At 59.2% G+C, this 454,723-nt stretch carries 421 protein-coding genes, 1 other RNA gene, 6 pseudogenes and 1 riboswitch (2 of these 429 only partly in view); of the genes and pseudogenes, 199 read left to right on the top strand and 229 right to left on the bottom strand.

Translation table 11 applies throughout. The annotated features are described in order from the left end of the window. Window positions 1–198 carry the 5' portion of a BCCT family transporter gene (locus tag ASD60_RS10345; protein WP_177435023.1) on the bottom strand. Its footprint begins 1,743 nt before the window's first position, so only the first 198 of its 1,941 coding nucleotides appear in the window; its start codon is at window positions 196–198; its stop codon lies off the left edge, out of view. A gap of 379 nt (window positions 199–577) precedes the next feature. On the opposite strand from ASD60_RS10345, the gene betI reads away from it, so the two are divergent. From betI to yccS, 9 genes are all read left to right on the top strand, one after another. Next, window positions 578–1,171, top strand: a complete 594-nt coding sequence (gene betI, locus ASD60_RS10350) for a transcriptional regulator BetI (protein WP_056853907.1) — start codon at window positions 578–580, stop codon at window positions 1,169–1,171. Between the two features lie 62 nt (window positions 1,172–1,233). Further along, on the top strand, window positions 1,234–2,706 hold the full coding sequence (betB, locus tag ASD60_RS10355; protein WP_056853908.1) for a betaine-aldehyde dehydrogenase: 1,473 nt from the start codon (window positions 1,234–1,236) through the stop codon (window positions 2,704–2,706). A 214-nt stretch (window positions 2,707–2,920) separates the two neighbouring features. Continuing rightward, window positions 2,921–4,621: a choline dehydrogenase gene (betA, locus tag ASD60_RS10360; RefSeq protein WP_056853909.1), complete on the top strand. Its 1,701-nt coding sequence runs from the start codon at window positions 2,921–2,923 to the stop codon at window positions 4,619–4,621. Between the two features lie 247 nt (window positions 4,622–4,868). Further along, window positions 4,869–6,311 carry a TldD/PmbA family protein gene (locus tag ASD60_RS10365; RefSeq protein ID WP_056853910.1) on the top strand — a complete coding sequence of 481 codons (1,443 nt, stop codon included), beginning with the start codon at window positions 4,869–4,871 and terminating at the stop codon, window positions 6,309–6,311. Continuing rightward, window positions 6,311–7,648, top strand: a complete 1,338-nt coding sequence (locus ASD60_RS10370) for a TldD/PmbA family protein (RefSeq protein ID WP_056853911.1) — start codon at window positions 6,311–6,313, stop codon at window positions 7,646–7,648. The genes ASD60_RS10365 and ASD60_RS10370 overlap by 1 nt, the downstream gene beginning before the upstream one ends. A gap of 133 nt (window positions 7,649–7,781) precedes the next feature. Beyond that, window positions 7,782–9,209: a multidrug transporter subunit MdtD gene (gene mdtD, locus ASD60_RS10375; protein WP_056853912.1), complete on the top strand. Its 1,428-nt coding sequence runs from the start codon at window positions 7,782–7,784 to the stop codon at window positions 9,207–9,209. Window positions 9,210–9,314: 105 nt separating this feature from the next. After that, window positions 9,315–10,652: an ATP-dependent RNA helicase DbpA gene (dbpA, locus tag ASD60_RS10380; protein WP_236708449.1), complete on the top strand. Its 1,338-nt coding sequence runs from the start codon at window positions 9,315–9,317 to the stop codon at window positions 10,650–10,652. A gap of 135 nt (window positions 10,653–10,787) precedes the next feature. After that, window positions 10,788–11,966, top strand: coding sequence for an NAD(P)/FAD-dependent oxidoreductase (locus ASD60_RS10385; RefSeq protein WP_056853914.1), 1,179 nt, complete (start codon window positions 10,788–10,790; stop codon window positions 11,964–11,966). A 264-nt stretch (window positions 11,967–12,230) separates the two neighbouring features. Beyond that, complete coding sequence (gene yccS, locus ASD60_RS10390; protein WP_056853915.1) at window positions 12,231–14,414, top strand: YccS family putative transporter; 2,184 nt, start codon at window positions 12,231–12,233, stop codon at window positions 14,412–14,414. Between the two features lie 132 nt (window positions 14,415–14,546). On the opposite strand, the gene ASD60_RS10395 is transcribed toward yccS, so the two are convergent. Beyond that, the gene (locus ASD60_RS10395; protein WP_056853916.1) at window positions 14,547–15,284 is read right to left on the bottom strand and encodes a substrate-binding periplasmic protein; all 738 of its coding nucleotides are present in this window, start codon (window positions 15,282–15,284) and stop codon (window positions 14,547–14,549) included. A 256-nt stretch (window positions 15,285–15,540) separates the two neighbouring features. On the opposite strand from ASD60_RS10395, the gene ASD60_RS10400 reads away from it, so the two are divergent. Next, a complete protein-coding gene (locus tag ASD60_RS10400; protein WP_056853917.1) occupies window positions 15,541–15,993 on the top strand; it encodes a GNAT family N-acetyltransferase in 453 nt (150 codons plus the stop codon). Window positions 15,994–16,115: 122 nt separating this feature from the next. On the opposite strand, the gene ASD60_RS10405 is transcribed toward ASD60_RS10400, so the two are convergent. From ASD60_RS10405 to ASD60_RS10415, 3 genes are read right to left on the bottom strand one after another with little or no spacing between them, the layout of a single operon-like run. After that, entirely contained in the window at window positions 16,116–16,415 is a 300-nt protein-coding gene (locus ASD60_RS10405; RefSeq protein WP_442965993.1) for a winged helix-turn-helix domain-containing protein, read from the bottom strand. A gap of 23 nt (window positions 16,416–16,438) precedes the next feature. Then, complete coding sequence (locus tag ASD60_RS10410) at window positions 16,439–16,930, bottom strand: M48 metallopeptidase family protein (RefSeq protein ID WP_056853919.1); 492 nt, start codon at window positions 16,928–16,930, stop codon at window positions 16,439–16,441. Between the two features lie 45 nt (window positions 16,931–16,975). Further along, complete coding sequence (locus tag ASD60_RS10415) at window positions 16,976–19,099, bottom strand: putative bifunctional diguanylate cyclase/phosphodiesterase (protein ID WP_056853920.1); 2,124 nt, start codon at window positions 19,097–19,099, stop codon at window positions 16,976–16,978. Window positions 19,100–19,420: 321 nt separating this feature from the next. On the opposite strand from ASD60_RS10415, the gene ASD60_RS10420 reads away from it, so the two are divergent. Continuing rightward, complete coding sequence (locus ASD60_RS10420; RefSeq protein ID WP_056853921.1) at window positions 19,421–20,089, top strand: polysaccharide lyase family 7 protein; 669 nt, start codon at window positions 19,421–19,423, stop codon at window positions 20,087–20,089. A 74-nt stretch (window positions 20,090–20,163) separates the two neighbouring features. Here the strand turns inward: ASD60_RS10420 and fba are convergent, their stop codons facing one another. From fba to tkt, 6 genes are all read right to left on the bottom strand, one after another. Beyond that, the gene (gene fba, locus ASD60_RS10425; protein ID WP_008081027.1) at window positions 20,164–21,228 is read right to left on the bottom strand and encodes a class II fructose-bisphosphate aldolase; all 1,065 of its coding nucleotides are present in this window, start codon (window positions 21,226–21,228) and stop codon (window positions 20,164–20,166) included. A 263-nt stretch (window positions 21,229–21,491) separates the two neighbouring features. After that, window positions 21,492–21,824, bottom strand: coding sequence for an MliC family protein (locus tag ASD60_RS10430; RefSeq protein ID WP_056853922.1), 333 nt, complete (start codon window positions 21,822–21,824; stop codon window positions 21,492–21,494). Between the two features lie 56 nt (window positions 21,825–21,880). Beyond that, window positions 21,881–22,102: a hypothetical protein gene (locus ASD60_RS10435; protein WP_056853923.1), complete on the bottom strand. Its 222-nt coding sequence runs from the start codon at window positions 22,100–22,102 to the stop codon at window positions 21,881–21,883. Between the two features lie 35 nt (window positions 22,103–22,137). Continuing rightward, the gene (locus ASD60_RS10440) at window positions 22,138–23,301 is read right to left on the bottom strand and encodes a phosphoglycerate kinase (RefSeq protein WP_056853924.1); all 1,164 of its coding nucleotides are present in this window, start codon (window positions 23,299–23,301) and stop codon (window positions 22,138–22,140) included. A 25-nt stretch (window positions 23,302–23,326) separates the two neighbouring features. Next, the gene (gene epd, locus ASD60_RS10445) at window positions 23,327–24,385 is read right to left on the bottom strand and encodes an erythrose-4-phosphate dehydrogenase (protein ID WP_056853925.1); all 1,059 of its coding nucleotides are present in this window, start codon (window positions 24,383–24,385) and stop codon (window positions 23,327–23,329) included. A 176-nt stretch (window positions 24,386–24,561) separates the two neighbouring features. Next, window positions 24,562–26,559 carry a transketolase gene (tkt, locus tag ASD60_RS10450; RefSeq protein WP_056853926.1) on the bottom strand — a complete coding sequence of 666 codons (1,998 nt, stop codon included), beginning with the start codon at window positions 26,557–26,559 and terminating at the stop codon, window positions 24,562–24,564. Window positions 26,560–26,832: 273 nt separating this feature from the next. Between tkt and ASD60_RS10455 the strand changes: the two genes are divergently transcribed. The 4 genes from ASD60_RS10455 to ASD60_RS10470 all read left to right on the top strand — a co-directional run bounded on the left by ASD60_RS10455 (window position 26,833) and on the right by ASD60_RS10470 (window position 31,386). Further along, window positions 26,833–27,828 carry an ArsR/SmtB family transcription factor gene (locus ASD60_RS10455; RefSeq protein WP_056853927.1) on the top strand — a complete coding sequence of 332 codons (996 nt, stop codon included), beginning with the start codon at window positions 26,833–26,835 and terminating at the stop codon, window positions 27,826–27,828. An 18-nt stretch (window positions 27,829–27,846) separates the two neighbouring features. Continuing rightward, window positions 27,847–29,037 (top strand): methionine adenosyltransferase, encoded by a 1,191-nt coding sequence (metK, locus tag ASD60_RS10460; RefSeq protein ID WP_056853928.1) that lies wholly within the window; start codon window positions 27,847–27,849, stop codon window positions 29,035–29,037. 177 nt (window positions 29,038–29,214) lie between these two features. Then, a complete protein-coding gene (gene ligB / locus ASD60_RS10465) occupies window positions 29,215–30,927 on the top strand; it encodes an NAD-dependent DNA ligase LigB (RefSeq protein ID WP_056853929.1) in 1,713 nt (570 codons plus the stop codon). A gap of 63 nt (window positions 30,928–30,990) precedes the next feature. After that, window positions 30,991–31,386: a DUF1090 domain-containing protein gene (locus ASD60_RS10470; RefSeq protein WP_056853930.1), complete on the top strand. Its 396-nt coding sequence runs from the start codon at window positions 30,991–30,993 to the stop codon at window positions 31,384–31,386. Window positions 31,387–31,448: 62 nt separating this feature from the next. Here the strand turns inward: ASD60_RS10470 and ASD60_RS10475 are convergent, their stop codons facing one another. Continuing rightward, window positions 31,449–31,898, bottom strand: a complete 450-nt coding sequence (locus ASD60_RS10475) for a c-type cytochrome (protein ID WP_056853931.1) — start codon at window positions 31,896–31,898, stop codon at window positions 31,449–31,451. Between the two features lie 128 nt (window positions 31,899–32,026). Between ASD60_RS10475 and mltA the strand changes: the two genes are divergently transcribed. Beyond that, window positions 32,027–33,199: a murein transglycosylase A gene (gene mltA, locus ASD60_RS10480; protein WP_056853932.1), complete on the top strand. Its 1,173-nt coding sequence runs from the start codon at window positions 32,027–32,029 to the stop codon at window positions 33,197–33,199. A gap of 72 nt (window positions 33,200–33,271) precedes the next feature. Here the strand turns inward: mltA and ASD60_RS10485 are convergent, their stop codons facing one another. Beyond that, complete coding sequence (locus ASD60_RS10485; protein ID WP_056853933.1) at window positions 33,272–33,655, bottom strand: MAPEG family protein; 384 nt, start codon at window positions 33,653–33,655, stop codon at window positions 33,272–33,274. Between the two features lie 32 nt (window positions 33,656–33,687). Next, window positions 33,688–34,521 carry an EamA family transporter gene (locus ASD60_RS10490; protein WP_056853934.1) on the bottom strand — a complete coding sequence of 278 codons (834 nt, stop codon included), beginning with the start codon at window positions 34,519–34,521 and terminating at the stop codon, window positions 33,688–33,690. A gap of 307 nt (window positions 34,522–34,828) precedes the next feature. On the opposite strand from ASD60_RS10490, the gene ASD60_RS10495 reads away from it, so the two are divergent. After that, on the top strand, window positions 34,829–35,998 hold the full coding sequence (locus tag ASD60_RS10495) for an MFS transporter (RefSeq protein WP_056853935.1): 1,170 nt from the start codon (window positions 34,829–34,831) through the stop codon (window positions 35,996–35,998). Here the strand turns inward: ASD60_RS10495 and ASD60_RS10500 are convergent, their stop codons facing one another. Both ASD60_RS10500 and ASD60_RS10505 read right to left on the bottom strand, forming a co-directional pair. After that, window positions 35,999–36,886 (bottom strand): formate/nitrite transporter family protein, encoded by an 888-nt coding sequence (locus ASD60_RS10500; protein WP_056853936.1) that lies wholly within the window; start codon window positions 36,884–36,886, stop codon window positions 35,999–36,001. It lies immediately after the preceding gene. Window positions 36,887–36,959: 73 nt separating this feature from the next. Beyond that, window positions 36,960–37,364, bottom strand: coding sequence for an acyl-CoA thioesterase (locus tag ASD60_RS10505; RefSeq protein WP_056853937.1), 405 nt, complete (start codon window positions 37,362–37,364; stop codon window positions 36,960–36,962). A gap of 198 nt (window positions 37,365–37,562) precedes the next feature. Further along, window positions 37,563–37,665: riboswitch (S-adenosyl-L-homocysteine riboswitch) on the top strand. 23 nt (window positions 37,666–37,688) lie between these two features. Between ASD60_RS10505 and ahcY the strand changes: the two genes are divergently transcribed. The 5 genes from ahcY to ASD60_RS10530 all read left to right on the top strand — a co-directional run bounded on the left by ahcY (window position 37,689) and on the right by ASD60_RS10530 (window position 44,293). Then, on the top strand, window positions 37,689–39,098 hold the full coding sequence (ahcY, locus tag ASD60_RS10510; protein WP_056853938.1) for an adenosylhomocysteinase: 1,410 nt from the start codon (window positions 37,689–37,691) through the stop codon (window positions 39,096–39,098). Window positions 39,099–39,294: 196 nt separating this feature from the next. Beyond that, the gene (gene metF, locus ASD60_RS10515; RefSeq protein WP_056853939.1) at window positions 39,295–40,140 is read left to right on the top strand and encodes a methylenetetrahydrofolate reductase [NAD(P)H]; all 846 of its coding nucleotides are present in this window, start codon (window positions 39,295–39,297) and stop codon (window positions 40,138–40,140) included. Window positions 40,141–40,216: 76 nt separating this feature from the next. After that, a complete protein-coding gene (locus tag ASD60_RS10520; protein WP_056853940.1) occupies window positions 40,217–41,299 on the top strand; it encodes a hypothetical protein in 1,083 nt (360 codons plus the stop codon). Window positions 41,300–41,385: 86 nt separating this feature from the next. Next, window positions 41,386–42,201: a substrate-binding periplasmic protein gene (locus ASD60_RS10525; RefSeq protein ID WP_056853941.1), complete on the top strand. Its 816-nt coding sequence runs from the start codon at window positions 41,386–41,388 to the stop codon at window positions 42,199–42,201. Window positions 42,202–42,424: 223 nt separating this feature from the next. Further along, window positions 42,425–44,293: a DEAD/DEAH box helicase gene (locus ASD60_RS10530; RefSeq protein WP_056853942.1), complete on the top strand. Its 1,869-nt coding sequence runs from the start codon at window positions 42,425–42,427 to the stop codon at window positions 44,291–44,293. Between the two features lie 121 nt (window positions 44,294–44,414). Here the strand turns inward: ASD60_RS10530 and ASD60_RS10535 are convergent, their stop codons facing one another. The 4 genes from ASD60_RS10535 to ASD60_RS10550 all read right to left on the bottom strand — a co-directional run bounded on the left by ASD60_RS10535 (window position 44,415) and on the right by ASD60_RS10550 (window position 48,455). Beyond that, window positions 44,415–45,014 (bottom strand): YceI family protein, encoded by a 600-nt coding sequence (locus ASD60_RS10535; protein WP_056853943.1) that lies wholly within the window; start codon window positions 45,012–45,014, stop codon window positions 44,415–44,417. Window positions 45,015–45,256: 242 nt separating this feature from the next. After that, window positions 45,257–45,844, bottom strand: a complete 588-nt coding sequence (locus ASD60_RS10540) for a YceI family protein (RefSeq protein WP_056853944.1) — start codon at window positions 45,842–45,844, stop codon at window positions 45,257–45,259. Between the two features lie 32 nt (window positions 45,845–45,876). Then, window positions 45,877–46,428, bottom strand: coding sequence for a cytochrome b (locus ASD60_RS10545; protein ID WP_056853945.1), 552 nt, complete (start codon window positions 46,426–46,428; stop codon window positions 45,877–45,879). A gap of 263 nt (window positions 46,429–46,691) precedes the next feature. Beyond that, window positions 46,692–48,455, bottom strand: coding sequence for an FAD-dependent oxidoreductase (locus tag ASD60_RS10550; RefSeq protein WP_056853946.1), 1,764 nt, complete (start codon window positions 48,453–48,455; stop codon window positions 46,692–46,694). 220 nt (window positions 48,456–48,675) lie between these two features. Between ASD60_RS10550 and ASD60_RS10555 the strand changes: the two genes are divergently transcribed. Both ASD60_RS10555 and ASD60_RS10560 read left to right on the top strand, forming a co-directional pair. Further along, window positions 48,676–50,082 (top strand): adenosylmethionine--8-amino-7-oxononanoate transaminase, encoded by a 1,407-nt coding sequence (locus ASD60_RS10555; RefSeq protein WP_056853947.1) that lies wholly within the window; start codon window positions 48,676–48,678, stop codon window positions 50,080–50,082. 133 nt (window positions 50,083–50,215) lie between these two features. Beyond that, window positions 50,216–50,935: a 16S rRNA (uracil(1498)-N(3))-methyltransferase gene (locus ASD60_RS10560; RefSeq protein ID WP_056853948.1), complete on the top strand. Its 720-nt coding sequence runs from the start codon at window positions 50,216–50,218 to the stop codon at window positions 50,933–50,935. 1 nt (window position 50,936) lies between these two features. On the opposite strand, the gene ASD60_RS10565 is transcribed toward ASD60_RS10560, so the two are convergent. From ASD60_RS10565 to ASD60_RS10575, 3 genes are read right to left on the bottom strand one after another with little or no spacing between them, the layout of a single operon-like run. Next, the gene (locus ASD60_RS10565) at window positions 50,937–51,839 is read right to left on the bottom strand and encodes a transporter substrate-binding domain-containing protein (protein ID WP_056853949.1); all 903 of its coding nucleotides are present in this window, start codon (window positions 51,837–51,839) and stop codon (window positions 50,937–50,939) included. 26 nt (window positions 51,840–51,865) lie between these two features. Further along, window positions 51,866–52,219: a RidA family protein gene (locus ASD60_RS10570; RefSeq protein WP_056853950.1), complete on the bottom strand. Its 354-nt coding sequence runs from the start codon at window positions 52,217–52,219 to the stop codon at window positions 51,866–51,868. A gap of 27 nt (window positions 52,220–52,246) precedes the next feature. Then, the gene (locus ASD60_RS10575) at window positions 52,247–53,488 is read right to left on the bottom strand and encodes a D-amino acid dehydrogenase (protein ID WP_056853951.1); all 1,242 of its coding nucleotides are present in this window, start codon (window positions 53,486–53,488) and stop codon (window positions 52,247–52,249) included. A 109-nt stretch (window positions 53,489–53,597) separates the two neighbouring features. Here ASD60_RS10575 and ASD60_RS10580 point away from each other — a divergent pair, with 109 nt between their 5' ends. Beyond that, a complete protein-coding gene (locus ASD60_RS10580) occupies window positions 53,598–54,515 on the top strand; it encodes a LysR family transcriptional regulator (protein WP_056853952.1) in 918 nt (305 codons plus the stop codon). A gap of 25 nt (window positions 54,516–54,540) precedes the next feature. On the opposite strand, the gene trhA is transcribed toward ASD60_RS10580, so the two are convergent. Beyond that, window positions 54,541–55,158, bottom strand: coding sequence for a PAQR family membrane homeostasis protein TrhA (gene trhA / locus ASD60_RS10585; protein ID WP_056853953.1), 618 nt, complete (start codon window positions 55,156–55,158; stop codon window positions 54,541–54,543). A gap of 233 nt (window positions 55,159–55,391) precedes the next feature. Between trhA and ASD60_RS10590 the strand changes: the two genes are divergently transcribed. Continuing rightward, window positions 55,392–56,306 carry a LysR family transcriptional regulator gene (locus tag ASD60_RS10590; protein ID WP_056853954.1) on the top strand — a complete coding sequence of 305 codons (915 nt, stop codon included), beginning with the start codon at window positions 55,392–55,394 and terminating at the stop codon, window positions 56,304–56,306. Window positions 56,307–56,441: 135 nt separating this feature from the next. Here ASD60_RS10590 and madM read toward each other — a convergent pair whose 3' ends face one another. From madM to pilG, 15 genes are all read right to left on the bottom strand, one after another. Further along, window positions 56,442–57,206 carry a malonate transporter subunit MadM gene (madM, locus tag ASD60_RS10595; protein ID WP_056853955.1) on the bottom strand — a complete coding sequence of 255 codons (765 nt, stop codon included), beginning with the start codon at window positions 57,204–57,206 and terminating at the stop codon, window positions 56,442–56,444. Between the two features lies 1 nt (window position 57,207). After that, window positions 57,208–57,624 carry a malonate transporter subunit MadL gene (gene madL, locus ASD60_RS10600; protein ID WP_056853956.1) on the bottom strand — a complete coding sequence of 139 codons (417 nt, stop codon included), beginning with the start codon at window positions 57,622–57,624 and terminating at the stop codon, window positions 57,208–57,210. A 64-nt stretch (window positions 57,625–57,688) separates the two neighbouring features. Beyond that, a complete protein-coding gene (gene mdcH / locus ASD60_RS10605) occupies window positions 57,689–58,600 on the bottom strand; it encodes a malonate decarboxylase subunit epsilon (RefSeq protein ID WP_056853957.1) in 912 nt (303 codons plus the stop codon). Beyond that, window positions 58,597–59,217 (bottom strand): malonate decarboxylase holo-ACP synthase, encoded by a 621-nt coding sequence (locus ASD60_RS10610; protein WP_056853958.1) that lies wholly within the window; start codon window positions 59,215–59,217, stop codon window positions 58,597–58,599. The genes mdcH and ASD60_RS10610 overlap by 4 nt, the downstream gene beginning before the upstream one ends. Then, on the bottom strand, window positions 59,211–60,014 hold the full coding sequence (mdcE, locus tag ASD60_RS10615) for a biotin-independent malonate decarboxylase subunit gamma (RefSeq protein ID WP_056853959.1): 804 nt from the start codon (window positions 60,012–60,014) through the stop codon (window positions 59,211–59,213). Before mdcE ends, ASD60_RS10610 begins: the two co-directional genes overlap by 7 nt. Then, window positions 60,011–60,862 carry a biotin-independent malonate decarboxylase subunit beta gene (locus ASD60_RS10620; protein WP_056853960.1) on the bottom strand — a complete coding sequence of 284 codons (852 nt, stop codon included), beginning with the start codon at window positions 60,860–60,862 and terminating at the stop codon, window positions 60,011–60,013. Before ASD60_RS10620 ends, mdcE begins: the two co-directional genes overlap by 4 nt. Then, entirely contained in the window at window positions 60,855–61,154 is a 300-nt protein-coding gene (locus ASD60_RS10625; protein WP_056853961.1) for a malonate decarboxylase subunit delta, read from the bottom strand. The genes ASD60_RS10620 and ASD60_RS10625 overlap by 8 nt, the downstream gene beginning before the upstream one ends. Then, entirely contained in the window at window positions 61,154–62,029 is an 876-nt protein-coding gene (locus ASD60_RS10630; protein ID WP_056853962.1) for a triphosphoribosyl-dephospho-CoA synthase, read from the bottom strand. The genes ASD60_RS10625 and ASD60_RS10630 overlap by 1 nt, the downstream gene beginning before the upstream one ends. Further along, the gene (gene mdcA, locus ASD60_RS10635) at window positions 62,029–63,699 is read right to left on the bottom strand and encodes a malonate decarboxylase subunit alpha (RefSeq protein ID WP_056853963.1); all 1,671 of its coding nucleotides are present in this window, start codon (window positions 63,697–63,699) and stop codon (window positions 62,029–62,031) included. The genes ASD60_RS10630 and mdcA overlap by 1 nt, the downstream gene beginning before the upstream one ends. Before the next feature lie 218 nt (window positions 63,700–63,917). After that, on the bottom strand, window positions 63,918–64,385 hold the full coding sequence (locus tag ASD60_RS10640; RefSeq protein ID WP_056853964.1) for a chemotaxis protein CheW: 468 nt from the start codon (window positions 64,383–64,385) through the stop codon (window positions 63,918–63,920). Then, complete coding sequence (locus ASD60_RS10645) at window positions 64,378–70,407, bottom strand: Hpt domain-containing protein (protein WP_056853965.1); 6,030 nt, start codon at window positions 70,405–70,407, stop codon at window positions 64,378–64,380. The genes ASD60_RS10640 and ASD60_RS10645 overlap by 8 nt, the downstream gene beginning before the upstream one ends. 50 nt (window positions 70,408–70,457) lie before the next feature. Next, a complete protein-coding gene (locus ASD60_RS10650; RefSeq protein ID WP_056853966.1) occupies window positions 70,458–72,518 on the bottom strand; it encodes a methyl-accepting chemotaxis protein in 2,061 nt (686 codons plus the stop codon). 145 nt (window positions 72,519–72,663) lie between these two features. Further along, window positions 72,664–73,203 (bottom strand): chemotaxis protein CheW, encoded by a 540-nt coding sequence (locus tag ASD60_RS10655; protein WP_056853967.1) that lies wholly within the window; start codon window positions 73,201–73,203, stop codon window positions 72,664–72,666. A 10-nt stretch (window positions 73,204–73,213) separates the two neighbouring features. Next, window positions 73,214–73,579 (bottom strand): twitching motility response regulator PilH, encoded by a 366-nt coding sequence (gene pilH, locus ASD60_RS10660; RefSeq protein WP_056853968.1) that lies wholly within the window; start codon window positions 73,577–73,579, stop codon window positions 73,214–73,216. 57 nt (window positions 73,580–73,636) lie between these two features. Next, the gene (pilG, locus tag ASD60_RS10665) at window positions 73,637–74,041 is read right to left on the bottom strand and encodes a twitching motility response regulator PilG (RefSeq protein WP_056854372.1); all 405 of its coding nucleotides are present in this window, start codon (window positions 74,039–74,041) and stop codon (window positions 73,637–73,639) included. A 346-nt stretch (window positions 74,042–74,387) separates the two neighbouring features. Here pilG and gshB point away from each other — a divergent pair, with 346 nt between their 5' ends. From gshB to ASD60_RS10700, 7 genes are all read left to right on the top strand, one after another. After that, window positions 74,388–75,341 carry a glutathione synthase gene (gene gshB, locus ASD60_RS10670; protein WP_056853969.1) on the top strand — a complete coding sequence of 318 codons (954 nt, stop codon included), beginning with the start codon at window positions 74,388–74,390 and terminating at the stop codon, window positions 75,339–75,341. Between the two features lie 64 nt (window positions 75,342–75,405). After that, entirely contained in the window at window positions 75,406–76,305 is a 900-nt protein-coding gene (locus tag ASD60_RS10675; RefSeq protein ID WP_056853970.1) for an energy transducer TonB, read from the top strand. Between the two features lie 201 nt (window positions 76,306–76,506). Beyond that, complete coding sequence (locus ASD60_RS10680) at window positions 76,507–77,079, top strand: YqgE/AlgH family protein (RefSeq protein WP_056853971.1); 573 nt, start codon at window positions 76,507–76,509, stop codon at window positions 77,077–77,079. Then, window positions 77,079–77,516 carry a Holliday junction resolvase RuvX gene (gene ruvX, locus ASD60_RS10685; protein WP_056853972.1) on the top strand — a complete coding sequence of 146 codons (438 nt, stop codon included), beginning with the start codon at window positions 77,079–77,081 and terminating at the stop codon, window positions 77,514–77,516. Before ASD60_RS10680 ends, ruvX begins: the two co-directional genes overlap by 1 nt. An 82-nt stretch (window positions 77,517–77,598) precedes the next feature. Next, a complete protein-coding gene (pyrR, locus tag ASD60_RS10690; RefSeq protein WP_056853973.1) occupies window positions 77,599–78,102 on the top strand; it encodes a bifunctional pyr operon transcriptional regulator/uracil phosphoribosyltransferase PyrR in 504 nt (167 codons plus the stop codon). Between the two features lie 27 nt (window positions 78,103–78,129). Beyond that, window positions 78,130–79,134 carry an aspartate carbamoyltransferase catalytic subunit gene (locus ASD60_RS10695; protein ID WP_020797380.1) on the top strand — a complete coding sequence of 335 codons (1,005 nt, stop codon included), beginning with the start codon at window positions 78,130–78,132 and terminating at the stop codon, window positions 79,132–79,134. Further along, on the top strand, window positions 79,131–80,402 hold the full coding sequence (locus ASD60_RS10700; protein WP_056853974.1) for a dihydroorotase: 1,272 nt from the start codon (window positions 79,131–79,133) through the stop codon (window positions 80,400–80,402). Before ASD60_RS10695 ends, ASD60_RS10700 begins: the two co-directional genes overlap by 4 nt. Before the next feature lie 108 nt (window positions 80,403–80,510). Here the strand turns inward: ASD60_RS10700 and ASD60_RS10705 are convergent, their stop codons facing one another. After that, complete coding sequence (locus ASD60_RS10705; RefSeq protein ID WP_056853975.1) at window positions 80,511–80,942, bottom strand: NINE protein; 432 nt, start codon at window positions 80,940–80,942, stop codon at window positions 80,511–80,513. Window positions 80,943–81,191: 249 nt separating this feature from the next. Here ASD60_RS10705 and ASD60_RS10710 point away from each other — a divergent pair, with 249 nt between their 5' ends. Then, window positions 81,192–81,809, top strand: a complete 618-nt coding sequence (locus ASD60_RS10710) for a C40 family peptidase (RefSeq protein WP_056853976.1) — start codon at window positions 81,192–81,194, stop codon at window positions 81,807–81,809. 262 nt (window positions 81,810–82,071) lie between these two features. Here the strand turns inward: ASD60_RS10710 and ASD60_RS10715 are convergent, their stop codons facing one another. After that, window positions 82,072–83,106 (bottom strand): type IV pilus twitching motility protein PilT, encoded by a 1,035-nt coding sequence (locus ASD60_RS10715; RefSeq protein WP_056853977.1) that lies wholly within the window; start codon window positions 83,104–83,106, stop codon window positions 82,072–82,074. Between the two features lie 56 nt (window positions 83,107–83,162). Between ASD60_RS10715 and ASD60_RS10720 the strand changes: the two genes are divergently transcribed. The 9 genes from ASD60_RS10720 to ASD60_RS10760 all read left to right on the top strand — a co-directional run bounded on the left by ASD60_RS10720 (window position 83,163) and on the right by ASD60_RS10760 (window position 89,990). Then, a complete protein-coding gene (locus tag ASD60_RS10720; RefSeq protein WP_056853978.1) occupies window positions 83,163–83,849 on the top strand; it encodes a YggS family pyridoxal phosphate-dependent enzyme in 687 nt (228 codons plus the stop codon). Window positions 83,850–83,882: 33 nt separating this feature from the next. Beyond that, window positions 83,883–84,701: a pyrroline-5-carboxylate reductase gene (proC, locus tag ASD60_RS10725; RefSeq protein WP_056853979.1), complete on the top strand. Its 819-nt coding sequence runs from the start codon at window positions 83,883–83,885 to the stop codon at window positions 84,699–84,701. A gap of 24 nt (window positions 84,702–84,725) precedes the next feature. Further along, complete coding sequence (locus ASD60_RS10730; RefSeq protein WP_056853980.1) at window positions 84,726–85,313, top strand: YggT family protein; 588 nt, start codon at window positions 84,726–84,728, stop codon at window positions 85,311–85,313. Window positions 85,314–85,634: 321 nt separating this feature from the next. Continuing rightward, window positions 85,635–86,774 (top strand): homoserine O-succinyltransferase MetX, encoded by a 1,140-nt coding sequence (gene metX / locus ASD60_RS10735; protein ID WP_056853981.1) that lies wholly within the window; start codon window positions 85,635–85,637, stop codon window positions 86,772–86,774. Between the two features lie 7 nt (window positions 86,775–86,781). After that, window positions 86,782–87,402 carry a methionine biosynthesis protein MetW gene (gene metW, locus ASD60_RS10740; protein ID WP_056853982.1) on the top strand — a complete coding sequence of 207 codons (621 nt, stop codon included), beginning with the start codon at window positions 86,782–86,784 and terminating at the stop codon, window positions 87,400–87,402. A 25-nt stretch (window positions 87,403–87,427) separates the two neighbouring features. Next, on the top strand, window positions 87,428–87,862 hold the full coding sequence (locus tag ASD60_RS10745; protein WP_056853983.1) for a DUF4426 domain-containing protein: 435 nt from the start codon (window positions 87,428–87,430) through the stop codon (window positions 87,860–87,862). Continuing rightward, window positions 87,859–88,455 (top strand): RdgB/HAM1 family non-canonical purine NTP pyrophosphatase, encoded by a 597-nt coding sequence (gene rdgB, locus ASD60_RS10750; protein ID WP_056853984.1) that lies wholly within the window; start codon window positions 87,859–87,861, stop codon window positions 88,453–88,455. The genes ASD60_RS10745 and rdgB overlap by 4 nt, the downstream gene beginning before the upstream one ends. Further along, window positions 88,452–89,657, top strand: a complete 1,206-nt coding sequence (gene hemW / locus ASD60_RS10755) for a radical SAM family heme chaperone HemW (protein WP_056853985.1) — start codon at window positions 88,452–88,454, stop codon at window positions 89,655–89,657. Before rdgB ends, hemW begins: the two co-directional genes overlap by 4 nt. A 9-nt stretch (window positions 89,658–89,666) precedes the next feature. Next, complete coding sequence (locus ASD60_RS10760) at window positions 89,667–89,990, top strand: DUF3392 domain-containing protein (protein ID WP_056853986.1); 324 nt, start codon at window positions 89,667–89,669, stop codon at window positions 89,988–89,990. A 138-nt stretch (window positions 89,991–90,128) separates the two neighbouring features. Here ASD60_RS10760 and trmB read toward each other — a convergent pair whose 3' ends face one another. The 4 genes from trmB to ASD60_RS10780 all read right to left on the bottom strand — a co-directional run bounded on the left by trmB (window position 90,129) and on the right by ASD60_RS10780 (window position 92,480). Further along, a complete protein-coding gene (gene trmB / locus ASD60_RS10765; RefSeq protein WP_056853987.1) occupies window positions 90,129–90,854 on the bottom strand; it encodes a tRNA (guanosine(46)-N7)-methyltransferase TrmB in 726 nt (241 codons plus the stop codon). 9 nt (window positions 90,855–90,863) lie between these two features. Next, the gene (locus ASD60_RS10770; RefSeq protein ID WP_056853988.1) at window positions 90,864–91,658 is read right to left on the bottom strand and encodes a thiazole synthase; all 795 of its coding nucleotides are present in this window, start codon (window positions 91,656–91,658) and stop codon (window positions 90,864–90,866) included. 60 nt (window positions 91,659–91,718) lie between these two features. Then, window positions 91,719–91,919 (bottom strand): sulfur carrier protein ThiS, encoded by a 201-nt coding sequence (thiS, locus tag ASD60_RS10775; protein WP_007953386.1) that lies wholly within the window; start codon window positions 91,917–91,919, stop codon window positions 91,719–91,721. Between the two features lie 189 nt (window positions 91,920–92,108). After that, window positions 92,109–92,480, bottom strand: coding sequence for a DUF423 domain-containing protein (locus tag ASD60_RS10780; RefSeq protein WP_056853989.1), 372 nt, complete (start codon window positions 92,478–92,480; stop codon window positions 92,109–92,111). Between the two features lie 74 nt (window positions 92,481–92,554). Between ASD60_RS10780 and mtgA the strand changes: the two genes are divergently transcribed. Further along, window positions 92,555–93,277 carry a monofunctional biosynthetic peptidoglycan transglycosylase gene (mtgA, locus tag ASD60_RS10785; protein ID WP_056853990.1) on the top strand — a complete coding sequence of 241 codons (723 nt, stop codon included), beginning with the start codon at window positions 92,555–92,557 and terminating at the stop codon, window positions 93,275–93,277. A gap of 68 nt (window positions 93,278–93,345) precedes the next feature. On the opposite strand, the gene rpoH is transcribed toward mtgA, so the two are convergent. The 4 genes from rpoH to ftsY all read right to left on the bottom strand — a co-directional run bounded on the left by rpoH (window position 93,346) and on the right by ftsY (window position 97,455). Continuing rightward, window positions 93,346–94,200 (bottom strand): RNA polymerase sigma factor RpoH, encoded by an 855-nt coding sequence (gene rpoH, locus ASD60_RS10790; protein WP_056853991.1) that lies wholly within the window; start codon window positions 94,198–94,200, stop codon window positions 93,346–93,348. Window positions 94,201–94,313: 113 nt separating this feature from the next. After that, a complete protein-coding gene (gene ftsX, locus ASD60_RS10795; RefSeq protein ID WP_056853992.1) occupies window positions 94,314–95,336 on the bottom strand; it encodes a permease-like cell division protein FtsX in 1,023 nt (340 codons plus the stop codon). Continuing rightward, a complete protein-coding gene (gene ftsE / locus ASD60_RS10800; RefSeq protein ID WP_038575060.1) occupies window positions 95,333–96,004 on the bottom strand; it encodes a cell division ATP-binding protein FtsE in 672 nt (223 codons plus the stop codon). Before ftsE ends, ftsX begins: the two co-directional genes overlap by 4 nt. Continuing rightward, entirely contained in the window at window positions 96,001–97,455 is a 1,455-nt protein-coding gene (gene ftsY, locus ASD60_RS10805) for a signal recognition particle-docking protein FtsY (RefSeq protein ID WP_056853993.1), read from the bottom strand. The genes ftsE and ftsY overlap by 4 nt, the downstream gene beginning before the upstream one ends. A 345-nt stretch (window positions 97,456–97,800) precedes the next feature. Between ftsY and ASD60_RS10810 the strand changes: the two genes are divergently transcribed. The 6 genes from ASD60_RS10810 to ASD60_RS10835 all read left to right on the top strand — a co-directional run bounded on the left by ASD60_RS10810 (window position 97,801) and on the right by ASD60_RS10835 (window position 105,222). Then, a complete protein-coding gene (locus tag ASD60_RS10810) occupies window positions 97,801–99,156 on the top strand; it encodes a M16 family metallopeptidase (protein ID WP_056853994.1) in 1,356 nt (451 codons plus the stop codon). Continuing rightward, entirely contained in the window at window positions 99,149–100,639 is a 1,491-nt protein-coding gene (locus ASD60_RS10815; RefSeq protein ID WP_056853995.1) for a M16 family metallopeptidase, read from the top strand. The genes ASD60_RS10810 and ASD60_RS10815 overlap by 8 nt, the downstream gene beginning before the upstream one ends. Then, complete coding sequence (gene rsmD, locus ASD60_RS10820; protein WP_056853996.1) at window positions 100,639–101,241, top strand: 16S rRNA (guanine(966)-N(2))-methyltransferase RsmD; 603 nt, start codon at window positions 100,639–100,641, stop codon at window positions 101,239–101,241. The genes ASD60_RS10815 and rsmD overlap by 1 nt, the downstream gene beginning before the upstream one ends. Window positions 101,242–101,344: 103 nt before the next feature. Continuing rightward, on the top strand, window positions 101,345–102,691 hold the full coding sequence (locus ASD60_RS10825) for a M16 family metallopeptidase (protein WP_056853997.1): 1,347 nt from the start codon (window positions 101,345–101,347) through the stop codon (window positions 102,689–102,691). Continuing rightward, window positions 102,684–104,129: a M16 family metallopeptidase gene (locus ASD60_RS10830; RefSeq protein ID WP_056853998.1), complete on the top strand. Its 1,446-nt coding sequence runs from the start codon at window positions 102,684–102,686 to the stop codon at window positions 104,127–104,129. The genes ASD60_RS10825 and ASD60_RS10830 overlap by 8 nt, the downstream gene beginning before the upstream one ends. 73 nt (window positions 104,130–104,202) lie before the next feature. Continuing rightward, window positions 104,203–105,222: a hydrolase gene (locus ASD60_RS10835; RefSeq protein ID WP_056853999.1), complete on the top strand. Its 1,020-nt coding sequence runs from the start codon at window positions 104,203–104,205 to the stop codon at window positions 105,220–105,222. 40 nt (window positions 105,223–105,262) lie between these two features. On the opposite strand, the gene ASD60_RS10840 is transcribed toward ASD60_RS10835, so the two are convergent. Then, window positions 105,263–106,117: a sulfurtransferase gene (locus tag ASD60_RS10840; RefSeq protein ID WP_056854000.1), complete on the bottom strand. Its 855-nt coding sequence runs from the start codon at window positions 106,115–106,117 to the stop codon at window positions 105,263–105,265. A gap of 49 nt (window positions 106,118–106,166) precedes the next feature. Further along, complete coding sequence (locus ASD60_RS10845) at window positions 106,167–106,835, bottom strand: TetR/AcrR family transcriptional regulator (RefSeq protein WP_056854001.1); 669 nt, start codon at window positions 106,833–106,835, stop codon at window positions 106,167–106,169. 146 nt (window positions 106,836–106,981) lie between these two features. Here ASD60_RS10845 and ASD60_RS10850 point away from each other — a divergent pair, with 146 nt between their 5' ends. From ASD60_RS10850 to ASD60_RS10870, 5 genes are all read left to right on the top strand, one after another. Then, a complete protein-coding gene (locus ASD60_RS10850; protein WP_056854002.1) occupies window positions 106,982–108,412 on the top strand; it encodes a coniferyl aldehyde dehydrogenase in 1,431 nt (476 codons plus the stop codon). Between the two features lie 28 nt (window positions 108,413–108,440). Then, window positions 108,441–108,986 carry a hypothetical protein gene (locus tag ASD60_RS10855; protein ID WP_056854003.1) on the top strand — a complete coding sequence of 182 codons (546 nt, stop codon included), beginning with the start codon at window positions 108,441–108,443 and terminating at the stop codon, window positions 108,984–108,986. Window positions 108,987–109,084: 98 nt separating this feature from the next. Next, window positions 109,085–110,680: a GMC family oxidoreductase gene (locus ASD60_RS10860; RefSeq protein WP_056854004.1), complete on the top strand. Its 1,596-nt coding sequence runs from the start codon at window positions 109,085–109,087 to the stop codon at window positions 110,678–110,680. Window positions 110,681–110,795: 115 nt separating this feature from the next. Continuing rightward, window positions 110,796–111,275 carry a pantetheine-phosphate adenylyltransferase gene (gene coaD / locus ASD60_RS10865; RefSeq protein WP_007975368.1) on the top strand — a complete coding sequence of 160 codons (480 nt, stop codon included), beginning with the start codon at window positions 110,796–110,798 and terminating at the stop codon, window positions 111,273–111,275. 123 nt (window positions 111,276–111,398) lie between these two features. Next, window positions 111,399–111,650, top strand: a complete 252-nt coding sequence (locus ASD60_RS10870; RefSeq protein WP_003195146.1) for a YfhL family 4Fe-4S dicluster ferredoxin — start codon at window positions 111,399–111,401, stop codon at window positions 111,648–111,650. Between the two features lie 101 nt (window positions 111,651–111,751). Here the strand turns inward: ASD60_RS10870 and ASD60_RS10875 are convergent, their stop codons facing one another. From ASD60_RS10875 to ASD60_RS10885, 3 genes are read right to left on the bottom strand one after another with little or no spacing between them, the layout of a single operon-like run. Next, window positions 111,752–112,072, bottom strand: a complete 321-nt coding sequence (locus ASD60_RS10875; RefSeq protein WP_056854005.1) for a hypothetical protein — start codon at window positions 112,070–112,072, stop codon at window positions 111,752–111,754. Window positions 112,073–112,125: 53 nt separating this feature from the next. Next, window positions 112,126–112,938, bottom strand: coding sequence for a bifunctional DNA-formamidopyrimidine glycosylase/DNA-(apurinic or apyrimidinic site) lyase (gene mutM / locus ASD60_RS10880; protein ID WP_056854006.1), 813 nt, complete (start codon window positions 112,936–112,938; stop codon window positions 112,126–112,128). A 31-nt stretch (window positions 112,939–112,969) separates the two neighbouring features. Next, window positions 112,970–113,785 (bottom strand): HDOD domain-containing protein, encoded by an 816-nt coding sequence (locus ASD60_RS10885; RefSeq protein ID WP_162250575.1) that lies wholly within the window; start codon window positions 113,783–113,785, stop codon window positions 112,970–112,972. A gap of 230 nt (window positions 113,786–114,015) precedes the next feature. On the opposite strand from ASD60_RS10885, the gene ASD60_RS10890 reads away from it, so the two are divergent. The 3 genes from ASD60_RS10890 (at window position 114,016) to ilvD (ending at window position 118,717) form a co-directional block, all read left to right on the top strand. Beyond that, on the top strand, window positions 114,016–115,212 hold the full coding sequence (locus tag ASD60_RS10890; protein ID WP_017341306.1) for a class I SAM-dependent rRNA methyltransferase: 1,197 nt from the start codon (window positions 114,016–114,018) through the stop codon (window positions 115,210–115,212). 203 nt (window positions 115,213–115,415) lie between these two features. Further along, complete coding sequence (locus tag ASD60_RS10895; RefSeq protein ID WP_056854008.1) at window positions 115,416–116,618, top strand: MFS transporter; 1,203 nt, start codon at window positions 115,416–115,418, stop codon at window positions 116,616–116,618. Between the two features lie 257 nt (window positions 116,619–116,875). After that, window positions 116,876–118,717 (top strand): dihydroxy-acid dehydratase, encoded by a 1,842-nt coding sequence (gene ilvD, locus ASD60_RS10900; RefSeq protein ID WP_056854009.1) that lies wholly within the window; start codon window positions 116,876–116,878, stop codon window positions 118,715–118,717. Between the two features lie 319 nt (window positions 118,718–119,036). Here ilvD and ASD60_RS10905 read toward each other — a convergent pair whose 3' ends face one another. Next, a complete protein-coding gene (locus ASD60_RS10905) occupies window positions 119,037–120,092 on the bottom strand; it encodes a phosphorylcholine phosphatase (protein ID WP_056854010.1) in 1,056 nt (351 codons plus the stop codon). A gap of 240 nt (window positions 120,093–120,332) precedes the next feature. On the opposite strand from ASD60_RS10905, the gene ASD60_RS10910 reads away from it, so the two are divergent. Continuing rightward, entirely contained in the window at window positions 120,333–121,724 is a 1,392-nt protein-coding gene (locus ASD60_RS10910) for an L-cystine transporter (RefSeq protein WP_056854011.1), read from the top strand. A gap of 120 nt (window positions 121,725–121,844) precedes the next feature. On the opposite strand, the gene ASD60_RS10915 is transcribed toward ASD60_RS10910, so the two are convergent. Continuing rightward, a complete protein-coding gene (locus tag ASD60_RS10915) occupies window positions 121,845–122,357 on the bottom strand; it encodes a dihydrofolate reductase (protein ID WP_056854012.1) in 513 nt (170 codons plus the stop codon). An 85-nt stretch (window positions 122,358–122,442) separates the two neighbouring features. Between ASD60_RS10915 and ASD60_RS10920 the strand changes: the two genes are divergently transcribed. Beyond that, window positions 122,443–123,813: a DUF2868 domain-containing protein gene (locus tag ASD60_RS10920; RefSeq protein ID WP_056854013.1), complete on the top strand. Its 1,371-nt coding sequence runs from the start codon at window positions 122,443–122,445 to the stop codon at window positions 123,811–123,813. Further along, window positions 123,806–125,182: a GTPase/DUF3482 domain-containing protein gene (locus ASD60_RS10925; protein ID WP_056854014.1), complete on the top strand. Its 1,377-nt coding sequence runs from the start codon at window positions 123,806–123,808 to the stop codon at window positions 125,180–125,182. Before ASD60_RS10920 ends, ASD60_RS10925 begins: the two co-directional genes overlap by 8 nt. Window positions 125,183–125,229: 47 nt before the next feature. Here the strand turns inward: ASD60_RS10925 and ASD60_RS10930 are convergent, their stop codons facing one another. The 7 genes from ASD60_RS10930 to ASD60_RS10960 all read right to left on the bottom strand — a co-directional run bounded on the left by ASD60_RS10930 (window position 125,230) and on the right by ASD60_RS10960 (window position 133,910). Next, window positions 125,230–125,697 carry a hypothetical protein gene (locus tag ASD60_RS10930; RefSeq protein WP_236708443.1) on the bottom strand — a complete coding sequence of 156 codons (468 nt, stop codon included), beginning with the start codon at window positions 125,695–125,697 and terminating at the stop codon, window positions 125,230–125,232. A 44-nt stretch (window positions 125,698–125,741) separates the two neighbouring features. After that, the gene (locus ASD60_RS10935) at window positions 125,742–126,308 is read right to left on the bottom strand and encodes a phosphonate degradation HD-domain oxygenase (RefSeq protein WP_056854016.1); all 567 of its coding nucleotides are present in this window, start codon (window positions 126,306–126,308) and stop codon (window positions 125,742–125,744) included. Between the two features lie 341 nt (window positions 126,309–126,649). After that, window positions 126,650–127,675: a putative 2-aminoethylphosphonate ABC transporter substrate-binding protein gene (locus ASD60_RS10940; protein WP_056854017.1), complete on the bottom strand. Its 1,026-nt coding sequence runs from the start codon at window positions 127,673–127,675 to the stop codon at window positions 126,650–126,652. A 38-nt stretch (window positions 127,676–127,713) separates the two neighbouring features. Next, window positions 127,714–129,438 (bottom strand): putative 2-aminoethylphosphonate ABC transporter permease subunit, encoded by a 1,725-nt coding sequence (locus tag ASD60_RS10945; RefSeq protein ID WP_056854018.1) that lies wholly within the window; start codon window positions 129,436–129,438, stop codon window positions 127,714–127,716. Further along, the gene (locus ASD60_RS10950) at window positions 129,438–130,514 is read right to left on the bottom strand and encodes a putative 2-aminoethylphosphonate ABC transporter ATP-binding protein (RefSeq protein WP_056854019.1); all 1,077 of its coding nucleotides are present in this window, start codon (window positions 130,512–130,514) and stop codon (window positions 129,438–129,440) included. The genes ASD60_RS10945 and ASD60_RS10950 overlap by 1 nt, the downstream gene beginning before the upstream one ends. 257 nt (window positions 130,515–130,771) lie before the next feature. Further along, window positions 130,772–131,635: a LysR family transcriptional regulator gene (locus ASD60_RS10955; protein ID WP_056854020.1), complete on the bottom strand. Its 864-nt coding sequence runs from the start codon at window positions 131,633–131,635 to the stop codon at window positions 130,772–130,774. Window positions 131,636–131,651: 16 nt separating this feature from the next. Continuing rightward, window positions 131,652–133,910, bottom strand: coding sequence for a heavy metal translocating P-type ATPase (locus ASD60_RS10960; protein ID WP_056854021.1), 2,259 nt, complete (start codon window positions 133,908–133,910; stop codon window positions 131,652–131,654). 85 nt (window positions 133,911–133,995) lie between these two features. Here ASD60_RS10960 and cadR point away from each other — a divergent pair, with 85 nt between their 5' ends. After that, the gene (gene cadR / locus ASD60_RS10965) at window positions 133,996–134,445 is read left to right on the top strand and encodes a Cd(II)/Pb(II)-responsive transcriptional regulator (protein ID WP_056854022.1); all 450 of its coding nucleotides are present in this window, start codon (window positions 133,996–133,998) and stop codon (window positions 134,443–134,445) included. Window positions 134,446–134,515: 70 nt separating this feature from the next. On the opposite strand, the gene ASD60_RS10970 is transcribed toward cadR, so the two are convergent. From ASD60_RS10970 to ASD60_RS10980, 3 genes are all read right to left on the bottom strand, one after another. Beyond that, window positions 134,516–135,487, bottom strand: coding sequence for a thymidylate synthase (locus tag ASD60_RS10970; protein WP_056854023.1), 972 nt, complete (start codon window positions 135,485–135,487; stop codon window positions 134,516–134,518). A gap of 48 nt (window positions 135,488–135,535) precedes the next feature. Beyond that, a complete protein-coding gene (gene lgt, locus ASD60_RS10975; RefSeq protein WP_056854024.1) occupies window positions 135,536–136,342 on the bottom strand; it encodes a prolipoprotein diacylglyceryl transferase in 807 nt (268 codons plus the stop codon). A 76-nt stretch (window positions 136,343–136,418) separates the two neighbouring features. Continuing rightward, the gene (locus tag ASD60_RS10980; protein ID WP_056854025.1) at window positions 136,419–137,201 is read right to left on the bottom strand and encodes a sulfite exporter TauE/SafE family protein; all 783 of its coding nucleotides are present in this window, start codon (window positions 137,199–137,201) and stop codon (window positions 136,419–136,421) included. 132 nt (window positions 137,202–137,333) lie between these two features. On the opposite strand from ASD60_RS10980, the gene ASD60_RS10985 reads away from it, so the two are divergent. Beyond that, a complete protein-coding gene (locus ASD60_RS10985) occupies window positions 137,334–138,080 on the top strand; it encodes an NRDE family protein (protein WP_056854026.1) in 747 nt (248 codons plus the stop codon). A gap of 160 nt (window positions 138,081–138,240) precedes the next feature. Here the strand turns inward: ASD60_RS10985 and ptsP are convergent, their stop codons facing one another. Both ptsP and ASD60_RS10995 read right to left on the bottom strand, forming a co-directional pair. Next, window positions 138,241–140,520 carry a phosphoenolpyruvate--protein phosphotransferase gene (gene ptsP / locus ASD60_RS10990; RefSeq protein WP_056854027.1) on the bottom strand — a complete coding sequence of 760 codons (2,280 nt, stop codon included), beginning with the start codon at window positions 140,518–140,520 and terminating at the stop codon, window positions 138,241–138,243. Window positions 140,521–140,542: 22 nt separating this feature from the next. Further along, the gene (locus ASD60_RS10995; protein ID WP_028623697.1) at window positions 140,543–141,022 is read right to left on the bottom strand and encodes an RNA pyrophosphohydrolase; all 480 of its coding nucleotides are present in this window, start codon (window positions 141,020–141,022) and stop codon (window positions 140,543–140,545) included. A gap of 143 nt (window positions 141,023–141,165) precedes the next feature. Between ASD60_RS10995 and ASD60_RS11000 the strand changes: the two genes are divergently transcribed. After that, window positions 141,166–141,822, top strand: coding sequence for an HAD family hydrolase (locus ASD60_RS11000; RefSeq protein ID WP_056854028.1), 657 nt, complete (start codon window positions 141,166–141,168; stop codon window positions 141,820–141,822). Window positions 141,823–141,942: 120 nt separating this feature from the next. On the opposite strand, the gene ASD60_RS11005 is transcribed toward ASD60_RS11000, so the two are convergent. Then, window positions 141,943–142,368: a DUF2269 family protein gene (locus ASD60_RS11005; protein WP_056854029.1), complete on the bottom strand. Its 426-nt coding sequence runs from the start codon at window positions 142,366–142,368 to the stop codon at window positions 141,943–141,945. Window positions 142,369–142,407: 39 nt separating this feature from the next. Next, window positions 142,408–143,922 (bottom strand): threonine ammonia-lyase, biosynthetic, encoded by a 1,515-nt coding sequence (gene ilvA, locus ASD60_RS11010; RefSeq protein ID WP_056854030.1) that lies wholly within the window; start codon window positions 143,920–143,922, stop codon window positions 142,408–142,410. Between the two features lie 335 nt (window positions 143,923–144,257). Between ilvA and rpiA the strand changes: the two genes are divergently transcribed. Next, complete coding sequence (gene rpiA / locus ASD60_RS11015; protein WP_056854031.1) at window positions 144,258–144,932, top strand: ribose-5-phosphate isomerase RpiA; 675 nt, start codon at window positions 144,258–144,260, stop codon at window positions 144,930–144,932. A gap of 124 nt (window positions 144,933–145,056) precedes the next feature. On the opposite strand, the gene ASD60_RS11020 is transcribed toward rpiA, so the two are convergent. The 4 genes from ASD60_RS11020 to ASD60_RS11035 all read right to left on the bottom strand — a co-directional run bounded on the left by ASD60_RS11020 (window position 145,057) and on the right by ASD60_RS11035 (window position 149,343). Beyond that, complete coding sequence (locus tag ASD60_RS11020) at window positions 145,057–145,974, bottom strand: SdiA-regulated domain-containing protein (protein WP_056854032.1); 918 nt, start codon at window positions 145,972–145,974, stop codon at window positions 145,057–145,059. 116 nt (window positions 145,975–146,090) lie between these two features. Further along, the gene (locus ASD60_RS11025) at window positions 146,091–147,017 is read right to left on the bottom strand and encodes an SdiA-regulated domain-containing protein (protein WP_056854033.1); all 927 of its coding nucleotides are present in this window, start codon (window positions 147,015–147,017) and stop codon (window positions 146,091–146,093) included. 226 nt (window positions 147,018–147,243) lie between these two features. Next, on the bottom strand, window positions 147,244–147,909 hold the full coding sequence (locus ASD60_RS11030; RefSeq protein ID WP_020797317.1) for a fumarylacetoacetate hydrolase family protein: 666 nt from the start codon (window positions 147,907–147,909) through the stop codon (window positions 147,244–147,246). Between the two features lie 39 nt (window positions 147,910–147,948). Further along, on the bottom strand, window positions 147,949–149,343 hold the full coding sequence (locus ASD60_RS11035; protein ID WP_056854034.1) for an FAD-binding oxidoreductase: 1,395 nt from the start codon (window positions 149,341–149,343) through the stop codon (window positions 147,949–147,951). Window positions 149,344–149,547: 204 nt separating this feature from the next. On the opposite strand from ASD60_RS11035, the gene serA reads away from it, so the two are divergent. Beyond that, window positions 149,548–150,777, top strand: coding sequence for a phosphoglycerate dehydrogenase (gene serA, locus ASD60_RS11040; protein WP_056854035.1), 1,230 nt, complete (start codon window positions 149,548–149,550; stop codon window positions 150,775–150,777). Between the two features lie 45 nt (window positions 150,778–150,822). Here serA and ASD60_RS11045 read toward each other — a convergent pair whose 3' ends face one another. Beyond that, on the bottom strand, window positions 150,823–151,248 hold the full coding sequence (locus ASD60_RS11045) for a DUF4399 domain-containing protein (protein WP_056854036.1): 426 nt from the start codon (window positions 151,246–151,248) through the stop codon (window positions 150,823–150,825). A gap of 135 nt (window positions 151,249–151,383) precedes the next feature. Between ASD60_RS11045 and ASD60_RS11050 the strand changes: the two genes are divergently transcribed. Then, entirely contained in the window at window positions 151,384–151,968 is a 585-nt protein-coding gene (locus ASD60_RS11050; protein ID WP_056854037.1) for a transporter substrate-binding domain-containing protein, read from the top strand. 58 nt (window positions 151,969–152,026) lie between these two features. Here the strand turns inward: ASD60_RS11050 and ASD60_RS11055 are convergent, their stop codons facing one another. Then, window positions 152,027–152,515, bottom strand: a complete 489-nt coding sequence (locus tag ASD60_RS11055) for a DUF523 domain-containing protein (protein ID WP_056854038.1) — start codon at window positions 152,513–152,515, stop codon at window positions 152,027–152,029. 2 nt (window positions 152,516–152,517) lie between these two features. Continuing rightward, the gene (locus ASD60_RS11060) at window positions 152,518–153,150 is read right to left on the bottom strand and encodes a 2OG-Fe(II) oxygenase (protein WP_056854039.1); all 633 of its coding nucleotides are present in this window, start codon (window positions 153,148–153,150) and stop codon (window positions 152,518–152,520) included. A gap of 108 nt (window positions 153,151–153,258) precedes the next feature. Here ASD60_RS11060 and ASD60_RS11065 point away from each other — a divergent pair, with 108 nt between their 5' ends. Continuing rightward, complete coding sequence (locus ASD60_RS11065) at window positions 153,259–154,011, top strand: DUF2059 domain-containing protein (protein ID WP_056854040.1); 753 nt, start codon at window positions 153,259–153,261, stop codon at window positions 154,009–154,011. Window positions 154,012–154,122: 111 nt separating this feature from the next. On the opposite strand, the gene ASD60_RS11070 is transcribed toward ASD60_RS11065, so the two are convergent. Next, window positions 154,123–155,070, bottom strand: coding sequence for an alpha/beta hydrolase (locus ASD60_RS11070; RefSeq protein ID WP_056854041.1), 948 nt, complete (start codon window positions 155,068–155,070; stop codon window positions 154,123–154,125). 96 nt (window positions 155,071–155,166) lie between these two features. Here ASD60_RS11070 and ASD60_RS11075 point away from each other — a divergent pair, with 96 nt between their 5' ends. Together ASD60_RS11075 and ASD60_RS11080 are read left to right on the top strand one after the other, a co-directional pair. Beyond that, on the top strand, window positions 155,167–155,748 hold the full coding sequence (locus ASD60_RS11075) for a DUF6436 domain-containing protein (protein ID WP_056854042.1): 582 nt from the start codon (window positions 155,167–155,169) through the stop codon (window positions 155,746–155,748). Between the two features lie 110 nt (window positions 155,749–155,858). Continuing rightward, window positions 155,859–158,270 carry a penicillin acylase family protein gene (locus tag ASD60_RS11080; RefSeq protein ID WP_056854043.1) on the top strand — a complete coding sequence of 804 codons (2,412 nt, stop codon included), beginning with the start codon at window positions 155,859–155,861 and terminating at the stop codon, window positions 158,268–158,270. 107 nt (window positions 158,271–158,377) lie between these two features. Here ASD60_RS11080 and ASD60_RS11085 read toward each other — a convergent pair whose 3' ends face one another. Then, window positions 158,378–159,343, bottom strand: a complete 966-nt coding sequence (locus ASD60_RS11085) for a GlxA family transcriptional regulator (RefSeq protein WP_056854044.1) — start codon at window positions 159,341–159,343, stop codon at window positions 158,378–158,380. Between the two features lie 334 nt (window positions 159,344–159,677). Between ASD60_RS11085 and ASD60_RS11090 the strand changes: the two genes are divergently transcribed. Further along, the gene (locus ASD60_RS11090) at window positions 159,678–160,319 is read left to right on the top strand and encodes an HD domain-containing protein (RefSeq protein ID WP_056854045.1); all 642 of its coding nucleotides are present in this window, start codon (window positions 159,678–159,680) and stop codon (window positions 160,317–160,319) included. A gap of 282 nt (window positions 160,320–160,601) precedes the next feature. On the opposite strand, the gene ASD60_RS11095 is transcribed toward ASD60_RS11090, so the two are convergent. The 8 genes from ASD60_RS11095 to ASD60_RS11130 form a co-directional block, all read right to left on the bottom strand. Continuing rightward, window positions 160,602–161,492: an ABC transporter permease subunit gene (locus ASD60_RS11095; RefSeq protein WP_056854046.1), complete on the bottom strand. Its 891-nt coding sequence runs from the start codon at window positions 161,490–161,492 to the stop codon at window positions 160,602–160,604. Beyond that, a complete protein-coding gene (locus ASD60_RS11100) occupies window positions 161,489–162,370 on the bottom strand; it encodes an ABC transporter permease subunit (RefSeq protein WP_177434609.1) in 882 nt (293 codons plus the stop codon). Before ASD60_RS11100 ends, ASD60_RS11095 begins: the two co-directional genes overlap by 4 nt. A gap of 35 nt (window positions 162,371–162,405) precedes the next feature. Continuing rightward, on the bottom strand, window positions 162,406–163,548 hold the full coding sequence (locus ASD60_RS11105) for an ABC transporter ATP-binding protein (RefSeq protein ID WP_056854048.1): 1,143 nt from the start codon (window positions 163,546–163,548) through the stop codon (window positions 162,406–162,408). Between the two features lie 73 nt (window positions 163,549–163,621). Continuing rightward, window positions 163,622–164,719, bottom strand: coding sequence for a polyamine ABC transporter substrate-binding protein (locus ASD60_RS11110; protein ID WP_056854049.1), 1,098 nt, complete (start codon window positions 164,717–164,719; stop codon window positions 163,622–163,624). 188 nt (window positions 164,720–164,907) lie between these two features. Next, complete coding sequence (locus ASD60_RS11115) at window positions 164,908–166,020, bottom strand: polyamine ABC transporter substrate-binding protein (RefSeq protein WP_056854050.1); 1,113 nt, start codon at window positions 166,018–166,020, stop codon at window positions 164,908–164,910. Window positions 166,021–166,192: 172 nt separating this feature from the next. Beyond that, window positions 166,193–167,557, bottom strand: coding sequence for an aspartate aminotransferase family protein (locus ASD60_RS11120; RefSeq protein WP_056854051.1), 1,365 nt, complete (start codon window positions 167,555–167,557; stop codon window positions 166,193–166,195). A 60-nt stretch (window positions 167,558–167,617) separates the two neighbouring features. After that, a complete protein-coding gene (locus ASD60_RS11125; RefSeq protein ID WP_056854052.1) occupies window positions 167,618–168,976 on the bottom strand; it encodes a glutamine synthetase family protein in 1,359 nt (452 codons plus the stop codon). A 38-nt stretch (window positions 168,977–169,014) separates the two neighbouring features. Continuing rightward, entirely contained in the window at window positions 169,015–169,377 is a 363-nt protein-coding gene (locus tag ASD60_RS11130; protein WP_056854053.1) for a gamma-glutamyl-gamma-aminobutyrate hydrolase family protein, read from the bottom strand. 278 nt (window positions 169,378–169,655) lie between these two features. Here ASD60_RS11130 and ASD60_RS11135 point away from each other — a divergent pair, with 278 nt between their 5' ends. Both ASD60_RS11135 and ASD60_RS11140 read left to right on the top strand, forming a co-directional pair. Continuing rightward, entirely contained in the window at window positions 169,656–171,032 is a 1,377-nt protein-coding gene (locus ASD60_RS11135) for a glutamine synthetase family protein (RefSeq protein ID WP_056854054.1), read from the top strand. 227 nt (window positions 171,033–171,259) lie between these two features. Then, window positions 171,260–171,895, top strand: a complete 636-nt coding sequence (locus tag ASD60_RS11140; RefSeq protein WP_056854055.1) for a TetR/AcrR family transcriptional regulator — start codon at window positions 171,260–171,262, stop codon at window positions 171,893–171,895. A 146-nt stretch (window positions 171,896–172,041) separates the two neighbouring features. On the opposite strand, the gene ASD60_RS11145 is transcribed toward ASD60_RS11140, so the two are convergent. From ASD60_RS11145 to ASD60_RS11185, 9 genes are all read right to left on the bottom strand, one after another. Beyond that, entirely contained in the window at window positions 172,042–172,257 is a 216-nt protein-coding gene (locus ASD60_RS11145) for a TOBE domain-containing protein (RefSeq protein ID WP_007967989.1), read from the bottom strand. A 33-nt stretch (window positions 172,258–172,290) separates the two neighbouring features. Continuing rightward, complete coding sequence (ssuB, locus tag ASD60_RS11150) at window positions 172,291–173,097, bottom strand: aliphatic sulfonates ABC transporter ATP-binding protein (RefSeq protein WP_056854056.1); 807 nt, start codon at window positions 173,095–173,097, stop codon at window positions 172,291–172,293. Continuing rightward, window positions 173,094–173,876 (bottom strand): aliphatic sulfonate ABC transporter permease SsuC, encoded by a 783-nt coding sequence (gene ssuC / locus ASD60_RS11155; RefSeq protein ID WP_056854057.1) that lies wholly within the window; start codon window positions 173,874–173,876, stop codon window positions 173,094–173,096. The genes ssuB and ssuC overlap by 4 nt, the downstream gene beginning before the upstream one ends. A 7-nt stretch (window positions 173,877–173,883) precedes the next feature. Next, window positions 173,884–175,032 carry an FMNH2-dependent alkanesulfonate monooxygenase gene (gene ssuD / locus ASD60_RS11160; protein ID WP_056854058.1) on the bottom strand — a complete coding sequence of 383 codons (1,149 nt, stop codon included), beginning with the start codon at window positions 175,030–175,032 and terminating at the stop codon, window positions 173,884–173,886. 28 nt (window positions 175,033–175,060) lie between these two features. Continuing rightward, the gene (locus tag ASD60_RS11165) at window positions 175,061–176,041 is read right to left on the bottom strand and encodes a sulfonate ABC transporter substrate-binding protein (RefSeq protein ID WP_056854059.1); all 981 of its coding nucleotides are present in this window, start codon (window positions 176,039–176,041) and stop codon (window positions 175,061–175,063) included. An 89-nt stretch (window positions 176,042–176,130) separates the two neighbouring features. Then, window positions 176,131–176,724, bottom strand: a complete 594-nt coding sequence (gene ssuE / locus ASD60_RS11170) for an NADPH-dependent FMN reductase (protein WP_056854060.1) — start codon at window positions 176,722–176,724, stop codon at window positions 176,131–176,133. A gap of 303 nt (window positions 176,725–177,027) precedes the next feature. Continuing rightward, entirely contained in the window at window positions 177,028–177,666 is a 639-nt protein-coding gene (locus tag ASD60_RS11175) for a peroxiredoxin (RefSeq protein WP_056854061.1), read from the bottom strand. Between the two features lie 294 nt (window positions 177,667–177,960). Next, window positions 177,961–179,304, bottom strand: coding sequence for an OprD family porin (locus tag ASD60_RS11180; protein ID WP_056854062.1), 1,344 nt, complete (start codon window positions 179,302–179,304; stop codon window positions 177,961–177,963). Between the two features lie 416 nt (window positions 179,305–179,720). Then, window positions 179,721–181,049 (bottom strand): OprD family porin, encoded by a 1,329-nt coding sequence (locus ASD60_RS11185; protein WP_056854063.1) that lies wholly within the window; start codon window positions 181,047–181,049, stop codon window positions 179,721–179,723. A gap of 362 nt (window positions 181,050–181,411) precedes the next feature. Between ASD60_RS11185 and tauA the strand changes: the two genes are divergently transcribed. Continuing rightward, window positions 181,412–182,401, top strand: a complete 990-nt coding sequence (tauA, locus tag ASD60_RS11190; RefSeq protein WP_056854064.1) for a taurine ABC transporter substrate-binding protein — start codon at window positions 181,412–181,414, stop codon at window positions 182,399–182,401. 537 nt (window positions 182,402–182,938) lie between these two features. Here the strand turns inward: tauA and argA are convergent. Continuing rightward, window positions 182,939–184,237, bottom strand: coding sequence for an amino-acid N-acetyltransferase (gene argA / locus ASD60_RS11195; RefSeq protein WP_056854065.1), 1,299 nt, complete (start codon window positions 184,235–184,237; stop codon window positions 182,939–182,941). A 232-nt stretch (window positions 184,238–184,469) separates the two neighbouring features. Beyond that, window positions 184,470–185,636, bottom strand: coding sequence for an acetylornithine deacetylase (gene argE, locus ASD60_RS11200; protein ID WP_056854066.1), 1,167 nt, complete (start codon window positions 185,634–185,636; stop codon window positions 184,470–184,472). Window positions 185,637–185,865: 229 nt separating this feature from the next. Between argE and ASD60_RS11205 the strand changes: the two genes are divergently transcribed. Continuing rightward, window positions 185,866–187,236 (top strand): CYTH domain-containing protein, encoded by a 1,371-nt coding sequence (locus tag ASD60_RS11205; protein ID WP_056854067.1) that lies wholly within the window; start codon window positions 185,866–185,868, stop codon window positions 187,234–187,236. A 118-nt stretch (window positions 187,237–187,354) separates the two neighbouring features. Here ASD60_RS11205 and ASD60_RS11210 read toward each other — a convergent pair whose 3' ends face one another. Further along, on the bottom strand, window positions 187,355–187,825 hold the full coding sequence (locus tag ASD60_RS11210; RefSeq protein WP_056854068.1) for an Lrp/AsnC family transcriptional regulator: 471 nt from the start codon (window positions 187,823–187,825) through the stop codon (window positions 187,355–187,357). A gap of 126 nt (window positions 187,826–187,951) precedes the next feature. On the opposite strand from ASD60_RS11210, the gene ASD60_RS11215 reads away from it, so the two are divergent. From ASD60_RS11215 to ASD60_RS11225, 3 genes are all read left to right on the top strand, one after another. Next, on the top strand, window positions 187,952–188,290 hold the full coding sequence (locus ASD60_RS11215; protein ID WP_056854069.1) for a hypothetical protein: 339 nt from the start codon (window positions 187,952–187,954) through the stop codon (window positions 188,288–188,290). Window positions 188,291–188,380: 90 nt separating this feature from the next. Then, entirely contained in the window at window positions 188,381–190,165 is a 1,785-nt protein-coding gene (locus tag ASD60_RS11220; RefSeq protein ID WP_056854070.1) for a GspE/PulE family protein, read from the top strand. Window positions 190,166–190,238: 73 nt separating this feature from the next. Next, the gene (locus ASD60_RS11225) at window positions 190,239–190,556 is read left to right on the top strand and encodes a DUF2388 domain-containing protein (protein WP_056854071.1); all 318 of its coding nucleotides are present in this window, start codon (window positions 190,239–190,241) and stop codon (window positions 190,554–190,556) included. Between the two features lie 137 nt (window positions 190,557–190,693). Here the strand turns inward: ASD60_RS11225 and gcvP are convergent, their stop codons facing one another. The 10 genes from gcvP to ASD60_RS11275 all read right to left on the bottom strand — a co-directional run bounded on the left by gcvP (window position 190,694) and on the right by ASD60_RS11275 (window position 203,286). Next, on the bottom strand, window positions 190,694–193,567 hold the full coding sequence (gene gcvP, locus ASD60_RS11230; protein WP_056854072.1) for an aminomethyl-transferring glycine dehydrogenase: 2,874 nt from the start codon (window positions 193,565–193,567) through the stop codon (window positions 190,694–190,696). A 260-nt stretch (window positions 193,568–193,827) separates the two neighbouring features. Continuing rightward, window positions 193,828–194,211: a glycine cleavage system protein GcvH gene (gene gcvH, locus ASD60_RS11235; RefSeq protein ID WP_056854073.1), complete on the bottom strand. Its 384-nt coding sequence runs from the start codon at window positions 194,209–194,211 to the stop codon at window positions 193,828–193,830. 49 nt (window positions 194,212–194,260) lie between these two features. Next, entirely contained in the window at window positions 194,261–195,343 is a 1,083-nt protein-coding gene (gene gcvT / locus ASD60_RS11240; protein WP_056854074.1) for a glycine cleavage system aminomethyltransferase GcvT, read from the bottom strand. A 156-nt stretch (window positions 195,344–195,499) separates the two neighbouring features. Continuing rightward, the gene (locus ASD60_RS11245; RefSeq protein WP_056854075.1) at window positions 195,500–197,116 is read right to left on the bottom strand and encodes an ABC transporter permease; all 1,617 of its coding nucleotides are present in this window, start codon (window positions 197,114–197,116) and stop codon (window positions 195,500–195,502) included. Window positions 197,117–197,268: 152 nt separating this feature from the next. Continuing rightward, window positions 197,269–198,273, bottom strand: coding sequence for an extracellular solute-binding protein (locus tag ASD60_RS11250; RefSeq protein ID WP_056854076.1), 1,005 nt, complete (start codon window positions 198,271–198,273; stop codon window positions 197,269–197,271). A 205-nt stretch (window positions 198,274–198,478) separates the two neighbouring features. Further along, complete coding sequence (locus ASD60_RS11255) at window positions 198,479–199,696, bottom strand: 2-octaprenyl-3-methyl-6-methoxy-1,4-benzoquinol hydroxylase (protein WP_177336573.1); 1,218 nt, start codon at window positions 199,694–199,696, stop codon at window positions 198,479–198,481. Window positions 199,697–199,705: 9 nt separating this feature from the next. Beyond that, a complete protein-coding gene (locus ASD60_RS11260; RefSeq protein WP_056854078.1) occupies window positions 199,706–200,191 on the bottom strand; it encodes a DUF4442 domain-containing protein in 486 nt (161 codons plus the stop codon). Further along, window positions 200,184–201,371, bottom strand: a complete 1,188-nt coding sequence (ubiH, locus tag ASD60_RS11265) for a 2-octaprenyl-6-methoxyphenyl hydroxylase (protein ID WP_056854079.1) — start codon at window positions 201,369–201,371, stop codon at window positions 200,184–200,186. The genes ASD60_RS11260 and ubiH overlap by 8 nt, the downstream gene beginning before the upstream one ends. Continuing rightward, window positions 201,368–202,702 carry a Xaa-Pro aminopeptidase gene (pepP, locus tag ASD60_RS11270; protein WP_056854080.1) on the bottom strand — a complete coding sequence of 445 codons (1,335 nt, stop codon included), beginning with the start codon at window positions 202,700–202,702 and terminating at the stop codon, window positions 201,368–201,370. Before pepP ends, ubiH begins: the two co-directional genes overlap by 4 nt. Window positions 202,703–202,728: 26 nt before the next feature. Then, window positions 202,729–203,286 (bottom strand): YecA/YgfB family protein, encoded by a 558-nt coding sequence (locus ASD60_RS11275; protein ID WP_056854081.1) that lies wholly within the window; start codon window positions 203,284–203,286, stop codon window positions 202,729–202,731. 206 nt (window positions 203,287–203,492) lie between these two features. On the opposite strand from ASD60_RS11275, the gene ASD60_RS11280 reads away from it, so the two are divergent. The 4 genes from ASD60_RS11280 (at window position 203,493) to ASD60_RS11290 (ending at window position 204,916) form a co-directional block, all read left to right on the top strand. Further along, window positions 203,493–203,702 carry a TIGR02449 family protein gene (locus ASD60_RS11280; RefSeq protein ID WP_007982902.1) on the top strand — a complete coding sequence of 70 codons (210 nt, stop codon included), beginning with the start codon at window positions 203,493–203,495 and terminating at the stop codon, window positions 203,700–203,702. After that, the gene (locus ASD60_RS11285; RefSeq protein ID WP_008055229.1) at window positions 203,699–204,016 is read left to right on the top strand and encodes a cell division protein ZapA; all 318 of its coding nucleotides are present in this window, start codon (window positions 203,699–203,701) and stop codon (window positions 204,014–204,016) included. The genes ASD60_RS11280 and ASD60_RS11285 overlap by 4 nt, the downstream gene beginning before the upstream one ends. 30 nt (window positions 204,017–204,046) lie before the next feature. Further along, window positions 204,047–204,225: non-coding RNA, 6S RNA (ssrS, locus tag ASD60_RS28195), on the top strand. Between the two features lie 85 nt (window positions 204,226–204,310). After that, window positions 204,311–204,916 carry a 5-formyltetrahydrofolate cyclo-ligase gene (locus ASD60_RS11290; protein ID WP_056854082.1) on the top strand — a complete coding sequence of 202 codons (606 nt, stop codon included), beginning with the start codon at window positions 204,311–204,313 and terminating at the stop codon, window positions 204,914–204,916. A gap of 35 nt (window positions 204,917–204,951) precedes the next feature. On the opposite strand, the gene ASD60_RS29150 is transcribed toward ASD60_RS11290, so the two are convergent. Next, window positions 204,952–205,107: a hypothetical protein gene (locus ASD60_RS29150; protein ID WP_008048702.1), complete on the bottom strand. Its 156-nt coding sequence runs from the start codon at window positions 205,105–205,107 to the stop codon at window positions 204,952–204,954. Window positions 205,108–205,304: 197 nt separating this feature from the next. On the opposite strand from ASD60_RS29150, the gene ASD60_RS11295 reads away from it, so the two are divergent. Further along, window positions 205,305–205,754 carry an EVE domain-containing protein gene (locus ASD60_RS11295; protein WP_056854083.1) on the top strand — a complete coding sequence of 150 codons (450 nt, stop codon included), beginning with the start codon at window positions 205,305–205,307 and terminating at the stop codon, window positions 205,752–205,754. Window positions 205,755–205,888: 134 nt separating this feature from the next. Here ASD60_RS11295 and ASD60_RS11300 read toward each other — a convergent pair whose 3' ends face one another. Beyond that, window positions 205,889–206,296 (bottom strand): flagellar basal body-associated protein FliL, encoded by a 408-nt coding sequence (locus tag ASD60_RS11300; RefSeq protein ID WP_056854084.1) that lies wholly within the window; start codon window positions 206,294–206,296, stop codon window positions 205,889–205,891. Window positions 206,297–206,446: 150 nt separating this feature from the next. Between ASD60_RS11300 and ASD60_RS11305 the strand changes: the two genes are divergently transcribed. Then, a complete protein-coding gene (locus ASD60_RS11305) occupies window positions 206,447–207,424 on the top strand; it encodes an NADPH:quinone oxidoreductase family protein (RefSeq protein ID WP_056854085.1) in 978 nt (325 codons plus the stop codon). Between the two features lie 51 nt (window positions 207,425–207,475). Here the strand turns inward: ASD60_RS11305 and ASD60_RS11310 are convergent, their stop codons facing one another. Next, a complete protein-coding gene (locus ASD60_RS11310) occupies window positions 207,476–208,090 on the bottom strand; it encodes an energy transducer TonB (RefSeq protein ID WP_056854086.1) in 615 nt (204 codons plus the stop codon). Window positions 208,091–208,425: 335 nt separating this feature from the next. On the opposite strand from ASD60_RS11310, the gene glpT reads away from it, so the two are divergent. Beyond that, window positions 208,426–209,775 carry a glycerol-3-phosphate transporter gene (glpT, locus tag ASD60_RS11315; RefSeq protein ID WP_056854087.1) on the top strand — a complete coding sequence of 450 codons (1,350 nt, stop codon included), beginning with the start codon at window positions 208,426–208,428 and terminating at the stop codon, window positions 209,773–209,775. Here glpT and ASD60_RS11320 read toward each other — a convergent pair. The 6 genes from ASD60_RS11320 to ASD60_RS11345 form a co-directional block, all read right to left on the bottom strand. Beyond that, window positions 209,751–210,419 carry a gamma-glutamylcyclotransferase gene (locus tag ASD60_RS11320; RefSeq protein WP_056854088.1) on the bottom strand — a complete coding sequence of 223 codons (669 nt, stop codon included), beginning with the start codon at window positions 210,417–210,419 and terminating at the stop codon, window positions 209,751–209,753. The two genes, glpT and ASD60_RS11320, sit on opposite strands and share 25 nt — an antisense overlap. A gap of 328 nt (window positions 210,420–210,747) precedes the next feature. Then, window positions 210,748–211,716 (bottom strand): CDP-6-deoxy-delta-3,4-glucoseen reductase, encoded by a 969-nt coding sequence (locus tag ASD60_RS11325; RefSeq protein WP_056854089.1) that lies wholly within the window; start codon window positions 211,714–211,716, stop codon window positions 210,748–210,750. Next, complete coding sequence (gene ubiD, locus ASD60_RS11330; protein WP_056854090.1) at window positions 211,716–213,182, bottom strand: 4-hydroxy-3-polyprenylbenzoate decarboxylase; 1,467 nt, start codon at window positions 213,180–213,182, stop codon at window positions 211,716–211,718. The genes ASD60_RS11325 and ubiD overlap by 1 nt, the downstream gene beginning before the upstream one ends. Before the next feature lie 154 nt (window positions 213,183–213,336). After that, a complete protein-coding gene (gene rho / locus ASD60_RS11335; protein ID WP_003206716.1) occupies window positions 213,337–214,596 on the bottom strand; it encodes a transcription termination factor Rho in 1,260 nt (419 codons plus the stop codon). A 248-nt stretch (window positions 214,597–214,844) separates the two neighbouring features. Continuing rightward, window positions 214,845–215,174: a thioredoxin TrxA gene (trxA, locus tag ASD60_RS11340; RefSeq protein WP_003206727.1), complete on the bottom strand. Its 330-nt coding sequence runs from the start codon at window positions 215,172–215,174 to the stop codon at window positions 214,845–214,847. A 121-nt stretch (window positions 215,175–215,295) separates the two neighbouring features. After that, a complete protein-coding gene (locus ASD60_RS11345; RefSeq protein ID WP_056854091.1) occupies window positions 215,296–216,003 on the bottom strand; it encodes a FadR/GntR family transcriptional regulator in 708 nt (235 codons plus the stop codon). A 256-nt stretch (window positions 216,004–216,259) separates the two neighbouring features. Between ASD60_RS11345 and ASD60_RS11350 the strand changes: the two genes are divergently transcribed. The 5 genes from ASD60_RS11350 to ppx all read left to right on the top strand — a co-directional run bounded on the left by ASD60_RS11350 (window position 216,260) and on the right by ppx (window position 220,855). Next, a complete protein-coding gene (locus ASD60_RS11350; RefSeq protein WP_056854092.1) occupies window positions 216,260–217,045 on the top strand; it encodes a transporter substrate-binding domain-containing protein in 786 nt (261 codons plus the stop codon). Window positions 217,046–217,067: 22 nt separating this feature from the next. Continuing rightward, a complete protein-coding gene (locus ASD60_RS11355; RefSeq protein WP_056854093.1) occupies window positions 217,068–217,736 on the top strand; it encodes an amino acid ABC transporter permease in 669 nt (222 codons plus the stop codon). Then, the gene (locus ASD60_RS11360) at window positions 217,733–218,383 is read left to right on the top strand and encodes an amino acid ABC transporter permease (RefSeq protein WP_056854094.1); all 651 of its coding nucleotides are present in this window, start codon (window positions 217,733–217,735) and stop codon (window positions 218,381–218,383) included. The genes ASD60_RS11355 and ASD60_RS11360 overlap by 4 nt, the downstream gene beginning before the upstream one ends. Further along, a complete protein-coding gene (locus ASD60_RS11365) occupies window positions 218,370–219,107 on the top strand; it encodes an amino acid ABC transporter ATP-binding protein (protein ID WP_056854095.1) in 738 nt (245 codons plus the stop codon). Before ASD60_RS11360 ends, ASD60_RS11365 begins: the two co-directional genes overlap by 14 nt. 245 nt (window positions 219,108–219,352) lie before the next feature. Further along, a complete protein-coding gene (gene ppx, locus ASD60_RS11370; protein ID WP_056854096.1) occupies window positions 219,353–220,855 on the top strand; it encodes an exopolyphosphatase in 1,503 nt (500 codons plus the stop codon). A 120-nt stretch (window positions 220,856–220,975) separates the two neighbouring features. Here ppx and ppk1 read toward each other — a convergent pair whose 3' ends face one another. Further along, complete coding sequence (gene ppk1, locus ASD60_RS11375) at window positions 220,976–223,198, bottom strand: polyphosphate kinase 1 (RefSeq protein ID WP_056854097.1); 2,223 nt, start codon at window positions 223,196–223,198, stop codon at window positions 220,976–220,978. Window positions 223,199–223,216: 18 nt separating this feature from the next. Beyond that, window positions 223,217–224,230 carry a porphobilinogen synthase gene (gene hemB, locus ASD60_RS11380; protein ID WP_056854098.1) on the bottom strand — a complete coding sequence of 338 codons (1,014 nt, stop codon included), beginning with the start codon at window positions 224,228–224,230 and terminating at the stop codon, window positions 223,217–223,219. A gap of 205 nt (window positions 224,231–224,435) precedes the next feature. Between hemB and ASD60_RS11385 the strand changes: the two genes are divergently transcribed. After that, window positions 224,436–225,065, top strand: a complete 630-nt coding sequence (locus tag ASD60_RS11385) for a DedA family protein (protein ID WP_056854099.1) — start codon at window positions 224,436–224,438, stop codon at window positions 225,063–225,065. Here the strand turns inward: ASD60_RS11385 and ASD60_RS11390 are convergent. Continuing rightward, window positions 225,049–226,281, bottom strand: a complete 1,233-nt coding sequence (locus ASD60_RS11390; RefSeq protein ID WP_056854100.1) for a sterol desaturase family protein — start codon at window positions 226,279–226,281, stop codon at window positions 225,049–225,051. The two genes, ASD60_RS11385 and ASD60_RS11390, sit on opposite strands and share 17 nt — an antisense overlap. A 116-nt stretch (window positions 226,282–226,397) precedes the next feature. Between ASD60_RS11390 and elbB the strand changes: the two genes are divergently transcribed. Next, a complete protein-coding gene (gene elbB / locus ASD60_RS11395; RefSeq protein ID WP_056854101.1) occupies window positions 226,398–227,066 on the top strand; it encodes an isoprenoid biosynthesis glyoxalase ElbB in 669 nt (222 codons plus the stop codon). Between the two features lie 167 nt (window positions 227,067–227,233). Here elbB and ASD60_RS11400 read toward each other — a convergent pair whose 3' ends face one another. The 5 genes from ASD60_RS11400 to ASD60_RS11420 form a co-directional block, all read right to left on the bottom strand. Next, on the bottom strand, window positions 227,234–227,689 hold the full coding sequence (locus tag ASD60_RS11400) for a YaiI/YqxD family protein (protein WP_056854102.1): 456 nt from the start codon (window positions 227,687–227,689) through the stop codon (window positions 227,234–227,236). A 104-nt stretch (window positions 227,690–227,793) separates the two neighbouring features. Then, window positions 227,794–229,692, bottom strand: coding sequence for a cytochrome c/FTR1 family iron permease (locus tag ASD60_RS11405; RefSeq protein ID WP_056854103.1), 1,899 nt, complete (start codon window positions 229,690–229,692; stop codon window positions 227,794–227,796). 188 nt (window positions 229,693–229,880) lie between these two features. Beyond that, the gene (rhtB, locus tag ASD60_RS11410) at window positions 229,881–230,513 is read right to left on the bottom strand and encodes a homoserine/homoserine lactone efflux protein (RefSeq protein ID WP_056854104.1); all 633 of its coding nucleotides are present in this window, start codon (window positions 230,511–230,513) and stop codon (window positions 229,881–229,883) included. Between the two features lie 104 nt (window positions 230,514–230,617). After that, window positions 230,618–231,199 (bottom strand): mechanosensitive ion channel family protein, encoded by a 582-nt coding sequence (locus ASD60_RS11415; protein ID WP_056854105.1) that lies wholly within the window; start codon window positions 231,197–231,199, stop codon window positions 230,618–230,620. Further along, window positions 231,199–233,109 (bottom strand): ATP-binding cassette domain-containing protein, encoded by a 1,911-nt coding sequence (locus ASD60_RS11420; protein WP_056854106.1) that lies wholly within the window; start codon window positions 233,107–233,109, stop codon window positions 231,199–231,201. Before ASD60_RS11420 ends, ASD60_RS11415 begins: the two co-directional genes overlap by 1 nt. A gap of 50 nt (window positions 233,110–233,159) precedes the next feature. Between ASD60_RS11420 and ASD60_RS11425 the strand changes: the two genes are divergently transcribed. After that, window positions 233,160–233,624 carry a TIGR02444 family protein gene (locus tag ASD60_RS11425; protein ID WP_056854107.1) on the top strand — a complete coding sequence of 155 codons (465 nt, stop codon included), beginning with the start codon at window positions 233,160–233,162 and terminating at the stop codon, window positions 233,622–233,624. Here ASD60_RS11425 and ASD60_RS29235 read toward each other — a convergent pair. Further along, window positions 233,621–234,790, bottom strand: coding sequence for an AlgP family protein (locus tag ASD60_RS29235; protein ID WP_056854108.1), 1,170 nt, complete (start codon window positions 234,788–234,790; stop codon window positions 233,621–233,623). The two genes, ASD60_RS11425 and ASD60_RS29235, sit on opposite strands and share 4 nt — an antisense overlap. A gap of 194 nt (window positions 234,791–234,984) precedes the next feature. Between ASD60_RS29235 and ASD60_RS11435 the strand changes: the two genes are divergently transcribed. Then, the gene (locus ASD60_RS11435; protein ID WP_056854109.1) at window positions 234,985–235,650 is read left to right on the top strand and encodes an FKBP-type peptidyl-prolyl cis-trans isomerase; all 666 of its coding nucleotides are present in this window, start codon (window positions 234,985–234,987) and stop codon (window positions 235,648–235,650) included. A gap of 58 nt (window positions 235,651–235,708) precedes the next feature. Here ASD60_RS11435 and ASD60_RS11440 read toward each other — a convergent pair whose 3' ends face one another. From ASD60_RS11440 to ASD60_RS29850, 8 genes and pseudogenes are all read right to left on the bottom strand, one after another. Beyond that, the gene (locus ASD60_RS11440) at window positions 235,709–236,167 is read right to left on the bottom strand and encodes an Rsd/AlgQ family anti-sigma factor (RefSeq protein WP_056854110.1); all 459 of its coding nucleotides are present in this window, start codon (window positions 236,165–236,167) and stop codon (window positions 235,709–235,711) included. A 171-nt stretch (window positions 236,168–236,338) separates the two neighbouring features. Further along, on the bottom strand, window positions 236,339–236,890 hold the full coding sequence (locus tag ASD60_RS11445) for a disulfide bond formation protein B (RefSeq protein ID WP_056854111.1): 552 nt from the start codon (window positions 236,888–236,890) through the stop codon (window positions 236,339–236,341). Between the two features lie 250 nt (window positions 236,891–237,140). Next, window positions 237,141–238,379: a heme biosynthesis protein HemY gene (locus tag ASD60_RS11450; RefSeq protein WP_056854112.1), complete on the bottom strand. Its 1,239-nt coding sequence runs from the start codon at window positions 238,377–238,379 to the stop codon at window positions 237,141–237,143. Beyond that, window positions 238,376–239,533, bottom strand: a complete 1,158-nt coding sequence (locus ASD60_RS11455; protein WP_056854113.1) for a uroporphyrinogen-III C-methyltransferase — start codon at window positions 239,531–239,533, stop codon at window positions 238,376–238,378. The genes ASD60_RS11450 and ASD60_RS11455 overlap by 4 nt, the downstream gene beginning before the upstream one ends. A gap of 16 nt (window positions 239,534–239,549) precedes the next feature. Continuing rightward, on the bottom strand, window positions 239,550–240,317 hold the full coding sequence (locus ASD60_RS11460) for a uroporphyrinogen-III synthase (protein WP_056854114.1): 768 nt from the start codon (window positions 240,315–240,317) through the stop codon (window positions 239,550–239,552). Further along, entirely contained in the window at window positions 240,314–241,255 is a 942-nt protein-coding gene (gene hemC, locus ASD60_RS11465) for a hydroxymethylbilane synthase (RefSeq protein ID WP_056854115.1), read from the bottom strand. Before hemC ends, ASD60_RS11460 begins: the two co-directional genes overlap by 4 nt. 138 nt (window positions 241,256–241,393) lie before the next feature. Next, window positions 241,394–242,140: a LytR/AlgR family response regulator transcription factor gene (locus ASD60_RS11470; RefSeq protein WP_056854116.1), complete on the bottom strand. Its 747-nt coding sequence runs from the start codon at window positions 242,138–242,140 to the stop codon at window positions 241,394–241,396. Then, window positions 242,137–242,268, bottom strand: a pseudogene (locus ASD60_RS29850) (sensor histidine kinase); the annotation flags it as partial. The pseudogene ASD60_RS29850 and the gene ASD60_RS11470, both read right to left, overlap by 4 nt. A gap of 324 nt (window positions 242,269–242,592) precedes the next feature. On the opposite strand from ASD60_RS29850, the gene argH reads away from it, so the two are divergent. Beyond that, window positions 242,593–243,987: an argininosuccinate lyase gene (gene argH / locus ASD60_RS11475; RefSeq protein WP_056854117.1), complete on the top strand. Its 1,395-nt coding sequence runs from the start codon at window positions 242,593–242,595 to the stop codon at window positions 243,985–243,987. A gap of 118 nt (window positions 243,988–244,105) precedes the next feature. Here argH and ASD60_RS11480 read toward each other — a convergent pair whose 3' ends face one another. Beyond that, window positions 244,106–244,765 (bottom strand): glutathione S-transferase family protein, encoded by a 660-nt coding sequence (locus ASD60_RS11480; RefSeq protein WP_056854118.1) that lies wholly within the window; start codon window positions 244,763–244,765, stop codon window positions 244,106–244,108. A gap of 124 nt (window positions 244,766–244,889) precedes the next feature. On the opposite strand from ASD60_RS11480, the gene ASD60_RS11485 reads away from it, so the two are divergent. The 3 genes from ASD60_RS11485 (at window position 244,890) to ASD60_RS11495 (ending at window position 248,679) form a co-directional block, all read left to right on the top strand. After that, window positions 244,890–245,174 (top strand): hypothetical protein, encoded by a 285-nt coding sequence (locus tag ASD60_RS11485; RefSeq protein WP_056854119.1) that lies wholly within the window; start codon window positions 244,890–244,892, stop codon window positions 245,172–245,174. Window positions 245,175–245,383: 209 nt separating this feature from the next. Next, a complete protein-coding gene (locus ASD60_RS11490) occupies window positions 245,384–245,629 on the top strand; it encodes a TIGR02647 family protein (RefSeq protein WP_056854120.1) in 246 nt (81 codons plus the stop codon). Window positions 245,630–245,832: 203 nt separating this feature from the next. Beyond that, the gene (locus ASD60_RS11495) at window positions 245,833–248,679 is read left to right on the top strand and encodes a class I adenylate cyclase (protein ID WP_056854121.1); all 2,847 of its coding nucleotides are present in this window, start codon (window positions 245,833–245,835) and stop codon (window positions 248,677–248,679) included. Between the two features lie 7 nt (window positions 248,680–248,686). Here the strand turns inward: ASD60_RS11495 and rnk are convergent, their stop codons facing one another. The 3 genes from rnk to cyaY all read right to left on the bottom strand — a co-directional run bounded on the left by rnk (window position 248,687) and on the right by cyaY (window position 249,908). Further along, entirely contained in the window at window positions 248,687–249,097 is a 411-nt protein-coding gene (rnk, locus tag ASD60_RS11500) for a nucleoside diphosphate kinase regulator (protein ID WP_056854122.1), read from the bottom strand. 255 nt (window positions 249,098–249,352) lie between these two features. Next, a complete protein-coding gene (locus ASD60_RS28215) occupies window positions 249,353–249,571 on the bottom strand; it encodes a DUF1289 domain-containing protein (protein WP_082557569.1) in 219 nt (72 codons plus the stop codon). A 4-nt stretch (window positions 249,572–249,575) separates the two neighbouring features. Beyond that, window positions 249,576–249,908: an iron donor protein CyaY gene (gene cyaY, locus ASD60_RS11505; protein ID WP_056854123.1), complete on the bottom strand. Its 333-nt coding sequence runs from the start codon at window positions 249,906–249,908 to the stop codon at window positions 249,576–249,578. Between the two features lie 280 nt (window positions 249,909–250,188). Here cyaY and lptM point away from each other — a divergent pair, with 280 nt between their 5' ends. The 6 genes from lptM to ASD60_RS11530 are packed head-to-tail and all read left to right on the top strand — an operon-like array spanning window position 250,189 to window position 254,798. Continuing rightward, a complete protein-coding gene (lptM, locus tag ASD60_RS28220) occupies window positions 250,189–250,362 on the top strand; it encodes an LPS translocon maturation chaperone LptM (RefSeq protein ID WP_082557570.1) in 174 nt (57 codons plus the stop codon). A gap of 9 nt (window positions 250,363–250,371) precedes the next feature. After that, window positions 250,372–251,619 carry a diaminopimelate decarboxylase gene (gene lysA / locus ASD60_RS11510; protein WP_056854124.1) on the top strand — a complete coding sequence of 416 codons (1,248 nt, stop codon included), beginning with the start codon at window positions 250,372–250,374 and terminating at the stop codon, window positions 251,617–251,619. 3 nt (window positions 251,620–251,622) lie between these two features. Continuing rightward, window positions 251,623–252,453 (top strand): diaminopimelate epimerase, encoded by an 831-nt coding sequence (gene dapF, locus ASD60_RS11515; protein ID WP_056854125.1) that lies wholly within the window; start codon window positions 251,623–251,625, stop codon window positions 252,451–252,453. A 13-nt stretch (window positions 252,454–252,466) separates the two neighbouring features. Further along, window positions 252,467–253,192 carry a DUF484 family protein gene (locus ASD60_RS11520; protein WP_056854126.1) on the top strand — a complete coding sequence of 242 codons (726 nt, stop codon included), beginning with the start codon at window positions 252,467–252,469 and terminating at the stop codon, window positions 253,190–253,192. A gap of 2 nt (window positions 253,193–253,194) precedes the next feature. Further along, window positions 253,195–254,094 carry a tyrosine recombinase XerC gene (xerC, locus tag ASD60_RS11525; protein ID WP_056854127.1) on the top strand — a complete coding sequence of 300 codons (900 nt, stop codon included), beginning with the start codon at window positions 253,195–253,197 and terminating at the stop codon, window positions 254,092–254,094. Beyond that, window positions 254,091–254,798, top strand: a complete 708-nt coding sequence (locus ASD60_RS11530) for an HAD family hydrolase (RefSeq protein ID WP_056854128.1) — start codon at window positions 254,091–254,093, stop codon at window positions 254,796–254,798. The genes xerC and ASD60_RS11530 overlap by 4 nt, the downstream gene beginning before the upstream one ends. Before the next feature lie 199 nt (window positions 254,799–254,997). Here ASD60_RS11530 and sutA read toward each other — a convergent pair whose 3' ends face one another. From sutA to glnK, 4 genes are all read right to left on the bottom strand, one after another. Next, entirely contained in the window at window positions 254,998–255,321 is a 324-nt protein-coding gene (sutA, locus tag ASD60_RS11535) for a transcriptional regulator SutA (protein ID WP_034147693.1), read from the bottom strand. 101 nt (window positions 255,322–255,422) lie between these two features. Continuing rightward, on the bottom strand, window positions 255,423–255,848 hold the full coding sequence (locus ASD60_RS11540; RefSeq protein WP_056854129.1) for a secondary thiamine-phosphate synthase enzyme YjbQ: 426 nt from the start codon (window positions 255,846–255,848) through the stop codon (window positions 255,423–255,425). 215 nt (window positions 255,849–256,063) lie between these two features. Next, the gene (locus ASD60_RS11545) at window positions 256,064–257,401 is read right to left on the bottom strand and encodes an ammonium transporter (RefSeq protein WP_056854130.1); all 1,338 of its coding nucleotides are present in this window, start codon (window positions 257,399–257,401) and stop codon (window positions 256,064–256,066) included. A gap of 35 nt (window positions 257,402–257,436) precedes the next feature. Continuing rightward, on the bottom strand, window positions 257,437–257,775 hold the full coding sequence (glnK, locus tag ASD60_RS11550; protein WP_002555808.1) for a P-II family nitrogen regulator: 339 nt from the start codon (window positions 257,773–257,775) through the stop codon (window positions 257,437–257,439). A gap of 421 nt (window positions 257,776–258,196) precedes the next feature. On the opposite strand from glnK, the gene ASD60_RS11555 reads away from it, so the two are divergent. Next, on the top strand, window positions 258,197–258,457 hold the full coding sequence (locus ASD60_RS11555) for an accessory factor UbiK family protein (RefSeq protein WP_056854131.1): 261 nt from the start codon (window positions 258,197–258,199) through the stop codon (window positions 258,455–258,457). 55 nt (window positions 258,458–258,512) lie between these two features. Here ASD60_RS11555 and ASD60_RS11560 read toward each other — a convergent pair whose 3' ends face one another. The 8 genes from ASD60_RS11560 to ASD60_RS11595 all read right to left on the bottom strand — a co-directional run bounded on the left by ASD60_RS11560 (window position 258,513) and on the right by ASD60_RS11595 (window position 265,777). Further along, window positions 258,513–259,421 carry a LysR family transcriptional regulator gene (locus ASD60_RS11560; protein WP_082557571.1) on the bottom strand — a complete coding sequence of 303 codons (909 nt, stop codon included), beginning with the start codon at window positions 259,419–259,421 and terminating at the stop codon, window positions 258,513–258,515. 285 nt (window positions 259,422–259,706) lie between these two features. After that, window positions 259,707–260,561 carry a DMT family transporter gene (locus ASD60_RS11565; RefSeq protein ID WP_177336574.1) on the bottom strand — a complete coding sequence of 285 codons (855 nt, stop codon included), beginning with the start codon at window positions 260,559–260,561 and terminating at the stop codon, window positions 259,707–259,709. Window positions 260,562–260,634: 73 nt separating this feature from the next. Then, window positions 260,635–261,897 (bottom strand): cation:proton antiporter, encoded by a 1,263-nt coding sequence (locus ASD60_RS11570; protein WP_056854133.1) that lies wholly within the window; start codon window positions 261,895–261,897, stop codon window positions 260,635–260,637. Window positions 261,898–261,982: 85 nt separating this feature from the next. After that, window positions 261,983–263,215: an ATP-grasp domain-containing protein gene (locus tag ASD60_RS11575; protein WP_056854134.1), complete on the bottom strand. Its 1,233-nt coding sequence runs from the start codon at window positions 263,213–263,215 to the stop codon at window positions 261,983–261,985. Between the two features lie 2 nt (window positions 263,216–263,217). Next, window positions 263,218–264,090, bottom strand: a complete 873-nt coding sequence (locus ASD60_RS11580; RefSeq protein ID WP_056854135.1) for an iron-containing redox enzyme family protein — start codon at window positions 264,088–264,090, stop codon at window positions 263,218–263,220. A gap of 14 nt (window positions 264,091–264,104) precedes the next feature. Further along, the gene (locus ASD60_RS11585; RefSeq protein WP_056854136.1) at window positions 264,105–264,548 is read right to left on the bottom strand and encodes a DUF3291 domain-containing protein; all 444 of its coding nucleotides are present in this window, start codon (window positions 264,546–264,548) and stop codon (window positions 264,105–264,107) included. Beyond that, window positions 264,548–265,006, bottom strand: coding sequence for a VOC family protein (locus ASD60_RS11590; protein ID WP_056854137.1), 459 nt, complete (start codon window positions 265,004–265,006; stop codon window positions 264,548–264,550). Before ASD60_RS11590 ends, ASD60_RS11585 begins: the two co-directional genes overlap by 1 nt. 21 nt (window positions 265,007–265,027) lie before the next feature. Continuing rightward, window positions 265,028–265,777, bottom strand: coding sequence for a HalD/BesD family halogenase (locus ASD60_RS11595; protein WP_156386260.1), 750 nt, complete (start codon window positions 265,775–265,777; stop codon window positions 265,028–265,030). Window positions 265,778–266,070: 293 nt separating this feature from the next. On the opposite strand from ASD60_RS11595, the gene ASD60_RS11600 reads away from it, so the two are divergent. Continuing rightward, the gene (locus tag ASD60_RS11600) at window positions 266,071–267,564 is read left to right on the top strand and encodes a YifB family Mg chelatase-like AAA ATPase (protein WP_056854139.1); all 1,494 of its coding nucleotides are present in this window, start codon (window positions 266,071–266,073) and stop codon (window positions 267,562–267,564) included. Here ASD60_RS11600 and ASD60_RS11605 read toward each other — a convergent pair. The 4 genes and pseudogenes from ASD60_RS11605 to ASD60_RS11615 all read right to left on the bottom strand — a co-directional run bounded on the left by ASD60_RS11605 (window position 267,561) and on the right by ASD60_RS11615 (window position 272,050). After that, window positions 267,561–268,775 carry an aldose 1-epimerase family protein gene (locus tag ASD60_RS11605; RefSeq protein ID WP_056854140.1) on the bottom strand — a complete coding sequence of 405 codons (1,215 nt, stop codon included), beginning with the start codon at window positions 268,773–268,775 and terminating at the stop codon, window positions 267,561–267,563. The genes ASD60_RS11600 and ASD60_RS11605 overlap by 4 nt on opposite strands. A 195-nt stretch (window positions 268,776–268,970) precedes the next feature. Further along, on the bottom strand, window positions 268,971–269,831 hold the full coding sequence (locus ASD60_RS29855) for a methyl-accepting chemotaxis protein (RefSeq protein ID WP_442965996.1): 861 nt from the start codon (window positions 269,829–269,831) through the stop codon (window positions 268,971–268,973). A gap of 42 nt (window positions 269,832–269,873) precedes the next feature. After that, window positions 269,874–271,046, bottom strand: a pseudogene (locus ASD60_RS29860) (Cache 3/Cache 2 fusion domain-containing protein); the annotation flags it as partial. Between the two features lie 83 nt (window positions 271,047–271,129). Continuing rightward, on the bottom strand, window positions 271,130–272,050 hold the full coding sequence (locus tag ASD60_RS11615; RefSeq protein WP_056854142.1) for a LysR substrate-binding domain-containing protein: 921 nt from the start codon (window positions 272,048–272,050) through the stop codon (window positions 271,130–271,132). Window positions 272,051–272,208: 158 nt separating this feature from the next. Here ASD60_RS11615 and ASD60_RS11620 point away from each other — a divergent pair, with 158 nt between their 5' ends. Next, window positions 272,209–273,606 carry a NorM family multidrug efflux MATE transporter gene (locus ASD60_RS11620; RefSeq protein ID WP_056854373.1) on the top strand — a complete coding sequence of 466 codons (1,398 nt, stop codon included), beginning with the start codon at window positions 272,209–272,211 and terminating at the stop codon, window positions 273,604–273,606. A gap of 137 nt (window positions 273,607–273,743) precedes the next feature. Here the strand turns inward: ASD60_RS11620 and ASD60_RS11625 are convergent, their stop codons facing one another. After that, window positions 273,744–275,417 (bottom strand): putative bifunctional diguanylate cyclase/phosphodiesterase, encoded by a 1,674-nt coding sequence (locus ASD60_RS11625; protein ID WP_056854143.1) that lies wholly within the window; start codon window positions 275,415–275,417, stop codon window positions 273,744–273,746. A gap of 263 nt (window positions 275,418–275,680) precedes the next feature. Here ASD60_RS11625 and rep point away from each other — a divergent pair, with 263 nt between their 5' ends. After that, entirely contained in the window at window positions 275,681–277,690 is a 2,010-nt protein-coding gene (rep, locus tag ASD60_RS11630) for a DNA helicase Rep (RefSeq protein ID WP_007975144.1), read from the top strand. Window positions 277,691–277,746: 56 nt separating this feature from the next. After that, window positions 277,747–278,319: a xanthine phosphoribosyltransferase gene (locus ASD60_RS11635; RefSeq protein WP_056854144.1), complete on the top strand. Its 573-nt coding sequence runs from the start codon at window positions 277,747–277,749 to the stop codon at window positions 278,317–278,319. Between the two features lie 123 nt (window positions 278,320–278,442). Here ASD60_RS11635 and ASD60_RS11640 read toward each other — a convergent pair whose 3' ends face one another. The 5 genes from ASD60_RS11640 to dadA form a co-directional block, all read right to left on the bottom strand. Next, entirely contained in the window at window positions 278,443–280,365 is a 1,923-nt protein-coding gene (locus ASD60_RS11640) for an acetyl-CoA hydrolase/transferase C-terminal domain-containing protein (RefSeq protein ID WP_056854145.1), read from the bottom strand. A 375-nt stretch (window positions 280,366–280,740) separates the two neighbouring features. Continuing rightward, complete coding sequence (locus ASD60_RS11645) at window positions 280,741–281,154, bottom strand: c-type cytochrome (protein ID WP_056854146.1); 414 nt, start codon at window positions 281,152–281,154, stop codon at window positions 280,741–280,743. Window positions 281,155–281,336: 182 nt separating this feature from the next. After that, on the bottom strand, window positions 281,337–281,885 hold the full coding sequence (locus ASD60_RS11650) for a cupin domain-containing protein (protein ID WP_056854147.1): 549 nt from the start codon (window positions 281,883–281,885) through the stop codon (window positions 281,337–281,339). A 116-nt stretch (window positions 281,886–282,001) separates the two neighbouring features. Then, a complete protein-coding gene (gene alr / locus ASD60_RS11655) occupies window positions 282,002–283,075 on the bottom strand; it encodes an alanine racemase (protein ID WP_056854148.1) in 1,074 nt (357 codons plus the stop codon). Window positions 283,076–283,199: 124 nt separating this feature from the next. Then, window positions 283,200–284,504 (bottom strand): D-amino acid dehydrogenase, encoded by a 1,305-nt coding sequence (dadA, locus tag ASD60_RS11660; RefSeq protein ID WP_056854149.1) that lies wholly within the window; start codon window positions 284,502–284,504, stop codon window positions 283,200–283,202. A 157-nt stretch (window positions 284,505–284,661) separates the two neighbouring features. Here dadA and ASD60_RS11665 point away from each other — a divergent pair, with 157 nt between their 5' ends. Further along, window positions 284,662–285,150 carry an Lrp/AsnC ligand binding domain-containing protein gene (locus ASD60_RS11665; RefSeq protein WP_007975155.1) on the top strand — a complete coding sequence of 163 codons (489 nt, stop codon included), beginning with the start codon at window positions 284,662–284,664 and terminating at the stop codon, window positions 285,148–285,150. A 14-nt stretch (window positions 285,151–285,164) separates the two neighbouring features. On the opposite strand, the gene ASD60_RS11670 is transcribed toward ASD60_RS11665, so the two are convergent. Continuing rightward, window positions 285,165–285,518, bottom strand: coding sequence for a YkgJ family cysteine cluster protein (locus ASD60_RS11670; protein WP_056854150.1), 354 nt, complete (start codon window positions 285,516–285,518; stop codon window positions 285,165–285,167). A gap of 146 nt (window positions 285,519–285,664) precedes the next feature. On the opposite strand from ASD60_RS11670, the gene ASD60_RS11675 reads away from it, so the two are divergent. After that, window positions 285,665–286,957, top strand: coding sequence for an NAD(P)/FAD-dependent oxidoreductase (locus ASD60_RS11675; protein ID WP_056854151.1), 1,293 nt, complete (start codon window positions 285,665–285,667; stop codon window positions 286,955–286,957). A gap of 135 nt (window positions 286,958–287,092) precedes the next feature. On the opposite strand, the gene ASD60_RS11680 is transcribed toward ASD60_RS11675, so the two are convergent. Then, on the bottom strand, window positions 287,093–287,338 hold the full coding sequence (locus ASD60_RS11680) for a DUF1127 domain-containing protein (protein ID WP_056854152.1): 246 nt from the start codon (window positions 287,336–287,338) through the stop codon (window positions 287,093–287,095). Window positions 287,339–287,517: 179 nt separating this feature from the next. Between ASD60_RS11680 and ASD60_RS11685 the strand changes: the two genes are divergently transcribed. After that, on the top strand, window positions 287,518–288,948 hold the full coding sequence (locus ASD60_RS11685) for an aminotransferase-like domain-containing protein (RefSeq protein WP_056854153.1): 1,431 nt from the start codon (window positions 287,518–287,520) through the stop codon (window positions 288,946–288,948). 60 nt (window positions 288,949–289,008) lie between these two features. Next, window positions 289,009–290,577: a phospholipase D family protein gene (locus ASD60_RS11690; protein WP_056854154.1), complete on the top strand. Its 1,569-nt coding sequence runs from the start codon at window positions 289,009–289,011 to the stop codon at window positions 290,575–290,577. Here ASD60_RS11690 and ASD60_RS11695 read toward each other — a convergent pair. Beyond that, a complete protein-coding gene (locus tag ASD60_RS11695; RefSeq protein ID WP_056854155.1) occupies window positions 290,574–291,719 on the bottom strand; it encodes an MFS transporter in 1,146 nt (381 codons plus the stop codon). The genes ASD60_RS11690 and ASD60_RS11695 overlap by 4 nt on opposite strands. Window positions 291,720–291,906: 187 nt before the next feature. Next, a complete protein-coding gene (locus ASD60_RS11700; RefSeq protein ID WP_056854156.1) occupies window positions 291,907–293,400 on the bottom strand; it encodes an aldehyde dehydrogenase in 1,494 nt (497 codons plus the stop codon). 234 nt (window positions 293,401–293,634) lie between these two features. On the opposite strand from ASD60_RS11700, the gene ASD60_RS11705 reads away from it, so the two are divergent. After that, on the top strand, window positions 293,635–293,997 hold the full coding sequence (locus tag ASD60_RS11705) for a cupin domain-containing protein (protein WP_056854157.1): 363 nt from the start codon (window positions 293,635–293,637) through the stop codon (window positions 293,995–293,997). 182 nt (window positions 293,998–294,179) lie between these two features. Next, on the top strand, window positions 294,180–294,458 hold the full coding sequence (locus ASD60_RS11710) for a hypothetical protein (protein ID WP_056854158.1): 279 nt from the start codon (window positions 294,180–294,182) through the stop codon (window positions 294,456–294,458). A 91-nt stretch (window positions 294,459–294,549) separates the two neighbouring features. Here ASD60_RS11710 and rpmG read toward each other — a convergent pair whose 3' ends face one another. Together rpmG and rpmB are read right to left on the bottom strand one after the other, a co-directional pair. Further along, window positions 294,550–294,705 carry a 50S ribosomal protein L33 gene (gene rpmG, locus ASD60_RS11715; RefSeq protein ID WP_007894709.1) on the bottom strand — a complete coding sequence of 52 codons (156 nt, stop codon included), beginning with the start codon at window positions 294,703–294,705 and terminating at the stop codon, window positions 294,550–294,552. Window positions 294,706–294,716: 11 nt separating this feature from the next. Further along, complete coding sequence (gene rpmB / locus ASD60_RS11720; RefSeq protein WP_003176907.1) at window positions 294,717–294,950, bottom strand: 50S ribosomal protein L28; 234 nt, start codon at window positions 294,948–294,950, stop codon at window positions 294,717–294,719. A 446-nt stretch (window positions 294,951–295,396) separates the two neighbouring features. On the opposite strand from rpmB, the gene ASD60_RS11725 reads away from it, so the two are divergent. After that, the gene (locus tag ASD60_RS11725) at window positions 295,397–296,983 is read left to right on the top strand and encodes an ABC transporter substrate-binding protein (protein WP_056854159.1); all 1,587 of its coding nucleotides are present in this window, start codon (window positions 295,397–295,399) and stop codon (window positions 296,981–296,983) included. Window positions 296,984–297,120: 137 nt separating this feature from the next. On the opposite strand, the gene radC is transcribed toward ASD60_RS11725, so the two are convergent. Then, a complete protein-coding gene (gene radC, locus ASD60_RS11730) occupies window positions 297,121–297,795 on the bottom strand; it encodes a RadC family protein (protein WP_056854160.1) in 675 nt (224 codons plus the stop codon). A gap of 135 nt (window positions 297,796–297,930) precedes the next feature. Here radC and coaBC point away from each other — a divergent pair, with 135 nt between their 5' ends. The 7 genes and pseudogenes from coaBC to ASD60_RS11765 all read left to right on the top strand — a co-directional run bounded on the left by coaBC (window position 297,931) and on the right by ASD60_RS11765 (window position 303,603). Beyond that, window positions 297,931–299,139 (top strand): bifunctional phosphopantothenoylcysteine decarboxylase/phosphopantothenate--cysteine ligase CoaBC, encoded by a 1,209-nt coding sequence (gene coaBC, locus ASD60_RS11735; protein ID WP_056854161.1) that lies wholly within the window; start codon window positions 297,931–297,933, stop codon window positions 299,137–299,139. Between the two features lie 5 nt (window positions 299,140–299,144). Beyond that, window positions 299,145–299,600 (top strand): dUTP diphosphatase, encoded by a 456-nt coding sequence (dut, locus tag ASD60_RS11740; protein WP_056854162.1) that lies wholly within the window; start codon window positions 299,145–299,147, stop codon window positions 299,598–299,600. Window positions 299,601–299,928: 328 nt separating this feature from the next. After that, a pseudogene (locus tag ASD60_RS11745) lies at window positions 299,929–301,305 on the top strand (phosphomannomutase/phosphoglucomutase); the annotation flags it as partial. A 17-nt stretch (window positions 301,306–301,322) separates the two neighbouring features. Further along, window positions 301,323–302,228 carry an acetylglutamate kinase gene (gene argB / locus ASD60_RS11750; RefSeq protein WP_008047078.1) on the top strand — a complete coding sequence of 302 codons (906 nt, stop codon included), beginning with the start codon at window positions 301,323–301,325 and terminating at the stop codon, window positions 302,226–302,228. Window positions 302,229–302,430: 202 nt separating this feature from the next. Continuing rightward, window positions 302,431–302,643 (top strand): hypothetical protein, encoded by a 213-nt coding sequence (locus ASD60_RS11755; protein ID WP_056854164.1) that lies wholly within the window; start codon window positions 302,431–302,433, stop codon window positions 302,641–302,643. A gap of 17 nt (window positions 302,644–302,660) precedes the next feature. Further along, window positions 302,661–303,233, top strand: coding sequence for a hypothetical protein (locus ASD60_RS11760; RefSeq protein ID WP_056854165.1), 573 nt, complete (start codon window positions 302,661–302,663; stop codon window positions 303,231–303,233). Further along, window positions 303,220–303,603: a hypothetical protein gene (locus ASD60_RS11765; RefSeq protein ID WP_056854166.1), complete on the top strand. Its 384-nt coding sequence runs from the start codon at window positions 303,220–303,222 to the stop codon at window positions 303,601–303,603. Before ASD60_RS11760 ends, ASD60_RS11765 begins: the two co-directional genes overlap by 14 nt. Window positions 303,604–303,806: 203 nt before the next feature. On the opposite strand, the gene pyrE is transcribed toward ASD60_RS11765, so the two are convergent. After that, entirely contained in the window at window positions 303,807–304,451 is a 645-nt protein-coding gene (gene pyrE / locus ASD60_RS11770; RefSeq protein WP_008047079.1) for an orotate phosphoribosyltransferase, read from the bottom strand. Between the two features lie 82 nt (window positions 304,452–304,533). On the opposite strand from pyrE, the gene ASD60_RS11775 reads away from it, so the two are divergent. Beyond that, window positions 304,534–305,313 carry an exodeoxyribonuclease III gene (locus tag ASD60_RS11775; protein WP_053163881.1) on the top strand — a complete coding sequence of 260 codons (780 nt, stop codon included), beginning with the start codon at window positions 304,534–304,536 and terminating at the stop codon, window positions 305,311–305,313. A gap of 103 nt (window positions 305,314–305,416) precedes the next feature. On the opposite strand, the gene gltS is transcribed toward ASD60_RS11775, so the two are convergent. From gltS to rph, 3 genes are all read right to left on the bottom strand, one after another. Further along, on the bottom strand, window positions 305,417–306,625 hold the full coding sequence (gltS, locus tag ASD60_RS11780; RefSeq protein WP_056854167.1) for a sodium/glutamate symporter: 1,209 nt from the start codon (window positions 306,623–306,625) through the stop codon (window positions 305,417–305,419). 325 nt (window positions 306,626–306,950) lie between these two features. After that, window positions 306,951–307,319 (bottom strand): DUF4870 domain-containing protein, encoded by a 369-nt coding sequence (locus ASD60_RS11785; RefSeq protein ID WP_056854168.1) that lies wholly within the window; start codon window positions 307,317–307,319, stop codon window positions 306,951–306,953. Window positions 307,320–307,347: 28 nt separating this feature from the next. Further along, window positions 307,348–308,070 carry a ribonuclease PH gene (rph, locus tag ASD60_RS11790; protein WP_047535109.1) on the bottom strand — a complete coding sequence of 241 codons (723 nt, stop codon included), beginning with the start codon at window positions 308,068–308,070 and terminating at the stop codon, window positions 307,348–307,350. A 267-nt stretch (window positions 308,071–308,337) separates the two neighbouring features. On the opposite strand from rph, the gene ASD60_RS11795 reads away from it, so the two are divergent. From ASD60_RS11795 to ASD60_RS11820, 6 genes are all read left to right on the top strand, one after another. Beyond that, window positions 308,338–309,201, top strand: coding sequence for a YicC/YloC family endoribonuclease (locus tag ASD60_RS11795; protein WP_056854169.1), 864 nt, complete (start codon window positions 308,338–308,340; stop codon window positions 309,199–309,201). Between the two features lie 12 nt (window positions 309,202–309,213). Next, window positions 309,214–309,834 carry a guanylate kinase gene (gene gmk, locus ASD60_RS11800; RefSeq protein ID WP_056854170.1) on the top strand — a complete coding sequence of 207 codons (621 nt, stop codon included), beginning with the start codon at window positions 309,214–309,216 and terminating at the stop codon, window positions 309,832–309,834. A gap of 167 nt (window positions 309,835–310,001) precedes the next feature. After that, a complete protein-coding gene (rpoZ, locus tag ASD60_RS11805) occupies window positions 310,002–310,265 on the top strand; it encodes a DNA-directed RNA polymerase subunit omega (protein ID WP_007921129.1) in 264 nt (87 codons plus the stop codon). Window positions 310,266–310,322: 57 nt separating this feature from the next. Beyond that, complete coding sequence (gene spoT, locus ASD60_RS11810) at window positions 310,323–312,428, top strand: bifunctional GTP diphosphokinase/guanosine-3',5'-bis pyrophosphate 3'-pyrophosphohydrolase (protein ID WP_056854171.1); 2,106 nt, start codon at window positions 310,323–310,325, stop codon at window positions 312,426–312,428. Window positions 312,429–312,464: 36 nt separating this feature from the next. Beyond that, window positions 312,465–312,845 carry a RidA family protein gene (locus ASD60_RS11815; protein ID WP_003229509.1) on the top strand — a complete coding sequence of 127 codons (381 nt, stop codon included), beginning with the start codon at window positions 312,465–312,467 and terminating at the stop codon, window positions 312,843–312,845. A gap of 67 nt (window positions 312,846–312,912) precedes the next feature. Further along, complete coding sequence (locus tag ASD60_RS11820; protein ID WP_056854172.1) at window positions 312,913–313,653, top strand: hypothetical protein; 741 nt, start codon at window positions 312,913–312,915, stop codon at window positions 313,651–313,653. 134 nt (window positions 313,654–313,787) lie between these two features. Here the strand turns inward: ASD60_RS11820 and ASD60_RS11825 are convergent, their stop codons facing one another. Then, window positions 313,788–314,645 carry an SDR family oxidoreductase gene (locus tag ASD60_RS11825; protein ID WP_056854173.1) on the bottom strand — a complete coding sequence of 286 codons (858 nt, stop codon included), beginning with the start codon at window positions 314,643–314,645 and terminating at the stop codon, window positions 313,788–313,790. Window positions 314,646–314,835: 190 nt separating this feature from the next. Between ASD60_RS11825 and exbB the strand changes: the two genes are divergently transcribed. The 6 genes from exbB (at window position 314,836) to ASD60_RS11855 (ending at window position 321,649) form a co-directional block, all read left to right on the top strand. Continuing rightward, complete coding sequence (gene exbB / locus ASD60_RS11830; protein WP_056854174.1) at window positions 314,836–315,798, top strand: tonB-system energizer ExbB; 963 nt, start codon at window positions 314,836–314,838, stop codon at window positions 315,796–315,798. A gap of 6 nt (window positions 315,799–315,804) precedes the next feature. Then, window positions 315,805–316,233 (top strand): TonB system transport protein ExbD, encoded by a 429-nt coding sequence (exbD, locus tag ASD60_RS11835; protein ID WP_056854175.1) that lies wholly within the window; start codon window positions 315,805–315,807, stop codon window positions 316,231–316,233. Then, window positions 316,230–316,979, top strand: a complete 750-nt coding sequence (locus tag ASD60_RS11840; RefSeq protein WP_056854176.1) for an energy transducer TonB family protein — start codon at window positions 316,230–316,232, stop codon at window positions 316,977–316,979. Before exbD ends, ASD60_RS11840 begins: the two co-directional genes overlap by 4 nt. A 176-nt stretch (window positions 316,980–317,155) precedes the next feature. Then, the gene (locus ASD60_RS11845; RefSeq protein WP_056854177.1) at window positions 317,156–318,085 is read left to right on the top strand and encodes a hydrogen peroxide-inducible genes activator; all 930 of its coding nucleotides are present in this window, start codon (window positions 317,156–317,158) and stop codon (window positions 318,083–318,085) included. 9 nt (window positions 318,086–318,094) lie between these two features. Then, a complete protein-coding gene (gene recG, locus ASD60_RS11850; RefSeq protein ID WP_056854178.1) occupies window positions 318,095–320,170 on the top strand; it encodes an ATP-dependent DNA helicase RecG in 2,076 nt (691 codons plus the stop codon). Window positions 320,171–320,248: 78 nt separating this feature from the next. Next, window positions 320,249–321,649 (top strand): aminoacyl-tRNA deacylase and HDOD domain-containing protein, encoded by a 1,401-nt coding sequence (locus tag ASD60_RS11855; RefSeq protein WP_056854179.1) that lies wholly within the window; start codon window positions 320,249–320,251, stop codon window positions 321,647–321,649. A 119-nt stretch (window positions 321,650–321,768) separates the two neighbouring features. On the opposite strand, the gene ASD60_RS11860 is transcribed toward ASD60_RS11855, so the two are convergent. Continuing rightward, window positions 321,769–322,353 (bottom strand): CGNR zinc finger domain-containing protein, encoded by a 585-nt coding sequence (locus ASD60_RS11860; RefSeq protein WP_056854180.1) that lies wholly within the window; start codon window positions 322,351–322,353, stop codon window positions 321,769–321,771. A 130-nt stretch (window positions 322,354–322,483) separates the two neighbouring features. Between ASD60_RS11860 and ASD60_RS11865 the strand changes: the two genes are divergently transcribed. Next, window positions 322,484–323,365: an alpha/beta fold hydrolase gene (locus ASD60_RS11865; RefSeq protein ID WP_056854181.1), complete on the top strand. Its 882-nt coding sequence runs from the start codon at window positions 322,484–322,486 to the stop codon at window positions 323,363–323,365. Window positions 323,366–323,689: 324 nt separating this feature from the next. Here the strand turns inward: ASD60_RS11865 and ASD60_RS11870 are convergent, their stop codons facing one another. The 17 genes and pseudogenes from ASD60_RS11870 to tssA all read right to left on the bottom strand — a co-directional run bounded on the left by ASD60_RS11870 (window position 323,690) and on the right by tssA (window position 344,407). Further along, window positions 323,690–324,067 carry a hypothetical protein gene (locus ASD60_RS11870; RefSeq protein WP_056854182.1) on the bottom strand — a complete coding sequence of 126 codons (378 nt, stop codon included), beginning with the start codon at window positions 324,065–324,067 and terminating at the stop codon, window positions 323,690–323,692. Window positions 324,068–324,187: 120 nt separating this feature from the next. After that, window positions 324,188–325,066, bottom strand: a pseudogene (locus tag ASD60_RS11875) (serine/threonine-protein kinase); the annotation flags it as partial. Window positions 325,067–325,086: 20 nt separating this feature from the next. After that, entirely contained in the window at window positions 325,087–325,815 is a 729-nt protein-coding gene (locus ASD60_RS11880) for a PP2C family protein-serine/threonine phosphatase (RefSeq protein ID WP_056854183.1), read from the bottom strand. Continuing rightward, complete coding sequence (gene tssM / locus ASD60_RS11885; RefSeq protein WP_056854184.1) at window positions 325,815–329,297, bottom strand: type VI secretion system membrane subunit TssM; 3,483 nt, start codon at window positions 329,295–329,297, stop codon at window positions 325,815–325,817. The genes ASD60_RS11880 and tssM overlap by 1 nt, the downstream gene beginning before the upstream one ends. Next, window positions 329,297–330,190, bottom strand: a complete 894-nt coding sequence (gene icmH, locus ASD60_RS11890) for a type IVB secretion system protein IcmH/DotU (protein WP_056854185.1) — start codon at window positions 330,188–330,190, stop codon at window positions 329,297–329,299. Before icmH ends, tssM begins: the two co-directional genes overlap by 1 nt. A 5-nt stretch (window positions 330,191–330,195) precedes the next feature. Further along, complete coding sequence (gene tssK / locus ASD60_RS11895) at window positions 330,196–331,527, bottom strand: type VI secretion system baseplate subunit TssK (RefSeq protein WP_056854186.1); 1,332 nt, start codon at window positions 331,525–331,527, stop codon at window positions 330,196–330,198. Window positions 331,528–331,529: 2 nt separating this feature from the next. Next, entirely contained in the window at window positions 331,530–332,030 is a 501-nt protein-coding gene (gene tssJ, locus ASD60_RS11900; RefSeq protein ID WP_056854187.1) for a type VI secretion system lipoprotein TssJ, read from the bottom strand. Between the two features lie 5 nt (window positions 332,031–332,035). Then, window positions 332,036–333,229, bottom strand: coding sequence for a type VI secretion system-associated FHA domain protein TagH (tagH, locus tag ASD60_RS11905; RefSeq protein WP_056854188.1), 1,194 nt, complete (start codon window positions 333,227–333,229; stop codon window positions 332,036–332,038). 20 nt (window positions 333,230–333,249) lie between these two features. Then, window positions 333,250–333,390 (bottom strand): hypothetical protein, encoded by a 141-nt coding sequence (locus ASD60_RS11910; protein WP_056854189.1) that lies wholly within the window; start codon window positions 333,388–333,390, stop codon window positions 333,250–333,252. Between the two features lie 68 nt (window positions 333,391–333,458). Continuing rightward, on the bottom strand, window positions 333,459–334,976 hold the full coding sequence (locus ASD60_RS11915) for a sigma 54-interacting transcriptional regulator (RefSeq protein WP_056854374.1): 1,518 nt from the start codon (window positions 334,974–334,976) through the stop codon (window positions 333,459–333,461). Between the two features lie 10 nt (window positions 334,977–334,986). Beyond that, on the bottom strand, window positions 334,987–337,608 hold the full coding sequence (gene tssH, locus ASD60_RS11920; RefSeq protein ID WP_056854190.1) for a type VI secretion system ATPase TssH: 2,622 nt from the start codon (window positions 337,606–337,608) through the stop codon (window positions 334,987–334,989). An 11-nt stretch (window positions 337,609–337,619) separates the two neighbouring features. Further along, window positions 337,620–338,627, bottom strand: coding sequence for a type VI secretion system baseplate subunit TssG (gene tssG, locus ASD60_RS11925; RefSeq protein ID WP_056854191.1), 1,008 nt, complete (start codon window positions 338,625–338,627; stop codon window positions 337,620–337,622). Continuing rightward, the gene (gene tssF / locus ASD60_RS11930; RefSeq protein WP_056854192.1) at window positions 338,591–340,378 is read right to left on the bottom strand and encodes a type VI secretion system baseplate subunit TssF; all 1,788 of its coding nucleotides are present in this window, start codon (window positions 340,376–340,378) and stop codon (window positions 338,591–338,593) included. The genes tssG and tssF overlap by 37 nt, the downstream gene beginning before the upstream one ends. A 15-nt stretch (window positions 340,379–340,393) precedes the next feature. After that, a complete protein-coding gene (tssE, locus tag ASD60_RS11935; RefSeq protein ID WP_056854193.1) occupies window positions 340,394–340,804 on the bottom strand; it encodes a type VI secretion system baseplate subunit TssE in 411 nt (136 codons plus the stop codon). A 13-nt stretch (window positions 340,805–340,817) separates the two neighbouring features. Continuing rightward, window positions 340,818–342,293 carry a type VI secretion system contractile sheath large subunit gene (gene tssC / locus ASD60_RS11940; protein ID WP_056854194.1) on the bottom strand — a complete coding sequence of 492 codons (1,476 nt, stop codon included), beginning with the start codon at window positions 342,291–342,293 and terminating at the stop codon, window positions 340,818–340,820. A gap of 24 nt (window positions 342,294–342,317) precedes the next feature. Then, the gene (tssB, locus tag ASD60_RS11945; protein WP_056854195.1) at window positions 342,318–342,818 is read right to left on the bottom strand and encodes a type VI secretion system contractile sheath small subunit; all 501 of its coding nucleotides are present in this window, start codon (window positions 342,816–342,818) and stop codon (window positions 342,318–342,320) included. A gap of 32 nt (window positions 342,819–342,850) precedes the next feature. Beyond that, a complete protein-coding gene (gene tssA / locus ASD60_RS11950) occupies window positions 342,851–344,407 on the bottom strand; it encodes a type VI secretion system protein TssA (protein ID WP_056854196.1) in 1,557 nt (518 codons plus the stop codon). Between the two features lie 523 nt (window positions 344,408–344,930). On the opposite strand from tssA, the gene ASD60_RS11955 reads away from it, so the two are divergent. The 3 genes from ASD60_RS11955 to ASD60_RS11965 are packed head-to-tail and all read left to right on the top strand — an operon-like array spanning window position 344,931 to window position 347,587. Further along, on the top strand, window positions 344,931–346,280 hold the full coding sequence (locus ASD60_RS11955) for a DUF6861 domain-containing protein (protein ID WP_056854197.1): 1,350 nt from the start codon (window positions 344,931–344,933) through the stop codon (window positions 346,278–346,280). Between the two features lie 17 nt (window positions 346,281–346,297). Next, window positions 346,298–346,915 (top strand): GAD-like domain-containing protein, encoded by a 618-nt coding sequence (locus ASD60_RS11960; RefSeq protein WP_056854198.1) that lies wholly within the window; start codon window positions 346,298–346,300, stop codon window positions 346,913–346,915. Window positions 346,916–346,969: 54 nt separating this feature from the next. After that, window positions 346,970–347,587, top strand: a complete 618-nt coding sequence (locus ASD60_RS11965; RefSeq protein ID WP_056854199.1) for a GAD-like domain-containing protein — start codon at window positions 346,970–346,972, stop codon at window positions 347,585–347,587. Between the two features lie 171 nt (window positions 347,588–347,758). On the opposite strand, the pseudogene ASD60_RS29385 reads toward ASD60_RS11965, so the two are convergent. The 5 genes and pseudogenes from ASD60_RS29385 to ASD60_RS11980 all read right to left on the bottom strand — a co-directional run. Next, a pseudogene (locus ASD60_RS29385) lies at window positions 347,759–347,857 on the bottom strand (MetQ/NlpA family ABC transporter substrate-binding protein); the annotation flags it as partial. Window positions 347,858–347,991: 134 nt separating this feature from the next. Beyond that, a pseudogene (locus ASD60_RS28835) lies at window positions 347,992–348,090 on the bottom strand (MetQ/NlpA family ABC transporter substrate-binding protein); the annotation flags it as partial. Window positions 348,091–348,263: 173 nt separating this feature from the next. Further along, window positions 348,264–349,037: a MetQ/NlpA family ABC transporter substrate-binding protein gene (locus ASD60_RS11970; RefSeq protein WP_056854200.1), complete on the bottom strand. Its 774-nt coding sequence runs from the start codon at window positions 349,035–349,037 to the stop codon at window positions 348,264–348,266. Between the two features lie 60 nt (window positions 349,038–349,097). Next, window positions 349,098–349,772, bottom strand: coding sequence for a methionine ABC transporter permease (locus ASD60_RS11975; protein ID WP_056854201.1), 675 nt, complete (start codon window positions 349,770–349,772; stop codon window positions 349,098–349,100). Next, window positions 349,772–350,779 (bottom strand): methionine ABC transporter ATP-binding protein, encoded by a 1,008-nt coding sequence (locus ASD60_RS11980; RefSeq protein ID WP_056854202.1) that lies wholly within the window; start codon window positions 350,777–350,779, stop codon window positions 349,772–349,774. The genes ASD60_RS11975 and ASD60_RS11980 overlap by 1 nt, the downstream gene beginning before the upstream one ends. Before the next feature lie 209 nt (window positions 350,780–350,988). Here ASD60_RS11980 and katE point away from each other — a divergent pair, with 209 nt between their 5' ends. Next, a complete protein-coding gene (gene katE / locus ASD60_RS11985) occupies window positions 350,989–353,127 on the top strand; it encodes a catalase HPII (RefSeq protein WP_056854203.1) in 2,139 nt (712 codons plus the stop codon). 282 nt (window positions 353,128–353,409) lie between these two features. Here the strand turns inward: katE and ASD60_RS11990 are convergent, their stop codons facing one another. Genes ASD60_RS11990 through zur form a run of 4 tightly spaced genes read right to left on the bottom strand, consistent with a single transcriptional unit; the run spans window position 353,410 to window position 356,212 of the window. After that, entirely contained in the window at window positions 353,410–354,126 is a 717-nt protein-coding gene (locus ASD60_RS11990; RefSeq protein ID WP_056854204.1) for a PA5502 family lipoprotein, read from the bottom strand. Between the two features lie 37 nt (window positions 354,127–354,163). Beyond that, window positions 354,164–354,952: a zinc ABC transporter permease subunit ZnuB gene (znuB, locus tag ASD60_RS11995; protein ID WP_056854205.1), complete on the bottom strand. Its 789-nt coding sequence runs from the start codon at window positions 354,950–354,952 to the stop codon at window positions 354,164–354,166. After that, window positions 354,945–355,730 (bottom strand): zinc ABC transporter ATP-binding protein ZnuC, encoded by a 786-nt coding sequence (znuC, locus tag ASD60_RS12000; RefSeq protein ID WP_056854206.1) that lies wholly within the window; start codon window positions 355,728–355,730, stop codon window positions 354,945–354,947. Before znuC ends, znuB begins: the two co-directional genes overlap by 8 nt. Continuing rightward, window positions 355,730–356,212 carry a zinc uptake transcriptional repressor Zur gene (gene zur, locus ASD60_RS12005; RefSeq protein WP_056854207.1) on the bottom strand — a complete coding sequence of 161 codons (483 nt, stop codon included), beginning with the start codon at window positions 356,210–356,212 and terminating at the stop codon, window positions 355,730–355,732. The genes znuC and zur overlap by 1 nt, the downstream gene beginning before the upstream one ends. Before the next feature lie 66 nt (window positions 356,213–356,278). On the opposite strand from zur, the gene ASD60_RS12010 reads away from it, so the two are divergent. Next, the gene (locus ASD60_RS12010) at window positions 356,279–357,199 is read left to right on the top strand and encodes a zinc ABC transporter substrate-binding protein ZnuA (protein ID WP_056854208.1); all 921 of its coding nucleotides are present in this window, start codon (window positions 356,279–356,281) and stop codon (window positions 357,197–357,199) included. A gap of 113 nt (window positions 357,200–357,312) precedes the next feature. Here ASD60_RS12010 and ASD60_RS12015 read toward each other — a convergent pair whose 3' ends face one another. Both ASD60_RS12015 and ASD60_RS12020 read right to left on the bottom strand, forming a co-directional pair. Continuing rightward, window positions 357,313–358,266, bottom strand: a complete 954-nt coding sequence (locus ASD60_RS12015) for a homoserine kinase (RefSeq protein WP_056854209.1) — start codon at window positions 358,264–358,266, stop codon at window positions 357,313–357,315. A gap of 50 nt (window positions 358,267–358,316) precedes the next feature. Next, window positions 358,317–358,607, bottom strand: a complete 291-nt coding sequence (locus ASD60_RS12020) for a DUF2782 domain-containing protein (RefSeq protein WP_015092908.1) — start codon at window positions 358,605–358,607, stop codon at window positions 358,317–358,319. A 74-nt stretch (window positions 358,608–358,681) separates the two neighbouring features. Here ASD60_RS12020 and polA point away from each other — a divergent pair, with 74 nt between their 5' ends. Next, window positions 358,682–361,489: a DNA polymerase I gene (polA, locus tag ASD60_RS12025; protein WP_056854210.1), complete on the top strand. Its 2,808-nt coding sequence runs from the start codon at window positions 358,682–358,684 to the stop codon at window positions 361,487–361,489. Window positions 361,490–361,811: 322 nt separating this feature from the next. Here polA and yihA read toward each other — a convergent pair whose 3' ends face one another. Beyond that, window positions 361,812–362,456 carry a ribosome biogenesis GTP-binding protein YihA/YsxC gene (gene yihA, locus ASD60_RS12030; protein WP_056854211.1) on the bottom strand — a complete coding sequence of 215 codons (645 nt, stop codon included), beginning with the start codon at window positions 362,454–362,456 and terminating at the stop codon, window positions 361,812–361,814. Between the two features lie 191 nt (window positions 362,457–362,647). Here yihA and ASD60_RS12035 point away from each other — a divergent pair, with 191 nt between their 5' ends. The 7 genes from ASD60_RS12035 to ASD60_RS12065 all read left to right on the top strand — a co-directional run bounded on the left by ASD60_RS12035 (window position 362,648) and on the right by ASD60_RS12065 (window position 369,949). Further along, complete coding sequence (locus ASD60_RS12035) at window positions 362,648–362,938, top strand: c-type cytochrome (protein ID WP_046818664.1); 291 nt, start codon at window positions 362,648–362,650, stop codon at window positions 362,936–362,938. 45 nt (window positions 362,939–362,983) lie between these two features. After that, entirely contained in the window at window positions 362,984–363,613 is a 630-nt protein-coding gene (locus ASD60_RS12040; protein WP_056854212.1) for a c-type cytochrome, read from the top strand. Between the two features lie 201 nt (window positions 363,614–363,814). Next, window positions 363,815–364,456 carry a thiol:disulfide interchange protein DsbA gene (gene dsbA, locus ASD60_RS12045; protein WP_056854213.1) on the top strand — a complete coding sequence of 214 codons (642 nt, stop codon included), beginning with the start codon at window positions 363,815–363,817 and terminating at the stop codon, window positions 364,454–364,456. A 14-nt stretch (window positions 364,457–364,470) separates the two neighbouring features. After that, window positions 364,471–365,349, top strand: coding sequence for an endonuclease/exonuclease/phosphatase family protein (locus tag ASD60_RS12050; RefSeq protein ID WP_056854214.1), 879 nt, complete (start codon window positions 364,471–364,473; stop codon window positions 365,347–365,349). Further along, complete coding sequence (locus tag ASD60_RS12055; protein ID WP_056854215.1) at window positions 365,346–367,382, top strand: GGDEF domain-containing protein; 2,037 nt, start codon at window positions 365,346–365,348, stop codon at window positions 367,380–367,382. Before ASD60_RS12050 ends, ASD60_RS12055 begins: the two co-directional genes overlap by 4 nt. 97 nt (window positions 367,383–367,479) lie before the next feature. Beyond that, window positions 367,480–368,259, top strand: coding sequence for an N-acetylmuramoyl-L-alanine amidase (locus ASD60_RS12060; RefSeq protein WP_056854375.1), 780 nt, complete (start codon window positions 367,480–367,482; stop codon window positions 368,257–368,259). A gap of 76 nt (window positions 368,260–368,335) precedes the next feature. Next, window positions 368,336–369,949 (top strand): EAL domain-containing protein, encoded by a 1,614-nt coding sequence (locus tag ASD60_RS12065; protein WP_056854216.1) that lies wholly within the window; start codon window positions 368,336–368,338, stop codon window positions 369,947–369,949. Window positions 369,950–369,952: 3 nt separating this feature from the next. Here the strand turns inward: ASD60_RS12065 and ASD60_RS12070 are convergent, their stop codons facing one another. Together ASD60_RS12070 and algB are read right to left on the bottom strand one after the other, a co-directional pair. Continuing rightward, entirely contained in the window at window positions 369,953–371,743 is a 1,791-nt protein-coding gene (locus ASD60_RS12070) for a KinB sensor domain-containing domain (protein ID WP_056854217.1), read from the bottom strand. 10 nt (window positions 371,744–371,753) lie between these two features. Beyond that, window positions 371,754–373,100, bottom strand: a complete 1,347-nt coding sequence (gene algB, locus ASD60_RS12075) for a sigma-54-dependent response regulator transcription factor AlgB (protein WP_056854218.1) — start codon at window positions 373,098–373,100, stop codon at window positions 371,754–371,756. Between the two features lie 381 nt (window positions 373,101–373,481). On the opposite strand from algB, the gene ASD60_RS12080 reads away from it, so the two are divergent. The 5 genes from ASD60_RS12080 to ASD60_RS12095 all read left to right on the top strand — a co-directional run bounded on the left by ASD60_RS12080 (window position 373,482) and on the right by ASD60_RS12095 (window position 377,938). Beyond that, on the top strand, window positions 373,482–373,769 hold the full coding sequence (locus ASD60_RS12080; RefSeq protein ID WP_056854219.1) for a hypothetical protein: 288 nt from the start codon (window positions 373,482–373,484) through the stop codon (window positions 373,767–373,769). Between the two features lie 70 nt (window positions 373,770–373,839). After that, window positions 373,840–374,004: a DUF1328 domain-containing protein gene (locus ASD60_RS28240; RefSeq protein WP_003170804.1), complete on the top strand. Its 165-nt coding sequence runs from the start codon at window positions 373,840–373,842 to the stop codon at window positions 374,002–374,004. Between the two features lie 2 nt (window positions 374,005–374,006). Then, window positions 374,007–374,471 carry an inhibitor of vertebrate lysozyme family protein gene (locus tag ASD60_RS12085; protein ID WP_056854220.1) on the top strand — a complete coding sequence of 155 codons (465 nt, stop codon included), beginning with the start codon at window positions 374,007–374,009 and terminating at the stop codon, window positions 374,469–374,471. A 707-nt stretch (window positions 374,472–375,178) separates the two neighbouring features. Continuing rightward, complete coding sequence (gltP, locus tag ASD60_RS12090) at window positions 375,179–376,510, top strand: glutamate/aspartate:proton symporter GltP (RefSeq protein WP_056854221.1); 1,332 nt, start codon at window positions 375,179–375,181, stop codon at window positions 376,508–376,510. Between the two features lie 198 nt (window positions 376,511–376,708). Then, complete coding sequence (locus ASD60_RS12095) at window positions 376,709–377,938, top strand: nucleoside recognition domain-containing protein (RefSeq protein WP_056854222.1); 1,230 nt, start codon at window positions 376,709–376,711, stop codon at window positions 377,936–377,938. Window positions 377,939–378,029: 91 nt separating this feature from the next. Here ASD60_RS12095 and ASD60_RS12100 read toward each other — a convergent pair whose 3' ends face one another. From ASD60_RS12100 to ASD60_RS12145, 10 genes are all read right to left on the bottom strand, one after another. Next, complete coding sequence (locus tag ASD60_RS12100; protein ID WP_056854223.1) at window positions 378,030–378,656, bottom strand: ABC-type transport auxiliary lipoprotein family protein; 627 nt, start codon at window positions 378,654–378,656, stop codon at window positions 378,030–378,032. Then, the gene (locus tag ASD60_RS12105; protein ID WP_056854224.1) at window positions 378,653–379,591 is read right to left on the bottom strand and encodes an MlaD family protein; all 939 of its coding nucleotides are present in this window, start codon (window positions 379,589–379,591) and stop codon (window positions 378,653–378,655) included. The genes ASD60_RS12100 and ASD60_RS12105 overlap by 4 nt, the downstream gene beginning before the upstream one ends. A 1-nt stretch (window position 379,592) precedes the next feature. Then, the gene (locus ASD60_RS12110; RefSeq protein WP_056854225.1) at window positions 379,593–380,396 is read right to left on the bottom strand and encodes an ABC transporter ATP-binding protein; all 804 of its coding nucleotides are present in this window, start codon (window positions 380,394–380,396) and stop codon (window positions 379,593–379,595) included. Continuing rightward, window positions 380,393–381,541 carry an ABC transporter permease gene (locus ASD60_RS12115; protein WP_056854226.1) on the bottom strand — a complete coding sequence of 383 codons (1,149 nt, stop codon included), beginning with the start codon at window positions 381,539–381,541 and terminating at the stop codon, window positions 380,393–380,395. Before ASD60_RS12115 ends, ASD60_RS12110 begins: the two co-directional genes overlap by 4 nt. Before the next feature lie 55 nt (window positions 381,542–381,596). Next, window positions 381,597–382,625 (bottom strand): DUF5924 family protein, encoded by a 1,029-nt coding sequence (locus ASD60_RS12120; RefSeq protein WP_056854227.1) that lies wholly within the window; start codon window positions 382,623–382,625, stop codon window positions 381,597–381,599. A gap of 75 nt (window positions 382,626–382,700) precedes the next feature. Next, on the bottom strand, window positions 382,701–384,077 hold the full coding sequence (locus ASD60_RS12125; RefSeq protein WP_056854228.1) for a M16 family metallopeptidase: 1,377 nt from the start codon (window positions 384,075–384,077) through the stop codon (window positions 382,701–382,703). Window positions 384,078–384,133: 56 nt separating this feature from the next. Next, complete coding sequence (locus ASD60_RS12130) at window positions 384,134–385,792, bottom strand: Na/Pi cotransporter family protein (RefSeq protein WP_056854229.1); 1,659 nt, start codon at window positions 385,790–385,792, stop codon at window positions 384,134–384,136. Between the two features lie 352 nt (window positions 385,793–386,144). Next, complete coding sequence (locus ASD60_RS12135) at window positions 386,145–386,912, bottom strand: TerC family protein (RefSeq protein WP_056854230.1); 768 nt, start codon at window positions 386,910–386,912, stop codon at window positions 386,145–386,147. 84 nt (window positions 386,913–386,996) lie between these two features. Then, window positions 386,997–388,304 carry a CitMHS family transporter gene (locus ASD60_RS12140; RefSeq protein ID WP_056854231.1) on the bottom strand — a complete coding sequence of 436 codons (1,308 nt, stop codon included), beginning with the start codon at window positions 388,302–388,304 and terminating at the stop codon, window positions 386,997–386,999. A 377-nt stretch (window positions 388,305–388,681) separates the two neighbouring features. Beyond that, complete coding sequence (locus tag ASD60_RS12145) at window positions 388,682–389,008, bottom strand: DOPA 4,5-dioxygenase family protein (protein WP_056854232.1); 327 nt, start codon at window positions 389,006–389,008, stop codon at window positions 388,682–388,684. A gap of 86 nt (window positions 389,009–389,094) precedes the next feature. Between ASD60_RS12145 and ASD60_RS12150 the strand changes: the two genes are divergently transcribed. Further along, window positions 389,095–389,757: an NAD(P)-dependent oxidoreductase gene (locus ASD60_RS12150; RefSeq protein ID WP_056854233.1), complete on the top strand. Its 663-nt coding sequence runs from the start codon at window positions 389,095–389,097 to the stop codon at window positions 389,755–389,757. Here ASD60_RS12150 and ASD60_RS12155 read toward each other — a convergent pair. After that, window positions 389,754–390,704 carry a choline sulfate utilization transcriptional regulator gene (locus tag ASD60_RS12155; RefSeq protein WP_056854234.1) on the bottom strand — a complete coding sequence of 317 codons (951 nt, stop codon included), beginning with the start codon at window positions 390,702–390,704 and terminating at the stop codon, window positions 389,754–389,756. The genes ASD60_RS12150 and ASD60_RS12155 overlap by 4 nt on opposite strands. Before the next feature lie 114 nt (window positions 390,705–390,818). Between ASD60_RS12155 and betC the strand changes: the two genes are divergently transcribed. The 3 genes from betC to ASD60_RS12170 all read left to right on the top strand — a co-directional run bounded on the left by betC (window position 390,819) and on the right by ASD60_RS12170 (window position 395,113). Next, complete coding sequence (betC, locus tag ASD60_RS12160) at window positions 390,819–392,333, top strand: choline-sulfatase (protein ID WP_056854235.1); 1,515 nt, start codon at window positions 390,819–390,821, stop codon at window positions 392,331–392,333. A gap of 16 nt (window positions 392,334–392,349) precedes the next feature. After that, window positions 392,350–393,267 carry a choline ABC transporter substrate-binding protein gene (choX, locus tag ASD60_RS12165; protein WP_056854236.1) on the top strand — a complete coding sequence of 306 codons (918 nt, stop codon included), beginning with the start codon at window positions 392,350–392,352 and terminating at the stop codon, window positions 393,265–393,267. Window positions 393,268–393,544: 277 nt separating this feature from the next. Beyond that, complete coding sequence (locus ASD60_RS12170) at window positions 393,545–395,113, top strand: SulP family inorganic anion transporter (protein ID WP_056854237.1); 1,569 nt, start codon at window positions 393,545–393,547, stop codon at window positions 395,111–395,113. Between the two features lie 127 nt (window positions 395,114–395,240). Here ASD60_RS12170 and aroE read toward each other — a convergent pair whose 3' ends face one another. Both aroE and hemF read right to left on the bottom strand, forming a co-directional pair. After that, on the bottom strand, window positions 395,241–396,062 hold the full coding sequence (aroE, locus tag ASD60_RS12175) for a shikimate dehydrogenase (RefSeq protein WP_056854238.1): 822 nt from the start codon (window positions 396,060–396,062) through the stop codon (window positions 395,241–395,243). A 13-nt stretch (window positions 396,063–396,075) separates the two neighbouring features. Next, window positions 396,076–396,990, bottom strand: coding sequence for an oxygen-dependent coproporphyrinogen oxidase (gene hemF, locus ASD60_RS12180; protein ID WP_056854239.1), 915 nt, complete (start codon window positions 396,988–396,990; stop codon window positions 396,076–396,078). Between the two features lie 176 nt (window positions 396,991–397,166). On the opposite strand from hemF, the gene ASD60_RS12185 reads away from it, so the two are divergent. Further along, a complete protein-coding gene (locus ASD60_RS12185) occupies window positions 397,167–398,144 on the top strand; it encodes an NADPH:quinone reductase (protein ID WP_056854240.1) in 978 nt (325 codons plus the stop codon). Between the two features lie 129 nt (window positions 398,145–398,273). Here the strand turns inward: ASD60_RS12185 and ASD60_RS12190 are convergent, their stop codons facing one another. The 3 genes from ASD60_RS12190 to ASD60_RS12200 form a co-directional block, all read right to left on the bottom strand. Beyond that, window positions 398,274–398,831 carry an L-threonylcarbamoyladenylate synthase gene (locus ASD60_RS12190; RefSeq protein WP_056854241.1) on the bottom strand — a complete coding sequence of 186 codons (558 nt, stop codon included), beginning with the start codon at window positions 398,829–398,831 and terminating at the stop codon, window positions 398,274–398,276. Between the two features lie 54 nt (window positions 398,832–398,885). Continuing rightward, entirely contained in the window at window positions 398,886–399,992 is a 1,107-nt protein-coding gene (dprA, locus tag ASD60_RS12195; RefSeq protein ID WP_056854242.1) for a DNA-processing protein DprA, read from the bottom strand. Window positions 399,993–400,073: 81 nt separating this feature from the next. Continuing rightward, window positions 400,074–401,099 (bottom strand): LysM peptidoglycan-binding domain-containing protein, encoded by a 1,026-nt coding sequence (locus ASD60_RS12200; RefSeq protein ID WP_056854243.1) that lies wholly within the window; start codon window positions 401,097–401,099, stop codon window positions 400,074–400,076. A gap of 185 nt (window positions 401,100–401,284) precedes the next feature. On the opposite strand from ASD60_RS12200, the gene def reads away from it, so the two are divergent. From def to ASD60_RS12225, 5 genes are all read left to right on the top strand, one after another. Next, complete coding sequence (gene def / locus ASD60_RS12205; protein ID WP_056854244.1) at window positions 401,285–401,791, top strand: peptide deformylase; 507 nt, start codon at window positions 401,285–401,287, stop codon at window positions 401,789–401,791. Window positions 401,792–401,860: 69 nt separating this feature from the next. Next, window positions 401,861–402,820, top strand: coding sequence for a methionyl-tRNA formyltransferase (gene fmt, locus ASD60_RS12210; RefSeq protein WP_056854245.1), 960 nt, complete (start codon window positions 401,861–401,863; stop codon window positions 402,818–402,820). Continuing rightward, on the top strand, window positions 402,817–404,127 hold the full coding sequence (rsmB, locus tag ASD60_RS12215) for a 16S rRNA (cytosine(967)-C(5))-methyltransferase RsmB (protein ID WP_056854246.1): 1,311 nt from the start codon (window positions 402,817–402,819) through the stop codon (window positions 404,125–404,127). Before fmt ends, rsmB begins: the two co-directional genes overlap by 4 nt. A 21-nt stretch (window positions 404,128–404,148) precedes the next feature. Continuing rightward, window positions 404,149–405,525, top strand: coding sequence for a Trk system potassium transporter TrkA (trkA, locus tag ASD60_RS12220; protein WP_056854247.1), 1,377 nt, complete (start codon window positions 404,149–404,151; stop codon window positions 405,523–405,525). 173 nt (window positions 405,526–405,698) lie between these two features. Then, window positions 405,699–406,016, top strand: a complete 318-nt coding sequence (locus tag ASD60_RS12225; RefSeq protein WP_056854248.1) for a tetratricopeptide repeat protein — start codon at window positions 405,699–405,701, stop codon at window positions 406,014–406,016. Here the strand turns inward: ASD60_RS12225 and ASD60_RS12230 are convergent. From ASD60_RS12230 to tag, 3 genes are all read right to left on the bottom strand, one after another. Then, on the bottom strand, window positions 406,007–406,246 hold the full coding sequence (locus tag ASD60_RS12230) for a PilZ domain-containing protein (protein WP_056854249.1): 240 nt from the start codon (window positions 406,244–406,246) through the stop codon (window positions 406,007–406,009). The two genes, ASD60_RS12225 and ASD60_RS12230, sit on opposite strands and share 10 nt — an antisense overlap. Window positions 406,247–406,406: 160 nt before the next feature. Further along, window positions 406,407–407,294, bottom strand: coding sequence for a lysophospholipid acyltransferase (locus ASD60_RS12235; RefSeq protein WP_056854250.1), 888 nt, complete (start codon window positions 407,292–407,294; stop codon window positions 406,407–406,409). Window positions 407,295–407,334: 40 nt separating this feature from the next. After that, a complete protein-coding gene (gene tag, locus ASD60_RS12240) occupies window positions 407,335–407,892 on the bottom strand; it encodes a DNA-3-methyladenine glycosylase I (RefSeq protein WP_056854251.1) in 558 nt (185 codons plus the stop codon). Window positions 407,893–407,973: 81 nt separating this feature from the next. On the opposite strand from tag, the gene glyQ reads away from it, so the two are divergent. From glyQ to ASD60_RS12260, 4 genes are all read left to right on the top strand, one after another. Continuing rightward, window positions 407,974–408,927, top strand: coding sequence for a glycine--tRNA ligase subunit alpha (glyQ, locus tag ASD60_RS12245; RefSeq protein ID WP_003213601.1), 954 nt, complete (start codon window positions 407,974–407,976; stop codon window positions 408,925–408,927). Beyond that, the gene (glyS, locus tag ASD60_RS12250) at window positions 408,924–410,978 is read left to right on the top strand and encodes a glycine--tRNA ligase subunit beta (protein ID WP_056854252.1); all 2,055 of its coding nucleotides are present in this window, start codon (window positions 408,924–408,926) and stop codon (window positions 410,976–410,978) included. Before glyQ ends, glyS begins: the two co-directional genes overlap by 4 nt. A 4-nt stretch (window positions 410,979–410,982) precedes the next feature. After that, the gene (gmhB, locus tag ASD60_RS12255; RefSeq protein WP_177336575.1) at window positions 410,983–411,522 is read left to right on the top strand and encodes a D-glycero-beta-D-manno-heptose 1,7-bisphosphate 7-phosphatase; all 540 of its coding nucleotides are present in this window, start codon (window positions 410,983–410,985) and stop codon (window positions 411,520–411,522) included. Window positions 411,523–411,606: 84 nt separating this feature from the next. Further along, complete coding sequence (locus tag ASD60_RS12260; RefSeq protein WP_056854254.1) at window positions 411,607–412,386, top strand: lysophospholipid acyltransferase family protein; 780 nt, start codon at window positions 411,607–411,609, stop codon at window positions 412,384–412,386. 183 nt (window positions 412,387–412,569) lie between these two features. On the opposite strand, the gene ASD60_RS12265 is transcribed toward ASD60_RS12260, so the two are convergent. Next, window positions 412,570–414,102 carry a sensor histidine kinase gene (locus tag ASD60_RS12265; protein ID WP_056854255.1) on the bottom strand — a complete coding sequence of 511 codons (1,533 nt, stop codon included), beginning with the start codon at window positions 414,100–414,102 and terminating at the stop codon, window positions 412,570–412,572. Between the two features lie 132 nt (window positions 414,103–414,234). On the opposite strand from ASD60_RS12265, the gene ASD60_RS12270 reads away from it, so the two are divergent. After that, window positions 414,235–414,951, top strand: a complete 717-nt coding sequence (locus tag ASD60_RS12270) for a response regulator transcription factor (protein WP_056854256.1) — start codon at window positions 414,235–414,237, stop codon at window positions 414,949–414,951. Window positions 414,952–415,012: 61 nt separating this feature from the next. Here ASD60_RS12270 and gyrB read toward each other — a convergent pair whose 3' ends face one another. The 4 genes from gyrB to dnaA are packed head-to-tail and all read right to left on the bottom strand — an operon-like array spanning window position 415,013 to window position 421,219. Continuing rightward, on the bottom strand, window positions 415,013–417,430 hold the full coding sequence (gyrB, locus tag ASD60_RS12275; protein WP_056854376.1) for a DNA topoisomerase (ATP-hydrolyzing) subunit B: 2,418 nt from the start codon (window positions 417,428–417,430) through the stop codon (window positions 415,013–415,015). Window positions 417,431–417,435: 5 nt separating this feature from the next. Next, window positions 417,436–418,539 carry a DNA replication/repair protein RecF gene (gene recF, locus ASD60_RS12280; RefSeq protein WP_056854257.1) on the bottom strand — a complete coding sequence of 368 codons (1,104 nt, stop codon included), beginning with the start codon at window positions 418,537–418,539 and terminating at the stop codon, window positions 417,436–417,438. Window positions 418,540–418,559: 20 nt separating this feature from the next. Further along, window positions 418,560–419,663 carry a DNA polymerase III subunit beta gene (gene dnaN, locus ASD60_RS12285; protein WP_056854258.1) on the bottom strand — a complete coding sequence of 368 codons (1,104 nt, stop codon included), beginning with the start codon at window positions 419,661–419,663 and terminating at the stop codon, window positions 418,560–418,562. A gap of 38 nt (window positions 419,664–419,701) precedes the next feature. After that, window positions 419,702–421,219 (bottom strand): chromosomal replication initiator protein DnaA, encoded by a 1,518-nt coding sequence (gene dnaA, locus ASD60_RS12290; RefSeq protein WP_056854259.1) that lies wholly within the window; start codon window positions 421,217–421,219, stop codon window positions 419,702–419,704. 567 nt (window positions 421,220–421,786) lie between these two features. Between dnaA and rpmH the strand changes: the two genes are divergently transcribed. The 29 genes from rpmH to ASD60_RS12425 all read left to right on the top strand — a co-directional run. Further along, the gene (gene rpmH, locus ASD60_RS28245) at window positions 421,787–421,921 is read left to right on the top strand and encodes a 50S ribosomal protein L34 (protein WP_003213577.1); all 135 of its coding nucleotides are present in this window, start codon (window positions 421,787–421,789) and stop codon (window positions 421,919–421,921) included. A gap of 16 nt (window positions 421,922–421,937) precedes the next feature. Further along, window positions 421,938–422,339 (top strand): ribonuclease P protein component, encoded by a 402-nt coding sequence (gene rnpA / locus ASD60_RS12295; protein WP_028620331.1) that lies wholly within the window; start codon window positions 421,938–421,940, stop codon window positions 422,337–422,339. Further along, window positions 422,332–422,577 carry a membrane protein insertion efficiency factor YidD gene (gene yidD, locus ASD60_RS28250; RefSeq protein WP_010207715.1) on the top strand — a complete coding sequence of 82 codons (246 nt, stop codon included), beginning with the start codon at window positions 422,332–422,334 and terminating at the stop codon, window positions 422,575–422,577. The genes rnpA and yidD overlap by 8 nt, the downstream gene beginning before the upstream one ends. A 2-nt stretch (window positions 422,578–422,579) precedes the next feature. Next, the gene (gene yidC / locus ASD60_RS12300) at window positions 422,580–424,262 is read left to right on the top strand and encodes a membrane protein insertase YidC (protein ID WP_056854260.1); all 1,683 of its coding nucleotides are present in this window, start codon (window positions 422,580–422,582) and stop codon (window positions 424,260–424,262) included. Between the two features lie 79 nt (window positions 424,263–424,341). Beyond that, window positions 424,342–425,712 carry a tRNA uridine-5-carboxymethylaminomethyl(34) synthesis GTPase MnmE gene (gene mnmE, locus ASD60_RS12305; protein WP_056854261.1) on the top strand — a complete coding sequence of 457 codons (1,371 nt, stop codon included), beginning with the start codon at window positions 424,342–424,344 and terminating at the stop codon, window positions 425,710–425,712. 550 nt (window positions 425,713–426,262) lie between these two features. Then, the gene (gene mnmG, locus ASD60_RS12310; RefSeq protein ID WP_056854262.1) at window positions 426,263–428,161 is read left to right on the top strand and encodes a tRNA uridine-5-carboxymethylaminomethyl(34) synthesis enzyme MnmG; all 1,899 of its coding nucleotides are present in this window, start codon (window positions 426,263–426,265) and stop codon (window positions 428,159–428,161) included. Then, window positions 428,158–428,802, top strand: coding sequence for a 16S rRNA (guanine(527)-N(7))-methyltransferase RsmG (rsmG, locus tag ASD60_RS12315; RefSeq protein WP_056854263.1), 645 nt, complete (start codon window positions 428,158–428,160; stop codon window positions 428,800–428,802). The genes mnmG and rsmG overlap by 4 nt, the downstream gene beginning before the upstream one ends. A gap of 18 nt (window positions 428,803–428,820) precedes the next feature. Further along, window positions 428,821–429,618: a ParA family protein gene (locus tag ASD60_RS12320; RefSeq protein WP_056854264.1), complete on the top strand. Its 798-nt coding sequence runs from the start codon at window positions 428,821–428,823 to the stop codon at window positions 429,616–429,618. A 9-nt stretch (window positions 429,619–429,627) separates the two neighbouring features. Then, complete coding sequence (locus tag ASD60_RS12325) at window positions 429,628–430,500, top strand: ParB/RepB/Spo0J family partition protein (RefSeq protein WP_056854265.1); 873 nt, start codon at window positions 429,628–429,630, stop codon at window positions 430,498–430,500. 148 nt (window positions 430,501–430,648) lie between these two features. After that, window positions 430,649–431,056, top strand: a complete 408-nt coding sequence (locus ASD60_RS12330; RefSeq protein WP_056854266.1) for a F0F1 ATP synthase subunit I — start codon at window positions 430,649–430,651, stop codon at window positions 431,054–431,056. 16 nt (window positions 431,057–431,072) lie between these two features. Next, window positions 431,073–431,942 carry a F0F1 ATP synthase subunit A gene (atpB, locus tag ASD60_RS12335; protein ID WP_015097443.1) on the top strand — a complete coding sequence of 290 codons (870 nt, stop codon included), beginning with the start codon at window positions 431,073–431,075 and terminating at the stop codon, window positions 431,940–431,942. 133 nt (window positions 431,943–432,075) lie between these two features. Beyond that, complete coding sequence (atpE, locus tag ASD60_RS12340; protein ID WP_003097235.1) at window positions 432,076–432,333, top strand: F0F1 ATP synthase subunit C; 258 nt, start codon at window positions 432,076–432,078, stop codon at window positions 432,331–432,333. A 58-nt stretch (window positions 432,334–432,391) separates the two neighbouring features. Further along, complete coding sequence (locus ASD60_RS12345) at window positions 432,392–432,862, top strand: F0F1 ATP synthase subunit B (protein WP_056854267.1); 471 nt, start codon at window positions 432,392–432,394, stop codon at window positions 432,860–432,862. Window positions 432,863–432,874: 12 nt separating this feature from the next. Beyond that, window positions 432,875–433,411, top strand: coding sequence for a F0F1 ATP synthase subunit delta (locus ASD60_RS12350; RefSeq protein WP_056854268.1), 537 nt, complete (start codon window positions 432,875–432,877; stop codon window positions 433,409–433,411). A 21-nt stretch (window positions 433,412–433,432) separates the two neighbouring features. Further along, window positions 433,433–434,977, top strand: a complete 1,545-nt coding sequence (gene atpA, locus ASD60_RS12355) for a F0F1 ATP synthase subunit alpha (protein WP_056854269.1) — start codon at window positions 433,433–433,435, stop codon at window positions 434,975–434,977. Window positions 434,978–435,027: 50 nt separating this feature from the next. After that, window positions 435,028–435,888, top strand: coding sequence for a F0F1 ATP synthase subunit gamma (atpG, locus tag ASD60_RS12360; RefSeq protein ID WP_008045673.1), 861 nt, complete (start codon window positions 435,028–435,030; stop codon window positions 435,886–435,888). Between the two features lie 27 nt (window positions 435,889–435,915). Continuing rightward, entirely contained in the window at window positions 435,916–437,295 is a 1,380-nt protein-coding gene (gene atpD / locus ASD60_RS12365; RefSeq protein ID WP_056854270.1) for a F0F1 ATP synthase subunit beta, read from the top strand. 45 nt (window positions 437,296–437,340) lie between these two features. Beyond that, window positions 437,341–437,766: a F0F1 ATP synthase subunit epsilon gene (locus tag ASD60_RS12370; RefSeq protein WP_007969909.1), complete on the top strand. Its 426-nt coding sequence runs from the start codon at window positions 437,341–437,343 to the stop codon at window positions 437,764–437,766. A gap of 114 nt (window positions 437,767–437,880) precedes the next feature. Continuing rightward, the gene (gene glmU / locus ASD60_RS12375; protein WP_082557575.1) at window positions 437,881–439,248 is read left to right on the top strand and encodes a bifunctional UDP-N-acetylglucosamine diphosphorylase/glucosamine-1-phosphate N-acetyltransferase GlmU; all 1,368 of its coding nucleotides are present in this window, start codon (window positions 437,881–437,883) and stop codon (window positions 439,246–439,248) included. Between the two features lie 191 nt (window positions 439,249–439,439). Next, the gene (locus tag ASD60_RS12380) at window positions 439,440–440,216 is read left to right on the top strand and encodes a DeoR/GlpR family DNA-binding transcription regulator (RefSeq protein WP_056854272.1); all 777 of its coding nucleotides are present in this window, start codon (window positions 439,440–439,442) and stop codon (window positions 440,214–440,216) included. A 1-nt stretch (window position 440,217) separates the two neighbouring features. Continuing rightward, window positions 440,218–442,050: a glutamine--fructose-6-phosphate transaminase (isomerizing) gene (gene glmS / locus ASD60_RS12385; RefSeq protein ID WP_056854273.1), complete on the top strand. Its 1,833-nt coding sequence runs from the start codon at window positions 440,218–440,220 to the stop codon at window positions 442,048–442,050. A gap of 280 nt (window positions 442,051–442,330) precedes the next feature. Then, on the top strand, window positions 442,331–443,185 hold the full coding sequence (locus ASD60_RS12390) for a TnsA endonuclease N-terminal domain-containing protein (RefSeq protein WP_056854274.1): 855 nt from the start codon (window positions 442,331–442,333) through the stop codon (window positions 443,183–443,185). Beyond that, window positions 443,182–445,350 carry a Mu transposase C-terminal domain-containing protein gene (locus ASD60_RS12395; RefSeq protein ID WP_056854275.1) on the top strand — a complete coding sequence of 723 codons (2,169 nt, stop codon included), beginning with the start codon at window positions 443,182–443,184 and terminating at the stop codon, window positions 445,348–445,350. Before ASD60_RS12390 ends, ASD60_RS12395 begins: the two co-directional genes overlap by 4 nt. Continuing rightward, window positions 445,347–446,798 carry an ATP-binding protein gene (locus tag ASD60_RS12400; protein WP_056854276.1) on the top strand — a complete coding sequence of 484 codons (1,452 nt, stop codon included), beginning with the start codon at window positions 445,347–445,349 and terminating at the stop codon, window positions 446,796–446,798. The genes ASD60_RS12395 and ASD60_RS12400 overlap by 4 nt, the downstream gene beginning before the upstream one ends. A gap of 15 nt (window positions 446,799–446,813) precedes the next feature. Further along, window positions 446,814–448,481, top strand: a complete 1,668-nt coding sequence (locus ASD60_RS12405) for a TnsD family Tn7-like transposition protein (RefSeq protein ID WP_056854277.1) — start codon at window positions 446,814–446,816, stop codon at window positions 448,479–448,481. A 396-nt stretch (window positions 448,482–448,877) separates the two neighbouring features. After that, window positions 448,878–450,509, top strand: a complete 1,632-nt coding sequence (locus ASD60_RS28260; protein WP_236248966.1) for a TniQ family protein — start codon at window positions 448,878–448,880, stop codon at window positions 450,507–450,509. Between the two features lie 415 nt (window positions 450,510–450,924). Further along, window positions 450,925–452,091: an SAVED domain-containing protein gene (locus ASD60_RS12415; protein WP_056854278.1), complete on the top strand. Its 1,167-nt coding sequence runs from the start codon at window positions 450,925–450,927 to the stop codon at window positions 452,089–452,091. Then, window positions 452,092–453,342, top strand: coding sequence for a nucleotidyltransferase domain-containing protein (locus ASD60_RS12420; protein WP_056854279.1), 1,251 nt, complete (start codon window positions 452,092–452,094; stop codon window positions 453,340–453,342). Continuing rightward, window positions 453,326–454,723, top strand: the 5' portion of a protein-coding gene (locus ASD60_RS12425; RefSeq protein ID WP_056854280.1) for a ThiF family adenylyltransferase. Its footprint extends 387 nt past the window's final position; only the first 1,398 of its 1,785 coding nucleotides appear in the window; the start codon lies at window positions 453,326–453,328; its stop codon lies beyond the right edge, outside the window. Before ASD60_RS12420 ends, ASD60_RS12425 begins: the two co-directional genes overlap by 17 nt.

Raw genomic sequence — 454,723 nt, forward strand, 5'->3', positions numbered from 1 at the left:
CAGTTTCAGTTTGCCGTAGGACGAAAAAGCCAGGCCCACCACGAAAATCAGATAGGCGGCGATCACCACCATGTAATACCAGCCAAAGCTGCGTGACAGCCAGGCTTGCGCTGTACCGAGCATTCGACCGGCCTCTTGCGGGGCGATGATCAGAATGGCGGTCAACAACAGAATCAACGCGGTGGAGGTGTAGAACACCCAACCGTTGACCGTCACCTTCTCGGGTGGGGTCTTTATTAGTGAGGCAGAACTCATGGCACAGATGCTCCGGGCAGTGCGGGAGAAGATCACAAGGCAGCGCGTGACCCGACCAATCGGTTAGTTGGCAGCCGACCAGCGGGTGTTATAAAGACACCCCGAAAAAGCCCGAAACCCCAAAAGCGCCGTGGCGTATAGGTTTCGAGCCGTTTTAGATGTCGGTTTTTCGTCATTTATGCGTAGGAAAAATCTGTAAGCAGCGACGAATTGTCGCAGATCTTATTCTTTGTTGATTGAACGTTCAATCAAAACAAAATAGACTGGCCCTCAGTCCGACAGACGTTTTGCGTCTGCCGGAAGGCCTAAGGAGATGTGCAAGATGCCCAAGGTCGGTATGCAACCCATCCGCCGCCAGCAATTGATCGAAGCCACTTTGCTGGCCGTCGATCAGGTCGGAATGGGGGACGCCAGCATTGCGCTGATCGCCCGTTTGGCCGGTGTCTCGAATGGCATCATCAGTCACTATTTTCAGGACAAGAATGGCCTGATCGCCGCCACCATGGGGTACCTGATGACGGTCCTGAGCGAGAACGTCACCGCGCGCCGACAGGCGCTGAAAGATGACAGCCCGCGAGCGCATCTGCAGGTGATCATCGAAGGCAACTTCGACGCCAGCCAGGTCAATGGCCCGGCAATGAAAACCTGGTTGGCCTTCTGGGCAACCAGCATGCACCAACCGTCTTTGCACAGGTTGCAGCGGATCAACGATCACCGTCTGTATTCCAACCTGTGCTGCCAGTTCCGCCGCGTGTTGCCGCTCAATGATGCGCGCACCGCCGCCCGCGGCCTGGCAGCGTTGATTGACGGTTTGTGGTTGCGCGGCGCGCTGTCGGGAGACGCTTTCGACACCGAGCAGGCGCAACAGATCGCTTACGAATACATGGATATCCAACTGGCCAAGCGGGTGAGTTAGAGCACACATAGAACGCTCAACCACCGGACCGCGCCAATCACTGATGCACTTGCGAGGACTTTATGGCCCGTTTCGAACTGCAAAAACTCTACATCGATGGTGCGTACAGCGACGCCAGCAGCGACGCCACTTTCGAAGCCATCAACCCGGCTAACGGTGAAGTCCTCGCAAAAGTCCAACGTGCTACCTTCGACGACGTTGAGCGTGCCGTCGTCAGCGCCGAAAAGGGCCAGAAAATCTGGGCTGCCATGACCGCCATGGAGCGTTCGCGCATCCTGCGTCGCGCCGTGGAAATCCTGCGTGAACGCAACGATGAACTGGCTGCCCTGGAAACCCTGGACACCGGCAAGGCCTACTCCGAAACCCGTTACGTCGACATCGTTACCGGTGCCGACGTGCTGGAATACTACGCAGGCCTGGTGCCGGCCATCGAAGGCGAGCAGATTCCGCTGCGCACCACGTCGTTCGTGTACACCCGTCGCGAGCCGCTGGGCGTGGTGGCCGGTATCGGCGCCTGGAACTACCCGATCCAGATCGCCCTGTGGAAATCCGCACCAGCCCTGGCGGCCGGTAACGCGATGATCTTCAAGCCAAGCGAAGTCACTTCGCTGACCACCCTGAAACTGGCCGAGATCTACACCGAGGCCGGCGTGCCGAACGGCGTGTTCAACGTCCTGACCGGCAGCGGCCGTGAAGTCGGCACCTGGCTGACCGAGCACCCGCGCATCGAGAAAGTCTCGTTCACCGGCGGCACCGACACCGGCAAGAAAGTCATGGCCAGCGCTTCGAGCTCTTCGCTCAAGGACGTGACCATGGAGCTGGGCGGCAAGTCGCCGCTGATCATCTGCGACGACGCCGACCTCGATCGCGCCGCCGACACCGCGATGATGGCCAACTTCTACAGCTCCGGCCAGGTCTGCACCAACGGCACTCGCGTGTTCGTACCGGCGCACCTCAAAGCGGCTTTCGAAGCCAAAATCGTTGAACGCGTTGCGCGCATCCGCATCGGTAACCCGCAAGACGAAAACACCAACTTCGGTCCGCTGGTGAGCTTCGCCCACATGGAAAGCGTGCTGGGCTACATCGCCAAGGGCAAGGAAGAGGGTGCCCGTCTGCTGTGCGGCGGCCAGCGTCTGACTGACGGTGAATTCGCCAAAGGTGCGTTCGTCGCGCCGACCGTATTCACCGACTGCACCGACGACATGACCATCGTGCGTGAAGAAATCTTCGGCCCGGTGATGGCGATCCTCTCCTACGAAACCGAAGAAGAAGTGATCCGCCGCGCCAACGACACCGACTTCGGCCTGGCCGCCGGTATCGTCACCAAGGACCTGAACCGTGCGCACCGCGTGATTCATCAACTCGAAGCCGGTATTTGCTGGATCAACGCCTGGGGCGAGTCCGATGCGAAGATGCCGGTCGGTGGCTACAAGCAGTCGGGTGTCGGCCGTGAGAACGGCATCAGCTCACTGAACAACTTCACCCGCATCAAATCGGTACAGGTCGAGCTGGGCGATTACGTCTCGGTGTTCTGATCTGACGCAGTTCTGAAGTTGCGGCCCTTGTGGCGAGGGAGCTTGCTCGCGCTGGGCTGCGAAGCGGCCCCAACTTCAGACACCGCGTTCATGCAGACACAACACAGTCGCTGACTTTGCGACTGCTGCGCAGCCGAGCGGGAGCAAGCTCCCTCGCCACAACGATCGGCAACTCGGCGCGCGACCTGAACCAACATCAAAGAGGGTGCATTCAATGTCCCAAGAATTCGACTACATCATCATCGGTGCCGGCTCGGCCGGTAACACCCTGGCGACCCGTCTGACCGAAGACGCAGGCGTCACCGTCCTGCTGCTCGAAGCCGGCGGCCCGGACTACCGTTTCGACTTCCGCACGCAAATGCCTGCGGCGCTGGCGTTTCCACTGCAAGGCCGTCGTTACAACTGGGCGTACGAAACCGATCCAGAGCCACACATGGACGGGCGTCGCATGGAGTGCGGTCGCGGCAAGGGTCTGGGCGGTTCCTCGCTGATCAACGGCATGTGCTACATCCGCGGCAACGCCATGGACTACGACGGCTGGGCAAAACTGCCAGGCCTGGAAGACTGGTCGTACCTGGACTGCCTGCCCTATTTCCGTAAAGCGGAAACCCGCGACATCGGCCCGAACGACTACCACGGTGGCGACGGCCCGGTCAGCGTGACCACGCCAAAAGCCGGCAACAACCCGCTGTTCCACGCCATGGTCGAAGCCGGCGTGCAGGCCGGTTACCCGCGCACCGAAGACTTGAACGGTTATCAGCAGGAAGGCTTCGGTCCGATGGACCGCACCGTAACGCCGAAAGGCCGTCGTGCCTCCACCGCTCGCGGTTACCTGGACGTGGCCAAAAAGCGTTCGACCCTGACCATCGTTACCCACGCCCTGACCGACAAGATTCTGTTCGAAGGCAAGCGTGCGGTCGGCGTGCGTTACCTGGTCGGCGACGCCGAAGAACGCGTTGAAGTCAAAGCACGCAAGGAAGTGCTGCTGTGCTCCGGCGCCATCGCTTCGCCGCAGATCCTGCAGCGCTCCGGCGTCGGCCCGGCCGAGTTGCTGAACAAGCTCGACATTCCGGTGGTCCACGACCTGCCGGGCGTCGGTGAAAACCTGCAGGACCACCTTGAGCTGTACCTGCAATACGCCTGCACCCAACCGGTCTCGCTGTACCCGTCGTTGCTCTGGTACAACCAGCCGGCGATCGGTGCCGAGTGGTTGTTCAACGGCACCGGAATCGGCGCCAGCAACCAGTTCGAAGCCGGCGGTTTCATCCGTACCCGTCCGGAATTCGAATGGCCGAACATCCAGTACCACTTCCTGCCGGTGGCGATTAACTACAACGGCAGCAACGGTGTGAAAGAGCACGGTTTCCAGGCGCACATGGGCTCCATGCGTTCGCCGAGCCGCGGGCGCATCCAGGCCAAATCCAAGGACCCGCGCCAGCACCCGAGCATCCTGTTCAACTACATGGCCACCGAGCAGGACTGGCAGGAATTCCGCGACGGCATCCGCCTGACCCGTGAAATCATGCAGCAACCTGCACTGGACGCCTTCCGCGGTCGCGAAATCAGCCCGGGCATCGAGGTGCAAACCGACGAGCAACTGGACAAGTTCATCCGCGAACACGCCGAAACCGCGTTCCACCCGTCCTGCTCGTGCAAGATGGGCACCGACGAGATGGCCGTGGTCGATGGCGAAGGTCGTGTACATGGCCTGCAAGGCCTGCGCGTGGTCGATGCCTCGATCATGCCGATCATCACCACCGGCAACCTCAACGCGCCGACGATCATGATGGCCGAGAAAATCGCCGACAAGATCCGTGGCCGCAAGCCGTTGCCACGCAGCACTGCCACTTACTACGTGGCGGGTGGCGCACCGGTGAAGGGCAAGCCGATGCGTGAAGTTACCCAGACCGCTTAAGACGCTCCACCGCACCCTGATCGTTCCCACGCTCTGCGTGGGAACGCAGCCCGGGACGCTCCGCGTCCCAAAGCGTGACGCGGAGCGTCACAAGAGGCGTTTCCACGCAGAGCGTGGGAACGATCATCAATCTGCTCCCTCCTTGATCCCACCCCCCGCACAGGCCTACTCTAGCGCCACGCAATCGTTTCACTCCTCCCCCTCGCAACACCGCTTCGCCGTCACTCCATACCAAGGAGGTTCCCGAATGTTCGATTTCCAACCCCAGCTCATGCAGCGTTTTGCTGCGTTGCGCACGGGCGCTGAATTCTTTTCCCTGCGTTACGTGCGCGAGTCCGGCCAGTACCTGTCGGTACGCAAGAACGTCGCCGAGCCGCCGAGCCTGAGCCGTGACGAAGGGGCGATGCTGACTGCCCGGGTCAATGGCGTCGAAGCCTACGCCGCGACCAATGACCTATCGCAACAAGGCCTGCAAGCCGCGCTCGAACGCGCCGAACAGCAGGCTCGCCGGCTCAAGCCTCATGCCTTGCTGGACCTGCGCGAACAAGGCGTTTCCAGCGACCGAGCCGATTACTTTTCACCGAACCTCGACCAGCCCTTCCCGTCCCTGAGTGACTGCTACGCATTGCTCAGCGCCGAATCCGCTTCCGTGCCCAAGGACGATCGCCTGGTGAACTGGCAGGTGAGCATCGGCATCACCAATGTCGAGCAGATTTACCTCAACAGTGCCGGCGCCGAACTGCGTCAGGCCCAGCGCTTCGTCTACCCCGGTCTTGATGTCACCGCCTACGACGGCAACGACAGCCAGACCCGAACGCTCGGCCGGGAAAACTTCGGCCAACAGGGCGGCTTTGATGTCATCAGCCGCTGCGGACTGATTGGCGCGGGGGTAAAAGTTGCCGATCAAGCCTTGCAGTTGCTGCTGGCGCCGAACACACCGCAAGGTCCGCGCGACCTGCTGCTGATGCCCGACCAGATGATGTTGCAGATCCACGAATCCATCGGCCACCCGCTGGAACTGGACCGTATCCTCGGCGACGAACGCAATTACGCCGGCACCAGTTTCGTCAAGGCTGAAGACTTCGGTCACCTGCAGTACGGCTCGAAGTTACTCAACGTGACCTTCGACCCGGACATCCCCGAGCAGCTCGCCAGCTACGGCCATGACGACGACGGCACGCCGGCCAGCAAACAATTCCTGATCCGCGAAGGCCGGTTGCTGCGCCCATTGGGCGGCGCGCTGTCGCAATTTCGCGCCGGCATGGACGGCGTCGCCAACAGCCGCGCCTGCGGCTGGAACCGTCCGCCGATCGATCGCATGGCCAACCTCAACATCGAACCGGGCGATCAGCCGCTGGAGCAACTGATCGGCGGCATCGAGCACGGCATTCTGATGAGCACCAACCGCTCATGGTCCATCGACGATGCGCGCAACAAATTCCAGTTCGGCTGCGAATGGGGCCAATTGATTGAAAACGGCGAACTCAAAGGCGTGGTGAAGAATCCCAATTACCGGGCGATCTCCGCGCAGTTCTGGAAGAGCCTCAGCGCCGTCGGCGATGCCAACACTGTCAAGGTCCTCGGCACGCCGAATTGCGGCAAGGGTGAACCGAATCAGGTGATCCGCGTCGGCCACGCTTCGCCGGCCTGCGTATTCAGCAACGTTGATGTATTTGGGGGGGACGCCTGATGAGCACTGCGAAATCTCAGGTCGAATCATTCAAGGCCCTGGTCGCCGGATTGCGCGCAGCCCTGCGCGAACCGGAACAGTTCACCCTCAGCTACGCCGCCGAGTCATCGGCCTTTGTGCGTTTCAACCACGCCAAGGTGCGGCAGGCCGGGCAAGTGCAGCAGGCGAGCATCGGTTTGAAGCTGATCAACGATGGCCGTCACGCCGACCTGCAAATCACCCTGGCGGACGATCCGGCAGTCGACCTTCAGCGTCTGACCGAAGGCCTGCAACAGCTGCGTGAAACCTTGCCGCTGCTGCCCAAGGATCCGTACCTGCTGCTCAATTACAACGGCTGGCAAAGCAAGAATGTGCAGGAACATCCGCTGCCGGACACCGAGCAGGTGGTCGCCGAAATCACCCAAGCCGCTGAAGGTCTGGATCTGGTCGGTTTCTATGCCGCCGGGCCGATCAGCCGAGGCTTTGCCAGTTCCGCTGGCGCGTTCGGCTGGCATCAGGCCAACAGCTTCAACTTCGATTTCAGCCTGTTCCATGAAAACGACCAGGCAGTGAAGGCCAGCTATGCCGGGCATCACTGGAGCAGCGAAGGTTTTGCCAAGCGTTTTCAGCTGGCTCGCGAACAACTTGAGTTTCTCGGGCGACCGCTGCGCACATTGGCGCCCGGTCAGTACCGCGCTTATCTCGCCCCCGCCGCGCTGGAAGAAATCATGGGCATGCTGTGCTGGGGCGGTTTTTCCGCGCAGTCGATTGCCAGCAAAAGCAGCCCATTGCAGAAGCTCTATGGCGGCGATCAACACTTCAGCCCGCTGGTCTCGCTGGAGGAAAAGGTCAGCGGTTCGCTGAGCCCGGCGTTCTCGGATGAAGGTTATCCGCGCAGCGATCTCAAATTGATCGTCGAGGGCCAGGCCGGCGCACAACTGGTCGGTTCACGCAGCGCCGCCGAATACGGCTTGACCGCCAACGGCGCCAGCGGCGGCGAATCGCCGAGTGCGTTGGATTTGAAGGCCGGTGATTTACCCGAAGCAGACGTCCTCAGGCAGCTCGGTACCGGTTTGTACATCAGCAACCTGTGGTATCTGAACTTCTCGGATCAACCGGCGGCACGCCTGACCGGCATGACCCGCTTCGCGACCTTCTGGGTGGAGAACGGCGAGATACAGGCGCCGGTCAGCACCATGCGTTTCGATGACAGCGCTTTCAGCCTGCTCGGTTCGCAGCTGGAAGCGCTGACCCGGGAGCGCGAGTTGCTGTTGTCGGCCAGTACCTACAGCCAGCGCGCGACGGCCTCGGCGTTGTTGCCGGGGGCGCTTGTCAGCCGGTTGACCTTGACCCTCTGAACCTGCTCGTTCCCACGCTCTGCGTGGGAATGCAGCCCGGGACGCTCCGCGTCCCAAAGCGTGACGCAGAGCGTCACAAGAGGCATTCCCACGCGGAGCGTGGGAACGATCATTACCGACAACCAGAGGTCCCATGCCCAACCGCCCGCCTCTCGATCCTGTCACCGCCCGCTGGGTGCCGTGGGTCGTCGCCATTGCCTTCTTCATGCAGTCCCTCGACGGGACGATCCTCAACACCGCCCTGCCAGCCATGGCCCGGGACCTGGCGGAAGATCCGCTGCGCATGCAAGGCGTGATCATTGCCTACATGCTGACGGTGGCCTTGCTGATTCCCGCCTCGGGCTGGATTGCCGACCGCTTCGGCACCCGGAAAATCTTCTTCAGCGCGATTCTGCTGTTCAGCCTCGGCTCGCTGCTCTGCGCATTGTCGACCAGCCTGACCCAGTTGATCGGCGCCCGGATCATCCAGGGCCTGGGCGGCGCTCTGATGCTGCCGGTCGGGCGGCTGGTGGTGCTGCGCGCTTACCCGCGTTCGGAACTGGTGCGGATCATGGGCTTCATCACCATTCCCGGCCTGCTCGGCCCGCTGATCGGCCCGACCATGGGCGGCTGGATGGTGCAGTTTTTGACCTGGCACTGGATCTTCCTGATCAACCTGCCGGTGGGCCTGATTGGTTGCTACGCCGTGTGGAAATTCATCCCTGACCTGCGCGGCTCCGAGCGTACGCGCTTCGATAGCCTGGGGTTCTTGCTGTTCGGTGCGGCGATGATCCTGATCACCATCGCCATGGAAGGTCTGGGCGAACTGCACCTGCCGCACCTGCGGGTGATGTTGCTGTTGTTCGCCGGCATGGCGTGCCTGGCGGCGTATTGGCTGCGCGCCGGGCATATCGAGAATCCACTGTTTGCGCCATCGCTGTTCAAGACCCGGACCTTTGCCGTCGGTATCCTCGGCAACCTGTTCGCTCGCCTGGGTAGTGGCGCGCTGCCGTTCCTGGTGCCGTTGCTGCTGCAAGTGGCGTTGGGGTATTCGCCGTCCCAGGCCGGGATGAGCATGCTACCGCTGGCAGCGGCGGCAATGATCGCCAAGTGGGTGGCGCGGCCGCTGATTGAACGTCTGGGCTACCGCATCGTGCTGACCGGCAACACCCTGGCACTGGGCATCATGTTGGCGAGCATGGGCCTGGTCAGCGAACAGACGCCTTATTGGCTGCTGCTGTGCCTGCTGGCGATCCTTGGCGCGATCAACTCTTTGCAGTTCACGGCGATGAACACCGTGACGTTGATCGACCTCGACGACGCCAGCGCCAGCAGCGGCAACAGTCTGCTATCGGTGGTCGCGCAATTGTCCCTGAGCCTGGGCGTGGCCTGTGCCGGTGCGTTGCTCGGCGGGTTCAGCGCGCAAATCGGAAAAGACGGCGTGGACACGGTTCTGGGCGCGTTCCAGCTCACATTCGTGACGGTGGGAATCATGGCCATGCTGGCGGCTACGATCTTCTCCCAACTCTCGAGAGAAGACGGACGGCGAGTCAAACGTCCGGAAGAACACATCGAGCCTTAGGGCTAAAGGCCATCGGACTGGTACACTGCGCGACATTTTGTTTTGCAGGCCAGTCCCGTGACCACCATCGCCACCGAATTTAATACTTTGCCGCTGTCCGCCGCCATGCTGGCTAACCTCGACTCCCTCGGTTATGCCCAGATGACGCCGATCCAGGCGCAAAGCTTGCCGGTGATCCTCAAGGGAATGGACCTGATCGCCCAGGCCAAGACCGGCAGCGGCAAAACCGCAGCCTTTGGTATCGGCCTGCTGAACCCGATCAATCCGCGCTACTTCGGCTGCCAGGCACTGATCCTGTGCCCGACCCGCGAGCTGGCCGACCAGGTCGCCAAGGAAATCCGTCGCCTGGCCCGTGCCGAAGACAACATCAAGGTCCTGACCTTGTGCGGCGGCGTGTCCCTCGGCCCGCAGATCGCTTCGCTGGAACACGGCGCGCACATCATCGTCGGCACGCCGGGGCGCATCCAGCAGCACCTGCGCAAGGGTTCGCTGGTCCTGCACGGCCTGAACACGCTGATTCTCGACGAAGCCGACCGCATGCTCGACATGGGTTTCTACGACTCCATCGAAGAAATCATCATGCAGGCCCCGGAGCGCCGCCAGACCCTGCTGTTCTCCGCCACGTACCCGGTGGGCATCAAGCAGCTGGCCTCGAAGTTCATGCGCAACCCGCAGCAAGTGAAAGCCGAGGCGTTCCACGACGACACGCAGATCGAGCAGCGCTTCTACGAAATCTCTCCGGAAGAGCGCATGAGCGCCGTGACCAAGGTCCTCGGCCACTTCCGCCCGGCGTCCTGCGTCGCGTTCTGCTTCACCAAACAGCAGGTTCAGGAAACCGTCGACCACCTGACTGCCAAAGGCATTTCCGCGGTCGGCCTGCACGGCGACCTGGAACAGCGTGACCGCGATCAGGTGCTGGCCATGTTCGCCAACCGCAGCACCTCGGTACTGGTGGCCACCGATGTCGCGGCCCGCGGCCTTGATATCGATTCCCTGGACATGGTGATCAACGTCGAGCTCGCCCGCGATTCGGAAATCCACATCCACCGCGTCGGCCGTACCGGTCGTGCCGGTGAGAAAGGCATCGCGATCAGCCTGGTCGCGCCGTCCGAAGCCCAGCGTGCGCAGGCGATCGAACAGTTGCAGAAATCGCCGCTGACCTGGGATCAGGTGGACAACCTGACCAATCAGGGCGGCGGCCCACTGCTGCCGCAGATGAGCACCCTGTGCATCGGTGCTGGCCGCAAAGACAAGGTTCGGCCAGGCGACATTCTCGGCGCACTGACCGGTGATGCCGGCATCCCGGGCGCGCAGGTTGGCAAGATCGCGATTTTTGACTTCCAGGCTTACGTGGCCGTGGAACGCGGAATCGCCAAGCAGGCCTTGCAGCGCTTGAACGACGGCAAGATCAAAGGCCGCTCGCTGCGCGTGCGTATCCTGTGACCCTGATCATTCCCACGCTCCGCGTGGGAATGCATCCCGTGACGCTGCGCGTCACATGACGGCGGACGCAGAGCGTCCATGGCGGCATTCCCACGCAGAGCGTGGGAATGCTCGAGAACAGTTGAGGACACCGTTTTGCGCTCTACCGAAGTCGTGATCATTGGCGCTGGCGCCGCAGGGTTGATGTGTGCGCTGACCGCCGCCGGGCGCGGGCGCAAGGTGTTGTTGCTTGACCATGCCAACAAGGCCGGCAAGAAAATCCTGATGTCGGGCGGTGGCCGCTGCAATTTCACCAACATGTACACCGAGCCGAGCAATTTCCTGTCGCAGAACGCGCATTTCTGCAAATCGGCGCTCGCCCGCTATACCCAATGGGATTTCATCGGCATGGTTGCCAAGCACGGCGTGCCATATCACGAAAAAAAACTCGGTCAGTTGTTCTGCGACAACAAGTCCAGCGACATCCTGCAAATGCTGCTCGACGAGTGCGATCAGGTTGGTGTCAGCCTGCACCTGGACACGTCGATCCAGAGCATCGAGAAACTCGAGAAGGGCTATTTGCTCGACACCACCCTCGGTCAGATGACGTGCGAATCGTTGGTGATCGCCACTGGCGGCCTGTCGATCCCAACCCTGGGCGCCACCGGTTTCGGCTACCAGGTGGCCAGGCAATTCGGTCACGAACTGCTGCCCACCCGCGCCGGCCTGGTCCCGTTCACCATCACCGATCAACTAAAGGAACTGTGCAGCGAACTGTCCGGTACCTCGGTGGATTGCCTGGTGAGCTGCAACGACCAAAGCTTTCGCGAGAACATTCTGTTCACTCACCGCGGCCTCAGTGGTCCGGCGATTTTGCAGATTTCTTCGTTCTGGGAATCCGGCGATACGGTCGAGATCAACCTGATGCCCGACCATGACGCAGCGCACTGGTTGCAACAGCAACAGGCCGAACGTCCCAACAGCGAGCTGAAAACCCTGCTCGGGGAAATCTTCACCAAGAAGATGGCCAACCTGTTGGCGGACAACTGGTTCGTCTCCAAACCGATGAAGCAGTACACCCACGCAGAAATCGCCGCCATCGCCGAAAAACTGGCGAGCTGGAAGGTCGTACCTGCCGGCACCGAAGGCTATCGCACCGCCGAAGTGACGCTCGGTGGCGTGAATACCAACGAAGTGTCGTCCAAGACCATGGAATCGCTGAAAAGCCCGGGCCTGTATTTCATTGGCGAAGTGCTGGACGTGACCGGGCATCTGGGCGGCTTCAACTTCCAGTGGGCGTGGGCTTCCGGCTACGCGGCCGCACAGTACGTCTGACGACCGTCTTTCAAATGTGAAGCACCATCCCTGTGGGAGCTGGCTTGCCAGCGATGAGGCCAGTACATCCGACATCTTTATTGACTGTCAGTCCGCTATCGCTGGCAAGCCAGCTCCCACAGGGTTCTTTGTTGACTTTAAAGAATGCGCTCGGCGGAGGATCTCAAAGGAACAAATTTTGCTGCCCAATGTGATCGGCGCCATTGCGTCGGCGTCATTAGTGGCTCAATTTAGCGTCATTGCCTCGGAAGGCCTTCGCACTTCATGTCATCGACTTCATTCCGTCAGTCTCTGCGTCGCCTTTGGGCGCTGGATAAATTCAGTTACAGCGTGCGGGTGTTCATCGCCCTGACCGGTACCATGGCGCTGTGTTGGTATCAGGATGAAATGGGGCTGCTGATCCCGTTGTTCCTCGGGATTATCGCCAGCGCCCTGGCTGAAACCGATGACAGTTGGCAGGGCCGTCTCAACGCCTTGGCGGTGACGCTGGTATGTTTCGCCGTTGCCGCGCTGTCCGTCGAACTGCTCTTCCCCTACCCCTACCTCTTCATCATCGCCTTTGCGCTCGCCGCGTTCTGCCTGACCATGCTCGGCGCGCTGGGCGAACGCTATGGCGCGATTGCCTCGGCGACGCTGATCCTGTCGGTCTACACCATGATCGGCGTGGATCAGCGCGGTGGCGCGGTCACCGATTTCTGGCACGAGCCACTGCTGTTGGTGGCCGGTGCGGCCTGGTACGGCGTGCTGTCGGTGTTGTGGCAGGCGTTGTTTTCCAACCAGCCAGTACAGCAGAGCCTGGCACGGTTGTTCCGCGAACTGGGCTTCTACCTGAAGCTGAAATCCTCGCTGTTCGAGCCGATCCGGCAGATGGACGTGGAAGCCCGTCGCCTGGAACTGGCGCAACAGAACGGTCGCGTGGTCGCCGCACTCAACGCCGCCAAGGAAATCATCCTGCACCGGGTCGGCAACGGTCGGCCGGGCTCGAAAGTCAGCCGTTACCTGAAGCTGTACTTCCTCGCCCAGGACATCCACGAACGCGCCAGTTCTTCGCACTACCCTTACAACGCCCTGGCCGATGCGTTTTTCCACAGTGACGTGCTGTTTCGCTGTCAGCGCCTGCTGCGCCAGCAAGGCAAGGCCTGCCGGGCTTTGGCCGAATCGATCCAGATGCGTCAGCCGTTCACCTATGACGCCAGTTTCGCCGAAGCGCTGAGCGACCTGCACGCCTCTCTCGAACATTTGCGCATCCAGAGCAACCCGGCGTGGCGCGGGTTGCTGCGCTCATTGCGGGCGTTGGCGGCGAACCTTGGCACCCTCGATCGTTTGTTGAGCGACGCCAGTAACCCCGACGCGCTGGCGGACGCCACGGACAGCAGCCTGCTCGACCGCTCGCCGCGCAACTTGAAGGATGTGTGGGTTCGATTGCGCACGCAGCTGACGCCGACTTCGCTGCTGTTCCGCCATGCCCTGCGCTTGCCCCTGGCCTTGAGCATCGGCTACGCGATGGTGCATTTGATCCATCCGTCCCAGGGTTACTGGATCATCCTGACGACCCTGTTTGTTTGCCAGCCTAACTACGGCGCCACCCGCCGCAAGCTCGGCCAACGGATCATTGGTACCGCCATCGGCCTGACCCTGGCCTGGGCGCTGTTCGACCTGTTCCCGAACCCGCTGATCCAGTCCTGCTTCGCCATCGCCGCCGGGATCGTGTTCTTTACCAACCGCACCACCCGCTACACCCTGGCGACAGCGGCGATCACCTTGATGATTCTGTTCTGCTTCAACCAAGTGGGCGACGGCTACGGACTGTTCCTGCCACGACTGTTCGACACCTTGCTGGGCAGTCTGATCGCCGGGCTGGCGGTGTTCCTGTTCCTGCCGGACTGGCAGGGTCGACGCCTGAACAAAGTGCTGGCCAACACCCTGACCTGCAACAGCATTTACCTGCGCCAGATCATGCAGCAATACGCCGCCGGCAAAAGCGACGACCTGGCTTATCGCCTGGCCCGGCGCAACGCGCACAACGCAGACGCAGCGCTGTCGACCACCCTGGCCAACATGCTGATGGAGCCTGGGCATTTTCGTAAGGAAGCGGATGTGGGTTTCCGTTTTCTGGTGTTGTCGCACACTTTGCTCAGTTATCTGTCTGGTCTGGGTGCGCACCGTGAAACCCAGTTACCGGCGGATGTGCGCGAACAACTGATCGAAGGCGCCGGTGTGAAACTGGCTGCCAGCATCGACGAAATCGCCCAGGGCCTGGCGAGCAAATCCGCCATTGCGATTCAGAGCGATGAGGAAGAGGCGCTGGCCAATGAACTCGAACAGATGCCCGATGAAATCGATGAAGGCCAACGGCTGGTGCAGACGCAACTGGCATTGATCTGCCGGCAACTGGGGCCGCTGCGTACGTTGGCGGCGCATTTGATCAAGGATACGAGCGAAGACTGAGATTTGCGGTGGCTAGTCGGGCCTGATCGCTGGCAAGCCAGCTCCCACAGGGAATTGAGTCAGGCACTGATCTGTGTAAACCATCAAACACTGTGGGAGCTGGCTTGCCAGCGATCAGGCCGCCAGCCCCACCTACATCCCGTGCTGCCTGAGCAATCGCTCGTAACTCCCGTCCGCCTTCATCGCCGCAATCGCCCGATCGAAGCCTGCGACGATCTGTTCATTGCGTGGATTCTTCAGGCTGACCAGGATGTGCAGGCCATTCTCGCTCAGTGGCTTGGGCAGAAACTCCACGGCGTTGCGCACTTTGACGGGCTCACGAGCCAAGTAGTACCGCGCGACGTATTCGTCTTCCAGGGTCAGTTTGACCCTGTCGGCGGCAACCATTCGCACGGCCATCGCGAAACTGTGCACCGGGATCTTTTGCAGGGACTGGTCTTCGTCGAACGCTGGTGAATAGGCATAACCTCGCACCACGGCTATCGGATAGCTGTGCAGTTGCTGCAAATTGCTGTATTCGATGGGCGCATCTTTGCGCTTGAGAAAACGGATGCGATTGACCAGATACTCACCGGAAAACTTGCCCAGTTTCGTCCGCTCATCGGTGTACCAGGCATTGACCAGCACATCGTATCGGCCCTCGCTCACGCCCAGCAATGCGCGCGCCCAAGGCACCTGCTCGAATTCACTGGCATAACCAGCCCGCGCCAGTGCGGTGCTGACAATGTCGGTGGCCAACCCGCCGTTGACCAATGTTGCGTCGGTAAACGGCGGCCACGCATCAGCCACCAGCCGCAGCTTCTCTGCTGCCGCACTTTGCGTCAGCAACAGCAATCCGATCAAAGCAAAGGCTCGATGCAATCGCGGCATGCTAGAAAATCCTTAGCGGGCGGCTACCCGACGTGTTTTCAGCCAAAACCCAAGACCCGGTACCCGCACCAACAGGCACTAAAACGGTAGCTCATTCAAGCCACTGCGCATCGCTTGATCCCAGATTACACAAAGAAGACAACGCCGCGAAAAATGAATGATGGCATTTTGGTCTTTGTCACAGATTTCTCTGCCATAAAGACATCCATCGTCTGGACGCTTAGTATCGGGGGAGACGTTTTCAGGGAATCAGAACATGACAATCGATTGGGTCTGCAAACACCATAGCGATCTGGGCAAAGAACAGCTGTACGCCATTTTGCAGTTGCGCAGCGAAGTGTTCGTCGTTGAACAGAAGTGCATTTATCAAGATATCGATGGCCAGGATCTGGAAGGTGATACCTGCCATGTGATGGCGTGGGACGGGGATCGACTGGTGGCGTACCTGCGCTTACTCGATCCTGAACTACAGGGCGGCGACGTGGTGATCGGACGCGTGATCATTGCGCCCCAGGCTCGCGGCACCGGGCTCGGCCATGGGCTGATGGCTCAGGCATTGAAACAGACGCAAAAACGCTGGCCGGATATGCCGGTGTATCTCTCGGCGCAGGCGCATTTGCAGGGGTATTACGGGCGGTACGGATTTGTGGTGGCAGGAGAGGAGTATGTCGAGGATGGCATTCCACATATCGGCATGCGTCGCTCCTGAGAGCCCTATCGCTGGCCAGCCAGCTCCCACAGTGATTGCCGGTGCATCGCAAATTTGCAGTCCGCCTCGGAACCTGTGCGAGCGGGCTTGCCCGCGATAGCGTCAGCACTGCAGCGAAAATCTCAGGGATACTCCAATACGTTTTTTATCTGCCGCAAATTTCGCTCGATCCACCCCCGATCAATCGCGCCCCAATCGCGAATCCGGTAACGGCCGGCATGATTGCGTGCGCCTTCTTCCTGCTCGAATTCGCAAACGATATCCAGGTCCGCCAGCGCTGCGATGGTGTCCTGCGCGGTGCGTCGGGGCATACCGGTGATATCGGTCAGCGCCGGAACACTGCTGGCCAGGCCGCTGTCGATCAGGTACGCCACGTACAAGCGGCGGTAGAAGCTGCTCTTGGTCTTGCTAACGTCCGTCACGCTTGCTCCTTTTTGTAGATCTTTCATTGCATGTCGCGCCACGTCAGGTACACCCGCACATCGAACTCCACCTGGTGATACCCCGGTAGCATGTGTTCGCACAACTTGTAGAACGCCTTGTTGTGATCGGACTCTTTGAAATGCGCCAACTCGTGAACCACGATCATTTTCAGAAACTCCGAAGGCGCTTCCTTGAATAGCGAAGCGATGCGGATTTCCTTTTTCGCCTTGAGCTTGCCGCCTTGCACCCGGGAGATCGTAGTGTGCAGTCCGAGGGCACGATGCGTCAGGTCCAGCCGATTGTCGAACAACACCTTGTCGATGGCTGGAGCGTTGCGCAGGTATTGCTGCTTGAGATCCAGTGCGTAGGTGTAAAGCGCCTTGTCGCTCTGCACACCGTGCGTGTCCGGATAACGTTTGCTCAGGTACTCGCCCAGGCGACCGTCGGCGATCAGTTGGCGCACCTGGTCCTGCAAGGAAGCGGGATACGCCTGGAGGTATTTCAAAGCAGTCATCGCAGCGGCAACACAGATCGTGAACAGGTCGCCAGTGTAGCGAATTCAAATGAGCAACGCGCTCCAGTCGAACGGTTGCGCAAAGTGGCCAGTGTCTTCTGCCATCATCGGACGCGCCACCAGAAAGCCCTGCACATACTCGCAGCCATTGGCTTGCAGCCATTGGAACTGGGCAACGGTTTCAACCCCCTCGGCGATCACCAGCATGCCGTACTGTTTGCACAAGCCGATCACGTTGCGCACCAGCACCGCGTCCCGCGCCGACCCGGGCAGGCGAGCGATCAGATGGCGATCAAGCTTGAGCGTGTCCAGTTCCAGGTCACGTAAGTGGGCCATCGAACAAGGGCCAGAACCGAAATCATCCAGCGCCACCCTGACCCCCAGATTACGCAGCAAGCGTAGCTGTTTGCGGGTTTCCTCCGGGTTGTGCGTCAGGGCTTCCTCCGTCACTTCGACTTCCAGCTGGCGCGGCTGCAAGCCGTGCCGCTCCAACACCTGACGCAACTCAGTCACCAGGTTGGGCATGGCGAACTGCGTTCTGCTCAAACTGATACCCAGTATCAGATTTTCGGCAAACAAGGTTTCCCAGGCTTTGCGCTGTTCGGCGCCGCGTTGGTAAATCCAGCTGCCCAGGCGGCTGATCAACCGCGCCTCTTCCAGCAATGGCAGAAACAGCCCCGGCGGTACGTCCCCGACACTCGGATGCTGCCAGCGCAAGAGTGCTTCAAAGCCGCGAATGCGCCCGTCGCAGATGGCCACCTGCGGTTGATAGACCAGGTTGAAATCACGACTCTCGATAGCGTCACGTACGCTTTCTTCAAGCATCAAGCGCGAACGCGCCCGGCCATTCATCTCATGATCGTAAAAACGATACTGCTGACGACCGGCACGCTTGGCCTCGTACATCGCGATGTCCGAGGCTCGCAGCAAACCGTCCAGGTTGGCACCGCAATCGGGAAACGTGGCAATGCCGATGCTCACGCCCAAAGCGATATCCAGACCGTCGATCTGCTGACAGATCGACACGCGCTCAATCAGCTTTTCGGCGATCTTGGCCGCCTGTTCGGGAAACTCCAGATCGAGCAATGCCGTGAATTCATCGCCGCCCATGCGCGCCAGAATGTCAAAGGAGCGCAAGCAGGCCTTCAACTGCTCGGATACCCAGCGCAACACCCGATCACCGGCATCGTGGCCGAGGGAGTCATTGACGCGTTTGAATCCGTCGAGATCGAGGTACATCAGGACCCAGGCACTGTCGGGTCGCTCGCCACGCAACAGGAGGTTTTCCACGGTCTGGTAAAAACCCCGGCGGTTGAGCAATCCCGTTAGCGGATCGGTCACCGCCTGGTATTCCAGTTGCTGGTGCAGGTGGCGCACCACCGACATGTCCAGCACGGTGACCACCATCGCACGCTGCTCGGCAGGCAAGGGTGCGCAGGACAATGCCACTGGCACCTGCTGCCCCGGCGCAGTCCGCAGCAATGCGTCGTGCAGGCGCAATGTTTCACCGCGTTTGAAGCCGGCCAGCAAGTCCGAGTCGGCCCACACAGGAATGTGTGGCTTTTGCAGGAAATCCAGAAACTCCTTGCCTTGCAACTCTTGCACGGTGGCACTGAGCAGGCGCGACATTGCCGGGTTGGCGAAGCGGATCAGACCGTCCTCGTTCACCACCAGAATGCCTTCGGCAGCGTTGTCCAGCACCGAGGCATTGAAGGCGCGAGCGACCTCCAGATCGTGGCTCAGGCGCTGCAAGGCGCGGCGATTGCGCTGGTGCTCCAGCAACGCCTGGACCTTGGGCTTGAGAATCTGCGGGTCGAACGGTTTGAACAGGTAATCCACGGCGCCACTGGCATAACCCTTGATTACCGCGTCCTGGGACTGTTCGTTGGCGGTCAGGAAAATGATCGGCGTCAGCCGTGTCCGTTGGCTGCCGCGCATCAGGCGCGCGACTTCGAACCCGTCCATGCCCGGCATCTGCACATCGAGCAGCACCAGGTCGACATCATGCTCAAGCAGCAGGCCGAGAGCCTCGAACCCTGAGGCAGCGGTGATGACCTGCCAGTCCTGGCGTTGCAACAACGCGCGCATGCTGATCAGGTTTTCAGGGTAATCGTCGACGATTAAAAGTGTTGAGTTGCCTTCAGCTGGCGGGGGGTGCACGCATTCCATGCTGCTTCTCTATTTTCTGGACGTCAGGCCGGTTTTTTGTGAAAACCGGACAAATACTGTGCCTTCACTCTAGACCGGGATCAACTAAATCAGAAGCTGTCAGTACGCCATCATCTAACTAAAGGGTTAATTCGCCGACTAACGGTCGTGCGTGAAGGCGGCTAAAACCGGGAAAGATGGCGTTTTGACAGGATTTTGACGTCATCCATCTGTCAGTCCACCATTAACAAACATCTCACCTACGATTATAAAGATCGCCCTCCGAGGCGCGTACTAGAGCTTCTGGCACGCCCGTGCAGCTAAATCTGTGGAAGCATTTTTATGATCGACCTCGCAACCTGGAACCTCAGCGTTCCCGTCGGCAGCCCGCCGTACACTGTTGAAACGTCCAAACTGGTAGACGGCTTCAAGGATCAATACTTCCACTCCGACACCGGCACCCTGTTCTTCTGGTCGCCCGTGACCGGCTCCAAAACCGAAAACGCCATCTACCCGCGCACCGAGCTGCGCGAAACCTACAGCAACGGTACGCTGCGCAATTGGTATTACCCGGATGCCGACAACCTGCTGCGTGCCACCCTGACGGTGCACCAGGTGCCGAGCTCCGGCAAAATCGTCATCGGGCAGATTCACGCGTACAAGAGCCAGAGACCAATGGTCAAACTCGAGTACCAGTACAAGACCAGCAGCGAAACGGGCAACCTCGTCATCAAGGTCAGAATGCACCCCGACGACGCCGAGAGTCGCGTCATCACCCTCGCCACCGGCATCAAGCTTGATCGTGAATTCAACTACCTCATCCACCTGAGCCCCGGCGGCGCGCTGGGCGTCAGTGGCGCAGGTTACCAATGGGACACCAATATCAGCGCCAGCTGGCGCGACAAACCGCTGTACTTCAAGGCCGGGGTTTATGTGCAGGACAACACCGGGTACACCACTGAAGGCGGGAAAGTGACTTTCAGCAAGCTGGATATCGATCACGACCAATAAACAGCAAAAGATTGCAGCCATAAAAAAACCCGCAGGTTCATGCGGGTTTTTCTTGCGACTCGAACGCTGAAGGCTTAGTTGACCTTGGCGTTCAACTCACCTTTGAGGTAACGCTGGTACATCGCTTCCAGAGAGATCGGCTTGATCTTCGAAGCGTTGCCCGCGGTGCCGAAGGCCTCGTAGCGAGCGATGCACACGTCGCGCATTGCGGTCACGGTAGCACCGAAGAATTTACGCGGGTCGAACTCGCTCGGGTTGGTGGCCATCAGGCGACGCATGGCGCCGGTGGATGCCAGACGCAGGTCGGTGTCGATATTGACCTTGCGTACGCCGTGCTTGATGCCTTCGACGATCTCTTCAACCGGTACGCCGTAGGTTTCTTTGATGTCGCCGCCGTACTGGTTGATGATCGCCAGCCACTCTTGCGGAACCGAAGACGAGCCGTGCATCACCAGGTGAGTGTTTGGAATGCGCTTGTGGATCTCTTTGATGCGGTCGATCGCCAATACGTCGCCGGTAGGCGGCTTGGTGAACTTGTAGGCGCCGTGGCTGGTGCCGATGGCGATGGCCAGGGCATCGACCTGGGTACGCTTGACGAAATCAGCGGCTTCTTCCGGGTCGGTCAGCATCTGGCTGTGGTCCAGAACGCCTTCGGCACCGATACCGTCTTCTTCACCCGCCATGCCGGTTTCCAGCGAGCCCAGGCAGCCCAGCTCGCCTTCTACCGATACGCCGCAGGCGTGAGCCATGGCTACGGTTTGCTGGGTAACGCGGACGTTGTAGTCGTAGTCGGTCGGGGTCTTGCCGTCTTCGCCCAGGGAACCGTCCATCATGACCGAGCTGAAGCCCAGCTGAATGGAACGCTGGCAGACGTCAGGGCTGGTGCCGTGGTCCTGGTGCATGCACACCGGGATGTGCGGGAATTCTTCGATGGCCGCCAGGATCAGGTGACGCAGGAACGGCGCGCCGGCGTATTTGCGAGCACCGGCCGAGGCCTGGACGATCACCGGGGAGTCAGTCTTGTCAGCGGCTTCCATGATGGCGCGCATCTGCTCAAGGTTGTTGACGTTGAAAGCTGGAACGCCGTAGCCGAACTCGGCTGCGTGGTCCAACATCTGGCGCATGCTGATAAGTGCCATTGTGTGTGTCTCTCCCGGTTTGGGTCGTTAATCGTGCCAGCCTGCCGTAGCGGCGGCGGCTATTCAAGTTATTGCAGATCGGGGGTTGGTCCGGCCTGCCAATTCGGTATTACCAAAATCTCAAAAACTACAAAGACCCTGTGGCGAGTGAGCTTGCTCGCGCTCGGCTGCGAAGCAGTCGTAATCCGGCTATCTGATCGGGAACGCTTCGCGCTCCAGCGGGAGCAAGCTCCCTCGCCACAAAAGCCCAGCGGACGGCATTTTCATTGCGCTTTACAGCCACGCCCAATCAAATCATTGGTGGCGACCCAGTAAACCAGGCCTTCCTCACCTTTTATGTGAAACGCCAGCATGTTGTCGCTGTACAGCGAGCCCGAAGCGCCCGGCTCTTGCTTGAGGCGATAGACCTGATCGGCGCCGCCCAGGCGGACATCGACTTGCGTACGACTGTCGTCGGTATAACGCCAGAGCACTTTGGCCTGGCTGTCGCAGGTCCAGGTGGTCCAGTTATCCGCCGGGGCGGACGACTGGAACGGGTTCATGTTGGCGCACCCGGCCAGCAGTGCCAGCGCCGTAATGGCGATAAAACCTTTCATCCGTGTTCCTCGACCGGCAGCGCACGCCACCGGCCCTGAGTAAGGAGTCAGACCCGTCAAGGGCAACCATGTTCCTTGGCGGGGGTCTGTGACTCGTATTTGTCCAGGCCTTCAGGCCCGGAACGCTTGTTGAGCACCGGATTGGTTTCTGCCTGCCAGTCAGCCTGGTAGCAGCCGCTCCGGGGTGCAGACGGCGCAGGCTCCGGAGTTGCTTTGGGGTTGCTCCCACAAGCCACCAGCGAACCCGCGACGATCAACAGCGCTAACGTCCTGACCATAAAAACACTCCCTTGCCTGGCCAAACGGGGCGGCCTCAGGCCTTGGCCCGGGTTTCCAGGACTTCAACGGCTGGCAACACCTTGCCTTCGACGAATTCGAGGAACGCGCCGCCGCCGGTAGAAATGTAGGAGATTTGCTCGGCAACGCCATATTTGTCGATGGCTGCCAGGGTGTCGCCGCCGCCTGCAATGGAGAATGCGGCGCTGTCGGCGATGGCCTGGGCCAGCACTTTGGTGCCGTTACCGAACTGGTCGAATTCGAACACGCCGACCGGGCCGTTCCACAGGATGGTTTTCGACGACTTCAGCAGTTCGGCGAAGTTGGCCGCGGTTTGCGGGCCGATGTCGAGAATCATGTCGTCGGCAGCAACGTCAGCGATCAGCTTGACGGTAGCGGCAGCGCTTTCAGCGAATTCCTTGGCAACCACCACATCTACCGGCAACGGCACGCTGACTTTGGCGGCGATGGCGCGCGCGGTGTCCAGCAGGTCCGGCTCGTACAGCGATTTGCCAACCGGGTGACCGGCAGCGGCCAGGAAGGTGTTGGCAATGCCGCCGCCGACGATCAGTTGATCGCAGATCTGGCTCAGGCTGTTGAGCACGTCGAGTTTGGTCGAGACCTTGGAGCCGGCAACGATGGCCGCCATCGGTTGGGCCGGGGCGCCAAGGGCCTTGCCCAGTGCGTCCAGTTCAGCGGCCAGCAGCGGGCCGGCAGCGGCGACTTTGGCGAACTTGGCCACGCCGTGGGTCGAACCCTCGGCGCGGTGAGCAGTGCCGAAGGCGTCCATGACAAATACGTCGCACAGTGCGGCGTATTGCCGGGCCAATTCGTCAGCGTTCTTTTTCTCGCCCTTGTTGAAACGTACGTTTTCAAACAGCACGATGTCGCCGGCCTTGACGTCGACGCCACCCAGGTAATCAGCCACCAGCGGCACTTCGCGGCCCAAAGCCTTGCTCAGGTAGTCGGCGACTGGCTTGAGGCTGTTCTCGGCCGAGAACTCGCCTTCGGTCGGACGGCCAAGGTGCGAGCAGACCATCACGGCCGCGCCTTTTTCCAGAGCCAGCTTGATGGTCGGCAGCGAAGCCAGGATTCGCGCATCGCTGGTGACAACACCGTCCTTGACTGGGACGTTGAGGTCTTCGCGAATCAGTACGCGCTTACCTTGCAGATCGAGGTCGGACATCTTCAACACGGTCATGGGTCGCATTCCTGGAGTTTCTGTTTTAGAGAGCAGTTTTTTTCGAAGCGGCTGTTTGCAGATAGTGTTCTGCAACGTCCAGCATTCGGTTGGCAAAACCCCATTCGTTGTCGAACCAGGCCAGGATGTTCACCAGCCGGGGGCCGGAAACACGGGTCTGACTGGCATCGACGATCGCCGAATGTGGGTCATGGTTGAAATCACAACTGGCGTGGGGCAACTCGGTGTAAGCCAGAAGGCCTTTGAGCGGGCCGCTGGTGGCAGCCTCGCGCAGGATCCGGTTGACCTCGATGGCGTCCGTGTCGCTTACCGTCTGCATCGTAATGTCGAGGCAAGACACGTTAACCGTCGGCACACGTACGGCTTTGGCCTGAATTCGCCCGGCAAGTTCCGGCAGCAGGCGTTCGATGCCGCGTGCCAGACCAGTGGACACCGGGATCACCGACTGAAACGCCGAACGGGTGCGGCGCAGGTCTTCGTGGTGATAGGCATCGATGACTGGCTGATCGTTCATGGCCGAGTGGATCGTGGTGATCGACACGTACTCCAGACCAAGCGCCTGATCCAGCAGGCGCAACAGCGGCACTCCGCAATTGGTGGTGCAGGACGCGTTGGACACCAGCAGTTCATCGCCGCTCAGGCAATCCTGGTTCACGCCGTAGACGATGGTGGCGTCGACATCGGCCTCGCTGGCCATCGGCTGGGAAAACAGCACCCGTGGCGCACCGGCGTCGAGAAAACGCTGGCCGTCTTCGCGGGTGTGGTACGCGCCGGAGCACTCCAGCACCAGATCGACGCCCAACGACGCCCAATCGATGCCTTCGGGTGTGGCACTGCGCAGGACCTTCACGCAGTCGCCATTGATATGCAGACAATCGCCGTCGACCTTCACCTCACCGGGAAAACGCCCGTGGGTGGAGTCGAAGCGTGTCAGGTATTCGATGCTGGCCATGTCGGCCAGATCGTTGATCGCGACAATTTCAAACCCGGCCTTTTCGCCTCGCTCGAACAACGCACGCAAGACGCAACGACCAATCCGGCCGTAGCCGTTGAGTGCAACTTTGTAGGGACGCGGTTGAGGCATGGGGTTCTCTATTACCGTGGTGAATCCGATAGTGAAGCATCGCCTGAACTATCGCTATCGCGGGCAAGCCCGCTCCCACAGGTTTTTCTGGTGCTCACAAAATCTGTGTTCACTGGAAATTCCTGTGGGAGCTGGCTTGCCAGCGATGGCGTCAGATCAGACGCACATCTTCTGGATCAGTCTTCCAGCAGCTCTTCAGCCTGACCCAGGATGTTTTCCAGGGTGAAGCCGAACTCTTCGAACAAGGCAGGCGCAGGCGCCGACTCGCCGTAGGTGGTCATGCCGATTACGCGACCTTCCAGGCCCACGTACTTGTACCAGTAGTCCGCATGAGCGGCTTCGATGGCGATACGGGCGCTGACCTGCAACGGCAGGACCGATTGCTTGTAGCCGGCATCCTGGGCATCGAACACGCTGGTGCACGGCATGGACACCACACGCACCTTGCGACCTTGCTCGGTCAGCTTGTCGAAAGCCTGAACAGCCAGGCCGACTTCCGAACCGGTGGCGATCAGGATCAGCTCAGGCTCGCCGGCGCAGTCCTTCAACACATAACCACCACGGCTGATGTCGGCGATCTGCAGCGCGTTGCGGGTTTGGTGCTGCAGGTTCTGACGCGAGAAGATCAGGGCCGAAGGACCGTCCTTGCGTTCCAGTGCGTACTTCCAGCTGACTGCCGATTCAACGGCATCGGCCGGACGCCAGGTATCGAGGTTCGGCGTGCAGCGCAGGCTGGCCAGTTGCTCGATTGGCTGGTGAGTCGGGCCGTCTTCGCCCAGACCGATGGAGTCGTGGGTGTAGACGTGGATCACGCGCTGTTTCATCAAGGCCGACATGCGCACGGCATTGCGGGCGTATTCCATGAACATCAGGAAGGTCGCGCCGTAAGGCACCAGACCGCCGTGCAGGGCAACGCCGTTCATGATCGCGGTCATGCCGAATTCACGCACGCCGTAGTACATGTAGTTGCCGCTGGCGTCTTCGGCGGTGACGCCTTTGCAGCCTTTCCACAGGGTCAGGTTGGAACCGGCCAGGTCAGCCGAACCGCCGAGGAACTCAGGCAGCAGCGGACCGAACGCGTTCAGGGCGTTCTGGCTGGCCTTGCGGCTGGCGATGGTTTCGCCTTTGGCCGCGACTTCGGCGATGTAGGCGTCGGCCTTCTCGGAGAAGTCGGCCGGCAGTTCGCCGCTCAGACGACGCACCAGTTCATTGGCTTCGCTCGGGAATGCAGCGGAGTAGGCAGCGAAACGCTGATCCCAGTCAGCCTCGACCGCGAGGCCGGCTTCCTTGGCATCCCACTCGGCATAAATGTCAGCCGGAATTTCGAACGGACCGTGGTTCCACTTCAGCGCAGCGCGGGTCAGGGCGATTTCCGCGTCACCCAACGGGGCGCCGTGGCAGTCTTCCTTGCCTTGCTTGTTCGGCGAACCGAAGCCGATGGTGGTCTTGCAGCAGATCAGGGTCGGTTGCTCGCTCTTGCGGGCCGTCTCGATCGCGATCTTGATTTCTTCCGGATCATGACCGTCGACGTTGCGGATCACTTGCCAGTTGTAGGACTCGAAGCGCTTCGGCGTGTCATCGGTGAACCAGCCTTCGACTTCACCGTCGATGGAGATGCCGTTGTCATCGTAGAAAGCGATCAGCTTGCCCAGGCCCAGGGTGCCGGCCAGGGAAGCGACTTCGTGGGAAATGCCTTCCATCATGCAGCCATCACCCAGGAACACGTAGGTGTGGTGATCGACGATATTGTGGCCAGGACGGTTGAACTGCGCCGCCAGGACTTTTTCTGCCAGGGCAAAACCCACGGCATTGGCCAGGCCTTGGCCAAGAGGACCGGTAGTGGTTTCAACGCCCGGGGTGTAGCCCAGCTCCGGATGACCCGGGGTGCGGCTGTGCAGCTGACGGAACTGCTTGAGGTCTTCGATCGACAGGTCGTAGCCGGTCAGGTGCAGCAAGGAATAGATCAGCATCGAGCCATGGCCGTTGGACAGCACGAAGCGGTCACGGTCAGCGAACGATGGGTTGCCTGGGTTGTGTTTGAGGTAGTCGCGCCAAAGCACTTCGGCGATATCTGCCATACCCATCGGGGCACCGGGATGGCCGCTGTTGGCTTTTTGCACGGCATCCATGCTGAGGGCACGAATGGCGTTGGCACGCTCACGACGGCTAGGCATCGCTGTTCTCCTGCGGGTTCTGAAACGAGAGTGATAAAAATGAAACGGAAAAAAGGCGAGCATTTTCCCTCACCCGGACGCCTCGGGGCAATGACAGATAGTCATCTGGGGGCGTTTTTCCAATCGATATCGACGGATTCGGTGGGTGAAACCTTTCCGCCATTCGTTTGTTGACTGACGCTAACGTTAAGAAGTGCCATCTATCGTGCAATATCAAAACTTTTTGATATTGCCCTTGCGGTGCTTCCTGTGCGTGACTAGACTGCCGGCCTTATGAATCTACGCATGCCTTCCATTCGCCACGACGATTGCGATGAACTGGCGGCCCTGTGCAAGGCCGGCGGCGATCCTCTGCGGCTGAATGTTTTACGTGCATTGGCCAACGATTCTTTTGGCGTGCTGGAACTGGCGCAAATCTTCGGTATTGGCCAGTCGGGCATGAGTCACCACCTCAAGGTATTGGCCCAGGCCGACCTGGTGGCAACCCGCCGCGAAGGCAACGCGATCTTCTACCGTCGCGCCCTGCCCCACAGCGACTTGCTGGGCGGCAAATTGCACGCAGCCTTGCTCGAAGAAGTGGATGACTTGAGCTTGCCGGTCGAAGTGCAGGCACGGATCGCCCAGGTCCACGGGCAACGTGCCGCGGCCAGCCAGGATTTTTTCTCGCGGGTCGCGGAGAAATTTCGCGCCCAGCAAGACTTGATCGCCGGCCTGCCGCAATACCGCGATAGCGTGGTGGCGCTGCTCGACAAGCTGGGTTTCAGTGAAGGCAGTACAGCCATCGAAGTCGGCCCGGGCGACGGTTCCTTTCTACCGGAGCTGGCGGGGCGCTTCTCTCAGGTCACCGCTGTGGATAACAGCCCGGCGATGCTTGAACTGGCGCGCCAGGTCTGTGAGCGCGAAACGCTGACCAACGTCAGCCTGCAACTGGCTGATGCCTTGAACGGCGTCAGCCTCAAGGCTGATTGCGTTGTATTGAACATGGTGCTGCACCATTTCGCCGCACCAGCCGATGCGCTCAAGCACATGGCCAATCTTCTGCAACCAGGCGGCAGCCTGTTAGTGACCGAGTTATGTAGCCACAACCAGAGTTGGGCCAAGGAGGCCTGCGGTGATCTCTGGCTGGGGTTTGAACAGGATGATCTGGCCCGTTGGGCCACCGCTGCGGGACTCGTTCCCGGGGAAAGCCTGTACATAGGCTTACGTAATGGTTTCCAGATTCAGGTCCGACACTTTCAACGGCCGCCTGGCGACACTCACCATCGGTAAACTCAGGAAAACATCGAGATGAGCGAATACTCCCTTTTCACCTCCGAGTCCGTGTCTGAAGGGCATCCGGACAAAATCGCCGACCAGATTTCTGATGCGGTGCTGGACGCCATCATTGCTGAAGACAAACTCGCCCGCGTGGCTTGCGAGACTCTGGTGAAAACGGGCGTAGCCATCATCGCCGGCGAAGTCACCACCACCGCGTGGGTAGACCTGGAGCAAATCGTTCGTGATGTGATCACCGACATTGGCTACACCAGCTCCGACGTTGGCTTCGATGGCGCGACTTGCGGCGTGATGAACATCATCGGCAAGCAGTCCCCCGACATCAACCAGGGTGTCGACCGTGCCAAGCCTGAAGATCAGGGCGCCGGCGACCAGGGTCTGATGTTCGGTTATGCCAGCCACGAAACCGACGTATTGATGCCGGCACCGATCACCTTCTCGCACCAACTGGTGCAGCGTCAGGCTGAAGCCCGCAAATCCGGCCTGCTGCCATGGCTGCGTCCGGACGCCAAGTCGCAAGTGACTTGCCGCTACGAAAACGGCAAGGTCGTGGGTATCGACGCCGTTGTTCTGTCGACCCAGCACAACCCGGAAGTCTCGTACAAAGACTTGCGCGAAGGCGTGATGGAGCTGATCGTCAAGCACGTGCTGCCTGCCGAATTGCTGAGCAAGGACACCCAGTTCCACATCAACCCGACCGGCCAGTTCATCATTGGCGGTCCGGTAGGCGACTGCGGTCTGACCGGTCGCAAGATCATCGTCGACAGCTACGGCGGCATGGCTCGTCACGGCGGTGGTGCGTTCTCCGGCAAGGATCCATCGAAGGTTGACCGCTCGGCGGCCTACGCCGGTCGCTACGTGGCCAAGAACATCGTCGCCGCCGGCCTGGCCGAGCGCTGCGAGATCCAGGTTTCCTACGCGATCGGTGTCGCCCAACCGACTTCGATCTCGCTGAACACCTTCGGCACCGGCAAGATCAGCGACGACAAGATCGTCAAACTGGTCCGCGAAGTGTTCGACCTGCGTCCGTACGCCATCACCAAAATGCTCGACCTGCTGCACCCGATGTACCAGGAGACCGCTGCGTACGGCCACTTCGGTCGCACCCCGACCACCAAGACTGTTGGCGAAGACACCTTCACCACATTCACCTGGGAAAAAACCGACCGCGCCGACGACTTGCGTTCCGCTGCCGGCCTGTAAGACTTCCCTGGCTGTACCAAAAGCCCCGCACGGTTCGCCGTGCGGGGCTTTTTATTGCCTTGCGCTTGCGCTGCTTTCGCGGGCAAGCCAACAGAAATACCCGGCAAAACACCTGCCCTTTGTGCCAGTCGATACTGACCTAGCCTTCAAGCATCCCAATGAGCAAGGACGCTCTCGATGCTCCTCAACCTTCGCCTGTTTCTTCCCGGCTTGCTGGCCTGCTGCGTTAACGTCCATGCGTCCCAATGCCCCGACTGGCCAGCCGAACGCGCAACAAACGAAATCAGCGCACTGCAAAAGCAGATCGACACCTGGGATGACAGCTATCATCGCGGCGGACAATCGCTGGTCGCCGACGAACTCTATGATCAGTCACTCGCGCGACTGAATGTATGGCGCCAGTGCTTCAACGTGAGCATCACCCCAGATCCACTGCGCACTGCGCGCGGCACTCGGGTGCATCCCGTCGCCCATACCGGCCTGGAGAAATTGCGCGATGCGCAGGCAGTCGACCACTGGCTGCGCGGTCGTACGGACGTCTGGGCTCAGCCCAAAGTTGACGGTGTGGCCGTAACCCTGATTTATCGCCAGGGCTTGCTCGCTCAAGCCATCAGTCGCGGCGATGGGACACAAGGCCAGGACTGGACGGCTTCGGCACGCCAGATCGCTGCGATTCCCCAACAATTGTCCGAGTCGGTGGATCTGCTGGTGCAAGGCGAGCTCTATTGGCACCTGACCGATCACGTACAGTCACGCAACGGCAGCCTCAACGCACGCGCCATGGTCGCCGGTTTGATGGCCCGCAAATCAGTGAGCGTCGCAGAGGCGAGCGCAGTTGGCCTGTTTATCTGGGAATGGCCAGAAGGCCCGGAAAACCTGGCGGATCGCATCACCAAGCTCGCCGGCCTGGGCTTTGCGCAAACCATCCTTTATAGCCAGCCGATCAGCTCGCTCACTGACGCCGAACGCTGGCGCGAGCACTGGTACCGCTCGCCCCTGCCGTTTGCCAGCGACGGGATCGTTTTGCGCCAGGGCAAACGCCCCTCCGCCGAGCGTTGGCAGGCCAAACCGCCCTATTGGAGCGTCGCCTGGAAATACCCTTTCGCCCAGGCTTTGGCCGAGGTACGCAAGGTGAACTTCAACATTGGCCGGACCGGGCGGATCACGCCCGTGCTGGAGCTTTCGCCGGTGATGCTCGATGACCGACAGATCAAGCGAGTCAGCGTGAGCTCTGTGCAACGCTGGCAGGCAATGGACATTCGCCCCGGAGATCAAGTCGCCATCAGCCTTGCCGGCTTGACCATCCCCAGGCTCGACAGCGTGGTGTTACGCAGCAGCGAACGGGCGGAAATCAACGTGCCGCGGGCGCAGGATTTCCATTCATTGAGTTGCTGGCAGCCAACACCAGGCTGTACTCAGCAGTTTCTTGCCCGCCTGACCTGGCTCAGCAGCAAACAGGGGCTGGGCTTGCCCCACATCGGTCCTGGCACCTGGGAAAAACTTCTCGCCACGGGGCGCCTGAACAGTCTTCTGGATTGGCTGACCCTCGATGTACAAGAGCTTGCTAACATTGATGGTTTCGGCGAGCGCAGCGCTGCTCGTCTGTTGAACAGTTTTCACGCTGCGCGGCAACGTCCTTTCGCCCGCTGGCTGAAAGCCTTGGGCCTACCCCCCACAGGGCAGGCGCATTTGGGCGATTCATGGCAGGCACTGGCACAACGAGACATTGAACAATGGCAGGCCGAACCCGGCATTGGTCCGGGGCGGGCGGCGCAGTTAAGGGCATTTTTCCGCGACCCGCAGGTCCTGGCTCTGAGCGAAATCCTGAGTGAGGCAGGCATTGACGGATTCAAGCCAATGCCGACGTCAGCCGATCCGGGAACCCAATAGTACCGATGGGCTCAAACAAGCCATCGCCGCATCGACAAGACTGCCTTTTCTCCTGGAGTTTTTATGAAATTTCTTCCACCGCTGGCCCTGTTGACCCTGTGCAGCGTAATGGCCGCTCCATTGATCGCTGCCGAAGACGCACCAGGCCTGACCGGTTGCGCTGCCAAGAAGCAAGGCATCATCAACCAGATCGAGCTGGCAAAATCCCACGGCAATGCCGAGCAGCAGGCCGGCCTGGAAACGGCGCTCAGCGAAGTCACCGCCAACTGCACCGACGCTTCGCTGAAAAAGGAACGGGAAAACAAGGTGCTGGAGGCCAAGCACGAAGTCAGCCAGCGTCAGGCCGACCTCGACAAGGCCATGAAAAAAGGCGACCCCGAGAGGATCAACAAGCGTAAAGACAAACTCGCTGAATCCCGCAAGGAATTGCAGGAAGCCGTGGATGAGCTGGATAAATAAAAATTTTCAAGATCAAAGGATCGCAGGCTTCGGCAGCTCCTACGCTGCGATCTTTTGAGCATTCAATGATCCCGAAACTCTTTATGGCACGCACTACAGGTGTCTTCGACCCTCTGCATCGCCGGCCCCAGAAGACTGGCCTTGTAGGGCTGAACCTTGCTGGCAATCACCAACTCACCGGTGGCGGCTTCAAGGGTGCGAGCCAGTTCCTGAAAGCGAGCCTGTTTCTCCCAGACATCGTTCGTGGCGCTGGTATGGTCTTGCTCTCGCACCTGTGGAAAGTGTTTCCACGGTTCGTGGGACAGCGCGTCGAGTTTCACCGCGCCGTCAGCGAATTTTTCCCCATCGAAGGGAATACGGCCACGCAACATGCCACCCAGGTCTTCGCCGGTCTTGAGCATTTGCTTGAAAATGGCCTTGCGCTGGCCAAGTGGCGAATTGGGGTCGACGCCGCCACAAGCGGACAACGTCAGGCAGGCCAGCAATACAATGGAAAGTCTTTTAAAAGTCATGGTGGCTTCAGGTCACGGGAAACGGCGGCCAGTATCCCCGCGTCATCGGCAAACACCAATAGCCCTAATATCAATACGGGTTGCATGAGCGCATGGAGCACTCTGGCAATCGGTAAAGGAATCACTCCATGAACAGCCGTTTCAAGGCATGGCGTCACAGCCTGACCTGGACGTTGCCGATGGTGGCCCTGCTTGCAGGTTGCACCGGTGGCGACAAGCAACAACCGAAAACCCATGCGCTGGCCACTTACTCCAGTGCCACATGGGAAGCTCTGCCTGCGGTAACCGACAGCGACCTGGTGGCCGGTTTCGGTTCCTGGCGCAGCGCCTGCACCCGGCTCAAAGCTGATCCGGTTTGGGGAAGCACCTGCGCGGCGGCGGCCAACGTACCGCAAACCGCGAATGAAATTCGCGGCTTTCTCAAACAGAACCTGGACGTCTACGGCCTGCGCGCTGCCAATGACAATCCCAACGGTTTGATCACCGGTTACTACGAACCGGTCTATCCCGGCAGCCTGACCCAGACCAGCGTTGCCAATGTGCCGGTATATGGCGTACCCGATGACATGATCATCGTCGCGCTGGACAGCCTCTACCCTGAACTCAAAGGCAAGCGCCTGCGTGGTCGCCTCGAAGGGCGAGTGCTCAAGCCTTACGACGATGCAGCGACCATCGAAACCAAAGGCGTCAAGGCACCCGTAGTCGCCTGGCTGACCGATCCGATGAACCTTCAATTCCTGCAAATCCAGGGTTCCGGTCGTATCCAGCTCGACAACGGCCGCCAGCTACGCATTGCCTATGCCGACCAGAACGGGCATCCGTATCGGCCCATCGGCCGCTGGCTGGTGGAGCAAGGCGAGCTGAAAAAAGAAGAGGTGACCATGGGCGCGATCAGCGATTGGGCCAAGGCCAATCCGTCGCGCATCCCCGAACTGCTCGGCAGTAACCCCAGTTACGTATTCTTCACCCGAAACCCGGACAGCAATGAAGGGCCGCGCGGCTCGCTCAATGTTCCGTTGACCGCTGGCTACAGCGCTGCGGTGGATCGCAAAGTGATTCCGTTGGGCAGCCTGTTATGGTTATCCACCACCAAACCGGACGGTACCGCTCTGGTTCGACCGGTCGCAGCACAAGACACTGGCGGCGCGATTACCGGTGAAGTGCGAGCGGACCTGTTCTGGGGCACCGGCGAGGCGGCCGGACAACTGGCGGGGGACATGAAGCAACAGGGACAAATCTGGATGCTCTGGCCCAAAGGTGCGGCGCTGCCGCAAGTGCCACAGGTGGCCGACAAGCTCTAAAAGCAAAGAATCGCAGGCTTCGCCCGGACGATGCACGAGCTGGCGCAGCCTGCGATCTTTTGATATTGTTATTTAAGCCGACACCACAAAGAAACTCACGATCAACCCCATCCCGACAAACCACATCAACGACCGCAGCATCGCCAGATCCGTCAGATAGAAAATGATGTAAAGCAGACGGCTGGTGATGAACAACACCGACAGCACGTTGATCGTCACCAATTCGGCATTGCCGGCCAGGTGCGCCACGATCACTGCCGCGGCAAATGCCGGCGTCACTTCGAAACTGTTCAACTGCGCCGCGTTCGCCCGCCTGCCCAAGCCTTCCAGAGAATCGAGAAACCCGCGTGGATCACGATTGTGTCTCAACCCGTACCCGCCGCTGACTTTCGCCACAGCCGTACACACATAAGGCAGGAAAATCGCGATCAAAATGCACCATAGAGCAACCGTCATAAAGCAGTCCCTTTTTCACGTTTTCAGAACAGTCAGAATTTCATGACCAATATGCCGATCAGCACCAGCCCACAGGCTAAGAGGCGCGGCCTGCCAAAAGGTTCTTTCAGGTACCGCATGCCGAACAGCACCACCAGTATCACGCTGATCTCGCGCAACGCCGCCGCCTCGGCAATCGACCCCAACTGCATGGCCCACAGCACCAGAGCGTAGCTGAACAGCACACAAAACCCGACGGCCAATCCCAGCCGCCACTGTTCACGCCAGAACAACCTGAACGCTGGTCGCTTGCTTACCCAGGCCAACAGAGGAAACGGCCAGGCGCTGAGCAGCGTCACCCAGACCAGGTAATCCAAGGGGTGTGACCAACGCCGCAGCGCCTGACCGTCAATGAAGGTGTAGCAACCAATGCACAGACCGATCAACCCCACCACCGGGAGCATCGACCACGGCAGACGCGCCCCCCCTCCGCCCTGCCAGAGCAGGCACAGCATGCCGAGTGGGATCAGCAGGATTCCGAAGATTTGCTGGTGGGTCAGTACCTCCCCGGCAAATATCAGCGTCAGTGCCAGCACCACCAGGGGTGACAATCCGCGCATCAGCGGATAGACCAACCCGAGATCGCCAACCCGATACGCCTGGATGAGCAAGTAACGGTAGAGCAACTCGAATGCCGCGGAAGCCAGAATCCACGGCCAGATCTCCAGCGGCGGCAACGCCACGAACGGCAGCATCACCACAACGAACAGCAAAGCCACGCTGTCCATGCAGGCCACGACCAATAGCCGTTCGGCGCTGAATTTGATCAGGGTATTCCACGCCGCGTGCAACAGCGCCGCCACCAACACCAGTGCTGTTGCAAGCACGGCCCACTCCTTCTTGTTTTCACCGAAAGCTCCCGTAGGAGCGAGGCTTGCCCGCGAACCAGTCGCCTCGGTGCAAATCATAAACCGCGTTATCGTTCTTCGCGGGCAAGCCTCGTTCCTACGAAGAGCAGGTAGAGAATTGATTCGCGATATGTCAGTGGCTGTTTATACTGCAGGCGACCACGCCGCACTCAGTTGCGCACAGACTAATTCCAATAAAATCTGCCCTGGCCGCTCTCATCGAGAACGGACCCTGGCATGTGTATGCCTGATCAGAGCGTCAAGACTACCGACAGAGACCTTGCGCATGCCACTCGCTTTGCTTGCCCTCGCTGTTGCCGCATTCGGCATCGGCACCACCGAATTCGTCATCATGGGCCTGCTGCCCGATGTCGCCCGCGACCTTGCCGTGAGCATTCCCCACGCCGGATTGCTGATCACCGGTTATGCCTTGGGCGTGGTGTTCGGTGCGCCAATCCTCGCAATCGGCACCGCCAACATGCCCCGCAAGGCCACGCTGCTGGGCATGACACTGATGTTCATCCTCGGCAACATGCTTTGCGCCCTGGCACCGAATTACGCCACGCTGATGGCCGCTCGGGTGGTAACGGCGCTGTGCCACGGAGCGTTCTTCGGCATCGGCTCGGTTGTAGCCGCCGGACTGGTCGCACCGAACAAGCGCGCCCAGGCGATTGCCATGATGTTCACCGGCCTGACCCTGGCCAACGTGCTGGGCGTGCCGTTAGGCACCGCACTCGGACAATATGCCGGATGGCGCTCGACGTTCTGGGCGGTGTCGGTCATCGGTGTCATTGCCGCCCTTGCCCAATGGTTGTGGCTGCCGAAAAACATCGCAATGGACAAAGCCAACCTTGCCAGTGAGTTCAAGGTGCTGGGCAAGCCCAACGTGCTGTTGGCCCTGGGCATGAGCGTCTTGGCCTCGACCAGCCTGTTCAGCGTGTTCACCTACATCGCGCCGATCCTGCAAGACATCACTGGCGTCAGCCCCCATGGCGTGACGATCATGTTGCTGCTGTTCGGTGTGGGTCTGACTGTGGGCAGCATGCTCGGCGGACGCTTGGCCGACAGTCGCTTGCTGCCTTCGCTGGTCGGCATGGCATTGGCTGTGGTGCTGGTACTGGCCGCCTTCAGCCAGACCAGCCATTCGGTTGTCCCGGCAGCGATCACGCTGGTGCTGTGGGGAATCTTTGCCTTTGCCCTGTGCCCGATCCTGCAACTGCTGATCATCGATCAAGCCCATGAAGCGCCCAACCTTGGCTCGACGCTAAACCAAAGTGCGTTCAATCTCGGCAATGCGGCGGGTGCCTGGATTGGCGGACTGGTCGTCGCCAGCGGAGCCGATCTGGCAGACCTGCCCTGGACCGGCGCACTGGTGAGCGGCTTGACCGTGCTGACCGCGCTGTTTTTCATCTACCTGCAACGACGCCATACCGCCACAGTCAACGTTCCCGGCTGATCACTTCTTGACGTCCTGCGGATCCGAGGTCTGTTTTCGATCCGCAGGCTCCTTGGGCGCTCCGCTTTCACTGCGAATTTGCGCATGGCTGATCAAGGCGAAGATAAAACTGCCACCGACGATGTTCCCCGCCAGTGTCGGTCCGGCAAACACCAGCCAGAAATCACTCCACGGCAATTCGCCGGCAAATACCAGGTAAGAAACCTCCAGCGAACCCACCACGATGTGAGTGAAATCTCCCAAGGCCATGAGATAGGTGATGAGGATGATGATCCACATCTTGGCGCTTTCCATGGACGGGATCATCCAGACCATGGTGGCGATCATCCATCCGGAAACAATGCCTTTGGCGAACATCTTGCTGGGGTCGTTTTCCATGATCTTGCGGCCGATGTCGAGGAAGGCCACATCGGTTTTGCTGTCGAAGATCGGCAGTTCCAGCATGACGTACGCCACCAGCAAGGTACCGCAGAGATTGCCCACCAGCACCACCCCCCATAACCGCAGCAATCGACCGAAGTTGCCCAGCGTGGGCTTGCTCATGATCGGTAGCACGGCGGTCAGGGTGTTTTCGGTGAACAGTTGCTGACGGGCGAGAATGACCGCCAGGAACCCGGCGCAGTAGCCGAAACTGGCGATCACCTTGAACCCTTCGCCATCTGGCAGGCGTGAATTGAGCAAGCCCATGGCCATGAGCGACAGGCCCATGGTCAGGCCTGCGGCCAGCGCCGACCACCATAGCGCGGCCACGCTGCGTTCGAGTTCCTGATCGCCCTGGGTGCGGATGATTTCGTGAAGTACCGCCGCACGTGGCGGCTGGTTTTTTTCGACCTCATGCTGCTCTTTTGGCGAGAGGTCGGGGGTCTTGCCGTCTTTTTTAGTGTCCATGGGGCTCCTGAACCGCAGGGGTGCGATGTTGTTACGACCCGCGTGGTTCAGGTTCCGTTCTGCTGGCCCGCCGTTATTCGACGCTGGCGTCATCCTTGAACTGATCCTTGACGTACTTGATCTCGGTCCGGCCATGGGGCGCGGGCAAGCCGTCCTCACCCAGGTTGACGAAGACCATCTTCTCGACCGTCAGAATGCTTTTGCGGGTGATCTTGTTGCGCACTTCGCAAGTCAGGGTGATCGAGGTGCGGCCGAATTCGGTCGCCGTGATGCCCAGCTCGATAATGTCGCCCTGGCGCGAGGCACTGACGAAGTTGATTTCTGAAATATATTTGGTGACCACGCGCTGGTTGCCCAACTGGACGATGGCGTAAATGGCCGCCTCTTCGTCGATCCAGCGCAGAAGACTGCCCCCGAACAACGTGCCGTTGGGGTTGAGGTCTTCGGGTTTAACCCATTTGCGTGTGTGGAAATTCATATTCACTCCCGAGCGTCTTGCCAAATGATGCCCATCATCATGGCAGAGCCCGACCTGGAGCTCTATCAGGCATCGCCTATGGCTTCGATTACCGTTCGGACATTGACCAACAGAAACGCTTTGGAAGATCAGCATAGCCCGCTATAATCGCCCCCGTTTCAAAACGGTAATCTTCACTTGCTACCGTTTTCCCGCCACCTGTCCGAGGGGCGCTGCAGCAGGTTCGACCTGTCAGGCTCGGATGGGGCGTTGCCTGGCCTTCAATGGCTGGACACTAAACGCACAACGGCGCCCATTCGCATACATTACGAATGGAGGCTCTTCATGAGCGCTGTTATCACGCCTGCAGATTTTAACGATTACAAAGTCGCCGACATGTCCCTGGCTGCCTGGGGCCGTCGTGAAACCATCATCGCCGAATCGGAAATGCCGGCACTGATGGGTCTGCGCAACAAGTATTCTGCCGAGCAACCGCTCAAGGGCGCGAAGATCCTCGGCTGCATCCACATGACCATCCAGACTGCCGTGCTGATCGAAACCCTGGTTGCCCTGGGTGCCGAAGTACGCTGGTCGTCCTGCAACATTTTCTCCACCCAGGACCAGGCTGCCGCCGCCATCGCCGCTGCCGGCATCCCGGTCTTCGCCTGGAAGGGTGAAACTGAAGAAGAGTACGAGTGGTGCCTGGAGCAAACCATCCTCAAAGATGGCGCGCCATGGGATGCCAACATGATCCTCGACGACGGCGGCGACCTGACCGAACTGCTGCACAAGAAATACCCGCAGGTGCTGGATCGCGTCCACGGCGTGACCGAAGAAACCACCACCGGCGTGCACCGTCTGCTGGACATGCTGGCCAAGGGCGAGCTGAAGATCCCGGCCATCAACGTCAACGACTCGGTCACCAAGAGCAAGAACGACAACAAGTACGGCTGCCGTCACAGCCTGAACGATGCGATCAAGCGTGGCACCGACCACCTGCTGTCCGGCAAGCAAGCGCTGGTCATCGGCTACGGTGACGTGGGCAAAGGCTCCGCTCAGTCCCTGCGCCAGGAAGGCATGATCGTCAAGGTCTCCGAAGTCGACCCGATCTGCGCCATGCAAGCCTGCATGGACGGTTTCGAGGTGGTATCGCCGTTCATCGACGGTATCAACAACGGCACCGAAGCCAGCATCGACAAAGCGCTGTTGGGCAAGATCGACCTGATCGTGACCACCACCGGCAACGTCAATGTTTGCGATTCGAACATGCTCAAAGCCCTGAAGAAGCGCGCTGTCGTCTGCAACATCGGCCACTTCGACAATGAAATCGACACCGCTTTCATGCGCAAGAACTGGGCATGGGAAGAAGTGAAGCCACAGGTTCACAAAATTCACCGTACCGGCGCCGGCGATTTCGACCCGCAGAACGATGACTACCTGATCCTGCTGGCTGAAGGCCGCCTGGTTAACCTGGGCAACGCTACCGGTCACCCAAGCCGCATCATGGACGGTTCGTTCGCCAACCAGGTTCTGGCGCAGATTTTCCTGTTCGGCCAGAAGTACGCCGACCTGTCGCCAGCGCAGAAAGCCGAGCGTCTGACTGTTGAAGTACTGCCGAAGAAACTCGACGAAGAAGTGGCTTTGGAAATGGTCCGTGGCTTCGGCGGCGTCGTGACTCAACTGACCAAGACCCAGGCCGACTACATCGGCGTGACCGTCGAAGGTCCGTTCAAGCCGCACGCTTACCGCTACTGATTGGTTCCTGCTGTCCGCTTCCTCAAGGGGAGCGGACTCATGCAGGAAACACGCGCGCTCTGTAGGAGCGAAGCTTGCTCGCGAACGCTTCACCCCGGGGTTTCTGAAACGCCGCGGCGCATGCTTCGCGAGCAAGCTTCGCTCCTACAGAGAACGTAGCGTCCTGCAAGGCTTATACGCTTCCAAGGATATGACCATGTCCCAAGACCGTCGCTACAGCTTCGAATTCTTCCCGACGAAGACCGATGCTGGGCATGAAAAGCTGCTCGCCACTGCTCGCCAGCTGGCCACTTACAATCCCGACTTTTTCTCCTGCACCTACGGCGCCGGTGGTTCGACCCGTGATCGCACGCTGAACACCGTTTTGCAGTTGGAAAGCGAAGTCAAGGTACCTGCCGCTCCGCACCTGTCTTGCGTCGGCGACAGCAAGGCCGACCTGCGCGGCCTGCTGAGCCAGTACAAGGCGGCCGGCATCAAGCGTATCGTTGCCCTGCGCGGTGACCTGCCTTCCGGCATGGGTATGGCCAGCGGCGAAATGCGTCACGCCAACGACCTGGTTGATTTCATTCGTGAAGAGACCGGCGACCATTTCCACATCGAAGTCGCGGCTTACCCGGAAATGCATCCGCAAGCGCGCAATTTCGAGGACGATATCGCTAACTTCGTGCGCAAGGCCAACGCTGGCGCCAACAGTGCGATCACCCAATACTTCTTCAACGCCGACAGCTACTTCTATTTTGTCGAGCGTGTGCGGGCGTTGGGCGTGAACATCCCGATCGTCCCGGGAATCATGCCGATCACCAACTACAGCAAACTGGCGCGCTTCTCCGATGCCTGCGGGGCGGAAATCCCGCGCTGGATCCGCAAGCAACTGGAAGCCTACGGTGACGACACGCCAAGCATTCAGCGCTTCGGCGAGCAGGTCATTACCGAAATGTGTGAGCGCCTGTTACAAGGTGGCGCACCGGGCCTGCATTTCTATACCCTGAACCAGGCAGAAGCCAGCCTGGCTGTGTGGAACAACCTGAAGCTGCCTCGCTGACAGGTCCCATGCGCGTACACAGGCCCTCTACGGAGGGCCTTCTACTTTCAAAAGAACCACGGAAACCTGCAGTTCAATGATGACCGCGCCCTCGACTTCACGCCCACAACTCGTCTATCTGGTTTTCGGTTCCGAGACTTACCACCAGGAAGCCGTGTTCAGTATCTCCAGTGCCCTGAGCTGGTTGCGTGAAACACCGGAAGTGGCGCTCGACATCCAGGTCTTCAGTGACAACCCGCAACCTTACGAACACCTGCCGGTGCGCGTTCGTCACCTCGATGCAGAGACACGCAAACGCTGGAGCGAGCCACACGGCTATCACTTCCGCGTCAAGCATGTGGTGTTGCGTACGGTGCTCGAAGAGGCCGAAACTGCGCTGCTGATCGACACCGACACGTTCTTCCACTGCTCGCCGCTCAAGTTGTTCGAGCGCGTGCAACCCGGCACCCTGCTGTGTAACGACTACTACACGCACTACGGCAACAACAAGGAAAACGTCCTCTACAGCGCTCTGTCATCCAGACTCATGGAGAAAGGCCTGGCCGACGACCAGATGATGCTGCTCAACTCCGGCGTCATTGGCTTGCACCGCCAGGATGCTCACGTGCTGGATCGCTCGATCGCGCTGATCGACGAACTGTTTCCATTCGCACAAGGCGCATACACCCTCGAGGAATTCTGCCTTTCAGTGGCGGCCTATCGGACACTGGACATCAAAAAGTGTCCCGACCTGATTCATCACTACTGGAGCCGCAAGCAATTGTTCAGGGCCAAGGTTCAGGCCTGGGTTGCCAAACATGCCGCACAGCCAACCAGCCAGGCCGCTCTCGACGATACCCGCCGCGTATCGGCTCAGCTTCCAAGACCTCCACGATCGCAGCGGATGATTTACAAAGTCATCACACTGGCACTGCCCGCACATTTGCGGCAGTTCATTCGTGAAATCCTCTATGGCTGCTATGAACACCCTAACGAATTCGACAAGGCCTGCGGGCCGGTCTGGTGGGAGAAGGCGCTGCAAAACCAACAGGAACGACTCGGCACTCCGGTTTGTCGACACTTGCTCGAAGATTGGTTCACCAATCGCCTGGTCAAGCTTATTCTTGGGCAGCGGCGCGCTGCAATCCACGAGCATCTGCTCAATTCGCCGAGTAAATAGTGACGTTGCGCCCAATCTATCCAACACGGCGTTAAACATGCACGCCAGAGCTTCTCATTAGGCGGCAGGCGTACTAACCTCAGACCATGCCCGCCATTGCCCAGTTGCTCACCGTTGTGCTTTTCACTTGCCTGAGCTTCGCCGCCCGGGGCGAGAAACTGCGCATTGTCACCGAACCATGGGCGCCTTACGTCTACGAAGAAAATGGCGAGGCCCTTGGGCTGGACTACGAAACCACCGCCATTGTCTTCAAGCGTCTGGGCATCGAAGTGGAATGGCAATTCCTGCCATGGAAGCGCTGCCTGTCGATGCTCGAGACGGGCCAGGCAGATGGTGCGCTGGATATTTTCCACAGCGATGAACGCGATGCTACCTTGCTCTATCCCAGCGAACCGCTGTCGCAAGTGCAGTTCGTGATGTTCTACGCCAACGAGCGACCTCACCCCTTCCGCACCCTCGATGAGCTGCGCGGCCTGACCATCGGCACCTCACCCGGTTACCTGTACAGCCCGGATTTCCGCGAGTCGACGCTGTTCACTCGCGAACCGGCCCCCAGTCATGAAGCGAATTTCGGCAAGTTGGTTCGCGGGCGGATCGACCTGTTGATCACCGACCGCCGCGTCGGCCAGCATCTGCTCGACGAACTGAACATCCGCGACAAGATCACCGAAAATCCGACCATTATCAGCCAGCAAAGCCAGTTTCTGGCGGTGCGTCGCAATGCCGGCATGGACTTGCTGGTGCAGCGTTTTGGCGCCGAGCTCAAGCGCTTCAAGCGTGAGCCCGCCTACGCGGAATTGAGCGCCCGGTATGGCGCGGCACCGCCCAGCGCCTTGAATTCCGCACGGGCCACGGCCACCACCGCAAAAACCGTTGAGCAGCAGGAAAGCGGCGCGCAGTGATTGCTCTGTTATACTCCGGCGTTCCCGCCAGGCTCACGCCCGGACGCTCGGAATCGTAAAGGTATCTCGACCCCGCTACGGCGCAGCTTTTCAGCCCGCGCGAGCGCTCCAGACGAACCTTCGTGACCGAAGCAGGACCGGACGGGATTGCGTTCCTCTAAACGCTATTCGCGCCAGGCAAGACTCCCATTGGGCCAAGCCCTAACTTAGAACAGGATTACTCATGTCCTTTGCTTCCCTCGGTCTCTCCGAGGCTTTAGTCCGCGCCATCGAGGCAGCGGGCTATACCGAGCCTACTCCGGTGCAACAGCGGGCCATTCCCGCCGTGTTGCAAGGTCGCGACCTGATGGTTGCGGCACAGACAGGTACCGGTAAAACCGGCGGTTTCGCCCTTCCGATCCTGGAGCGGTTGTTCCCCAACGGTCACCCGGACAAATCCCAGCGTCACGGCCCGCGCCAACCACGCGTACTGGTCCTGACCCCGACCCGCGAACTCGCGGCGCAAGTGCATGAAAGTTTCAAGGTCTATGCCCGTGACCTGAAATTCGTCAGCGCCTGCATCTTCGGCGGCGTCGGCATGAACCCACAGGTTCAGGCCATGTCCCGCGGCGTCGACGTACTGGTCGCCTGCCCTGGCCGTTTGCTCGACCTGGCCGGCCAAGGCAGCGTCGACCTGTCCCACGTGGAAATCCTCGTGCTGGACGAAGCCGACCGCATGCTCGACATGGGCTTTGTCCATGACGTGAAGAAAGTCCTTGCCCGTCTGCCGGCCAAACGCCAGAACCTGTTGTTCTCGGCGACGTTCTCCAAGGACATCACCGACCTCGCCGGCAAGCTGCTGCACAACCCGGAACGCATCGAAGTCACGCCGCCGAACACCACGGTCGAGCGTATCGAGCAGCGCGTATTCCGTCTGCCGGCCAGCCACAAGCGTTCGTTGCTGGCGCACCTGATCACCGCCGGAGCCTGGGAACAGGTACTGGTCTTCACGCGCACCAAGCACGGCGCCAACCGTCTGGCCGAATACCTGGACAAACACGGCCTGAGCGCCGTCGCGATCCACGGTAACAAGAGCCAGAACGCCCGCACCAAAGCCTTGGCCGACTTCAAGGCCGGCACCGTGCGCATCCTGGTTGCAACAGACATCGCCGCTCGCGGCCTGGACATCGACCAGTTGCCACACGTGGTCAACTTCGAACTGCCGAACGTCGATGAAGACTACGTACACCGCATCGGCCGAACCGGCCGTGCCGGTCGCTCGGGCGAGGCGATTTCGCTGGTCGCCCCGGACGAAGAAAAACTGCTGAAAAGCATCGAACGCATGACCAAGCAGAAAATCGCCGACGGCGACCTGATGGGCTTCGACGCCAGCGCCGTGGAAGCCGAGAAGCCTGAAGCACGCGAGCGTCCGGACATGCGCAACCCGCGCAATCCGCGTGGTCCGCGTGGCGACGGTCCGAACGGCGGTGGTGGCGGTCGTAAAGACAAGGGCAAGGACAAGGGCAAGGAAAAACCGGCGTCAGGTGAACGTGGCGAGCGTCCAGCGCGCCAGCAAAAGCCACGCGAAGGCACCCCGGCTCGCGAGCAGCGTCAGCCAAGCCAGCCGCCACGCCCGGCAGCCGACCGTGCTCCGGATGAGTTTCTGGACGACGATATCGATAACTTCGGTAACCGCGTCGACTACGTGCCTCAGCAAAAACCAGCTCAGGGTCGTGGACGTCGTCCGGGGGCTCCGGCACAAGGCACGGCTGCTGGCTCGGGCGCACCCCGTGGCGGCAAGCCACAAGGTCGCCAGAACGGTCCACGCAACAGCGATGGCGCCAGCACCGGCACACCACCTGCCAAGCGCAATGGTCCACGCAACGGTGCGCCGCGTGACGGCCAGGCCCGTCGCGAAGACTCGCGCAACCGCCGTCCGGCCCGTGACGACCAGCCGCGTTCGGAACCTGCCGTACAGAACCCGCGCGGTCCTGCGCCGAAGATCATGCACAAGGAGTCGAAGGCTGACCGCTTCCCGACACCTGAGCAGCTGGATCAACTGCCAAGCCGTCCTCGCGGTGAAAAGCCGGCGCTGTTGACCCGTAACAGGTAAGCAACAAGCTCACCCGGGTTAATGATTGTGGCCGAGGACACTGCGAGAGCAAGCGTTGCTCAAGCAATGTCCAGCTAAAAAAAGAGCCCCGACTCACCAGAGTCGGGGCTCTTTTTTTTGCTTACGATTTGTTCCGAATCCCTTCAAAGGTGATGTACAGATCTACGAGGCTCGAACCCGGCGCGAGCTTGCCTGTCTGGCCAAAATCTTCACGCTTGATGGTCGTGCGACCCTCGAAGCCTGCCCGGTACCCACCCCATGGATCAGCGCCCTCGCCTAAAAACACACCTTTGACCACGACCGGCCTGGTGACGCCGCTCAGGGTCAGATCGCCTGTCACGTCAGCCGTTGTCTTGCCCTCGGCGTTCTTTCCGGTTGCCTTGATAGCGGTCGACACAAACTTCGCTGCCGGATACTGACGGGCATTGAGGTATTCCTTGTCGAGCAAATGCTTGTCACGCTCGGCATGATTGCTGAACAGACTGGACGTACGCACATTCACTTCAAGCTTGCTGTCTTCAATGTTTTGCGCGTCGAAACTGAATGTGCCGTCCAGGTCCCTGAAAGTGCCAGTGATGAAGCTGTACCCCAGATGACTGACCTTGAAATCAATAAAGGCATGCTGCCCTTCCTTGTCGATCACATAGTCAGCGGCCGTCGCTTGCCCCATAAAAGACATGAGGGCACCGACCGCCAACCCACAAATCGATTTTCTCAGCATAGTTGCTTCCTTACCCGACAAAACGAGAGCGAATGCTCCTCGACATGGAGGTAAAGACTGAGAACCACGTATTAAGCAGGAATTAATGCGGTCTGTAGGACGCAGCGTAGGAATAATGCCTATTCCGAGTACGACAGCACGTAAAAGCACACCCCGTCGAGACGGCTCTCACCCTTTTCACGGACAAAAAAACGCCCCGCCGACCAATGATCAGCGAGGCGTTTTTTTGTCAGGCGAAAAGATTACTTCGCTTTGACGCCTTCAAAGCTCACGTACATATCAACTGCATCGGAGCCTGCCCCCAGGTCTTTCTGCTTGCCGAAATCGGAACGCTTGATGCTGAAAGTACCCTCGAAACCGGCACGGTAGCCGCCCCATGGATCCTTGCCTTCACCCAGGAAAGTGGCCTTGACCACGATTGGCTTGGTTACGCCGAGGATGGTCAGGTCGCCCGCCACGTCAGCAGTATCCTTGCCTGCGGCGTTTTTGCCGGTCGGTTTGACGCTGGTCGAAACAAACGTGGCTTTGCTGCCGTTCAGGAAATCTTTGCTGGCGATGTGCTTGTCACGCTCAGCGTGGTTGGTGAACACGCTGGCGGTGTTGACGTTGAACTCGATCTTGCTGGCTTCAGGCTTGGCAGCGTCGAAGCTGAACTTGCCGTCGATGTCCTTGAAAGTACCGGTGATGAAGCTGTAGCCCAGGTGGCTGATCTTGAAGTCGACGAAGGCGTGCTGGCCTTCTTTGTCGACCACGTAGTCAGCGGCCATTACGTTACCGGCGGACAACAGGGCCGAACCAATTGCCAGAGCGGCCAGAGTCTTTTTCAACATGCTTTGTTTTCCTTTGGAGTCGAGGTTGAACTTCAGGCTTTGCGACCCAGCATTCGCTTGAGGGTCACATCACGGTCGATAAAGTGGTGCTTCAATGCTGCCAACGCATGGAGGCCGGAAAAAATTACCAGCACCCACGCCAGGTAGAGATGAATCACGCCAGCGGTATCTGCCTGGTCCGGTAGTCCGGATACCAATGCAGGCACTTCAAACAAGCCAAACACCGGGATACCGACACCGTCTGCGGTGGAAATCAGGTAACCGGCAATCATCACAGCAAACAGACTGAGATACAGAAAGCCATGGCCGAACTTGGCACCGAGACGCGTCATGCGGCTGTAGCTGGACAAGGTTGGCGGTGGCGGACTGATGAAACGCCACAACACCCGCAACACCATCACACCCAGCAACACCAGGCCGATGCTTTTGTGCAGGTCCGGCGCGTCTTTGCGCCAGGTGCTGTAGTAGTCGAGCCCGACCATCCACAGCCCGAGCGCGAACAGCGCGAAGACCGCCAGCGCCACGCCCCAGTGCATAAAGATGCTGACCCAGCCGTAGCGGGAAGAAGAGTTTCGTAGCTGCATTGCCTAGATCCTGTAAGTGCTGGCCCAAGACTATCGATTTATCTATCGAATTAAAGCCGAAAATTTCGCTATGAAATATCGAGAAATGCGATCAAGAGCCTGGAGCAGCCAAATTAAGAAAAGATTAAAGTCCAAATTGTTAAAACAAGTGAATACAAACCAGAGAACACCTGTATCAAAAGGTTTATTCAATGGCTAGCTGCGATTTTCTCCGGGCAAAAAAAAGCGCGACCCTCTGGGCCGCGCTTTTTTTCACCTGAAGATTACTGAGTCTTGGCCTCAGTGGTCGCCACAGGTTTGGCCGCTGGCTTCTTCGCCGGTTCGGCCTTTTTCACCGGGGCCTTGGCCGGGGCTTTTTTCGCTTCGGTCTTGGCTGCTGGCTTGGCTGGAGTTTTTGCCGGTGCCTTCTTCGCAGGTTCAGCTTTCACCGGCGCCGCAGGCTTGGGTGCTTCGACCGGCGCCGGAGCAGCGACCGGTGCTGGAGCAGGTGCCGGCGCTGGAGCTACCGCGGGCTCTGGTGCCTTGACCGGTTCCGGTTTTTTCTCGTCATCCGAGCCGCCGAACAGGTTGGTGAAGAAGTTGCCCTTCTTCGCGGCTACCGCGCCGGCACCTGCCGCCGCCGCAACGGCCGGAACCACTTTCGCCGGTTCGAAGGACTTGCCTGCCGCCAGATCTTCGACCTGGCTGGCCGCACGTTGACCGGTGCGCAATGCGCCTTCCAGCGTGCCCGGATACAAGGTGTCAGTGTGTTCGCCAGCGAAGGCTACGCGCTGAATCGGACGCTCCCACAAGCGCCAGAACTTGCTGATCTGGCCCGGGCCGAAGGCCAGGTAGGCGCCACCCATTGAAGGGTCGGTGCTGTAGCGACGGATTTCATAACCGGTGAACGAGCCACGCGCCTGTGGATAAAACGCGTGCAGGCGAATCAGTACCTGATCGACCATCTGCTTGTCGCCAAACGCTTGCATCACCCGGGCATTGTCGCCGGACAGGTTGATTACCACGTTGGCACCGCCCTTCAGCGCTGGCTCGATCCACAACATGCCCAGACCGGCGTTGCTGTAGATTTCGCCGGACATGCGCGATTTGGATTCCCAAACCGGGGTCTTGAACTTCAGCATGATCTGGTCGCGCCAACCGTAGTTGGTGCCCTTGATCGCCGCCAGGTGCTGGGCGTCCAGCGCTGGGGTCATCTGAATCTTGTTCAGGGCGCGCAACGGTACAGCCAGGACTACGTAGTCCGCCTGATAGCCGACGCTGCCGACTTTGACAGTCACGCCGTCCTTGTCCTGGATGATCGCCGAGACCGGGGAGCTGGTCTTGATGGTTTTCAGCTGTTTGACAAAGGCCTGGGCCAGCACCGGGCTGCCACCTACCAGGCGCGACGCACGCAGGTCGCGGTCGGAAACACCACGGTAGACGCGGCTCTGCTGAGCAAAGTAAAGCAGCGAGATACGCGAAGGTTCGTCATAACGGGTACGAATCTGCTGGTTCACCAGTTGGCGGGCCGTGGCTGGCAGGTTCAGGCGATCCAGCCAATTTGACACGTTGATCTGGTCCAAGGCGTGCAGCGTGCTGTTGGCCGCCGGATTTTGCGGGTCGTCGATCGAACGCGCCAAGTCATCCAGGGTTTTCTCGTAGCGCTTGAGCGCTTCAGCGGTGGCCGGTTGCTTGGTCGTCAGGTCGGCGGCGGAGACATACTCGCCATCGATCAGGTAGCCCGGCGTGCGCACGAACTCGGGGGCTGGCGTGGTGCTCAGTTTGAAGGTCGACACGTATTTGTTCAGGACCGGCTGCGTCTTGTCGTTGCCGATCCATTCGCTGGTGGCCATGCCGGAACGACCGCCCAGACTGGATTTGGCTTCCAGCAGCGTGACCTGCCAGCCTTTGTTCTGCAGTTCATAAGCCGCCGTAAGGCCCGAGACCCCGCCGCCGATCACGATCGCGGTTTTATCCTTGGCCAGCGCAGACACGCTGAACAGCCCCAACATCACCAGCGCACAGGCGCGCAGCCAACCGACAGACATTCAGCGAACTCCGGAAATACACGAAAAATAGCGGTTTTGCGAGCCAGACGACTCAAGAGCCGAGAAGGATACGTCAGGCTTCAGAAGCCCGCCAGCAACGTCTATCGGCCTTTGCAAAGTAGCTCAATCGACACAATGGGTTGTCCCGGTGGCGTGCATTGCATAGGCTTGCGCGATTGTTTGTTCGCGCCTGCCGCGGACCGCCTCGAGGAGAGAGAAAATGGGCCTGAATAATCAGTGGATGCAACGCGACCTCGCGGTGTTGTGGCATCCCTGCACCCAGATGAAAGATCACGAACAACTGCCGCTGATCCCGATCAAGCGCGGTGAAGGCGTCTGGCTGGAAGATTTCGAAGGCAAGCGCTACCTCGATGCGGTCAGTTCCTGGTGGGTCAACGTGTTCGGCCACGCCAATCCGCGAATCAACCAGCGGATCAAGGATCAGGTGGATCAGCTGGAGCACGTGATCCTCGCCGGTTTCAGTCATCAGCCGGTGATCGAACTGTCCGAACGCCTGGTAAAGATGACGCCGCAAGGCCTGACCCGGTGCTTCTACGCCGATAACGGGTCATCCTGTATCGAAGTCGCGCTGAAAATGAGCTTTCACTACTGGCTCAACCGTGGTCAGTCGAACAAAAAACGCTTTGTCACGCTGACCAACAGCTACCACGGCGAAACCATGGCAGCGATGTCGGTCGGCGACGTGCCGCTGTTCACTGAAACCTACAAGGCCTTGCTGCTGGACACCATCAAGGTGCCGAGCCCGGATTGCTACCTGCGTCCCGACGGCATGAGCTGGGAGGAACATTCGCGCAACATGTTCGCCGCGATGGAGCAGACCCTGGCCGAGAACCATGACAGCGTCGCAGCCGTGATTGTCGAGCCGCTGATCCAGGGTGCCGGCGGCATGCGCATGTACCACCCGGTGTACCTCAAGTTGCTGCGAGAAGCCTGCGACCGTTATGGCGTGCACCTGATCCATGATGAGATCGCGGTGGGCTTCGGCCGCACCGGAACCATGTTCGCCTGCGAACAGGCCGGCATCCGCCCCGATTTCCTCTGCCTGTCCAAAGCCCTGACCGGCGGCTACCTGCCGCTGGCGGCATGCATCACCACCGACGAGGTCTACAGCGCCTTTTACGACGATTACCCGACCCTGCGGGCCTTCCTGCACTCGCACAGTTACACGGGTAATCCACTGGCCTGCGCGGCGGCGTTGGCGACGCTGGATATCTTCGAAGAAGACAACGTCATCGAGAACAACCAGGCCCTGGCCCAGCGCATGGCCTCCTCCACCGCGCATCTGGCCGATCACCCGAACGTCTCGGAAGTGCGCCAGACCGGCATGGTGCTGGCGATCGAGATGGTCAAAGACAAGGCGAGCAAAGAAGCCTATCCGTGGCAGGAACGCCGGGGCTTGAAAGTATTCCAGCATGCGCTGGAGCGCGGGGCTTTGCTGCGGCCGTTGGGCAGCGTGGTGTATTTCCTGCCGCCGTACGTGATTACTCCGGATCAGATCGACTTCCTGGCCGAAGTGGCGAGCGAAGGCATCGACATCGCCACTCGCGACAGCGTCAGTGTGGCGGTGCCGGAGAACTTCCACCCTGGCTTCCGTGATCCGGGCTGATTGGCAACGCTCGTTCCCACGCTCTGCGTGGGAATGCAGCCCGGGACGCTCCGCGTCCCAAAAGCGGACGCAGAGCGTCCGGTGAGGCATTCCCACGCAGAGCGTGGGAACGATCAAATTAAAGAGAATCCGCATGAGACTGTCCCGCTTCTTTATCGACGCCCCCCTGAGCATCGGCGAGCACGAACTGCCCGAAGCCCAGGCCCATTACATCAGCCGTGTGCTGCGCATGGCCGAAGGTGATGCGGTGCAATTGTTCGACGGCTCGGGCCATGAGTTTCGCGGCACGCTGACGGAAGTCGGCAAGAAGCGTGTGGTGGTGAGCATCGATGAGAGCTTCACCGGCCAGGTCGAGTCGCCATTGCAGATCCACCTCGGCCAGGGCTTGTCCCGGGGCGAGCGCATGGACTGGGCGATTCAGAAAGCCACAGAATTGGGCGTCAGCGAAATCACGCCGATTTTCAGCGATCGCTGCGAAGTCCGGCTCAAGGACGAGCGCGCCGACAAGCGCTTGCAGCACTGGCGCCAGGTGGCGATCAGCGCTTGCGAGCAATGCGGCCGTTCAAGGGTACCGGTGATTCATCCACCGCTGTTACTGGCCGATTGGTTGAAGCACACGGACGCTGAATTGAAGCTGGTACTGCATCCGGTGGCCGAGCCGCTGGTGAGTCATGCCAAACCTTCAAGCCTGGCATTCCTGATCGGCCCGGAGGGTGGGTTGTCCGATGCCGAAGTCGATCAGGCCAAGGCCGGCGGCTTCCATGCCGCCCGCCTCGGCCCACGGGTGCTGCGTACTGAAACCGCGCCGGTAGTTGCGCTGGCAGTAGCCCAGCAACTGTGGGGTGATTTCTAAGCTATTGCACCGGATCACTCACCGGTTTGGCAATGATCGCCTTGAGTTCGCTGGTCATCGGGAATTCAAGGTTCAACCCCTTCGGCGGGATCGGCTGCTCAAACCAGCGTTTATAGATGCCATTGATCTCGCCTGAACTGTACAGATCCGCCAACACACCGTTGACCAGCGCCAGGAACTGCGGATCGTCCTTGCGCACCATGCAGCTGTAGATCTCCCGTGACTGCTCTTCCCCGACGACCACCCACTTGTGTGGGTCATGGGCCTTCGCGCGTTCCCCGTAGAGCAGCGCGTCGTCCATGTAGAAGGCCGCCGCCCGTCCCGATTGCAGCATCTGGAAGGCTTCGCCGTGGTCCTTGGCGCTGATCACAAACATGTCGATCTTGTGATCGACGTTGTAGCTTTTCAAGAAGCGCTCATTGGTGGTGCCGGCGGTCGTCACCACGTTCTTGCCGCGCAAGTCGGCGAAGCTCTTGATTCCGCTGTCCCTGGCCGTCAGCAACTGGCCTTTGACGTAGATGAAGCCGTAGGAGAACGCCACTTGTTTCTGCCGCTCGGCGGTCACGCCGGTGGAACCGCACTCCAGGTCAACCGTGCCGTTCTGTACCAGTGGAATGCGGGTTTGCGAGGTCACCAGGTTGTACTTCACCTTCAACTCCGGCAGGGCCAGTTGCTGCTGGATGCGCTCGACGATCTTGCCTGCCAGATCCACCGAGTACCCCATCGGCTTGCCGCTATGATCACCCACATAAGAGAAAGGCACCGAAGCATCGCGATAGCCCAGAGTGATGCTGTTGGCGCTGGCGACCTTGCTCAGGGTGCCGGTCAAAGGCATTTCATTGGCCTGAACCTGACTGCCGAGCAACAGGCCAAGCGTACAAGTGAGCAACGTGATTTTTTGCATTGTTATTCTCCGTTGTGGGTATTGGTTTATCGGACGCGTGCCGCGATGACGGTGATTTCCACCAGCACCTGCGGTCGGGCCAGTTCGGCCTGCACGGTGGTGCGACTCGGCGCTTGACCCGGTGACAGCCAGGCCGACCAGACCTCGTTCATCGCGGCGAAATCTTCGTTGATGTTCTTCAGGTAAAGGGTCGCGCTGAGCAGATGGTCCTTGCCGCTCCCCGCCTCGGCCAGCAGCGAGTCGATTTTCGCCAGCACCTCGCGGGTCTGGCTGGCTGCATCCGTGGCATCGCCGGGCACCTGCCCGGAAAGAAACACCAGATCGCCAAAGGTCACGGCGCCGGACAGGCGCGGGTTGCTGTGCAGTCGGGTAATGCTCATAACAGTGTCCTCTTCAGAAGTCAGTATTCAGGCGGCGCGGTGGTTGAAACCCTGCAGGTCGATGGAAGTCCGACGCTCGCCAATCAGTTCACTGAGCAGGCGCCCGCTGCCGCATGCCAGGGTGAAACCCAGCGCGCCGTGGCCAAGGTTGAGCCACAGGTTGCGATACGCGGTCGCACCCAGCAGCGGCACTCCGTTAGGTGTAGCCGGGCGCATGCCGGCCCATTCGACAGCCGCTTCGTAGGCACCGGCATCGGGAAAGGTCTCACGGGCCTGACGCTTGATCAGCGCCAGTCGCTTGGGGTCGAGCGCAGGGTCGAAACCGACGATGTCGACCATCGCCGCCACCCGCAATTGCTCGCCGATACGCGCGTAGACGATCTTGCGGTCGTAGTCAGTGATGCTCACGTCCGGCGCCCGATGACCGACGCCAATTGGCACGGTCAGGCTGTAGCCCTTAAGTGGATACAACGGCAGTTGCAGCCCGGGCAGAGCCAACAATGGGCTGCGGTGGCCGGCGGCGATAACCAGGTGCTCGACCGGCAGCACTTGCTCGCCGAGTTCGATGGCGTTGACGCTGCCGTTGTTGTGGCGAATGCCGGTCACTGTTTGCCCGAGACGGAACTCGCAACGGCCGGAGGCCTGCAACCGGGCAGCCAGTTGCTGGCAGAAACCATGGCAATCGCCGACCTCTTCGTCCGGGGTGTAAATCGCGCCGACGAAGGGGGCATCGGCCAATGCCGGCTCCAGCCGCGTACATTCGGCAGGCGACAACACCTGCTGTTGCAGCGGGTCGGCCAGACCCCGGCACGCATGCTCGAAGCTGCTGTTCTGGCGGAAGGTCACCAGTTTGCCGTTGCGCCGCCACTGAAATCCCGTCAGTCCATCGTCCTCGCGCCAGGACTTCAAAGTGTCCTGGCTGAGCAGCGCCAGGCGCAGCAAGTGTGCGGCGTTCTCACGGTTGACCGAGCGACGGCAGGCGCCGAGGAAAGACGCCATCCAACGCCACTGGGCCGGGTCGAAGCGCGGGCGCAACTTCAGCGGTGAATCGCCGCGCAACATCCAGCCGATGGCCTGCAAAGGCACACCCGCGTCGGCCAGCGGCGCGACATAGCGATAGGAGAGCTGGCCGCCATTGGCGAAGCTGGTTTCACTGCCCAGCGAATCCCGGGCTTCGATCACTGTCACCTCGACGCCGTCGCGCACCAGCGCATAGGCCGTTGCCAGGCCGATCACGCCGCCTCCGATGATGCACACACGCTGAGCCATGTCCGTCCTTAAAGCCGTTGAGAAGACGATGCCAAGGTTAGAGCCAGGTGACAGACGTTGAACAATGCATAAAGATGGCAACCCCATAAACAAAGGTTATGGACTTGTCATGCGCCTGCGCCACATCGAGATTTTCCAGGCAATTCGACAAACCGGCTCGATCAGCGCTGCCGCGCAATTGCTGCACGTTTCGCAGCCGGCGGTGAGCAAAGTGTTGCAGCATGCCGAGCAACAACTGGGCTTCGCGCTGTTCCTGCGCGTACGCGGCAAACTGCAGCCGACGCCGGAAGCATTGGAGTTGGAGCGCGAGGTCGACAAGGTCAGCGAAAGCCTGCAAGGCGTGCGACGTCTGGCCCAGAGCCTGCGCCGCGAGCCTGGTCACAGTCTGCGGATCGGCGCCACGCCGGCGCTGGCCCTGTCATTATTGCCGCCGGCCATTCACGAGTGGACCAGACGCTACCCGGACATAGCGTGCGAACTCTCCAGCGCGCACAGTCGCGAACTGGTGCAGAACCTGCTGATGCGCGAAGTGGATGTCGCCCTGACCCTGCAACGCCCGGATCACCCAGGGCTCAAGGCACAGGCGCTGGCTTCGGGAGTGTTGGTGGCGCTGGCACCGGCAAGTTACTGGCCGGCGACGGAGGCAGGAACGCCGCTGCCGCTGATGGCGCTTGCCGATGCACCCTTGATCGGCCTGTCCAGCGCCGACCCGTTGGCTGCCCGGCTCGATAGTTACCTGGAAGCGGTTGAACCGCCGCCGCGGATACGCATCGCCGTGCAGACCTATTCACTGGCTCGGGCCATGGTGGAATCAGGTGCCGGTCTGGCGGTGATCGACCCCTTCACCGCCCTCGGCGCCTCACCGGGCACCACGACCCTCCGCCCGCTGGCCCCGCCATTGCCGATTACCCTGTATGCCGTGACTCGCGCCAGCGAACCACCGCCGCACACACTTGATGAACTGCTGCAGATCTTCAGTCGCCGTGCCCGGGAGCAATTGGACAACCTGATGCCTGGGCAACCCTGAAGTCTGATCAAGCCCCCTTGGCGCGTTACAGGACGTAGAACAAAATCGCCACAAAGTGCAGCAGACTTCCGGCGATCACGAACAGATGCCATATCCCGTGGGCATGTCGCAATCGGTGATCGAGGGCGAAAAAGATAATCCCGACGGTGTACAACACGCCGCCCGACGCCAGCCAGGCAAACCCTGCGCTACCCAGTGCAGCCAGCAATGGCTTGACCGCCACCAGCACGATCCAGCCCATCACCGCGTAAATCACGATCGACAGGATCCGCGCTTCGGAACGCGGCTTGATCTCTTGCAGGATGCCGATCAGCGCCAACCCCCAGACAATCCCGAACAGCGTCCAGCCCCACGGTCCACGCAGCGTCACCAGACAGAACGGTGTATAGCTGCCGGCGATCAACAGGTAGATCGAGAAGTGATCGACTTTCTGCATGATCGCTTTCTTGCGCCCGCGCACGCTGTGGTACACGGTCGATGCGCTGTAGAGCGACATCAAGGTAAAGCCGTAGATCGCCACGCTGACGATTTTCCATGGGCTGCCGTCCATGCTGGCAATCACCAGCATCCACACCACACCAACCGTTGCCGCCACTGCCCCGACCAAATGCGTCCAGGCGTTCAATCTTTCCCCGTGATACATCGTTTACCCACCTCATCAATCATTGCCGCAACACACAAGGCTCAGGCCTGCAGTCTGAAAGCGCAATATTTCAGAACATAACACCCCCCTGTAGGAGCCGGCTTGCTGGCGATAGGATCTCAAGTTTCACGTTGATCTTCAGGGCCTCATCGCTGGCAAGCCAGCTCCCACAAAGGTCTGCGTGCCCGAACGTAATTAGGCACAATCGAGCGATTCCAAAAAGAGTCCGCCCCATGCTGATCGATGAAGAGTTGACCCTGAAAAAACTCGAGGTGTTCCTGGCCTTCATGCGCACCGGCAACCTCGCCCGGGCCGCCGCCGAGTTGCAGACCAGCAACGTCAGCGTTCACCGCGCGATCCACTCTCTGGAAAGCGCCCTGCGCTGCCCGTTGTTCAAACACGAAGGCCGCAACCTGACACCGCTGGAGAGCGCCTATGTGCTGGAAGAGCGCGCGCAAAAGCTGATTCAGGACGTCGTCGAGAGCGTGCGCCTGACCCGTGAGGCCGCCGGATTTTCCGCCGAGCGCTTCAAGTTGGGTTCGCTGTATTCGTTGACGGTGAAGACCGTGCCGCAACTGATCATGGGCCTTAAGATCCGCCGCAGCGAGCTGAATATCGATCTGATTCTCGGCTCGAATTTCGACCTGTTGTACAAGCTCAAGAACATGGAAGTCGACGCGATCCTGGTATCACTGGACGACAGCATCATCGACCCGGACCTGGAACATATCCCACTGTTCTCTGACGACATCTTCCTGGCCACGCCGGCCGACTCGAAGTTCGCCCAACGGACCGAAGTCGACCTGGCCGAGGTCCGCGACGAAACTTTCATCACACTGACCCAAGGCTTCGCCACCCATCAGGATGGCAAGCGGGTATTCGAGCAGGCGGGGTTCGAGCCAAAGGTGGCGATGCAGGTCAACGACATCTTCACGCTGCTGAGCATGGTCAGCTCAGGCGTGGGTTACGCGTTGCTGCCGGGGAGGATTGCCGCGGTGTACGAGAACCGGGTGAAGCTGATTCCGTTGCAGGAGCAATATCGCTTGCAGCAGCACATCGGCGTGGTGTTCCTCAAGGCCAAGGAGCGCGATCCGAATCTGCTGGCGTTGCTGGCCGAGTGTCGGATGTATGCCAATCGCCAGGCTTGAGTGTGGCGAGGGAGCTTGATGATCGTTCCCACGCTCTGCGTGGGAATGCTTCAAGGGACGCTCCGCGTTCCAGCTTTCGAATGGGACGCGGAGCGTCCCGGGCTGCATTCCCACGCAGAGCGCGGGAACGATCAGTTAGCCGACAATCCCGCGAACAATGAAGTACAACAACGAAGGCCCGAGCAGGCACCCAAGCCCAGTGTGAAAGGTCGCCGTCAACGCCCCATAAGGCACCAACCGCCGATCCGTCGCCGCCAGCCCCGCCGTCACCCCACTCACCGTGCCGGCCAACCCGCCGAACACCATCGCCGAACGCGGGTTATCCAGGCCCATCCAGCGCGCCGCCACCGGCGTGCCGACCATCACCAGGATCGCCTTGATCAACCCCGTGGCAATCGACAGCGCCATCACATCCGAGGTCGCGCCGATGGCTGCACCGGTCACCGGACCGACGATGTAAGTCACCGCGCCGGCGCCAATGGTGGTCATGCTCACCGCATCGCGATAGCCGAACACCCAGGCCATGCACGCACCGACAATGAACGGCAGCACCGTGCCCAGCAGCAGCGCGATCACCCCGATCAACCCGGCCTTCTTCGCTTCGGTCGCCTGCACTTCGAACGCCGTGGCGACGATGGCGAAATCGCGCAACATGGCGCCGCCCATCAAGCCGATGCCGGAGAACAGCGTCAGGTCCGCCAGGCCTTTTTGCCCGCCGGTCATGGTGCCACCGACCCAGGCCAGCACCAGGCCGATGACGATGGCAATCGCCGAGCCATGAATGCGCCCGAAAGTCAGGCGTTTGGAGAGAATCACCGATACCCACATGATCACGCCGACGAAGGCGAAGGCAGTGACCAGACCGTTATGCTCCAGGCCTTTTTCGATGAGATCCCACATATCAGCGACCTCCTACTGGCGTGCCGACGGGGGTAATTTCCGTGGGCTCATCGGGCAAGGGTTCACCTTTATGAGTCCGGCTGATCAAGGCAATGGTGCAACCGCAGACCAGCACCGAACCGATCGCCGCCAGCACCGCCACCGGGCCGCCATGCAGTGCCGTGACCACGTTTTGTTGCGCGGCCATCGCCACCACCACCGGAATGTACATCGCGCCCCAGAAGCCGACGCCCATCTCGCAGTCCTTGGTCATGCCGCCACGTTTTTGCATCCACAACCGCGCGCAGATCAGCAGGATCATGGCGATCCCGACCCCGCCGACGTTGGATTTGACGCCCAGCAATACGCCGAGCATGTCACCCATGATCACTCCTGCCAGCGTACAGATCGCGAGCAGCGCCACACCGTAAATAATCATTGTTGTTGTCCTCAAAGTGCATCGTCGGATGTTGTTTTTGTTGTTCGAAGCCTGACTCGCGGATCTAAGGGTGGCGGCTTCCCTCCTCTCGCATCAGCGCCTGCAGGGTATCGAGCCGTGCACCGTCGAATGCAATCACGGTGCCTTGCTCGAATACCCGGCGCGCCAGCCCGGTCAACACCGCACCGGGCGGCAGTTCGATCTGTAGACGCACGCCACGCTCGTAGGCGCTTTGCACAGTGCCGCGCCAATCCACCACGCGGCACATGTTGAAAGCGAGGTCGTCGCGCAGCGCATCAACCTTGAACACCGGCCGCGCGCGACTGCCGCTCAGGTAACCGATCTTCGGGGTTCGCAGTTGCACCTTGGCGAAGGCTTCGGCGAGGGTTTTTGCAGGCATGTCCAACAGCGGGCAATGCGAAGGCACGCTCACCGCCAGACGCTTGGCCAGCCCTGCCCCGCAACTTCTTGCCAACTCAGCCACAGCCTTCATCGCTGCGTCACTGCCGGCGATTACCACCTGGTTATCGGCGTTGATGTTGGCCAGGTAAACCGGCGTGTCGACGTTGTGCACCTGCGCCAGCAAACCCTCCACGGTGGCCAGGTCCAGACCGATGATCGCGGTCATGCCATAGCCCTGTGGATACGCCCGTTGCATCAGCTCACCGCGCAGGCTGACCAGATGCAACGCATCGCTGAACGCCAGGGCTCCGGCCACCACCGCTGCCGGATAGGCACCGATGGAAAGCCCCGCGACATGATCCGGGTCCATCGCCAACTGCCGTGAAGCCGCCACACCGGCGATCAGCAGGCAAAGCTGCACGGCCCTTGTCGACTGCAATGCTTGCGCAGAATCCAGCAGCAAAACATCTTCACCCAGGATGTCGCTCGCCTCGCTCAAGGTTTGCCGAGGCAACCGCTGGAGCATGCCCGGCTGTTGCGCGCCTTGTCCCGGGAACACCAGCAAGCTGCTCATGCTGCTTGCTCCTGCGGGTTCCATGGGTCAATCACCAAGCAGGCTTCGCGGGTGTTTTTCAGTAGCACACGATTCGAAGTGCCGGCCCATTCGCGCAAGGCAACACCACCCGACGGCGTCTGCAATTGCATGTCCACGACACATGGCGCCGTATCGAGCAACGCCAGCAACTCCCGAGCCTGCTCACGCGCCAGAGGTTGTGGCGTACGCAAAATCAGATCCAGATCACTGCCCTGATGCAGCGCTGCAAAGCCGCTGGCCAATTCGAAGCCGGCACTGCCGCTGACGCCCCAGACCCAGCCGCACGCATCAAGCGCAGGGCGCAATTGCGCCAAGGCTTCAAGTGCCGGCAAGTCACGGGCGATATCGACACGGCAGAGTTCCTCGGGCGCTACGCGACGGGTAATAGAAGCCATCGCCATCGACGTCGCATAACGCTGCTCACGCAAACGCCCGCGCACGCCGACCGCAATCCGCTGCGCTGCCGACAGCGCGCGGCGCACCACCACCGGTTGCCCCGAGTTGAGCGACTCGACTGCCCACGCAGGCGCATTCGCAGGCAACTGCGCCGGGGTCATGCCCCAGAGCAGGTCGTGGGCCAGGGGCGCGTTCACCACTGCTCACTCAGCAATTGGCGGACCTTGCTCGAGGCGGCACGATTGGTCGCACCGAGACGACCGCTGAGGTCGGCGCCTTTCTGTGCAACATCGTCAATCGCTTGCGTCAGGCATTCAGTCACCCGCGCCAAATCCGCCGCCGTCGGCTGTTCGATCTGTTCCACCGCCAAGGTTTCCCACAGCAGGCCGAGGCTGGCATAGCTGTCGATGTCATAGGCCATCGGCGGCACACTGGCAGCCAGGGTTTCCAGCTCTTCGACACTGCGCAAGGTCACCCGCGCGGCCGACGCCTTGCCCATGGCATGCACCATCACCCCCGGATCACGCAGGGCGATCAGTCGATTGGCCTGATACCCGTGGGCCAGGAACGCCCCGGACATCGCCTTGCCCACCAGCAAACCGATCACGGCATGACCGGCGAGGCGTGCACGAGCATAACTGTCCGCGGCAGCTGCCAGCGCCTGATGAATGCCCAGCGCTTCTTCGCGTCGACCATAAGCCTGGCTCGGCACATCGACGATGGCGATCAAGGCACGTTTCTGCGCTTTGTCCTGATCCGCCGTAATCACTTCATCCACAGCCTTGGCCAGGCCCCAGCCTTCGAGCAATCCGACCTCGCCATGACGGGCGCGGACAAAACGGTTTGCCGGGTCGGCCACCACGGCGATAAATCGCACCGGTTGCCCGGCGAAAAAACCATCGGCGACTTTCAGCGAGGCCGGCAAACCGTCGACGGGTTTGGCATCGGCGCTCAAGGCCTCGAACCAGTTCAAGCCTCTGAGGGAATACGCACTCATGAACGCTCTCCTTGATACAGGTCGCGAACCACGCAGGGCTCGATTTGCGGCTCGGCATTCAGACGCGCCAGGCGTTGCAGGTACAGATCGGCTTGTTGACTGCGTTGCCGTGTCGGCAGACCCAATTTGAACAAATCACCGATTTGCTGGCGGATCTGCGCCGCATCGTCAGCGACATAACGATCCACCAGGCCGCTGGCGAAGCGTTGCTCGCCACCGGTCAGGCTCCAGATGAACGGACGGTCCCGCGAATCGTATTCCTCCAGCCCGGCTTCTTGCTCGATCACCTGCGGACCGTTCAAGCCAAGTCGTGCTTCCTGCGTCACCAGCAAATAGCTGCACAGCCCGGCTGCGATCGACATGCCGCCAAAGCAACCCACGCTGCCCGCCACCACGCCCACGACCGGTTGGTATTGGCGAAGATCGACTATCGCCGCATGAATATCGGCAATCGCCGCCAGGCCGAGGTTGGCTTCCTGCAACCGCACGCCACCGGTTTCCAGCAGCAGCACGGCACGGGTCGGGATGCCTTTGCGGTTATCTTCGGCGGCCAGTTCCAGTGCGCCGGCAATCTTTGCCCCGCCGACTTCGCCAAGGCTGCCACCCTGGAAAGCGCCTTCGATGGCGGCGATCACCACCGGCAAGCCATCGAGGCTGCCTTTGGCGATGACTACGCCGTCATCGGCTTGCGGCACCACGCCCTGACGCGCCAGCCAGGGCGACATGACGCGCTGGAACGGGTCGAGCAATTCACGGAAAGTACCGGCATCGAGCAAGGCTTTCGCCCGTTGCCGGGCACCCAGTTCGACGAAGCTGTGCTTGTTGAGCAACGAGGCGCTGTCAGTCATGGCCGATCTCCTCGAAGCCTTGTTCCAGACGCAGACGTACCACACCGGGGGTTGCGCCGAAATCGTGGATATCAATGTCCATGGCGGCTGGCATCTGGCCCTCGAACATCCGTGCAAACAGATGCTGCCAGCGTTGTTCACTGCCGTTGACCGAGGTCTGCACGGTGATGGTCAACTTGCCGGACTGACCCGGTTCGATCAGTACTTCGAGATCGCCGGAACCGACACAGCCCACCAGCGTGCGACCGCGTGGCGGCTGCCCGGCGGGGAATTCGAAAGATAAGGTTTCCATCAAAAAACTCCCTTTTGCAGGCTGTCGCCCGACTCGATACCGTCGATCAACAGGCAGGCTGCGAGCAGGTCGGCAGCACCGCCGGGCGAGGCATTCAACGCGATAAGTTGTTGGTCCAGCTGGTGCAGCCGGCGCCGTCCGGCGAGGCTGGCACTGCCACCGGCATCGAGTACCGCCTGGGCGCCGATTTGCATGGTGCGCAGGCCCTGTTCGCCGGAGCGGTACAGCACGCAGGTGTCGGCCAGATCGGTCATGATCGCCAGCAGCGCATCGAGCCGAGCGTTCTGTTCGCCATGCCCGTTGGCGCGACTGCGCTTGAGTTGCGGCAGCGCCCGTTGGATAACTGCCGGAAATCCAAGTTGGGCTTCTTCCCGGGCACCGCGCGCACCGTAGCGTTGCGCGACTTGCGCGCCGTGGCTGAGGGGACGTGGCGCGAAGCGGTCATCGAGCAAGGCCAGCCTTGCCGCGCGCAACGCGATGGAACCGGCGGCGGTGGATTCAGGCTCCAGCGCGGCAGCGGCGACCAACAAGCCCAGCGCCCAGATCGCCCCGCGATGAGTGTTCACACCGTTGGTGGTGGTGAGCATCGCTTGCTCGCCTTGGCGACCGATCAGACCGATCGCTTCGCGCAGCGGCAAACCGATTTCGCCGATCTCGACAGCGGCTTCAGCCATTTCCTTGAACGCTGGCCACAAGGCCAGCGCCGAAGCGTGCATCAGCCCGAGGTGCAAATCGGTGTGGGCGCCATTGCCACGACGGTCGACCAATGCCGGTTTCGGCGACAGGTCCGCTTCGTCGATCAGCGCGTCTACCGCCCTATCCGCCAGCCGCTCGGCCAGGCTCAGGTTTTCTGGTTGCAGGTTGAGTGCGTGCATTACCAACTCCTGAATTTGGCGGGTGGGTTGTAGAGGCCGCCGGACCACTCGACCAGATCGGCCACGCTCTTGGCGGCGAGCAGTTCGCGGGTGGCGTCGGTACGGCGGATGCCGAGGTCTTCGGGCAAGGCGATCAAGCCTTCGCGGCGCATGCGTGCGGTGTCTTTCGGGTTGTGGCGCAGGCCGATGGCAGTGACGCCAGCGACCGCAGCAATCATGGCCTGACGTTCTTCGAGCGAGCGCGCCTTGTACAAATAGGCGATGCCTTCTTCGGTCAACAGGTGGGTTACGTCGTCGCCGTAGATCATGATCGGCGCCAGTGGCATGCCGCTTTTCTTCGCCACTTCAATGGCGTCGAGAGTTTCGACGAAGGTTGGTTTTCCGCCCTCCTGGAAGGTCTCGACCATTTGCACCACCAGTTTTTTGCCACGTTCGAGCAACGGCTCGGCGGCATCGCCGTGGCGCATGTCCAGCCAGGCTGGCGTACCGTGGCGGCGACCCCGCGGGTCGTGACCCATGTTCGGTGCGCCGCCGAAACCGGCCAGCCGTCCACGGGTCACGGTGGAAGAATGGCCATCGCCATCGACCTGCAGCGTGGCACCGATGAACAGGTCCACGGCGTACTGCCCGGCCAATTGGCTGAACATCCGGTTGGAACGCAGCGAGCCGTCGCGTCCGGTGAAGAACACATCGGGCCGGGCGGCGATGTAGTTTTCCATGCCCAGCTCGGTGCCGAAGCAATGCACACTTTCAACCCAGCCGCTTTCAATCGCCGGGATCAGCGTCGGGTGCGGATTGAGCGTCCAGTTGCGGCAGATCTTGCCTTTGAGGCCGAGGGATTCGCCGTAGGTCGGCAGGATCAGCTCGATAGCGGCCGTGTTGAACCCGATGCCGTGATTGAGCGACTGCACGTTGTGTTTTTCGTAGATGCCACGGATCGCCATCATCGCCATCAACACGTGCACAGGCTTGATGTGCCGGGGGTCGCGGGTGAACAGCGGCTCGATGTAGAACGGCTTGTCGGCCACCACCACGAAATCGACCCACGACGCAGGAATGTCCACACGCGGCAAGTCGCTGACGTCGTCCACCAACTGGTTGACCTGGACGATGACGATGCCATCGCTGAAGGCCGCCGGTTCGATCAGCGCCGGAGTGTCTTCGGTACTTGGGCCGGTATAGATGTTGCCGGCACGGTCGGCCATGAAGCCGGCCGAGAGCACGACGTTGGGAATCAGGTCCACCACCAGTCGCGCATAGAGTTCGATGTAAGTATGGATCGCGCCGATTTCCAGCAGGCCGTCTTCGAGCAACTGGCTGATGCGCAGGCTCTGGGTGCCGGCGAAAGAGAAATCGAGCTTGCGGGCGATACCACGTTCGAACAGGTCCAGATGCTCGGAGCGGCCGACGCTGGGCATGATCATGTGCAGGTCGTGGAGCTTGCCCGGATCGACCTTGGCCAGGGAGCGCGAAAGAAAATCCGCCTGCTTCTGGTTGTTGCCCTCCAGTACCACGCGATCGCCCGGCAAGATCAATGCCTCGAGCGCCGGGACGATCTTGTCGGTGGGCAGCACCACCCCATCAGCCAGGGATTTAACCAACTCCAGACGCCGCTGCTTTTCGCTGCGCCGCCGCGTCCATCGCGAGTCGGGGGATATTGTTGTAGTCATGACCACTCCACGGGTTCGCTGTCGTGGGGGTCACATTAGGAGCGTGGGGTGGGAGGCATCAATCAAGCAGCGTGGTGGATTGTTACGGTCAGGGTAATGATTTGGTTGTCTGAACTGACGCCATCGCGAGCAAGCTTTGCTCCTACAGGTTTTGTGTCATATGCAACCGCAATCCATCAAAAAACTGTAGGAGCAAAGCTTGCTCGCGATGAGCCCGGTCAGGTCAAACCGGCAGTTACAAGCAACTCTTCAAGCGCCAACAAATCCGGGACCTTGGCCACTTGATCAGCCACCTGCACCGCCGCTTTCTCCAGCGAACACAACGGCACATCCACATAACTCAACTGACTGTCGAGCTTGTACGAACGCGGAATCCCCTGCACCAGCATGGCAATGAATTTCAGCTCGGGCCGGCCTCCCAGGGTATTGAGGATGGCGATTCGCACCCGCTCGCCAATGACGATTTTCTGCCCGCAGGCCGACTCGAAGCTCAGCAGCGGAATCTGCCGATTGCGCCACGTTACCCGCCCCAGGTACCAAGGTGGCGTATCCAGGTCGAACGCCGCAGGCTGGTAATCGATCAGCTCGGCCACCGCCACGTTGGGCAAGATCAGGTGACGGTCGGCCAGCGGTAGCAACAGGCCGGTGAGGTTGCTGGTGCGCTGGCTGATCAGCCGCTCAAGCATGGGTTTTGCTCCACAGGGCAATGCTTTCAAGCAATACCGATTCCTGGTACGGCTTGCCAAGATAGTCGTTGACGCCGATGGCCATCGCCCGGTCGCGGTGTTTCTGGCCGGTGCGTGAGGTGATCATGATGATCGGCAGGTGCTGCAAGCGCTCATCGTTGCGGACCTGGGTCGCCACTTCGAAGCCGTCCATGCGCGGCATTTCGATGTCCAGCAGCATCAGGTCGGGCATGTGCTCTTCGAGCAACAGCATGGCGTCGACCCCGTCCTTGGCGGTCAGCACGTTCATGCCGTGACGTTCGAGCAAGCGGCTGGTGACCTTGCGTACCGTGACGGAATCGTCGACCACCATCACCAGCAATGGCCGCTGCGGCTCGGCTTCGCCTTCGTGGCTCGCCGGGCGCTGCGGCACATGGGCCTGCATCGCACGGATCGGCGCCAGCAAGTCCAGAATCAGCACGACCCGGCCATCCCCCAGAATCGTCGCGCCGGAAACGCCCTGCACTGCGGCGAACTGCGGACCAAGGCTTTTCACCACGATCTCGCGGGTGCCGGCCATGGCGTCGACCAGCACGGCAATGCGGCGCTCGTTGCATTGCACCAGCAGCACCGGCAACGGCAGGCTCTGGCCCAATAGTTTTGGCCGGGCACTGGTTTTCAGCAGCTCGCCCAGATAGCACAGCTCGTAGCGTTGCCCGGCATATTCGTAGGTGGGCGGATCGAGGCGGAAATGCCCTTCAAGCTCGTTGGGCAATACGCGGACAATGCCGTCGATGGTGTTCAGCGGGATCGCATACTGATCATCAAGACATTGCACCATCAGCGCCCGATTGACCGACACGGTAAACGGCAGCCGAATGCGGAAATGCACGCCCTGCCCCGGCACGGAATCGATGCTCATGGTGCCGCCCAGTTGCCGCACTTCTTCGTGCACCACGTCCATGCCGACACCCCGTCCGGAGATCTGGGTGATTTTCTCGGCCGTGGAAAACCCCGGTTGCAGGATGAATTGCAGAACGTCACGGTCGCTGATGTCGCTGTCCTGATCGAGCAAGCCGCGCTTGATCGCCTTGCGCCGCACAGCGTCCAATGGCACGCCGGCACCGTCGTCGCGGATATCGAAAATGATGTCGCCGCCCTCGCGCAACAAGTCGAGGGTGATTCGCCCTTGCGCCGGTTTCCCCGCCGCGATCCGCACTTCGGCAGGCTCAAGGCCATGGTCCACGGCATTGCGCAGCATGTGCTCGAGGGGCGCCGCCATGCGTTCGAGCACGTTGCGATCCATCTCGCCTTCGGCGTTGCCGACGATGAACTCGACGTCCTTGCCCAGCTCGCCGGCCACCTGACGGACAATGCGCTTCAAGCGTGGCAGCATCCGTTCGAACGGCACCATGCGCGTGCGCATCAGGCCTTCCTGCAACTCGGTGTTGATGCGCCCCTGCTGTTGCAGCAGGTTCTCCGCATCCTGATTGCGCCGGTCGAGGGTTTCCTTGAGGTCGAGCAAGTCAGAGGCGGATTCGAACAGTGCCCGCGACAGTTGCTGCAACTGCGAGTGACGGTCCATCTCCAGCGGATCGAACTCTTCGTAACCCAGGCGCTCGGCGTCGACTTGCTGGCGGCTGAGAATCCGGCCCTGGGTTTCGGTGTCGAGGCGGCGCAACTGGTCACGCATCCGCTCGATGGTGGTTTCCATTTCGTTCAGCGCCACTTGGGCGTCGCTGACCTGCTGTTCGATGCGGCCGCGGAAAATCGAGGTTTCGCCAGCCAGGTTGACCAGGTCATCGAGCAGCTCCGCCGAGACCTTGACCATGTCTGCACCGGCATCCGCTTGCAGCAACGGCGTCTCGGGTTTTGCCGCCGCGGGCAGCGCGGTCGTTGGCGCAGCTTCAGGTTCCGCCGGGTGGCTGAAGTTTTTGATCGCATCGATCAATCGGTCCGCCGGTGGCAGCGGTTCGCCGGCGCGAGTGGCGTCGAGCATTTGTGCCAGCCGGTCATGACTGCGTTGCAGCAGTTCGAACAACGCCCCCGTAGATTTCAGTTCACCGCTCGACAAGCCTTCGTAGAGAAATTCCAGCTCATGGGCCAGGTCGCCAATCGGACCGATTTCGACCATGCGCGCCCCGCCCTTGAGGGTGTGCAGGTCGCGCAGCAAAGTTTCCACTTCCTGACGGCTCGAAGGCTCAGCCTGCCAGCGCAACAGCGCCGCGCCGGAGCTTTCGATGATGTCGAAACCTTCTTCGAGGAAGATGTCCAGCAGTTCGCCATCGTGATGCGCCGAGTCATTGCTGGCTGCCGGTTCGACCATGTCGGCGTTACCGGCATGGCCCAGGCGGAACGCGCGTATCGCCTCGATCAGCTCACTCGGATCGCCCAACGGTTGATGCTGCTGCAATTGCTTCAGCAACTGTGCCATGCGCTCATGACTGTGTTGCAGCAACTGCGCCAGGACGTCGCTGTAGCTGTAGCGACGGTCCACCAACCCCTCGTAAAGGCTTTCCAGCTCATGGGCCAGATCACCGACCGGCTCGACCTCGGCCATCCGTGCGCCGCCCTTGAGCGTATGCAAATCGCGTTGCAGCGACGACAGCGGCGCAGCACTTTGCGGATCGTTCAACCAGCGCTGCAAGGCCTGGTTGGCGCTGTCGAGGATGTCCACCGCTTCTTCGAGGAAGATTGAAACGATCTCGTCTTCCAGATCGTTAGCGCGGTCCCCTGTGGGAGCTGGCTTGCCAGCGATGATCTCGCAGGCGACTTGGTTATCCAGTGAATGCGCGTCATCGTTGACGTCCATCGCTGGCAAGCCAGCTCCCACAGGGTGGAGTGTGTTTTCAAGTTCAGCGGTGACATCACCCAACTCGCGAATGCTCAGGGTGCGGCTGCCGTCACTGCGGATCAGGCCCATGGCCGATGGGTCGAGGCTCTGATCGAGCAAGCCGTGCAAGGCGCGAATCCGTTCCGGACGCGGGCTGACTTCCTGGCCAGCGGCCAATTCGTCGAGCATGTTGATCAACGCTTCATGGGCACTTTGCGCCTCGTGGAAAAACGCCTCGCTGACGGCCAGGCTGCTTTCTTCCACGGCACCGTAGAGGTCGAGCAAGGCTTCGCAAAGTTCATCCACCGGATGCAGATCGGCCAGGTGCGCGCCCTCGCCGAGGGTGGTCAGCTCGTCCAGCAGCGCACTGAGTTCCTGGCGCTCGCCGGGGTGCTGCTGCCAGCGCTGCAGCAGGCTTTCGGCATCCAGCAGGATGTCCATGCCCTGGGCCAGGAAGTTGTTGATCAACTGCGGATCGCGCTTGACCCGCAACCCGCTGCTCGGCGCGTTCAAGAGGTTTTGCAAACGCTCGCCGAGCATGGCCTGGGCCCGCTCGATCAACGCTTTGGCACGGGGGATTTCGGCCAACGGCTCGCGCCTGAGTTGGCGCAAGCCAAGCCGGAACAAGCCTTCGGCTTCAAGCAGCAATTCGACTTCATCCAGCTCCAGTGCCACCTGATGCGCCTTGTACTCGCGCAACAGTTGGTCCAGCGGCGCGGCCAGTTCGGCAATCGGCAACACACCCGCCATCGACGCACTGCCCTTGAGCGTATGCAAGGCTCGCTGCAACTCGTCACTGGCCTGCAGCGGCAGATGCTCGGCCGCCTGTTCGAGAAAGCGATTGAGGCTGCTCAAATGGCTTTCGGCCTCCTTGCGAAAGATCTCCAGCAACAGCGGATCAAGGGCCGAAACGTCTTGAGTGTCTTCCTCACAGGCCGGTTCCTCGCCCTTGGCCAAGGCATGGGCGCGGGCAGCCAACTGGTCGACATCGTTGCGCTGACGCTGAGCATTGGCGGTGTATTCGGCCACCAGTTCAGGCAACAGGTTGAGCACATCACCGAGCAGTTGCTGCACCGTGGCGCCTGGTTCCACGCTGTTTTCCAGTACGCGGTTGAGCAGGTTTTCCACGGCCCAGGCCAGCTCACCCAGCACCAATGCGCGAACCATGCGGCCGCTGCCCTTGAGGGTATGGAAGGCGCGGCGCAATTCAATCAAGGCCGAATGGTTATCGGGATTGACCGACCAGCGCGGCAGGTATTCGCGCAGGACTTGCAGGACTTCATCGGTTTCTTCGAGGAAAACCTCGCGCAACTCATCGTCCACCGGCTCTTCGCCGGGCGGAGGCGGCAGCAGGCTGCCGGGGGTAGTGACAGCGGGCGGATTCAGGGCGGACACCGGACTGGCCAGCACATCGGCGAGGGTCTGGACGATGGCTGGCCCATCAAGCTCCTGGCGTTGCTGCATGACCTGCGCTTCGCTGGGGCTCAGCACATCATCAAGCACCGGCACATGCTGTTCGCTGGACTTTTCATTAGGGAAGAAGCCGAGCGACGCCAGGCTTTTTTCGGCGACGTCGAGCAGTTGTTCGCCGGGTGCTTCAGGGTCATCGCTCAAGCGTTCCAGATAATATTCGAGACTGGTGATGACGTCGGCCAGGCTGTCGAGCTCCTGCCAGCCGGGCTGCCCCGGATCCAGCAGCAGGTGTTCGCGGATGAAATGGTTGCAGGTTTCGATCAGGCTCGCCGCGCGGTTCAACGGAATCATCGCCAACGCACCGCGCACTTGGGTCAGCAACGCTGGCAGTGCCTGCAAATGCTGGCGGTCCCAGTCGGCGTCGATGTAGTCGACGATCATGTCCTTGGCCTGTTGCAGGCAGATACGCGTTTCCTTGATCACGATCTGGTGGATCTGTGTCAGGTCGGTGGTCGGCAGGCGGCTGTCTTCCTGGCTTTCGGGCTCCACCGTGCCGACCATGCCGGCCAGCGTGGCTTCGACATAAAGCAACGCCCCGGCAACGTCCATGAGGATCGCATCGTCGGGCGCGCGCTGGCCCTGGACGAGGCTCAGCACCACCGCCAGTTGATCAATGATGACCTTGCGTGGCTGACCAAAGCCCAATACCGCCAGGGTGTCAGCGATTTGCCGCAGGGGTGCCAGCAGGCTGTCCAGATCGGAAGTGTGTTGCCGGTCGCTGCGCACGAACAGGTCAAGGCGCTCCTTGACCCGTACCAGCTCTTCGCACAAGGCGGCCAATACCGAACGCATGGCGTCGCGGTCAGGACCGGCCAGCCGTGCGCGTTCTTCGTCGACCATTGCGCTGTCGGGCAGCGCGTCGTCCAGTCCGTAGCGATCTTTCATGGTCAGCATCTGCCCGGTGGGATGTTCGGCCTTGGCAATGTAGAACAGCAAACTCTTGAGCAACTCCGGTGGCGGAGGCTGATTGACGCCGTGCATGCCCTGCTCCAGCAGGCGCTTGAGCTCTTTGTCGGCATCCTTGAACAGGCTGCGCAACGCCGGACTGTTGGCGATGGCGCCAGCGCGCATGCCTTCGACCAATGCCGAAGCGACCTGCCACAACGGGGCCAGAGGCGCGTTGGCACACAAGCTTTCGAGACGGGCAAAGACTTTCGCCAGAAAACCGAGATGGGTGTCGTCATCCTGCTCGCGCAACAGACCGACCAGTGCCATCTGCAACATCTGCCGCAGCTTGCGCAGCACGTTCGGCAGTTCGGCCGGTTCCAGCAGCGCCAGGGATTGTTCACTCAACGGCGGCAGGTGCGGCAGTTGCGGGCTGAACAGGCTGGTTTCCGACAATAGGCTTTCGCCACGGGCACTGCGCAAATCGTTGATCAACGGCAGTACGACCAAGGGTAGATCACGGCGGGCACCTTGCACGCGGTCAAGGTAGATCGGCAGTTGCCCCAAGGCCTGCAGCATCAGGTGCAATGCTTCGTCACGGTGACTGACGCGCCCCTCTTGCAACGCGATGACCAGTTGCTCCATTTCTTCGGCGAGCAGTGCCGCGCCGTAGAATTCGACCATCTGCAGGCTGCCGTGAACCTGATGGATATACGCCAGGCATTCGCTCAGGGCGTGCGTCGCCTGCGGATCGTCAAGCCGGGTTTCGATCGCGTGATGAGCCTGCTTCAGCGTTTCGGCAATTTCGCCTTTGACCCATTCGAGGGCCACATAGTCATGCCGATCACCCATAACCACTCCAGTCCCCACTTCGTTCAAGATGCCTGCACCCGTGGTCCGGTTCAAGCTTTGTCCGCCACCGGCGCCTTGGTGGCGGGCAAGGTGAAACCAGACACCGAGCGCCGCAACTGGCTGGCCATTTTCGCCAGGTTGCCGATGCTCTCGGCCGTTGCGGTAGAACCGGACGAGGTCTGCGTGGTGATCTGCTGGATCACGTTCATCGTCAGGGAAATCTGACCGGCAGACGACGTCTGTTGTTGTGCCGCGTTGGAAATGCTCTGGATCAGTGCCGCCAGGGTTTTCGACACCCCTTCGATCTCTTCCAGGGCCACACCGGCATCCTGCGCCAGGCGGGCACCACGCACCACTTCGGTGGTGGTCTGTTCCATGGAAATCACCGCTTCGTTGGTGTCGGTCTGAATCGCCCGTACCAGGGTTTCAATCTGTCGCGTGGCCGCCGATGAGCGTTCGGCCAGGCGTTGCACCTCGTCCGCGACCACCGCGAAACCGCGTCCGGCATCGCCGGCCATGGACGCCTGAATCGCCGCGTTGAGGGCGAGGATGTTGGTCTGGTCGGCAATATCGTCGATCAGGCTGACGATATCGCCGATTTCCTGGGACGACTCACCCAAGCGCTTGATCCGCTTGGCGGTGTCCTGGATCTGTTCACGGATATTGTCCATGCCGTGGATGGTGTTGTGCACCACTTCGTTGCCCTTGTTGGCGATTTCCACCGAACGCTCGGCCACCGCCGAGGATTCAGCGGCGTTGGCCGACACCTGATCGATGGACTGGGCCATGTCATTGATCGCGGTGGAGGCTTCGGAAATCTGCTGAGCCTGATGCTCGGAAGCCTGTGCCAGGTGCATGGCGGTGGCCTGGGTTTCCTGCACGGCGGCGGCGACTTGCCCGGCGGTCAGGTTGATGGTTGCCACCAGATCACGCAGCTGGTCCACGGAGTAGTTGATCGAGTCGGCGATGGTGCCGGTGAAGTCTTCGGTCACCGACGCGGTCACGGTCAGATCGCCGTCGGCCAGGTCCTCGATCTCGTCGAGCAATCGCATGATCGCGTTCTGGTTGCGTTCGTTTTTCTCGGCGGTTTCCCGCAGTTGGCGATTGGTTTCGCGCACCATCACCAGGCCGATGAGGATGATCGACATCAGCGCCGCCAGGCCCAGCACATAGCCGCCGATGGTGTCGGTATCGCGCCCGCCGGCGAGGTTTTCGAACCCGCTGGCCAGGTGCGAGGCTTCATCGAGCAGGGTTTGCGACAGGCTGAAAATGTTGGTGGCCGATTCGCGAACCTTGAACAGTTCAGGCGAGGTTTCGAGGATTTCATCGACGGAGCCGGAAACGAACTCGAACAGCTCGGCAATCTCGATCAGCCGCGCACGCGCATCTCGGTCCTCGACCTGGCTGACTTTCAGCGCCGGATTGCCTTGGAGCATGCCATTGAGCACCTGGCCGAAACGTGCGGCATCGCGACCGAAGGCGTCGGCCGCCTGCTGCGAATTTTCATCCCCCGACAGCACCGTGTTGACGGCGCCCAGGATGCGCTCGGCCAGCAACGATTGGCGTTGAGCCATCGCCACCTGTGCGGCGGGCGCTCCGCGTTGCAGGAGGGTTTCCACCACTTTTTCGTACTCGACCTGCAACTGCGGGACGGTTTCAGCCAGGGTCGCGGCAACTTGATGCAGCGATAGCACGGTCTGTTCGCTGGAAAGAATGGCGTCGGTGTTTTTCAGCAGGCGTTCCCAGTCCAGTTGCACGGCGCGCATTTCCGGGCGCACGGCGGCCGGTGCGGGAGGCAAGCCGGTGGACGGGTCGCCTTTTTTCAGATAGCTCCAGCGCTGGGCAAAATCGTTGCGCGCATCGCTGAGCAACTTGAACGCCGCGGCCTTGCCGGCGGCGGCTTCGGTGGCGTTCTTGGCAATGCGCTGGGATAACACGCGCAGCTCGCCGGCATGGCCGATGTACTGCTTGTCGTACGTGGCCTGGGTGTTGAGGTACGCGAAGTTGGCGAACAACAGCATGATGAAGATGATCAGCGCGATGAACAGCACGATGATCTGCGACCGACTGCGCGACCCTTCCATTGGCTTGCCTGTTTTTGCTTTTGTCATCGGTCTTCGCCTGTACTGCCCAATTCACTTCAAACCCGACACCGTCCCTGTGGGAGCTGGCTTGCCAGCGATGGCATCACCTCGGTTCAAGATGAGACCGAGTTGCCTGCATCGCGGGCAAGCCCGCTCTCACAAAGGGCCGCGTTCACACCGCGATGTTCATGAAACCCTGCGAGCGCGCCAGCGCAAACGGGCTGAACACCCGCCAGGTCTGCTCGCCCTCAAAGCAGCCTTCGACAAACGCCGCCATCGGGCCGGAAACCGCATCGCCCGCGACAGCCTCAAGACTGCCGTGGGCGAAGTGCTGAAGGCCGAACACTTCGTCGACCATCAGCCCGGCGAACACGTCTTCATGCTCCACCACCAGCACCCGCCGCTGCCGGCGCGCCACCGAGAGCTCGTGTCCAAAAAAGGCACACAGATCCATGATCGGCAGCAGGCGTCCACGCAGATTGGCAACACCCTTGACCCAAGGCTTGACCCCCGGCACCTGAGTGAAACGCGGCTCGTGCAATACTTCACTGACCTCGCCCATCGGCGCGACGTACCAGCATTCACCGAGGCGAAAACCGATGCCGCTCCAGCTGTTCTGGTGGGTCGGCTGGGACGGCAAATCCGCCGCCAGCAAGCGACAGCGCTGGTCGATCTGCAGCAGCAGTTCAAAAGCCGTCAGCGACTCGGTCATGGCCGGACGATCAACCGGCCAGCACGTTGTTCAGGGTTTTGAGCAGGGTTTCCTCATCAACCGGTTTGGTCAGGTAATCCTTGGCCCCTTGGCGCGTGCCCCAGACCTTGTCGGTTTCCTGATCCTTGGTGGTGATGATGATCACCGGGATGTGCCCGGTTTCCGGATCCTTGGTCAACTGTCGGGTAGCCTGAAAACCGTTGAGGCCGGGCATGACGATGTCCATCAGCACTGCGTCGGGTTTTTCCTGGCGGGCCAGGGCCACACCGTCGGCGCCATTCTCGGCTTTTAATACCTCATGGCCGTGCTTTTCCAGCATGCCGGTCAATTTGTACATTTCAGTCGGCGAATCATCGACGATCAGAATACGTGCCATGGTCTTCCCCATTCTTGTCGACGCAAGGCCCGTTGGCCGAGCGTCACTGTAGGTGTCTTACTGCGGCAAAACGGCGGCGAAGCCCGGAACATGGGCCTGGATCGCGTTCAGCAGTTCTTCCTTGCTGAAAGGCTTGGTCAAAAACTGGTCGGAGCCGACGATGCGGCCCTTGGCCTTGTCGAACAGCCCGTCCTTGGACGACAGCATAATCACTGGCGTGGACTTGAATGCACTGTTGTTCTTGATTAAAGCGCAGGTCTGATAACCATCCAGACGCGGCATCATGATGTCGACAAAGATGATGCCGGGATGATTGTCGGCGATCTTGGCCAGGGCATCGAAACCGTCGATGGCCGTGATGACCTCACAACCCACGTTCTTGAGCAGCGTTTCGGCGGTACGGCGAATCGTCTTCGAATCGTCGATCACCATGACCTTCAAGGCGCTGGGGTGCTGTTCCATAAATGCTCTACCGTCGCCTTTGTGAATCAATTTGTCCGTTTGCCGGTTAACGGCGGCCCGAAACCCTTGATACTCAAGGGCCAGCATCACTAGGCAGTCTTTTTAGCACAGTCTCCAGCACCAATCTATCGGCCGACCGGTGCGGTGGTTTTTCCTTGACCGGGAACCTACTCAGCGCCACTCTGACGCCACTTTTATTGGCTGGTTTTCTGTAGGAGCAAGCCCTCGCGATGGTCGTCAACGATAACACTGGCTGCCGACACCCCGAGGCGCTCTCAGGTTTATCGCGAGCAGGCTCGCTCCTACAGGGGATCGGCACCGGCCCCCAAATTTCGAGGAAAAACCCATGAGCGTTCGCGTCGGGATTGTCATGGACCCAATTGCCAGCATCTCCTATAAAAAGGACAGCTCGCTGGCCATGCTGCTGGCCGCGCAGAAGCGTGGCTGGGAACTGTTCTATATGGAACAGCGTGACCTGTACCAGGCCGAAGGCCAGGCACGGGCGCGGATGCGTCCGTTGCAAGTGTTCGCCAACCCGGAAAAATGGTTCGAGCTGGGCGCTGAAAGCGATGCGCTGCTCAGCGACCTGGATGTGATCCTGATGCGCAAGGATCCGCCATTCGACATGGAGTTTGTTTACTCCACGTATCTGCTGGAGCAGGCCGAAAGCGCCGGCGTGCTGGTGGTCAACAAGCCGCAGAGCCTGCGCGACTGCAACGAGAAACTGTTCGCCACGCTGTTCCCGCAGTGCACGCCGCCGACCATCGTCAGCCGTCGCCCGGACGTGCTGCGCGAGTTCGCCGATCATCACGGTGACGTGATCCTCAAGCCGCTGGATGGCATGGGCGGCTCCTCGATCTTCCGCCACACTGCGGGCCACCCGAACCTGTCGGTGATCCTCGAGACCCTGACCCTGCACGGCCAGCAACAGATCATGATCCAGGGTTACCTGCCGGCCATCGTCGATGGCGACAAGCGCATCCTGATGATCGACGGCGAGCCGGTGGATTACTGCCTGGCGCGCATTCCCGCCGCTGGCGAAACCCGTGGCAACCTCGCTGCCGGTGGCCGCGGCGAAGCGCGTCCGCTGACCGAGAAGGATCGCTGGATTGCTGCGCAAGTCGGCCCGACCCTGCGCGAAAAAGGCCTGCTGTTCGTCGGCCTCGACGTGATCGGTGAGCATCTGACGGAAATCAACGTCACCAGCCCGACCTGCATTCGCGAGATCGACAATGCCTTCGGGACCGACATTGGCGGCATGCTGATGGATGCCATCGATCAGAAGCTCAAGGCTCGTTGATTAGCCAAACCAACATTGCGTTATCATGCGCGGCCTGTGAAAACGCGATGTTGGTTTCCTTGTCATGACCCTCCCGTCCGATCTGCCAGCTGAACTCGCCCACCGTGGCGTGCGCCCGGCCGATCGCCTCGGTTTTACCCTGTTCCTGGCGGCATTGATTCACCTGGCCTTGCTGCTCGGCGTCGGGTTCGCCGTGGTCGAACCCAAGCAGATCAGCAAAACCCTGGAAATCACCCTCGCTACCTTCAAAAGCGAAAAGAAACCTGAAAAGGCCGATTTTCTTGCTCAGGAGAATCAGCAGGGCAGCGGCACCCTGGATAAAAAAGCGGTCCCGAAGACCACTGAAATCGCACCGTTCCAGGACAACAAGGTGAAGAAAGTCACGCCACCGCCAGCGGCCAAGCCTGAACAGCAGGAAGCACCGCCCAAGGCTGCCGTGACCACGGTCGCGCCGAAGCCGAAGAAAGCCGCCAGCAAAACCGAAGAACCCAAGCCCGTCACCAAACCTGCGGTGGCCGCGCCAACATTCGACACCGAACAGCTGTCCAGCGATATCGCCAGCCTGGAAGCCGAACTGGCCAACGAGCAACAGCTTTACGCCAAACGCCCGCGCATCCACCGCCTGAGTGCCGCTTCGACCATGCGCGACAAGGGCGCCTGGTACAAAGATGAATGGCGCAAGAAGGTCGAGCGCATCGGCAACCTCAACTATCCCGACGAAGCCCGGCGCAAGCAGATTTATGGCAATTTGCGTCTGATGGTGTCGATCAACCGCGATGGTTCGCTGTATGAGGTACTGGTGCTCGAATCTTCCGGCCAGCCGCTGCTCGACCAGGCAGCCCAGCGCATTGTGCGGCTGGCGGCGCCGTTCGCACCGTTTACCGGGGATCTTTCGGACGTCGACCGACTGGAAATCATCCGCACCTGGAAGTTTGCGCGCGGCGATCGGCTCTCCAGCAATTGATGTACGCCCCCCCCTGTAGGAGCGAGTCTGCTCGCGATGAACCTGAGAGCACCACGGGGTGTCATGGGCCCAGCGTTATCGTTGACGAACATCGCGAGCAAGCTCACTCCCACAGAAATGTGAGTCGTCAGCGGGAATTTGCGGCATTTCCTACGCATCCTCAGCTTGTCAGTTCGCCCCTCCAACGCCACACTAGCGCTCATGAAAAACGTCAGCCCCAGCTACCTCAAGCATCAATTCCTGATCGCCATGCCGCACATGGCCGACCCGAACTTTGCGCACACCTTGACCTACATCGTCGAGCACACGGCCAATGGTGCCATGGGGCTGGTAGTCAACCGTCCGCAAGACCTGAACCTGGCCGATATTCTCGAGCAATTGCGTCCCGATATAGAACCGCCGGTCCTCTGCCAGCATGTGCCGATCTTCATTGGCGGCCCGGTGCAGACCGATCGCGGCTTTGTCCTGCATCCTTCGGGCAAAACCTTTCAGGCGACCGTTGATCTGGAAGGCGAGCTGTCCCTGTCGACCTCTCAGGATGTGCTGTTTGCCATTGCCGATGGCGTCGGCCCGGCGAAAAGCCTGATCGCCCTCGGTTATGCCGGCTGGGAAGCCGGGCAATTGGAGGCCGAACTGGCACAAAACGCCTGGCTGACCTGCCCGTTCGACGCCGATATTCTGTTCAACACCAGCAGCGAACTGCGTCTGGAGGCAGCGGCCAAGCATTTGGGCGTCAACCTCAGCCTGCTGACCAGCCAGGCGGGGCACGCCTGATGGCCCTGCGGCTGATTCTCGGTTTTGACTACGGCACCAAACAGATCGGCGTCGCGGTCGGCCAGGTGATTACCGGCCAGGCCCGCGAGCTGTGCACCTTGAAAGCACAAAACGGCATCCCCGACTGGGACCAGGTTGAAGCGCTCATCAAAGAGTGGAAGCCGGACGCCGTGGTGGTCGGCCTGCCGCTGAACATGGACGGCACACCAAGCGAGATGTGCCTGCGAGCCGAGAAGTTCGCCCGCCGCCTCAACGGCCGCTTCAACCTGCCCTTCTATACCCACGATGAGCGCCTGACTACCTTCGAAGCCAAAGGTGAACGACGTGATCGCGGCGGACAAAAGGGCAGCTACCGCGACAACCCGGTCGACGCCATTGCCGCGGCCCTGCTGCTGCAAGGCTGGCTCGACGAAAACACTGCACTGTTCGAATCCTGACGAGTCGCTAACCCGCCTCTCTTAGCTACAACCCGAGCCTGCCGTACAAGCAGCACCGGCTCGGGTCCAAGAAGGAGCAACCATGAGCCTGCCCAATCCTGCCGAACTGATCAGCCAGATGGCCACGCGCCTGAAGGCCCACCTGGAACACCGTGGTATCAGCGAACCGCGTTACATCGGCATTCGTACCGGCGGTGTCTGGGTCGCCCAGGCCCTGCTCAAGGAGCTGGGCAGCGAGGAGCCACTCGGCACCCTGGACGTTTCCTTCTACCGCGACGATTTCAGCCAGAACGGCCTGCACCCGCAAGTACGCCCCTCAGCCCTGCCGTTCGAAATCGAAGGCCAGCACCTGGTGTTGATCGATGATGTTCTGATGAGCGGGCGCACCATCCGCGCCGCGATGAACGAACTGTTCGACTACGGTCGCCCGGCCAGCGTGACGCTGGTGTGCCTGCTGGACCTGGACGCCGGCGAGTTGCCGATTCGCCCGAACGTGGTCGGCGCGACGCTGTCGCTGGCCGCCCACGAGCGCGTCAAGCTGTCCGGCCCGGAGCTTGCGCTCGAACTGCAAGACCTCGCCCTTTAATTCGCCCTATTGAGAGTCCCCCTCGCGATGACGCCTCTAGACACCAAGCGCCCGCTGCAGCTCAATGATCAGGGCCAGCTGCGCCACTTCCTCTCGCTCGACGGCTTGCGCCGCGAGCTGCTGACGGAAATCCTCGACACTGCCGATTCCTTCCTCGAAGTCGGTGCCCGGGCTGTAAAGAAAGTCCCGCTACTGCGCGGCAAGACCGTGTGCAACGTGTTCTTCGAGAATTCGACCCGCACCCGCACCACCTTCGAACTGGCGGCCCAGCGGTTGTCGGCTGACGTGATCACCCTCAACGTATCGACATCGTCGGCGAGCAAGGGCGAAACCCTGCTCGACACCCTGCGCAACCTCGAAGCCATGGCTGCCGACATGTTCGTCGTGCGTCACGGTGACTCCGGCGCCGCGCACTTCATCGCCGAACATGTCTGCCCGCAAGTGGCGATCATCAACGGCGGCGACGGCCGTCACGCGCACCCGACCCAGGGCATGCTCGACATGCTGACCATCCGCCGGCACAAGGGCGGCTTCGAAAACCTTTCGGTGGCCATCGTCGGCGACATCCTGCACTCGCGGGTCGCGCGCTCGAACATGCTCGCGCTGAAAACCCTCGGCTGCCCGGACATCCGCGTGATTGCACCGAAAACCCTGCTGCCGATCGGTATCGAGCAATACGGTGTGAAGGTTTACACCGACATGACCGAAGGCCTGAAGGATGTTGACGTGGTGATCATGCTGCGCCTGCAGCGCGAGCGCATGACCGGGGGCCTGCTGCCGAGCGAAGGCGAGTTCTACCGCCTGTTCGGCCTGACCACAGCGCGCCTGGCCGGCGCCAAACCCGATGCCATCGTCATGCACCCGGGGCCGATCAACCGTGGTGTGGAGATTGAGTCGGCGGTGGCCGACGGTCCGCACTCGGTGATCCTCAATCAAGTGACCTACGGCATCGCGATTCGTATGGCTGTGCTGTCCATGGCCATGAGCGGACAAACAGCGCAGCGCCAATTCGAGCAGGAGAACGTTCAGTGAAGCTCAGCATTCTCGGCGCACGCGTCATCGATCCCGCCAGCGGTCTGGATCAAGTTACCGATATTCACATTGAAGCCTGCAAGATCGTTGCCCTTGGCGCCGCACCGGCCGGTTTTGTCGCGGTCGACACCATCGATGCCAAAGGTCTGGTGGCCGCCCCGGGTCTGGTCGACCTCAACGTCGCCCTGCGTGAGCCGGGCTACAGCCGCAAAGGCTCGATTGTCAGCGAAACCCGTGCCGCAGCGGCCGGGGGTGTCACCAGCCTGTGCTGCCCACCGAAAACCAAACCGGTGCTGGACACCTCGGCCGTGGCCGAACTGATCCTCGACCGCGCCCGCGAAGCCGGCAACACCAAAGTCTTCCCGATCGGCGCCCTGAGCAAAGGCCTGGACGGCGAACAGCTGGCGGAACTGGTCGCCTTGCGCGATGCCGGTTGCGTGGCCTTCGGCAACGGTCTGGAGAGTTTCCGCAATACCCGCACCCTGTGCCGGGCGCTGGAATATGCAGCAACCTTCGACCTGACAGTGATTTTCAACTCCCAGGATCACGACCTGGCCGAAGGCGGCCTGGCCCATGAAGGCCCGACGGCCAGTTTCCTCGGCCTGCCGGGCATTCCGGAAACCGCTGAGACCGTGGCCCTGGCCCGCGACCTGTTGCTGGTCGAACAAAGCGGCGTGCGCGCGCACTTCAGCCAGTTGACCAGCGCTCGCGGCGTGGCCCTGATCGCCCAGGCCCAGGCCCGGGGTTTGAAGGTCACCGCCGATGTCGCGTTGTATCAACTGATCCTGACCGATGAAGCGCTGATCGATTTCAGCAGCCTGTATCACGTCCAGCCTCCGCTACGCACCCGCGCCGACCGCGATGGTCTGCGTGAGGCAGTGAAATCCGGAGTGATCTCAGCCATTTCCAGCCATCACCAACCCCACGAACGGGACGCCAAACTGGCGCCGTTCGGCGCGACCGAGCCGGGCATCAGCAGTGTTGAACTGCTATTGCCATTGGCAATGACGCTGGTGGAAGACGGTTTGCTGGACCTGTCGACGTTGTTGGCGCGATTGAGCACCGGACCTGCCGAGGCGCTGCGCCTGCCGGCGGGCAAACTGGCGGTAGGTGGCCCGGCGGACATCGTGCTGTTCGACCCTGCGGCCTCGACCGTGGCCGGTGAGACATGGCTGTCCAAAGGCGAAAACTGCCCGTTCATTGGGCACAGCCTGCCGGGTGTGGTGCGCTTCACATTGGTAGATGGTCGAATCAGCCACCAGGCTTGAGACCTGTGGCGAGGGAGCTTGTCGGAACGCCGCACCGTCCCGCTGGGCTGCGCAGCAGACCTTTGGGGTCGCTTCGCGACCCAGCGGGAGCAAGCTCCCTCGCCACAACTACTGGAAGGCACCTCTGTTCTGCGCATTGCGAACAGACACCTGATCATTCAGCGTCCAGAAGTCATACAACACTCCCAGGAAAAACAACCCGCCGGTCAGCAGGTACAGCAATCCGCTGATCCACTTCCCCTGATACATCCGGTGCACACCGAACACCCCCAGAAACGTCAACAGAATCCACGCGACGTTGTATTCGATTGGCCCAGCGGTAAAACGCAGGTCTGCCTCACGATCCATGGCCGGGATCAGGAACAGGTCGATCAACCAGCCAATGCCCAGCAAACCCAAGGTGAAGAACCAGATCGTCCCGGTCACCGGCTTGCCGTAATAAAACCGGTGGGCGCCGGTGAAACCGAAAATCCACAGCAGATAACCAATCACTTTGCTGTGGGTGTCTTGATGCGGAACAGGCGGTTGATAGGTGTTCATGGATGACCTCGATTCACACGATAGATAAATATTCTTGAATTCTTTGTGACTTTTTTACGGGCACCCGACATACGGCAAATGGTACCTTCGCTCCCGTCAAAGCCTTATAACACCGGACTTCTGTCGGACAATTGCGTCCAATTGCCGCTTTTTTAGTTCCGTTGGACGCGAATTGAATCGACCAACGGCCTCGGAAGGGCAAAAAAAGCTGTTATAAAGTTGCGCGTTCACCTATTCGAGCCTTGCCTAATGCGTTCATTTTTCAAGACATGGCTAACCATTTGCCTTTTGATGCCACTGGCCGCCCACGCCACCAATCGTGAGCAACGTCTTCCAAACGTTAATGGTTACACCCCAAAATCCCATGCTTCTGCTCCTTCGAGCAAAAGCAAGAAAGCGCTCAGAACGGCTCCAGAGCTGACCAGCAAAAGCAGCCTGGTGCCACCGATGGCAACCAAGGAAAGCAGCAACGTGCTCAGCCGTGCGGTCAACGTCCTCGGTACGCCGTACCGTTGGGGCGGCAGCAGCCCGAGCAAAGGCTTCGACTGCAGCGGCCTGGTAAAGTACGCGTTCAACGACGCCACGTTTGACCTGCCACGTACTTCCAATGCCATGGCCAGCGGTCATGGCGAGAAAGTCGATCGCAAGGACCTCAAGCCGGGCGACCTGATTTTCTTCAACATCAAGAGCCGTCGAGTCAATCACGTTGCCATCTACCTGGGCAACGACCGCTTCATCCACGCGCCGCGCCGTGGCAAGTCGGTGACCATCGACACCTTGAAGAAACCGTACTGGGAAAGCCACTACGTGGTTGCCAAGCGGGTTCTGCCGAAAGAACAAAATCAGTTGCGGGTTGTTCAACGCTGATTGGACGGCGAGCACTTGTGGCGAGGGAGCTTGCTCCCGCTGGAGAGCGTAGCGCTCCCGCTTTTTGGGGCTGCTTCGCAACCCAGCGGGAGCAAGCTCCCTCGCCACGATTGCATTAGGATCATTCCCACGCTCTGCGTGGGAATGCAGCCCAGGACGCTCTGCGTCCCAAGAGCCGAACGCGGAGCGTCCGTTGAGGCGTTCCCACGCAGAGCGTGGGAACGATCATCCAAGCTCCCTCGCCACGGTTGCATTTCAATTCTCAAAAACCATCCGGCGACCGCGCCTTCTCCCGTGCATGCTCGCGACTGACCAACCCCTTGGTCACCAAATCCTTCAAGCCCATATCCAGCGTCTGCATCCCCAGCGACCCGCCCGACTGGATTGATGAGTACATCTGCGCCACCTTGTCTTCGCGGATCAAGTTACGGATCGCCGACGTCCCCAGCATGATCTCATGGGCCGCCATGCGCCCACCGCCGATTTTCTTCACCAGTGTCTGCGACACCACCGCCAGCAATGATTCGGAGAGCATTGAGCGCACCATGGATTTTTCATCACCCGGAAACACATCGACAATCCGGTCGATGGTTTTTGCCGCCGACGTGGTATGCAGCGTGCCGAACACCAGGTGACCCGTTTCCGCAGCGGTCAGCGCCAGGCGAATGGTTTCCAGGTCCCGCATCTCGCCCACCAGGATCACGTCCGGGTCCTCGCGCAGGGCCGAACGCAGCGCCGTGGCAAAACTGCGGGTATCGCGGTGGACTTCACGTTGATTGATCAGGCATTTACGCGATTCGTGGACAAACTCGATCGGGTCTTCGATGGTAAGGATGTGGTGGTGGCGATGGTTGTTCAGGTAATCGATCATCGCCGCCAGCGTGGTGGACTTGCCGGAGCCGGTCGGGCCGGTCACCAGCACCAGGCCACGAGGTGCGTCGGTCATTTTGCGAAACACGTCGCCCATGCCCAGCTCGTCCATGCTCAGGACCCGGGACGGAATCGTGCGAAACACAGCGCCCGCACCGCGACTGTGGTTGAACGCGTTGACCCGAAAGCGGGCCACGCCGGGCACTTCAAAGGAAAAGTCGGTTTCCAGGTGCTTTTCGAAATCCACCCGTTGGGTATCGTTCATGATGTCGTAGATCAACGCCTGCACTTGCTTGTGATCCAGTGCCGGCAGATTGATCCGTCGTACATCGCCATCGACCCGAATCATCGGCGGCAGGCCCGCTGACAGGTGCAAGTCGGATGCGCCCTGTTTGGCGCTGAAGGCGAGCAGTTCAGTGATATCCATAGCGTCTCTCAATTCCAGTAGAATGCCGCGAACCTTCAGACCGCTGGCGCCTCTTGATGTCCACGATAGCAGACAACATTCTTCAGGTTAGTTCGCGCATACATGCCGCAACACTCGCCGCCAATCGCGTCGAAAACAGCGTCCAGCTGCTGGCCGTGAGCAAAACCAAACCCGCACAAGCCCTGCGCGAAGCCTATGCCGCCGGCCTGCGCGACTTTGGTGAAAACTACCTGCAGGAGGCGTTGGGCAAGCAGCTCGAACTGGCCGACCTGCCCTTGATCTGGCACTTCATCGGCCCCATTCAATCGAACAAGACTCGTGCCATTGCCGAGCATTTCGATTGGGTACACTCCGTGGATCGCTTGAAAATCGCACAACGCTTGTCCGAACAACGCCCTGCCGATTTGCCGCCACTGAACATCTGCATCCAGGTCAATGTCAGTGGCGAGGCCAGTAAATCCGGCTGCACCCCCGACGATCTGCCGGCCCTGGCTAATGCCATCAGTGCCCTGCCGCGCCTGAAGTTGCGCGGGCTGATGGCTATCCCTGAGCCGACCGAAGATCGCGCCGCACAGGATGCCGCCTTCGCGGCCGTGCAAAGCCTGCAAGCCAGCCTCAACCTGCCGCTCGACACACTTTCCATGGGCATGAGCCACGATCTTGAATCGGCCATTGCCCAGGGCGCCACCTGGGTCCGTATCGGTACGGCACTGTTCGGCGCTCGCGACTACAGTCAGCCGTAACATGGCTGAGACACTTCTGAATAAGGACCTGACATGAGCAAGACGCGTATTGCCTTTATCGGTGCCGGCAACATGGCCGCCAGCCTGATCGGTGGCCTGCGGGCCAAAGGTCTGGATGCGGCGCAGATCCGCGCCAGTGATCCGGGTGAAGAAACCCGCGCCCGCGTGAGCGCCGAGCATGGCATCGAAGTATTCGCCGACAACGCCCAGGCCATCGATGGCGCCGATGTGGTCGTACTGGCGGTCAAACCCCAGGCGATGAAAGCCGTTTGCGAGGCCATCCGCCCAAGCCTCAAGTCCAACCAGCTGGTGGTGTCGATTGCCGCCGGCATCACTTGCGCCAGCATGAACAACTGGCTCGGTGCCCAGCCCATCGTGCGTTGCATGCCCAACACGCCGGCACTGTTGCGCCAGGGTGTCAGCGGCTTGTTCGCCACCGCCGAAGTGACAGCCGAGCAGCGTCAGCAAGCCCAGGAGCTGTTGTCCGCAGTCGGCATTGCCCTGTGGCTGGACCAAGAGCAGCAACTGGATGCGGTCACCGCCGTTTCTGGCTCCGGCCCGGCGTACTTTTTCCTGTTGATCGAGGCCATGACCGCCGCAGGCGTGAAACTCGGCCTGCCAGCGGACATCGCCGCGCAATTGACCTTGCAAACCGCCCTGGGCGCTGCACACATGGCGGTATCCAGTGACGTCGACGCCGCGGAATTACGTCGCCGCGTGACCTCGCCTGCGGGCACCACGGAAGCCGCTATCAAGTCGTTCCAGGCCAACGGTTTCGAAGCCCTGGTCGAAAAAGCACTGGGCGCCGCCGCGCACCGCTCCGCCGAGATGGCTGAGCAACTTGGCCGCTAATCAGCTCTCAATAAGGAATCAATAATGCTCGGACTCAATGACGCTGCCATTTTTGTGATTCAAACCCTGGGCAGCCTGTATCTGCTGATCGTGCTGTTGCGATTCATCCTGCAACTGGTGCGTGCCAACTTCTACAACCCGCTCTGCCAGTTCGCCGTGAAAGCCACTCAACCGCTGCTCAAGCCACTGCGCCGGGTGATCCCGAGCATGTTCGGCCTGGACATGTCGTCGCTGGTCCTGGCCCTGGTGGTGCAAATGGCGCTGTTCGCGGTCATCCTGCTGCTCAGTGGCTACTCGGTCGACGCCCTGCTCCTGGCGCCTTGGGCGCTGATCGGTATCTTCGCGCTGTTCTTGAAGATCCTGTTCTGGGCGATGATCATCAGTGTGATCCTGTCCTGGGTCGCTCCGGGCAGTCATAACCCGGGGGCGGAACTGGTGCAGCAGATCACCGAGCCGGTACTTGCACCGTTCCGCCGGATCATCCCGAACCTGGGCGGCCTCGATATTTCGCCGATCTTCGCCTTCATCGCGTTGCAGTTGCTGCAAAGCTGGCTGATCCCGCGCCTGGCTTACTACGCGCTGATGCCGAAGGAATTGTTTGGCCTGATCTGACTCGTTCGCAGCTGGACCGCGTCATCGTTCATCGCGGGCAAGCCTCGCTCCTACAGGACGTATATGACTTCTGTAGGAGCGAGGCTTGCCCGCGAAGGCAGCGCCCCGATGTAACAGGAAAAACAGGCCCGGCCTTCATGATCGTTCCCACGCTCTGCGTGGGAACGCCTCTGCGGACGCTCCGCGTTCGGCTCTTTGCGACGCGGAGCGTCCCTGGCCGCGTTCCCACGCAGAGCATGGGAACGATCATCGCGGGTAGTTGCTTGCTGCTAGGGGCAGCGGTCTTTAGACTTACGCCTCATTTCAACGAGAGCAGGGTCGATGCCAGCTGCCTTTCCCCCCGATTCTGTTGGTCTGGTGACGCCGCAAATGGCGCACTTCAGCGAACCCCTGGCGTTGGCCTGCGGCCGTTCGCTTCCAGCCTATGACCTGATTTACGAAACCTACGGCACGCTGAATGCTTCAGCGAGCAACGCCGTGCTGATCTGCCACGCCTTGTCCGGTCACCACCACGCTGCCGGCTATCACAGCGTCGACGACCGCAAACCCGGTTGGTGGGACAGCTGCATCGGCCCCGGCAAGCCGATCGACACCAGCAAGTTCTTCGTGGTCAGCCTGAACAACCTCGGCGGTTGCAACGGTTCTACCGGCCCGAGCAGCGTCAACCCGGAAACCGGCAAGCCGTTTGGCGCCGACTTCCCGGTGCTCACCGTGGAAGACTGGGTGCACAGCCAGGCGCGCCTGGCGGATCTGCTGGGCATCGGCCAATGGGCCGCTGTCATCGGTGGCAGCCTGGGTGGCATGCAAGCGTTGCAGTGGACCATCACTTATCCGGATCGCGTGCGCCACTGCCTGGCCATCGCCTCGGCCCCCAAACTGTCGGCGCAGAACATCGCCTTCAACGAAGTGGCGCGCCAGGCGATTCTCACAGACCCGGAGTTCCATGGCGGCTCCTTCCAGGAACACGGCGTGATTCCCAAGCGCGGCCTGATGCTGGCGCGAATGGTCGGGCACATTACCTATCTGTCCGATGATTCCATGGGCGAGAAATTCGGCCGCGGCCTGAAAAGCGAAAAGCTCAACTACGACTTCCACAGTGTCGAGTTCCAGGTTGAAAGCTATCTGCGTTATCAGGGCGAAGAGTTCTCCGGGCGCTTCGATGCCAACACCTATCTGTTGATGACCAAGGCCCTGGATTACTTTGATCCGGCAGCCAACTTCGACGATAACCTGGCAAAAACCTTCGAAAACGCCACGGCAAAATTCTGCGTGATGTCGTTCACCACCGACTGGCGCTTCTCGCCTGCCCGCTCGCGGGAACTGGTGGACGCACTGATGGCTGCACGCAAGGACGTCTGTTATCTGGAAATCGATGCGCCGCAAGGTCATGACGCCTTCCTGATCCCGATCCCGCGTTACTTGCAGGCGTTCGGCAACTACATGAACCGCATTACGTTGTGAGATAGCCATGAGAGCTGATCTGGAAATCATCCAGGAATGGATCCCCGCCGGTAGCCGCGTGCTCGACCTTGGTTGCGGCGACGGTGAACTGCTGACCTGGCTGCGCGACAACAAGCAAGTCACCGGCTACGGCCTGGAAAACGATGCGGACAATATCGCCGCGTGCGTGGCCAAAGGCATCAACGTCATCGAGCAGGACCTGGACAAGGGCCTGGGCAACTTCGCCAGCAACAGCTTCGACGTCGTGGTCATGACCCAAGCGCTGCAAGCGGTGCACTATCCGGACAGGATCCTCGACGAAATGCTGCGGGTCGGTCGCCAGTGCATCATCACGTTCCCGAATTTCGGCCATTGGCGCTGCCGCTGGTACCTGGCGAGCAAGGGCCGGATGCCGGTTTCCGAGTTCCTGCCTTATACCTGGTACAACACGCCGAACATCCACTTCTGCACCTTCGCCGACTTTGAAGCCTTGTGTCGCGAACGTGAAGCCAAGGTCATTGATCGGCTTGCCGTGGATCAACAGCATCGGCACGGGTGGGCCAGTAAGCTATGGCCTAATCTGTTAGGTGAGATCGGTATTTACCGCGTCAGCAGCCCGGGGCTTGCAGACCACAAGGTCGCGGTCTGATCCACCACATTCGAGGAGAACGATCATGGGTCGTCTAGCGCTGTTTTTACTTACTGCCTGCCTGAGCGTCACCGCCATGGCTGCTGACACCATCAAGGGTGACCGCCAGGAAAAGTTTGGCGACGTGACGGTGCACTACAACACCTTCAACTCCACGTATCTGACGCCCGACATCGCCAAAGCCGCAGAGCTTACCCGCAGCAAGAACCAGGGCGTCATCAATATTTCCGTGCTCAAGGACGGCAAGCCACAAATGGCTCAGGTCAGCGGCACGGTCAAGGACCTCACCAGCCAGAGCGTGAACCTGAACTTCCGCCAGATCACTGAACAGGGCGCGATCTACTACATCGCCCAATTCCCGGTGGAGCAACAGGAAAACCGCACCTTCGACATCAAGGTGCAGACCGGTGACAAAATCCACACCATCAATTTCAACCAAGAGCTATTCCCCGGCCAATGATCAACTTCACGCATCTCGTATTGGCCAGCCATAACGCCGGCAAACTCAAGGAACTCCAGGCCATGCTCGGCGACTCGGTGCAACTGCGCTCGATCGGCGAGTTCAGCAGCATCGAGCCTGAAGAAACCGGCCTGTCGTTCGTCGAGAACGCCATCCTCAAGGCCCGCAATGCCGCGCGCATTTCCGGCCTGCCGGCGCTGGCCGACGATTCCGGGCTGGCGGTGGACTTCCTCGGCGGTGCGCCGGGCATCTACTCGGCGCGGTATGCCGACGGCAAAGGCGATGCGGCGAACAACGCCAAGCTGCTCGACGTCTTGAAGGACGTGCCTGAAACCGAACGCGGTGCGCAGTTTGTCTGCGTGCTGGCGCTGGTGCGTCACGCCGACGATCCGCTGCCGATCCTCTGTGAAGGCCTGTGGCACGGGCGCATCCTGAACCAGGCCAGCGGCGAACACGGTTTTGGCTATGACCCGCTGTTCTGGGTGCCGGAACGCGAGTGCTCCAGCGCTGAGTTGAGCCCTGCCGACAAGAACCGGATCAGCCACCGCGCCCGTGCAATGGATCTGCTGCGCCAGCGCCTGGGCTTGAAATGACCGGTGAATCCACAGCATCGCCACTGATCTTCGGCGGCGATGCGCAAACGCCTCGGGCGGCGCTGTCAGTGCTGCCGCCCCTGGCGCTGTACATCCACATTCCGTGGTGTGTACGCAAATGCCCTTATTGCGACTTCAACTCCCACACTGCCAGTCCTGTGCTGCCGGAAGAAGAGTATGTCGACGCGTTGCTGGCCGATCTCGATCAGGACCTGCATGCCGTTCATCGGCGTGAGCTGAGCTCGATCTTCTTCGGTGGCGGCACGCCGAGCCTGTTCAGCGCCCAAGCCCTGGGGCGTTTGCTCAAAGGCGTGGAACAGCGCATCGCGTTTGCCGACGATATCGAAATCACCCTGGAAGCCAACCCCGGCACCTTCGAACAGGACAAGTTCGTGGCCTACCGGAAACTGGGGATCAATCGCCTGTCGATCGGCATCCAGAGCTTCCAGCAGGAAAAACTCCAGGCATTGGGCCGCATTCACAATGGTGACGAAGCGGTACGCGCTGCTGGCATGGCACGTCAGGCCGGGTTCGATAACTTCAACCTGGACTTGATGCACGGCTTGCCGGATCAGTCCCTGGAAGACGCTCTGGCGGACCTGCGCACGGCCATTGCCCTGAAACCCACGCACCTGTCGTGGTACCAACTGACCCTGGAACCCAACACCGTATTCTGGAACCAGCCGCCGACGCTGCCGGAAGACGATACGTTGTGGGACATCCAGGAGGCAGGCCAGGCGCTACTCGCCGAGCACGGTTACGCGCAATACGAAGTCTCGGCCTATGCCCTGCCAGGTCGACCGGCGCGGCATAACCTCAATTACTGGAGTTTCGGCGATTTCATCGGCATCGGTGCCGGTGCCCACGGCAAACTCAGCCATCCGGACGGCCGCATCATCCGCACATGGAAGACTCGCTTGCCGAAGGACTATTTGAATCCGGCGAAAAGCTTCCAGGCCGGCGAGAAAGCCCTGAACAACGATGAGATGCCGTTCGAGTTCCTGATGAACGCGCTGCGCCTGACGGAAGGCGTCGAATCGCGGCTCTATCCAGAACGTACCGGCATGCCCCTGGAAAGCCTTGCCGAAGGCCGCCGGGAAGCCGAACAAAGCGGCCTGTTGCAGGTCGAACCGTCACGTCTGGTAGCCACCGAGCGCGGACAACTCTTCCTCAACGACTTGCTGCAGAAATTTCTGACATAAGGAAATCGAATGGATTTGGTACTCGACCTGCTTGCCACCGTGTCTCGCTGGAGCCGCAGCAACCTCTCGGAAATCGCCCTAGCCCTGGTGGGTTGCCTGCTGGTGCTGTTCGGTGCGGATTTCAAAGGCTGGGTCGAGCAACGCCTGGGCAGCATCGCCGGCGCCCTGCGCGTGCCGCTGATGGCCCTGTTGTGCATGGTGGGTAGCGGCGCAGCGTTGATCTACGCCACGCCATGGATCGTTCGGGGCTTGAGCCAGTTCAACAACTACAGCCTGGCGCCGGTGTTGTTGGTGGTGCTGGTACTCATCGGCGTAGTCGCGGACCGCCGCTGATTCCCTGGCCATTGATCGTTCCCACGCTCTGCGTGGGAACGCAGCCCGGGACGCTCTGCGCCCCTTTTAAAGCCGAATGCGGAGCGTCCGTTGAGGCATTCCCACGCGGAGCGTGGGAACGATCAGCTATGGCGCGATTTAGGACTGCTTTTCGAACTTCAGATCCCACACGCCATGCCCAAGACGTTCGCCACGGCGTTCGAACTTGGTGATCGGGCGTTCGGCCGGACGGGGTACGCACTTGCCGTCTTCGGCGAGATTGCGATAACCCGGCGCGACGCTCATCACTTCCAGCATGTACTCGGCATACGGTTCCCAGTCGGTGGCCATGTGCAGAATGCCGCCCACCTTCAGCTTGCTGCGTACCAGCTCAGCGAACGAAGCCTGAACGATGCGACGCTTGTGGTGACGGCTCTTGTGCCACGGGTCCGGGAAGAACAGCATCAGACGATCAAGGCTGTTGTCAGCGATGCAGCGGTTGAGCACTTCGATGGCGTCGCAATCGTAGACCCGCAGGTTGGTCAAACCCTGGGTCAACACGCCATTGAGCAGCGCGCCGACACCCGGACGGTGAACCTCGACGCCAATGAAATCCTGTTCCGGCGAGGCTGCTGCCATCTCCAGCAATGAATGGCCCATGCCAAAACCGATTTCCAGCGAGCGTGGTGCCGAGCGACCGAACACCTGGTCGAAATCCACCGGTGCGTCGGCCAGCGGCAACACGAATTTCGCTGCGCCCTGTTCCAGGCCGCGCTGCTGGCCTTCGGTCATGCGCCCGGCGCGCATCACGAAACTCTTGATGCGGCGGTGTTGGCGCTCGTCGCCTTCTTCCGTCTGGATAGGCGTGTCGTTCGATTCAGTCATCAATGGCTCTTACTTGATCAGACCATCCAGCGGCGAAGAGGCGCTGGCATAGAGTTTTTTCGGCATGCGGCCGGCGAGGTAGGCCAGGCGGCCCGCGACGATCGCGTGTTTCATGGCTTCGGCCATCATGACCGGCTGCCCCGCGTGGGCGATCGCCGAATTCATCAGCACCGCGTCACAGCCCAATTCCATGGCGATGGCGGCGTCGGAAGCGGTACCGACACCGGCATCCACCAACACCGGAATTTTCGCTTCCTCGAGGATGATCTGCAGGTTGTACGGGTTGCAGATCCCCAGCCCCGAACCGATCAGACCGGCCAGCGGCATGACGGCGATGCAGCCGATTTCTGCCAATTGACGGGCGATAATCGGGTCATCACTGGTGTAGACCATCACATCGAAACCTTCCTTGACCAGTGTTTCTGCGGCCTTGAGGGTTTCGATCACGTTGGGAAACAGGGTTTTCTGGTCGGCCAGCACTTCCAGCTTTACCAGGTTGTGACCATCGAGCAGCTCACGGGCCAGGCGGCAAGTGCGCACGGCCTCGATCGCGTCGTAGCAACCGGCGGTGTTCGGCAGGAAGGTGTAGCGATCCGGCGACAGCACTTCAAGCAGGTTCGGCTCGCCCTCGATCTGCCCGAGGTTGGTGCGACGCACGGCGAAGGTGACGATCTCGGCACCCGAGGCTTCGATGGCCTGGCGGGTTTCTTCCATGTCACGGTACTTGCCGGTACCGACCAGCAAACGCGACTGGTAAGTACGACCGGCCAGGACGAAAGGCTTGTCGCTACGAACGATGCTCATGGGAAATCCTCTGTAGGAGTGAGGTACTTGCTGAATGCTGCGGCCTTTCGGCCGAGGCGACTAGCCGCCGCCGATGGCGTGCACGACTTCGACGTTGTCGCCGTCGTTCAGGGTGGTATCTGCATGCTGACTGCGCGGGACGATATCCAGATTGAGTTCGACCGCCACCCGGCGTCCGGTCAAGTCCAGGCGGGTCAGCAGGGCCGCAACGGTTTCACCGTCGGGCAGTTCAAAGGATTCGCCGTTCAACTGAATGCGCATGCCGGATGCCGCCATCATTTTTAGGGGCTGGCATTCTAGCCCGATCAGTCAGGCCGACCCAAGCCATTCGTCAGTCACACACCTTGCAGGAGCGAGCCTGCTCGCGATGGATGCCAGAACAACGCGTTTAATCAGCAAGCACGCGTTATCGTTCACGTCCATCGCGGGCAAGCCTCGCTCCTACAGAGGTCAGCTCAACCGCCAGGCGGCGAGGCCCAGGCAAAACCAGCCCACCAGAAACGCCAGCCCGCCAAATGGCGTGATGATGCCAAGCTTGCTGACTCCGGTCAGCGTCAGCACATACAGGCTGCCGGAAAACAGCAGGATGCCGATGGCAAACGATGCACCAGCCCACGTCACAAGGCGCCCGGGGATTTGCGTGGCCAGCAACGCGACACCCAGCAACGCCAGAGTGTGCACCAGTTGATAGGTGACGCCGGTATGAAAAATCGCCAGGTACTCGGCGCTCAGACGGTTTTTCAGGCCATGGGCCGCAAACGCCCCAAGGCCGACACCGGTGAAGCCGAAAAAAGCGGCCAGCATCAGAAAGCCACGCAGCATGAAGAACTCCAGTCAGACTCAATCTACAGGGTCTGTATAATGGCCCGCTCCACGGGTTCGGCCAAGCCATCTCTATGCTGCGTATCTATTTCCGTCGTTTCACCAAGGCCGTGCTCTGGTTCATGGGCGGCAGCGTCCTGTTGGTGCTGATCTTTCGCGTGGTGCCGCCACCGGGGACGGCGCTGATGGTCGAGCGCAAGATCGAATCCTGGATCGATGGCGAGCCCATCGACCTGCAACGCTCGTGGAAGCCGTGGGATGAAATTTCCGATGACCTGAAAGTCGCAGTGATTGCCGGCGAAGATCAGAAATTCCCCGAACACTGGGGCTTTGACGTGAATGCGATCAAGGCGGCACTGGCCCATAACGAACTCGGCGGCTCGATCCGCGGCGCCAGCACCCTGAGCCAGCAAGTCTCGAAAAACCTGTTCCTGTGGTCCGGTCGCAGCTGGCTGCGCAAAGGCCTGGAAGCCTGGTTCACCGGACTGATCGAAGTGTTCTGGCCCAAACAGAGGATTCTCGAGGTGTACCTCAACAGTGTCGAGTGGGATGACGGTGTGTTCGGTGCCGAGGCTGCGGCCAGGCACCATTTTGGCGTCAGCGCCAAAGGCCTCAGCCGCCAGCAATCGAGCTTGCTGGCGGCGGTCCTGCCCAATCCGCGGGTGTGGAGTGCCAGTCATCCGACGGGATACGTGGCGCGGCGCGCAGGCTGGATTCGGCGGCAGATGAGTCAGTTGGGTGGTGAGAGTTATCTGGTTGGCCTCAACGATTCGCGCCGGGCGCCTTGGGCTCAATAACCAATAATGGGCACACACAAAAACGCCCCGATCAATGATCGGGGCGTTTTTTATTGCTGGTGCCCGGGTTACGCGGCGATCGACACCTTGAGCTTGTTCATCGCGCTCTTCTCAAGCTGACGAATACGCTCGGCCGAAACGTTGTACTTCTGCGCCAGGTCGTGCAGCGTGGCTTTTTCTTCCGCCAGCCAGCGCTGGTAGAGGATGTCACGGCTGCGGTCGTCCAACACTTCCAGCGCTTCGTGCAGGTTGTGGTTGGAGTTGTCGCTCCAGTCGGCGTCTTCCAGCTGACGCGCCGGGTCGTACCGGTGGTCTTCCAGATAATTGGCCGGCGACTGGAACGCACTGTCGTCGTCGGCTTCGGCAGCCGGGTCGAAGGCCATGTCGTGGCCAGTCAGGCGACTTTCCATCTCACGCACTTCCCGAGGCTCTACACCGAGGCTTTCCGCCACACGATGCACTTCCTCGTTGTTCAACCAGGCCAGACGCTTTTTCTGGCTGCGCAGATTGAAGAACAGCTTGCGCTGGGCCTTGGTGGTCGCGACTTTCACGATGCGCCAGTTGCGCAGGATGAATTCGTGGATTTCCGCCTTGATCCAGTGAACGGCAAAGGACACCAGGCGCACGCCCATTTCCGGGTTGAAGCGCTTCACGGCCTTCATCAGGCCGACGTTGCCTTCCTGGATCAGGTCAGCCTGAGCCAGGCCGTAGCCGGAATAGCTACGGGCGATATGTACGACAAAACGCAGGTGGGCGAGCACCATCTGCCGAGCCGCCTCAAGATCCTGCTCATAATAGAGACTCTCGGCCAGTTCACGCTCCTGCTCCGGCGTCAGCAATGGAATGCTGTTGACGGTGTGCACATAGGCCTCCAGGTTCGCACCCGGGACCAGAGCATATGCAGGCTGCAAAGAATTGGTCATACGAAAAAACCTCCGACTTACATACTCGTGCCAGTGGCACTGCGAAAATTGACCGGAAACCAAAAGACAAGTTCCCCTAAAAACTGCAAGGTCAATCACGCGCAAAAAAGATTCTACTTCGGCGCCAACTCCCTGAGATGACGTGCGACTGCAATCCATGCACCGATATAACCCAACAGCACCGCGCCAAGCAAGAGAGACAGACCATCGGCCACCGGTACGCCGGCCAGCGCGAAATCGCTGCCATACAAACCGGCCAGCCCGACGACCGCATCGTTCAGCCAGTCCAGACCAAACGCCAACAGCCCCCAGGAAAGCAGCCCTGCACCGAAACCATACAACGCACCCATATAGAGAAAGGGCCTGCGCACATAGCTGTCAGTGCCGCCCACGAGTTTAATCACTTCTATCTCGGTGCGGCGGTTTTCAATATGAAGACGAATGGTATTGCCTATCACCAAAAGTAATGCAGAAACCAGAAGCACGGTCAGACCAAAGACAAAGCGGTCACCGAGCTTGAGGATGGCTGCCAGACGCTCGACCCAGACTAGATCAAGTTGCGCCTGTTGTACCCTGGGCAGTTCGGAAAGTTTTTGTCTTAATGCTTCAAGTGCAGGCTTGTCGACTTCGTTCGGCGTCACCAGGACCACGCCGGGCAGCGGGTTCTCCGGTAACTCCTTGAGCGCATCGCCCAGGCCGGACTGCTGCTGGAACTCTTCCAGAGCCTGATCACGCCCCACGTACTCGGCATCCGCCACACCGGGCATGGCCTTGATCTGCTCACGCAGGGATTCACCTTCAGCCGGGCTGGCTTCGAGTTGCAGGTACAGGGAGATCTGCGCCGCACGCTGCCAGGAACCGCCCAGACGCTCGACGTTACTTAGCAAAAGTGACAGCCCCATGGGTAAGCTCAGGGCAACGGCCATCACCATGCAGGTGAAAAAACTGCCAATCGGCTGCTTGCCCAGGCGGCGCAAGCTGTCCAGCAAGCTGGCACGATGGCTTTCAATCCAGGCGCGAAACAGTGTGGCGAAGTCCGGGCCATCATCGTCATCGCGCTTTTTCTTCTGCGGCTGCGGATCGGCGGCCTTCGGGGCCACGCGCTCGGAAACCTTCGGACTGCGTGTCGCACTCATACGCCGGCCTCCCCGTCGCCAATCAATCGGCCGCGTTGCAACGTCAGCATACGGTGGCGCATGCGCGCGATCAGGGCCAGGTCGTGACTGGCGATCAGCACGCTGGTGCCCAGGCGGTTGATGTCTTCGAACACACCCATGATTTCTGCCGCCAGACGCGGGTCGAGGTTACCGGTCGGTTCGTCCGCCAGCAGCAAGGCCGGGCGATGGACGATGGCGCGGGCGATGCCGACGCGCTGTTGCTGACCGGTGGACAGGTCGCCGGGATACAAATCGGTCTTGTCCGACAGCGCCACACGTTCCAGCGCCGAGTCCACGCGCTTGGCGATTTCCGCCTTGGACAAACCGAGGATCTGCAACGGCAATGCGACGTTATTGAACACCGTGCGATCGAACAGCAACTGATGGTTCTGGAACACCACGCCGATCTGCCGGCGCAGGAATGGGATCTGTGCGTTGCTGATGGTGCTCAGGTCCTGCCCGGCGAGCAGCAGTTTGCCGCTGGTGGGACGCTCCATCGCCAGCAACAGCCGCAACAGCGTACTTTTACCGGCACCGGAATGGCCGGTGACAAACAGAAACTCGCCGCGACGGACTCGAAAGCTCAGCTCATGCAAGCCGATGTGACCATTCGGGTAGCGTTTACCGACCTGTTCGAAACGAATCATGAACGCTCCCGTTCGGCAAAGAGTGCCTGGACAAAGGGTTCAGCTTCAAAAGTGCGCAAATCGTCGATGCCTTCACCGACACCGATGTAGCGGATCGGCAGGCCGAACTGCTTGGCCAGGGCAAAAATCACCCCGCCCTTGGCGGTCCCGTCAAGCTTGGTCAGCGCCAGGCCGGTCAGTTCGACGGTCTGGTTGAATTGCTTGGCCTGATTGATAGCGTTCTGCCCGGTGCCGGCATCGAGTACCAGCAGCACCTCATGTGGCGCGTCGGCGTCGAGCTTGCCGATCACCCGGCGGACCTTTTTCAGCTCTTCCATCAGGTTGTCTTTGGTGTGCAGGCGACCGGCGGTGTCGGCGATCAGAACATCGATGCCACGGGCCTTGGCGGCTTGCACGGCATCGAAGATGACCGAAGCCGAATCCGCGCCGGTGTGCTGGGCAATGACCGGGATTTTGTTGCGCTCACCCCAGACCTGCAATTGCTCCACCGCCGCAGCACGGAAGGTGTCACCGGCGGCGAGCATGACTTTCTTGCCTTCCAGTTGCAGTTTCTTCGCCAGTTTGCCGATGGTCGTGGTTTTGCCGGCACCGTTGACGCCCACCACCAGGATCACGAACGGCTTGTTCTGCGAGGCGATTTTCAGCGGTTGTTCGACCGGCTTGAGCATCGCCGCCAATTCGGCTTGCAAGGATTTGTAGAGGGCGTCGGCATCGGCCAGTTCTTTGCGCGCGACCTTCTGCGTCAGGCGCTGGATGATCACCGAAGTGGCCTCTACCCCAACGTCGGCGGTCAGCAGACGGGTTTCCAGGTCATCGAGCAGTTCGTCATCGATGGCTTTCTTGCCCAGGAACAGGCTGGCCATGCCTTCGCCGATGCTGGCACTGGTCTTGGACAAACCTTGCTTGAGTCGGGCAAAAAAACCGGCTTTGGTTTCTTCGCTGCGTACAGGCTCGACCGGAACTTCAACCGGGGCAACGGCCACCGGCTCGATGACAGGTGCAGGTGCAGGTTCGGGCTCAGGCATCTGGACAACCGGTGCCACCGGTTCCGGGACCGCTTCAACGACCGGTGCGACAACCGGCACTGGCTCGGGGGCAAAGGCACTCGGAGCAGGAATCGGCGGCGTTACATGGGGCGCCAGCTCGTCTTCGACCAACGCCACCGGCTCTTCCGCCACGGGCAAGGTCAGCCAGGGTTCTGCGGCCGGGGTCAGCGGCAGTTCGGCAACGATTTGCGGTTCAGGTTCGACGGTCGGTTGCAGCACCGGCTCGGCGATTGGCAGGACGACCGGCGCTGATGCTTCTTCTATTACCGGCGCAGGTGTGGGTTCAGGGAGTGGTTGTGGCTGTTCGACGACGGATTCCTGCGGTTTTTTGCGCAGCCATCCGAACAGGCTTTTCTTTTCGCCAGCCGTAGCTGGGGTCTTCTTGTCGTCGTTGGAACCAAACATGGAGGACGGCTATCTCACGGTAGCGACGCGCCAACGGGCGCCCCGGCAAATAAATATTCGATGCAGAACAGACTGCGATTGCTACAGCTTGTTCACGCGCAACATTTTGTCGAGGTGCAATCGGGCACCTTGCAAAAAACGACTTCACGAAGGACTGAAGCGTAATAATCGGCGAAAACGCAGAGTTTAGTTGATAAACCATAGCTTTCTGCCGCAAACCCAAACAACCTGATCACACACAAAGGTCTGATAGGCGTGGCCGCCAGTAAAACGGATCAGTATCCTAGCACCCTCTCGCCCGCCGACGCTAAGACCTAGCGGGCAGCCCAACAGGTTTAAACACGAATGAATGCTCTAGCCCGCCGCGCCGCAGGCCTGCTGCTCAGCACAGTTTGTCTGCCCCTCTCGGCCCTGGCTGCCGACCCGCAACCCACCCACGAGTTCACCCTCGACAACGGCTTGAAGGTCGTCGTGCGCGAAGACCATCGTGCGCCGGTGGTGGTTTCCCAAGTCTGGTACAAGGTCGGCTCCAGCTACGAGACACCGGGTCAGACCGGCCTGTCCCATGCCCTGGAGCACATGATGTTCAAGGGTAGCGAGAAAGTCGGCCCTGGCGAAGCGTCGTTGATCCTGCGCGACCTCGGCGCCGAAGAGAACGCCTTCACCAGCGACGATTTCACCGCCTACTACCAGGTGCTGGCCCGCGACCGCCTGGGCGTGGCTTTCGAACTGGAAGCCGACCGGATGGCCAGCTTGCGCCTGCCACCGGACGAGTTCGCCCGCGAGATCGAAGTCATCAAGGAAGAACGCCGCCTGCGTACCGACGACAAACCGATGTCCAAGGCTTACGAACGTTTCAAGGCCATGGCCTACCCGGCCAGCGGCTATCACACGCCGACCATCGGCTGGATGGCAGACCTGGAGCGCATGAAAGTCGAAGAGCTGCGCCACTGGTATGAATCCTGGTACGTGCCGAACAACGCCACGCTGGTGGTGGTTGGCGACGTGACACCCGAAGAAGTCAAAACCCTGGCCCAACGCTATTTCGGCCCGATCGCCAAGCGTGACGTGCCTGCCGCGAAAAAACCGCTGGAACTGGCCGAACCCGGCGAGCGCCAGATCACCTTGCACGTGAAGACCCAATTGCCCAGCCTGATGCTGGCATTCAACGTGCCGAGTATCGCCACCGCCGAAGACAAACGCTCGGTGAACGCCTTGCGCCTGATTTCCGCGCTGCTCGATGGCGGCTACAGCGCACGTATCCCGACCCAACTGGAGCGCGGCGAAGAATTGGTGTCCGGCGGCTCGTCGAGCTACGACGCCTACACCCGCGGCGATAGCCTGTTCACGCTGTCGGCAACGCCCAACAGCCAGAAAAACAAGACCATCGCCCAGGCCGAAGCCGGTTTGTGGAAGCTGCTTGAACAGCTGAAAACCACTGCGCCGACCACTGAAGAACTGGAGCGTGTGCGGGCACAGGTCATCGCCGGCCTGGTTTACGAGCGCGACTCGATCACCAGCCAGGCCACGGCCATTGGCCAACTGGAAACGGTCGGGCTGTCCTGGAAACTGATGGATACCGAGCTCGCCGATCTGGAAAGCGTGACCCCGCAAGATATCCAGAATGCCGCCAAGCTGTATTTCACCCGCGAACGTCTCAGCGTCGCCCATGTTCTGCCAGAGGAGACGACTCATGAGTGAGCGTAAAAAACCGCGCCTGGCCCTGTTCGGCCTGATCGCCGTCGCGCTGATCGGCTCTGCCGCGTTCTATTTTTCGAAAACCGACGAATCCAATGCCAGCGAAGCCCTGGACAAGGCCAAGGCCAGCCAGAAGCTGCAATCGCTGACCGAACTCAACGGCAAGGCACCGAGCCGCCGCAAACTCGACGTGCAGACCTGGAACACCGCCGAAGGCGCCAAGGTGTTGTTCGTCGAAGCCCGTGAGCTGCCGATGTTCGATATGCGCCTGATCTTCGCCGCCGGCAGCAGCCAGGATGGCAGCGCACCCGGCCTGGCCGTGCTGACCAACGCCATGCTCAACGAGGGTGTGGCCGGCAAAGACGTCAGCGCCATCGCCCAGGGTTTCGAGGGTCTGGGAGCCGATTTCGGCAATGGCGCTTACAAAGACATGGCGGTTGCATCGCTGCGCAGCCTCAGTGCAACGGACAAACGTGAACCGGCCTTGCAGCTGTTTGCGCAAGTCGTCGGCAAGCCAACCTTTCCGGCCGACTCATTTACCCGTATCAAGAACCAGTTGCTCGCCGGCTTCGAATACCAGAAACAGAACCCCGGCAAACTGGCCAGCCTGGAGTTGATGAACCGCTTGTACGGCGATCACCCCTATGCGCACGCCAGTGATGGCACGGCAAAGTCCATTCCCGAGGTGACCCTCGCGCAACTGCGCGCTTTCCACGAAAAAGCCTATGCCGCGGGCAACGTAGTCATCGCACTGGTTGGCGATCTGTCCCGCGCCGAAGCCGAGGCCATGGCCGCGCAGGTGTCCAGCGCCCTGCCCAAAGGTCCGGCCCTGCCGAAAATCGCCCAACCGACCGAACCCAAGGCCAGCATCGGCCACATCGAGTTCCCGTCCAAACAGACCAACCTGATGCTTGCGCAACTAGGCATCGATCGTGATGATCCGGACTACGCCGCACTGTCCATGGGCAACCAGATCCTCGGTGGTGGCGGTTTCGGTACTCGACTGATGAGCGAAGTGCGCGAGAAGCGCGGCCTGGCCTATGGCATATATTCGGGCTTCAGCCCGATGCAGGCGCGTGGCCCGTTCATGATCAACGTGCAGACCCGCGCCGAAATGAGCGAAGGCACCCTGAAACTGGTGCAGGACGTCCTCGCGGACTACCTTGCAACCGGCCCGACCGAGAAAGAACTCGACGACGCCAAGCGTGAACTGGCCGGCAGCTTCCCGCTGTCCACCGCCAGCAACGCCGACATCGTCGGTCAACTGGGTGCCATTGGCTTCTATGACTTGCCGCTGAGCCACCTGGAAGACTTCATGCAACAGTCGCAGAACCTGACCGTCGAGCAAGTCAAAGCGGCCATGAACAAACACTTGAGCACGGACAAAATGGTCATCGTCAGCGCTGGCCCGACCGTGCCGCAAAAGCCGCTGCCGGCCCCTACTGATAAACCTGCCGAGCAACCGCTCGGGGTTCCGGAGCATTAATGGCTACTTCCCGTCCCAAAAAACCCGTCCACAACGTGCACAACGGCGTGAACCAGCTGCGCATCATCGGCGGCGAATGGCGCAGCCGTAAACTGAGCTTCCCCGATGCGCCGGGTCTGCGTCCGACGCCGGACCGGGTGCGTGAAACCCTGTTCAACTGGCTCGCACCTTACGTTCCAGGCGCCAAAGTGCTGGACCCGTTCACCGGCAGCGGCGCGCTGTTCCTCGAAGCCCTGTCCCGTGGCGCGGCCATGGGTCAGGCGCTGGACGCCAGCAGCCTCGCGGTGTCGAGCCTCAAGGAACATCTGGGCACATTGCGCTGCACCACCGGCCAGGTTCAGACCGCTGACGCCCTGCGCTACCTGGAAACCCAGACCGCCACCCCCTACGACCTGGTGTTCCTCGACCCGCCGTTCAACCAGAACCTGTTGCCCGCCGTTTGCGCCCTGCTCGAAGAGCGCCAATGGCTGGCCGACGATGCCTGGATATACACCGAAAGCGAGTCAGCGCCGTCAACCCTGGGCCTGCCGCAGAACTGGCGCCTGCACCGGGAGCAGAAATCCGGGCGAGTGTATTACTCGTTGTGGCAGCGCGGCGCCTGACGTTGCGATTGTGAGGAGCACTACATAGTTACCGCCTGACGTCCTTACGGATCATCCACAGTGGTTTGCGCATAACCCTGCAAACCACTGAGGATGAACACGGATGAACATCTCCTGCTGCATTTTTGTACTGCCATTTATCGCCTGGCTGCCGCTCATGGCCAGCGCTGCCACACCCCCTGCGACGCAAGACTTCGTGCTGGATAACGGCCTCAAGGTCGTCGTGCGCGAGGACCATCGCTCCCCAATCGTCACCGCTCAGCTGTGGATCAAGGCCGGTTCAAGCTACGAGCCGCCCGGCCAGTCGGGCCTGTCCCATGCCCTCGAACACATGGTCTACAAAGGCAGCAGCAAGGCCTGCGCTGGAGAATTCGAGGCGATACTGGAAAGTCTGGGCGCCAGCCAAAACGCCTATACAGGCCCTGATTTCACGGTTTTTTACCAGACACTCGCTTCCGGCCGCGTCGGCGTCGCGTTCGAAATTCTCGCCGATCTGATGAGTACGGCCGAGCTGGATCCGCAGGACTTCACACCGGAGCTCAAGGTCATTCAGGAAGAGCGGCGGATGTACGTCGATGATGAAATCACCGTGCTGGCTCAAGAAAGACTGAACAGCATCGCCCACCCGGCCAGCGGCTATCGCACCCCGACGATTGGCTGGATGCATGACCTGCAACGAATGAATACCGCGCAATTGCAGCAGTGGTACAAGGCCTGGTATTCGCCGGGCAATGCAACCCTGGTGGTCGTTGGCGATGTCCAGCCCGAGCAGATCAAGGCCCTTGCACGGCAGTATTTCGGCCACCTTGAGCGAGGCACGACACCGGCGGCCCCTGCCCCCGTCGAACTCACTTCTGCCGGCGAACGATCGCTGACCCTGCATGCACCCGTGGCGTCCCCGCGCTTGATCATGAGTTTCAACGCGCCAAGCCTGGCCACGGCTCTGGATCGTCGGACCGCCCATGCCCTGCGCCTGCTCGATATGTTACTGGCCGGTTCCAATAGCGCACGCATCAAACAGCGACTGCAACTGAGCGAGTCAATATTCACCGAGGTCCTCTCGGAATACGACGCCTTCAATCGCGGCGACTCGTTACTGACGATCAGCATGCAGCTCAATGCGGACAAGCTCAATGATGCTGACGCAGCCCTCACCCGTGTGTGGCAGGTGATCGAATCACTCAAAAGCAAGGCACCGGAACCGGCAGAACTGGAACGCGCGAAAAACCTGCTGATCGCCAACCTGGTTTATGCGCAGGACGACCTGCAGAGACAAGCCCACAACCTGGGTCTTTTGCAGACCATTGGCCTGGACTGGCGGCTTGCCGATCTGGATACGCAAGAGCTGAACAAGGTCACACCGCTGGATATTCAACAGGTGGCACAGACTTATCTGACGCGTGAGCGCCTGAGTACCGCGAAAATCCTGCCGGAGAAGAGCAATGGATAAGTTCAAAGGCTTGATCAATGGATTGATACTGGCAAGCATGCTGCTCAGCGTTCAGGCCAATGCCGCTGCAATCACGGCGCCCCCAAAACCGGTGCTGCAATCGCTCAGCGAAGCACAAGCGCCTGCGTTCCAACGCACGCTATCGATCAAGGGTTACAAGACTTTCAGCGGCACCAAGATCCTGTTCATCCGTACCCCTGGCTTGCCGATGTTCGACACCCTCGTAAGCTTTGCCGCCGGCAGCGCCCACACAGCACATCAACCGGGCCTGGCAGCGTTGACCTTCAGTCTGTTGAATGAAGGTGTGGCGGGCAAGGACGTCAATGCCATACAGGCGACCTTCGATAACCTGGGCGCAAAGATGGATATGGGAATCAGCCAGGATCGGACGTGGTTTTCCCTGCGTAGCTTGAGTGACGAATCACGACGCACACCAGCCCTGGATTTGTTTGCCCAAATCCTCGGCAAGCCGATGCTGCCGGAGGCCTCCATGGCCGCAGTCAAATCACAATTGCAGTACGTTCTGGATCGCGAAGACCAGTCCCACGCCATTCAAGCCCGCCACGCGAACCTCGGCCAGCTGTTTCCCGACCACGGTTATGCTCAGTCGTTCTTCGGAACCCGGGCCAGCCTTGCCTCCATCACTCGCACCCAGGTGGAGGACTTTCATCGCGAGGCCTATGCCGTGGGCAATGCCCAAATCACACTGGTCGGCGACCTCACCGAAGAGGAAGCCCAGCACATTGGTGCGCAGATAGCCGCGGCCTTGCCCAAGGGGCCGGCCATTGCTGCGATTCGACCCGCGACCAGCCCGACCGCTTCAGGTCTGCTGCGCGTTGAGCGGACATCGACTCAGGCTTACTTGCGCCTGGCCCAGCCAAGTGTCCTGCGAAGCAATCCGGATTACGTCGCGCTGCAGACAGCCATGCTGGTTTTCAGCAAACGACTGACCAATGAACTGCGAGAACGCCGAGGCTTGACCTATCACGTTGAGGCCGAACTCTCAGCCCTTCAGGCACAAGGGCTTCTCTCCATCGAAATACAGACCAGACCCGAGCAGGCCGATGCGGTGCTGGCCCACATCGAGACAATGTTCAGCGACTTTCTCAACCACGGGCCGACCCAACGGGAACTTGAAGACAGCCAACAGCAACTGATTGGTAGCGCGCCGTTGAACAGCGCAACCAATGCGCAGATCTTGAGACAGTTGTACGCCATCAGCACACACAATCTGCCGCTGGACCTGGATTTTGACGCGCAAGCGGCTTCGAAGCTGAACCTCACATCAATCAAGAGTGCACTCAACCGGCATTACCACTCTGGACAATGGCAGGCGGTCATCCTGGGGCCAAAGGCCGATCAACAACCGCTGCCCGAGCCGAGCGAAAGCGCAACCAATGCCATGTGTCGCGTGCCTGGTGAGATTGTGGCAAGTTAGACTGCCAGGGTGACGCGGTCGCGGCGCTGTCCCGCCGCGTCTTCCGGCAGACTCATGAACACATCCACCGAGAATGACTGTGCAACCGCACCCCGCACTGGCCTCACCGCCCTCCTTCACCCCCGCCTTCGGCATCGGCAACCCGCACCTGCAAACCTTGTGGGGGCCGCTGTGGCGTAAAACCGTGCACATCGACCGCGACCGCGAACGCCTGTGGCTCGAAGACGGTGATTTTCTCGATCTCGACTGGTACGGCCCGCACAGCGCCGAAGCGCCGTTGGTGCTGGTACTGCACGGGCTGACCGGTTCATCGAATTCGCCCTACGTGGCCGGCATGCAAAAAGCCTTGGCTGATCGGGGCTGGGCCAGCGTCGCGCTGAACTGGCGCGGCTGCTCGGGCGAACCCAATCTATTGCCGCGCAGCTACCATTCCGGCGCCAGCGAAGATCTGGCCGAAACCATCAAACATCTGCGGGCCAAGCGGCCACTCGCGCCGCTCTATGCGGTCGGTTATTCCCTGGGTGGCAATGTCCTGCTCAAGCACCTGGGTGAAACCGGCAGTGACAGCGGCGTACTTGGCGCGGTGGCCGTGTCAGTGCCGTTCCGACTGGACCAGTGCGCCGACCGGATCGGCCAGGGTTTTTCCAAGGTCTACCAGGCGCACTTCATGCGCGAAATGCTGGCCTACATCAAGAACAAGCAGCGCCAGTTCCAGCATGACGGCCGGGAAGACGGCCTGGCGGCACTGGCCGCGCTCGGTTCATTGGAAAACATGCGCACGTTCTGGGATTTCGACGGCCGGGTGACCGCGCCACTGAACGGTTTCGTGGATGCCGAGGATTACTACCGCCGCGCATCGAGTCGCTACTTTCTCGGGGAGATTCGCACACCGACCCTGATTATTCAGGCGGCCGACGATCCCTTCGTCTTCCCCCACAGCCTGCCGCAAACCGATGAGTTATCGGCCTGTACGCAATTCGAACTGCAGGCCAAGGGCGGACACGTCGGGTTCGTCGACGGCTCGGTCAGGCAACCGGGTTACTACCTGGAACGACGCATCCCCCAGTGGCTGGCCAACGCAGGCCGGGCGTAGGCATACGAAGGGGGCTGCGAGCGTATCGATGCTTTGTTCTTCACTCGCCTACTGCGATACCCCGCGCAGGATCATTGATCCACTCGCTCCAAGAACCGGCGTACAAAGCACCCAGCGGATACCCCGCCAGGCACAATGCGAACAGGTTATGGCAAGCCGTCACGCCGGAACCGCAGTACGCCACCAGATCGTTCGGCGAACGGTCTGCAAGTTTTGCGGCGAAGCGCTGCTTGAGCTGATCAGCCGGCAGAAACCGCCCATCCGCGCCGAGGTTGTCGGTAAACGCCGCACATTGTGCACCGGGAATGTGCCCGGCGACCGGATCGATCGGTTCCATTTCACCCTTGAAGCGCGGCAGTGCGCGGGCATCGAGCAAGGTCAATTGCGGTTGCGCGAGACGCTTTTGCAATTGTTCGGCACTGAGCAGCAACGAAGCATCCGGGGCGCCACTGAACGTGCCGCGAGTGATCGAGGACGCATCCAGACTCAGCGGCAAACCCGCCGCGTGCCAAGCCTTTAGCCCGCCATCGAGGATGAACACGCCGTCACGCTTGCCCAGCCAGGCCAGCAACCACCAGGCGCGAGCCGCGAAGGCGCCCGGGCCGTCGTCGTACAAAACCACTTCACTGTCATTGTTGATGCCCCAGGCTTGCAGACGCTCGATCAATTCGACCGGCTCTGGCAGCGGATGACGCCCGGTCACGCCCTTGACCACTTTCCCGCTGAGGTCACGCTCGAGATCAGCAAAGCTCGACCCGTTGATGTGGCCCTCGGCATAGCTGCGCTGCCCGTAATCCGGGTCTTCAAGGGCAAAGCGACAATCGAGAATCACCAACCCCGGCTGGTCCTTTTTCAAGTCCAGCGCTTGTGGGCTGATCAGTTGCGCGATGGGCATAGCGGGCTCCTGTGATTAAACGCAATTCAATCCTGCTGCACGCGCTGGCTCAAACCTCTTCCAGCGCCTGAGCCAACGGCACGTAAAACTCTTCGAACAAGGCGTTGACCGCTTCGCGCGCCTCATCCGTGACGAATCCGGCTTCCAGTACCAGTACCTGATACACGCCGCGCTTGATCGCCTGCTCGCTCAGATGACTGGAATTCTCCCGCGTGGTGCACAGAAAGCGCACCCAGGAAGTGAGGATGATCCAGGCATTGAGGGTCAGGGACTCGATCTGCACACGATCCATCTTCAAGATGCCAGCGGCAACGAAACCTTCGTAGATCGCCATGCCCTGAATCACGCAGCGCTGGGAAAAGCGCCGGTAACGGGCGGCCAGTTCCGGATCGCTGTCGAGCAAATGCTCGAGGTCGCGATGCAAAAACCGGTAACCCCACATCGCCGAGAGCAACTCTTTGAGATAGAAGCGCTTGTCTTCCACCGTCGCGGCGCGGCCCTGTGGCGGGCGCAGAAAGCTGTCCACCAGGGTTTCGTACTCGCTGAACAGCACGGCGATGATCGCCTGCTTGTTCGGGAAGTGGTAGTACAGGTTGCCCGGGGAAATCTCCATGTGGGCAGCAATGTGGTTGGTGCTGATGCTGCGCTCGCCCTGTTGATTGAACAGCTCCAGGCTGTTCTGCACGATGCGCTCGCTGGTTTTGATCCGTGGGGCCATGGCTTGAGCTTTAATTCAGAGTGCGTTGATGGGCATCTTACGACCTATCCGCAAGCGGATGGAACATCACTGCGCGACGAAGGCATTTGACTTTTTAGAGCATAGACTCTAAAAAGTGCCTCATTAGAATAAATCCGGAGCCGACCATGACTGCTGAAATTTCCTACCTGCAAAACCTACAGCAGCCTCTGGACGAGCTTCAGGCGCTGTTCGAAGCACAACGTGCGGCGTATGCCGCCAACCCGATGCCCCCTGCCGCCCAGCGCCAACAGTGGCTCAAGGCATTGCGCGACTTGCTGAACAGCGAGCGTCAGGCCTTGATTGACGCGATCAGTCAGGACTTCAGCCATCGCAGCGCCGATGAGACCCTGCTCGCTGAATTGATGCCCAGCCTGCACGGCATCCATTACGCCAGCCAGCACCTCAAAGGCTGGATGCGTGCGTCGCGGCGCAAGGTCGGCGTTGCCTTTCAACCAGCCTCGGCCAAAGTGGTTTATCAGCCGCTGGGCGTGGTCGGGGTGATCGTGCCGTGGAATTACCCGTTGTACCTGGCGATCGGCCCGATGGTGGGTGCGCTGTCGGCGGGTAACCGGGTGATGCTCAAGCTCAGCGAATCCACCCCGGCCACCGGTTTGCTGATGAAGCAGTTGTTGGCGCGGATCTTCCCCGAAGACCTGGTCTGCGTCGTGCTGGGCGAGGCCGATATCGGCGTGGCGTTTTCCCGCCTGCGTTTCGATCACCTGTTGTTCACTGGCGCCACCAGCATCGGTAAGCACGTGATGCGCGCGGCGGCGGAGAACCTGACACCGGTGACGCTGGAACTGGGTGGCAAGTCTCCGGCCATTGTGTCCCACGATGTGCCGCTCAAGGACGCCGCCGAACGCATCGCGTTCGGCAAGACCCTCAATGCCGGACAGACCTGCGTAGCGCCGGACTACGTGCTGGTGCCGGAGGATCGTGTCGGTGGCTTCGTTGAAGCCTATCGCTCGGCTGTGCGCGGGTTTTATCCGACGCTGACTGACAACCCGGACTACACGGCAATCATCAATGATCGACAACTGGCTCGGCTCAATGGCTACGTCAGCGATGCCACCAGCAAGGGTGCGTTGCTGATTCCTCTGTTCGAGCAAAGCCAGGGCCGTCGCATGGGCCATAGCCTGTTGCTCAACGTCAGCGATGACATGATCGTGATGCAGGACGAAATCTTCGGCCCGCTGCTGCCGATCGTCCCGTATCGGGATCTCGATCAGGCGTTTGCCTACATCAACCAACGCCCTCGCCCGCTGGCGCTGTATTACTTCGGCTACGACAAGCGCGAGCAAAACCGCGTGCTGCACGAGACCCACTCCGGTGGCGTGTGCCTCAACGACACGCTGCTGCATGTGGCTCAGGATGACATGCCTTTCGGCGGCATCGGTGCTTCGGGCATGGGTCACTACCACGGGCACGAAGGCTTCCTCACCTTCAGCAAGGCCAAGGGTGTGCTGATCAAACAGCGCTTCAACGCGGCGAAACTGATCTATCCGCCGTACGGTAAATCCATTCAGAAACTGATCCAGAAGCTGTTTATTCGCTAACGATCGTCACCCTCGGGTAATAACAATAATGAACCCAAGCCTGTCCGATACTCCCGCGCTGTCACGGCGCGGCCTGCTCAAGTTCAGCCTCGGCGCCAGCGCCTTTCTCGCCACCGCCGGATTGGGTGCCAGCCTCACTGGCTGCTCTTCGGGTGCACCGCAAAGCGGTTTCGCGGCGTTACGCAGTGGCGATCTGTTGTTTCTGCGGGCCTTGCTTCCGGTAATGCTCGACGGTGCGGTAACTGCCGAACGCATGCCGGCTGCGGTCGATGGCACTTTGAAAAGTCTGGACTACAACCTCGATCACTTGTCGCCGCAAATGCTCAAGCTGACCCGGCAACTGTTCGATGTGCTGGGCATGGCTGTCACACGCGGTCCGTTGACCGGGATCTGGGGCAGCTGGGAAAACGCCAGCGCCGACGATATCCGGCACTTCCTCGATCGCTGGGAAAACAGCTCGCTGAACTTGCTGCGCATGGGACACAGCTCTTTGCTGCAACTGGTGATGATGGCCTGGTACGGCCGCCAGGAATCGTGGGCGCATTGCGGCTATCCCGGACCGCCGACGGTTTGAAAACCGTATCGAGCCTTTCGCGGGCAAGCCTCGCTCCTGCTGCAGCGAAGGCGTCATCTGCCTCACCAAAATATCCAGAACAATAAGAGAACCCGAAGATGCCCGTACCCGATCCGTTCCGCGAAGGCATGGCCCGTGGCTGGAAAACCCATAACGGTTCGCAACTGAGCCAGGACCTGACCCTCGAAGCGGATGTGGCGATCATCGGCAGCGGTGCCGGTGGCGGCACCACCGCCGAAATCCTCAGCGCAGCCGGCTACAAAGTGCTGCTGATCGAGGAAGGTCCGCTCAAGACCAGCAGCGACTTCAAGCTGCTCGAAGACCAGGCCTACGCCAGTCTCTATCAGGAAGGCATCGGGCGCATGAGCAAGGATGGCGCGATCACCATCCTTCAGGGCCGGGCGGTAGGCGGCACCACGCTGATCAACTGGACTTCCAGTTTTCGCACTCCGCAACCGACCCTGGAGCACTGGGCCAAAGAGCACAACGTCAAGGGTCACAGCCCGGCCGACATGGCGCCGTGGTTCGAAAAAATGGAGCAGCGTCTGGGCGTCGCGCCGTGGATGGTCCCGCCCAATGCCAACAACGACGTGATCCGCAAAGGCTGCGAAAAACTCGGCTACAGCTGGCATGTCATCCCGCGCAACGTGCGCGGCTGCTGGAACCTCGGCTATTGCGGCATGGGCTGCCCGACCAACGCCAAGCAATCGATGATGGTCACGACCATTCCAGCGACCCTGGAAAAGGGCGGCGAGTTGCTTTACCTGGCCCGCGCCGAAAAACTCGTCATCAGCGGCGACAAAGTCACCGGCCTGCATTGCGTGGCGATGGACGAGCGCTGCGTCGAACCCACCGGTCGCAAGATCACGGTCAAGGCGCGGCATTACGTGCTGGCCGGCGGTGGCATCAACTCACCAGGCTTGTTGATGCGTTCCGGAGCGCCTGATCCGCACGAACGCTTGGGCAAACGCACGTTCCTGCATCCGGTGAACATGTCCGCTGCGTTGTTCGACGAGGTCGTCAACCCGTTCTATGGCGCGCCGCAGTCCATTTATTCCGATCATTTCCAATGGCAGAACGGCACTACCGGCCCCATGGCCTACAAACTGGAAGTTCCACCGCTACACCCGGCGCTGGCCGCGACATTACTCGGGGGCTTTGGCGAAGAAAACGCCGGGCACATGACCAACCTGCCGCACACCCACGCCATGCTGGCACTGCTGCGCGACGGTTTTCACCCGGACAGCCAGGGTGGCAACGTCGAATTACGCAGCGACGACACGCCAGTACTCGATTACCAAATCTCGCCTTATACCTGGGACGGGTTGCGCCGGGCATTCCACACGATGGCCGAGATCCAGTTCGCCGGCGGCGCCCGGGCGGTGATGCCGATGCACGCCGACGCGCGCTACGTCAAAACCCTCGCCGAGGCACGGGCACTGATTGACGGTCTAAGCCTGGAGTTGTACCGCACCCGTTTGGGCAGCGCGCACGTGATGGGGGGTTGCGCGATGGGCGAAGATCCGAAGAATGCCGTGACCGACAGCCTCGGCCGGCACCATCAATTGGCCAATCTATCGATTCATGACGGCTCGCTATTCCCTACCAGCATTGGCGCAAACCCGCAGTTGTCGGTCTACGGCCTGACGGCGCAACTGGCGACTTCTCTGGCCGAACGTTTAAAAAATCCGTGAAAAAAGCGATTATTCGCATCGTCTATAGTGCTTTCTTACCCAACAGGCGACTTGGCCGACCGGGAAGGCTGCGATACCATCCGACTCCCCAACGCACTCCCGCCAGGACGACGCGATGAACCGAGTGTTGTACCCAGGTACCTTCGACCCTATTACCAAGGGCCATGGCGATCTGGTCGAACGCGCCTCGCGCCTGTTCGATCACGTGATCATTGCTGTCGCCGCCAGCCCGAAGAAAAACCCGCTGTTTCCCCTGGAACAGCGCGTGGAGCTGGCCCGCGAGGTCACCAAGCATTTGCCGAACGTTGAAGTCGTCGGCTTCTCGACCCTGTTGGCGCATTTCGCCAAAGAGCAGAACGCCAATGTGTTCCTGCGTGGTTTGCGCGCGGTGTCGGACTTCGAATACGAGTTCCAGCTGGCCAACATGAACCGCCAGTTGGCCCCGGATGTGGAAAGCCTGTTTCTTACCCCGTCCGAGCGCTATTCGTTCATTTCCTCGACACTGGTCCGTGAAATTGCTGCCTTGGGCGGCGATATCACCAAATTCGTCCACCCGGCTGTGGCGGATGCACTGACCGAGCGCTTCAAGAAGTAGGAGCTGCCGCGGGCTGCGATCTTTTGCACTTGATCGCGCTTGCGTGCACTGCGCACGCCAATGCGGCACAATTACGCGCATTGATTTATTGCGCCCGGGCTTGCCGCCCCGGCTGGAGTTAGCATGTCCCTGATCATCACCGACGATTGCATCAATTGCGACGTCTGCGAACCCGAGTGTCCGAACGCCGCCATTTCCCAGGGCGAAGAGATCTACGTGATCGACCCGAACCTGTGCACCCAGTGTGTCGGCCACTACGACGAACCACAGTGCCAGCAGGTTTGCCCGGTGGATTGCATCCCGCTGGACGAAGCGCATCCGGAGACTGAAGAGCAGTTGATGGAGAAGTACCGCAAGATTACCGGCAAGGCTTGAGACATTTGGCGTCTTTCAGGACGCCTTCGCGGGCAAGCCTCGCTCCTACAGTCGTGTGATCGTTGTAGGAGCGAGGCTTGCCCGCGAAGCTTTTCAGGGCCTCACTCCTGCCGCTCAAACCCTTCCCCGATACACCCCAGGCACCGCACGAACGCCGCTTTCGCCGGGTCCACCACCAACGCCTGCCCCGCATCGCCTACTCCGCCGCCCAATGCGGTAAACGGTAGCGACACCACAAACACGCCGGCGCCGATCACAGTGGCGGCGACCAGCAAAGGCCGGGCAATCAACAGGTCGCCAATCATCGCGTATGCCGGTGGGTTCTGGATGGTGTAGAGCGGATCCCCGCTGCCGCTGCTGGCACCGGCTGATGCAACGAAGCTCAGCATCGACGCGACGGCAAGGGTTCGAAACAGGTTCATGACTCGGTCCTTCGGCTAGACAGTCGGAATACTGACTATAGACCGTAAGGCACTCAGCTCTGGCAGCGTGGGCAAAAGACGCTGGCGCGCTGCCCGAGCTTAACTTCTCGCAACGGCGTGCCACAAACCTTGCAGGGCTCGGTACCACGGCCGTACACAAACAACTCCTGCTGGAAGTATCCCGGCTGACCATCGCCGCCAATGAAGTCTCGCAGCGTAGTGCCCCCGCGTTCGATGGCGGCGGCAAGGATGCGTTTGATCTCGATGGCCAGCTTCAGATAACGCGCCCGGGAAATGCCTTTGGCCTCTCGACGTGGGTCGATCCCGGCGGCGAACAAGGCTTCGGTCGCATAGATGTTGCCGACACCGACCACCACCGCGTTGTCCATGATGAACGGCTTGACCGCCATCGAACGGCCACGGGACAGCTGGAACAAACGCTCACCGTCGAACAGGTCGGTCAACGGCTCCGGCCCGAGGCGAATCAACAGTTCATGGTTAAGCGGGTCGAGGCTCCAGAGCATCGCGCCAAACCGACGCGGGTCGGTGTAGCGCAGGGCCAGGCCCGACTCCAGTTCGATATCCACGTGCTCATGCTTGGCCGCCGGCAGGCCGACTTCCACCAGACGCAAATTGCCGGACATGCCCAAGTGGCTGATCAAGGTTCCGACCTCGGCATTGATCAGCAGGTACTTGGCGCGCCGCTCCACCAGCACGATCCGCTGGCCGGACAAGCGCACGTCGAGGTCCTCGGGAATCGGCCAGCGCAGGCGCCGGTCACGCACGATCACCCGGCTGACGCGCTGGCCTTCCAGGTGCGGCGCAATGCCACGGCGGGTGGTTTCGACTTCTGGCAGTTCAGGCATGGTGCTCTCTTGGAGGAAGAAAACCCGACAATCAGCGGTGCGCGCCGAGGTCGCGAATCGTCTGCTTGAGGGTCTCGAAGTCGTAGTCCGAGAGACCGACATAATCGAGCACCAACGCCGCGATGCTGTCCCACTCGTGATCTTCGGTCTGGTTGCCCAGCACGCGATAGGAAGCGCAAATATGCTCGGCCATCTTCAGGATCGCCAGCAGGTTCTTCAGCGAACTGTTGCGCGACGATTCATCGCTGAAGATCGCCAAGGCATTGTGATGATTGGCGATGGCCGTGCTCACGTGTTCCGGCAGGCGCCAGGACTTGGCCGTGTAATAACCCACCACGGCATGGTTGGTGTTGAATTCCCGGTTCTCGGTGTCCACGACGCGGCACTCGGCCCCGGCACTGGCATAGGCCTGCTCCAGAACGCCCATGTAGTCGGGGAAACGCTGGAGCATCAGCGGCACGCCACAGTCATGGAACAAGCCCAGGGCGTAGGCTTCATCGCCGTTCTGGATACCGATGCGCTTGGCCAGGGTCAGGCAGGTCATCGCCACGTCCTGGGCGGTGTCCCAGAAGCGGTTCAAGGTGACGATGGTATCGTCGTTCATCTCGCCCTTGATCGACTGTGCGTTGATCAGGTTGATGATCGAGCGGCTGCCCAGCAAATTCACCGCCCGCTGGATCGAGGCAATCTTGTTGCTCAGACCGTAATACGGTGAATTGACGATCTTCAACAGCGATCCAGAGAGGCCAGGGTCCTGGGAGATCAGCTTCGCGATCACCTCCAGATCCGGGTCGGGCATGTACTGCTCCATCTGCAGATCAACCATGATCTGCGGTTGAGCCGGCACACTGATGCCTTGCAGGGACTGCTGGATTTGTTCGGGAGTCAGCTCTTGGGACATAAGTACACACTCTGGGTGAGGCGCCGATTCTAGCTTCTAAAAGTTGGATCCGACACCTTGGGCGGTCCGATCACTGAAGTTTCATCCAATCGCTGGCGGATCACCGCATGTCCATCCGTCGCGCCGTGGCCCTGCGCAACACGCTATACTCCCGCTCTTTTTTCCGGAGCGACGACATGTCCCTGCCTAGCCTGCGCCTCAAAGCCAATGCCGACCGTCGTCTGCGCAACGGTCATTTGTGGGTCTACAGCAACGAAATCGATGTAGCCGCCACGCCTTTGCACGGTTTCAAGGCCGGCGACCAGGCGATCCTCGAAGCCGCCGGCGGCAAGCCGTTGGGCATTGTTGCCATGAGCCCGAACAACCTGATCTGCGCCCGCCTGCTGTCGCGCGACATCAAGTTGCCGCTGGACAAATCGCTGCTGGTGCATCGCCTGAACGTGGCCTTGTCGCTGCGTGACCGCTTGTTCGACAAGCCATTCTATCGCCTGGTCTACGGTGATTCCGATCTGCTGCCGGGCCTGGTGGTTGACCGTTTCGGTGACATCCTGGTGGTGCAGATCGCTTCGGCGACCATGGAAGCCCACAAAGACGACGTGATCGCGGCGCTGACCCAAGTGCTCAAGCCAAGCGGCATTCTGTTCAAGAACGACTCCGCTGCCCGTGACGCCGAAGGCCTCAACCGCTACGTCGAAACCGTCTTCGGCCTGGTGCCGGAGTGGGTCGCGCTGGAAGAGAATGGCGTGAAATTCGAAGCTCCGGTCATCCAGGGTCAGAAAACCGGCTGGTTCTACGACCACCGCATGAACCGCGCGCGCCTGGCGCCATACGCCAAAGGCAAACGCGTGCTTGACCTCTACAGCTATATCGGCGGTTGGGGCGTGCAAGCCGCGGCATTCGGTGCCAGTGAAGTGTTCTGCGTCGACGCCTCGGCCTTCGCCCTCGATGGCGTCGAGCGCAACGCCGCATTGAACGGTTTCGCCGAGAAAATGACCTGCATCGAAGGCGACGTGTTTGAAGCGCTCAAAGAGCTGAAAGCCAGCGAGGAACGCTTCGACGTGATCGTCGCCGACCCGCCGGCGTTCATCAAACGCAAGAAAGACATGAAAAACGGCGAAGGCGCCTACCGCCGCCTGAACGAGCAAGCCATGCGCCTGCTCAGCAAGGACGGCATCCTGGTCAGCGCATCCTGCTCGATGCACCTGCCGGAAGACGACCTGCAGAACATTCTCTTGACCAGCGCCCGTCACCTGGACCGCAACATCCAGATGCTCGAACGCGGCGGCCAGGGCCCGGATCATCCGGTTCACCCAGCCATCGCTGAAACCCGCTACATCAAGAGCATTACCTGCCGGTTGCTGCCGAATAGCTGAGTAATCCCCTGTAGGAGCGAGCCTGCTCGCGATGGTCGTCAACGATAACGCGGGGAGCCTGATACCCCGCGACGTTCCCGGATTCATCGCGAGCAAGTTCGCTCCTACAGATGATTCAGAAATCGCCCACGTTCCCCTGCATTGACTTGCTTCTTCATCAAATCAATCCTCGTCTACCCCTCACGGAACGAGCGCACTGATTGATGAACCTCGCCACAAACACCCGTGAAAAACCGCTGATCATCTTGTTGCTGATGACCATGATGCTGTTGAGCGTGTTCCCATTGGACGTGGTCCTCCCCTCCTTTCCAGATCTCTCGGGATACTTCCGGATTTCACCACCTGACGCGGCCCTGTCCGTCAGCGTGTTCGCCGTCAGCCTGGCACTCTCCATCCTGCTGGTTGGTCCACTCTCGGACATGTGGGGCCGCAAGAAGCTGTTGTTGGCCGGTATTGCTCTGGCAACAATTGGAGCGGCTGGGTGCGCAGTTTCCAGCGAGTACCAGTGGTTTCTGGGTTTCCGGGTGATCCAGGCGATCGGTTGCGGATCCTTTTCGCTGGCCCAGTCGCTGGTACAGGACTTGTTTGTAGGCCGTGAACGGGAGCGACTCCGGATATGGATGGTGACTGCGGGCGGTGTTTTCATTTCCATATCGCCGCTGCTGGGGACCTGGCTGCAATTGGAGTTTGGCTGGCAGGGCAGCTTTTGGGTGTTTATTACACTGGCAACGCTTGTCTGGTTAAGCGCTTGCCGGCTGCTCAAGAAAGCACCACCGATACGTACGCCAGCGCATGGCGGAGTTCTCAGTGCTTATTGGCGAGTCTGTTCGGATGCAAGGTTCATGGGTTACTGGCTGATTTCGGCCCTGGCCTTCGCCTGCCATTTTTCGTTCATCGTCAATTCACCCATCATTTTCATGGAGCAACTGGCACTCTCACCCTATGAATTTGCCTGGACGTTGCTGTTGTATGGTGTCGCTTATGTTTTCGGCGGCGTGGTCGCCAGCGTCCTGCATCGATACCTGCACGCTAACACCCAGATCAATATTGGCCTGGGGCTGATCGCAACTTCAGGCCTGCTGATGCTGTGGCTGACTCGGCAATTTGGTCTCTCTGCCACCACAGTGCTGTTATCCATGCTTATTTGTACGATTGGCACAACCATAACCAGACCTGTCGTCAACTCCAAGGCAATGAACATCCACCCGCAATACGCCGGCACCTCGACCTCGGTCGGCGGTGTGCTGATGTTCCTCAGCGGCGGCGTGGTCAGCGCATTGATCAGCGTGGTACCCGAGGGTCTGATCAGCACCCTGGCCCTTTGGTTTTTGGCATTAAGCCTCGCAGGCCTTGGACTCAATGCGTTGATCTTTCAACGTGATAAACAGACGCTCAATGTCGGCTGACACCTGCCAGTCGTCATTCCACAGGCCTGGTCAACACGGGATCAACGCTTCCCGGCATTCCCTCCAGCCGCCAGCCGTGTAGAATCGCGACATTCATCGCCAGTCATCCCCGGCGGGTTTATGAGCTCAAGCTGAAGCGCGCGGCGATCCCGCAAAGTTATCGGCAACTTCCGGACACACGGCCATTTCTGAGTGTTCCAGACGTCACTAGAAGCTCACTTCCCTTTTGATACCTGATTAGCCGCCCGGAGTGCTTCATGCCTGATTACCGCTCGAAAACATCCACCCACGGCCGCAACATGGCCGGTGCCCGCGCTCTGTGGCGCGCCACGGGGATGAAAGATGACGACTTCAAGAAGCCGATCATCGCCATTGCCAACTCGTTCACCCAGTTCGTACCGGGCCACGTGCACCTGAAAGATCTGGGTCAATTGGTCGCCCGCGAAATCGAACGTGCTGGCGGCGTGGCAAAAGAATTCAACACCATCGCGGTCGACGACGGCATCGCCATGGGCCACGACGGCATGCTGTATTCGCTGCCGAGCCGCGAGATCATCGCCGACTCCGTCGAGTACATGGTCAACGCCCACTGTGCCGACGCCATCGTTTGCATCTCGAACTGCGACAAGATCACCCCTGGCATGCTGATGGCGTCCCTGCGCCTGAACATTCCGGTGATCTTCGTTTCCGGCGGCCCGATGGAAGCCGGCAAGACCAAACTCGCCTCCCACGGCCTCGACCTGGTCGATGCCATGGTGATCGCCGCCGACTCCAGCGCTTCTGACGAGAAAGTCGCCGAGTACGAGCGCAGCGCCTGCCCGACCTGCGGTTCGTGCTCCGGCATGTTCACCGCCAACTCGATGAACTGCCTGGTCGAAGCCCTGGGCCTGGCATTGCCGGGCAACGGTTCGACCCTGGCCACCCACAGCGACCGCGAGCAGTTGTTCCTGCAAGCTGGCCGCACCATCGTCGAGCTGTGCAAGCGTTATTACGGCGAGAACGACGAGTCTGTGCTGCCGCGCAACATCGCCAACTTCCAGGCGTTCGAGAACGCCATGACCCTGGACATCGCCATGGGCGGTTCCACCAACACCATCCTGCACTTGCTGGCCGCGGCGCAGGAGGCCGAGATCGATTTCGACCTGCGCGACATCGACCGTCTTTCCCGTCACGTGCCGCAGCTGTGCAAGGTTGCGCCGAACATCCAGAAGTACCACATGGAAGATGTGCACCGTGCCGGCGGGATCTTCAGCATCCTCGGTTCGCTGGCCCGTGGCGGCTTGCTGCACACTCAGCTGCCGACCGTGCACAGCCGCAGCATGGAAGAGGCCATCGCCAAGTGGGACATCACCCAGACCAACGACGAAGCCGTGCACCACTTCTTCAAGGCCGGTCCGGCGGGCATCCCGACGCAAACCGCGTTCAGCCAGTCGACCCGTTGGGAAACCCTGGACGACGACCGTGAAAACGGCTGCATCCGCAGTGTCGAGCACGCGTATTCGAAAGAAGGCGGCCTGGCCGTGCTGTACGGCAACATCGCGCTGGATGGCTGCGTGGTGAAAACCGCTGGCGTCGACGAGTCGATCCACGTGTTCGAAGGCAACGCCAAGATCTTTGAAAGCCAGGACAGCGCCGTGCGCGGCATCCTCGCCGACGAAGTGAAGGAAGGCGACATCGTCATCATTCGCTACGAAGGCCCGAAAGGCGGCCCGGGCATGCAGGAAATGCTCTACCCGACGTCGTACCTGAAATCCAAAGGCCTGGGCAAAGCCTGCGCCCTGCTCACCGACGGCCGTTTCTCCGGCGGTACGTCCGGCCTGTCCATCGGCCACGCTTCGCCTGAAGCGGCTGCCGGCGGCGCCATCGGCCTGGTGCAGGATGGCGACAAGGTGCTGATCGACATTCCAAACCGCTCGATCAACCTGTTGGTCAGCGACGAAGAACTGGCTGCGCGCCGGGTCGAGCAGGACAAGAAAGGCTGGAAACCAGTGGAAAAACGTCCACGCAAGGTGACCACCGCACTGAAAGCCTACGCCCTGCTGGCCACCAGCGCCGACAAGGGTGCAGTGCGCAACAAGGCAATGCTCGACGGGCTGTAAGGCTTAACCGTCGAACATGAAAATGCCCCGCCACAGTGCGGGGCATTTTTTTGACCACAATTGATCGTTCCCACGCTCCCGCGTGGGACTGTCTAAAAGGACGCTCCGCGTCCCGACGCGGAGCGTCACTGGCTGCATTCCCACGCAGAGCGTGGGAACGATCAACACTGTACCCGTGGCGAGGGAGCTCGTCGGATCGCCGCACCGTCCTGCTGGCCTGCGCAGCAGCCCTTTTTAGGGCCGCTTCGCGCCCCAGCGGGAGCAAGCTCCCTCGCCACAGGATGCTAACGTTCTCTCATCACAGGTAAGCCAAACGGTCTTACTGAATCTCTTGCGGGGTGACGATCACCCAGTTCTTGTCCGCCGTCACCGGCAACCCTTCCTTGGCCTGGGCCGCAGCGTTTTTGGCCATCATGCCCTGGATCTGGGTCATGTATTTGTCTTTGCGGTTGACCCACAAATGTATCCCGCCCTTGGCCACATCGACGCTGTGGAACAGCATGAAACCATCGCTGGTCGGTGTATCGCCGCCCACCAGCACCGGTTTTTTCCATTCATCGATATAGGTCAGTATTGCCGCCTGCTTACCCGCCATCCAGGTCGCCGGGGTCCACAGGTACGGAGTCAGTTCGAGACCAAGATTCGCCTTTTCATCATATTTGCCGGCGGTGATCTGTTTGCGAGCAGTGGTCAGTTCGCCGGTCTTGGGATCCTTGAGCAGCAGCGACACACCGATCACGTTTTGCGGTTTGACGTTGTAGCCATATTTCGGATCGGCCGCGACCATGCGCACCAATTCTTCGGAGGCGGCGGTCATCACGTAGACCTCGATGCCGTTCTCCATCAGCTTGTTGTACAGCTCTTGCTGGCCAGTGAAAATTTTCGGCGGATTGACGTCGAGTTTCTTGACCACATCGCCTTCGTAATACGTCGCCGGTACCGGTTTGCCGGACGCCATCATTTCGTCGACGTAGCCCTTGAGCTCCTCAAGCGTGAAACCCGAGAACACCTGGGCGACCCATGGATAACAAACCATGTCGTCGAGTTCGCAGAGGCGGTAGTAGTAGCTGAACAGGCTTTCCTGGTGGTCAGCGGTGTCCTTGAACGGCATCAGTTTCAGGGAGGGATCGAGTTTGTCGCGGGTAATCAAGCCCTTGTTCTCCATGAACGGCAGCAACGACTCTTCGAGGTCGTAGCGGTAACTGGTGTTGTCCATGTCGAACACCGCGTAGTTACCCTTGTTGGCGTTGGCCGCAATCATGGCGTCCAGTGCCTTGGCCTGATCGGCGGGCCAGTGCTTCAGATCCGTCGCAAATACCTGGCCGGCAAGACCTGCACACAGTGCGGCTGCCAGAAATTTCGATGCAAACTTCATTGGCGTCACTCCCTGAATGAAAGACATCGACGCTAACAAATAAGTGTGACGGTCCTCGTCTGCCAGCGACCGCTAGCGTACCCATCGCGTCAGCTGCATCTCCGAGAACGACACACGCTTATTCCAAAAACGACAGTTTCAAGACGTTTTTGATATTAATTCTTTAGAATTCAAGCTGTTAGGCTTCCCGGTTCGCAGCTGCCCCGGAAGGCAGTTGGCTCATGTCTAATGGGAGTTCCAATGAATCTGCCGCTGATTCTCAACCTGCTGGTGTTCCTCGCCCTGCTCTTTGGCCTGGCACAAACCCGCCACACGCCGTGGAGCCTGGCAAAAAAAGTCCTGCTCGCGCTGGTGCTGGGTGTGGTGTTCGGTGTCGCGCTGCATACCGTTTATGGCGCCGGCAACCCGGTGCTGAAAGCCTCGATCGGCTGGTTCGATCTGGTGGGTAACGGTTACGTGCAATTGCTGCAGATGATCGTGATCCCGTTGGTGTTCGCCTCGATCCTCAGCGCCGTGGCTCGTCTGCACAACGCTTCATCGCTGGGCAAGATCAGCTTCATGACCATCGGCACGCTGCTGTTCACCACCGCCATCGCGGCACTGATCGGTATCGGCCTGACCAACCTGTTCGGCCTGACCGCCGAAGGTCTGGTGGCCGGCACCCAGGAAATGGCCCGCCTGCAAACCATTCAGACCGACTATGCGGGCAAGGTTGCCGACCTGAATGTGCCGCAGCTGTTGCTGTCGTTCATTCCGCAAAACCCGTTCGCCGACCTGGCGCGCGCCAAGCCGACCTCAATCATCAGCGTAGTGATTTTCGCTGCGTTCCTTGGAGTCGCAGCGCTGCAACTGCTCAAGGATGATGTCGAAAAAGGTCAGAAAGTGATCAACGCCATCGACACCCTGCAAGCCTGGGTGATGCGTCTGGTGCGCCTGGTGATGAAACTGACGCCCTACGGCGTGCTGGCACTGATGACCAAAGTGGTGGCCGGTTCCAACTTGCAGGACATCATCAAGCTCGGCAGTTTTGTCGTGGTTTCCTACATTGGCCTTGGTCTGATGTTTGTGGTTCACGGCGTGCTGGTGTCGGCTGCCGGGATCAATCCGCTGCGCTTCTTCCGCAAGATCTGGCCGGTGCTGACGTTTGCCTTCACCAGCCGTTCCAGCGCAGCGACGATCCCGTTGAGTATCGAAGCGCAGACCAGCCGCCTGGGCATTCCACAATCGATCGCCAGTTTCGCCGCTTCGTTCGGCGCGACCATCGGCCAGAACGGCTGCGCCGGTCTGTACCCGGCGATGTTGGCGGTGATGGTGGCGCCGACCGTAGGCATCAACCCGCTCGATCCGCTGTGGATCGCAACACTGGTGGCGATTGTGACGCTGAGTTCGGCCGGTGTGGCGGGCGTGGGTGGCGGTGCGACGTTCGCCGCGCTGATCGTGTTGCCGGCGATGGGCTTGCCGGTGTCACTGGTGGCGTTGCTGATTTCGGTCGAGCCGCTGATTGATATGGGGCGCACGGCGTTGAACGTCAGTGGTTCGATGACGGCCGGTGCGATAACCAGCCAGATGATGCAGCAGACCGATAAACGAGTGCTGGATGCGGATGAGCATTCGGAGTTGGCGCACGCTTAAATTTTTCAGCGCCTGATCTGGCCCCATCGCTGGCAAGCCAGCTCCCACAGGGATCTATGGTGTTCACGCAACAAGTGATTCACCTTGGACACTGTGGGAGCTGGCTTGCCAGCGATGCTTTCAAACCTTTTCCCAGACTTCGAAGTTGTACGCTGGCTTACCCTCTACTGCCGGGTTTTCAACGTTGGAAACCAGTGTCCATTCCTTCACATCAAACTCCGGAAACCACGCATCCCCTTCCGGGCTCAGCGCCACGCGCGTCAGGTACAACCGATCGGCCTGCGCCAACCCTTGGGCATACAACTGCGCACCGCCGATCAGCATCAACTCATCGATGCCCTGCTCCTTCGCCCATTCCTCGGCGCGAACCACCGCGGACTCCAGCGATGGATAAACCTCGGCGCCTTCGAGCACCAGGTCCGCCTGACGGCTGACCACGATGTTCAAGCGGCCCGGCAACGGGCGACCCAGAGAATCCCAGGTCTTTCGCCCCATGATGATCGGTTTGCCGAGGGTCGTGGCCTTGAAGTATTTGAAGTCCCCCGGCAAGTGCCAGGGCATGCTGTTGTCGACGCCGATCACACGGTTTTCACCGAGGGCTGCGATCAGGCTGAGGGGAAGTGATTTAGTCATGTCGGCGAGGATACCAGAGCCTCGCTTTCGCCGATAAGCGCCACAACGGTTATGCTCACAGCTCATTTGAGCGACGGGATGCCGCGTGACTGAACTGAATAACCTCTGGCTGACAGAAACCATCCGCCTGCGTGAAGAACACGCCGGCCCCCTGGAAGATCTGGAAGCCAACCGACTGGCCCGCAGCGCCGGGGGCGATTTGCCGTCGCGCATTCAACGCCGCGCCCTGTGGCTGGCGGACCGCGATGGCTTGAGTGCTGCGCTCAAGCACTGGCTGCAAGGTGCGCGACTGGCGTTGATCGTCCTGGCGCTGCTGGCCGTGGTCACCGGCGCAAGCCTGGCCTTCGCCGCGATGGGCGACGGCCTGCACCCGGTGAATGTGTTCTGGGCCTTGGGCAGCCTGCTCGGGCTCAATCTGATTCTGCTGCTGAGCTGGGCCTTGGGCCTGGCATTTGCCGGCGAACACGGCGCCAGCCTCGGGCGATTGTGGCTGTGGCTGAGCGAAAAACTCGCCCGGGATGCCAAAGCCGCGCAGCTGGCACCGGCCCTGCTGTTGTTGTTGCAACGCCGCAAGCTCAACCGCTGGGCCGTTGGTGTGCTGGTCAATGGCTTGTGGTTGCTGGCGATGCTCAGCGCGCTGGTGATCCTGCTGACGTTGATGGCGACCCGACGCTACGGTTTCGTCTGGGAAACCACCATCCTCAGCGCCGACACGTTTATTGCCGTGACCCAGGCTCTCGGCGCGCTGCCGGCCCTGCTCGGCTTCAGCGTGCCCACCGAGGAAATGATCCGCGCCAGTGGCGACGCCGCACTCAACATCGAAAGTGCCCGACAAGCCTGGGCCGCGTGGCTGGTAGGCGTATTGCTGGTGTACGGCGTGATACCGCGAATGTTGCTGGCGCTGTTTTGCCTGTGGCGCTGGAAAACCGGTCAAGCGATGTTGCGCCTGGATTTGAACCTGCCCGGCTACGCGCAGCTGCGCGAGCGACTGATGCCCACCAGCGAACGTCTGGGCATCAGCGATGCGGCGCCTGAGCAACTGCATCGGGTCGAGAGCGGCCTCAGTGAACAGCAAAGCGACGGTGCGCTGTTGGTCGCCATCGAACTGGACAACGAGCGCCCCTGGCCGCCGCAACTGCCGAACAACGTGAGCAACGCAGGGATTCTCGACAGCCGCGAATCCCGGCACAAACTGCTCGAACAACTCAGTCGCTTCCCTCCGGCGCGCCTGGCCATCGCCTGCGATCCACGGCGTTCGCCGGATCGCGGCAGCCTGGCGCTGATCGCCGAACTGGCTCGCAACGCCAGCGCCACCCGCGTCTGGTTGCTGCAAGCGCCGCACGGTGAAGCGCTGGATGCCGAACGCCTTGGCGACTGGCATGCGGCGCTGCAACAGCTAGAGCTGCCGTTCGCCGATTGCGCACCGTTGAACTGGCTGGAGACGGGTCATGACTGACGCACGCAAGCAGCCCCTGAAACTCGCAGTCGTCGGCCACACCAACGTCGGCAAAACCTCGCTGTTGCGCACCCTCACCCGCGATGTCGGTTTCGGTGAAGTGTCCCACCGTCCCAGCACCACACGGCATGTCGAAGGCGCGCGATTGTCGGTGGACGGCGAACCGCTGCTCGATCTCTACGACACACCCGGCCTGGAAGATGCCATCGCCCTGCTCGACTACCTTGAACGTCTCGAGCGACCTGGTGAACGGTTGGACGGTCCGGCCCGCCTGGCGCGCTTCCTCGATGGCAGCGAAGCCCGGCAGCGTTTTGAACAAGAGGCCAAGGTCTTGCGCCAGTTATTGGCCTCCGATGCCGGTCTCTATGTGATCGATGCTCGGGAACCGGTGCTGGCCAAGTATCGCGATGAGCTGGAAGTGCTGGCCGGTTGCGGCAAACCGTTGCTGCCGGTGTTGAATTTCGTCAGCAGCGCCAACCATCGCGAACCGGCGTGGCGTGAAGCGCTGGCGCGGTTGGGATTGCACGCACTGGTGCGCTTCGACAGCGTCGCACCGCCAGAGGATGGCGAGCGCCGACTCTATGAAAGCCTCGCCCTGCTGCTGGAAGCCGCGCGGCCGCAACTGGAACGCTTGATCGCCGACCAGCAAGCCCAACGCCGGGCGCGCGAGCAAAGTGCGACGCGGCTGATTGCCGAATTATTGATCGATTGCGCGGCATGCCGGCGCAGCGTGGTCAGTGATGCCGAACAGGAACAGCAAGCCATCGGCGAACTGCGTAAAGCGGTGCGCCAGCGCGAGCAACGCTGCGTCGAGTCCCTGCTCAAGCTTTATGCCTTCCGCCCGCAGGACGCCGCTGCCAGCGATTTGCCGCTGCTCGATGGCCGCTGGGGCGATGACCTGTTCAACCCCGAAACCCTCAAGCAATTGGGTGTGCGGGTCGGTGGCGGCATCGCCGCAGGTGCCGCCGCCGGAGCGGGCGTCGACCTGCTGGTCGGCGGCATCACCCTCGGCGCCGCCGCGCTGGCCGGCGCCATCGCCGGCGGCGCCCTGCAAACCGCGCGCAGCTATGGCAGCCGCTTGCTGGGCAAGCTCAAGGGCCAGCGTGAGCTGACGGTCGATGACAACGTATTGCGACTGTTGGCCCTGCGGCAACGACAACTGCTGCAAGCACTCAATGCCCGCGGACATGCGGCGATGGACAGCATCCAGGTGGCAACGCCTCAGGACAAGACCTGGCGCGAGGGCAAACTGCCCGAGGCCCTGAACAAGGCACGGGCGCATCCGCAATGGTCGTCACTCAATGCGCATGCGAAGTTGAATCAGGCGGAACGGCAGGAGCAGGTTGAGGTGTTGGCACAACAGCTTTAGCGGCCGGGACAATTATGGTGTCTGGAGTGACGCGTTTTTAACATTGATCACTGCCAACCCAGCTTCAGGTATTCCCGCACCAACGCATTGACCCGAGTCCGATCCGTACGATTGGCACGGCCGTCGTTGTCCACATCAGTGCACAGCACAATCTCGAAAGCTCCATCGTTGTCGAGGTCATGAACAGCAGCCTTGTAGACGATGTTGGGGCCTTCATGGAAATGCAGCCGCACCGATTCCGGCGTTGCATTGCCGGTCGGGCTCAGCGAAAACATGCGCAGATGCCGTTCCTCACCCTCACCGGTGTTGAACCATCTGCACTTGAAGTAATGAGAGCCAAAGTTTTTCAGCCGCAGAACTTCATTGTCCGAGGCTTCACGCAGCCATTGTTCATCTTCAAAAAACAGCAACCGCAGCGTATCTGCGTCCCCGTTTCCACTTCGATCCTGTGCAATCACTTTCAAATAACGCATACATGTTCTTCCTTGTGAAAGGCTCAGCTTGAGCGCTGCCAACAAGGTGAACCATGCATGTTTTTCTCAATCAGTCGTCAGATTGCTCAGCAAATCTCGCGGGACAAAACCGCGACCGCCTTGCGCTTCAACACGCCCAGGTCCATCACCGGCACATGCATCTGTTTCGCCATTTCATCCCAATGGCGCATGCGCAAGCTCACGGCGCACAACGGGTCCTGCTCGAATGCATCGGCTTCGGTTTCAGTCATCACCCCACCCTGATATCCCAGGGTCCGGCGACTGGCTTCGCTCAAACGCTCGTAGTACCCGGGCTCCCTCAATGTCAGATAACGCTTGGCCTGGACGTGATACTCCACCAGCCGTGCCATGCGCTCACTGAAGCCCGCCCGACGCAAATAGTCAGCGCCCAGCCGCTCATGGCTGACCACACCGAAGCCGTCCATGTTCTCGGTGCTTTCGCCGCAAATATGCCCGATGTCATGGAAGAACGCGGCGAGCACCACTTCATCATCGAAACCTTCGGCCATCGCCAGCTCGGCGGCCTGGGACATGTGCTCGATCTGCGACACCGGCTCGCCGATGTAATCGTCGGTGCCGAAGCGTTCGTACAGCCCGAATACCTCAGTAATCACCTGCTCGTTGCGGCCCATCGGAAATTCCCCCATCAGTGAAGTTTGTGGTGAAGGGTAGACCGCTATCGCTGCGATGCGGCGACCCGACAAGCCAGCTCCCACAGGGTTCACGGTGGGGCTTGCCAGCGATGGCAGCCTGACAACCGACCCATCTCTTTTGGATGTGCCCAATCCAATGGTAGGAGCGAGCCTGCTCGCGATGGCGGCTTCACTTCAACAGGTGTGTTGACTGTTCTACCGCTATCGCGAGCAAGCTCACTCCTACAGGGGATCTTCAGTGGTTGGAAATCCCGATCACACCGGGAACCACTGTGGGAGCTGGCTTGCCAGCGATGAGGCCCTGTCAGCCGATGAAGATCTTACTTGGCCGCCACTTTCTCCGACTTGCCGTCATAGCGCTTGCGCCATTCACTCAGGATCTGGTCGCGGTTCTTCGAAGCCCAGGCAAAGTCGTTCTTGATCAAGCGCTGTTCGTAGTCGGCTGGCAATTCAGTCTGCGGCTTGGCAATGCCCGGCTGCGCAAGCACCGCGAAGTTCTCCTTGTAGAGCTCCATTGCCTCAGGGCTTGCCGAGAAGTCAGCGAGTTTTTTCGCCGCTTCTTCGTGGGCAGTGCCTTTGATTACCGCCGTCGCTTCGATCTCCCAGCCCAGGCCTTCTTTCGGCAGGATGATGTCCAGCGGTGCGCCCTGGCGCTTCAACTGAACAGCCGGGTATTCGAAGGAAATACCAATCGGAAACTCACCCGCCGCCGCCAGTTTGCAAGGCTTGGAACCGGAGTGAACGTACTGGCCGATGTTCTGGTGCAGGCCGTCCATGTACGCCCAGCCCTGCTTCTCGCCGAAGGTTTGCAGCCAAGCGCTGACGTCGAGGAAACCGGTGCCGGACGACGCCGGGTTTGGCATGACGATCTTGCCTTTGTACTCAGGCTTGGTCAGGTCCTGCCAGCTCACAGGCTTGGTCAGGCCCTGCTTCTCAGCTTCGACGGTGTTGAAGCAAATGGTCGCCGCCCACACGTCCATGCCGACCCAGGCTGGCGGGTTGGCGGCGTCGCGGTAGTTGGCGCCGATCTTGCCCAGGTCTTTCGGCGCGTAGCTTTGCAGCATGCCTTGCTGATCGAGGATCGCCAGGCTTGAAGCGGCCAGGCCCCAGACGGCGTCGGCCTGCGGGCGGTCTTTTTCTGCCAGCAGCTTGGCGGTGATGATCCCGGTGGAGTCACGCACCCACTTGATCTCGACGTCCGGATTGGCTTTTTCGAAGGCTTGCTTATAAGTCTTCAGTTGTTCGGCTTCGAGGGCGGTGTACACCGTCAACTCGGTTTTCGCCGCAAAGGCGTTCAGGCTGAAAGCGGTGAGGACAGCAGCGGCCAGGGCCATAGGCTTGAACATGATCTTTTCCTGTTTTTGAGTTGAGGGGTTGTACGGTTTCAATGGCCGGGCGCGGTCTGCCGCCAGGCCTGTGAGCGGCGCAGCAAACCGCGCGAAGCCCAGGCCAGCAGCAGGGAAACGCCCGCCGAAGTGAACAGAATCAGGGTCGACATCGCCGCCGCGCCGCCGACGTTGCCGGCGTCGTCCATGTTCAGTACCGCCACTGCCGCGAGAATGGTGTCGGGGCTGTAGAGGAAGATCGCCGCCGAGACGGTGGTCATGGCCGAGACGAACAGGTAGCGCACGATGTCCAGCAGCGCCGGCAGACAAATCGGCACGGTCACGCGCCAGTAGTGGCGGTACAGCGGTGCCTTGAGCGACAGCGCGGCGGCTTCGAACTCGCCATCGAGTTGGCGCAGCGCGGTGGTGGCGGTCATTTGCGCAGTGGTCAAATAGTGAGCAATGGTGCAAACCACCAGCAAGGTCATGGTCCCGTAGAGCACATGCAGCGGGTTGCCGGTGAGGTTGAAGAAGAAGACGTAACCCAATCCGAGTACCAGACCCGGCACCGCCATCGGTACGAAACTGAGCATGCGCAGTGTCATATTCAAGCCGCGCTGGCCTTTGGTTTTTTCCATCAGATAGGCGCCGGTGAAGATCAGGACGCTACCGATCAGCGCGGTACACAAAGCCATCTTCACGCTGTTGCCGTACGCCAGCCAGCCGCCGCCCGCGGTGTCATTGAACTGGTAATGGTTGAGCGACAGCGACAGGTTGTAAGGCCAGAATTTCACCAGCGAAGAGAACACCGCCATGCCGAACACCAGCAGCAATGTGGCGCAGATCAGCAGCACGACGGCCAGATAGCAGCTGTCGCGCAGCGTCGACGGCAAAGGCTTGAATACTTGGGCGCGACCGCTCATTGAATCGCCATGACGCCGACGCAACCAGGCATCGACCGCGAAGCTGAACAGCGCCGGCAGCAACAGGACCATGCCGATCAGCGCACCGCGACCGAATTGCTGTTGGCCAACCACGGCTTTGTAGGCTTCCAGCGCCAGTACCTGATAGTCGCCACCGACCACCACGGGCACACCGAAGTCGGTGATGGTCAGGGTGAACACCAGGCAGAACGCGGCGAAAACCGCCTGACGGGTCGCCGGCCAGGTGATGCTGCGAAACGCCTTTGCGGGACCGGCGCCCATGCTGGAAGCCGCATCGAACAGTCGCGCATCCGCCAGGGACAAGGCCGACAGCAGGATCATCAATGCGTGTGGGAAGGTGTAGATCACCTCACCCAGAACGATGCCCCAGAAGCCATAGATGTTGTCCGAGAGCAGGCCGCGCAACATACCCTGATTGCCGAACAGGTAAACAAGGGCGATGCCGGGCAACATCGAAGGCGCCATCAATGGCAGCAAAGAGATGCCGCGCCAGAGGCCTTTACCGGGAATCAATGTGCGTTGCAGCGCGTAGGCAAAGAGGTAGGCCAGCGGTACGACGATGGAGGCGACGCTGAGGGAAACCTTCAGGCTGTTACCGAGCAACCAGTGGAAGTTGTCGCTGGTCACCAGTTCTTGCGCAGCGAGCCAGCCACCGCCCTGCCCGGCCTCCGCGCTGAAACCACGCCAGAAGATCGCCAGCAACGGCATCAACACCGCAACGCCGAGCAACCCCAACAAGAGGACCTTGCCGCCAACCACGAAGACGCGGTCGCCCAGCTCGGCACGGGAAATCTGCCGAACCTGCTTGTGGGGCAGCGGCAGCGCGATGTTCACGCTCATCAGGCAAACACCTGCAGGCTGCGCGGCGGCAAGGCAACCATGATCTGCTGCGCGCCAAGACGTGGCATGGCTTCCGGTGCCAGCTCAGCCAACAAAGCGTGGCCCGGCAGGTGATCGAGTTCGAAGCTCATGCGGCAGCGGTTGCCAAGGAAGGTGATTTCGCGAACCTTGGCCGGGAACAGGTTTTCCTCGTGTACCAGCGGGTTGACGTTGATCGCTTCCGGGCGGCAGAACAAACGCCCCGACGTAGTCTTGGCGCTGTCATCGGCCAGACGCAGGTTCATCGCGCCAACCCGAGCGTGGCTGTCACTGCTGCGCTGAAACGGCAGCCAGTTGCCCTGACCGACGAACTCCGCCACGAACGGCGTGGCCGGGCGGTTGTAGATTTCCTGCGGCGTGGCGTACTGCTCGACCTTGCCGTTGTTCATCACGGCGATACGGTCGGCCATCAGCATGGCCTCGTCCTGATTGTGGGTCACCATCAGGGTGGTGATGCCGAGGCTGCGTTGCAGTTGGCGCAGCTCAGTGCACAGGTGCTCACGGACCCGGGCGTCGAGGGCCGACATCGGTTCGTCGAGCAGCAACAGCGAAGGTGCCGGGGCCAGGGCGCGGGCCAGGGCGACGCGTTGCTGCTGGCCGCCGGACAATTGCCCCGGATATTTTTTCTCGCTGCCGCTCAGGCCGACCAGCTCCAGCATCTGCCCGACGCGCTGCCGCACTTGATCGCGGCCGCTGCCGGTCAGGCCGTAGGCAATGTTCGCTTCGACGGTGAGATTGGGGAACAGTGCGTAGGACTGGAACAGAATGCCGTAGTCCCGCGCTTGAGGTGCCAGGTGGGAAACGTCACGCTCGCCGAGATACAACTCGCCGCTGTCCTGCTTTTCCAGACCGGCAATGCAACGCAACAGGGTGGTTTTGCCGCAACCCGAAGGACCGAGCAGGCACACCAGCTCGCCTGCCGCCACGTCGAGAGACACGTTGTCCAGCGCGGTGAACGCACCAAAGCGTTTCTGTACGCCGCGCACCTTCATCGGTACGCCGGGGTTGGTCAGGGCAGTGGCGATCAAATTGTTCATGGACGGACCTCATCTGGCAGATGAAAGCCATCCTAGGTTTGTAATGAGTCCGTCATATGGCAGCCAGGCAAAAACTGCCGATAGTGGTATTCGGGAATTTGGGGTTATTGGACAAGGACTAACTTGTGCCGATCGTTCCCACGCTCTGCGTGGGAATGCCTCAACGGACGCTCCGCGTTCGGCTTTTGGGACGCGGAGCGTCCCGGGATACATTCCCACGCGGAGCGTGGGAACGATCATCACAGGCAATCGAGCTCTCAGGCCGGGGCCATTTCCTGCGCCAACCCCAGGAACGCCGCCGGCAGCCGTGCGTTTTTCCGCTCCTTGAGGCAGTACAGATACTCCGGCAACAACGGTGCATTTTCGATGGTCAGCACCCGCAGCTGCGGATCGTGCGGCACTTCCTGCCGGGCAATCAGGCTGATGCCGATGTTGCGCAGCACCGCTTCGCGAATCGACTCGCGACTGCCAATCTCCAGCAACGGCCCGACACTCACCCCGGCGCCAGCCAGCAATTCTTCGGTCATACGGCGGGTGGTCGAACCCGTTTCGCGCATCAACAATGTATGCCCCGCCAGTGCACTGAGCGGTACGTGATCATGTGCCGCCAGCGGGTGATTTCGATGCACCGCCAGCACCAGCGGATCGCTGCCGAGCACCCGGCGAATCAGCCGTGCATCGTCGAGCAATTGCGAGGACGCCGCGACATCGACGCGGTAGTCCTCCAGCGCTTCGAGCACCTGCTGGGAATTGCCGATTTCCACCGACACCTCCACCTGCGGCAGACGCTCGCGGAAAGTCTTCACCAGATCGAGGATGTAATACGGCGCCGTCGCGGCAATGCGCAGCGTGCCCTGCACCTGACCGCAATTGCGCAGGAAGAACTCGATGTCGGCTTCCTGCTGCATCAGCGCCTTGACCATCGGCAACAACCGCGCGCCCTCCTCGCTGACGCTCAGGCGCCGGCCGCCACGGTAGAACAACTCGACCGAATACTGACTTTCGAGATTGCGAATCTGCGTCGTCACCGTGGGCTGACTCAAACCGAGCTTTTTCGCGGCCTGGGTGATACTGCCCAGTCGGGCCACCATGTAAAACGCCTTCAGCTCGGCACTCAGCACAACCCGTCCTCATCCTTTATTTGCGCAGCAGGCGCAACCCGTTGAACACCACCAGCAAACTGACGCCCATGTCGGCGAAAACCGCCATCCACATGGTAGCGAGCCCGGCGAAGGTTACCCCAAGAAAGATCGCCTTGATCACCAATGCCAGGGCAATATTCTGCTTGAGAATGCTCGACGTCTGGCGCGACAGCTGAATGAATGCCGGGATTTTGCGCAGATCGTCGTCCATCAGGGCGACATCAGCGGTCTCGATAGCGGTATCGGTGCCTGCGGCGGCCATGGCGAAACCGATTTCGGAACGGGCCAGGGCCGGCGCATCGTTGATGCCATCACCCACCATCCCGACGTGATGCCCCTTCGCATACAGCGCTTCAATCGCCTGTAACTTGTCGGTGGGCAACAGATCGCCCCTGGCCTCGTCGATACCGACTTGCGCTGCGATCGCCTGCGCGGTGTGCACGTTATCGCCGGTGAGCATCAAGGTCTTGATGCCCAACTCATGCAACTGGCGGATCGCTTCGCGGCTGGATTCCTTCACCGTGTCAGCCACGGCGAACAGCGCCAATGGGCCGGACTGATCGAGCAGCAGCACCACCGACTTGCCTTGTTTCTCGAGGGCGGACAGTTTCTCTTCCAGCGCAGGAGAACACAGGCCTAGGTCTTCAACCAGACGATGATTGCCCAAATGGTACAGCTGGCCATTGATTTCGCCGCGCACCCCGCGGCCGCCCAGTGCTTCGAAGTTATCCACAACGAGTGGGGCCAATTGTTTATCCACAGCCGCGTTGGCGATCGCCAGCGATACCGGGTGATCCGAACGGCCGGCCAGCGCCGCGGCAATCGCCGGGGCCGATGCATCGGCGGTGGGGTCCAGCGACAGGTAATCGGTTTGTACCGGTTTGCCATGGGTGATGGTGCCGGTCTTGTCCAAAGCAAGGTAGTCGAGCTTGTAGCCGCCCTCCAGGTAAACCCCGCCTTTCACCAGAATACCTTTGCGGGCCGCGGCAGCGAGACCGCTGACGATGGTCACCGGTGTGGAGATCACCAGGGCACAAGGGCAAGCGACGACCAACAACACCAGGGCGCGGTAGATCCAGTCGAACCACAGCGCATTCATGAACAGTGGAGGAATGACTGCGACCGCCAACGCCAGGATGAACACCGCCGGCGTATAGATTTTCGAGAACGTATCGACGAAGCGCTGGGTCGGCGCCCGTGCGCCCTGGGCCTGCTCGACAGCGTGGATGATTCGCGCCAGGGTCGAGTTGTTTGCTGCCGCCGTCACGGCGTATTCCAGGGAACCGGCCTGGTTGATGGTGCCGGCGAACACTTTGTCGCCAATGGTTTTTTCCACGGGCAGGCTTTCACCGGTAATCGGCGCCTGATCAATGCTCGAGTTACCCGCGAGCACTTCGCCATCCAGCGCGATGCGCTCACCGGGACGCACCCGTACCCGGGCACCGAGATCGATAGCCTTCACATCCTGCGTGACCCAAGTGCCGTCAGCCTGCAACACCGTCGCTTGTTCCGGCGTCATCTGCATCAAGCCACTGATGGCATTGCGCGCGCGGTCGAGGGATTTGGCTTCGATCAACTCCGCCACGGTGAACAGGAACATCACCATGGCCGCTTCCGGCCATTGCCCGATAAGGATTGCACCCGTCACCGCGATGCTCATCAACGCGTTGATGTTCAGGTTGAAGTTCTTCAGGGCGATCCAGCCCTTTTTATAGGTGCCCAGGCCGCCGCTGAGGATCGAGATCAGGGCAATGACCGCCACCACCCAGTTCGGAGCGGCGGCGGTGAAGTGGATGACTTCCGCCACCAATGCGCCAACGCCGGACAATCCCAGCGGCCACCAGGACTTTTTCTCGGGTGCCGGGGCCTGCGCTTCGGCGCCTTGCTCCAGGGGCTCGGCGTGCATGCCGAGGGCTTTGATGGCGTCGACAATCGGCGCAGTGCTGGCCAGATTATGGGTGACGCCCAGCACCCGGTTGATCAAATTGAACTCCAGCTGCTGCACGCCGGTCAGTTTTCCCAGCTTATTTTGAATCAGCGATTGCTCGGTCGGGCAATCCATGGCCTCAATACGGAAACTACTCAGCCGCGCATCGGCACTTGGCGCTTCGGTCAACTGAATCAGCGTGGGCTCGCTTGCTTTCGGTGCGCAACAGGATTCACCATGGCCGCCATGTAAATGTTTGGCCACGGGTTTGAGCTTGCTGCTGCAGCAAGTGTCTTCGGGTTTGTGGCTGTGCAGGGAATCGCTCATGGGTCGTGTCCATAAAAGTACCTGTTGCCAAGTAAAGACCCTGTAGCCACTATAGGGTCAAGCACCCTTTTTGGAGATCCTCGTCATGAAGATCGGAGAGTTGGCGAAACTCACGGATTGCGCCGTGGAAACGATCCGCTATTACGAGCGCGAAAACCTGCTGCCGGAACCGGCCCGCAGCGACGGCAACTACCGCGTCTACACTCAGGCCCACGCCGAACGCCTGACCTTCATCCGCAATTGCCGCACCCTCGACATGACCCTCGAAGAGATCCGCAGCCTGCTGGCCTTTCGTGACAGTCCGCAGGACCAGTGCGAAAGCGTCAACGCGCTGATCGACGAGCATATCCACCACGTGAAGGCACGGATCGACGGTTTGCTGGCGTTGCAGGCGCAACTGCTCGACCTGCGTCAACGTTGTGGCGAAGGGCCGGAGGTCGATCAATGCGGGATCTTGCAGCGATTGGAAGTCAGTGGCGGGGTCGTGGCGACGGAAGTGGAACACTCCCACGTGGGCCGCAGTCACGGCCATTGAGGACGCCTTCGCGCTGATCGTTCCCACGCTCTGCGTGGGAACAATCAACGACGATCAAGCCGTGCCTGAATCAGACCGCCATCGGCGCGGTCATTGGCGCGTGGTGCTCGTAGCCTTCCAGCGAAAAATCGCTCGGTTCCACCAGCTCCAGCCACTCCGGCTGATACACACCGGTCTTGGCAAATTCCGGCACACGATCACTGATCACCAGTTTCGGCATCGGGAACGGCTCGCGCTTGAGCTGTTCGTTGAGCATGTCCAGGTGATTTTCGTAGACGTGGGCATCACCGATGAAATAGGTGAACCAACGCGGCGTATAGCCGGTCAGGCGGCCGATCAGGCTCAGCAGCGCGGCACCTTCGGTGAGGTTGAACGGTGTGCCCAGGCCCAGGTCGTTGGAGCGGATGTAGAGGGTCAGAGAAATCTCTTTGGTCTCGACATTCGGGTGGAACTGGTAAAGCAGGTGGCACGGCGGCAACGCCATTTCATCCAGCTGGGCGCAATTCCAGCCGTGGAACAGAATCCGGCGGCTGCCCGGGTCCTTGATGATGGTGTCGATGCACTGACGAACCTGATCGATGGCTTTGTACAGCACCACGTAGGCCTGGCCATTCTCTTCACCTTCGGCGATCTGGCGGTAACCCTGGCTCAGGGTCTGCTCGATCGCGGCAGGATTGCTGAGCGGGATCTGCTTGTACGCCGGCCATTTACGCCATTGCACGCCATAAATTTCACCAAGATCGTCTTCACCCTGGCGGAACGGGTTGGCCAGCCACTGGGCGTTTTCGTTGGCATTCTGATCCCAGACCTTGCAGCCCAGGGCACGGAATTCAGCGGCGTTGTTCACCCCCCGCAGAAAACCGCACATCTCGCCAATGGCGGATTTGAATGCCATCTTGCGCGTGGTGATCGCCGGGAAGCCTTCCTGCAAGTCATAACGCAGCATGGCACCCGGAAAACTGATGGTGTTCACGCCGGTACGGTTGGCCTGTTTGGTGCCGTTCTTGATGACGTGGGCGACCAGTTCGAGATATTGCTTCATGAATTACCTGTGTCCTTGAAGCCGGGGCCGAAGCCCCGGCATTCGAATTTATACCGCTGCTGCTGGTGTCGCCGGGGCGCGGTGATACGCCAGCCAGATCAGGAACAGCCCGCCGAGGATCATCGGCACGCACAGCACCTGCCCCATGGTCAGCCAGTTCCAGGCCAGATAGCCCAGTTGCGCGTCCGGCACGCGGACGAATTCGACGATGAAACGGAAGATCCCGTAGAACAGCGCGAACATGCCCGATACCGCCATGGTCGGCCGCGGCTTGCGCGAGAACAGCCACAGGATCAGGAACAGTGCCACGCCTTCGAGTGCGAACTGGTACAGCTGCGACGGGTGGCGCGCCAGTTGCGCCGGGTCGGTCGGGAAGACCATGGCCCACGGAACGTCGGTCGCCTTGCCCCACAACTCGGCGTTGATGAAGTTGCCGATGCGCCCGGCACCCAGGCCAATCGGCACCATCGGCGCAACGAAGTCCATCAACTGGAAGAACGATTTGTTGTTCTTTTTACCGAACCACAACGCCGCCAGCATCACGCCGATGAAACCACCGTGGAACGACATGCCGCCCTTCCACACTTCGAAGATCAGCGTCGGGTTGGCCAGATAGGCGCCCAGATCGTAGAACAGCACATAACCCAGGCGCCCGCCGACAATCACCCCCATCGACATCCAGAACACCATGTCGGAGAGTTTTTCCTTGGTCCAGGTCGGGTCGAAGCGGTTCAACCGGCGCGACGCCAGCCACCAGGCGCCACCGATGCCGATCAGGTACATCAGACCGTACCAATGAATTTTCAGCGGACCGATGGCCAGGGCCACCGGGTCGATCTGCGGGTAAGGCAGCATTGCGACTCCTCATGAGTTCAAATCAATTCCCGGGCGACGCTGCCACCTCAGGATTAAGCCAGGATTGTGCCGGGCGTCAGAGCAGGAAACTCAAACCAACGCAGAACAGCAAAGCGGCAAACAGTCTTTTCAGCAACTTCGGCGACAGCCTGTGGGCCAGTCGCGCGCCGAGACGGGCGAAGACCATGCTGGTCAGGGCAATACCCAGCAGCGCCGGTAAATAAATAAAACCCAGACTATGAGCCGGTAACAGCGGATCGTGCCAGCCCAGAATCATGAAACTTAATGCACTTGCCAAAGCGATTGGCAGGCCACAGGCCGACGACGTGGCAACGGCTTGCTGCATCGGCACGCTGCGCCAGGTCAAAAACGGCACGGTCAATGAGCCGCCGCCAATTCCGAAAATCGCCGAGGCCCAACCGATCACGCTACCGGCCACGGTCAGACCGAGTTTACCCGGCACCGTTCGGCTGGCCTTGGGTTTGACGTCCAGCGCCAGTTGCGCGGCAATCACCAGGGCAAAAACACCGATGATTTTTTGCAGGTTGGGTCCGGAGATCGCTTCGGCGGTCAGCGCGCCGAAACCGGCGCCGATCAGGATGCCGACGGTCATCCAGACGAAAATTGGCCAGCGCACGGCCCCGCGGCGGTGATGCTCACGCACCGCATTCACCGAGGTGAAGATGATCGTCGCCAGCGAAGTCCCCACGGCGAGGTGGGTCAGAATCGATGCGTCGAATCCCTGCAAGGTAAAACTGAACACCAGCACCGGGACAATGATGATGCCGCCGCCCACGCCGAACAATCCGGCCAACACCCCGGCACAGGCGCCGAGCGCCAGATAGAGCAGAAATTCCATGTCGCTTCCCCACCCAACCCCAAAACCGGAGCGGCATGGTAACGGATGCATGGCATCGGGCTCCACTGGATGGCGATGGATACCCGCACGTTGACTGCGTAAAGTGGGCAAAAAACACACTAGGATCACCTTATGTGCCTGATTGTTTTTGCCTGGCGGCCGGACCATGCCCAGCCGCTGATCGTGGCGGCCAACCGCGACGAATTCTACGCCCGTCCCAGCCTGCCGCTGGCGCAATGGCCTGAAGCGCCCCATGTCTACGCCGGCCGCGACCTGGAGGCTGGCGGCACGTGGCTCGGTGTTGGCGCCAACGGCCGCTTTGCGGCGCTGACCAATATTCGCGATCCGCATCGGCCACCGGGGCGCAAATCCCGGGGCGAGTTGGTGGCGGGATTTCTCAGCGGTGACGTTTCGATTGATGACTATTTGACCGACGTTGTCGCACGTTCGCCGGAATATGGCGGGTTCAACCTGCTGGTCGGCAACAAAAATGAATTGTGGCACTTCAATGCCCGGGCAACGGAAGCCGTGATGCTGCCGCCTGGGGTTTATGGCCTGTCGAATGCCGGGCTGGATACGCCGTGGCCGAAATTGCTTCGGGCCAAGGCAGCGCTGAGTCAAGTGCTGGACGAGCCACAACCGGAGGCACTGCTCGCGCTATTGAGCGATGCGCAGACCGCTCCATTTAACGAATTGCCGGATACCGGGGTCGGATTGGCGACCGAGACGTTGTTGTCGAGTGTATTTATTGCCAGCCAGAGTTATGGAACACGGGCGAGTACGGCGCTGATCGTGCAGGCGGATGGGTCGCGGCATATGGTCGAAAGGAGTTTCGGGCCATTTGGCGGGCATCTGGGGGAGGTAGAGGTCAGGGTTTGAAGCTCGGGCGATTAATTGTGGCGAGGGAGCTTGCTCCCGCTGGAGTGCGAAGCGCTCCCGATCCGGCCAATGCGTTCTTTCAGAAAAATCGCATCGGCCGGATTACGACAGCTTCGCAGCCGAACGGGAGCAAGCTCCCTCGCCACAGGCCATCAACCTTTTAGAGGGCTTTGACCGCCGCCGGATTGATCATCCGCGCCAACCCGAGGTTCTTCAGCGCCAGTTGCAATGAACTGTGGATAACTTGCGGGTTATCGATGGTCATCAGTTCGGCGAGCAATTCCTTGGCCTTGCTCAGGTTGATCTGACGCAGCATCCACTTCACCTTCGGCAGGTTGGTGGCGTTCATCGACAGGCTGTCGAAACCCATCGCCATCAACAGCACCGCCGCCGCCGGATCACCGGCCATCTCGCCGCAGATACTCACCGGCTTGCCTTCGGCATGGGCGTCACGCACCACGTTTTGCAGGGCTTGCAGCACGGCCGGGTGCAAGTAGTCGTAGAGATCGGCGACCCGCGGATTGTTGCGGTCCACGGCCAACAGGTACTGAGTCAGGTCGTTGGAACCGACCGACAGAAAGTCCACCTGCCGCGCCAATTCCCGGGTCTGGTACACCGCTGCCGGAATTTCGATCATCACCCCGACCGGCGGCATCGGCACGTCGGTGCCTTCGTCGCGCACTTCACCCCAGGCCCGGTGGATCAGGTGCAGGGCTTCTTCGAGTTCGTGGGTACCGGAGATCATCGGCAGCAGAATGCGCAGGTTGTTCAAGCCTTCACTGGCCTTGAGCATGGCGCGGGTCTGCACCAGGAAGATTTCCGGGTGATCGAGGGTGACGCGAATTCCGCGCCAGCCGAGGAACGGGTTGTCTTCCTTGATCGGGAAGTACGACAGCGCCTTGTCACCGCCAATGTCCAGGCTGCGCATGGTCACCGGTTGCGGATGGAACGCGGCGAGTTGCTCGCGATAGATCGCCAGTTGTTCCTTTTCGCTGGGGAAGCGCTGGTTGATCATGAACGGCACTTCGGTGCGGTACAAGCCAACGCCTTCGGCACCGCGTTTCTGCGCGCGCGCCACGTCCGCCAACAGGCCGGTGTTGACCCACAACGGCATGCGATGACCATCGACCGTGACGCACGGCAAATCACGCAATGCATCGAGGCCCAGGGCCAGCTGTTTCTCTTCCTCCACCACTTCGGCGAACTGCTTGCGCAGCACGTCGCTGGGGTTGGTGTAGACCTCGCCGCGGTGACCGTCGACGATCATGCCGATGCCGTCGACCTTGGAATACGGCAGGTCGACCAGGCCCATCACCGTCGGAATGCCCATGGCCCGAGCAAGAATCGCGACGTGGGAGTTGCCCGAACCGAGTACCGATACCAGACCCACCAATTTGTCTTCAGGCACCTCGCCGAGCATTGCCGGCGTCAGTTCCTCGCTGACCAGAATGGTGTTGTCGGGGTAGACCAGGGTTTGCTGGCGCTCTTCCTGCAAATAGGCGAGCAGGCGGCGACCAAGGTCCTTGACGTCCGATGCGCGCTCACGCAGGTAGGCATCGTCCATCAGTTCGAAGCGGTTGACGTGATCGGTGACCACCTGACGCAAGGCGCCCTGGGCCCACTGACCGGTCTTGATCACCGTGGTGACTTCGCTGCCCAGCGCGGCATCGTCGAGCATCATCAGGTAGACGTCGAACAACGCTCGCTCTTCCGGGCGCAACTGCGTGGCCAGCTTGGCCGACAAGGCGCGCATGTCGGCGCGCACGCCTTCGATGGCGGTCTTGAACAGCCCGAGTTCAGCTTCGATATCGGTGATGGTCTTGTCGGGCACCACGTCCAGGTCGGCCGGTGGCAACATGACCACCGCCGTACCGACCGCCGCCCCCGGCGAACCCGGGACGCCGACGAACTTGGCTTCCTGGATGCCCTTGCCCTGACGGCCCAGGCCACGGATCGAACCGGTCGCCTCGGCGTGAGCGATAACGCCGGCAAGCTGCGCGCTCATGGTCACGAGGAAGGCTTCTTCACCTTCGTCGAACTGGCGACGTTCTTTTTGCTGGATGACCAACACGCCGACGACACGGCGGTGGTGAATGATCGGCGCCCCGAGGAACGAGGCGTAGCGCTCTTCACCGGTCTCGGCGAAGTAGCGGTAGCGCGGGTGATCCGCGGCATTTTCGAGGTTCAGGGGTTCTTCACGCGTGCCGACCAGGCCGACCAGACCTTCATTGGGCGCCATGCTGACTTTGCCGATCGAGCGCTTGTTCAAGCCCTCGGTGGCCATCAGCACGAAACGGTTGGTCTCTGGATCAAGCAGGTAGACCGAGCAGACCTGGCTGCCCATGGCCTCTTTGACGCGCAACACAATAATCCCCAACGCCGCCTTGAGATCCTTGGCGGAGTTAACTTCCTGGACGATCTTGCGCAGCGTATTGAGCATGGCTCGGGGTCGAACTCCGTCGTCAGTCGCGCGATAAAAGGCGCGGGGCAAGCTCTTTGAGAGCGCGTCGGTACACCTCGCGCTTGAATGTCACCACCTGGCCCAACGGATACCAATAGCTGACCCAACGCCAGCCATCGAACTCCGGTTTACCGGTCAAATCCATCCGCACCCGCTGCTCGTTGGAGATCAGGCGCAGGAGAAACCACTTCTGTTTCTGGCCGATGCACAGCGGCTGGCTGTGCGTCCTGACCAGACGTTGCGGCAAACGATAGCGCAACCAGCCCCGGGTGCAGGCGAGTATTTCAACATCTTCGCGCTCCAGCCCCACTTCTTCGTTCAGCTCGCGGTACAAGGCGTCTTCCGGCGTCTCCTGGGGGTTGATCCCGCCTTGAGGAAACTGCCAGGCATCTTGATTGATTCGGCGAGCCCATAGCACCTGGCCGGCATCATTCGTCAGAATGATCCCGACATTAGGACGGAAACCATCGGGGTCGATCACGGCAACAACCTCGCAAACGCATGTCGCCGCATTGTTCCACAAAGGTTGTGAAGGCAGCAACGCGCCGGCCTACCTTATGTGCACTCTTGTGAAAAGTACGTATTCTGGTGACCTTTCTACAGACTTTTCAGCGAGTAACTGCAATGCGGCTGGCTTTATTCGACTTGGACAACACGCTTCTGGGCGGCGACAGCGACCACGCCTGGGGCGATTACCTGTGTGAGCGAGGCTTCCTCGACCCCATCGCCTACAAGGCTCGAAACGACGAGTTCTATCAGGATTACCTGGCCGGCAAGCTGGACAACGATGCGTACCTGAACTTTTGCCTGGAGATTCTCGGCCGCACGGAAATGGACGTGCTTGCCCTTTGGCACAGCGACTACATGCGCGACTGCATCGAGCCGCTGATGCTGCCCAAGGCTATCGAGCTGCTTGCAAAACACCGCGCCGCCGGCGACAAGCTGGTGATCATCACCGCCACCAACCGCTTCGTCACAGGGCCTATCGCCGAGCGTCTTGGCGTCGAAACCCTGATCGCCACCGAATGCGAAATGCTTGATGGTCGCTACACCGGGCGCAGCACCGATGTGCCGTGCTTTCGCGAAGGCAAGGTGACGCGGTTGAATCGTTGGCTGGAAGAGACTGGGCATTCGTTGGAGGACAGCTATTTCTACAGCGACTCGATGAATGATTTGGCGCTGCTGGAGCAAGTGGCCAACCCGATCGCTGTCGATCCGGACCCGAATTTGCGCGCTGAAGCCGAGAAGCGTGGCTGGCCGGTGATTACGCTGCGCGACTGATATCGCCATCGCTGGCAAGCCAGCTCCCACAGGTTTTTCGGGTGTTCACACAATTGGTGCTCACTGAAAATCCTTGTGGGAGCTGGCTTGCCAGCGATTGGGCCAACGCAGTTTCATTGATTAAACCGGCTTGGCGCCCATCAATCCGGCAATGGCGATAAAGCAGACAAAGCTGAACACCGCCAACGCAAAAGTAAATTTACCCACGCCACCCGGCGCCTTGCGCAGCCTGTTCAACCGCACCAAGAGCCAGAACCACGCCAGCGCCGCCACGGTGTACAGCACACTCGACACCAGCAGCCAGGTCTGCCCCAGCGGCCAGCCCACCAGGTGCACCATCCACCAGCCGGTAAACGGCATGCTCAGCAATGCCAGCCCCATCAGCAGCCAGATAAACACTCGCGGCCTTTGCAGAGTGCGGCTGCCCGCCGTCGCATCGCCATTACGTCGAGTACGCCAGACCCAGATCCCCAGGCCCAACGCACTCAGCAGCAGCACGAGCGTTGCCACCGTGTGAGCCATTTTCAGCGCCGTTAATGTTTCCATGGTTCGATGTCCTTATGCATTGCCCATCAGCGTAGCCGTTCAGCCAAGAAACAGCTGATAGGCCGGATTGTCGCTTTCATCCCAGTAGGGGTAACCGATTTCTTCCAGCGCCGCCGGCACCAGGTGACGCTCATCGTGAGGCACTTGCAGGCCCGCGACCACACGGCCATCCGCCGCGCCATGGTTGCGGTAATGGAACATCGAGATATTCCAGCGCCCGCCGAGTTTGTTGAGGAAGTTGAACAAGGCACCCGGACGCTCCGGGAATTCGAAGCGCAGGATCACTTCGTCAACCACATGCGCCGCGCGGCCACCGACCATGTGCCGGATGTGCAATTTGGCCAGTTCGTTGTCGGTCAGATCGATGACCGGAAAACCCTGCTCGCTCAGGCTGGCGATCAGCGCGCTGCGCGGGTCGGTGTCCGGGTGCGTTTGCACGCCGACAAAGATGTGCGCTTCGCTACCGGTGTTGTAGCGGTAGTTGAATTCGGTAATCTGACGCTTGCCGATGGCCTCGCAGAATGCCTTGAAACTGCCCGGCTTCTCGGGAATGGTCACCGCGATGATCGCTTCGCGGCCTTCGCCCAATTCCGCGCGCTCGGCCACATGGCGCAGGCGGTCGAAGTTGACGTTGGCGCCGGAGTCGATGGCCACGAAAGTCTGCCCGGTCACCCCACGCTGCTCGACGTACTTCTTGATCCCGGCCACACCCAAAGCGCCGGCAGGTTCGGTGATCGAGCGGGTATCGTCGTAGATATCCTTGATCGCCGCGCAGATTTCGTCGGTGCTGACGGTGATGACTTCATCCACGTAATCCTTGCAGATCTCGAAGGTGTGCTGGCCAATCTGCGCCACCGCCACGCCGTCGGCGAAGATGCCCACGGTCGGCAGCACCACACGCTCGCCCGCCGCCATCGCCGCTTGCAGACAGTTGGAGTCGTCCGGCTCGACGCCGATGATCCTGATGTCCGGCCGCAGATACTTCACGTACGCCGCGATGCCGGCGATCAGGCCGCCACCGCCGACCGGGACGAAAATCGCATCCAATGGCTGCGGGTGCTGGCGCAAAATCTCCATGGCCACCGTGCCCTGCCCGGCAATGGTGTGGGGATCGTCGTAGGGATGAATGTAGACGTAGCCTTTTTCATCGACCAGTTTCAGCGAGTAGGCCAGGGCTTCAGGGAACGAATCCCCATGCAGCACCACTTTGCCACCGCGCGAGCGAACGCCTTCGACCTTGATCTCGGGCGTGGTCTTGGGCATGACGATGGTCGCTTTCACACCCAACACCTTGGCCGCCAAGGCCAGGCCCTGTGCATGATTGCCCGCCGACGCCGTGACCACGCCGCGAGCACGCTCTTCATCGCTCAGTTGGGTCAGCTTGTTATAAGCGCCGCGAATCTTGAACGAGAACACCGGCTGCAAGTCTTCGCGCTTGAGCCAGATATCGTTGCCCAGCCGCTCGGAAAGCTGGCGGGCAGACTGCAATGGGGTTTCTACGGCGACGTCGTAAACGCGCGAGGTGAGGATCTTTTTGACGTACTGTTCAAGCATCGGAAAGCATCACTGAGCGAGTTGGGCAGGACCATGGAGTCTAACCCGGCTTTTGTCCGCACGACCACACTAAACCGGTGGTTTCAGGCACCGTTGGACCATTGTGGCGAGGGAGCTTGCTCCCGCTGGAGTACGAAGCGCTCCCCCGCATTCATCCGGATGTATCGCTTACCAGGTTTTGCGACTGCTTCGCAGCCGAGCGGGAGCAAGCTCCCTCGCCACAAAAGCAATCCGGCACCCCGGCTCCTGTTCTCTGCCAATCGGACAATGACCTTCCCCGCCCCGAAGCCTATAATGCCGGCCTTTCGTTCCCTCCTCGGCACTCCGGAGCCCGCATGAACCAGGATCAACTCAAACAGGCAGTGGCTCAGGCCGCCGTCGACTTCATCCTTCCGAAACTCGACGACAAGAGCATCGTCGGTGTCGGCACCGGCTCCACCGCCAACTGTTTCATTGACGCGCTGGCCCAACATAAAGGTGCATTCGACGGCGCTGTCGCCAGCTCCGAAGCCACCGCCGCGCGCCTGAAGGGCCACGGGATTCCGGTGTACGAACTGAACACTGTCAGCGACCTGGAGTTCTACGTCGACGGTGCCGATGAAAGTGACGAGCATCTGAACCTGATCAAGGGCGGCGGCGCAGCCCTGACCCGTGAGAAGATCGTCGCGGCGGTGGCCAAGACTTTCATTTGCATCGCCGATGCCAGCAAGCTGGTGCCGGTCCTCGGCGCATTCCCGCTGCCGGTGGAAGTGATCCCGATGGCTCGCAGCCACGTGGCACGCCAACTGGTGAAACTGGGCGGCGACCCGGTCTACCGCGAAGGTGTGCTGACCGACAACGGCAATATCATCCTCGACGTGCACAACCTGCAGATCACCAACCCGGTGGAGCTGGAAACGCAGATCAATGCCATCGTCGGCGTTGTGACCAATGGCCTGTTCGCGGCGCGACCTGCAGACCTGTTGTTGCTGGGGACCAGCGAAGGCGTGAAGACCCTGCGCGCCGAGTAAGGCAAACGCATATTCCCTGTGGGAGCGGGCTTGCCCGCGATAGGGCCGTCACATTCAACATTGATGTTGACTGACAGGCCGCCATCGCGGGCAAGCCCGCTCCCACAGTGTTGCGTGGCGTTGATTAGGGTTGTGCTGGCTTCTTGAACACGTAGAACAAATTCGGCTCGCTCACCAGGTACATCGTACCGTCGTCATCCATGGCGATCCCTTCCGCTTGCGGCACGGTCTTTTTCAGCCCCTGGCGCCCCTTGCTCAGTGACATGGTGCTCAGCGGTCGGCCGTCGACATCCAGCTCCAGAATCAACCGCGACTCGTCAGACAGCGCCATCAAGTGGCCGCTGCGCTCGTCGTATTGCAGGCTCGACAGATCACGCACGAACATCCCGGCATCGCGCTTGGGGTTGTTGATCACGTGCACCGCGTAAGATTTTTCCGGATTGAAATGCGGAAACCCGTGCACTTCATAGATCAGCATCGGGTCGCGCTCCTTGGCGACAAACAGACGCTTGCCCACCGAATCGTAAGCCAAGCCCTCAAAACCCTTGTTGCCGCTCATGTGCACACCAAGGGTCATTTGCTCCGCGTCCGCCGAGTCGAGGAAGGTGGTGTCGTCCTCCAGACGGATCTTGATCAGTCGCTGCTCACGTTCATCGGTGATGACATAGGTGTCGGCACTGATGAACTCAACGGCTTCCGGATCACCAAATCCGATCAAGGCAATGCGGCGAAGGATCCTGCCGTCCAGGGACAGTTCGATCAGTTCCGAGTTTTTATTGGTGACGGTGAACAGGCTTTTGCGCACCGGGTCGTAGGTCAGTGCCGAGACGTCATCATCGAGCCCCTCGATGACCTGCGCTTCCAAAACCACTTGATACTGGTCAAGGGCAATAGACTGGGTACTTAACGGCTGCCAGAGCGTGTGCAGATTGAACCAGGTCCGCTCAAACAGGCGCAGATACTGGCCGACCGCGATCAACACGATCAACGCAATCACCGACAGCATGAGAATCAGGGGTTTGGGGCGGGCAAATCGACGCATTGGAGGCAGGCTCGGAATTAGATCAGGCGGATGAAATATCACGCCTGTCTGAATTGAAGCTTAATGGCCACTTGCCCGCTCCTACAACCGACGCTGTAAATTCCTACAAAATTGTTTCAACGCTGTTTTTCAAAACGGTAAAACAGGTTCGGCTCGCTGACGAAATACAGGTTACCGGCCTCGTCCATGGTCACGCCTTCGGCGCGAGGGATGGTGTTTTTCAGGCTGTTGAAACCGCGCAGCAGCGTCATGAAACTGACCTGCTCGCCTTTTTCGTCGAGCTCCAGCAACAGGTGCGAATCAGCGGACAATACCAGGGTGTGGCCGGTCCGCGGATCGATGGCCAACGCTGACAGATTGCGAATATCCAGTTCGTCACTGGCCAATGCCTGCTTGTCACCGATCAGCTTCTGGCCATCGCCCTTCCAGGTGAACAGCGCCGGTGGCCGTTCTTCGCCAAGCAGCAACTGCTGGTTACGCGGATCCCAGGTAACGGCTTCGAACGCCTTGTTCTGGTCTTTCGAGAGGCCCAGGTCATACTTGGGGAAGTTGGCGATGTTCAGCTCGCGGGTGTCGGCATCGACCTTGACGATGCTCACCAAGTGGTCACGCTCATCGACGATGGCCAGCAAACCATTGCCCATCACAGTGACGCCTTCGGGGTTGCTCCAGCCCACCAGAGGCATCTTGCGCAACACATCGCCCTGCAACGACAGCTCGACCAGGAACGGGTTTTTGCCCATGACTGAAAACAGGGTCTTGGTCTGGGGATCGTAGGCAATGTCCGAAGCTTCATCCTTTTCCATGCCCGGCAGCGGCTTGGCGTCGATCACCGCGTGATAGTCCGGCAGCCAGACACTCTCCTGACGCTCGGCGGCGCTTTCGAAGCGTTCCTGGAGCCAGAGCACCCCGCGATCATCCCAATGCATGGCAAACGCCAGGCCGTATGCAATGGCGGCCACTAGCAAAAGCCAGGAATACCAACGCAAGGCAAAGCGTGAGCGACGGACAGGTTTGAGCGTGGTGAGCGGTGGAGTGGCCATCAGGGATGCGTTCCAGAAATTCAGGCTAGGGGTAATAGCACAATTGGGATCGGCTCAGACGCCGAAATTCCGGGAATTATCCAGACCGAATGTGAAAAAACCGGGAAATGGCAGCAACGCCTTCCGACCAGTAGGAGCAAAGCTTGCTCGCGATGAACGATAACCCGGTGTGTCAGGTATACCGCCATCGCGGGCAAGCCACGCTCCTACAGGGCTTGGTGCCGACTTAACGGACGCTGCTGGTGAAGCTGCTGGCGCCCGGCAGTTCCAGAACGATTTCGTCGCCGACATTCAACGGACCAACGCCCACCGGCGTGCCGGTCAGGATCACATCGCCCGCTTGCAGGGAGAAGCAGCCGGCCATGTGCTGGATCATCGGCACGATCGGGTTGAGCATCGCGCTGCTATTGCCGTCCTGGCGTACTTCACCGTTGATGGTCAGGCGGATGCCGATGTCAGTCAAATCAGCGAACGTGCTGCCGGAAACGAACGGAGCGATCACCGCCGCGCCATCGAAGGACTTGGCGATTTCCCAGGGCAGCCCCTTGGATTTCAGCTCGGCCTGCTTGTCGCGCAGGGTCAGATCCAGCGCCGGGGCAAACCCGGAGATGGCGTCGAGCACTTCTTCCACACTCGGCTTGGTCGACAAGGGCTTGCCGATCAACACCGCGATTTCCGCTTCGTAATGCACCGAACCACGCTCGGTCGGAATGCTGAAACCACCTTCCAGCGGCACCACGCAACTGCCCGGCTTGATGAACAGCAGCGGCTCGGTCGGTACCGGATTATCCAGCTCCTTGGCGTGTTCGGCGTAGTTACGGCCGATGCACACCACTTTTCCCAGCGGGAAGTGAATGCGCGTACCGTCGACATACTGGTGCTGATAGCTCATTACCGACTCCTGCTTCGTTGGCTCTTAAAGTTCGAAAAATCAAACAGCGAAAATCTTGCCCGGGTTCATGATGCCGTTCGGATCGAACACCGCTTTGACCGCTTTCATGTACTCGATCTCAACCGGCGAACGGCTGTAGGTCAAGTAATCACGCTTGGTCATGCCCACACCGTGCTCGGCAGAAATCGAACCGTTGTACTTCTCGACGGTTTCGAACACCCACTTGTTGACGGTGGCGCACTTGGCGAAGAACTCGTCCTTGCTCAGGTTTTCCGGCTTGAGGATGTTCAAGTGCAGGTTGCCGTCGCCGATGTGACCGAACCAGACGATCTCGAAATCCGGGTAGTGCTCGCCGACGATGGCATCGATTTCCTTCAGGAAGGCCGGGACTTTCGACACGGTGACCGAAATGTCGTTCTTGTACGGCGTCCAGTGGGAAATGGTTTCGGAGATGTATTCACGCAGCTTCCACAGGTTCTGCAGCTGGGTTTCGCTCTGGCTCATCACGCCGTCCAGCACCCAGCCCTGCTCGACGCAGTGCTCGAAGGTTTCCAGGGCGTGGTTGGCCACTTCTTCAGTGGTCGCTTCGAATTCCAGCAGCGCGTAGAACGGGCAGTCGGATTCGAACGGAGCGGGTACATCACCGCGAGCCATGACTTTGGCCAGGGCCTTGTCGGAGAAAAACTCGAACGCCGTCAGGTCGAGTTTGTTCTGGAAGGCGTGCAGTACCGGCATGATCGAGTCGAAATCGGCGGTGCCGAGGACCATCGCGGTGAGGTTTTTCGGCGCACGATCCAGGCGCATGGTCGCTTCCACGACAAAACCGAGCGTGCCTTCTGCGCCGATGAACAACTGACGCATGTCGTAGCCGGTGGCGTTCTTGATCAGGTCACGGTTCAGCTCCAGCACGTCGCCCTTGCCAGTGACGACTTTCATGCCTGCCACCCAGTTACGGGTCATGCCGTAGCGAATCACCTTGATTCCACCGGCATTGGTGCCGATATTGCCGCCAATCTGGCTGGAACCGGAGGAGGCGAAGTCCACCGGGTAGTACAAGCCATTCTCTTCGGCGACATTCTGCAGTTGTTTAGTGACCACGCCCGGCTGACAAACGGCAGTGCGGTCGGTGAGGTTCACGTCGAGGATCTGGTTCATATAGTCGAACGACACGACCACCTCGCCATTGGCCGCCACGGCCGCGGCCGACAAACCGGTACGACCACCGGACGGCACCAGGGCGACCTTATGCTTGTTGGCCCACAGGACGATGGCCTGGACCTGCTCGGTGGTCTTCGGGAACACAATGGCAGTGGGGGCCGGGGCGAAATGCTTGGTCCAATCCTTACCGTAAGCATTCAGGGAGTCGGCATCGGTCAGCACCTTGCCAGGCTCAACCAGGGTCTTCAGCTCATCAATCAGGGCAGGATTGGTCATCGACAGAACTCTCGAACAATTCATGGTCATCCTGAGAACGCTTCACGTCGCAGGAATGAGTGTTTAGCGGGGCGCATATGCTAGCATACCGACCCCGCAGCATAGTGCCCAACGGCTATTCTGCGGCGACGGCTGTCGTGCCGTCCGGGTCAGCGTCTGCTGGCTATCTCCTGCCATTTTTCTCCGGGATACAGGTTTACGCAGATGAGCAAGACTTCTCTCGATAAGAGCAAGATCAAGTTCCTTCTTCTCGAAGGCGTCCACCAATCGGCTGTCGACGTCCTCAAGGCGGCGGGCTACACCAGCATCGAGTACCTCACAGGTTCTCTGCCGGAAGCCCAGCTCAAGGAAAAGATCGCGGATGCTCACTTCATCGGCATTCGCTCCCGTACGCAACTGACCGAAGAGATCTTCGATCACGCGAAGAAGCTCGTGGCGGTAGGGTGTTTCTGCATCGGCACCAACCAGGTCGACCTGGACGCGGCTCGCGAGCGCGGCATCGCCGTGTTCAACGCCCCGTACTCCAACACCCGTTCCGTAGCCGAGCTGGTGCTGGCCGAGGCAATCCTGTTGCTGCGCGGCATCCCGGAGAAGAACGCTTCCTGCCACCGTGGCGGCTGGATCAAGAGCGCGGCCAACTCTTTCGAGATCCGCGGCAAGAAGCTGGGCATCGTCGGCTATGGCTCGATCGGTACGCAATTGTCGGTCCTGGCCGAAGGCCTGGGCATGCAGGTGTACTTCTACGACACCATCACCAAACTTCCTTTGGGTAACGCTACTCAGGTCGGCAACCTGCACGAACTGCTGGCGATGTCCGACATCGTTTCGCTGCACGTTCCGGAAACCGCTGCCACCCAGTGGATGATGGGCGAGAAGGAAATCCGCGCCATCAAGAAGGGCGGCATCCTGATCAACGCTGCTCGCGGCACCGTTGTCGAGCTGGACCATCTGGCGGCTGCCATCAAGGACAAGCACCTGATCGGCGCGGCCATCGACGTATTCCCGGTGGAGCCACGCTCCAACGACGAAGAGTTCGAAAGCCCGTTGCGCGGCCTGGACAACGTGATCCTGACCCCGCACATCGGTGGTTCCACTGCTGAAGCCCAGGCCAATATCGGTCTGGAAGTGGCAGAGAAACTGGTCAAGTACAGCGACAACGGTACGTCGGTATCGTCGGTGAACTTCCCGGAAGTGGCCCTGCCGGCTCACCCTGGCAAACACCGCCTGCTGCACATCCACGAGAACATCCCGGGTGTGATGAGCGAGATCAACAAGGTCTTCGCCGAAAACGGCATCAACATCTCCGGTCAGTTCCTGCAGACCAACGAGAAGGTTGGCTACGTGGTGATCGACGTCGACGCCGAGTACTCGGACCTGGCGCAAGAGAAGCTGCAACACGTCAACGGCACCATCCGTAGCCGCGTGTTGTTCTGATCGCGACGCGAGCGAAAAAAGGGAGCCCTTCGGGGCTCCCTTTTTTTATTTGACGTTGACGGTGATTTTTTCGGACACGATTGGCGGATCGAACGGCATGTGACCGCTGTCGCCCAGTTCGAGCTGCAAAGTGTGCTTGCCCGGTGTCAGTTTTATTTCGGCCTGAGTCTGTGCCTTGCCGAAGTGCAGATGATTGGCATCGTTCGGGATCGGCTGACCCGCCGCCGGCAGTTCATCGACATCAATCAGCAGGTGGTGGTGACCGGTATTCTTGGTGACGTCGCCTGCTGGCGCCAGCGCAATGTTCTCGACTGCGAACTTGACCACAACAGTCTGCGGAACCGTCGCACCGTCCTTGGGAGACACGATGGACACTTCGGCGCCTTTCGGTGCAGGCGTGGCAGCACTGGCCAGTACCGAAACGCCCATCAGCAAGCCAGCCAAAGCAGCACGTGACATAAAGGTTTTCATTCTCTTCTCCAGTTTTTCCGTAAAATCCGCGTGACCATGACAACTTCATGGTCAATCGTTGTCGAAGGCATTCGACAACCATAGCAAAGCGAGCCTGAATCAGAGGGTCGCTATAAAAAATTCAAAGGAGTGACCATGCGCTTTCTGCCTGGCCTGATCTGCCTGCTACCCCTTTTGAGCCCGTTGGCTCATGCCGAATTGATTGACGACGTAAATGACCGCGGCGAACTACGCATCGCCATTGAGGCGAATACACCTCCATTCAACTTCAAGGAAGACGACAAACTCGCGGGTTTCGAAGTCGAACTGGGCCAAATGCTCGCCCAGGAACTGGATGTTCGGGCCGATTTTGTCGTCACCGATGCCAGTGATCTGCTCAATGGCGTGGAAAGCGGCAAATACGACGTTGCCATCAATCACATTACACAGACCCCGGGGCTGAAGGATCGTTTCGACTTCAGCGAGCCTTATCTCAAGACCAATGCGCAATTGGTCGCCAAGAAAGAAGAGCCGCAATCAATCTTGCTGGTGCAGTCGCTGACGGAGGAGAAGCCCAAGGCGAACCCGGTGGTTGACCTGGCGATTCCATTTCAAAAGGGCAATCCGGCGTTCCATGCCAGCCTGGAAGGTGCGTTGCAACGGATCAAGACCGATGGCCGAATGGAAAAACTGGTGGAGAAATGGTTTGGGGCGGAATCGGGCGCAGCGCCAAAACCCTGAAGACGATCGGTATCCAATGTGGGCGGGCTTGCCCGCTCCCACAGGGGGTTTATGGTGACTATCGGTTTTGGTTTGCCAGCGCCTGGGCAGCTTGCGGCAACTCCAGCTCACTGAACACCAACACTCCATGACGCTTGAGCAACGCCGCCGTCACGCCTTCGCCACTGACTTTCACACCACTGAACGTGCCGTCATAGGTCAGCAGATTGCCGCATGACGGGCTGTTGGCCTTGAGAACGGCAATGCGGATGCCATGTTTTTGTACCAGCTCCAGCGCCTGCTTCGCCCCGGACAGAAACTGCGCGCTGACGTCCTCACCCTCGGTAGTGATCACCGCTGCAAGGCCTTCAAGTACGTCACCGCCCTGCCCGCCCGGGATTTCCGCAGCCGCCCGTGGTGTCGGCAATCCTCCGGCAACTTCCGGGCATAGTGGCACGACGCGCCCCTCGTCGAGCCAACGCTGAAGCTGATCGAATGGCCCGCTGGCGCCGCCGTCGTAGCGAACGCGATGCCCCAGCAGGCAGCGGCTTACCAAAATCTTCTGCATGATCAGAATGGCTCGTTGCCCCGGCGCCGGAACCAGCCGGTCAACGACAGGCGCTCCCGGGTCGCCGGCAGGACTTCATGGGGGACTTCACCTGACAGGAACACCACCAGGCATCCCCCGACCGGTACTACATCGTATTCCGCGCTTTCGTCCAGGTACATGCGCAACTGGCCACCATGCTCGGGCAGCCACGCGTCATTGAGATAGACCACCGCCGACACCATGCGCCGATCGTCGTCGCGAAACCGGTCGAGATGCCGAAGGTAAAACGCCCCGGGCGGGTACATGGCGAAATGACTTTCGAAATCCTCCAACCCCAGGAACAAACCGCGATTCATTGCCTCGCGCAGACTGTCCATCAACCCCAGATAACTGTCGCACGCGTCGGCCTGGCCCGGCTCGATCCACTGAATGTGATCGCCGCGAATGCCCTCGCGGACCTCCGATAACGGCCCACGCCCTACCGCCGCCGGGGCCAGTTCACCCTCGGCAGCACGTTTACGGCACTCGGCCGCCAGTGCCCGGGTCAGATCCAGAGGCAGGAAAATATTCTGCTGAGACCAGCCGTTGGCAGCCAGGTCGTCGACGATACGTAACAGCAGCGGGTGATCAGAAGGTATTTGCATGGCGCGCATAGTATTCCTGCGCCTGAAAATCCGACAGAGCCGCGCAGCGGGTTGATACGAATTCTCGACAAGTCCTGATGCCACACGGAGAATAGTCGCCTGCCGACAGGAGTCCCTATGCGCCGTTTGCTTTTCTCACTGCTGATGTTCTGTGTATTGCCCGCCTGGGCAGACGGCCACGACCAGTTGTACAAGGTCGCCGGCTGGCCGGAACAACGCGCGCATTTCAACGATGCCCTTGCCGCCGCGCAAAAACGATACGAAAGCAGCCTGCCACCGGCGGTGTTCCAGGCACTGGTCAATAACAGTAATCAGCGGTTTTCCCCCAACGCCGTGGACCAGCGCGCGCAAGCGCAGCTGCGCAAGAACCTCGTCGATCCAAAACCGGCTTTGGCGTTCTTCCAGTCACCGCTGGGCAAGAAAATCGTCGCTGCCGAATTACTCGCCACCCGTCGCGACCAATTGGCAAAAAACGCCAAGGGTTTGCCGAAAATGCAGGCCAGCGACAGCCGCCTGCTGATTATCGGCCATCTGGCCCAGGCCCTGCCCGCCCGTGAAGCTGGCGCCGAGGTCAGCCTGGCGATTGCCGGTGTCGCCGCCGACAGCCTGAGCTCGATGATCCCCGGCCTGCTCGGCGCCGGGCAGGCGCAGGGCATGTTGAACGGTCAGCGCCAGCGCTTGATGGAGCAGATCGGCAGCGATCTGAACAACACGCTGCTCTACGTCTATCGCGACCTGTCGGATGAAGAGCTGGAAGAGTTCGCCACGTTTGCCGAATCGGCAGAAGGCAAGGCGTATTACCAGGCAGCGCTGGCGGCGATCAAGGCCGGGTTGGCGGTGGGGCAGAGTTCTTCAAACCTCGGCCAGTGATCTTCGGCGCCATATAGATCGCCATCGCCAGCAGGCTGGCTCCCACATTGGATTTGTAGACACCGGACCATTGTGGGAGCCAGCCTGCTGGCGATGGGGCCCGAACTATCGCTACAAATTCCTGCCCTTTATCCGCTTGCTCAAGAACCCGAAATACTCCCCGCGCAACACCAGTGCCTCATTCGCCAGATGATGCCGCGCCTCGGGTAACATCAATACCTGTGGCCGGTCGAACTTTGCCCGTAATACCTCAAGGTTGTGCTGCCAATCCACGGTCATGTCCGCCTGCCCCTGCACAATCAATGGTCGACGGTTGCTGCCCGGCGCCGCTTCGATGCGTTTGATCCACTGCGCCAGCGCCCCGACCCAGGCGGTTGGCAGACGTAGCGGTTGCAAGGGATCGGCCTGCAGGAACGGTAGAAAATCCGGATCGTTGGAGTTCTCACTGAAGCGCCGCGCAATCGCTTTGACGAATGGCCGGAGCAAGTAATAGCTGAAGTGCGACCAGCCCCACGCTCGCGGCCGCACCAGCGGCGCCAATAGAATCACCTGCCCTTGCGCCGGGCTGTTCGCCCCGGCATTCAACACATGGTCGATCACGATCGCCCCACCGGTGCTCTGCCCGCACAGGTGCCACGGTTGCGGCAGGTCGAGGGATTGCGCTTCGGTAAACAGCCCTTGCAAGGTGTCCTGGTACTCGGCGAAATCCTTGATGCTCGCCCGCTCGCCACTGGACAGACCATGTCCGGGCAGGTCGCAGGCGATCACCGCAAATTGCTGATCGAGCGCCCACTCGATCACATGACGATAGAGCCCGGTGTGATCGTAAAAACCATGAAAGACAAACAGGGTCGCTTTCGCCTGCTGCGGCCACCAGACCTGGCTGACCACCTCATAGCCGTCGACTTGAAAACGCCCCAGGCCGCTGCGCACGTCGCGCGACGAAAAATCCAGTCCGTAAAATCGCTGATAGGCCTGCGCCTGCGCTGACAACGGCTGACCTTCAGCCAGTGGCCGCAGGCTGGCGCGCAGATCGTTGGGGTCGAAAGTGGCGGGCATGAACGATTCCATTACCTGAAACGGACTTTATGGACCTGCGATATTCATCTGTCGCAGCAAGCATGGCAAGCTAGCCGACCTTCGAGGATTGAACCGATGCGCTCGCCCGTTCGTGCCACCCTGTTTGTCAGCCTGCTGACCCTGCTCTGCGCCGCAGTGCTGTGGGCGGCTTACGACTGGTTCCAGGGGCGCTACCTGCGCGCATTCAGCGAACACACCGCTGTGTTCTCCGGCGACCCGCTGCGTTTACCCGACACCCTTGCCGGACCGGGCGCCATCCGTTTGGTGCATTTCTGGGACCCGGCCTGCCCGTGCAACGTCGGCAATCAACAACACCTCAGCGAACTGGTTGAACAGTACGTACCAAAAGGCGTTGAATTCTATGCGGTGCAAAAAACCGGCAGCCACGGACAACTGCCGAGCAACCTGAGCAGCCTGAAAACACTGACCATCCTGCCCGGCTCCGAACAAGTTCCCGCCAGCCCTGCCGTGGCGATTTGGGACCGCACCGGCAAACTGGCGTACTTCGGCCCTTACAGCGAAGGCCTGACTTGCAACTCGAGCAACAGTTTTATCGAGCCGATCCTGCAAGCGTTAAACGAAGGTCGTGCAGTGAGTGCCACGCACACACTGGCCGTAGGGTGTTACTGCCCGTGGCCTGCCACTACGACTCAGTAGCGACAAACGCCGCAATGCGAATCCCTCCTACGGGCGATGCCTGTTTACGGTGAGCCGTGTTAAACAATGTCACCAGGGATTTGCTGCCACCATAACAACAAGGAGTCACCATGAAACGTAGCCTGACCGCACTCGGTTTGTTGGTCGTCGCAATCGCTGCCGCTGGCGGCTGGTACGTCTACAGCAAGCAGCCGACACGTCAGGGCATGGTGGAGCTGCAACACCTGCAAGGCTCGGTCACCGTACGTTACGACGAGCGCGGCATCCCGCACATCCGCGGCGAGAACGAAACCGATCTGTACCGCGCGCTTGGCTACGTCCACGCCCAGGATCGACTGTTCCAGATGGAAATCCTGCGGCGCCTCGCCCGGGGGGAGCTGGCGGAGGTGCTGGGGCCGAAGCTGCTCGACACCGACAAATTGATGCGCAGCCTGCGCATTCGCGAACGTGCCGAAACCTACCTGGCCAATCTGGACCAGCAATCACCGGCCTTCATCGCCATGCAAGCCTATCTGGACGGTATCAACCAGTATCAGGACAGCCATGCAAAACCCGTGGAGTTCGATGTACTGGGTATCCAGAAGCGCCCGTTTACCGCCCAGGACACCATCAGCATCGCCGGCTACATGGCCTACAGTTTTGCCGCAGCGTTCCGTACCGAACCGCTGCTGACCTACGTACGCGATCAACTCGGCTCGCAATACCTGAACGTTTTCGACCTCGACTGGCAGCCCAAAGGCGTGCTGGCCAAGCAACACAACGCCGCTGCACCAACCCTCGCCAACGCGGACTGGAAAGACCTCAACGCCCTCGCCCGCCTCAGTGAGCAAGCCTTGGCCGACAACAGCCTGCCGCAATTCGAGGGCAGCAATGCCTGGGTGGTCGCCGGCAATCACACCAAAAGTGGCAAGCCGCTGCTGGCCGGCGATCCGCATATCCGTTTCTCCGCGCCGTCGGTGTGGTACGAGGCGCACCTCTCGGCACCGGGTTTTGACCTGTACGGCCACTATCAGGCCCTGATGCCTTTCGCCTCGCTGGGCATGAACCGTGATTTCGGCTGGAGCATCACCATGTTCCAGAACGACGACCTGGACTTGATCGCCGAGAAGGTCAACCCGGACAACCCCAATCAGGTCTGGTATCGCGGCAAGTGGGTTGATCTGGTGAGCAGCGAACAGCAGATCGCGGTGAAGGGCCAGGCACCGGTCTCCCTGGTATTGCGCCAGTCGCCCCACGGCCCGATCGTCAATGATGCGCTGGGCAACAGCGTTGGCAAAACGCCGATCGCCATGTGGTGGGGGTTCCTGGAAAGCCAGAACCCGATTCTCGAAGGTTTCTATCAGCTCAATCGCGCCGACACCCTGGCCAAGGCGCGCAGCGCGGCCGCCAAGGTTCAGGCGCCCGGCCTGAACATCGTCTGGGCCAACGCCAAGGGTGATATCGGCTGGTGGGCGGCGGCGCAGCTGCCCAAGCGGCCTGCCGGCGTAAAGCCTTGGTTCATTCTCGACGGCAGTAGTGCCGAGGCGGACAAGGACGGTTTCTACCCGTTCAGCGCCAACCCGCAGGAAGAAAACCCGGCAAGGGGCTATATCGTCTCCGCCAACTTCCAGCCAGTGTCGGCGACAGGCATGGAGATTCCCGGTTACTACAACCTGGCCGACCGTGGTCAGCAGCTCAATCAACAGCTCGGCGACAAGGCCATCAAGTGGGATCTCGATGCCAGCCAGAAACTGCAACTGGGCACCACCACCGGTTACGGCCAGCGTCTGTTGGCACCGCTGCTACCGGTGCTGCGCTCGGTAGTGACGGATCCCGCCGAACTGAAACTGGTGGGGCAACTGGCGCAATGGAAGGGCGATTATCCGCTGGAGTCCACCAGCGCCACCGTGTTCAACCAGTTCCTGTTCAACCTTGCCGATGCGGCGATGCACGATGAGCTGGGCAATGATTTTTTCGAGACGCTGCTGTCGACCCGAGTGATCGACGCTGCACTCCCGCGCCTGGCGGCCAATCCGGATTCGCCGTGGTGGGATAACCGCAACACACTCGGCAAGGAAACCCGGGCCGACACGGTCAAGGTTGCCTGGCAAGCGAGCATCGCCCACCTCAAGGCCACCCTTGGAGCGGACTTCGCGCAATGGCAGTGGGGCAAGGCGCACACGCTGACCCATGGCCATCCGCTGGGGCAGCAGAAACCGCTGGACCGGATCTTCAACGTCGGCCCGTTCGCGGCACCCGGCAGCCATGAAGTGCCGAACAACCTGTCGGCCAAGATCGGCCCGGCACCCTGGCCGGTCACCTATGGCCCGTCGACCCGCCGCCTGATCGACTTCGCCGACCCGACCCACAGCCTGACAATCAATCCGGTTGGGCAGAGTGGCGTGCCGTTCGACAGTCATTTCTATGATCAGGCCGATGCGTATGTCGAAGGGGTTTACTACCAGGCGCACCTCACTGATGAAGAGGTGACGGCCAATACCCGCAGCACCTTGAAGCTGTTGCCGGCGCGCTCAAAGCAATAGCGGTTGATTGATTGAGCGGACGCCTTCGCGGGCAAGCCGAGCTCCTACGGGATATTGAATGGCGTAAATCCCGTAGGAGCTCGGCTTACCCGCGAAGAGGCCCTTGCTTACACCATCGCCGCAAAGTTCAGCCTGAACTGCTGCGGTGTCACCCCCAACCTGCGATTGAACACGCTGCGCATGTGCTGGGCATCGCGAAAGCCGCACTGCCAGGCCACGGTCTTGAGCGGTGCCCGCGTGCTCTCGAGCATCACCCGCGCGGCATCCACTCTCGCCCGCTCAACGAACTCGGCGGGGGTGATTTTCGCTTCCTTGGCGAACACCCGGGAAAAGTTGCGCGCGCTCATGTTGGCGGCATTGGCCAGATCGGCGATGGTCAGGTCGCCCGTCAGATTGGCCAACACATAATGCTGGACCATCGCCACCGCCGACGTCGGTTCGGCGTGAGGGGTCAGGAACGGACTGAATTGTGATTGCCCCCCGGAGCGCTGGGTGAACACTACCAATCGCTTTGCCACGTTCAGTGCCACTTCCGGTCCGTGATCGCGTGCCAGTAAATACAGCGACAGGTCGATGCCCGCCGTCACGCCGGCCGAGGTGTAGAGTTCGGCGTCCTGCACGTACAAACGATCGGCTTCGACCCGGGTCGACGGACACAATGCCGCCAGCGCCGCCGCATCGCCCCAATGTGTCGTCACCGTCCGCCCTTCCAGCAAACCGGCCCGGGCCAGCATGAACGCACCGTTGCAGATCGACCCAAAGCGTTGCGCCAACGCGCAGGCATCTCGCAACCAGGCATTGAACGCGGCGCCAAAATCCATCAATGGCAACTGCGGGCCTCCGGCCACCAGCAGCAAATCGTAAGCCTGTGACGCTTTGCTGAAATGCCGATGGGCGTTCAGCGCCAGGCCATTCGAACACGCCATCACCCCGTGCTCCACGCCGATCACTTCCAGTCGATAGTGATCTTCGGGCGCCAGAAAGCGATTGGCCTCGCAGAACACATCCATGGGACCGGTGACATCCAGCGACTGAACGCCGGCGAACACCACGATGGCGACGGTTTTACTCATGGTTCGAAACGCCTGTATGGATCACGCTTACTGTGGCAAGAGAGCTTGCTCGCGCTCGACTGCGCAGCAATCGCAAAATCGCCGGATACGATACACCTGAATCTCGGTCGCAGATTTGGGGGCTGCTTCGCAGCCCAGCGGGAGCAAGCTCCCTCGCCACAAAAGCACGGCTACCGCGACCAACCCTAGCCAATCCGGGTCCAACAAGCGAGGCTGGCGCGATATGCATGCTCATTGGCAAGGATCGCAGCCACGCTTCGATTGTTCGCTTGAGGGGCCGCGGACAGACTTGAATCCTCAGCGCCGCCACGGCGCTCACTGTGAGGAATCGTCCATGAGCACCACCATCGCCGGGATCAAAATCCCCGACAGCGCACTGGTCAAAGCAACCACCGAATACATCCGCGACATCGAATCCGACCTGCTCTACCACCACTCGCGCCGGGTGTTTCTGTTCGGCGCGCTGAGCGGTGAGCGCAAGCAACTGGCCTACAACCCGGAGCTTCTGTATGTCGGCGCGATGTTCCACGACCTGGGCCTGGTGGAAGGTTACCGCAGTGACAACGAACGCTTCGAAGTCGATGGCGCCAACGCGGCGGCGGCGTTTCTCAAGCCATACGGGCTGAGCGAAGACGATATCGAGCAAGTCTGGTTGTCGATTGCCCTGCACACCACGCCGGGCGTACCGCAGCACTTGCGGCCGACCGTGGCGCTGGTGACTGCCGGCGTCGAGATGGACGTGCTGGGGATGGACTACGCGGCGTTTTCCACTGAGCAGCGCGAAGCGGTGGTGCATGCGCATCCGCGGGGCGAGGGATTCAAGGAGTGCATCATCTGCGCCTTTGCCGACGGTTTGCGCCATCGCCCGCAGACGACGTTCGGCAACGTGAAGACCGATGTGCTGGTGGATCAGGAGCCAGGGTTCAAGCCGATGAACTTCGTCGAGGTCATCCGCAAATCACCTTGGATTGCCTGACCGCACATGATCGTTCCTACGCTCTGCGTGGGAATACAGCCCGGAACGCTCTGCGTCCCATCAAGAGCCGAACGCGGAGCGTCCGTTGAGGCGTTCCCACGCAGAGCATGGGAACGATCAAAGTCATTCGCAAATCCCTTTGGGTCACCTGACCGCACATGATCGTTCCTACGCTCTGCGTGGGAATGCAGCCCGGGACGCTCTGCGTCCCATCAAGAGCCGAACGCGGAGCGTCCGTTGAGGCGTTCCCACGCAGAGCGTGGGAACGATCATGGCATCGCTTCAGGCAGCTTCCGGCGCCTGTGCGCGTCGCACGTCCGGTTGTTTCCAAGAGTCGGCGGCGCTTTCTTCGATGGCTTGCTGGATCGCCCGCTTGCGGTTTTCTTCGGCACGGCGGCTGAAGAACCAGACCAGGAAAGTCACGATCGACACGGCCAACAGAATCAGGCTGGCCACGGCATTGATCTCCGGCTTCACGCCCAGTCGTACCGCCGAGAACACTTCCATCGGCAGGGTCGTGGAACCCGGGCCGGAAACGAAGCTCGCCAACACCAGGTCATCCAGCGACAAGGCGAACGACATCATGCCGCCGGCCGCCAACGATGGCGCGATCATCGGGATGGTGATCAGGAAGAACACCTTCCATGGCCGTGCACCGAGGTCCATGGCCGCTTCTTCGATGGACAGGTCCAGCTCACGCAAGCGCGCCGACACCACCACCGCCACGTACGCCGCACAGAACGTCGTGTGGGCGATCCAGATGGTGACGATGCCGCGTTCCTGCGGCCAGCCGATCATCTGCGCCATGGCCACGAACAGCAGCAACAGCGACAGGCCGGTGATCACTTCAGGCATCACCAGCGGCGCGGTGACCAGGCCACCGAACAGCGTGCGACCCTTGAAGTGGGTGATACGGGTCAGGACGAACGCGGCTAACGTCCCTAGTGCGACGGCTGCAATCGCCGTGTAGCAGGCGATTTCCAGCGAGCGCACCACCGAGCCCATCAGTTGCGTGTTGTCCATCAGGCCGACGTACCACTTGATCGACCAACCGCCCCACACCGTCACCAGTTTCGAGGCGTTGAACGAGTAGATCACCAGGATCAGCATCGGCAGATAGATAAACAACAGACCTACCACCAGCATCAGGCTGGAGAAACGGAAGCGTTTCATTCTTTACCCTCCATTTCCTTGGCCTGACTGCGGTTGAACAGGATGATCGGCACAATCAGGATCGCCAGCATCACCACCGCCAGGGCGGACGCCACCGGCCAGTCACGGTTGTTGAAGAACTCTTGCCAGAGCACTTTACCGATCATCAGGGTTTCCGGACCGCCGAGCAGTTCCGGGATCACAAACTCACCCACCACCGGGATGAACACCAGCATGCAGCCGGCGATGATGCCGTTTTTCGACAGCGGCACGGTGATTTTCCAGAAGCTGTTGAAGGTGCTCGAACCCAGGTCCGAAGCGGCTTCCAGCAGACTCGTGTCGTGCTTCACCAGGTTGGCGTACAGCGGCAGGATCATGAACGGCAGATAGGAGTAAACGACACCAATGTAAACCGCGAGGTTGGTGTTGAGGATCTGCAGCGGTTCGTCGATCCAGCCCATGCTCATCAGGAAACCGTTGAGCAGGCCGTTGTTGCTGAGGATGCCCATCCACGCATAGACGCGGATCAGGATCGCGGTCCAGGTCGGCATCATGATCAGCAGCACGAGCACCGTTTGCAGCTCTTTGCGGGCGCTGGCAATGGCGTAGGCCATCGGGTAGCCGATCAGCAGGCAGAGGATGGTGCTGATCAGCGCCATCTTCAGCGAGCCGAGGTACGCGGCGATGTACAACTCGTCATCGCCCAGCATCGCGTAGTTGCCCAGGTTCAGCAGCAACTGCAGCTTCTGTTCGGCGTAGCTGTAGATTTCAGTGTACGGCGGGATGGCCACGTCGGCTTCGGCAAAGCTGATCTTCAGAACGATGAAGAACGGCAACATGAAGAACAGGAACAGCCAGATGAAGGGAACCCCGATGACCAACTGGCGGCCACCGGGAATTATTCGATTGAGACGGCGTTTGAATTTGCGCATGTTCATGAGCGAAGTACCACGCCGCTGTCGTCTTCCCAGTACACGTAGACCTGATCACCCCAGGTCGGACGCTGCCCGCGACGTTCGGCGTTGGCGACGAATGACTGCACCAGCTTGCCGCTTGGCAACTCGACGTAGAACACCGAGTGCCCGCCCAGGTAAGCGATGTCGTGCACCTTGCCGCTGGACCAGTTGTACTGGCAGGTCGGCATGTCGGCGGTGACCAGCAGTTTTTCCGGACGGATCGCGTAGGTCACCGACTTGTCCTGTACCGAAGTGCTGATGCCGTGGCCGACGTAGATCTGCCGGTCCAGGTCTTTGCAGGTGATGATCGCGTGGCCTTCGGCGTCGTCGATCACTTCACCTTCGAAGATGTTGACGTTGCCGATGAATTCGCAGACCAGGCGACTGGTCGGGGTCTCGTAGATGTCGATCGGGCTGCCGATCTGGGCGATCCAGCCCAGGTGCATGATCGCGATGCGCTCAGCCATGGTCATGGCTTCTTCCTGGTCGTGGGTCACCATGACGCAGGTCACGCCGACGCGCTCGATGATCTCGACCAGTTCCAGCTGCATTTGCGAACGCAGTTTTTTATCCAGTGCGCCCATCGGTTCATCGAGCAACAGCAGCTTCGGCCGCTTGGCCAGGGAACGCGCCAGTGCCACACGCTGACGCTGGCCACCGGATAACTGATGCGGCTTGCGCTTGGAGTACTGGGTCATTTGCACGAGCTTGAGCATGTCGGCCACACGGGCGTCGATTTCGGCGGCTGGCAGTTTGTCCTGCTTGAGGCCGAAAGCGATGTTCTGCGCTACGGTCATGTGCGGGAACAGGGCGTAGGACTGGAACATCATGTTGATCGGCCGCTCATACGGCGGCATGTCGGTGATGTCTACGCCATCGAGGAAGATGCGCCCCTCCGTGGGCCGTTCGAAACCTGCGAGCATGCGCAGCAGGGTGGATTTGCCCGATCCCGAACCGCCGAGCAGGGCGAAAATCTCGCCTTTCTTGATTTCCAGGGACACATCGTCCACGGCAATCGTCTCGTCGAACTTCTTCGTGACCCGGTCGATTTTGACCAACACCTGTTTAGGTGACTGGTCGCCCTCGAGGGCTTTCTTATAGGCGCCGGAGGCAACTGCCATTTACGAAACTCCCAAAAAAAAAGAGTGCAGTTCGCTCAAGGTGAGCCAACTTTGGATAGTTTGAGCCTTGAAGCTATTTGCCCGACTTGACCTTGGTCCAGCTGCGGGTCATCAAACGTTGAATATTCGGTGGCAGCTCGATGGACACGTAGGTCTTGTCGAGCACGGCCTGCGGTGGGTAAACCGCTTCGTCGGTGCGAATGGACTGTTCCATCAGTTTGTCCGACCCGGGGTTAGGGTTGGCGTAGCCGACGTAATCACTGACCTGGGCAATAACCTCAGGTTTGAGCAAATAGTTGATGAACGCGTGGGCCTGCTTGACGTTGGCCGCATCCTTGGGGATCGCCAGCATGTCGAACCACAGCGCACCGCCTTCCTTGGGAATCGAGTAGGCGATGTTCACGCCTTTCTTGGCTTCATCGGCGCGGTTCTTCGCCTGGAACATGTCGCCGGAGAAACCGATCGCGACGCAGATATCACCGTTGGCCAGATCCGCAATGTATTTGGAGGAGTGGAAGTAGGTCACGTAAGGCCGTACCGCCAGCAACTTGGCTTCAGCCTTCTTGTAATCTTCAGGGTTGGTGCTGTTGGCGTCGAGGCCCATGTAGTTGAGCACCGTCGGCATCATTTCATCGGCCGAATCGAGGAACGCCACACCGCAACTTTGCAGCTTCTTGATGTTTTCAGGTTCGAAGACGGCGGCCCACGAATCGATCGTGTCGACCCCCAGCACGGCCTTGATCTTGTCGACGTTGTAACCGATGCCGTTGGTGCCCCATAGATAGGGCACGGCATACAGGTTGCCCGGATCGTTTTGCTCCAGACGCTTGAGCAGCACCGGGTCGAGGTTCGAGTAGTTCGGCAACTGCGACTTGTCGAGTTTCTGGAACGCGCCAGCCTTGATCTGCTTGCCGAGGAAGTGGTTCGACGGCACGACGACATCGTAACCGGTACGCCCGGCAAGCAACTTGCCTTCCAGGGTCTCGTTGGAGTCGAACACGTCGTAAACCGGTTTGATCCCGGTCTCTTTCTGGAAGTCGGCCAGCGTGTTCTCGCCGATGTAGTCCGACCAGTTATAAATATGCACAGTACCGGCGGCCTGGACACTGACGGCAAGCGTCAGCCCGGCGCCGACCAGCAGGGCATTGCGCAACAAAGAAAAAATAGGCAAGTGGAGGTCCTCTAAAATGAGTTGGGCCCAAGTTGCCCCGCGTTACATGACAGCCATGGCTGTATGGCAACAAAACCGGCGCGCAACTTACCCTCGAAAAACCGTTCCAGCAAAACTTTCTGTCATTTAATTAAACCTGTTGCCGCCACCGCGCAGACGACGACAACAGGTTCTTGCTTCAAACCGGCTTACTTACCGGATTTGATCTTGGTCCAGCTGCGGGTCAGGATCCGCTGGGTCGCGGCCGGCAAGTCGGCAATCGCGTACAGCTTGGCCAGCACATCGGCCGGCGGGTAGATGCCCGGGTCGGCTGTGATTTCTTTCTCAACCAGCGGCGTGGCGGCCGCGTTGCCGTTCGGGAAGCGTACGGCGTTGGTGATTTCGGCCATGATTTCCGGCTTCTGCAGGAAGGTCATGAACTTGTAGGCGCCTTCGACGTTTTCGGCATCTTTAGGGATGGCGACCATGTCGTAGAAGCTGCCGGCGCCTTCTTTCGGAATGTTGTAGCTGACTTTCACCTTGTCACCGGCTTCGGCAGCGCGTGCCTTGGCCTGGTAGATGTCACCCGAGTAACCCACGGCCACGCAGATGTTGCCGTTGGCCAGGTCCGAGATGTACTTGGACGAGTGGAAGTAACCAATCGAAGGACGGATTTTCAGGAACAGCGCTTCAGCTTCGGCCAGTTGTTTCTTGTCCTGGCTGTCGGTTGGATAGCCCAGGTAGTGCAACGCCACCGGAATCATCTCGGTTGGCGAATCGAGGAAACTGATACCGCAGGATTTCAACTTCGCAGCGTTTTCAGGTTTGAACAGCAGGTCCCAGGAGTTGGTCGGCGCGTCGGCACCCAGTGCAGCCTTGACCTTCTCGGCGTTGAAACCAATACCGATCGAACCCCACATGTACGGGAAGGCGTGTTCGTTGCCCGGGTCGCTGACCGATACGGCCTTGAGCAAGTCGGTGTTCAGGTTCTTCCAGTTGGGCAGCTTGGACTTGTCCAGCTTCTGGTAAACACCTGCCTTGATCTGCTTGGCCAGGAAGTTGTTGGACGGTACGACGATGTCGTAGCCGGACTTGCCTGCCAGCAATTTGGCTTCCAGGGTTTCGTTACTGTCGAAAACGTCGTAGACCACTTTGATGCCCGACTCGTCTTCAAACTTCTTGACGGTGTCCGGAGCGATGTAGTCGGACCAGTTATAGACGTGCAACACCTTGTCGTCCGCCTGAACCGCGCCCGCCATAATGCCCATCAGGGACATGGCGAGAAGAGTCTTGCCAGCAAGCTTTTTGCCTAATGCCTTCATGCGTTAATGCTCCAAATTTTTCTTTTTTGAACCACTTTGTTCAGCGGCCGAACCCCGACAACTGGAACCGCGGCTAGTCTGGCAAGATCCGAGGCGGTCTTTCAAGAAAAGGCCAACCTTTCTGACTGCCCCGAGCGAAGGTGCCGCGGCGCCTTCGCTCAGAGCCTAGCACTTAGCCTTGCAACGCACTCAGGGTGAGGTCCAGACACTTGCGAGCTTTCGTTACCAGTTCGTCGATTTCCGCAGGCGTAATCACCAGTGGCGGCGCGATGATCATGGTGTCACCGACTGCCCGCATGATCAGGCCATTATCGAAGCAGAACTGTCGGCAGATCATGCCCACTCCCTTGCCTTCGTAGCGCTTGCGCGTGGCCTTGTCCTGAACCAGTTCGATGGCCCCCAACAGACCCACCCCGCGAACTTCACCCACCAGCGGATGATCGTTCAGTTCCCGCAGACGCTTTTGCAAATACGGTGCCGTTTCGGTCTTCACGCGTTCGACAATTTTCTCGTCGCGCATGATGCGGATGTTTTCCAGCGCCACCGCGGCAGCCACCGGATGACCGGAGTAGGTGAAACCGTGGTTGAAGTCGCCGCCCTCGTTGAGGACTGCCACCACTTCGTCACGCACGATCAACCCACCCATCGGGATGTAGCCGGAAGTCAGGCCCTTGGCGATGGTCATCATGTCGGGCTTGAGGTCGTAGAAATCGCTGCCGAACCACTCGCCAGTGCGTCCGAAACCACAAATCACCTCGTCGGCCACGAACAGGATGTCGTATTTGGCGAGGATTTCCTTGATGCGCGGCCAGTAGCTGTCAGGCGGAATGATCACGCCGCCAGCGCCCTGGATCGGTTCGGCAATAAAGGCACCAACGTTGTCGACGCCGACTTCCAGAATCTTCTCTTCCAGCTGATTGGCAGCCCAGATCCCGAACTCTTCAGGCGTCATGTCACCGCCCTCAGTGAACCAGTAAGGCTGCGCGATATGGACGATGCCCGGGATCGGCAAGTCGCCCTGTTCGTGCATGTAGGTCATGCCGCCCAGGCTGGCGCCGGCCACGGTGGAACCGTGATAGCCGTTCTTGCGGCTGATGATGACTTTCTTGTTCGGCTGGCCCTTGATTGCCCAGTAGTGGCGGACCATGCGCAGCATGGTGTCGTTGCCTTCGGAGCCGGAACCGGTGAAGAACACGTGGTTCATGCCTTGCGGCGCGATGTCGGCGATGGCCTTGGCCAGTTCGAGTACTGGCGGGTGCGCGGTCTGGAAAAACAGGTTGTAGTAAGGCAGTTCGCGCATCTGTTTGCTGGCGGCGTCTGCCAGTTCTTCACGACCGTAACCGATTGCCACACACCACAGACCGGCCATGCCGTCGAGAATCTGGTTGCCCTCGCTGTCCCACAGGTACACGCCCTTGGCGTTGGTGATGATCCGCGGGCCTTTCTCTTTCAGCTGCTTGAAATCGCTGAACGGGGCCAGGTGGTGATCATTGCTCAGGGTTTGCCATTGGCGGGTTTGCGGGTTGTTGCTGGTCATGTGAATCTCCTAAAAATCCAGGTGAAGGCGCGCCGCGGGACAACGGCGGCGCCCGGCGTATCAGACGGCAAAGAGCAGGAACTCCCGTTCCCACGAACTGATCACGCGCTTGAAGTTTTCATGCTCGGCCCGCTTGACCGCTACGTAGCCAGTGATGAAGTTGGTGCCCAGGTACTTCTCGATGGTTTTGCTGTTTTCCATGCGTTCCAGTGCGTCTTCGATGGTCAGCGGCAAACGCAGGTTACGGCGCTCATAACCACGGCCGACTACCGGTGCGCTCGGGTTCATGCCTTCGACCATGCCGATGTAACCGCACAGAAGGCTAGCGGCAATCGCCAGGTACGGGTTGGCATCGGCGCCCGGCAGGCGGTTTTCAACCCGGCGGTTTTGCGGCCCGGCGTCCGGAACGCGCAGGCCCACGGTGCGGTTCTCTTCGCCCCACTCGACGTTGACCGGCGCCGACGTGTCGGGCAGGAATCGGCGGAACGAGTTGACGTTGGGTGCAAACAGCGGCAGCAGCTCGGGAATGAGTTTCTGCAAGCCACCGATGTGGTGCAGGAACAACGAACTCATGGTCCCGTCTTCATTGGAGAAGATGTTTTTGCCGGTCTCGATGTCGATGATGCTCTGGTGCAAGTGCATGGCACTGCCCGGCTCACCGGTCATTGGCTTGGCCATGAAGGTGGCCGCCACGTCGTGCTTGAGCGCGGCTTCGCGCATGGTGCGCTTGAACACCAGAATCTGATCAGCCAGGGACAAGGCATCGCCGTGACGGAAGTTGATTTCCATCTGCGCCGTGCCGTCCTCGTGGATCAGCGTGTCGAGATCCAGCTCCTGCAATTCACACCAGTCGTAGACGTCTTCGAACAGCGGATCGAATTCGTTCGCCGCCTCGATGGAGAAAGACTGGCGACCGGTTTCCGGGCGGCCGGAGCGGCCGATCGGCGGTTGCAACGGGTAGTCCGGGTCGTCGCTGCGCTTGGTCAGGTAAAACTCCATTTCTGGCGCCACGATCGGCTGCCAGCCCTTGTCGGCATAGAGTTTCAGGACTTTCTTGAGCACGTTGCGCGGCGACAGCTCGATCGGGTTGCCTTGTTTGTCGTAGGTGTCGTGGATAACGATAGCGGTCGGCTCGATGGCCCAAGGCACCACATATACCGCGCTCTGGTCGGGGCGGCAGATCATGTCGATGTCGGCCGGGTCGAGCAGCTCGTAATAGATGTCGTCTTCGACGTAATCGCCCGTCACGGTCTGCAACAGCACACTTTCTGGCAGGCGCATGCCTTTTTCGGCGATGAATTTGTTGGTCGGCGAAATCTTGCCCCGGGTGATCCCGGTCAAGTCGGCGATCATGCATTCGACTTCTGTGATCTTGTGGTCTTTCAACCAATCGGTGAGCTGGTCGAGGTTGTTACTCATAAATGCCTCTAGGCTTTGAGTTTCCTGACTCTTGGGAGTCAGGCGATAGTTGACGCATCGGCGTCGCGTTGAAATACGGGTTTGCGACAGGCTATCGTGTTCTTCGCGCTCCGCAAGGCAAATGCCAGGCGTGCAGAATCGCGAGCGGTGCCCTGCGCCATGGCTGAGCTGCTATTGTGAATCGGTTCTATATTGAATGGAGTAACCGTAATGGGGGTGCCATCAGGGCCGTCCAGAATATCGGACGGGAACAGCCGAACCGTCAGGGACGTGAGGTTCGCCGGCAGGGCCGAAGCTGCCGGGACCGCGGTGCGCACGCAAGTGTCGCCACTCATGTGATAAGCATGCAGACCGATCTGTCTTGAGCAGTCGGTGACGCCGATTATCGGCAGGCGAGACATGAAGCACCCCGGTATTATTGCTGTTATGGGTTTGATTCGAGCTTAGCCTTGTTCATTTTTTTACACAACACCCCCGTAAAAAATACAACACGGCCCGCTCAAGCCCGCGGGCGCCATCGAGGCCAAGGACATAAAAACGCCCCAAAGTGCCTCAAAAAAGCCACACGAGCGCTTTTTTAGGGCAAAAAAGGCCTCGCTTGACTTCGGCATGCCGTTCGGGTTGACTGGAAACCGAAAAGATCAATGATTGATATTTTTAACAACAAAGGTGTTGCATCATGTCGGTACCCCCGCGTGCCGTTCAGCTTAACGAAGCGAACGCGTTCCTTAAGGAACATCCTGAGGTTCTGTACGTTGACCTTCTGATTGCGGATATGAATGGTGTGGTGCGCGGCAAGCGCATCGAACGCACCAGCCTCCACAAGGTTTACGAGAAAGGCATCAACCTGCCGGCCTCTCTATTTGCTCTGGATATCAATGGCTCTACGGTGGAAAGCACCGGCCTGGGCCTGGACATCGGTGATGCTGACCGAATCTGCTATCCAATTCCCGATACCCTGTGCAACGAGCCATGGCAGAAGCGCCCGACCGCGCAACTGTTGATGACCATGCACGAACTCGAAGGTGACCCTTTCTTCGCCGACCCGCGCGAAGTGCTGCGACAGGTGGTGACCAAGTTCGATGAGATGGGCCTGACCATCTGCGCCGCGTTCGAACTGGAGTTCTACCTGATCGACCAGGAGAACGTGAACGGTCGTCCGCAACCGCCCCGCTCGCCGATTTCCGGCAAACGCCCGCATTCGACACAGGTCTACCTGATCGACGACCTCGACGAGTACGTCGACTGCCTCCAGGACATTCTGGAAGGTGCAAAAGAGCAAGGCATCCCGGCCGACGCCATCGTCAAGGAAAGTGCCCCGGCGCAGTTCGAAGTGAACCTGCACCACGTGGCCGACCCGATCAAGGCCTGCGATTACGCCGTCCTGCTCAAGCGCCTGATCAAGAACATCGCCTACGACCATGAAATGGACACCACCTTTATGGCCAAGCCTTACCCGGGCCAGGCGGGCAACGGGCTGCACGTCCACATCTCGATTCTCGACAAAGATGGCAAAAACATTTTTGCCAGTGAGGATCCCGAGCAGAACGCCGCACTGCGTCACGCGATCGGCGGTGTGCTCGAGACCCTACCGGCGCAGATGGCTTTCCTCTGCCCGAACGTCAACTCGTACCGTCGTTTCGGCGCACAGTTCTACGTGCCGAACTCACCGTGCTGGGGCCTGGACAACCGCACCGTAGCGATTCGTGTGCCGACCGGTTCATCCGATGCCGTGCGCATCGAGCACCGCGTGGCCGGTGCCGACGCCAACCCGTACCTGCTGATGGCTTCGGTCCTGGCGGGCGTGCACCACGGCCTGGTCAACAAGATCGAGCCGAACGCACCGGTGGAAGGCAACAGCTACGAGCAGAACGAGCAAAGCCTGCCGAACAACCTGCGTGATGCACTGCGCGAGCTGGACGACAGTGAAGTGATGGCCAAGTACATCGATCCGAAATACATCGATATCTTCGTCGCGTGCAAAGAGAGCGAGCTGGAGGAGTTCGAACACTCCATCTCCGACCTTGAGTACAACTGGTATTTGCATACCGTGTAAGCGCTTGCAGTAAAAAAAGAACGCCGCAGGCTGATAAGGCTTGCGGCGTTTTTTTATGGCCGCCTGCGGCGGATCGCTGGCAAGCCAGCTCCCACAGGTTTTGTTAATGAACACAAGATGTGTGGTCGGCAACAATCCTTGTGGGAGCTGGCTTGCCAGCGATGGCGGCCGAGGAGACAACACACAACCCTGCTCGTACAATGCCCGCTGCCCCGCAGGAGACTTCAATGACACGCGTAGCCACCGTTCGCAAACCACGCGCCCGCAGCCAGGCGCGAATCGATTCGATCCTCGATGCCGCCCGCACCTTGCTGGCCGCCGAGGGTGTGGCCAGCCTGTCGATCTACAGCGTTGCCGAGCGGGCGGAGATCCCGCCCTCCTCCGTCTACCATTTCTTCGCCAGCGTACCGGCCTTGCTGGAAGCACTGACCGCCGACGTCCACGCCGCCTTCCGCGCCTGCCTGCAAGCACCCATCGACCACGACGCGCTGAGCGGTTGGCGTGACCTGTCGCGGCTGGTGGAACAACGCATGCTCGACATCTACGGCGAGGATGCCGCCGCCCGCCAGCTGATCCTGGCGCAACACGGCCTGACCGAAGTCACCCAGGCCGACCGCCAGCACGACATCGAACTGGGCGACCTGATGCACAAGCTCTTCAATCACCACTTCGAACTGCCGAAACTGCCGGATGATGTCGATGTGTTTGCCCTGGCCATGGAGCTGGGGGATCGAGTGTACGCGCGCTCGGTGCAACAGCACGGGCAGATCACACCGCGCATGGCCGAAGAAGGGATGCGGGTGTTTGATGCGTACCTGGGGCTTTATTTGCCGCCCTATTTACCAAAGCGCGAAGTGCTTTGATCGTTCCCACGCTCTGCGTGGGAATGCCTCTTCGGACGCTCCGCGTTCGGCTTTTGGGACGCAGAGCGTCCCGGGCTGCATTCCCACGCAGAGCGTGGGAACGATCAGGGCTCAAACCCTCCAGGGTTGTCGTTTACGCGCACGGCTTACAACTTGGCGATCGACACCTCGGTGGATTTCACAAACGCGATCACTTCACTGCCCACCGCCAATTCCAGCTCTTTCACCGAACGGGTGGTGATCACCGAAGTGACGATGCCGGAAGCGGTCTGTACGTCGATTTCCGAGAGCACGTCACCGAGGACGATTTCCTTGATCGAGCCTTTGAACTGGTTGCGTACGTTGATGGCCTTGATAGTCATGATATTGATTCCTGTGGTTGGATAAGACTTGGGTTACTGGGCCCAACGCAACTGCGTAGGCAAGGGTGAAACAGGTTCCGGTTCCGGTGGTTGGCCGGGCAGTGACAGCACGCGGTTGAGAACTTCGGTCTCCAGTGCTGCCAGCCTATGAGAGCCACGAACCCGAGGGCGTGGCAGCTCCACGTGCAGGTCGAGGCCGACTTCGCCGTTTTCGATGAGAATCACCCGATCGGCAATCGCTACGGCTTCGCTGACGTCGTGCGTCACCAGCAACACGGTGAAGCCGTGTTGCTGCCAGAGCCGTTCGATCAGTTGCTGCATTTCGATGCGGGTCAGGGCATCGAGCGCGCCCAACGGCTCGTCGAGCAACAGCAGGCGCGGTTGATGAATCAACGCGCGAGCCAGGGCCACGCGTTGTTTCTGCCCACCGGACAGGGCCGCCGGCCACTCATGGGCGCGGTCCGCCAGGCCGACCGCTTCCAGCGCCGCCAATGCCTTGGGACGCCAGTGGCCCTTGAGACCCAGGCCGACGTTGTCGATGATCTTTTTCCACGGCAGCAACCGTGCTTCCTGGAACATCAGCCGGGTGTCTTCCCGGGCCTCGCTCAGCTTCGCGGAACCGGCCAGCAGTTCACCGCCCGTGGGCTGATCGAGACCGGCCAGCAAACGCAGCAAGGTACTTTTGCCGCAGCCGCTGCGACCGACCACGGCGACAAATTGCCCCGCCGGAATATGCAAACCGATCTCGCGCAGCACCTGGCGCGAACCAAAGGTTTTTTGCAGCTTGCGCACCGCCAGCGGAATCCCGCGCAGCAGGCGTGGAGGTTGTTGAGCGGTCATGCGGCACCTCCCTTGACGACCTGATAGGCCGGATGCCAGCGCAGCCACACGCGTTCAAGTCCACGCGCCGCGAGATCGGCCAGCTTGCCGAGCACCGCATACATCAGGATCGCCAGCACCACCACGTCGGTCTGCAAGAACTCCCGGGCATTCATCGCCAGATAGCCAATGCCGGAGCTGGCGGAAATGGTTTCGGCCACGATCAGCGTCAGCCACATAAAGCCCAGGGCAAAGCGCACGCCGACCAGAATCGAAGGCAGCGCACCCGGCAGGATCACCTGACGGAACAGACTGAAACCGGACAAGCCGTAGCTGCGCGACATTTCCACCAACGCCGGATCGACGTTGCGGATGCCGTGATAGGTGTTGAGGTAGATCGGGAACAAGGTGCCCAGGGCCACCAGGAAAATCTTCGCCGACTCGTCGATGCCAAACCACAGGATCACCAGCGGAATCAGCGCCAGGTGCGGCACGTTGCGAATCATCTGCACCGAACTGTCGAGCAGGCGTTCGCCCCACTTGGACAGACCGGTGATGAAACCCAGTGTCAGGCCAATACCGCCACCAATGGCAAAGCCCAAAGCGGCACGCCAACCGCTGATTGCCAGGTGTGTCCAGATCTCGCCGCTGCGTACCAGGCTCACACCGGCTTCGATCACGGCGATCGGCGCCGGCAGTATCCGTGTCGATAACCAACCCGCCGACACCGACAGCTGCCACACCGCCAGCAGCAACACCGGCAACGCCCAGGGCGCGAGGCTGTGGATAATTTTTTTCATGGCGCGCTCAACTCTGCGACGCGGCTTTGGGAAGGATGTCGTTGGCGACCATTTCGCCGAACGGGCTGACGTAACCAGCGCTTTTCGGCAACTCGGGACGCTCGATGTCCAGGTGCGGGAACAGCAACTCGGCCACGCGGTACGACTCTTCCAGGTGTGGATAACCGGAGAAGATGAACGTATCGATACCCAGATCGGCGTACTCCTTAACCCGTGCCGCCACAGTCGGCCCATCACCGACCAACGCCGTACCGGCACCGCCCCGCACCAGCCCGACGCCGGCCCAGAGATTCGGGCTGACCTCCAGGTTGTCGCGGCGGCCACCGTGCAGCGCGGCCATGCGTTGCTGGCCGACGGAATCGAAGCGCGCCAGGGAGGCCTGGGCACGGGCGATGGTGTCGTCGTCCAGGTGCGAGATCAGTCGGTCCGCCGCTTGCCAGGCCTCGGCGTTGGTTTCACGAACGATCACATGCAGGCGAATGCCGAAGCGCACGGTACGCCCGAGCTTCGCAGCTTTGGCCCGCACCTGTGCGATCTTCTCGGCCACCGCGGCCGGTGGCTCGCCCCAGGTCAACACCATTTCGACCTGTTCTGCCGCGAGGTCCTGCGCCGCTTCCGACGAACCGCCAAAGTACAGCGGCGGACGCGGTTGCTGGATCGGCGGGTACAGCAACTTCGCGCCCTTCACGCTGATGTGCTGGCCGTCGTAATCGACGGTTTCGCCTTCCAGCACGCGACGCCAGATGCGGGTGAATTCCACCGAGGCCTGATAGCGCTCTTCGTGGCTGAGGAACAGACCATCGCCGGCCAACTCTTCCGGATCACCGCCCGTGACCAGGTTGAACAGCGCACGTCCGCCGGACAAGCGATCCAGCGTAGCCGCCTGGCGTGCCGCCACCGTCGGGGAAATGATCCCGGGGCGCAGGGCGACAAGAAACTTCAAACGCTGGGTCACTGGAATCAACGACGCCGCCACCAGCCACGAATCCTCGCAGGAACGACCGGTGGGAATCAGCACACCGCCGAAACCCAGTCGATCCGCCGCTTGGGCGACTTGTTGCAGGTAACCGTGGTCAACGGCGCGAGCGCCTTCGGCGGTGCCAAGGTAATGGCCGTCGCCGTGGGTAGGCAGGAACCAGAAGATGTTGAGGCTCATGGAGTGGTCTCCTTGGGAAATCGGACTGTTACTGGGCTTTGGTGACTGAGCTTTGGGCAACGGTCGCCGGCGGCGTCCAGATCACGTCTTTGATGCTCAGCGGCTTGGGAATCAACTTGAGCTGGTAGAAGCTGTCGGCGATTTTCTGTTGCGCGGCGACCACTGCCGGGGTCAGGAACAGCGCGCCGTAGCCCTGGCGTTTCACCGAAGTCAGGGTGATGTCCGCTGGCAGGCCAAGCAGTGGCGAGACTTGTTTGGTCACATCTTGCGGGTTGGCCTTGGACCACTCGCCGACCGCGCGCACTTCTTCCACCAGGGTCTTGATCACCTCGGGATTTTTCTGCGCGTAGGGTTTGGTCGCCAGATAGAACTGATGGTTGTCGACGATGCCTTTGCCATCACGCAGGGTGCGCGCTTGCAGTTGCTGTTCGGCGGCCGCCTGGTACGGGTCCCAGATGACCCAGGCATCGACGCTGCCACGCTCGAACGCAGCACGGGCGTCGGCCGGTGGCAAGAATACGGTCTGGATATCGGTGTACTTGAGGCCGGCGTCTTCCAGTGCCCGCACCAGCAGGTAGTGCACGTTGGAGCCTTTGTTCAGGACGACTTTCTTGCCCTTGAGCTCGGCCACCGATTTGATCGGCGAATCCTTCGGCACCAGGATCGCTTCGCTGTGCGGCGCTGGCGGTTCGTAGGCGACGTAGAGCAGATCGGCGCCTGCCGCTTGGGCAAACACAGGAGGGGTTTCGCCGGTCACGCCGAAGTCGATGGAGCCGACGTTCAAGCCTTCGAGCAGCTGCGGGCCACCGGGGAATTCAGTCCATTGCACATCCACGCCTTGGGCGGCGAGGCGTTTTTCCAGGGTGCCTTTGGCTTTGAGCAGCACCAGGGTGCCGTATTTCTGATAACCGATCCGCAGTGTCTCGGCCTGAGCTTGGGTAATGGCGCCGAAGGTAACAGCCGCAGCAAACAGAGCGACCAGACCACGACGCAAAATGACAGGGCGCATGGCGCTCTCCTATTTGCAGTTGGGTTTTGGCTGCACCTGCTTGCCCGTTGGCGGGCGAGTAAGGCCAGTACTTCAAGGGTGAAAATGGCTCAAATGCTCCAGCGAGCACTCAACAAACGTTCATTCAACAGGTTTGGATCGAGCGGCTTGGGCCGTCGCGCCATGGCGCTGAAAAACAGCTCCAGCGATTCATTCAATCGTTGCTCAAGCTCCGGTGCCAACTGCGCCAGGGCACTGCCTTCGCCGTAAGCGATCTGGCTGTCGACGGCGAAAATGCCCTGAAGCATTTCCTGGGCCTTCAATGCCGACAGCACCGGTTTGAGCGCGTAATCCACCGCGAGCATGTGGGCGATGCTGCCGCCGGTTGCCATTGGCAACACCACCTTGTGGCTCAAGGCGCGCTCCGGCAGCAGATCCAGCACGGTTTTCAATGCACCGGAAAACGAAGCCTTGTACACCGGCGTGGCGATCAGCAAACCATCGGCGTTTTCAATTTGTTGCAGCAGGTCGACCACCTTGGGGCTGTCGAAACGTGCGTGCAGCAGGTCTTCAGCCGGGAAGTCCCGTACCTGATAACTCACCACCTCCACGCCCTGCTCTTGTAGCCAACGTTGGGAGCGATCCAGCAGAACCCCGGAACGGGAGCGCTGACTGGGACTGCCACCGAGTGAGACGACCAGCATTCAGACGATTCCTTGATTGCAGACGATTCGCGGTTTGCGATCTCGCTTTGATGGAGTGACCTTAACAGGTGATTCATATATCCATAAATCATATTTATTCATTTGGTTATGCAATATAGAAATATGAAGAATCACTTCTTTCAGACAAAAAAAAGGCCGTCGAAACGGCCTGAAATCCCCTGCTTTGTGGTTGATGATCGTTCCCACGCTCCGCGTGGGAATGCAGCCCGTGACGCTCCGCGTCACTGGACGCGGAGCGTCCCTAGAGGCATTCCCACGCGGAGCGTGGGAACGATCACATCGTCAGCGATTCGGCTGCGGCGTCAGGCGCAGGTAAGGCTTAACGGCGCGATAGCCTTTGGGAAAGCGCTGTTTGATTTCTTCCTCATCCTTGAGCGACGGCACGATCACCACCTCATCACCGTCCTGCCAGTTGGCCGGCGTGGCCACTTTGTAGTTGTCGGTGAGCTGCAGAGAATCAATCACCCGCAGGATTTCATGGAAGTTGCGGCCGGTGCTCGCCGGGTAGGTGATGGTCAGGCGAACCTTCTTGTTCGGGTCGATGACAAACAGCGAACGCACCGTCAGGGTGTCGTTGGCATTCGGATGGATCAGGTCGTAGAGGTCCGAAACCTTGCGGTCGGCATCGTCGAGGATCGGAAAGTTGACGACGGTGTTCTGGGTTTCGTTGATGTCGGCGATCCACTTGTGGTGCGAGTCCACCGGGTCGACTGACAGGGCTATGGCCTTGACGCCACGCTTGGCGAATTCATCCTTCAGCTTGGCCGTGAAGCCCAGTTCGGTGGTGCACACCGGGGTGAAATCCGCCGGATGGGAAAACAGCACACCCCAGCTATCACCCAGCCATTGGTGGAAACGGATGGTGCCGGCGCTGGAATTCTGTTCGAAATCGGGGGCGATATCGCCGAGTCTGATGCCCATGGTGTAGCTCCTGGTGAGTGCTGGATGAACTCAACTGTGCCTGCGTTTTTTATCTATTAAAAAGAATAAATATCGATTTATTTAGACCGAAAAGAAATATTAAAGAACTGTTCACTGGACGGATGAACGCAACCCGCCGAACATCGGCCACAAGGTTCGAGAAGGCCTTGAGTTGCTGCAAAAGAGGGAATTTCGAGGCGGGATTACGGGGGTGACCCCGTCTTGAAACGCAAAAAGCCCCGCCCGGCGTGATGCCGGGCGGGGCTTTTTTTTGTCTCGCTTACGCGTGCGCTTTTACAACAGCGGAATCGAGTAGCTGACGATCAGACGGTTTTCGTCCTGGGAACGGGTGTTCGGCAGGTCGGTACGCCAGGTGGCGTTTTTCCACATCAGGCCGAGGTTCTTCAGCGCGCCCGACTGCACGACGTAACCCACGGTCAGGTCGCGTTCCCACTCGGAAGCGCCGTTGGCGAGTTGACGGCCGGCGCCGTTGACCGTGTCGATGTCGTCGCCATGCAGGTAAACCACACCCGCTGTCAGGCCAGGAACACCGACCTTGGCGAAGTCAAAGGAGTAGCGCGCTTGCCAGGTTTTCTCGCCGGCACGGCCGAACTTCTGGATTTGCGCGTCGGTGATGGTGTAGTTCGACGAACCGTCGCCCTGGTTCAACCAAGGGAAGTCACTGCTGCCATTGCTGACCTGGTAACCGCCGCCGAAGGTGTGGCCGGCCACGGTGTACAGGAACAGGCCGCTGTACAGATTGTTGTCGACCTTGCCCTTACCGTTAGGCGCGTTGTAGTTGCCCGTCGTGTAATACAACGGATCGTGACCGTTGGCGCCGTCGTCGGAGCTGTTGAAGTAGCGGAAGTCCGACTTCAATACGCCCGGGCCGATTGCCCAGTTATGCACCAGTCCGAGGAAGTGCTGTTTGTAGAACTCTTCCAGCTTGCCGTAGTAGTACTGGGCAGTCAGGTCCTTGGTGAGTTTGTAGTCACCGCCGGCATAGATGAACTTGTTGCTGTCGCGAGCTGCCGCGGTACGACCGTTGGCGCCGGAGATCGACAACTGCTGGTTGTTGCTCGAGTTACGACCTTTGACCTGCTCGATCTGACCGCCGACCAGGGTCAGGTCCTTGATGTCGCCGGACGTGATCTGGCCGCCCTGCCAGGTTTGCGGCAGCAGACGACCGTCGTTGGTCACGATGACCGGGTTCTTCGGCTGCAGGGTGCCCAGTTTCAGCTCGGTCTGAGAAACCTTGGCTTTGGCAGTCAGGCCCAGGCTGGAGAAGTTATCAACCGACTCACCGTTGGACTTGGTTGGGAAAACAGTACCGCCATAAGCGTTACCTGCCCCACCGTTGGTACCACCGCCCGAATCCAGTTTCACGCCCAGCAGGCCGATCGCGTCGATACCGAAACCAACAGTGCCTTGGGTGTAACCGGAAATGAAACGCAGATCGAAGCCTTGGCCCCACTCTTCGTTCTTGTTCGGTTCGGCACTGCCGTCACGGAAATCCTGATTGATGTAGAAGTTGCGCAGCCCCAAGGTTGCCTTGCTGTCTTCGATGAAACCGGCGGCGCTTGCCTGCTGCGCCAAAACCCCTACGGCCACTGCCAGGGCCAAGGTGGACTTGTTCATTGTTTCGCTCCTATCGTTTTCTAATACTTGTGTTGCTGGTCCCGGGTCGTATGCCCTGGATCCGCAGACGCTTTTTGCGCCTGACCGTCGAACGCGGTCATTTTTTGGGGCGCGCAGGATACCTCTTCATAATCCGTAAAAGAATTATTGAAGTATTTTTAATCGCATTGGGAAATAAGCCCCGACAACACAGATTGGAGGTATCGGCCGAAATGCCGATTCCTGAATCGTTTTATCTCGAGGGAGGTTGCAGCTTGATCCGAGGCTTACGGTGCGTGTCGGATGGACTTACTGTAAGCGCTGACGATAAAAGCTAAAAAGAATTAAAAATTCACCTATGCAAACAATATGGAATATTGAATCGAGAAGAAAAAAAACCTCACCGTTGTGGTGAGGTTTTTTGAAAGGGGACGCTATTACATGAAGCTGTAGGTGTAGTTGAAGATCAGACGGGTCTGGTCTTTGTCGGGAAGGCCATCTGCATCGCCACGATAGACGCCATGACGCACAGTTGCGCCTAAGCCTTTGAGCGCGCCCTGTTGAATGGTGTAGTCCACACGCATATCGCGCTCCCACTCGGAGGCATCGCTGCCGCCGGTTGCGGACTTGATATTTTCACCCTTCAAGTACGCCACGGACGCTTTCAGACCTGGCACACCCGCAGCGGCGAAGTCGTAGGTGTACTGACCGAAGGTGGTGTTTTCACCAGCACGAACGAAGCCGTTGATCATGGCGTCGGTGAACAGGTAGAAGCTGGTACCACCGTTCCCTTCAGGGCGACCGTTGCTATCAACCACGTTGCCCTGATTCAAATAAACGAAGCCGCCGTCGTCGTTGACGCGTTGATGACCGAGCAGGAAGGCGTTGCCACCCAGGGTGTAGGTGAACATGGCGCTCCAGGTCTTGTTATCGACCTCGCCCGGGGTCTTGGCGAAACCACCGTTGTTGTTGAAACGATAACCGGCGTCACCGTTCTTTCCGTCGGAACTGCTGTCGAAGTAGCGAATATCGGTCTTGAAAGACTGATTGGCACTGATCGGGTAAACGTGCACCAGGCCGAGGAAGTTTTGCTTGTAGTAGTCTTCCAGGTTCGCGTAGTAGTACTGCAGCATCAGGTCTTTGGTGACCTTCCAGTCAGCACCGGCGTAACGGAACTTGTTGCTCTCCTCGGTACCGCCAGCCACAGCCAGGCCAGTGGAGTTCGACGAGGCGCGACCGGCCGAGTGTTCCAGCTGACCGACGTTGAAGGTGACGTTGTCGATTTCTTTGGAGGTGATGGTGCCGCCTTCAAAAGTCTGTGGCAGCAGACGGCTGTCGTTCGCCACCAGGACCGGCATGTTTGGCTGCAGAGCGCCACCGTAGTGGGCTTCGGTCTTCGAGAAGCGTGCCTTGACGTTCCCCCCCACACGGCTCCACTCGTGCACTGCCGAACCGTCAGTGTCGCTTGGGAAAAAAGTGTTGGCGTTCGGATGGTGGCCCTTGCCACCGTCCAGATGGATACCCACCAGTGCCTGGGCGTCGAAACCGAAACCGACGACACCCTGAGTGAATCCAGACAGGTAATCGAACTTGAAGCCCTGAGCTGTCTCGCGCTGGTCGGAACCCCCAGTATCACGGTTATCGTCGTTGTAATACATGGTCCGCGAACTGACAGAAGCCTTGCTGTCTTCGATGAAACCTGCGGCGCCTGCCTGCTGCGCCATAACCCCTACGGCCACGGCCAAAGCCAAGGTGGACTTGTTCATTGTGAAGCTCCTCTGGATTCTAATTCTTGTGTTCCTGGTCTCGGGTCGTTGCCCAAAATCCTAAGATACGCGATTAGCGCCGGACGGTGACTCACAAGTCAATCGTAACCATGTGTGTCTACGACCATAGTCTAATCCCCGGTTTTTTGGTCCATGCAGGTTCATGAGATCGTCACAAACCTGAAAAGAATGGCTCGATTCTTTTCTCATACCGTTTAGGAATTAAGCTCACTTCAATTACCCCAGCGGACTAGAGCGGGTGCCACATAAGCTAATTACTAAATGGTATTTATTTGGCGTTTTTTAGATCGATTAGGTTTGGACACAATTTCGCAACAAAACCAATCGAACAGGCCCTCGCCATGACGACCAAGCGCGCACTATCCAAGCCCTTTGTTACAGTTTGTGTATCGCTGTTGATTTCTTTCTCTGCCCACGCAGCAAACCTCACCGTCGGCTACCAAACCGGTATCGACCCCAGCAAGGTGCCGCAGGCGGATGGCCTGTACGAAAAAACCATTGGCCAGCCCATCGACTGGCGACGCTTCAACAGTGGCCCGGAGGTGGTCACAGCGATAGCGTCCGGCGATGTACAAATCGGCAACCTCGGTTCCAGCCCTTTGGCGGCAGCGGCGTCGCGCAAGCTGCCGATTGTCGCGTTCCTCGTGTCGGCACAGATCAATGCGGCGGAAGCCCTGGTGATGCGTAACGGCAGCGGCATCGAAAAACCGCAAGATTTGATCGGCAAGACCATCGCCACGCCCTTCGTTTCCACCTCGCACTACAGCCTGCTCGGCGCGCTGAAGCACTGGGGCCTGGACGCTTCGAAAGTCAAAGTGGTGAACCTGCAACCAGCGGAAATCGCCGCGGCCTGGAAGCGTGGCGATATTGATGGCGCGTTTGTCTGGTCACCCGCATTGGGTGAAATTCGCAAGACCGGCAAGACCTTGACCGATGCCGCACAGGTCGGACAGTGGGGCGCTCCCACCTTTGAGGTTTGGGTTGCGCGCAAGGATTACGCCGAGAAGCATCCTGATGTCGTAGCCAAGTTCGCCAAGGTCACGCTCGACGCCTTTGCTGATTACGCCGCGCACAAAGCCAACTGGACCACCGACTCTGAGCCTGTGCAGAAAATCGCCAAACTGACTGGTGCCAACGCAGCCGATGTGCCGGAGTTGCTCGCCGGGTCCGCTTTCCCGGATGCCAAGGCACAGCAAACCAGCGCGCTGCTGGACGGCGGCACGGCCAAGGCGATTGGCGAGACGGCGAAGTTCTTGAAGGAACAAGGGAAGGTGGAAACGGTGCTGCCGGATTACTCGCCGTATGTCAGCGCGAAGTTTGTCACCGAGTAATCCACTGAAACCTGTGGCGAGGGAGCTTGCTCCCGTTGGGCCGCGTAGCGGCCCTGATGGGGAGTCCTTCGGCCTCCAGTGGGAGCAAGCTCCCTCGCCACAAAAGCGGAATGCAGCCCGGGACGCTCCGCGTCCCATCCAGTACCGAACGCAGAGCGTCCGTAGAGGCATTCCCACGCAGAGCGTGGGAACGATCAGGGACCGAAGAGGAATCCACTGAAACCTGTGGCGAGGGAGCTTGCTCCCGTTGAGCCGCGTAGCGGCCCTGATGGGGAGTCCTTCGGCCTCCAGCGGGAGCAAGCTCCCTCGCCACAAAAGCGGAATGCAGCCCGGGACGCTCCGCGTCCCATCCAGTACCGAACGCAGAGCGTCCGTAGAGGCATCCCCACGCAGAGCGTGGGAACGATCAGGGAACGAAGAGGAATCCACTGAAACCTGTGGCGAGGGAGCTTGCTCCTGTTGGGCCGCGTAGCGGCCCTGATGGGAGTCCTTCGGCCTCCAGCGGGAGCAAGCTCCCTCGCCACAAAAGCGAGAGCGTCAAAGGGCTTTTTCGAAAATCTTCGAGTTACGCTGGTAGTTGTAGAGCGACGCCCGTGCCGACGGCAGGCGATCAACGCTGCTCGGTACAAAACCACGCTCGCGGAACCAGTGCGCAGTGCGGGTGGTTAGCACGAACAACGTCTTCAGGCCTTGGGCACGGGCGCGGGTTTCAATGCGTTCCAGCAGTTCATCGCCGCGACCGCCGTGACGGTATTCCGGGTTGACGGCCAGGCACGCGAGCTCACCGGCATCCGAGTCGGCAATCTGATACAGCGCCGCGCACGCGATGATCATGCCCTCGCGCTCAACCACGCTGAATTGCTCGATCTCGCGCTCCAGCACCTCACGCGAACGCCGCACCAGGATGCCCTGTTCTTCCAGCGGGCTGATCAAATCCAGTAAACCGCCGACGTCCTCGATGGCCGCTTCACGTACCACTTCGAACTGCTCCTGGGCCACCAGCGTACCGCCACCGTCACGGGTGAACAGTTCGGTCAGCAATGCACCATCTTCGGCATAACTGACGATATGGCTGCGCGCCACGCCGCCACGGCAGGCTTCAGCGGCGGCATCCAGCAGCTCCGCCTGATAGTTGCTGCCCAAACGCTGCAAATGCGCCGGCACTTGCTGCGGACGCAATTCGCGCACCAGACGCCCGTGCTCATCGATCAGGCCCTTCTCCTCGCCGAACAGCAGCAGCTTGTCGGCGCCGAGGTCGATGGCCGCACGTGTTGCGACATCTTCACAAGCGAGGTTGAAAATTTCGCCGGTCGGCGAGTAACCCAACGGCGATAGCAGCACGATGGAGCGCTCGTCCAGCAGGCGATTGATGCCCTTGCGGTCAACCCGGCGCACTTCACCGGTGTGGTGATAATCGACGCCTTCCAGCACGCCGATAGGCCGTGCGGTCACCAGGTTGCCGCTGGCAACCCGCAGGCGCGAGCCCTGCATCGGCGAGGATGCCATGTCCATGGACAGCCGCGCCTCGATGGCAATGCGCAACTGGCCCACCGCATCGATCACGCACTCCAGCGTCGCGGCATCGGTGATGCGCATGCCGTGGTGGTAATGCGGGGTCAGGCCGCGCGCGGCGAGGCGCGCTTCGATTTGCGGACGGGAGCCGTGAACCAGCACCAGTCGCACACCCAGGCTGTGCAACAGCACCAGGTCGTGGACGATATTGCCGAAGTTGGGGTGCTCGACACCGTCGCCGGGCAGCATGACGACAAAGGTGCAATCGCGGTGGGCGTTGATGTAAGGCGAAGCGTGACGAAGCCAATTGACGTATTCGGGCATGAACCTGGGCCTGTAATAAATAGCAGCCGAAAAAAGGGCGAAACAGAAAACGCACAGCGGGCTGATGGTTATCGTCGGAACAGGCTTGGCGACACGCGCGCTCTCCTCATGAATACGGGTTGGGATACCGGCAATTTATACATGAAACCTGTAGGAGCCGGCTTGCTGGCGATACAAGCGCTGCGATTCTTCAGATGAACCGCGTCATCGTTTATCGCCAGCAAGCCGGCTCCTACAGGTTGTGTTTCGTTTGGGCCGGAGTCAGGCAGTAATGTTCAATCAACTGACGTAATAGATGCACCGTAGGCTGCAAACGTGACATTTCAAGGTATTCCCCCGGCTGGTGGGCGCAGGCGATATCGCCCGGGCCGAGTACCAGTGTCTCGCAGCCAAGGTGCTGAAGATAAGGCGCTTCTGTGCCGAACGCCACTGCTTCGGCGCCATGGCCGGTGAGCTTTTCGGCAATGCGCACCAATTCGGCATCTTCAGCCTGCTCGAAAGGCGGTACTTCAGGGAACAGCGGGGCGTAATCGATTTTCACCTGATGCCGCTCGGCAATCGGGTTGAGCTTCTGCAGGATCGCCGCGCGCAGGGCTTTGGGGTCCATGCCCGGTAGCGGCCGCAGATCGAACTCCAGCGAGCATTGCCCGCAGATGCGATTGGGGTTGTCGCCGCCATGGATGCAGCCGAAATTCATCGTCGGCGTCGGCACGCTGAACTGTGGGTTGCGAAATTCACGCTGCCACGACAGGCGCAGGCCGCGCAGTTCGCCAATGGCGTCGTGCATGGCTTCGAGCGCGCTATGGCCCAGGCGCGGGTCCGAGGAATGGCCGCTTTGCCCGAGTATGTCGATGCGCTCCATCATGATGCCTTTGTGCATGCGGATCGGCTTGAGCCCGGTCGGCTCGCCGATGACCGCGGCACGCCCCAGCGGCCGCCCGGCGGCTGCCAGCGCGCGGGCGCCGGACATCGAGCTTTCTTCATCGCACGTGGCGAGGATCAGCAGCGGTTGCTTGAACGGCTGATCGAGCAACGGCTTGACGGCTTCGATGGCCAGGGCGAAAAAGCCTTTCATGTCACAACTGCCGAGCCCGACCCAACGACCATCGACTTCAGTCAGCTTCAATGGGTCGGTCTGCCACAACGCGCCATCGAACGGCACGGTGTCGCTGTGACCGGCGAGCACCAACCCACCGGGACCGGAGCCATAACTGGCCAGCAGATTGAATTTGCCCGGGCTGACCTGCTGGATATCGCAGGCGAAGCCAAGATCACCGAGCCACGCGGCCAGCAGGTCGATCACCGGGCGATTGGATTGATCGAGGCTGGCCTGGGTGCAACTGACGGACGGTGCAGCAATCAGCGCAGCGAATTGATCTTTCATGGACGGCAAAGGCATCGCTGACTCCAACTCGCAAATTGAAGACCATCATAGAACCATCCGGCGACAGGAATAAACCGTCGCACGGCGGGTAGGGTCTGTTGGCGCTTGGTGACGAGCCAAGGGAGGGCCGTCGCGGCCGTCACCAAGCGTCAACAGACCCTATCTTGGTCGAGTCCTGTACACTGCACGACCTTGGCAGCCACCTATTCCCCCGGCTGCGCTCCCGATCCTGGATTTTCCGGCCATGCAGAAAGAAACCGAAATCAAACTCCGCGTCAGCCGCGAAACCCTCGCCGCCCTGCGCGAGCACCCTCTTCTTAAAAAACGCAACAAAAGTGGCTGGGAACGCCGTGAGTTGATGAATCAATACTTCGACACCCCGGAGCGCGATCTGGCCCGGGCCAAAGTCGCCCTGCGCCTGCGCAAGGATGGCGAAGAAGTGATCCAGACCCTCAAAACCCGCGGCCAAAGCATTGCCGGTCTGTCCGAGCGTAACGAGTACGACTGGAACCTGCCCAAAGCCAAGCTCGACCTGAAGAAACTCGACGGCGAATGCTGGCCCGAGGAACTGGCCGAACTGGACAAGAAAACCCTGAAGCCGATCTTCACCACCGACTTCGTCCGCGAACGTGCAGAAATCGCCTGGGGCCGTGGCAAGACCAAAGTGGTTATCGAAGCCGCTCTGGATCTGGGCCACGTCGTGGTCGGCAAACAGAAAGAAGAAATCTGCGAGCTGGAACTGGAACTGCGCGAAGGCGAGCCGGCCGCATTGCTGGAACTGGCCGCCGAGCTGGCCGAGAAACTGGCGCTGATGCCTTGCGATATCAGCAAGGCCGAGCGCGGTTATCGCCTGTACGACGCCCACAGCTATTCGCTGAGCCTGCCGGCGCCGCAGATCACCGCCGAAACCCCGCTGGACGACGCGTTCGCCGCGCTGAGCTGGCATTTGCTGGGCAGCAGCCAGCGTCTGGCCGAGCAGTATCGCTTCAACGGTCATTGGCGCCTGCTGCAGGACTGGGTCGAGTGCCTGGCTGAAATGCGCGCGCTGATCAGCAGCCTCGGGCAAGCCGCCCCGCGTCAGTCGACCCACGACCTGCGCGTCGCGCTCGATGCCTTGCTGGAAGACTGGCGTCCGCTGGTTCAAGCCGGTCTGGAGGATGAAGACGTGCGCAAAGCCGCGCCGGAGCAATTCCTCGAAGAACTGGAAGACCCGCGTTGGGGCCTGTTCTCCCTGACCACTTCACGCTGGTTGCTGGCCCGCACCTGGACCGCCGAGCGCAACACCCGCGGCAATCGTCAGGGCGCTGCGCAATTGGGCAGCTGGTTGCCACGGTTGCTGGGCGAAGAAGCCACTTCCTTGCAATTGCAGCGTTACCAGCAACAGCCGGAAGATCTGGCTGAACAGCTGCCGCGCATCGAGCGCATCCAGGTCTGGTTGCACCATGCGCGCAACGTACTGGAGGTCCCGGAAATGGATCGCCTGTACGGCGAGCTGAACAAACTGGCGCAACTGGCCAACGAACCGACGATCACCGATGAATTGCTCGATGCGCGCAAGCAGCAGGCGATTGCGGTTTATCAGAACCGTGCCTGGAAGATGCTCCTGCGCATGTAACCCTGTGGCGAGGGAGCTTGCTCCCGCTGGAGGCCGAAGGACTCCCCATTCCGGCAAACGCCGGTTTTGGGGTCGCTTCGCAACCCAACGGGAGCAAGCTCCCTCGCCACAAAGGCAATCACCGCACCACCGGCAAACAGGTGGTCGACTTGATCTCCGATAACGCCACAACCGAGTTCACTTCCTGAATCCCCGGCACCAGCGACAGCTTCTCGAAAAAGAAGCGCTCATACGCTTCGATGTCCGCCGCGACGATCCGCAGCATGAAGTCCACAGCCCCCATCAGCACATAACACTCCAGCACCTCGGGAAAACCGCGAATCGCCTCGGTGAATTCGGTGAAGTTCGATCGCCCGTGGGCGTTGAGTTTTACCTGGGCAAATATCTGCGTGTTCAGGCCGATTTTCTTGCGATCCAGCAACGTCACCTGGGCACGAATGATCCCCTCGTCCTTCATACGCTGAATTCGCCGCCAACACGGTGACTGCGAGAGTCCCACCTGCTCAGCGATCTGCGCACTGGAGAGCGAAGCGTCTTCTTGCAGCAACACGAGAATCTTGCGGTCGTAGCTGTCCAACTCAACCTGCATAAAAATACCCCATACCGCTTTGTAAACGAATTGATTGATTCGACATAAGCGTCTTTCGCTCAATCATAGAGAAGAAATACCCGGCAACGGATGTAAAAATTTCTCCATGTTTTTTGGAGTCCGACCATGCCGCATCTCGAAGCCGTGAACACTTTTCCCATCCGCGCCGACGTCTGGAATGCCGGCAATGCCCACTGCCGTGTGCACTACCAATTGCTGGCCGAAGCCGAACCGGACTTGTTGTGCCGCGCACTCAACCTGTTTGCGCTGCAATGCCTCACGCCGGACCAGGTCAACGTGCAGCGCCAGCACGACCTGCTGGCCATCGAGATTGTCATGGACGGATTGAGCTGGCACCGCGCCAAGGTCATTGCACAAAAACTTCGTAACCTGATCAGCGTCTGCTCGGTTGAGTTGCGAACCGTCGATTCAGCCTGGGTTGAGCCGGCTCAGGCGACTGGCTGAAAAGACCGGATACGCCTTCGTCGGGTAGTGGCCCAACGGTCTGCGGAGCCGCGGCTATCCTTTGCGGACTGTTGTCCAAAAGGAGCCCGCATGTCCGTTCAACTCTCAATTCAGGACCGCTGGCTGGATCTCAATGATGTGCTGCGCGAGCTGGTCGCCCAAGGTTTTATCAACCAGGATTCTGCCGAGCAGGCACTCAATGCCCGTCGCCGCCATGCCGCACAGGGCCAGATGCACCCGCTGGAATTCATCGCCAGCCAACAACTGGACGACCTCAGCCGTCCGGGCAAGCATCTTGATCTGGAAAACCTGACCCTGTGGCTGTCCCAGCAGGCCGGCCAGCCTTACCTGCGTATCGACCCGTTGAAAATCAACGTCGCCGCCGTTACGCCGTTGATGTCCTACGCCTTCGCCCAGCGTCACAAGATCCTGGCGGTGGCCATCGACCGCGACGCCGTGACGGTCGCCAGCGCGCAGCCGTACGTCAACGGCTGGGAGGCCGACCTGACCCATGTACTGAAGCTGCCGATCAAACGCGTGGTGGCCAACCCCGTGGATATCCAGCGTTTCAGCGTTGAGTTCTTTCGCCTGGCCAAGTCGGTCACCGGGGCCAACAACGCCGATCAGCAGGTCAATACCCTGGGCAACTTCGAACAATTGCTCAACCTTGGCGCCAGCGACCAGGAGCCGGACGCCAACGACGCGCACATCGTCAACATCGTCGACTGGTTGTTCCAGTACGCCTTCCAGCAGCGCGCCAGCGATATCCATATCGAACCCCGGCGCGAGCAGGGCACGGTGCGTTTTCGCATCGATGGCGTGTTGCACAACGTCTACCAATTTCCTCCGCAAGTGACCATGGCCATCGTCAGTCGCCTGAAAAGCCTGGGGCGGATGAACGTTGCGGAAAAGCGCAAACCCCAGGATGGCCGGGTGAAGACCAAGACCCCGGACGGCGGGGAAGTCGAACTGCGGCTTTCGACCCTGCCGACAGCCTTCGGCGAAAAAATGGTGATGCGGATCTTTGACCCCGAAGTGCTGCTGAAGGATTTCGACCAGCTGGGTTTTTCCGCAGACGACCTGCGCCGTTGGCAAGACATGACCCGCCAACCCAACGGCATCATTCTGGTCACCGGGCCGACCGGTTCGGGCAAGACCACCACGCTCTACACCACGCTGAAAAAACTGGCGACGCCGGAGGTCAACCTCTGCACCATCGAAGACCCGATTGAAATGGTCGAACCGGCGTTCAACCAGATGCAGGTCCAGCACAACATCGACCTGACGTTCGCCGCCGGCGTGCGCGCGCTGATGCGGCAAGACCCGGACATCATCATGATCGGCGAGATCCGCGACCTGGAAACTGCCGAAATGGCCATTCAAGCTGCCCTCACCGGCCACTTGGTGCTGTCGACGCTGCACACCAACGATGCACCCAGCGCCATCAGCCGTTTGCTGGAACTCGGCGTGCCGCACTACCTGATCAAAGCCACGGTCCTCGGCGTCATGGCCCAGCGGTTGGTGCGGACCTTGTGCCCGCACTGCAAGGCACCACAAGCCTTGAACGAAGAGGACTGGCAAACCCTGACCCGGCCCTGGCAGGCGCCGTTGCCCGGTAACGCTCAACGCGCCATCGGTTGCCTGGAATGCCGCGACACTGGTTATCACGGGCGAGCGGGCGTCTACGAAATCATGCAGCTCAGCGATGGCATCAAATCCCTGATCAACCCGGACACCGACTTGCTGGCGGTGCGGCGACAGGCGTTCAAGGAGGGCATGCGCAGCTTGCGATTGTCGGGGGCGCAGAAAGTGGCGGCGGGTTTGACCACCGTCGAAGAAGTCTTGCGCGTGACGCCGCAGAGCGAGCAGAAGTAGGCGTGCGGTGATGGAACTGGATGGGGCGATGACGATCCAACCCCGTAGTTAAAAACCCAGTGGAGTCACCCCTATGCGTTTCAAATTTGCTGTCGCCACCATCGCCCTGTTGTCCCTGCCAGTCGGTTCGGCGATGGCTGATAGCTTTTGGCGTAATGTCATTTCGTCCGGTGCGACCACCGCTTCGACCTACCTGACCTTCAAGGATCACAAACTGATCGTCGCCGCCCAGGACGATGCCGGCAGCTTCGTTGCCAGCGACGGCGGCATCCGCGGCCCGTACCTGGAAGCGGCCATGCAGAAAGTCCGCGCCGACAATCCGGGCCTGCAGGCTACGGATATGGAACTGGCGAATGCGATTCTGGCGAAGAATGCCGTGGCTGCCGAATAAGCCCGGTTGCTGAACGAAAAATGCCGCTCAAATGAGCGGCATTTTTTTGCACAAACTGTAGGAGCAAGGCTTGCCCGCGATGACGATCTCAAGGTCGCTATCGCGGGCAAGCCTTACTCCTACAGGAACGAGTACTGTCAGCGGTAATCATCCACCGGCACACACGCGCAAAACAGATTCCGGTCCCCGTAGACATTGTCCACCCGGTTCACCACCGGCCAGTACTTGTGGGCCTTGGTATGCGCGTCCGGCGTAACTGCTTGCTCGATGCTGTAGGGCCGTTCCCAGATCCCGGTGACATCGGCCAGCGTATGCGGTGCGCGCTTCAAGGGATTATCTTCGGCCGGCCAGTTGCCATTCTGCACTTCGGTAATCTCTGCGCGAATACTCAGCATTGCCCCGATGAAGCGGTCCAGCTCGGCTTTCGATTCGCTTTCCGTAGGCTCGACCATCAACGTCCCCGGCACCGGAAACGACATGGTGGGTGCGTGGAAGCCATAGTCCATGAGGCGCTTGGCAACATCTTCCTCACTGATGCCTGTCAGCGCCTTCAAAGGTCGCAGGTCGAGAATGCATTCGTGAGCCACCCGCTCGTTGCGCCCGGTGTAGAGCACCGGGAACGCGCCGGACAAATGCCGCGCCAGGTAATTCGCCGCCAGGATCGCCCCTTCGCTGGCGTCGGCCAGTTGCGGCCCCATCATGGCGATGTACATCCAGCTGATCGGCAGGATACTCGCGCTGCCCCACGGCGCTGCGCTGACCGCGCCGTTCTGTGCCAGCGGTCCGTCGATGGGCACCACCGGATGGTTGGCCACGAACGGTGCCAGATGCGCGCGCACGCCTATCGGCCCCATGCCCGGCCCGCCGCCGCCGTGGGGAATGCAGAAAGTTTTGTGCAGGTTCATGTGCGACACATCGGCGCCAATGTCTGCAGGCCGCGCCAGCCCGACCTGGGCATTGAGATTGGCGCCGTCCATGTACACCTGGCCGCCGTGCTGGTGAATCACCGCGCAGATCTCGCTGATGCCTTCCTCGTAGACGCCATGGGTCGAAGGATACGTCGCCATCAGGCAAGAGAGTTTGTCTGCGGCGTCTGCCGCTTTTTCCTTCAAGTCCTCCAGATCGACGTTGCCGGCCTCATCGCATTCAACGATCACCACGCGCATCCCGGCCATCTGCGCCGACGCCGGGTTGGTGCCATGCGCCGATGATGGAATCAGGCAGATATCGCGTCCACCCTGCTGGCGGCTCTCGTGGTATTTGCGGATCGCCAGCAATCCCGCGTACTCGCCCTGGGCGCCCGAGTTGGGTTGCATGCAGATCGCATCGAAACCGGTGATCGCGCAGAGCCAGCGCTCCAGCTCCTCGATCATCAACGAATAACCGACGGCCTGCTCTTTAGGTGCGAACGGATGCAGATTGGCAAACTGCGGCCAGGTGATCGGGATCATCTCGCTGGTGGCGTTGAGCTTCATGGTGCACGAGCCCAGTGGAATCATCGACTGATTGAGCGCCAGATCCTTGTTTTCCAGCTGCTTGAGGTAACGCAACATTTCGGTTTCGCTGTGATGGGCGCTAAACACCGGATGTTGCAGATAAGGCGTAGTGCGTAAAAGGCCGGCCGGTATGCCGCAAGCCAGCGTTTGTGTGTCCAGTTCGTCGACGTCGAGCCCATGATCGGCTCCCAGAAACACATCGAACAGTTTTGCCACCGTGGTTTCGTCACAACTTTCGTCGAGGCTCAAACCCAACCGCCCACGCCCCAGGATGCGCAGGTTGATCTGTGCGGCCACGGCGCTTTCGATAATTGCCGTTTGGGTGCCACCGACGTCCAGCGTCAGCGTGTCGAAGAACTGCTGGTTCAGGCGCTTGATGCCCTTGCGCTCAAGGCCCTCGGCGAGAATACAGGTCAGTCGATGCACACGCCGGGCAATGCGCTTGAGCCCTTCCGGCCCGTGGTAGACCGCATAGAAACTGGCAATGTTGGCCAGCAACACCTGGGCCGTGCAAATGTTGGAGTTGGCTTTCTCGCGACGAATGTGTTGCTCGCGGGTTTGCAGGGCCATGCGCAGGGCGACGTTACCCCGGGCATCTTTCGACACGCCGATGATCCGCCCAGGGATCGCTCGCTTGTATTCGTCGCGGCTGGCAAAGAACGCCGCATGCGGCCCACCGTAGCCCATGGGCACGCCGAAGCGCTGGGACGAACCGAACACTACGTCGGCACCCAATTCTCCCGGCGGGGTCAGCAACAGCAGGCTCAGCAGATCCGTGGCGACACAGGCCAGCGCCTGTTGGGCATGCAGGTGATCGATCAAGGGACGCAGGTCGCGGATCTCGCCGTGGGTGTCGGGATATTGCAGCAGCGCGCCGAACACCTGGTGCTGCTTCAAGTTATCCACAGCATCGATGATCAGATCGAAACCGAAGCCTTCGGCGCGGGTCTGCACCACGGAAATAGTCTGCGGATGGCAGTTTTCATCGACGAAGAACAGATTGCTTTTCGATTTGGCAACGCGTTTGGCCAGGGCCATGGCTTCCGCCGCGGCGGTCGCTTCGTCCAGCAGAGAGGCGTTGGCCAATTCCAGCCCCGTGAGATCGATGGTCAGTTGCTGGAAGTTCAACAGCGCTTCGAGCCGGCCCTGAGCGATCTCCGGTTGATAAGGCGTGTAAGCGGTGTACCAGCCGGGATTTTCCAGCACGTTGCGCAAGATGACCGTCGGCGTGAGCGTGCCGTGATAGCCCATGCCGATCAGGCTGGTCCAGACCTGATTCTGCTCGGCATATCCCCGCAGCTTCGCCAGCGCCGCTTCTTCGTCCAGTGCCGGTGGCAGATCAAGCGCCCGATTCAGGCGAATTCCCGGCGGCACAGTCTGTTCGATCAGCTCGACCCGGCTGCCAAGACCGAGGCTGTCGAGCATCGCCTGCTGCTCGGCGGCATCCGGCCCGAGGTGGCGGCGAAGAAAGGCATTGGGGTCGCGTAACTGGCTCAGGGACGGCAACTGGGACATGACGGGCTCTCTCTTGGCTGGCGCTCAGCGTCGATGCAACACGGTCAAACCAGCATAGCAGCCGATGTCGGACACGATTCTTTGGAAAACCCTGTGGAAGCAAAGCTTGCTCGCGATAGCGGTAGATCAACCAATATAAATGTTGAATGTGAGGCCCTCATCGCGAGCAAGCTCGCTCCCACAAAAAAGCAGGTATCGCGAAAGTTGTCAGGCATGAAAAAGCCCCGACAGGTCGGGGCTTTGGGGTGACGCTTGAAGGCTTACTCGCCGATGGCAGCCTTGTAACCGGCGGCATCGAGCAGGTTGTCCAGGTCAGCGCTGTTGCCTGGCTTGAGCTTGAAGATCCAGGCGCCGTACGGATCGGAGTTGAGCAGTTCCGGGTTGGCGCTCAGCTCTTCGTTCACGGCAATCACTTCACCGGCAATCGGCGAATAGATGTCGGAAGCGGCTTTCACCGATTCAACGACACCGGCCTGATCTTGCGCGGCAAACACGTTGCCGACTTCGGTCAATTCGACAAACACCACATCACCCAGCGCTTCCTGCGCGTGATCGCTGATGCCCACGGTGACGGTGCCATCGGCTTCCAGACGTGCCCATTCGTGACTTTCGGCAAAACGCAGGTCGGCAGGAATATCGCTCATGTTCAGTTCCTCAGGAAAATTGTCGGCGGTCCAAGCCCGCCGGAAAAGATTAGATCAAGGTTTTGCCATGGCGTACGAAGGTCGGTTTGACCACTCGAACCGGGTACCACTTGCCACGGATTTCCACTTCTGCGCGGTCGGCAGTTGCCATCGGCACGCGCGCCAGTGCAATCGACTTGCTAAGCGTAGGAGAGAAACTACCACTGGTGATCTCCCCTTCGCCAACATCAGCGATGCGGACTACTTGATGCGCGCGCAAAACGCCGCGTTCCTCAAGGACCAGCCCCACCAGTTTGTGCTGAATTCCTCCGGCCTGTTCCGCCTCCAGTGCCTTGCGGCCGACGAACTGGCGCGAGGTCGGTTCCCAGGCAATGCTCCAGGCCATGTTGGAGGCCAGCGGTGAAACGTCTTGATTGATGTCCTGGCCGTAGAGGTTCATCCCGGCCTCGACCCGCAAGGTGTCACGTGCGCCCAGCCCGATCGGGGAAATACCCGCCCCGACCAGATCGTTGAAGAATCCCGGCGCCTGATCGGCCGGCAAGATAATTTCCAGACCGTCTTCACCGGTGTAGCCGGTACGCGCAATGAACCAGTCACCGTCGGGCTGACCTTCAAAAGGCTTGAGCAGCTGAATCAGATTGCCGCGGGACTGGTTCACCAGTTCGGCAATCTTGTGCCGGGCATGCGGCCCCTGAATGGCCAGCATCGCCAGTTCGGCCCGTTCGTTGAGCTGTACATCGAAGCCGTCGAGATGCGCCTGCATCCACGCCATGTCCTGATCGCGCGTCGAGGCGTTGACCACCAGGCGATAACCCTCATCGAGGCGGTAGACGATCATGTCGTCAACGATGCCGCCACGTTCATTGAGCATGGCGCTGTACAACGCACGGCCGGAGCTGTGCAGGCGTTCGACGTCGTTGGCCAGCAGGTGCTGCAGCCAGGCCTTGGCCTGGGGGCCGCTGACATCGATCACGGTCATGTGGGATACATCGAAGACACCGCAATCGCGGCGCACCTCATGGTGTTCCTCGACCTGCGATCCATAATGCAGAGGCATATCCCAACCGCCAAAATCGACCATCTTCGCGCCAAGGGCGAGGTGAAGGTCATACAGAGGCGTACGCTGTCCCATGGGTTTCTCCTTCCGGGCGTGGCGAAGGTGCGGGCGAGTGATAAACCGTCTGAAAACCTTGAAATCAAAGGCTTCCAGCCGATTTTTACTACCTTGTCTGTCAGACGGACCGCACCGAATGCCGCGCATTGTAGCCGCAAGGTGTAGGACTGGCACCTAGCTGTTTCGATGCGCCGAACGTCGTATCAATCCGATAACCGGTAGCAGCCCGACCAAAACCAGGGTCAAGGCCGGTAACGACGCCCTCGCCCACTCACCCTCACTGGTCATTTCGAAGATTCGCACTGCCAGCGTATCCCAGCCAAACGGGCGCATCAGGAGGGTCGCGGGCATTTCCTTGAGCACGTCGACAAACACCAGCAGCGCCGCACTCAACGAACCGGGCAGCAACAACGGCAGATACACTTTGAAAAACAGTCGCGGACCGCTGACACCCAGGCTACGTGCCGCTTCGGGCAAAGATGGCCGTATACGCGCCAGACTGCTTTCCAGCGGCCCATAAGCCACGGCAATGAAACGCACCAGATAGGCCAGCAACAGCGCTGCCAGACTGCCCAGCAGCAGTGGCTTGCCGGCTCCGCCGAACCAGCCGGAGAGTGGAATCACCAGCTCACGGTCCAGATAACTGAACGCCAGCATGATCGACACCGCCAGCACCGAACCGGGCAATGCATAACCCAGATTGGCCAGACTGACACCTGCGCGGATGCCCTGCGTCGGCGCCAAGCGTCGGGCAAACGCCAGGACCAACGCGACACTGACAGTGACCAACGCCGCCATCGCGCCCAGGTACAGCGTGTGGACGATCAGACCGGTATAACGCTCATCGAGATCGAAGCGCCCGCGCTGCCAGAACCACACCAACAGTTGCAGCACAGGGATGACGAAGGCGCAGGCGAATACCAGACCGCACCAGCCGGTGGCCAGCAGCGCTTTGATTCCATGCAGGTGATACAGCGCCTTGACCCGTGGCCGTTCATTGCTCGCCCGATTGGCACCACGGGCACGCCGCTCGCCGTACAGCACCACCATCACCACCAGCAGGAGCAGGCTGGCCAGTTGCGCGGCGCTGGACAGGCTGAAAAAGCCATACCAGGTCTTGTAGATGGCGGTGGTGAAGGTGTCGAAGTTGAACACCGACACGGCACCGAAATCCGCCAGGGTTTCCATCAGCGCCAATGCCACACCCGCGCCAATGGCAGGACGCGCCATGGGCATGGCCACCCGCCAGAACGCCTGCCAGGGCGATTGCCCCAGCACCCGAGCAGCCTCCATCAAGCCTTTGCCCTGAGCCAGGAATGCCGTGCGCGCCAACAGGTAAACATAGGGGTAGAACACCAACACCAAAACCACAATCACCCCACCCGTGGAACGCACGCGCGGCAGGCGCAGCCCGGTGCCGAACCACTCACGCAACAGGGTTTGCACCGGGCCGGCGAAATCCAGCAGGCCGACAAAGACGAACGCCAGCACGTAGGCGGGAATCGCAAAGGGCAGCATCAAGGCCCAGTCCAGCCAGCGCCTGCCGGGGAACTCGCAAAGGCTGGTGAGCCAGGCCAGGCTCACACCGAGCACCGTCACGCCGACACCAACGCCAAGCACCAGGGTCAGGGTGTTGCCCAACAACCGCGGCATCTGGGTTTTCCAGAGATGGGACCAGATCTGCTGATCGATGGTTTGCCAGGACAACAGCAACACGCTCAAGGGCAACAGGACCAGCGCAGCGATGGCGAAGACCAGGGGATACCAGCGGCGTTGGGCGGGGTGGGCCAAGGAAAACTCTCGTTTAAATGATTGTGCCCACGCTTTGCGTGGGCACACATCTTGTGACGCTCTGCGTCACGCTTCGACGCGTCGGTGGATGCATTCCCACGCAGAGCGTGGGAACGATCAGTGCCGTAAAGGCGCGCAGTATAAAGGTAACGTCAATTCCAGCCAGCCCGATCCATCATCCGGATCGCCTCAGCCTGACGCTTGCCCGCGACTTCCACCGGCAAGGTATCGGCAATGAACTTGCCCCACGCCGCCACTTCTGCGGATGGCTGAACCGTCGGGTTGGCCGGGAACTCCTGGTTCACATCGGCAAAGATTTTCTGCGCTTCAGGCGTGGTCATCCACTCCACCAGGGCCTTGGCGGCTTCCGGGTGCGGCGCGTGTTTGGTCAGGCCGATACCCGACAGGTTGACGTGCACGCCACGATCCGCCTGGTTCGGCCAGAACAGCTTCACCGGCAGATCAGGTTTTTGCTTGTGCAGGCGACCGTAGTAGTAGGTGTTGACGATGCCCACATCGCATTGGCCGGCGTTGATGGCTTCGAGTACGGCGACGTCATCGGAGAATACGTCAGTGGACAGGTTGTTGACCCAGCCCTTGAGGATCTTCTCGGTTTTCTCGGCGCCGTGCACTTCGATCATGGTGGCAGTCAGGGACTGGTTATAGACCTTCTTTGCCGTGCGCAGGCACAGGCGACCTTCCCAGTTCTTGTCGGCCAGCGCTTCGTAGGTGGTCAACTCGCCCGGCTTCACCCGCTCGGTGGAGTAGGCGATGGTCCGCGCGCGCAAGCTCAGGCCGGTCCAGGCATGGGAAGCTGCGCGATATTGCAGCGGGATATTGGCGTCGATGGTTTTCGAGGTGAACGGCTGGAGAATGCCCATCTGCTCGGCCTGCCAGAGGTTGCCGGCATCAACGGTCAGCAGCAGGTCGGCTGTGGCGTTCTCGCCCTCGGCCTTGATCCGTTGCATCAGCGGCGCTTCCTTGTCGGTGATGAACTTCACCTTCACACCGGTTTTTGCAGTGTAGGCATCGAAGACTGGCTTGATGAGCTCGTCGATACGCGAGGAGTAGACAACCACCTCGTCGGCGGCCTGGGCGGCAGTGCTGCCAATCAGAGTCAGGGCCAGTGCGGTCAGTAGACGCTTCGGTGCCAACATGGGAGCGGTCTCTCGATTGAAAAAGTGAGACCAAATGATAAGGACTCACATTTAGCTTCTCAATCGAACAGTTCGCGGAGGCGTTACCAGATGTTGCATAGGCGACATTGTTGGAAAATGTGCCGACGCCTTCGCGGGCAAGCCTCACTCCTACCAGTGCGTGTCGATTTGCTTGCCCGCGAACTGGCCACAGGCCATCAATATCTCAGGCCTTGGCCAGCGCCGGCAGATCCCCGATCAAACCCAGCGCTTCGCGCACAAACAGCGCCTTGGCCTCCGGCATCTGGTCAACCAGCTTCAGCCCGGTATTACGCAACCAGCGCACCGGCAACGGATCGGCCTGGAACAGTCGCTCGAAGCCTTCCATCGCCGCCATCAGCGCCAGGTTATGCGGCATGCGGCGACGTTCGTAGCGGCTGAGTACCTTCACATCCGCCAGACGTTCACCACGGCCGGCCGCTTGCAACAACACTTCGGCCAGTACGGCGGCGTCGAGGAAGCCAAGATTCACGCCCTGCCCGGCCAATGGGTGAATGGTGTGGGCCGCATCGCCGATCAGCGCCAGGCCTTCAGCTACATAACGCTTGGCATGCCGCTGACGCAGTGGCACGCACAGACGCGGGTCGGCATTGAGCACGGTACCTAGCCGACCTTCGAAGGCTCGCTCCAGCTCGCGGCCGAACACCTCGTCATCCAGCGCCATCAGGCGTTCGGCTTCACTCGGCGTAGTCGACCAGACGATCGAACACCAGTCGTGCTGACCATCACGCTCCAACGGCAAAAACGCCAACGGGCCGTTGTCGGTAAAGCGCTGCCAGGCTGTCGATTGATGGTTTTTCGAACTGCGCACGCTGGTGACGATGGCGTGATGCAAATAATCCCACTCCCGCGTCGCCACGCCCGTCAGGCGCCGCACTGCCGAATTGGCGCCATCCGCCGCGATCACCAGAGGCGCACGCAACGTGCGGCCGTCGGCCAGGGTCAGCAGCCAATCGTCGCCGGAGCGACGCATTTGTTCGAGACGCGCGTTGGCCAGCATGCCTAAATCACAATCGTGCAAGCGGTCGAGCAAGGCGTCCTGCACCACGCGGTTCTCAACGATGTGTCCCAGCACCTCGGCATGCACGCTGGCTGCCGAGAAGTGGATCTGCCCGGTACCGCTGCCATCCCAGACGTGCATGTCGCTATAGGGACTGCTGCGCCTGCTGACGATGCCGTCCCACACACCCAGGCGCTCGAGAATCCGCTGGCTGGCGATGGACAGCGCACTCACCCGTGGTTCGAACGGGGCTTGGGCGTCAAACGGTTTGACGCTCATCGGACTGCCGTCGAGCAGCAGGACTTCCAGCCCGCTGTCCTGCAACGCCAGCGCCAGGGCACTGCCGACCATTCCGGCTCCGACAATCAGCAGATCTGCGCGCATTTCCATGCTTTAAGCCTGTCTCGCTTGCGGCTTGAGCCGCACGTAAAGGGTTTTTCCGACACGCGCCACCAGGTGGCCGGCGCCGTCATGAATATCGACCTGCAATTGCGGCAGGTATTTTTCGCCACCCGCCGTCTGTCGCCGGATCTCGTCGAGCAACGTGTCGTCGATGTTGAAACGGGCGAACACCGGGCCTTTGCCCGGCGCGATGAAATCGATGTCCGCCGCCTTGTCCCAGACGATGTAGTTGCGCCCAAGGTTCTCCATCAGCATCAGCATGAAGAACGGGTCGACCATCGAATACAGGCTGCCACCAAACTGGGTGCCGACATAATTGCGGTTGTACCAGCTCAAGCCCATGGAGACCTGGATGTCGCGAAAGTCATCGCTGATATGCCGCACGCGCACGCCGGCGCCGAGGTACGGCGGATAGAAGCTCATGAATCGGCGCATCAGTCGCGCCTTGCCGAACGTGCGAGTCAGCCACTTAAACATCAGGGCGAGTACCCAGGCCCATGGCCTGTCGGGCGAACCAGCGTTTGGCCGGCGGCAGCAGATCCAGACCGAGCAATCCGAGATTGCGCCCCAACGAAACCAGTGGCTGGGTGCTGCCGAACAGGCGCGTGACCTGATCGGAGAAACCGACGGTGAGGTTCTGATCCAGGCGCTGACGTTCGCGATAAGCCTGCAAGGTCGCGAAGTGGCCCAATGGCTGCTCGCTGGCGAGCAATGCATCGGCCAGTGCCTGGGCATCACGCAGCGACAGGTTGAAACCCTGTCCGGCAATCGGGTGCAGGCTATGGGCGGCATTGCCGAGCACCGCCAGGTGCGAGCGTACCTGTTCCTCGGCCTCGACCAGCGACAAAGGATACAAATGCCGAGCGCCAACCTGCTTCAACGTGCCCAAGCGATAACCGAACACGCCCTGCAACTCGCTGAGAAAACTGCGTTCATCCAATGCAGCCAAGCGTTGCGCGTCCATGCCCAAACGGGTCCAGACCAATGCGCAGCGGTTGTCCGGCAGCGGCAGCAACGCCATCGGGCCATCGTCGGTAAAACGCTCGAACGCCATGCCGTTGTGGGCTTCACTCGGGGTGATGTTGGCGATCAGCGCGCTCTGGTTGTACGGGCGCTTTCGAATGCCGATGCCCAATTGCTCGCGCAGCCCTGAGCGGCCGCCATCGGCCAACACGGCGAGGTCGCATTCCAGTGTGGTTTCGTCATTGAGGATCAGGCGATAGCCATCGGTGAGCGGCTCCATGCGGGTGACTTCGGCCGGGCACCGCCAACTGATGACGTCTTTGTCCAGGCCTTGCCACAGGCACTGGCCGAGCCAGGCGTTTTCCACCACGTAACCCAACGCCGGCACACCTTCCTCCATGGCCGACAGCCGCGCCGTGGAAAAACGCCCGCGGTCGGAGACGTGAATCTGTTTGATCGGTTCGGCGCGGCGGGAGATCTCCTGCCAAACGCCGAGGCGCTGATAAATCTGCCGTGCACCAAAAGACAAGGCCGTGGAGCGCGCGTCATAACTTGGCTGATACGAATCGCCGGGCGCGAAGGGCTCGATCAGGACGATCTTCCAGCCCCGAGCCTTGGCCCCGGCCTGTAACGCCAACGCCAGGCTGGCACCGACCAGGCCACCACCGATGATTGCCAGATTGACTCGACTCATGCCGCTTGTGTCCGCGCTTGCGCCATCAAAGCCTCGATTTCAGCCACTGTTTTCGGTACGCCCTTGGTGAGGATTTCACAGCCGTTTTTGGTGACCACTACGTCGTCCTCGATGCGCACGCCAATGCCGCGCCATTTTTTCGCCACGCTCTGATTGTCCGGGGCGATGTAAATCCCCGGCTCTACCGTCAACGCCATGCCGACTTCCAGCACACGCCATTCGCCACCGACCTTGTATTCGCCGACGTCATGCACATCCATTCCCAGCCAGTGACCGGCGCGGTGCATGTAAAACGCCTTGTAGGCTTCACTGGCGATCAACTCTTCGACATTACCCTGCAACAAACCCAATTCGATCAGGCCGGTGGTAATCACCCGCACAGTGGCCTCGTGGGCCTGATTCCAGTGTTTATTCGGTGCGATCTCGGCAAACGCGGCTTCCTGGGCGGCCAACACCAGTTCGTAGATCGCCTTCTGCTCTGCGGAATACTTGCCGTTGACCGGCCAGGTGCGGGTGATGTCGCTGGCGTAGCAGTCGATTTCGCAGCCGGCGTCGATCAGCACCAGATCGCCGTCCTTGAGCACGGCATCATTCTGCTGGTAATGCAGGATGCAGCTGTTGCGCCCAGAGGCAACGATCGAACCGTAGGCCGGCATCTTCGCCCCACCCTTGCGGAATTCGTAATCGAGTTCGGCTTCAAGGCTGAACTCGTATAAGCCGGCACGGCTGGTCTGCATGGCACGGACATGCGCCTGGGCGGAAATCCGTGCGGCCTCGCGCATCACCTTCACTTCTGCCGCCGATTTATACAGGCGCATGTCATGCAGCAGATGATCCAGGGCAACGAATTCGTTCGGTGGCTGGGCGCCGAGATTGGCCTTGGAGCGGATCACGTTGATCCATTCCATCAAGTGCCGGTCGAATTCCGGGTTGCTGCCCATGGCCGAATACACCCGGTCACGACCTTCGATCAGGCCGGGCAAAATGTCGTCGATATCGGTAATCGGAAAGGCGTCGTCGGCGCCGAAGTCGCGAATCGCACCCTCCTGGCCGGCACGCAGGCCATCCCACAACTCACGTTCGGCGTTGCGTTCGCGGCAGAACAGAATGTACTCGCCATGCACGCGGCCTGGCATCAACACCAGTACCGCCTGAGGCTCGGGAAAACCGCTGAGGTACTGGAAGTCGCTGTCCTGACGGTAGACGTGCTCGACGTCGCGGTTGCGGATGGCGACCGCGGCGGCGGGCAGGATGGCGATGCTGTTGGGTTCCATCTGCGCCATCAAGGCCTTGCGGCGACGGCTGTATTCCGATTTCGGGATATGGATCATGGGCAGATGGCGTTCCCTGGCTTTGATCAGTGCAGCGACGGTTTGGCGGCAGCCGCCGCGTCTTTCTTGGTTTCCGAGAACAGCAGCAGCGGCGCGACGCGCAGGTATTCCATGACTTCCATGTAGTCGGTTTCGCCGTCTTCGGACTCTTCCAGGGCATCCTGCACCTGGGAAATCGCTGCCAGATCCTGCAACACCTCGGTGGCCTCGGTGCTCAGGGCGCTGCTGTCACGGCAGTTCAGGCCGAACCCGCTGAGGAAGCCCTGGCACCACTGGCCCAACGCAGCGGCGCGGTCGGTAAGCGGAGCATCGTCGGTCGGCAGCAACAGGACGACGGTCACGTCATCGCCGGTGAGCTCGCCCTTGACCATCTCTTGCAGGCCGATCAAGGCGTTGCGTACGTTGTCCTGCGGCTCGTTTTCGAGCAGTTCGGCGGCGTCGATCAGCCAGCCTTCGGCATCGAAACCGGCGCCGGCGCAGCTGCGGCCGAGCAGCAGGCCGTGCAGTTCGGCAGGCGAGACATTGTGACCACTGGAAGTCAGCAGGGTGGCGAAAGCTTGGTACGGGGAATTCTGAATGGTCATGGGCAGCTAGGCGCCAGACGGCGCTATGTCTAGAATGAAGGCCTTGTATCCTACATCGACTCCTCTGTAGGAGCGAGCCTGCCGAATCGTCGCACCGTCGCGATGGCCGCCAACGATTACGCTGGGTACCTGACACCCGCGGCGTTCTCGGGTTCATCGCGAGCAGGCTCGCTCCTACAGTTCAACCCCATCAGACAGTGAAGACAATGGAAGACACCGACCTGCAAGCGCTGATGGCCAGACTCGAACTGCTGATTACCCGAGTCGAGCAACTTAAGAGCCAAAACGGACTCTTACTAGCTCAGGAAAAGACCTGGCGCGAGGAACGCGCTCACCTCATTGAAAAAAACGAAATCGCCCGGCGTAAGGTCGAATCGATGATTTCGCGCCTCAAGGCCCTGGAGCAAGACTCATGAGTTCAAGCAATAGCGTCACCGTGCAGATCCTCGACAAAGAGTATTCGATCATCTGCCCCCAGGAAGAGCGCAGCAACCTGGTGAGCGCCGCCCGCTATCTGGACGGCAAGATGCGCGAGATTCGCAGCAGCGGCAAAGTTATCGGTGCCGACCGTATTGCCGTGATGGCTGCGCTGAACATCACCCACGACCTGCTGCACAAGGAAGAGCGCCCGGATATCCAGGCCAGCGGCTCGACCCGTGAACAGGTACGTGACCTGCTCGATCGCGTCGATCTGGTGCTCGCGACCGATCCGGACGTCACCAAAGGCTGATTCGCGCCACCGCTTGCGGTATACTCCGATCACTCCCTGGGGTGCTTGCCAGTTGGCGATGTCCCTGAGCCGATTTGCTATACCCTGGAGGTTGCACGTTGGGCTGGTGTGCATGTCCGCTAGACGGAAAGCCTTAAAGCCTACTGCATCTTCCACCTTGAACTTTCGGGTTCAAGGGCTAAGTCGACAGCGGTACATCCGGGGAGCCTGATTCCAGTCCGATGCCGGTTTGAATACCGGCATCGGCGTTTTTATGGGTACCATTTGCGTACCCATACTGCTGAAGCCGATTCCATGACCGAACCTGCTTTGCTTCCACGCCCGCAACTTCGACGCTTGCTGCGCAAGGCCCGCCGCGCATTGACGCCCAGTCAACAGCGCGCGGCAGCTCGCGGGCTGTACAGGCAATTGGCTCAGCAACCGCTGTTTCGCCGCGCAAAACACATCTCTCTTTACCTGCCCACCGACGGTGAAATTGACCCGCGACTGCTGCTGCGTGCGGCTCAACGTCGAGGCAAGGCCACCTATCTGCCGGTACTCAGCGCCTGGCCGCGAACCAAAATGGTTTTCCAGCGCATCCGCCCCGGTGAAAAGCTCAAGCCCAACCGCTTTCGGATACTCGAACCCCGGCACAACCTTGCCCGGCAACGCAAAGTCTGGGCGCTGGATCTGGTGCTGCTGCCATTAGTGGGTTTTGACGATGTCGGCGGACGCCTGGGCATGGGCGGCGGTTTCTACGATCGAAGCCTGGCCTACCTGGCGCGTCGCAATGACTGGCGCAAGCCGACACTGCTGGGGCTGGCCCATGAATGTCAGAAGGTCGAGCGCCTGGCTCAAGCGAGCTGGGATGTGCCGCTGCAAGGAACGGTAACGGACAAGGCCTGGTATTACGCGGGCTAGACGCCACTGGCGTCAGCGGCGTCGAAAAGACAGGATCAGCGCTTGAACGCAGTCGACTGTTGCTGCAACTGGGCTACTTCGACCGGCGCGTCGGTCTTGTTGGCCCACAGGCTTTGGGCATAGCCAGTGGTCACGACGCCGAGGCCGAACAAAATGACCAAAATCCATAGTAAATCCGGTTTGCGTTTCATCGATTGCCCCCCAAAGGCATATCAACACGATGACAGCAGCGGTTTCCGTTTTGTAGGCCGTGCAGCAGCGTCAAGCTCTAAAGGCCGGCATTTTGCGGCAACGTGAACCGCTGCGCAAATGCTGGCGTCAACCGACTGTCGGTTTGTCATAAAATTGCCCGACAACCTGCCCACTCACCTCGCAAGGAACAAAAAACATGGCCTATTGGCTGATGAAATCCGAGCCCGACGAACTCTCGATCAAAGGCCTGGAGAAGCTTGGCAGAGCGCGCTGGGACGGGGTCCGCAACTATCAGGCGCGAAATTTCCTGCGGGCCATGGCGGTGGGGGACGAGTTTTTCTTCTATCACTCCAGCTGCCCGGAACCAGGGATCGCCGGGATCGGCAAGATAGTCGAAGCCGCGTATCCAGACCCGACGGCGCTGGAGCCTGAAAGTCATTACTACGACCCCAAGGCAACCACGGAAAAAAACGCCTGGAGTGCAATTGACGTAGAACATATCAAGACGTTTTCCAAGGTCTTGAAGCTCGATTACCTGAAGCAGCAGACGGCACTGGCCGAAATGCCGCTGGTGCAGAAAGGATCGCGGCTGTCGGTGATGCCGGTGACGCCGGAGCAGTGGGCGGCGGTGATTGCGCTTCTGTAGGAGCACGGCTTGCCGGCGATGGCGGTCGTAGGAGCACGGCTTGCCGGCGATGGCGGTCGTGGGAGCACGGCTTGCCGGCGATGGCGGTCTTGAGTGCGCTATCGCGAGCAAGCTTTGCTCCTACAGGTCCAGCATTACTGGATGATCAGGTTGTTGAACAACAGATCCTCAACCACCGGCTTTCCGGTTTCGTCGTTCATGATCTGCTGGGTTTGCTTCAGCGCTTCCTGACGCAGCTTTTCCTTGGCCTCGACGTTGTTCATCGTCTCGGTAGTCTGCTGGGCAAACAACGCCACGAGCTGATTCCGAATCAGCGGCTCGTTGGCCTTGACCGCTTTGGTCGCCTCTTCGCCGGTCACTCGCAACGCCACATCGGCCTTGTATACCTTGAGTTTCGGCGTGCCATCGAGCCCGTAATTACCCACGAACGGCGGGCTCAGGGTGATGTAATTGACCTTCGGTGCCGCATCCTCTTTGGCTTCTTCGGCCACTGCTGCCACAGGCAGAGACAGGGCCAGCATCAACATGATCCACGCTTTCACAATTCGCTCCTTATCCGGTTTGCGGCCTAGCATAACGACCCGCCGCGCAAGCACAAGCTTATGGCTGCCTATCAGGGCCGGGCATGCTCGTTGACCCATCGACTCACACACCTACACTTATCGGCCATCACTCCCAAAGGAATAGCCCTGATGAAAGCCGTGCTGTGCAAAGCCTTCGGCCCTGCCGAATCGCTGGTGCTGGAAGACGTCGCCAGCCCTGTCGCGAAGAAGAACGAAATCCTGCTGGATGTGCACGCCGCCGGGGTCAACTTCCCCGACACGCTGATCATTGAGGGCAAGTACCAGTTCAAGCCGCCCTTCCCGTTTTCACCGGGCGGTGAAGCAGCCGGCGTGGTCTGCGAAGTGGGTGAAAAGGTCAGTCACCTGAAAGTCGGAGACCGGGTCATGGCCCTGACCGGCTGGGGCAGCTTCGCCGAACAGGTCGCGGTGCCGGGCTACAACGTGCTACCGATTCCGCCGTCGATGGACTTCAACACAGCCGCCGCCTTCAGCATGACCTACGGCACCTCGATGCACGCGCTCAAGCAGCGTGGCAACCTGCAGCCGGGCGAAACCCTGCTGGTGCTCGGCGCTTCCGGTGGCGTCGGCCTCGCGGCAGTGGAGATCGGCAAGGCCATGGGCGCCCGTGTGATCGCTGCCGCCAGCAGCGCAGAAAAACTCGCCGTGGCCAAAGCCGCGGGGGCCGACGAACTGATCAACTACAGCGAAACCAGCCTCAAGGACGAAATCAAACGCCTGACCGATGGCCAGGGTGCCGACGTGATCTACGACCCGGTGGGTGGTGACCTGTTCGACCAGGCCATCCGCGCCATCGCCTGGAACGGCCGCCTGCTGGTGGTCGGTTTCGCCAGCGGCCGGATTCCCGAACTGCCGGTGAACCTGGCACTGCTCAAAGGCGCAGCGGTACTCGGCGTATTCTGGGGCTCGTTCGCCCAGCGCCAACCGCAGGACAACGCCGCGAACTTCCAGCAGCTCTTCGGCTGGTTTGCCGAAGGCAAGCTGAAGCCGTTGGTGTCGCAGGTGTATCCGCTGAGCAGTGCCGCGCAGGCGATCAACGATCTGGGCCAGCGCAAGGCGGTAGGCAAGGTGGTGGTGCAGGTTCGCTGAATTGGCAAAACGGTCTGGACTCAAGCAATCGGGTTCAGACCCAGTCGACAACTAAAGCAGCTTGCGAAGGTCCTCAGGCAAAAACCTCGCAAACCGGGACGTTGGTTTGCTCGAACATTGCCGGACGATAATCGGCACCGCCCTGTTCAGCTTTGCGATCAGCTCCAGACGTCGCTCGTTTGACAAGCTGGTCGCGGAGAACGCATTCGACAGGTAGGCACGGGTGTAATGGAAGGCAGAAGCATCAAGCCAACCGCTCTCCGGAACATTGGCCATGACCTCATTGAAATCGCGGCATCTCAGCTCCTTGAGCCACTGATTGATATGAATGGGCAGATCCGAGTCGTATCGAAAGATCATGGGCGCAATGACCTCCTGCTCTTTGGGTTTGCCACCTTCGACCACCCACGGCTTGAATCGCCACTGCGCAATGGCAACCCGGGTCGCCTCGGCCAAATCCGGGTGATCGCTTTGCAAAATGCTCACCTTGCTCACCGAACCATCGGCATGCGCCGTGAACCTGACCCGGACATCACCTGTAATTCCGGCCCTTTGCAGCGCCGGCGGGTACACCGGCTTGGGATTGTCTTCCGGAATAAGCAAAAACTCCTCGGCCCGGGCTTCTCCAGACAACGCCAGTACCAGCAAGAACGCAATCCACCGCATAACCCTTCCCTCTCCCCTTCGCACCTCAAATGCCAGTCTTGGCAACTGGCCAAAAGGTTAAAGCGCGAAGGTATTGAGCTGAAGATCATGGCTTCCGGTAACAGTGCAGGACATTTCCCAAAGATTTGCCTTAATCCTGCCGGCCCGGCAGTCACTAAAGGAAAGCGGTAACAACTCCTACAACGCCCGTCACTTACATCTGAGCGACATGTTCATAAAGGAATGCTCGTTTTCCAACATTTCCGCTGTTTGGCTGATGAGAACCAGTGCTATTTTCGGTAACGAAACTGTAACATTCGCATCCGCAGTCAAAACAAGAAAACTGGAGCTCCTGAATGTTTGCTTTCTTTCGTCCTGCCGCACATCAGGCGCCCTTGCCTGAAGAAAAAATAGACAGCACCTACCGCCGCCTGCGCTGGCAAATCTTCGCCGGTATCTTTATCGGTTACGCCGGTTACTACCTGCTGCGCAAAAACTTTTCCCTGGCGATGCCCTATCTGATCGAAGAGGGCTATACCCGCGGTGAACTGGGCGTGGCGCTGTCGGCGATTGCCATCGCCTATGGCTTGTCCAAGTTCCTGATGGGCATCGTTTCCGACCGCTCCAACCCGCGCTTCTTCCTGCCGTTCGGCCTGATGGTTTCGGCTGCCGTGATGTTCATTTTCGGTTTCGCGCATTGGGCAACGTCCAGCGTGACCATCATGTTCGTCCTGCTGTTCATCAATGGCTGGGCTCAGGGCATGGGTTGGCCGCCCAGTGGCCGGACCATGGTGCACTGGTGGTCACAGAAGGAACGCGGTGGCGTGGTGTCGCTGTGGAACGTCGCGCACAACGTCGGCGGCGGCCTGATCGGTCCGCTGTTCCTGGTCGGCATGGGCCTGTTCAATGACTGGCATGCGGCGTTCTACGTACCGGCAGCCGTCGCCATGGCGGTGGCGGTTTTTGCCTTCATCACCATGCGCGATACCCCGCAATCGGTGGGCCTGCCGCCCATCGAGAAGTACAAGAACGACTATCCGGAAGGCTACGACGCCAGCCACGAAGAAGAATTCAGCGCCAAGGAAATCTTCGTCAAATACGTACTGCGCAACAAAATGCTCTGGTACATCGCCCTGGCCAACGTCTTCGTCTATCTGCTGCGCTACGGCGTATTGGACTGGGCGCCGACCTACCTCAAGGAAGCCAAGGGTTTCACCGTAGACAAGACGTCCTGGGCGTACTTCTTCTACGAGTGGGCGGGTATCCCGGGCACGTTGCTGTGCGGCTGGATGTCGGACAAGATTTTCCGTGGCAACCGTGGCCTGACCGGCATGGTGTTCATGGCGCTGGTGACCGTGGCGACCCTGGTGTACTGGTTGAATCCGGCCGGCAACCCGACGGTCGACATGATCGCCCTGGTGTCCATCGGCTTCCTGATCTACGGCCCGGTCATGCTGATCGGCTTGCAGGCGCTGGAGCTGGCGCCGAAGAAAGCCGCCGGTACGGCAGCGGGTTTCACCGGTTTGTTCGGTTACCTGGGGGGTTCGGTCGCGGCCAGTGCAGCGATGGGCTACACCGTGGACCACTTCGGTTGGGACGGCGGTTTCGTCCTGCTGATCGGCGCCTGCCTGCTGGCGATGGCTTTCCTTGCGCCAACGCTGTGGCACAAGCAAGTCGCCAGTCAGAGCCGCGAAGCACTCGCCTGATCGGCCTTTGATTTACAGCGCTTGAGCCGCGCCTCCAGATTCCGGTCTGGCATGGCGTGGCTACGCAGGGCGTGAGCGGTCTGCTCGACATAATCGCGAGTGGTGCCGTAACGCCCGCAAGCGTTTTCAAACACATGGCTCAGCACATGATCCGGCAAGTTGCCGGCATAACTGGGCAGGTGCCGCTCCAGAACGAATCCCAATGCCTGAACCTGGTTGCCGTCTTCGAGTCGGCAGTTGAGCCAGTGTGGACGATAAGACGGGAACGGCATCTCACGTTGCCAAAGCGCATACAGTGACGCTTCAAGTTGCTCTTCAGGCAGACGATAAGCAAAGCCGCTGCAAGAGCCGCCGCGATCCAGGCCGAATACCAGTCCCGGCATCTCCGGTGTGCCACGATGTTCGTGGGACCACAGGTACAACCCTCGGTGGTAACCATGGACCCGCCCGCGAACGCGCTCGACAGCCGTGCACTCAGGGCGCCAGATCAGTGACCCATAGGCGAACAGCCATACAGGCCCACCCTTGTGGCGCGCCATGGTCGTTTGCATTGAGCTGAGTAATTGTTCGTGAGTGAGCTGCGGCCCCAGATCGAGCTGCGGCGGATAAGCCAGATTCAGAAATGAAGATTCTATGGCGCTCATGGCGAATAGCGTTCAGCTCCCCGCGAGTGAAGTATTACTTTATAGAACGCACCGTTGTAACAATAAGGCACATAAGTTTTAAGGCAAATTAAATGCCATGGCACAGTTATTAATTAACTGGCTGGATCAGATATAACGTACCGGCATTTATACTATTTTATAAATACCGATCCGCTATATACAGAGTTATAACCACCTGTGTAGGAGCGAGCCTGCTCGCGATGGTCGTTAGTGATTACGCGGGAAGTCAGGCTGCCCACGGCGCTCTTAAGAACATCGCGAGCAGGCTCCCCCTACAGGGATGTTTGGTTATCTTCAGAGATTGGAGTCAAGAGCGTGGAGCGTAGGCAAATACGTCTGCGCGCATCTGATGGGCGTCCATGCCCGCCTCGACCAGCGCATCCAGTGTGCCGTAGACCATGGCCGGCGAACCACTGGCGTACACGTGCAAAGTCTTGAGATCGGGGAAGTCTTCGCACACGGCCTCATGCAACATGCCGCAGCGTCCCTGCCAGCCGCCTTGATCGCTGACGACTTTGTGCAGGAACAGGTTGGGTAGCTTCAGCCACTCGTCCCAATGTTCGATTTCATAGAAGTCTTCAGGACGGCGCACGCCCCAATACAAATGCACGGGGTGCTTGAAGCCTTCGGCGCGACAGTGTTCGATCAGGCCATGGACCTGGCCCATGCCGGTACCCGCGGCAATCAACACCAGAGGACCGTCCGGCAGCTCGGCCAGGTGCGTATCGCCGAACGGCATGTCGATCCGCACCATCGTGTTGCCTTGCAGCTGCTTGATCAGGTTTATTGCACTGGCTTCGCGCGCCAGTACGTGGATTTCCAGATCACGCCCACCGGAGGGTGCCGAAGCCAGGGAGAAAGATGATTTCTCGCCATTGTCCCGATGGATCATCAAGTACTGGCCGGCGTGATAACGCGGAGGTTTACCCGCCGGCGCCCGCAGCCGCACTCGCCAGGTATCACCACCGACCTCGGTGCAACTGGTGACCTGACACGACAGGGTGCGCACCGGCAATTCTCCCAGCGCGAGCACGCCATCCCACAGCACGATGCAGTCTTCGAGCGGCTCTGCAATGCAAGTGTAGAACTCGCCATGATCGCGCACATCGCCCGCCTGTTCGACGCGCCCTTCCACCAGCAGCGCAGCGCACACATGGCAGTTGCCGTTGCGACAGCTTTGCGGGCACTCATAGCCCAGACGACGTGCGCCATCGAGAATCCGCTCGCCGGGCAGGATCTCGAGCACCGCTCCGGAGGGCTGCAAAGTTACACGCATCAATCTATTCCTAACTGATTCCAGATGGCATCGATCCGTTGGGTCACGGCATCGTCCTTGACGATCACCCGGCCCCACTCACGTGTGGTTTCGCCCGGCCATTTATGCGTGGCATCGAGCCCCATTTTCGACCCCAGGCCGGACACCGGCGAGGCGAAGTCAAGGTAGTCGATTGGCGTGTTCTCGATCATCACCGTGTCGCGCTTGGGGTCCATGCGCGTAGTGATGGCCCAGATCACGTCGTTCCAGTCCCGTGCGTTGATATCGTCGTCAGTGACGATAACGAACTTGGTGTACATGAACTGTCGCAAAAACGACCAGACACCGAGCATTACCCGCTTGGCATGCCCCGGATACGACTTCTTCATGGTCACGACGGCCATGCGGTACGAGCAGCCTTCTGGCGGCAGGTAGAAATCGGTGATCTCCGGGAACTGCTTCTGCAGGATCGGCACGAACACTTCGTTCAGCGCCACGCCGAGGATTGCCGGCTCATCCGGTGGACGTCCGGTGTAGGTGCTGTGGTAGATCGGCTTGATCCGATGGGTGATGCGCTCGACGGTGAACACCGGGAAGCTGTCGACTTCGTTGTAGTAGCCGGTGTGGTCGCCGTACGGGCCTTCATCGGCCATCTCGCCCGGATGGATCACGCCTTCAAGGATGATCTCGGCGGTGGCCGGCACTTGCAGGTCGTTGCCCCGGCATTTCACCAGTTCGGTGCGGTTGCCGCGCAGCAGGCCGGCGAAAGCGTATTCGGAGAGACTGTCGGGCACCGGGGTCACGGCGCCGAGAATGGTCGCCGGGTCAGCGCCCAGCGCCACGGCCACCGGGAACGGTTGCCCCGGATGCTTCTCGCACCATTCGCGGTAATCCAGCGCGCCGCCACGGTGGCTGAGCCAACGCATGATGACTTTGTTGCGGCCGATCACTTGCTGACGGTAGATCCCGAGGTTCTGCCGATCCTTGTTCGGACCTTTGGTAACGGTCAGGCCCCAGGTGATCAGCGGCGCCACGTCGCCCGGCCAGCAGGTCTGCACCGGCAGTGTCGAGAGATCGACGTCATCGCCTTCGACGACCACTTCCTGGCAGATCGCATCTTTGACGACCTTGGGCGCCATCGAGATGATCTTGCGGAAGATCGGCAGTTTGGACCAGGCGTCTTTCAGCCCTTTCGGCGGCTCGGGTTCCTTGAGGAACGCCAGCAACTTGCCGATTTCGCGCAGTTCGCTGACCGCTTCGGCGCCCATGCCCAACGCAACGCGCTCGGGGGTGCCGAACAGGTTGCCGAGCACCGGAATGTCATAACCGACAGGCTTTTCGAACAGCAGGGCCGGGCCTTTGGCGCGCAAGGTGCGGTCACAGACCTCGGTCATTTCGAGCACTGGGGACACCGGAATCTGGATGCGCTTGAGCTCGCCGCGCTGTTCCAGCCCGCTGATAAAGTCGCGCAAGTCGCGATACTGCATGCGTAAGCCTCGTGTTGGCCGTGGCGTTCGGGGCAGGCAGTTTAGCGCCGAACCCCTCTATTCAGAACCACGAACTGCCGGTTCATCAAAAATCAGATAGCAAAAAGCCGGGTTTCCCCGGCTCTGGTGCCCTGTATGGCACAACCTGCTCGACTTACTTGCGTTTCATCGACAGGAAGAACTCATCGTTGGTCTTGGTCGTTTTCAGCTTGTCGACCAGGAACTCGATGGCAGCAACTTCGTCCATCGGGTGCAGCAGCTTGCGCAGGATCCACATGCGCTGCAACTCGTCGTCGGCGGTCAGCAACTCTTCGCGGCGGGTGCCGGAACGGTTGATGTTGATGGCCGGGAACACGCGTTTTTCAGCGATGCGGCGATCCAGAGGCAGTTCCATGTTGCCGGTACCTTTGAATTCCTCGTAGATCACTTCGTCCATCTTCGAGCCGGTTTCAACCAGCGCGGTGGCGATGATGGTCAGCGAGCCGCCTTCTTCGATGTTCCGCGCAGCACCGAAGAAACGCTTTGGCTTCTCCAGGGCGTGGGCATCGACACCACCGGTGAGCACTTTGCCGGAGCTCGGGATCACGGTGTTGTAGGCACGGGCCAGACGGGTGATGGAGTCGAGCAGGATCACCACGTCTTTCTTGTGCTCGACCAGGCGCTTGGCCTTCTCGATCACCATTTCGGCCACCTGTACGTGACGGGTTGGCGGCTCGTCGAACGTCGAGGCAACCACTTCGCCGCGCACGGTGCGCTGCATTTCGGTTACTTCTTCCGGACGTTCGTCGATCAGCAGCACGATCAGGTGAACTTCAGGGTTGTTGCGCGCAATGTTCGCCGCGATGTTCTGCAGCATGATCGTCTTACCGGCTTTCGGCGGTGCAACGATCAGACCGCGCTGGCCTTTGCCGATCGGGGCGCACAGGTCGATAACACGACCGGTCAAGTCTTCGGTGGAGCCGTTGCCGGCTTCCATCTTCATGCGCACGGTCGGGAACAGCGGGGTCAGGTTCTCGAAGAGAATCTTGTTTTTCGCGTTTTCCGGACGGTCGAAGTTGATCGTGTCGACCTTGAGCAGCGCGAAATAACGCTCGCCTTCCTTCGGAGGGCGGATCTTGCCAACGATGGTGTCACCGGTGCGCAAGTTAAAGCGACGGATCTGGCTCGGCGAGACGTAGATATCGTCCGGGCCGGCGAGATAGGAGGCGTCTGCAGAGCGGAGGAAGCCGAAGCCGTCCTGGAGAATCTCCAGCACGCCATCACCGGAGATTTCCTCGCCGCTTTTCGCGTGCTTTTTCAGCAGGGAGAAAATCACGTCCTGCTTGCGCGAACGGGCCATATTTTCTATGCCCATCTGTTCGGCCAATTCGAGCAGTTCGGTAATCGGCTTTTGCTTGAGTTCAGTCAGATTCATATAGGAATGACGTAATCATTTATGGAGGGGGGAAAATTAAGCTTTTGGCTTAATGAGGCCGCGCCGCGGAGAAGGCGACAGGATCGCGTACTTATTCGAAAAGGAGAGCGTCGGCGACGGCTAGCAGGGGGCACTGGAGAAACCAGCGCGGGGCCGAATGTAACACCTGAGTTTCGGAGCGTCTAGCCCTCATAACGAAAAAGGCCCCGCGAATTGCGGGGCCTTTATTTGACACGCTGCGACGACGCTTAGATGTTGGCGTCGAGGAAGGCTGCCAGTTGCGACTTCGACAGTGCGCCGACCTTGGTCGCTTCAACGTTGCCGTTCTTGAACAGCATCAGGGTCGGGATACCACGCACGCCGTGCTTGGCCGGGGTTTCCTGGTTTTCGTCGATGTTCAGTTTGGCAACGGTCAGCTTGCCTTTGTAAGTCTCGGCAATTTCGTCCAGAACAGGAGCGATCATTTTGCAAGGGCCGCACCACTCAGCCCAGTAATCGACCAGTACAGCGCCTTCAGCCTTGAGTACGTCTGCCTCGAAGCTAGCGTCGCTAACGTGTTTGATAAGATCGCTGCTCATGGAATTCTCCAGGGTTGTAAGCAAAAAAACGTGGCCCATCATAGCTGCCCTTCCCGTGTTCAGGAAGGTGCAGATGATTGAGTCTCGCTATGGTGGTCCATGAGTTTGGGTATAGCCCAGGTCACGCCGTGGCGGGAGCGACGAAGGCGATTCCGGTGCGCAAGGCGGCATTGCGCACATGTTCGTGCATGGCTTTCTGTGCGGCCCCTGAGGCTCGGCGTGCCAGTGCGCGAAGGATTTTGCGGTGTTCCTGCCAGGTTTCCATGGCCCGTTCGGCCCGGATGAACGGTAGCTTCTGGCTCTCCAGGAAGATGTCGGCGCTGGCGGTGAGGATGCTCAGCATCGCCTGATTGCCGCTGGCCAGCAGAATTCGACGGTGAAATTCGAAGTCCAGGCGCGCCGCCGCTTCAAAGTCGCCAGACTTCAATTCGTTGCGCATGGCGGCGACATTGTCTTGCAGCGCATCGAGCTCATCGGTACTCAAGGTCACGGCCGCCAGCCCTGCGGCAAATCCCTCCAGCGCATAGCGCAACTGAAAAATGTCCAGCGGCGAAGCCTGCGCCGCGAATGGCCAGCCCGGCGCCGCATCGCCTCGCGGCAGCTCCACTGGTGATTGCACAAACACGCCTTTGCCCGGCTGGATACTGATGACCCCCAGTGCGCTCAGGGACGACAACGCCTCGCGCAACGATGCCCGACTGACCCCCAATTGCACCGCCAGATCCCGTTGCGAGGGCAAGGCATCCCCGGGCCCGAAGCCCTGTTCGGTGATCAGTTTGCGGATGGCTTGCAGCGCCACTTCGGGTACGGCACGGGAGATCGAGTTCATGATTTTCCAGACGAACCAGGCCAATGTGCGGCCAGTTGTAAAGCTATTCGCGGCGTCCGGCAAGTCGTGCCCCATGGGGGTTCGGGAATTTTAACGGGTGCGCTATCGAGGTGCGAAACGCGACTCGACTGTTCAGACCAGTAAGACCTTCCGACACCAGTAAAACCGCGCGCTGGCGCCCCCATGGCCCGAGGTTGGCATGGCCCATGCTCTGTCGATCCGCAGACATTCCTTCTCGTCGATTCGGAGATCTGCCATGACCCAGCGTTACAGCGCACTCATCAAAGTCTTGTTCGCTAGCCTGATGCTGAGCCAGGCACCCGCCCACGCCGACGGTCTGGAGGATGTGGTCAAGCGCGGCGTCCTCAAGGTTGCCGTGCCCCAGGACTTCCCGCCCTTCGGCTCGGTCGGCCCGGACATGAAACCTCGCGGCCTGGATATCGATACTGCAAAACTGCTGGCCGACCAGCTCAAGGTCAAACTCGAACTGACTCCGGTCAACAGCACCAACCGCATCCCGTTCCTGACCACCGGCAAGGTCGACCTGGTGATTTCCAGCCTTGGCAAAAACCCCGAGCGGGAAAAAGTCATCGACTTCTCCCGCGCCTATGCACCGTTCTACCTCGCCGTGTTCGGCCCGCCAGAAGCCGACATCAAAGGCCTGGACGACCTCAAGGGCAAGACCGTCAGCGTCACCCGTGGCGCCATCGAAGACATCGAGCTGAGCAAGGTCGCGCCCGAAGGCGTGACCATCAAGCGCTTCGAAGACAACAACTCGACCATCGCCGCGTACCTGGCCGGGCAGGTCGACCTGATCGCCAGCGGCAACGTGGTCATGGTCGCCATCAGCGAAAAGAACCCGAAACGCGTGCCGGCGCTGAAAGTGAAGCTCAAGGATTCGCCGGTCTACGTCGGCGTGAACAAGAACGAGCCGGCGCTGCTGGACAAGGTCAATCAGATCCTCGTGACCGCCAAGAGCGACGGCGCATTGGAGAAAAACGCATTGACCTGGCTCAAAGAGCCGCTGCCGGCCGACCTCTGACACGGCGCGCAGGAGACACGCTATGGCTTATCAGTTCGATTTCTTGCCGGTGGTTCACAACACCGATCTGTTGCTGCGCGGTGCATTGTTCACTCTGGAGCTGACGGCCATCGGTGCGGTGCTCGGCGTGGGGCTGGGCATTGTCGGCGCCCTGGTGCGGGCCTGGAACATTCGCCCGTTCGCCGGGATCTTCGCGGTCTACGTCGAGTTGATCCGCAACACGCCGTTCCTGGTGCAGCTGTTTTTCATCTTTTTCGGCTTGCCGTCGTTGGGCGTGCAGATTTCCGAATGGCAGGCGGCGGTATTGGCGATGGTGATCAACCTCGGTGCCTATTCCACCGAAATTGTCCGCGCGGGCATTCAGGCGATCCCGCGAGGTCAACTGGAAGCCGCGGCGGCATTGGCGATGACGCGTTTTGAGGCGTTCCGTCACGTGGTGCTGTTGCCGGCCCTGGGCAAGGTCTGGCCGGCCTTGAGCAGCCAGATCATCATCGTGATGCTCGGCTCGGCCGTCTGCTCGCAGATTGCCACCGAAGAGCTGAGCTTCGCCGCCAACTTCATCCAGTCGCGCAACTTCCGCGCCTTCGAAACCTACGCCCTGACCACGCTGCTGTATTTGTGCATGGCCCTGTTGATTCGCCAGCTCTTGAACTGGATCGGAACACGCTACATCTCCAGGAGCAGCCGATGAGCGATTTCACTTTCTGGGACATCCTGCGCAACCTGCTCACGGGCCTGCAATGGACGCTGGCGTTGTCGCTGGTGGCGTTCATCGGCGGTGGCGTGATCGGCCTGCTGATCATGGTCATGCGCATTTCGAAAAAAGCCCTGCCGCGCAGTTTCGCCCGCACTTACATCGAACTGTTCCAGGGCACGCCGCTTTTGATGCAACTGTTTCTGGTGTTTTTCGGTGTGGCGCTGGCCGGGGTTGAGATTTCGCCGTGGATGGCGGCGGCGATTGCGCTGACGCTGTTCACCAGCGCTTACCTGGCAGAGATCTGGCGCGGTTGCGTCGACTCGATTCCCAATGGCCAGTGGGAAGCCTCGTCGAGCCTGGCGCTGAATCCGTTGGAGCAATTGCGCTACGTGATCCTGCCGCAGGCGCTGCGCATCGCCGTGGCGCCAACCGTGGGCTTTTCGGTGCAAGTGGTCAAAGGCACCGCTGTCACCTCGATCATTGGCTTCACCGAATTGACCAAGACCGGCGGCATGCTCGCCAACGCCACTTTTGAACCGTTCATGGTCTACGGTCTCGTCGCCCTAGGCTATTTCCTGCTCTGTTATCCCTTGTCCCTCAGTGCGCGCTACCTGGAAAGGAGACTGCATGCCTCTGCTTAGAATTTCCGCCCTGCATAAATATTACGGCGATCACCATGTGCTCAAAGGCATCGACCTGAGCGTGGAGGAAGGCCAGGTGGTGGCGATCATTGGACGCAGCGGCTCGGGTAAGTCGACCTTGCTGCGTACCCTCAATGGCCTTGAGTCCATCAACGATGGCGTGATCGAAGTCGACGGTGAATACCTCGATGCTGCCCGTGCCGATCTGCGCAGCCTGCGGCAGAAAGTCGGCATGGTGTTCCAGCAGTTCAACCTGTTCCCGCACCTGACCGTCGGTGAAAACGTCATGCTTGCACCGCAGGTGGTGCAAAAAGTATCAAAAGCCAAAGCGGCCGAACTGGCGCGGCAGATGCTGGAAAAGGTTGGGCTGGGTGAGAAGTTCGATGCCTTTCCCGATCGGCTGTCCGGCGGACAACAACAGCGGGTGGCAATTGCCCGGGCGCTGGCGATGTCGCCGAAGGTTTTGCTGTGTGACGAAATCACTTCGGCGCTCGACCCGGAGCTGGTCAACGAAGTGCTGAGCGTTGTTCGGCAACTGGCCAAGGAAGGCATGACGCTGATCATGGTCACCCATGAGATGCGTTTTGCCCGGGAGGTGGGGGATAAGTTGGTGTTCATGCATCACGGCAAGGTGCATGAGGTGGGGGACCCGAAAGTCCTGTTCGCCACGCCGCAAACGGCGGAACTGGCGAACTTCATTGGGACAGTGGCAGCATCAAGCTAAATCCCTGTGGCGAGGGAGCTTGCTCCCGTTCGACGGCGCAGCCGTCGCAAAATCTGAGGACCGGTTTTTCCTGACTCACCGCGTTGGATGGTTTTAGGGCCGCTACGCAGCCCAGCGGGAGCAAGCTCCCTCGCCACAGAGACCCATGTAGTCCATGCGCTGGATCAAGGCTTTGAACCGAACGCGTTGGCGCCAGCCTTTGATCGTGGCACGATGTCGAGGTTATCGACCGAGACCCCCAGACCATGCCGCAATCCCAAGCCAAGAATCTGTCCCTGATCGCCGCAATCGACCTGGGCTCCAACAGCTTTCACATGGTCGTGGCCAAGGCCCAGAACGGCGAAATCCGTATTCTCGAGCGTCTCGGGGAGAAGGTTCAGCTGGCGGCCGGCATCGACGACGAGCGTAAACTCAGCGAAGAATCCATGCAGCGCGGGCTCGATTGCCTCAAGCGTTTTGCCCAACTGATCAACGGTATGCCCCTCGGCGCCGTGCGTATCGTTGGTACCAACGCCCTGCGTGAAGCTCGTAACCGCGCCGAATTCATCCACCGCGCCGAAGAAATCCTCGGCCACCCGGTGGAAGTCATCTCCGGCCGAGAAGAAGCGCGCCTGATCTACCTCGGCGTGTCCCACACCCTCGCCGACACCCCGGGCAAGCGCCTGGTGGCGGACATCGGCGGCGGCAGTACCGAATTCATCATCGGTCAGCGTTTCGAACCGCTGCTGCGCGAAAGCCTGCAAATGGGTTGCGTCAGCTACACCCAACGCTATTTCAAGGACGGCAAGATCACCCCGGCCCGCTATGCCCAGGCGTACACCGCGGCGCGGCTGGAGATCATGAGCATTGAACACGCCCTGCATCGCCTGACCTGGGATGAGGCCATCGGCTCCTCGGGCACCATCCGCGCCATCGGCCTGGCGCTGAAGGCCGGTGGTCACGGCACCGGCGAAGTGAACGCCGAAGGCCTGGCCTGGCTCAAGCGCAAGCTGATGAAGCTCGGCGATGTCGAGAAAATCGACTTCGAAGGCATCAAGCCCGATCGTCGGGCGATCTTCCCGGCGGGCCTGGCAATCCTCGAAGCCATCTTCGACTCCCTCGAACTGCAACGCATGGACCACTGCGAAGGTGCCCTGCGTGAAGGCGTGCTGTATGACCTGCTCGGCCGCCATCATCACGAAGACGTGCGCGAACGCACCCTGACCTCGCTGATGGAGCGTTATCACGTCGACCTGGAACAGGCGGCGCGGGTCGAACGCAAAGCCCTGCATGCCTTCGATCAGGTGGCAAGCGACTGGGACCTGGAAGATGGCGTCTGGCGCGAACTGCTCGGCTGGGCGGCGAAGGTCCATGAGGTGGGCCTGGACATCGCTCACTACCAGTACCACAAGCACGGCGCTTACCTGATCGAACACTCGGACCTGGCCGGGTTCTCCCGCGAAGACCAGTTAATGCTCGCGCTGCTGGTGCGTGGCCACCGTCGCAACATTCCCAAGGACAAATTCGCCGACTTCGGCGATGACGGCATCAAGCTGATACGCCTGTGCGTGTTGCTGCGCTTCGCGATCCTGTTCCACCACATCCGCGGTACTCAGCAAATGCCTCAGGTCGAGCTCAACGCCATGGGCAATCATCTTGAAGTGGTGTTCCCGGAAAACTGGCTGGATGAAAACCAGCTGACCCAGGCCGACTTCGCTATCGAAGCGGAATGGCTGACCCGAGTGGATATCGTTCTCAGCGTGCGCTGATACGCATTGCTCCTGTAGGAGCACGGCTTGCCGGCGATGGCAATTTTAGAGACGCCATCGCATGTGGCGGGAAACAAAAATGGCGATCCGCAGGGATCGCCATTTTTACTGCCCGACGTTTTAACGCACAGTCAGAATAGGGCTGCCCAATCGCTCCAGCAACGTCGCCTGGGCGCTGCGCGGGTTCTGGTTGCCGGTCGGCGTGTTGCGGATGTAACGACCGTCCGACTGCAGGCTCCAGCTGTGGGTGTTATCGGTCAGGTACAGCTCCAGCTCCTTCTTCACCCGCATGATCAGCTTCTTGCCCTCGACCGGGAAGCAAGTCTCGACGCGCTTGTCGAGGTTGCGCTCCATCCAGTCGGCACTGGACAGGAACATCTGCTCATCGCCGCCGTTGAGGAAATAAAACACCCGGGTGTGTTCCAGGAAACGCCCGATGATCGAACGCACGTGAATGTTGTGCGAAACCCCGGCAATGCCCGGCCGCAGGCAGCACATGCCACGCACCACGAGGTCGATGCGCACGCCCGACTGGCTGGCCTTGTACAACGCACGGATGATCTTCGGATCGGTCAGTGAGTTGAACTTGGCAATGATGTGCGCCGGTTTGCCATCGAGGGCGAACTGGGTCTCGCGGGCAATCATGTCGAGCATGCCCTTCTTCAGGGTGAACGGCGCATGCAGCAACTTCTTCATGCGCAGGGTCTTGCCCATGCCGATCAACTGGCTGAACAGTTTGCCGACGTCTTCGCACAAGGCGTCGTCGGAGGTCAGCAGGCTGTAGTCGGTGTAGAGGCGAGCGTTGCCGGCGTGATAGTTACCGGTACCGAGGTGCGCATAACGCACGATTTCACCGGCCTCGCGGCGCAGGATCAACATCATCTTGGCGTGAGTCTTGAAGCCGACCACGCCGTAGATCACCACCGCACCGGCCGCTTGCAGACGGCTGGCCAGTTGCAGGTTGGACTCTTCGTCGAACCGCGCGCGCAACTCGATCACCGCGGTAACTTCCTTGCCGTTACGCGCCGCATCCACCAGCGCATCGACGATTTCCGAGTTGGCGCCGGAGCGGTACAGGGTCTGGCGCACCGCCAGCACGTGCGGGTCCTTGGCAGCCTGGCGCAGCAAGTCGACCACCGGGGTGAACGACTCGAACGGGTGCAGCAGCAGGATGTCCTGCTTGCTGATCACACTGAAAATGTTCTCGCTGTTTTGCAGCAGCTTCGGGATCTGCGGGGTGAACGGCAGATATTGCAGCTCGCGCTGGCTGTCCAGACCGGTGATGCTGAACAGACGCGTCAGGTTCACCGGACCGTTGACCTGGTACAACTCGGTCTCGCTCAGGTTGAATTGCTTGAGCAAGTAGTCGGACAAGTGTTTCGGGCAGGTATCGGCGACTTCGAGACGCACCGCATCACCATAGCGACGCGAGAACAGCTCACCACGCAAGGCGCGGGCAAGGTCTTCGACGTCTTCGGAATCCAGCGCCAGGTCGGCATTTCGGGTCAGGCGGAACTGGTAGCAGCCCTTGACCTTCATGCCCTGGAACAGGTCATCGGCGTGGGCGTGGATCATCGACGACAGGAACACATAATTGTCGCCGGCGCCGCCGACTTCCTCCGGCACCTTGATGATGCGCGGCAGCAAGCGCGGGGCCGGGATGATCGCCAGGCCGGAGTCGCGACCGAAGGCGTCGATGCCTTCGAGCTCGACGATGAAGTTCAGGCTCTTGTTCACCAGCAACGGGAACGGGTGCGTCGGGTCGAGACCGATCGGGGTGATGATCGGCGCGATCTCGTCGCGGAAATAACGGCGCACCCAGGTTTTCAGCTTGGTCGTCCAGTGACGACGACGGATAAAGCGGACCTGATGTTTTTCCAGCTCCGGCAATAGAATGTCGTTGAGAATCGCGTACTGGCGGTCAACGTGGCCGTGCACCAGTTCGCTGATGCGCGCCAGGGCCTGATGCGGCTGCAAGCCATCGGCCCCCGCCTGCTCACGGGCGAAAGTGATTTGCTTCTTCAGGCCGGCGACGCGAATTTCGAAGAACTCGTCCAGGTTGCTGGAAAAGATCAGCAGAAACTTCAGCCGCTCCAGCAACGGATAGGTCTCATCCAGCGCCTGTTCCAGTACGCGGATGTTGAACTGCAGTTGCGACAACTCGCGATGGATGTACAGGCTGCTGTCATCCAGGCCGGGAATGGCAATCGCCGGCGCCGCCGGGGCGGGCTCGGTTACCGCCGCGGGTGGAGCAGGCTCCAGCTCCGGCGGGGTCTCGGCGATTTGCTCGACCACAGGTTGAGCGTCTTGTACGGCAACTTCCGTGAGTCCTTCGGTATTCATCACATGTTCCTGGGAGGGCTATTTTTGCTCTCGTAACAATTGAGCGGCACGAACGGCAAAGTACGTCAGGATGCCATCAGCGCCTGCACGTTTAAAGGCGGTCAGGGATTCGAGGATAACCCCTTCGCTCAACCAGCCGTTCTGGATCGCGGCCATGTGCATGGCGTACTCGCCGCTGACTTGATAAACAAAGGTCGGCACTTTGAACTCTTCTTTGACCCGGCACAGGATGTCCAGGTACGGCATGCCTGGCTTGACCATGACCATGTCTGCGCCTTCTGACAAGTCAGCCGCCACTTCGTGCAGGGCTTCGTTGCTGTTGGCCGGGTCCATCTGATAGGAGGCCTTGTTGGCCTTGCCCAGGTTCAGTGCCGATCCGACCGCATCGCGGAACGGGCCGTAGTAGGCGCTGGCGTACTTCGCCGAGTAGGCCATGATCCGCACGTTGACGTGACCGGCCACTTCGAGCGCTTCGCGGATCGCCTGGATGCGCCCGTCCATCATGTCCGACGGGGCGACCACCTGCGCACCGGCTTCGGCATGGGACAAGGCTTGCCTGACCAGTGCATCGACGGTGATGTCGTTCTGCACGTAGCCTTCTTCGTCGAGGATACCGTCCTGGCCATGAGTGGTGAACGGGTCCAGAGCGACGTCGGTGATCACACCCAGCTCAGGGAATTGCGCACGCAGGGCGCGGGTAGCGCGCTGGGCGATGCCTTCAGGGTTCCAGGCTTCGGCGGCGTCCAGCGACTTCAGCCCTGGCGGGGTCACCGGGAACAGTGCCAGCGCCGGAATTCCCAGCTCGACCCACTTGGCCGCTTCTTCGAGCAACAGATCAATGGTCAGGCGTTCGACGCCCGGCATCGACGCCACCGCTTCACGACGGTTTTCACCGTCCAGCACAAATACCGGCAGAATCAGGTCATCGACGCTCAGCACATTTTCACGGACCAGTCGGCGCGAGAAATCATCGCGACGGTTGCGGCGCAGGCGGGTTGCAGGGAACAAACGGTTGGCGGGGGTAAAGCTCACGGCAGACTCCTGAGCCCGCAGGCGTGCGAGCGTGACAGTTATAAGCGGCCATTATGACGAACGTGTGACAGTTGTGCGCACACCGCGACATGTAGCCGCATTCCATTGTCCTTGTAGGAAATGTTCACGTCGAGACACATTTGGACACTTTCCTGAATGTGTGCGAAGGGTTAGGCTGCGCGTTCATTTCGCCAGCACCCAGACAATGCTCCAACAATTTCTGCATGACTTCGGCTACTTTGCCTTGTTCCTCGGCACGTTTTTCGAAGGCGAAACCATTCTGGTGCTCGCAGGCTTCCTCGCGTTCCGTGGATACATGGACATCAACCTGGTGGTGGTCGTGGCGTTCTTCGGCAGTTATGCCGGCGATCAGCTGTGGTATTTCATGGGGCGCAAGCATGGGCGCAAGTTGCTGGCGCGCAAACCACGCTGGCAAATGATGGGTGATCGGGCGCTGGAACACATCCGCAAGCACCCGGACATCTGGGTCCTGAGCTTCCGTTTCGTCTATGGACTGCGCACAGTGATGCCGGTGGCGATCGGCCTGTCGGGCTATCCACCGGGACGCTACCTGTTGCTCAACGGAATTGGCGCGGCGATCTGGGCCACTGCATTGGCGGCGGCCGCCTATCACTTCGGTGCGGTGCTGGAAGGCATGCTCGGCAGCATCAAGAAATACGAACTGTGGGTCCTCGGCGCCCTGCTCATCCTTGGCCTGGGCTTGTGGTTGCGCCGGCGCTTCAAGAACGCCCGCCTGGCCAGACAGGTCTACGCCGACGAGCAGGCCCTGAAAGCCGAACAGGCGAAAACCGGCGAAACTAAGCCAATCGAGTGAAGCGGTTTCGACAGCAGTAAAGACCGATTCCGCTCAGCAGGCTGTAACTGAGCAGGCCGATCCAGCCCACCGCGCTGGCCGGCCACAGCCCCACCAACGGCGCCAGCCACACCAGCGGCACGTTGGACGCCAGCCGCAACAGTTCCACCTTCAACGCCCAAGGGCGATTCTCCAGGGCCACGCCCAGCACGAACAGTCCCAGCGCCACGGCGCCCCAGCCAAGCACCAATGCGGCCGTTGGCAGGCTCGGCTCAAGGTTCATCAAATAGCTGCCCAGCGCGATGTAGACGCAGAATTGCAACAGCACATACAGCTGCTGACGCCCGTCCAGCGGCACTTCGAACTTACGGAACTGGCTCAGATCCGGCTTGTTTAACGGGTATTTGGCGGCCACGTCCGCCGGCCGCCAACCGGTGCGCATGAACCAGATCCGCAGCTTGTCCCAGGTGCTTTCGGCACGCCGCGCGTCGGCCCACAACTGCGCGTAGAACTGCACGTTCGCCCACAACGGATTCCAGCTCGCCAGCGGCGTGGTCACGCCGAAAATCACCGGCTCGTTGTCGTCCTCTTCCTGGAACGAGCCGAATAGACGGTCCCAAATAATGAACACCCCGCCGTAGTTGCGATCCATGTAGAGAGCGTTCTGTGCATGGTGAGCCCGATGATTGGATGGCGTGACGAAGAACCACTCGAACCAGCCGAGTTTGGGAATATGCCGGGTGTGCACCCAAAACTGGTACAGCAGGTTCAGCGCCGCGACGCTGACAAACACCAGCAACGGCACGCCCGCGACGGCCATGGGCAGGTAGAAGATCCAACTCAGCAGAAACCCGGTACTGGTCTGGCGCAGGGCGGTGGAAAGGTTGTAGTCCTCGCTCTGGTGATGCACCGAATGCGCAGCCCAGAGAATATTGCGTTCATGGCCCATGCGGTGAAGCCAGTAATAGCAGAAGTCATAGAACACGAAAGCGAACACCCAGACCCAGACACTGTCGGCCGAGAGTTCGAACAGTGCCAGGTGCTTGAGGGCAAATGCGTAAGTCAGCAGCCCCACGCCTTTGGTCAGCAGACCCGTGGTGGTGGACAGCACGCCGGTGCTGATGCTGTTGATGGCGTCTGCCAGCCGATAGTTGCTCACCCCGCGCCAGCGGTCGGCCGCCAGTTCGATGGCAATCAATACAAAGAAAAACGGCACTGCATACAGAATGAAGTCCATGACGCGCCCTGGTCGGAATCCTGAGGACAGATGCTAGGTGTACCCGCGAATTAACCCTATGGCAACGAGTGACAAATTAGTGGACATTTAACGCCATGAATCTGGAGAAAAAGCCCATGAGCAAAAAAGTTGCAGTGATCCTTTCCGGTTGTGGTGTGTACGACGGCGCCGAGATCTACGAGAGTGTGATTACCTTGCTGCGCCTGGACCAGCGCGGCGCGCAGGTGCAGTGTTTCGCGCCAAACATTGCGCAACTGCATGTGATCAACCACCTGACCGGCGAAGAAATGCCCGAATCGCGCAATGTGCTGGTGGAGTCGGCGCGCATCGCCCGCGGCGAAATCAAGGACATCCGCGAAGCCGACGCCGAAGACTTCGATGCGCTGATCATTCCCGGTGGCTTCGGCTCGGCCAAGAACCTCTCCAACTTCGCCATCGAGGGCACCGGCTGCACCGTGCAGCCCGACGTGCTGGCGTTGACCGAAGCCTTTGCCGAAGCCGGCAAACCAGTGGGGCTGATCTGCATCTCGCCAGCCCTGGCGGCAAAGATTTATGGCCCCGGCGTGACCTGCACCATCGGCAACGATGCCGACACGGCGACGGCGCTGAACAAGATGGGCGCCACCCACCAGGAATGCGCCGTCAGTGACATCGTTGAAGACAAGGCGCGCAAACTGGTGAGCACCCCAGCCTACATGCTGGCGCAATCGATCAGTGAAGCGGCTTCAGGGATCAACAAACTGGTCGACCGCGTCCTCGAACTGACCCACGAAAACGACGCTTGACCCGTCGCTGCGATTGACTCCTGTGGCGAGGGAGCTTGCTCCCGCTCGACTGCGCAGCAGTCGCAAAACCGATTGCTGCGATTTTTCTGAAAACTGTCGCGGCAGGTTTGGGGGTTGCTTCGCAACCCAGCGGGAGCAAGCTCCCTCGCCACAACGACTGCATTCGCTCAAGACTGGCGCGATAGCCGCGTCAAGATCCGGTCCAGCGCATTGGCAAACGCCTGTTTCTCGCGCTCGCCAAACGGCGCCGGCCCGCCGCTCATCTGCCCTTGCTCGCGCAAGTCGGTGAACAGGTTGCGCACCGCCAGCCGGTCGCCCATGTTCTGCGAGTCGAATTCCTTGCCTCGCGGGTCCAGTGCCGCAACGCCCTTTTTCACCAACCGGTCGGCCAGCGGCACATCGCTGCAAATCACCAGTTCACCGGGGACTGCATGTTCCACCAGATAGTCGTCAGCGGCATCCGGGCCGCTCGGCACCACAATCAACTTCACCAGCGCCAGGCCTGGCTTGATCTGCGGCTGTCCAGCCACCAGCACCACTTCGAAACGGCGCTTGAGGGCAAACTTCACCACCAGATCCTTGGCCGCCCGCGGGCAGGCGTCGGCATCGATCCAGACACGCATTGTGTTTTCCTCGTTAAAAGCATCGCGGGCAAGCCATGCTCTACAGGATAGCGCCGTCTGTAGGAGCAAGGCTTGCCCGCGATCATGAGCGCAGCGAATGCTGTTTAAGAAACCGCCAACCGACGCTTCTCGACTACCCAGCTACGCCCATACAACACGACGATCGCAATGATCGCCACAGCCTGCGCACTCAACGAATACGCATCGGCATGAATACCCAGCCAGTCGAACTCAAAGAACGGCACCGGTCGCGTGCCGAAGATCCCGGCCTCCTGCAACGCCTTCACGCCATGCCCGGCAAACACCACCGACAACGCACACAACAAAGCGGCATTGATGCTGAAAAACAGCGCCAACGGCAGTTTTGCCGAGCCGCGCAATATCACCCACGCCAGGCCCACCAGCAGCAGCAGCGCCGTGGCACCACCCGCCAGCACCGCATCATGGCCAGCAGGACCTGCCTGCAACCACAGGGTTTCGTAGAACAGAATCACCTCGAACAGCTCGCGATACACCGAGAAGAACGCCAGGATCGCAAAGCCGAAACGCCCGCCACCGCCCACCAGGCTGCTCTTGATGTAATCCTGCCAGGCCGCGGCGTGACGACGATCATGCATCCACACCCCGAGCCACAGCACCATGACGCTGGCAAACAGCGCCGTCGCGCCTTCGAGCAATTCACGCTGGGAACCGCTGACATCAATCACATACGCCGCCAGCGCCCAGGTGGCCAGCCCCGCGACCAGCGCCAGCCCCCAACCGACGTTGACGCTACGCACGGCCGATTGCTGGCCGGTGTTACGCAAGAAGGCGAGAATCGCCGCCAGCACCAGGATCGCTTCCAAACCTTCGCGCAATAGAATCAGCAGGCCGGAAATGTAGCTCAGGGACCAGCTCAAGCCATCGCTGCCCAACAAACCGGCGGAGATTTTCAGTTTGGCCTTGGCCGCCTCCAGACGCTGCTCGACCTGCTCTACCGGCAAGCCATCCTGCAACGACTGACGGTAAGCCATCAGCGATTTTTCCGTGTCTTTGCGCACGTTGGCATCGACGTTGTCGAGGGAGCTTTCGACCAGTTCGAAGCCTTCCAGGTAGGCCGCCACCGACAAGTCATAGGCCTGATCGTGTTCGCCGGCACGATAGGCTGCAACGCTCTTGTCCAGGGTCGCGGCGGTGTAATCGAGCAATTGCGCCGGGCCACGCTTGACCTGTGGCGGTTGTGCCCGTTGGGCACGGAATATCGCCGCCGCTTGCGCACCGTCCACGGCCTGCACTTCGGCCGGAGTCTGGCGAGCCAGATCGGCAATGTTGTAGGACTTGTCACTGCTGACGGTCGCCGGATCGGCGCTGAAGCTGGCGATGTACGTGGCCAGGTCCCAACGCTGACGATCATCGAGTTGATCGCCGAAGGCGGGCATATCGGTGCCTTCCACCCCCAGATTCAAGGTGTTGTAGATCGCGTAAAGACTCAGGTGATCCAGGCGCGCGTTATCACGCAGATTGGCGGGTGGCGGGGTCAGACCGACGCCCGCAGGACCGTCACCCGCGCCGGTATCGCCATGGCACACCGAGCAATGCTGGGCGTACAGCGGCGCCCCTCGGGTCGGATCCGGAGTGATGATCGGTGCCTGGCTGACCTCATAGGCCACTGCCAGTTTTGCCCCCAGTTGCCGCGCCAGACGCGCAACCTCGGCCCCCTCCTGACGCGCAGCAATGGCGCTGTGCAGCTTGCCGATGCCCTGCACCAGCTCAGCCTTTTCCGGTTTCGCTGGCATGGCCGCCACCAATCCTTGCAAGACCTGGACGAATTCCAGCTGCTCGCGGTACTCGGATTCGCTGACGACGTTGCCTGCTTGTACCGCACCCGGGTAGTCCGCACCGATATAGTCGAGTAAATGCAGTGCTTGCGGTGCGCCTTCCACCGTGTCCGCCAGCAGATTGAAACTGCACAGGGCAAACACAGGCGCTATCAGCCAGGCCAGGAAACGGGACGGGGCACTCATGAATGATTCTCAGCTGGAAATACGAAGTAACATATTGTTCCCTCCCAATCACTTTCACTCAAGCTTTGTTGTGCTGTTTTGACAAACATCCTGCACGAGCCAGCCCCTGACAAGCGTGTCGCGGGTACCGAATCCCTGAAACGAAAAAGGCGACCCGCAAAGGTCGCCTTTTTTGTACTGACGGGTGTCTACACCGCTGTTTTACGCAAGGTGGCCATGAACGCCGCCGCGCCAATGAACAGTCCGGCAAAGGTGCGGTTCATGCGCTTCTGCTGTTTTGGTGTACGCAACAGACGCAGCACTTTGGAGGCCAGCCCGGTGTACCCGGCCATGACGATCAGGTCGACGCAAATCATGGTGACGCCAATGATCACGTACTGGATCAGTAGCGGCGCGTGCGGGTCGATGAACTGCGGCAACACCGCGAGCATGAACACCAGCGCCTTGGGGTTGCTGATGTTTACCAGAAACCCGCGGAACACCAGCGCCATCGGTTTGCCGATCTGCCGCACTGCCGCGTCATCGCTCATGTCGCTGGGCAACGCGCGCCATTGCTTGATGGCGAGATACACCAGGTACGCCACGCCAAACCATTTGATTGCGTAGAAGGCTGTGGCGGAGGCGGTGAGAATCGCGCCGACACCGGCGCCAACAATCGCGATCTGCACCGCAAGGCCCAGTTGCAGGCCCAAGGCGTTCCAATAGCCGCGCCAGAAACCGTATTGCAGGCCGCTGGACATCGACGCAATGGCGCCGGCGCCCGGTGACAGGCTGATCACCCAGCAGGCGGCAAAAAACGCCAGCCATGTTTGAAGCTCCATTGCACACCTCGACTCGAACTCGTGACAGACGTCTAAGCTAATGCGGCTTTGGGCTGGTGACTACCGATTTTTTGCATGTGAAAAGGCTGCGATCCCAAGCCGGCTTACTTTTCGAACCCGCTCGAAGGGAACATGTCGGTCCCCCGCCAACGCCGAACCGAACGCTGGAAGAACAAACTGTTGGGCACTTGCACCATCGCGCTGCCGGTGCCGAGCTCTTCGGCTTCGATCAATGTGGTGTAGAGCAGATTGATCGCCACGACACGGCCCTTGACCCCGGGTTTGTCGGTGGTGTCCACCAGTTCGACCACATCGCCCAGGCGAAACGGGCCAACGGTGAAAATCAGGATCGCGCACAGCAGATTCGACAACACACTCCACATGGCGAAAAACGCCACCGCCGCCACCGCGACAAAACCGGACAACGCCGTCCACAGCACCGTGGCCGACACTCCCAAGCGTTCCAGTACGAAAATCAGGGCACTGCCCATGATCAGCCAACGCAGGCCACCGCGTAGCGGCATCAGCAACTGTGGCGGGAACGGGTAGCGCTCGCCGAGGCGGGTCAGGCACTTGGCGACAAAACGCTGGGCCAGGTAACCGGCCAGCAGGATCAGCAGGATTTGCACGCCGAGCCATATCGGTTCGGCCCACATGGCCGGCAACGGAAGTCTGAAGGCCTCCATCAGGACAGCGCCTCCAGCTCCGCCTGCATGCTTTCCAGCAGTTCCAAAGCTTCCATCCAGGCCTCTTCCAGCTCCGCTTCGCGTACTTTGAGCTTGGCTTGTTCGGCCAGCAGATCACGCAAGTCGTTCTTGCGCGCCGACTCGTAGATGTCACTGTCACCGAGGCTGGCATCGATCTTCGCCAGTTTCTCGTGCAGCTTGCCCAGCTCGGCTTCGAGCTTTTCCGCTTCACGCTTGTGCGGCGCCAGTTGCTGACGCAACGCGGCTGCAGCCTGACGCTGGGCCTTCTTGTCGGTTTTGTCCGGATTGACCGGCGTATTGCTTACCGGCGCATTGCGCTGGCGGTAATCCACCAGCCAGCGGGTGTAGTCTTCCAGATCGCCGTCGAACTCTTCGACCTTGCCGTCCGCCACCAGATAAAAATTGTCGGTGGTGCTTTTGAGCAGGTGACGGTCGTGGGAAACCACCAATACCGCGCCACTGAATTCCTGCAAGGCCATGGTCAGCGCCAGGCGCATTTCCAGGTCCAGGTGGTTGGTCGGCTCATCGAGCAGCAGCAGGTTCGGCCGATCCCAGGCGATCAACGCCAGCGCCAGGCGCGCCTTCTCGCCACCGGAGAAATTCAGCACCGGCTCGTCGATTCGCGCGCCTCGGAAGTCGAAACCACCGAGGAAGTCGCGCAGGGTTTGTTCGCGTTCGGTGGGTGCCAGGCGCTGCAAATGCAGCAACGGACTGGCTTTGGAATCCAGCGAGTCCAACTGATGCTGGGCGAAGTAACCGACCACGGTGTTCTCACCACGGGTCAACCGACCCGCCAGCGGCGACAGCTCGCCTGCAAGGTTCTTGATCAGGGTCGATTTGCCGGCACCGTTCGGCCCGAGCAAACCGATCCGTGCACCGGGGGTCAGTTGCAGCTTGACCTTCTCCAGCACCGCTTTGTCGCCGTAACCCAGGCGAGCATCAGACAGGTCGATCAGTGGGCTGGAAATTTTCTGCGATTCGCGGAACACAAAATCGAACGGCGAATCGACGTGAGCCGCGGTCAGCTCTTCCATCCGCTCCAGCGCCTTGATCCGGCTCTGGGCCTGACGGGCCTTGGTAGCCTGGGCCTTGAAGCGGGCGATGTAGCTTTCCATGTGCGCACGTTGCGCCTGCTGCTTCTCATAGGCCTGCTGTTGCTGGGCCAGGCGTTCGGCGCGGGCGCGTTCGAAGGCACTGTAGCCACCGCGATACAGCGTGATCTTGCGCTGATCGACGTGGGCCACGTGATCGACCACGGCATCGAGGAAATCCCGGTCGTGGGAAATCAGCATCAAGGTGCCGGGGTAACTTTTGAGCCACTCTTCGAGCCAGATAATGGCATCGAGGTCCAAGTGGTTGGTCGGTTCGTCGAGCAGCAGCAGGTCCGATGGACACATCAAGGCCTGCGCCAGGTTCAGACGCATCCGCCAGCCACCGGAGAAATCCCCGACCTGACGATCCATCTGCTCGTTAGTGAAGCCCAGACCGGCCAGCAACTTGCGCGCCCGGGCATCGGCGGTGTAACCGTCGGCACTGTCGAGCTCGGAGTGCAGGCGGGCCTGTGCGGCACCGTCATGGGCCGCTTCGGCTGCCGCCAGGTCTCGCTGTACCTGGCGCAGGCGCAAGTCGCCATCGAGCACGTAGTCGACCGCCAGGCGATCGAGCGTGTCGACCTCTTGGCGCATGTGGGCGATACGCCAGTCGCCCGGCAGCAAGCAATCACCCGAATCCGGGTGCAGTTCACCCCGAAGCAAGGCGAACAGGCTCGATTTGCCGGCGCCGTTGGCACCGATGAGGCCGGCTTTCTGGCCGGCGTGCAGGGTCAGCTCGGCGTCTTCTAGCAGACGTTGCGGGCCACGCTGTAAAGTCAGGTTCTGAAGTCGAATCATAATGGCGGCGGAGTCTACCAGCTTCGCTCGCAACTGGCGCGAGTAGCACTATGTCCTCTGACCTGTGGAGCTTTTCCCTCACTACCTACGCCCGCCCGGGTGTCGAGCAGGCGTGCCTGCAATTGCAGGCGGCGGGAGTCAATGTCTGCCTGCTGCTGTGCGCGGCTTGGCTGGAGGAGCGAAGAATCAGCTGTAACGAACAGCGCTTGCAGCAACTTCGAGAGATAGCCCGAACCTGGGATGCGGATGTCGTGCGACCGTTACGGGCGCTGCGCATGCAATGGAAAGACGCGGCAGCAAGAGACGCCGGGTTGCATACGTTGCGCGAGCAAGTGAAGACGTTGGAGCTGGAAGCCGAACGGCATTTGCTACAGCGACTGGAGCAAACGACCCAAAACTGGCCGCAGGAAGAGACGGCCGATCTATCGGCCTGGCTGGAAGGCGTGACGGCAGACGCCGCCCACCTCGACCGCAACGCGCTGCATCAGCTGCGCGTCGCGGTAACCGGCACTTAGGAAGCGCTGGTAGGCGTGGAGGTTGCTGCGCTCGGAACAGCGGCCGGCGTTGGTGCTGGCGCAGTTGTCGAGGTGCTGGCCGTCGAAGCAGGTGCTGCAGCGGGAGCCGGAGTGGCTGGCTTGGCAACAGGTGCGGTCGCGGGCTTGGCGGCAACCGGTTTTTTCACTGCGGGTTTGGCGGCTGGTTTAGCAGCAGGTTTGGCCGCTGGTTTTGCTGCAACTGGTTTGGCAGCGGGTTTGGCGGCGGCCGGTTTGGCGGCGCTGGCAGTTGCCGGTTTGGCGGCAGTGGCAGGTTTTGCCGCAGCCGTTTTAGCGGCCGGTTTGGCAGCGGGTTTAGCCGGTGCTTTCGCCGCAGGTTTTGCTGCAGGTTTTGCTGCTGGTTTAGCCGCAGGCTTGGCCGCGGTTTTGGCCGCAACCGGTTTGGCTGCCGGCTTGGCAGCAGGCTTCGCCGCGGCGGTTCTGGCAGCAGGTTTTGCAGCGGATTTAGCGGCTGGTTTTGCGGCTGGTTTAGCGGCAGTTTTTACCGCCGGTTTTGCGGCTGGTTTTGCTGCAGCGGTTTTTGCCGCGGCAGGTTTTGCAGCCGCTGTTTTTGCAGCAGCCGGCTTGGCAGCAACAGGTTTGGCAGCAGCAGTTCTCGCAGCAGGTTTTGCAGCTGGTTTGGCAGCCGCCGTTTTAGCGACAGGTTTGGCGGCAGGTTTGGCCGGTGCTTTTGCGGCAGCCGGTTTGGCAGCGGCTTTCTTCGCAGGGGCCGCGGCTGACTTGGCCGAACGCAGGGTCAACGCCTTGCCGACAGCCTCTTGTACACGACCAATGCCCTGAGCCAGTTTCAGGCTCTCTTGAGCGTCGCGCTTGAGTTGCAGAATGTAGCCACGAGTGTCCGACTGGCGCTCTTTGAGAGCATCAAGCAGGTCTTCGAGTTCCTTCACTCCTTCCTTGGCTTTGGCTTGCGCCTTGGCCTTGCCGGCTGCCGCGGCGTCCTGCAATTTGGTGCGGGATTTATGCAATTTTTCCTGCGCTTTTCCGCGCTGCTTTTCCAGCTTGGCGAGCAGTTTTTCAGCATCAGCCAAGGCTTCGGAACAAGCGTTTTCCAGATGCTCGAGCAAGCTGCCCGAGAGTTGTTGGAGCAGGTGCAACGGAGTGTTTACTGGCTTCTTGGTGGCCGACATGGTTTACCTCCTGGCTGAAGTGAGTTGCGGCTCATACTAGACCTCTGCTGCAACCGCCGCTAGGGCATGTTGACACTATCGAAAGCGGTGCGTTGCAAACCAGCGAAAATCTTCTTCGTCGACGCAAAAAGCAGTTCACCTTTCAGTCTCTTCACACTGGCATAATCGCCCGCATTCCAGGTTGGAGAGTGCCCATGTCGCGCTACCTTTTTTTATCGCTGTGGGTAATTTTTTCGGCGGCTCATGCTGCTGAAAAAGCCCAGGAAAATGACGCCCACGATCTCGCATACAGTCTGGGCGCGAGCCTGGGCGAGCGCTTGCGCCAAGAGGTTCCCGACCTGCAACTCAAGGCGTTGGTCGAAGGCCTTCAACAAGCCTACCAAGGCAAACCACTGGCATTGAAAGAGGAGCGCATCGAGCAGATTCTCACCGAGCACGAAGCCCGGGTCGCCATGCAATCGCCTGCGCCGCAGAGCGAACTGGCACTGGAAAACGAGCAACGATTTCTCGCCGATGAAAAAGCCAAACCCGGTGTTCGCGAATTGGCCGATGGCATTCTGCTGACCGAGTTGGCACCCGGGACTGGCGTCAAGGCCGGGCCGAACGGCAAGGTGCAGGTGTTGTACATCGGTCGCCTTCCCGACGGCACAGTGTTCGACCAGAACAGTCAGCCGCAGTGGTTCAGTCTTGATAGCGTGATCAGTGGCTGGCGCACTGCGTTGCAGCAAATGCCGGTCGGCGCAAAATGGCGCCTGGTGATTCCTTCGGCACAAGCCTATGGCGCCGAGGGTGCTGGCGACCTGATCGCGCCTTTCACACCACTGGTCTTCGAAGTCGAGTTACGCGGCGCTACCGGTTGAAAGCAGAAATGAAAACGGCGTGCCTTGGCACGCCGTTTCGGGTTTTGCACGAAGCGCTTCAGGCCTGGACCGAATCGGCTTCCTTGTGAGCGGTGTGCAGCACTTCGATCAGGCAGTCTTCCAGTTCGAAGCGTTCATGCAACAGGCCGCCGAGCTCCTTGAACTTCTCTGCGACGCACTTGCCTTCATCGCACAGGTCGTTGAACGCGAGGAGTTTCTCGGTGATGACATCGATGCGTGGGTAGAGGGTCTCGGCAAGCTCCAGACCACGCTTGTCGTTGAAGGCCTTGGCCTCGCCCGTCAGCTGTTCGTAGATCTCGAAGTGCCCGGCAGAAACGTAGTCGACCAGCACGCCGCAGAATTCCTGCAAAGGTTTTCTGTTTTCGCCCAAAGCTTCAGGCTTTGCACCGAGCTTGTCGTAGGCGTCGATCAGCTCCTTGCGCTCCTGCAACCAGCGATCGATCAACAGGTGCACTCCACCCCAGCGTTCCTGAGCATTCTGACAACTTTCGAGCATGGTGATCTCTCTTCCCTTGTGGGTCAGCTGCTCTATGCCTGTTCGCCTCTTGTAATGGGCGGTCAGGCAGAGCGTCATCGAGCAACATAATTCCAATGACACGTGCGGGCCAGATTATGCCCGCACGACTGTGGCTTCAAGGTACGCACGCGATAAAGTTCATACAAGTGTTTAATCGCGTGCCAGGGCGTGATGCGACGAATCGCCGCCGAGTGGTCGCCGCACGCTGATCCGCACAAGTCGCAACAGCTGGTAAACCGCGAGAATCATCATTGCCACGAAGAACAGCAAACTCCATTCAGGAAGGCTCAGGTCGAACAAGGTCCAGGCGACTTGTCGGCAATCGATCGAGCCGTTGAACATCAGGCGCAGGATGCACGTCCAGGGCGCATTGGCGAATACCTCAGGCAGATCCGGAACACATGTCGAGAGCTGATGCGCCGGATCGCTCTGGAGCAAAACCTGCCGCCACGCAGTCACGGTACCGGCCAGGCTGCAGACAAGATTCAGCAACCAATAGAGGAATGCCCCGAGACGGCCCGGCCCATGCACCGCCGCGATCAGGCAGACGCCCGTCAGCAACGCCAGGCAGAGTCGCTGCAACAGGCACAACCCGCAAGGCTTCAGACCCACGGCATATTGCAGATAGTAAGACACGCCCAGCACCAGGGCGCCCGCAATGAAAAGTGCAAAAAACAAGGAGCGTGAGCAGGCCAACGACATGGCTTTTCCGTAACAATTAAGGACAGATAGCTACGGTAGAGGAAAGCGCGCAAGCCTTTCAAGGCAGGTGGACAGCGACACTTCAGCAAGGACGTAGGGAATTCCCGACAGAAGCTAGAAGATTAGGTGTAGTCCTTTGTAGGACTATGCTTAAGATGCGATAGGAAGACAAAAACAGACTGGTTTTCGCCATTCTGTATTGCCTTCCATGCAGAATTCGCCAACGGACAAACGCGACAACTTCCCGCCATCAAGCGTGAGCGAGTACCGGTAACGGCGCTGCCAGCAAGCGCTCGTCCAGCAAGCCCAAGCCCTCCTGGAACAACTGGTTGCTGCGTTCGGTGTCGCCCATTTGCGCCAGCAGCCGCGCCAGCTCGGCGCAGGCTTCCGGATTGCGCTGCACACGCAGGCTGCTCTCCAGATAATCCCGCGCCTTGCCCCACAGGCTGGATTGCAGACACAGACGCCCCAGGGTCAGTAACAGGCTCGGGTCGGCGGGATGATCCTTGAGCCAGCCTTCGGCGATTTGTAGCTGACGCGCCGGATCATTGCCACGCACCAATCCGTAGAGACGCGCCAAGTGGCTGTCGTAGCTGCGCTTGAGCGCCGTGCGCAAGACCTCTTCGGCCTCAGCCTGAGCGCCCAACTGACGGAGTTGCTCAGCATAGGCCAGCACCAGCTGCGGCTCCTGGCGTTGAGCAGACGTCAGTTGCTGCCAGGCGCGTTCGAGCGCTTGCAAACCGACGGTACCATCCGCTTCCCGATGCGCTGCCAGGGACAGGTTTTCACCCCAGGCACGACGCTCCAGTTCGGCCAGTTCAGCCTTGGGCAGGACTTTATCCTTGCGCAACTCCGGCAACAGGCGGATTACCGCCGACCAATCGCCTCGTTGCTGGTGCAGGCGCTGCAACTGGCGCAGCATCTGTGCGTTATGCGGATGGCGCTCATGCATCGCTTGCAGGGTGGCCAGGGCACCCTCGGTATCACCACGGTCGGTCTGCAATTGCGCGTGATTCAGGGCAATCGCCAACTCGGCCTGAGGTTGACGCTCCAGAGCGCGCTCCAGCAGGTTGTCGCTCTCTTCATATAAGCCTTGTTCGTTGGCTGCGCGGGCAGCGCCGAGGTAGTACAGCAACGGTTGGCGCTCGGCCTCCGCGGCGCGATGCAAATGCCGCTGCGCACTGGCCCAGCGACCTTCGGCCAGATCGAGTTGCCCGTGCTCGATAGCGACCTGCACCCGACGACTGCGATTGCGTCGCGACCAGGGATTGACCACGCCACCGGAAGTCGTCACCAACTCGATCAACGCCTTGATGCCCCAGAACACCAGCCAGAGCACCGCAATCAACGCCAGCGTTGCCCACAGGCTCGATTCGAAGCGGAAGCTCTTGTAGGCAATCAGCACGTAACCGGAATGTTCGGCGATCGCCAGTCCCAGCGCAGCGGCGGCAGCGATGACCAGAAACACGATCACATAGAGACGCTTCATGGCGTAGCCTCCTGCGCGGTATTCGCGGCAGGTTTGGCCAGCGGCTTGATCGAATCTTCGGCATTGACGTTACGTCGCTGCAGGTAACCCTGCACCGCACTCAGGGTCCCGGTCAGATCCGGGGTGACCACCGTGACGGGCTGCGTACTCAGTTCGGCCACCTGTTCGAGCATCACTTTGCTTTGCGGGTTGTCCGGGTTGAAATTGCCCTTGAGCACATCCCGCGCCTCGTCCAGCGCCTGGCTGTAAACCGCGGCCTGGCCATTGAGCGCAGCCCATTGTGCCTGTTCAAGTGCCAGGCTCAGCGCCAGGCGCACCTGGCTCAGGCTCTGGCCTGCCAGCAACGGACGAACATTCTTGTCGGCGTTGAAATCGATGCGGATGTAGCGCGAGATCTGATCCCACCATTGCGCCCAGCGACTGGCGCCGTCGCCATCTGCAGTCAGCCCGAGCAGGGATTCGCCGCGGTCCTTGTACTCGGGTGCGAGCTCGGTGAGGCTGATCACTTGATCGCGCAATGCGCCCAACCGCAGGAACAAACCGGTGCGATCGGGCTGCTCAGTGCTGCGCAAGGCCACCAGGGTTTTCGCTACTTGTTCGCGCGCGGCAAACGAACCCGGATCATTCTGTTCGCGGAGAATCTCATCGGCACCCTCCACCAGCGCCTGGGCACTGCTGATGTCCTGCAATGCCGACAGCCGCAGGCTGGCCAGGCGCAACAAGTGCTCGGCTTCGGCCAGACGCCAGTCCTTGCGACTGGCACCGAGAACCGTTTCCAGACGTTGATTGAGTCGCTGTTGATCACCCTGCAACTGAATCACCAGACGGCTGCGCTCTTCCAGCACATCGGCGCCGGGCAGTTGTTCCAGACGCGCGCTCAGGCGCTGTTCATTGAGCTTCAGGCTCTGCGCCTCGTCACTCAACGCCTGCACCTGGCTCAGTTGTTGTTGGTTGGTCGCCTGCAGGTGACGCACCTGCCAGACACCCCAACCACCTACCGCAATGCCGGCGGCACCCAGCAGTATGGCGACGATCGCCAGTCCATTGCCTCGGCGCGGCTCGGCAGCAGGAGGCAGCGCTTCATCAAGAGGAGTATCAACCGGCGCATCTGGCACAGGCCGCGAGTCATTTTTTGGCAAGGCTGTTTCGCTCACGTATCCATCCTTTGCATTAGAGAACGGGCACGGGATGCTCCCGTAACGCCGTCAGCAAAGCCGCGGCGCTCGCACCACGACAATCCACAACTTTGAGGGCTCCGGCGGCACGTGCCAGCTCGGCGACCCTGGGGCTTGGTACAAACAACGGCAACTGCGCCAATTGCGGCCAGGCATCGCCAGCCAATTGATGCAGGTGCTCAAAACCCTGTCCACTGCTGACCACCAGTGCGTTCAGGCGTTCCGCTTCGATCCGGTCCGGCAGCGCTGCCGACGGGTACATCGGCAACTGGCGGCGGTACAACTCCAGATACTCGACACTAGCACCTCGCTCACGCAAGCGCTCGGCCAGCAGTTCGCGCCCGCCCTCGCCGCGCAGGATCAGAACCTCGGGATCCGGCCGGGCAAGAGCCTCGCGCAGCGCTGCAAGTTCAAGCAAGGCTTCGCTGTCGTCCCCATCATCCGGGAAGCTCACGTCCAGGCCTTGATCTTCAAGGATCTGCGCCGTCGCGGCACCGACACTGAACCACTTCACACCCATTGCTTGCGAGCCGGAGCGTTCGAGCAATTCGACGCCGATTCGCGCAGCAGGCTTGCTGACCACGATCACCGCGCAAAATCGTTCGAGGTTGCGAATCACGCCTAGCATTCTGTCAGAGGCAGGGATCGGCACGATGTCCAAAAGCGGCAAGCTGCTGCTGAAAATCCCCTGCCCGGCCAGAAAACGGCTCAGGGCTGCCGACTCATCCGCCGGACGCGTCAGCAGCAAGCGCCAGCCGGTCACTCGTGACCTGCCTCGCCGTAGACCGCTTTGAGAATGTCGGCGGCGCCCTGGCTCAAGAGATCCTCGGCCACTTGCACACCCAAGGCTTCGGCAGCACCACGTGGCGCACGCGCCTGGGCGCTGAGCAGCAGGCCACCGCTCGGATCGCCCACCAGGCCACGCAGCCAGACCTGCTCGCCTTCAAGCACGGCGTAACAGGCGATAGGCACCTGGCAGCCGCCATTGAGGTGTTTGTTGAGAGCACGCTCGGCGGTCACGCGGGTGGCGGTGTCCTGGTGATGCAGCGGCGCCAGCAGCGCATGAATTTCGCTGTCGGCAGTCCGGCACTCAATGCCCACGGCGCCCTGGCCACCGGCCGGCAGGCTGTCGTCGACGCTGATGGCCGAGGTGATGCGATCTTCAAAGCCCAGCCGGATCAACCCGGCAGCGGCGAGAATAATGGCGTCGTATTCGCCGGCATCCAGTTTGGCCAGACGCGTATTGACGTTGCCACGCAGGAAACGGATTTCCAGGTCCGGACGACGGGTCAGCAACTGAGCCTGGCGGCGCAGGCTCGACGTGCCGACGATGCTGCCTTGCGGCAACTCGTCCAGGCTGGAATAGGTATTGGAGACGAATGCATCACGCGGGTCTTCGCGTTCGCAGATGCAGAAAAGGCCGAGCCCTTCGGGGAAGTCCATCGGCACGTCTTTCATCGAATGCACGGCGATGTCGGCTTCGTTTTCCAGCAGGGCGGTTTCCAGTTCCTTGACGAACAGGCCCTTGCCACCGATTTTCGACAATGGCGAGTCGAGAAGCTTGTCGCCTCGACTGACCATCGGCACCAACGTCACGAGCAAACCCGGGTGGGCCTGTTCGAGACGGGCTTTGACGTATTCGGCCTGCCACAGGGCGAGAGCACTTTTGCGGGTGGCGATGCGGATTTGGCGAGAGGACATGGATCAATCCGTACTGAAAAGATACGACGGATAATAACAGCTCAGCCAAATCCACTTTGACTTGTATCAGAAACTACTCGGCCTCCCTGGCCCCGGATATCCGGCAATCGGGTGTGAAACTCGCCTGCGAACAGCGAATCAAAGCTGTTGCATCATTTTCCGCACGCCGGCCACATGGCGTCGACTGACGATCAATGCGTCACCGTTCAGGCCTTTGAGAAACAGCTGGAAATGCCCAAGCGGTGTGCGTTGCAAGCGTTCGATGCGTTCACGGGCAACCAGCGCGTTACGATGGATCCGCACGAAACGGTCACCGAATTCGTCTTCAAGTGCCTTGAGCGGCTCATCGAGCAACACTTCGCCCGCTTCATGGCGCAAGGTCACGTATTTGTGATCGGCGATGAAGTAGACCACCTGGTCCAGCGGAATCAACTCGATCCCTTTACGGGTGCGGGCGCTGATGTGGCTGCGGGGACCACTGCCGCTTTCGGCAGCCGGACGGGTCAGGGCCGAGAGTTGAACACGATTGGGGCGCTCGGCTTTTTTTAATGCGTCTTGTAAATGTTCAGTTCTCACAGGTTTCACCAGATAGCCTACGGCGCTGGCCTGTAAGGCTTCCACGGCAAATTCATCGGGCCCGGTGCAAAACACCACGGCGGGCGGAGTTTCACGTTCGCACAATCGTGCGGCCACCTGCAGGCCATCGAGGCCCGGCATACGGACATCGAGCAGCACGATGTCCGGTTTGTGGCTGTCGATCAGTGCCAACGCTTCTTCGCCATTCGTGGCGCTGGGCTCCAGGACACTGTATCCCTCGAGTTCGCCAACCATTCGGCTCAGGCGCTCGCGGGCTAGGGGGTCGTCATCAACGATCAGGACATTCATATTGCGCTGGATTCCTGCGTGAGTCTTGCACAAGGATAGCGTAGACAGGTGAAGTGACGTCCGTCACCGCGATCCACGCTAAGACTAGCGCGAGCGTCAAAAAGTGCCGCTTGTCGGGCAGCTAAATTTTCATCTGCCGGGCGATTGGCGGCCCAGGCCCGCTTTGGCGACACATCGCCACAGGGTTTGCTGATACGCAATACGGACACCCCTCTTCTTATAGTCAGCTTTGGCACCAGGAAGTGCGCTGATCCTATTGTCCAACTGTAGACGGTTGCCGAGACGATATTGCTCAATTGAAAAATATCGTTGTGCAATTCGTCCACGGCTTGACCTGACACAACTCACGACATGAAAAACCAGTCGACCAGTGTCACCGACACGATTGGCAACCCTGTTATTATCCGCGCCAGTTTCAACGCCATTTTTCTTCAGCCGATACGAGCGAATTCATGAGCACTGACAAGACCAATCAGTCCTGGGGCGGCCGCTTCAGTGAACCCGTCGACGCCTTCGTCGCCCGCTTCACCGCCTCCGTCACCTTCGACCAGCGCCTGTATCGCCACGACATCATGGGCTCGATCGCCCACGCCACCATGCTGGCCAAGGTCGGCGTGCTGACCGATGCCGAGCGCGACAGCATCACCGATGGCCTGAAGACCATCCAGGCTGAAATCGAGGCCGGCCAGTTCGACTGGCGCGTCGATCTCGAAGACGTGCACATGAATATCGAGGCGCGTCTGACCGACCGAATCGGCGTGACGGGCAAAAAGCTGCACACCGGCCGCAGCCGCAACGACCAGGTCGCTACTGACATCCGTCTGTGGCTGCGTGACGAGATCGACCTGATCCTGAGCGAAATCACCCGCCTGCAAAAAGGCTTGCTGGAACAGGCCGAGCGCGAAGCCGGCAGCATCATGCCCGGTTTCACCCACCTGCAGACGGCTCAGCCGGTTACCTTCGGGCACCACATGCTGGCCTGGTTTGAAATGCTCAGCCGCGACTATGAGCGCCTGGTCGACTGCCGCAAGCGCACCAACCGCATGCCGCTGGGCAGCGCTGCGCTGGCGGGCACCACCTACCCGATCGACCGCGAGTACACCGCGCAACTGCTGGGCTTCGACGCCGTCGGCGGCAACTCGCTGGACAACGTGTCCGATCGCGATTTCGCCATCGAATTCTGTTCCGCCGCGAGCATCGCGATGATGCACCTGTCGCGCTTCTCCGAAGAGTTGGTGCTGTGGACCAGCGCGCAGTTCCAGTTCATCGATCTGCCGGACCGTTTCTGCACCGGTAGCTCGATCATGCCGCAAAAGAAAAACCCGGACGTGCCAGAGCTGGTACGCGGCAAAAGCGGCCGGGTATTCGGGGCGCTGATGGGCTTGCTGACCTTGATGAAAGGCCAGCCGCTGGCCTACAACAAGGACAACCAGGAAGACAAGGAGCCGTTGTTCGACGCCGCCGATACCTTGCGCGACTCATTGCGCGCCTTTGCCGACATGATTCCGGCGATCAAGCCCAAGCACGCGATGATGCGTGAGGCGGCGCTGCGCGGTTTCTCCACCGCCACCGACCTTGCCGATTACCTGGTGCGTCGTGGCCTGCCGTTCCGGGATTGCCACGAAATCGTCGGCCATGCCGTGAAGTATGGCGTTGAAAGCGGCAAGGACCTGGCGGAAATGAGCCTGGAAGAATTGCGCAAGTTCAGCGACCAGATCGATCAGGATGTATTCGCCGTGCTGACCCTCGAAGGCTCGGTCAATGCGCGCAACCACATCGGCGGCACCGCGCCGGCGCAGGTCAAGGCAGCCGTGGCACGCGGTCAGGCATTGCTCGCCAGCCGCTAAAAGTATCGCGGGCAAGCCCGCTCCCACAGGATTGGCGCCGAGTCACCATCTGTTGACCGACACAATATCTGTGGGAGCGGGGCTTGCCCGCGATGGCTGACTCAGGAGCGCTGCAAATCTACTTCTTGGCTGCAATCATCGCCATGAACGCCGGCATCGCCGCGTCCTTGTCCGCAGCAATCCGTTGCACATTCGGATTCTGCTCCAGCCGCTGCAACAGTGCCTTCGCTGCCGGCAGCTCGGCCAACAAATCGATATCGAACAGTTTCTTGGCGACCCCGCACGCCAACGGCACGCTGTACAGGAAATACAGATCCGCCACGCTCAAACTGTCGCCCGCCACGTAAGGGCTGAATTTGCCGTGTCGGCCCAGGGACGCCATGCCCAGCAGCAGCTCGGTGCGGGTCTTTTCCTTGATGGCATCCGGCAATGTCGTGCCGAAAAACGCTTCGCCATAGCAGGCACGGCCCGGCAGTTCGATATACAACTCGATCTCCTTGGCCAATGCCAGCACCTGCGCCCGCTCGTAAGGATCGCTGGGCAGCAGCGGCGTGCCTTTCTGGCTTTGCTCGATGTATTCGAGAATGACGCTGGTTTCATTGATGAAACCCTGCTCGACGCCCAGCACCGGTACTTTTCCACGCGGGCTGATGGCGAGCGCTTCCGGGGTTTGCCCGGCGTAAAACGGCACTTCTTCGAAGGGCAGGCCTTTTTCCAGCAGAGCCAGTTTGACCATGTTGTAGTAGTTGCTGACAGCAAATCCGTAAAGCTTGAGCATCACATAGCCTCCAGGCCGTGCGGGGTGGGCAGTGCCTGTTTATAGAACGCTGCGGCGTTTCTTGCCAGCAGCATCACGGGCATGAATGCGGGTAAACTGGCCATCTTTCCCCAAGGAGCCTGCCATGAGCGAGCCAACCGATATCGATGCCGACGAAGAAGAGTTCGCCGAGAATACGCTGGTCGAAGCTATCGAAAACCAGATCGAAAGCGACAACCCGCCAGCAGCCAAGGCAACGTTCAACAAGTTGACCCTGGTAGGTTACGAGCGCGAAGAAATCCTCAATCTGATGGCTCACGTTCTAGCGGTAGAAATCGACGCAATCCTCGAAGAAGACCGCGCATTCAACACCCAATGGTATGAAGCAGCGCTGCGCGCATTGCCGGAACTGCCACCGGAAAAGAAATAAACCAGCGTGTGTGCCCGTGTAAGCCTCGCCGCGGTTTATCTGAAAACCTCGTCACGGCTCTTCGCGGGCAAGCCTCGCTCCTGCGGCACCCCGCAGCCGGGGAAAGCCGCCCCAGGCAAAAAAACCCTGCCGCCAGCACTGGACATGCCGCACGAGTGAGATCACCTTAGGGGCGCTGTCGTCCAATTCCTAGAAAGTCTGGAGTCCTTATGTCGCTTACCCCTGAGTTGGTTGCCGAACTGGAAGTCCTCGCACTCTTCAACCTGGACAGTTCCCAGGAAGGTTTGAAAATTCATCAGACCGCTGCCCCGAAACACATTGCCGCTGCCAAACGCCTGCATGAAAAAGAATTGATCGACCAGCCCGATGGCGGTTATCTGACCAGCCTGGGCCGTGATGCCGCTCAAAGCGTACAAACAGTCCTGACCATTCTGAGCGTCCAGGAAACAGCCTGAATCGCCCCTTCGCCCACGGAAACCCCTGCCATGGGATTTCCGCGGGCCAGCCGGGTTGCCCGTTTCTGCCGAGCGCTGTCGCCAGGCGATAGAAATCTGACGTCAAAAAACAAATTCAGCTTAAAAATCCCGTGGCCGAGGCGCTAAACTGCCCCTCACCCGAGAGCCCCACACCCGAGCCCCGCGAGCCGGTTTGAGCTGACATGACCCGCACCCATGAAATCCGCCCCGATCTGGAAGAGGGAATCGACCGAAAGGTTCTCAGCCAGCTGCGCGCACGTTTTCTGAAGCTCAATGACGGCCGCCTGGCCCGTGCCATAGAAGGCTTGTCCACTCGCCAGCAATTGGTATTGAGCCTCTTGCCGTTGTTCTTCCACGTCAATCATCCACTGTTGCCAGGCTACGTTTCCGGCAACACGCCGGCCGGCGTGTCGAATTACGAGCCGGACACCCACGTCCTGGCCGAAGCCCAGCGCCTGACCCGATCGTTTTCCTACAAGCCGCGCCACGGCAGCAATCCGCCCAGGCCGATTCACGGATTGTTTCTGATGGGCAGCCTCGGCACGCTGGCCCAGGCGGATCAGAGTGATATGGACGTGTGGGTGTGTCACAGCCCGGACTTGACCGAAAACGAACTCATTGAGCTGCGCAAGAAGTGCCAGCTGCTTGAAGCCTGGGCGGCGAGCCAGGGTGCGGAGGCGCATTTCTTTCTGATTGATCCGGTTCGTTTCGTTCGCGGCGAGCGCGATAAACAGCTGAGTTCGGAAGACTGCGGCACCACCCAGCACTATCTGCTGCTCGACGAGTTCTATCGCACTGCCATCTGGTTGGCAGGGCGCACACCGATCTGGTGGCTGGTGCCGGTCTACGAAGAGGCGAGTTACGACCGCTACACTCACACGCTGCTCTCCAAGCGCTTCATCCGCGCCGACGAAAGCCTGGACTTGGGGCATCTGGCCTTTATTCCACCCGGCGAGTTTGTTGGCGCCGGCCTGTGGCAGCTGTTCAAGGGCATCGAGTCGCCGTACAAATCGGTGCTCAAGCTGCTGCTGACCGAGGTTTACGCCAGCGAACACCCCAGGGTCCAGTGCCTGAGCCTGCGCTTCAAGCAAGCGGTGTTCGCCAATCAGCTCGATCTCGATGAGCTGGATCCATATGTCGTGGTTTACCGGCGCATCGAAGAATATCTCGTCGCCCGAAATGAACCGGAACGCCTGGAACTGGTGCGTCGCGCGCTGTACCTGAAGGTCAACCGCAAACTGACCGGCAGCGGCGGCCGCACCCAGGGTTGGCAACGCTCGCTGCTTGAACGCCTGGCCCATGAATGGAAGTGGGACCAGCGACAACTGGCGCTGCTCGACAGCCGCAGCCAGTGGAAAGTCAGGCAAGTTGGATCGGAGCGCCGCGCCCTGGTCAACGAACTGAACTACAGCTACCGCTTCCTGACCCAGTTCGCCCGCAACGAACAAACCGTCAGCCTGATCAACAAACGCGACTTGAGCGTGCTCGGCCGTCGTCTCTACGCGGCGTTCGAGCGCAAGGCCGACAAGGTCGAGTTCATCAATCCGGGCATTGCCCCCGACCTGGCCGAAGACACCCTGACGCTGGTGCACTCGCCCGACAAGAAAGAATCCGGACAAAGCCAATGGGGCTTGTACAACGGCAGCCTCAATGCCCTCGAATGGGAGCATTTCGCGCCGATCAAGCGCAGCCGCCATCTGCTTGAATTGCTCACTTGGTGCCACCGCAACGGCGTGATCGACAGCAGTACGCGCCTCGCCTTGCACCCCGGCAGCAGCGATATGAGCGAATTCGAACTGTTCAATCTGCTTGGCAGCCTGCAACAAAGCATTCCCTTGCCGCTGCCAACCGTTGCCGAAGAGCCTTTGCTGCGCGCCAGCGTGCCCAGCGAAGTGCTGATTCTGGTGAACGTCGGCATCGACCCGCTCAAGCATCACCGCGACTTGAACATCCTGATGACTACCGAGCGCACCGACTCACTGAGCTATGCAGGGGTCCGCGAAAATCTGGTGTTGACCCTTGACCAGGTCACGCTCAACAGCTGGAACGAAGTGCTGGTCAATCGTTACGACGGCCCGCACGCCCTGCTCGACTGCCTGCGCGATTACCTCAACAACCTGCCGGATGGTCCGTTGCAGCCAAGGTTGCGCGTACGTTGTTTCTGCCATAACCGCGCGCAGTTCATTGCCCAGCGCGTCGAGGACATTCTCGACACCGCGCAGAACTTGCTGCTCAGCCAACTCAATTTGCGCTACCTGATCCAGGTCCAGCAGCATTACCACGTTCTGGAGCTGGTGCCTGGCAAGGTTAAACATGCCGCCCTCACATCGTTGCCGGCCCTGTTCGAATACCTGGCACAGGAACAATCCGGTTACAGCCCGCTGCAGCTGGACCCGATGGCGCTGCAAGACCATGATCTGTCACTGCTGCTGCCCATGGGCCAGCCTGACAGCATTCAGGTGTTCTACCGGGTGAATGAAGGCTTGGCTGATCTGTACGTCCTCGATGAATTCAATGCCATGTGGCATCAGCGGTTGCCCTGGCATGACGAGCAGAGCCTGCTGGTGCCCTTGCAACGGTTTTTGCTGTCGATCCAGTACCGGCGTGACGCTGCACTGCCGATGGATTCGGCGCAACCGAAGAACCCGGACATCCTTTACTTCCAACTCTTGCCCCACGGCCAGGGTCGGGCGCGCCGGGTCGAAGCCCGGCCAGCACCGCAAACCCCGGCCAACAAACCGTTCTATGACGTACAGGCGATCGTCGGCAAAGCCGCACCGGGCGAGGTGCAGGTCACGCTGTATTGCAATCAACGGGAGTTTTCAGAGCTTGAATACGGCGACCAACTGTTCAGCGTGGTCGCCCGGGAAATCGTCGAGCAGCGCCGCGAGAGCGAACGGTACCGTTGCTACATCACCGACCTGGATCTGTCGGGCCTGCTCGGTGATGGTCACGGCTCAAGCAATCTTTATTTGCGCTACAAGGCCGACCTGGAGCGTGCATTGAACGCCGCGCTCGAGCAGGTCTGAGACGCGATCAGATGTTGTAATCGCCACCGTTGGCCGGTTGCGATTCGACTTCCAGCAAGGTCAGCTTCAATGTCTTGCCGCCCGGTGCCGGCCAGTCGATATGTTGACCGACCTTCAACCCCAGCAGCGCACTGCCGACCGGCGCCAGGATAGAGATTTTGCCTTCGTCGGCATTGGCATCCTTCGGGTACACCAAGGTGAGGTGGTAATCCTTGCCACTGCTTTCTTCGCGGCAGTGCACACGGGAGTTCATGGTCACGACATCGGCGGGCACTTCATCGTGGCCGACCACGGTATCGGCGCGATCCAGTTCGGTTTGCAACGCGATAACGCCCGGCAGCGTGTCATCCAGGCTGTCGATCAGACGCTCCAGACGCTGAACGTCCAGACGGGTAAGGGTGATGGAAGGTGCGGTCATGATCAGGGCAGACTCCTTTCTTCTGCACGAAAAAAGCAAAACCCCGCCAGAAGAAGGCGGGGTTTTCACGAGCCTCGATGGGTTGAGGCGTACCCGGACACTATCACAGCTCAAAAAATATACAAGCTGGGCGATCCGGCTTCCGTGCGGTCCATTGTGGCGAGGGAGCTTGCTCCCGCTGGGCGCAAAGCGCCCCCAAAAGCATGCAGCTGCTTCGCAACCGAGCGGGAGCAAGCTCCCTCGCCACAACAGCCTTTATCCCGAGGATTTGCGGTGAGCAGCCTCGGCGCAAATCACCCGCCGGCGCTGATCATCCGCCGAGCGCCATTCACGGATGTCTTCGACATGGCGAAAGCAGCCCAGGCAGACTTTTTGCTCATCCAGACGGCACACACCGCTGCACGGCGACGGCACCGCTGGGCTGACATTGCTGTAGAGGGGCTTTGGCGGACGGACGGGCGCTGGCTGTGTCACGCGTTTACAGACCTTCGAAATCGAGTTCGACGTCTGCCTGCGCCTTGACGATGCGCTCAAGCATTTCACCCAGTTGCTCCTCGCTCTTGTCGCACATCCAGCGCTCGCTCTCTTCGTCGTAGTCGAAGTGGAAACCACCGGAAACAGCCGCCAGCCACAACTGACGCAGCGGCTCCTGGCGGCTGAAGATCAGCTGAGTGCCATTCTCGAACTTGACGGTCAGCACACCGGCCGAGCTCTCCAGATCGATATCCAGATCGCTTTCGTCAAAGATGTCTTCCAGCTTTTCCTGGGTTTCATCGACCAGATCGTGAAAACGGGCTTCGGACAAACTCATTGCGGCAACCTCAAAAATTGTCTGATCAGGCTCAAGCGCCGCAAGATACGGGCGAGCCCTGTCGATTGCAAAGGATAACGACCAAGCGATGCCATAGGTCCATCAAACACTGTTCCTGTGGGAGCAAGCTCCCTCGCCACACAAGCCCTCTCCCACAATGCATTCACACGACTTGCCTGCAGCAAGCCAAGCCCCGCCGGACGGGAGCCCCCTCGCATAGGCAAGCTGCCGGGTGGCCGGTATACTCCGGCGCAATTAATGCATTTTCAAGGATTTCGCCATGAAGCGCCTGATCTCTTCCCTTGCCGCGCTCCTCGCGGTCGCCTGCCTCGTGTCGGCCTGTGGTCAAAAAGGCCCGCTGTACCTGCCGGACGATAGCCAGGACCCTGCAGAGCAGGCACAGTCCTCGCAAAAGCAGCCGTCCAAGTCGCACAAGCACGACGTCTACCAATAAGGGAACCTCATGGACGCTTTTAACTACCGTGACGGTGAACTGTTCGCGGAAGGTGTTGCCCTGTCTGCCATCGCAGAGCGCTTCGGTACACCGACCTACGTTTACTCGCGCGCGCACATCGAAGCCCAATACCTGGCGTACGCCGATGCGCTGGCCGGCATGCCGCACCTGGTGTGCTTTGCGGTCAAGGCCAACTCCAACCTGGGCGTACTGAATGTCCTGGCGCGTCTGGGCGCCGGTTTCGACATCGTTTCCCGTGGCGAACTGGAACGCGTACTGGCTGCCGGCGGCAGTGCCGACAAGATCGTGTTCTCCGGCGTCGGCAAGACCCGTGACGACATGCGTCGCGCCCTGGAAGTCGGCGTGCACTGCTTCAACGTCGAATCCACCGACGAGCTGGAACGTCTGCAGATCGTCGCCGCCGAGCTGGGCGTTCGCGCGCCGATTTCGCTGCGCGTCAACCCGGACGTCGATGCCGGCACCCACCCGTACATTTCCACCGGCCTCAAAGAGAACAAGTTCGGCATCGCCATCGCCGACGCTGAAGACGTCTACGTGCGTGCCGCGCAACTGCCAAACCTGGAAGTGGTCGGCGTCGATTGCCACATCGGCTCGCAACTGACCACCCTGCCGCCATTCATCGACGCCCTCGACCGCCTCCTGGGCCTGGTCGACCGTCTCGGCGATTGCGGCATCTACCTGCGCCACATCGATCTCGGTGGTGGCCTGGGCGTGCGTTATCGCGATGAAGAGCCGCCATTGGCTGCCGACTACATCAAGGCCGTGCGTGAGCGTCTCGACGGTCGCGACCTGGCGCTGGTGTTCGAGCCGGGCCGCTTCATCGTCGCCAACGCCGGCGTGCTGCTGACTCAGGTCGAGTACCTCAAGCACACCGAGCACAAAGACTTCGCCATCGTCGACGCCGCCATGAACGACCTGATCCGCCCGGCGTTGTATCAGGCCTGGATGGACGTCACCGCCGTGCGCCCGCGTACCACCGCTGCCCGCGCCTACGACATCGTCGGCCCGATTTGCGAGACCGGCGACTTCCTGGCCAAAGAGCGTGAACTGGCCCTGGAAGAAGGCGACCTGCTGGCCGTGCATTCGGCCGGCGCCTATGGGTTTGTCATGAGTTCGAACTACAACACCCGCGGCCGCGCCGCTGAAGTGTTGGTGGACGGTGATCAGGCATTTGAAGTGCGTCGCCGTGAAACGGTAGCCGAGTTGTTTGCTGGCGAAAGCCTGCTGCCGGAGTAAGCCATGCTGCTGCGTTTTACCAAAATGCACGGCCTGGGCAATGACTTCATGGTCCTCGACCTGGTCAGCCAGCACGCGCATATTCTGCCCAAGCACGCCAAGCAATGGGGTGATCGGCACACCGGCATCGGCTTCGATCAATTGCTGATCGTTGAAGCACCGAGCAACCCGGATGTGGATTTCCGCTATCGGATCTTCAACTCCGATGGTTCCGAAGTGGAGCAATGCGGCAACGGTGCGCGCTGTTTCGCCCGCTTCGTTCTCGACAAGCGCCTGACCGCCAAGCGGCAGATTCGCGTCGAGACCAAAAGCGGCATCATCGAGCTGGACGTTCGCAGTGACGGCCAGATCGGCGTGAACATGGGCGCCCCGCGCCTGGTACCGGCCGATATCCCGTTCCAGGCATCGGAACAGGCGACGAGTTATCAGGTTGACGTCGACGGTACGCCAGTGGAGCTGGCTGCCGTGTCGATGGGAAATCCCCATGCCGTGGTGCGGGTCAGCGATATCAACAATGCACCGGTGCATGAACTGGGGCCGAAAATCGAACATCACCCGCGCTTTCCGGCGCGGGTCAACGTCGGTTTTCTCCAGGTCATCGACCGGGGCCGAGCGCAGTTGCGCGTATGGGAACGCGGGGCCGGGGAAACCCAGGCCTGCGGTACCGGCGCCTGTGCCGCTGCAGTAGCGGCGATCAGCCAGGGGTGGATGGATTCGCCACTGTTGATCGACCTGCCGGGTGGGCGGCTGTCCATCGAGTGGGCAGGCCCTGGCCAACCGGTGCTGATGACCGGCCCGGCAGTCCGCGTATACGAAGGACAAGTACGTCTTTGAGTGAGCCAACGTCATGACCGATAAGCCTCAGGTACCCGCCCGACAGTCCGACGAAACGCCGTCCGAGAGCCTGGAGGCGGCGGCGATTGCCGCGTACCTGGAGGCTCACCCGGACTTCTTCGTCGAGCACGAAGAACTGCTGCCGGCAATGCGCATTCCCCATCAGCGCGGCGACACCGTGTCCCTGGTGGAGCGGCAGATGACCATCCTGCGCGATCGCAACATCGAACTGCGCCATCGTCTTTCGCATTTGATGGATGTGGCCCGCGACAACGATCGACTCTTCGACAAGACCCGCCGCCTGATTCTCGCGCTGATGGACGCCACCAGCCTGGAAGATGTGGTGATCTGCGTCGAAGACAGCCTGCGCCAGGATTTCCAGGTGCCCTTCGTCAGTCTGATCCTGCTTGGCGACAACGCCATGCCGGTGGGCCGCTGGGTCACCCACGCCGAGGCACAGGTGGCCATCGGCGGCCTGTTGCTGGAAGATAAAAGCGTCAGCGGCAGTCTGCGTGAACATGAGCTGGACTTTCTGTTCGGCGAAGAACAGCGCAAGCAGATTGGCTCCACTGCCGTCGTCGCCATCAGCCATCAAGGCATCCACGGCATCCTGGCCATCGCCAGCCGTGATCCGCAGCACTACAAAAGTTCGGTGGGCACGTTGTTCCTCAGCTACATCGCCGAAGTCATGGGCCGCGTGCTGCCACGGGTCAACAGCTCCCTGCGCTCGGTACGCTGAACATGGAACGGCAACTGGACGCTTACTGCGAACACCTGCGCAGTGAGCGGCAGGTGTCACCGCACACGCTGTCGGCTTATCGCCGCGACCTTGATAAAGTGCTGGGCTGGTGCGTCAAACAGAATATCGGCAGCTGGGCAGCGCTGGATATCCAGCGCTTGCGCAGCCTGATCGCCCGTCTGCATGCCCAGGGCCAATCCTCACGCAGCCTGGCGCGCCTGCTTTCAGCCGTGCGCGGGCTCTATCATTATCTGAACCGCGAAGGCCTGTGCGACCACGACCCGGCCAATGGCCTGGCACCACCCAAGGGCGAGCGACGCCTGCCGAAAACCCTCGACACCGACCGCGCGTTGCAATTGCTTGAAGGGGGTGTGGAGGATGACTTTCTCGCGCGTCGCGATCAGGCGATTCTCGAACTCTTCTACTCTTCCGGTTTACGGCTGTCCGAGCTGACCGGGCTCAATCTTGAGCAGCTCGACCTTGCCGACGGCATGGTCCAGGTGCTCGGCAAAGGCAGCAAGACACGGCTATTGCCGGTGGGCCAGAAGGCTCGCGAGGCATTGGAACAGTGGTTGCCCTTGCGCGCACTGGCCAACCCGGCAGATGACGCGGTATTTATCAGCCAGCAAGGCCGACGTCTCGGCCCCCGGGCGATACAGGTGCGGGTCAAAGCGGCCGGTGAACGTGAACTGGGCCAAAACCTGCACCCGCACATGCTGCGGCACTCCTTTGCCAGCCATTTGCTGGAGTCCTCCCAGGACCTGCGAGCGGTGCAGGAACTGCTCGGCCATTCGGACATCAAGACCACGCAAATCTACACCCACCTGGACTTCCAGCACCTGGCCACGGTCTACGACAGCGCCCATCCACGGGCCAAACGCATGAAAGGCGATGATTCATGAGTATTCAGTTGATCACCTTCGATCTCGACGACACCCTTTGGGACACGGCCCCGGTGATCGTCAGCGCCGAAGCCGTTTTGCGTGAATGGCTGACCGAGCACGCGCCCAATCTGGGTGCGGTGCCGGTGGAGCATTTGTGGGCCATTCGCGAACGCATTCTGAGCAGCGAGCCGGGACTCAAGCATCGGATCAGCGCCTTGCGTCGGCGCGTCTTGTTCCAGGCGCTGGAAGAGTCCGGATACACCCACGCAGAAGCCTCGGATCTGGCGGACAAAAGTTTTGAAGTGTTCCTGCACGCCCGGCATCAGATCGAGGTATTTCCCGAAGTCGAACCCACCCTGGAAATCCTCGCCAACCATTACGCCCTGGGCGTGGTCACCAACGGCAACGCCGATGTGCGTCGGCTAGGCCTGGCGGACTACTTCAAATTTGCGCTATGCGCCGAAGATATCGGCATCGCCAAACCTGACGCGCGCTTGTTCCATGAAGCTCTGCAGCGCGGTGGTGCAGTGCCGGAATCGGCGGTGCATATCGGTGATCATCCGGGCGACGACATTGCCGGTGCACAACAGGCTGGATTGCGGGCAATCTGGTTCAACCCGGCGGGCAAGGACTGGGAGGCCGAGCGCCTGCCGGATGCCGAGATTCGCAGCCTGACCGAGTTGCCGGCGTTGCTCGCTCGCTGGAACACCACCTGCGCCTGACACAATCCTCATTCTTTGTGGCGAGGGAGCTTGCTCCCGCTCGGCTGCGAAGCAGTCGCACAACATTTGGAGGTCGCTACGCTACCCAGCGGGAGCAAGCTCCCTCGCCACAATGACCGCGTCGCAACATCCCTGTTTTTTTTCAGACATGAAAAAGCCCGCGGCGACGGCGGGCTTTTTCAGCAAGCGCGAAGCAGGCTCAGATAGGCCGGCTGCCGTACTTGTTGTCTGGCTTCTTGGGCGGATCGGCGACCACGTTGGCCTCCACTTCCTGCACCTTGCCACCACGCGCAAGGAACTCTTCCATGGCCTTGGCCAGGGCATCGCGCTCCTTGTTCTTGGCTTCGACACTCGGCAGTTCATCAACCGATACCGCGGCCTTGGCCTTGCCTTTGGCAGTCGGCGCGGGCGCATCACCGCCGTCGTCGTCAGCAACGTCTTCCGCTGCTGCTTCCAGGCCTTCTTCGGCCTCGTCTTCGTCGCCTACTTCGAGGTCGTCGTTTTCCAGATCATCGTCGCTCATGTTCTACCTCATGACTTGCGAAAAGCAGATTAGTTATAGCCCAGCTTTGCCCTCTGTCGAAGGCTGCCGGAAAAAAATCAACAGCCGCTGCTGACCAGCGGTTATGCCCCATCACCGTACAAGGTGGCGAGGACTTTACGAGCACCGCCATGATCACGGTGCTCGCCCAGATAAACACCTTGCCAGGTCCCTAACGCCAATCGGCCTGCCGAGATCGGCAAACTGAGCTGACAGCCAAGTACGCTGGCCTTGAAGTGCGCCGGGAGGTCGTCCAGGCCTTCGTCGTTATGCTCATAGCCGTCTGTTCCTTGTGGGATCAGACGATTGAAAAATCGTTCGAAGTCGCGACGTACCGCCGGATCGGCGTTCTCGTTGATGGTCAACGACGCCGAGGTATGCTGCAGCCACAAATGCAACAGACCGACCCGACACGCCTTGAGTTCAGGCAAGCCGGCGAGTAACTCGTCCGTTACCAGATGAAAGCCCCGGGGCCTTGCCCGCAGGGTTATCAGAGTCTGTTGCCACATACAGTTCTCCGCACGTTCGGGGCGCATTCTAGCGCGCTCTGGGAAAAAACAAAGGCCCTAATAATCCTCCAGTCATGTAAGCCATCGACGGTACAAAAACACGTGTCGTAAACACCGCCAAAGCTGTAAGAAAAAACCTTTCAGCGCTTACTTCAATGACAAATTGCAGACAAAAAAATGCCCGGCAAGCCGGGCAAGTTTTTCAATGCGCGTGCTTACAAGTTGTAGCCGCGTTCGTTGTGAAGCGCCAGATCGATGCCGACAGCCTCTTCTTCTTCGGTGATACGCAGGCCCATGACGGCGTCGAGTACCTTGAGAATGATGAAAGTGACGATCGCGGTGTAGATCACCGTGAAGCCCACGCCTTTGCACTGAATCCACACTTGTGCGGCGATGTCGGTGACGGTGCCGAAGCCACCCAGCGACGGTGCAGCGAACACACCGGTCAGGATCGCGCCGAGGATACCGCCGATACCATGCACGCCAAAGGCGTCGAGGGAATCGTCATAACCGAGTTTGCGTTTCAGGGTGGTGGCGCAGAAGAAGCACACCACGCCTGCAGCCAGACCGATCACCAGTGCGCCCATCGGGCCAACGGTGCCCGCGGCCGGAGTGATGGCGACCAGGCCGGCAACCACACCCGAGGCGATGCCCAATGCGCTTGGTTTGCCGTGGGTGATCCACTCGGCGAACATCCAGCCCAGTGCGGCAGCGGCGGTGGCGATCTGGGTCACCAGCATCGCCATGCCGGCAGTGCCGTTGGCCGCAGCGGCGGAACCGGCGTTGAAACCGAACCAGCCGATCCACAGCATGGCCGCGCCCATCAGGGTGTAACCGAGGTTGTGCGGCGCCATCGGGGTGGTCGGGAAGCCTTTGCGCTTGCCCAGTACCAGGCAGGCGATCAGACCGGCCACACCGGCGTTGATGTGCACCACGGTGCCACCAGCGAAGTCGAGTACGCCCCAGTCCCACATCAGGCCGCCGTTGCCGGACCAGACCATGTGCGCGATCGGCGCATAAACCAGGGTGAACCAGATGCCCATGAAGATCAGCATCGCGGAGAACTTCATCCGCTCGGCGAATGCACCGACGATCAGCGCCGGGGTGATGATCGCAAACGTCATCTGGAAGGTGATGAACACCGCTTCAGGGAATAGCGCCGCCGGGCCGGTCAGGCTGGCTGGCGTGACACCGGCGAGGAAAGCCTTGCCCATGCCGCCGAAGAAGGAGTTGAAGTTGACGACGCCCTGCTCCATGCCGGTGGTGTCGAACGCGATGCTGTAGCCATAAATGACCCACAGGACGCTGATCAGACCGGTAATGGCGAAGCACTGCATCATCACGGAAAGAATGTTTTTCGACCGAACCATGCCGCCGTAGAACAGCGCGAGGCCGGGAATGGTCATGAACAGCACGAGGGCTGTCGAGGTCATCATCCAGGCGGTGTCGCCGGAGTTGAGGACTGGGGCTGCCACTTCGTCTGCCGCCATGGCCAGGCCGGGCATTACGAGGGACAACAGGGCTCCTAGCCCTGCGATTTTACGCAGAGTCATATTGTTTTCTCCTGGGGCGTTGGGTTTGTGGCGGCTTAGATTGCGTCGGTATCGGTTTCGCCGGTACGGATGCGAATCGCCTGTTCCAGATTGACCACGAAGATCTTGCCGTCACCGATCTTGCCGGTGTTGGCGGCCTTGGTTATCGCTTCGATAACCCGGTCGAGATCCTTGTCGTCAATGGCGACATCAATCTTCACCTTTGGCAGGAAATCGACCACGTACTCCGCGCCACGATACAGCTCGGTGTGACCCTTCTGCCGACCGAAGCCTTTGACTTCAGTAACGGTAATGCCCTGCACGCCGATCTCGGACAACGACTCGCGCACGTCGTCCAACTTGAACGGCTTGATGATGGCAGTGACTAGCTTCATGAAAACTCTCTCCCGAATTGGTGGACTTGCCCCAGGAAAACAAACCCGTCTCAAGTCTAAGCGCAGTGCCTGGCTTTGTAACGCATCGTCGGCTCTGACTTGCCCGTCCGACGCCAGTTAACCGCTCCTTGCGAAACACTTCCCCCGTTTCGCCTGGCGCACTGCATTCGTCACAGCGACTGCATCAGTGCATGGGTCACTAGCGTCTAAGCAGAAAGCTTGCCATCTCCGCAAAATCCTCTGTTTTCAAGCCCTTGCTCGCAGATGACCAGATCATCACCACAACGCCCGACGCGATACGCACAACAACGGTGCGATGCCGTCCGTCCGCATGCGCGAAAAGCGTGCATCCATTGCCCACGAAAATGACTATAGACACTGCGTGATACACTGCCTGCCATTGTTATCAGGACCTCTTCCCATGCTCGCGCCCAAAGACTTCCTCGACGCCCTGACCGGCACCGCCTCCCGCCTCTTCAGTGGCGACACGCCTCTGCCGAAAGCTGAAATCGAAAGTCAGTTCAAAATGTTGCTGCAGAGCGGCTTCAGCAAACTGGATCTGGTGAGTCGCGAAGAGTTTGATAGCCAGATGGTGGTGCTGGCGCGCACGCGGGCACGGTTGGAAGCGCTTGAAGCGAAGGTTGCGGAACTGGAAGCGAGGCTCACTCCACCTGAGCAATAACAGGATGCTGTCTGCCCCGCATCAATTTCGAATGCGGGGACAGAACTCGACAGGTTCAGTTAATGCAGTAAAGCTTGGAAAGCAAGTAATCGACCATGACCTTTAGCTTCTGCGAACCATACCTGTTCGGCTGATACAGCAGCCAGGCCATACCTTGTGATGCCCCCGAATAACGCCAGTGGGGCAAAACCGAATACAGACGCTTGTCACTGAGAGCCCGTTCAGCAATCGCTGACGGTACGCAGGCAATTCCCACATCACTCAGGGTTGCTTCAAGTACGGCCTCACTGTCATTTGAACAGTAGCGTCCGCGCACGCTGATTTGAACCCTGTCGTCACCGTTAACAAACTCCCATTTCTCGCCTTCCAGACTATCAGCCATCACAATACAACTGTGTTCGGCCAAATCCGCAGGGTGAAGGGGTATGCCATGCTCAGCGATATAGTCAGGCGACGCGCAGAGGGTGTAGCCGACCTTGAACAATTTGCGTCCGACTAAACCCAGGGGCGGTGAATCAGTAATTCGGATACTCAGATCGATTTCGTTGGATATGAGGTTCAGTTCCGAATTATCAAATATGAATTGAACATTGATATCAGGGTAATTTTTCAGGAACTTCGGCATCAGCTGATTGCAAATATTATTCATCATCTTCGGCGCAGAAATCCTAATAAGCCCCTGCGGACGAACCAACTCTTCTTTCAACTCGAAAACTCTTGAAGAAGAGTGCAGTAGCGCCTTGCAATGAGAATAAATTTTCACACCATCTTCGTTGACTCTCAGTTGACGGGTACTACGCTCAAGCAAACGCATTGACAAAGCTTTTTCCAACTTTGAAATCTGTCGACTCACGGCTGAAGCCGACACGCCAAGTTTAGCAGACGCGTCAATAAAGCTACCCGTTTCAACAACAACTGCGAAAGCGGCCATGCAGGGCAGCATGTCGATATGACCCTTATTCATATATTATTCTCAATCCTTCGGGAATATGTTTTATTATCTCTAGACTGAAAAGCCATAAGCAGAAACAAGCTTTCAGTAGCGACTAAAGACAGTAAATGACAATGATAAAGTCTTCGTTGGCTGTCAGCCCTCAATAAACACCTTTTGTTTTTATTATTTCTAAACTTTACCCCCCCATTTTGCATGGTTAATTAACAAAAGAGCGCAATTTTTTACAATCGGCATTGGTCCGAATCAATTTCATTTACATCACTAGCAAACGCTTGTCTTCCTCCTTAAAACAAATCAATGAAAAAGGTGAAGAATAATTGCTCCCACCAACACCAGGCATATGCCAGTCACCTGAATAGATAACAATCGCTCTTTGAAGAACAGGTATCCCAACACAGCGGCAATACCTCCCGACAGAGTACTGATCACCGTTACCACAGACACCGAACCGTGGATGGCACCAAATGAGAAAGCCGAAAAGCCACCCAGATTCAACAAGCTTGCACTGGTCAGCGTACCAAAACTTTTGGCCGGCGGCAGTTTTAAACCGGAATCAACTTTCAAAACCATAAAGAACAGGATAAACAAGCCCACCGCATAGCCTAGCCACAACATGGTAATGGGGCCCAGCGACGGAAGCGTATATTTACCTTGAATCCAAAAACTTGTGCCATACAAGATGGCTGCGAGTAGTCCATAAACGATAGACGCTTTGTTCTTGCGTTTTAACTCACCGTCTGCACTGTCATGAGCACTTGTGAGCAGAACGCCAATCACACAAATGGCAATACCCACAAACTGGGTGAAGACAATGATGTCACCGCTCACCCATGCCAAGGCAGTTGTGAATACCCCGTAAGAGGTCACGAGTGGCGCAACGATTGCAGCCTTGCCCAGAGCAAATGCCTTTGACAGTGCCAATGCTCCTGCGACCGTGAATACTGCGGCAACGCCCCCCAAAACCCAGACTTGTGTAGGTGCAGACAGCGACTTGACGAGATAGGCGGGGTAGATGAGCAATAGCGCACTCATCAGAATGAATCCAAGCGCCTGACCAAAAAAAACGGCTCGCTTGACACCTACGGCCCTGGCGTTCAATCCAACCAGGAAATCTGTCCCCCCCCAAAACAAAGCCGCAACAAAGCCCATCAATATGTCCACAGTAAGTCCTTTTTATTGGATCCATTTTGAGCCGCAAAATAGACCGATTCCAATAAAAAAGTCAAACCTTTGCTTTGACTGCACTTTTAAATAGATCATTCAATGGTCTTATTGAATATTTAACCCATAGATTCAACATAGGCGAAGTCATGACTGTCGAGAACAAGGCAAGCACTAATAAAACGCTGTAAGCGGTTATCGATAGAATGCCTAATTGAAGACCGATACTTAGAATCACAAGCTCTACGAGCCCCTTGGTATTCATTAGAATGCCAACTTCCATAGCGGTCGACGGTTTGAGTCCACTGAGCCGGCCACCGAAGTAAGAACCACCGATTTTGCCAACAAAAGTACCCAGTATGAAAATGGCCAGCCAGCCCCAGATACTGCCCTGTGAAAAGGCGCCAAAGGAGGCTTGAAGTCCAGAGTATGCAAAGAACAAGGGTGTCAGAAACAGACGGGAAAATTTGCCGACTGTATGACCCCACTGTTGCTCGAGCCCTGGCATCTTGCAGCAAACATAGGCAGCCACGATGGCGCCGATAGCTTGGTGAAACCCCAGCCTCCCCGTAATTTCCGCACTGATCAGGCAATAACAAAAGGCCAGCGTCATTCTTATGTGATTATTTTCCTCCGCTGAACCAGAGCGAATCCTTAATATCAATGGCTTTACAAAGTAGAAAGACGTTAAGAAAAAACCCAGCAACGCCAATGCTTTGATCAGAGCCTGCAGGGTATCGGTCTCGCTCCTGGAGTGAAAAGCCACTAGCAGCGCGACCCCCAACCAGGCAAAAATATCGGTATAGATAGCCGACGACAAAGCATAGGAGGCAGAGTCGGCCTGGATATTTCTGGTGTCGTTAATGATTCGGACCAGCACCGGAAGAGCCGTCACGGACAAGGCCAATCCACAAAACAGGATGTAGGACCAAAACTCCTTATCGGGTGCCATGGCGGCCTTGGAAAAAGTCGCTATCGCACAACCGATGACGAATGAAGCAAGCATCCCGAACAGGGCAATGTTAATAGGAGCCAGCCTGGACTTCGAACGATGAGCTGTTTGCCCAGTGGGGGCATGCCACGCAATCTCGAACATCAGAAGTACGAGGCCTAACTCGGCCAATACCTTTAAGTTACCTAGCGACTCGGCATTGAACAGAAAGCCCGAAGCTGCTGGAAAGAACTCACCCAACACTGAAGCCCCCAACAGCAACCCCGCCGCAATTTCTCCAATCACACGGTTCTGGCCAAACTTCTCGGCTAATCGTCCGAGCAGGATCGCGACGACTAATATCAGACAAACCTGAAGCATCCAATGCGACATACACCCTCCTGGAACTACCTTTGTATTTCATCTGTTGCATCACACGAACCTAGCGGCCGCCCACAAGCAACCGCGGCAGTCATAATCAGATGTATTGCAGACGCAAGGTTTCGTGAACGATTCTGGCGTGCTCCGAGAGCACCTTCGGATCCTCATGCACCAGATAGACAAATCCCCAGGTGGACAGAAAGTCCTGAGTGGCCTGGACGTGATCGCCTTCTTTGATCAACAAATTGATTTCGTGTACTGAAGACAGTTTTGCCAACACGTCCAAGCCACCAATTGACTGGACCTGACCCTCCTCCCCGCTGATCAGGCAGCAAATGCAGAAATGCTTTTTGTAATGCACCTCCGACAGCGCGGAATCTGACTTTCCCAGGAAAATATCCAGATTCAAGTCATAACAATTAAGACCTGTGCATACCTCTATGAGCGAAGGGACATTTGCCCCTGGCAAGCGGCCGTTCTGCTCAATGATGAAATGGCCTTTTTCGTTGATTTTGAATTCGACATCGTTAATCCCGAAGTCGACATCAAGCGCTTCGTTCACTTGCCGGATGTAGCTAAAAGCCCGAACGGCTTGCTCACTCAGGGGCGGAAGGGATCGAATATTCTTATAAATGCTGGGGCTGTTCCCGATACTGATTTTTTCGTATTCGGCAAAACACAAAATCTGCTTTTTCTCGCCTTTCCCAAAATTCGCCGTGGCAATAAAAAACTCAGGGCCTTCAATAAACTCTTCAATGAGCGCCCCTCGCTCCTCTTCAACATGACCGTCATTGGCCGATTCGATCGCCGCCACTGCCTTGTAGACTTCGCCTCGGTTAAGGCAGATTTTCACGTTCTTGGCCCCCGTCCCCTGACTGGGTTTAACCACCGCCGGAAACTCGAGCTCTGGCAATTCGCCTTTGATCATCAGGTCCAGCGAAACCTCAATGGACGAAGTCGCGGCCACATCTCGCAACCTGAGCTGCTGTTTCATGGCGAACTTGTTGGCTCGTGCCTGACGAGTCGACACCGGGTTGCCGACAAGTGAAAAATGGTGAGCGAGTCGATCGGTAAGTTTAAGCGCAGAGTCGGACCCGGGAATAATCGCCTGGACATTCAGGCCGCTGAGTTTTCCAACCGCCTCGTCAAAGTCATAGGCTTTGATGGAATCGTTGAATCCTTCACTACTGTGCAGACGATCAAGCATCCCGGGAAAGCGGTCTCGCGTCGTCAGGGCGATTGAGCGAAAGCCCTTCTTGGAGATTTCGATGCCGTAACGCCTCCCGGAACTTACGGGGTCAATGACAACAATCGAGGGCTGTGAAGTCATTGTCAGATCCCCCGCATCGCGTCATACATGTAGCGGTAGTAGCGCACGGCAACGTTGTATCGAATGAGCACGCCCATCGCCAGTTCCTGAATGACCTTCGTGCCGCCTTTTGCGTAATGGTCCAGAACCGTGTCGAACCAAGCTTCACTGTGATGAGTATCAATGCCGATATGCGCCTTGTGGTAAGCAATGACATCTATGGGCTGGCCCAGACGTTCCAAGGCTTGAGTCGTGGCGCCAAATCTCGTCGGTGCAGATCCTTCCACCAGGCCCATTGCCCCGATCAGGCGCATGTTGTATTCCCGGCGCACCGCCCACATCAAAAGAATATTACCGTTCATAAGGCATTCTTTAGGCGGAATCTGAGGCGTAATGTTTTTATGTGCGAGCACATTGCGCATGTAGTCCGATGACGTTTTGAACATCGTGGTATGGACATATTCAAAATTGCCGTTGCCCATTTCATCCCAATAGTTTTCACCTGCGATCATCTTGCAATGAATGGGCATCCCCAACTGCACGATGGCCATCAAGTCATCAAAAGAACCATCAACCATCTCTTCCATACAGATGTAGTAAGCCACCTGTTCAAGGGATGCAGTATTTTTCATGAAGTCGATGAAAAATTCGATGTCATCGTTAATCTTCTTTTCACAGCCCAGGTACCAAGTTAGAAAGTCTTCTTTAATGGTTGGCAACTCGCGCACATCGATTTTCGCTTCCTCGGCAGCCGTCCATTCATCTTCGATACGTTCGACATCTTTACGCATGGCATGGAGATCGACCCCTTGAGTTACCAACACTGCAGGGTCGTTCAGGAACAATCGATAGTAATCGGCCATGCGTTGCTGGCCACTGCGTTGTTCAAAATCCATTTCACAACTTCCTATTAATAAATGACTATTGGCAATGCGCTGCTCTTCAGGTCAAACGCTTGATAAGAAGGTCCCACTTCATAAAGAATCTGCATTCTCTCGTGGGCCTCCTTCAAAGTAGGAATGTGTCCCTCCTCCACCCACCACATGACCACTCGCGGCTTACTGATGGGAAGAAACCATTCACCACCGCGTTTCCTGAACTCGTTATGCGGTGTTTTGTAGAGGAAATCCTTGAGCGCAGCAGGACTTTTCCATACCGAAAGGGTATAGAGAAAACCCTGCCCCCATAACTCATCAAGCAGTGCCTGATCCTCGTTGAGTTCTCGCCAAATGAAACCCGGATGTTTCTCCGCGAGATTATTCACGTAGCGAGTAGACTCATAAAAACTGTTCATGCGCGGATCGGTTTTCGGGTATCGCGGTTTCACCAGATCGAATTGCGCCAAGACTGCCATTAAGGGTGATCCCACATTTGGATTTCAATAATGTTTCGATCAGGATCTCGTACATATACAAATGTACAGACCCCCACTCCTTCAACTTCTTGGCGCACCAAATTACCAAGCATCCAGCCCCCTTCGCGTATTACTTTTGCGCAAATTTCATCCATATTCGTCACCTCGAAAGCGAGGTGCGTCAGTCCCTTCGAGTTGGCATAGGCGATTTCTCGCTCTAGATTTTCCTGATACTGGAATATTTCCAATGTTGGCCCTTCCGGGCCAAAACCCGGGAATCTCAAATGCACACCTTCAAGGCGCGCATTTTCGACCCCTGTTCCTCCGGAGACGCCCGGTCCTGAGAGAAACCTGACTGGCCCGACCTGATCGCAATCAAAGACTTCGGAATAGAATCTGGCGAGTTTTTTCCAATCCGAAGCGATCAGGTTGGTGTGACTGTATTTGACGGTATTCATGATCAGACACCGGCTCACTTATCAGTCACGGAAGACAAAAGTCTCATGTTCAACATGCCGATCACGGTCGCGTGCACGCTCCCAAGTAGTGTTTAGAATTATCCGTTGAACATCCTTGGTCAAAGGCTTGACGCGGTGCAGCGTAGTATCGGCCTTGAGCAAATAAACATCGCCGGTTATATGAAAGTATGAATCGATAGAATTTTCGACCAGCAGATTTTCGACGCGAGGGTTCTTTTTGTCCCAGTTGGTGTGCGGGACACACTCGAGTAAACCACCGCATTCGATACTTGGTGCCTCAACGATCCAAATAATCGTGTAGGGGTAATCACCCCAATGCCAACCGTGAGTATCACCAGACTTGTGCTGACTGTTGATAATGTAGTTGTCCCACTTCCACGGTGTCGGAATGACTTCTTCCTTGACAATATTGCCAATCAGACTCATGAGGTACTGCGACTTATAAGCTAGCGGAATGTATCTGCCAAACTCTTCAATATTGTCCCGCGAAACATTGCTCAAATAGCGCGGCGTATTGCCGGTGGACTCGATAAGAAAATCCCGGCGTTTCGCATGATGGGCCATCAAGTATTTGACATCGACCATAATCGCATCACGGACCAGTGGATCGATCAGGTGATTGATCTTCAAGTAGCCATCCCGGGCAAATCGATGTTGTTCCCAGAAGAAGTCGCGGGTTTCATAGGGATTGCTATTGAGAATTTCCAAATGCGCCTGATCGGCACTTACCACACCCATATTTACTGTCATGACCCATTCCTTATCGGCTTATCAGAAAGAAAACAATTTGCTGCAGCGCTAGCGATCCTATCCAGCTTTGCAACGCTGATATATGCAAGTAAAGGAACTACAGTCATTCGCCAAACGAAGCAATCAAGTACGTTTGTACACACTTCGTATTACTATCATTGGCACGAGCGTTTCGTAACTGCTTTGGCAATATCTAGAGATATATCCAAACGTTTCAATGGCGCAGACCGCTCTTCCTCGCATCTACGCTGGCTAAACCGCAGGTAGCGGTTTGTGAGCAACCAAGGAACACCATGTCCCTCTCCATCGTCCACAGTCGCGCCCAGATTGGCGTGGAAGCCCCCGCTGTCACAGTCGAAGTCCATCTGGCCAATGGCTTGCCCTCCCTGACCATGGTCGGGCTGCCCGAGGCGGCGGTGAAGGAGAGCAAGGATCGGGTGCGCAGCGCGATCATCAATTCCGGGCTGCAGTTTCCGGCGCGGCGGATCACCTTGAATCTGGCTCCGGCGGATCTGCCCAAGGATGGCGGGCGGTTTGATCTGGCGATTGCTTTGGGGATTCTGTCGGCGAGTGTGCAGGTGCCATGTCTGACACTGGACGAGGTGGAATGCTTGGGCGAGTTGGCGTTGTCAGGAGCGGTACGGCCGGTACGCGGCGTGCTGCCGGCAGCACTGGCGGCGCGCAAGGCTGGTCGTGCGCTGGTGGTACCGCGAGCGAATGCCGAGGAGGCGTGTCTGGCCTCGGGGTTGAAGGTCTACGCCGTGGATCATTTGCTGGAAGCGGTGGCGCATTTCAACGGGCATACGCCGGTTGAGCCGTATGTGTCTGACGGGTTGATGCATGCCAGCAAGCCTTATCCCGACTTGAATGAAGTGCAGGGGCAACTGGCTGCCAAACGGGCATTGCTGATTGCTGCTGCGGGGGCGCATAACCTGTTGTTCAACGGGCCTCCGGGAACCGGTAAAACATTGTTGGCCAGCCGGTTGCCGGGGCTGCTGCCACCCCTGGCCGAGAGCGAGGCTTTGGAGGTGGCGGCAATTCAGTCAGTTGCCAGTGGCGCGCCGCTGACTCATTGGCCGCAGCGCCCATTCCGTCAACCGCACCACTCGGCATCGGGGCCAGCCTTGGTTGGTGGCAGCTCGAAACCGCAACCCGGCGAAATAACCCTGGCCCACCACGGCGTGCTTTTTCTGGACGAACTGCCGGAATTTGATCGCAAGGTATTGGAGGTATTACGCGAGCCGCTGGAGTCCGGGCATATCGTCATTGCCCGGGCCAAGGATCGCGTACGTTTTCCGGCACGCTTCCAGTTGGTAGCGGCGATGAATCCGTGCCCCTGCGGATATCTTGGCGAGCCGAGCGGCAAGTGTTCGTGCACGCCGGACATGGTGCAGCGCTATCGCAACAAGTTGTCAGGACCGCTGCTCGACCGAATCGATCTACACCTGACGGTGGCGCGTGAAGCGACGGCGTTGAACCCGCAGGTGAAGCCTGGAGAAGACAGTGCCAGCGCCGCTGCTTTGGTGGCAGAGGCTCGAGAACGACAGCAGAAACGCCAGGGTTGTGCCAACGCGTTTCTCGATCTGCCGGGGCTGAAGCGACACTGCCAGTTATCCACAGCTGATGAGAAATGGCTGGAGTCAGCCTGTGAACGGCTGACATTGTCGCTGCGTTCGGCGCATCGTTTACTCAAGGTCGCCCGGACACTGGCCGACCTTGAGCAAGTCGATACCATCAAACGTGAGCACCTTGCCGAAGCGCTGCAATACCGGCCAGCGACGCCTTAATGTTCGGTCAGGTCAACCAGCGGTGTCTGCCGCAATTCGGTTTCTCTCCCGGCCTGAATCTCGGTCACACGCTTCAAGGCGTTATCCACAGCGTCTTTGTCCGCGAGCAGGCTGTAGCTGATCTGAAACTGTTTGTGTTCCTTCGATGCAATGGTAGGCACCAGATTTAGCGGTCGCTGATAGCGACGGCTGTAGGAAAAACTGGTACCCGGTTCAAGGCCGGTGACATAGCCCTGCCCTTGGGTATCGGTGTTTTTCCACAGGGAAAATACGGGCAACTGCTGGGTATTGAAGCCAACGGAAACACCGAGGCTTCCAGCCTGGTTGTGCAAAACAGTCAGGGTTTCGCCTTTGGCGTCAGCATAGGGCACGACGTTATAGACGGTTTCGTCGTAATCCTTGGTCGGCCCGCGATATGTATTCCAGTCCGCCAAATCGCCCTTGGCCTTGTCGTTGAAGGGCGAAACCTGTTTAACCGGCGCGGCAAAACGTGCGCCCTGTTCAAGGAACGGCCTACTGAAGTTGCTGTGGTAAAGCGTCTGGTATTCCTTTGGGTAATCGCCGTTGTTGGTCAGCGTATCGTTGAGTACGAAACGCACGCTGCCGGGCTGGGTGACCAGTTCAGTGACAACCGAAAAGTCGACTTTCTTGAAGGCCTGCTCTTTCAGCTCGCCGCGAAGGCTGATGGCGTAGGGTGGTTTTTCGTCGATGTGCAGCGTGACGGTACTGGCCGGGATGTTGGCAGCGCGACCGTGCAACGTCAGCAGCTCACCATTGTCCATGCCGGGATGGCCGACCCATTCGTAACCGCAGCGGGTCACCAGTTCATTGAAGCCTTCCAGCCAGCCCAGACCACCGCGCCCGCTGAGTTCGATGAAGGCCGGATTGACCACGTCCTTGACGGGCGAATCCCAACCCATGCGCACGTTGCCAACAGAGGCGTGCAGGACATTCATGCCCCGGGTCGGCACCACCGAGAGTTTCATTGTGCCGTTATCGATATCAACGATGCTGACACCTTCCTGCCGCCCACCGTGCAACGTGCGCAGGCTCACGGAAAAGGGTTTATCGATTTTCACGCCAAGCTGCTCACTGGTGATGGTCCAGTTTTGCGCGGGCTTGTCAGCATCGAGAAGGACGTAATCCCAGGCCATGGCGTGGGTAGCAGCGGACAGCGCGCCGAGGGCGACGGCAAGTTTGAGCGGGGACATGGCAGCAGCCTTTATTGGAGTTGTGCCATTTTTATAGCGCTGCGGAAACGTTTCAGCAAGTAAGAAAAACAGGTTTGACGCTGCGATAACTCAACAATCGACACTGATGCCTTCGCGAGCAGGCCCTCACCCTATCCTGTGTAATACGGACGGTGTGAGGGCGAGTTCGCACGCAAAGCCTATGTCAGCAACGCCTCACCGAAACCGATCAACCTCGGAACGCAGATCCGCCGCCAGTTTCTCCAGCTCTTTGGCGGTCACTGCCAGATTGGCCACCACTCCACGCTGTTCACTGTTGGCCAACGCAATGCTCTGCAAATTGCTGCTGAGCAAGGTCGCGGTGCTGCTCTGCTCTTGGGTCGCCGTGGTGATCGCAGCGAATTGCTGGCCGGCCGAGCGACTTTGTTCGTCGATGCGCGCCAATGCCGTAGCGACGTTGGCGTTACGCGACAAGCCTTCCTGCATCAGCACGTTGCCCTGCTCCATGGTGCTGATGGCATTGCCGGTTTCCTGCTGGATGCTCTGGATCATGCCGGAGATTTCGTCAGTCGCCTGGCGGGTACGGGATGCCAGGTTACGGACTTCGTCAGCCACCACCGCAAAGCCACGACCCTGCTCGCCGGCGCGGGCGGCTTCGATCGCCGCGTTCAGCGCCAGCAGGTTGGTCTGTTCGGCAATCGAGGTAATCACGCCGACGATGCCGCCGATTTCCTGGGAGCGCTGACCCAGGGTGTTGATCACCGTTGCAGTGCTGTTCAACGCCCCGGCGATTTGCTCCAGAGACGAGGACGCTTCATCCATCGACGTTCGACCGATTTGCGTCTGTTGCGCATTTTCCTGAGCCAGACGCTGGGTGTTGCCCATGTTGTCGGCGATGTTCAGGGACGTGGCGCTGAATTCTTCGACGGCACCGGCCATGCTGGTGATCTCGCCCGACTGCTGCTCCATGCCTTCGTAGGCACCACCGGACAGCCCCGAGAGCGCCTGGGCGCGACTGTTGACCTCTACCGAAGCCTTGCGGATGTGCTCGACCATCGTCGACAGCGCCTGGCTCATTTGGTTGAAGGCGCGGGCCAGTTGACCGATCTCGTCGTTGCTCGACACGTTCAAGCGCACGCTCAAATCACCGGCACCCAATGCTTCGGCCTGACGCACCAGATCACCCAACGGCGCGAGTTTGCTGCGCAATAACCAGACCGCCGAACCCACCGCAATCAGCATCGCCAGCAAACTGCCGATTGCCAACTGAATACCGACGCTCCAGGTCACGGCGCTGATTTCGGTTTTCGGCATGCTCGCCACCACCGACCACGGCCCCCCCTCGAACGGCACGGCGATGCTGTAGAAGTCTTCGGTCTTGTCGCTCCAGAACTCGCCTTTACCCGGGGTTTTCGCCAGCGCATTGATGGCCGGGACAGCCTGGTCCAGGGCTTCTACACCGGCAATCGGCACCAGCCATTTGTTTTGCTCATCCAGCAGCGCCAGCGAACCGGTCTGGCCGATGCGGAAGCGCTTGAGGTTTTCGAACTGGGCCTTCTGCGCATCGGTGTAATCAAAACCTACGTACAACACCGCGAACACCTTGCCGCTGCTGTCACGCAGCGGCGTGTACTGCGACATGTAAAAACGTTCAAAAAGCAGGGATCGACCGACGAAGCTCTGCCCCGCCATCAATCGAGCATAGGCCGGGTTCGCATGATCGAGCACCGTACCGATGGCGCGGCTGCCGTCCTGCTTGGTGACGTTGGTGCTGACGCGAATGAATTCTTCGCCGCTGCGCACGAACACCGTGGCCACACCCGCGGTCATCTGCTTGAACTCATCAACTTCCTTGAAGTTGTTGTTGAGCACTTCGCTTCCCAGGTGCAGGCCCGGCGTCTGCGTGCCCGCCACATTCACCGGTTCATCCGGGTGCACGGTAAGGCCCGCGCTGAAGCGCTTCTCGAACAGCCCTGCCAGGCGTTGGGTGCTTTCGCGCAATGTGCCGTGGAAAGTACTCAACTGATCGGCCAGCAATCGGGCCTCACTGGCCAAGTGCTCTTCGCGGGTCGCCAGGTTGGCCGTGTCCAGCGAACGCAGGGCGAACAAAGTACTGCCGGTGATGACAATGGCCAGTATCACGGCAAGCGCGAGACCAAGCTGTGAGGCGATCCGGGCACGAGGTTGAGACATGACAGCTCCTGGCCGAGCGACTGGATCATCCCGACCCCAATGCTCAGCAACATTTCTAATAATGGACAATATGTCGAACCTGCACGAAGGTCCTAACATGCAGATTTTCGGCGGCAAATCGAGATACTTGAGTAATTCGCCGGGATATAGCTTAAAGCCATCATCCAGGCAGCTCTATCGATTCAGCTCAATCGGTGGACATCCGGCAATTCCATGGCTCGTACTTCGCTCTGCAGGAAGTCGCCAAGACGGCGCAAACGTTCGCCTCCCGGGCGTGTTTTCGGCCAGACAAGGTAATAATGCTCACCGCTGGCGACGGCCGTCGGCCACGGCAGACTCAACCGCCCCTGGGCGACATCTTCCGCCACCATCAGCAGATCCCCCATGGAAACACCGTATCCTCGAGCGGCGGCGATCATGCCCAACTCCAGCGTGTCGAAGACCTGCCCACCCTTGAGCGACACTTGATCAGTCAAGCCCATATGCTCCAGCCAATTGCGCCAGTCGCGCCGATCGGGCGTTGGATGTAAGAGTTCGGCACTGGCCAGACGCGCTACGTCCCAGGGTTGATCCTTCAGAAGATTCGGTGCGCCCACAGGAATGAGTTCTTCAGGGAACAGGAAACTTGCCTCCCAGTCCGGAGGAAAGTTCCCGTTGCTGAGGATGACAGCGCAGTCGAACGGTTCATGGTTGAAATCTACCGAATCTACGTCCATCCAGGCACTGGTCAATTGCACTTCATTACCCGGTTGCAGGTGCCGAAATCGACTGAGCCGCGCCAGCAGCCAGCGCATGGTCAGGGTCGACGGCGCCTTCATGCGCAGGATGTCATCTTCGGCGCGCAGGGTATTGCAGGCTCGCTCAAGTGCTGTGAAGCCCTCGCGTATGCCCGGCAGGATCAGTCGCGCCGATTCGGTCAGTTGCAGGTTGCGGCCACTGCGATGAAACAAGCGGCAGGCAAAATGCTCTTCGAGCGTACGAATATGCCGGCTGACTGCGCTTTGGGTAATCGACAGCTCTTCGGCTGCGCGGGTAAACGAACTGTGCCGCGCCGCCGCTTCGAATGCGCGCAGGGCATACAAGGGAGGAAGACGACGTGACATTGGGAATGCTCCTACAGCGGGACTTGGCCACCCTAGCAGAAACTCTGCAGCATGAGTTTGAATCATGCCATCCATCCTTTTTATCCCTTTGTGCAAACCCCGTGAAGCGCCGAGAATCGGTGCTTTCCTCTTCACGTTGATGATCGAGCCTGATGACCATGCAGCATCCAGCACGTACTGAACTCTGGGCCATCCTGCGGCTGGCGGGGCCGTTGATTGCCTCGCAGTTGGCGCACATGCTGATGGTGCTCACCGACACCTTGATGATGGCCCGCCTGAGTCCCGAGGCGCTGGCCGGTGGCGGGCTGGGTGCGGCGACGTATTCGTTCGTGTCGATTTTCTGCATTGGCGTGATCGCGGCGGTCGGCACACTGGTGGCGATCCGTCAGGGCGCGGGCGACATTCTTGGCGCGGCCCGACTGACCCAGGCCGGAGTGTGGTTGGCCTGGCTGATGGCGCTGGGCGCCGGGTTACTGCTGTGGAACCTCAAACCGGTGTTGCTGCTGTTCGGCCAGACCGAAAGCAACGTACAAGCGGCGGGGCAATTTCTGATCTTTTTGCCGTTCGCCCTGCCCGGTTATCTGAGTTTCATGGCCTTGCGCGGCTTCACCAGCGCCATCGGCCGCGCGACACCGGTGATGGTTATCAGCCTGGGCGGCACGGTGGCCAACTTCCTGCTCAACTACGCGTTGATCACCGGCATGTTCGGCCTGCCGAAACTCGGTTTGATGGGCATCGGCCTGGTCACCGCGATTGTCGCCAACCTCATGGCCCTGGCGCTGGCATGGCACATTCGCCGGCATCCTGCGTACGAGGCGTATCCGCTGCGCCAGGGGTTGCTGCGGCTCAACCGACAGTATCTGAAGGAACTGTGGCGACTGGGTCTGCCGATTGGCGGCACCTATGCAGTGGAAGTCGGACTGTTTGCGTTCGCGGCGTTGTGCATGGGCACCATGGGCAGCACGCAACTGGCGGCGCACCAGATTGCCCTGCAAATCGTCTCGGTGGCGTTCATGGTCCCGGCGGGCATTTCCTACGCCATCACCATGCGCATCGGTCAGCATTACGGCGCCGGGCAATTGCTCGATGCGCGACTGGCCGGCCGGGTCGGCATCGCCTTCGGTGCGGCGGCGATGCTGTGTTTCGCAATGGTCTTCTGGCTGCTGCCGAATCAGTTGATCGGCCTGTTCCTGGACCACAACGACCCGGCGTTCCGTGAAGTCATCAATCTGGCCGTGAGCCTCTTGGCGGTAGCGGCGTGGTTCGAGCTGTTCGACGGCACGCAAACCATTGCCATGGGCTGCATTCGCGGGCTCAAGGATGCCAAGACCACGTTCCTGGTCGGCCTGGGATGCTATTGGCTGATCGGCGCACCGGCCGCATGGTGGATGGCGTTCCATTTGAACTGGGGGCCGACGGGCGTCTGGTGGGGCCTGGCGCTGGGACTGGCTTGCGCGGCGGTCAGTTTGACGCTGGCGTTTGAGTGGAAGATGAAGCGGATGATTCGGCGGGAGCCAACACTTGAGGAAGGTTTCCGGATGGCTCAACCTGACTGAAATCCCCGGGGATTGTGTGGCGAGGGCGCTTGCTCCCGCTCGGCTGCGCAGCTGTCGCAAAGCTTTTGGGGTCGCTGCGCGACCCAGCGGGAGCAAGCTCCCTCGCCACCCAAAGCGCGTTCCTGCAAGCGTTACGGTTACACCACCACTTCCAGCGCCGGCTGCTGGCTGCTGCCAAACATCAGGTACTCCACCAGGTCCGCCAGCGCCAACGGCTTGCTGATCAGATAGCCCTGCACTTGATCGCATTCGAACCCGCGCAACAATTCCAGTTGCTCTGGCGTTTCCACGCCTTCGGCGACGACTTCGAGATTGAGGTTGTGCGCCAGGTTGATCATCGCGTGGACCAGTTTGCGGTTCTCTTCGCGCTGCTCCATGCCGCCGACAAAGCTCTTGTCGATCTTCAGCAAAGTGATCGGCAGGCTGTTGAGGTGCACGAACGATGAGAACCCGGTGCCGAAGTCGTCGAGGGAGAAGCGCACGCCCAGACGCCCGAGGGCATCCATGGTTTGCTTCACCAGATCGCTACGACGCATCACCGCGGTTTCGGTCAATTCGAATTCCAGCCACTGTGCCTCGACGCCGCGCTCGGCAATCAACCGGCTCAAGGTCGAAAGCAACTGGCTGTCCTGGAATTGACGGAACGACAAGTTGATCGCCATGTGCAACGGCGGCAAACCCAGCTCCAGCAATGCCTGCATGTCACGCAGGGCACGGGAAATCACCCAGTAACCCAGCGGCACGATCAGGCCGCTTTGTTCGGCCAGCGGCACGAATTCGCTTGGCGGCAACAACCCGCGTTCAGCGTGACGCCAGCGCACGAGCGCTTCGAGTCCGACGATCTGCCCGTCCTCAAGGTTCAGGCGTGGCTGGTAATGCAGTTCCAGCTCATCGCGGCGCAACGCCCGGCGCAGCTCGGTTTCGAGATCGGCAATGCTGCGGGCATTGCGATTGATGCGTTCGTTGAAGATGTGGAAGGTGCAGCCTTGAGTGCTCTTGGCCTGCTGCATGGCAATGTGCGCGTGCCACATCAACGGGTCGGCACCGGCTTGGGCACGGGCGTGGGCGATGCCCAGGCTGGAGCCGATCAACAGGCTTTCGCCATCGACCCAATAGGGCTCGGCCAGCGCTTCGGTGATGCGTTCGGCCATCCACTCGGCGCGTTGAGGGGCGCGGCGGGTGTCGATCAGCAGCGCGAACTCATCGCTGCCCAGCCGCGCCAGTTGATCACCGGCTTCGAGCTGGCTTTTGAGCCGGGCGACCACTTGCAGGATCAACCGGTCGCCCGCCTGATGGCCGAGGGCGTCGTTGGCATGACGGAAGTTATCGAGATCGAGATGCCCGAGCGCCAGGCCGCGACCGTCGTTTTCCGCCAGGCGCGCCGTCAGCAGGGTCTGGAAGCCCTGGCGGTTGGCAATACCGGTGAGCGGATCTTGCTCGGCCAGGCGTTGCAAAGTGGTCTCCAGCACGCCACGTTCGCGCACATGCCGCAGGCAGCGGCGCAGCATGCCGGGGTCGAGATGCTCGCGTACCAGCCAGTCGCTGACGCCGTCGGGCGGTGTGAGCGGCTCGTGCTCAAGCAGCAACACCGTCGGCAGACAGCAACGGCCCGGCGCCGGCTGAAGAGCCGGGATCGTCAATAACACCGCACTGCGGTTGTCATCGAACAGACTGCTGACCGACTCCCAACTCGGCGCGCTGATGAGCACGGCCGAGCTCCCCATCGGAGCCAGACACTCGCGCAACAACGCTGCCCACGCTGGCTCTTCGGCCAGTAGCAGCAAACGCAAGGGTTCGACAGGCGTAGACAAGCTAGCTCCCTAGACTCTGCAAAGATGTAGGCGACGGGCATTATGCCGTGCCGACAACTAATGACAATGACATCAGTTATCAAACGAGGTCTTTGTATCCGGAATTACGAACATTAGACGCAAATCCGTTGCGCATCCTGCGTGAAAGTAACAAAAGCGGCAATTAGAGATCGCGTGTTGCGTCACAAGTCGGAGAGAGCAGCACAATTTGCTGAGCCTGTTAAAATGCCGGCCCATTTCGTGACTGACTCCTGAATTTACCTATGTCCCGACTCAATCCCCGGCAGCAAGAAGCCGTGAGCTACGTCGGCGGCCCTCTTTTGGTGCTCGCCGGTGCAGGCTCCGGCAAGACCAGCGTGATCACGCGCAAAATCGCGCACCTGATCCAGAACTGCGGCATCCGCGCCCAGTACATCGTCGCCATGACCTTTACCAACAAGGCCGCCCGCGAGATGAAGGAACGGGTCGGCACCCTGCTGCGTGCCGGTGAAGGTCGCGGGCTGACGGTCTGCACCTTCCACAACCTGGGCCTGAACATCATCCGCAAGGAACACGTGCGGCTGGGCTACAAACCGGGCTTCTCGATCTTCGACGAGACCGACGTCAAGGCCCTGATGACCGACATCATGCAGAAGGAATACTCGGGCGACGACGGTGTCGACGAGATCAAGAACATGATCGGCGCCTGGAAAAACGACCTGATCCTGCCGGCCCAGGCCCTGGAAAACGCGCGTAACCCCAAAGAGCAGACCGCTGCCATCGTCTACACCCACTACCAGCGCACGCTCAAGGCGTTCAACGCGGTGGACTTCGACGACCTGATCCTGCTGCCGGTAAAACTGTTCGAAGAACATGCCGACATCCTGGAAAAGTGGCAGAACAAGGTGCGCTACCTGCTGGTGGACGAGTACCAGGACACCAACGCCAGCCAGTATTTGCTGGTGAAAATGCTCATCGGCAAGCGCAACCAGTTCACCGTGGTGGGCGACGACGACCAGTCGATCTACGCCTGGCGCGGCGCTCGCCCGGAAAACCTGATGCTGCTCAAGGAAGACTACCCGTCCTTGAAAGTGGTGATGCTGGAGCAGAACTACCGCTCCACCAGCCGCATCCTGCGCTGCGCCAACGTGCTGATTTCGAACAACCCGCACGAATTTGAAAAGCAGCTGTGGAGTGAAATGGGCCACGGCGACGAGATCCGCGTGATCCGCTGCCGCAACGAGGACGCCGAAGCCGAGCGCGTGGCCATGGAAATCCTCAGCCTGCACTTGCGCACCGACCGTCCGTACAGCGATTTCGCAATCCTCTATCGCGGCAACTACCAGGCCAAGCTGATCGAGCTGAAATTGCAGCACCATCAGGTGCCGTATCGTTTGTCGGGTGGCAACAGCTTTTTCGGACGTCAGGAAGTGAAGGACCTGATGGCCTACTTCCGCCTGATCGTGAACCCGGACGACGACAACGCCTTCCTGCGGGTGATCAACGTGCCGCGTCGCGAGATCGGCTCGACCACCCTGGAAAAACTCGGCAACTATGCGACCGAGCGCAAGATCTCGATGTACGCCGCCACCGACGAAATCGGCCTGGGTGAGCATCTGGACAGCCGCTTCACCGATCGCCTGTCGCGTTTCAAGCGCTTCATGGACAGGGTCCGCGAGCAGTGTGCCGGCGAAGATCCGATCTCGGCGCTGCGCAGCATGGTCATGGACATCGACTACGAGAACTGGCTGCGCACCAACAGCTCCAGCGACAAGGCCGCCGACTACCGCATGGGCAACGTCTGGTTCCTGATCGAGGCGTTGAAAAACACCCTGGAGAAGGACGAAGAAGGCGAGATGACCGTCGAGGACGCCATCGGCAAACTGGTCTTGCGCGACATGCTCGAGCGCCAGCAGGAAGAAGAAGACGGCGCCGAAGGCGTGCAGATGATGACCTTGCACGCCTCCAAGGGCCTGGAATTCCCCTACGTGTTCATCATGGGCATGGAAGAGGAAATCCTCCCGCACCGCTCCAGTATCGAAGCCGATACCATCGAAGAGGAACGCCGCCTGGCCTACGTGGGCATCACCCGCGCGCGCCAGACCCTGGCCTTTACCTTCGCTGCCAAGCGCAAGCAGTACGGCGAGATCATCGATTGCGCGCCGAGCCGCTTCCTCGATGAGTTGCCACCGGACGACCTCGCCTGGGAAGGCAACGACGATACCCCGACCGAAGTCAAAGCCGTGCGCGGAAACAACGCATTGGCGGATATACGCGCGATGTTAAAGCGCTAGAATTGACACTTTTATTGACACCTTCGGCGCAAAAGGCGCCAACAGAGGACAGCTTCATGGAAGCACTGCACCAGAAAATTCGTGAACAAGGCATCGTGCTTTCCGACCAGGTCCTGAAAGTCGACGCCTTTCTGAACCACCAGATCGACCCGGCCCTGATGAAGCTGATCGGCGACGAGTTCGCCTCGCTGTTCAAGGACTCGGGCATCACCAAGATCGTCACCATCGAAGCCTCGGGCATTGCACCGGCGATCATGACCGGCCTGAACCTCGGTGTACCGGTGATTTTCGCCCGCAAGCACCAGTCCCTGACCCTGACCGAAAACCTGCTGTCGGCGACCGTCTACTCGTTCACCAAGCAGACCGAAAGCACCGTGGCGATCTCCCCGCGCCACCTGACCAGCAGCGACCGCGTGCTGATCATCGATGACTTTCTGGCCAACGGTAAGGCATCCCAGGCGCTGATCTCGATCATCAAGCAGGCTGGCGCGACCGTAGCCGGCCTGGGCATCGTGATCGAGAAATCGTTCCAGGGTGGGCGTGCCGAGTTGGATTCTCAGGGCTATCGCGTGGAATCGCTGGCGCGCGTCAAGTCGCTGAAAGATGGCGTTGTGACCTTCATCGAATAACCACACCGCAAATCACTGTGGGAGCTGGCTTGCCAGCGATGGCGGCCAGACAGCCAACGAAGATGTTGAATGTCAGGGCCTCATCGCTGGCAGGCCAGCTCCCACAGTTGTGTTGGGTGGCAGCTATTGCGCGGTAGCCTTCAGGCCGGTTAGCAGGAGGCGTTGATAAAGGTCTTCTTTCAACCCTTCCGGCTGGCTCAGCTGCATCCGCTCCAGGTGTCCGGGAAATGTCGAAGCCTCGGGTGCATCCAGCGCAGCCTTACCCAACTCCAGAATCTCGCTCAGCTTGAACTTGCTCTTCAACCAGTTCAGCGCCCGCAACACATCCCGCTCCACCTCGGTGAAATCACAGCCCAACGGATACTCGGGAAACAGCGGCGCATGCCGCGCGGCGATCGCCTGCAAACGTTCAGGGCGGTTGTCGGTAAAGCGCGGATCGAGGTGGAAATCCTTCGGTAGCTTGCCAACCTTTTGCGCCTGTTCGATCAGTCCTGGCTGAAAGCGTGAGTCACTGATATTGAGCAAGGCTTCGATCACTGCTGCATCGGTTTTGCCGCGAAGATCGGCGATGCCGTATTCGGTGACCACAATATCGCGCAGATGCCGCGGAATGGTGCAGTGGCCGTACTCCCAAACAATGTTCGAACTGACCTCGCCCCCCGACTCGCGCCAACTGCGCAGCAGCAACACCGAGCGCGCGCCTTGCAGTGCATGACCCTGCACCACAAAGTTGTACTGCCCGCCTACGCCGCTGAGCACGCGCCCGTCTTCGAGCTGATCCGCCACGGCAGCCCCCAGCAGGGTCACGGTAAACGCCGTGTTGATGAACCGCGCATCGAGGCGCTGCAAACGCTTGAGCTCTTCCTGACCGTATAGTTCGTTGATGTAGCTGATGCGGGTCATGTTGAATTCGAGCCGCTTGTTTTGCGGCAACTCACGCAAGCGCTCATAGAAACTGCGCGGCCCGAGAAAGAAACCGCCGTGGACCGAGATGCCATCGGTTTGCGCCGCTTCGTCGAGGGTGCCGGCATTCGCCTGCTGCTGGGTCGGCACATCGGGGTACACCTTGCGCCGCACGATGCCCGCATCGGCCAGCACCAGCAGGCCGTTGACGAACATTTCGCTGCAACCGTAAAGGCCTCTGGCGAATGGCTCGATGCCGCCTTCGCGCTCGATCAGTTGCGCCCACTGGCTGAGATTTACATCCGCCAACACTGCCTTGTAACCGTCGTTGTCGGCTTGGCGCGCCAGCAACGCCGCCGTCAGCGCGTCGCCCATGGAACCGATGCCGATCTGCAAAGTACCGCCATCGCGCACCAGTGTGCTGGCATGCAGGCCGATCAGATGATCCTGCAAACCCACCGGCATGTTCGGTGTGGAGAACAGGGTTGTGTTGTCTTTCTCGTCGATCAAAAGGTCAAACGTATCGATCCCGACTTCGGCATCACCGGGCATGTAGGGTAAATCGTTATGCACCTGGCCGACCATCAGAATGGTCTCGCCGGCAGCCCGGCGCCTGGCGATCATCGGCAACAGGTCGAGGGTGATGTCCGGGTTGCAGCTCAGACTCAAGCGATCGGGATGATCAGCGTGGCTGGCAACCAGTTGCGCCACCAGGTTCAACCCGGCGGCGTTGATGTCCCGAGCCGCGTGGCTGTAATTGCTGCTGACGTAATCCTGCTGCGCCGCTGCGCTGTTGAGCAGGCTGCCAGGTTGCATGAAGAACTGCTGGATGCGGATATTGCCCGGCAAGCTGTCGCGGCGCAGATCGGCGAGAAACTCCAGTTCCGGATAATCGCCGAAGACCTTTTCGATGAAGGGCTCGAGAAAGCGCTTTTGCAAGCCGTCGCCCAATGGCGGGCGACCAAGGCACAACGCGGTGTAGATCGTCAGCTGCCGCTGCGGCAACTGCGCCACGCGCCGATACAGCGCGTTGACGAAATGGTTGGGCTTGCCCAGGCCCAGGGGCAGGCCCATGTGAATATGCGCTGGCAACCGCGCCAGTACGTCGTCGACTGCTTGCTCGATAGAACACAGCTGCACCATCCGATCCTCCCTTACATTCCATGACGTGGGGTTGGACCGAGCTTGCCGGGTCTTTGCTGCAATGAACAGTCTTTAAAGTGGGAGCCAGCCTGCTGGCGATAGCGGAGTGTCAGGCAGCAAGGATGTTGTTTGTGCCGACGTCATCGCGGGCAAGCCCCGCTCCCACAGGTTTTGATGTTCGCCGCAGTTTTTGTGCACGGCGCAAACCACCTGCTCGCGATGGTCGTCAACGATAACGCGGGGTGTCTGATGCCCCGTTGCGTCTGTTGGTTCTTCGCGAGCAGGCTCGCTCCTACAGGGAGGGCGCGGTTTATTTGCAATCGCAGGCACAAAAAAGCCGCTCGCAAGCGGCTTTTTGGCGTCAGAGTCGGGCTGTTACAGACCGGACATCTCTTTGATCGCGCCTTTGAGTTCGTCATCGGTGCAATCGGCGCAAGTCCCTTTAGGCGGCATCGCGTTGATACCGGTAATGGCTTTGGCCAGGATGCCGTCGAGGCCGCCCTGGTGATCGGCACGCTCTTTCCAGGCAGCCTTGTCGCCGATTTTCGGCGCACCCAGCAGGCCGGTACCGTGGCAAGCGTTGCAGTGCTTGGCAATCACATCTTTAGGTGCTTTAGCACCACCACCGCCGCCGGCAGTAGCGGCGACTTCCATGCCCTTGCACTCTTTACCTTGAACACACACCTGGCCGACTGGCTCGAGGCGTTTGGCAATTTCGTCGTTCGTCGCAGCTTGAGCGCTGACAGCCCAGAGGGCCAATACGGTTGCTGGTACGGCCAGCATTTTCATAATTAGATTCACGCGTTCACCCTCAATGGTGGCTAGTCACGCCTACGGCCACGGTTCGCAGGCGGGCGCAAGTATAGCGGTAAGCCCGCGACACTGAAACAACCCCAAAGTCGAAGGGGTCTTGTTGTGCAACGGTAAAACGGCTCGGGTGCCTCGGCCATGCTGGCAGGGCGCCTCTTTTCTTAAAAGTTTGCCGGTGTAGCTGCGCTGATTAGTCGCGCCGGCGCGTCGAACGGATTTCGGAAACGGTGCGGCTTGGTACTTTCAAAGTAGTAGCTATCGCCCGCTTCGAGCACAAAAGTTTCAAGCCCGACGACAAGTTCCAGTCGACCTTCCACCAGAATTCCGGTTTCCTCGCCCTCATGGGTGAGCATCTCCTCACCGGTGTCGGCGCCTGGCGGGTAGATTTCATTGAGGAACGCGATAGCCCGGCTCGGGTGTGCCCGGCCGACCAGTTTCATGGTCACGGCGCCATCGGAAATATCGATCAGCTCGTTGGCCTTGTAGACGATCTGAGTCGGTATTTCCTGCAGGATTTCTTCGGAAAAGAACTCGACCATGGACATGGGAATCCCGCCCAACACTTTCCTCAGCGAACTGATCGAGGGGCTGACGCTGTTTTTCTCGATCATCGAAATGGTGCTGTTGGTGACGCCCGCACGCTTGGCGAGCTCACGCTGGGAAAGACCTTTGAGCTTACGGATCGATTGCAGTCGTTCGCCGACGTCCAATGCAGGAGCCTCCAGGGGTTCAGTTTGTTGGAATATTGAGCGTTATCATGGCGACAGCGTTCAGTATTTACAACACTTTGACCTGAATCCTGTTCGGCGAAGCGACTTCCGGCGCTTCAGTCCCCGGAATAGAGCATCGGCACCCGACGCAGGTTGCAGAAGATCTGATAAGGAATCGTGCCGGCGGCAATGGCCACGTCGCTGGCCAGGATGTTTTTGCCCCACAACTCGACGGTCGAGCCCAGTCCCGCTTGCGGGATATCGGTCAGGTCGACACACAACATGTCCATCGACACCCGACCGATCAACTGGCTGCGCTGCCCAGCCACCAGCACCGGAGTGCCGGTTGGCGCCAGGCGCGGGTAACCATCGGCGTAACCCATGGCCACCACGCCGACGCGCATCGGTTTTGGAGTAATGAATTTCGCCCCATAACCAATCGGCTCGCCAGCCGGCAGTTCACGCACGCAGATCACTTTCGACTCCAGGGTCATCACCGGTTGCAGGCGCGAGGCCACGGTGTTGGCCTCCTCAAAAGGCGTGGCGCCGTAGAGCATGATGCCCGGACGAACCCAGTCACTGGGAATCTGCGGCCAGCCCAGTACAGCCGGCGAGTTACGCAGGCTGATTTCAGCGGACAAGCCCTGGCGCGCCGCTTCGAATACCGCCGCCTGCTCGACACTGGCCTGGCTGTTCAATTCATCGGCACGGGCGAAGTGGCTCATCAGCACGATTTTCGCGACATTGCCGCTGGCCAGCAGCCGTTGATAGCCTGCTTGATAATCCTTCGGATGCAGACCCACCCGGTGCATGCCCGAATCGAGTTTGAGCCAGACGATGATCGGCTTGTTCAGCGCAGCCTTTTCGATCGCCTCGAGCTGCCACAGCGAATGCACCACGCACCAGAAATCATGCTCGACGATCAGCGACAGCTCATCGGCTTCGAAAAAACCTTCCAGCAACAACACCGGCGCGCGAATACCCGCAGCGCGCAGTTCCAGGGCCTCTTCGATACAGGCCACGGCAAAACCGTCCGCCTCGCCTTCCAGGGCCTGGGCGCAACGCACCGCGCCATGGCCGTAGGCATCGGCCTTGATCACCGCAAGGGCTTTGGCGCCGGTGATTTCACGGGCGATCTGGTAGTTGTGACGCAGGGCTTGGAGGTCGATCAGGGCACGGGCAGGGCGCATGGCGGCAGACTTCTGGTCGGTCGTTTCGAAGAACCGGCACTGGCGGACGGCGTGAACCGTTACCAGCGCCGGGGGAGGAATCTCTGGCTTGAAGCGCAGCGGCTATAACCGCGAGCTCATCGTGTCATTGGTGAGCTGGCGCCGGACTGACATGTTTTGCAGTCTCTTGGGTTTTGTTGCCATAACGGGAAATATCCAGGCCTTCGGCGCTGATCTGTGGCTTTTTCTTAGCCATCAGGTCCGCCAGCAAGCGACCCGAACCGCACGCCATGGTCCAGCCGAGAGTGCCGTGACCGGTGTTCAGGAACAGGTTCTTGAACGGGGTGGCGCCAACGATCGGGGTACCGTCCGGCGTGGTCGGACGCAGGCCGGTCCAGAAACTGGCTTCGGCCAGATTGCCGCCCTGAGGATAAAGGTCATTGACGATCATCTCCAGGGTTTCGCGCCGACGAGGGTTCAGTGACAGATCAAAACCGGCGATCTCCGCCATGCCGCCGACGCGGATACGGTTGTCGAAACGTGTGATCGCGACCTTGTAGGTTTCATCGAGAATGGTCGACGTCGGCGCCATCGCCGGGTTGGTGATCGGCACGGTCAGCGAGTAGCCCTTGAGCGGGTACACCGGCGCTTTGATCCCCAGCGGCTTGAGCAATTGCGGCGAGTAGCTGCCGAGTGCCAGCACGTAGCGGTCGGCGGTTTCCAACTTGCCGTCGATCCACACGCCGTTGATGCGGTCACCGGCGAAGTCGAGGCGCTGGATGTCCTGGCCAAAACGGAATTGCACACCGAGGTTCGCCGCCATTTCGGCAAGCTTGGTGGTGAACATCTGGCAGTCGCCAGTCTGGTCATTCGGCAGGCGCAGGGCACCGGCGAGAATGTCGGTGACACTGGCCAATGCCGGCTCAACGCGGGCAATGCCTTCGCGGTCGAGCAGTTCGAACGGCACGCCGGACTCTTTCAGCACGGCGATGTCTTTCGCCGCGCCGTCCAGTTGGGCCTGGGTGCGGAACAGTTGGGTGGTACCCAGGCTGCGGCCTTCGTAGGCAATGCCGGTCTCGGCACGCAGTTCGTCGAGGCAATCACGGCTGTACTCGGACAGGCGGACCATGCGCTCCTTGTTCACCGCGTAACGGCTGGCGGTGCAGTTGCGCAGCATCTGCGCCATCCACAGGTATTGATCGATGTCGGCGGTGGCCTTGATCGCCAGCGGGGCGTGGCGCTGCAGCAGCCACTTGATGGCTTTGAGCGGCACGCCCGGCGCGGCCCACGGCGAGGCATAACCCGGCGACACCTGGCCGGCGTTGGCGAAACTGGTCTCCATGGCAGCGGCTGGCTGCCGGTCGACCACCACCACTTCAAACCCGGCACGCGCCAGATAGTAAGCACTGGTGGTACCGATGACGCCGCTACCCAAGACCATGACGCGCATTTTTATTTCCCTCATCGCGGCAAACCGCTGACGTTTGTTGTTCAGAGCTTCAGATGTGCGCAGTGTAAAAAAGATTTGCCAGTGCTTTTCACTATATAAGCGCCTATATTTGGCGACAATTCTCGGCAAAAACCCTTTTCACGGAGGCGCATCCCCTATGCGTACCAATACTCAGACCAAACGGGAACTGGACAAGATCGACCGCAATATTCTGCGGATTCTCCAAGCGGACGGGCGTATCTCTTTTACCGAACTGGGGGAAAAGGTCGGGCTCTCGACAACGCCCTGTACCGAGCGGGTCCGGCGCCTGGAGCGCGAAGGGATCATCATGGGCTACAACGCGCGGCTCAATCCGCAGCATTTGAAGGGCAGCCTGCTGGTGTTCGTCGAGATCAGCCTCGACTATAAATCCGGCGATACTTTCGAAGAGTTTCGACGTGCAGTGTTGAAGCTGCCGCACGTGCTGGAGTGTCATCTGGTGTCAGGGGATTTCGACTACCTGGTGAAAGCGCGGATTTCCGAGATGGCCTCGTACCGCAAACTGCTGGGCGACATCCTGCTCAAGCTGCCGCATGTGCGCGAATCCAAGAGTTACATCGTGATGGAAGAGGTGAAAGAGAGCCTGACCTTGCCGATTCCGGATTAAAAGGCTGCGATCTGTTAAACCAACACCTGCCGATTCGAGGCCATGTACTCAAAGACCTGTTTCTCGACCCTCGGGTGAATCAGTTCGACCGGCCCGCGCCCGTTGGGACATGGCAAGGTCTTGGTGGTGCCGAACAACCGGCAGATCAGCGGTCGCTCGTCATACACCGTGCAACCGTGCGGGCCGAGATGAACGCAATTGAGTTCATCCATGGCGGCTTCCTGCTCGGCCCGAGTCTTGCGCGGCAGGCGTGACATTTCTTCCGGCGAGGTGGTCACCGGCCCACAGCAGTCATGGCAACCGGGCACGCACTCGAACGAGGGGATCTGCTGGCGCAGTGTGCGGATTTTCTGGCTGTTGCAACTCATTGAAGCATCGACCGAAGGTGGAATAGATGCGGATTCTGACGCAAAAGCCTAGATCCAGACAGCGCCGGCCGACCAATGTTGCCCCTCTGGGTAGGTCCGCTTATGCTCCGGCAAATTTTCTGAACATAGAAACCAGGATGACGCGCATGAACGCCCGTGCCCAGCACACTGCCTCCTATTACGCCGCCAGCAGCCTGCCGCAACCGGATTATCCGGCGCTCGCCGGTGAAGTGCTGGCCGATGTGTGCGTGGTCGGCGGTGGGTTCTCGGGGTTGAACACGGCGCTGGAGTTGGCCGAGCGCGGTCTCAGCGTGGTACTGCTCGAAGCCCGCAAGATTGGCTGGGGAGCCAGCGGACGCAACGGTGGCCAGTTGATTCGTGGGATCGGCCACGGCCTCGACCAGTTCACCAATGTGATTGGCGTCGACGGCGTACGGCAGATGAAACTGATGGGCCTGGAAGCCGTGGAAATCGTCCGACAGCGAATCGAGCGATTCCAGATTCCCTGCGACCTGACCTGGGGCTACTGCGACCTGGCTAACAAACCCCGCGATCTCGAGGGCTTCGCCGAAGATGCCGCAGAGTTGCGCAGCCTCGGTTACCGCTATGAAACCCGGCTGCTGCAACCTGATGAAATGCACACTGTGGTAGGTTCCGACCGCTACGTGGGCGGCTTGATCGACATGGGCTCCGGCCATTTGCATCCGCTTAACCTGGCGCTGGGCGAAGCAGCCGCTGCACAGCAACTGGGCGTGCAACTTTTCGAGCAATCCGCCGTTACCCGCATCGACTACGGTCCCGAGGTCAAGGTCCATACCGCCCAAGGCTCAGTCCGCGCCAAAACCCTGGTACTCGGCTGCAATGCCTATCTCAACGGCCTCAATCCGCAACTCAGCGGCAAAGTGCTGCCCGCCGGCAGCTACATCATCGCCACCGAGCCCCTGAGCGAAGAGCTGGCCCACGCCCTGCTGCCACAGAACATGGCGGTCTGTGATCAACGGGTGGCCCTGGATTACTACCGACTCTCCGCGGACCGTCGCTTGCTGTTTGGTGGCGCCTGCCATTATTCCGGGCGCGACCCGAAAGACATTGCGGCCTATATGCGACCAAAGATGCTGGAGGTGTTTCCACGCCTGAGCGATGTGAGGATCGACTATCAATGGGGCGGCATGATCGGCATCGGCGCCAATCGACTGCCGCAAATCGGCCGACTCATGGACCAACCAAACGTGTATTACGCCCAGGCTTACTCCGGTCATGGTGTGAACGCCACGCACCTGGCAGGGAAGCTGCTGGCCGAGGCTATCAGTGGTCAGCACAGCGGTGGGTTTGATCTGTTTGCCAAAGTGCCGCACATCACCTTCCCGGGCGGCAAGCATTTGCGTTCGCCGTTGCTGGCATTGGGGATGTTGTGGCATCGGCTTAAAGAGTTGGCCTGAGACATTTATGGCGTTGGTGCCGACGCCATCGCGGGCAAGCCTTGCTCCTACAGGTCATGCGTCACTCTTGAGATCAACACTAACTGTAGGAGCAAGGCTTGCCCGCGATGAGGCCCGAAAAAACACCACAAAAACTCAGATCCGCCAGAACGGCTTGAGCCCCTCCTCCCGAGCCTGCTCCCGCGTCAGCCCGACATCCTTGAGCTGGTCAGGCGTCAGGGCCAGCAACGCCTTGCGCGTGTGCAGGCGCTGCCAGAACAGATCCCAGCGGCTCAGGCCGGACGGCGCGTTGCGCTTGAGCGCATGGCGCGAATTGTCCTGTTGCCCTGCCTCCAGTTCCTGACTGTGTAACGTCAGCCGCACATCGCTCAAACCGTTCATTTTGAATGCTCCTGTTTACTTGGGTAGCCAGAGATTCCATGATGCGCGGGCGACGAAAAGCGTTACAGATTCAAAGCAACTGTATTAACTCCATACAGATTTACTGAATTCACCTCTGAATCGAAGATTTTTGCTTGATCTGTACTGGTTAACCGACTCAATCACCTCGAGGCTGCGCCATGACCCTCTACGTCAATCTCGCCGAATTGCTCGGTACGCGGATCGAACAGGGCTTCTATCGCCCCGGCGATCGACTGCCGTCGGTGCGGGCGTTAAGCGTTGAACACGGGGTCAGCTTGAGTACCGTGCAACAGGCGTATCGGGTACTGGAGGACAGCGGGCTGGCCATGCCGAGGCCCAAGTCGGGGTACTTTGTGCCAGCCAGTCGCCAATTGCCGGAGCTGCCAGCGGTGGGCCGCCCGGCCCAGCGCCCGGTGGACATCTCACAATGGGATCAGGTGCTGGAGCTGATCCGCGCGGTACCGCGCAAGGATGTCGTACAGCTTGGGCGAGGCATGCCGGACATCACTTCGCCCACCATGAAGCCGCTACTGCGCGACCTGGCGCGGATCAGCCGGCGACAGGACATGCCCGGCCTGTATTACGACAACATCCACGGCAACCTCGAACTGCGCGAGCAAATCGCCCGCCTGATGCTCGACTCCGGCTGTCAGTTGGGGCCGGGCGATCTGGTCGTAACCACCGGTTGCCATGAAGCGCTGTCCACCAGCATCCGCGCCATCTGCGAGCCGGGAGACATCGTGGCCGTGGACTCGCCGAGCTTTCACGGCGCCATGCAAACCCTCAAGGGCCTGGGCATGAAAGCCCTGGAAATCCCCACCGACCCGCTCACGGGAATAAGCCTGGACGCACTGGAGCTGGCGCTGGAGCAATGGCCGATCAAGGCCATCCAGTTGACGCCGAACTGCAACAATCCACTGGGCTACATCATGCCGGAGTCGCGCAAACGTTCGTTGCTGATGCTCGCACAGCGTTTCGATGTGGCGATCATCGAGGACGATGTGTATGGCGAACTGGCCTATACCTATCCGCGCCCGCGCACGATCAAATCCTTCGACGAGGATGGCCGCGTCCTGCTGTGCAGCTCCTTTTCCAAGACCCTGGCGCCCGGGCTGCGCATTGGCTGGGTCGCGCCGGGGCGGTATCTGGAGCGGGTGTTGCACATGAAATACATCAGCACCGGTTCCACCGCGCCGCAACCGCAGATTGCCATTGCCGAATTCCTCAAGGGCGGACACTTCGAACCGCATTTGCGGCGGATGCGCACGCAATATCAGCGTAATCGCGACATGATGATCGATTGGGTGAGCCGTTACTTTCCCGCCGGCACCCGCGCCAGCCGCCCTCAAGGCAGTTTCATGCTGTGGGTAGAACTACCGGAAGGCTTCGATACACTGAAACTGAATCGTGCCTTGTACGATCAGGGCGTACAGATTGCGGTCGGCAGCATTTTTTCCGCATCCGGCAAGTACCGCAATTGTCTGCGCATGAACTACGCTGCCAAACCAACGGCACAGATTGAAGAAGCCGTGCGCAAGGTCGGTGCCGCCGCCATCAAGCTGCTGGCCGACGACGGATTGCCCGACTGACCTTTTTGCGGATATCAGCGTCCATATGCCAACATCTGCCGCCAACCGGAACGAGCCCACGTGAGAGTCAGACAGCCCCTGCTTGCTCTTGCGTTGCTCGCGTCGCTCCTCGGCGGTTGCGCCAGTTTCGATGTGCAGCGCGAACCGAGCCAGGCGTTGCCGGCGAGTGCCTCGGCGTTTGGCCGTTCGGTCCAGGCCCAGGCGGCTTCCCATGAAGGACAGTCGGGATTTCGCCTGTTGTCCGACAGTACCGAGGCCTTTACCGCCCGCGCCGAATTGATTCGCAACGCTCAAAGCAGCCTCGACCTGCAGTACTACATCGTCCATGACGGCATCAGTACGCGAATGCTGGTGGAGGAATTGCTCAAGGCCGCCGATCGCGGCGTGCGCGTACGCATTCTGCTCGACGACACCACCAGCGACGGCCTGGACCGCACCATCGCCACGCTGGCGGCACATCCGCAGATCCAGATTCGCGTGTTCAATCCGTTGCATTTGGGCCGCAGCACTGGCGTCACACGCACCATGGGCCGGTTGTTCAACCTCTCGCAGCAGCATCGGCGCATGCACAACAAGTTGTGGCTGGCCGATACCAGCATGGCCATCGTCGGCGGCCGCAATCTGGGGGACGAGTATTTCGACGCCGAACCCAATTTGAATTTCACCGACATCGACATCCTGGGCGTCGGCCCGGTGGCTGAGCAGTTGGGGCACAGTTTCGACCAGTACTGGAACAGCGCCCTGAGCAAACCGATCGATGCGTTCGTATCGAGCAAGCCGACTGCCCAGGACCTGGCCAACACCCGCACACGGCTGGAAGAATCTCTGGAGGAGTCGCGCAAGCAGAATCACGCGCTCTATCAGCAGCTGATGAAGTTCGCCACCGAACCGCGTCTGGATATCTGGCGCAAAGAGCTGATCTGGGCCTGGAACCAGGCGCTGTGGGATGCGCCGAGCAAGGTACTGGCCAAAGGTGAGCCCGATCCGCAATTGCTGCTGACCACTCAATTGGCACCGGAACTCAATGGCGTCAGCAAAGAGCTGGTCATGGTTTCGGCATACTTTGTACCTGGCGAACCAGGGCTGGTGTACCTCACGGGCCGCGCCGATGCCGGGGTGTCGGTGCGATTGCTGACCAACGCGCTGGAGGCCACGGACGTGCCAGCGGTGCATGGCGGCTATGCGCCGTATCGCAAGGCACTCTTGGAGCATGGCGTGCAGCTTTTCGAGCTGCGTCGTCAGCCCGGCGATGAAAGCGGTAGCGGCCCTCGCCTGTTTTCCCGCAGGTCTTATGGCGAATCCGACTCAAGCCTGCACAGCAAAGCGATCGTCTTCGATCAAAAGAAATCCTTCATCGGCTCATTCAACTTCGACCCGCGTTCGGTGTTGTGGAACACCGAAGTCGGCGTATTGGTGGACAGCCCAGAACTGGCGGCCCGCGTCCGCGAACTGGCCTTACAGGGCATGGCGCCACCTCTGAGTTATCAGGTAAAACTGGAAAAAGACCAAGTGGTATGGGTGACCGAAGACGACGGCAAAATGCACACCTTGACCAAGGAACCGGGCAGTTGGTGGCGACACTTCAACGCGTGGTTCAGTAATACGGTTGGCCTGGAGCGGTTGCTCTAGGCCGGCTCGGCCACCGCGCCAAACGCCCCTTGGCGTGACACCAGAATCACCAGGCCAAAGGCCCCGGCCGCCATCAACAATGGCAACGCATGCCCGCTGATCCACTGACTCCCGGCACCGGCGATCAATGGCCCAAGCAGGCAGCCAATGCCCCACAACTGCGCGATATGCGCGTTGGCGCGGACCAGTGCATCGTCGCGATAACGCTCGCCGATCAGGATCAACGACAAGGTAAACAAGCCACCGGCACTGGCGCCGAACAGCACCCACAACGGCCAGATCAGCAGCGTGTCGATCAGCATCGGAATCGCCAGGCTCGAGACCAGCAAAATGACCGCGCAACCGGTGAACAAAGAACGCCGCGACACGCGATCCGCCAGTGCGCCAATCGGCAATTGCAGCAAGGCATCACCGACCACTACCGTGCTGACCATGGCCAAGGCGATTTCCGTGGTGAAACCCTGGCGCAGGCAATACACCGGCAACAGCGTCAGGATCATCGCTTCGAAAGCGGCGAACAGCGACACCGCCCAGGCAATGGCCGGCAAGCCACGGCAAAAGGTCAGCAAATCGCCAAGGGTCACACTGCACGCTTCACTGCTGGGCGCACCGCTGCGCCCCAACAACAGCAATGGGGCCGCCACCAGCAAACCGACGCCGACCCAGAAGCCATAATCGTGCTCGGTGCCCAGAACGCCCAACAAAATCGGCCCGGCCAGTTGGCTCAGCGCATAACTGCTGCCGTACAGCGCCACCAATCGACCGCGCCACTGCTCGACCACCAGTTGATTAATCCAGCTTTCACCGAGGATGAATACAAGGGTCAGGATCACGCCAATCATCAAGCGCAACACCAGCCAGATCGGGTAGCTCGGCAATAGCGCCAGCAAACCGATGGACACGGCGCCAGCCCACAGGCACAGGCGCATCAGGTTGGCCGTGCCCAGACGCGCCGCCAGATGGCTGGAAATCTTCGCGCCCAACAGCACGCCAATGGCCGGCATCGCGGCCATCACGCCAATGGCAAACGAGCCATAACCCCAGCCTTCCAGGCGAAACGACACCAGCGGCATGCTGACCCCCAGGGCCAGGCCAACACTCAAGACAGACGCCAACACGGCGAAATACGTCGCCCAACGCATGTTCCACGCTCCTGTGGATATTGTTATGTGCCGCACAAAACATTGTGGGAGCGAGCTTGCTCGCGATGACGGTAGAACATTCAACATTTTCGTCGACTGTCACACCGCTATCGCGAGCAGGCTCGCTCCCACAAGGGATCTGCGTCGTTTGAGAGGCCTGTTTCTGCGGCAGACCTCCTTTAACGACTTACAACTTGATCCAGGTCGCCTTCAGCTCGGTGTATTTGTCGAACGCGTGCAGCGACTTGTCGCGACCGTTACCGGACTGCTTGAAGCCACCGAACGGCGCCGTCATGTCGCCACCGTCATATTGGTTCACCCAAACGCTACCGGCACGCAGGGCGCGGGCGGTCAGGTGAGCCTTGGAGATATCGGCAGTCCACACCGCAGCGGCCAGGCCGTAAGGCGTGTCGTTGGCGATCGAGACGGCTTCTTCGGCGCTGTCGAACGTGATGACCGACAACACTGGCCCGAAAATTTCTTCCTGGGCGATTTTCATCGCGTTGCTGACACCGTCGAAAATCGTCGGCTCAACATACGTGCCACCGGTTTCCTGCAGGATGCGCTTGCCGCCGGCCACCAGCTTGGCGCCATCGGTGTGACCCGATTCGATGTAAGACAGCACGGTGTTCATCTGCTGGGTATCCACCAGCGCACCGACGTTGGTCGCCGGGTCCAGCGGGTTGCCCGGCTTCCAGGTTTTCAGCGCCTCGATCACCAGCGGCAGGAATTTGTCCTTGATCGAACGCTCCACCAGCAGGCGCGAGCCGGCAGTGCAGACTTCGCCCTGGTTGAAGGCGATAGCGCCTGCAGCGGCTTCAGCGGCTTCTTGCAGGTTCGGTGCGTCGGCAAACACGATGTTCGGGCTCTTGCCGCCGGCTTCGAGCCAGACGCGCTTCATGTTCGATTCGCCGGAGTAGATCAGCAGTTGCTTGGCGATCTTGGTCGACCCGGTGAACACCAGGGTGTCCACGTCGTTATGCAGGGCCAAAGCCTTGCCGACGGTATGACCATAGCCTGGCAGTACGTTCAGCACACCTTTCGGGATGCCGGCTTCAACGGCCAGCGCGGCGATGCGGATGGCCGTCAGTGGCGATTTTTCCGATGGCTTGAGGATCACCGAGTTACCGGTGGACAACGCCGGGCCGAGTTTCCAGCACGCCATCATCAACGGGAAGTTCCACGGCACGATGGCACCGACCACACCGACTGGCTCACGGGTCACCAGACCCAGCTGATCGTGCGGAGTCGCGGCGACTTCGTCATAAATCTTGTCGATGGCTTCACCGCTCCAGCTCAGCGCTTGTGCCGCGCCGGGAACGTCGATGTACAGCGAATCGCTGATCGGCTTGCCCATGTCCAGGGTTTCAAGCAGGGCCAGCTCTTCGGCGTGCTGCTTGAGCAGGCCGGCGAAACGGATCATGGTGGCTTTGCGCTTGGTCGGTGCCAGGCGCGACCAGACGCCGGAATTGAAGGTGGCGCGAGCGTTTTCCACAGCGCGCTGGGCGTCGGCGGCGTCACAGCTGGCAATCTTGCCCAGCAGACGGCCGTCGACCGGACTGATGCACTCGAAGGTCTCGGCGCTAACGGCGTCGGTGTACTCGCCATTGATATAGGCGCGGCCTTCGATCTTCAGGTCTTTGGCGCGTTGTTCCCAGTCGGCACGGGTCAGGGTGGTCATGCGAGTGTCCTCCTCTTATTGAATACGACACCCGCGTTCTTCGCGGGCGCTGTCAGGAATTCTGCCCGGCCAGCCTGCTTGCGGCCCAAGGCAACCACCACCCTAAACCAGCGGCAGGGGAAGTTTCAATATATTTGACATAACGTCGGCAAACGGCCTTGCGATGTTCAATTTAATAAACATAGACTTTGGCTTTACCAACCACTCGCGCCGCAATCACGGGGGATTACAAAAATGAGCATCCAGGACATCGTCGACTTCAGCCAGGCAACCACCCAGCCCGAACGCTACCGCCCAGACCCGGCCAAAGTCCTCAAGGGCGACCCCGAACAAGCGGTGTACAACCACTACAACAGCCCGTGCGGCCAATTGAATGCCGGCGTGTGGGAAGGCGCTATCGGCCAATGGCACGTGAATTTCACCGAGCATGAGTACTGCGAGATCGTTCAAGGGGTTTCGGTACTGCGCGATAACGATGGCAACAGCAAAACGGTTCGGGCAGGTGATCGCTTCGTGATCCCGGCCGGGTTTCGGGGTACCTGGGAAGTACTGGAAGCCTGTCGCAAGATTTATGTAGCGTTTGAACAGAAAGCGTAGCACCCACTTCAGAACGCCAAATGTCCCCTGTCGCTTGATGGGGGTCATTTTCCGGTCAAGCCGATTTGTCACGATCGAGCCAATGACCTAATTATCTACCGCACGCCGTCGCCACCCCGCAAAGATACTGTCGACGCTCCTCCATGGAGCCTCGAGTTCATCATTCTCAAGGAAGCGAAAACGTGAACAAATATTTTATCTGCGGGCTGCTGGCGAGCCTCACCCTCTCAGCCTTTACACCGGCGCATGCCGATGGCGAGAGGCAATTGTGCGATGCCCGAAGGGTGCAACACCTGGTTGGGGAAATACTGACGAGCGCCGTATACGAAGAAGCCTTCAAAACGTCGCGAGCAACCAGCATTACTTTCAATTCTTCTGCGGGATTCGAAGATCCCGATAGAAATCGCCTGATCATTTCAATGAATCACGTTGGCACCATTGCCAGAATCACCTGCGGCTGATTCATCGAACCCTGATTCAGGACGAGACAATCGAAACAAAAAAGGCCCGTATCTCGCGATACGGGCCTTTTTCGTAAGGAAGAAAAATCAATTACTTGATTTTGCCTTCCTTGTAGATCACGTGCTTGCGAACAACCGGATCAAATTTCTTGATCTCGATTTTGTCCGGAGTAGTGCGCTTGTTCTTGTCGGTAGTGTAGAAGTGACCAGTACCGGCGCTCGAAATCAAACGAATCAATTCACGCATGATTAGCTCCCTTAGATCTTGCCAGCGGCGCGGATTTCGGCCAGCACGACAGTGATGCCGCGCTTGTCGATGATACGCATGCCTTTGGCAGATACGCGCAGACGCACGAAACGTTTCTCTTCTTCAACCCAGAAGCGGTGATGCTGCAGGTTCGGCAGGAAACGACGACGGGTTTTGTTGTTTGCGTGGGAAATGTTATTCCCAGTCACCGGACCCTTACCGGTAACTTGACATACTCTCGACATGCCTCAGCCCTCTAAAACCACATGCCCAACCCGGCATGGGTTGGCCGCTTAATCTCTCAGTCATTTGGCGCCAGGCGCCGCGTTTCTTTAGAGGTCTTACCGGCTACACCTACAGTGAAGGAACCGGGCCCCTAGAAAAGAGCGCTGCTTTATACCAGAAAGACTCAAGAGCAACAACATTCGGTGTGCCTTGAGTAGATAAAAAACCCGATTTTCCGGCGCCAGGCGCTTTGGATAAAGGCTGTCGTCGATTCCGACCGCTCGTCGCAGAGAAATGCTTTCCAGGTCAAATCCGAGGTTTTCTCAATCAAGGCTCACCCAAACAAGTGGCCTATAGTCCCCTCAAAATGAAAAAGGGGATAGTCATTTGCAAAAGAGCCCACTAGGGTAAGCCTTTTCCAGACTGCACTTGCAGATGGGCCTTCGATCTGTAAAGGAATCCGACCATGCGCCTCGCTGCCCTACCGCTGTTGCTTGCCCCTCTGATGCTGAGCCCGCTGGCCCAGGCTGCCGCCTTGAGCGTCTGCACCGAGGCCAGCCCCGAAGGGTTCGACGTGGTGCAATATAATTCGTTGACCACCACCAATGCCTCGGCTGACGTGCTGATGAACCGCCTGGTGGATTTCGACACCGCCAGCGGCAAAGTGGTCGCCAGCCTCGCCGATAGCTGGGAGGTCAGCCCCGATGGCCTGGTCTACATCTTCAAGTTGCGCCCGAAGGTGAAATTTCACCGCACCGAGTATTTCAGTCCGAGCCGCGAACTGACCGCCGAAGACGTGAAATTCAGCTTCGACCGTATGCTCGACCCGGCCAACCCGTGGCACAAAGTCGCCCAGAGCGGCTTTCCGCATGCGCAATCAATGCAACTACCAGCGCTGATCAAGAAAATCGACGCCCTCGACCCGCTGACCGTGCGCTTCACCCTCGATCACCCGGACTCGACGTTCCTGCCGACGCTGAGCATGGGTTTTGCCTCGATCTACTCGGCCGAATATGCCGACAAACTGCTCAAGGCCGGAACCCCGGAAAAGCTCAACAATCAGCCAATCGGTACCGGCCCGTTCGTTTTCAGCCGTTTCCAGAAAGACGCCTCGATCCGCTACAAGGCCAACCCTGACTATTTCGCTGGCAAGCCTGCGGTCGACCCGTTGATCTTCGCCATCACCCCTGACGCCAACGTGCGATTGCAGAAACTGCGCCGCAACGAGTGCCAGATTGCCCTGTCGCCCAAACCACTGGACGTACAAGCCGCGCTGAAAGAACCGACCTTGAAAGTCGAAAAGACTGACGCCTTCATGACCGCGTTCGTCGCCCTGAACAGTCAGCATCCGCCGCTGGACAAGCCAGAAGTTCGCCAGGCGATCAACCTTGCCTTCGACAAGGCCAACTACGTGAAGGCCGTGTTCGAAGACACCGCCGAACCCGCCAGCGGGCCGTACCCGCCCAACACCTGGAGCTACGCCAGGGGCTTGCCGGGTTACCCCCACGATGTCGAGAAAGCCAAGGCATTGATGGTCAAGGCCGGGCTCAAGGACGGTTTTCAGACGACGATCTGGACACGCCCCTCTGGCAGCCTGTTAAACCCTAATCCGAGTCTCGGCGCCCAATTGCTGCAATCCGATCTTGCGGAAATCGGCATCCAGGCGGAAATCCGGGTGATCGAATGGGGCGAACTGATCCGCCGCGCCAAGGCCGGTGAGCACGACATCCTGTTCATGGGCTGGGCCGGCGATAACGGCGACCCGGACAACTTCCTCACGCCGCAGTTTTCCTGCGCCGCGGTCAAGTCCGGCACCAACTTCGCTCGCTACTGCAATGCCGATCTGGACAAGCTGATCAGCGCCGGCAAGACCACCGGCGAGCAAGGCGTGCGCAGCAAGCTTTACGAACAGGCGCAAACGCAGATTCAGCAACAGGCGCTGTGGCTACCGCTCGCTCACCCGACGGCATTCGCGTTGACGCGCAAGGATGTCGAGGGGTATTCGGTGAGCCCGTTCGGCCGTCAGGACTACTCGAAGGTCAACCTCAAGTAGAAACCATGGGAGCGGTTTTTGTGGCGAGGGAGCTTGCTCCCGCTGGGCTGCGTGCGGCCCCAAAGATCTTGTGAACGCTGCGCATCCAGGCGGGAGCAAGCTCCCTCGCCACAAAAAAGCTCGCTCTCGGCGCCCCGCTACATCCACCCGTACTCGGCCATGGACAGCGGATCACCGTCACCGATGATGAAATGGTCGAGCACCCGCACATCGATCAGCTCAAGCGCCGTTTGCAGGCGCTTGGTCAGCACCCGGTCGGCTTGGCTGGGGTCGGAGTTGCCCGACGGGTGGTTGTGGCAGAGGATCAACGCCGCGGCGTTATTGGCCAAAGCGCGCTTGACCACCTCTCGCGGATGAACACTGGTGTTGTCGATGGAACCGCGAAACAGCGTCTCGAACGTCAAAACCTGATGCCTGGAATCGAGAAACAGACAACCAAACACCTCATGTGGCTCATGACGCAACATCGATTTCAGGTACTCACGAACCGCATGCGGATTTTCCAGTGCCGACTTTTGGCGCGCACGCTCGGCCAAATGACGCCTGCTCATTTCTTGAGCAGCCTGCAACTGTGCAAACTTCGCCGGCCCGAGCCCCAACTGCTTGCTGAACGTTTCCTGATCGGCCTCCAGCAACGAACGCAGGCTGCCAAACTCGTTCAACAAATGCCGCGCCAGGTCCACGGCGCTTTTACCCACTACGCCCGTGCGTAAGAAAATTGCCAGCAATTCGGCGTCCGACAGGCTTCCTGAACCTTGTTCAAGCAACCTCTCCCGCGGCCGTTCAGCCGCCGGCCAATCACGAATACTCATAACACCTCCCTGTCTGTGGGCGCCGCTGTTCCGTAGCGGACGCTGTGATATCGTAGCCCATCTTTTTTGCGAGCGATTTCACTCCTGGGGAGGGGGTATCGCCACGCAGTCATCAACGAATTGAAAGGCAGGCCTATGCAGCGGCTGTATCGGAAACGCATTGTTCTGGGCGTCGGCGGCGGCATCGCTGCCTACAAGAGCGCCGACCTGGTTCGCCGGTTGATGGACCAGGGTGCCGAAGTCCGCGTGGTCATGACCCGTGGCGGCGCCGAGTTCATAACCCCGCTGACCATGCAGGCCCTGTCCGGGCATCCTGTGCACCTCGACCTGCTGGACCCGGCAGCCGAAGCGGCCATGGGCCACATCGAACTGGCCAAATGGGCCGATCTGGTACTGATCGCGCCTGCCACAGCGGATTTGCTCGCCCGTCTGGCCCAAGGCATTGCCGATGACTTGCTGACCACGCTGGTACTGGCCACCGACGCCGTTGTCGCCGTTGCGCCGGCGATGAACCAGGCCATGTGGCGCGACCCTGCCACCCAGGCCAACCTGCAGACCCTCGAAAGCCGTGACATCAAGGTGTTCGGCCCGGCCTCCGGTAGCCAGGCCTGCGGCGACGTGGGTCTTGGGCGCATGCTCGAAGCCACCGACCTCGCCCTGCTCGCCGCCGACTGCTTCCAGCGTCAGGCGCTGACCGGCAAACACGTGGTGATTACCGCGGGGCCGACCCAGGAAAACATTGATCCGGTGCGCTACATCACTAACCACAGCTCCGGCAAAATGGGCTTCGCCCTGGCCGAAGCCGCCGTAGAAGCCGGTGCCCGAGTCACGCTGATCAGTGGCCCGGTGCACCTGCCGACACCGGATCGCGTCAGCCGCATCGATGTAGTGAGCGCCCGCGACATGCTCGCTGCGTGCGAAGCCGCGATTCCTTGTGACGTTTTCATCGCCTCGGCTGCGGTCGCGGATTACCGCCCGGAAGTCGTCGCCCCACAAAAACTCAAGAAAGACCCTACGAGCGGCGACGGTTTTGTCCTGCAAATGGTGCGCAACCCAGACATCCTGGCCAGCATCGCCACCCGCCCCGACCGTCCGTTCAGTGTCGGTTTCGCCGCTGAAACCGAACACCTGCTTGATTACGCTGCCCGCAAGCTGAAAGACAAGAACCTCGATTTGATCGTCGCCAACGACGTCGCCAACCCGAGCATTGGGTTCAACAGCGAAGAAAACGCCTGCAGCGTGATCGACCGTGAGCTTCACGCCACACTTTTCGCCCAGACCAGCAAGAGCAAGATTGCTCGCCAGCTGATCACTTTTATCGCCGAACGTCTGAACCAGGTTTAATTTACATGCACGCTTTGCAAGCCAAGATCCTCGACCCCCGCATCGGCACCGAATTCCCGCTGCCACAGTACGCCACGCCAGGCTCCGCCGGCCTCGACCTGCGCGCCATGCTGGAGCAGGACACCGTCATCAAACCAGGTGAAACCGTGCTGATCCCTACCGGTCTGTCGGTCTATATCGGTGACCCGAACCTGGCGGCGCTGATCCTGCCGCGTTCGGGCATGGGCCATAAGCACGGCATCGTGCTGGGCAATCTGGTCGGCCTGATCGACTCCGATTACCAGGGACCGCTGATGGTATCCTGCTGGAACCGCGGCCAGACCGAATTCACCATGCCGGTTGGCGAGCGCCTGGCGCAATTGGTGCTGGTACCCGTTGTGCAGGCTCACTTCGAGATGGTTGAAGAATTCGTTGAAACCGAGCGCGGCACGGGTGGTTTCGGCCATAGCGGCACCAAGTAACCGGATAAAGACATTGTGGCGAGGGAGCTTGCTCCCGCTGAGCTGCGTAGCGGCCCAAAAGATTTCATGGGAGCTGCGCACCCAAGCGGGAGCAAGCTCCCTCGCCACAAAAATCTCGACATACTGCGGCGGTTTTAACACCGTAAATCAAGGTTTTGCCGGCCGAAAGCCACGCCCGTCGAGGCGTCATGGCCCTTTCACACCACGAACTCTCTGTGGAAATCGCCGTCATACCCTTCAGTTTGAGCCGGCCGCCCCGTGATTCGGCGGCCTGTCCAGTCACTTTCGAGATGGAGCATTTCCACAGATGAACACCCCGGCCAAAATTGCACCCAAGTTCCCTGACAGCATCTTCCGCGCCTATGACATCCGTGGCACTGTCCCGGAGTTCCTGAACGCCGAGACCGCCTACTGGATTGGCCGCGCTGTCGGCTCCCAAAGCCTTGCGCAGGGCGAGCCCAATGTATCCGTTGGCCGTGATGGTCGCCTGTCAGGCCCGGAACTGGTGGAAAAATTGATTCAAGGCATCGCCGACAGCGGCTGCCACGTCAGCGATGTCGGCCTGGTGCCAACCCCTGCGTTGTACTACGCCGCCAACGTGCTGGCCGGCAAATCCGGCGTGATGCTGACCGGCAGCCACAACCCGTCGAACTACAACGGTTTCAAAATCGTCATTGCCGGCGACACCCTGGCCAACGAACAGATCCAGGCCCTGCATGAGCGCCTCAAGACCAATAACCTGAGCAGCGGGCAAGGCAGCATCAGCAAAGTCGAAATTCTCGATCGCTACAGCACCGAAATTGTCCAGGACATCAAACTGGCTCGACGCCTGAAAGTGGTGGTCGATTGCGGCAACGGCGCGGCAGGCGTGATTGCCCCGCAACTGATCGAAGCGCTGAACTGCGAAGTCATCCCGCTGTTCTGCGAAGTCGACGGCAACTTCCCGAACCACCACCCGGATCCGGGCAAGCCTGAAAACCTTGAAGACCTGATCGCCAAGGTCAAGCAAACCAATGCTGACATCGGCCTGGCCTTCGATGGCGATGGCGACCGTGTCGGTGTGGTGACCAACACCGGCAGCATCGTCTACCCGGACCGCCTGCTGATGCTGTTCGCCCGCGACGTCGTAGCGCGCAACCCGGGCGCTGAAATCATCTTCGACGTCAAATGCACCCGCCGCCTGATCCCGCTGATCAAGGAATATGGCGGTCGTTCGCTAATGTGGAAGACTGGTCACTCGTTGATCAAAAAGAAAATGAAACAATCCGGTGCCCTGTTGGCCGGCGAAATGAGCGGGCACATCTTCTTCAAGGAGCGCTGGTTCGGTTTCGACGACGGCATTTACAGCGCTGCGCGCTTGCTGGAAATCCTCAGCAAGGAAAAATCCTCGGCCGAAGAGCTGTTCGCGACGTTCCCGAACGATATTTCTACGCCTGAAATCAATATCCATGTGACCGAAGAGAGCAAATTCAGCATCATTGATGCATTGCACGACGCGCAATGGGGCGAAGGCGCTGACCTGACCACCATCGACGGCGTGCGAGTCGACTATGCCAAAGGCTGGGGCCTGGTTCGCGCCTCCAACACCACACCGGTGCTGGTACTGCGTTTCGAGGCCGATGACGAGGCAGAACTTTCGCGCATCAAGGACGTTTTCAAAGTCCAGTTGAAGCGCGTTGCACCTGATCTCCAACTACCGTTCTGATTCACCCGGAGCCCTGAATGACCCTCGAACGCGAAGCCGCCGCCAACACCGCCAAGGTCCTGTCCGAAGCGCTGCCTTACATTCGCCGCTATGTCGGCAAGACGCTGGTGATCAAATACGGCGGCAACGCGATGGAAAGCGAGGAGCTGAAAACCGGCTTCGCCCGCGACATCGTGCTGATGAAAGCCGTGGGGATCAACCCGGTGGTCGTTCACGGCGGTGGCCCGCAAATCGGTGACCTGCTCAAGCGCCTGTCGATCGAAAGCCATTTCGTCGACGGCATGCGCGTCACCGACGCCGCGACCATGGACGTGGTGGAAATGGTCCTGGGCGGCCAGGTCAACAAGGACATCGTCAATCTGATCAACCGACATGGCGGCAGCGCCATCGGCCTGACCGGTAAAGACGCCGAGCTGATTCGTGCGAAGAAGCTCACCGTCACCCGCCAGACCCCGGAAATGACCACGCCGGAAATCATCGACATCGGCCATGTGGGCGAAGTCGTCGGCATCAATACCGACCTGCTCAACCTGCTGGTCAAGGGCGATTTCATCCCGGTGATCGCGCCAATCGGCGTCGGCGCCAACGGTGAGTCGTACAACATCAACGCAGACCTGGTGGCCGGTAAAGTCGCCGAAGCGCTGAAAGCCGAGAAGTTGATGCTGCTGACCAACATCGCCGGCCTGATGGACAAGTCGGGGACGGTCCTGACCGGCCTGACCACCCAACAGGTCGACGATCTGATCGCCGATGGCACCATCTACGGCGGCATGCTGCCGAAGATCCGTTGCGCACTGGAAGCCGTCCAGGGCGGCGTGGGCAGCTCGCTGATCATCGATGGGCGCGTACCGAACGCGATTCTGCTGGAAATCTTCACCGATACCGGCGTGGGCACCTTGATCAGCAATCGCAAGCGTCCCTGATCAATAAAGACGAAAAAGATCGCAGCCTGCGGCAGCTCCAACTGGATTGTTTCGGATGTACGAAACTTCCGTAGGAGTTGAACAAGTCTGCGATCTTTTTTATGCCTACAGGAATTGCCCGACGCAAATAAGCGAAACGTCCGACATCCCAAAAGAAACAATCTGCATACGATCTTCCCTGAATCCACAGGAGATCTTCCCCATGCAAAAAGACTACGTTCCCTACGGCAGCGACGTTTCAGCAGGCACCTACGCATGCGCAGATTGCGGGCGCGAATACAGCAATCAATCAAAGACTTCTCTTCCACCGTGCCCGGACTTCCAACCAGGGACCCACGTACTCAATGGCTGGAACATCCTGACCGGCCAAGGTGATGCCGTGGCAGATCCGTACCCAAACGAGCCTGCCAAGTAATCACGGAGGTCTGAACCATGCAGATCTCGTTCACGATCGATGCCCAGGCTTTCAACCTCGAGCAGAAGGAGCCGGTGAAAAAGACCTTGAGGATTTCCGACGGCGAAATCGCCCATGCCCTGGAGCGAATAGCCAAGGCGAGCCTGACCGAATACCTGAAGATGCTGGTCGAAGGCGGCATGCCCAGCAGGGCCGATGAGGCCAAGCAGGATCGATTGCTCTACCTGATTCAAAGTTACTTCGGGCAAACGTTGCCCACTGAATCGCAAATATCGACGATTTTCCAACTGACGCAGAGCCAGAGTAAAACCCTGTTGAAAAACACGGTTTCACGGTTTCGCAATCAACTGGACGAGATCCTCCAGCACAGCATGCGATCAGTGATCGAAACGGCCGAGCATGCGCAGACGGTTTATCTGGTGGTGATCAGTTCAGACGTGATTCGCGATGAGCTGAACATGCTGATCACACAAAACGAGCCGACCTTCAAACCCATCACCAAACGCAAGGGCAGTGCCGGGCAGTTCGAAATCAGCGAAGACTCCCACGCTTTGTTGTGCCAAACCCTGAGGCTCAATGCCGTTCAGTGACATTGTCGCGGTCAGCGGCTTGCTGCTGACCCTGACCACATTCATGTTCAACCTGGCTTGGCCACGGTTGCATGAGGCGCTGGAACTGGATGACAAAGAGTCAGGCCCGTTGGCCAGAAAACGCAGCCGGGGGAAAGTGCTGGGGGTTTTGTTTAGCCGCGCCGTACCGCTGACGTGCGCCTTCATGGCGCTGTTTTACGTCAACTTGCCAGCCGCCGTGAGGATCATTAGAAGCAGCACGCTGGATCTATGGGATTTCAACGTGGACCGAACGCTTTACGTGTTAGTCGTCGTGGCACTGCTGGTGTTTGCGCTGTTCAACCTGGGGTTGGCATTAAAACTGGTCGGAAAATGGCGAAAACTGCGCTGACGACTCAAAACAAAAGACCCCACTCAGCCTGGCTGAGCGGGGTCTTTTTCTGCCTGCAATCCCTGCGACAATCCACCTTTTGTGACGAGGGAGCTTGCTCCCGCTTGAGTGCGCAGCACTCACAAACTTTTTGGGTCTGCTACGCAGCCCAGCGGGAGCAAGCTCCCTCGCCACACAGGCTCGCTCCCACAGGGGGATTGTGGTCAGACGCCGAACTGCGCGCGGTAGGCTTCAACCGCCGGCAAATGCTGCTTGAGCTGCGGATCATCGGCCAGGAACTCCAGCACCTGGTTCAACGAAACAATGCTGATCACCGGGATACCGAAATCACGCTCGACTTCCTGGATCGCCGACAACTCACCATTGCCACGTTCTTGACGGTTCAGGGCAATCAGCACGCCAGCTGCCTTGGCGCCGTCCTGGGAAGCGATGATCTGCATCACTTCGCGGATAGCGGTGCCGGCGGTGATCACGTCGTCGATGATCAGCACATCGCCGGTCAAAGGCGCGCCGACCAGGCTGCCGCCCTCGCCGTGGGCCTTGGCTTCCTTGCGGTTGAAACACCATGGCAGGTCACGGTTGTGATGCTCGGCCAATGCCACGGCCGTGGTCGCCGCCAAAGGGATGCCTTTGTAGGCAGGACCGAACAGAACATCGAACGCAATACCGCTTTCGGCGATGGCAGCGGCGTAGAAACGACCCAGCTGCGCCAGGGCCGAACCTGAATTGAACAGGCCCGCATTGAAGAAGTAAGGACTGGTACGCCCGGACTTCAGGGTGAACTCACCGAAGCGCAAAACGCCGCGATCGATGGCAAAACGAATGAAATCGCGCTGATACGCTTGCATGAAAAAAACCCCAAATACCACGGATTTAGCTAATTAGCTTGACGCCGTGTATCATACACGCACGCGATTTTTGGGGCCATTTATGCGGATCATCAGTGTGAACGTCAATGGTATTCAGGCTGCAGTCGAGCGAGGTTTGCTCAGTTGGCTGCAAGCACAGAATGCCGACGTCATCTGCCTGCAGGACACCCGTGCCTCCGCCTTTGAACTGGACGATCCAGCCTTCCAACTGGATGGATACTTCCTTTATGCCTGCGACGCCGAAGTCCCCGCCCAAGGTGGCGTGGCTTTGTACTCGCGGTTGCAACCGAAGGCTGTCATCAGCGGTCTCGGTTTCGAGACGGCCGACCGCTACGGGCGCTACCTGCAAGCCGATTTCGACAAAGTCAGTATTGCAACCTTGTTGCTGCCATCGGGCATGAACGGCGATGAAGACTTGAACCAAAAGTTCAAGCTTATGGATGACTTCGCCAAGTACCTGGACAAGCAACGGCGCAAACGCCGCGAGTACATTTATTGTGGCTCGCTGTATGTGGCGCAACAGAAGCTGGACATCAAGAACTGGCGCGACAGCCAGCAATCTCCGGGCTTCCTGGCGCCTGAACGGGCCTGGATGGACGAGATTGTCGGCAATATGGGGTATGTCGATGCCCTGCGCGAAGTCAGCCGTGAAGGTGACCAGTACAGCTGGTGGCCGGACAACGAACAGGCCGAAATGCTCAACCTCGGCTGGCGCTTCGATTACCAGCTGCTGACCCCGGGTCTGCGCCGCTTCGTACGCAGCGCCCGCCTGCCACGCCAGCCACGGTTCTCGCAGCACGCGCCGCTGATCGTGGACTACGATTGGACGCTGACGATCTAAACACTTGTCGCTGACAATGAAGTTCGACGTTGTTCGAAGATAAAAAAATGCCCGTATCGCAGGATACGGGCATTTTTTATGGCGGTGCTCAGTGACCGGTACTTCAAGCAGCGCCGAAAAACGGCAGCGCCAGATACAACTTGATCACGATGACATTGATAATGTCGATAAAGAAAGCCCCCACCATCGGCACAACCAGAAACGCTATTTGCGAAGGTCCATAGCGCTGTGTCACGGCCTGCATGTTGGCGATGGCAGTTGGTGTTGCACCCAGTCCAAAGCCGCAATGTCCTGCCGCCAGCACGGCCGCGTCGTAGTTACTGCCCATGATTCTGAATGTTACGAATATCGCAAAGAGCGCCATGACCATCGTTTGCGCGGCCAGAATTATAAAGAACGGCAAGGCCAGTGCCGCCAGATCCCACAACTTGAGTGACATCAGCGCGATCGCCAGGAACAGCGACAAACTGACATTCCCCAACACAGAGACTTCGCGCTCGAACACCTGGTACAAGCCCAACGCTGAAAGCCCGTTTCGTAAAAGCACACCCACAAACAATACGCAGACGAACGTCGGCAACTCAAATGCGGTTTCGCGGAGCATGCCATTGAGGAGATTGCCCGCGAGTAAGCTGACCGCGATCAGTGCGAGTGTTTCAATGAAGGAAAACGGGGTGATTGAGCGTTCTTTGTTCGGTTGCTCGAAGCCTTTTGGTATCCGCGGCTTGTCTTGCTCGCGGCAGCCGGGCACCTGAGTCCGTTTGATCAGCAGGCGAGCGACCGGCCCACCAATCAAACCGCCCAGCACCAAGCCAAACGTCGCGGAGGCCATCGCAAGTTCAGAGGCGGAAGCCAGACCGTACTTCTCACTGAACGTCGCCCCCCATGCAGCCCCGGTACCGTGACCACCCGCCAGCGTCACCGAGCCTGTCAGCAGCCCCATCAGGGGATCGAGCCCCAAAGCCGTTGCCAATCCAATGCCCATGGCGTTCTGCACCACCAGCAAGCCGGTGACCGCCAATACAAACATTCCCACTATGCGTCCGCCTTTTTTCAGGCTGGCGAAGTCTGCACTCAACCCGATCGTGGCGAAAAACGCCAACATCAATGGCGTTTGTAGCGAGGTATCAAATCGGACTTCCATATCGAGCGATCGTAATACCAAAAGAACCAAGGCTACCAATAAGCCGCCTGCTACAGGCTCAGGAATATTGTAAGCGCGCAAAAAGCCGACACGTGTGACGAGCCCGCGCCCCAGCAAAAGAACCAAGGAAGCGGCGACAAGTGTTCCATAAAAATCGAGTTGAACCATTGGGATAATCTTGGGTTTTCATTCAGAGGCGAACTGTTTACCTGGACACGCCTATTGAACAGGTTGATTGTTTTCAACGCTGATTGCTTTTACTTTCAGGATCCGTCAATGGCCTGAATATATCGAAATATTTCTTAGAGGTATTTCGTGCGACAACTTTAACAATCGTAAAGTCTTACTGCCAAGGATGCCGGAAGAGCTGATGTCTTGCAGTTGTGACCAAACATGTAAAGAAGTAAGCGCAGATTACAAGAACAAGTAACTTGATAATAAAAACGCAAATGCCCCGACAAGTCGGGGCATTTCGCTAACAGCATCTACAGGCTTACTTGATCAACCGCCACGTAAACGGATACCGATACGGAAACCCTTCGTTAGCCTTGACCCCGGCGATAATCGTCAGTACCAACGCACCTATCGCCACCAGACCGAACAGGAAGAACCCGACAATCACCACCATCAGCAGGAAACAAATGGCAGAAGCAATGGCGACGGTGATCTGAAAGTTCAGCGCCTCCTTGCCTTGCGCATCGACGAACGGGTCCATCTCACGCTTCATCTGCCAGAGAATCAACGGGCCGATCAGGGTGCCGAACGGAATCCAGATCCCCAACAAGGCAGACAAGTGACAAAACATTGCCCACTGCCGAACTTCTTTGCTCGGGGTGGGAAGCAGCTGTTGTTCTTCACTCATGGCGTCCTCCTTGTGTACTTCGGTCCGATCAGTCTGCCAGCGCAGCCTTTTGCAGATCGAAAATCTCGTTCATGCCTTTCTTTGCCAGTTCCAGCATGGCATTCAATTCTTCCGGCTGGAACGGTGCGCCTTCGGCAGTGCCCTGAACTTCGATGAACCCGCCAGTGCTGGTCATCACCACGTTCAGGTCGGTCTCTGCCGCCGAATCTTCCAGGTAATCAAGGTCGAGCACTGGCTCGCCCTGGTACATGCCGACCGACACCGCACCGATCATTTGCTTGAGCGGGTCGCCGCCTTTGAGGCCGCCGCGCTTCTTGATCACTTTCAAGGCATCGACCAGGGCGACCATGGCGCCGGTGATGGACGCGGTGCGAGTACCGCCATCGGCCTGGATCACATCGCAGTCAACGTAAAGGGTGACGTCGCCCAGCTTGGACATGTCCAGCGCAGCACGCAGGGAACGCCCGATCAAGCGCTGGATTTCCAGGGTACGGCCGCCTTGCTTGCCGCGGCTCGCCTCACGCTGGTTACGCTCGCCGGTGGCGCGTGGCAGCATGCCGTACTCGGCGGTCAGCCAACCCTGGCCCTGGCCCTTGAGGAAGCGAGGCACGCCGTTTTCGACGCTGACGGTGCAGATGACCTTGGTATCACCGAACTCGACCAGTACAGATCCCTCGGCATGTTTGGTGTAGTTGCGGGTAATGCGGATCGAGCGGAGCTGATCGGCAGCGCGACCACTTGGACGTTTCATAAGGGATACCTGTACGGGGACGGAAAACTGCGAAGCATTATAGAGCCGCCAGCCACGCCTGGGCACTTCTAAAAAATTACTCGGACGAGCGAAGGCTCTGAACAGCCCGTGCCCGACGACCTGCAGCCGATTGTCACTCCGTGTGTTTGGGCGCATTGGCGCCACTGCGCTACAATCCTGCGCCTTTGCTGCCAGTCGGCTTTAATTCATTGATATCGGATTGCCTGAACATCAGTTCCGCGCCGATCTGCACTGCGAGGTACCTCCATGGTGCACAGCATGACCGCCTTCGCCCGCGTCGAAAGCGCCGGCGTCCAAGGCACCCTGAGCTGGGAACTGCGCTCGGTCAACAGCCGCTACCTGGAACCCCACCTGCGCCTGCCGGAGTCCTTTCGCGACCTCGAAGGTGCCGTCCGTGAAGCCCTGCGCCAAGGTGTATCCCGGGGCAAGCTCGAATGCACCCTGCGCTTCACCGAAGAAAACACCGGCAAACCGCTGCAAGTCGACCAGGCACGCGCCGCACAACTGGTCGCCGCCGCCGAGACCGTTGCCAGCCTGATCAAGAACCCGGCAGCACTGAACCCGCTGGAAGTCCTGGCCTGGCCCGGCGTACTTGTAGGTGACGCCACCGACCCGCAAGCCTTGAATGCCCAGGCACTGGCGCTGTTCAACCAGGGCCTGAAAGAGCTCAAGGCCGGACGCGAGCGAGAGGGCGCGGAGCTGGCACGGCTGATCAATGAGCGCCTGACGTCCATTGAAGAAGACGTGGTGACCCTGCGTGAACTGGTTCCGCAAATGCTCGCCACCCAGCGCCAGAAAGTGCTTGATCGTTTCGCCGACATGAAGGCCGAGATGGACCCACAGCGTCTGGAGCAGGAAATGGTCATGCTCGCGCAGAAAAGCGACGTCGCCGAAGAACTGGATCGCCTGAGCACTCACATCATCGAAGTTCGTCGTGTACTCAAGTCTGGCGGCGCCGCCGGTCGGCGCCTGGACTTCCTGATGCAGGAGCTCAACCGCGAAGCCAACACCCTGGGCTCCAAAGCCTTCGACCCGCGCAGCACCCAAGCGGCGGTCAACCTGAAAGTGTTGATCGAGCAGATGCGTGAACAAGTGCAGAATATTGAGTAAGGCAACCCCGACATGACCCACAGCACCGGCACCCTCTACATCATTTCCGCCCCATCGGGCGCGGGCAAAAGCAGCCTGGTCAAGGCCCTGACCGACGCCGATCCGGAAATTCGCGTTTCGGTCTCGCACACCACCCGCGCCATGCGCCCCGGTGAAGTGAACGGCGTGAACTATCACTTCGTCGAGCGCAGCGAGTTCGTGAAGATGATCGAACACGGGGATTTCCTCGAGCGCGCCGAAGTATTCGGCAATCTCTACGGGACCTCGCAGAGCCACTTGCAGCAGACCCTGGACGAAGGGCACGACCTGATTCTGGAAATCGACTGGCAAGGCGCCGAGCAAGTGCGCAAGCTGATGCCTCAGGCCCGTTCGATTTTCATCTTGCCGCCGTCACTTGAAGCCCTGCATCAGCGCCTGACCAATCGTGGCCAGGACAGCGACGAAATCATCGATGGCCGGATGCGCGAAGCCGTCAGCGAGATGAGCCACTATGTCGACTATGACTACCTGATCATCAACGACGATTTCGCCCACGCACTGCACGATCTGAAGGCGATTTTTCGCGCCAATCAGCTGATTCAGAAGCGTCAGCAACAGCGCCACGGCAAATTGCTGGCTGAATTGCTCGGTTAAAGAGCACTTCCCAAAACCGCTGCAAGGGCTTTACATTGGCACTTGCAGCGCGTTGAAGGGCTTGATCAAAAAATCAGCGCTTCCCTAATCGCTGGTGATTTTTTAAACTGTTGAGTCCGCTCGCCCATCCGGGCAGCGCGCATATTGCATTTGCTACGAGGAAGACCATGGCCCGCGTAACCGTTGAAGACTGCCTAGAACACGTGGATAACCGCTTTGAGCTGGTCATGCTCTCTACCAAGCGTGCCCGTCAACTGGCCACCGGCGGCAAAGAGCCGAAAGTAGCCTGGGAAAACGACAAGCCTACCGTCGTCGCCCTGCGTGAAATCGCTGAAGGCCTGATCGACTACGCAGCTATCGCTGAAGCCGAAATCGTTGAAGATGAACCGCTTTTTGCTGCATTCGAGGACGAGTCCAACGAGGCCGTCTAAGCCTATGCCTGGTCGACGTAGCACGGCGCGGGATCACAGCTTACGGCAGGAGACATCATGCCGAGCATAGACGCCCTCGCCGATCGCTTATCGACCTACCTCGGCAAAGACCAGGTCAACCTGGTCCGCCGAGCGTATTTCTACGCCGAACAAGCCCACGACGGCCAACGCCGACGTAGCGGCGAGGCGTATGTCACGCATCCTCTTGCCGTGGCCAATATTCTTGCCGACATGCACATGGACCATCAGAGCCTGATGGCGGCCATGCTGCATGACGTGATCGAAGACACCGGTATCGCCAAGGAAGCGCTGCAAGCGCAGTTCGGCGAAACCGTGGCCGAACTGGTCGACGGGGTCAGCAAACTGACCCAGATGAACTTCGAGACCAAAGCCGAAGCCCAGGCCGAAAACTTCCAGAAAATGGCCATGGCCATGGCGCGTGACATTCGCGTGATCCTGGTCAAGCTGGCCGACCGCCTGCACAACATGCGCACGCTGGAAGTGCTGTCCGGCGAAAAACGCCGGCGCATCGCCAAGGAAACCCTGGAGATCTATGCGCCCATCGCCAACCGGCTGGGCATGCACGCCATCCGCATAGAATTCGAAGACCTCGGCTTCAAGGCCATGCACCCGATGCGTTCCGCGCGGATCTACCAGGCCGTCAAACGCGCCCGGGGCAACCGCAAGGAAATCGTCAACAAGATCGAAGAGTCCCTCAGCCATTGCCTGGCCGTCGACGGCATTCAGGGCGAGGTCAGCGGTCGCCAGAAACACCTCTACGGCATCTACAAGAAAATGCGCGGCAAGCGTCGGGCCTTCAACGAGATCATGGACGTCTATGCGTTCCGGATCATCGTCGACAAGGTCGATACCTGCTACCGCGTGCTGGGTGCTGTACATAATTTGTACAAACCGCTGCCGGGTCGCTTCAAGGACTACATCGCGATTCCCAAGGCCAACGGCTACCAATCGCTGCACACCACACTGTTCGGCATGCACGGCGTACCGATCGAGATCCAGATCCGCACCCGCGAAATGGAAGAAATGGCCAACAACGGAATCGCCGCCCATTGGCTGTATAAATCCAGCGGCGACGAGCAGCCAAAAGGCACGCACGCCCGCGCTCGCCAGTGGGTCAAAGGCGTGCTGGAAATGCAGCAGCGTGCGGGCAATTCGCTGGAATTCATCGAAAGCGTGAAGATCGACCTGTTCCCGGACGAGGTCTACGTGTTCACGCCCAAAGGCCGGATCATGGAGCTGCCCAAAGGCTCCACGGCGGTCGATTTCGCTTACGCGGTGCACACCGATGTCGGCAACAGTTGCATTGCCTGCCGGATCAATCGTCGTCTCGCGCCGCTGTCCGAACCGCTGCAAAGCGGCTCCACGGTCGAGATCGTCAGCGCGCCCGGCGCGCGGCCGAATCCGGCGTGGCTCAATTTCGTGGTCACCGGCAAGGCGCGGACACACATCCGCCATGCGCTCAAGCTGCAACGTCGCTCCGAATCCATCAGCCTGGGCGAACGCCTGCTGAACAAGGTCCTCAACGGTTTCGACAGCTCGCTGGAGAAAATCCCGGCCGAGCGGGTCAAGGCGATGCTGGTTGAATACCGCCAGGAACTGATCGAAGACTTGCTGGAAGACATTGGCCTGGGCAATCGCATGGCTTATGTGGTGGCTCGTCGACTGCTCGGCGAAGGCGAACAGTTGCCAAGCCCGGAAGGTCCGCTGGCAATTCGTGGCACCGAAGGGTTGGTACTCAGCTATGCCAAATGCTGTACGCCAATCCCGGGCGACCCGATTGTCGGCCACCTGTCCGCAGGCAAAGGCATGGTCGTGCACCTGGACAACTGCCGCAACATCAGCGAAATCCGTCATAACCCGGAAAAATGCATCCAGCTGTCATGGGCCAAAGACGTCACCGGCGAATTCAACGTCGAGCTGCGCGTGGAGCTGGAACACCAGCGTGGCCTGATCGCGCTGCTGGCCAGCAGCGTCAACGCGGCCGACGGCAACATCGAGAAAATCAGCATGGACGAACGCGATGGTCGTATCAGCGTGGTCCAGTTGGTGGTCAGCGTGCACGACCGTGTACACCTGGCCCGCGTGATCAAGAAACTGCGTGCCCTCACCGGGGTGATTCGCATCACCCGCATGCGTGCATAGCGCGCAAACGTAGCCACCTCTTACAAGGAGTCATCAATGACCAAGACCGTTATCACCAGCGACAAGGCCCCGGCCGCCATCGGTACTTACTCCCAGGCGATCAAGGCAGGCAACACCGTTTACATGTCCGGTCAGATTCCACTGGACCCAAAGACCATGGAACTGGTTGAAGGCTTCGAAGCCCAGACCGTCCAGGTGTTCGAGAATCTCAAGGCCGTGGCTGAAGCCGCCGGCGGTTCGTTCAAGGACATCGTCAAACTGAACATCTTCCTCACCGACCTGAGCCACTTCGCCAAGGTCAACGAGATCATGGGCAAATACTTCGACCAACCGTACCCAGCTCGCGCCGCTATCGGCGTGGCAGCCCTGCCCAAGGGTTCGCAGGTTGAAATGGATGCCATCCTGGTCATCGAGTAATGCGTGCGGCGCAGCCTATGGCTGCGCCAACGGCTCTGCTGTAAAGAAGCTTGAAAGGATTCCACCCATGCGCAAAGCGCTTGCTCTTTCGCTGCTCGCCCTGTTCCTGGGCGGATGTGCCAGCGACCCTGCCGACCGTGATATCAGCGGCACCTGGATCAACCAGGTGGCGATTGACGCTGCATCCAAAGGCGTTCCCCTGCGTGAAGCGCTCCAGGCCTATGGCCCGAACCTGGAATGGGACGTCAACACCAAGGCCGGCCAGGCCCGCTACACCAATGGTTTTGAAAATGTCGACGGCAAGCTGCTCGGCGAAGAGTCCGGCGCCTGGAAAATCGACTTTTATGGCAGCTCCGGTAGCGAGCTCAAGCGCGACGGCAAACAATTGAGCCAGGCCGCCAGCGAAAACGAACCGGCCCAGGTCTTCGACCGTGCGTCGATTCCGGTACCGGATGGCGCTCCGATCGGCGCCAGCTTTGAACGCGCGCTGTATTCAGCCTACATGGGCGGCAGCTGGAAAGTCGTCAGCGGCCCCGGTGAAGGCAATACCGTACAGTTCCAGGCCGACGGCCAAGTGACCGGCCTGCCAGGGAGTGACCGCTATGCCCTGTGTCTGGCGGGTGATTGCGCATCGATGAGCGGCGGCAACGACAACATGTGGCTGCAACTCAACGGCCAGGGAAATGCCTGGATCTTTGCCCGCAAAGGCAAAGACCTGGAAATCTTCCAGACCGTGAACACCGCGCAGGCGGATGAAATGCCCCAGTTCACACCGGGTGATCGCAAGTGGTTGCTCGAGAAACAATAAGCAACCCATTGAAAGCCACCCGCTTGTAGGAGCCGGCGTGCTGGCGATAGGGCCTTCAAATTCAACATCTGCTTTGAATCTGATACTGCTATCGCCAGCAAGCCGGCTCCTACAGGTTTTCGGGTGACTGAACGTCAGCTGCGGCCTTCAAGAATGGCTGCATAACCTTCACGAAAGCTCGGATACTTTGGCGTCCAGCCCAACGCTTTCGCCCGTGCATTGCTGCAGCGCTTGCTGCCCGTGCGCCGCACGCTGGCATCATCGGCCCATTCGGTCACACCCAGATACTCGCGCAACCAGCCCACGACATCCGCCAACGCCGCTGGCGCGTCATCGACACCGATGTAGACGTCATCCAGCTTCACCCCGCGCCGATCCGCCTCAAGCAGGCACGCCATCAACCCAGCGGCGTCATCGGCATGAATCCGGTTGCCATACAGCGGAGGATCGACCGCCACCCGGTACCCGCGGCGGACCTGAGTCAGCAGCCATTCACGGCCCGGACCGTAAATACCGGTCAAACGCACGATGCTGGCTGGAATGCCGCTGTTGAGCGCGATCTGTTCGGCTTCGAGCATCACTCGCCCAGAGTAACCAGCCGCGATGGCCGGCGAAGTCTCGTCGACCCATTCGCCCCCCTGCTGGCCGTAGACACTGCTGCTGGACACGAACAACAGGCGATTGGGCACCTGCCCATAATCGTCGAGCCACTCCAATACATGCTGCAAGCCCTGGATATACGCGGCGCGATAACCCGCTTCATCGTGATCGGTGGCGGCTGCGCAATAGACCACGTAATCCACCGCACCGACCGGCCAGGTCTGCGGGCAGTCCTTATTGAACAGGTCGCCGGCAACGCCGATGACCCCCTCGGGCAAGCGCGAAACGTCACGCCGCAACCCATGGACCTCCCACCCGCCAGCCAGCAGTTGCGTGGCGAGACGGCTGCCGACATCACCGCAACCGGCGATTAAAACAGAAGGCGCGGACATCAGAAAAACTCCCCTTGGAAACGCACAGACTAGCCTCGGCAATGGACGAGCGGCTAGCAATGAAGGAAAAAAAGATACTCTATTACTTTTGTTAACAAGAATTACTTGCAATAATGCAGGCCACTTTTGTTCTCGGCCCTTCGAGGCCTGGAAGAACATAACCCGTTTTTCTCTCTCAGGTCCGGCCAGCATGACACGCAATCAACTCCCCGCTTCGCCAACCAAACGACCTCGCGCCTGGAGCGCAGTGGCCGCCGTGCTGCTCAGCCTGATGCTGGCGCCGACCGCCGCCTTCGCAGACGCACAAGCGCCTGCCACCCCGGCCGCCGCCGCATCCACCCCAGCCGAAAACGCCGCGCCTGTCGCGATCGACCCGGCCCAGCCAGCAGCCGCTTCGCAAGCGCTCGGCGAAAACGTCCCTGAAGTCCTCGAAGCCGACAACAGCCTGGGCATGGCGCATGACCTGTCGCCATGGGGCATGTACCAAAACGCCGACATCATCGTGAAGCTTGTGATGATTGGCCTGGCCATCGCGTCGATCATTACCTGGACCATCTGGATTGCCAAAGGCTTTGAGCTGATGGGCGCCAAGCGTCGTCTGCGCAGCGAAATCGCCCACCTGAAAAAAGCCACCACACTCAAAGAAGCCAGCGCCTCTGCGACCAAGCCGGGCACCCTCGCCAACCTGTTGGTCCATGATGCCCTGGAAGAAATGCATCTGTCGGCCAGCAGCCGCGAGAAAGAAGGCATCAAGGAACGCGTCAGCTTCCGCCTTGAGCGTCTGGTAGCAGCTTGCGGCCGCAACATGAGCAGCGGCACCGGCGTTCTTGCCACCATCGGTTCCACCGCTCCGTTTGTCGGCCTGTTCGGTACGGTGTGGGGCATCATGAACAGCTTCATCGGTATCGCTAAAACCCAGACCACCAACCTCGCCGTCGTGGCTCCCGGCATCGCCGAAGCCTTGCTGGCGACCGCTCTGGGCCTGGTCGCTGCGATTCCTGCGGTGGTGATCTACAACGTGTTTGCGCGCTCCATCGCCGGTTACAAGGCGCAGGTGTCCGACGCTTCGGCAGAAGTCCTGCTGCTGGTCAGCCGCGACCTCGATCACCAGCCTGAGCGCAGTTCGCATCCGCACATGGTGAAAGTGGGGTAATCGGCCATGGGCCTGCATTTGAAAGAAGGCGCAGACGACGATCTGGCCGAAAACCACGAAATCAACGTCACGCCGTTCATCGACGTGATGCTGGTGCTGTTGATCATCTTCATGGTGGCGGCGCCGCTGGCGACCGTGGACATCAAGGTCGACCTGCCCGCCTCCACCGCCAAACCGGCGCCGCGGCCCGAGAAACCGGTGTTCCTCAGCGTCAAGGCCGACCAACGGCTGTTCCTCGGCGACGACGAAGTGAAAGCCGATGCCCTTGGCGCCACCCTCGACGCCAAGACCCAAGGCAAGAAAGACACGACGATCTTCTTCCAGGCCGATAAAGGCGTGGATTACGGTGATCTGATGAGCGTAATGGACAACCTTCGCTCGGCCGGTTATCTGAAGGTCGGCCTGGTCGGACTCGAGACGGCAGCCAAAAAATGATCGAGACGCGCCATAAGTTGACGCGTTACAGCGGTAGCCTGGCCATCGTGCTGGGTGTTCACGCGCTGGCCATCGCTCTGGCGCTGAACTGGACCGCCCGCCCGCCCATCGAACTGCCGCCGCAGGCAATGATGGTCGAGCTGGCGCCGGTTCCTGCCCCGCCACCGCCGGCACCGCCAAAGGTGATAACGCCGCCACAGCCACCAGCACCGGTGGAAGAACTGCCCATCCCGAAGCTGGCCGAAGCGCCCAAAGCCGAGATTGCGGTACCCAAGCCCAAGCCGCCCAAGCCCAAGCCGAAACCACCCAAGCCGGTGGAGAAAAAGCCAGAGCCGCCGAAGGAAAAACCGTCCGAAGAAAAACCGAGCGACACGCAACCGACCCAGGCACCCACGGAGAAATCCGCTCAGCCGGCGCCCGGTCCGTCACCGGCACAAGTGGCGGCCAAGGCCAGCTGGGAAGGCACGCTGCTCGCACATTTGGCCAAGTACAAGAAGTACCCGGCCAGTGCGCAGTCGCGGGGCAAGGAGGGCTTGAACCGTCTGCGTTTCGTCGTGGATGCCGAAGGTAATGTGTTGTCGTTCGAACTGGTGGGCCGCTCCGGTAACGCCGATCTGGACCGGGCTACCCTGGACATGATCCGCCGCGCCCAGCCGCTGCCCAAACCACCGGCCGACATGCTGAACAACGGCTCCATCGAAATCGTTGCACCGTTTGTTTATTCGCTGGAAAAGCGTCGACGGTAAACGTTTCCCCGCGCTCATCGGCTCAAACCAGCCTGCAAGGCACCGAAAGGTGCCTTTTGCATATCTGGAAACGGCAAACACGCATTGCCCGGTGTCACTCAGCACATACTGTCTGATAACGTGCGTCTATCGATTGCAGCCGGTATGCTTGGCTCGCAACTTCATGGACGCTTGCTATGACTCTTACAGAATTACGCTACATCGTTACCCTCGCCCAAGAGCAGCACTTCGGCCACGCGGCCGAGCGTTGCCACGTCAGCCAACCGACCCTGTCGGTGGGCGTGAAAAAGCTTGAAGACGAACTCGGTGTGCTGATTTTCGAGCGCAGCAAAAGCGCCGTGCGCCTGACCCCGGTTGGCGAAGGCATTGTGGCTCAGGCCCAAAAGGTACTGGAACAAGCCCAGGGCATTCGCGAACTGGCACAAGCCGGCAAAAACCAGCTGACCGCGCCGTTGAAAGTCGGTGCGATCTACACCGTTGGCCCATACCTGTTCCCGCACCTGATCCCGCAACTGCACCGGGTCGCCCCGCAGATGCCGTTGTACATCGAAGAAAATTTCACCCACGTCCTGCGCGACAAGCTGCGCAACGGCGAACTCGACGCGATCATCATCGCGTTGCCGTTCAGCGAAGCCGACGTGCTGACGTTGCAGCTTTATGACGAACCGTTTTATGTCTTGATGCCGGCCCAGCACCCATGGACGCAAAAAGAATCCATCGACGCCAGCCTGCTCAACGACAAGAGCCTGCTGCTGCTCGGTGAAGGCCACTGCTTCCGTGATCAAGTGCTGGAGGCCTGCCCGACCCTGACCAAGGGCAACGACGGTGCCAAGCACACCACGGTCGAATCCAGCTCGCTGGAAACCATCCGTCACATGGTTGCATCCGGTCTCGGCATCTCGATCCTGCCGTTGTCGGCAGTCGACAGTCACCACTACGCCCCCGGGGTGATCGAAGTTCGACCGCTGTCAGCTCCGGTGCCTTTCCGCACCGTGGCCATTGCCTGGCGCGCGAGCTTCCCGCGTCCGAAGGCCATCGAGATTCTCGCTGACTCCATTCGCCTGTGCTCGGTGGCTAAACCCGCTGCACCGGTAACGGCCGGTTAAGCCAACGCCATGACCGAGTTGTCGCAAGTGTCGGTGACGGCACTCAAGGGTGTCGGTGAAGCCATGGCCGAAAAGCTGGCCAAGGTCGGTCTGGAGAATCTTCAGGACGTGCTGTTTCACCTGCCGTTGCGCTACCAGGATCGCACCCGCGTGGTGCCGATCGGTGCATTGCGCCCGGGCCAGGATGCGGTGGTCGAAGGCACCGTGAGCGGCGCCGACGTGGTCATGGGCCGCCGTCGCAGCCTGGTGGTGCGCCTGCAGGACGGCACCGGTGGGCTCAGCCTGCGCTTCTACCATTTCAGCAATGCGCAAAAAGAAGGCCTTAAACGCGGTACTCGGGTTCGCTGTTACGGCGAAGCACGCCCCGGCGCATCGGGACTGGAAATTTATCACCCGGAGTACCGCGCCATCACCGGCGACGAACCGCCGCCCGTGGACGAGACACTCACGCCGGTCTACCCGCTCACCGAGGGCCTGACGCAGCAACGTTTGCGTCAACTGTGCATGCAAACCCTGACCTTGCTCGGCCCCAGCAGCCTGCCCGACTGGCTGCCCAACGAACTGGCCCGGGACTATCAACTGGCGCCACTGGCCGACGCGATCCGCTACCTGCACAACCCACCGGCCGATGCCGATGTCGACGAACTCGCCCTCGGTCATCACTGGGCGCAGCACCGCCTGGCCTTTGAAGAACTGCTGACCCATCAACTGTCCCAGCAACGTCTGCGCGAAAGCATGCGTGCGCTGCGAGCGCCAGCGATGCCCAAAGCCACCCGGCTGCCCGCCAGATACCTGGCCAACCTCGGCTTCAATCCCACCGGCGCGCAGCAGCGGGTCGGCAACGAAATCGCCTACGACCTCAGTCAGCACGAGCCGATGTTGCGGCTGATTCAGGGTGACGTCGGCGCGGGTAAAACCGTGGTCGCCGCCCTCGCTGCGCTGCAAGCCCTGGAAGCGGGTTATCAGGTCGCGTTGATGGCGCCCACCGAGATTCTTGCCGAGCAACACTTCATCACCTTCAAGCGCTGGCTCGAACCGCTGGGCATCGAAGTCGCATGGCTGGCCGGCAAGCTCAAGGGCAAAAACCGCGTCGCCGCGCTGGAACAAATCGCCAATGGCGCGCCGATGGTGGTCGGCACTCACGCCCTGTTTCAGGACGAAGTGCAGTTCAAGAACCTGGCGCTAGTGATCATCGACGAGCAACACCGCTTCGGCGTACAACAGCGCCTTGCCTTGCGGCAGAAAGGCGTCGGCGGGCGGATGTGCCCGCATCAATTGATCATGACCGCCACGCCGATCCCGCGCACGCTGGCCATGAGCGCCTACGCCGACCTCGACACTTCGATCCTCGACGAATTGCCGCCCGGTCGAACTCCGGTCAACACCGTATTGATCACCGATACCCGCCGCGTCGAAGTCATCGAACGGGTGCGCAGCGCTTGTGCCGAAGGGCGTCAGGCCTATTGGGTGTGCACGCTGATCGAAGAATCCGAAGAGCTGACCTGCCAAGCCGCTGAAACCACCTACGAGGACCTGACTGCCGCGCTCGGTGAGCTGAAGGTCGGCTTGATTCACGGCCGCATGAAGCCGCTGGAAAAAGCCGCAGTGATGGCCGAGTTCAAGGCCGGCAACCTGCAACTGCTGGTGGCCACTACCGTTATCGAAGTCGGCGTGGACGTGCCCAACGCCAGCCTGATGATCATCGAAAACCCTGAGCGCCTGGGCCTTGCACAACTGCACCAATTGCGCGGCCGCGTGGGCCGAGGCAGCGCGGCCAGCCATTGTGTTTTGCTCTACCATCCGCCGCTGTCACAGATCGGGCGCCAGCGCCTGGGCATCATGCGCGAAACCAACGACGGCTTTGTCATCGCCGAAAAAGACCTCGAACTGCGCGGGCCTGGCGAAATGCTCGGCACGCGGCAGACGGGCCTGCTGCAATTCAAGGTCGCCGACCTGATGCGCGATGCCGACTTGCTACCCGCGGTGCGCGATGCCGCTCAAGCCCTGCTGGAACGCTGGCCCGACCATGTCAGCCCGCTCCTCGACCGCTGGCTGCGTCACGGGCAGCAATACGGCCAAGTGTGAGCACCGTCGCAGTTTCTATCAGCTCGTTCCTACAGAGCTGGTTATACTCCTGCAATTGTTTTGAACTGGATCCAGACCATGACCGACGCAGCCCTCGCTCCCGAACTTCCGCACGCACCGTCGGTTATACGGATGCTGCTAGGCAAGCTGGGCATTGCCTATGAAGAGGTCCTGGACCATCACGGCCTGAATCCGGCGCGCAAGGTGCAAGCCGTCCTGCTCGATGACGCCGTTGGCACGCTGATGGTGCTGTTTGCGCAAAATCAGTTGCTCGACCTCAATCGCCTTACCGAACTCACCGGTCGCCGCCTCACGGCCGTACCGACTGAGCGCCTGGAAAAAATGCTCGGCAAACACAGCCTGAGCCTGCTGCCAGGCCTGCCATCACTGACTACCTCGCCCTGCCTGTACGAAGAAAGCTTGCTGCGTGAGCCGAGCCTGCTGGTCAATTCCGGCGAGCCGGGCGTGTTGCTGGAGATCTCCAGCGAAGCGTTCAAATCCATGCTCAGCAAAGCCAGCGCCGCCAACTTCGGCGAAGCGCTGACCAGCATCCGCCCGAACCTCGACCGCCCCGACGATGACCGCGAGGAAATCACCCAGGCCGTTCAAGCGTTCACCGCGCGACGCATCCAGCAACGCCTGGAAGCGACCATCGAAATTCCGCCACTGGCCGAAACCGCGCAAAAAATCATCAAGCTGCGCGTCGACCCCAACGCCACCATCGACGACATCACCGGCGTGGTCGAAACCGACCCGGCACTGGCCGCGCAAGTCGTGAGCTGGGCGGCCTCGCCGTACTACGCCTCGCCGGGCAAGATTCGTTCGGTAGAAGACGCCATCGTCCGGGTACTGGGTTTCGATCTGGTGATCAACCTGGCGCTGGGCCTGGCCCTGGGCAAAACCCTGAGCCTGCCCAAAGATCGTCCGCAACACAGCACGCCGTACTGGCAGCAATCGATCTACACCGCCGCCGTCATCGAAGGCCTGACCCGCGCCATGCCACGCGCCCAGCGCCCGGAAGCCGGCCTGACCTACCTGGCCGGCCTGCTGCACAACTTCGGCTACCTACTGCTGGCCCACGTGTTCCCGCCGCACTTTTCGCTGATCTGCCGTCACCTGGAGGTCAACCCGCACCTGTGCCACAGCTACATCGAACAACACCTGCTGGGCATCAGCCGTGAACAGATCGGCTCGTGGCTGATGCGCTATTGGGACATGCCCGAAGAACTGGCCACCGCGCTACGCTTCCAGCACGACCCGGCCTACGACGGCAACTACGCCGAGTACCCGAACCTGGTGTGCCTGGCAGTACGCCTGCTGCGCAGCCGCGGCATCGGCTCCGGCCCCGACGAAGACATCCCCGAAGCCCTGCTCGAACGCCTCGGCCTGAGCCGCGACAAGGCCAACGACGTGGTCAGCAAAGTCCTCGAAGCCGAAGTGCTGCTGCGCGAACTGGCCTCGCAATTTTCCCAGCCTTAAAAGCTACGGGGGCAAGCCACGCGCCCACAGGATTTGCGCAGTGCCTGTGGGAGCGACAGTCTTCACCGTTGCCCAATGGGTCGGACAGCATCTGCACTGATCGGACAGCCTCGCCAACTTCAGTCCGCTCCCCCCTGACGCCGCTTGCGGAACTCGGCGACCTTATGCCGGTTTCCGCACAGCGCCATGCTGCACCAGCGTCGTTTGTGCGACTTAGTGCGGTCGTAAAACATCAATGAACAGTCCGCGCTTTCGCATTTGCGCACGAGGCTGAAATCACCTTCGGCCAGCAGCTCGGCGGCGGTGTAGGCCAGGCGGCCAAGGCGTTGGTTAGTGGCGTCAGCCTGTCGGAAGCGATCGAGCAGCGGGACGCCCGCTTCCTCCCAGACCAGTTGCGGCACCGCTTGCAGCAGAAAGGTATTGAGTGCCGACGGGTCCGCCACGCGATTCTCCCGGCGAGCGGCGAGCAGGTCTTCGATGCAGTCGCGCAACGTGCGCAATCGGGCGAGCAATTGCCCGTCACCCACCACCATCTCATCCGCCGGTCCGAAGCCGATCTGCTCCAGCCACTGCGCCGCGTCGGCATCGCTGGTCAGCAGATCGCGGCGCTGACCGTCGACCATCATTTGTGTGTTCAACAGGTCCAGCGCCGGATGGTCGGCCAGTATCAGGGGTGTGGGCGGTTCGATGGGGGAGGCGGTCATGACAATGTCCGGTTGAGCCGATGCGCAGATTGTAACCTATAAAAATTATTTGACTAGTTACATGCCTTGTGCAGAATACATTCGGGCAACCGGTAAAATTCAATTTGACAAGTTACATGAGGGCAAAGCCATGACCGTGTCTCAACATATCCAGGTTGCCTACAAATCCGTCGAAGCCGATGGCGTCGAGGTTTTCTACCGAGAAGCGGGCGCTCCGGATGCACCAGTGCTGCTGCTGTTGCACGGATTCCCCAGCTCGTCGCACCAGTTCCGCGACCTGATCCCGCTGCTGGCGGACAAGTACCGGCTGATCGCGCCGGATCTGCCGGGATTCGGCTTCACCGAGGTTCCGGCGCAGCGCAATTACCGCTACACCTTCGATGCCATCGGCGAGACGATTCGCCAGTTTGTCGATGTGCTGGAACTCAATCGTTATGCGATGTACTTCTTCGACTACGGCGCGCCTACCGGCCTGCGCCTGGCACTGGCCTATCCGGAGCGGGTGAGCGCGATTGTTTCGCAGAACGGCAATGCCTATCTCGAAGGTCTGGGGGAGGCTTGGGCACCGATCCGCAAGTATTGGGCAGACCCGTCGCCGACCAATCGGCAGGTGATCAACGATGCCATCCTGCATCTGGAAGGCACCCGCTGGCAGTACGTGGAAGGGGTGAGCAATCCGGATCTCATCGCCCCCGAGGCTTACTATCTGGACGCGCTGTTGCTGGAACGGCCGGGTAACAAAGACATTCAGTTGGACCTGTTCTACGACTACCAGAACAACCTGAAGCTGTATCCGGCGTTTCAACAGTTCTTCCGCGATACAAAGTTGCCGACGTTGGCGATCTGGGGCAAGGGCGACCCGTTCTTCATTCCGCCAGGGGCTGAGGCCTACACGCGCGACAATCCGAATGCGGTGGTGGAGTTGCTGGATACGGGTCACTTTGCGCTAGAGACCCATGTCAAACATATCGCTCAGCGAATTGTTGAAGTAGTGGGCAACCACATCAATTGAGATGTGGACTGTCGACGCGCACCGTGGTGGGCGTCGGCAGTGTCTGTTGTCCAATGCATGACTGTGGGATCAAACGAAACGTATTACAGTGAGCATATTAATTCGGCAGACCTGTAACAGCCGCCCCCTCTCACGATAGTCGGCTTCTGGCCGATATCAGTCTCTGGTCAACGGCGGCTTTGATCGTGCTCGCGTCATGTCCACGGCTCGCACTGATGCGAGCGATTGTTCAGTTCGAACACCGATGGATGGACCAGGCGCTCGGACTACCCTCACGCATATTTCTCGCTGGAGCTACCCGCAAGACCTCAAGACCTTGTGCCTTCAAGCCTTCGCCTTCTTCGGCCTCAAATACTTGGTCAGCCCCTGAAACCAGATCACCAGCGCCGGGTTGCCCTTGATCTGGATCGACTTGTCCTGAATACCTGTCATGAACGCCAACTGCTTGTTTTTCGCTTGCATCGTGGCGAAGCCGTAAGCAGCGTCTTTGAAGGCAATGGCGAAAGCAGGCTCGGCGTGCACACCCGATTGGCTGGTGATGCGCTGGTCCTTCACGCGGAAATGCCGCGCCACTTTCCCGTCCAGGGTCTGTAGTTGAAACACCAGTTCCTTGTCACCCAACTGCTGCTGAAACGCAGGATTGGTTCGGCTGGCCTTGCCCATCAACAAACCCATCATCCACAGCAGAAAACGAAATTTCATGCGCAAGCCTCAAAAGAAAAAATGAACGGCTGGCGCAGTGTAGCGATTTCGAGTGATAACGCCACTATCGCGATGAATTGCAAGAAGATCGCCCTATTTTTGGCGTTGATGACTACCAAGTCATTGGCGGAACCCTTTGAAAAACTTTCCTCTCCACGCCGGTAAAAACGTTGAATCACGGGCACCAGCAAAGGCCTGTCGCAGTTGAGACACCGATAGAGGGCGTTGCGAAGGGTCGAGATCCAATGCTGTTTTCAGGGAGGTCCAACACTGTCTGGGCAGATGCCTGGTACTCAGAGGCTCGATTTTCAAACCCGCATCACGGGCTTGATTTGAAGGCACTCGACGCAAAGGGTGCTTGCCACATGCCAGTTCATAGATCACGCACGCCACCGAGTAGACGTCGGCGCTGACCGTCAGTGGTGAGCCATCCAGCAATTCCGGGGCAGCATAACCAAGGGTCCAGGCATGCAAGCAATGACGGCTCAGTTTTGGTAGACCGGGCAATATACCCTCCTCGGCCAACCCCAAACCGAAATCGAATAACCGAACGCCTTCCTCGCTGAGCATCACATTGCTCGGCTTGATATCACCGTGAAGCACGCCACGACTGTGGGCATGGGCTAATGCATCAAGCAATTGAAGCGCGATGCCTTGCAGCTCTGACCACGGCAATCCCAAGGGGCGCTCGCAAAGCAATTTATCAAGGGTCAGGCCACGCATCAGCTCCATCGTAATGAAAGCCCTTTTTTGCCGGGTATCCACCTCGAAACTGAACAAACGGGGCACATTGGGGTGTTGCACACGCCGGGTCAGGGCAAACTCACTGAAAAGCAGGGCACTGGCGTCCAGGCAATCGGCATATTCATCGCTGAGCATTTTCAGCGCGACATGGGGCTCGGGATCACCGAACTGTTCCTGCAACAAATCCCGTGCGCGATACACCACCCCCATCCCGCCGGCACCGATCAGACGTTCGAGGTAATATCGCCCGCCCAGCATATTCTCCCCGACCTCGTTCATTGGCGAATAACCACGCCGGTCAGGTTGTCCCGTGCCGGACCGTCTAACACATGCTCGAACAAGTGCGCCAACGCGGCCCCCGGCGCGGGGCGATCCAAGGCACGGCCCAAGGTTTCACTGCTCAAGCCTTGATACAAACCGTCACTGCACAACAAAAACGCATCGGCGGGATGCACCACAAACTCCAGCACATCAAGGGTCAGATGCTCGCTGGCGCCTACTGCACGCGTCAACGCGGTCGAGTGTGGTTGAACCAAGGCCTGTCGGTCGTCCATTTTCTGTTCGTCGATCAGTTGCTGCCGCAGCGAATGGTCCTTGGTCAACTGATACAGCCGTTGCTCGCGCCACAAGTAACAACGACTGTCACCGGCCCAGATACAGACGGCGCGGGTGCCTTCGATCAGCAACGCCACCACGGTGCTGCCGATGGTGTCGTCATGTCGCCCGGCAATCACGGTCAACTCCTGACTCAAGCGGCGATTGAGCCACAGCAGGCACTGACGTACTCCTTGGACCCGTTCCTCGAAATCGTTGCGCTCCGGCAATTCGGCGAGGCTGGCGACGATCAACCGGCTGGCAATGTCACCCCGCTGATACCCGCCCATTCCATCCGCGACGACCCACAAACCCTTGTCCGGATCATCCAGGAAAGCATCTTCATTGCGCGCTCGGGTTTTCCCGGGATCGGTGCGCGCAACACTGCGCCAGACGCCACTCTTCGACATCAGAGTTGCATCGGCATGCGGAAAGTACGGAGCACACCCATGTCGAACGGATTAGGTGCGCGCTGACTCATGAGCAGGTAGTTGGCGCGCAGCCCGCCCAGATCAGCTTTGAGTACCAACACATCACGACCGATCAGATACTCGGTCTGCATCAGGTCCAGCAGTCTGAACAACGACCAGGGTCCCGTGTTTTTCTCGATCCCTATCGGACGCCCGACCATTGTGTCGAGCACCAGGCTTGTACGTCCATCTTCGGCATCGACAGGCCATTTGAATGAGGCTGCAATGATCGGCCCATGTCGGTACTCCATGGTCTTGTCGCCAAACCTGAACTCGGCACGACTGATGACGGGATCCAGCGAGTAAGGTTCCAGCTTGAATCGTACTTGCGGTTCGGAAGGATCTTCGGCAAAAAAGCTCTGGCGGATCACGTGTGCAGAGGCCATCTGATCGAGATAAACCCGGGAGATAGGCAGTGATTGTCCATCAACGGTTTTAAGACGATAACTACCCGGCACGCCGCTCACAAATGGACGCATGTAATTGTCAAAAAAACTGTCGACAAGGCCCTGCGCCCTGAAGAACTCGCGAAAGTCGCTGAGCGCCACATCACTGGAGCTGTGGGCGCTGAATGGATATCGCTTGTTGATCGACTTGCCGTAGAAGTTGTACAGCTCAGTCTGATAACGCTGGTTGACGAATCGATAAGCGTCATTGAGCACCAGACGCCAAGTGTCTTCGGCAATCGTGTTGAACCAGGTCCCGACCGGACGCGGCAAACGACCGGATGCCGTTCGCAAAATGCTCAGCGCGTCTCGCTGGCTACCCATGCGTACCTTGGCCATTTCGTACGCCGCCTGGTCCGGAGTGCCGGCCCGAGCCAGACTCGCCAACTGCGTCTGTAGCTCATTGAGCGCGTGCAGTACCGCAGTCAATTCAGCACTCGGGCCGTTGTTGGCATCCAGCAAACGATGCAAGGGTTCGAAACGACGTTGCAACGCCTTTCTCGCCGTATCGGGCAAATCACCGACCAATGTCCCGGAAGCCTTCGGAACGTTGGCGGCAGCGAGTTTGCCCAAATTACCACTCGTAAGCTTTGGCGCTGATGTCGCCGCTTCATCCAGGCTGTCGGCGATCGAAGGAATGCGCGTGTTCTCGCGAATTTGCACCAGCAGCTGCAGCACAGGGGAATTGGCAGACGTCATGCTGGCTAACTGTTCGGCAGCGCCCGCGGCGTCCTCGATTGGTTGCAATGCGATCCGCCCGATGGCATCGCCCCAGACATTGGCGTAATCACGAAAGTACAATTGTTCCAGTTCGACCATTAAGCGCCGCAGTTCCATGGCACTGATCTGCGAGCTCTCACCCAACACCCAGTTGTCGCGCAAAATATTCGTGACCAGCGCGCCACCTTGTACCGAAAAATACTGCTGATAGCCGTTCAGGGTGTAGAACCCGGGGATCGTGGCATGGCTACCCGTCAACAGATCGCCTTGTGGTCCCAAATGTTGATCCAGGTGGTATTCGGGAAGCGTTCGAGCCTGATCACGAAGCGCCCGGTAAACCACGTTGGCCATGGATTCGCTGCGTAGTATTTGCCGCGCCTGAACGATCAATGAATCGTTAAGCGGGAAACTGAATGGTTGCTTCAGCAAGCGTTCGAGATGTCCTTCCAGGCGGCTTTGCACGGAGTTGTTTGCGGGGTACCGGCGGGACCAATCGCTGGCTATCCAATCTTTCAGCCATACCGTGTCACGGCGATCGTTGAGACTCAGCATCAGGTATGCACGCAAACTATTGAGCAAATGCTCACGGTCCACCGGGCGGCTGCGAATCTGATCTTCCAACAGCGACGCCACCGATGGCAGCAGGTGCGATTCAAGCTCACGCTCGTAGGCTTTCATGATCACTGGATTGGCAGCTTCGCCTTGATACAAACCACCACGCTCCAGGTATGAAACGTCGCTGGCGATTGGGAATACCCGAGACGCAGCATGAATGGCATCAAGGTTTTGCAGAACCGACAGCACGTTATCTTGAGGGGTCAACGCCGATCGCTGATGTGTCCAGGTTTGCACCAGTGTGCGCAGGCTTTCCAGTCGCTCATGGTTGGCCGAAAACCCGCCGGCCCACCACAAACCGAACAGGCTCAGCGCCGCGAGCGATGTCATGTACAGCGTTCGCTGCCTCCAACAAACAAGGCTTTGCTCACGTTTGTCCAGTTGTACAGAACCTGCCTCGGGAAAAATGACCTGGTTGAACAGAGGGTTGATGAACCGTGGATAACCAACGAGCGCAGCCGTTCCATCGTTCCTCACGCCACTGTACGCAAGCGGTTTTGCTGATCGAGTGGCGCTGGTGAAGTAGAAACCGCGAAATGTACTCTCGCCCTGACTGCGCAAAGCCATTTCAATGAACTGGCAAAGGCCCTCGCCGACCAATCCCAGTTGATGCGGGTAGTCGAGAATACGTCCTCGACAAAGAGGGTCGCGCTCCTGATGCATGCGCATGATCACTTGGCCATCGAGCCGATGCAGCAGCGCTTCGAACTCCAAACGTATTGCACTCGGATCAGCCGTGCCCGGATCTTTGCTCAAGCTCACACCCAGCACTTGATCACTTTCATCCCGAGTCAGCTGATCAAAGAACTCATCAAAGCCAGGCTGTTGGTCCGCCTTGCTCAATACCAGATAGACAGGCAGTTCGATATGCAGTGTTTGCTGCACCTCTTGCAAACGTGCACGCACATTACGCGCCAGCATCTGAAGAGCTTCGGAGTCATGAGCAAGGAGCATTTGCACCGGGAGAGTGACCAGAACACCATTGAGCGGGCGGGTCCGGCGGCGCTTGCGTAACAATCCCAGCAACGTGGCCCAACCGTCAGCATCAACGTCGACATCCGGCTGGGTGAGGTAACGTCCGGGCGTATCAATGAGTACGCCGCTTTCGGCGAAGTACCAGTCGCAAGGGCGTGCCTCCTGCGGCTGATCAATCAATTTACGATCAAGTTGGTTGAAGGGAAACTCCAGCCCGGAAACATTCAACAGTGTGGTTTTGCCGCTGCCCTGAGGGCCGATCAGCAAGTACCACGGCAAATCGCGTCGCCCCCGCTCGCTGTGTTTGCGATAGAAACTCGATGTCTTGAGAATTTTACCCGCGGCCTTGAACCGCGCTCTCAGATCCCGGCGCTGTTCATCAATTCGCTGCTCGATCAGCGCACGATCCACGCCCTGCTCGCGCCCCTCGACTTGTTTTTGGACACCGCTGCGCCAGCTGACGTAAACCATGGTCAGCCCCCATACCAGAAACATCACACTGATACTCAGCAAGCGAGACGTCGGGCTTTCCCAGAATCTGAAATCATCTATCGCCAACAGTGGCCCGACATACCAGACCAGCAGTGCAGTCAACAGAACCGACAGCAGACTCCACACCCAGGTTTTGCGCAGAAAGGCGCCGGCTTTTGCGAACAAACTTGTCATCACTCGCGGCCCTTCCATGGTTGAAGCTGCGATCGAATCGCGGCCTGGTCAATTTGCTGGAGCGGTTGCAAAACGACAGCTCGCTGTTCACTCAAGACCCAGGCGAATCCCGAATACATCACCATCAGGCAAATCACGGTGATCAGCGCCATCATCCACCACGGCACGGTATGAATAAGTTTTTGCCGCTTGCCTTCATCGTTGCCGTCGCTGCGAGTTGCCTGTTCGTATGGAACATCTGCACGCAACAGGCGAATCTGCCGGAAAAGCGCATCACGAAGACTTTCAAGTTCCACAAGACCGCGCGCCTGAATTCGATATTTACCCTCGAATCCAAGCGACAGGCACAGGTACATCAGTTCCAGCAACGACAGGTGCTTGACCGGGTTTTTCGACAATCGATCAAGCAGCTGGAAAAATTTTTCACCACCAGAGGTTTCATTGTGAAACCTGCTGAGAAGGTTCATTTGTGACCACTCGCTTTCCTTGCCCCATGCAGTCGTCACCACCGCCTCATCCACCACCGTGCAAAGCACATAACGTGCAGTTGAAACCTGGCTGCTTTCGACACCGGCACGTAATGCGCTGACCGCAAAGTGCTCCACTGCCGCGCTCAACCGCCGATTGAGGTTGGGCAGGTCTTCACCGTTAGCGCAATGCTTGAGCCGCACCACTTCCGAGAGCAGGCATGATGCCGACGCCACCAATGCGTTGCGGCTGACTTTGAAGGTGTCCTGCGGCGCCTGCCGAGCGGCGTAGATCATGCGGTCTTCGAGTTGCTCGAATTTCGGTGGGGCCGCCGAATCAGTCAGTGGCCCGTGTGCCGGGCCACGGCCGAGACGGTCGAGCAGGACAGTTTTGTCATCCTGGGCGTATTGCATGTCCTTGATCATGTCGCTCAATTCCTGATGGCCCAGAACTTCAGTTCCAGCTCCGCGAATTCACCGCTGACGTGAAACGCGAACCCACCAGAGCGTTCGAGTTGTGCCTGGTCTTCGGAGCCGAGTTCAACAATGAAATAGGTTTTGTTCGCGTGAAAGGCGATCTGACGCGGTGCCACGGGCAAGGGTCTGATTTTGAAACCCGGCAAATGCAGATTGACCAATTGGCGGATGCTCTCAACCGTGCCGATCTTGAGGTGCGCGGGCAATCGATGGCGCAGCTCTTCACTGTCGCAGTCGGCACTGGCAGCCAACACGAACGAAGCCGAACCCGCTAATTGGGTGTCATGCAGAGGGCAAACAATGATCCCGTACTGACGCGCCTGCATCGGCAACTCGATGGCATGCTGCTCCAGCACCATCGACAGCACCTGACGGATCGCCTCCATCAGCCTGCGAAAACTCGCACCCTGGTCACTGTGTTCATAACGGATATCCGCTCGCGGACGCTTACTGTCGCTGGAAAAAGTCGCCAGCTCGCCCAGCAGGGTCAATAGCGTGCAATACAACTCCTGCGGATGAACATGTTGCAGACTGAGATAGTGACGCAACAACGGCTCAGTACGATTGATCAATTGCAGCATCATGAAATCGCCGACCTCCGCACCTCCCACTTTCCCATTCGAACGGATCCTTTCAGCAAGGGTGTCACCCCGGTGGCCGAGCATGCTGATCACCTCTTTCAAGCACGACAGCAAGTAGCTCGATGAGTGCATCTGGATGTATGTCGGTACGAAATCCGGATCGAGACTGATGACCCCGTCGGGCGTGGTGTCGAGGACCCGGCAGATTTTCAATCTCACAAAACCCTGATCGTCTTGCTGCTCGCCAAGCAGTAAGCGAAAGTCTGGGCGAGCGCATTTGACCTGGCTTGCACCACCGTCACCGGCATTGGAGTCTGCAACCTCACGCTCATACGCGACATATCGCGCCAACACATCCGTCTGCTCCTGACGGCGGGCTTCGATGTGGTTGCCGGTCACCAGAGGCAACGCCAGATAAATCGCTGTATTGCCGGTATTCACAGGAACATCCAGCACCAGCGGTTGAGTGCTGCCACCCACTTCAAAAAGGCTGCCATCCGGCAGGACTCCCGAGGCACGGTTGACCACCAGTTTGCCCATATTGAGAAACTGCGAATCAACTTCCAGGCTCAGGAACCCCCAGGTGAAACTTCCCAGTAACTGAGTGCGGGACTTTATTTGATGGTCCAGATATCGATCGTTGTGCTGGAAGTGCTGCGGACGCAGCAACATTCCCTCCTGCCATATGACTTTATGGAAGTTCATGCTCAATTGTCCGCCTGTACAAACGCTTCGTTGCTGCCATGAATGCCGGCCTGATCAAGAGTCAGGTCGATGTGGGTGACGCCTCCCGTTGTGATTGGCACGGTGTAGCGCCATCGGGTTTCCGATAAATCGCGGTAAGCGGCGAGAATGCCTACGTAACGGCTTTGCGATTGCACGCTGAGCTTGAGTTCATGATGTTCGCCGGGACGCAGTTGCAACTCTTCACTAGCCACCAGGTCCGGGGCCAGGGACTTCGCGGCTCGTTCATAGAGGCTGAAAAAGTCGGCACTCTCGAATGCAACCGGGTGCTTGAGCTCAAAAAGACGCACGACAATCGGTGAAGGACGACCGTTGATGTCCGGGTTCAGCTGGTCACTCGCGGACAGCTTCAGATTGATTTTCGACAACGAGGAATACGGTGATAGCGAAGCGCATGCGGTCAATAGCATGAGCGCGGTCAGCGCGGTCAGCGCCTTGATAAAAACAGTCGAACGCCGAAACATGTCTGTCATCCCTGAAGGTCGTTGTGGAGGGTAGAGATCAAACGAATCTGCTCTTCATAGGCTTGGGAAAAGTCACGGGCCAACAAACGTTCAGTCCATTCACCATCCTGAAGCAGCGCCTGGTGATAACGGCCATAGGCTTTCCAGCGACTGCCGGACGTTCCCAGCAATGACTTGCTTTCACGCTCGAAACGAAGCGTCAGTTGCTGCGGTGAAAAATGTTCTACGGCACCCTTGACCGCCGCGCGGCTGGCGGCGAGCAAAGCCACCTGGTGCGCCTGAAGGTCGCGGAAAGCGCGGGAGATGGCTTGATCTGCCGGTAACTGACCTGACTTGTTGGCCAGCAACATGCCCAACAGCTCTTCGGTATCGATCCCATACTTGAGCGGGTTTGAATGGATACCCTGCAATGTCGTCTGCGCCAGCCGAAGCTCGTTTTTCAGTTCGTTGCGGGTGCGCAGGCTTTGCTGTAAACCCCCAATGCTCTGCTTGAGCAATTGCGCGGCTCTCAAGGCCAACGCTTCGCGGGCGCCAGTCTCGAGACCGTCGAGCTCCACGCCCAGCGCAGTACCAAAACGCTTCCAGAAATCTTCAGTCAGGCGCTCGGCAGGTTTGTGAGTCGTTAGCGGTTCCGATGCCTGAGGGGCATCAACCAACTGCGGCACTCTCATGTTTTCCATGTCGATGCGTGCAAAGTCAGCACATTGCATCGGCTCCTGAAAAACCGTATCGAGATCCGTGAACTCGTCCAAGTCGAAGGCAACACGTTGCTGCTGATCCACGGCACTCAACGGATCGAAATTGAGGAAGACTTCATCAGGAATGATGTTGGCTGTCGTTCGCGGCCTGCTGGCCTGGGTTTCAAATGCCGTGGACAAGTCATTGAGTCGCGCACGGATTTCGAAATCACCCAGCAGATAAACGCTGCCGGTTTCGATAGGCATCGCTTTATCTTTGGGCAGTTGTGTACCGGTTGAGCAGTCCTGAATACCGTTGCTGCTGATATCGGTCAGGAAGAACGCATTGTCGCGGCAGCTGATCAAGGCGTGTCGGCTGGAAAGGTGGCGCTTGCGGTCCGGAATGATCCAGTCGCAATCCTCACCTCGGCCGATCATTCCGCCTGACGGGGTGAAGGTTTTCTGGCACAAATCTGTCGGTACGAACTGCTTGCTGCTCAGTATTTCGAGAACCAGCTCCATCTTGTTGATGCTCCTTGCAGTCACTGGCCGCGATGGGCCGCATGCGGATCACCCAAGGGGCGATAGGTGTTGTCGTTGAATTTGTAATTACCACCGCAACCAACCACGCCGCTTACAACGACGAAAGTCAGCAAGACGGCAGGCCAGTAGCGAACAGGCATGCGGAGTCTCCGAAGAACTGAAAAAGAAAGTGAGTGCAGGCAATCGAATCGGCAACCGTGACGGCGCGCTATCCATCGAGATCCCCAGCGCAAATGTTCAAGCGCCCCAGCCGGTACAGCAGGGTGCGGCGCGGCAACCCGAGTTCACGGGCGGTGCGCGTCTGATTACCGTGGTTTTTGCGCAGGCAATCGATCATCAGGTTGCGTTCGAATCGCGCCAGCCGTTCGCGCAGGTGCAGGCTTTTGTCTTCAGCATGCAGGTCCATGGGCAGGCAAAAATGCCCCGGCAACAATTCGCCGCCGTCACACAAGAGCAGGGCTCGCTCTACCATTGCTTTGAGCTCACGCACGTTGCCTGGAAAGGTATATGCAGCCAGATGGCCAAGCGCCGCATCGGACCAAAGCACCGCATCCCGTTGCAGGAGTGCACAAGCCTTGTCCGCGAAGTAACGAGCCAGGTCGAGAATGTCGCCTTCACGCTGGCGCAAAGCCGGCAACTCGATCGGAAACTGCGCGAGGCGGTAGTACAAGTCCTCGCGAAACTTGCCTTCGCTGACCAACAACGACAAATCCCGGTGCGTCGCCGCAACAATCCGCACATCGACTTTATGGGTGTCGTTGCAACCCAACGGTCGAATCTCTCCCTCCTGCAAAACCCGCAACAATTTGGCCTGCAGAGACAACGGCATGTCGCCGACTTCATCAAGAAACAAGGTGCCGCCGTTAGCCGCATCGAACAGGCCGGGACGATCCCGGTCGGCGCCGGTGAACGCACCTTTGCGATAGCCAAACAACTCACTCTCCAACAGGGTCTCGGCGAATGCCGCACAGTTCTGCACGATGAATGCCTGAGTGCGTCGAGGCCCAGCCGCGTGGATGGCTCGCGCGACTACTTCCTTGCCGGTACCGGTCTCACCCAGCAACAGTACGGTATAGGGGCTATGAACGACCTTGTTGATCAGGGAATAGGTGCGACGCATGGCGGGGCTTTTACCGATCAGTCCATAACCACTGGCATTCGGGATACTGACCGGCACAGGCCGCGTGTTGCCGCCAGGTTGGCGCAAGCGCTGCAACAGTTGTGTCTGGCGCAGTGCGAACGCTCCTAACTGACCAAGGGAGCCGGCGAATCCCTGCAGTTCGATCGATCGATGGCTGGCACACAGCACTAAACCCTCAACCGCTTTTCGTTGATTCAATAACGGCACACACAACAACGATTGCCAGGGTCTGGGCTGAAACGGCAGGAAATCCGTGTCATGCAGGCTGTCGCTCAATGAACCGAGACACACCACGCGGTTCTGGCGCAGCGCAAAGTGCAGCAATGCTCGATCACTGTAATCCGCCTGCAAACTCGAGCCGGCCCGGGGTTGCAGAATTCCGTCGAGGCACTCGCTGTTGAGCCCGAGGGCGTTGTGAGTCGGGTCCAGAAGGTATAACTGCGCCAACTCGCAACCACTCAGTTGCGTGACCCCGCGCAAGAAATCCCCCAGCAACTCATCGCCATCTGCCGCCCGTGACAACCCGGAGAACTGCTCCACCAGGGCCTCGGCGTACACCAACGGCTGCTTCAGGTTCGCGAGCATCGCCCCCATTTCAGACAAACTCGCAGACAACACAGGCATCGGCATCCAGCGTCGCATGGACATGCCTGAGGGACTGTCCTGTAGCCATCGAATCGAGTACACGATCGGCTATTCGAGGCAGTACATGCAGATCCAACAAGTGGTCAATAAAGCGCGCACCGCTGTCGCTTTGAATACAGCGCTCGGCCAGGTGATCGACGAGGCTTTGTCCATAGGTGAAACCCAGCTTGCGACGGTGCATGCGCTCGCCCAAACGGTCGAGTTTCATTTCAATCAACTCGCGCAGTACCGACCCGCCAACGGGGTAATAAGGCACGACACGCATGCGCGCCAACAATGCCGGTTTGAAATGCTGGCTGAGGATATGCTCAATGGCTTGCTCCAACACTTGTGCGGCGGGCCGCCCGGCATCTTTGCAAAGCTCGCTGATCTGCTCACTGCCCAGATTCGAGGTCATCAGGATCAGCGTATTGCGAAAGTCGATTTCCCGTCCTTCACCATCGTTGACCACGCCTTTGTCGAATATCTGGTAGAACAGGTTGAGGACGTCTGGATCGGCTTTCTCGACCTCATCCAGCAATACAACCGAATACGGCTTCTGACGTACTGCTTCAGTGAGCATGCCGCCTTCACCGTAACCGACATAACCGGGGGGCGAACCGATCAGGCGCGAGACTGTGTGTTTTTCCTGAAATTCAGACATGTTGATGGTGGTGATAAAACGATCACCGCCATACATCAGGTCTGCGAGCGCCAACGCAGTTTCGGTTTTGCCGACACCACTCGGACCTACCAACAGAAACACACCTACCGGTGTGTCTGGCCTGTGCAGCCCGGCAGCCGTTGCGCGCATTGCACGATCCAATGCCTCAATGGCGGGTTGCTGACCACGAATACGCTTGTGCAGGTCATTGGCAAAACCGGCGACCTTGGCATTGTGCTCTCGGGCCAGCTGCGTAAGAGGCACACCGGTCCAAGCACTCACCACTTCGGCTACCAGGCGCGGACACACTTCAAAACTCACCAGTCGTTCATTGCCCTGCGCTTCGATCAGAGCACGATGAGACTCAGTGAGAGCCGCCTCCAACGTCGCCACACATTGGATTTCATCGGCGTGCCGTTCGGAGCATTCGCCACCCTCGTCGATGCCAATCGCAGCCCGCGCCTGGGACAGTTGCCGGCGTAGAGTCAACACAGATTCGGCCATGCCGACCTGCTTGTGCCATCGGGTCTGCAGCGCTGCTGTTTCCACTTCGAGATCGTGCAGGTGCGCTTCCAGAGCGTGCAAGGATTGATGATCGATCAACACACCCGCTTCGGCATCGCGGCGTAGCGCCTGGCGTTTTCGCTCACTTTCCGCCAGCTCGGCCTGCAACTGTTGCAGGCTTTGCGGGGCAGCGGCCAAGCTGATGCGGACTCGGGCGCATGCCGTGTCGAGAACGTCGATCGCCTTGTCTGGCAACTGCCTGCCCGTAAGGTAACGAGCAGACAATTGCGCGGCCGCCACCACGGCATCATCGCGCAAATAGATTCCGTGGCTTTTTTCATACACAACGGCGAGGCCACGAAGAATCGTCACGGCTTCGCTGACGGTGGGCTCAAGCAATTGCACCGGCTGGAAACGGCGGGCCAGTGCAGGATCTTTTTCGAAGTATTTTTTGTACTCGGTCCAAGTGGTTGCCGCGATGGTTCGCAATTCGCCTCGGGCCAGCGCCGGCTTCAGCAGATTGGCCGCATCGGAGCCACCGGCAGTGCCGCCAGCGCCGATCAGGGTATGTGCCTCGTCGATAAAAAGAATGATTGGTCTGGGCGATCCCCTGACCTCATCGATCACACCTTTGAGGCGCCGCTCGAACTCACCTTTTACGCTTGCACCGGCTTGCAACAAGCCCATGTCCAGCGACATCAGCTCGACACCGCGCAACTCCGGCGGTACGTCACCGGCAACGATTCGCAAGGCCAGACCTTCAACGACAGCCGTTTTACCGACGCCCGCGTCACCCACCACAATCGGGTTGTTTTTACGGCGGCGGGCGAGGATGTCGATCATCTGGCGGATCGCGTCGTCGCGACACAAAACCGGGTCCAGATCGTTGTCACGGGCCTGCTGAGTCAGGTTATGGGTAAATCGCTCCAACAGTGACTCACCGCCCTTGGCTATGTGATTGGTGGCGTGCTGCGGTTGCTCCGACAACGCACACTCCCTCAGCCGCTCGGCGTTCAGCCTGGCGAGCAAAAGTTGATAACGACTGCCGGCGTAACGCATTGGATTACGTAGCAGTGCGAGAATCAGCGCGGCCTGGTCTATCTGGCTGCGCCCCAATTCGAGATTCGCCACCAGCAAAGCATCCTGCAGCCATTGCACCAGCTCTGGAGCGAACACCGGGTTGCGTGAAGCGCTATGCTCGGCCGGCAAATGCAAAGCCCTGATCAGCTCCCCCGCATCGACTTCAGCGTCTTGCAATGCACGGCCGAGCAAACCTTGCGGACGCTCCAGCAAGGCCAGAAGCAAGTCCTCGATGAGCACTTTGCCGGCGCCACGTCCGACGCAACGTTCGGCAGCGCTTTCCAGATCACGGCGGCTTTGGGCGTCCAGCGCCTGAATGAGTTGTTGCAGGTCCACGTTGATCATCAGTCACGTCCTTAATGAATGTTGCTGCCCAGGGTCACAAGACCGTCGGCGTGCTCACGCCCTACCCAACTGGTCCACCCCAGGCGGCAGGCGCTCCGCTCGCCTATGCGAAATTCGTGGATCTCTTCCTGGCGCAGCAGCAGGCGAATGTCGTAGTCGAGCGGATCTCGCAGGGTGAACCGAACCAGTGCACACAGGGGCTGATAGCCGAAACCGACCGGCAGAAATTCATGAAAGCGTTGCCAGTCGAGCTCACGGATATGAATCCGAAACTTGCCGCTGCGATCACGAACGTATTCGCCCAGTACCAGATCCTCGCCCAGCGTGCTGTTGGCACGACCAAGGCGATTGCGTTGCTCATGCAGAATGTCGACGCGACGCTCAACGCATTGCTCGATGAAAATCTCGGCGTGCTTGAAGTAATAACGCAGCACGGATTCGATCAGGGCTGCCGAGTGGGCACGCAAACTGAGGAGCCCGAGGTAGGGCAAAAGACGTTTCCAGTTCAGCTCGCCAGCCTTGCGGATTTCAGCTCCACCCAGACCGATCAGAGCAAACAGTTGCGCCGAAAAAGGGTCGATGGCGCCGCTCTTGAAGCCGGCGCGATACCGGTATTTGCGCCATATCGGCAACATCAATCGCTGCAGCCGATGGTGAAAGAGATCGAGGAAGCTGCGAGTCGCGTTACCGTCTTCGCTGTCACCCAAGGCCTGCTCGACATAGAACGCAGGCAGGGGTGAACCGGAGCCTGTCAGGCTGATCAGGTTGAAACGCAATCGCGCTCGCAACTGCCCGTGTTCCTGAAAAAACTCCACGCGGTCGACGTCACTGCCCGGGAAACCCAAGCTTGGATTGGCCTGGAACTCCAACTGCTCGTACAGTTCTTCTTCGCTCATGCAGGGGTGCGCCTCGCGCAGCCGATCCATGACGGCCAGCACCGCCTGGAACAGCGAATACTCGCGTATGACTTGACTCAGCCTACTCAAAGGAGAGGCTGCAGACCCATGCGGGGTAGCCATTGGTACACCTCTCCCTGTGTGCTGATGACCCGCAGCTCGTGATACGAATTGAGGCTGGCATAAAGCGCAAAAAACTCATTGAGGACCGAGGCGAACACAAACAGATCGCCTTCGCCGATATACCCTTGCGGATCGATGGTCAGCTCCGTTCGCAAACCCCGAACCGGTAATCCTCGGTGCAATCTGTCGACGTGCTGATGCTTGATCGACTTCAGCCCACCGAGCAGTCGCTTGCTGATTTTTTCAGCGTGCTGGTCGTAGTAGCGGGGCAAGTCATACGTTTGGAGAATCACTTTCAGTGCATTGACGTCCGCCAGGGACAGGTAGTTGAGCGACATGTTGCTGATCAACTTCCAGAGAAAGTCCCGATTGAGCGGTGGCGCAAAACACGCGGTGACCGGTGTGATGTTGCGAAAGCTCAAACACTCAGGTGTCCGTTCGCAGGCTTGATTGATGTCACCGAGCTTGAGTTTGCGCGCAAGGTTCTGGTTGGTGCAGACCAGCTCAATCGAAAGGGTTTCCTGCACGTCGGCGGGGTGCGTGCCGAAGATTAAGTAAGTGTCGAGGCCGTCGTGCACCAAGGACGGCCGCTGGCGCACGCTGTAATGCGGCCGCCGGGCCGGCACATCGAAGCTGGGATCATGCTCGAACGATTCGAACGGCACATACTGGCGATAACCCAATCCACCCGGCCGCCAGCCGGTAACGGTTTCCACTGAGTACACACCGCAGCTTTGCTGGTTATACCGGGCAGGCAAAAGCAGGTATTCATCCTGTTTGCCGTCGAGTCGTACCGGCATCGCATCGTGTTTGAACAAATTTACGATGGGTGTGCAGTGAAGCTTCACGTTATCAAGGGTCGGACGCAGTCGTTGCAATGCGCTTTTGCGAATATCGAAGCGCAACTCCAAACCTCGCACTTGCTTGATGCTTTCTTCAGGCAAGGTCTTGAGCAGGTCGAGACCATTGATATCGACGAACAGGAATTTATCCTGAAAAGCGAAATACTCCTGCAGGTAGCGATAACCGCGGAAGGTATTCAGCGGATATGGCATCAACGCTTCGCCTTCGGCAAAACCCACCGGTTGCACACACTCATCTGCTAGCTGCAATGTCATTGGCAGATCATTGGCCCCGACAAGCGGCTCACCCGTCCCATCCAGCGGAATCAACTCGACACCTTGCAGATTCCGCAAAAGGCTCAGATACAGCATTTGGCTGATGTAACGTTCGCCAGCAAAGTGCAGGCGCAAGCGGCGCAACTGCAACTCGCCCAGATGACCGTCAGCCGTCAATTGCAGCCGCAGGCTCAACAGCGAACCATCACCCTTGACGGAGTGGCTCAACCCAACGAGATCCAGCGCTGTCACTTCGGTGGCATAGCACGTGCGAAAACGGCAACGCACGTCTTCGATCGGTACGCTCTCCACTGGCGTGTCGCGCGCAACCGTCAACGCAGGCTCCGAACGTGCCAGGGGACTGAATTGCAACATGCTGAAGGCCGGAACCGGCCGCATGTAATTGGGCCATAGCAGTTGCATCAACGAATGGCTGAGCTCAGGCAATTCGTCGTCGAGCTTTTGTCGCAAACGTCCGGTCAGAAAGGCAAAACCTTCCAGCAAACGCTCCACATCAGGGTCTTGCCCGGTCTGCCCCAGGTAAGAAGACAATGCCGGATTGCGCTCGGCAAATCGACGACCCAACTGGCGAAGCGCGGTGAGTTCACTTTGGTAGTAGTGATTAAATGACATGGCGAGCTCCAGATATCATTGGCTCACCATGACCTGACCATTGCCATCCAAGCGAGCGGCAAAACTGACCTGACGCTTGAAACCATCGACCTCCAGCAAGCCTTCAATACAGAAGCCCAAACGAAGCAGATCGTGTTGCTGTAATTGAGAGTACACACGCACATTGCTCAATCGCGGCTCGTAGGCTTCGATAAATCGTTCGATGTGCAAACGGGCGCGATTCAAGGAGTCGTGCAGGCTCAGGCGCATGTCATTGAGATCCGGTAATCCGTAATCTGCCAGCGTCTGCACACTGCCTGCACGGGTGCTGAGCATCTTGGCCAGATGAGCAGCCACGGACGCCATGGCAGAGTTTTCCAGACTCCATCCATCACGTTTGGCTGCATCGCCATTCAGGCGTTCGAAGAGGCTGCCGTATCCGGCCATGGGTCAGTTCCGCCTACTCTTTGTCCAGTTTGCCAACCAGAGAAAGGGTGAAGTCGGCCCCCATGTACTTGAAGTGCGGGCGCACGTTGAGGCTGACGCGGTACCAACCGGGCTCGCCATCCACATCGCTGACAGTGACTTGAGCCGCCCGCAGTGGTCGCCGGCCGCGCACTTCGGCACTCGGGTTTTCCTGATCGGCTACGTACTGGCGAATCCACTTGTTGAGTTCCAGCTCGAGGTCGGTCCGCTCTTTCCACGATCCCAGTTGCTCACGCTGGAGAACCTTCAGATAGTGGGCCAGCCGATTGACGATCATCATGTAGGGCAGTTGCGTGCCGAGTTTGTAGTTCAGTTCGGCAACCTTGCCTTCGGCGCTGATGCCGAAGTGCTTGGGCTTCTGTACGGAACTGGCGGAGAAAAAAGCGGCGTTATCACTGCCCTTGCGCATTGTCAGGGCGATGAAGCCTTCCTCGGCCAGCTCGAATTCACGACGGTCGGACACCAGCACTTCGGTTGGAATCTTGGTTTCGATTTCGCCCATGCTTTCGAAGTGATGCAACGGCAGATCTTCAACCGCACCGCCGCTCTGTGGACCGACGATGTTCGGACACCAGCGAAACTTCGCAAAGCTATCAGTCAACCGGGTGCCAAATGCGAATGCCGTATTACCCCATAGATAGTGCTCATGACTGTTGGCGACAGTTTCTTTGTAGACGAACGATTTGACCGGATTTTCTTCCGGGTCGTAGGGGTTGCGCAGCAGGAAGCGCGGCACGGTCAGGCCAATGTAGCGGGCGTCTTCTGACTGGCGGAAGCTTTGCCATTTGGCGAATTGCGGGCCTTCGAAATGATCCTTGAGGTCTTTCAGGTCCGGCAGGCCGGTAAAGCTGTCCAGACCAAAAAACTCCGGACCGGCCGCGGCAATGAATGGCGTATGGGACATGCAGGCAACGCTGGCCACGTATTGCATCAACTTCACATCCGGTGAACTGGGGGACATGAAGTAATTGGCGATGATTGCGCCGACGGGCTGGCCACCGAACTGACCATATTCCGCGGTGTAGATGTGCTTGTAGAGGCCGGCTTGCATCACTTCCGGTGAATCTTCGAAATCGTCCAGCAGGTCGGCTTTGGACACGTTGAGGATTTCGATCTTGATGTTCTCGCGGAAGTTGGTGCGATCAACCAACAACTGCAAACCACGCCAGCAAGACTCCAAAGACTGGAAGTCCGGGTGGTGAAGAATTTCATCCATCTGCTGGCCAAGCCTGGCATCGATCTCGGCAATCATTCGGTCGACCATGGCCTTTTTTACCGGTTCACCGCTGTTCTTTGGCTTGAGTAACTCCTCTATAAAAGCCGACACGCCGCGCTTGGCAATGTCATAGGCCTCATCGTCCGGGGTCAGGCGGGTTTGGGCAATGATGCTGTCGAGCAGACTGTTTTCACGGCTCTCGGTGTTTTGCTGTTGTGCTGCATGGGTACTCATGTGGCTTCCTTGGCGGCAGAGAGATCAGGCTCGCTCGGTTGTGGCATCCAGTCCCAGCTCGGCCAATACGCGGCTGCGGGATTCGTCGTTGGCAAGCACACCTTCGATGGCTTTACGGAAAGCAGGCGCGTTACCCAGCGGGCCTTTGAGGGCCACCAGCGCGTTACGCAGTTCCATCAGTTTTTTCAGTTCCGGGACTTGTTCGACCAGGCTGGCCGGATTGAAGTCTTTCATCGAGCCGATGCGCAGACCCACGGCCAACTCTTCAGTACCGTCGTCCTGAAGCCGGTTCGGCACGCTCAAGGTGACCTGAAGCTCTTGCTTTGCGAGCACCTCATCGAAGGTCATCTTGTCGATGCTTATCGGTTTGCGGTCTTCAACTTTTCGCTCGTCCTTACGCTGGGTGTAGTCACCGATCGCCACCAGTTTGAGCGGCAATTCGATTTCTTCCTGAGCGCCCCCTATGGCGGGCTTGAACGTTACGTTGATGCGTTCCTTTGGGGCTACCGAGCCTTCTTTGGCCATGGCTATTCTCCTTGCGGTTTTGGCCCGGAGGCCTAGTCGAGTGCCACTTCAAGATCGAGGTGGCACAACCTGCGATAAATCTCTTCCTTGCATTCGCGCACCGCATGACTCTGCGGCAACAACTCGCAGCAGCTGTGCAGCAACTGCAACACTTGCAGCGCAAGTGCCGGCTCCCAGGTTTGCAGGCCTGCATCGCGTAATGTCTGGTCGAGGTTTTCAAGTTGGGTCTTGGCCAATTCGTATTTCCTGGCCTTGAAGCACAGCTGCGCGAGGGTGAACTGCCAGAAAAACCGAACGCGCCCACCTTGGGCGCTTTGCATGTGCTGCTTGAGGATTTGCACCGCCGTCTTGAGGCCGTCCTTGTGCAGGATCGGCAAGACGTCTTCCAGCGCCAGTTCCCAGGCAGGCTGGGTGTCGACGACTTCGGCCTTGCGCGGCGCGCTGGGGTTTTGCAAATGCGGCATCACGAAGGCGCTGATCCAGGCGCGGGTGGCAGGATTGGCGAACGGTGCGCCGTCATGGAAACGCAATTCGATAATGGCTGGCAGGCGCTGAATCAACAGCGCGAAATGAATTTCCACTTCGCGCATGGCCATTTCTGCATTAAGGCCTTGGAGGCACTCCCAAACCATTCGCTGACCGTCGAACCAGAACGGTGCCTTCGCCAGGCTTGCCTCCAAACCGACCAGCAGGTCGGCGTACTTCGCTTGGTCGTGATGGTCTTGAAAGGTTTTTAGCTTGTCGGCCGGCAAGCCACGCAAAACGGTGATTTGATCGGCATTACGCTCTGGCAAGGTTTCAATGGGCAGCCAAAGCAGCGTGCGATTGAGGCGCAGCGCGCGCAGGTCAGTGGCATTTTGCTTGAGCCACCAGGCGCACAAAGGGAGGGCGTTTTCTTGCTGGGCACGCAAGGCCTTGTGGGCTTCTTTCTCGTTATCGATCGGTGCGCCGGGGGTGAATAGCTGTGTGGCGGCCTGCTTGACCTGGGCCATCGCGGCGCTCACTACACCAGGTTCCGGTTGATTGTCGGCAGCACGCTGGACCCTGTTTTTCAAGCGACGGGAGATCGGCAACAATAACGGGGCTTCGTCGCCCAGCTGCTCGGTGCAAGCAGCGTCGAGGCCTTCCAGATGCTCCACCAGACGGCGGAACAGCGGAAGTTGCTCCTTGATCGCGATGTTTTCGTTCAACACCTGCTCAAGACGCGGCACCAACCAATTGATGGCAGCGCAGCGGGTGCGGGATTTTTGCGGGTAAATCTCGGCCCAGTGGTTTTCACACAAGTGATGCAGTAAACCGAGACCGGCCAGCAGACCCGGGAAGGATTCACCCTGGTAGAGCGCCCAGGTCAGCCAAGCACCAACGCGCAAATCCTTGGAATGGCTGCGAAGTACGTTCTCGCTGGTTTCGCGGATCATCAGCCAGTCGATCTGACCGCTTTCATGCATGGATTGGGCTTTACCCAACTCACTTTCCAATGCCTCGTATTCACTTGAATAACGGGCATCATCGCCTGCGAATTTCTCTGCGAACACTGGCGACCTGGCAAGATCAAGGTAATGCGCCGAAAGCTTGCTGGAATAGGTCATATGAACTTACAACTTGCGTGCACAAGTTTTATTGCAACCTGATGCCAATCTACAGCTGGAATTCTGGGCAAAGGTCTCGACTCCGTGTTGAGCAAACGCGCTTCCGTTCAAGGGTCGAGAACTTACTTTGTTGACGAAGAACATGTCTGTAGGAGGATTCGCCACTTAGGTGCGACTGATCCTTCAGTCATGTAAGACAGGCAAGAGCGCCATTGTCTGCGGTTACGCCGTCGACCAGTTTGTGCATCCAGACACCGCTTGGTAACTTGATGACCTGTTAACTAATCAAGCAATTAACAACCCCGATTGGTGTGTTCTTCACCTTCGGGGTTTTTCTCGTTCCGGCGCCCGGCACACAGTTGGGAGCACAAAACCCAACACAGTTAACTTCCCTGTTTCCGCAACGCGTGTAGGACGCGTCCGATTTGATCTTTTGGGTCATGCGGTCCACCTGTGCCTCGGTACTTTGCACAAGTACAACTTGATGAGTCATCCAAGGAGCGAATTGTCAGGGAGACAATTGATGTTTTTATGGCACATGGTGCCTACGTGGCACGAGATAGAAAACCGAATCACTCGAGAGATGGGTTACCAGGGAGGCGCCCGGTATCGCACTCACTTTAACGAACCCGCTCCCTCCCTCTCGCTCAATATCCGTCGGATCAACAGCGTCAGGTCTGCCTTCATTGAGGCTGAGTGGGAAGCGGCTCGCTTATTGAGACAACGCTTCGCTGACATCGATATCGCCAGCGTCCTTAACGAGCTGATCGAAGTCGTCGCTCAAATGGCGATGATCGTTGCCGGCAGTGTATTGATCGGCGGAGCCATCGGCGCAGGGACCGGCGCGTTTCTCGGCGGTGTGGGCGCCATCCCGATGGGCACGGCTGGCGCTGCGATGGGCTTGCAAGTCAGCACGTGGATATTGGGCATACTGGGCCTGACGTCCATTGCCGAGTTCTTCACCGAAGGTCTGCCACGCATTGGCGACTATTACTGGCGTGGCATCCACATCGCGTGGAACGGCCCACGCAGTGAGGGAGGTTTAGACCCGTTCAGGCCGGATGATTCATCTGCCCGATACAGCGCCACCCAAGAGATTGCACGTGGCCATGTGGAGGTTGTCGTCCTGCTGCTGGGCGCCATCGTGGCTTACATCACCCGTGGTCGAGGCAATGCGGGCGTTCTCGCCCAAGAGATGCGAGCCAGCCCCAAAGGCGCGCGACTAGGCGAATGGATGCTCAAGCACGAAGACGCCCTGAAAAAACGCCCAGACCTGCAAACCTCAGCACCGCACCGGGGCGCGCTCAGCCATCAGGACCCTGCGCCACCGGCAAATCACCCACCAAACAAAGACAAAAACCCGCCCCGTGACAAGCCAAACGCGATGCCGCTTCATCAAGTCGAATGCTTCAAAGCGGACAAGCTGCCAGGGTCTAAAATCGGAGAATTCGAACGGCAGTTGAAGGGACAGGAAGACGGGCTGAATCGGCTGACGGTTGATGAGTATTTGGAGAATATTGCTAATCCGGTGAAGCGGAGTCGGACGGCTGCCAGACAGGCGAGGAGGGATTTACAAACAAAACTCAAGGAACGCCTTCAACTGGAATTTCAAAAAAGTATGGATCCGCTTGAAGCGGAAGATTTTGCAGTTAAAAAAGCCAAGGAAACGATGTCCAGCCTTGCAGGGCTGCATAATCCCGATCTGAGCGCTGGCGGTAAGGACATCATCGCGGACTTTGGTGATCGACAAGTAAACTCTAGCATCGGTCCACAGTGGGGAAAGAAAATCGCAAACTTGAAGGCTGCCGCTGAAAATGTACCCCCCTCGATGCGAGAGTTAACTTTTCTAAATGTAAAACTAAATAAGTGCTGATCATAAAGGAGGCACGTATGGACAAAGTGTTTGCTCGGTTTATAGAGAAAATTGGCAATCCTATGGCTCGGCAGGAAGTACCTGTATCAAGTATTGAACGCTACAGAGGGAAGGTGCCCAATCTATTGTTGGAGTACTGGGCCGAGCACGGCTGGTGCGGTTACGGTGACGGGATATTTTGGATCGTAAACCCCCAGGAATACGAGGGGGTTGTGGCTTCCTGGATTGAAGGAACAAAACTACAAGAGCGTGATACCTATCACCTAATTGCACGTAGCGCTTTCGGCGACCTGTACCTCTTTGGTGAAAAAACGGGGTTTTCTCTTAAGATATCCAGTGTTCTTTCTCGCTATGTCATCAATAACCTCGATTTTAGAACCGAAGAAATGGATAGACATCTGCAAGGTTTTCTATTGACACGGGAAGTAGATACTAACAATTACGGCGATCTCTTCAAACCCGCGAAGAAAAAACTCGGCACCCTTCGTCACGACGAGATGTACGGCTTCGTTCCAGCCCTGATGCTCGGTGGCCCGGACACCCTCGATCATCTTGAGAAAGTGAAGGCGGTGGAACATTTAACCCTGCTCTCCCAAATCGCCGAACTTCAGCCTTACAGTTTTTCGGATCTATAAACGATGGGCTCCGGGGCTCGTCTCGGAGTCGTCAGAGGACTATGGCGATACTGAATGGACAAAGTATTTTCCAGATTTTTAGAGAAATTCGGTGGGGCAATTGATAGGCGGGAAGTGCCGCTTTCCAGTATCAAACGCTACAGAGATAAGCTCCCAGATCAGTTGCTGGAATACTGGGCCGAGCACGGATGGTGCGGCTATGGTGAGGGGATTTTTTGGATCGTTAACCCACAGGACTATGAGGGTGTCGTAGCGTCATGGATTGAGGGGACAAAATTTGAAGCCCTTGAAAACTACTATCTTATTGCTCGCAGTGCCTTTGGTCACATGCATCTTTGGGGTGAAGAAACGGGTGCTTCGCTCACAATCACAAGTTGCCTTTCACGATATACAACCCATACCTCGATTTTTTCAGGGGAGCAGTTAAATAAAGAGCTGCAAAATTTTCTTCTTTCCACGGAAGTTAGATACAACAATTATGGCAATTTTTTTAAACCCGCAATGAAAAAGCTCGGCCCCCTGCGTCACGACGAGATGTACGGCTTCGTTCCAGCCCTGATGCTCGGTGGCCCGGATACCCTGGATCATCTTGAGAAAGTGAAGGCGGTGGAACACCTCACCCTGCTATCCCAAATCGCCGAGCTTCAGCCTTACAGTTTTTCGGATCTATAGACGGTGGGCTACGGGGCTCGACTAGGAGTCGTTTTGATCGTTCCTACGCTCTGCGTGGGAATGCCGCCATGGATGCTCTGCGTCCAACTGTGACGCGGAGCGTCAAGGGATTCATTCCCACGCAGAGCATGGGAACGATCAGGCGTGCACATTCGTTGTGTGTCTCGCAGATCAGAACGCCGACACTACCGCGCCTTTGTGCTTCTCAACGATGAACGCTTTCACTTCCGGGCTGTGCAGTGCAGTCGCCAGTTTCTTCCTCTCTTTTGATCGTTCCCACGCTCTGCGGGGGAATGCCGCCATGGATGCTCTGCGTCCACCTGTGACGCGGAGCGTCACGGGATTCATTCCCACGCAGAGCATCGGAACGATCGGGCGTGCACATTCGTTGTGTGTCTCGCAGATCAGAACGCTGGCACTACCGCGCCTTTGTACTTCTCGACGATGAACGCTTTCACTTCCGGGCTGTGCAGTGCAGCCGCCAGTTTCTTCCTCTCTTTTGATCGTTCCCACGCTCTGCGTGGGAATGCCGCCATGGATGCTCTGCGTCCACCTGTGACGCGGAGCGTCACGGGATTCATTCCCACGCAGAGCATCGGAACGATCGGGCGTGCATATTCACGGCGCAAAAAAAGGGGACGCCGCTGGCGTCCCCTTTTTTCGTTGCGTTCGCAGATCAGAACGCCGGCACTACCGCGCCTTTGTACTTCTCGACGATGAACGCTTTCACTTCCGGGCTGTGCAGTGCAGCCGCCAGTTTCTTCATCGCTTCGCTGTCCTTGTCGTCCGGGCGGGCAACGAGGATGTTCACGTAAGGCGAGTCGCTGCCTTCGATGACCAGTGCGTCTTTGGACGGGTCGAGTTTGGCTTCCAGCGCGTAGTTGGTGTTGATCAGGGCCAGGTCGACCTGGGTCAGCACGCGCGGGATGGTGGCGGCTTCCAGTTCACGGAACTTGAGGTTCTTCGGGTTGGCGGTGATGTCCTTGACGGTCGACAGGATGTTGTTCGCATCCTTCAACTGGATCACGCCAGCCTTGGCCAGCAGCAACAGCGCACGGCCGCCGTTGGTGGCGTCGTTCGGGATAACGACGGTGGCGGTGCTTGGCAGCTCTTCCAGTGTTTTGTACTTGCTGGAGTAAACGCCCAGCGGCTCCAGGTGCACGCCGGCTACCGACACCAGGTGGGTGCCCTTGGCCTTGTTGAATTCATCGAGGTACGGCTGGTGCTGGAAGAAGTTGGCGTCCAGGCGTTTTTCCGCAACCTGTACGTTTGGCTGGATGTAGTCGGTGAAGACTTTGACCTTGAGGTCGACGCCTTCTTTGGCCAGGGCCGGTTTAACGAATTCGAGGATTTCCGCGTGCGGGACTGGCGTTGCGGCGACCGTCAGGGTGTCAGCAGCGTGGGCGGAAAACGCGGCAACGGCAGCGAAGGCGACGAGTAGTTTTTTCATTCAGCTAACTCCATGTGAGGCGCCCGTTTGGCGCCTGCCAGCGAATGGCCGGCTCATGTCTTACTTACGGGAAAAGTGGACGACCAGTTTGTCGCCGACGGTTTGCAGTATTTGCACCAGTACCAGCAGCAACACCACGGTGACGACCATCACGTCAGTCTGGAAACGCTGGTAACCGAAGCGGATCGCCAGGTCGCCCAAACCACCGGCACCGACCACACCGGCCATGGCCGTGTAGGACACCAGTGTAATGGCTGTCACCGTAATCGCGGCGTAGATGCCCGGGCGGGCTTCCGGCAGCAAGGCGTTGGTGATGATCTGCCGCGTGGTCGCGCCCATGGCCTGTGTTGCTTCGATGATGCCGCGATCCACTTCACGCAGGGCGGTTTCCACCAGTCGCGCGAAGAACGGCGTGGCGCCCACCACCAGCGGCGGAATCGCGCCGGCAACCCCGAGCGAGGTGCCGGTGATCAGCACCGTGAACGGGATCATGACGATCAACAGAATAATGAACGGCAGCGAACGCAGGATGTTCACCACCAGCGACAGCATGGCGTACACGCCTTTGGCTTCGAGCAACTGGCGCGGGCTGCAGAGGAACAGCAACACGCCCAGTGGCAGGCCGAGCAGTACGGTGAACAACAGCGAACCGCCGAGCATTAGCAGGGTGTCACCGGTGGCCAGCCAGATTTCGAACCAGTCGATATTGGCGAAGAAACTTGTCAGGGCTTCCATTAGCGCAGCACCTCCATGTGGACGTCGGCGGCGGTGAAGCGGGCGAAGGCCGCTTCCATGTCACCACCGGTCACGGCCAGGGTCAGTTGCCCGTAAGGGATATCTTTGATGCGGTCGATGCGACCGGCGAGGATGCTGTAGTCCACACCCGTTTCGCGGGCGACGGTACCCAGTAGCGGCGCGTAGGTCGCTTCGCCCTGGAAGGTCAGACGCACGATGCGGCCCGGCACGTGAGCGAAGTCGTCACGTTGCTCGCTTTCATCGATGTGCTCGTCTTCCTGTACGAAGCGCTTGGTGGTCGGATGCTTGGGATGCAGGAACACATCGGCCACCGAGCCTTGCTCGACGATCACGCCCGCATCCATCACGCCAACCTGATCACACACACGGCGAATCACGTCCATCTCGTGGGTGATCAGGACGATGGTCAGTTTCAGTTCGCGATTGATCTCGGCCAGCAATTGCAGGACCGACGCCGTGGTCTGCGGGTCGAGGGCGCTGGTGGCTTCATCGCACAGCAGGATTTTGGGCTTGGTCGCCAAGGCGCGGGCAATGCCGACACGCTGCTTCTGGCCGCCAGACAATTGCGCCGGGTACTTTTTGGCGTGGTCGGACAGACCAACCCGCGCCAGCAACTCAGCCACTCGCCGGTCGATTTCGCTACGCGACAGTTCACCGGCCAGCGTCAGCGGCATGGCGACGTTGTCGGCCACAGTCTTGGATGCCAGCAGGTTGAAGTGCTGGAAAATCATCCCGACTTGCTGTCGGAAACGGCGCAGGCCATTGGCGTCCAGCGCCGTGACTTCTTCGCCGTCGACAAAGATCTTGCCGCCACTGGAGCTTTCCAGGCGATTGATCAGACGCAGCAGGGTACTTTTTCCCGCACCGGAATGGCCGATCAGGCCGAAAACCTGACCGTTCTCAATCGTCAGACTGGTCGGATGCAGGGCGGGGATATCCTTACCGGCGACGCGGTAGGTTTTATGGACGTTTTGAAACTCGATCACGTAGCGAACCTTGTGGGGCGCGTTGGAAAAGGGTCAGCGGTTAGCCGGGCGCGCATTTTAGCCTGTCCGTATAGAGGTTCTTAGCATTTATTTCGCATTCATCCAGCCATTTGGCAATAACGCGATCAAAGGTCAGATAAAAGGAACGGCTAAAAACCCCGTCAGTCACTACTTAGGCAACTCGAAAATACCCCGAGGAGATATGCCTGATGAGTACCAAGAAGCCTGCCGCGACCAAGAGCGCGATGGCCGGGACTGATACCCTGGACCGCAACAACAGCAATGCCAAACTCGACAGCCTGGAAAACTTCCGCTCTGACGCCACCGGCCAGGCCTTGCGCACCAATCAAGGCGTGAAAGTCGCGGACAATCAGAACACCCTGAAGGTCGGCGCCCGCGGACCTTCCCTGCTGGAAGACTTCATCATGCGTGAGAAAATCACGCACTTTGACCATGAGCGCATACCCGAGCGCATCGTTCACGCTCGCGGCACCGGCGCCCATGGCTACTTTCAGTCCTACGAAAACCATAGCGTGCTGACCAAGGCCGGTTTCCTGCAGGATCCTGGCAAGCAGACCCCGGTATTCGTGCGTTTTTCCACCGTACAAGGCCCACGCGGGTCAGGCGATACGGTTCGCGACGTACGAGGTTTCGCGGTGAAGTTCTTCACCGACGAAGGCAACTACGACCTGGTGGGCAATAACATGCCGGTGTTTTTCATCCAGGACGCCATCAAGTTTCCCGATTTCGTACACGCGGTGAAACCCGAGCCGCACAATGAAATCCCAACCGGCGGCTCGGCCCATGACACGTTTTGGGACTTCGTTTCGTTGCAACCGGAATCGGCGCACATGGTGATGTGGGCGATGTCCGATCGGGCGATTCCGAAAAGCCTGCGCAGCATGCAGGGCTTCGGCGTCCATACCTTCCGCTTCATCAATGCCGAAGGAAAATCGCGCTTCGTCAAATTCCACTGGCGCCCCACCGCCGGTACCTGCTCGCTGGTTTGGGATGAAGCGCAGAAACTTGCCGGTAAAGATACCGACTACCACCGTCGGGATCTCTGGGAAGCCATCGAGATGGGCGACTACCCGGAATGGGAACTGGGGGTACAAGTGGTAGAAGAAGAAAACGAGCACGACTTCGACTTCGACATTCTCGACCCGACCAAGATCATTCCCGAAGAAATCGTGCCGATCACACCGCTGGGCAAGATGGTGCTTAACCGCAACCCGGACAATTTCTTCGCCGAAGTCGAACAGGTTGCGTTCTGCCCGGGGCATATCGTGCCGGGCATCGACTTTTCCAACGACCCACTGCTGCAAGGCCGGTTGTTTTCCTACACCGACACGCAGATCAGCCGACTCGGCGGACCGAACTTTCACGAGATCCCGATCAACCGTCCAGTAGCACCGTTCCACAACGGTCAGCGGGATGCGCTGCATCGAACCACCATCGATAAGGGGCGTGCGGCTTACGAACCGAATTCCATCGACGGCGGCTGGCCGAAGGAAACCCCGCCTGCCGCGCAGGATGGCGGCTTCGAGAGCTATCAGGAACGCATCGACGCCAACAAGATTCGCCAGCGCAGCGAATCATTCAGTGACCATTTTTCCCAGGCACGCCTGTTTTTCCACAGCATGAGCAAGCACGAACAGGAACACATCATTGCGGCGTACAGCTTTGAGCTGGGCAAGGTCGAGCGGGAATTCATCCGTGCCCGTGAGGTGAATGAGATTCTGGCCAATATCGATCTGGAACTGGCCAAGCGCGTGGCGCAAAACCTTGGCTTGCCGGCCCCGACGGCTGGAACGGTGGAGGTGCCGAAAACCTCTCTGGAGCGCTCGCCTGCGTTGAGCCAGGCCAACTTGCTGCCCGGGGATATCAAAACCCGCAAAGTGGCGATCCTTGCAGCCGATGGCGTGGACGGCGCCGCGATTGATGCCATGAAGAAAGCGCTGGAAGCCGAAGGCGCTCACGCCAAGCTGCTGGGGCCGACCTCGGCGCCGGTAAAAACCGCTGACGGCAAGGCGTTGCCAGTGGATGCATCCATGGAAGGTTTGCCTTCAGTGGCATTCGACGCGGTGTTTGTGCCCGGTGGCGCGGCGTCGATCAAGGCGCTGAGTGCCGATGGCGTGGCGCTGCATTACGTGCTGGAGGCTTATAAGCACCTGAAGGCGATTGCGCTGCACGGTGAGGCGAAGCAGTTGTTGGATGTGTTGAAGCTGGAGGCTGATGCGGGTTTGATCGTCGGGGCGGATGCCAAACTGTTCAAGGCGTTTTTTGCTGCGATCGGTCAGCATCGGGTGTGGGACAGGGAGCCCAAGGCCAAGGCGATTCCGGCCTGAGGTTCTGTTTCGTTTGAGCGCGCGCCTTCGCGGGTACATACGGTAATGCTGTTCACTTAAGGACGAACCTATTCCCGTGGCGAGGGAGCTTGTCGGATCGCCGCACCGTCCCGCTGGGCTGCGCAGCAGACCCTTTTTGGGCCGCTTCGCGCCCCAGCGGGACGGTGCGGCGATCCGACAAGCTCCCTCGCCACAGGATGTAATGTTCTCTCAAGTGAACAGCATTACGCTCCTACAGGGTTCATTGAAACATTGTAGGAGCTAGGCTTGCCCGCGAGCTTTTCAAGATTTACGAGGGCTAAGTACCATTTGCGCCGGTACGCTGCGCAGAATCTGCCGCTCCAGCTTCAGGTCGAATTGCGGGTCGAGCTTTTTCACGCGTTTGGTCAGCAGGTTTGCCAACCACGGGTAATCATCGGTACGCGGCGCCTGAATGCTCACATCGCACTGGTAATTCACAACATCGGCGGCGATGGCGTCCAGTTGACGACGCAGTTTGCCCATATCGTTGATGTTTAGCGCTACCGTCGTGCTTTCCGCCGTCGGGTCGATGACTTTGGCTTTGGGCATGGCTTCCGCGGCTTTGAGTGCTGCTTCGGCTTTTTCCAGTTCCGCTTTGCGGGCCTCAGCGATAGGGCCGTTGACGCCACCGGTCAATGCTGGCGCCTTGGGCATCAATGCACGGGCACGGGCCAGGGCCGTAGCGGCCGCATTTACGTCACCCTTTTGCAGCACGATCTGGCTACGTAGCAAGTAGGCTTCGGCCAGTTGCCGTTGGTATTGCTCAAGGGATTGATCATTGGGCGACTCGGCCTGCAAGGCTGCCAATTGACCTTCGGCCGTGGCCAGCTCACTGCTGGCCAGGCTTTGCTCAAGCTGTGCAATGGCCGTGGCCCGCGCATCCGGGACCTCGGTGGCCGTCGGTGGCGTGCTTTGGCAGGCGCCCAGCAGCAAGGAAAATGCGACAAGGAGCAGATAACGGGCGGCGAACGACTTCATTCCTGCGACTCTCTATTTGCGCAAAAAACGAGCAAGTCTACACCCCTCGACGGGGCAGAACAAAACTCAGCAGAAACAGTGCGGCGGCCGTCACAACAATCGACGGACCGGCCGGGGTGTCCTTGAACCAGGACAGCGCCAGCCCGCCACACACGGCGAGTATGCCCAACAGGCTCGCGCCCAGTGCCATCTGTTCCGGAGAGCGGGCGTGACGTTGTGCCGCAGCCGCCGGAATGATCAGCAACGAAGTAATCAGCAATACGCCGACGATTTTCATCGCCACGGCAATCACCACGGCGATCAGCAACATCAGCGCCATGCGTAAACCCGCCACGGGCAAACCTTCGACCCTTGCCAGCTCCTCATGCACCGTAATCGCCAGCAATGGCCGCCACAAGGTAACCAGCAAGGCCAGCACCGCCGCGCTGCCACCGAGAATCCAGGCCAGATCGGTCGGGCTGATCGCCAGCAAGTCGCCGAACAGATAGGCCATCAGGTCGATCCGCACTTCGTGCATGAAGCTTAGTACCACCAATCCCAAAGAGAGGGTGCTCGGTGCGAGAATTCCCAAAAGTGTGTCGGACGCCAGCGGCTGGCGCTGTTGCAAGGTCACCAGTAACACCGCCAACAGCAAGCAGCCTACGGTCACGGCGACAGTCGGGCTGACATCCAGCAGGAAACCCAGCGCAACGCCCAGCAACGCCGCGTGTGACAAGGTGTCACCGAAATAGGCCATGCGCCGCCAGACTACGAAGGAGCCCAACGGACCCGCGACCACAGCCAGAGCCAGACCTGCAAGCAGGGCGTAGAGCAGAAAATCAGCCATGCTTGCAGCTATCTCCGTGAACATGGTTATGGCCCGACCCGGGCGCCTTGACGACCGAACCGTGCAGATCGTGGGCGTGGTCGTGATGGTGGTGATAAATCGCCAGACTCTGTGCGTTTTTGCCGAAAAGCTCGACGAATGCCGGATCGCCACTGACCTGTTCAGGGTGGCCGGAGCAGCAGACGTGGCGATTGAGGCACACCACTTGATCGGTAGTGCTCATGACCAGATGCAGATCGTGAGACACCATCAACACACCGCAGCCGTGACGGTCACGCAGACGGGTAATCAGGCTGTAGAGCTCGGCCTGGCCAGCGACGTCGACCCCTTGCACCGGCTCGTCGAGCACCAGCAGTTGCGGCTCACGCAACAGCGCGCGAGCCAGCAAGACACGCTGCATCTCACCGCCGGAAACACTTTGCACCGGGCTGTCGATCACTTGTTCGGCGCCGACTTCCTTGAGCGCGGCCAGGGCCATCGCGCGGTCCACACCCGGCACCAGGCGCAAGAAGCGCAGCACGGAAAGCGGCAGGGTCGGATCGACATGGAGTTTTTGCGGCATGTAGCCCACCCGCAGTTTCGGCTTGCGCCAGACGCTGCCGCTGTCGGGTTTCAACAAGCCAAGCACGGCACGCACCAGCGTGGTCTTGCCCGCGCCGTTGGGACCGATCAGGGTGACGATCTGGCCTGGCTCGACGCTCAGCTCGATATTGTCCAGCACCGGTTGCCCGGCAAACGTAACGGCAACCTGTTCGAGTCGGATCAGCGCGTTGCTCATCAAGCCCCCTGGCAACCCGAGCAGAGACCGATCACTTCGACGGTCTGGCCCTCAACGACGAACCCGACATCCTCGGCGCTGGCAATAATCGCGTCGCTGATGGATTTCTGTTCGAGCTCAATGGCAGCGTGGCATTCACGGCAGATCAGGAACTGGCCCTGATGCGCGTGCTCCGGATGATTGCAACCGATGAAGGCGTTGAGGGATGAGATGCGGTGAACGAGGCCGTTTTCCAGCAGGAAATCCAGTGCGCGGTACACGGTTGGCGGCGCGGCACGGCGGCCATCTTGTTCGCTGAGCACCGCGAGAATGTCATAGGCACCCAATGGCTTGTGGCTTTGCCAAACCAGCTCCAGCACCCGCCGCCGCAACGCGGTCAGGCGCAGGCCCTGACGTGCGCACAAAGCATCGGCCTCAGACAGAGCGCTATGCACGCAATGAGAGTGGTCGTGGGGACGGCTGGCAATCGGTGTTTTAGGCATGAGCGGCGACGAGGTTTGTGAGAGACGTTATTATGTTACCCGTTCTCGCCTCTTTGAGTGGTCATCGTGTCCCGAATTTTTTCTATCTTTGTCGCATTTATCGCCAGTTTTCTGCTGATGGGTTCAGCACAAGCCGAGGTTAAAGTCCTCACCAGCATCAAGCCGCTGCAACTGATCGCCGCTGCCGTGCAGGACGGCGTGGCGATTCCGGAAGTGCTGCTGCCGCCAGGCGCCTCGCCGCATAACTATGCCTTGCGCCCTTCCGACGTACGGAAGGTGCAGTCGGTCGATCTGCTGTACTGGATCGGTCCGGACATGGAAGGTTTCCTGCCGCGAGTACTCAATGGTCGTACTTTGCCTAGCGTTTCCGTTCAGGTTTTGCCAGGGATGAAGCTCCGACATTTCGCCGAAGATAACCACTCACACGCCGAAGAAGCTGACGAACATGATCATGATCATCGCCCGGGCAGCCTCGACGCGCACTTGTGGCTGTCGCCGATCAATGCCCGAGTCATCGCCAACAAAATGGCGGCTGACCTGAGTGCCGCCGACCCTGCCAATGCAGCGCGCTATCAGAGCAACCTCAAGGCGTTCGATGAGCGTCTGGATGCGCTCGACGTGCGGCTGAAGAAACGCCTGGCAGGCATTGAAGGCAAACCTTACTTCGTGTTTCACGAGGCTTTTGACTACTTCGAAGACGCCTACGGCCTTAAGCACGCGGGCGTATTCAGCGTTGCCGCGGAAGTACAGCCCGGCGCCCAGCACGTAGCGGCGATGCGTGCGCGGTTGCAGGAAGTCGGCAAGACCTGCGTCTTCAGCGAGCCGCCCCTGCGCCCGCGCCTGGCCGAAACCCTGGTAGCGGGCCTGCCGGTGAAATTGGCGGAGCTGGATGCGTTGGGCGGTTACACACCCGCAACAGCTCAGGGGTATGAGCAGTTGCTGGAGAAGTTGGGGAATGATTTGGCGGGGTGCCTGGAGTCGCTTTAATTAATGCAATAAACCTGTGGCGAGGGAGCTTGCTCCCGCTGGACTGCGCAGCAGCCCCCCCCCAAGAAGGGGTCGCTTCGCAACCCAGCGGGAGCAAGCTCCCTCGCCACAATTTAAAGAGCGAAAGGCAACGGTGTATTGACCGTCTGCCGCTGTGCCAGGCGCAATTGAAACTCCATCGGGTCGTGAATCAGCACGTCCTGCCCGGCGAATGATTCGGCCGCGATCAGGCGCGACAACCAGAACCGCACGCACGCCACCCGCAACAGGGTCGGCCACAACTCGGCTTCGGCCGCCGTGAACGGACGCAGTGCGGCGTAAGCGCCCAACAGCGCTCGCGCTCGCGCTCCGTCGATCAGACCATCGTCATCGGAACACCAGTCGTTCAAGGCAATCGCCACGTCGTAGAGCATCGGCCCCGAACACGCGTTGTAGAAGTCGATCAGCCCGGTCAGGTGCGTGCCCTCGAACATCGCGTTGTCGCGGAACAGGTCGGCGTGGATGTTGGCGCGAGGCAGCGCCAGAATTTTCTCTTTCTGCCGGGTGATTTCTTCCAGCGCTCGCTGCAACAGTTCCTTTTGCTCGGCATTCACGTGCGAAAGGAATTGCGTGCCCTCCTCCAGCATCCAGTCCAGGCCACGATCGGTCTTGCGCTTGATCATGTTTGCGGCTTGGGTGGCCAGGTGCAGATGTGCCAGCAACTCGCCCACTTGCGCGCAATGTTGCGCGTTGGCCTGCTTGATGTGCTTGCCAGCCAGGCGCGGTTGCAACAATGCAGGCTTGCCAGCCAGCTCACGCAACGCCACGCCGTCCGTGGTGCGGATGGCGTATGGCACCGGCAGATCGGCTTGGTGCAACACGTCGAGCAGTTCGATGAAGAACGGCATTTCTTGCACCGGGCCACGCTCGACCAGGGTCAGGACAAACTCGCCCTGCTCCAGGCTGATAAAAAAATTGGTGTTTTCGCTACCGGCGGCAATCCCCTGGAAATCAAGCAGGCGGCCGAGGCCATAAGGGGCGAGAAAAGCTTCCAGCTCAGGCCGAGCCAGGGGGGTGAACACAGACATGTTTAAGCTGCCAGTACGGGCGCTGGTGGGCGCCAATTGAAATTAAGAAACTACTTCCACTCGAAGATCTTCCACGACGGAATCAGCATATCGGGCTGATCCGAGCGGATAAAGTTACCGTCCGATCCATCGGCGCGCACCAGAAAGTACGGTTTTCCGCCCTTCGGCGTGACCTGAATGGCATACAGGAAGCCATTCTGGCGGTATTCCTTGATCGTGTTGTCGCCTTCCGTGCGGATGGTTACATCCGGTTCCGGCGATGGCGCATCGTCCGCCGCCATAACAGCCAATGGAGTGATTGCAAACAAGCCAGCCAGCAACAGGCGATTTAGTGTGCGCATGATAACCTTGTCCCTTTGTCGTCAACGGTCCCGCTATTCTAGCGCCGGACCCGCCGAAAAGGTTGATCCTGCTCATGAGCCAAGCCCCCCTCGTCCTGGTGGACGGTTCTTCTTACCTGTACCGCGCCTTTCACGCGCTGCCACCGCTGACCACGTCCAAAGGCCTGCCGACCGGTGCGGTCAAGGGCGTGTTGAACATGCTCAAGAGCCTGCGCAAGCAGTACCCGGACAGTCCGTTCGCCGTGGTGTTCGACGCCAAGGGTGGGACTTTTCGCGATGACATGTACGCCGAGTACAAGGCCAACCGCCCGAGCATGCCCGATGACATGCGCGTACAGATCGAACCGCTACACCAGAGCGTGATCGCCCTGGGCTTCCCGCTGTTGTGCGTCGAAGGCGTCGAGGCCGATGACGTGATCGGCACGCTGGCCCGCAGCAGCGCCGCGGCAGATCGCCCGGTGATCATTTCCACCGGCGACAAGGACATGGCGCAACTGGTCGACGGCCACATTACCTTGGTCAATACCATGACCGGTAGCAGCATGGACGTGGAGGGCGTGAAGGAGAAATTCGGCGTCGCTCCCGAGCAGATCATCGATTACCTGGCGCTCATGGGCGATTCGTCCGACAACATTCCGGGCGTTCCGGGCATCGGTCCGAAGACCGCTTCCGGCCTGCTGGTCGGCGTCAACGGTGGCCTGACCGAGCTCTACGCGCAGCTCGACATCGTGCCGACCCTGCCGATTCGCGGTGCCAAGACCCTGCCGGCCAAGCTCGAAGAGCACAAGGAGATGGCATTCCTGTCCTATCAACTGGCGACCATCAAGGTCGATGTGCCGCTGGACATCGGCCTTGATGACCTGAAAATGGGCGCGGAAGATCCAGACAAACTCTACGAGCTGTATACCCTGCTGGAATTCAAAAGCTGGTTGAATGACCTCGATCGCGACGCCAAACGACTCGAACTGAGCAGTGCCGCCGCCGAACCTGCGCCAGTCGCTGATCTGTTCAGCGCACCCAAAGTCGAAGCACCGGCCCCCGTCGCCGAAGCCGCTTATGAAACCATCCTTGATCAGGCGCGTTTCGATGTCTGGCTGGAGAAACTGAACAATGCCAAATTGTTCGCGTTCGACACCGAAACCACCGGTATCGATGCGCAACAGGCGCAACTGGTTGGCCTGTCGTTCGCGGTACAGCCTAACGAAGCGGCTTACATCCCGCTGACCCACTCCTACATCGGCGTGCCCGAGCAACTGGATCGCGATACCGTCCTGCGTGCGCTCAAGCCGATTCTGGAAGACCCGAACAAACTCAAGGTCGGCCAGCACGCCAAGTTCGACATGAATATCCTGGCCAATTGCGCCATCGGCGGCGATCAGGCCAATGGCATCACCGTGCGCGGCATTGCCTTCGATACCATGCTCGAGTCCTACGTGCTCAATTCCACGGCCACCCGCCATGACATGGACAGCCTGGCCCTGAAGTACCTGGATCACACCACCGTGAGCTTCCAGGACATTGCCGGCAAAGGCGCGAAACAACTGACGTTCGACCAGATCGCTCTGGAACAGGCCGGCCCGTATGCCGCCGAAGACGCCGACATCACGTTGCGCCTGCATCAGGCGCTGTTCGAGAAGCTCACGGCGATCCCGAGCCTGGCCAGCGTGCTGACCGACATCGAAATCCCGCTGGTACCGGTGCTGGCGCGCATCGAACGCCAAGGCGCGTTCGTCGACGCTGCGCTGCTTGGCGTGCAGAGCATCGAACTGGGCGACAAGATGGTCGCGCTGGAGCGCGAAGCCTTTGAGATTGCCGGCGAAGAATTCAACCTGGGTTCGCCCAAGCAGCTGGGGGTGATTCTCTACGAAAAACTCGGCCTGCCGGTGCTGAAGAAAACCGCCAAGGGTCAGCCGTCCACCGCTGAAGAAGTGCTGGCGAAACTGGCCGAGGACGATTACCGGTTGCCTAAAGTGCTGATGGAATACCGTTCCATGAGCAAGCTGAAAAGCACCTACACCGACCGCCTGCCGGAGCAGATCAACCCTCGTACCGGGCGGATTCACACCTCGTATCATCAGGCGGTGGCGTCTACAGGGCGCTTGTCTTCCAGCGATCCGAACCTGCAGAACATCCCGGTGCGCACCGCTGAAGGACGGCGCATCCGCCAGGCGTTCGTGGCGCCGACCGGCTACAAATTGCTGGCGGCGGACTATTCGCAGATCGAATTGCGGATCATGGCCCACCTCTCGGGCGACGAAGGCTTGATGAACGCTTTCCGCCACAATCTGGACGTACACACCGCCACTGCCGCCGAAGTTTTCAAGGTCGAGCTTGCTGACGTGACTTCCGATCAGCGTCGCAGCGCCAAGGCGATCAACTTTGGCCTGATCTACGGCATGGGTGCGCAGAAACTCGGTAAAGACATTGGCGTCGATACCAAGACTGCCAAGGCGTACATCGATACGTACTTCGCCCGTTACCCGGGTGTTCGCCAATACATGGACCGCACCCGTGCTCAGGCGGCGGAGCAAGGTTATGTGGAGACGTTCTTCGGACGTCGCTTGTACCTGCCCGAGATCAACTCCAATAAACCACAGGAACGCGCCGCCGCCGAACGCACGGCAATCAACGCACCGATGCAAGGTACGGCGGCGGACATCATCAAGAAAGCCATGGTGGCCGTGGACGAATGGCTGGCTTCGTCCGGCCTCGACGCCAAAGTCATTCTGCAAGTGCACGATGAATTGGTTCTTGAAGTACGTGAAGACCTGGTCGATCAGGTCAGCTCTGACATTCGTAAGCACATGAGTGGTGCCGCGCAGCTCAATGTTCCACTGCTGGTGGAAGTCGGCGTAGGTAATAACTGGGATGAGGCGCACTGAGCCAATGAAAAAAGAGCCACGCCTGCTGCGGCATAGTGCCGCGGCGGGCGGTTCGAAGAGCGCTTAGTCCGGAAAATGCTCGGGGTTATTCCAAAGCATTTGAAAAAAATCTGAACTAATCTGGAGAAATGCCACTCAGAGTTACTGAATGGCTGGTGAAGCCCTTCGATGCTCCTATGTTGTGTTAAGTGTTGGCAGATATCTGGACCCCGCCCTAGCGGTCTAGAACTTGAACCCCGGAACTTCCCCCTCCCCATAGAAGTCCGGGGTTTTTTTTGCCCGCAGAAAACTGCCTGAGCGCGCCACAGGCAGTTTTCGACGCTTACTGGGCCTCGGCCTCGGCACCCTTGTCAGCCAGCTCCATCCAGCCTGCCAATACCGTGTAGGCCTCTTCCAGACCCAGGCGTTTTGGCGCCGAAAACAGCTGAATAGTCACCAGATCACCCCAGCCCTTGCGGATTTCCGACTGCACTTTCAGCAGTGTGTTCTTGGCGGCGCCGTAGGTCAGCTTGTCGGCTTTGGTCAGCAAAATGTGCATCGGCATGCCAGCGGCTACGGCCCAGTCGAGCATGAGCAGGTCGAAATCGGTCATTGGATGACGGATGTCCATCATCAGAATCAAACCTTTCAAACTCTCGCGACCGCCCAGATAGGCTTCCAGGTGACGCTGCCAATGTTGCTTGAGCGGGATCGGTACTTTTGCATAACCGTAGCCCGGCAGGTCGACCAGACGGCGTTCATCGTCTAGCTTGAAGAAGTTCAACAGCTGTGTGCGCCCCGGAGTTTTCGAGGTACGCGCCAGGCTGGCGTGGGTCAGGGTGTTGAGTGCACTCGACTTGCCGGCGTTGGAACGCCCGGCGAAGGCGACTTCGAAGCCCTCGTCATCCGGACATTGGTCGACTTTGGCGGCGCTGAGCATGAAGGTGGACTGTTGGCACAGACCGAGGATGGGATTCTTGAGTTGCATGGGATTTCCGATGTGGGCGGCGCCAGGAATGGGTGCGGCAAGCAGTGTCGCTTCCGTTTCAGTGACGCCAGTATATAATGCCGCAGATTTTGTGTGCGCTTTGTCCCAACGCAGGATGAAGTTCACGGGAGCGATAGACCTTGATTGCGCATTAGAACGCAGAACGCTCTCAACCCTGAAAAGGTCGTTTTATGACGAAATGGCTGCTAGCTGCCGGTGTCCTGATACCGCTTTACAGCGCTCAGGCTACACAGGATCCGGAAGCTGTGTACAACCGTGTTTGTGGTGCCTGTCATTCCGGCCAACTACCCATGGCGCCCCGCAAGGGCGATCAGGAAGCTTGGACGCCGAGGTTGGCGAAAGGTATGGAGACGCTGGTGCAACACGTGACCCAGGGTTTCAAGGCGATGCCGCCGCGTGGTTTGTGCATGGACTGCAGTGCCGAGGATTACCAAGCCATCATCCAGTGGATGAGCGAGTAAACCCGGTCCATAACTCTTAACCCTTAGCCGTAGTTGGATTAGCTGATGAAGAAATTGATCGTGAGTCTGCTGTTGACCGTGGGCATCTCCGGCATGGCCAATGCTGCAGGTGAGGCAGTACAGCCGGGCGATGCAAAAGCCGGCCAGGCAAAAGCCGCCGTATGCGGGGCCTGCCATGGCCCGGATGGCAACAGCATGGCGCCGAACTTTCCGAAACTGGCGGGCCAGGGTGAGCGCTACCTGACCAAGCAGTTGCACGACATCAAGTCGGGCAAGCGCACTGTTCTGGAAATGACCGGCCTGCTGACCAACATGAGCGATCAGGATCTGGCCGACATGGCCGCCTACTTCGCCAGCCAGAAAGGCAGCGTGGGCGCCGCCGATGAAAAACTGGTCAAGCGCGGTGAGAATCTGTTCCGCGGCGGCGATCTGGCCAAGGGCCTGCCATCCTGCACCGGGTGCCATTCGCCAAATGGCGCAGGCAACGCAGCCGCCGGCTTCCCGCACCTGGGTGGTCAGCACGCTCAATACATCGCCAAGCAATTGACCGATTTCCGCAAGGAAGACGGTGGACGCACCAACGATGGCGACACCAAACCAATGCAAAGCATTGCCAAAAAGCTGAGCGACGAAGACATCGCCGCAGTGTCCAGCTACATTCAGGGCCTGCACTAAGGCCGGCGAATCGAGCGTTGCGCAAGGCGTACGTCTCTTGCAACGTTAACGCTCGATTAATCCGTCGCAGCAAGTATAAAAAGGGTGGCTTTGGCCGCCCTTTTTTGTGGCCGCTGCCGTTACACTACAGAACTCAGGCCCGCCAGGATCTGTCTGAAAAACAGGTCGCGCGAGGCGATAAAATTTGTCCAGGAGTAAAGCATGCGTAATCTGATTATCAGCGCCGTTTTTGCCGCTGCCAGCCTGTTCGGCATGACTGCCCAGGCCGCCGAAGCCCCAGCCGCCCCTTACGTAGAACTGAGCAATCCGGTTCCGGTAGCCGTGCCTGGCAAAATCGAAGTGGTGGAACTGTTCTGGTATGGCTGCCCTCACTGCTATCACTTTGAACCGACCATCAATCCATGGGCTGAAAAACTGCCATCGGACGTGAACTTCAAGCGTATTCCAGCGATGTTCGGCGGTCCTTGGGACGCTCATGGCCAGATGTTCCTGACCCTCGAATCCATGGGTGTCGAGCATAAGGTCCATGCCGCGGTGTTCGACGCAATCCAGAACAAGAAAATGAAGCTGACCGACAAGAATGACATGGCCGACTTCCTGGCTACGCAAGGCGTAGACAAGGAAAAATTCCTGGCCACCTTCGACTCCTTCGCGATCAAGGGTCAGGTTGTTCAAGCCCGTGAATTGGCCAAGAAGTATGAAATCACCGGCGTTCCAACCCTGGTCGTGAACGGCAAGTACCGCTTCGATGTGGGCTCCGCCGGCGGTGCCGAACAAGCGCTGCAACTGGCCGACAAACTGATCGACAAAGAGCGAGCGGCTACCAAGGCTGCCGCCAACTAAGGGCAGTACCCGCCATGCGCCGCTGGGGTACTGAACGCGTCGTTGGCCTGCATGATCCGCGGGTCAACGAACATCATCTGGAATCCACGGGCCTGCCCGCAGACAGTCGTCTGCGCTTGCTCAGTTTCAATATTCAGGTCGGCATCAGTACCGAGCGTTATCGGCATTACCTGACCCGCGGCTGGCAGCATTTGCTGCCCCATACCGGGCGGGCCGATAACCTGCAAAAAATCGGCAATCTGCTGGGCGACTTCGATCTGGTCGCCTTGCAGGAAGCCGACGGCGGCAGCCTGCGCTCAGGCTACGTCAATCAAGTCGAACACCTGGCCCAGCTCGGCGCCTTCCCCTACTGGTATCAACAACTCAATCGCAATCTCGGACGCCTCGGCCAGCACAGCAATGGCGTGCTCAGCCGCCTGCGCCCGTGGGCGATCGAGGATCATCCGCTGCCGGGGCCCAAGGGTCGCGGAGCGATTCTGGTGCGTTTCGGCGAAGGACCGGAAGCGCTGGTGGTGGTCATGATGCACCTGGCATTGGGTGCACGCGCCCGAAGCATGCAACTGGCCTACATCCGCGAATTGATCGGCGGTTACAAACATCAGGTGCTGATGGGTGACATGAACACCCATGCCAGCGACCTGCTGCAACACTCGCCGTTGCGCGACCTTGGCCTGCTCGCCCCTCAACTCGAAGCGACATTCCCCAGCTGGCGCCCGCAGCGCTGCCTGGACCATATTCTGCTGAGCCCGTCCCTGACCCTCGAAAAGGTCGAGGTGCTGGCCCAACCCATTTCCGATCACCTGCCGGTCGCGGTAGAGATTCGTCTGCCGGGTTCGCTCACGGCTGATGCATTGCCCGCGTTGAGTCCTGCCCTTCGCGGAACCCCTGAATGAGCGACGAAACACAGCGCTGGAAAGAGAAGTACCTCAAAAGCATCGAACACCAGGAAAAGCTCGAACGCCGCTGGGACGCCCGGCTCGATTTGTTGCGTCGCGGGCTGGTGCGCAGCACCCTGGCCGCAGAAGGCACCGATCGCGCCGTTGACCAGTGCATGAAGGAAATGCGCGAGGTGGTGCGCACCGACGACATGGACGCCGGTCTGGCCGCCCTGCTCCCGCGCCTGGAAAAAGCCGTACTCGACTCCGAACAGCGCCGGGAAACCCGGGTCAACCAGACCAGCGCCGCGTTGAACGCGTTGGTCACTCAACTGCAAACATTACCGCTGCCTCGAGAAGTCAGTCGCCCGCTCAAGAATTTTGCCAAGCAACTGGACAGCCGGGTCAGTCAGGCTCGCGAAATTCCACTGCTGCTCAGTGAACTGAGCGGTCTGCAAGGCAAGGCCCTGAGTCAGCTGGAAAGCCTGCCAGAACCCGAACGTCCAGGCCTGCTAAAGCGGTTGTTCGGTCACCGCGACTCAGATGATCTACAAGTCACGGCCACAGCCAACCCAGCCGCCAGTGCGCCTCTGGCCGTGACCGTGGCGGTACCTGCGGTTGCCACAACGGCTGAAACAACCAGCGAAATCCTGTTCACGGCCGAACCAATGCCTGTGGAACCGCCGGCCAACGCCTCCACAGTCGTCGCCCACCCGCCACACCCGACACCTGCAGTGGCGATAGAGCCCGACGTCGCCGCACCGCTCGTTCCATCCTTCAATGAACCGCACGATGCCCCCGAAACTGATCGCGCCGTGTACGTTGAACAACCCCCTACTGGTATCGTCGAGCCCGCTAGCGGGAATGAGCTGCAAACCAATCCGGACGAACTTACCCCCGCTCCCTTACCCGAGCCGGCGTTGTTGCCTCCAAGCGCGGCAACAGGCGATTCCGGGCAGGTCGGGCACGATATGTTTTACGCGCTGCCGGACTCTCCCGAGCCGTCCTACAGCTCGGTGGCCAAACACATTGAGCAAACCCTGCTCGGCTTGCTTGACGATCTCACGCTACCTGAACGCCATCGGCCTCAAGCAGAGTCGATGCGTGATCGCTTGAAAAATGGTCTGAACTGGTACGAATTGCTACCGATCCTCGACGATCTGGCAACCTTGATGCTAGCGATTTCGGACAGCGGCCAGCATGAATTCGAAGCCTATCTGCAACGCCTCAACGAGCGTCTCGAGTCGTTCCAGAGCAACCTGCAAGCTGCCAGCGCCGATCACGCCGACAGCCGCACGGCCGCGCATGCCCTGGACACGCAAATTCGCGAACAGGTCGGCGGCCTGCAAACCAGCATGCACGAAGCTGCAGACCTGGAAGGTCTGAAGCACGTTCTGGAAAACCATCTCGAAGGCTTGCTCGGCACCATGGACGAGCATCGCAAGCAACGCGACGAACGCGAGCAGGAAGTGGCCGCTCGCCTGCAAAGCCTGGCCGAACGGGTGGCACATATGGAGCAGGAAGCTTCAGGTTTTCGCGAACACCTCGAAGAGCAGCGCCAGAAAGCCTTGATCGACCCGCTCACCGGCCTGCCCAACCGCGCCGCCTGGAGCGAACGCCTGGATCACGAGATCGGCCAATGGCAGCAACATGGCAATACGCTGATGCTGGCGATGCTCGACCTCGATCATTTCAAACGCATCAACGATAACTACGGTCACCTGGCGGGGGACAAAGTGCTGAAAATCATCGCCACGGTGCTGCGCAAGCGACTGCGCGGGACAGACTTCATTGCCCGCTTTGGCGGAGAAGAGTTTGTTCTGTTATTACCGTCGACAGTCCCGGCGGCCGGCCTGAAACTGCTGGAACACCTGCGAGCATCGATCGAGGCTTGCCCGTTCCACTTCAAGGGCGAGCGGGTCACGATCACGATTTCCATGGGGCTTGCCGCCTTCAAGCCCGGCGAACACAGCGATCTGGTGCTCAAAAGAGCCGATCAGGCGTTGTATCGGGCAAAAAATGCCGGACGCAACCGGGTGGAGCTGGGCTGAAGGCCAATTGTTCCATTTTGTTTAAATGGTCGCGATTGCCCGCGGCATGCAAGGCAGTACGTTACACTGTTGCATTACTGTCTTGCGTGCTTTCGCCATGAAATATCTTGCCCTTATCGTATCGCTCGTTGTGCTGGCTGGCTGCGCCAGTGGCCCCCGCTACGACACCCGTTATCCATCTGCCAACCACGACAGTCGCATTCAGTTTGTGGTGCTGCACTACACCTCCACATCAATGGAGCGATCGGTGCAATTACTGACCCACGGCGAAGTCAGCGCCCACTACCTGATCGGCGACGACAAAAACGCGACCATTTATAAACTGATGGATGAAAACCTGCGGGCCTGGCATGCCGGGGAAAGCCAATGGCAAGGCCGCACCTGGATGAACTCCAGCTCCCTTGGTATCGAAATCGTCAACCCGGGTTTCAAGGACACTCCGACCGGACGCCTCTGGTATCCCTACACAGAAGCGCAGGTCCAGTCGTTGATCGTCTTGCTCAAAGACATCAGCCAGCGCTACAAAATCAGCCCTCGCAGCATTGTCGGCCATAGCGATATCGCGCCGTTGCGTAAACTCGATCCCGGCCCGCTATTCCCCTGGAAACGCCTGGCCGCCGAAGGCATTGGCATTTGGCCAAACGAACAGGCGGTCGCCCGGCAGCAAACGCAATTCGAGACGCAGCTACCGAGCATCTCCTGGTATCAGGCGCAGCTGGCACGCGCGGGGTACGAAACACCACAGACTGGCGAACTGGACGTCGCCACACGGCATGTCATTGCAGCCTTTCAAATGCATTTCCGCCCGTCCCGTTTCGATGGCACGCCGGACGCACAAACTGCTGCGCTGCTACAGGTATTGAATCAGACAAAATAATGACGGCCGCCCGACGGTCAGCGCGTTTTTTTCATCAGCAGCTATAACTCATTGGTAATTCTTCGGATATTCCACAATGCCTGCTGCTCGAGAGACATTTCGTAGTTGGTTCTATCGCCCGTGGTTTCTGGCGATGCTGGCTGCTGTCCTGAGCGCAACAATGATGATGGCAGGCAGTTACTTCATCGCCATCCACCAGCTTGAGCAAGAAGAAAGCCGGGAAATGAACGCCCAGGGCGAACGTTTTCTCGCTCGCCTGGAACAATTGTTTGGGCAACTGAGGGAAAGCCTCGATGACCTGGAAGCCCAACCGCTGCGAAGTTGCGATGACGAAATGATCGCGACGTTGCAGCAAGTGAGCTTCAACTATCGGTTCGTATACGAAGCGGCCTATATGGACGCCTCGCGTATCTGCTCCAACCGCCCACGCCAGGAAGGTTTGTCGCTGGTGCGGGCACCGGACATCAAAGGACCGACCTACAGCTACTGGCTCAACACCACCACCGAACCCGATGAAAACCGCGCCGCGCTGATGCTCGGCCGCGGCAACTTCCGTGTGGCCACTTCTCGCGGCCATTTGACCGACATGGTCGACCTGTCACCGGGCAGCAGCCTGTTGGTGATCCTTGACCACGGCACGCGGGCGATACCAGTGCTCGGTGTTTCCCAGGTGTGGCCACCGACGGAGTCCTGGCCACCAAAGACCCGCGATGCCTTGCTCGTCACGCACACCCGCCTGATTTACCGAATGCCCACCGACAACCCGGAATACCAATTGGTCCTGATCAGCCCGCGCACCGGCACGCACATTCCGCCCGTATGGTGGTGGCTGCTCCCTGTGTGTCTGTTGCTGTCAGCCTGCGTGGGTTTCCTGGTGTTCCTGCTGGTGCGCCAACGCCAATCGCTGGATGCTGAGTTGACCGGGGCCATACGCCGGGGCGAATTGCAGGTGTTGTATCAACCGATCTTCGATCTCGACAGCCGCAACTGCGTTGGCGCCGAAGCCTTGCTGCGCTGGCGACGACCCGATGGCACGCTGACCAGCCCCGACCTGTTCATCCCGATGGCAGAGAACACCGGGCAGATCCGCCAGATGACCGACTTCGTCCTGCAACGCCTGCTTGAACAACTTGGGCAACTGCTTCGGGCCAATCCGCAGCTGTACATCTCCGTCAACCTGGCGGCGTGCGATGTGATGGTTCCACGCATCGGCCAGGTGATGGCGCGCCTGCTGACGTTGCATCGAGTGGCAGCCAAGCAGATTGCCTTTGAAGTGACCGAACGGGGTTTGATCGATGTGGTGGTCGCCCGAGAGAACCTGCAAGCCTTGCGCGATGTCGGACATCAAGTGCTGATCGATGATTTCGGCACCGGCTATTGCAGCCTGGCTTACCTGCAAACCCTGCCGGTGGATTGCCTGAAGATCGACAAGGCTTTCATCGATGCGCTGGGCCATGACGCCGCAAGCAGTGGCGTAGCCCCGCACATCATCCACATGGCGCAATCCCTGCACCTGAAGGTGATTGCCGAAGGCATTGAGCATGAAGCCCAGGCAGCGTTACTGAGCAGTGAAGGTGTGAAGTTCGGCCAAGGCTGGTTGTTCGCCCACGCGCTGAGCGCCGTGCAGTTCATCGAACTGATTACCCGCGGGCGCCGGCTGACCAACCGGCGCCTGGATGACGAGGCCTGAAGCCTACACCGACAGTGCCATGTAGAACTGGGTGCCCTGCCCCGGCCGCGAATAAACGCCCATCCGTCCGCCGTGCAATTGCACAATTTCCTTGCACAACGCCAGGCCGAGCCCGGCTCCGCCTTTTTTGCGGCCCACCTGGACGAAAGGCTCGAAGATCCGCCCCTGTTGCCCATAGGCAATGCCTTCGCCGTTGTCCTCGACACTGATGATCACCCGATCGCCATGGCGCCGCGCCTGCAAGCGGATCAGCCCGCCGGCAGCGGTATGGCGCAGCGCGTTGTCGATCAGATTATCGAGCACCCGGTCCAACTGTGGTTGATCGGCCTGCAAGCGTGGCAACGGCCCCTGCACCTCAATCAACAGCTCAATGCCCTTCTCTTCGGCACCTCTGGCAAAGCGAAGCTGCGCCTGCTCCAGCAGATCCTCGATGGAGCAAGGCGCCAGCACCAGCTTCTGCAGACCGTTCTGGTAACGGGAGAAGTTCAGCAGGTCGTTGATCAGCTGCATCAGGCGCTGCATTTCTTCGTTCACCGTGTCCAGCAGATCGGCTTCACGGGAATCCTGCGGGAAGTGCGCGCGTTCGCGAAACAGGCCGAACGCCATGTGCATGCCGGTGACCGGTGTGCGCAATTCATGGGAGGCGCGCAGCACGAATTCGCTGCGCACCCGTTCGAAGGCACGCTGCTCGGTAACGTCATGCAACACCATGACCGCGCCGAGAATATGGCCCTGGGTGTGGCTCACTGGCGTGAGGCTGTAGGTCAACAGCCGCGTCTCGCCATCGACCTCCATGCTCAGATCTTCGGGCGCCCGCTCCAGCGTGCCGCCACGCAGAACCAATTGCAGCTGCTCATCAAGCTCAGGACGCTCCAGCGCTGTGCCCAGGCCTTGCCCGAGTCGATCACTGTCCCAGCCCAACTGACGCTGAGCCACCGGGTTGAGATGCTCCAGATGGCCCTGGCGATCGATCATCAGCAAGCCATCGTCGATGCTGTCGAGCACCGCCTGCAAACGTTGCTGACCGGCCAGCAGCTCATCGACGTTGGTCGCCTGATGCTCGCGCAGTGCCTCGGCCATGATGCCGAAGCGCCGGGTCAGCTGATTGAGCTCGACGGCCGAAGAAACCGGCAGCAAGACATCGAAATTCCCCTGCCCGATGTTATCCGCCGCTTGTGCCAGCGCCTCGATGGGTTCGCCAAAACGCCGGGCGATGGCGTGAGCGGTCACGAAGCCGATGATCAACACCGCCAACCCGACCAACCCCAGCAGGCCGGCGACCAACAGCGCCCGCTCGCGAGCCTTGCGCTCGGTCGCGCCGATGTTATCCAGGGCGCGCTTGTGTTCAATGATCAAACCATTGCGCAGCGCGTTGAATCTTTCCGTGAGTTCATCGTTGCCGGACAGCACATGAGCATGATCGGGCGAAACTTCATAGGCCCGAATAAAGCTGAGGTAATCAGCCTTGGCCTTCTTGAATCCGTACTCGTTTCCTTCGGACTGCGCTTCCTGGGCGATTCCCTGGTCCAGCAATTCGAAATAACGCCGTTTGGAGGCTTCGAAGGCTTGAGAATCAGGGCGCTCGCTGAGCATGATGATCAACTGATCGCCCAGCGTCTGGCGCAATTTAAGGCCAATATCCAGGGTGACGAAGTTGTTGCGTACCAGTGCTTCCTGACTCCCGGCCATCTGCATCACGCTGACCAGTCCGAGCAAAAGCCCGAGCAGCGCGACGGTTATCAGCGCGGAAATGCTTAAAAACAGGCGGGTCCGCAACTTCATCGCCAGCTTCATCGGAGGCGACTCACAAGTTGTACTGTTTGCGTTTGCGATAAAGGGTCGACGCGTCGATTCCCAAGGTTTTGGCAGCTTGATCCAGTGTACCGGCGGTGGCGAGAACCGCGCCGATGTGGGCTTTTTCCAGTTCGTCCAGACTCAGCGCGGCACCAATGCGCGGGGCGTTGTTGACCGGTGTTTCCGCCATCCCCAGGTGAGTGATCTCGACACGCTCCTGCGGGCAGATAATGCTCGCCCGCTCTACCACGTTGCGCAACTCGCGGATGTTGCCCGGCCAGCGGTAACCGAGCATTGCCTCAATGGCTTCATCACTGAACCCCCGCGCCGGACGCGCGTACTCTTTGACGAACCGGGCCAGAAAGCGATCGGCCAGGTTGATGATGTCTTCCCTGCGCTCGCGTAGCGGCGGCAAGTGCAGGGTGATGACGTTCAGGCGATAGAGCAGGTCTTCGCGAAAACGCCCATCACGGACCATGTCTTCGAGATTCTGGTTTGTGGCGGCGAGGATGCGAACGTCGGCGCGGCGCGTGACCGGGTCACCGACTCGTTCGTATTCCTTGTCCTGGATGAAACGCAGCAGCTTTGGCTGCAGAACCAAGGGAAAATCGCCGATCTCGTCGAGAAACAGCGTCCCGCCATCGGCTTGGTTGACACGGCCCAACGTGCTTTCACTGGCACCGGTAAATGCACCACGGCTGTGACCGAACAGTTCGCTTTCCATCAGTTCGGCCGTCAGCGACGGGCAGTTGATGGTGATGCACGACTTCTTGGAGCGTTTGCTCCAGCCGTGAATGGCTTGGGACAGTTCACCCTTACCCGTACCGGACTCGCCAAGAATGAGGATATTGGCATCGGTATTGGCGACCTGCCGTGCGGTTTCGAGCACCACTTTCATCGCCGGGCTATGAGAGTCCAGACCGTCCTTTGGTTTGCGTACCTCGCCTTCCAGTGCTTCCAGGCGCGCCGACAACTGCCGTACTTCCAATTGCTTGGCGGTAGCCAGACGTAATTGATCGGGGCTGCACGGCTTGACCAGATAATCCGCGGCGCCCGCCTGGATTGCATCCACCGCCGTGTCCACGGCCGAGTGTGCGGTAACGATCACTACCCGCATCCAGGGCGCCTGGATGCGCATCTGGGCCAGCACATCCAGGCCATTGTCTTCGCCCAAACGCAAATCGAGGAAGCACAGGTCGAACACCTGACGCTGCAACAGCGCTTCGGCCTGGGCAGCGCTGTTGGCCGTTGCCACGCTGTAGCCTTCGTCTTCAAGGCAATATCGAAAGGTACGCAGGATGGCGGACTCATCATCCACCAGAAGAATACGGCCTTGATGCTCGGTGGCTGATTCCATTTTCCTACGCTCCTTAATGAATGATCTTAGGTTAGTCCCGGAAAAATCGGGCAAGTTGCATGGTTTATTCTGATCTATTAACGCCGTCTCAGGGTAGCTATCTGCAAACACCATGAGTTGCGTCTTTTTCTGACAGTCACGTCCTTCTCTCAATTCAAAATGATTGCGATGCCGTATGGCAAATCGTGCATTACGCACGGACGGGCAACGCAGCATCGTGCAGGATGCCGCCGAACAGACTTTTTAATCATCAGTAACATATTGATTTATAACGTATTTTTTCGATGAAAAAAGCTGGCATGACGACTGCAATGATCTGAGCAATGCAGGGCAACAACAACCGCCCTCAACCAGATCACCCCACGCGGGAGGAGCTTCAGAATGAATCGTCAACGTGCCGCCCAATTACGTCTCTCGCCACTGCACATCCAGCAAGGCTTGTTTTGCGTTTTTGCGCTGCTGGTCACTCTGATTGCCGGTCAACAATTTTTGCGCTGGGAGCAGGATCAGCAGCAAGCAGCGCCACGCGTGTCGTTTCAACAACCGATCCAAACCCACTTCAGCGCGGCCGGCAGCGGCATGAATGACACCGCCGCCATGCGCATGATGGACGTCGACCAGGCACAACCTGTGAACGAGATGCCTCGTCAAGAGCGCTGGGTTTTCTGATTACACAAACTTGGCGCGTTCGATGCGCCGGGACAAGCACCTCTAAAATAGAAGCGTAAGGAGAATCACCATGTTGAGCTGGGCAATCACATTCTTGATCATTGCCATTGTCGCTGCCGTACTGGGCTTCGGTGGTATCGCGGGCACCGCCACGGGTATCGCCAAGATTCTCTTTGTCGTGTTCCTGGTGATGTTCATTGCTTCCTTCTTCTTTGGCCGTCGCGGCCGAGGTTGAACATGAGCGTTTCGTTGAAGACACTGGCAGCCGCCCTGCTACTGGGCGGTAGTGCCATGGCGATTGCTGCCAATGACGGGCAGATGCGGGTCAACGAGTTGCTGAAGACCGACCCGCAGTACCAGGAAACCTGGCAAGGCGTCGTCAAGAAAGAGGAACGCCTGCCGGAATGGGTCATGAACCTGTCCGGCGATGCCGAACAAATGAATGCCGTTGAAGAAGATGGCGAGCAGTATCTGGTGGGGCCGCTGTGCGAATCCAAGGCGACATGCCCTGACAAACGCTTGATTGTCGCCGTCAGCTTCGACAAAAAAGATGCCTACGCCATGCTGGTCGAGGTGCCTGCGGGATTACCTGCAGACAAGTCGCCGACCCGACATGCCAGCTATCGATTTATCGGTAAGCCGGACCAGGGCATGCAGGACTTGTTGATGGAGCAACTCAAGAAAGATCCGAACTGGTACTAGGTTTCAGACACGTGAGAGAAGCCTCGCTTTTCTCCACCTGCGCCACCTGAGGAAGGCTGGCGCATGACCAAGGGGTCGGGACGTTCTGCCTGCTTCAGGGGCGGAGTGACCTACGGGTACAGGGAGTACCTGCGCAAGGGCCGGGTCAGGAAAAGCTGCGACGCAAGTTCGCCGGTCGATCATGGCTCGACGGACTTGCGGAGAGCTTGCTCAATCAAGTGACAGCGTACTCCCGTTTATCCCCGCACCTTTTAAAAGCCCCTGCCTCAGTCTCTGCAAAATTCCCTGCCGTCATAACCCCCACTGCGACCGTATATCGAGAAATATTGCCTGCGTCCGCGCGCAATTCCATGGGCGGATTGGTCGGTTTTATCGGTAATTCGCCGTCGATTCCACTGGTCAAAAAACAATCAATCAGCGCTGTGATGACCGGTTCACGGCACTTATGACTGCCGAAATGTCACATTCGAACCGATTGCGACGTCGCTTTCAGCTAAAAAACCTCATGCCGATTCGGCATAGGGTAGGCGTTTACGGCATTAGACGTCGCTTCCTTGCATCGGAATAGTTGCGCCTTTTTTCGCCTGCCAGAGAGCCACTAACAAGCGCTCCGGGGCTCCTTATACGGGGGCATTTGCGTGACTTTTTCGCCACAAGCGAACCCGCTCACGCGATTGCCCGAGTCAAACTGAAGTAAGGGTAAAGATATGAAGAAGGCAAAGCTTAGCCTCGCCTGGCAGATCCTCATCGGTCTGGTGTTGGGGATTGCAATCGGTGCGCTGCTCAACCATTTCAGTGCCGAGAAAGCCTGGTGGATCAGCAACGTCCTGCAACCGGCAGGCGATATCTTTATCCGTCTGATCAAGATGATCGTGATCCCGATCGTGATTTCCTCGCTGATCGTTGGTATTGCTGGCGTGGGTGATGCAAAGAAGCTCGGCAGCATCGGCCTGAAAACCATCATCTACTTTGAAGTCGTCACCACCATTGCCATCGTCGTTGGCCTGTTGCTGGCCAACCTGTTCCATCCGGGTGCCGGCATCGACATGAGCACCCTGGGTACTGTGGACATCTCCAAGTACCAGGCGACCGCGGCCGAGGTGCAGCATGAACACGCGTTCATCGAAACCATCCTCAACCTGATTCCGTCGAACATCTTCGCGGCCATGGCCCGTGGCGAGATGCTGCCGATCATCTTCTTCTCGGTGTTGTTCGGTCTCGGTCTGTCGAGCCTCAAACCCGAATTGCGCGACCCGCTGGTAACGATGTTCCAGGGCGTGTCGGAAAGCATGTTCAAGGTCACTCACATGATCATGAACTACGCCCCGATCGGCGTTTTCGCACTGATCGCGGTCACCGTTGCCAATTTCGGCTTCGCGTCCCTGCTGCCGCTGGCCAAACTGGTGATCCTGGTTTACGTCGCCATCGCCTTCTTCGCCTTCGTGGTACTGGGCCTGATCGCCCGCCTGTTCGGCTTCTCGGTGATCAAGCTGATGCGCATCTTCAAGGATGAGCTGGTGCTAGCCTACTCCACCGCCTCCTCCGAAACCGTGCTGCCGCGCGTGATCGAGAAGATGGAAGCCTACGGCGCGCCGAAAGCCATCTGCAGCTTCGTGGTGCCGACCGGTTACTCGTTCAACCTCGACGGTTCGACTCTGTATCAGAGCATCGCGGCGATCTTCATCGCTCAGTTGTACGGCATCGACCTGTCGATCAGCCAGCAACTGCTGCTGGTCCTGACCCTGATGGTCACCTCCAAAGGCATCGCCGGCGTACCGGGCGTCTCCTTCGTGGTGCTGCTGGCTACCCTGGGCAGCGTCGGCATTCCGCTGGAAGGCCTGGCCTTCATCGCCGGTGTCGACCGCATCATGGACATGGCGCGTACCGCACTGAACGTGATCGGCAACGCCCTGGCCGTGCTGGTTATTTCCCGCTGGGAAGGCATGTACGACGATGCCAAGGGTCAGCGCTACTGGAACTCCCTGCCGCACTGGCGCAGCAAAGAGAAGCTGCCGGCCGGCGAAGTTTCCAGCAACTGACACGCGCCCTGTAGGAGCATGGCTTGCCCGCGATGAATGAAAGCGCGGTGCATCTGATACACCGAGGCGTCCCGATCGCGGGCAAGCCTTGCTCCTACACAAGTCAATGACAGCACCAGACAAACCCCGGAGAAATCCGGGGTTTGTCGTTTCCGGCCACCCCGCTATCATTCGCGCATCTTTTGGGGGATTTGACTGATGCTCAATGGCCTGTGGCTTGGCTTTTTCATCGTGGCCGCGATTTCGGCGCTGGCGCAGTGGCTGATCGGCGGCAATGCCGGAATCTTCGCGGCGATGGTGGAAAGCATATTCGCCATGGCCAAATTGTCGGTCGAAGTGATGGTATTGCTGTTCGGCACCCTCACCCTCTGGCTGGGTTTCCTGCGGATTGCCGAAAAAGCCGGGATTGTCGAATGGCTGGCCAAAGCCCTCGGCCCGCTGTTTCTGCGCTTGATGCCGGAAGTCCCGCCGGGCCACCCCGCCATCGGCCTCATTACCCTGAACTTCGCCGCCAACGGCCTGGGGCTGGACAACGCCGCCACGCCCATCGGCCTCAAAGCGATGAAGGCCCTGCAGGAACTCAACCCCAGTGACACCATCGCCAGTAACGCTCAGATCCTGTTTCTGGTGCTCAATGCTTCTTCCCTGACCCTGCTGCCGGTGACGATCTTCATGTACCGCGCCCAGCAAGGCGCGCCTGATCCGACGCTGGTGTTCCTGCCGATCCTGCTGGCCACCAGTTGCTCGACCATCGTGGGCTTCCTCGCGGTGGCCTTCATGCAACGCCTGCGTGTCTGGGACCCGGTCGTGCTCGCGTATCTGATCCCGGGCGCTTTGGTCCTTGGCGGGTTCATGGCGTTGCTGGGAACCATGTCGGCAGCCGCGCTGGCCGGTTTGTCGTCGATCCTCGGCAATCTGACGCTATTCGGCTTGATCATGCTGTTCTTGATCATCGGTGCGATGCGTAAAGTCAAAGTCTATGAAGCGTTCGTCGAAGGCGCCAAGGAAGGCTTCGATGTGGCGAAGAACCTGCTGCCGTATCTGGTGGCGATGCTCTGCGCGGTGGGTGTGCTGCGAGCGTCCGGGGCTTTGGATTTTGGCCTGGACGGCATTCGTCACCTGGTGGAGTGGGCCGGCTGGGACACGCGTTTCGTCGATGCACTGCCCACTGCCATGGTCAAACCGTTCTCAGGCAGCGCCGCCCGGGCGATGCTGATCGAAACCATGAAGACCTCCGGCGTCGACAGCTTCCCGGCGCTGGTGGCGGCGACGATTCAGGGCAGTACCGAAACCACGTTCTATGTGCTGGCGGTGTATTTCGGGGCAGTGGGTATCCAACGAGCTCGGCATGCGGTGGGCTGTGCGTTGTTGGCGGAGCTGGCCGGCGTGCTGGGTGCCATCGGGGTTTGCTACTGGTTCTTTGGGTAAATCCAACATTTATCGCTGGCAAGCCAGCTCCCACAAGGACCGCGCAGTTTCTGTGGGAGCTGGCTTGCCAGCGATAAGGCCCGCAGAACCTTTAAGGTCTCGCGGGAAGCACAATTTTCTGGCCTTGCTCAACCGCCCAATTCACCACCTGCGCCGTCAATTGATCGCTGGCCTGGCCGAACCCGGCCACCACCGCCGGCACTTTTACATCATTGAGCGGCTGACGAACCTCAAAGCGGCGGCTGGCGAGGATGTGCTGGTCGTAGCTGCGCACCAGCAATGCATCCACGCGTACCACCACGCTGGCGTTCGTGCCCTGGTATTCGGTCTGGAAGGCTTGCAGGACACCGCCCAGCTCCAGATCCGTCTGGAAAATGCTGTCATCGGTGCTCAACAGCGAGACCCGACCATCGCGCTGGAAACCATCGAGCAGGCGATTGCGCACGAGCACCGGTGCCGGGTCGCTCCAGCGCGAGCCTTTGTAGCTGCTGATCACATCGCCCTGAGGAATGACCGCTATGTTCGGACTGTTCAACGCTTCGCTGGCCTGAAGTTTGGTCAGGCGCAACGACCAGCGTTGCGCCGCACCATGACTGCTCGCCGGAATGCTCTGAGCTGAAGGCAAACGATAGACATCGAACGGCTCGGGCTTGGGCAGGATCGAGCAGGAGCTGAGCAGCATGAAACCGGCGAGGAGGGCGATGAGGGTCAGCTTCATGGAGTGAATTCCTTGTTCTTGTCACTGCCCAGCAGGTAACCGCTGGGGTTGGCCTCAAGGCGTTGAGAGATGGCGCGCAGCGCGGTGAGGGTTTCGCGCAGCTCACGCACCGCCGGAGCCAGACCATTGAGGCCCTGCATGCCGTTGTTGATCGAGTCCTGATTGCTGCTCAGCAATGTGTTGATCGTCGCACTGCTCTGTTCCAGCGACTTCATCGCTTGCTCGGCGCTGCCGAACATCTGCTTGCCCTGATCGTTGAGCAGTCCATTGGCGTTGCGCATCAGCGCTGAGGTTTGCTCCATCATGCTGCTGGCCTGCTTGCCCACCGAGGACAGTTGCTGCATGGCCTGGCGAATATCGCCACGCTGGTCGGCAATGACCCCGGTGGTTTGCTCCAGATGTTCAAGGGTCTTGCTGATGCGCTCGATGTTTTCCGTGGAAAACATCAGGTTGGCGTTGTGCATCAGCATGTTCACGCCGGCCATCAGGTCGTTGCTGTCGTTGAGCAGACGGGCGATAGGCGAGGGCGATGCAACGATTGTCGGCAGGTTGCCGTCCTTGCCCTTTAGCGTCGGGCTCTGTGGCGTGCCGCCGCTGAGCTGGATGATCGATGTCCCGGTGACCCCGGTCAGCGCCAGTTTGGCCTGGGTGTCTTCCTTGACCGGCGTGTCGCCGCCCAGGCGGATCCGCGCCAGTACCCGCCGCGGGTCTTGCGGGTCCAGGCGCAGCGATATCACATCGCCGACCTTGATACCGCTGTACTGCACCGAACTGCCTTTGGACAAGCCGCTGACCGCCTCGTTGAACACGACTTCGTAGTCCTTGAACGCGGTATCGACACTGGACTTGGCCAGAAACAAACCAAAGAGCAGGGCGCCTGCCACCACAATCACAGTGAACAGGCCGATCAATACATGATGAGCTCGGGTTTCCATGTCAGACCTCGTTGAGCTGTTGAGCGGCCGTCAGTGCCGCGCGGCCGCGAGGGCCATGGAAGTATTCGTGAATCCACGCGTCGTCGGTTTCCGATACCTTGTCGATGGCATCCGCCACCAGCACTTTCTTCTGCGCCAGCACCGCCACGCGGTCGGTGATGGTGTAGAGCGTGTCGAGATCGTGAGTCACCAGAAACACGCTCAGGCCCAAGGCATCGCGCAAGGTCAGGATCAGCTGATCGAACGCCGCCGCGCCAATTGGATCGAGGCCGGCGGTGGGTTCGTCGAGAAACAGGATGTCCGGGTCCAGCGCCAAGGCCCGCGCGAGCGCCGCACGCTTGATCATCCCGCCGGACAAGGAGGCGGGGTACTTATCCGCCGCTGACAGTGGCAACCCGGCCAGGGCCAGTTTCACCGCGGCCAGATGTTCGGCATCGTCGCGGCTCAGGCCGGCGTGTTCGATCAGGGGCAGCGCGACGTTTTCGGTCACGGTCAGGGAAGAGAACAGGGCGCCTTTCTGAAACAGCACGCCAAAACGCCGCTCAATCAGCGAGCGTTCGTGTTCCGGCAACGTCGGCAGGTTTTGCCCGAACACTTTGACCACGCCTTCGCTGGGCTGACGCAAGCCGACAATGCTGCGCAGCAACACTGACTTGCCGCTGCCGGAGCCACCGACGACGGCGAGGATTTCGCCCTTGTACAAATCCAGATCGAGGTTCTCATGCACGCTCTGGCGGCCGAAGCGATTGCACAGCCCACGGACTTCAATCACCGCCTCGGCGGGCGCTCGGGGTAAACGACTCACCAGCTCATCTCCATGAAGAACAGCGCGGCCACGGCGTCGAGCACGATCACCACGAAAATCGATTGCACCACGCTGGACGTGGTATGCGCGCCGACGGACTCAGCGCTGCCGCTGACCTTGAAGCCTTCCAGGCAGCCGATAGCGGCAATCAGGAACGCGAACACCGGCGCTTTGACCATCCCCACCAGAAAGTGCTGAACACCGATGTCCGATTGCAGCAGCGAAAGGAACATTGCCGGCGAGATATCCAGCGACACCGCACACACCACGCCGCCACCGACAATCCCCGAAACCATCGCCAGAAAGGTCAGCATTGGCAACGAGACCAGCAGGGCGAGCACACGCGGCACCACCAGTAATTCCATCGGATCGAGACCGAGGGTGCGAATGGCGTCGATTTCCTCGTTGGCCTTCATCGAACCGATCTGCGCAGTGAACGCACTGGCCGTACGCCCGGCCATGAGAATCGCAGTCAGCAGCACGCCGAATTCCCGCAGGAAGGCGAATGCCACCAGGTCCACCGTGAAGACGCTGGCACCGAACGTGGTCAGCACGGTCGCCCCGAGAAACGCAACGACGGCGCCCACCAGAAACGTCAGCAAGGCAACGATGGGCGCGGCATCGAGACCGGTTTGCTCGATGTGCGCGACCATTGGCGTGATGCGCCAGCGTTTGGGGCGGAACAGGCCACGGACGAGGGTTTCCAGAATCAGTCCGACGAAACCCAGCAGTTGCAGGGTGTCCTGCCAGACTGCGTCCACCGCGCGGCCAATGCGGGTCAACAGTTGAATGCCGACGCTGATTTCCGGCTCCTTGACCGGCACACAGAAATCGGTCAGCGACTGGTAGACGGTTTGCAGCAACGCACGGTCGGCAGAGGAGAGGGTGCAATCAGGGTGTTCGGCGGATCGCCCCAGACGCTCGGAGCCCAGCAGTTCCACCAGCAATGAAGCGCCGGCGGTATCCAGGGCGCCGAGACCGTTGAGGTCGATGTGGGTGCTGGCATCGTATTGGCCTTCAAGCTTTTCGCTCAGGCGCTTGAGGTCGGCGTAATGGGCAAGCGTCCAGTCCCCGGTCACCCGGATCCGGGCGGGGGCGAGCGAGGTGTCCAGATGGGCATTGCCGGCCAATGTGCTGCTGGTCATAAGCTCCGTGCTTTTTCGGCTATTTACGCTGACTTACGTAATACCACGAACGGCCTCACTTTTCTTTGGCCGGTGTGCTGTCCTTCACTTTGAAGCGCAATACGCCGATCAGCTGGCCGTCTTCGGTAAGTACCCGGACCTGCCATTTGCCTGCCGGATTGCCGGGGAAGTTCTGTTTGTGAGTCCAGGCCCGATAGCCTTCCTTGCGCCCACCGTGGATGTCCAGCGGAATGCGGTCGACCTCTTTGCCGTTGAACTGCCACACATGATAAATCCGCTCGTCCAGGCCACGCGGCGCGTTGATCGCGGTGTAGGCATACAGGCCACCGCCGCGAATCTGCTCGGCACTGACTTCTTCGAGACTGGCGCCTGGCGTGCGATCTTGCATTTGCGTGCTGATGGCCACGTCGGTCATCCACAAGGTCGCTGGCGGCACCCATGAGCGCAACACCCAACCGACACCGCCGATCCCGATGGTGATGCTCAGGATCGCCAGCGCATTGCGCACGGTGCGAATCGGAAAAATCGACGCCAGGCTCGGGAACGACAGCAATACGGCAATACCCAGCGCCCATTTGAAACTTTGCGAGGTGGTCAGGTGCATGATCACCGGCAACGCGGTGAGGAGGGCGGCGAACAATGTCAGCGTATGCAGCGCGAGGAACGCCCAGCGTCGCGGCGCCAGCCATTTGTAGTAAAGCGGGTCGACGATGGAGATCAGTGCGGCGATGCCGAGCAACCCGGTGAAGAACAACTGGCCGCTGTTCCAGGTGGTGGTGATGAAAAAGAACGGCAGAACGAAAAAAAGGCTTTCCTGATGGATCATCTGCGTCGCGTAACGCAGCAACGGCTGAGGAATTTCCCGCTTGAAGATCCGCGTGAACAGCTTGGTCAGGCTATTTTCCAGCATCAGCCAGATCCAGCTGATCAGCATGATGGTGGTGATCCAGCTGGCCAAGCCCTGCTGACGGTCGACCAGAATGAAGCTGCCGACCCCGGAAACAAAACCACCGAGCGCAATGACCCCGGGGTAGCGCTTCATCAGCTCGAGGATGCGCTGTACAAAAAGGGTCAGAGTCGACATTCGGCGATTCACATTAGTCGTAGGAAAAATCTCAAACAGGTTACCGCCGGCACGACGACGTGGCGAGGGTAAGCGCTATTTTCTGCGATGCAAGCGCCAGGCTGCCAGGCTCAACACCAGCAAACCCAATACCCCTCCCATTACCCACAACACTTGGTCATCACTGAGCAACGGCTTTTCGATCCGCACGTAACCCGGTTGCAGGAGCAGCTCGCGCATCGCCTTGTTCGCTTCAGCCAGTGATACCGCTTGCAGTTCCTTGGCGGGGTTGGCGAAACGGCCGTCCTGATAGTCTCCCAACGCGCTCCAATAGTAATCGGCCAGCGCGCTGTTGCCTTGCACGGCCCAGGATTGACGGGCGATAGCGGCTTGCTTGAGACGGTTGAAGGTCTCAGCGTTGAGGCCGTCCTTGAGTAATTGCGCCTTCAATTCATCCAGCACCGTCAGGGCCTCGGCTACGTCGTCACGCTCAAGGTCGGCGTTGAGGCTCATGAAACCAACCCCGCCGAATACCTCACGCTCGGCCCATGGGCCGTATGACAAGCTGTGCGCCAGCCGCAGTTGGCGATACAGCGCCCAGTCCAGATAGTCCTTGAGCAGGTCGAAGGTTTCGTCATGCTGATCCTCCAGCACCGGTTCCGGTACCAGCCAATGCAGCTTGGCCCCGCCCCCGACGAAGCCGCGTGTCAGCACGCGCTCGTGGGCCGCGCTGGCCTGGATTTGCGGCAGCGGCGGATGATTACCCGGCTCGATCGGTACCAGCGTGCCGTAGGTGCGTTCCAGATAGGCCGGCAGCAAGCGATCCAGGTCGCCGACCACGATCAGCGTCATGTTGTTGGGCGCGTACCAATCCTTGCGGACTTTCTCCAACTGCTCGCGGGTCAACTGATCGACTTCGGCGCGCTCGGAGCATTTCAGGCCCAATTCCACGGCCAGTTGCTTGCTGGCGGTGTGACCCAGGTCCTGGCGATCCAGCCAGCGTTGCAAATGCGAGTAGTGACCGCCGTCTTCGCGCTCGACCACTTGTTTGGCCGCGTTGATGGCGTTGTCGTCGAAGTGAGTCTGGGTCAGCAATGCCAGCAGCAGGTCGAGGACTTTGCGCTGATTCTTCGCCGGGGCTTCGATCACGAACGTGGTGTCGGCGTTGCTGGTGAACGCATTCCACTCACCGCCCAGCGCTTGCATGCGCTCTTCAAGCCCGCCTTCGCCGCTGGCGTCGATACCGCTGAACAGCAGATGCTCGAGCAGATGTGGCAACTCTTTGTCAGCGCAGCCGAAATCATCAATGCCGACGCCGACTACCAGCCGGATTGCCACATGCCCGCGTTCGGCACCGGGTTTGAGCAGAATTTGCAGACCGTTGCGCAGGGTATAACCCTCGACCTGGAAGCGATCCAGGGCAAACGACGGGAATGAGCCGAGCAACAAACAGGCGAACAACAGGCAACGCATAACGAGCTTCCATACGGCTAGCGTGAGTTCAACAGACTTCAGGCCACTGTGGACGTTCAGGGAGAATGCGTGATGTCAGTCATATCGTCGACAACCAGCGCTCCGGTGTCGGACGTTTCCAGCACTACGTAGGCGCTGCTGCAAAACAGCGAATTCAGACGTTTCATGTCGGCGATCAACTCCAGGTGCAACGAACTGGTCTCGAGACTTTGCACGATCTTGCGTTGCAAACGGCTGACATGAGCATGGGCCATGCGCCGCTCCTGTGCGCGAAAGCGACGTTTCTCACGGACCAATTGACGAGCGCTTTCCGGGTCGGCGCTGAGGAACACCGACAAGCCCAGGCGCAAATTGGCAATCAATTGGCTGTGCAACCCCGCCAACTCCTCCAGGCCCACCTCGGAAAACGACCGGCGTTGCGAGGTTTTCTGCTGCTGCACCTTGCGCAGCATGCGCTCGATCAGGTCACTGGCGAGCTTCAGGTTTATCGCCAATTCAATGATTTCTGCCCAGCGTCGACTGTCCTGGTCACTAAGGTCTTCGCGAGGCATTTGCGCCAGATAGAGCTTGATCGCGCTGTAGAGCGATTCCACGTCTTCCGCCAGGCGACGCACTTCCTGAGTCACCGCGGTTTGCTTGCCGTGCAACACATCGAGCATAGCTTCGAGCATGTTGTCGATCAGGTCGCCCATGCGCAGGGTTTCCCGCGCCGCATTGGCCAACGCCAGGCTCGGGGTAGCCAAGGCCGTCGGGTCGAGATGCCGTGGTTTGGCGGTGCCGTTGGCTTGCGGACGCTCCGGCAACACCCAGGCACAGAACCTCGCCATTGGCCCGACACTGGGCAACAGGATCAGGCAGCGCGCCGTGTTGTAGAGCAGGTGGAAGCCGATGACCATTTCCTGAGGGCTGAAGTCGAGGCTGTCGAGCCAATGCACCACGGGGTCGAGCACCGGAATGATCAGCACCAGGCCGATCAGTTTGTACAGCAGGCTGCCCAATGCCACCTGGCGCCCGGCGGCGTTCTGCATGCTGGTGCTGAGGAACGCCAGAATGCCGCTGCCGATGTTGGCACCGATCACCAGGCCGATGGCCACCGGCAGACTGATCACGTTCGCGCCGGCCAGGGTCGCGGTCAGCAGCACCGCCGCGAGGCTTGAATAGGAAATCATCGCGAACAGCGCACCCACCAGGGCGTCGAGCAGAATGTCGCCGGTCAGCGAGGCGAAGATTACCTTCACCCCTTGGGCATGAGTGATCGGCGTGGCCGCTTCGACGATCAGCTGCAACGCCAGGATGATCAAGCCCAAGCCGATCGCGACACGGCCCATCTGGCCCAGGCGGGTCTGTTTGCGCGAGAGAAAGAAAATCACCCCGAGGAAAATCAGCAGCGGCGACAGCCATGACAGGTCAAGAGTCAGCACCCGCGCCATCAGCGCCGTACCGACATCCGCGCCAAGCATGGTGGCCAGCGCCGGCGTCAGCGCCATCAGGCCCTGGCCGACAAATGAAGTGACCAGCATCGCGGTGGCGTTGCTGCTCTGCACCATCGCGGTGACGACGATTCCGGAAATGAACGCCAGCCAGCGTCTGGACATGTTCTGTCCGATGACATGGCGCAAGTTGGAGCCGAACACCCGCAGAATGCCGGTTCGGACGATGTGCGTGCCCCAGATCAACAAGGCCACGGCGGAGAGTAGATTGAGCAGGGTGAGCATACAGACCCCCTGTGGTGTAGCGCTCCAAAGGGAGCAAGTTGACGGTGCCGCGCGACGATCTACTTCTTCTGTACTTAAGCTGTAGTTGGCTAACGGTCTGGACGCCAGCATCGCATAGCTAAAGACGTGATTGAAACAAAACTGTCATGAAAACAGCTCCGTGCGGAAAATGAAAAAGGGACCCGAAGGTCCCCTTGTTCACTGCGTGACTGTGGCGAGGGAGCTTGCTCCCGCTGGGTCGCGTAGCGGCCCCAACCGGCAAGTCCGATACGTTTACGCCTGCTGTGCAGTCGAGCGGGAGCAAGCTCCCTCGCCACAAAAGCTCTTATCCCACAGAGCTTTGCCCTCCGGGTTACTGTCCCGGAATGTCCTTGCGCAGTTTCACCGGATCCTGCTGCTTGCGCTTTCTCGCCATCGCGGTGCGCATCTTGATGTTGATCGCTTCCACCGCCAGCGAGAACGCCATGGCAAAGTAGACGTAGCCTTTTGGCACGTGCACATCCAGGGATTCGGCAATCAGAACGGTACCGACTACCAACAGGAACGACAGCGCCAGCATTTTCAGCGATGGGTGTTTGTCGATGAACGTGCTGATGGTGCCCGAGGCCAGCATCATCACCAGAACCGCGACGACGATCGCCGCCACCATGACCGGTACATGGGACACCATGCCGACCGCGGTGATCACCGAGTCCAGCGAGAACACGATGTCGATGATCGCGATCTGGATGATGGTGTAGAGGAAGTTGCCACCCTTGCCCGAAGGTTCTTCGTTGCTTTCGTCTTCACCTTCCAGTGCGTGGTACATCTCTTGCGAGCTCTTCCACAGCAGGAACAGGCCACCAAAGAACAGGATCAGGTCACGTCCGGAAATGCCCTGGCCGAATACTTCGAACAAGTCGGCGGTGAGGCGCATGACCCAGGTGATCGACAGCAGCAACAGAATCCGCGTGATCATGGCCAGCGCCAGGCCGAAAATCCGCGTGCGCTGTTGCATGTGCTTGGGCATGCGGCTGACCAGGATCGAAATCATGATGATGTTATCGATGCCCAGGACGATTTCCAGAGCAGTCAGGGTGAAGAAGGCAACCCAGATTTCAGGGTTGGTCAGCCATTCCATGTGTATTCCTTTGAGCGATTGTTAAACCAAAACGGGCCCAGGCTTCAAAAACGAAGCCTGGACCCGGTGTGGTGAGTCTTGGGCTTATAGAGTGCTGAACAGCGGAAAAATCCCCATCAGCAATGCAGCAACCAGTATGCACATACACACCAGCACTGCCCACTTGAGGGTGAAGCGCTGGTGATCACCAAAATCGATCCCGGCCAGGGCCACCAACAAGTAAGTCGATGGTACCAGCGGGCTCAACAAGTGGACGGGCTGACCGACGATCGAGGCACGTGCCATTTCCACCGCGGTTATACCGTAATGGCTGGCGGCTTCGGCAAGTACCGGTAACACGCCGTAATAAAATGCATCGTTCGACATGAAGAATGTGAACGGCATGCTCACCAGCGCCGTTATGACTGCCAGGTACGGGCCGAGGAAATCCGGAATCACCGACAGCAGGCTTTTCGACATCGCATCGACCATACCGGTGCCCGACAGGATACCGGTGAAGATACCGGCAGCAAAGATCAGCCCGACCACCGCCAGCACGCTGCCAGCATGGGCAGCCACGCGATCCTTCTGTTGTTGCAGGCATGGGTAGTTGACGATCATCGCGATACTGAAGGCCACCATGAACAATACCGGCAACGGCAACAGGCCAGCGATCAGGGTGCACATCAGGCCCAGGGTCAGGGCGCCGTTGAACCAGATCAGCTTCGGACGACGGGCATCAGGGAATTGCGAGACGCTGATTTCACTGTGATCGATTTCATCGCCCACCAAGTGCAACTCACCCAGGCGCGCACGTTCACGCTTGCCGTAGAAGTAAGCAATCGCCAGGATCGCCACCACACCCGCCGCCATTGCCGGAATCATCGGCACGAAGATCGCCGACGGGTCCACGTGCAGCGCACTCGCGGCACGGGCGGTCGGGCCGCCCCATGGGGTCATGTTCATCACGCCACCGGCGAGGATGATCAGGCCGGCCATGATCCGCGGGCTCATGCCGATGCGGCTGTAGAGTGGCAACATGGCGGCCACGCAGATCATGTAGGTGGTCGCGCCGTCACCATCGAGGGAAACGACCAGCGCCAGTACAGCGGTGCCGACTGAAACTTTCAGCGGATCGCCCTTGACCATTTTCAGGATCTTGCGCACGGCCGGGTCGAACAGGCCGGAGTCGATCATCAGGGCGAAGTACAGAATCGCGAACATCAACATCACGCCGGTCGGCGCAAGCTTGGTGATGCCTTCGAGCATCATCGGGCCGATTTTCGGGCCGAAACCGCCAAACAAGGCGAAGACGATTGGAATGATGATCAGGGCAATCAGCGCAGACAGGCGCTTGGTCATGATCAGGAACATGAACGTGATGACCATGGCGAAGCCAAGGAAAGTCAGCATGGGAATACTCCAGGCGTAGCGCGGCTAGGGAATGGGCGAACCGGGTGGGTCAGCGCAGAACGGGAAGCACGAGACGTACGGGCGGAGTGGCGGCGAAGCGGCGGGTTTCAAAGGACATCAGGGTCACCATTGTTGTTGTTAAATGGGCTGTGCGAGCGATAAAACGCTGGCATTGGCCGACCGGTCTGTTGCCGGTAGTGGGGCGATCCTAATCGGGGAAGCTTTCAGCCAGCTTTCGGCAATGAAAGCATTGACCGGATGTGTAACCGGTCGTCGGACGGGGCCAGGACCAAAGGGCGGCCTTCGCGAGCCCCCGGCAGAACAGCACTCTGCGCAAGCACTTGCGAGGTGAAGGCGAAGGCGAAGAAACGCTCTGATCAAAAAACAGACAGATTGAGCGGACGAATGGCCCCCATCCAGATCGCATGCTCGCTGTGGTCAAGCAGATCGTCGCCGGTGTCCGGGTGCAGGAACACCACCAAGCCCTTGCGGTTGAGCGCCAGCCACGGCAGCACTTCGCCGATCAGTTGCGGTCCGAACGCCAGTTGGCAACTCCAGTCCGGATGCGGGCCGACCGGGCGTTCGTGCACGCGACCCATTTTCAGCGGGAACAATTGCGCAGCTTGCTCGCACAAGGCCCGCGCCTGATCGATGGAACTGGCATCGAAATACACGTGGGCGTGATAGCCCTTGATCCGTTGCATGGGTAATCCCTCTGAAACCCGGTAGAACCCTCACCGTTTCCCGCAGGTCGTACGCCATATACGCGGGAAAACAAGGGAGTTCAGCCATGAAGAATGCCGAGACCCCGGTGGTGAAAGTGGTGCTTTATGGTGCCATGAGTAGCCTGGGCAGTGCGCTGATGGCTGAAATGCTGCGGCGCCAACACGAAGTCATCGCGATTCTCGACGACCTGACGGCGCTGGCGCCGCGTCCGGGATTGCGCACCAAGACCGGCGATCTTTTCGCAGCTCAAAGGGTGAAACAAAGTGTGGCAGGCAGTTCGGCGGTCATTTGCTTGTTAGATGCGCCTGGCCTGCCGTTCAACAGTGAGCATGTGGAAAAATCCATCGTGCCGGGTCCGGTCGAGCAAGTGCTGGCAGTGGATGCATTGATCGAGGGCATGCAGGCGGCGGGCATTGCCCGTTTGTTCGTGGTGGGGGATTTCGAAGTACTCGATGATCCCGAATTAGAAGACGACCTGGAACGTCATGCCGCCGAAGAGATCCGCGAAGCACTGCAAAGCAGCACGTTGCATTGGACTTTGGTGAACGCGCCACGGGGAGTGGCCGGTCTGACCATCGAGCATTTCAGCCAGACTGGCGGCAACCTTGAACCGGGCCTGGCCGAACCGCTCGCACGCCTGGCCCGCACTGCCACGGGGATTGCCGATGAGCTGCAGCTGAATTTGCACATTGGTGAGCACGTCAATTTCATCGCCGCAGACAGCTAGACCGCTATGGAGGGCAGCGCCATCCCGTTCAGCGATTGCGCGCTACTGGCCTGTTCTTCCATCAACCAGTCGACGAACTGTTGAATCAACGCACCACGCCGTTTGCGTTGCGGCAGAACCACGTAATAGCCCAAGCGTGAAATCACTGTTTGTGCAATCGGGCGACACAACAAGCCTTGCGTCAGCAAGTTATCCACAAGGTGTCGCCAGCCAATGGCGACGCCCTGACCACCAATCGCGGCTTGTATCAACAGGGTGTAGTTGTCGAAGCGCAACTGGCCGGGGGCCGGGGGCGAAGTGATGCCCAATTCTCGAAACACTCCGCTCCAGTCAAACCAGTTACTGCTGTTCTCGCCGCGCAGGTGCAACAGTGGGAACTCCAACAAACACTGGGCAGGCAAGGGCAGGGCACGCTCATTCAGAAGCTGAGGGCTGCACACGGGGAATACTTCTTCGCTGAACAACCAATGGCTTTCACCCTGCTTGAAGCGGCCATCGCCGAATAACACCGCCACATCGATATCCGTACGCAGCATATTGTGGCTGCGCTCGCTGGTGACCAGGCTGACATCCACGTGCGGATTGGCCGCGTGAAAACGGTGCAGGCGCGGCATCAGCCAGTAGGCAGCAAAAGCGAAATCGGTCGCCACTTGCAACACTTCGTGTTGCTGCTGTGCGCTGATCGCACTCAAACCTGCATCGATATTCTGCAATCCAAGCTGAACTTGCTCGAAAAGGATCATTCCGGCCTCGGTCAGCTCGATACCGCGGTAAATGCGGTCGAACAGACGTGTGGCCAACTGTTCTTCCAGCCGCTTGATTTGCTGGCTGATGGCGGGTTGGGTAGTGCCCAGTTCATTGGCGGCAGCCGTGAAGCTGCGTTGACGGGCCGCGGCTTCGAACGCGCGAAGTAAATCCAGAGACAGGTCACCAAGGGCGTCATACATAAGCTGTGCTTATCCTAGTCATTGCTGCGCGTGGGCTTTACCGCAAGGTGCATGGGTTACATCCTCGATCCCAGCACTCTCGCATAAACATCCACTATGGAATGCCGCGATCACATGAAGCGCAAGAACATTCTTTTCATCATGGCCGATCAAATGGCCGCGCCAATGTTGCCGTTCTACGGCCCATCGCCCATCAAGTTGCCGAATTTGAGCCGCCTCGCCGCACAAGGCGTGGTTTTCGACGCCGCCTACTGCAACAGCCCGTTGTGCGCACCGTCGCGTTTTACCCTGGTCAGCGGCCAATTGCCGAGCAAGATCGGCGCCTACGACAACGCGGCGGATTTTCCGGCCGATGTACCGACCTATGCCCACTACCTGCGTCGACTTGGCTATCGCACCGCACTGTCAGGCAAGATGCACTTCTGCGGTCCGGATCAACTGCACGGTTACGAAGAACGTCTGACCAGCGATATCTATCCGGCCGACTACGGCTGGGCAGTGAATTGGGACGAGCCGGACGTGCGTCCGACCTGGTATCACAACATGTCGTCGGTACTGCAGGCGGGGCCGTGCGTGCGCACCAATCAACTGGATTTCGACGAAGAGGTGGTGTTCAAGGCCCAGCAATACCTGTTCGATCACATTCGCGAGGATGGCGACCAGCCGTTCTGCCTGACTGTTTCAATGACCCACCCACACGATCCGTACACCATTCCCAAAGCTTTCTGGGATCTGTACGACGATGCCGACATTCCGTTGCCAATAACACCGGACCAGCACGAACTCGATCCGCATGCCCAGCGTTTGCTCAAGGTTTACGACCTGTGGGATAAACCCTTGCCTGTGGATAAGATCCGCGATGCACGCCGTGCCTATTTCGGTGCTTGCAGCTATATCGACAGTAACGTCGGCAAACTCCTGCAAACACTCGAAGATACCGGCCTGATCGACGATACCATCATTGTCTTCTCCGGCGACCATGGCGACATGCTCGGCGAGCGCGGGCTCTGGTACAAAATGCACTGGTATGAAATGGCCGCCCGCGTGCCCCTGTTGATAAGTGCTCCCGGGCAATTCGGCGCGAGCCGTGTCAGTGCCTCGGTCTCGACCGCCGACTTGCTGCCGACCTTCGTCGAACTCGCGGGCGGCTCCTTGGAGCCAGGCCTGCCGCTCGATGGCCGCTCGTTGGTCCCACATCTGCAAGGGCAGGGCGGTCATGACGAAGTGTTTGGCGAATACATGGCAGAAGGCACCATCAGCCCGCTGATGATGATTCGCCGCGGCGCTTACAAATTCATCTACAGCGAAGACGACCCTTGCCTACTCTTCGACGTACACAATGATCCGCGCGAACTGGAAGAACTGAGCCAGTCGCCGCAGCATCGCCAGCTGTTTGACGACTTTCTCGCCGAAGCGCGGGCCAAATGGGATATTCCGGCGATCCATCAACAGGTGCTCGCAAGCCAACGGCGCCGGCGTTTCGTCGCCGATGCCCTGACCATCGGCAAGCTGAAGAGCTGGGATCACCAGCCACTGGTAGACGCCAGTCAGCAGTACATGCGTAACCATATCGACCTCGACGATCTGGAGCGTAAAGCACGTTATCCACAACCCTGCCAAAACCAATAATGTTAAGGGGAAGTCCATGCAAAGGTTATCCACAGTACTGACGGTCGGGCTCCTGGCTCTGGGCAGTGCATCGGCGTTCGCCGATCAATGCGAGACGGTGAAAATGGCCGACCCGGGCTGGAGCGACATCGCCGCGACCAACGCCATCACCGGGTTTCTCCTGGACGGCATGGGTTACAAGGCCAAAGTCGACACCCTCGCGGTGCCGATTACCTTCGGCGGGCTCAAGGACGGCCAGGTCGATGTGTTTCTGGGTAACTGGATGCCGGCGCAGCAGGGCTTCTACGACAAATTCGTCGCCACGGGCGATGTCACGCAGTTAGCGAAGAATCTCGATGGCACCGAGTTCACCCTCGCCGTTCCGGACTACGTCTGGGACGCGGGTGTGCATAACTTTGCCGACCTGAACAAACACGCCGACAAGTTTGATCGCAAAATCTACGGCATCGGTTCCGGTGCACCGGCAAACATCTCGCTGCAAGAGATCATCAAGAAAAACGATTTCGACATGGGCCAGTGGAAATTGGTCGAGTCCAGCGAGCAAGCGATGTTGGCCGAAGTGTCGCGCGCAGTGAAGAAACAGAAGTTCGTGACCTTCCTCGGCTGGACGCCGCACCCGATGAACGTGCAGCTGAAAATGCATTATCTGAAGGGCGGCGAGAAGTATTTCGGCGACACCGGCAGCGTCCACACCCTGACCCGCAAAGGTTATGCACAGGCCTGCCCTAACGTTGGGAAATTGCTGACCAACCTGACGTTCACTCAGGACATGGAAAACAGCATCATGGCCGAGGTGGTGAACAAGAAGATCAGCAATGCCGACGCCGCCAAAGCGTGGATCAAGGCCAACCCGGCGGTGCTGGATAAATGGCTGGATGGCGTGAAAACCGTGGACGGCAAGGATGCATTGCCGGCAGTCAAAGCCAAGTTGTAGAGATCCTCTGTTGATGATCGTTCCCACGCTCCGCGTGGGAATGCAGCCCGGGACGCTCTGCGTCCCTTTCGAGAGCTGGAACGCGGAGCGTCCCTTGAGGCGTTCCCACGCGGAGCGTGGGAACGATCATCCTCTGTGGCGAGGAGCTTGCTCCCGCTGGGCTGCGCAGCGGCCCTGAAACCTGCGGGCGCTTCGCACCCGAGCGCGAGCAAGCTCCCTCGCCACAAATGATTGTGCGTCCTGCTACCCTTGCGCAAACCCCCGACCGAGAGGCCCCATGGCCCTGCCAAGCCGCCATTCACTTTTTCCCTTCCTCACCTGGCTGCCCCGGCAAACCCGAGCCAGCGTCGGCCGCGACCTGATCGTCGGCCTCAGCGGTGCGATTCTTGCGTTGCCGCAATCCATTGCCTACGCACTGATCGCCGGTCTGCCACCGGAATACGGGCTGTACGCGGCTATCATCCCGGTGTTGATCGCTTGTCTTTGGGGTTCGTCGTGGCATTTGATCTGCGGTCCTACGGCCGCGATCTCCATTGTCTTGTATGCCAGCGTCAGTCCTCTGGCCGTGCCGGCGACACAGGACTACGTCACGGTGATCCTGTTGCTGACTTTCCTGGCGGGGGTATTCCAGTGGCTGCTGGGGTTGCTGCGCTTTGGCGCGCTGGTGAATTTCGTCTCCCATTCGGTGGTGCTCGGCTTTACCCTCGGTGCGGCGGTAGTGATTGCCGTCGGTCAACTACCCAATCTGCTGGGGCTGGACTTGCCGAGTCAGGCCACCGCCCTGGACAGTTTCATCACTTTATTGCGCCATCTCGGCGAAGTGGACAAGGCCTCGCTGGCGTTGGGTCTGGCGACGGTGGTGGTGGGGGTGTTCCTCAAGCTGTGGCTGCCACGTTGGCCAACGCTGTTGATCACACTGGTGCTGGGCGCATTGCTGGTCTGGCTGTGGCCAACCATGTTTGGTCATGTGCAACTGGTCAGCGCGTTCACCGGTAAGTTACCGCCCTTCAGTCCGTTGCCACTGGATCTCGATTTGATCCTGCGCCTGCTGCCCAGCGCCGTGGCCGTTGGCATGCTCGGGCTGGTGACAAGCCTGTCGATTGCCCGCTCGATCTCTGCACGTTCGCAGCAACTACTCGACGCTAACCAGGAAGTTCGCGCCCAAGGCCTGTCGAATATTGTCGGTGCGTTTTTTTCCGGATCGCTGTCAGCCGGCTCGTTCACCCGCTCCGGGTTGAGTTACGAAGCCGGGGCCTGCTCGCCGTTGGCCGGGGTTTTTTCGGCGATGTGGGTGGCGTTGTTTGCGATTTTTGGCGCAGGTTTGATTGCGCACATCCCGATCCCGGCCATGGCCGGTAGTATTCTGTTGATCGCCTGGGGCCTGGTGGACCATCGCGGCATTCGCGCGTTGTTGCGGGTGAGTCGCGCCGAGTTCGTGGTCATGGCCCTGACCTGTGTCGCCACGCTGCTGCTGGAGTTGCAGACAGCAATTTACGCTGGCGTGCTGGCGTCACTGTTTTTTTACCTCAAGCGAACGTCGCAACCGCGGGTACAACATGTACGCGACGGCGATGAAGACATTCTGCGGGTCGGCGGCTCGATTTTCTTCGGCGCCAGCCATTACCTGCAGGTGCGCCTGCAACGCATGCACGGTGCGCGCGTGGTGATCGAGGCGCAGCAGATCAATTTCATCGACTATTCAGGGGTGGAAATGCTGCATCAGGAAGCCCGGCGCTTGCTGCGCCAGGATCGCAGCCTGACCTTGCGCCAGGCGCGGCCGCAGGTGGTGGAAGAGTTGAGGAAGCTTGAGGGACCGGAGAAATGCCCGATCCGATTTGAAGATTGAACAAATTCTTGGCTAAAACACCAATCCCTGTGGCGAGGGAGCTTGCTCGCGCTCGGGAGCGAAGCGCCCGCAGATTTTAAGGGTCGCTACGCAACCCAGCAGGAGCAAGCTCCCTCGCCACAAAGAATTACAGCGCCAGTTGTCGGCGCAACTCGGCCAGCACCGGCGCAGTATCCGGACGTACACCGCGCCACAGGTAGAACGCTTCTGCCGCTTGCTCGGCCAACATCCCCAACCCGTCCATCGATACCGCTGCGCCGTGTTCGCTGGCCCAGCGGCAGAATGAAGTCGGCTCCTTGCCGTACATCATGTCGTAGCACACGGTTTTGCCTGGTTCGATCAGGCTGCTGGCGATCGGCGGAACGTCCCCTGTCAGGCTGGCAGAGGTGGCATTGATGATCAGGTCCACAGATTCCTGCAACCAGTCGTAACCGCTCGCCGAGACCGGCCCCAAATCGCAGAACAGTTCCGCCAGCAGTTCGGCCTTGTCTACGGTGCGGTTGGCGATGATCACCGACGCCGGCTGCTCGGCGAGCAAGGGCTCCAGAGCACCGCGCACAGCACCACCGGCACCGAGTAACAGGATGCGTTTGCCCTTGAGGCTGAACCCGGCGTTGACGGTCAGGTCCCGCACCAGGCCGGCGCCATCGGTGTTGTCTCCCAGCAGACTGCCATCGGCCATTTTGCTCAAGGTATTCACCGCGCCGGCCCGCTGCGCTCGCGCAGTCAGGCTATCGGCAAGGCGAAAGGCTTCTTCCTTGAACGGGACCGTCACATTCGCCCCCCGGCCTTCGAGGAAAAAAGCCCGCGCGCAGTCGGAAAAATCGTCTAAAGGCGCCAGCAATGTGCTGTAGTCGAGGCGCTGCGCGGTCTGCTCGGCGAACAGACGATGGATCAACGGTGACTTGCTATGGCCAATCGGGTTACCGAATACAACATAACGGTCCATCTACATTCCTCGTTCAGGCCTTGGCCAACCAATCGCGATCCTGCAAGAAATACTCGGTCAGGCGCGCTTCTTCGCTGCCCGGTTCGGCTTTCCAGTCGTAACCCCAACGCACTTGCGGCGGCAGGGACATCAGGATCGACTCCGTGCGACCGCCCGATTGCAGGCCGAACAGCGTGCCACGGTCATAGACCAGGTTGAACTCGACGTAACGGCCACGACGGTATTCCTGGAACTCCCGTTGTTTCGCACTGAACGTGTCGTTTTTGCGACGCTGCACGATCGGCAGGTAGGCATCGATGTATGCATCGCCGATAGCTCGCATGAACGCGAAGCTGGTGTCGAAGTCCCACTCGTTCAAGTCATCGAAAAACAGACCGCCAATGCCCCGTGGTTCGTGGCGATGCTTGATGTGGAAGTAGCTGTCGCACCAGGCCTTGTAACGCGGGTAGACGTCCGCACCGAACGGCGCGCAAGCCTGCTCGGCCACGCGGTGCCAGTGCACGCAGTCTTCTTCATTGCCGTAGTAGGGCGTCAGGTCGAAACCGCCGCCGAACCACCAGACCGGTTCTTCACCTTCTTTTTCAGCGATGAAAAAACGTACGTTGGCGTGGGAAGTCGGCACGTGCGGGTTGTGCGGATGGATCACCAGCGACACGCCGAGCGCTTCGAAGCCACGGCCGGCCAGTTCCGGACGATGGGCGCTGGCGGACGGTGGCAGGCCACTGCCAAAGACATGGGAAAAGTTGACGCCGCCCTTTTCAATGACCGTGCCGTTTTCGATCACCCGCGTACGTCCACCACCGCCGGCAGGCCGGGTCCAGGCGTCTTCGACGAAGTGCGTGCCACCGTCTTCGGCTTCCAGGGCAGCACAAATACGGTCTTGCAGGTCGAGCAGATAGGCTTTTACGGCCTCGGTGCGGGTAGTCATGGCATCACCTTGGATCGGGCAAAGCTACGCGGCGCTCCATCGGACCGGGGCCTGCGCAAATGGGCGCGTAGCATAACACCGCCGAAGTGCTCGTCGCAGTTGACGAAGATCAAGCTTAGGAGTCCGATAGGACGCTTCGCATTTACACAATCAGCATCGATCTCAGGAGAGAGCAGATGGCAAAGCGTATTCAGTTCCGTGCCCATGGCGGCCCCGAAGTGCTTGAGTATGTGGATTACCAACCCGCCGGGCCCGGCCCCAAAGAGGTCCGTGTGACCAACAAGGCCATCGGCCTGAACTTCATCGATAGCTATTACCGCAGCGGTCTCTACCCACCGCCGTCTCTGCCATCGGGGCTCGGTTCCGAAGGCGCGGGCGTGGTCGAGGCGGTCGGCAGTGACGTCACGCGGTTCAAGGTCGGCGATCGTGTCGCTTACGGCAGCGGCCCATTGGGGGCCTACAGTGACGTTCACGTCTTGCCCGAGGCCAATCTGGTTCACCTGCCGGACGCCATCAGCTTCGAGCAGGCGGCAGGAGTGATGCTCAAAGGCCTGACCGTGCAATATCTGCTGCGCCAGACCTACGAACTCAAGGGTGGCGAAACCATCCTGTTCCACGCGGCAGCGGGTGGTGTCGGCTCGTTGGCTTGCCAATGGGCCAAGGCCTTGGGCGTCAAGCTGATCGGCACCGTGAGCTCGGCGGAGAAAGCCGCGCTGGCCAAGGCCAACGGCGCCTGGGCGACCATTGATTACAGCCATGAAAACGTCGCACAACGGGTACTGGAATTGACCGACGGCAAAAAAGTCCCGGTGGTGTACGACGGCGTGGGCAAGGACACTTGGCTGACATCTCTGGACAGCGTCGGGCCTCGGGGCCTGGTGGTGAGTTTCGGCAACGCATCCGGCGCAGTGGACGGAGTCAACCTGGGGATTCTGGCGGCGAAAGGTTCGCTGTACGTAACCCGGCCGACGCTGGGCACCTACGCCAACAACGCCGAAAACCTACAGCATATGGCCGATGAACTGTTCGAGATGATCATCAGTGGCAAGTTGAAGGTGGATATCAGCCAGACGTATTCACTGGCGGATGCGGCGAAAGCGCAGACTGAATTATCGGCACGGCGTACCACGGGATCGGTGGTTCTGTTGCCTTAAGATTTTCAGCGTCTGCCAAGGCCTCATCGCTGGCAAGCCAGCTCCCACACGTACAGGGTCGGTCACAAATCATGTGAACGACCAGAATCCCGTGGGAGCTGGCTTGCCAGCGATGGGGGCGCCTCGGTCTCAGCCTGGGCGAACAACGTGCCCCGTCGCCAGATCGCGAATCACGCTCGGGTTCTTGCGCCCACCCAGCAACCCGCCGAGCACCAGGTCAACCTGCCCGCGGAAATACTGCTCGACGCGAAGCCGCGTACGAGCTGCCGGCCGGCCTTGCGGGTTGGCAGAGGTCGACACCAACGGCCCGACCAACGCACACAAATCCCGTACCAGCGGGTGATCACTCACGCGCAGCGCCACGGTTTCATGCACGCCGGTGATCCATGGCGGCAACAGGTTCTGATGCGGCACCAGCCAGGTGTTCGGCCCCGGCCAGGTGCTGGCCATGCGGTCCATCCACAGTTCAGGGAAGTCTTCGAACAGGAAATCGAACTGACGGATGTTGTCGGCCACCAGGATCAGGCCTTTATCCACTGCCCGGCCCTTGATCAGCAACAAACGCTCGACGGCCTCTTCGTCCCACGGGTCGCAACCCAGGCCCCAGACTGCTTCGGTTGGGTAGGCAATCACCGCCCCTGCGCGAACTGCTCGTGCGGCTTGCTGCACACGCCAACTGTTGACCATGAAAAACTCTCCAGAATAAGGCTCTGCGCAGTTTACCGATCTTGTTTATAAAACCTAGCTCACCCGCGCAAACCAGCGCCCGTTTTCGCACACCGCGCTGCCGCCCATCTCCAGTTCCGTCAACGCCGCCAACACGTTGGGCAGCGCCCAGCCGCTGGCGAGGGCCAGCGCTTCACTGGTGTGAGGGGCCGCATGCAGCAGCTTCAACAGCGGATGACTCGTCGCCACCTCGCAGGTTTCCGGGAACAACGGCTGTTGCTGCCAACCTCGCAAGGCTTCGAGAATATGTTCAATGGTCTCCACCAGCACCGCGCCGTCGCGGATCAACTGGTGGCAACCCCGCGCGCCGGGGTGATGGATCGACCCGGGAATCGCGTAAACCTCACGCCCTTGTTCGGCCGCCAGCCGTGCGGTGATCAACGAACCGCTGGCCACGCTGGCCTCGACCACCAGCACACCGAGGGACAAACCGCTGATGATGCGGTTACGTCGCGGGAAGTTGCTGGCGCTGGGGCCGGCATCCAGCGGAAACTCCGAAAGCACCGCGCTGCCCGAGGCGATCATGGCGTCCGCCAGCCGCCGATTGCGCTGTGGATAAAACTTTTCAAGACCCGTGCCAAGTACACCGACCGTTTGCCCGCCGACATCCAAAGCAGCCTGATGCGCGGCGGCATCGATACCCAGCGCCAACCCGCTGGTGATGACGAAACCGGCACTGGCCAGGCTGCGGGAAAACGCTGCCGCGGTATCCATGCCCGGCCGAGACGCGCGCCGACTGCCGACCATCGCCAGCTGCGGTTTTTCCAGAATGCCAGGATCGCCCGCGACGAATAACAAGGGCGGAGCATCACTGATTTGCGCCAGCAGCGCCGGGTAGTCAACCTGGTCCCACATCAGTAAATGCTGGCCCTGACGCTCCAGCCAGGCCAATGCGTGGCTTGCTCCATCGCGGATTTCAGGACATCGCCTGGCCTCGGCACACGCCAATGGCAAACCCAGCGCGCGCCAGGCACTGGCCGGTGCACTGATCGCTTTCGATGCCGAACCGAACGCCTCGAGCAACTTTTTGAACCGCATCGGCCCGAGTTCCGGCAAACGGTGCAGACGCAAACGAGCTTCCAGCTCCGCAGGGGAAACCGGTGTAACAGTAGGCCATGACATGGATCATCCTTGATCGTTATGAGCACCCGTACAAACGGGAATAAGCTGTGGATAACTCTGTTGGTAACTTGTGAAGCACGCTTATGGATTTCGCACCTTGTCCATCACCGCCAGCGAACGCGATGCGTTGAGCACCAGCCCGTAGCTGAGCTTGTCGTAGGTGCGGAAAACCATCAGCAGACCGGCGCGTTCGTCGGGAATTTTCACGGGCTGGCCGCTGATTCGGTCACGCACGGTTTCCCCGGTCTTCATCACCACCAATACATTGCCTTCGGCCAGACCATCGCGTTGACCCTTGTTCAGCGTGACCACATCCAACGCACCGATCTGCGTCACGCCGCGCGGCACATCAATGATCAAGCCTTCGATCTTGCTGCTCGGTGCGCTGGGCATGAACGTCGAGTTGATGGAGCGCTCCTCGCCACTGAACAGGCGGTCGCCAAGGCGTACCTCCTGGGTTGTGCGTTGCAGCGCCAGCGTAGCGATGTCACCTTCGGTGGCGACGATTTCGCCACCGCCAATGTCATCGGCGTTGATCCCCAAAAACTCCTGGGTTTGTGGATCGGTATAGACCTTGCCCTGGCGGAAGATGCCGTAGACCGGTTGCGCCAGGTCGAACTGACCGCGGGCGAAGATTCTGTCGCCCATGCCGCTGAGCACGCGTTCGGCATCACCGGCCACGATGTACGGCGCCTTGTCGAAATCCTCGACCTTGTCGACGATGCGGTTGCTCAGGAGAAAACTGTTGATCGATTTCAGCGGGATGCTCGGAATCGCATCGGCTACCGGGCTGGTGCGTACCCGCGGCGAAAGCTTGATGGTGCCCCGCGACTCGCCCCGGCTGAGGGTCAGGCGCGGCTGGCCATTGACGTAGACCAGCGACAGCGAATCGCCGGGGTAGATCAGATTGGGGTTTTCGATCTGCGGATTGGCTTGCCACAACTGCGGCCACTGCCATGGCTCACGGAGATACTTTGCGGAAATGTCCCAGAGTGTGTCCCCCGTCACCACGGTGTATCGCTGCGGAAAACCTTCCCGAAGTTGCACTTGCCCGTGCGCGAAACCGGCCGAAGCCAGAAGGAGCAGGGCGAGTAGTGATTTCCTCATGCGGTGAATCCCTTTATTATGTGCGTTCGCGTGAAACGCCAGAGCCGTCAGTGGCTCGCTCCCGGCCGGCTTGTCAAAACTTGCTTGTCGACAGAAGGGAGCTACGTTTTACAACGGTAGCCTGCATCTTCGGACCTGCCAGGCCATCGACCCGACTTTACTTCACACGTGCAGTAATCAAGCTTATGGCCATTTTAGACATCCTCGAATTTCCCGACTCGCGCCTGCGCACTATCGCCAAACCTGTGGCCGTAGTGGACGACGAAGTGCGTCAGTTGGTCGACGACATGTTTGAAACAATGTATGAAGCGCCAGGCATCGGCCTCGCCGCGACCCAGGTCAACGTGCACAAACGTATCGTCGTGATGGACCTTTCCGAAGACCGAACCGAGCCTCGAGTGTTCATCAACCCCGAGCTCGAACCGCTAACCGACGACATGGGCCAGTATCAGGAAGGCTGTCTGTCGGTGCCGGGCTTCTACGAAAACGTCGATCGCCCGCAACGGGTCAAGGTCAAGGCGCTGGACCGCGACGGTCAGCCTTACGAACTGATCGCCGAAGATTTGCTCGCCGTGTGCATCCAGCATGAATGCGACCACCTCAACGGCAAATTGTTCGTCGACTACCTGTCCACGCTCAAACGCGACCGCATCAAGAAGAAGCTGGAAAAGCTCCATCGCCAGAACGCCTGATGCCCCTCTTCAAAGGCTTGCTGCGGCAAGCCTTTTTCTTTTCAAGCTGCTTTGTAATCGAGAGCTTTCATGACTGAGCCACTGCGCATTGTCTTTGCCGGCACCCCGGAATTCGCCGCCGAACACCTCAAGGCCCTGCTGAGCAGCCCTTACGAGATCGTTGCGGTCTACACCCAGCCGGATCGCCCGGCAGGCCGTGGGCAAAAAATGATGCCAAGCCCGGTCAAGCAGTTGGCACTGGAAAACCACATCCCGGTGTTGCAACCGCCAACCCTGCGCAACGAAGAGGCCCAGGCTGAACTGGCCGCGTTGAAGCCAGACCTGATGGTGGTGGTCGCCTACGGCCTGATCCTGCCGCAAGTGGTGCTGGATATTCCGCGCCTGGGCTGCATCAACAGCCATGCCTCGCTGTTGCCGCGCTGGCGCGGTGCAGCGCCGATCCAGCGTGCCGTCGAAGCCGGTGATGCCGAAAGCGGCGTGACCGTGATGCGCATGGAAGCCGGGCTCGATACCGGGCCGATGCTGCTCAAGGTCACCACGCCGATCAGTGCCGAAGACACCGGTGGCAGCCTCCACGATCGTCTGGCCGAAATGGGTCCACCGGCCGTGGCCCAGGCGATTGCCGGCCTTGCCGCCGGTACTCTGGAAGGCGAAGTGCAGGACGATAGCCTCGCCACTTATGCACACAAATTGAACAAAGACGAAGCGCGCATCGACTGGGCTCGCCCGGCGATTGAACTGGAACGTCTGGTCCGCGCCTTCAACCCTTGGCCGATCACCCACAGCACCTTGAATGGCGAAGCCTTGAAAGTGCTGGCCGCACACCTGGCCGAAGGCAAGGGCACGCCGGGGGAGATTCTTGGCGCCAGCAAGGACGGCCTGGTCGTCGCTTGTGGTGAACAGGCCCTGTGCCTGACGCGCCTGCAATTGCCCGGTGGCAAGGCACTGAATTTCAGCGACTTGTTCAACAGCCGTCGGGAGAAATTCGCCATTGGCACAATTCTCGGTCAAGCGGCGGACGCTCAATGAATCCGCGTCTGGCCGCCGCCAAGGCACTTGCCGCTGTCCTGAACGGAAAAGCATCGCTCAACAGCTCGCTACCCACGCAACTGGACAAGGTCGAGGACCGTGATCGCGGCTTCACTCAGGATCTGGCCTTTGGCACCGCACGCTGGCAACCGCGCTTGTCGGCACTGGCGGCCAAGCTGTTACAGAAACCGTTCAAGGCTGCCGACGCCGATGTTGAAGCACTGCTGCTGGTCGGCCTCTATCAACTGCTCTACACCCGCGTCCCGGCCCACGCCGCCATTGGCGAAACCGTTGGCTGCGCCGACAAGCTGAAAAAACCCTGGGCCAAGGCCTTGCTCAACGCCGTGCTGCGCAATGCCCAGCGCGAAAGCGAAACGATTTTTGCCGAGCTGGAACGTGACCCGGTGGTGCGCACCGCTCACCCGCGCTGGCTGCAAAAATCCCTGAAGGCCTTCTGGCCGGAACAATGGGAAGCCATCTGCGCGGCGAACAATGCGCATCCGCCAATGATTCTGCGGGTCAATCGTCGCCATCACAGCCGCGACGCGTATCTCGGCTTGCTGACCAACGCGGGTATCGCCGCCGCCCCGTGTGTCTACAGCCGTGATGGCATCGTGCTCGAAGCGGCCACGGACGTGCGCAGCCTGCCGGGTTTCGCCGACGGCTGGATCAGCGTGCAGGATGAAGCCGCGCAACTGGCCGCCGACCTGCTGGATCTGGCGCCGGGCCAACGGGTACTCGACGCCTGCTGTGCACCGGGTGGCAAGACTTGCCACATCCTTGAAGCCGAGCCAAAGCTGGCCGGCGTCGTAGCGGTCGACCTTGAAGCCAAGCGGCTGGTGCGCGTGCGTGAAAACCTCGAACGCCTGAAACTCAGCGCCGAACTGATTGCCGCCGATGGCCGTGATACCCAGGCGTGGTGGGATGGCAAGCCGTTCCAGCGCATCCTGCTCGATGCCCCCTGCTCGGCCACGGGAGTGATTCGTCGTCACCCGGACATCAAGTTGACCCGTCAACCCGACGACATCGCCGCACTCGCGGTGCTGCAAGGCGAGTTGCTGGACGCGATGTGGGTAACGTTGGAAGTGGGCGGCATTCTGCTCTACGCCACGTGCTCGACATTGCCGACCGAGAACACCGAAGTCATCGAAGCCTTCCTCGCTCGCACCCCGGGCGCCCGTGAGCTGGACCTGGCCACCACGGCCGGCATCAAGCAGCCCCACGGTCGCCAATTGCTGGCGCAAGAGGGCGGACACGACGGTTTCTACTACGCCAAGCTGATCAAGATCGCCGCCGCACGCGGTTAACCGGTTTAAGGGAGTGACTGGATGAAAATCATCATCCTCGGCGCAGGGCAGGTCGGCGGTTCGCTGGCGGAACACTTGGCCAGCGAGGCCAACGACATCACGGTGGTCGATACCGACGGTGAGCGCCTGCGCGACCTCGGCGACCGGCTGGACATCCGCACCGTCCAGGGCCGCGGCTCATTCCCGACCGTGCTGCGCCAGGCCGGGGCCGATGATGCGGACATGCTGGTCGCCGTGACCAACAGCGATGAAACGAACATGGTCGCCTGCCAGGTCGCCCACACGCTGTTCCACACCCCGACCAAGATCGCCCGGGTGCGCGAGGCTGCCTACCTGACCCGCGAAGAGCAGCTGTTCCAGAATGAAGCGATTCCGGTGGATGTGCTGATCAGCCCGGAACAAGTGGTCACCAACTACATCAAGCGCCTGATCCAGCACCCCGGCGCCCTGCAGGTGATCGACTTCGCCGAAGGCAAGGCGCAACTGGTGGCCGTGCGCGCTTACTACGGTGGGCCGCTGGTGGGCCAGCAATTGCGGCAGTTGCGTGAGCACATGCCGAACGTCGAAACCCGCGTGGCCGCGATTTTCCGCCGCGACCGGCCGATCCTGCCCCAGGGCGACACCGTGATCGAGGCCGACGACGAGGTGTTTTTCATCGCCGCCAAGGCGAACATTCGCGCCGTGATGAGCGAAATGCGCCGTCTCGACGAGACCTACAAACGCATCGTCATCGCCGGTGGCGGTCAGATCGGCGAGCGCTTGGCCGAAGCCATCGAAAGCCGCTATCAAGTGAAGATCATCGAGATGAACCCGGCACGTTGCCGTCATCTCTCGGACCACCTCGACAGTACTGTGGTCTTGCAAGGTAGCGCCTCGGACCGCGACCTGCTGATGGAAGAAAACATCGCCGACGCCGATCTGTTCCTGGCGCTGACCAACGACGACGAGGCCAACATCATGTCGTCGCTGCTGGCCAAGCGTCTGGGCGCCAAGAAGGTGATGACCATCATCAACAACCCGGCCTACGTCGACCTGATCCAGGGCGGTGACATCGACATCGCCATCAGCCCGCAACTGGCGACCATCGGCACCTTGCTGGCCCACGTGCGACGGGGCGATATCGTCAGTGTGCACTCACTGCGCCGCGGTGCGGCCGAGGCCATCGAAGCCATCGCCCATGGCGATGCAAAATCGAGCAAGGTGATCGGCAAGGCCATCGAGAACATCGGGCTGCCACCGGGTACAACGATCGGCGCGATCATCCGCGACGAAGAAGTGATCATTGCCCACGACGATACCGTGATCAAAACCGGTGACCATGTAATCCTGTTCCTTGTGGATAAAAAGCATATTCGCGATGTGGAAAAGCTGTTCCATGTAGGGTTGAGTTTCTTCTGACCCTGCTTTTTTGTGGCGAGGGAGCTTGCTCCCGCTCGGCTGCGCAGCAGTCGCAAAACCTCTGATCGCGATTTATCAGACATAGCCAGGTAGCTCTTCAGCGACCGCTTCGCGCTCGAGCGGGAGCAAGCTCCCTCGCCACAGAGATTTCTACTCTCAAAGGAAAAGTGCCCATGATCGAATCCCTGGAAAAAATGCTCGCCAAGGGTGTGGATAACTCTTTACTGCGCTTCGGCCTGGGCAAGGGTTATCTGGATCTGGGGGAGAACGCCAAGGCGGCGGAGCATTTTCAACGCTGCGTCGATTTCGACCCGAAGTATTCGGCGGCGTGGAAGCTGCTGGGCAAGGCGCATCTGGCACTTGGGGATCACGCGGCTGCGCGCCAGGCTTGGGAGAAGGGCGTGGAAGCCGCTCGCAACCATGGCGACAAGCAGGCCGAGAAGGAAATGACAGTGTTTATGAAAAAACTGGACCGAGCCGATCAGAGATAGCGCAAGCCAATCCCTTCGACATCCACCTGCACCACTTCCATGCGCACTCGCGGCGCGCCTGTGGGCAAGTCCTGCACCTGGCCGTAGACCACCGCACCTTTAGGCAAGGCCGCCAGTGCCGGGTGCTTGACGTAGACACCCGTGTGCGAAAGATTGCGCGTCTGGCCCAGGCATTCGCCGAAGCTTTCGTGGGTGATCTTGATGCGAAATGATTTGCGCTGCTCGGACATCTTTTTGCGCCCTTGAAAATCGATTGTGGATAATCCAGACCTGTAGGAGCGAGGCTTGCCCGCGAAGAGGACTTCGCCTTCAATATCGATTGTCGGCTGACAGTCGCCTTCGCGGGCAAGCCTCGCTCCTACAGGTTATCCACAGAGTGTGCCAACTGCGTCAGTACCAGCGCGCTTCACCGGGTGGGCGCTTCTTGAAGCGCTTCATGCTCCACATGTACTGGCTCGGATAAGCCCGCACATAGCGCTCGACGACCTGGCTCATGGCCGCGCAGGACTCTGCGGTGTCGGTGCTGTACATGGCCTCTGGCGCAGCTTCGAGGATCACTTTGTAACCCGAACCATCCGGCAGCCGCAGCGCATGCAGGAAAACGCCGACCGCTTTGCCGCCTGCGAGCATGTTCGGTACAAACTTGCTGGTCAGCGCCTGGGTGGCGAAGAACGGCACGAAGATCCCGGCGGATTCGGCCGGTTCCGGGTCAGCCGGAATGCCCACCGCACCACCTTTGCGCACTTCCTTGATGACACTGAGGATGCCTTCCTTGGTCGAAGCGGCAACCTTGTTGCCCAATTGCACCCGCTGCTTTTGCAGCAATTCGTCCACCGCCTTCAATTTTGGCGGCCGATAGAAAATGATCGGCTTGCACTGGCTGCAATAGAAGTGGTTGAGCACTTCCCAGTTACCCAGATGGCTGGTGATGCCAACCACGCCCTTGCCCGACGCCAATGCGTCCTTCAAAACATCCAGCCCTTCTACCTCGCGCACCAGATCGATCGAGCGCTGGGCCGGCCAGATCCAGGCGCAGGCGCTTTCAGTCAGGGATTTGCCGATGTCTTTCAGGCTTTGGCCGACCAGCCGCTCACGTTCGGCGGGGTCCATGTCCGGAAAGCACTTGGCGAGGTTGATCCGTACGACATCGCGGGAGCGGTTCGGGGTTTTCCACATGACCCAGCCGATCGCCGAGCCCACGGCCTGCACGGCCCGCCACGGGAGCAGGGCAAACAGCCGCAGAGCGCCTACCAGCAAGGCGCCTTTAAACTTATCCACAGGTCACTCCTGATTTTGTGCTGTGCGCGAGGCGGTCATTCTAACCGCCGTTCGCCAGCATCGCGTAGCGATCGCAATCCTTGGTGTGGTCCATGACCATGCCGCTGGCCTGCATCAAGGCGTAGCAAATGGTCGGCCCGACAAAGGTGAAACCGGCCTTCTTCAGGCCTTTGCTCATTTCCACGGCGGTCGGCGTCACGGCGGGGACTTCACTGCGATCCCTGAAATGGTTGATCACGGGTTTGCCACCGACAAAGGACCAGAGAAACTCCACCGGGTCCTCCAGCGCCAGCCAGGCCTGGGCGTTGCGCCGGGCCGCATTGAGTTTGAGGCGGTTGCGAATGATCCCCGGATCGAGCATCAATTCATCAATCTCCGCGTCGCTCATCTGCGCCACGCGCTGCACGTCAAAACCGAACATCACCTGTCGGTAATGCTCGCGTTTGCGCAGCACGGTGATCCAGGAAAGGCCGGCCTGGAACCCTTCGAGCAAAAGCAACTCGAACAAACCCTGCGCATCGCGTAGCGGCGTGCCCCACTCCTGATCGTGATAAGCCATGTACAGCGGATCTTCGGAACACCAAAAGCAGCGTGGCATAAGGCTCCAGGGGGCGTGCGCAGCAATGAATCGGGTATACTCCCGCTCTTTAAATCGCAGCCCAAGAAACAGGTGAATTTCGTGAGCCAGCCTACGCCAGCCGTGCGTACCTTCCAAGACTTGATCCTCGCCCTCCAGCAATACTGGGCCGAGCAAGGTTGTGTGGTACTTCAGCCCTACGATATGGAAGTAGGCGCCGGCACTTTCCACACCGCAACATTCCTGCGCGCCATTGGCCCGGAAACCTGGAACGCCGCCTACGTACAGCCAAGCCGTCGCCCGACTGACGGCCGCTACGGCGAAAACCCGAACCGTCTGCAGCACTACTACCAGTTCCAGGTGGTCCTGAAGCCGAACCCGGACAACTTCCAGGAACTGTACCTGGGCTCCCTCAAGCACGTCGGCCTGGACCCGCTGGTCCACGACATCCGTTTCGTTGAAGACAACTGGGAATCGCCGACCCTCGGCGCCTGGGGTCTGGGCTGGGAAGTCTGGCTAAACGGCATGGAAGTGACCCAGTTCACTTACTTCCAGCAAGCGGGCGGCATCGAATGCTACCCGGTGACCGGCGAGATCACCTACGGTCTCGAACGTCTGGCCATGTACCTGCAAGGCGTGGACTCGGTCTACGACCTGGTCTGGGCTGACGGTCCGTTCGGCAAGGTGACCTACGGCGACGTGTTCCACCAGAACGAAGTGGAACAGTCGACCTACAACTTCGAACACGCCAACGTCGAGAAGCTGTTCGAGCTGTTCGATTTCTACGAAAGCGAAGCCAAGCGCCTGATCGAGCTCGACCAGCCGCTGCCGTTGCCGAGCTACGAAATGGTGTTGAAGGCTTCCCATACCTTCAATTTGCTGGATGCGCGCCGGGCCATCTCGGTGACCGCGCGTCAGCAATACATTCTGCGTGTGCGCACCCTGGCGCGGTCCGTTGCGCAAGCCTACCTGCTGGCTCGCGCCAAGCTGGGCTTCCCGATGGCGACCCCGGACCTGCGTGACGAAGTACTGGCCAAGCTGGAGGCTGCACAATGAGTGCTCTGGATTTTCTGGTTGAACTGGGCACCGAAGAACTGCCACCCAAGGCCCTGAACACCTTGGCCGAGGCGTTCCTCGCCGGTATCGACAAGGGCTTGCAAGCTGCCGGCCTGAACTACGAGACCAAAACCGTTTACGCCGCGCCACGTCGCCTGGCGGTGCTGATCACCTCGCTGGCCACCCAGCAGCCGGATCGCAGCATCAACCTCGATGGCCCGCCACGTCAGGCCGCATTCGATGCCGAAGGCAACCCGACTCAGGCAGCACTGGGTTTTGCCAAGAAGTGTGGCGTCGACCTGAGCGAAATCGATCAGAGCGGCCCGAAACTGCGTTACAGCCAAAGCATCGCCGGCAAGCCGACCGCGAGCCTGCTGCCGACCATCGTCGAAGATTCCCTGAACGACCTGCCGATCCCGAAACGCATGCGTTGGGGCGCGCGCAAGGAAGAATTCGTTCGTCCGACCCAATGGCTGGTGATGCTGCTCGGTGACCAGGTCATCGATTGCACCATCCTCGCCCAGAAGGCCGGACGCGACTCTCGCGGTCACCGCTTCCATCACCCGCAAAGCGTGCGCATCGGTTCGCCGTCCAGCTACCTGGCCGACCTGCGTGCCGCCTACGTGCTGGCCGACGCCAACGAGCGCCGCGAGATCATCAGCAAGCGCACCGAAGAGCTGGCCACCCGTCAGGAAGGCACGGCAATCGTTCCGCCAGCCCTGCTCGACGAAGTGACTGCGCTGGTCGAATGGCCGGTGCCGCTGGTGTGCTCGTTCGAAGAGCGCTTCCTCGATGTGCCGCAAGAAGCGCTGATCACCACCATGCAGGACAACCAGAAGTACTTCTGCCTGCTGGATGCCGACGGCAAGTTGCTGCCTCGTTTCATTACCGTGGCCAACATCGAAAGCAAGGATCCGCAGCAGATCATCGCCGGTAACGAGAAAGTGGTTCGCCCACGCCTGACCGACGCCGAGTTCTTCTTCAAGCAAGACAAGAAGCAGAAACTCGAAGACTTCAACCTGCGCCTGCAGAACGTGGTGTTCCAGGAAAAGCTCGGCAGCGTCTACGACAAGGCCGAACGTGTTTCCAAACTCGCCGCTTACATCGCAGCTCGCATTGGCGGCAACGCCTCCTGGGCTGCCCGTGCAGGCCTGCTGTCGAAGTGTGACCTTGCTACCGAAATGGTCGGCGAGTTCCCGGAGATGCAAGGTGTCGCCGGTTACTACTACGCCCTCAACGACGGCGAGCCGCAAGACGTCGCACTGGCGCTGAACGAGCAATACATGCCGCGCGGTGCCGGCGCTGAATTGCCGTCCACACTGACCGGTGCGGCCGTGGCAATTGCCGACAAGCTCGACACGCTGGTGGGCATTTTCGGTATCGGCATGCTGCCAACAGGCAGCAAAGACCCGTACGCACTGCGCCGTGCTGCGCTGGGCGTGCTGCGTATCCTGATCGAGAAAAAACTCGATCTGGACCTGAACGACGCCGTGGCTTTCGCCGTGACCGCGTTCGGTGCCAAGGTCAAGGCTGCCGGTCTGAACGATTCGGTGCTGGAGTTCATCTTCGATCGCCTGCGTGCACGTTACGAAGACGAAGGCGTCGATGTCGCAACCTATCTGTCGGTACGTGCCCTGAAGCCGGGTTCGGCCCTGGACTTCGATCAGCGTGTGCAAGCCGTGCAAGCCTTCCGTCAATTGCCGGAAGCCGCGGCCCTGGCGGCGGTGAACAAGCGTGTGTCGAACTTGCTGAGCAAGGTCGAAGGCTCCGTTCCTACCGTGGTGGAAGCCAAGTACTTCGACAACGCCAACGAGTTCTCCCTGTACTCGGCGATCCAGCAGGCAGACCAGGCTGTCCAGCCGATGGCTGCGGCCCGTCAGTACAGCGAATCACTGGCACGTCTGGCGGCGTTGCGTGAGCCGGTGGATGCGTTCTTCGAAGCCGTGATGGTCAACGCTGACGACGCCAACGTGCGCGCCAACCGTTACGCATTGCTGGCGCGCCTGCGCGGCTTGTTCCTCGGCGTTGCCGATATTTCGCTGCTGGGCTGAGGGGCTGCTGTTGAAACTGCTGATTCTCGATCGCGACGGAGTGATCAATTACGACTCCGACGCTTACATCAAGTCGGTGCAGGAGTGGATTCCACTTCCCGGTTCGATCGAAGCCATTGCGCAGTTGAGCAAGGCCGGCTGGACGGTAGCGGTTGCTACCAACCAGTCCGGCATCGCTCGCGGCTATTACGACATCGCCACCCTGGATGCCATGCACGAGCGCTTGCGCTCGCTGGTGGCAGAGCAGGGCGGTGAAGTCGGCCTGATCGTCTACTGCCCGCACGGGCCGGACGAAGGCTGCGATTGCCGCAAGCCAAAACCCGGGATGCTCAAAAGCATCGCCGCACATTACAACGTATCGCTGACCAATCTCTGGTTCGTCGGCGATAGTCTCGGTGACCTGGAAGCCGCCAAAGCCGTCGATTCACAGCCAGTTTTGGTAAAGACCGGGAAAGGCGCAAAGACGCAGGGCTTGACCCTTCCGGTAGGCACATTGATTTTTGACGATCTGGCGGCGATTGCCGCAGAACTTATCCACAATTAGAGTGCTTCTGATATTTCCTGATAAAGGATTGGTCAGGAGTGCGATTTATACAGGCGGGTATTGCCCGCAACGGTAAACGTCACCATGTCGATATTGCAGGCCATCAGAACCTTTCTCTTTTACCTGCTGCTGGGCACCAGCTCTCTGCTGTGGTGCAGCCTGAGTTTTTTTATCGCGCCCTTTTTGCCGTTCAAGGCGCGTTATCGCTTCATCAACGTTTATTGGTGCCGCTGCGCCTTGTGGTTGAGCAAGGTGTTCCTGGGCATTCGTTACGAAGTGAAGGGCGCACACAACGTGCCGGATCGTCCCTGCGTAATTCAATCGAATCACCAGAGCACTTGGGAGACGTTTTTTCTCTCCGCTTATTTCTCGCCACTGAGCCAGGTACTCAAGCGTGAACTGCTCTATGTGCCATTTTTCGGTTGGGCCATGGCCATGTTGCGTCCGATCGCCATCGACCGCGACAACCCGAAAGCCGCCCTCAAGCACGTGGCCAAGAAGGGCGACGAACTGCTCAAGGACAACGTCTGGGTACTGATCTTCCCTGAAGGCACACGCGTTCCCTACGGCACCATCGGCAAGTTCTCCCGGGGCGGGACTGCGTTGGCGGTCAACGCCGACCTGCCGGTGCTGCCGATTGCGCACAATGCCGGCAAGTTCTGGCCGAAAGCCGGTTGGGCGAAGAAGCCCGGCGTGATTACCGTGATCATCGGCGAACCAATGTATGCCGAAGGCAGCGGGCCACGCGCCATTGCTGATTTGAACGATCGGGTGCAGGCCTGGAACGAGCAAATGCAAAGGGAAATGGGCTCACTTCCGCCGGCGCCAAATGCACCGGTTTCCACGGACTCGGTCGCTGTCTGAAATTCTGTGGATAAGCTGTGTACCGTTTTTCTCAAACGCCTACCGAATATTAAGTAACTTTTTGATTTTATTACATATTTTATAAAATGATAAAAATCATCAAACCGTGCATAAGTATTTTGCGGACGCAAAAAAACCGGCTGATATAGCCGGTTTTTTTATACCCGCGAAATCCCATGGCATTCACTCTTCCAACAAGGGGAAATCAAGCCGGAAACAGGTGCCTTCGCCAACCACGCTGGAGCATTCGATTCGCCCCCCATGTCGATCCACCACCGCCTTTACCATCGACAACCCCAACCCCACGCCGTCGGTACCCTGGGCAGAAGAGAAACGCCGATATTGACTGAATAGTTCGGGCAACTCCCTGGCGGCAATACCTTTGCCCTGATCGACGAGTTCACAGGTCAACCAGTCGCCGCTGTGCCTGACCTGCAAACTGACTCGCGTTCCCGTTGCACTGTATTTGATCGCATTCTCCAAGAGATTGAACAGCGCCCGAGTCAACAAAGCCTGATCCGCCATGAGCAGACTTTCCTGAGCGGCATCCTCGACCTGGTGCACCAGCTGGATCTGTTTCTGTTGCGCAAGGGGCAATGCCTGATCGAACACATCCAGCACCAGCATGGCAAATAAGCTGGGCTGGAAGTGATAGGCATCGGACTCAGCCCTGGCCAATTGAACGAATCCGTCCGTCAGATCCAGGGCGCGACGCACCTGAAGCTCAATCTGATCGAACAGTTGCGTGTCGCCGCCTACCTGATGACGATGCACATCCAGCAGCGCAAGAATGGCCGAGTGAGGCGCGCGCAAATCGTGGGACAGAAAACGCAACATGACAGTCCGTTGCTCTTGCGCTTCGCGCTCAATACTCAGGTCAGTCAAGCTCCAGAGCCAACCGACGGGCGTTTCGACGTCTGTCGGTAACAAAGCAGCGCGTTCCAAACGCAAGCTGCGTTCTCTTACGTCACGGAACTCCAACATCGGCAGTGTGGATAATTGCGAGACGGGGCCATGGTTCACCCCGGGGTAACCGAGCTGTACCAACTGTTCAATGACTCCTTCCCCCACCAAACTGCCGCCAAATAGATCGCGGGCTTTGCGGTTACCGAGCAATATTTGCCCGTTAGGGTCACTGATCAATGTGGCTACAGGCAAATATTCCAGTCCATCAGCGATGAAACGGTGGGTATCGCGGGTCCGGCTCATGGCTTGTTCAAGCGCCATCACTTGCTTCTGCAAGCGATCCCCGCTCGGAAACTGTGTGCGGCGGCGTTCCGGAAATACTTTGGGTTCGCTGTCCAGTCGCGCCAGCTCCCAACCAAAATACCTCAACACCACACTGAGCCGCCGCCAGTTCCAGATCAAATAAGCCAGTAGCATGCTCAGCAGCGCGGGGGTCGGGGACCACCATTTGCTCAACTCCGCGAGACCGGCGCTGGTCAGCAGCGTACTGAGCATGCCAATCAACGTCAGCCAGAGCGCCAGGCGCGGGCGCCACAGCAACAGAGCGAGAACACAGGCCACCAGGCACACTGACAGAAGCGCGCTTAGGGCCGGTGATGAATCGTTCAGATTAATCTGCAGACGATAGGACAACAGTGCAGTCAGCGGCAGGAGCACTAGACTGACCCACAACCACTCGCGCACCAATTGCCGAAATAATCGCTCAACCTGGCTTGGCTCACGGCTTTCCAGAAGACGAGGGCTATTCATGGGAAAAAGGGCAGGGCGGGGTGAATGGTTTCATAGATCTCCGATCTGACAACGTAGACCCAAGAATCATAGCGGACGTCGACACACGGCGGACCCCGAACTTCAACTGCCCCTGACAAGGAACCACCGCCTATGCGTGTCGCGATATTGGACGATGAGCCAGCCGAACTGCGCCGGGTCGAACAAACCCTGGAGCAGGTAGCGGACGGCGGCGAGCAACCCTGGTCACTCCACAGCTTCGAACGCGGTGAAGACCTGGTGCGACAACTACGCCGAGAAACCTTTGACCTGCTGATCCTCGACTGGCAATTACCCGATATCACCGGCTTGATGGTGCTGCGCTGGACTCGTGAACACATGGAAACACCACCGGCCGCCATCATGCTTACCAGTCGTGACGCAGAGAACGATATCGTCCAGGCCCTGAATGCCGGTGCCGACGATTACCTCAGCAAACCGTTTCGTCCCAATGAACTGAAAGCCCGGGTAGGCGCGGTTCTGCGTCGACACAGCCAGCAACGAGCAGCCACGGACGGCTTGAGCTTCAATGATCTGGTGTTCGATGATGCAGAACTGACCGTCACGCGTGATGGCAAACCGATCGTCATGACCGAGCGCGAATACCGTCTGGCGCATTGCCTGTTCAGCAACCTGGGGCGACCGCTGTCGCGGGACTACCTTTACGAACGCTTTTGGCCCCATGAAGAAATGTCCTCATCGCGCCCTCTGGATACGCACATCTATCGCCTGCGCAACAAACTTGGCCTGACGGCTGATCGTGGCTGGCAGTTGCTGACGATTTACGGGTATGGCTATCGACTGGAGAGTGTTTCGCCGGCGAGTGAGTGAATCGCGAATAATAAAAAAGGCCAACGCAATGCGTTGGCCTTTTTGTTGGCGCCGACCGGGATCAGAAGTCCAGGTTGGAAACCGCCAGGGCGTTGCTTTCGATGAAGTCACGACGGGGTTCGACCGCATCACCCATCAGGGTGTTGAAGATCTGGTCCGCGCCAATGGCGTCTTCGATGGTCACTTTCAGCATGCGGCGCGAGCCTGGATCCATGGTGGTTTCCCACAGCTGATCCGGGTTCATCTCCCCCAGCCCCTTGTATCGCTGGATGGTGTGGCGCTTGGTACTTTCGGCCATCAGCCATTCAAGGGCTTCCTTGAACTCGGTGACCTGCTTCTTGCGTTCGCCACGCTGGATGTACGCGCCGTCGTCCAGCAGCGTGCTCAGCTGAGCACCGAGGGAGACAACGGTTTTGTAGTCGTTGCTTCCGAAGAAGTCGCGGTTGAAGGTGACGTAATTCGACAGGCCGTGAGAGATCAGTTCGACCTCTGGCAGCCAGACGTTACGTTCACGGTCCTCACGCAGGCTGGCCTTGTACACCAGGCCCGACTTCTCGACGGTGCGCAGACGCACTTCGTACTGAGCCAGCCAATCCTGCATCGCTGCGTGATCGGACAGTTGCTCCAGACTCACCGCAGGCAGGTAGATGAAGTGCTCGGTCAGCTCCTGCGGATACAGGCGCGACAAACGCTTGAGGGTCTTCATTACCAGACGGAAGTCATTCACCAGACGCTCAAGGGCTTCACCGGAGATACCCGGGGCCTCTTCGTTCAGGTGCAGGCTCGCATCTTCCAGGGCCGACTGCGTCATGTACTCTTCCATGGCGTCGTCGTCTTTGATGTATTGCTCTTGCTTGCCTTTCTTCACTTTGTACAGCGGTGGCTGGGCGATATAGATGTAGCCACGCTCGATCAGCTCCGGCAGCTGACGGAAGAAGAACGTCAACAGCAGGGTACGGATGTGCGAACCGTCGACGTCAGCATCGGTCATGATGATGATGTTGTGATAACGCAGCTTGTCGATGTTGTACTCTTCACGACCGATGCCGCAGCCGAGCGCGGTGATCAAGGTGCCTACTTCCTGGGAAGAGATCATCTTGTCGAAACGGGCTTTCTCGACGTTCAGGATCTTGCCCTTGAGGGGCAGAATGGCCTGGGTCTTGCGGTTACGTCCCTGCTTGGCCGAGCCGCCAGCAGAGTCACCTTCCACGAGGTACAGTTCGGAAAGGGCAGGGTCTTTTTCCTGGCAGTCCGCCAGTTTGCCCGGCAGGCCGGCGATGTCCAGCGCACCTTTGCGACGGGTCATCTCACGAGCCTTGCGCGCCGCTTCACGGGCACGGGCGGCGTCGATCATCTTGCCGACAACCAGTTTGGCTTCGTTCGGGTTTTCCAGGAGGAAGTCCGAGAAGTACTTGCCCATTTCCTGTTCGACCGCAGTCTTCACTTCGGAAGACACCAGCTTGTCTTTGGTCTGGGAACTGAACTTCGGATCCGGCACCTTCACCGAAATGATCGCGGTCAGACCTTCCCGGGCGTCATCACCGGTTGTGGCGACTTTGTGCTTCTTCGCCAGGCCTTCTGCTTCGATGTAGGTGTTCAGGTTACGCGTCAGTGCGGAACGGAAACCCACCAGGTGAGTACCGCCATCACGCTGCGGAATGTTGTTGGTGAAGCACAACAGGTTTTCGTTAAAGCTGTCGTTCCACTGCAAGGCGATTTCAACGCCGATGCCGTCTTCACGCTGGATGTTGAAGTGGAACACCTGGTTGACCGGGGTCTTGTTGGTGTTCAGGTATTCAACGAACGCGCGCAGTCCACCTTCATACTTGAACAGCTCTTCCTTGCCGCTGCGCTCATCCTTGAGGACGATACCGACACCGGAGTTGAGGAAGGACAGTTCACGGATCCGCTTGGCCAGGATGTCCCAGCTGAAGTGGATGTTCTTGAAGGTTTCGCTGGAAGCCTTGAAATGAATCTGGGTGCCGGTGGTCTCGCTGTCGCCGACGATCTTCATCGGTTCTTGCGGAACGCCGTGAACGTAAGTCTGTTCCCAGATCTTGCCACTGCGGCGCACGGTCAGGACCAGCTGTTCAGACAGTGCGTTTACCACGGACACACCTACACCGTGCAAGCCGCCGGATACTTTGTAGGAGTTGTCGTCAAACTTACCGCCGGCGTGCAGCACGGTCATGATGACCTCGGCTGCGGAAACGCCTTCTTCTTTGTGCACGTCTACCGGAATACCACGGCCGTTGTCGCGAACGGTGATGGATTCATCCGGGTGGATAATGATGCTGATGTCGTCGCAGTGGCCGGCGAGCGCTTCGTCGATCGAGTTGTCGACCACCTCGAACACCATGTGGTGCAGGCCGCTACCATCGTCGGTGTCGCCAATGTACATACCGGGACGTTTGCGTACGGCATCCAGGCCTTTCAGCACTTTAATGCTCGTTGAGTCGTACGTATTTTCTTCGCTCAATGCCTTCACTCCCGATGGTCGTGGGTCTGGGTGATACGGCCCTGTTCCACGTGGAACAGAGCGACTGGCGTTTCCGTCTGCCAGCCTTCCCTCAATAATTCGTGATCTACACAGGTGATGAACACCTGGCAGCGTAAGTCTTCCAACAAGCGGCAAAGCGCACGGCGATGCTGCTCGTCCAGTTCGGACGGCAAGTCATCCACCAGATAAATACACTGACCGCGTCGTGCCTGGCTCACCAAGTGCCCTTGAGCAATCCGCAAGGCACAGACCACCAACTTCTGCTGTCCACGAGACAAGATATCTGCGGCATTATGTGCGCCCAATCTGAGACGCAAATCAGCACGTTGTGGTCCGGCCTGGGTATGACCGATTTGCTGGTCCCGTTGCAGGGATCCGGCGAGCACAGTGCTCAGCTCACGGTCCTTATCCCAACCTCGGTAATAGCTGAGCGTTAAGCCCTCAAGCTCAACCAGTTCGCTCAAGGTCTGTTCAAAGACCGGTTTCAAGGCTTTGATGTAGGCGCGGCGGTATTCATCGATTTCAGCACTGGCCTGACACAGTTCCCTGTCCCAAACCGCTTGCGAAACGGCGTCAAGTGTACCATGCCGCAGCCAGGAGTTTCTCTGGCGCAGCGCCTTCTGCAAGCGTTGCCATGTCGACATGAATCGGGGTTCCACGTGGAACACACCCCAATCGAGAAACTGCCGACGAATCTTCGGTGCCCCTTCAAGCAAGCGAAAACTGTCCGGGTTGATCAGCTGCAAGGGCAGGATTTCGGCCAACTGCGCGGCACTGCGCGCGTTCTGCCCATCGATGCGGATCTGGAATTCACCCTGACGATCCCGCGAGATGCCCAAGGCGCTCTGCCCACCCTCGGCAAGTTCGACCTGTCCGAAGACAGTGCACGCCAATTGCTCATACTGAATAACCGGCAGCAGCCGGGTACTGCGAAACGAACGCGCAAGCCCCAGCAGGTGAATGGCTTCCAGCACACTGGTTTTGCCGCTGCCGTTGGCGCCGTAAAGAATATTGATTCGGGGGGAGGGGGAGAAGGTCACCGGGTGCAAATTGCGCACCGCGGTGACCGAGACGCGACTTAAGGACATCTAGCTTCTGCTGAACATGATTACAGACGCATCGGCATGACGACGTAAGCCGAATCGTCGTTGTCAGACTCTTGTACCAGCGCACTGCTGTTGGAGTCAGACAGAATCAAACGAACCTGCTCGGTGGTCATCACGCCCAGTACGTCGAGCAGATAGCTAACGTTGAAGCCGATTTCCAGGGAACCGCCGTTGTACTCGACGCCAACCTCTTCTTCCGCTTCTTCCTGCTCCGGATTGTTCGCCTGGATTTTCAGCTGACCGTTGGCCAGTTGCAGACGGATACCGCGGTACTTTTCGTTGGACAGAATCGCCGTGCGGCTGAAAGCTTCACGCAGTGCCTGACGGTCACCGAGCACCACCTTGTCGCCGCCTTTGGGCAATACACGTTCGTAATCCGGGAATTTACCGTCGACCAGTTTCGAGGTGAACGTGAACTCGCCGGTGGTGGCGCGAATGTGGTGCTGGCCCAGGACGATGCTGACGATACCGTCCGGCTCGGTCAGCAAACGTGCGAGCTCAAGGATACCTTTGCGCGGCACGATAACCTGGTGTCGGTCCGGTTGACCGATATCGGCCTGCATCGAGCACATCGCCAGACGGTGACCATCGGTAGCCACGGCGCGAATGATGCCGGCCGAAACCTCCAGCAGCATGCCATTAAGGTAATAACGCACGTCCTGTTGCGCCATGGCGAAACTGGTGCGCTCAATCAGGCGGCGCAGTTTGCTTTGCTCCAGGCTGCAGGTCAGCGAGCCAGGGCCTTCCTCGACAGTCGGGAAATCGTTGGCCGGCAGGGTCGACAGCGTAAAGCGGCTGCGCCCGGCCTTCACCACGAGCTTCTGTTCGTCGACCTTGATGTCGATCAGCGCGTCGTTTGGCAGGCTTTTGCAGATATCCATCAGTTTGCGCGCAGGCACAGTGATGGAGCCGGTTTCAGCAGGCTCTTCGAGTTGCACACGACCGACCAGCTCGACTTCCAGGTCGGTACCGGTCAGCGACAGTTGCTGGCCTTCGACAACCAGCAGCACGTTGGAAAGCACCGGCAAGGTCTGTCGGCGCTCGACTACGCCTGCGACCAGTTGCAGGGGTTTCAACAGGGCTTCGCGTTGAATGGTGAAATGCATGGTCTAGTCCCTTGCCTTAATAGCTGCGCTGGTGTTCATCAAGTGGTCAGTGTACGCAGCAGGTTCTTGTAGTCCTCGCGGATGTCCGCGTCGGATTCCTTAAGTTCGTTGATCTTGCGACACGCGTGCAAAACCGTCGTGTGGTCACGACCGCCAAACACATCGCCGATTTCCGGCAGGCTGTGGTTAGTCAGTTCCTTGGACAACGCCATGGCAACCTGGCGCGGCCGGGCGACCGAACGCGAACGGCGTTTGGACAGCAGATCGGAAATCTTGATCTTGTAGTACTCGGCGACGGTGCGCTGAATGTTATCCACAGAGACCAGTTTATCCTGCAGCGCCAACAGGTCTTTCAGGGATTCGCGAATCAGCTCGATGGTGATGTCGCGGCCCATGAAGTGCGAGTGGGCGATCACGCGTTTGAGCGCACCTTCCAGCTCGCGGACGTTGGAGCGAATACGCTGGGCGATGAAGAACGCCGCGTCATGAGGCAATTCGACTTTGGCCTGGTCGGCCTTCTTCATCAGGATCGCCACTCGGGTTTCGAGTTCCGGCGGCTCGACGGCAACCGTCAGGCCCCAGCCGAAGCGGGATTTAAGGCGTTCTTCAAGGCCTTCGATTTCTTTCGGGTAGCGGTCACTGGTGAGAATGACCTGCTGGCCGCCTTCAAGCAGGGCGTTGAAGGTGTGGAAAAACTCTTCCTGGGAGCGCTCTTTGCGCGCAAAGAACTGAATGTCATCGATCAGCAAAGCGTCCACCGAACGGTAGAACCGCTTGAACTCGTTGATGGCATTGAGCTGCAGAGCCTTGACCATGTCCGCGACGAAGCGCTCGGAATGCAGGTACACAACCTTGGCATTCGGGTTCTTCTTTAATAGGTGGTTACCCACGGCATGCATCAAGTGGGTTTTACCCAGACCTACGCCGCCATACAGGAACAACGGGTTGTAACCGTGTTTAGGGTTGTCCGCCACTTGCCAGGCCGCAGCCCGGGCCAGTTGGTTGGACTTGCCCTCAACGAAATTCTCGAAGGTAAAAGTGCGGTTCAGATAGCTGGTGTGCTTGAGCGCGCCTTCCACCTGCACGGTGCGCTGTTCGGAACGAACCGGAGCCTGTTGCGAACTGGCGCCTGCCATCGGATCGAAGCTGTCACGGGAAGGCTCTTCCTCAGTGACTTCGGCGACTTTTTGCGTCGCACGCTTGGTCGGCGCTGGAGCCGGGGGCTGCGTACTGGCCGGGGCAGATGCAGCCTGAGCCTGGGACGCGGCCGCCGCCAGCGGTGCATTCGGTGCTGCACGCGGCGCCGAACTGCGCTTGCTGCCTATTAATAAGGAAAGCGCTGGCGCCATACCGTTGCCGTGCTCATCCAGTAATTCCAGGACGCGGCCAAGGTACTTTTCGTTGACCCAGTCCAGGACAAAGCGATTGGGTGCATAGACACGCAACTCGTCGCCTTCGGCTTCGACCTGTAGTGGACGGATCCAAGTGTTGAATTGTTGGGCAGGCAGCTCATCGCGCAGAAGCTCCACGCACTGCTGCCAAAGTTCCACTGACACGGATATCCCCTAAGTTGAAAGCCGGTGAGGCAAAAACAAGCGGCCATTGTACGCGACCAGACGTCGACTTATCCACACGTAGGTGCTCCCTCGAACAAGAAGAATCAGCCATTTATACGCAAAAAAGACGACCAATGGTCTGTGCATAAGCTCTGTGGATAACCTGGCCTGAGCTCATTGCACAACTGGGGGTGAAACTCTGTGGGTAACCCGCCTGTGGATAAAGTAGCCTTTCACACACAGGTTATCCGACAGTGCAGCACAGGCTGAACACGGTTTTCCACTGTAGTTGTCATCCTCTGTACATCACGGAAAACAAGGTCTTCATTCAGTTATCCACAGATAACCGCGTCCTAAGCTTTTATAAGCTTTACAGAAAAGCTTTAAATACTCTCCTTCTTTATTTTTATGTTTAGCGTTGGTTTCGTACCCGCCAAACCCCTGGAGATCTATTTATAAGGAAACGCTGGTTGGAAATTGACCTGAAGGCTTGCTTTCTCTAGAATCCCCGGTCTCTTAAAACGGGGGCCATTCCGGCCCGTTGTGGACGAACCAGGTAACACGACAATGAAACGTACTTTCCAACCAAGCACTATCAAACGCGCTCGTACCCACGGTTTCCGTGCTCGCATGGCTACCAAGAACGGTCGTGCCGTACTGTCGCGTCGCCGCGCCAAAGGTCGTGCGCGTCTGGCAGTTTGATAAGCCGGCACTGGAGGTGAGTCAGGACTTCAGTCGGGAAAAGCGTCTGCTTACACCCCGGCATTTCAAGGCAGTCTTTGACTCCCCTACCGGCAAGGTTCCGGGGAAAAATCTCCTGCTCCTTGCGCGCAACAACGATCTTGATCACCCCCGTCTCGGGTTGGTTATCGGGAAAAAGAGCGTAAAGCTCTCCGTCGAGCGCAATCGCCTCAAACGTCTGATGCGCGAATCGTTTCGCCTCAACCAGGATTCACTGGTCGGCTGGGACATCGTTATCGTCGCGCGCAAAGGTTTGGGTGACGTAGAAAACCCCGAATTGATTCAGCATTTCGGCAAACTCTGGAAGCGTCTGGCACGCAGCACGCCGGTACCAGCAGTCAAAACCGAAACTGTAGGGGTAGACAGTCCCGATGCGTAAACTGGCACTCGTTCCGATCCAGTTTTATCGCTATGCCATTAGTCCCCTGATGGCCAGTCACTGTCGTTTCTACCCCAGTTGTTCCTGCTACGCGTTAGAAGCCATTGAAAACCATGGCCTTCTTCGCGGTGGCTGGCTGACCTTTCGTCGTTTAGGTCGCTGTCATCCGTGGAATCCCGGTGGTTATGACCCGGTTCCACCTATCCCTACCTCCCGTTCTTCTTCGATGGCCGAGTAATCATGGATATCAAACGCACGATCCTGATCGTCGCCCTGGCAATCGTGTCCTACGTTATGGTTCTTAAATGGAACCAGGACTATGGCCAGGCTGCCCTGCCGACTCAGAATGTTGCTTCCAGCACGACCGCACCGGGCCTCCCGGATACGGCAACTGGCAAAAAAGCGTCAGTCAGTGATGACATTCCACACGCCGCAAACGATACCAGCGCACCTGCCGAAACTCCGGTAGCCGCAAGCACCGACCTCATCCAGATCAAAACGGATGTGCTCGATCTGGCCATCGATCCACAAGGTGGTGATGTCGCGCAGCTGAAATTGCCGCTGTATCCACGTCGCCAGGACCATCCGGAAATTCCTTTCCAGCTGTTCGATAACGGCAACGAGCGCACTTATCTGGCGCAAAGTGGCCTGATCGGCAGCAATGGTCCGGACGCAAGTCCTGCCGGTCGTCCGGTTTACTCTTCCGAGAAGAAGATTTATCAACTGGCTGACGGTCAGGACCAATTGGTCGTGGACCTGAAGTTCAGCAAGGACGGCGTCAATTACATCAAGCGTTTCACCTTGAAACGTGGCCTGTATGACGTGACCGTTTCCTACTTGATCGATAACCAGAGCGCTCAACCCTGGTCCGGTGCAATGTTCGCGCAATTGAAGCGTGATGCCAGTTCCGATCCTTCTTCCAGCACCGCCACGGGCACCGCGACTTATCTGGGCGCCGCCCTGTGGACAAGTAACGAGCCGTACAAGAAAGTGTCGATGAGCGACATGGACAAGGCTCAGCTGAAAGAAACCGTCACCGGTGGTTGGGTTGCATGGTTGCAACATTACTTCGTGACCGCATGGATTCCGGCGAAGGGCGAAAACAACATCGTCCAGACCCGTAAAGACAGCAAAGGCAATTACATCATCGGTTACACCGGTCCTTCACTGACCGTTGCTCCGGGTGCCAAGGCTGAAACCAGCGCCACGCTGTACGCCGGCCCGAAAAGCCAGGCTGTGCTGAAAGAGTTGTCCCCAGGCCTGGAGCTGACTGTCGACTACGGCATTCTCTGGTTCATCGCTCAACCGATCTTCTGGTTGCTGCAACATATCCACGCCATTGTGGGTAACTGGGGCTGGTCAATCATCTTCCTGACCATGCTGATCAAAGGGATTTTCTTCCCGCTGTCGGCTGCCAGTTACAAATCCATGGCGCGCATGCGTGCAGTGGCACCGAAACTGGCTGCGCTGAAAGAGCAACATGGCGATGACCGGCAGAAAATGTCGCAAGCCATGATGGAGCTGTACAAGAAAGAGAAGATCAATCCGCTGGGTGGTTGCTTGCCAATCCTCGTGCAGATGCCGGTTTTCCTGTCGCTGTACTGGGTTCTGCTCGAAAGCGTTGAAATGCGCCAAGCGCCGTTCATGCTGTGGATCACTGACCTGTCGATCAAGGATCCGTTCTTCATTCTGCCGATCATCATGGGTGCAACCATGTTCATCCAGCAGCAGTTGAACCCGACGCCTCCGGATCCGATGCAGGCGAAGGTGATGAAAATGATGCCAATCATCTTCACCTTCTTCTTCCTGTGGTTCCCGGCCGGTCTCGTGCTGTACTGGGTAGTGAACAACGTATTGTCGATTGCCCAACAGTGGTACATCACGCGTAAGATCGAAGCGGCTAGCAAAAAAGCCGAGGCGTAACTTGCTCTGTGGATAACCACTCAAAACGCCCCCTAGTGGGGCGTTTTGCTATCTGTCACTTTTGTCTGGATACCGGTTCATGAACGCTCCTCGTGAAACCATCGCCGCCGTCGCTACTGCCCAGGGTCGAGGCGGGGTTGGCATCGTTCGTATTTCCGGGCCATTGGCGAGTGTTGCCGCCAAGGCCTTCTGTGGTCGCGATCTGAAACCGCGATTCGCTCATTACGGTCCGTTTCTCAGTGAAAACGACGAGGTACTGGACCAAGGAATCGCTCTGTATTTTCCGGGACCGAATTCCTTCACGGGTGAAGATGTCCTGGAACTCCAGGGACATGGCGGGCCGATTGTTCTGGATATGCTGCTGCAGCGGTGTGTGCAACTGGGTTGCCGCCTGGCTCGACCAGGCGAATTCAGCGAGCGCGCATTCCTCAATGACAAACTCGATCTGGCGCAGGCTGAAGCCATCGCCGACTTGATTGAAGCCAGTTCTGCACAGGCCGCCCGAAATGCTCTGCGTTCCTTGCAAGGTGCTTTTTCCACACGTGTGCATAACCTCACCGAGCAGCTGATCAGCCTGCGGATTTATGTCGAAGCCGCCATCGACTTCCCCGAAGAAGAAATCGACTTCCTCGCTGATGGCCACGTTCTGAGCATGCTCGATAAAGTCCGTGAAGAGTTATCCACCGTTGTGCGCGAAGCCGGACAAGGTGCGTTGTTGCGCGATGGCATGACGGTAGTGATTGCCGGCCGACCAAATGCCGGTAAGTCCAGCCTGCTCAACGCGTTGGCCGGCCGGGAAGCTGCAATCGTCACCGAGATCGCCGGCACCACCCGGGACGTTCTTCGCGAACATATCCACATCGATGGGATGCCGTTGCATGTGGTCGACACCGCTGGCTTGCGAGATACCGACGATCATGTGGAAAAGATTGGCGTTGAACGGGCATTGAAAGCCATTGGCGAAGCCGATCGCGTGCTGTTGGTTGTGGATGCGACAGCCCCGGAAGCGCTCGATCCCTTCGCTTTGTGGCCGGAATTCCTCGAGACCCGACCAGACCCGGCAAAAGTTACGCTGATCCGCAACAAGGCAGATCTAACCGGCGAAGCCATTGCGCTGGAAGTCAGTGAGGATGGGCATGTCACCATCAGCCTGAGTGCAAAAACCGCTGACAATGGCCTGGAGCTTCTGCGCGATCATCTCAAGGCATGCATGGGTTATGAACAGACGTCGGAAAGCAGTTTCAGTGCCCGCAGGCGCCATCTTGAGGCGCTCGGTCATGCCAGTGCCGCGCTCGAACACGGCCGCGCACAGCTGACGCTGGCGGGGGCGGGTGAACTGCTCGCCGAAGATTTGCGTCAGGCTCAGCAATCCTTGGGGGAAATCACTGGCGCGTTCAGTTCCGATGACCTGTTGGGTCGCATCTTCTCCAGTTTTTGCATCGGCAAGTAACTCCCTTCGTTGTTCACAGACAGGCCATCCGTGCCTGTCTTTTTTCTTTTCATTGCCTATCGATGAGTGCTGAGCGGTTTTTCTGACTGCTTGTGCGGAATTTGCGTGTCTGTCTTTTACTTTTGGCAGCCTTTTCTGTGGATTAAGCCCTGTGAATAACAGCGGCTAAGAGCAGTTGATAACAGGGCCTGAAAACTGAAGAAAAAACCCTCTGTGGATAACAGGTACTTTAATCCACAGGCTTACACCGGTTATCCAAGGGCCTCCCTGGCACATGACCACAGGGTTTTGAATCGCTGTACATATTGATAATAAAGGCCTGTAGCAATCTATCCACAGAAACCTTGGTCAGTAGAAATAAACATAAAAACAAAGATTTAATAAATTTCTCTCTTTTTAATTTCTATAACCGCGACTTCTCCACAGCTGGTTAAATTTTGTGCAAAGGGTTCTTTAGGAAGGGCGAAGTCCCTATACTTGTCGACCAGGTGCAAAAACCTGAGCTCAAACTATTCCTGAATTACCTACTTAAGCAGGCACGAGGTGCGTGGTGGATTTCCCTTCCCGTTTTGAAGTGATCGTCATCGGCGGCGGTCATGCCGGTACCGAGGCAGCACTGGCCTCAGCACGTATGGGGGTCAAAACCCTGTTGCTGACGCATAACGTGGAAACCCTCGGTGCCATGAGTTGCAATCCGGCCATTGGCGGCATCGGTAAAAGCCATCTGGTGAAGGAAATCGATGCCCTTGGCGGCGCGATGGCCATCGCTACCGATAAAGGCGGCATTCAGTTTCGCGTGTTGAACAGCCGCAAAGGCCCTGCCGTGCGCGCTACCCGTGCTCAGGCAGATCGGGTTCTGTACAAGGCAGCTGTCCGCGAAATCCTGGAAAACCAGCCGAACCTGTGGATATTTCAACAGGCCGCTGATGACTTGATCGTTGAACAAGAGCAAGTGCGTGGCGTAGTCACCCAAATGGGCCTGCGTTTTCTTGCCGATTCGGTGGTTTTGACCACCGGTACGTTCCTCGGTGGACTTATCCACATTGGCCTGCAGAATTTTTCCGGTGGCCGTGCCGGTGATCCACCGTCGATTGCCCTGGCGCACCGTTTGCGTGAATTGCCGCTTCGCGTCGGTCGCCTGAAAACCGGTACACCGCCGCGAATCGATGCCCGCTCCGTGGATTTTTCGGTGATGACCGAGCAAGCCGGCGATACGCCAATCCCGGTGATGTCGTTCATGGGCAACAAGGAACAGCATCCTCGGCAGATCAGTTGCTGGATTACTCACACCAACGCGCGCACCCACGAAATCATTGCCGCGAACCTCGATCGTTCGCCGATGTATTCCGCTGCCGGTGAGATCGAAGGCGTCGGCCCGCGTTACTGCCCGTCGATCGAAGACAAGATCCATCGCTTTGCCGACAAGGAAAGCCACCAGGTCTTCATCGAACCGGAAGGTTTGACCACCAATGAGCTGTATCCGAACGGGATATCCACATCCTTGCCGTTCGACGTGCAATTGCAGATCGTGCAATCGATCCGCGGCATGGAAAACGCGCACATCGTGCGTCCGGGCTATGCCATCGAGTACGACTACTTCGATCCGCGTGACCTGAAATACAGCCTGGAAACCAAGGTGATCGGCGGTCTGTTCTTCGCCGGGCAAATCAACGGCACCACCGGTTACGAAGAGGCCGGCGCCCAGGGTTTGCTGGCCGGGACCAACGCCGCGCTGCGTGCGCAGGGCAAAGATGCCTGGTGTCCGCGTCGCGATGAGGCGTATATCGGGGTGTTGGTCGACGACCTGATTACCCTTGGCACCCAAGAGCCGTACCGGATGTTCACTTCCCGTGCCGAATACCGTTTGATTCTGCGCGAAGACAATGCCGACCTGCGCTTGACTGAAAAAGGTCGCGAATTGGGACTGGTCGATGACGCTCGTTGGGCGGCTTTCTGCAAAAAACGCGAAAGCATCGAACTGGAAGAGCAACGTCTGAAGAGCACCTGGGTCCGCCCGGGTACCGAGCAAGGCGATGCGATTTCCGAAAAATTCGGCACGCCGCTGACCCACGAATACAACTTGCTCAATCTCTTGAGCCGTCCGGAAATCGACTACGCTGGTCTGATTGCCGTAACCGGTAACGGCGCAGAAGATCCGCAAGTGGCCGAACAAGTCGAAATCAAGACCAAGTACGCCGGTTACATTGATCGTCAACAGGATGAAATTGCCCGTCTGCGCGCAAGTGAAGACACCAAACTGCCTGTGGATATCGATTACACGAATATTTCCGGTCTCTCCAAAGAGATCCAGAGCAAACTCGGTGCGACCCGTCCGGAAACCCTGGGCCAGGCGTCGCGGATTCCGGGGGTTACGCCGGCAGCCATTTCGCTGTTGATGATTCATTTGAAAAAACGCGGCGCGGGCCGTCAGTTGGAGCAAAGCGCTTGAGTTCGTTGGTCACTTCGCAACACGCAGATGAGTTATCCACAGGTGCCCGCCAGCTTGGTGTCACGCTGACAGAAACCCAGCATGCGCAGCTGCTGGGCTATCTGGCTCTGTTGATCAAATGGAACAAGGCCTACAACCTGACCGCGGTACGTGATCCCGACGAAATGGTCTCGCGTCATTTGCTCGATAGCCTGAGCGTGATGTCATTCATCGAAAACGGTCGCTGGCTGGATGTCGGCAGTGGTGGCGGCATGCCTGGTATCCCGCTGGCCATCCTGTTTCCTGAGGCGCAAGTGACTTGCCTGGACAGTAACGGCAAGAAAACCCGCTTCCTGACCCAGGTCAAACTCGAACTCAAACTGGATAACCTGCAAGTTATCCACAGTCGCGTTGAAGCATTCCAGCCTGCAGAGCCTTTTAACGGGATCATCTCCCGGGCTTTCAGCAGCATGGAAAACTTCACAAACTGGACTCGCCACCTTGGCGACGCCGACACCCGTTGGCTGGCAATGAAGGGCGTTCATCCCGCCGATGAGCTGGTAGCATTGCCGGCAGACTTCCACCTCGATAGCGAACACGCCCTGGCCGTACCCGGTTGCCAAGGCCAACGTCATCTGCTGATACTGCGCCGCACGGCATGATTGGGAACACAAGCAAGAATGGCTAAGGTATTCGCGATAGCGAACCAGAAAGGTGGTGTGGGCAAGACCACTACCTGCATCAACCTCGCAGCATCCCTCGTCGCCACCAAGCGTCGGGTGTTGTTGATCGATCTCGATCCACAGGGCAACGCCACCATGGGTAGCGGTGTGGATAAACACGGCCTGGAAAACTCGGTCTACGACCTGTTGATCGGTGAATGCGACCTGGCCCAGGCCATGCACTACTCCGAGCATGGTGGTTACCAGTTGTTGCCGGCTAACCGTGACCTGACGGCCGCGGAAGTGGTTCTGCTGGAAATGCAGATGAAGGAGAGTCGTCTGCGCAGTGCGCTGGCGCCGATCCGTGAAAACTATGATTACATTTTGATCGACTGCCCGCCGTCCTTGTCGATGCTGACGTTGAACGCATTGGTGGCCGCCGACGGCGTAATTATCCCCATGCAGTGCGAGTATTTTGCACTCGAAGGTTTGAGCGACCTTGTGGATAACATCAAGCGTATCGCTGAACTGCTGAACCCGAACCTCAAGGTCGAAGGTTTGTTGCGCACCATGTACGACCCACGCCTGAGCCTGATGAACGATGTCTCGGCTCAGCTCAAAGAACATTTCGGCGACCAGCTGTACGACACGGTCATTCCGCGCAACATCCGTCTGGCCGAAGCGCCAAGCTACGGCATGCCGGCGCTGGCGTACGACAAAGCATCGCGGGGCGCTATTGCCTATCTGGCCCTGGCGGGCGAAATGGTTCGTCGTCAGCGCAAAAACTCACGCATCGCCGCCGCTCAGGCAACTTAAGGAATCCCCATGGCCGTCAAGAAACGAGGTCTCGGACGTGGACTGGATGCACTGCTGAGTGGTCCGACCGTCAGCTCGCTGGAAGAACAAGCGGCGCAAGCCGATCATCGTGAGTTGCAACACCTGCCCCTGGACCTGCTCCAGCGCGGTAAATACCAGCCGCGTCGCGATATGGATCCTCAAGCTCTGGAAGAGCTGGCGCAGTCGATCAAGGCCCAAGGTGTGATGCAACCGATCGTGGTACGCCCGATCGGCGGCGGTCGTTTTGAAATCATCGCTGGTGAACGGCGCTGGCGCGCCAGCCAGCAGGCCGGGCAGGAAACCATTCCGGCGATGGTGCGCGATGTGCCGGATGAAACCGCCATCGCCATTGCTCTGATCGAGAACATCCAGCGCGAAGACCTCAACCCGATCGAAGAAGCAGTGGCTTTGCAGCGTCTGCAGCAGGAATTCCAGCTGACCCAGCAGCAAGTGGCCGAAGCGGTGGGTAAGTCACGGGTGACCGTGGCCAACCTGTTACGCCTGATTTCGCTGCCGGAAGTCATCAAGACCATGTTGTCCCATGGCGACCTGGAAATGGGGCATGCCCGTGCATTGCTCGGTTTGCCGGACAATCAACAGGTTGAAGGGGCGCGACATGTTGTCGCACGCGGGCTGACTGTGCGCCAGACTGAAGCACTGGTTCGCCAGTGGTTGAGTGGCAAACCGGAGCCCGTCGAACCTGCAAAACCGGACCCGGATATTGCCCGCCTGGAACAGCGTCTGGCCGAGCGCCTAGGCTCTGCGGTGCAGATTCGACACGGGAAGAAGGGCAAAGGGCAGTTAGTGATTGGTTACAACTCACTGGATGAGCTTCAAGGCGTACTCGCACATATCCGCTGAAACATTTCCTCATGTAGCGTGCAGTCGGAAATCACTACCTGACAGTTGAATAGGGGCAGAACCGCCCCTATACTCTGCGCGCATTTTGTCGGCACAAATTATGCCAAGTTATTGAATTTCGGCAGCCGACCATTGGAGAGCAATAACGATGGAAACCCGCACGCCAAACCGCTTGCCTTTCCATCGCCTGGCGGTTTTTCCGGTGTTAATGGCTCAATTCGTGGTCTTGCTCATTGCCGCTTTGGCGCTCTGGCAATGGCACGGAGTCGTTGCCGGGTACTCGGGACTTTGCGGAGGCCTGATAGCCTTGCTGCCCAATGTGTATTTCGCTCACAGGGCATTTCGGTTTTCCGGCGCCCGAGCAGCCCAGTCCATCGTCCGGTCGTTTTATGCCGGCGAGGCGGGGAAACTGATTTTGACGGCAGTGCTGTTTGCACTGGTGTTTGCAGGTGTGAAGCCACTGGCGCCGATTGCAGTATTCGGTGCCTTCGTGCTGACTCAGTCGGTCAGCTGGTTCGCTCCCCTGCTGATGAGAACAAGACTTTCGAGACCTTAGGGCGTTTGAGGCAACCATGGCAGAAACAACCGCTTCGGGCTATATCCAGCACCACTTGCAGAACCTGACCTTCGGTCAGCACCCTACCGGCGGCTGGGGCTTTGCCCACACCGCAGCAGAAGCCAAGGAAATGGGCTTCTGGGCTTTCCACGTCGATACCCTCGGCTGGTCTGTCGCATTGGGTCTGATCTTCGTTCTTCTTTTCCGCATGGCGGCAAAGAAGGCGACCTCCGGTCAGCCAGGTGCTTTGCAGAACTTCGTTGAAGTATTGGTCGAATTCGTCGATGGCAGCGTGAAAGACAGCTTCCATGGCCGTAGCCCGGTGATTGCACCGCTGGCACTGACCATCTTCGTCTGGGTGTTCCTGATGAACGCCGTCGACCTGGTACCGGTCGACTGGATTCCTCAGCTGGCCATCCTGATCTCCGGCGATGCCCACATCCCGTTCCGCGCCGTGTCGACTACCGACCCGAACGCGACTCTGGGCATGGCATTCTCGGTTTTCGCACTGATCATTTTCTACAGCATCAAGGTCAAGGGCCTCGGCGGTTTCATCGGCGAGCTGACCCTGCACCCGTTCGGCAGCAAGAACATCTTCGTTCAAGCCCTGCTGATCCCGGTGAACTTCCTGCTGGAATTCGTGACCCTGATCGCCAAGCCGATCTCCCTGGCTCTGCGTCTGTTCGGCAACATGTATGCCGGCGAGCTGGTCTTCATCCTGATTGCTGTGATGTTCGGCAGCGGTCTGCTCTGGCTTAGTGGCCTGGGCGTTGTTCTGCAGTGGGCGTGGGCTGTGTTCCACATCCTGATCATCACTCTGCAGGCGTTCATCTTCATGATGCTGACCATCGTCTACCTGTCGATGGCACACGAAGAAAACCATTAAGACCAGTCTCGACTAGTCTGATGTCCTTCCCGGTAAAACGGGAAGGGGCTCCTGACGGAGCATCTGAAACGATTTGTTTTACCGCTTTAATCTAAAAAACCTAAACCATACGACGTAAAAGTCGGGAGGAAAGATGGAAACTGTAGTTGGTCTAACCGCTATCGCTGTTGCACTGTTGATCGGCCTGGGCGCACTGGGTACCGCAATTGGTTTCGGCCTGCTGGGCGGCAAGTTCCTGGAAGGCGCAGCGCGTCAGCCAGAAATGGTTCCAATGCTGCAAGTTAAAATGTTCATCGTTGCCGGTCTGCTCGACGCCGTAACCATGATCGGTGTTGGTATCGCTCTGTTCTTCACCTTTGCGAACCCGTTCGTTGGTCAGATCGCTGGCTAATTACTCGGATCTTCCGGGTAATTTGGTGTGATGGACAACGTAACTGCGAGGTGTTGGCGTGAACATTAATGCGACCCTGATTGGCCAGTCCGTTGCGTTCCTGATTTTTGTATTGTTCTGCATGAAGTTCGTATGGCCTCCGGTCATCGCGGCTCTGCACGAACGTCAAAAGAAGATCGCTGATGGTCTGGACGCTGCCAGCCGTGCAGCTCGCGACCTGGAGTTGGCCCAAGAGAAAGCGGGTCAGCAACTGCGCGAAGCGAAAGCTCAGGCAGCTGAAATCATCGAGCAAGCCAAGAAACGCGGTACCCAGATTGTCGACGAAGCCCGTGAACAGGCTCGCGTCGAAGCTGACCGTGTGAAGGCTCAGGCTCAGGCCGAGATCGAACAGGAACTGAACAGCGTCAAAGACGCGCTGCGCGCCCAAGTGGGTAGCCTGGCCGTTGGCGGTGCTGCGAAGATCCTGGGTGCCACAATCGATCAAAACGCGCACGCAGAGCTGGTTAACCAACTGGCTGCTGAAATCTAAGCGAGGGCGATCATGGCAGAACTGACCACGTTGGCCCGACCTTACGCTAAGGCGGCCTTCGAGCACGCTCAGGCCCACCAGCAACTGGCCAATTGGTCAGCCATGCTCGGCCTGGCTGCAGCGGTGTCGGAAGACGACACCATGCAGCGCGTGCTCAAGGCCCCGCGACTGACGAGCGCAGAAAAGGCCGCCACGTTCATTGACGTGTGCGGCGACAAGTTTGATGCCAAGGCACAGAACTTCATCCACGTCGTTGCCGAAAACGACCGTCTCCCGCTGTTGCCGGAGATCGCCGCTCTGTTCGACCTGTACAAGGCCGAACAAGAGAAATCGGTAGACGTTGAAGTGACCAGTGCTTTTGCATTGAACCAAGAACAGCAAGACAAACTCGCCAAGGTTCTCAGTGCACGACTCAACCGGGAAGTGCGCCTGCAAGTCGAGGAAGACAAATCCCTTATTGGGGGCGTTGTCATCCGCGCCGGCGACCTGGTTATCGATGGCTCGATTCGCGGCAAAATCGCGAAACTTGCCGAAGCATTGAAATCTTGAGTTTGAAGGGGCAGCAGAGCAATGCAGCAACTCAATCCTTCCGAAATAAGTGAAATTATCAAGGGCCGCATCGACAAGCTCGATGTGACCTCCCAAGCCCGTAACGAAGGCACTGTCGTCAGCGTATCTGACGGTATCGTGCGGATTCACGGTCTGGCCGACGTCATGTACGGCGAGATGATCGAGTTTCCGGGCGGCGTCTTCGGTATGGCACTCAACCTGGAGCAAGACTCCGTAGGTGCCGTCGTATTGGGCGCATACCAGTCTCTGGCTGAAGGCATGAGCGCCAAGTGCACTGGCCGCATCCTCGAAGTTCCGGTTGGTAAGGAACTGCTGGGTCGCGTTGTCGACGCACTGGGTAACCCAGTTGATGGCAAAGGTCCGCTGAACAACACTCAGACCGACGCGGTCGAGAAAGTTGCTCCAGGCGTGATCTGGCGTAAGTCGGTAGACCAGCCTGTACAGACTGGCTACAAGGCTGTCGATGCCATGATCCCTGTCGGCCGTGGCCAGCGTGAGCTGATCATCGGTGACCGTCAGATCGGTAAAACCGCTCTGGCGATCGACGCGATCATCAACCAGAAGAACAGCGGCATCTACTGCGTCTACGTTGCGATCGGTCAGAAACAATCGACCATCGCCAACGTGGTTCGCAAGCTGGAAGAAAACGGCGCCCTGGCCAACACGATCATCGTGGCTGCCAGTGCTTCGGAATCTCCCGCGCTGCAATTCCTGGCACCGTACTCCGGTTGCACCATGGGTGAATTCTTCCGCGACCGCGGTGAAGACGCGCTGATCGTTTATGACGATCTGTCCAAGCAAGCAGTGGCTTACCGCCAGATTTCCCTGCTGCTGCGCCGTCCACCAGGCCGTGAAGCTTACCCAGGCGACGTGTTCTATCTCCACTCCCGTCTGCTGGAGCGCGCATCCCGCGTTTCGGAAGAATACGTAGAGAAGTTCACCAACGGCGCAGTGACCGGCAAAACCGGTTCCCTGACCGCACTGCCGATCATCGAAACCCAGGCTGGCGACGTATCCGCGTTCGTTCCGACCAACGTGATTTCCATCACTGACGGTCAGATCTTCCTGGAATCGGCCATGTTCAACTCGGGCATCCGTCCTGCTGTGAACGCCGGTGTTTCGGTATCCCGTGTGGGTGGTGCCGCTCAGACCAAGATCATCAAGAAGCTGTCCGGTGGTATCCGTACCGCTCTGGCTCAGTACCGTGAACTGGCGGCATTCGCCCAGTTCGCTTCTGACCTGGACGAAGCGACCCGTAAGCAACTTGAGCATGGTCAGCGCGTTACCGAGCTGATGAAGCAGAAGCAATACGCACCAATGTCGATCGCTGACATGGCGCTGTCGCTGTATGCCGCTGAGCGTGGGTTCCTGACTGACGTTGAAATCGCCAAGATCGGCAGCTTCGAGCAAGCGCTGATTGCTTTCTTCAACCGCGATCACGCCGATTTGATGGCGAAGATCAACGTGAAAGGTGACTTCAATGACGAAATCGACGCTGGCATGAAAGCCGGTATCGAGAAGTTCAAGGCCACCCAAACCTGGTAAGCCGCAGCGGGAGCCGCAAGGCTCCCGCTTGCTAACCTGATAGGTGTTACATGGCAGGCGCAAAAGAGATTCGCAGTAAGATTGCGAGCATCAAAAGCACGCAAAAGATTACCAGCGCCATGGAAAAAGTGGCGGTCAGCAAAATGCGCAAGGCACAAATGCGCATGGCTGCTAGCCGTCCTTATGCGGAGCGTATCCGCCAGGTAATTGGGCATCTGGCCAACGCCAACCCGGAATACCGCCACCCGTTCATGATCGACCGCGAAATCAAGCGTGTCGGTTATGTCGTAGTGAGCAGTGACCGTGGTCTGTGCGGCGGCTTGAACACCAACCTGTTCAAGGCCCTGGTCAAGGACATGGCGGTAAACCGCGAAAACGGCGTCGAGATCGATCTGTGTGTCGTTGGTAGCAAGGGTGCGGCCTTTTTCCGCAACTTCGGCGGTAACGTCGTTGCAGCTATCAGCCACCTGGGTGAAGAGCCGTCGATCAATGATCTGATCGGCAGCGTCAAGGTGATGCTGGATGCCTACCTGGACGGCCGTATTGACCGCCTGTCCGTGGTGTCCAACAAGTTCATCAACACCATGACGCAACAGCCTACCGTGGAGCAGTTGATTCCACTGGTGGCAACCCCGGATCAAGACCTCAAGCACCACTGGGACTATCTCTACGAACCGGATGCCAAGGAGCTGCTGGACGGCTTGATGGTCCGTTACGTGGAGTCGCAGGTCTACCAGGCGGTGGTCGAGAACAACGCGGCTGAACAAGCTGCGCGGATGATCGCGATGAAGAACGCTACCGACAACGCCGGTGATTTGATCAGCGATTTGCAGCTGGTCTACAACAAGGCGCGTCAGGCTGCGATCACCCAAGAGATCTCGGAAATCGTCGGCGGCGCTGCCGCGGTTTAACGGTTCAAATATTCAGAGGATCCAGCTATGAGTAGCGGACGTATCGTTCAAATCATCGGCGCCGTTATCGACGTGGAATTTCCACGCGACAGCGTACCGAGCATCTACAACGCGCTGACTGTACAAAGCGCGGCCGGGACCACCCTGGAAGTTCAGCAGCAGCTGGGCGACGGCGTGGTTCGTACCATTGCGATGGGTTCCACCGAAGGCTTGAAGCGCGGTCTGGAAGTTACCGACTCTGGCGCAGCCATCTCCGTACCGGTTGGTAAAGCAACTCTGGGCCGGATCATGGACGTTCTGGGCAACCCGATCGACGAAGCCGGTCCAATCGCCACTGAAGAGCGTTGGGGCATTCACCGTGCAGCGCCTTCGTTCGCTGAACAGGCAGGCGGCAACGACCTGCTGGAAACCGGCATCAAGGTTATCGACCTGGTTTGCCCGTTTGCCAAGGGCGGTAAAGTCGGTCTGTTCGGTGGTGCCGGTGTAGGCAAAACCGTAAACATGATGGAACTGATCCGTAACATCGCCATCGAGCACAGCGGTTATTCCGTGTTCGCCGGTGTGGGTGAGCGTACTCGTGAGGGTAACGACTTCTACCACGAGATGAAGGATTCCAACGTTCTGGACAAAGTGGCACTGGTTTACGGTCAGATGAACGAGCCGCCGGGAAACCGTCTGCGCGTAGCACTGACCGGCCTGACCATGGCCGAGAAGTTCCGTGACGAAGGTAACGACGTTCTGCTGTTCGTCGACAACATCTATCGTTACACCCTGGCCGGTACTGAAGTATCCGCACTGCTGGGCCGTATGCCTTCGGCAGTAGGTTACCAGCCGACCCTGGCTGAAGAGATGGGCGTTCTGCAAGAACGTATCACTTCGACCAAGGAAGGTTCGATCACTTCGATCCAAGCGGTATACGTACCTGCGGACGACTTGACCGACCCGTCGCCAGCGACCACCTTCGCCCACTTGGACGCTACCGTCGTTCTGTCCCGTGACATCGCTTCCCTGGGTATCTACCCGGCGGTCGATCCACTCGACTCGACTTCGCGCCAGCTGGACCCGAACGTGATCGGCCAGGACCACTACGACACCGCTCGCGGCGTTCAGTACGTTCTGCAGCGTTACAAAGAACTGAAGGACATCATTGCGATCCTGGGTATGGACGAGCTGTCGGAAGCCGACAAGCAGTTGGTAAACCGTGCTCGTAAGATCCAGCGTTTCTTGTCGCAGCCGTTCTTCGTGGCTGAAGTCTTCACCGGTGCTTCGGGTAAATACGTTTCCCTGAAAGACACCATTGCTGGCTTCAAAGGCATCCTCAACGGTGACTACGACCACCTGCCAGAACAAGCGTTCTACATGGTTGGCGGCATCGAAGAAGCGATCGAGAAAGCCAAGAAACTGTAATCCCGGCGCCCGGCAACGGGCGCTAATTTAGGTTGAGGCAATCAGATGGCTATGACAGTCCATTGCGATATCGTCAGCGCGGAAGGGGAAATCTTTTCCGGTCTGGTCGAGATGGTGATTGCGCACGGTGCACTGGGTGATCTTGGTATCGCCCTGGGTCACGCGCCGCTGATCACTAATCTGAAGCCAGGTCCGATCCGCCTGGTCAAGCAGGGCGGGGAAGAGGAGGTGTATTACATCTCCGGTGGTTTCCTCGAGGTTCAGCCGAACATGGTCAAGGTTCTTGCCGACACCGTGCAACGTGCTGCCGACCTGGACGAAGCCTCCGCTCAGGAAGCCGTTAAGGCTGCCGAGAAGGCCTTGCATGAGCGGGGCGCGGAATTCGATTACGGTTCTGCTGCCGCACGTCTGGCCGAGGCCGCAGCCCAGCTGCGCACCGTCCAGCAGATCCGCAAGAAGTTCGGCCACTAAGGTTGCGCTTGTTGTGTGATTGATTAAAAAGGGTAGCCTCGGCTACCCTTTTTTCTTTTCCGTTGTTTATAACTTTGGTCGCAGCCGCTGACCACCCAGGATTGGTAGCCAGTCATGTCTCTTGAAATCGTTATTCTCGCTGCTGGCCAAGGCACGCGTATGCGTTCGGCCTTGCCGAAAGTCTTGCACCCGATTGCCGGCAACTCGATGCTTGGCCATGTTATCCACAGCGCCCGACAACTTGATCCACAGCGCATCCACGTGGTGATCGGCCATGGTGCCGATGCTGTGCGTGAACGTTTAGCCGCTGACGATCTGAATTTCGTCCTTCAGGACAAACAACTCGGGACCGGCCATGCCGTGGCCCAGGCTGTACCGTTCATTGAGTCAGATACCGTGCTGGTTCTCTACGGTGATGTGCCATTGATTGAAGTTGAAACCCTGCAGCGTTTGCTCAAGCTTGTCGTGCCAGGACAAATGGGTCTGCTCACCGTCGAACTGGACGACGCAACCGGATACGGCCGAATCGTTCGTGACACTGACGGCAAGGTTGCTGCCATCGTCGAGCACAAGGACGCCACCGAAGCTCAACGCGCCATCAACGAAGGCAACACCGGTATCCTTGCGGTCCCAGCGGATCGCTTGGCCGACTGGACTGGGCGTCTGTCGAATAACAACGTCCAGGGCGAGTATTACCTGACCGATGTGATCGAAATGGCAGTCAGCGATGGCCTGGTCGTAGCCACCGAGCAACCCCACGATGCGATGGAAGTGCAGGGCGCCAACGACCGCAAGCAGCTTTCCGAACTGGAGCGTCACTATCAGCTGCGCGCCGGTCGCCGTTTGATGGCCCAAGGCGTGACCTTGCGCGACCCCGCACGTTTCGATGTTCGCGGTGAAGTGACCGTGGGCCGGGATGTGCTGATCGACATCAACGTGATTCTCGAAGGCAAAGTCGTCATCGAAGACGACGTGGTGATCGGCCCGAACTGCGTCATCAAGGACAGCACCCTGCGCAAAGGCGTGGTGATCAAGGCCAACAGCCATATCGAAGGCGCAACTCTCGGTGAAGGCAGCGACGCCGGCCCGTTTGCGCGTTTGCGCCCGGGCACTGTGCTGGAAGCGCGGGCGCATGTGGGTAACTTTGTCGAATTGAAAAACGCACACTTGGGTGAAGGCGCCAAGGCCGGTCACCTGACCTACCTGGGCGACGCGGAAGTCGGTGCGCGCACCAACATCGGCGCAGGCACCATCACCTGCAACTACGATGGCGCCAACAAGTGGAAAACCGTGTTGGGTGAGGACGTGTTCATCGGTTCCAACAATTCGTTGGTGGCACCTGTGGATATCCTCGATGGCGCGACCACAGCGGCAGGTTCGACCATTACGTCGACTGTGGATAAATCTCAGCTGGCCGTTGGCCGTGCCCGTCAGAAGAACATTGATGGCTGGAAACGGCCGGAGAAAGTGAAGAAAAGCTGAGTTACCCACAACTCGTGAAAACGCCTTCGCGGGCAAGTCTCGCTCCTACAGTGTTGTGAGTAACCTGTAGGAGCGAGGCTTGCCCGCGAAGCTTTTTATCCACAGATCTTTTTATCGCGCCGCGCTTGACGAAGTCTCATCGATAGGTTTTGATTGCTTCCGTTATCTTTCGAATCGAAACTTATCTAGCCATGTCGAAGCGCAACACTCCTCAACGCCGCCATAACATCCTTGCTTTGCTCAATGAACAGGGCGAAGTCAGCGTGGACGAGTTGGCCAAGCGCTTCGAGACTTCTGAAGTTACGATTCGCAAGGACTTGGCTGCACTCGAAAGCAACGGCCTGTTGCTGCGTCGTTACGGCGGTGCAATCACCATGCCCCAGGAATTGGTGGCCGATATGGGCCAGCCTGTCTCCAAATACAAACAAGCCATCGCCCGCGCGGCAGTGACGCGAATCCGCGAACATGCGCGCATCATCATCGACAGCGGCAGTACGACGGCCGCGATGATTCCGGAACTCGGTCAACAACCGGGCCTGGTGGTCATGACCAATTCCCTGCATGTCGCCAACGCACTGAGCGAACTGGAACACGAGCCGGTGTTGCTGATGACCGGTGGTACCTGGGATCCGCATTCCGAGTCCTTTCAGGGGCAGGTTGCCGAGCAAGTACTACGCTCTTACGACTTTGATCAATTGTTCATCGGTGCCGATGGCATCGATCTGGTTCGCGGTACAACCACTTTCAACGAATTGTTGGGGCTGAGCCGGGTGATGGCTGAAGTCGCCCGCGAAGTGGTCGTGATGGTGGAAGCCGACAAGATCGGCCGCAAGATTCCCAACCTGGAACTGCCCTGGAGCAGCGTCCATACCCTTATTACCGATGATCGTCTGCCGGTGGAGGCACGCGTTCAAATTCAGGCCCGCGGCATCAATTTGATTTGCGCGGCAGTCAGTCAGGAGAAATAACATGTGTGGAATTGTTGGCGCAGTCGCAGAACGTAACATCACCGCGATCCTGGTCGAAGGCCTCAAGCGCCTGGAATACCGTGGATACGACAGTGCCGGTGTAGCGGTCTATACCAATGACGAAAAACTCGAGCGCATGCGCCGCCCGGGCAAGGTCAGCGAACTGGAGCAGGCACTGGCCGAAGAAGCTCTGGTGGGTCGTCTGGGTATCGCCCACACCCGTTGGGCCACCCATGGCGCGCCGTGCGAACGCAACGCTCACCCGCACTTTTCCGGTGATCTGGCTGTTGTGCACAACGGCATTATCGAAAACCACGAAGCCCTGCGCTTACAACTTACAGCCTTGGGTTACGTATTCACTTCCGACACCGATACCGAAGTGATCGCCCACCTGCTGAGCCACAAACTCAAGGAGCTGCGCGACCTGACCGTGGCACTCAAGGCGACCGTCAAGGAACTGCATGGCGCTTACGGCCTGGCGGTGATCTCAGCCCAGCAGCCGGACCGTCTGGTTGCCGCGCGCAGCGGCAGCCCGCTGGTGATTGGCCTGGGCCTGGGAGAAAACTTCCTGGCGTCTGACCAATTGGCCCTGCGTCAGGTCACCGATCGTTTCATGTATCTGGAAGAGGGCGATATCGCCGAGATTCGTCGCGACAGCGTGCAGATCTGGGACGTGAACGGCCAAGCCGTAGAGCGTCAGACCGTGCAATACAGCGACGGCGCTGAAGCTGCCGACAAAGGCGAGTTCCGTCACTACATGCTTAAGGAAATCCACGAACAACCGTCCGTGGTGCAGCGCACTCTCGAAGGGCGTTTGAGTCAGAATCAGGTACTGGTGCAGGCTTTCGGCCCGCAAGCCGCTGAGTTGTTCGCCAAAGTACGCAATGTGCAAATTGTCGCCTGTGGCACCAGTTATCACGCCGGCATGGTTGCCCGTTACTGGCTTGAAGAGTTGGCCGGCATTCCGTGCCAGGTCGAAGTCGCCAGTGAATTCCGCTATCGCAAAGTCGTGGTGCAGCCAGACTCGCTGTTCGTGACGATCTCTCAGTCTGGCGAAACCGCCGACACCCTGGCAGCGCTGCGCAACGCCAAAGAGCTGGGTTTCCTTGCCAGCCTGGCGATCTGCAACGTCGGCATCAGCTCGTTGGTGCGTGAATCCGACCTGACGCTGCTGACCCAGGCTGGACGCGAAATTGGTGTGGCATCGACCAAAGCCTTCACCACGCAATTGGTGGGCCTGCTGTTGTTGACCCTGTCGTTGGGCCAGGTTCGTGGCACGTTGACCGCGGGCGTCGAAGCCACCCTGGTCGAGGAGCTGCGTCGCTTGCCGGCTCGCCTTGGTGAGGCGCTGGCAATGGACAGCACCGTCGAGAAAATCGCCGAGCTGTTCGCCGAGAAAAACCACACGCTTTTCCTCGGTCGCGGCGCGCAATTCCCGGTGGCGATGGAAGGAGCGCTCAAGCTCAAGGAAATCTCCTATATCCACGCCGAAGCCTATCCGGCCGGCGAGCTGAAACACGGCCCGCTGGCGCTTGTGGATAACGACATGCCGGTGGTGACCGTCGCACCCAACAACGAATTGCTGGAAAAGCTGAAATCCAACCTCCAGGAAGTTCGCGCCCGCGGTGGTGAATTGATCGTTTTCGCCGACGAGAAGGCTGGCATGACCAACGGCGAAGGCACTCATGTTGTGCAGATGCCGCACATCCACGACATCCTGTCGCCGATTCTCTACACCATCCCGCTGCAACTGCTGTCGTATTACGTCGCGGTACTCAAAGGTACGGACGTCGACCAGCCGCGTAACCTGGCAAAATCGGTGACTGTGGAATAAGTTATCCACAGCTGATTCAACCTCTGGTTTTGAACAATATAGATTGACACTAATCAATATAGTTTGACACGCGGAAACATAGATTGACACAAGGCTGAAACCCCCGTATCTACGGGGGTTTCTTCTTTCCAGGCTTTCCTTTGGTCTGGATTCATCGCTTCAGTTTTCAGCGCGTGTAGTCTAGAAATGCTTTAAATATGGTCGCTACGGTGGTCATGTTCTTCTACGACTTTTTCTCGGCAAGAGGTGAAGCGGTCCACATCGACTGAGGAGGCGTGCGTTGCGAGGTCGTAAGTTTGCATCACAGCAGGACATTGATCGGCACATTGCAAACGGATTTGGCGGAGGCGCCGGGGCGAGCTACGTGCCTTGGCTGCGGGTACAGGACGTTCCTTCGATCGGTCGTTCGCACAAGATTCAAGGCGTCAAGATCGACAGGATCCATCACTTGCTGTCAGATCTCGAGCGTTCTTACTTCCTTGTGTGTGAATTTTCAGAAGACGTCGTGGATATTCGTGAGCAATACCCATTGCTCCCCTCAGAGCGGGCGCAAGCAATAGCAACGTCTATAGATGTACGCTTCCCCCGGTACCCTAGAACAACGCTACCTTATGTGATGACGACCGACTTTCTACTAACTGTTAAGGACCAGAATGGAAATTTCAAGTCGGTAGCTAGAACTGTGAAGTATCGTTCTGATTTAGTAGGTAAAGGAAATAAACGCACGCTTGAAAAACTTGAGATTGAAAAGCGCTTTTGGCAGGGTCAAGGTGTCGATTGGAAAATCGTCACAGACGAGTTTTTTACACGAGATCTGATTAAAAACCTTGGGCTAATCAGAAAATACTCAAAACTCCCTCGTGATTTAATGAAAGTATCGCTGCATTCTAATTTTATTGATTGCTTGGCAAACAGCCGGGAATATCCGTGGACTTTGGCCACCTGTTTGAGAAAAATTGCATCCCTTCTGTCCATCTCCTATATCGACGCCCAAGCAATATTCTTCCATCTGGTTTGGAATAAGGTACTGAAAATCGACTTGGTAAGCTCTCCTCTACATCTTACTGGGCTAGTTCCTGACTTCGAAGTTATCCAGAACTTTATCGATATTTCGGTGAAGGAGAAAATGTCATGAATTTGTTCGTAAATGACGTTTTTGAGCCTGTTACCGATTTGTCAGTTATTGGTACGATCGTTAGGCTCATTTACCTTGATGAAATGCATGACGTGGCTGTTGTGATTGACCTAGCTGATCCTCCCAGGCAGCCATACGCTATTAGTCTTGAAGAGCTGCATCGATCGGTATCCGGTGGTGATACGAAACCAGTGACCATCGCCACACCCGAGTTCATGCTTGTGCTTGAGGATCAGTTGGACGAGGCAGCCAAGCTGGGCCGAGACGAAAAATGGGCCATCATTGCGCCTCTGCTAGATCCTGACTACCCAGGGCGAATATTCGCACGGGGGGAATTGGGCCCATTGGTTAGCAAAAGAGCTTCAGACTTGGGGATTCAGCGGAAGAAGATTTATCGGCTTCTTTACCGTTATTGGATCTATGGTCAAATCCGAAACTCCTTGCTTAATAATTATTCAGCGGTAGGTGTTTCCGATAGAAAATATGATCCGAGTAAGCCTCCAGGTCGAAAGCCTAAATTTCAAGGCGTTCTTACGTCGTCCTCCAAGATGCTTAGCGATGTTGATAAAAAGTGTATTCGTGTTGGATATGCGCTTTACGTGAAAGATAAAAAATCATCTATTTCGAGCGCATATGACGAAATGTTGAGAAGATTCTACTCTGTTCGAGATATCTCGAAAAACAGCGAAGAAGAACTTCATTTGCTTCCGAGTTCAGAAATACCCAGCTTGAGGCAGTTTAGATATTGGGGCCAAATCTTTTTTGACGAAATAAAAACTGAGCGTGGCCGTAAAGGTTTGAGGAGGTGGCTGAAAGACTGCCGCCCGCTTTCAGGTACTGTTCGCGATTGGCTGCGCGGACCATGTCACCAGTTTGAAATCGACGCAACTATTGCCGATATTTATTTGGTCAACAGCTACTCTAGACGGATGCTCATAGGCCGCCCCGTAGTTTATATCGTAGTGGATAGCTTTTCCGGAATGATCGTTGGTCTCTATGTGGGGTTGGAAGGCCCCAGTTGGAATGGGGCGAGGCAGGCGCTATTCAACGCGTTTACTTCAAAGGTCGCGTTTTGCGCGCAGAACGGCATTGAAATCAACGCAGATGACTGGGATTGTCACCACTTGCCCCACCAGATTTATGCCGACAGGGGCGAGATGCTCTCACTGGCAGCAGAAGGGCTTTCGTCAGGCTTGGGGATTGAGATGGGCACGGCCCCGCCATATCGGCCGGATTGGAAGCCTATGGTAGAGAGTCGGTTTGGCATTTTGAATGATCTGACGGGCATTAGATGGCTACCTGGCGGGGTAGCTGCGCGTGATAGAGAGCGAGGCGAGCGAGACTACCGGCTCGATGCCACCCTCACGCTTAAAGAATTCACACAGATCCTCATCAACTGCGTGCTCCACTATAACCGGCATCATCGTCAGCCTGACCGGCTGACGCAGGCAATGATGAATGACGGCGTTGAACCAACACCCAGCGGAATATGGAGTTGGGCTTGCGAGAACGATCTGGTCGAATCTAACAAACGGCCCGACGAGATGGTTTACCTCCACCTCCTGCCCCGAGAGCGCGCGACCGTTCAAAAGGGTGGAGTGATGTTTCGCGGAATGCACTACGTGTGTGATATGGCCGTAGAGAAAAACTGGTTTGCCAAAGCTCGCAAAGGGGGAGTTTGGTCAATAGAGTGTTGGTTCGATCCGAACTCTGCTGCGCACATTTGGATCCAGGGTGATGCCAAGCAGTTTATCCGCTGTGATCTTCGACAATCGGATGCCAGTTACGCGAACTACCGCTCGGACGAAATTTTTGACCTGCTCGAAGCCTATCGCCAGAAACCACCAGCTCACCGACGAGCTGAGCTGGAAAGCCGTGTGCAGCTTAGCGATCAAGTCCATCAGATCATCACCAATGCCCTTTCTGAAAGAGAGCTGGAGCCTGCTCCTCCCACCAAGGCCGAGGCCACAGGAAACATCCGCGAAAACCGCGCCGAAGAACGGCTCCGTGAGCGTGAAAATGCGGTTGTACCAGCAGGTGTCAGGGCTAAGCCAGCTTCTCAACAATCTGAATCGACGCCGACAGCGCGTGACTCATATGCCGGCGAGCGCACCGCGCAGGTTATCGATTTGCTCAAAAGAATTCGGCCAGGACAGGCGCAATGAAAGGTGCACAGACGTTTGCCAATTACGTCAAACAGGATATTCGTGAGTATGCCGGAAATCCGCTAATTGAAGCTTTGCCTCCAATACTCTCGGAGGCGACGGCTATAGAGCTGATCTCGAATTTTCCTCAGCCGGTGGATCCGAAAGAGCTGAGCCTCGAAGGAGCCACTCGTATTCACTGTATCGACCGTTTGAGAACAGTGGTACAGCCGTTTCTGTTGCACTTGGAACTGGAGGCTCTCTTCTCGCTGCTCATCCGTCGAGGGTATGTTGGGCGTAACCCGATGTCGCCCGCTACCGTCCGGCATTTGCATTCTTTATCCGGTGCTCAGCGTTACCACGATGCGTTCAAATCCACCGCAGAGACATTTACCGTCGTCGGTCTGAGCGGCATTGGGAAGTCGACGGCACTTCACGCCATTTTGAGCCTTTATCCACAGACAATCCGTCATGAGCGCTATGAAGGGAGACAGTTTGTTCATACCCAAATCACTTGGCTGAAGCTTGACTGCCCTCGGGATGGATCACTGGCTGGGTTTTGCCAGCAGTTTTTTTATGCGGTTGGGGATGCTCTAGGGGACAAGGACTACCACAAGCGCTACAGGCACCGAAACATCAATGATGCGCTGCAACAGATGGAGCAGGTGGCGAGTACATTTTTCATCGGCGCCTTGTTGATCGACGAGCTGCAAAACCTCCACCTGGCGAAAACTGGTGGTAAGGAGAGCATGCTGAATTTTTTTCTGCACTTGGTTAACAACATCGGTATTCCGGTCGTTTTCAGTGGCACGAACTCGATGATTAGCCTGTTCTCAGAAGTGATGCGTACGGCCCGCCGAGTCTGTGGAGCCGGTACGCTCGAATTCAAACGCTTCGAGAAAGATGATGAGGAGTGGCGGTTGTTGGTCGAAAATCTTTGGAGCTATCAATGGTGCAAGCAGACCGCTGAGCTGACCGACGAAATTTTAGACACACTGTATGAGCACACCCAAGGTGTCACAGATTTCCTGGTCAAGCTGCTGGTATTGAGTCAGCGATACGCGGTTCAGAGTGGCTCCGAGTGTTTGACTGCCGAGACTTTGGTGAAGGTCAGCAACTCAAAAATGCAGATTCTCAAGCCAGCCCTTTCGGCTCTGCGTAGCCGAGATCCGAAGCGCATGCGGCAGTTCGACGATTTGCTTCCGATTGAGGAGCAACTGAACGAAATGATGGTTTTCGACGGGTTGGCACGAGCGGACCGCCTTTCCTTACTTCGAAGCGTTGTTTCCCGTGAAAAGCCGACAGATGCATCTCCCGCGAAAGAGCGCCAATCGCCGGTTGTTGCTGCAGTGGAAAGCTCAGAGGCTAAATCGTTAAGTGAACACAACAATCCTCTCGATGCGTTGCGAGCTGCGGACTGGCTTAACGAGGATCTATTTGAGTTCTCGCCGATGTATCAAAAAGAGTAAGTAGGGGGTGATGAAGTGCACCTTAAACTCCATTTCTTCCCCACAGCGTTTCCAGACGAAACGCTGCACAGCCTGATTTCTCGCTATGCCAGTCTTTGCGGTGTTCGTAGTATCCGAGCCGCGTTCTCCGGCCTGAAATCGGCGGCGGCATTTTCACAGAATGTCGCCTTCCCAAGTCATCTTAGGGATTTTGTCGAAGCGCTACCCAGCGGTACCGAGCTATCAGTAGCCGAGATTCTTATGCGTCACACGTTATTACCCTACTACGCGCCATTTTTGAGTATGCGCCAGGTAGAACATGCTCGTACGTTGATGACCGCTGATGGCAAAGGCCTGATGCTGAAGCTGGGTGTCAACGCGAGCCGTATTGAATTCGCCTCTAGAGTGCGGTTATGCGAAGAGTGTATTGCCCAAGATCAGGTACAACGGGGGGTCGCTTACTGGCATAGGGTTCACATGCTTCCGGGCGTGCTGGTCTGTCCGCATCACGGCACGTCACTCAGGATCCTTGATCATCGCTGGTCCAGCCGCAACTCTCGACAACTCACACTGCCGAGTGACGAGCATGTCCAAGCACACACGATACCTCTTGATATCCCGTCGGTGTGCAAGCCGCCGCTCCACGATATAGCGTTGCGCTCGCTTCAGATCCTTGAATCTGAAGTCAGTGCGTTGTCGGCAGATACGATGCGCTACACGTTTATGCAAAAGGCAACACAGCTTAATCTTGCCTCTGGAAACCACCGTTTATATCTGCAACTGCTGGCACAGCACATGACCAATTTTTTTGCAGCACTGCCTCGAGATTGGGAGTTTGCTGTACTCGGGAACGTCGGTGGGGATATACCCGCCACATGGGTCACGAAGCTGCTTCGTAAGCCAATCACCTCTCATCATCCGCTCAAATACATTCTGTTAGCCGGTGCACTGGACGTTGACATGGCGAGGTTGCTGCATGAACAACGCCCGCTGGAGCGGGAAGTGGCGTCTGGTCCGAAAACACACATGCGGCTACCCAGGCGCGATCTACCGGAGACGTCGAGTAAAGGACTGGACTGTTCGTTGACCGCTGTATGGGAACATGCCCTTGAGGGAGCTGATGCCAAAAAGATTGCTGCCGTTTTAGGTGTCTCATTGGCGTGCGTCTATCGCCGCATCCGCAGCGTACCTGGCGGTCAAGATGCTTGGAGGAAGGCTCGATTTCAAATTCAGCTATGTGCAAGACGCAGGGTCTTCGAGGCCGATTACCGTTTGCAAAAAGCACATGCGTGCAAGGGGTACGCTTGGCTATATCGAAATGACAAGCAGTGGCTGTCGAGATCAACTACAAACCCCAGTATCCATCGCGCACCCCGAATCAATAGCTCAGAGATGTTCGCTTCTCTCGATAACAGACTAGCCGGGGAAGTACGGCACTGTGCTGATGTACTCTATGGTTTTAAAGGTAAGCCGGTCCGCGTGTCACGTACCAGAATTGGGAGAGAACTTCATGTTCTGTCTCGCTTCGAAAAGCAGCTCAGCAAGCTTCCTCTCTGTGCAGCAGCGCTTGACAAGGTATGTGAATCAGTTGAAGGCTTTCACGAACGGCGTTTACGGTGGGCTAGGCGCAAACTGCTCTCGGAGGGCAAGTCCGTGACGCGTTCTTCGCTCTACAGGCTCGCGAGCATACGGCTAACGGTGTGATCCAGCCGGTAATAAATCATCATTCGACACCCCGCATTCAACTCTTTGTGCCGCAGGGCATTCCACAAAAATCCGTTTACTTCTCAAAAATAGCTGGCATTAAGCTACGTAGGTCGCGATATGAGAAGTATGTTTCATCTAGCGATCAGAATAATCTTGATTGTATATTCCTCACGCGTTCAACTTGCGGGAGCTGGATTATCGATACGTGTTTTTGATTCAATGAATACTGCTACGATTGCGGTTGGGTAATCCATCAAAATTCGGAGCAGGGTGACACCCTATCGTGTGGTCATTTCAGAGAGCCTAACCCCAGTACAAAATTTAATGTGCAATCTATATACTCCATCTTGGATCCGCGTTTTTCTTTAACTCTACTTTGTTAATCGGTAAATGATGTCTGAACTACTATTTTTCCCTGTATCGATGCCGGATGAAATGCTGCACTCTCGCGTCACCCGCTATCACTACCTGTCAGGGAATAGAACAGCGGCGGAAACCTACCGTGATTTATTCGCATCTAAGCCATTTAGCATCGGTGGCATCGTGCCTCAGCAGATTGAGAAGCTTGCCGACAGGCTACCAGGGCAGCTGGAGAGCAATCTTGCAGAACTTATCAGTAACAACACGACGTTTCCTGCGTACAGACCTTTTCTAGGTGTGAGGCAAGGACCGGAGGACCATTCTGGATCGCACGCTTTTGATGGGGTGGTACGAATTCCTCGCCGCGAAGAGTCCATCCATGGGAAAGCTAAGCTTTGCCCTACCTGCGTTCAGGAGGATTTGATCGATTGCGGTTCTGCCTACTGGCATCGATCACACCATATACCCGGTGTTTCAGTCTGTTGGCGCCACGGGGACTCGCTGATCCATGCTTGCCCCAAGTGCTCCCACCCTTTCTATCGAAAATTGAAGCTGCTTCCAAATCTGACTGAACCATGCGCATGCGGGTGGAATCCGCTTAACGCTAAGACGACGCATAAGGGCTCGGATCTGGAGAAGAAGGTCGCGCTATTCGCGCATGATATCTTGCAACGAAAGATCCCGCCAATAGGTAGCGCGGTATTGAGCTCTTGCTATGTGCGGCAATGTAAGAAACGTGGATTTGTATTTGGAAACAATGCGGGAATTGCGAAACTTTTTGATAGTATTCAAAGTGCTTATGGCGATGAGTATTTAGCGCAAATTGATCCGGCCTACAATAATGGAAAGCATGAGCAATGGATTAGGCTGAAGTCAGACAAGGGTCAGCTTAATATGCCACTAGCGCGACATTTGATTATCGCGCTTCATTTATTTTCCAGTGCTGATGATTTCGAGGGAGCGTTGAAGAATGAGTCTATCCTGCTAAGTGCTTCGAGTTCGCCACGACCTTCTAAAAATGAAGATGCGCATTCCGGTAAAATGATTAAGTACCGTCAAAAAATCGAGATGCTTTTGGCGCTGCGCTCCGAGGCTGATGTGGAGTACCTTTGGAAAAAAGCCTATAAACCAACTCATTGGCTAATGGAAAATGATAATGCATGGCTGATCGCAAAACTTCGCATGCCTAAGAAGGTTGCCGTTAAGGTTGAGAAGACTATCGACTCAAGAGACGCTGGTTATGCAGCCCTTATTGAAGCGGGCGTGGATGAGTTGTATAGCGTTGCGAAAGATCCTAAAAGGGTGAACATTAGAAATTTGCAGACGCTGCTCCCAAACTCGTTACCTCACGGCCTAGAACTGCGTAAGCAGAGGTTCCCTCTTACTTATCACCAGATCAAGCGTCACCAAGAGTCAGTGTGGTATTTCCGATTAAGGACATTGGTGTGGAGCATCTCTGAAATCATAAGAATGAAGCTGCCGGTGAACTATTCGACTGTAAGATTGACCTCGGCGGTAGCAAGCAAAGTTTTCTTGGTTTTTTCCAGCTTCTTCGAGTGGGATCTGGAAAGCTTGGCGAGAACAGGCGTGGATGCAGAGGCCTTGCTCAAGTCTACCGGAGTATCGAGAGACTGGGAGGGACCGCCGATTGCGATTAGCTTCTGAGGGCATCTGCGCTCTATCCGCCCCGAAAACGTCCTCAGGGGCTGGAGCGATAGCTTTAAGAACCGATTATCGCGCATCGGGTTCTTTAGCTGGTTCTTGTGGGGGGCGCATGGAGATTGATGTCGTTTGGTTTTTGAGCGAGATATGTATCGAAATTAGCGAGTTTATGTCTTCTGCATAAAATCGCTAATTTCGATACATACGCTTCTGGTCAGCACCATAACCCATCAGCATTTGCCAGAAATCGAAAGCTGCCATCACTCCGTTTCGATGAGTCAAAAAAAGCGTCTTGGTCAAGACGCCTCGGCATTAATCACCCTCAGATCTCTCTTGAAATCGCGGCAAATGACCTTAATATGATCTTATCTTGCCATCATCGTTTTCAATCATGGATGTTTCTCGGGGGTAGGTCGAAATGGCAGAACCAGAAGACGCTAAGCCCGCGAGTGGGCGCTTTAACACGAATGATGAGACGAAGCGGATCGTATGGACACAGACCGCTGGTCATTGCGAACTGTGCGGCACAGATCTAACGTTCGACTATCGTGCCGGCAAGCCAATGAAATGGGGCGAAGTGGCGCATATCCTACCCGCCAGTCCCAAGGGGCCTCGGGGACGCGCGGATCATGATGCTGAGGCGCACACGAACGATACTGCTAACCTGATGCTCCTGTGCCCAGGCTGTCATGACAAAATTGATCGTGACGCAGATGGTTACCCTGAAAATGACTTGAGTGGTTTGCACCAAGCATACATAGAACGCCTCCGAATCGCTGCAACGACCCCCGATGGTGGCAGAGCCATTCCCCTAATTGTCCAGAGTCAGCATTTCCAGACTATCAGCGACATTCCCGTTCGCGATCTGTTGACTGCGATGTCTGCTGAAGGACTAACGGCCTTCGATCAAGGCATCAAAATCACTTTCCCTGCGCCCGGACCGCGAGGTAGGGACGCGACCTATTGGCAGAACATCAAAGACAGCGTCCAGTATGAGCTGGAGCAGCAACTCAGGCGTCGCGGCGGCACCTATGGCGATGCGCCTGCACTAGCTGTAGTGGGCTTGGCCGATATTCCAGCTTTGATGATGTTGGGTCAGAGCATCGGCGACCGTTCTAAACGCTTGATCTTCTCTTTTAACCGCGAGCATCTTCTGCGCTGGCCCGATCAGTCCGCTGAGCCGCCCAAGTTTCTGTTTACTCCTCCGCCGGACGGTGATGGCCCACTGGCGCTAGTGCTCTCCATTTCTGCGCAAGTTCCAATTCGCGACGTGACTGACGCCATTCCAGGTGCGCGCATTGCAGAGCTGTTGATTCCGGAACCTAGCTACGCGATGGTACAGAACCGTCGGGTGATTCATGCCTTTCGCGACGCACTCCAAATACGACTGAGCCAGCTTGAGGCTCTGACTCCTGATCCTATCCACGTCTTCGCCGCCATTCCTGCGGCACTGGCCATCGAGTTTGGCGCGTTGCTCACAACGCAGCATCAACATACGTACCTGATCTTCGATCGGGACAAAGAAAACCAAGATCGGTTTACGCAAACACTGCAATTGGGCTCGGTGGCCCAGGAGGCTATGTAAATGCTTTTGAGCAACGAACAAACCAAGCGCAGCAGTTGGGAATATTTTCTGCTTCGCGCCGCGCGGGAAATCTCGCTGTCGGAAGCGCAGTACGAAAAAATCAATGACCGCTACTCCCAACTGGAAAAAATCCTCTCGGCTTCTGACAATCCGTTGCTCGCTGAGGCCCATATCTTCGTTCAGGGCTCAATGCGGCTGAAAACCACCATTAAGCCAATTCCCGGCGCGCCTGCGGATCTGGACACCATTGATGCGGACGCGATTATCTGGCTCCCTCACGCTCAAGGCGCTGGTGCGAAGGAAGTTCTAGAGGCGATTGAACAGCGTTTTAGAGAGGGCTCCCGCGTTCAGGAAGAAGTTAAGCAACTACGTCGTGGTATTCGGATCGTTTATGCCGACGAAAATCCAGGTTTCCACATTGATGTCACACCTGCCCGCGCGATCAACGGAAATGGCGAAGCAAACGGCGAGGGTAAGCTGGAGGTTCCGGATCGGGTCACAGGGTGGAAAGCAAGCAGCCCTATTCCTTACTCGAATTGGTTGCAGGTCGCATCCGCCCAAGAAATCTCCCTGGAAAGCTTGGTGATTGCCAAAAGCCAGCGAATGCTTGATGCCGCGACACAAGATCCTTTGCCGCATTATCAGGACTACATCGATCAAGATCCCCTGCGTGCGACCATAAAGCTGCTTAAGCGGCATCGCGATGAATGGGCCATCAAAACAAGGAGCGCTGATACTCGCCCCATATCTGCAGTTATCACCACTCTGGCCACTCACGCGTACCTGGATGTCGTGAAGGAGTCCCAGTCGAAGCCTTTGGCACCGCTCGATGCAATTTTGGAAATCGTTCGCAGAATGCCGCAGCACATCGCGCAAAGAGGTAGCGATTGCTTTGTCTGCAACCCTGCCGATAACGGCGAAAACTTTGCAGAGAAGTGGAATCGACCGGGCGAGGGGCAAGGCTATCGCCAAGCATTTACCAAGTGGCATGCGGACGCCAGTGCATCTGTGTCATTGGGTTTGGAAAGTTTTGAATCCAACGATTCCTTTGCCGAGGCAGTGAAAAAGAATTTCGGTATTGCACCGGCATTCATTACGGCAGTGAACAATGAGATCCCTGCGAATTGGACGATGCCCGGCCGACCGGATGGCACTACTCGAAACTCTGCTTCGATGGGTTCGCTCTTCGGAGGGGCCAGCGGTGGCGGAACCTCTCAGTCGAGCGTAAAGCCAGTTGGACGCCTTGGCTGATCCTATTAAGACGCCATTGCAGCGCGGAATCGCCGCACTGCGAAACACCCTAGGTCAGGATGCTGCCAATGCATTGCTCCAGCCCGCACCCATGCGGGCTGACGAAGCGGCGTGCTTTCACTTCCCCTTGCCCATTGATTACACGGGGCAGGAGCGGCGACTGCGTATTGGTTTCCCCTCCAACTTTCCTCGTGGGCTCTTGCGGCTGAACGTCGAACCTTCTCCATGGCTGGTTTGGCCGCATGCCACTAAGTCGGGGCTTTGCCTTCATGGCTTTCAGGAACGCCCCATTATGGGCTCCCCGGAGGTCGTGGTAGAGGACAGTCTTGCTCGCTTGGCCCAGATCGTTTCGTTGTCCAAGATGGGATCAAGTCAGACAACGCGCGATATCGAATTTCAGAATGAGATCACTACCTACTGGTCTTTTCAGCACGGACAGTCGTACCAGAACCTTTTACTTTTGGATCGACCTCAGGCTGCCTCGCAGTTGTTTGCTCTCAGCGATCCGCGCCGGGCTGTGCCATCCGGTCAGGAAACGGTTTGGCTAGCATCGAACATAGCTGCGCTCAAAGGGCATTACCGACGGGTTGTCGGGCGCTCCGCTGTCATTCGCGCGGCCGAAACTCCCGGTTTTTACGTCAAGCTTCAGACTTATCCGGATATCCGCACCCCGGATCCAGAAGATTTATTGCTGTGGCTCACGCCACACCTTCAACCAGACGATGCCGAGCAATTACTGGCATGGTTTGAGCTGCATGGAACGTTGGCGAGTCGATGGATTGTCCTGGAGCTTCCTGGGGGGACGGATGCTCCAACTTATTGCCTCAATGTGCGCTCGCTTGGCGTACAGCAAGAGCGGGGGGCAAAGTTTGGCTTGCGCACAGCGCGCCGCCGGCCAGCCATCGCAAATGCACATCCTCCGGCACTCGTCCGCGCAACTGCCCTAGACGTGCTTGATCGTGCGTCCATTCTGTCCCGCGATATAAGCGGCACTGCAAAGCACCTTGAAAATGCTCGGGTCGTTTGTGTTGGCGTTGGCTCGTTAGGCAGTGCGGTGGCAATACAATTGGCACGCTCCGGTGTCGGCCACCTTACCCTCATCGATCCTGACACTCTGGTGTCAGCCAATCTGGGTAGGCACGTTCTGGGAGCGGATAGCCTAGGGAGGCTGAAAGCCTCAGCGTTGAGGGACAAGATTCTGTTAGATCTTCCGACTACAGAATGCACCGCTTATTCGACTTTCGCCGAAGTAGTTATGAGTAGCAAACCAGAAGTGTTCGATAACGAAGATCTTGTGGTGATTACGACAGCGGACTGGCAGTCAGAGGTCACTGTATGGCGAGCCAAATCCAGCGGCGTTTCTTGGGGACTTTTACAAGCC

Origin of the sequence: Pseudomonas sp. Root562 (assembly GCF_001427125.1) — a bacterium.
GTDB lineage: Bacteria > Pseudomonadota > Gammaproteobacteria > Pseudomonadales > Pseudomonadaceae > Aquipseudomonas.

What these genes read in the sequence shown, in the direction of transcription:
- ASD60_RS12225 (WP_056854248.1), top strand. Translation starts at nt 405,699, where the DNA reads ATGATCGAATCCCTGGAAAAAATGCTCGCCAAGGGTGTGGATAACTCT.
- ASD60_RS11065 (WP_056854040.1), top strand. Translation starts at nt 153,259, where the DNA reads ATGCGCCGTTTGCTTTTCTCACTGCTGATGTTCTGTGTATTGCCCGCC.
- ASD60_RS11115 (WP_056854050.1), bottom strand. Translation starts at nt 166,020, where the DNA reads ATGAAGGCATTAGGCAAAAAGCTTGCTGGCAAGACTCTTCTCGCCATG.
- madM (WP_056853955.1), bottom strand. Translation starts at nt 57,206, where the DNA reads ATGTGGGATCTCATCGAAAAAGGCCTGGAGCATAACGGTCTGGTCACT.
- rpmG (WP_007894709.1), bottom strand. Translation starts at nt 294,705, where the DNA reads ATGCGTGAATTGATTCGTTTGATTTCGAGCGCCGGTACTGGTCACTTC.
- recF (WP_056854257.1), bottom strand. Translation starts at nt 418,539, where the DNA reads ATGTCCTTAAGTCGCGTCTCGGTCACCGCGGTGCGCAATTTGCACCCG.
- ASD60_RS11425 (WP_056854107.1), top strand. Translation starts at nt 233,160, where the DNA reads ATGTCCTCTGACCTGTGGAGCTTTTCCCTCACTACCTACGCCCGCCCG.
- ASD60_RS11325 (WP_056854089.1), bottom strand. Translation starts at nt 211,716, where the DNA reads ATGCGTGTAACTTTGCAGCCCTCCGGAGCGGTGCTCGAGATCCTGCCC.
- ASD60_RS10845 (WP_056854001.1), bottom strand. Translation starts at nt 106,835, where the DNA reads ATGGCCCCACGGATCAAAACCAGCGAGCGCATCGTGCAGAACAGCCTG.
- ASD60_RS10545 (WP_056853945.1), bottom strand. Translation starts at nt 46,428, where the DNA reads ATGCAGCTACGAAACTCTTCTTCCCGCTACGGCTGGGTCAGCATCTTT.
- yccS (WP_056853915.1), top strand. Translation starts at nt 12,231, where the DNA reads ATGTCATCGACTTCATTCCGTCAGTCTCTGCGTCGCCTTTGGGCGCTG.
- coaBC (WP_056854161.1), top strand. Translation starts at nt 297,931, where the DNA reads ATGCAGCGGCTGTATCGGAAACGCATTGTTCTGGGCGTCGGCGGCGGC.
- rdgB (WP_056853984.1), top strand. Translation starts at nt 87,859, where the DNA reads ATGATCAACTTCACGCATCTCGTATTGGCCAGCCATAACGCCGGCAAA.
- ASD60_RS11915 (WP_056854374.1), bottom strand. Translation starts at nt 334,976, where the DNA reads ATGCTCGCGAACCTGAAGCAGCCGTTGGTGTACGCCGAGGCCCTGGTG.
- ASD60_RS29235 (WP_056854108.1), bottom strand. Translation starts at nt 234,790, where the DNA reads ATGTCGGCCACCAAGAAGCCAGTAAACACTCCGTTGCACCTGCTCCAA.
- ASD60_RS10890 (WP_017341306.1), top strand. Translation starts at nt 114,016, where the DNA reads ATGTCCCTGCCTAGCCTGCGCCTCAAAGCCAATGCCGACCGTCGTCTG.
- exbD (WP_056854175.1), top strand. Translation starts at nt 315,805, where the DNA reads ATGGGCCTGCATTTGAAAGAAGGCGCAGACGACGATCTGGCCGAAAAC.
- ASD60_RS11700 (WP_056854156.1), bottom strand. Translation starts at nt 293,400, where the DNA reads ATGACCACCCTGACCCGTGCCGACTGGGAACAACGCGCCAAAGACCTG.
- ASD60_RS11320 (WP_056854088.1), bottom strand. Translation starts at nt 210,419, where the DNA reads ATGAGCGCCATAGAATCTTCATTTCTGAATCTGGCTTATCCGCCGCAG.
- tssH (WP_056854190.1), bottom strand. Translation starts at nt 337,608, where the DNA reads ATGATCAACGTGGACCTGCAACAACTCATTCAGGCGCTGGACGCCCAA.
- ASD60_RS10705 (WP_056853975.1), bottom strand. Translation starts at nt 80,942, where the DNA reads ATGAACACCTATCAACCGCCTGTTCCGCATCAAGACACCCACAGCAAA.
- ASD60_RS10745 (WP_056853983.1), top strand. Translation starts at nt 87,428, where the DNA reads ATGGGTCGTCTAGCGCTGTTTTTACTTACTGCCTGCCTGAGCGTCACC.
- ASD60_RS11620 (WP_056854373.1), top strand. Translation starts at nt 272,209, where the DNA reads ATGCAGCATCCAGCACGTACTGAACTCTGGGCCATCCTGCGGCTGGCG.
- ASD60_RS10535 (WP_056853943.1), bottom strand. Translation starts at nt 45,014, where the DNA reads ATGCTGAGAAAATCGATTTGTGGGTTGGCGGTCGGTGCCCTCATGTCT.
- ftsY (WP_056853993.1), bottom strand. Translation starts at nt 97,455, where the DNA reads ATGTTTGGTTCCAACGACGACAAGAAGACCCCAGCTACGGCTGGCGAA.
- ASD60_RS11820 (WP_056854172.1), top strand. Translation starts at nt 312,913, where the DNA reads ATGCGCAAAGCGCTTGCTCTTTCGCTGCTCGCCCTGTTCCTGGGCGGA.
- atpA (WP_056854269.1), top strand. Translation starts at nt 433,433, where the DNA reads ATGCAGCAACTCAATCCTTCCGAAATAAGTGAAATTATCAAGGGCCGC.
- hemF (WP_056854239.1), bottom strand. Translation starts at nt 396,990, where the DNA reads ATGACTACCCGCACCGAGGCCGTAAAAGCCTATCTGCTCGACCTGCAA.
- ASD60_RS10825 (WP_056853997.1), top strand. Translation starts at nt 101,345, where the DNA reads ATGAACATCTCCTGCTGCATTTTTGTACTGCCATTTATCGCCTGGCTG.
- ASD60_RS11675 (WP_056854151.1), top strand. Translation starts at nt 285,665, where the DNA reads ATGAACGCCCGTGCCCAGCACACTGCCTCCTATTACGCCGCCAGCAGC.
- ASD60_RS10950 (WP_056854019.1), bottom strand. Translation starts at nt 130,514, where the DNA reads ATGAACAATTTGATCGCCACTGCCCTGACCAACCCCGGCGTACCGATG.
- fmt (WP_056854245.1), top strand. Translation starts at nt 401,861, where the DNA reads ATGACTGAGCCACTGCGCATTGTCTTTGCCGGCACCCCGGAATTCGCC.
- fba (WP_008081027.1), bottom strand. Translation starts at nt 21,228, where the DNA reads ATGGCACTTATCAGCATGCGCCAGATGTTGGACCACGCAGCCGAGTTC.
- ASD60_RS10810 (WP_056853994.1), top strand. Translation starts at nt 97,801, where the DNA reads ATGAATGCTCTAGCCCGCCGCGCCGCAGGCCTGCTGCTCAGCACAGTT.
- ASD60_RS11255 (WP_177336573.1), bottom strand. Translation starts at nt 199,696, where the DNA reads ATGCGCGCAGATCTGCTGATTGTCGGAGCCGGAATGGTCGGCAGTGCC.
- ASD60_RS12200 (WP_056854243.1), bottom strand. Translation starts at nt 401,099, where the DNA reads ATGAGGAAATCACTACTCGCCCTGCTCCTTCTGGCTTCGGCCGGTTTC.
- ASD60_RS10780 (WP_056853989.1), bottom strand. Translation starts at nt 92,480, where the DNA reads ATGCTGCGTGGCTTTCTGATGCTGGCCGCTTTTTTCGGCTTCACCGGT.
- ASD60_RS11405 (WP_056854103.1), bottom strand. Translation starts at nt 229,692, where the DNA reads ATGAGTGCCCCGTCCCGTTTCCTGGCCTGGCTGATAGCGCCTGTGTTT.
- ASD60_RS10830 (WP_056853998.1), top strand. Translation starts at nt 102,684, where the DNA reads ATGGATAAGTTCAAAGGCTTGATCAATGGATTGATACTGGCAAGCATG.
- rho (WP_003206716.1), bottom strand. Translation starts at nt 214,596, where the DNA reads ATGAATCTGACTGAACTCAAGCAAAAGCCGATTACCGAACTGCTCGAA.
- ASD60_RS11470 (WP_056854116.1), bottom strand. Translation starts at nt 242,140, where the DNA reads ATGAATGTCCTGATCGTTGATGACGACCCCCTAGCCCGCGAGCGCCTG.
- rnk (WP_056854122.1), bottom strand. Translation starts at nt 249,097, where the DNA reads ATGACCGCACCTTCCATCACCCTTACCCGTCTGGACGTTCAGCGTCTG.
- ASD60_RS11765 (WP_056854166.1), top strand. Translation starts at nt 303,220, where the DNA reads ATGCCGTTCAGTGACATTGTCGCGGTCAGCGGCTTGCTGCTGACCCTG.
- choX (WP_056854236.1), top strand. Translation starts at nt 392,350, where the DNA reads ATGCAAAGGTTATCCACAGTACTGACGGTCGGGCTCCTGGCTCTGGGC.
- dapF (WP_056854125.1), top strand. Translation starts at nt 251,623, where the DNA reads ATGCTGCTGCGTTTTACCAAAATGCACGGCCTGGGCAATGACTTCATG.
- ASD60_RS12190 (WP_056854241.1), bottom strand. Translation starts at nt 398,831, where the DNA reads ATGGTCAACAGTTGGCGTGTGCAGCAAGCCGCACGAGCAGTTCGCGCA.
- ASD60_RS10985 (WP_056854026.1), top strand. Translation starts at nt 137,334, where the DNA reads ATGTGCCTGATTGTTTTTGCCTGGCGGCCGGACCATGCCCAGCCGCTG.
- ASD60_RS12395 (WP_056854275.1), top strand. Translation starts at nt 443,182, where the DNA reads ATGAATTTGTTCGTAAATGACGTTTTTGAGCCTGTTACCGATTTGTCA.
- ASD60_RS11145 (WP_007967989.1), bottom strand. Translation starts at nt 172,257, where the DNA reads ATGACTATCAAGGCCATCAACGTACGCAACCAGTTCAAAGGCTCGATC.
- dbpA (WP_236708449.1), top strand. Translation starts at nt 9,315, where the DNA reads ATGCTGGCTAACCTCGACTCCCTCGGTTATGCCCAGATGACGCCGATC.
- ASD60_RS10540 (WP_056853944.1), bottom strand. Translation starts at nt 45,844, where the DNA reads ATGTTGAAAAAGACTCTGGCCGCTCTGGCAATTGGTTCGGCCCTGTTG.
- ASD60_RS11070 (WP_056854041.1), bottom strand. Translation starts at nt 155,070, where the DNA reads ATGCCCGCCACTTTCGACCCCAACGATCTGCGCGCCAGCCTGCGGCCA.
- ASD60_RS11345 (WP_056854091.1), bottom strand. Translation starts at nt 216,003, where the DNA reads ATGAACTCGATCTCCCGTGCCGTACCCGAAGTGGCGCTGCAAGCCATC.
- ASD60_RS11295 (WP_056854083.1), top strand. Translation starts at nt 205,305, where the DNA reads ATGGCCTATTGGCTGATGAAATCCGAGCCCGACGAACTCTCGATCAAA.
- ASD60_RS10840 (WP_056854000.1), bottom strand. Translation starts at nt 106,117, where the DNA reads ATGCCCATCGCGCAACTGATCAGCCCACAAGCGCTGGACTTGAAAAAG.
- ASD60_RS11350 (WP_056854092.1), top strand. Translation starts at nt 216,260, where the DNA reads ATGACCCAGCGTTACAGCGCACTCATCAAAGTCTTGTTCGCTAGCCTG.
- metF (WP_056853939.1), top strand. Translation starts at nt 39,295, where the DNA reads ATGTCCCAAGACCGTCGCTACAGCTTCGAATTCTTCCCGACGAAGACC.
- tssM (WP_056854184.1), bottom strand. Translation starts at nt 329,297, where the DNA reads ATGACAAGTTTGTTCGCAAAAGCCGGCGCCTTTCTGCGCAAAACCTGG.
- ASD60_RS11645 (WP_056854146.1), bottom strand. Translation starts at nt 281,154, where the DNA reads ATGAAAATGCTGGCCGTACCAGCAACCGTATTGGCCCTCTGGGCTGTC.
- dnaN (WP_056854258.1), bottom strand. Translation starts at nt 419,663, where the DNA reads ATGCATTTCACCATTCAACGCGAAGCCCTGTTGAAACCCCTGCAACTG.
- metW (WP_056853982.1), top strand. Translation starts at nt 86,782, where the DNA reads ATGAGAGCTGATCTGGAAATCATCCAGGAATGGATCCCCGCCGGTAGC.
- katE (WP_056854203.1), top strand. Translation starts at nt 350,989, where the DNA reads ATGAGTACCAAGAAGCCTGCCGCGACCAAGAGCGCGATGGCCGGGACT.
- ASD60_RS11290 (WP_056854082.1), top strand. Translation starts at nt 204,311, where the DNA reads ATGACCGAACCTGCTTTGCTTCCACGCCCGCAACTTCGACGCTTGCTG.
- ahcY (WP_056853938.1), top strand. Translation starts at nt 37,689, where the DNA reads ATGAGCGCTGTTATCACGCCTGCAGATTTTAACGATTACAAAGTCGCC.
- ASD60_RS10455 (WP_056853927.1), top strand. Translation starts at nt 26,833, where the DNA reads ATGAATCTACGCATGCCTTCCATTCGCCACGACGATTGCGATGAACTG.
- ASD60_RS10695 (WP_020797380.1), top strand. Translation starts at nt 78,130, where the DNA reads ATGACGCCTCTAGACACCAAGCGCCCGCTGCAGCTCAATGATCAGGGC.
- ASD60_RS11420 (WP_056854106.1), bottom strand. Translation starts at nt 233,109, where the DNA reads ATGATTCGACTTCAGAACCTGACTTTACAGCGTGGCCCGCAACGTCTG.
- ASD60_RS12265 (WP_056854255.1), bottom strand. Translation starts at nt 414,102, where the DNA reads ATGAATAGCCCTCGTCTTCTGGAAAGCCGTGAGCCAAGCCAGGTTGAG.
- betC (WP_056854235.1), top strand. Translation starts at nt 390,819, where the DNA reads ATGAAGCGCAAGAACATTCTTTTCATCATGGCCGATCAAATGGCCGCG.
- ASD60_RS10560 (WP_056853948.1), top strand. Translation starts at nt 50,216, where the DNA reads ATGAGACTGTCCCGCTTCTTTATCGACGCCCCCCTGAGCATCGGCGAG.
- ASD60_RS11845 (WP_056854177.1), top strand. Translation starts at nt 317,156, where the DNA reads ATGACTCTTACAGAATTACGCTACATCGTTACCCTCGCCCAAGAGCAG.
- ASD60_RS11095 (WP_056854046.1), bottom strand. Translation starts at nt 161,492, where the DNA reads ATGAAACGCTTCCGTTTCTCCAGCCTGATGCTGGTGGTAGGTCTGTTG.
- ASD60_RS12130 (WP_056854229.1), bottom strand. Translation starts at nt 385,792, where the DNA reads ATGCTCACCCTGCTCAATCTACTCTCCGCCGTGGCCTTGTTGATCTGG.
- mdcA (WP_056853963.1), bottom strand. Translation starts at nt 63,699, where the DNA reads ATGACTACAACAATATCCCCCGACTCGCGATGGACGCGGCGGCGCAGC.
- mdtD (WP_056853912.1), top strand. Translation starts at nt 7,782, where the DNA reads ATGCCCAACCGCCCGCCTCTCGATCCTGTCACCGCCCGCTGGGTGCCG.
- argE (WP_056854066.1), bottom strand. Translation starts at nt 185,636, where the DNA reads ATGCCTTTGCCGTCCATGAAAGATCAATTCGCTGCGCTGATTGCTGCA.
- ASD60_RS11760 (WP_056854165.1), top strand. Translation starts at nt 302,661, where the DNA reads ATGCAGATCTCGTTCACGATCGATGCCCAGGCTTTCAACCTCGAGCAG.
- ASD60_RS10710 (WP_056853976.1), top strand. Translation starts at nt 81,192, where the DNA reads ATGCGTTCATTTTTCAAGACATGGCTAACCATTTGCCTTTTGATGCCA.
- ASD60_RS11695 (WP_056854155.1), bottom strand. Translation starts at nt 291,719, where the DNA reads ATGCGTTGGGCGACGTATTTCGCCGTGTTGGCGTCTGTCTTGAGTGTT.
- ligB (WP_056853929.1), top strand. Translation starts at nt 29,215, where the DNA reads ATGCTCCTCAACCTTCGCCTGTTTCTTCCCGGCTTGCTGGCCTGCTGC.
- ASD60_RS11970 (WP_056854200.1), bottom strand. Translation starts at nt 349,037, where the DNA reads ATGAAAAAACTACTCGTCGCCTTCGCTGCCGTTGCCGCGTTTTCCGCC.
- dprA (WP_056854242.1), bottom strand. Translation starts at nt 399,992, where the DNA reads ATGTCATGGCCTACTGTTACACCGGTTTCCCCTGCGGAGCTGGAAGCT.
- mdcE (WP_056853959.1), bottom strand. Translation starts at nt 60,014, where the DNA reads ATGAGTGCGTATTCCCTCAGAGGCTTGAACTGGTTCGAGGCCTTGAGC.
- ASD60_RS12050 (WP_056854214.1), top strand. Translation starts at nt 364,471, where the DNA reads ATGCGCCGCTGGGGTACTGAACGCGTCGTTGGCCTGCATGATCCGCGG.
- ASD60_RS11600 (WP_056854139.1), top strand. Translation starts at nt 266,071, where the DNA reads ATGTCCCTCTCCATCGTCCACAGTCGCGCCCAGATTGGCGTGGAAGCC.
- ilvA (WP_056854030.1), bottom strand. Translation starts at nt 143,922, where the DNA reads ATGCTTGAACAGTACGTCAAAAAGATCCTCACCTCGCGCGTTTACGAC.
- icmH (WP_056854185.1), bottom strand. Translation starts at nt 330,190, where the DNA reads ATGATCAAGGACATGCAATACGCCCAGGATGACAAAACTGTCCTGCTC.
- glmS (WP_056854273.1), top strand. Translation starts at nt 440,218, where the DNA reads ATGTGTGGAATTGTTGGCGCAGTCGCAGAACGTAACATCACCGCGATC.
- tssJ (WP_056854187.1), bottom strand. Translation starts at nt 332,030, where the DNA reads ATGTTTCGGCGTTCGACTGTTTTTATCAAGGCGCTGACCGCGCTGACC.
- ASD60_RS10970 (WP_056854023.1), bottom strand. Translation starts at nt 135,487, where the DNA reads ATGAAGCAATATCTCGAACTGGTCGCCCACGTCATCAAGAACGGCACC.
- ASD60_RS11135 (WP_056854054.1), top strand. Translation starts at nt 169,656, where the DNA reads ATGTCGGTACCCCCGCGTGCCGTTCAGCTTAACGAAGCGAACGCGTTC.
- tauA (WP_056854064.1), top strand. Translation starts at nt 181,412, where the DNA reads ATGACGACCAAGCGCGCACTATCCAAGCCCTTTGTTACAGTTTGTGTA.
- radC (WP_056854160.1), bottom strand. Translation starts at nt 297,795, where the DNA reads ATGAGTATTCGTGATTGGCCGGCGGCTGAACGGCCGCGGGAGAGGTTG.
- glpT (WP_056854087.1), top strand. Translation starts at nt 208,426, where the DNA reads ATGTTTGCTTTCTTTCGTCCTGCCGCACATCAGGCGCCCTTGCCTGAA.
- ssuC (WP_056854057.1), bottom strand. Translation starts at nt 173,876, where the DNA reads ATGAAAAAAATTATCCACAGCCTCGCGCCCTGGGCGTTGCCGGTGTTG.
- ASD60_RS11165 (WP_056854059.1), bottom strand. Translation starts at nt 176,041, where the DNA reads ATGCGCCCTGTCATTTTGCGTCGTGGTCTGGTCGCTCTGTTTGCTGCG.
- ASD60_RS11435 (WP_056854109.1), top strand. Translation starts at nt 234,985, where the DNA reads ATGTCGCGCTACCTTTTTTTATCGCTGTGGGTAATTTTTTCGGCGGCT.
- tagH (WP_056854188.1), bottom strand. Translation starts at nt 333,229, where the DNA reads ATGGAGCTGGTTCTCGAAATACTGAGCAGCAAGCAGTTCGTACCGACA.
- ftsE (WP_038575060.1), bottom strand. Translation starts at nt 96,004, where the DNA reads ATGATTCGTTTCGAACAGGTCGGTAAACGCTACCCGAATGGTCACATC.
- ASD60_RS11880 (WP_056854183.1), bottom strand. Translation starts at nt 325,815, where the DNA reads ATGTCGAAGAGTGGCGTCTGGCGCAGTGTTGCGCGCACCGATCCCGGG.
- ASD60_RS11450 (WP_056854112.1), bottom strand. Translation starts at nt 238,379, where the DNA reads ATGAAGCGTCTCTATGTGATCGTGTTTCTGGTCATCGCTGCCGCCGCT.
- ASD60_RS11020 (WP_056854032.1), bottom strand. Translation starts at nt 145,974, where the DNA reads ATGCGTCGATTTGCCCGCCCCAAACCCCTGATTCTCATGCTGTCGGTG.
- ASD60_RS12140 (WP_056854231.1), bottom strand. Translation starts at nt 388,304, where the DNA reads ATGCTGACTTTCCTTGGCTTCGCCATGGTCATCACGTTCATGTTCCTG.
- alr (WP_056854148.1), bottom strand. Translation starts at nt 283,075, where the DNA reads ATGCGCCCTGCCCGTGCCCTGATCGACCTCCAAGCCCTGCGTCACAAC.
- ubiD (WP_056854090.1), bottom strand. Translation starts at nt 213,182, where the DNA reads ATGCAGTATCGCGACTTGCGCGACTTTATCAGCGGGCTGGAACAGCGC.
- ASD60_RS11055 (WP_056854038.1), bottom strand. Translation starts at nt 152,515, where the DNA reads ATGCAGAAGATTTTGGTAAGCCGCTGCCTGCTGGGGCATCGCGTTCGC.
- ASD60_RS10715 (WP_056853977.1), bottom strand. Translation starts at nt 83,106, where the DNA reads ATGGATATCACTGAACTGCTCGCCTTCAGCGCCAAACAGGGCGCATCC.
- ASD60_RS12230 (WP_056854249.1), bottom strand. Translation starts at nt 406,246, where the DNA reads ATGTCCGAGCAGCGCAAATCATTTCGCATCAAGATCACCCACGAAAGC.
- rpmB (WP_003176907.1), bottom strand. Translation starts at nt 294,950, where the DNA reads ATGTCGAGAGTATGTCAAGTTACCGGTAAGGGTCCGGTGACTGGGAAT.
- ASD60_RS11125 (WP_056854052.1), bottom strand. Translation starts at nt 168,976, where the DNA reads ATGAGTAACAACCTCGACCAGCTCACCGATTGGTTGAAAGACCACAAG.
- ASD60_RS10870 (WP_003195146.1), top strand. Translation starts at nt 111,399, where the DNA reads ATGTCCCTGATCATCACCGACGATTGCATCAATTGCGACGTCTGCGAA.
- ASD60_RS10680 (WP_056853971.1), top strand. Translation starts at nt 76,507, where the DNA reads ATGAAAAACGTCAGCCCCAGCTACCTCAAGCATCAATTCCTGATCGCC.
- atpD (WP_056854270.1), top strand. Translation starts at nt 435,916, where the DNA reads ATGAGTAGCGGACGTATCGTTCAAATCATCGGCGCCGTTATCGACGTG.
- ASD60_RS12145 (WP_056854232.1), bottom strand. Translation starts at nt 389,008, where the DNA reads ATGCAACGGATCAAGGGCTATCACGCCCACGTGTATTTCGATGCCAGT.
- ASD60_RS12065 (WP_056854216.1), top strand. Translation starts at nt 368,336, where the DNA reads ATGCCTGCTGCTCGAGAGACATTTCGTAGTTGGTTCTATCGCCCGTGG.
- ASD60_RS11865 (WP_056854181.1), top strand. Translation starts at nt 322,484, where the DNA reads ATGACCGTGTCTCAACATATCCAGGTTGCCTACAAATCCGTCGAAGCC.
- ASD60_RS11205 (WP_056854067.1), top strand. Translation starts at nt 185,866, where the DNA reads ATGCAGAAAGAAACCGAAATCAAACTCCGCGTCAGCCGCGAAACCCTC.
- rph (WP_047535109.1), bottom strand. Translation starts at nt 308,070, where the DNA reads ATGAAACGTCCAAGTGGTCGCGCTGCCGATCAGCTCCGCTCGATCCGC.
- ASD60_RS11520 (WP_056854126.1), top strand. Translation starts at nt 252,467, where the DNA reads ATGACCGATAAGCCTCAGGTACCCGCCCGACAGTCCGACGAAACGCCG.
- ssuD (WP_056854058.1), bottom strand. Translation starts at nt 175,032, where the DNA reads ATGAGCCTCAACATCTTCTGGTTCCTGCCTACCCACGGCGACGGCCAT.
- ASD60_RS10365 (WP_056853910.1), top strand. Translation starts at nt 4,869, where the DNA reads ATGTTCGATTTCCAACCCCAGCTCATGCAGCGTTTTGCTGCGTTGCGC.
- ASD60_RS10505 (WP_056853937.1), bottom strand. Translation starts at nt 37,364, where the DNA reads ATGAATTTCCACACACGCAAATGGGTTAAACCCGAAGACCTCAACCCC.
- lptM (WP_082557570.1), top strand. Translation starts at nt 250,189, where the DNA reads ATGAAGCGCCTGATCTCTTCCCTTGCCGCGCTCCTCGCGGTCGCCTGC.
- ASD60_RS11955 (WP_056854197.1), top strand. Translation starts at nt 344,931, where the DNA reads ATGTTTTTATGGCACATGGTGCCTACGTGGCACGAGATAGAAAACCGA.
- ASD60_RS11025 (WP_056854033.1), bottom strand. Translation starts at nt 147,017, where the DNA reads ATGGCCACTCCACCGCTCACCACGCTCAAACCTGTCCGTCGCTCACGC.
- rpoH (WP_056853991.1), bottom strand. Translation starts at nt 94,200, where the DNA reads ATGACCAATTCTTTGCAGCCTGCATATGCTCTGGTCCCGGGTGCGAAC.
- ASD60_RS11640 (WP_056854145.1), bottom strand. Translation starts at nt 280,365, where the DNA reads ATGGTGCAGCTGTGTTCTATCGAGCAAGCAGTCGACGACGTACTGGCG.
- ASD60_RS11130 (WP_056854053.1), bottom strand. Translation starts at nt 169,377, where the DNA reads ATGTCTCGCCTGCCGATAATCGGCGTCACCGACTGCTCAAGACAGATC.
- ASD60_RS11090 (WP_056854045.1), top strand. Translation starts at nt 159,678, where the DNA reads ATGAGCACCACCATCGCCGGGATCAAAATCCCCGACAGCGCACTGGTC.
- ASD60_RS11185 (WP_056854063.1), bottom strand. Translation starts at nt 181,049, where the DNA reads ATGAACAAGTCCACCTTGGCTTTGGCCGTGGCCGTAGGGGTTATGGCG.
- ASD60_RS11560 (WP_082557571.1), bottom strand. Translation starts at nt 259,421, where the DNA reads ATGAATAAGGGTCATATCGACATGCTGCCCTGCATGGCCGCTTTCGCA.
- rsmD (WP_056853996.1), top strand. Translation starts at nt 100,639, where the DNA reads ATGGCTACTTCCCGTCCCAAAAAACCCGTCCACAACGTGCACAACGGC.
- ASD60_RS12015 (WP_056854209.1), bottom strand. Translation starts at nt 358,266, where the DNA reads ATGTCTGTGTTCACCCCCCTGGCTCGGCCTGAGCTGGAAGCTTTTCTC.
- rep (WP_007975144.1), top strand. Translation starts at nt 275,681, where the DNA reads ATGTCCCGACTCAATCCCCGGCAGCAAGAAGCCGTGAGCTACGTCGGC.
- ptsP (WP_056854027.1), bottom strand. Translation starts at nt 140,520, where the DNA reads ATGCTCAATACGCTGCGCAAGATCGTCCAGGAAGTTAACTCCGCCAAG.
- ASD60_RS10720 (WP_056853978.1), top strand. Translation starts at nt 83,163, where the DNA reads ATGTCCACGATAGCAGACAACATTCTTCAGGTTAGTTCGCGCATACAT.
- ASD60_RS10875 (WP_056854005.1), bottom strand. Translation starts at nt 112,072, where the DNA reads ATGAACCTGTTTCGAACCCTTGCCGTCGCGTCGATGCTGAGCTTCGTT.
- ASD60_RS10860 (WP_056854004.1), top strand. Translation starts at nt 109,085, where the DNA reads ATGCCCGTACCCGATCCGTTCCGCGAAGGCATGGCCCGTGGCTGGAAA.
- betA (WP_056853909.1), top strand. Translation starts at nt 2,921, where the DNA reads ATGTCCCAAGAATTCGACTACATCATCATCGGTGCCGGCTCGGCCGGT.
- glmU (WP_082557575.1), top strand. Translation starts at nt 437,881, where the DNA reads ATGTCTCTTGAAATCGTTATTCTCGCTGCTGGCCAAGGCACGCGTATG.
- gcvT (WP_056854074.1), bottom strand. Translation starts at nt 195,343, where the DNA reads ATGGGACAGCGTACGCCTCTGTATGACCTTCACCTCGCCCTTGGCGCG.
- ASD60_RS10905 (WP_056854010.1), bottom strand. Translation starts at nt 120,092, where the DNA reads ATGAAGTTTGCATCGAAATTTCTGGCAGCCGCACTGTGTGCAGGTCTT.
- sutA (WP_034147693.1), bottom strand. Translation starts at nt 255,321, where the DNA reads ATGAGCGACGATGATCTGGAAAACGACGACCTCGAAGTAGGCGACGAA.
- gshB (WP_056853969.1), top strand. Translation starts at nt 74,388, where the DNA reads ATGAGCGTTCGCGTCGGGATTGTCATGGACCCAATTGCCAGCATCTCC.
- ASD60_RS11615 (WP_056854142.1), bottom strand. Translation starts at nt 272,050, where the DNA reads ATGTCACGTCGTCTTCCTCCCTTGTATGCCCTGCGCGCATTCGAAGCG.
- ASD60_RS12320 (WP_056854264.1), top strand. Translation starts at nt 428,821, where the DNA reads ATGGCTAAGGTATTCGCGATAGCGAACCAGAAAGGTGGTGTGGGCAAG.
- ASD60_RS11080 (WP_056854043.1), top strand. Translation starts at nt 155,859, where the DNA reads ATGAAACGTAGCCTGACCGCACTCGGTTTGTTGGTCGTCGCAATCGCT.
- ASD60_RS11685 (WP_056854153.1), top strand. Translation starts at nt 287,518, where the DNA reads ATGACCCTCTACGTCAATCTCGCCGAATTGCTCGGTACGCGGATCGAA.
- rpiA (WP_056854031.1), top strand. Translation starts at nt 144,258, where the DNA reads ATGAACCAGGATCAACTCAAACAGGCAGTGGCTCAGGCCGCCGTCGAC.
- ASD60_RS12115 (WP_056854226.1), bottom strand. Translation starts at nt 381,541, where the DNA reads ATGACCAGCAGCACATTGGCCGGCAATGCCCATCTGGACACCTCGCTC.
- ASD60_RS11440 (WP_056854110.1), bottom strand. Translation starts at nt 236,167, where the DNA reads ATGCTCGAAAGTTGTCAGAATGCTCAGGAACGCTGGGGTGGAGTGCAC.
- ASD60_RS11210 (WP_056854068.1), bottom strand. Translation starts at nt 187,825, where the DNA reads ATGCAGGTTGAGTTGGACAGCTACGACCGCAAGATTCTCGTGTTGCTG.
- ASD60_RS11035 (WP_056854034.1), bottom strand. Translation starts at nt 149,343, where the DNA reads ATGACCAATCCTGCCCTGATTGATGAGCTGAAGACCCTGGTTGAGCCT.
- ASD60_RS10940 (WP_056854017.1), bottom strand. Translation starts at nt 127,675, where the DNA reads ATGTTCAAGCCTATGGCCCTGGCCGCTGCTGTCCTCACCGCTTTCAGC.
- zur (WP_056854207.1), bottom strand. Translation starts at nt 356,212, where the DNA reads ATGCCTAAAACACCGATTGCCAGCCGTCCCCACGACCACTCTCATTGC.
- argA (WP_056854065.1), bottom strand. Translation starts at nt 184,237, where the DNA reads ATGCCCGAATACGTCAATTGGCTTCGTCACGCTTCGCCTTACATCAAC.
- znuC (WP_056854206.1), bottom strand. Translation starts at nt 355,730, where the DNA reads ATGAGCAACGCGCTGATCCGACTCGAACAGGTTGCCGTTACGTTTGCC.
- ASD60_RS11280 (WP_007982902.1), top strand. Translation starts at nt 203,493, where the DNA reads ATGGAAGACACCGACCTGCAAGCGCTGATGGCCAGACTCGAACTGCTG.
- ASD60_RS10420 (WP_056853921.1), top strand. Translation starts at nt 19,421, where the DNA reads ATGATCGACCTCGCAACCTGGAACCTCAGCGTTCCCGTCGGCAGCCCG.
- ASD60_RS11250 (WP_056854076.1), bottom strand. Translation starts at nt 198,273, where the DNA reads ATGTTGGCACCGAAGCGTCTACTGACCGCACTGGCCCTGACTCTGATT.
- ASD60_RS12155 (WP_056854234.1), bottom strand. Translation starts at nt 390,704, where the DNA reads ATGTATGACGCCCTTGGTGACCTGTCTCTGGATTTACTTCGCGCGTTC.
- mutM (WP_056854006.1), bottom strand. Translation starts at nt 112,938, where the DNA reads ATGCCTGAACTGCCAGAAGTCGAAACCACCCGCCGTGGCATTGCGCCG.
- coaD (WP_007975368.1), top strand. Translation starts at nt 110,796, where the DNA reads ATGAACCGAGTGTTGTACCCAGGTACCTTCGACCCTATTACCAAGGGC.
- ASD60_RS11705 (WP_056854157.1), top strand. Translation starts at nt 293,635, where the DNA reads ATGAGCATCCAGGACATCGTCGACTTCAGCCAGGCAACCACCCAGCCC.
- ASD60_RS10815 (WP_056853995.1), top strand. Translation starts at nt 99,149, where the DNA reads ATGAGTGAGCGTAAAAAACCGCGCCTGGCCCTGTTCGGCCTGATCGCC.
- ASD60_RS11815 (WP_003229509.1), top strand. Translation starts at nt 312,465, where the DNA reads ATGACCAAGACCGTTATCACCAGCGACAAGGCCCCGGCCGCCATCGGT.
- ASD60_RS10895 (WP_056854008.1), top strand. Translation starts at nt 115,416, where the DNA reads ATGAACCTCGCCACAAACACCCGTGAAAAACCGCTGATCATCTTGTTG.
- ASD60_RS12350 (WP_056854268.1), top strand. Translation starts at nt 432,875, where the DNA reads ATGGCAGAACTGACCACGTTGGCCCGACCTTACGCTAAGGCGGCCTTC.
- metX (WP_056853981.1), top strand. Translation starts at nt 85,635, where the DNA reads ATGCCAGCTGCCTTTCCCCCCGATTCTGTTGGTCTGGTGACGCCGCAA.
- ASD60_RS10485 (WP_056853933.1), bottom strand. Translation starts at nt 33,655, where the DNA reads ATGACGGTTGCTCTATGGTGCATTTTGATCGCGATTTTCCTGCCTTAT.
- ASD60_RS12070 (WP_056854217.1), bottom strand. Translation starts at nt 371,743, where the DNA reads ATGAAGCTGGCGATGAAGTTGCGGACCCGCCTGTTTTTAAGCATTTCC.
- tssB (WP_056854195.1), bottom strand. Translation starts at nt 342,818, where the DNA reads ATGGCCAAAGAAGGCTCGGTAGCCCCAAAGGAACGCATCAACGTAACG.
- ASD60_RS10575 (WP_056853951.1), bottom strand. Translation starts at nt 53,488, where the DNA reads ATGGCTCAGCGTGTGTGCATCATCGGAGGCGGCGTGATCGGCCTGGCA.
- pepP (WP_056854080.1), bottom strand. Translation starts at nt 202,702, where the DNA reads ATGATCCATATCCCGAAATCGGAATACAGCCGTCGCCGCAAGGCCTTG.
- ASD60_RS10415 (WP_056853920.1), bottom strand. Translation starts at nt 19,099, where the DNA reads ATGGAATGCGTGCACCCCCCGCCAGCTGAAGGCAACTCAACACTTTTA.
- gmk (WP_056854170.1), top strand. Translation starts at nt 309,214, where the DNA reads ATGACCCACAGCACCGGCACCCTCTACATCATTTCCGCCCCATCGGGC.
- tssF (WP_056854192.1), bottom strand. Translation starts at nt 340,378, where the DNA reads ATGTCATTTAATCACTACTACCAAAGTGAACTCACCGCGCTTCGCCAG.
- lgt (WP_056854024.1), bottom strand. Translation starts at nt 136,342, where the DNA reads ATGCTGCCTTACCCGCAGATCGACCCGGTGGCCCTGGCCATCGGTCCG.
- madL (WP_056853956.1), bottom strand. Translation starts at nt 57,624, where the DNA reads ATGATTATTTACGGTGTGGCGCTGCTCGCGATCTGTACGCTGGCAGGA.
- ASD60_RS11400 (WP_056854102.1), bottom strand. Translation starts at nt 227,689, where the DNA reads ATGCGTGTCTGGATCGATGCCGACGCCTGCCCGCGGGCGGCCAAGGAT.
- ASD60_RS11840 (WP_056854176.1), top strand. Translation starts at nt 316,230, where the DNA reads ATGATCGAGACGCGCCATAAGTTGACGCGTTACAGCGGTAGCCTGGCC.
- yihA (WP_056854211.1), bottom strand. Translation starts at nt 362,456, where the DNA reads ATGCAACTCAAGAATCCCATCCTCGGTCTGTGCCAACAGTCCACCTTC.
- glyS (WP_056854252.1), top strand. Translation starts at nt 408,924, where the DNA reads ATGAGTGCTCTGGATTTTCTGGTTGAACTGGGCACCGAAGAACTGCCA.
- ASD60_RS11215 (WP_056854069.1), top strand. Translation starts at nt 187,952, where the DNA reads ATGCCGCATCTCGAAGCCGTGAACACTTTTCCCATCCGCGCCGACGTC.
- mnmE (WP_056854261.1), top strand. Translation starts at nt 424,342, where the DNA reads ATGAACGCTCCTCGTGAAACCATCGCCGCCGTCGCTACTGCCCAGGGT.
- ASD60_RS11285 (WP_008055229.1), top strand. Translation starts at nt 203,699, where the DNA reads ATGAGTTCAAGCAATAGCGTCACCGTGCAGATCCTCGACAAAGAGTAT.
- ASD60_RS12055 (WP_056854215.1), top strand. Translation starts at nt 365,346, where the DNA reads ATGAGCGACGAAACACAGCGCTGGAAAGAGAAGTACCTCAAAAGCATC.
- ASD60_RS29855 (WP_442965996.1), bottom strand. Translation starts at nt 269,831, where the DNA reads ATGAGCCAGGCGCTGTCGACGATGGTCGAGCACATCCGCAAGGCTTCG.
- ftsX (WP_056853992.1), bottom strand. Translation starts at nt 95,336, where the DNA reads ATGAGTGCGACACGCAGTCCGAAGGTTTCCGAGCGCGTGGCCCCGAAG.
- ASD60_RS11855 (WP_056854179.1), top strand. Translation starts at nt 320,249, where the DNA reads ATGACCGACGCAGCCCTCGCTCCCGAACTTCCGCACGCACCGTCGGTT.
- ASD60_RS11490 (WP_056854120.1), top strand. Translation starts at nt 245,384, where the DNA reads ATGTCGCTTACCCCTGAGTTGGTTGCCGAACTGGAAGTCCTCGCACTC.
- ASD60_RS10850 (WP_056854002.1), top strand. Translation starts at nt 106,982, where the DNA reads ATGACTGCTGAAATTTCCTACCTGCAAAACCTACAGCAGCCTCTGGAC.
- ASD60_RS10395 (WP_056853916.1), bottom strand. Translation starts at nt 15,284, where the DNA reads ATGCCGCGATTGCATCGAGCCTTTGCTTTGATCGGATTGCTGTTGCTG.
- ASD60_RS10980 (WP_056854025.1), bottom strand. Translation starts at nt 137,201, where the DNA reads ATGGAATTTCTGCTCTATCTGGCGCTCGGCGCCTGTGCCGGGGTGTTG.
- ASD60_RS12105 (WP_056854224.1), bottom strand. Translation starts at nt 379,591, where the DNA reads ATGGAAACCCGAGCTCATCATGTATTGATCGGCCTGTTCACTGTGATT.
- ASD60_RS11870 (WP_056854182.1), bottom strand. Translation starts at nt 324,067, where the DNA reads ATGAAATTTCGTTTTCTGCTGTGGATGATGGGTTTGTTGATGGGCAAG.
- ASD60_RS12100 (WP_056854223.1), bottom strand. Translation starts at nt 378,656, where the DNA reads ATGAAGCTGACCCTCATCGCCCTCCTCGCCGGTTTCATGCTGCTCAGC.
- ASD60_RS10500 (WP_056853936.1), bottom strand. Translation starts at nt 36,886, where the DNA reads ATGGACACTAAAAAAGACGGCAAGACCCCCGACCTCTCGCCAAAAGAG.
- dadA (WP_056854149.1), bottom strand. Translation starts at nt 284,504, where the DNA reads ATGCGCGTCATGGTCTTGGGTAGCGGCGTCATCGGTACCACCAGTGCT.
- argH (WP_056854117.1), top strand. Translation starts at nt 242,593, where the DNA reads ATGAGCACTGACAAGACCAATCAGTCCTGGGGCGGCCGCTTCAGTGAA.
- ASD60_RS10655 (WP_056853967.1), bottom strand. Translation starts at nt 73,203, where the DNA reads ATGACCGAGTCGCTGACGGCTTTTGAACTGCTGCTGCAGATCGACCAG.
- elbB (WP_056854101.1), top strand. Translation starts at nt 226,398, where the DNA reads ATGAGCAAAAAAGTTGCAGTGATCCTTTCCGGTTGTGGTGTGTACGAC.
- ASD60_RS11775 (WP_053163881.1), top strand. Translation starts at nt 304,534, where the DNA reads ATGCGGATCATCAGTGTGAACGTCAATGGTATTCAGGCTGCAGTCGAG.
- ASD60_RS10760 (WP_056853986.1), top strand. Translation starts at nt 89,667, where the DNA reads ATGGATTTGGTACTCGACCTGCTTGCCACCGTGTCTCGCTGGAGCCGC.
- ASD60_RS10495 (WP_056853935.1), top strand. Translation starts at nt 34,829, where the DNA reads ATGCCACTCGCTTTGCTTGCCCTCGCTGTTGCCGCATTCGGCATCGGC.
- ASD60_RS10650 (WP_056853966.1), bottom strand. Translation starts at nt 72,518, where the DNA reads ATGACAAAAGCAAAAACAGGCAAGCCAATGGAAGGGTCGCGCAGTCGG.
- ssuB (WP_056854056.1), bottom strand. Translation starts at nt 173,097, where the DNA reads ATGACCGCTCAACAACCTCCACGCCTGCTGCGCGGGATTCCGCTGGCG.
- ASD60_RS11390 (WP_056854100.1), bottom strand. Translation starts at nt 226,281, where the DNA reads ATGGACTTCATTCTGTATGCAGTGCCGTTTTTCTTTGTATTGATTGCC.
- znuB (WP_056854205.1), bottom strand. Translation starts at nt 354,952, where the DNA reads ATGGCTGATTTTCTGCTCTACGCCCTGCTTGCAGGTCTGGCTCTGGCT.
- tssG (WP_056854191.1), bottom strand. Translation starts at nt 338,627, where the DNA reads ATGGCTACCCCGCATGGGTCTGCAGCCTCTCCTTTGAGTAGGCTGAGT.
- ASD60_RS12330 (WP_056854266.1), top strand. Translation starts at nt 430,649, where the DNA reads ATGGAAACCCGCACGCCAAACCGCTTGCCTTTCCATCGCCTGGCGGTT.
- atpE (WP_003097235.1), top strand. Translation starts at nt 432,076, where the DNA reads ATGGAAACTGTAGTTGGTCTAACCGCTATCGCTGTTGCACTGTTGATC.
- ASD60_RS10910 (WP_056854011.1), top strand. Translation starts at nt 120,333, where the DNA reads ATGAATCTGCCGCTGATTCTCAACCTGCTGGTGTTCCTCGCCCTGCTC.
- metK (WP_056853928.1), top strand. Translation starts at nt 27,847, where the DNA reads ATGAGCGAATACTCCCTTTTCACCTCCGAGTCCGTGTCTGAAGGGCAT.
- ASD60_RS11225 (WP_056854071.1), top strand. Translation starts at nt 190,239, where the DNA reads ATGCGTTTCAAATTTGCTGTCGCCACCATCGCCCTGTTGTCCCTGCCA.
- tssE (WP_056854193.1), bottom strand. Translation starts at nt 340,804, where the DNA reads ATGGCCGGATACGGCAGCCTCTTCGAACGCCTGAATGGCGATGCAGCC.
- ASD60_RS29150 (WP_008048702.1), bottom strand. Translation starts at nt 205,107, where the DNA reads ATGAAACGCAAACCGGATTTACTATGGATTTTGGTCATTTTGTTCGGC.
- rpmH (WP_003213577.1), top strand. Translation starts at nt 421,787, where the DNA reads ATGAAACGTACTTTCCAACCAAGCACTATCAAACGCGCTCGTACCCAC.
- epd (WP_056853925.1), bottom strand. Translation starts at nt 24,385, where the DNA reads ATGCCTCAACCGCGTCCCTACAAAGTTGCACTCAACGGCTACGGCCGG.
- ASD60_RS10470 (WP_056853930.1), top strand. Translation starts at nt 30,991, where the DNA reads ATGAAATTTCTTCCACCGCTGGCCCTGTTGACCCTGTGCAGCGTAATG.
- ubiH (WP_056854079.1), bottom strand. Translation starts at nt 201,371, where the DNA reads ATGAGTCGAGTCAATCTGGCAATCATCGGTGGTGGCCTGGTCGGTGCC.
- ASD60_RS11050 (WP_056854037.1), top strand. Translation starts at nt 151,384, where the DNA reads ATGCGCTTTCTGCCTGGCCTGATCTGCCTGCTACCCCTTTTGAGCCCG.
- ASD60_RS12150 (WP_056854233.1), top strand. Translation starts at nt 389,095, where the DNA reads ATGAAGAATGCCGAGACCCCGGTGGTGAAAGTGGTGCTTTATGGTGCC.
- ASD60_RS10945 (WP_056854018.1), bottom strand. Translation starts at nt 129,438, where the DNA reads ATGAGCGTGAACATCGCGCTGCCGCTGCCCCACAAGCAGGTTCGGCAG.
- ASD60_RS11540 (WP_056854129.1), bottom strand. Translation starts at nt 255,848, where the DNA reads ATGTGGCAACAGACTCTGATAACCCTGCGGGCAAGGCCCCGGGGCTTT.
- pyrE (WP_008047079.1), bottom strand. Translation starts at nt 304,451, where the DNA reads ATGCAAGCGTATCAGCGCGATTTCATTCGTTTTGCCATCGATCGCGGC.
- ASD60_RS12185 (WP_056854240.1), top strand. Translation starts at nt 397,167, where the DNA reads ATGGCAAAGCGTATTCAGTTCCGTGCCCATGGCGGCCCCGAAGTGCTT.
- yidD (WP_010207715.1), top strand. Translation starts at nt 422,332, where the DNA reads ATGCGTAAACTGGCACTCGTTCCGATCCAGTTTTATCGCTATGCCATT.
- ASD60_RS10935 (WP_056854016.1), bottom strand. Translation starts at nt 126,308, where the DNA reads ATGGGCCGCAACGAGCAGGTGATTACTGAGGTATTCGGGCTGTACGAA.
- ASD60_RS11105 (WP_056854048.1), bottom strand. Translation starts at nt 163,548, where the DNA reads ATGGCAGTTGCCTCCGGCGCCTATAAGAAAGCCCTCGAGGGCGACCAG.
- ASD60_RS11180 (WP_056854062.1), bottom strand. Translation starts at nt 179,304, where the DNA reads ATGAACAAGTCCACCTTGGCCCTGGCAGTGGCCGTAGGGGTTTTGGCG.
- ASD60_RS11000 (WP_056854028.1), top strand. Translation starts at nt 141,166, where the DNA reads ATGCGGCTGGCTTTATTCGACTTGGACAACACGCTTCTGGGCGGCGAC.
- rpoZ (WP_007921129.1), top strand. Translation starts at nt 310,002, where the DNA reads ATGGCCCGCGTAACCGTTGAAGACTGCCTAGAACACGTGGATAACCGC.
- ASD60_RS28240 (WP_003170804.1), top strand. Translation starts at nt 373,840, where the DNA reads ATGTTGAGCTGGGCAATCACATTCTTGATCATTGCCATTGTCGCTGCC.
- ppk1 (WP_056854097.1), bottom strand. Translation starts at nt 223,198, where the DNA reads ATGAATACCGAAGGACTCACGGAAGTTGCCGTACAAGACGCTCAACCT.
- ASD60_RS11990 (WP_056854204.1), bottom strand. Translation starts at nt 354,126, where the DNA reads ATGAAGTCGTTCGCCGCCCGTTATCTGCTCCTTGTCGCATTTTCCTTG.
- ASD60_RS12040 (WP_056854212.1), top strand. Translation starts at nt 362,984, where the DNA reads ATGAAGAAATTGATCGTGAGTCTGCTGTTGACCGTGGGCATCTCCGGC.
- gltS (WP_056854167.1), bottom strand. Translation starts at nt 306,625, where the DNA reads ATGGTTCAACTCGATTTTTATGGAACACTTGTCGCCGCTTCCTTGGTT.
- trkA (WP_056854247.1), top strand. Translation starts at nt 404,149, where the DNA reads ATGAAAATCATCATCCTCGGCGCAGGGCAGGTCGGCGGTTCGCTGGCG.
- dsbA (WP_056854213.1), top strand. Translation starts at nt 363,815, where the DNA reads ATGCGTAATCTGATTATCAGCGCCGTTTTTGCCGCTGCCAGCCTGTTC.
- atpG (WP_008045673.1), top strand. Translation starts at nt 435,028, where the DNA reads ATGGCAGGCGCAAAAGAGATTCGCAGTAAGATTGCGAGCATCAAAAGC.
- hemC (WP_056854115.1), bottom strand. Translation starts at nt 241,255, where the DNA reads ATGTCCTCTCGCCAAATCCGCATCGCCACCCGCAAAAGTGCTCTCGCC.
- ASD60_RS11075 (WP_056854042.1), top strand. Translation starts at nt 155,167, where the DNA reads ATGCGCTCGCCCGTTCGTGCCACCCTGTTTGTCAGCCTGCTGACCCTG.
- ASD60_RS10570 (WP_056853950.1), bottom strand. Translation starts at nt 52,219, where the DNA reads ATGAGCATTACCCGACTGCACAGCAACCCGCGCCTGTCCGGCGCCGTG.
- ASD60_RS11175 (WP_056854061.1), bottom strand. Translation starts at nt 177,666, where the DNA reads ATGGGCATCAGACTCGGCGATATCGCCCCCGATTTCGAACAGAATTCC.
- ASD60_RS11085 (WP_056854044.1), bottom strand. Translation starts at nt 159,343, where the DNA reads ATGAGTAAAACCGTCGCCATCGTGGTGTTCGCCGGCGTTCAGTCGCTG.
- ASD60_RS11910 (WP_056854189.1), bottom strand. Translation starts at nt 333,390, where the DNA reads ATGCCTGTTCGCTACTGGCCTGCCGTCTTGCTGACTTTCGTCGTTGTA.
- pilH (WP_056853968.1), bottom strand. Translation starts at nt 73,579, where the DNA reads ATGGCACGTATTCTGATCGTCGATGATTCGCCGACTGAAATGTACAAA.
- ASD60_RS11005 (WP_056854029.1), bottom strand. Translation starts at nt 142,368, where the DNA reads ATGGAAACATTAACGGCGCTGAAAATGGCTCACACGGTGGCAACGCTC.
- ASD60_RS10525 (WP_056853941.1), top strand. Translation starts at nt 41,386, where the DNA reads ATGCCCGCCATTGCCCAGTTGCTCACCGTTGTGCTTTTCACTTGCCTG.
- ASD60_RS12020 (WP_015092908.1), bottom strand. Translation starts at nt 358,607, where the DNA reads ATGCGCACACTAAATCGCCTGTTGCTGGCTGGCTTGTTTGCAATCACT.
- lysA (WP_056854124.1), top strand. Translation starts at nt 250,372, where the DNA reads ATGGACGCTTTTAACTACCGTGACGGTGAACTGTTCGCGGAAGGTGTT.
- ASD60_RS11485 (WP_056854119.1), top strand. Translation starts at nt 244,890, where the DNA reads ATGAGCGAGCCAACCGATATCGATGCCGACGAAGAAGAGTTCGCCGAG.
- ASD60_RS12370 (WP_007969909.1), top strand. Translation starts at nt 437,341, where the DNA reads ATGGCTATGACAGTCCATTGCGATATCGTCAGCGCGGAAGGGGAAATC.
- ASD60_RS11415 (WP_056854105.1), bottom strand. Translation starts at nt 231,199, where the DNA reads ATGGAGGCCTTCAGACTTCCGTTGCCGGCCATGTGGGCCGAACCGATA.
- ASD60_RS28260 (WP_236248966.1), top strand. Translation starts at nt 448,878, where the DNA reads ATGTCTGAACTACTATTTTTCCCTGTATCGATGCCGGATGAAATGCTG.
- ASD60_RS10565 (WP_056853949.1), bottom strand. Translation starts at nt 51,839, where the DNA reads ATGCAAAAAATCACGTTGCTCACTTGTACGCTTGGCCTGTTGCTCGGC.
- ASD60_RS10835 (WP_056853999.1), top strand. Translation starts at nt 104,203, where the DNA reads ATGACTGTGCAACCGCACCCCGCACTGGCCTCACCGCCCTCCTTCACC.
- dut (WP_056854162.1), top strand. Translation starts at nt 299,145, where the DNA reads ATGCACGCTTTGCAAGCCAAGATCCTCGACCCCCGCATCGGCACCGAA.
- ASD60_RS12400 (WP_056854276.1), top strand. Translation starts at nt 445,347, where the DNA reads ATGAAAGGTGCACAGACGTTTGCCAATTACGTCAAACAGGATATTCGT.
- spoT (WP_056854171.1), top strand. Translation starts at nt 310,323, where the DNA reads ATGCCGAGCATAGACGCCCTCGCCGATCGCTTATCGACCTACCTCGGC.
- tssK (WP_056854186.1), bottom strand. Translation starts at nt 331,527, where the DNA reads ATGAACTTCCATAAAGTCATATGGCAGGAGGGAATGTTGCTGCGTCCG.
- hemW (WP_056853985.1), top strand. Translation starts at nt 88,452, where the DNA reads ATGACCGGTGAATCCACAGCATCGCCACTGATCTTCGGCGGCGATGCG.
- mdcH (WP_056853957.1), bottom strand. Translation starts at nt 58,600, where the DNA reads ATGAGCAGCTTGCTGGTGTTCCCGGGACAAGGCGCGCAACAGCCGGGC.
- mtgA (WP_056853990.1), top strand. Translation starts at nt 92,555, where the DNA reads ATGCTGCGTATCTATTTCCGTCGTTTCACCAAGGCCGTGCTCTGGTTC.
- ASD60_RS10370 (WP_056853911.1), top strand. Translation starts at nt 6,311, where the DNA reads ATGAGCACTGCGAAATCTCAGGTCGAATCATTCAAGGCCCTGGTCGCC.
- ASD60_RS11260 (WP_056854078.1), bottom strand. Translation starts at nt 200,191, where the DNA reads ATGTTTAAGTGGCTGACTCGCACGTTCGGCAAGGCGCGACTGATGCGC.
- ASD60_RS11585 (WP_056854136.1), bottom strand. Translation starts at nt 264,548, where the DNA reads ATGGCAGTCTTGGCGCAATTCGATCTGGTGAAACCGCGATACCCGAAA.
- ASD60_RS11140 (WP_056854055.1), top strand. Translation starts at nt 171,260, where the DNA reads ATGACACGCGTAGCCACCGTTCGCAAACCACGCGCCCGCAGCCAGGCG.
- cadR (WP_056854022.1), top strand. Translation starts at nt 133,996, where the DNA reads ATGAAGATCGGAGAGTTGGCGAAACTCACGGATTGCGCCGTGGAAACG.
- ASD60_RS11495 (WP_056854121.1), top strand. Translation starts at nt 245,833, where the DNA reads ATGACCCGCACCCATGAAATCCGCCCCGATCTGGAAGAGGGAATCGAC.
- ASD60_RS11045 (WP_056854036.1), bottom strand. Translation starts at nt 151,248, where the DNA reads ATGAAAACCTTTATGTCACGTGCTGCTTTGGCTGGCTTGCTGATGGGC.
- ASD60_RS11530 (WP_056854128.1), top strand. Translation starts at nt 254,091, where the DNA reads ATGAGTATTCAGTTGATCACCTTCGATCTCGACGACACCCTTTGGGAC.
- ASD60_RS10730 (WP_056853980.1), top strand. Translation starts at nt 84,726, where the DNA reads ATGCTCGGACTCAATGACGCTGCCATTTTTGTGATTCAAACCCTGGGC.
- trxA (WP_003206727.1), bottom strand. Translation starts at nt 215,174, where the DNA reads ATGAGCAGCGATCTTATCAAACACGTTAGCGACGCTAGCTTCGAGGCA.
- ASD60_RS12270 (WP_056854256.1), top strand. Translation starts at nt 414,235, where the DNA reads ATGCGTGTCGCGATATTGGACGATGAGCCAGCCGAACTGCGCCGGGTC.
- tssA (WP_056854196.1), bottom strand. Translation starts at nt 344,407, where the DNA reads ATGACCTATTCCAGCAAGCTTTCGGCGCATTACCTTGATCTTGCCAGG.
- ASD60_RS11635 (WP_056854144.1), top strand. Translation starts at nt 277,747, where the DNA reads ATGGAAGCACTGCACCAGAAAATTCGTGAACAAGGCATCGTGCTTTCC.
- ASD60_RS10675 (WP_056853970.1), top strand. Translation starts at nt 75,406, where the DNA reads ATGACCCTCCCGTCCGATCTGCCAGCTGAACTCGCCCACCGTGGCGTG.
- ASD60_RS10620 (WP_056853960.1), bottom strand. Translation starts at nt 60,862, where the DNA reads ATGACTGACAGCGCCTCGTTGCTCAACAAGCACAGCTTCGTCGAACTG.
- ASD60_RS10580 (WP_056853952.1), top strand. Translation starts at nt 53,598, where the DNA reads ATGCGCCTGCGCCACATCGAGATTTTCCAGGCAATTCGACAAACCGGC.
- ASD60_RS11960 (WP_056854198.1), top strand. Translation starts at nt 346,298, where the DNA reads ATGGACAAAGTGTTTGCTCGGTTTATAGAGAAAATTGGCAATCCTATG.
- ASD60_RS10475 (WP_056853931.1), bottom strand. Translation starts at nt 31,898, where the DNA reads ATGACTTTTAAAAGACTTTCCATTGTATTGCTGGCCTGCCTGACGTTG.
- ilvD (WP_056854009.1), top strand. Translation starts at nt 116,876, where the DNA reads ATGCCTGATTACCGCTCGAAAACATCCACCCACGGCCGCAACATGGCC.
- ASD60_RS10530 (WP_056853942.1), top strand. Translation starts at nt 42,425, where the DNA reads ATGTCCTTTGCTTCCCTCGGTCTCTCCGAGGCTTTAGTCCGCGCCATC.
- ASD60_RS10520 (WP_056853940.1), top strand. Translation starts at nt 40,217, where the DNA reads ATGATGACCGCGCCCTCGACTTCACGCCCACAACTCGTCTATCTGGTT.
- ruvX (WP_056853972.1), top strand. Translation starts at nt 77,079, where the DNA reads ATGGCCCTGCGGCTGATTCTCGGTTTTGACTACGGCACCAAACAGATC.
- ASD60_RS10640 (WP_056853964.1), bottom strand. Translation starts at nt 64,385, where the DNA reads ATGCTTGAGCGGCTGATCAGCCAGCGCACCAGCAACCTCACCGGCCTG.
- ASD60_RS11680 (WP_056854152.1), bottom strand. Translation starts at nt 287,338, where the DNA reads ATGAACGGTTTGAGCGATGTGCGGCTGACGTTACACAGTCAGGAACTG.
- ASD60_RS10630 (WP_056853962.1), bottom strand. Translation starts at nt 62,029, where the DNA reads ATGCACGCACTCAACCTGCAACCAGAAAACCTGAGCCTGGCCGAGCGG.
- ASD60_RS11580 (WP_056854135.1), bottom strand. Translation starts at nt 264,090, where the DNA reads ATGGATTTTGAACAACGCAGTGGCCAGCAACGCATGGCCGATTACTAT.
- ASD60_RS11220 (WP_056854070.1), top strand. Translation starts at nt 188,381, where the DNA reads ATGTCCGTTCAACTCTCAATTCAGGACCGCTGGCTGGATCTCAATGAT.
- ASD60_RS12085 (WP_056854220.1), top strand. Translation starts at nt 374,007, where the DNA reads ATGAGCGTTTCGTTGAAGACACTGGCAGCCGCCCTGCTACTGGGCGGT.
- ASD60_RS12095 (WP_056854222.1), top strand. Translation starts at nt 376,709, where the DNA reads ATGCTCAATGGCCTGTGGCTTGGCTTTTTCATCGTGGCCGCGATTTCG.
- ASD60_RS11060 (WP_056854039.1), bottom strand. Translation starts at nt 153,150, where the DNA reads ATGCGCGCCATGCAAATACCTTCTGATCACCCGCTGCTGTTACGTATC.
- ASD60_RS11575 (WP_056854134.1), bottom strand. Translation starts at nt 263,215, where the DNA reads ATGACTTCACAGCCCTCGATTGTTGTCATTGACCCCGTAAGTTCCGGG.
- ASD60_RS11825 (WP_056854173.1), bottom strand. Translation starts at nt 314,645, where the DNA reads ATGTCCGCGCCTTCTGTTTTAATCGCCGGTTGCGGTGATGTCGGCAGC.
- ASD60_RS11860 (WP_056854180.1), bottom strand. Translation starts at nt 322,353, where the DNA reads ATGACCGCCTCCCCCATCGAACCGCCCACACCCCTGATACTGGCCGAC.
- serA (WP_056854035.1), top strand. Translation starts at nt 149,548, where the DNA reads ATGAGCAAGACTTCTCTCGATAAGAGCAAGATCAAGTTCCTTCTTCTC.
- ASD60_RS11595 (WP_156386260.1), bottom strand. Translation starts at nt 265,777, where the DNA reads ATGACAGTAAATATGGGTGTGGTAAGTGCCGATCAGGCGCATTTGGAA.
- ASD60_RS11670 (WP_056854150.1), bottom strand. Translation starts at nt 285,518, where the DNA reads ATGAGTTGCAACAGCCAGAAAATCCGCACACTGCGCCAGCAGATCCCC.
- ASD60_RS10430 (WP_056853922.1), bottom strand. Translation starts at nt 21,824, where the DNA reads ATGAAAGGTTTTATCGCCATTACGGCGCTGGCACTGCTGGCCGGGTGC.
- ASD60_RS10590 (WP_056853954.1), top strand. Translation starts at nt 55,392, where the DNA reads ATGCTGATCGATGAAGAGTTGACCCTGAAAAAACTCGAGGTGTTCCTG.
- ASD60_RS10625 (WP_056853961.1), bottom strand. Translation starts at nt 61,154, where the DNA reads ATGGAAACCTTATCTTTCGAATTCCCCGCCGGGCAGCCGCCACGCGGT.
- ASD60_RS11365 (WP_056854095.1), top strand. Translation starts at nt 218,370, where the DNA reads ATGCCTCTGCTTAGAATTTCCGCCCTGCATAAATATTACGGCGATCAC.
- ASD60_RS11030 (WP_020797317.1), bottom strand. Translation starts at nt 147,909, where the DNA reads ATGAGCTATCAGCACCAGTATGTCGACGGTACGCGCATTCACTTCCCG.
- polA (WP_056854210.1), top strand. Translation starts at nt 358,682, where the DNA reads ATGAGCCAAGCCCCCCTCGTCCTGGTGGACGGTTCTTCTTACCTGTAC.
- ASD60_RS12080 (WP_056854219.1), top strand. Translation starts at nt 373,482, where the DNA reads ATGAATCGTCAACGTGCCGCCCAATTACGTCTCTCGCCACTGCACATC.
- rhtB (WP_056854104.1), bottom strand. Translation starts at nt 230,513, where the DNA reads ATGGAGCTTCAAACATGGCTGGCGTTTTTTGCCGCCTGCTGGGTGATC.
- trhA (WP_056853953.1), bottom strand. Translation starts at nt 55,158, where the DNA reads ATGTATCACGGGGAAAGATTGAACGCCTGGACGCATTTGGTCGGGGCA.
- ssuE (WP_056854060.1), bottom strand. Translation starts at nt 176,724, where the DNA reads ATGCTGGTCGTCTCACTCGGTGGCAGTCCCAGTCAGCGCTCCCGTTCC.
- ASD60_RS10770 (WP_056853988.1), bottom strand. Translation starts at nt 91,658, where the DNA reads ATGAGCATCGTTCGTAGCGACAAGCCTTTCGTCCTGGCCGGTCGTACT.
- xerC (WP_056854127.1), top strand. Translation starts at nt 253,195, where the DNA reads ATGGAACGGCAACTGGACGCTTACTGCGAACACCTGCGCAGTGAGCGG.
- argB (WP_008047078.1), top strand. Translation starts at nt 301,323, where the DNA reads ATGACCCTCGAACGCGAAGCCGCCGCCAACACCGCCAAGGTCCTGTCC.
- ASD60_RS12380 (WP_056854272.1), top strand. Translation starts at nt 439,440, where the DNA reads ATGTCGAAGCGCAACACTCCTCAACGCCGCCATAACATCCTTGCTTTG.
- pyrR (WP_056853973.1), top strand. Translation starts at nt 77,599, where the DNA reads ATGAGCCTGCCCAATCCTGCCGAACTGATCAGCCAGATGGCCACGCGC.
- ASD60_RS10555 (WP_056853947.1), top strand. Translation starts at nt 48,676, where the DNA reads ATGGGCCTGAATAATCAGTGGATGCAACGCGACCTCGCGGTGTTGTGG.
- cyaY (WP_056854123.1), bottom strand. Translation starts at nt 249,908, where the DNA reads ATGAGTTTGTCCGAAGCCCGTTTTCACGATCTGGTCGATGAAACCCAG.
- ASD60_RS10410 (WP_056853919.1), bottom strand. Translation starts at nt 16,930, where the DNA reads ATGACTGCTTTGAAATACCTCCAGGCGTATCCCGCTTCCTTGCAGGAC.
- tag (WP_056854251.1), bottom strand. Translation starts at nt 407,892, where the DNA reads ATGCCACGCTGCTTTTGGTGTTCCGAAGATCCGCTGTACATGGCTTAT.
- recG (WP_056854178.1), top strand. Translation starts at nt 318,095, where the DNA reads ATGACCGAGTTGTCGCAAGTGTCGGTGACGGCACTCAAGGGTGTCGGT.
- ASD60_RS11310 (WP_056854086.1), bottom strand. Translation starts at nt 208,090, where the DNA reads ATGCGGTGGATTGCGTTCTTGCTGGTACTGGCGTTGTCTGGAGAAGCC.
- ASD60_RS11355 (WP_056854093.1), top strand. Translation starts at nt 217,068, where the DNA reads ATGGCTTATCAGTTCGATTTCTTGCCGGTGGTTCACAACACCGATCTG.
- thiS (WP_007953386.1), bottom strand. Translation starts at nt 91,919, where the DNA reads ATGCGCATTCAGTTGAACGGCGAATCCTTTGAACTGCCCGACGGTGAA.
- gcvP (WP_056854072.1), bottom strand. Translation starts at nt 193,567, where the DNA reads ATGTCCCAGTTGCCGTCCCTGAGCCAGTTACGCGACCCCAATGCCTTT.
- pilG (WP_056854372.1), bottom strand. Translation starts at nt 74,041, where the DNA reads ATGGAACAGCACCCCAGCGCCTTGAAGGTCATGGTGATCGACGATTCG.
- ASD60_RS11480 (WP_056854118.1), bottom strand. Translation starts at nt 244,765, where the DNA reads ATGCTCAAGCTTTACGGATTTGCTGTCAGCAACTACTACAACATGGTC.
- ASD60_RS12125 (WP_056854228.1), bottom strand. Translation starts at nt 384,077, where the DNA reads ATGCGTTGCCTGTTGTTCGCCTGTTTGTTGCTCGGCTCATTCCCGTCG.
- ASD60_RS11570 (WP_056854133.1), bottom strand. Translation starts at nt 261,897, where the DNA reads ATGTCGCATTGGATGCTTCAGGTTTGTCTGATATTAGTCGTCGCGATC.
- exbB (WP_056854174.1), top strand. Translation starts at nt 314,836, where the DNA reads ATGACACGCAATCAACTCCCCGCTTCGCCAACCAAACGACCTCGCGCC.
- ppx (WP_056854096.1), top strand. Translation starts at nt 219,353, where the DNA reads ATGCCGCAATCCCAAGCCAAGAATCTGTCCCTGATCGCCGCAATCGAC.
- betB (WP_056853908.1), top strand. Translation starts at nt 1,234, where the DNA reads ATGGCCCGTTTCGAACTGCAAAAACTCTACATCGATGGTGCGTACAGC.
- glnK (WP_002555808.1), bottom strand. Translation starts at nt 257,775, where the DNA reads ATGAAGCTAGTCACTGCCATCATCAAGCCGTTCAAGTTGGACGACGTG.
- ASD60_RS11565 (WP_177336574.1), bottom strand. Translation starts at nt 260,561, where the DNA reads ATGGGCTTTGTTGCGGCTTTGTTTTGGGGGGGGACAGATTTCCTGGTT.
- rsmB (WP_056854246.1), top strand. Translation starts at nt 402,817, where the DNA reads ATGAATCCGCGTCTGGCCGCCGCCAAGGCACTTGCCGCTGTCCTGAAC.
- ASD60_RS11555 (WP_056854131.1), top strand. Translation starts at nt 258,197, where the DNA reads ATGCTCGCGCCCAAAGACTTCCTCGACGCCCTGACCGGCACCGCCTCC.
- ASD60_RS12060 (WP_056854375.1), top strand. Translation starts at nt 367,480, where the DNA reads ATGAAATATCTTGCCCTTATCGTATCGCTCGTTGTGCTGGCTGGCTGC.
- ASD60_RS11385 (WP_056854099.1), top strand. Translation starts at nt 224,436, where the DNA reads ATGCTCCAACAATTTCTGCATGACTTCGGCTACTTTGCCTTGTTCCTC.
- ASD60_RS11665 (WP_007975155.1), top strand. Translation starts at nt 284,662, where the DNA reads ATGCGTACCAATACTCAGACCAAACGGGAACTGGACAAGATCGACCGC.
- ASD60_RS10435 (WP_056853923.1), bottom strand. Translation starts at nt 22,102, where the DNA reads ATGGTCAGGACGTTAGCGCTGTTGATCGTCGCGGGTTCGCTGGTGGCT.
- ASD60_RS12415 (WP_056854278.1), top strand. Translation starts at nt 450,925, where the DNA reads ATGGCAGAACCAGAAGACGCTAAGCCCGCGAGTGGGCGCTTTAACACG.
- trmB (WP_056853987.1), bottom strand. Translation starts at nt 90,854, where the DNA reads ATGACTGAATCGAACGACACGCCTATCCAGACGGAAGAAGGCGACGAG.
- ASD60_RS10550 (WP_056853946.1), bottom strand. Translation starts at nt 48,455, where the DNA reads ATGTCTGTCGGTTGGCTGCGCGCCTGTGCGCTGGTGATGTTGGGGCTG.
- ASD60_RS11785 (WP_056854168.1), bottom strand. Translation starts at nt 307,319, where the DNA reads ATGAGTGAAGAACAACAGCTGCTTCCCACCCCGAGCAAAGAAGTTCGG.
- ASD60_RS10915 (WP_056854012.1), bottom strand. Translation starts at nt 122,357, where the DNA reads ATGACTAAATCACTTCCCCTCAGCCTGATCGCAGCCCTCGGTGAAAAC.
- aroE (WP_056854238.1), bottom strand. Translation starts at nt 396,062, where the DNA reads ATGGACCGTTATGTTGTATTCGGTAACCCGATTGGCCATAGCAAGTCA.
- ASD60_RS10855 (WP_056854003.1), top strand. Translation starts at nt 108,441, where the DNA reads ATGAACCCAAGCCTGTCCGATACTCCCGCGCTGTCACGGCGCGGCCTG.
- atpB (WP_015097443.1), top strand. Translation starts at nt 431,073, where the DNA reads ATGGCAGAAACAACCGCTTCGGGCTATATCCAGCACCACTTGCAGAAC.
- ASD60_RS10925 (WP_056854014.1), top strand. Translation starts at nt 123,806, where the DNA reads ATGACTGACGCACGCAAGCAGCCCCTGAAACTCGCAGTCGTCGGCCAC.
- ASD60_RS11590 (WP_056854137.1), bottom strand. Translation starts at nt 265,006, where the DNA reads ATGAATACCGTCAAATACAGTCACACCAACCTGATCGCTTCGGATTGG.
- ASD60_RS11545 (WP_056854130.1), bottom strand. Translation starts at nt 257,401, where the DNA reads ATGACTCTGCGTAAAATCGCAGGGCTAGGAGCCCTGTTGTCCCTCGTA.
- ASD60_RS12135 (WP_056854230.1), bottom strand. Translation starts at nt 386,912, where the DNA reads ATGGAATGGCTGACCAACCCTGAAATCTGGGTTGCCTTCTTCACCCTG.
- ASD60_RS11275 (WP_056854081.1), bottom strand. Translation starts at nt 203,286, where the DNA reads ATGACCATTCAGAATTCCCCGTACCAAGCTTTCGCCACCCTGCTGACT.
- ASD60_RS12420 (WP_056854279.1), top strand. Translation starts at nt 452,092, where the DNA reads ATGCTTTTGAGCAACGAACAAACCAAGCGCAGCAGTTGGGAATATTTT.
- proC (WP_056853979.1), top strand. Translation starts at nt 83,883, where the DNA reads ATGAGCAAGACGCGTATTGCCTTTATCGGTGCCGGCAACATGGCCGCC.
- ASD60_RS10645 (WP_056853965.1), bottom strand. Translation starts at nt 70,407, where the DNA reads ATGGGTGATCGGCATGACTATGTGGCCCTCGAATGGGTCAAAGGCGAA.
- gltP (WP_056854221.1), top strand. Translation starts at nt 375,179, where the DNA reads ATGAAGAAGGCAAAGCTTAGCCTCGCCTGGCAGATCCTCATCGGTCTG.
- ASD60_RS10400 (WP_056853917.1), top strand. Translation starts at nt 15,541, where the DNA reads ATGACAATCGATTGGGTCTGCAAACACCATAGCGATCTGGGCAAAGAA.
- ASD60_RS10440 (WP_056853924.1), bottom strand. Translation starts at nt 23,301, where the DNA reads ATGACCGTGTTGAAGATGTCCGACCTCGATCTGCAAGGTAAGCGCGTA.
- ASD60_RS10960 (WP_056854021.1), bottom strand. Translation starts at nt 133,910, where the DNA reads ATGAGCGATTCCCTGCACAGCCACAAACCCGAAGACACTTGCTGCAGC.
- ASD60_RS11360 (WP_056854094.1), top strand. Translation starts at nt 217,733, where the DNA reads ATGAGCGATTTCACTTTCTGGGACATCCTGCGCAACCTGCTCACGGGC.
- ASD60_RS11445 (WP_056854111.1), bottom strand. Translation starts at nt 236,890, where the DNA reads ATGTCGTTGGCCTGCTCACGCTCCTTGTTTTTTGCACTTTTCATTGCG.
- ASD60_RS12035 (WP_046818664.1), top strand. Translation starts at nt 362,648, where the DNA reads ATGACGAAATGGCTGCTAGCTGCCGGTGTCCTGATACCGCTTTACAGC.
- ASD60_RS11975 (WP_056854201.1), bottom strand. Translation starts at nt 349,772, where the DNA reads ATGGAAGCCCTGACAAGTTTCTTCGCCAATATCGACTGGTTCGAAATC.
- def (WP_056854244.1), top strand. Translation starts at nt 401,285, where the DNA reads ATGGCCATTTTAGACATCCTCGAATTTCCCGACTCGCGCCTGCGCACT.
- ASD60_RS11965 (WP_056854199.1), top strand. Translation starts at nt 346,970, where the DNA reads ATGGACAAAGTATTTTCCAGATTTTTAGAGAAATTCGGTGGGGCAATT.
- algB (WP_056854218.1), bottom strand. Translation starts at nt 373,100, where the DNA reads ATGGAATCAGCCACCGAGCATCAAGGCCGTATTCTTCTGGTGGATGAT.
- betI (WP_056853907.1), top strand. Translation starts at nt 578, where the DNA reads ATGCCCAAGGTCGGTATGCAACCCATCCGCCGCCAGCAATTGATCGAA.
- yidC (WP_056854260.1), top strand. Translation starts at nt 422,580, where the DNA reads ATGGATATCAAACGCACGATCCTGATCGTCGCCCTGGCAATCGTGTCC.
- ASD60_RS11755 (WP_056854164.1), top strand. Translation starts at nt 302,431, where the DNA reads ATGCAAAAAGACTACGTTCCCTACGGCAGCGACGTTTCAGCAGGCACC.
- mltA (WP_056853932.1), top strand. Translation starts at nt 32,027, where the DNA reads ATGAACAGCCGTTTCAAGGCATGGCGTCACAGCCTGACCTGGACGTTG.
- ASD60_RS12120 (WP_056854227.1), bottom strand. Translation starts at nt 382,625, where the DNA reads ATGTCGACTCTGACCCTTTTTGTACAGCGCATCCTCGAGCTGATGAAG.
- ASD60_RS11120 (WP_056854051.1), bottom strand. Translation starts at nt 167,557, where the DNA reads ATGACCAGCAACAACCCGCAAACCCGCCAATGGCAAACCCTGAGCAAT.
- tkt (WP_056853926.1), bottom strand. Translation starts at nt 26,559, where the DNA reads ATGCCTAGCCGTCGTGAGCGTGCCAACGCCATTCGTGCCCTCAGCATG.
- ASD60_RS11305 (WP_056854085.1), top strand. Translation starts at nt 206,447, where the DNA reads ATGAAAGCCGTGCTGTGCAAAGCCTTCGGCCCTGCCGAATCGCTGGTG.
- ASD60_RS11605 (WP_056854140.1), bottom strand. Translation starts at nt 268,775, where the DNA reads ATGTCCCCGCTCAAACTTGCCGTCGCCCTCGGCGCGCTGTCCGCTGCT.
- ASD60_RS12170 (WP_056854237.1), top strand. Translation starts at nt 393,545, where the DNA reads ATGGCCCTGCCAAGCCGCCATTCACTTTTTCCCTTCCTCACCTGGCTG.
- ASD60_RS11725 (WP_056854159.1), top strand. Translation starts at nt 295,397, where the DNA reads ATGCGCCTCGCTGCCCTACCGCTGTTGCTTGCCCCTCTGATGCTGAGC.
- ASD60_RS11795 (WP_056854169.1), top strand. Translation starts at nt 308,338, where the DNA reads ATGGTGCACAGCATGACCGCCTTCGCCCGCGTCGAAAGCGCCGGCGTC.
- gcvH (WP_056854073.1), bottom strand. Translation starts at nt 194,211, where the DNA reads ATGAGCGATATTCCTGCCGACCTGCGTTTTGCCGAAAGTCACGAATGG.
- ASD60_RS12325 (WP_056854265.1), top strand. Translation starts at nt 429,628, where the DNA reads ATGGCCGTCAAGAAACGAGGTCTCGGACGTGGACTGGATGCACTGCTG.
- tssC (WP_056854194.1), bottom strand. Translation starts at nt 342,293, where the DNA reads ATGAGTACCCATGCAGCACAACAGCAAAACACCGAGAGCCGTGAAAAC.
- ASD60_RS12260 (WP_056854254.1), top strand. Translation starts at nt 411,607, where the DNA reads ATGTCGATATTGCAGGCCATCAGAACCTTTCTCTTTTACCTGCTGCTG.